The sequence below is a fragment of the Enterobacter sp. MGH85 genome (assembly GCF_001037655.1).
GTDB lineage: Bacteria > Pseudomonadota > Gammaproteobacteria > Enterobacterales > Enterobacteriaceae > Enterobacter > Enterobacter intestinihominis.
The window spans coordinates 983,628-1,445,000 of record NZ_KQ089925.1; the positions used below are offsets into that span (position 1 = coordinate 983,628).

Below are 461,373 nucleotides of genomic sequence, written 5' to 3' on the forward strand. Positions count from 1 at the left end.
CGGCGAGGCGCCCGTCCAGGCCAGCAGATGTTCATCCCAGTTATCGGTGTTGATGTTGACCAGCTGCGTGGTGGTGGCGTTGGTGTATTCCCAGTTCATATTGCCGGTCAGACGGTAGCTTAAGTAGTCCGGGATCAGCAGCGCATGCGCCACCTTTTCGACCAGCTCAGGCTGTTGCTCAACCAGCGCACGTAGCTGATACAGCGTGTTAAACGGCAGGAACTGGATGCCACTGCGACCATAGATGTTCTCCTTGCCAAGCTGCGCGATGGCATGCGCCATCAGCCCATCGGTGCGGCTGTCGCGGTAGGAGACCGGCAGGCCGACGCGTTCGCCGTGACTGTCCAGCAGCACGTAATCCACACCCCAGGTATCAATGCCGATACTGTCGATGCGAATACCGTCTTCGCAGACGTTGTGAAGTCCGGTGCCGATCTCTGCTTCCAGGGCGTCGATATCCCAGGTAACAAAACCGTCCTGTTTTTGCAGACAATTGGCGAAACGGTGCATTTCGCGAAGCGTAAGGGTGTGCAGGTCGCAGTCCCAGGTGGCGAGCATTACACGGCCGCTGGATGCGCCTAAATCGACAGCCACACAATGGCGAAAAGTCATGGTCGGGTCCTTTCTTAAGTCATTACCGAGGAGTGTAAGAAAGGGAAGAAATAGCCACCTTCTCGCCACTGACAGCCCAAATCTCGCGCTGGCAAGAAAGCAAAGATGAACGTGAGGGAGTTCACAGTTTCCAGTAATCGCGGGGTTTGCAGGCAGTGTGACGCTGACCGCATTTCCCGATCTTTCCGCCTGTTTCTTGAAAAACCGGCAGCTTTTGCGCGGTTTGCTGTCAAAAATTTAAGGTGAGCGGGGAAGGCCTTAATTACTATTTTGAGAACTTTTCTCATTGGTAGAGGCCGTTATGACCGTACTGCACAGCGTCGATTTTTTTCCTTCGGGGGCTTCGCCGGTTGCGATTGAGCCACGGCTGCCTCAGGCTGCGTTCCCGGAACATCATCATGATTTTCATGAAATTGTGATTGTTGAGCACGGAACGGGCATCCACGTGTTTAATGGTCAGCCGTATACCATCAGCGGCGGTACGGTGTGCTTCGTGCGCGATCACGACAGGCACCTGTATGAACATACCGATAACCTGTGCCTGACCAATGTGCTCTATCGTTCTCCGGATGCGTTTCAGTTTCTCTCCGGGCTGAATCAGCTGTTGCCGCAGGAGAAGGACGGCCACTACCCGTCGCACTGGCGGGTGAATCAGTCCACGTTGCAGCAGGTGCGTCAGCTGGTAAGCCAGATGGAGCAGAGCGAGGATGGACAGGAGACGCACGCCATTGCTACCCGCGAGATGCTGTTTATGCAGCTGCTGGTGCTGCTGCGGCGCAGCAGCCTGGTGGAAGGGCTGGAAAATAACGACGCGCGCCTGAATCAGCTGATGGCCTGGCTGGAAGATCATTTTGCCGAAGATGTCTGCTGGGAAACGCTGGCGGATGACTTTTCGCTCTCGCTGCGCACGCTGCATCGTCAGCTCAAGCAGCATACCGGGCTGACGCCGCAGCGCTACCTCAACCGTCTGCGCCTGATCAAAGCGCGTCACCTTTTAAGGCACACGGATGAAAGCGTCACCGATATCGCCTATCGCTGCGGTTTCGGCGACAGTAACCACTTTTCGACGCTGTTTCGCCGGGAGTTTAGCTGGTCGCCGCGCGATATCCGTCAGGGGAAAGACGCGTTGCTTCAGTAACGCGAGGGCAGTCACCGTTTTTTTACCGCAGAAAGGCTAATAATGTCCGGTTATTCGCCGTCGAGGTTGTGGTGTGGCTGCTCAGTTAATTCTTCGTAAAGATGATTTTTTTGCCTCCGCGAGTCAGGCCGTCGCGGTGGCGGACCGCTATCCGCAAAACGTCTTTGCCGAGCATACCCACGAGTTCTGCGAGCTGGTGCTGGTGTGGCGGGGCAACGGCCTGCACGTCCTCAACGACCGTCCCTACCGCATCACGCGCGGAGACCTGTTCTACATCCGCGCCGAAGATAAACACTCTTACGCCTCGGTTAACGATCTGGTGTTGCAGAACGTCATCTACTGCCCTGACAGGCTTAAACTGAATGTCGACTGGTCGGGCAATATCCCCGGTTTACATGATGCCAGAGGCGAACCGCACTGGCGCTTAAGCAGCAACGGCATGGCTCAGGTGCGCCAGACGATTTCCCAGCTGGAGCAGGAGAGCCAGAAGAGCGATCCGGTGGCAAACCAGATGTCGGAGCTGCTTTTTGCCCAGCTGGTGATGACCCTGAAGCGCCATCGTTACGCTACGGATAATCCCTCTGCCACCACGCAGGAAGCGCTGCTGGATAAGCTCATCACCCGGCTTGCGGGCAGTCTTAACAAGAGTTTCGTGCTGGAAAAATTCTGCGAGCAGGAGCAGTGCAGCGAGCGCGCGCTGCGCCAGCAGTTCCGCACCCAGACGGGGATGACGGTAAACCACTATCTGCGCCAGCTGCGCATCTGCCACGCTCAGTATCTGTTACAGCATACGGAGCTGATGGTGAGTGAAGTGGCGATGCGCTGCGGCTTTGAGGACAGTAACTACTTTTCGGTGGTGTTTAACCGTGAGGTGGGGATGACGCCGGTTCAGTGGCGTCATCGCAGTCGAAAGGCAGCGTAATCAGTTCGCCATGCCGAGGCCGACGATATTGGCCGCAATAATAATCACCACGCAGCCCAGGCTCAGCACGCCAACCGGACGACGCCCGGCGTTGTTCCACTCTTTCAGCACCAGCCCAACCAGCCCGCCGCACAGCACGTAGAAGCTCATGTGCAGCATCCAGCTCATGTAGTCATACTGCGCCGGAATACTGGCGTGACCCCAGGCGTAAAAGAAGAATTGCAGATACCACATCAGACCGCCGAGGGCGGAAAGCAGGACGTTGGTGACGATCAGCGGTTTTGCCAGCGAGAAGTCGGCTTTTACCGACAGATTATTCACTTTTACCAGACGAATGAAGCAAAAGCCGAGGTTTACCAGCGCGCCGCCGCCCATGATCACCACGTAGCTTGGCAGGGCAACGTACAGCGGGTCGACGCCCAGCGCTGCAGCGGCGTCGTGCATCGGTTTGGCGGCGTTCATCGCGAACGACATGCCCGCCGAGAAGACGCCGCACATCACCGCCAGTAGCAGCCCTTTCTTCAGGTTGAACTCTTCGGCTTTGATGCCCATCTTGCGTTCTTTCAACTGGCCCGCGCGGGTGACAATTCCCACGCCGATCACCGCTACCAGCACGCCCAGCAACGTCATTCGCCCACCCTGGGTGTTGATCAGCACATCGAAGTTGCCGTTGAGGATTGGCGTCATCAGGGTGCCAACAATCAGCGTAATGCCGATCGCGATGCCAATCCCCATCGACATTCCGAGGTAGCGCATGGTGAGGCCGTAGTTGATATTACCGATACCCCACATCGCGCCGAACAGGAATACCGGCAGCAGGGTGGAGGCGTTGAAGGAGGAGAAGTAGCCCCAGAAATCGGGCAGCAGCATGGCGCTGATTGTCCACGGCAAAATCAGCCAGGACACGGTACCGCCAACGGACCACATGGTTTCCCATGACCAGCCTTTCACCTTTTTAAACGGGGCATAGAAACAGGCTGCACTGGCCGCGCCTATCAAATGCCAGAAGATACCCATCGTAATCGCATGATTCATTTTTACATCCTCATCGTTTTTATAGCCGGAGGCTTCCCGCCGACTTGATGAGTGTAAAAATTAGGCGGTTTGGGAACCTTCAGAAGGTTGCCGCACTTTTGTTTTGAATGGCAATCAGCACGTTAACCGCGTGAGCAGACTCACAATTCCTTCATTTCTCAAAAACCGAATAACCTTATAAAAACTACGGCATTGATAATCATTTTCAATATCATTTAATTAACTATAATGAACCAACTGCTTACGCGGCATTAACAGCTGTGCCGCCCGACAATAATGGAGAGGATTATGAGTTATACACTGCCATCCCTGCCGTATGCCTACGACGCACTGGAACCGCATTTCGACAAGCAGACGATGGAAATCCATCACACTAAACATCACCAGACCTACGTGAATAACGCGAATGCTGCGCTGGAAAGCCTGCCAGAGTTCGCTAATCTGCCTGTTGAAGAGCTGATCACCAAACTGGACCAGCTGCCAGCAGACAAGAAAACCGTGCTGCGCAACAACGCGGGCGGTCACGCTAACCACAGCCTGTTCTGGAAAGGCCTGAAAACCGGCACCACCCTTCAGGGCGACCTGAAAGCGGCTATCGAGCGTGACTTCGGTTCCGTTGACAACTTCAAAGCAGAATTCGAAAAAGCCGCTGCAACCCGTTTCGGTTCTGGCTGGGCGTGGCTGGTCCTGAAAGGTGACAAACTGGCGGTCGTTTCAACCGCAAACCAGGACTCCCCGCTGATGGGTGAAGCTATCTCTGGCGCATCCGGCTTCCCAATTCTGGGTCTGGACGTGTGGGAACACGCTTACTACCTGAAGTTCCAGAACCGTCGCCCTGACTACATCAAAGCCTTCTGGGATGTAGTGAACTGGGACGAAGCAGCAGCGCGTTTCGCCGCTAAAAAATAAGGTTGCATTGACGCCTGTGAGAAGCGAGTCTGATGACTCGCTTTTTTTGTATCTGAAGGAGTGGAGATGCATTACCCGGTGAATGTGTTTACAGGCAAGGTAAGGAAGTACGAAGGCAGTCGCCCGAGCGCTATCGCCAAAGTGCAGGTCGACGGTGAGCTGACGCTTACCGAGCTTGGTCTGGCGGGTGACCAGCAGGCCGAAAAGAAAATCCACGGCGGGCCCGATCGCGCGCTGTGCCACTATCCGCGCGAGCACTATCAGCACTGGAAAACCGAATTTCCTGAACAGGCGGACCTTTTCGTCGCCCCCGCGTTTGGCGAAAATCTCTCAACGGAAGGGCTGACGGAGAAGAACGTCTTTATTGGCGATATTTATCGCTGGGGCGATGCTCTGATTCAGGTCACCCAGCCGCGCTCGCCGTGCTTCAAACTTAACTACCATTTTGGCATTCAGGATATGTCGGCCCAGCTGCAAAACGCGGGTAAAACCGGCTGGCTGTATCGCGTTGTGCAGGCGGGACAGGTTTCGGCGGATGCGCCGATTGAGCTGGCTTCGCGCCTGAGTGAGGTGTCGGTATTCGAGGCCTGTGCCATTGCCTGGCATATGCCGTTCGACGATGAACAGTTTCACCGCCTGCTGTCAGCGGCAGGATTATCCACCAGCTGGACCAGAACGATGCAGAAGCGGCGGATAAGCGGCAAGATCGAGAGCAGTTCGCGGAGATTGTGGGGGAAATAATTGCCCCTCACCCCGGCTCTCTCCCCAAAGGGGCGAGGGTGAAAAGACCGCACCGAGCCGTCCCCTCTCCCCTATGGGGAGAGGGTTAGGGTGAGGGGATTACGAACGCTTATACAGCGGCAGCCACAGCGTTAACCGCAGACCGCCCAGCGGGCTGTCATCGGCTTTCACCCAGCCACGGTGCTGCTGCATGGCGGTTTCAACAATCGCCAGACCCAGCCCCGTACCGCCAGATTCACGGTCGCGCGCCTCGTCGGTACGGTAGAACGGACGGAAAATCTGCTCGCGATCTTCCGGGCTGACGCCTGGACCGTCGTCGTCCACGATGATAGTGATCCCGTCTTTATCCACCGAAAACGCCACTTCAATCTTCGTGTGCGAGTAGCGCAGGGCGTTACGCACGATATTCTCCAGCGCGCTTTCCAGCGTGTTGGGGTTACCGTACAGCGGCCACGGGCCCGGCGGGAAATTGACGGTGAAGGATTTGCCCATCTGTTCCGCTTCGAAGGCCGCGTTGTCCAGCACCTCATGCCAGAGGTGATTGGCTTTCACCGTTTCGCTCACCAGCGCGTTTTTCTGCTGATTGCGCGACATCACCAGCAGATCGTTGATCATGCTGTCCAGGCGATGCGCTTCCGTCTCAATACGCTCCAGCTCTTTGCTCTCACCGCTGCGACGGCGCAGCAGGGCGGTACCCAGCTGTAAACGCGTGAGCGGCGTTCGCAGCTCGTGGGAGATATCCGACAGCAGACGTTGCTGGGCCGTCATCATTCGATCAAGCGCGCTCACCATCTGGTTAAAACTGGTTCCGGCGGCCAGGAACTCCTGCGGCCCGGATTCCAGCTCCGGATGCTGCCTCAGGTTGCCCTGCGCCACTTCGTCCGCCGCGTTTTTCAGCTTACGCGCCGGTTTCGCCAGGCTCCACGCCAGCCATAACAGCAGTGGGGAACTAACCAGCATGGTGACAATCAACAGCAACAGCGGACGGTCAAATAGCAGGTTGATGAAGTCGGACTGGGAACTGCTCGCGGGGCGAATCAGGTAGAGCTGGTAGTTATCTTCCCCATCCCGCACCGAGAAAGGGCCCACCATTTCTACCCGACCATATTTCTTTTTCTGTGGGTGATCGGCGTTATCCGCCTGGCCAATAAAGTTGCGGATAATCTGCATTTCATTGCGATCGGCCCCAATCACGCGGCCTTCACTGGTGACCAGTAAAAGACGTTGTCCGGGGGGCGCCCACTTGTCGATAGCGCGAAACAGCCTGCGCCACCACATTAAATCGTTCGGCGGATCGTTTGCCAGCTCCGCTTCCACGTGCTGCTCGATCATCACGCCCTGACGTTGCTCGCTGTCGAGCAGCTCCGTCATCTGGCGTGAGTCGAGTTTTGGCAACATCAAAACGAGCATTAAAACCAGTGCCAGCGTCAGCCAGAAGATGGCGAAGATGCGGGCGGTTAAGCTGCCTATCATGAAGCGGAAACCATCAGATAACCGCGACCACGCAGGGTTTTAAACCAGGGGTGACCGTCTTTACGTTCTGGCAGCTTACGGCGCAGGTTCGAGATATGCATATCGATGGCGCGGTCAAACGGGGTGAGGCGTTTGCCCAGCACTTCCTGGCTCAAGTGTTCACGCGACACCACCTGGCCGAGATGCTGCGCCAGCAGATACAGCAGGGTGAACTCGGTGCCGGTTAGCTCCAGCGTTTCACCGTCGAAGCTCGCTTCCTGGCGGCCCGGGTTCAGGCTCAGGGAGTCCACTTCCAGCGTAGGTGAGCTGTTGTCGGTATTCTGCTGCTGCTCGCTCCAGTGAGAGCGGCGCAGGATCGCGCGAATACGGGCCACCAGTTCACGGTCGTTGAACGGCTTAGGTAAATAGTCATCCGCACCCAGCTCAAGGCCGAGTACGCGGTCAAGCTCGCTGCCGCGCGCGGTCAGCATAATGACGGGGGTCTGGTGTGTCTGGCGAAGCTCTTTCAACGTATCAATACCGTTTTTCTTCGGCATCATGACGTCGAGCAAAAGTAAATCGATGCTGTCGTCAAGGAGACTCAGCGCCTGTTCCCCATCATGGGCAACCAGGACGTTGAAACCTTCCATGTCGAGCAACTCCTTTAAAAGAGATGTGAGCTCTCGGTCATCATCAACTAACAGGATTTTATTCATTGTTTAAATACCTCCGAGGCAGAAATTACGACATCAAGGCTATCTAATCCATGACTTTACGTTGTTTTACACCCCCTGACGCATGTTTGCAGCCTGAATCGTAGACTGTCTCTCGTTGAATCGCGACACGAAAGATTTTGGGAGCAAGTGATGCGCAAAGTTACCGCTGCCGTCATGGCCTCAACGCTGGCCTTCTGTGCGTTTAGCCAGGCTGCTGTAGCTATCAACAGCGATAACGGTTCCTCAGCAGAGGGCGCAACGCAGCACAGCAGCCAAAGCCATATGTTTGACGGCATAAGTTTAACCGAACATCAGCGTCAACAGATGCGAGATCTGATGCAGAGGGCACGACACGACCAGCCCCCTGTTAATGTTAGCGAAATGGAGACAATGCATCGCCTTGTCACCGCAGAAAATTTTGACGAAAGCGCTGTACGCGCTCAGGCAGAAAAAATGGCGCAGGAACAGGTTGCCCGCCAGGTAGAAATGGCGAAGGTTCGCAACCAGATGTTCCACCTGCTAACGCCCGAGCAGCAAGCGGTTTTGAATACCAAACATCAGCAACGTATGAACCAGTTGCGTGAGGTTGCACGGATGCAGCGAAGCTCAGATATGACGCTTTTCAGTAGCAATAGCAGTACCCGTAGTAACCAGTAAACCCTGTTTTCCTTGCCATAGACACCATCCCTGTCTTCCCCCACATGATGTGGGGGTTTTTTTTGCCCATCGTTCAGTGTTGTTAACGCTTTATTCATCCTTTCACTCCACCGCCATCCGTTATACTAGCGCCATGGCATGACAGGAGTGTTTATGAATCAATCCTATGGACGGCTGGTAAGCCGGGCCGCAATAGCCGCGACGGTGACGGCGTCGTGTTTGCTGATCATTAAAATTTTCGCGTGGTGGTACACCGGGTCGGTTAGTATTCTGGCGGCGCTGGTGGATTCACTGGTGGATATTGCCGCCTCGCTGACCAACCTGCTGGTGGTGCGCTATTCGCTGCAACCGGCAGATGAAGAGCATACGTTTGGCCACGGCAAAGCGGAATCGCTGGCCGCGCTGGCACAAAGTATGTTTATTTCGGGCTCCGCGCTTTTCCTGTTTTTGACCGGCATTCAGCATCTTATTTCGCCTTCTCCGATGAACGATCCGGGCGTTGGTGTGGTCGTAACCGTAGTTGCACTTATAAGCACACTTGTTCTTGTAACGTTCCAGCGCTGGGTTGTACGCAAAACACAAAGCCAGGCTGTACGGGCCGATATGCTTCATTATCAGTCTGATGTTATGATGAATGGGGCTATTCTTATTGCGCTCGGTCTGGCCTGGTATGGCTGGCATCGTGCCGATGCGTTGTTTGCGTTAGGGATAGGGATCTATATTTTATACAGCGCGTTGCGGATGGGGTATGACGCGGTACAGTCGCTTCTTGACCGTGCGCTTCCGGATGCAGAACGTGATGAAATTTATGCCATCGTGACCCACTGGCCTGGCGTCAGTGGTGCTCACGATCTTCGTACGCGGCAGTCAGGGCCGACCCGCTTTATTCAGATTCATTTGGAAATGGAAGACAACCTGCCACTGGTTCAGGCGCATATGGTCGCTGAACAGGTGGAGCAGGCGATTTTGCAGCGTTTCCCTGGGTCAGACGTCATTATTCACCAGGATCCGTGCTCTGTCGTCCCCAGGGCGTTTTGAGCTTTCGTAATTCGTTGTAAAAAAGTGAGCCAGACCAGCATTTTGTGGATAAATTACCACCATATGGCCTGACCTGAATCAATTCAGCTGGAAGGGATTGATATACTATTTGCAGTATTCGACGGTTGAACAGTTTCTTCCGGCAGCAGATTTCAATTTTGCATTCCTAAGTTCAGAGGTAGTCATGATTAAGAAAATCGGTGTGTTGACAAGCGGCGGTGATGCGCCGGGCATGAACGCGGCAATCCGTGGGGTTGTCCGTGCAGCGCTGACGGAAGGTCTGGAAGTTTTTGGTATCTATGACGGTTACCTGGGTCTGTATGAAGACCGCATGGTTCAGCTCGACCGCTACAGCGTGTCTGACATGATCAACCGTGGCGGTACTTTCCTCGGTTCCGCGCGCTTCCCGGAATTCCGTGACGAACACATCCGTGAAGTGGCTATCGAAAACATGAAAAAACGGGGTCTGGATGCGCTGGTGGTTATCGGCGGCGACGGCTCGTACATGGGTGCAAAACGTCTGACTGAAATGGGCTTCCCGTGCATCGGCCTGCCTGGCACTATCGACAACGACATCAAAGGCACTGACTACACCATCGGTTACTTCACCGCGCTGGGTACCGTTGTGGAAGCGATTGACCGCCTGCGTGACACCTCTTCCTCTCACCAGCGTATTTCCATTGTTGAAGTGATGGGCCGTTACTGCGGCGACCTGACCCTGGCGGCGGCCATTGCCGGTGGCTGTGAGTTCGTGGTAGTTCCGGAAGTAGAGTTCAGCCGTGAAGATCTGGTCGCAGAGATCAAAGCCGGCATCGCGAAAGGTAAGAAACACGCCATCGTTGCTATCACCGAGCACATCTGTGACGTTGACGAGCTGGCGAAGTACATCGAAACCGAAACCAAACGCGAAACCCGCGCGACCGTTCTGGGTCACATTCAGCGTGGCGGTTCCCCAGGCCCGTACGACCGTATCCTGGCGTCCCGCATGGGTGCGTATGCGATCGAGCTGCTGCTACAGGGCCACGGCGGCCGCTGCGTCGGTATTCAGAACGAGAAATTGGTTCACCATGACATCATCGACGCCATTGAAAACATGAAGCGTCCGTTCAAAGGTGACTGGCTGGACTGCGCGAAAAAACTGTACTGATCGGCTCTGTTGCCCGGTGGCGCTGCGCTTACCGGGCCTACAACAGCACGGATCGTAGGCCGGGTAAGGCGTAGCCGCCACCCGGCTTTTTTGTGCCCATCCTTTTTTTATTCCTCCACGTTATAGCCAATCTTTTTTTATTCTTTAATCATCGGTTAGCTTTCTGGCACGCTGCATTCATCAAAACACTAAACAAGAGAGCCGGGCGATGAATAAATGGGGCGTGGGGTTAACATTATTGCTGGCATCGACCAGCGTTCTGGCAAAGGACATTCAGTTACTGAACGTGTCGTACGATCCGACGCGTGAACTGTACGACCAGTACAACAAAGCTTTTGCGGCGCACTGGAAACAGGAAACCGGCGATAACGTGGTGGTTCGCCAGTCTCACGGCGGTTCAGGTAAGCAGGCGACATCGGTGATCAACGGCATTGAAGCCGATGTGGTTACCCTGGCGCTGGCTTATGACGTAGACGCGATCGCGGAGCGTGGCCGTATCGACAAAAACTGGATCAAGCGCCTGCCGGACAACTCTGCGCCATACACCTCGACCATTGTCTTCCTGGTGCGCAAAGGCAACCCGAAACAGATTAAAGACTGGAACGACCTGATTAAGCCGGGCGTGTCTGTCATCACGCCGAACCCGAAAAGCTCCGGCGGCGCACGCTGGAACTACCTGGCGGCCTGGGGCTACGCCCTGCACCACAACAACGGTGACCAGGCTAAAGCGCAGGAATTCGTGAAAGCGCTGTTTAAAAATGTCGAAGTGCTGGACTCCGGCGCGCGCGGCGCAACTAACACCTTCGTCGAGCGCGGCATCGGCGACGTGCTGATTGCCTGGGAAAACGAAGCCCTGCTGGCGACCAACGAGCTGGGTAAAGACAAATTCGAGATCGTGACCCCGAGCGAATCCATCCTCGCTGAACCGACCGTCTCCGTAGTCGATAAGGTTGTTGATAAGAAAGGGACCAAAGCGGTGGCGGAAGCCTACCTGAAGTATCTTTACTCGCCGGAAGGTCAGGAAATTGCGGCGAAAAACTTCTATCGCCCGCGCGATGAGGCCGTCGCGAAGAAATACGAAAACGCATTCCCGAAACTGAAGCTGTTCACTATCGATGATGTTTTTGGCGGCTGGACCAAAGCGCAAAAAGAGCACTTCTCTAACGGCGGCACCTTCGACCAGATCAGCAAGCGCTAAGCGTTTTACAAAGAACGACACGGTAACCCGGTGTGAGAAATCCACCGGGTTTTTTATTTGGTCATCATTTTGCGTTACTCTTTTGCCTCTATTGAAAACAGGGAACGCGTTGTGAAAAAAATTATCTTACTGATTCTGATCGTTATCGCCCTTGCCGCAGGCGGCGTGTACTGGATGAAAGCGGGTAATCCGAATGCGTTGCGCCATATCGTTCTCGACCAGTGTGTGCCCAACCAGCTGCATAACCGTAACCCGGCACCGTGTGCGCAGGTGATGCCGGATGCGGGCTACGTGGTGTTCAAGGACCGCAACGGACCGCTGCAATACCTGCTGATGCCCACGTACCGTATCAACGGCACCGAAAGCCCGCTGCTGACTGAGCCTCAGACACCGAATTTCTTCTGGCTGGCATGGCAGTCTCGTCATTTTATGAGCATGAAACGGGGAGCCGACGTGCCTGACAGCGCTATTTCGCTGACCATCAACTCCCCGACCGGGCGCACGCAGAACCATTTTCATATCCACATCTCCTGCCTGCGCCCGGACGTGCGCGAGAAGCTGAACGCGGCGCAGGGGCAAATCAGCACCCAGTGGCTACCGCTTCCGGGCGGGCTGGAAGGGCATGAGTACCTTGCCCGTCGGGTGACGGAGAACGAACTGGTGCAGCGCAGCCCGTTTATGATGCTGGCGGAAGAGCTGCCGGAAGCGCGCGACCATATGGGACGCTTCGCGCTGGCGATGGCGCAGCAGTCAGACGGCTCGTTTGTACTGCTGGCGACAGAGCGTAACCTGCTTACCTTTAACCGCGCGTCGGCTGAGGAATTGCAGGATCATCAATGCGATATCCTGAAGTGACCCCACCATAAATAGCGTTTACTCGCCCTGCCTGTCGCCGTAGACTTGCTGAAAAATTCTACAGGAGACAGGTATGTCGCTCTGGTTAACGCATCCTCTGCTGCTTCCCTCGCTGATCGTCGGCGTCACCATCGTGCTGTGGGCGACGTCGCTGTTGCCGGAATTTATCACCGCGCTGCTGTTCTTTACGGCGGCGATGACCGCCAGAATCGCCCCGCCGGAAGTGATCTTTGGCGGCTTCGCCTCGTCTGCCTTCTGGCTGGTGTTCAGCGGCTTTGTGCTGGGCGTGGCGATTCGGAAAACCGGCCTGGCGGACAGGGCCGCCCGGGCGCTGTCGGCAAAGCTTACCGACTCCTGGTTGCTGATGGTGGCAAGCGTTGTGCTGCTGAGCTATGCCCTGGCATTCGTGATGCCGTCGAACATGGGACGTATTGCGCTGCTGATGCCGATTGTCGCCGCGATGGCGAAGCGGGCCGGCATTCCTGATGGCTCGCGGGCCTGGTTTGGCCTGGCGCTGGCGGTCGGGTTTGGCACTTTCCAGCTCTCGGCCACTATTTTGCCCGCTAACGTGCCAAACCTGGTGATGAGCGGCGCGGCGGAGGGCTCATACGGTATCCACCTCAACTATGTCCCGTATCTGCTGCTGCACACGCCGGTGCTGGGTATTCTCAAAGGCCTGATTCTGATTGGCCTGATCTGCTGGCTGTTCCCCGGTAGCCCGAAACCAGCGAAGGATCTGACGCCGTCTGAACCGATGGGGCGTGACGAAAAACGACTCGCCTGGCTGCTGGCGGTGGTGTTGACGATGTGGGTAACGGAGAGCTGGCATGGCGTGGGCCCAGCGTGGACAGGGCTGGCGGCCTCGGTCATCGTTATGCTGCCGCGCATCGGATTTATCACCGGCGAGGAGTTCTCGGCGGGGGTGAATATGCGCACCTGTATTTACGTCGCGGGTATACTCGGGCTGGCCATTACGGTGACGCAGACCGGTATCGGTGCGGCCGTAGGCGAGGCGTTGCTCCATATCATGCCGCTGGATGCAGACCGCCCGTTTACCAGCTTCCTGGCGCTGACGGGGATCACCACGGCGCTCAACTTCATTATGACCGCCAACGGCGTTCCGGCGCTGTACACCACGCTGGCGCAGAGCTTCTCCGACGCGACCGGCTTCCCGCTGCTGTCGGTGATCATGATTCAGGTGCTGGGGTATTCCACGCCGCTGCTGCCGTATCAGGCGTCGCCGATTGTGGTGGCGATGGGCTTAGGGAAAGTGCCTGCGAAGGCGGGGATGCTGCTCTGCCTGGCGCTGGCGATTGCGACGTATCTGGTGCTGCTGCCGCTGGATTATTTGTGGTTTAGCGTATTAGGACGTTTGTAGTGGTTTTGTAGGGCGGGTTAGCGAAGCGCCACCCGCCCCAAAGGCAATTACGCCTGCTTAGCCGCTTCTGCCGCTTTAACGATCACCGCGAAAGCGTCTGCTTTCAGGGATGCGCCGCCAACCAGCGCGCCATCGATGTCTGGCTGGGTGAACAGCTCAGCTGCGTTTGATGCGTTAACGGAACCGCCGTACTGGATGATGACCTGCTCAGCCACTTTCGCGTCTGCTTTTGCAATGTGGTCACGGATGAACTTGTGCACCGCCTGTGCCTGCGCTGGAGTTGCAGATTTGCCGGTACCGATCGCCCAGACTGGCTCGTAAGCGATAACCGCGCCTTCGAACGCTGCCGCGCCCTGGGTTTTCAGCACAGCGTCGATCTGACGTGCGCACACTTCTTCGGTTTTACCCGCTTCGTTTTCTGCTTCGGTTTCACCGATGCACAGAACCGGGATCAGACCCTGCTCTTTCAGCACAGCGAATTTCTTCGCGATGAACTCGTCAGATTCTTTGTGGTAGGTGCGACGCTCAGAGTGGCCGATGATGATGTATTTCGCGCCAATGTCTTTCAGCATTTCAGCGGAGGTTTCACCGGTAAACGCGCCAGACAGGTTAACGTCAACGTTCTGCGCGCCCAGAATGATGTGGCTGCCGTCAGCGGCACGTTTAGCCAGATCCAGGTACATATCCGGCGGAGCGATAGCAACCGCGCAGCCGGTCACGCCAGCCAGCTCTTTACGCAGGTTAGCAACCAGTTCGTTTACCATGTGGCGGCTGCCGTTCAGTTTCCAGTTACCCATCACTAAAGGATGTCGCATTTCAATTCTCCACGCTCAATAAGCGAATTAAGGAATATGGCCACCCTTAAGGGCAGCATGGTCTGTGAATCAGTATAGAGATTTTCCCTCGAAAGGCTTTGCTTTTTGTCATTAATTCGCCCCCTCGAGTGCGTCTGATAGGGCCAGCTTAATCGGTTCAACCGCGAAGGTCAGCCCCTTTTCGCCGTTATCTGCGACGACATAGCGAACGGCACCTTCCGTATCGGCGTAATAGCGTTTGTTTTTCCCGGCGGTAAGCAGTTTTTGCAGCTTTTGCTGGCTTTGCGCTTTCGTGAAGGTGGGGGTAAAGGCGCGCAGAATAGCGCTCATATACTCCAGCGCTTTCGCTTTCGCCGCTTTCTGCTCTGGGCCCTGAATCGGCAGCCAGGTGATCTGCATGCTTTTGATTTTTAACGTTCCGCGCTCAAGGGCAGTGGAAGCATATAGATTCTCGTTAATTTTGCTGGCAGCGCGGGTCAGGGTTGGCGTATCGCGGGCACCGTCAATCGCACGGAACTCTCCCAGCGCAAGCGAGGGGTTTTCTTTATTGAAGGCTTCGCGGAACTGGCTGATAGATTGATCGAAAGAGGGGGCGCCCGCCAGAAGGTAGGGGGCGGTGACCGGGGAAGCCGGTTCCGCGGCGTGCAGAGAAAAACTGGCGCTCAGCATCGCTAAACACAAATAAAGAGAGTGTGCCGAACTTTTCATCAACATTGCCCCTGGCCGTTATTGCCCATGATTAAAACGATATCTGGTCGGCTTGTCAAAAGGTCACAACTCCAGGGTAAAATGCGGGCTAAACAATAATAAGGAACCTTACATGACCATACAGCAGTGGTTGTTTTCATTCAAAGGGCGTATTGGACGCCGTGACTTCTGGATCTGGATGGCAGCGTGGGTTGTCGCCATGCTGCTTCTGTTTTTTGTTGCCTATAACGCCTGGCTGAGCACGCAAACTGCGGCTTTTGCGCTGGTCTGTTTACTGTGGCCAACCGCCGCCGTGGTGGTGAAACGTCTGCACGATCGCGGTCGCTCCGGCGCTTGGGCTTTTCTGATTATTCTGGCGTGGATGCTGGTGGCGGGGAACTGGTCAATGCTGCCCTCCATCCTCCCGTGGGTGGTGGGCAGACTGCTGCCGACGGTTATCTTTGTGATGATGGTTGTCGAACTGGGCGCGTTTATCGGCACCCAGAGCGAGAACAAATATGGAAAAGATACCCTTGAGGTGAAGTACCGCTGATCACCAGTAGTGTTCGGCGGTCATATGGCCCGGTCGGCGGCGAAGGTGTTTCGTCATCTGCCGGGTATCCTTCAGCAGTTGCTGCGTATCGCGCACCATCTGCGGGTTACCGCACAGCATCACGTGGCTGGTTTCGGTATTCATCGGTAAACCCACCGCCTCTTCCAGCGCGCCGCTTTCAATCAACGCCGGAACGCGGCCGGTTAACGAGCCAGCTGCGGTTTCGCGGCTGACCACCGTCTGAATTTTTAACTTCCCGCCATATCGCTGTTCCAGCGCCTGCATCTGCGGCAAATAGCTCAGGTCTGCGGCGTAGCGCGCGGCGTGAACCAGCACGATATTCTTAAAGCGCTCCAGATCTTTGCCGTACTCCAGGATAGAGAGATACGGGCCGATGGCCGTGCCGGTCGCCAGCATCCAGAGCGTGTCACAGTCGGGGATTTCATCCAGCACGAAGAACCCCGCCGCGTCGGAGACAATCTGCACCTCATCGCCCGGTTTCAGCGCGGCGAGGCGCGGGCTGAGCTTACCGTCCGGGACGGTGACCAGATAGAACTCGAGATCCGGGTTATCAGGCGCGTTAACGTAAGAGTAGGCGCGCTGTACGCGTTCACCGTCGATATCCAGCCCGAGCTTGGCAAACTGCCCGGCGGTAAACGGATGAACGGGAGCGTGCAGCGTGAGGCTAAATAGCGCATCGGTCCAGAACTGTACCTTTGTGACTTTACCTGTTACCCAGTCCGCCATGATCTTCTCCTGTGCTGTTTCTCTCTTCTATCTTCCGTACTTGTGGGAAACATTTCCAGCCCATTCGGGCCGGAAAGCTCTATCGATCAAACGGTTTTACAGAATGTGCGTCTGTACGTCCGGGTCTTTGCGGTCGAGATAATGAATGGACTGAATGCGGCGAATGGTGCGGGATTTGCCGCGGATCAGCAGGGTTTCAGTGGTGGCCATGTTTCCCTTGCGGGTGATGCCATCCAGCAGATCGCCTTTGGTGATGCCGGTTGCGGAGAAGACCACGTTATCGCTGCGAGCCATCTCGTTCAGCGCGAGCACTTTATTGGCCTCGATGCCCATCGCCGCACAGCGCGCCAGTTCGTCTTCACCAATGCGAAGGTTCTCGTCGCTGTCGCCTTTGACCTCATGGCGTGGCAGCAGACGCGCCTGCATATCGCCGTCCAGCGCGCGGATCACTGCCGCAGAGACCACACCTTCCGGCGCGCCGCCGATGCCGTAAAGCACGTCGACCTCGCTGTCCGGCATGCAGGTCAGAATAGAGGCGGCAACGTCGCCATCAGGAATGGCAAATACGCGCACGCCGAGTGCTTGCAGATAAGCGATGGTGGCGTCGTGGCGCGGTTTCGCCAGGATGGTCACGGTGAGTTCGTTGAGCGGTTTACCCAGCGCCGCTGCGATATTGCGCAGGTTGGCATCCAGCGGCAGGCTAAGGTCGATAGCGCCTTTAGCACCAGGACCGACAATCAGCTTTTCCATGTACATATCTGGCGCGTTGAGGAAGCAGCCCTTATCGCCCACCGCCAGCACCGCCAGCGCGTTGGCCTGGCCCATCGCCGTCATGCGCGTGCCTTCGATCGGGTCGACCGCGATATCCACCGCATCGCCTTTGCCCGTCCCGACTTTTTCACCGATGTAGAGCATCGGGGCTTCGTCGATTTCGCCTTCGCCAATGACGATAGTGCCATCGATATTGACCTGATTAAGCACAATGCGCATGGCGTGGACGGCTGCGCCGTCTGCGGTATTTTTGTCGCCACGGCCCAGCCACTTGTAGCCTGCGAGGGCGGCAGCTTCGGTGACGCGGGAAAACTCGATAGCAAGTTCACGTTTCATGAGGTACTCGTACAATCAAAAGGAATTGCACGAAGTTTATCACAGAGTGGGGAGGGGGAGGGGTGGTGCAGTCTGAGCCCCTCACCCCGGCCCTCTCCCCAAAGGGGAGAGGGTGTTTTAAGTCCCCTCGCCCCTTTGGGGAGAGGGTTAGGGTGAGGGGTGAGTCTGTCTTACTCGTCGTGCTCTTCCCATGCCAGGGCACGTTTCACCGCTTTCTTCCAGCCGCTGTAGCGGTAGTTGCGCTCGGTGGTTTCGATGCCTGGACGGAATTCGCGTTCGATCACCGCTTTTTCCTGAAGCTCGTCAAGGTTTTGCCAGAAGCCAACCGCCAGACCTGCCAGATACGCCGCGCCCAGCGCCGTTACTTCTCGCACCTCAGGACGTTCAACGCGGGTACCCAGAATGTCGGACTGGAACTGCATCAGGAAGTTGTTGGCTACCGCACCGCCGTCCACGCGCAGGGCGTGCAGACGAATGCCGGAGTCCGCCTGCATCGCTTCCAGCACGTCGCGCGTCTGGTAGGCGATGGATTCCAGGGTCGCACGAATAATGTGGTTAGAGTTCACACCGCGCGTCAGGCCGAAAATCGCGCCGCGGGCGTACGGATCCCAGTACGGTGCGCCCAGACCGGTAAACGCTGGCACCACGTATACGCCGTTGGTGTCTTTCACTTTGGTCGCGAAGTATTCGGAGTCAAACGCATCGCTGATCAGCTTCATCTCGTCGCGCAGCCACTGAATGGAGGCACCCGCCATGAATACCGCCCCTTCCAGGGCATAGTTCACTTCACCGCGTGGGCCGCAGGCGATGGTGGTCAGCAGACCGTTTTCTGATTTCACCGCTTTCTCGCCGGTGTTCATGAGCATAAAGCAGCCGGTGCCGTAAGTGTTCTTCGCCATCCCTTCCTTGACGCACAGCTGGCCGAACAGCGCCGCCTGCTGGTCACCGGCAATACCGGCGATAGGAATACGGGTGCCGCCTTTACCGCCGATGTTGGTCTGGCCGTATACTTCTGAAGATTTGCGCACGTCTGGCAGCATCGCACGCGGAATGTCCAGCGCGTCCAGCATCTTGTCATCCCACTCCAGAGTGTTGATGTTGAACAGCATGGTGCGCGAGGCGTTGGTGTAGTCGGTGACGTGAACGCGTCCCTGAGTCATCTTCCAGATAAGCCAGGTATCGACGGTGCCAAACAGCAGCTCGCCGCGTCGTGCACGCTCGCGTGAACCTTCCACGTGATCGAGGATCCACTTCACTTTGGTGCCGGAGAAATAGGGGTCAATGACCAGACCGGTTGTACTGCGCACGTACTCTTCCATTCCGTCGCGCTTCAGTTTTTCGCAGATCTCTGAGGTGCGGCGGCACTGCCAGACAATGGCGTTGTAGATGGGCTTACCGGTTTCGCGCTCCCAGACAACGGTGGTTTCACGCTGGTTGGTGATACCGATAGCGGCAATCTCGTCAGAACTGATGTCGGCTTTCGCCAGCACTTCCACCAGCGTGGAGCTTTGTGACGCCCAGATCTCCATCGGGTCGTGTTCAACCCAGCCTGGACGCGGATAGATTTGCTCAAATTCGCGTTGAGACACGCTGACAATGTTCGCGTCATGATCCATTACGACAGCGCGGGAGCTGGTAGTGCCCTGGTCGAGCGCAACGATATATTTTTTTTCGGTCATGGTATGTGTCCCGTAGTCAGATTACAGCGAAGCTTTTTGTTGTGTGGTGGAAGTCGACTCTTTTTCCTCTTCCACACAGGTGTCGCACGGTAAGTGGCGACCAATTAATTTGCGATAGCCGAATGCGCCCAGCGCCGCCCCTACGATTGGCCCGAACAGCGGAACCAGGAAGTAAGGAATGTCTTTGCCGCCGGTAAAGGCGACATCGCCCCATCCTGCAAAGAAGGCGAAGGTTTTTGGACCCAGGTCACGCGCCGGATTCATCGCAAAGCCGGTCAGCGGACCCATTGATGCGCCAATTACCGCAATCAGAAGGCCAATCAAAAGTGGTGCCAGCGGGCCGCGCGGAATGCCGTTTCCGTCGTCGCCCAGCGCCATAATGACGCCCATCAGAATAGCGGTAATCACCATTTCAACTGCGAACGCCTGCACAAAATTAATATGCGGATTCGGATACGTTGAGAAAATGCCTGCCAGATCCAGACTTTCGACACTGCCACGCACCATATGATGCGTCTGTTCGAAGTCGGTGAAAAGATTGTAATAAAGCCCGTAAACTAACGCCGCTGCGCAAAAGGCGCCGGCAAATTGTGAAATGATGAAAGGGACAACTTTGCGTCCGTCAAAGCACGCGAATAGCCACAACGCGATGGTCACCGCCGGGTTAAGATGTGCGCCGGAAACCCCTGCGGTCAGGTAGATGGCCATCGCCACGCCCAAACCCCAGATAATACTGATTTCCCACTGACCAAAACTGGCACCTGCCACTTTCAGTGCAGCGACACAGCCTACTCCGAAGAATATCAACAACCCGGTACCCAGGAACTCGGCAATGCACTGGCCTTTTAAGGTTGATGTCTGACTCATAATCGGAATCCTGCAAAAGAGTAATGTTTATTGTTTGCGTGACCGCCCGTGACAGCCACGATGCCCTGTAGACATAGTGTTAATTTATCGTTAACGAGCACAAACGAGAAATATCGAAATCAAAATGTGTGGTCTGTGTCAATAAAATGAGCGTTTTCGCGCCATAAAGCGCGTTTTTGCATCAACGGTATAATGTGAGCTGAATCATTTCATTAACTAAAGAGTTAACAATTTAGGGGTATATACCGCGAACGCACCAGGACCAGACCTAAAAGTGTTGCAAACCGCGATCTGCGCGGTGTGTCGCTGGACACAGAGCGCCGCGCTCCATACAATCGACGGTATATGTCGTGCGCGTTTACGTTAAAGCGTCGCCTTGCAATTCAGGAGAGGTAGCATCATGTCTTTAGAAGTGTTTGAGAAACTGGAATCGAAAGTACAGCAGGCGATCGACACCATCACCCTGCTGCAGATGGAAATTGAAGAGCTGAAAGAGAAAAACAACTCCCTGTCCCAGGAAGTTCAGAATGCTCAGCACAGCCGTGAAGAACTGGAGCGCGAAAACAACCAGCTGCGCGAACAGCAGAACGGCTGGCAGGATCGCCTGCAGGCACTGCTGGGACGTATGGAAGAAGTCTGATTTCCTTTGGGAATGAATTGAGTAGGCCGGGTAAGGCGAAGCCGCCACCCGGCTTTTTTATGGTTATTGCTCACGGATTTCAACCATAAAAAAGGCCGCCAGAGGCGGCCTTAACGCTACTTGTCCTGCGCTGTCATAGCATAAGCAACAAACCCACTCGGTTCATCACTCTTTACCACGAGTACGCTGGCGACAATGAACGCGATACATAAATAGCGTTTCATTATGCGGTCCCTGCTGCTTACCGCTCCACCGTTCACCACCGGTGATAAGTCGGTGGACACAAGCCCGGTTAAAGGTTGCAATATCACCCAACGGACCGCGAATCCCGAGGGACAAAAAAACCGCCACATTGCTGTTGGCGGTTTTTTTATGCATCTCGCTTACCGATTAACTACTCAATATCCAGCGCATCCTCAGAAAGGATAATGCCGGTATTGTCAGCATAAAGGTGGTCGCCCGAGAAGAAGGTCACGCCGCCGAAATTGACGCGCACGTCGCTTTCGCCGATGCCGTCGCCCGCTGCGCCTACCGGTATGGCCGCGATGGCCTGAATCCCGATATCCATGTCTTCGAGATCGTCCACCTGACGCACGGAACCGTACACCACAATGCCTTCCCACTCGTTCTGGACGGCAATTCCCGCCAGTTCAGCATCAATCAATGCACGGCGCACGGAACCGCCGCCGTCGACCACCAGAACGCGGCCACGGCCGTTCTCTTCGAGCAGATCGTACAGCAACCCGTTGTCCTCGAAACATTTCACCGTGATGATTTGTCCGCCAAACGACGACCGTCCACCAAAGTTGGAGAACAGGGGTTCAACGACGTTGACATCTTCCTGGTAGATGTCACAAAGCTCGGAGGTATCGTATTTCATTGGTTTAACGCTCTGTTGCTGCGAATGTGTTCAGTATATCGTGCGAAATGCCTTGTTGGCAAAATCATCAATTGTTAATTGATATTTGTCAGCTAACTCAGCGTCTGGCTTAAGACAATCCCGATGACGAACAGCAGGTTAGTCAGCAATGCGCCTTTTACCGTGCGCTCCAGCATCGGCGGCATGGCAGCCGGGCTGAGTTCACGCATGACATAGCGGGCCTGCTTAACCAGCAGCGGTGCGGCGAGCACAAACAGCCAGCCCCACAGGCTGTGCAGAGAGATCAGATTGAACAGTGCCAGGCAGACCAGCGCGCCGATGAGCAGGCAGGCGTGATAGCGGCGGGCATTCACCGGGCCCAGACGCACGGCCAGCGTGTTCTTACCGTTCTCACGGTCGCTGTCGATGTCGCGCAGGTTATTGATATTCAGCACCGCCGTCGCCAGCAGACCGCAGGCGGTCGCGGGCAGGAACAGGGCGGGGATCACCGTATGCGCCTGCAAGTACCAGCTTCCCATGACGCTCAGCCAGCCGAAGAACACCAGTACGGAGATGTCGCCCAGACCAATATACCCGTAAGGACGCGTCCCGACGGTATAGGTAATTGCTGCAATAATGGCGAGCAAGCCCAGCACCAGGAAGCCAATGAAATCGCTGGTGGTTTTCGAGGCGACCGTCACCAGCGCCAGGCCGGACAGGCAAATCAACACCACGGTGATAATCAGCGCCCGCTTCATCTGTGCCTGGGTAATTACCCCTTTTTGCATCCCGCGCAGCGGCCCGATACGATCAGGTTTATCGCTGCCTTTTACCGCATCGCCGTAATCATTGGCGAGATTAGAGAGGATTTGCAGTAGCCCGGCGGTGACAAGCGCCAGACCAGCCACCAGGGGATCGAAATGCCCCTGCCACCAGGCAAGTGCGGTACCGACGATAATGGCGGCAAAAGCCAAAGGAAGCGTTTTTGGACGCAGACTTTCGAGCCACGCCTGCGTACGGCTGATATCAGTCATAGTTATTTAGCCAATAAAAATGGGGGCCATAGCCCCCATCAACAGTGATGAAAATGCATTGAACGCGATTATAGAATAAAACGGCTCAGATCTTCATCTGCCACTAACGCATCCAGGTGTTTGCCCACATACTCTGCGTCAATGGTAATGGTTTGACCGTTAAGGTCGCTCGCATCGTAAGAGATATCTTCCACCAGGCGTTCCAGCACGGTGTGCAGACGACGCGCACCGATGTTTTCGGTGGTTTCGTTGACCTGCCATGCGGCCTGAGCGATGCGTTTTATCCCATCGTCGGTGAACTCGATATTCACGCCTTCGGTCGCCATCAACGCTTTGTACTGTACGGTCACAGAAGCGTTTGGCTCAGTCAGGATACGTTCGAAATCTTCAGTGGTCAGCGCCTGCAGCTCAACGCGGATTGGCAGACGACCCTGCAGTTCCGGAATGAGATCGGATGGGCTGGCAACCTGAAACGCACCTGACGCGATAAACAGAATGTGGTCAGTTTTCACCATGCCGTGCTTGGTAGAGACGGTGCAACCTTCCACCAGCGGCAGCAGGTCGCGCTGAACGCCTTCGCGGGAAACATCCGGGCCGGAGCTGTTGCCGCCGCGCTTACAGATTTTGTCGATTTCGTCGATAAACACGATACCGTGCTGCTCAACCGCGTCGATAGCGTCCTGTTTCAGCTCTTCCGGGTTAACCAGCTTCGCGGCTTCTTCTTCAATCAGCAGCTTCATCGCGTCTTTGATTTTCAGCTTACGTGCTTTCTGTTTCTGCCCGCCCAGGTTCTGGAACATGGACTGCAACTGGCTGGTCATCTCTTCCATGCCCGGAGGGGCCATGATTTCCACGCCCATTGGCGCGGCAGCGAGATCGATCTCAATCTCTTTGTCGTCCAGCTCGCCTTCGCGCAGTTTTTTGCGGAATGCCTGACGCGCAGCAGAAGGTTCAGGCTGCTGTTCAGCCTGTCCCCAGTTATTTTTTGCCGGTGGGATCAGCACGTCGAGAATACGCTCTTCGGCCATCTCTTCGGCGCGATAGCGGTTTTTCTCAATCGCCTGGACACGCACCATCTTAATCGCTGAATCGGTCAGGTCGCGGATGATGGAGTCCACTTCTTTACCCACATAGCCCACTTCGGTGAACTTGGTGGCTTCAACTTTGATGAACGGCGCGTTAGCCAGTTTGGCCAGACGACGAGCGATTTCGGTTTTACCCACCCCGGTCGGGCCGATCATCAGAATATTTTTTGGTGTCACTTCGTGGCGGAGCTCTTCGTCGAGCTGCATGCGACGCCAGCGGTTACGTAGTGCGATAGCCACGGAGCGCTTGGCGTTGTCCTGGCCGATAATGTGTTTGTTCAGTTCGCTGACAATTTCGCGTGGGGTCATTTCAGACATGGGCGATCCTTACGCTTTGGAGGTCAATTCTTCGATGGTGTGATTGTGGTTGGTATAGATGCAGATATCACCTGCAATATCCAACGCTTTCACCGCGATATCGCGCGCGTTCATGTCGGTATTTTCCAACAGCGCACGGGCTGCGGCCTGGGCGTACGGGCCGCCAGAGCCGATGGCAATCAGGTCGTTTTCAGGCTGAACCACGTCGCCGTTACCGGTGATGATCAGCGAGGCGTTTTCGTCAGCCACGGCCAGCAGTGCTTCGAGCTTGCGCAGCATGCGGTCGGTACGCCAGTCTTTTGCCAGCTCAACGGCGGCTTTCACCAGATGACCCTGATGCATTTCCAGTTTGCGTTCAAACAGTTCAAACAGCGTGAAGGCATCAGCCGTGCCGCCTGCGAAACCGGCGATCACTTTGTCGTTATAAAGACGACGTACTTTCTTCACGTTGCCTTTCATGACGGTATTACCCAGCGTGGCCTGGCCATCACCGGCAATTACCACCTGGCCGTTACGGCGTACACTTACTATTGTTGTCACGAGCAGACCCCCTGGTTACAGATTCGGGAAACAGAAGCCCTGAGCCTGTGCTCAGGGCTGAATTAAATGATAGATGGGGGGGATTTTGGGGGTTTCAACCCCCGGAGGCGAGTCGAATGCAGTTTGTGTGGCCAGCCACTTTCAAACGGGAAATGGTGCCGTCTGCGTTTTCTTTGCCTTTGACCGGTCCAATCACCACGCGATTCCAGCCGTTATTGGTGGTAATGCGTGAGTCAAATCCTTCAAATGCCAGCTGAGCTCGCACCGTTTCTGCCTGTTCGGCGCCTTTAAACGAACCGCACTGAACCATCCAGCGGCGTTCATCTTTTTTCTCAGCCGTCTGCTTCGGTGCCTCGGTCTCTTTAGTGACCGGCGCAGCCTGCTGCGCTTTTGGCTGTTGCGCAGTGGTATGTGCAGGCGTCTGCAACAGATCCTGATACGGCTGTGCTGTTTGCTTCTGCGGCTGGGCTTTCGGCTGCTGCTGAACAGGCTGCGTTTGTACAGTACGCGTCTGCTGCTGCGGTTGTGTACGCGGCTGTTGTACCGGCTGCGTCTGCGTCCACTGCTGCTGTTGCGTTTGCTGCTGTGCCTGACGCTGGCGCTGCAACGTTTGCTGACGCTGCGCCGGGGTTTGTTCATTCCACGGTACTTCGTTCAACTGCGTAGGCTGCTGGCGCATGTCCGCCTGCATCTGAGCGAGCAACTGGCGCTGTTCGTCCGTCAGCTGATCGGCATTCTTCACTTCACCCCCGGCAGAAGGCTCGGTAGGCGCACGTACGCCAGGCTGGCGGCTTTCCAGTTCTTTAATGTAGCGCCAGCGCTCTTCAGGCTTCGGAGGAAGGCCGTTGCCGACGACCTTGTTACCCTGAAGGGCTTCAGACTCTTCTTTTTTATGATGCGTAATGAAGTAGAGGCCGCCAATAAAGGCCACCAGCACAGCCGCAGCAATGGCGACCATGGCTGGGGAGACAGCAGACAGGCTACGTTGCTTGCTTTTTGAACTACTCTTTTTGCGTCGCGAAGGTGCCGGCTGGCCGCGACGTACATAATCTCGTTGTGCCACTATCGTTTCGCTGTATTTATTCGTTCGTCAGCCCGCCATGTTACTTAAGCGACGGGGCTTTGACCAGATAAGGGTGTCGAAAGGTATTTACTTTAAGTTAATGCCTGGGTAGAGCCGCGCACAATCAGCTCACAATCCAGTAGTCGTGACCCACTGCTAACTGTTTGACCGTGCAACTGATCCAGCAAAAGCAGCATCGCTTCCCGGCCAATGTCATACCGCGGCTGCGAAACAGTCGAAAGCGGCGGATCGCAAAACTCCGAAAGCGAAATATTATCAAAACCGATTATCGACAGGTCCTTTGGCACGCGCAGGCCGTGACGTTTGGCGTAGGATAACGCCCCCAGCGCCATCACGTCGCTGTGGCAGAAGACCGCGGTAGGCGGTTCTGGCAAGGCAAGCAATTTTTCCAGCGCCTGCCCGCCCGCTTCAAAGGTGAAATCACCGCGCGCAATGTAGTGCGGATCGACAACAGCCCCGGTACGGCGAAGCGCCTGAACGTAGCCCTGCAACCGGTAATGACACAGCGGCATCTCTTCTGGTCCGGCAATACAACCGATACGCTTATGCCCCAGCTCCTGAAGATAGTTCACGGCGTTGAACGCGGCGGTGAGGTTATCGATATGAACGGTCGGCAGCTCCAGCTCCGGCGCGAATTCGTTCGCCATGACCATTGGCGGTAAATTGCGCTGTTCTTCAATGCTGGCATCAAACGGTAGGCGTGAGCCAAGCAGCAGCATGCCATCAATCTGCTTGGTGATGATCAGGTCGATGAACGTTTTTTCCTGCTGGTTCTGGTGGGCACAATCACCAATCAGCACCAGATAGCCCTGGGCGGCGGCCGTGACCTCAATGCCGCGGATGATTTCGCTGAAGAAGGGATCGCAGATGTCCGGCACGATCACCAGGATGGTGCGGGATTCGTTGCGTTTAACGTTGCGCCCCATGGCTTGCGGGAAATAACCGACCTCAAGCGCCGCCTTTTCAACCCGGTTTCGGGTCGCCTGGGAGACTTTGTCAGGGTTCATCAATGCGCGGGACACGGTTGCTGTTGAGACTTGTGCTTTCTCGGCAACGTCTTTCATGGTCGCCGAGGCAACCTCTTTCCTGGACTTCAACGTCTTCTCCTCGCCTGAACACCGAACTGCGGACCGCACCATTTTTACAGATAGTTAATGGAATCGGTTACAGAATTTTCATAAAAAGTGTGAGGCGCATTAAATTTTTCGATCCGTCTTCAGCCTTCAATCGGATCGACGTCCAGAACCCACTTCACTTTTCGTGCTTCCGGCAGGGTATTAATCAGCGCCAGCGTGCCGCTGACGATCTGCTGTAAACGGATACGCGAAGGGTGCTGAAGTAAGAGTTGCCAGCGGAAACGGCCGCCGCGTTTCGGGGCGAGCGCGGGTACCGGGCCTAAAATCCACAGCTGATTATCCACCAGTGGGCTGGCCTGCAGGAGATTTCTCAGCTGTTGCAGGAATAGCGGCGCCTGCTGGTTGTTATGATCTTCCGCACGGATGATGACGTGGCTGGTCCACGGAGGAAGCTGCATCGTCTGACGTTCGGCCAGCGCCTGGTCCGCGAAGGCGTCATAGCCTTTGTGCAGCAGCGTTTGCAGCAGCGGGTGCTCAGGATGGTGCGTTTGCAGCACTACTTCGCCCTGCTTACCCGCTCGACCGGCGCGACCAGCAACCTGGGTATAAAGCTGTGCGAAACGCTCGGCGGAGCGAAAATCCGCGGAGAACAGCGCGCCGTCGACGTCCAGCAGGGCGACCAGCGTCACGTCCGGGAAGTGATGCCCTTTCGCCAGCATTTGAGTGCCAATCAGTATGCGCGCGCCGCCGCGATGCACTTCCGCCAGCTGCTGCTCCAGTGCCCCTTTGCGGCTGGTGGTGTCCCTGTCGATACGCGAAATGGGCACATCAGGGAAGAACGGCGCCAGCGCCTGTTCGAGCTGCTCCGTCCCCAGACCCACCGGCACGATGTGCGTTGAGCCGCAGGACGGGCACTGACGGGGTACCGGACGCTGGCTGTCGCAGTGGTGGCAGCGTAAATGGCGCTGAGCCTGGTGGAAGGTGTAGTAGTGATCGCAGCGCGGGCACTCGGCAATCCAGCCGCAGTCGTGGCACAGCAACGCAGGCGCGAAGCCGCGGCGGTTCAGGAACAGGATCACCTGGTTGCCCGCCTGCAAATGTTGGCGCATGCGGTTAGTCAGCGCAGGCGCTAACCCGGCCTGCACCTGCTGGCCTTTCAGATCCAGCACATGCTGAATGGCCGGACGGGCATTTCCCGCGCGGCGCGTCAGGCGCAGCATGTGGTATTTACGCTGGCGAACGTTGTGCAGCGTTTCAAGCGCGGGGGTGGCGGACCCCAGAATAATGGGGATTTGCTCGCTGTGGGCGCGGTACACGGCTAAGTCGCGGGCGTGATAGCGCCAGCCTTCCTGCTGTTTATAGGAGCTGTCATGCTCTTCATCGATCACGATAACGCCGAGATTTTTAAACGGCGTAAAGAGTGAGGAACGGGTGCCAATCACAATCGCCGCTTCGCCGTTTTTCGCTTTCAGCCAGGCGCTGAGGCGCTCGCTGTCGTTCAGGCCGGAGTGCAGAACCTCAACGGGTGCATTAAAGCGTTCACGGAAACGGGCGATGGTTTGCGGCGTCAGGCCGATTTCCGGCACCATTACCAGCGCCTGTTTGCCCTGCGCGAGCACATTTTCCAGTACGCTCAGATACACTTCGGTTTTACCGGAGCCGGTGACGCCCGCCAGCAGCCAGGCGGAGAATCGATCGGCGGCGCTGTGAATCGCGCCCACGGCGGTGGCCTGCTCGGTATTCAGACGCAGGCGATCGCCCGAGACGGAAAAGCCGTCGCGCCAGTCGTGAAGGGCAGGTGCTTCGCTGGCCAGCTCGCTCAGCCCTTTCTTCCTTAATGCCTGCAACGCGGTTTCGCTCACCTCGAGCTCGTCGACCTGATGGCGCCAGATTTTCCCCTGGCGTAGCGCGGCCAACGCCTGCTGTTGTTTTTGCGAGCGCTTCAGGCTGTTAATGTCGACCGCCTGACCCTGCTCGGTGGCAAACCAGTACCACATTGGCGCATGGCTGGCGCGCTTACCCTGACGCAGCATAATCGGTAGGGCGTGGAACAATACGTCGCCAATAGGATGGTGATAATAATCTGCCGCCCACAACAGCAGTCGCCAGGTGCTTTGAGAGTAAACAGGTTCATCGTCCAGCACTTCAACGATCGATTTCAGCTCGGTAAGCGGCAGCTCGCTTTTATCGCTGACGGAGACGACGATCCCCACGCGCTGCTGTTTACCGAACGGCACGGTCACGCGACAGCCCGCTTTGGCGCTCATGCTGTCGGGCAGCAGGTAGTCAAAGGTGCGGGGAAGCGGAACGGGCAGGGCAACGTGAGCGACGGGCATCGAATCTTCCTGACTTGAAAAGTGGCGCGTTAGTATACACATTAGTGAAAGCGGCGTGCGGATCAGTTTGCATACGTTGGTTAAATTCTGTATGATTCGCCGCCTTTGGTGTACTTTACGCCAAAGAACTTACATTCAACATCGCGTGGTGTCTGGCGTTAGGGCTGGAAGAGCGACGCGGCCTTAACTGAGGTTCTCCCATGAAAAAAGATATTCACCCGAAATACGAAATGATTACTGCAAACTGCTCTTGCGGTAACTCTATCCAGATCCGCTCTACCGTGGGTCACGATCTGAACCTGGACGTGTGCGGCAAATGCCACCCGTTCTACACTGGTAAGCAGCGTGATGTTGCAACCGGTGGCCGTGTTGACCGCTTCAACAAGCGTTTCAGCATCCCGGGCGCTAAATAAGTTTCCCGAAAAAAAGGCACCGCAAGGTGCCTTTTTTGTATCCGCTTATCAGTATTCCCACGTATCCGGGTCGATACCCAGTTCACGCATGATCACCTTCGCCTCTTCTGGAATTTCGTCACTGCGCTCTTTGCGCAGATCGTCATCGTTCGGCAACGGTTGGCCGGTAAACGCATGCAGGAACGCTTCGCACAGCAGTTCGCTGTTAGTGGCGTGACGCAGGTTGTTCACCTGACGACGCGTACGTTCATCGGTGAGGATCTTCAACACCTTCAGAGGAATGGACACCGTGATTTTCTTGACTTGCTCACTCTTCTTACCGTGCTCAGCGTATGGGCTGATATATTCGCCGCTCCATTCAGCCATGAGATACCTTTAATCCTCTCAGTCATTAATCTAAAGGTGCAAAACCGGTAACCATCAGTTTTGAACCGTAATCTTGCGTAGTTTACCGTAGAGACGATACCGAGGCACGGATATTGCCGCTGTAGCGTGTCCTAAAGCATATAATTTTAACGGCTATTTGCGCATTGCTCAATCTATACGCAAAGAAGTTTAGATGTCCAGATGTATTGACGTCCATACTTTCAATGTTTACTCTGGTGCCTGACTTTTCACCTCATTCGCCAGGAAGCCTCACCATGACGCGTAAACAGGCCACCATCGCAGTGCGTAGCGGATTGAATGATGACGAGCAGTACGGCTGCGTTGTCCCGCCAATTCATCTCTCCAGCACCTATAATTTCACCGGATTTAATGAACCTCGCGCGCATGACTACTCGCGTCGCGGCAATCCTACGCGTGACGTTACCCAGCGCGCGCTGGCGGAACTGGAAGGCGGCGCAGGGGCGGTATTAACCAATACCGGCATGTCTGCCATTCACCTGGTAACCACGGTGTTCCTGAAACCTGGCGATCTGCTGGTGGCGCCGCACGACTGCTACGGCGGCAGCTATCGTCTGTTTGATAGCCTGGCGAAACGTGGCTGCTACCGCGTGTTGTTTGTCGATCAAAACGACGAACAGGCGCTGAAACAGGCGTTAGCCGAACAGCCGAAGCTGGTTCTGGTGGAAAGTCCAAGCAATCCATTGTTGCGCGTAGTCGATATTGCGAAAATTTGTCAGCTCGCAAGGGATGCGGGAGCGATAAGTGTAGTGGATAATACGTTCCTCAGTCCGGCCCTTCAGAACCCACTGGCACTGGGTGCCGATCTGGTGTTGCATTCATGCACGAAATATCTGAACGGCCATTCTGACGTGGTAGCGGGTGTGGTGATTGCCAAAGATCCTGATGTTGTCACTGAACTGGCATGGTGGGCCAATAACATTGGCGTCACCGCGGGCGCGTTCGACAGCTATTTGCTGCTGCGCGGCATCCGCACGCTGTCACCGCGTATGGACGTCGCGCAGCGTAATGCCCAGACGATCGTGGATTTCCTGAAAACCCAGCCGCTGGTGAAGAAGCTTTATCACCCGTCGCTGCCGGAAAACCAGGGGCACGAGATTGCCGCGCGCCAACAGAAAGGATTTGGCGCGATGTTAAGTTTTGAACTGGACGGTGACGAGCAAACGCTGCGTCGCTTCCTGAGCGGGTTGTCATTGTTTACGCTGGCGGAATCCTTAGGGGGAGTAGAAAGCTTGATCTCCCACGCCGCAACCATGACGCACGCAGGTATGGCACCCGAAGCACGTGCCGCCGCCGGGATTTCCGAGACGCTGCTGCGTATCTCGACCGGTATTGAAGATTCTGAAGATTTAATTGCCGATCTGGAAAATGGCTTCCGGGTCGCAGCCAAGGGGTAATCATGAGTGTGATAGCGCAGGCAGGGGCGAAGGGTCGTCAGCTGCACAAGTTTGGTGGTAGTAGTCTTGCTGATGTGAAATGTTATCTGCGTGTCGCAGGGATCATGACCGAGTATTCACAGCCGGGGGACATGATGGTTGTCTCTGCGGCGGGCAGCACCACCAACCAGCTGATTAGCTGGCTGAAACTGAGCCAGACCGATCGCCTCTCTGCGCATCAGGTGCAACAGTCCTTACGTCGTTACCAGAGTGAACTGATTGCCGGTTTGCTGCCTGCGGACGTGGCGGACGGGCTGATAAGCGCCTTTACTCACGACCTTGAGCGTCTGGCAGCTCTGCTGGACAGCGGCATTACCGATGCGGTGTATGCGGAAGTGGTTGGCCATGGTGAAGTGTGGTCTGCGCGCCTGATGGCCGCCGTGCTGCAACATCTTGGCGTGGAAGCCGCCTGGCTCGACGCGCGTGATTTCCTGCGTGCCGAACGCGCCGCACAGCCGCAGGTAGACGAAGGGTTGTCCTACCCGCTGCTGCAACAGCTGCTGGTGCAACATCCGGGTAAACGTATTGTAGTGACCGGCTTTATCAGTCGCAGCAACGCAGGTGAAACCGTACTGCTGGGCCGTAACGGCTCTGACTACTCGGCAACGCAGATTGGCGCCCTGGCGGGCGTGTCCCGCGTCACCATCTGGAGCGACGTGGCCGGTGTCTACAGCGCGGACCCGCGCAAAGTAAAAGATGCCTGCCTGCTGCCGCTGCTGCGTCTCGACGAAGCGAGCGAGCTGGCGCGTCTGGCGGCACCAGTGCTGCACGCGCGCACGCTACAGCCGGTTTCCGGCAGCGACATCGACCTGCAACTACGCTGTAGCTACACGCCGGATCAGGGTTCCACTCGCATCGAGCGCGTGCTGGCATCCGGTACGGGCGCGCGCATTGTCACCAGCCACGATGACATCTGCCTGATTGAGTTCCAGGTACCTGCGGGCCAGGATTTCAAACTGGCGCACAAAGATATCGACACCATCCTGAAACGTGCCCAGGTGCGTCCGCTGGCCGTTGGCGTGCATAACGATCGCCAGCTGTTGCAGTTCTGCTATACCGCTGAAGTGGTGGACAGCGCCCTGAAGATTCTGGATGAAGCGGGACTGCCGGGCGAGCTTCGCCTGCGTCAGGGACTGGCGCTGGTGGCAATGGTGGGCGCGGGCGTCACCCGTAACCCGCTGCACTGCCACCGCTTCTGGCAGCAGCTGAAAGGGCAGCCGGTGGAGTTCACCTGGCAGTCGGAAGAGGGCATCAGCCTGGTTGCCGTTCTGCGCAAGGGGCCAACCGAAAGCCTGATTCAGGGCCTGCACACCTCCCTGTTCCGTGCGGAAAAACGCATCGGCCTGGTACTGTTCGGGAAAGGGAACATCGGTTCCCGCTGGCTGGAGCTGTTCGCCCGCGAGCAGGTCACGCTTTCGGCGCGTACCGGATTTGAGTTTATTCTGGCAGGCGTGGTGGACAGCCGCCGCAGCCTGTTGAACTACGAAGGGCTGGACGCCAGTCGGGCGCTGGCCTTCTTTAACGATGAAGCGGTTGAGCAGGACGAAGAGTCGCTGTTCCTGTGGATGCGCGCGCACCCGTACGACGATCTGGTGGTGCTGGACGTTACCGCCAGCGAGCAACTGGCCGATCAGTATCTGGATTTTGCCAGCCACGGGTTCCACGTCATCAGCGCCAACAAGCTGGCAGGCGCGAGCAGCACTGATAAATATCGCCAGATCCACGACGCGTTCGAAAAAACGGGTCGTCACTGGCTGTATAACGCCACCGTTGGCGCAGGTCTGCCGGTTAACCATACCGTGCGCGATCTGATTGATAGCGGCGACAGCATTCTGGCGCTGAGCGGGATCTTCTCCGGCACGCTCTCCTGGCTGTTCCTGCAATTTGACGGTACCGTGCCGTTCACCGACCTGGTGGATCAGGCGTGGCAGCAGGGCTTAACCGAGCCGGATCCGCGCGTCGACCTTGCCGGTAAAGACGTGATGCGCAAGCTGGTGATCCTGGCGCGTGAAGCGGGCTACGACATTGAGCCTGGCCAGGTTCGCGTTGAGTCTCTGGTGCCTGCGGGCTGCGAGGAAGGATCTGTCGATCACTTCTTTGAGAACGGCGACGAGCTGAACGAGCAGATGGTGCAACGTCTGGAAGCGGCAAACGAGATGGGCCTGGTGCTGCGTTACGTGGCGCGCTTCGAGGCGAACGGTAAAGCGCGCGTGGGCGTGGAGGCGGTACGTCCTGAACATCCGCTGGCGGCGCTGCTGCCGTGCGATAACGTCTTCGCCATCGAAAGCCGCTGGTACCGCGATAACCCGCTGGTGATCCGTGGCCCGGGTGCGGGGCGCGATGTGACCGCCGGAGCCATTCAGTCCGACATTAATCGCCTGGCTAAGCTACTGTAACCCCTCACCCTAACCCTCTCCCCTTAGGGGAGAGGGGACTGCTCGGTGCGGTCTTTCCCCCCTCGCCCCTTTGGGGAGAGGGCTGGGGTGAGGGGCCTTCTCACCCCCTATCATGAATCCCCTTCATCTTCCCTGAACAAACCTCACCGTTAATGTTGATTATTTCTGTTGACGTCATCCCGCTTTTCCGTCATTTTTACATCTGGACGTCTAAACGTATAGAAGTTCACAACACAACAAACAATGACACGCGAAAGATAGAGGTAAGGTATGAGCTTTTTTCACGCCAACCAGCGGGAAGCCCTGAATCAGAGCCTGGCCGAAGTAAACGGCCAGATTAACGTCTCTTTTGAATTTTTCCCGCCGCGCACCAGTGAAATGGAGCAAACCCTGTGGAGCTCTATCGATCGCCTGAGCAGCCTGAAGCCGAAGTTCGTCTCCGTAACCTACGGCGCCAACTCCGGTGAGCGTGACCGCACGCACAGCATCATTAAGGGCATTAAAGACCGAACCGGTCTGGAAGCGGCACCGCACCTCACCTGTATCGACGCCACCCCTGATGAACTGCGCGCGATTGCTCAGGACTACTGGAACAACGGCATTCGTCATATCGTTGCCCTGCGCGGCGACCTCCCGCCGGGGAGCGGTAAGCCGGACATGTACGCCACCGATCTGGTTGCCCTGCTGAAAGACGTTGCTGACTTTGATATTTCCGTTGCCGCTTACCCGGAAGTTCACCCGGAAGCGAAAAGCGCCCAGGCGGATCTGCTTAACCTGAAGCGTAAGGTGGACGCAGGTGCCAATCGCGCCATTACTCAGTTCTTCTTTGATGTGGAAAGCTATTTACGCTTTCGCGACCGCTGCGTCTCGGCGGGTATTGATGTCGAAATCATCCCTGGCATTCTGCCGGTCTCGAACTTCAAACAGGCGAAGAAATTCGCGGATATGACCAACGTGCGCATTCCGCTGTGGATGTCCAAAATGTACGAAGGTTTGGACGATGACCCGGAAACACGCAAGCTGGTGGGGGCCAATATCGCGATGGATATGGTGAAGATTTTAAGCCGTGAAGGGGTGAAGGATTTCCACTTCTATACGCTTAACCGCGCGGAGATGAGTTACGCCATTTGCCATACGCTGGGTGTCCGCCCGGTGTTATAAAGTAAAAAACCCTCATAAAGTGAGGGATTTTTACTCGAACAGAAAGTTAAAAGGTATTAGCTATCGAATCTGTGGATTAATTCAACTATCTCTTATCGCTAGTGGTGTATATCGTAACGGTAACACTGTAAAGGGAGCATAGCGATGAGCATGTCAGACGAGACCAATAACGCGGCATCCGCCGGCAAATGTCCGTTCCACCAGGGCGGCGTCGATCACAGCGCGGGTGCAGGTACCGGCAGCAAAGAGTGGTGGCCTAAACAACTCCGCATCGATTTACTTAATCAACACTCCAGCCGTTCAAACCCTCTGGGTGAAGACTTCGACTACCGCAAAGAATTCAGTAAGCTCGACTATTCCGCCCTTAAGGGCGATCTCAAAGCACTGTTAACCGACTCACAACCGTGGTGGCCTGCCGACTGGGGCAGCTATGCGGGCCTGTTTATCCGTATGGCCTGGCACGGTGCGGGTACCTATCGCTCCGTTGATGGTCGCGGCGGTGCCGGTCGCGGTCAGCAGCGTTTTGCGCCGCTGAACTCCTGGCCTGACAACGTCAGCCTGGATAAGGCTCGCCGTCTGCTGTGGCCAATTAAGCAAAAATACGGACAAAAAATCTCCTGGGCCGACCTGTTTATCCTCGCGGGTAACGTGGCGCTGGAGAACTCCGGCTTCCGCACCTTTGGTTTCGGTGCCGGGCGTGAAGACGTCTGGGAACCGGATCTGGACGTGAACTGGGGCGATGAAAAAGCCTGGCTGACTCACCGTGACCCGGAAGCGCTGGCGAAGCGCCCGCTGGCCGCCACAGAAATGGGCCTGATTTACGTTAACCCGGAAGGGCCAAACGCCAGTGGTGAACCGCTGTCTGCGGCGGCGGCGATCCGCGCTACCTTTGGCAACATGGGCATGAATGACGAAGAGACCGTTGCGCTTATTGCAGGCGGCCATACGCTCGGTAAAACGCACGGTGCAGGCGAAGCCACGCACGTGGGCACTGACCCTGAAGCGTCGCCTATTGAAGCGCAGGGCCTGGGCTGGGCCAGCACGCACGGCACCGGTATTGGCGCTGACGCCATCACCTCCGGGCTGGAAGTTATCTGGTCTCAAACCCCAACCCAGTGGAGCAACTACTTCTTCGAGAACCTGTTCAAATACGAATGGGTGCAGACGCGTAGCCCGGCGGGCGCAATTCAGTTTGAAGCCGTGGATGCGCCGGAAATTATGCCTGACCCGTTCGACCCGTCGAAAAAACGCAAGCCAACCATGCTGGTCACCGACCTGACGCTGCGTTTTGATCCGGAATTCGAGAAAATTTCCCGTCGTTTCCTGAACGATCCGCAGGCCTTCAACGAAGCCTTTGCGCGCGCGTGGTTCAAGCTGACCCACCGCGATATGGGGCCAAAAGCGCGGTACATCGGCCCGGAAGTACCGAAAGAAGATCTGATTTGGCAGGATCCGCTGCCTCAGCCGGTGTTCCATCCGACGCAGGAAGATATTGAAAGCCTGAAAGCGGAAATCGCGGCCTCGGGTCTCTCCGTGAGCGAGCTGGTTTCCGTGGCCTGGGCGTCGGCATCGACCTTCCGCGGCGGCGACAAGCGTGGCGGCGCTAACGGCGCGCGTCTGGCGCTGGCACCTCAGCGCGACTGGGACGTTAACGCCGCGGCGGTGCGGGCATTACCGGCTCTGGAAGCGATCCAGCGCACCACCAACAAAGCGTCACTGGCCGATATCATTGTGCTGGCGGGTGTCGTGGGCGTTGAGCAGGCGGCGAAAGCGGCAGGCGTTTACGTCAACGTACCGTTCACTCCAGGTCGTGTGGATGCGCGCCAGGATCAGACGGATATCGAGATGTTTAACCTGCTCGAACCGATTGCCGACGGTTTCCGTAACTATCGCGCACAGGTGGATGTGTCCACCACGGAGTCGCTGCTGATCGACAAAGCCCAGCAGTTGACCCTGACCGCGCCGGAACTGACGGTGTTGATCGGCGGTTTGCGCGTACTGGGTGCAAACTTCGATGGCAGCAAGAATGGCGTGTTTACTAACCGCGAGGGCGTGCTGAGCAACGACTTCTTCGTCAATCTGCTGGATATGAACACCCAGTGGAAAGCGACCGACGACTCAAACGAGCTGTTTGCCGGTAGCGATCGCGCCAGCGGGGAAGTGAAATATACCGCCACCCGCGCCGATCTGGTCTTCGGTTCCAACGCTGTCCTCCGCGCGCTGGCTGAAGTTTACGCCAGCAGCGATGCACAAGAGAAGTTCGTCCGCGACTTCGTTGCCGCATGGGCGCGAGTGATGGATTTGGATCGGTTTGACGTGAAGTAACCCTTGTGCCGGGTGGCGGCTACGCCTTACCCGGCCTACAAATTAAAGTGCCATGTAGGCCGGGTAAGCGCAGCGCCACCCGGCTTTTCTATTACTCCCACTCCTGCAAGAATCGCTGTCCATACTGGTCCGCCACCAGCAGCGCCGCATAGACCTGATCCGGCGTTACGCCGCCAGGCATGTTGTGAATGGTTTCCCCTTCGGCACAGGACGCCTCCGCGATCAGCCGCATTTTAGCCGGAATATCCTCTTTGATATTCAGCTGCGCCAGCGTAATTGGCAGCCCGACGCTATGGCACAGCGCCGCAACGGTTTCGATTTCTTCTACCGGCGCGTTCTCCAGTACCAGTTGCGTCAGCGTACCAAATGCCACTTTTTCACCGTGGTAGAAATGGTGCGCATCCGGCACCGCCGTCATGCCATTGTGAATGGCGTGTGCCGCCGCCAGCCCGCCACTTTCAAAGCCCACGCCGCTCAGATAGGTGTTGGCTTCAATAATGCGTTCCAGAGCAGGCGTCACCACGTGTTGTTCCGCCGCCAGCATCGCTTTCTCGCCCTCTTCAACCAGCGTGTTGTAGCACAGCTCAGCCAGCGCTAACGCTGCCTGCGTGCACTTGCCACCCGCCATGGTCGTGGCGCCGCTACGCGAACAGGCGCGCGCTTCAAACCAGGTTGCCAGGGCATCGCCAATCCCGGCGGCCAGCAGGCGCGCAGGTGCGCCCGCCACCACCCTGGTATCGACAATCACCATGTTCGGGTTGTGCGGCAGCATCAGGTAGCGATCGAACTCGCCGCTGTCGGTATAAATCACGGAAAGGGCACTGCACGGCGCATCGGTGGAGGCAATGGTCGGGGCAATAGCCACCGGCACGTCCATAAAGTGCGCCAGCGCTTTGGCGGTATCCAGCGTTTTTCCGCCCCCGATACCCAGCACCGCCAGGCAGTCGGTACTGTCGGCCAGTTTTTTCAGGCGATCGATTTCATTTTGCGAACATTCGCCGCCAAACGGTGCAATTTCGGCATGGAGTCCGGCTTTTTTAAAACTCTGACGCAGGGTTTCTTCGGTAAAACCCAGCACAAATTTATCGCCTACCACCAGCCAGCGAGCCGCCAGCGGCTTCAGGTAGTCGCCGAGACGAGTAAGAACATCAGCGCCCTGGATGTACTTCCCCGGCGATTGAATGATACGGTCCATAACATTTCTCCCTTAGAGGTTGAGGTTACCAAACGCGTTTTTCCAGTCCTGCTCGAACTTCTCTATGGCTGACTCTACCGCTGGCGTGCCGAGCATTTGTTGCGCTACGTCTAAGGGAAGCGTAATTGCCTCACATCCTGCCAACAGGCAATCCAGCGCCTGGCGCGGCGTTTTAAAGCTGGCAGCCAGCACCATGCTCTCTGGCGCATGCTGTTCCAGCAGGGATTGCAGTTCCTGTACCGTGCGAATGCCGTCACAGCCCTGCGCATCGACGCGGTTTACATACGGTGCGACATATTTCGCTCCTGCCAGCGCGGCCAGTAACCCCTGAGCGGCGCTGTAAACGGCGGTTCCCAGCGTGGTAATTCCCTCTTTCTTCAGCACTTTAATCGCGATGAGCCCCTGTGCAGTGACGGGAATTTTTACCACGATGTCCGGCAGGGCATTGTTCAGCCGTTTTGCTTCCGCCACCATTCCTTCGGCGTCGCGGCTCATGGTTTGGGCAAACAGCCTGCCCTCCGGGCCGATAGCATGCTGCAGGCGCGGCAACACCTCCCAGACAGATTCGCCGCTGGCGGCTACGATGCTTGGGTTGGTGGTCACGCCCGCAATGGGAAAAATGCGCGCCAGGCGTTCAACTTCTGCCACGTTGGCGGTATCCAGGTACAGTTCCATTATTTTTCCTTAAGTCAGAAAGGTTGAATAAAGGATACGGCGCACCCAGTCGCGGCGAATACAGGTCAATTTTGCCAAATACTGGATAAATGTAATGTCCCTGGCGAAGTGAGAGAGCGATCACAATGCTACTTTTTGGCGATCAGCTGGCTGTGATACTGGCGTCGATATTCGGAAGGGGAACGTTCAGTGTGCTTGCGAAAGAGACGGCAAAAGTAGTTACTGTCCGTAAATCCGCAGCTTGCAGCGATATCTTTGATTTTGAACTCGTAGCCTTTAAGAAGCTGACGCGCGTGCTCGAGGCGTGTTTGCGTAAGATATTCGTTGAACCCCACGCTGCCTGTTTTTTGAAAAAGATGAGAAAGGTAGTTCGGTGAAATATAAAACGCCTGCGCCACCGATTCACGGGTCAGTGCAGAGGCGTGATGTTCTTCGATGTAGTGACGAATCGCTTCAAATAATGCACGGCTGCGGCTGGCGGTATGGATATCGCTGCCCAGCAGATCGCGACAGTGGCTGAGCAAACTTAATACCACCAGTCTGGCCGTTTCCCGATCGTCTGGCTGCATTTGCAATTCAGCGAGCGTCTGCAAAAGGAATGCGCCCACTCGCGGCCCGCGTCTGGCAACCTGTTGCTGTTGCAAAAGCGTGTTGTCGCGCTCGAGCTGAAGAGTCAGTTGTTGCTTGCCGAAGCTGATGTTGAGCGAAAAGGCGGGTTGAAGCGGAATATTACCGGATGAAAAAAATAACGCTTCGCAGGCCGTATCAAAGCTAAGCACGAGGCAAGGTGACGTTCGGGGGAGCGGTTTAGCCGAAGGGGGGAAATGCACCTGACGCAGCGGCAAGGTGCCGTTGATCAGGTCATTCAGGATGTGGGGGATATCGTGGTGCATGGTGTGGATACCAGGGTATTGCCCGGCGACGCTGGCGCTTGCCGGGCCTACGAAAAGCCTATTGTAGGCCGGGTAAGCGTAAGCGCCACCCGGCAAAACCGATCAACCGGTGTTACGCATCCCCGCCGCAACGCCCGCAATCGTCACCATCAGCGCCTGTTCAACGCGCGGATCCGGCTCTTTACCTTCCTCTTCCGCCAGACGCGAACGGTGCAGCAGTTCAGCCTGTAAAACGTTCAGCGGGTCGGTGTAGATGTTACGCAGTTGGATAGACTCGGCAATCCACGGCAGGTCTTCCATCAGGTGGGAGTCGTTAGCGATATCCAGCACCACTTTGATGTCGCCTTCCAGCAGCTCGCGTAGCTCTTTACCCAGCGCCCACAGCTCGGGTTTCACCAGACGCTGATCGTAGTATTCCGCCAGCCACAGGTCGGCTTTCGAGAAGACCATCTCCAGCATGCCCAGACGGGTAGAGAAGAATGGCCAGTCGCGGCACATGGTTTCCAGTTCGCTCTGCTTACCGTCTTCCACCACTTTTTGCAGCGCCGCACCGGCACCCAGCCAGGCTGGCAGCATCAGACGGTTTTGCGTCCAGGCAAAGATCCACGGAATGGCGCGCAGGGATTCAACGCCGCCAGTAGGACGACGCTTGGCCGGGCGCGAGCCGAGCGGCAGTTTACCCAGCTCCTGCTCAGGCGTGGCTGAGCGGAAGTAAGGCACAAAGTCTTTGTTTTCACGCACGTAGCCGCGATACAGATCGCAGGAGATGTCAGACAGCTCGTCCATAATCCGGCACCAGGATTCTTTTGGCTCCGGCGGCGGCAGCAGGTTGGCTTCCAGGATCGCACTGGTATAGAGCGACAGGCTGCTGATGGTCACTTCCGGCAGGCCGTACTTGAAGCGGATCATCTCGCCCTGCTCGGTCACGCGCAGTCCGCCTTTCAGGCTTCCTGGTGGTTGGGAGAGCAGCGCCGCGTGTGCAGGCGCACCGCCACGACCAATTGAACCGCCGCGTCCGTGGAACAGGGTCAGTTCAATACCGGCTTTTTCGCAGGTTTTAATTAGCGCATCCTGCGCCTGATACTGCGCCCAGGAGGCTGCCATCACGCCCGCATCTTTCGCGGAGTCGGAATAGCCAATCATCACCATCTGCTTGCCCTGAATAAAGCCGCGATACCAGTCGATGTTCAGCAACTGGGTCATCACGTCGTTGGCGTTGTTCAGGTCGTCGAGAGTCTCAAACAGCGGTGCTACCGGCAGAGCGTAGTCGATGCCCGCTTCTTTCAGCAGAAGGTGAACGCCCAGCACGTCGGACGGGGTCTTCGCCATGGAGATCACATAGGCGGCCACCGATCCTTTCGGCGCATCCACGATCGCTTTACAGGTGTTGAGCACTTCGCGGGTGTCATTGCTTGGCTCCCAATTGCGCGGCAGCAGCGGGCGCTTGGAGTTCAGCTCGCGGATCAGGAACGCCTGTTTGTCGGCTTCGGACCAGCTTTCATAGTCGCCAATGCCGAGATAGCGGGTCAGCTCGCCCAGCGCTTCGGTATGACGGGTGCTTTCCTGACGGACGTCGATACGCACCAGCGGCACGCCGAAACACTTCACGCGGCGCAGGGTGTCGAGCAGCTCGCCATTGGCAATGATGCCCATCCCGCAGGCCTGAAGCGATTTATAACAGGCGTACAGAGGTTCCCAGAGCTGTTCGTTCTGGCTCAGCAGACCTTCCGGCTTCGGCAGGCGCTGGCCTTTCAGGCGCGCTTCCAGCCAGGCCTGCGTGGCCATCAGCTGACCGCGCAGTTTTTTCATCAGGAAACGGTACGGCTCACTGGCACCTTCTTCACCGGCCAGCGCGCGCAGTTCCGGCGTCGCTTCTACCATCGACAGCTCGGAGATCAGCACCTGAATATCTTTCAGGAACAGGTCGGTTGCTTTCCAGCGGCTCAACAACAGGACGTGACGGGTGATTTCCGCCGTCACGTTCGGGTTGCCGTCGCGGTCGCCGCCCATCCAGGAAGTGAAGCGAACCGGCACAAAGTCGACCGGCAGGCGATAGCCCAGATTTTCTTCCAGCTGTTCGTTCAGCTCGCGCAGGTAGTTTGGCACCCCTTCCCACAGGCTGTTTTCCACCACCGCAAAGCCCCATTTGGCTTCGTCGACCGGGCTTGGGCGATGCTTACGAATTTCATCGGTGTGCCAGGACTGAGCAATCAGCTGGCGCAGGCGGCGCATAAGCTGGTTACGTTCGTAGTCGGCAATGTCTTTGTTATCCAACTGCTTCAGACAGTTGTTCACTTCCACCATTTTGTGGATCAGCGTACGACGTGTGATTTCGGTTGGGTGTGCGGTCAGCACCAGCTCCAGCGAAAGGGATTCCACCGCTTTTTTGATGGTCGCTTCGTTGAGGTTGGGCTGGTCTTTGAGTTTACGAAGGGTGCGGGCAATGACTTCCGGGTTGCTGGCCGCTTCGCCTTTTGGCGAAATGCTGTGGTATTGCTCAGCGGTGTTTGCCAGGTTCAGAAACTGGCTGAAGGCGCGGGCAACGGGCAGTAGCTCATCATTAGAGAGGTTCTGCAAGGTGGTGAGCAGCTCCTGACGATTGGCCTCGTTACCGGCGCGGGAAGATTTGGACAGCTTGCGGATGGTTTCAACACGGTCGAGGATGTTCTCCCCCAACGCATCTTTGATGGTATCTCCAAGCACTTTGCCGAGCATACTGACATTACTACGCAACGCGGAATATTGTTCGTTCATAAAAACCCAGTCACCCCATCATTTTTGTTTATGCCCAGGCGAAAATTTTCTGGACATTATTTTGTCATCTCCCTTTATAAAGCCACGTAAAACCCCCGTCGTCAATTGCTGCGAAAACGGTTCAGCAGATGAATAAATGCGGGCAATTTACGAAATTTAATTCGTATTGCGTCAGATAAGAGATGCTTATGGGAATGTGACGAAGATCGCGGGATTTACTCCCCTCACCCTAACCCTCTCCCCAAAGGGGAGAGGGAACTTGAACACCCTCTCGCCTTTGGGGAGAGGGCAGGGTGAGGGGCCGTTTTAATGCCAGCAGAAGTGATGCACAACCTGGGTAATGAGTTCGCGGGTGGGCTTGATGAAGCGGGTTTCGAGATATTCGTCCGGCTGGTGGGCCTGGTTGATGGAGCCAGGGCCCAGAACCAGCGTCGGGCACAGGGTCTGAATAAACGGCGCTTCGGTGCAGTAGTTCACCACGTCGGTTTTCTCTCCGAGCAGTTTTTCCACCACCTGAACCAGCTGGTGGTCAGGCGGGCATTCGTAGCCTGGAATCGGCGGATGCAGTTCGGAGACCGTCAGACGTCCCGGCCAGCGCTCGCTGACCGGTGCCAGCGCTTCGTTCAGTAAGCCATCCAGATCGCTCAGCGTCATGCCCGGCAGAGGACGGATATCCATATGCAGTTCGCAGCAGGCGCAGATACGGTTGGACGCATCACCGCCGTGCAGGCTGCCGAGGTTCAGCGTCGGATACGGCACGGTGAACGCCTCGTAGTGATAACGCTCTTTTAGATCGTCGCGCAGGGTCATGATGCGGCCAATCGCGTCATGCATCAGCTCAATGGCGTTCACGCCGCGCGCCGGATCGCTGGAGTGACCAGACTGGCCCAGCACGCGCACTGCGGTAGAAATATGGCCTTTGTGCGCCCGAATCGGTTGCAGAGAGGTAGGTTCACCGATGATCGCGCAGTCCGGGCGAATCGACGTGTTTTCAGAGAAATACCGTGCGCCCGCCATGCTGGTCTCTTCATCGGCGGTCGCCAGAATGTAGAGCGGCTTTTTCAGCGTTGTCACGTCCACGTCACGCAGCGCGTCGAGGATAAAAGCAAAGAAACCTTTCATGTCCGCCGTGCCGAGACCGTAGAGCTTGTTGTCGTGCTCTGTCAGGGTGAACGGATCGCGGGTCCAGCGGCCATCGTCAAACGGCACGGTGTCAGTGTGACCAGCCAGCAGCAGGCCGCCAGCGCCATGTCCGGTGCTGGCGAGCAGGTTAAATTTGTGACGTGTTCCGGGGACGGGCTGAACCTCAACGTTAAACCCAAGATCGCTAAACCAACCCGCCAGCAGATTGATTAAAGACTCATTGCTCTGATCCAGCGCTTCTTCCGTTGCGCTGATGGACGGTGTGGCAATCAGGGCGCGGTAAATCTCGATAAATGGCGGTAAGTTCATTTTCATTGTTGACACACCTTAGGTCGTGATAGTATCAATATTCATGCAATAAATGTGAATAAAAATACATTAACGTTGAGCATAAAGGAACCCGATGTTGAATACGCTGATTGTAGGCGCTAGCGGTTATGCGGGCGCAGAGCTTGTAAGCTACGTGAATCGCCACCCACATATGACCATAACCGCTTTGACCGTGTCAGCGCAAAGCAATGATGCCGGAAAGTTAATTTCCGATTTGCATCCACAACTTAAGGGCGTGGTTGATTTGCCTTTGCAGGCCATGTCTGACATCAGCGAGTTTACCGACGGCGTTGACGTGGTGTTTTTAGCCACCGCACACGAGGTCAGTCACGACCTGGCGCCGCAGTTTCTGGCAGCCGGTTGCGTGGTCTTCGATCTCTCCGGCGCGTTTCGCGTTAACGACAGCGCGTTCTACGAAAAATATTACGGCTTCACCCATCAGCACCCGGATCTGCTCGAAAAAGCGGTGTACGGCCTGGCGGAGTGGAGCGCAGATAAACTGAAAGAAGCGAATCTGATTGCCGTGCCTGGCTGTTACCCGACGGCGGCGCAGCTCTCCCTTAAGCCGCTGATCGACGCGGGTCTGCTGGATCTTGACCAGTGGCCGGTGATCAACGCCACCAGCGGCGTGAGCGGCGCCGGGCGCAAGGCCGCGATCTCCAACAGTTTCTGCGAAGTGAGCCTTCAGCCGTATGGCGTGTTTAATCACCGTCATCACCCTGAAATCACCACCCATCTGGGCGCGGAGGTGATCTTCACCCCGCACCTCGGTAGCTTCCCGCGCGGGATCCTTGAAACCATTACCTGTCGCCTGAAGCCGGGCGTGACCAAAGACCAGGTGAGCGAAGTCTTCACGCAGGCGTATGCGGATAAACCACTGGTGCGTCTGTATGACAAAGGCGTACCAGCGCTGAAAAACGTGGTCGGCCTGCCGTTCTGCGACATCGGCTTTGCCGTGCAGGGCGAGCACCTGATTGTGGTCGCCGCAGAAGATAACTTACTCAAAGGCGCTGCCGCACAGGCAATGCAGTGTGCAAATATTCGTTTCGGCTTCCCTGAAACGCAGGCTCTTATTTAAGGTGTGATGATGAATCCATTAATTATCAAACTCGGTGGTGTACTGCTGGACAGCGAAGAAGCGCTGGAGCGCCTGTTTACCGCGCTGGTGAACTATCGTGAATCACATCAACGTCCGCTGGTGATTGTCCACGGCGGCGGCTGTGTGGTGGACGAGCTGATGAAAGGGCTCAACCTGCCGGTGATTAAGAAAAATGGCCTGCGCGTCACGCCTGCCGACCAGATTGACATTATTACTGGTGCGCTGGCGGGGACGGCGAACAAAACGCTGCTGGCGTGGGCGAAGAAGCACCACATCGCGTCCGTTGGTCTCTGTCTGGGCGATGGCGATAGCGTGAAAGTGACCCAGCTCGACGAAGCGCTTGGCCATGTTGGACTGGCGCAGCCAGGTTCGCCTAAGCTGATTAACACCCTGCTGGAAGGTGGTTTCCTGCCGGTGGTGAGCTCAATCGGCGTGACCGAAGAGGGCGAGCTGATGAACGTCAATGCGGACCAGGCGGCAACCGCGTTGGCGGCCACGCTGGGCGCAGACCTGATCCTGCTCTCCGACGTGAGCGGCATTCTGGACGGCAAAGGCCAGCGCATTGCGGAAATGACCGCCGCAAAAGCCGAACAGCTGATCGATCAGGGCATTATCACCGACGGCATGATCGTTAAGGTGAACGCGGCGCTGGATGCCGCGCGCACGCTGGGTCGTCCGGTGGATATCGCCTCCTGGCGTCACGCGGAGCAACTCCCGGCGCTGTTTAACGGTACGCCGATTGGTACGCGTATTCTGGCTTAAGATTCTGTGCCGGATGGCGCTTCGCTTATCCGGCCTACGTGAATTTTGTAGGCCCGGTAAGCGCAGCGCCACCGGGCAAAAATATCATCATTAAGGAAATTCGTTATGGCACTTTGGGGTGGGCGTTTTACACAGGCAGCGGATCAGCGGTTCAAACAGTTCAATGACTCTTTGCGCTTCGATTACCGCCTGGCCGAACAGGATATTGTCGGCTCTGTGGCCTGGTCCAAAGCGCTGGTGACCGTGGGCGTGCTGACCGCAGAGGAACAGCAGCAGCTGGAAGAGGCGCTGAATAATCTGCTGGAAGAGGTGCGTCTGGATCCGCAGCAAATCCTCCAGAGCGATGCCGAAGATATTCACAGTTGGGTGGAAGGCAAACTTATCGACAAAGTCGGCCAGCTGGGTAAAAAGCTCCATACCGGGCGTAGCCGTAATGACCAGGTGGCGACCGACCTGAAGCTGTGGTGTAAAGAGACCGTCGGCGAACTGCTGGCGGCGAATCGTCAGCTGCAGAGCGCGCTGGTGGACACTGCGCAGAACAATCAGGATGCGGTGATGCCGGGTTATACTCACCTGCAACGCGCACAGCCGGTGACCTTTGCGCACTGGTGTCTGGCCTACGTTGAGATGCTGGCGCGTGATGAGAGCCGTTTACAGGATACCTTAACGCGTCTGGACGTCAGCCCGCTGGGCAGCGGCGCGCTGGCCGGTACGGCTTATGAAATCGACCGTGAGCAGCTGGCAGGCTGGCTGGGCTTTGCTTCCGCCACCCGCAACAGCCTGGACAGCGTCTCTGACCGTGACCACGTGCTGGAGCTGCTGTCGAATGCCTCTATCGGGATGGTGCACCTGTCGCGCTTTGCCGAAGACCTGATCTTCTTTAACTCTGGCGAAGCGGGCTTCGTCGAGCTGTCCGACCGCGTGACGTCCGGCTCCTCCCTGATGCCGCAAAAGAAAAACCCGGATGCGCTGGAGCTGATCCGCGGCAAATGTGGCCGCGTGCAGGGCGCGCTGACCGGCATGATGATGACCCTGAAAGGGCTGCCGCTGGCATACAACAAAGATATGCAGGAAGACAAAGAGGGGCTGTTCGACGCGCTCGACACCTGGCTGGACTGTCTGCATATGGGCGCGCTGGTGCTGGACGGCATTCAGGTGAAACGTCCTCGCTGCCAGGAAGCGGCGCAGCAGGGCTATGCTAACTCTACCGAGCTGGCAGACTACCTGGTGGCGAAAGGCGTACCGTTCCGCGAGGCGCACCATATTGTGGGTGAAGCGGTAGTGGAAGCGATTCGTCAGGGTAAAGCCCTTGAAGAGCTGGCGCTTGCCGACCTGCAAAAATTCAGTGCGGTTATTGGGGAGGATGTCTACCCGATTCTGGCCCTGCAATCCTGCCTGGATAAGCGTGCGGCGAAAGGTGGAGTCTCGCCGAAGCAGGTAGCGCAGGCGATTGCGGACGCGAAAAACCGGTTGGTTTGATTTGTGCGGGCTGGTGCCCTCACCCCGGCCCTCTTCCACAGGGAGAGGGAGAAAAACGGAGCCTGGCTTAGTGCCGGGCTTTTTTATACGCAAAAAAAAGCGGACCACGGGGTCCGCAAAAGTTCACGTTGGCTTTAGTTTTTCGAGTTTTGAGAGAAACTCGCTGACGGTGCGGGGTCGTTTTGGGTCAAACACGTGCCGCCTCGTCTATGTGATGTATTATTCAACAGAATGCTTGATAGGGATAATCGTTCGTTGCTATGCTATCTATCGCCATGAACTATCGTGGCGACGGAGGATGAATAATGAATATTCGTGATCTTGAATACCTGGTAGCGTTAGCTGAGCATCGCCATTTTCGCCGCGCGGCAGACTCCTGCCACGTCAGCCAGCCAACGCTGAGCGGTCAGATCCGCAAGCTGGAAGATGAGCTGGGCGTGATGCTGCTGGAGCGCACCAGTCGTAAGGTACTGTTCACGCAGGCAGGTCTGCTGCTGGTGGATCAGGCGCGCACCGTACTGCGCGAGGTCAAAGTGCTCAAGGAAATGGCAAGCCAGCAGGGGGAGGCGATGTCCGGCCCGCTGCATATTGGCCTGATCCCAACCGTTGGCCCGTATCTGTTGCCGCAAATCATTCCGCTGCTGCACCAGACGTTCCCGAAACTCGAAATGTACCTGCATGAAGCGCAAACCCATCAGCTGCTGGCGCAGTTAGACAGCGGCAAGCTCGACTGCGCGATCCTGGCGCTGGTCAAAGAGAGTGAAGCGTTTATTGAAGTACCGCTGTTCGATGAGCCGATGATGCTGGCGATCTATGAAGATCACCCGTGGGCGAACCGCGATCGCGTGCCGATGGCCGATCTGGCCGGAGAAAAGCTGCTGATGCTGGAAGACGGCCACTGTCTGCGCGATCAGGCGATGGGCTTCTGCTTCGAAGCGGGTGCAGATGAAGATACCCATTTCCGCGCAACCAGCCTTGAAACGCTGCGTAACATGGTCGCGGCGGGAAGTGGCATTACGCTGCTGCCTGCGCTGGCCGTGCCGCGCGAGCGTAAGCGTGATGGCGTGGTCTATCTGCCGTGTATTAAGCCAGAGCCGCGTCGCACGATCGGCCTGGTTTATCGTCCGGGTTCACCGCTGCGCAGCCGCTATGAGCAGCTGGCAGAGGCCATCCGTGGTGCAATGGATGGCCATTTCGACAACGCGTTAAAACAGGCGGTTTAAGCCGTTCAGCGCAGCTACCCGATAGGCTTCCGCCATGGTCGGGTAGTTAAAGGTGGTGTTAACGAAGTACTCGATGGTGTTGCCACCACCTTTTTGCTCCATGATCGCCTGGCCGATATGAATGATTTCCGCGGCACGTTCACCAAAGCAGTGAATACCGAGGATCTCTTTCGTCTCGCGATGGAACAGGATCTTCAGCGTACCCACGCTCATCCCCACAATTTGTGCGCGCGCCAGGTGTTTAAACTGGGCACGACCCACCTCGTAAGGCACCTTCATGGCCGTCAACTGCTGCTCGGTTTTGCCGACAGAACTGATTTCCGGGATGGTGTAGATGCCCGTCGGGATGTCCTCGATCAGATGCGCCGTCGCTTCACCTTTCACCAGCGCCTGTGCGGCGATGCGGCCCTGATCGTAAGCAGCGGAGGCCAGACTTGGGTAACCAATAACGTCGCCGACCGCGTAAACGTGCGGCAGCGCAGTCTGGTACATGCTGTTGACCTTGAGCTGACCGCGGCTGTCGGTTTCAAGCCCGATATTCTCCAGCTGCAATGAATCCGTGTTGCCGGTACGGCCGTTGGCGTACAGCAGGCAGTCCGCCTTCAGCTTTTTACCAGATTTCAGGTGCATGATCACACCGTCGTCGCAGCCTTCGATTTTCTCGTACTCTTCGTTGTGGCGAATCACCACGCCACTGTTCCAGAAGTGGTAGGAGAGGGAATCTGACATCTCCTGATCGAGGAACGCCAGCAGCCGGTCGCGGGTGTTGATCAAATCAACTTTGACCTCCATGCCGCGGAAGATCGACGCATATTCACAGCCAATCACGCCCGCGCCATAGATGATCACATGGCGTGGCTCGTGGTGCAGGCTGAGGATGGAGTCGCTGTCGTAAATGCGTGGATGAGAGAAGTCCACGTCTGCCGGATGATATGGGCGCGATCCGCAGGCGATCACAAATTTTTCAGCGGTGAGCGTCTCAACCGAACCGTCGTGGCACTCCAGCGCCAGGGTGTGTTCATCTACAAAATGCGCGTTACCCTGCAGAATTTCACAGTGGTTGCGCTCATAGAAACCCTGACGCATGCGCGTCTGCTGGTTAATGACCGTGTCTGCGTGATTCAGGATATCGGCAAAGGAAGAACGAAGAAGTCGGGAGTGGTCGCTGTAAAGAGGGTTCTGGTTAAATTCGATAATGCGGCTAACGGCGTGGCGGAGGGCTTTCGAAGGGATGGTGCCCCAGTGGGTGCAACCGCCGCCGACATTATGGTAGCGCTCAATAACCGCTACTCTGGCTCCCTGTTTTACCAGACCCATAGCAGCACCTTCGCCGCCGGGGCCGGAACCAATAACTATTGCGTCGTAATCGTAGGAATGTGGCATGGCAAGGCTTACCTGTTCTTATACATAAAAGCAACAGAATCATAACATCATTGCCTGGGTAACCCAATTATCGTTGTGCTTTTTTCGGGCAGTGGAGCACAAACCGCGCGTAAACAATCATTCACAAAGCCAGGTAAACAGATTAATTTTATTCTCTGGTATAGTGCCAACGGGCCTTTGGAAGGATTCAACTATCGTGATGGGCGTAAGAGCACAACAAAAAGAGAAAACCCGGCGTTCGCTGGTGGAAGCCGCATTCAGTCAACTGAGTGCTGAGCGGAGTTTTGCCAGTTTAAGCCTGCGCGAAGTGGCGCGCGAGGCCGGGATTGCGCCAACGTCCTTCTATCGTCATTTCCGTGATGTGGATGAACTGGGCCTGACCATGGTCGACGAGAGCGGTTTGATGCTGCGCCAGCTTATGCGTCAGGCGCGTCAGCGTATTGCCAAAGGCGGCAGCGTGATCCGCACCTCCGTGTCGACATTTATGGAATTTATCGGCAATAACCCTAACGCGTTTCGCCTTTTGTTGCGCGAGCGCTCTGGCACGTCGGCGGCGTTTCGTGCCGCCGTCGCGCGTGAAATTCAGCATTTCATCGCGGAACTTGCCGACTATCTTGAACTCGAAAACCATATGCCGCGTGCGTTTACTGAAGCACAGGCCGAGGCGATGGTGACCATTGTTTTCAGTGCGGGTGCCGAAGCGCTGGATGTCAGCATTGAACAACGTAAGCAACTCGAAGAGCGACTGGTATTGCAGCTGCGAATGATTTCTAAAGGTGCGTACTACTGGTATCGCCGTGAACAAGAGAAGTTGGCACATCAAAACGATGAGTGAAGGTGAGTAATGAAACAGTCAGGTCAGGATAAAGGAACGCTGTTGCTGGCATTGATCGCTGGCTTATCCATCAATGGTACGTTTGCGGCGGTTTTCAGCTCAATTGTACCGTTCTCGATTTTCCCGATTATCGCGCTGGTGCTGACGGTGTATTGCCTGCATCAACGTTATCTGAACCGCACCATGCCGGTTGGGTTACCGGGGCTGGCCGCAGCCTGTTTTATTCTGGGTGTACTGTTGTACAGCACCGTGGTGCGTGCAGAGTATCCGGATATCGGTTCTAACTTCCTGCCTGCGGTGCTGTCTGTGGCGCTGGTGTTCTGGATTGGCTCGCGCATGCGTAGCCGCAAGAGCCAGTTACCAGAGTAAAGGGTTTTGTCATTGTAGGCCGGATAAGCGAAGCGCCATCCGGCTTTTTTGGCAGGTGGCGCTTCGCTTACCTGCCCTACAATGCCCACATTACTTCGCCGTGAGCAGTACGCCGCACTCCATATGGTGCGTATACGGGAACTGATCGAACAGCGCCAGACGTTCAACCTTGTGCGTCTGGCTTAATGTTTCCAGATTCTTGCACAGCGTCTCCGGGTTACAGGAGATGTACAAAATACGCGGGTACGCCTGCACCATCTTCTCGGTTTCGCTGTCCAGGCCGCTGCGCGGCGGATCGACAAAAATTGTCTCACACTGGTAGCTCTTCAAATCAATCCCTTGCAGGCGGTTAAACTCACGTACGCCGTTCATCGCCTGGGTAAACTCTTCTGCCGCCATACGAATGATCTGCACATTATCAATATGGTTAGCGGCGATGTTGTACTGCGCGGCGGCCACCGACGGTTTGGCGATTTCCGTCGCCAGCACGCGTTCGAAGTTACGCGCCAGCGCCAGCGAGAAGTTGCCGTTACCGCAGTAGAGCTCCAGCAGATCGCCCGTCGACCCTTCCGTCGCATTCAGCGCCCACTCCAGCATCTGCACGTTCATTGCCGCATTCGGCTGGGTGAAGCTGTTCTCCACCTGACGGTAAACCATCTCTTTTCCTGCCACCGGCAAACGCTCGTCGATGTAATCCTGGTCCAGCATGATTTTGGTTTTGGTCGCGCGGCCAATCAGGTGCACGTTGATGTTCTGCGCGCGCAGCGCATCGCGCAGGGCTTCTGCCTGCTCGCGCCACTCGTCGGTCAGCGCTTTGTGATAGAGCAGAGAGACAATGGCCTGATTGCTTTGGGTGGTCAGGTAGTCAATCTGGAACAGCTTGTTGCGCAGCACCGGATTAGTGCGCACACCGTCGATCATCAGCGTCATTAGCTGGTTGATAAGCTCACTCGCCGCCGGGAAACTGTCTACGCGAATACGGGATTTCGTCTGCTGATCGAAAATGATGTGGTACAGGTCATCGCCATCGTGCCAGATGCGAAACTCAGCGCGCATACGGTAGTGGCTGACCGGAGAACGAAACACCTCGGGAACGGGCGCGTTGAAAGGCGTCATCATACTTTGCAGGCGGACAACTTTTTCTGCCAGCTGTGCGTCGTACTGTTCTGTCGGGAGGTGTTCGGGGGTCATGATGCGTCCTGAGTGATAAAGAATTACGCGGGGATTGTAGGGATTGTGCAGTGGATGTCCAGATTTAATGGCTAATAGCTATCTGGACATCTATACGTGTCTAATTGTAGCATTCTGTTTCCGGTCTCCTGAGAGTGAAAAGGGAATCCAGTGCAAATCTGGAGCTGACGCGCAGCGGTAAAGACTGGCGGGATGAGAGTTGTAGACACTGTGAAAACGGGAAGTCTTCATCCGTATAACGCCACCCAGCCCGAAGACCTGCCGGGATCACGTCGCATTTGGTTTCATCATCGCGTGCTATCGATGAGGCCTGCGGCATCCTTCTTATATTGTGGATGCTTTAACAATGATTAAAAAAGTATCGCTGTTGACGGCGTTTTCCGTCACGGCATTTTCGGGCTGGGCGCAGGAAAGCGCCGACTCGTTGGTGGTGACAGCAAACCGTTTCGAACAACCTGAAAAATCTGTTCTGGCTGCGACTTCTGTCGTGACGCGGGCCGATATCGACCGCTGGCAATCCACCACGGTTCTGGATGTCATGCGTCGCCTGCCTGGCGTAGATACGGCACAAAATGGCGGGATGGGGCAGCTCTCTTCTCTCTTTATACGCGGTACGAACTCCAGCCATGTCCTGATTCTCGTCGATGGGATCCGCCTTAACCAGGCGGGCGTCACGGGGTCGTCCGATCTCAGCCAGTTTCCGATCTCCCTGGTGCAGCGCATCGAATATCTTCGTGGACCGCGTTCGGCGGTGTACGGCTCGGATGCGATCGGTGGTGTAGTCAACATTATCACTACGCGTGCGAAGGATGGCACAACGCTGAATGCTGGCGTTGGGACACACGGCTTCCAGAATTATGGTGGCAGCACCCAGCAAACATTGGGTGAAAGTACGCGCGTTACGCTGGCGGGGGATTACACCTACACAAAAGGCTTTGACGTCGTTGCTGACGGTAATAACGGCGGCCTTGCCCAGACCGATCGCGACGGCTTTATGAATAAAACGCTCTACGGCGCACTGGAGCATGCTTTCTCTGAGCAATGGAGTGGTTTCATTCGCGGCTATGGTTACAGCAACCGTACCGCCTATGACGGCTATTACAGTTCATTCACCCCTGATGTGCTGGTTGATACCCGCCAACTCTATAGCCAGACCTGGGATGCCGGATTGCGGTTTAACCGGGATGTTTTCCATTCACAGTTGCTCTCCAGCTACAGTCACAGCAAAGACTACAATTACGATCCGCACCTTGGACGCTATGACTCCACAGCAACCCTGGATGAAATCAAACAGTACAATGTTCAGTGGACCAACTCAGTTGACGTGGGACATGGCAACATCGGCGCGGGCGTTGACTGGCAGAAACAGAGCACCGAGCCGGGTACCAACTACGTAACCAACGCCTATGACCTGCGTAACACTGGCGTCTACCTGACTGGGTTGCAGCAGTTTGGAGATTTCACTCTGGAGGCGGCGGCCCGCAGCGATGACAACTCTCAGTTTGGTCGCCATGGTACCTGGCAAAGTAGCGCAGCCTGGGAGTTCGTTGACGGTTACCGCTTCATAGCCTCTTATGGCACGGCCTATAAAGCGCCGAATCTGGGTCAGCTCTATGGCTTCTACGGCAATACCCATCTTGATCCTGAAGAGAGCAAGCAGTGGGAAGGGGCGTTTGAAGGCCTGACGGCAGGCGTAAGCTGGCGCGTATCCGGCTATCGTAATGACGTTGATAATCTCATCGACTTCAACAATAACCTGCAGCAATATTACAACGTCGGCAAAGCACGCATTAAAGGTGTAGAAGCGACAGCGTCGTTTGATACGGGTCCGTTGACGCATACTGTGGGCTACGACTATGTGGATGCCCGCAATGCGGCAACCAATCAACTTCTGGACCGTCGTGCTAAACAGCAGGTGAAATATCAGCTTGATACGCAGATCTATGATGTTGACTGGAGCCTGACGTATCACTATCTCGGCACGCGCTACGACACCGACTTTGGAACCTATCCGTCAGAGAAAGTTAAAATGGGCGGCGTCAGCCTGTGGGACGTCGCGGTTTCATATCCTGTCACCTCACATCTCACAGTTCGTGGTAAAATAGCCAACCTGTTCGATAAAGATTACGAGACAGTTTATGGCTACCAAACTGCAGGACGGGAATACACCTTGTCTGGCAGCTACACCTTCTGATCCGCGTCCCACCGTGCTGGTGTTTGATTCCGGCGTCGGTGGGCTTTCGGTCTATGATGAGATTCGGCAGCTCCTGCCGGATCTCCATTACATCTACGCCTTCGATAACGTCGCGTTCCCGTATGGGGAAAAGAGTGAAGACTTTATCGTTGAGCGTGTGATTGAAATCGTCACTGCGGTACAAAAGCGCTATCCCCTGGCGCTGGCGGTTATTGCCTGTAATACGGCAAGCACGGTCTCTCTTCCTGCCCTGCGCGAAAAATTCCCGTTCCCGGTTGTGGGCGTTGTCCCGGCAATCAAACCTGCGGCGCGTCTGACGGCGAACGGTATCGTGGGGTTGCTGGCGACACGCGGTACGGTAAAACGTCCTTATACGCGTGAGCTTATTGAGCGCTTTGCCAATGAATGCCAGATCGCCATGCTCGGCTCCGCGGAGCTGGTGGAAATGGCGGAAGCGAAACTGCACGGCGAGACGGTATCGCTTGAAGAGCTGCGTCGCATTCTGCGTCCATGGCTGCGGATGCAGGAACCACCGGATACGGTTGTTCTCGGCTGCACCCATTTCCCGCTATTACAGGAAGAGCTGTTAAAGGTTTTGCCTGAAGGGACCCGGCTGGTGGATTCCGGTGCTGCGATTGCGCGTCGGACGGCCTGGCTACTGGAGCACGAGGCGCCGGATGCGAAATCAGCGGATGCGAACATCGCTTTCTGTATGGCGATAACAAAAGAAACCGAACAACTTTTGCCCGTTTTACGTCGTTATGGCTTCGAAACGCTCGAAAAACTGGCGCTGTAGCACGGTTTTGAGCAAAAAAGAGACGGTTGAACGTTTTTTTTCAAAGAGGGGTTGTCAACGTCTGAGAACTCCCTATAATGCGCCTCCACTGACACGGAACAACGGCTTACAAGCCGCCGGGACAGCGGGGTTCAGAGATGAACGCCAACAGAGAAAAGTGAAAATAATTGCTTGACTCTGAATGAGGAAAACGTAATATACGGGTCCTCGCAACGATGAGCTGAAAGCCGCGTTGCAACTGCTCTTTAACAATTTATCAGACAATCTGTGTGGGCACTCAAAGTGACATGGATTCTTAACGTCGCAAGACGAAAAATGAATACCAAGTCTCTGAGTGAACATACGTAATTCATTACGAAGTTTAATTCACGAGCATCAAACTTAAATTGAAGAGTTTGATCATGGCTCAGATTGAACGCTGGCGGCAGGCCTAACACATGCAAGTCGAACGGTAACAGGAAGCAGCTTGCTGCTTCGCTGACGAGTGGCGGACGGGTGAGTAATGTCTGGGAAACTGCCTGATGGAGGGGGATAACTACTGGAAACGGTAGCTAATACCGCATAACGTCGCAAGACCAAAGAGGGGGACCTTCGGGCCTCTTGCCATCGGATGTGCCCAGATGGGATTAGCTAGTAGGTGGGGTAACGGCTCACCTAGGCGACGATCCCTAGCTGGTCTGAGAGGATGACCAGCCACACTGGAACTGAGACACGGTCCAGACTCCTACGGGAGGCAGCAGTGGGGAATATTGCACAATGGGCGCAAGCCTGATGCAGCCATGCCGCGTGTATGAAGAAGGCCTTCGGGTTGTAAAGTACTTTCAGCGGGGAGGAAGGCGACAGGGTTAATAACCCTGTCGATTGACGTTACCCGCAGAAGAAGCACCGGCTAACTCCGTGCCAGCAGCCGCGGTAATACGGAGGGTGCAAGCGTTAATCGGAATTACTGGGCGTAAAGCGCACGCAGGCGGTCTGTCAAGTCGGATGTGAAATCCCCGGGCTCAACCTGGGAACTGCATTCGAAACTGGCAGGCTAGAGTCTTGTAGAGGGGGGTAGAATTCCAGGTGTAGCGGTGAAATGCGTAGAGATCTGGAGGAATACCGGTGGCGAAGGCGGCCCCCTGGACAAAGACTGACGCTCAGGTGCGAAAGCGTGGGGAGCAAACAGGATTAGATACCCTGGTAGTCCACGCCGTAAACGATGTCGACTTGGAGGTTGTGCCCTTGAGGCGTGGCTTCCGGAGCTAACGCGTTAAGTCGACCGCCTGGGGAGTACGGCCGCAAGGTTAAAACTCAAATGAATTGACGGGGGCCCGCACAAGCGGTGGAGCATGTGGTTTAATTCGATGCAACGCGAAGAACCTTACCTACTCTTGACATCCAGAGAACTTAGCAGAGATGCTTTGGTGCCTTCGGGAACTCTGAGACAGGTGCTGCATGGCTGTCGTCAGCTCGTGTTGTGAAATGTTGGGTTAAGTCCCGCAACGAGCGCAACCCTTATCCTTTGTTGCCAGCGGTTAGGCCGGGAACTCAAAGGAGACTGCCAGTGATAAACTGGAGGAAGGTGGGGATGACGTCAAGTCATCATGGCCCTTACGAGTAGGGCTACACACGTGCTACAATGGCGCATACAAAGAGAAGCGACCTCGCGAGAGCAAGCGGACCTCATAAAGTGCGTCGTAGTCCGGATTGGAGTCTGCAACTCGACTCCATGAAGTCGGAATCGCTAGTAATCGTGGATCAGAATGCCACGGTGAATACGTTCCCGGGCCTTGTACACACCGCCCGTCACACCATGGGAGTGGGTTGCAAAAGAAGTAGGTAGCTTAACCTTCGGGAGGGCGCTTACCACTTTGTGATTCATGACTGGGGTGAAGTCGTAACAAGGTAACCGTAGGGGAACCTGCGGTTGGATCACCTCCTTACCTTAAAGAACCTGCCTTTGTAGTGCTCACACAGATTGTCTGATGAAAAACAGCAGTAAAAAATCTCTGCAGGCTTGTAGCTCAGGTGGTTAGAGCGCACCCCTGATAAGGGTGAGGTCGGTGGTTCAAGTCCACTCAGGCCTACCAAACTCCTTTTAAAGGATGAGCGGTACAGAGATTACAAACGATGGGGCTATAGCTCAGCTGGGAGAGCGCCTGCCTTGCACGCAGGAGGTCTGCGGTTCGATCCCGCATAGCTCCACCATCCTTTACTGCGAACACAAGAAAACTTCAGAGTGAACCTGAAAAGGTGCACTGCGAAGTTTTGCTCTTTAAAAATCTGGATCAAGCTGAAAATTGAAACGACACACAGCTCATGTGTGTTCGAGTCTCTCAAATTTTCGCAATCAGAAGTGAAACATCTTCGGGTTGTGAGGTTAAGCGACTAAGCGTACACGGTGGATGCCCTGGCAGTCAGAGGCGATGAAGGACGTGCTAATCTGCGAAAAGCGCCGGCGAGGTGATATGAACCTTTGACCCGGCGATGTCCGAATGGGGAAACCCAGTGCAATCCGTTGCACTATCGTTAACTGAATACATAGGTTAACGAGGCGAACCGGGGGAACTGAAACATCTAAGTACCCCGAGGAAAAGAAATCAACCGAGATTCCCCCAGTAGCGGCGAGCGAACGGGGAGCAGCCCGGAGTCTGAATCAGCTTGTGTGTTAGTGGAACGGTCTGGAAAGTCCGACGGTACAGGGTGATAGTCCCGTACACGAAAGCACACATGCTGTGAACTCGAAGAGTAGGGCGGGACACGTGGTATCCTGTCTGAATATGGGGGGACCATCCTCCAAGGCTAAATACTCCTGACTGACCGATAGTGAACCAGTACCGTGAGGGAAAGGCGAAAAGAACCCCGGCGAGGGGAGTGAAAAAGAACCTGAAACCGTGTACGTACAAGCAGTGGGAGCCTCTTTATGGGGTGACTGCGTACCTTTTGTATAATGGGTCAGCGACTTATATTCTGTAGCAAGGTTAACCGTATAGGGGAGCCGAAGGGAAACCGAGTCTTAACTGGGCGTTAAGTTGCAGGGTATAGACCCGAAACCCGGTGATCTAGCCATGGGCAGGTTGAAGGTTGGGTAACACTAACTGGAGGACCGAACCGACTAATGTTGAAAAATTAGCGGATGACCTGTGGCTGGGGGTGAAAGGCCAATCAAACCGGGAGATAGCTGGTTCTCCCCGAAAGCTATTTAGGTAGCGCCTCGTGAATTCATCTTCGGGGGTAGAGCACTGTTTCGGCTAGGGGGCCATCCCGGCTTACCAACCCGATGCAAACTACGAATACCGAAGAATGTTATCACGGGAGACACACGGCGGGTGCTAACGTCCGTCGTGAAGAGGGAAACAACCCAGACCGCCAGCTAAGGTCCCAAAGTCATGGTTAAGTGGGAAACGATGTGGGAAGGCACAGACAGCCAGGATGTTGGCTTAGAAGCAGCCATCATTTAAAGAAAGCGTAATAGCTCACTGGTCGAGTCGGCCTGCGCGGAAGATGTAACGGGGCTAAACCATGCACCGAAGCTGCGGCAGCGACGCTTATGCGTTGTTGGGTAGGGGAGCGTTCTGTAAGCCGTTGAAGGTGTCCTGTGAGGGGTGCTGGAGGTATCAGAAGTGCGAATGCTGACATAAGTAACGATAAAGCGGGTGAAAAGCCCGCTCGCCGGAAGACCAAGGGTTCCTGTCCAACGTTAATCGGGGCAGGGTGAGTCGACCCCTAAGGCGAGGCCGAAAGGCGTAGTCGATGGGAAACAGGTTAATATTCCTGTACTTGGTGTTACTGCGAAGGGGGGACGGAGAAGGCTATGTCAGCCGGGCGACGGTTGTCCCGGTTTAAGCATGTAGGCGGAGGTTCCAGGTAAATCCGGTACCTTATTAACGCTGAGGTGTGATGACGAGGCACTACGGTGCTGAAGTGATAAATGCCCTGCTTCCAGGAAAAGCCTCTAAGCATCAGGTAACACGAAATCGTACCCCAAACCGACACAGGTGGTCAGGTAGAGAATACCAAGGCGCTTGAGAGAACTCGGGTGAAGGAACTAGGCAAAATGGTGCCGTAACTTCGGGAGAAGGCACGCTGATATGTAGGTGAAGTCCCTGCGGACGGAGCTGAAATCAGTCGAAGATACCAGCTGGCTGCAACTGTTTATTAAAAACACAGCACTGTGCAAACACGAAAGTGGACGTATACGGTGTGACGCCTGCCCGGTGCCGGAAGGTTAATTGATGGGGTTAGCGGCAACGCGAAGCTCTTGATCGAAGCCCCGGTAAACGGCGGCCGTAACTATAACGGTCCTAAGGTAGCGAAATTCCTTGTCGGGTAAGTTCCGACCTGCACGAATGGCGTAATGATGGCCAGGCTGTCTCCACCCGAGACTCAGTGAAATTGAACTCGCTGTGAAGATGCAGTGTACCCGCGGCAAGACGGAAAGACCCCGTGAACCTTTACTATAGCTTGACACTGAACACTGGTCCTTGATGTGTAGGATAGGTGGGAGGCTTTGAAGCGTGGACGCCAGTCTGCGTGGAGCCAACCTTGAAATACCACCCTTTAATGGCTGGTGTTCTAACGTAGACCCGTAATCCGGGTTGCGGACAGTGTCTGGTGGGTAGTTTGACTGGGGCGGTCTCCTCCCAAAGAGTAACGGAGGAGCACGAAGGTTGGCTAATCCTGGTCGGACATCAGGAGGTTAGTGCAATGGCATAAGCCAGCTTGACTGCGAGCGTGACGGCGCGAGCAGGTGCGAAAGCAGGTCATAGTGATCCGGTGGTTCTGAATGGAAGGGCCATCGCTCAACGGATAAAAGGTACTCCGGGGATAACAGGCTGATACCGCCCAAGAGTTCATATCGACGGCGGTGTTTGGCACCTCGATGTCGGCTCATCACATCCTGGGGCTGAAGTAGGTCCCAAGGGTATGGCTGTTCGCCATTTAAAGTGGTACGCGAGCTGGGTTTAGAACGTCGTGAGACAGTTCGGTCCCTATCTGCCGTGGGCGCTGGAGAATTGAGGGGGGCTGCTCCTAGTACGAGAGGACCGGAGTGGACGCATCACTGGTGTTCGGGTTGTCATGCCAATGGCACTGCCCGGTAGCTAAATGCGGAAGAGATAAGTGCTGAAAGCATCTAAGCACGAAACTTGCCCCGAGATGAGTTCTCCCTGAGACCTTGAGTCTCCTGAAGGAACGTTGAAGACGACGACGTTGATAGGTCGGGTGTGTAAGCGCAGCGATGCGTTGAGCTAACCGATACTAATGAACCGTGAGGCTTAACCTTACAACGCCGAAGCTGTTTTGGCGAAGAGACAGACACGATTTTCAGCCTGATACAGATTAACAGAATTTGCCTGGCGGCTTTAGCGCGGTGGTCCCACCTGACCCCATGCCGAACTCAGAAGTGAAACGCCGTAGCGCCGATGGTAGTGTGGGGTCTCCCCATGTGAGAGTAGGGAACTGCCAGGCATCAAATTAAGTAGTAAGCCGGTGCATTAATCCGGTGGTTACAGAAGTATTCGGTGGAGCGGTAGTTCAGTCGGTTAGAATACCTGCCTGTCACGCAGGGGGTCGCGGGTTCGAGTCCCGTCCGTTCCGCCACTTATTAAGACATTAAGCCTGCCCAAAGGGCAGGCTTAATGGCAAAAAAATTTAGGGGCGTAGCTCAGTTGGTAGAGCACCGGTCTCCAAAACCGGGTGTCGCGAGTTCGAGTCTCTCCGCCCCTGCCATATAGAATCCTTTGCTTCGGCAAAGGATTTTTTTTTGCCTGTAAAACGGCTCAACACCTTCCTGAAGAATAAGCAGCCTGCGTTTCCGCAGGCTTTTGCGTTAATCCAGTATGCTGGTTTTTAACAGATCTTTTATCTGCGACTGCTTATCGCTGTTTTGCAGCCAAATGGCATACAGCGGCCTGGAGAGCGTTGTTGAATCGGTGACAACATGGAGTGCAGGTTTATTATCCGCCCAGCGAACAGGTAACCAGGTACAGCCTTTCAGTGTGGGAAGATGCTGGCATGCGATCTCCGCAGAGCTTGTCGTGAGTTGCGGGATATCATCGCTGGCAATTAACCCCGTCTCGTGCTGCTGAAAATCAGGCCCCCATTCCAGGCGTAAATAATTCAGGTCGGCCTTCATCATTGCAGGCTCGGATGCATAGAGCGCCAGGCTAAACTGTCCAACAATCTGGCTGCTAAATTCATCCATCTTGGGGGCTTCTGTGGTGATCAGCAGATCAAGCTGCCGCTCGTGGAGTTGCTTAACCAGCGACTGGCGTTGCGCAATCCTCGCCTCAAATTGCAGATGGTTGTGTGTGCGATATAGCCGCATAAGCCACTGGCTGAGCATGCATTCCCATAGTGAAGCGCTGGCACCGATCGAGAATTCATTATGCCGGGAGGTGTGCGCAACCTCCTTTCGCGCTGCCTGCCAGGTATTCATCAGGGTTTCTGCATAAGGCAATAGCTTTTCACCGGCCGGGGTTAGACGAATATTGTTGCGATGGCGGGTAAAAAGGTTCACACCCAGTTGATTTTCCAGCTGTCGAATACGAAAACTGACTGCTGACTGCGTCAGGTAGAGGGCTTCAGCTGCTCGCCCAAAGTGTCGCGTTCTGCTCACTTCGAGGAAAGTTTTTAGCAATTCCGTATCCACATCTTTCTCCACAAAATTATTTGTCGTTATGATTTAAATGTTTTGTTTTACACTCTGTCAAGCGTAACTAATACTCCGCGCCATAAATAGCTCGGCCAAAGAATTAGGAGCGTGTAGGATGGCGGAAAGCTTTACGACGACTAATCGTTTTTTCGATAATAAACATTATCCGCGCGGGTTCTCTCGTCACGGCGATTTCACTATCAAAGAAGCTCAACTTCTTGAGCGCCATGGTTATGCCTTTAACGAGCTGGATCTGGGTAAGCGCGAACCGGCAACCGAAGATGAAAAACAATTTGTCTCTGTTTGTCGTGGTGAGCGTGAGCCGCAGTCTGATGCAGAACGTGTATGGATCAAGTATATGGCTCGCATTAAGCGTCCTAAGCGTTTCCATACGCTGTCTGGCGGCAAGCCGCAGATGGAAGGTGCAGAAGACTACACCGAGTCTGACGATTAAGAAGAGAAGGGGCTACGGCCCCTTTTTTTATGCCAGCATTTTTTGCAGATGCAACAGCAGCCGATCGATCGCACGGTAGCTTAATGCCTCCTGCAAATGTCGCCTCTCTATTCCGGGGCAGCCCTCCACGTCAGCGACCGTGCGCGCAACTTTCAACAAACGCTGCCACGCGCGAATGGATAGCCCAAACCGCGTCAGTGTCTCTTCCAGCCAGCCTGCATCTTCGGCGTTGAGAGAGCAAAACTGTCGGATCCCGCTGTTATCCAGCCGGGCATTCAGCCTGTTCTGACGAGCATACTGCCGCGCCTGAGCCGCAATAACCCGTTCTCGCACCGCTGCTGAGCTTTCGCCTTTGATACCGGTTTGCCTCAGCAGACCGGGCGGTGGCAGGGGGATCTCGAGAGATAAATCAAAACGGTCGAGGAAGGGGCCGGACAGCTTACTCAGATAGCGCAGCGTCTGCTCCGGCGTACAGCGGTTATGGTTGCCCTGATAATGGCCCGTTGGGCTAGGGTTCATCGCGGCGACCAGCTGAAACTGCGCAGGGTAGCTTATTTTGGCGCGTGTACGAGACAGATGGATTTCGCCGGATTCAATCGGCTCCCGCAACGCATCCAGCACGCGGCGTTCAAACTCTGGCAATTCATCCAGGAACAGAATGCCGTTGTGTGCCAGTGAGATTTCACCCGGTCCGGGAATTGAGCCCCCGCCCACCATCGCGGTAAGAGACGCACTGTGGTGTGGCGAGCGGAAAGGACGGCGGCGCCACTGTTTATGCAGCGATATTGAACTGACCAGGCTAAATATCGCGGCGCTTTCCAGCGCTTCGTGATTATTGAGGGGGGGCAGCAGGCCGCTCAACCTGCTCGCCAGCATCGTTTTCCCCGTGCCTGGCGGACCTATCAGTAGCAGGTTATGCCCACCCGCGGCCGTTATTTCTAACGCCCGCTTACCCTGTTCCTGACCCATAATATCGCTGAGGTCATCGGGTGAATCTGCCACTACCTCCTCATTCTCCTGCGGCTCGGCAAGCTCATGTCGGCCTTCCAGCCAGGCGCAAACCTCCTGCAAATGTCCCGCGACAAGACACCCCTTTTCGGCGATAAGGCTGACTTCAGAGGCATTTTCATTGGCCACAATGATTTGCCTTCCCGCGCGTATGGCTTCAAGCGCACCCGAGATTGCTCCGGGAACGCCTCTTAACGCGCCTGTAAGCGCTAATTCACCCACGAACTCGCACGAGCTTAACCCTGGCGTATTGAGCTGTTCAGAAGCCGCGAGAAGCGCTATAGCAATAGGTAAATCATATCGCCCTCCCTCCTTTGGCAAATCGGCGGGCGCAAGGTTGATGGTGATCTTCTTCGCCGGAAAAGCATAACCGCTATTAATAATTGCGCTGCGCACGCGATCCCTGGCCTCCTTAACGGTCGTTTCGGGTAAGCCGACCAGCGTCAGTCCGGGCAGTCCATTACTTAAATGAACCTCTACAGAAATAAGCGGTGCCTTCACGCCGATGGCCGCGCGTGTATAAACAACTGACAGTGACATAAGCCCCTCCTTGGCGGTAACTATGCCAGCATCATTTTTTCCTGTTTAGCGCTAATTCACTGAATTACGGCGCTCGTTCCAGCCTTTTAGCGCCTAAATGTAATCATTACATGTCGGTAGAATCGGCCTCGCAGAAAAGAAATCATGCGCGCCTTGCCTGATGAAACAGGACAAAAAAATGAAAAATCTTCATTTCTATTTTTTCCCTATATAAAACAACGATTTTGAAAGAAATAGTTCGCCTGCTACAGAAATGAGTCATAAAAAAATCTTGTGTCAGATGAAATATCTGTGGTAACTCTTTAGGTATTCCTTCGAACAAGATGCAAAAAGAACTGAAAATGACAGCCCTTCTACGAGTGATTAGCCTGGTCGTGATTAGCGTGGTGGTGATTATTATCCCACCGTGCGGGGCTGCACTTGGACGAGGAAAGGCTTAGAAATCAAGCCTTAACGAACTAAGACCCCCGCACCGAAAGGTCCGGGGGTTTTTTTATGACTAAAAAACTTAAATGAGGAGCAGAGAATGACGACTAGCACAAAATTCTGTTTCTCCAGATTTATGACGGGGAACTAACTATGAATGGGGCACAATGGGTAGTACATGCGTTGCGCGCGCAGGGAGTCGAAACCGTATTCGGTTATCCGGGTGGCGCAATTATGCCGATTTACGATGCACTGTATGACGGCGGCGTGGAACACCTCTTGTGCCGACACGAGCAGGGCGCAGCGATGGCCGCCATCGGTTATGCCCGTGCGACCGGTAAAACCGGCGTCTGTATGGCCACCTCCGGTCCGGGCGCAACGAACCTGATCACCGGCCTGGCTGACGCGCTGCTCGATTCCGTACCCGTGGTGGCGATCACCGGCCAGGTGGCCTCTCCGTTCATCGGCACCGATGCCTTCCAGGAAGTGGATGTGCTTGGTTTATCGCTTGCCTGCACCAAACACAGCTTCCTCGTTCAGTCTCTCGTAGAGCTGCCGCGCGTGATGGCCGAAGCGTTCGAGGTTGCCAGCTCTGGCCGTCCTGGCCCGGTTCTGGTAGATATCCCGAAAGATATTCAGGTTGCACTCGGCGATCTGGAACCGCACTTCTCCACCGTTGAAAGCGACAACGTGTTTCCCCATACGGAGGTTGAAGAGGCTCGCCAGATGCTGGCGCAGGCGAAACAGCCGATGCTGTATGTAGGCGGCGGCGTGGGCATGGCGCAGGCTGTTCCTGCCCTGCGCGAATTTATCGCAGTAACGCAAATGCCCGCCACCTGCACGCTGAAAGGATTGGGCGCGGTCGACGCGGACTATCCATACTATTTGGGCATGTTAGGGATGCACGGCACCAAAGCGGCAAACCTGGCGGTGCAGGAGTGTGACCTGCTCATCGCCGTCGGCGCCCGTTTTGACGACCGCGTCACCGGCAAGCTGAACACCTTTGCGCCGAACGCCAAAGTGATCCATATGGACATCGACCCGGCGGAGATGAACAAACTGCGTCAGGCGCATGTCGCGTTGCAGGGCGATCTCAACGCGCTGTTACCGGCGCTGGAGCAGCCGCTGGATATCAACGCATGGCGTCAGCACACCGCCGATATGCGCGCTGAACACGCCTGGCGTTACGACCACCCCGGCGAGGCCATCTATGCGCCGCTGTTGTTGAAACAGTTGTCCGACCGCAAACCCGCAGACAGCGTGGTGACGACGGATGTCGGCCAGCATCAGATGTGGTCAGCCCAGCACATGACCTACACCCGCCCGGAGAACTTCATCACCTCGAGCGGCTTAGGCACGATGGGCTTCGGCCTGCCCGCTGCCGTGGGCGCACAGGTTGCCCGCCCGAACGATACCGTTATCTGTATCTCCGGTGACGGCTCCTTCATGATGAACGTCCAGGAGCTCGGCACCGTGAAGCGTAAGCAGTTACCGCTGAAAATCGTTTTGCTCGATAACCAGCGTTTGGGAATGGTTCGCCAGTGGCAGCAGCTGTTCTTCCAGGAGCGTTACAGCGAAACGACCCTGACCGACAACCCCGATTTCCTCACCCTGGCCAGCGCCTTCGGCATTCCTGGCCAGCACATCACCCGTAAAGACCAGGTTGAAGCGGCACTCGACACCATGCTGTCAAGCGAAGGGCCATACCTGCTTCATGTCTCAATCGACGAGCTTGAGAACGTCTGGCCGTTGGTACCGCCCGGTGCCAGTAACTCACAAATGCTGGAGAAATTATCATGATGCAACATCAGGTTGCCGTGCAGGCTCGCTTCAACCCGGAAACGTTAGAACGCGTATTGCGTGTGGTCCGTCACCGTGGTTTTCAGATTTGCTCTATGAATATGGAAACGGCCACGGATGCACAAAATATCAGTATCGAATTAACCGTTGCCAGCCCGCGGCCGGTCGACTTACTGTTTAGTCAGTTATCAAAACTGGTAGACGTTGCCCATGTTGCCATCTGCCAGAGCACAACCACATCACAACAAATCCGCGCTTAAGCGTGACAGGACGAAAAAATGACGACAAAAAAAGCTGATTACATTTGGTTCAATGGTGAGATGGTTCGCTGGGAAGACGCGAAAGTTCACGTGATGTCCCACGCGCTGCACTACGGCACCTCCGTGTTTGAAGGCATCCGTTGCTACGATTCTCACAAAGGACCAGTGGTGTTCCGCCATCGCGAACACATGCAGCGTCTGCATGACTCAGCCAAAATTTATCGTTTCCCGGTCTCCCAAAGCGTTGATGAGCTGATGGAAGCCTGCCGCGAGGTGATCCGCCAGAACAAACTGACCAGTGCCTATATTCGTCCGCTGGTCTTCGTGGGTGATGTCGGCATGGGTGTCAATCCGCCCGCTGGCTATAACACCGATGTGATCATTGCTGCGTTCCCGTGGGGCGCCTACCTGGGCGCGGAAGCACTGGATCAGGGGATCGACGCAATGGTTTCTTCCTGGAACCGCGTGGCACCAAACACTATCCCGACCGCGGCTAAAGCGGGCGGTAACTACCTCTCCTCACTGCTGGTTGGCAGCGAAGCGCGCCGTCACGGCTATCAGGAAGGTATCGCGCTCGATGTAAATGGCTACATCTCCGAAGGTGCGGGCGAAAACCTGTTTGAAGTGAAAGACGGCATTCTGTTCACCCCGCCGTTCACCTCGTCCGCGCTGCCGGGCATCACCCGCGACGCCATCATCAAGCTGGCAAAAGATCTGGGTATCGAAGTACGCGAGCAGGTGCTGTCCCGCGAATCCCTGTACCTGGCTGACGAAGTGTTCATGTCCGGTACCGCGGCTGAAATTACACCGGTGCGTAGCGTCGACGGCATTCAGGTGGGCGAAGGCCGCTGTGGTCCGGTCACCAAACGCATTCAGCAAGCCTTCTTCGGCCTGTTCACCGGCGAAACAGAAGACAAATACGGCTGGTTGGATCAGGTTAATCACTAAATATAAATTTGGGACGGCACGCACCGTCCCATTTAATAGTCAGACGGGAGTAAATAAAGCATGCCTAAGTATCGTTCAGCCACCACCACCCACGGCCGTAATATGGCGGGTGCCCGCGCACTGTGGCGCGCCACCGGAATGACCGACGCCGATTTCGGCAAGCCAATTATCGCCGTGGTGAACTCCTTCACCCAGTTTGTGCCGGGCCATGTGCACCTGCGCGATCTCGGTAAGCTGGTTGCCGAGCAAATCGAAGCCTCCGGCGGCGTGGCGAAAGAGTTCAACACCATTGCGGTGGATGACGGTATCGCAATGGGCCACGGGGGGATGCTCTATTCACTACCGTCGCGCGAGCTGATCGCCGACTCGGTGGAGTACATGGTTAACGCCCACTGCGCCGATGCGATGGTCTGTATCTCCAACTGCGACAAAATCACCCCGGGGATGCTGATGGCCTCCCTGCGCCTGAACATTCCGGTGATCTTCGTTTCCGGCGGCCCGATGGAAGCGGGTAAAACAAAGCTTTCCGACAAAATCATCAAGCTCGACCTGGTCGATGCGATGATCCAGGGCGCGGACCCGAAAGTCTCTGACGAGCAGAGCGACCAGGTGGAACGCTCCGCGTGTCCGACCTGCGGCTCCTGTTCCGGGATGTTCACCGCCAACTCCATGAACTGCCTGACCGAAGCGCTGGGCCTTTCTCAGCCGGGTAACGGCTCGCTGCTGGCGACCCACGCCGACCGTAAGCAGCTGTTCCTTAACGCGGGCAAGCGCATCGTTGAGCTGACCAAACGCTACTACGAGCAGGACGACGCCAGCGCGCTGCCTCGCAACATCGCCAGTAAAGCGGCGTTCGAAAACGCCATGACGCTGGATATCGCCATGGGCGGTTCCACCAACACCGTTCTGCACCTGCTGGCCGCCGCGCAGGAAGCCGAAATCGACTTCACCATGAGCGACATCGACAAGCTCTCCCGCAAAGTGCCGCAGCTGTGTAAAGTCGCGCCGAGTACCCAGAAGTACCATATGGAAGACGTGCATCGTGCTGGTGGTGTCATCGGTATCCTCGGCGAGCTGGATCGCGCAGGGCTGCTGAACCGCAACGTGAAAAATGTGCTCGGCCTGACGCTGCCGGAGTCGCTGGACCAGTACGACGTGATGCTGACCAAAGACGACGCGGTGAAAAAGATGTTCCGCGCCGGTCCGGCAGGTATTCGCACCACGCAGGCGTTCTCGCAGGATTGCCGCTGGGACACGCTGGATGACGATCGCGCCGAAGGCTGCATCCGCTCGCTGGAACATGCCTACAGCAAAGACGGCGGTCTGGCCGTGCTGTACGGTAACTTTGCGGAAAACGGCTGCATCGTGAAAACCGCAGGCGTGGACGACAGCATTCTCAAATTCACCGGTCCGGCAAAAGTGTATGAAAGTCAGGACGAGGCGGTAGACGCTATCCTCGGTGGCAAAGTGGTGGAAGGCGACGTGGTGGTCATTCGCTACGAAGGGCCGAAAGGCGGTCCGGGCATGCAGGAGATGCTCTACCCGACTACCTTCCTGAAATCGATGGGCCTCGGCAAAGCCTGCGCGCTGATCACCGACGGTCGTTTCTCTGGCGGCACGTCAGGCCTCTCCATTGGCCACGTCTCCCCGGAAGCGGCAAGCGGCGGCAATATCGCGATCATCGAAGATGGCGACCTGATCGAAATCGACATTCCGAACCGCGGCATTCAGCTGAAGCTGAGTGACCAGGAGATTGCGGCCCGTCGTGAAGCGCAGGAAGCCCGCGGCGACAAAGCCTGGACGCCGAAAGACCGCCAGCGCAAAGTCTCCTTCGCCCTGCGCGCTTACGCGAGTCTTGCCACCAGTGCAGATAAAGGCGCGGTGCGCGATAAATCTAAACTTGGGGGCTAATGATGGCCGAGTCACAACCCTTATCCGCCGCCCCCGAGGGGGCGGAATACCTGAGAGCGGTGCTGCGCGCGCCGGTCTATGAAGCCGTGCAGGTCACGCCCCTGCAAAAAATGGACAAACTCTCCTCGCGCCTCGACAACGTCATTCTGGTGAAGCGCGAAGACAGGCAGCCGGTGCACAGCTTCAAGCTGCGCGGCGCCTACGCGATGATGGCCGGGCTGACGGATGAGCAGAAAGCGCGCGGCGTCATTACCGCGTCGGCGGGCAACCACGCGCAGGGCGTGGCGTTCTCCGCGGCCCGTTTAGGGCTGAAAGCGCTGATCGTGATGCCGGTTGCCACGGCGGATATCAAAGTCGACGCGGTGCGCGGTTTTGGCGGGGAAGTGCTGCTCCACGGCGCGAATTTTGACGAAGCGAAAGCCAAAGCGATTGAGCTGGCGCAGCAGCAGGGCTTCACCTGGGTCCCGCCGTTCGATCACCCGATGGTGATTGCCGGGCAGGGTACGCTGGCGCTGGAACTTTTGCAGCAGGATGCCCATCTCGACCGCGTTTTCGTTCCGGTGGGCGGCGGTGGCTTAGCCGCTGGTGTGGCGGTGCTGATCAAACAGCTAATGCCGCAGATCAAAGTGATTGCGGTTGAAGCGGAAGACTCCGCTTGCCTGAAGGCGGCGCTGGACGCCGGACATCCGGTGGATCTGCCGCGCGTCGGGCTGTTCGCCGAGGGCGTGGCGGTGAAGCGCATTGGCGATGAAACGTTCCGTCTGTGCCAGGAGTATCTCGACGATATCGTCACCGTCGACAGCGACGCTATCTGCGCGGCGATGAAAGATCTCTTCGAGGATGTGCGTGCGGTGGCGGAGCCGTCCGGCGCGCTGGCGCTGGCGGGGATGAAGAAATACATCGCCCAGCACAACATTCGCGGCGAGCGTCTGGCGCACGTGCTTTCCGGCGCCAATGTGAACTTCCACGGCCTGCGCTACGTGTCCGAACGCTGTGAGCTGGGCGAGCAGCGTGAAGCCCTGCTGGCGGTGACCATTCCGGAAGAGAAGGGCAGCTTCCTGAAGTTTTGCCAGCTGCTGGGCGGCCGTTCGGTAACGGAGTTCAACTACCGCTTTGCCGATGCCAAAGATGCGTGCATTTTTGTCGGCGTGCGTCTGAGCCGCGGCGTGGAGGAGCGCAAAGAGATCCTCAGCCTGCTGCATGACGGCGGCTACAGCGTGGTCGATCTCTCCGACGACGAAATGGCGAAGCTGCACGTGCGTTACATGGTCGGCGGCCGTCCATCCAAGCCGCTCAAGGAACGCCTGTTCAGCTTCGAGTTCCCGGAATCGCCGGGCGCGCTGCTCAAGTTCCTGCACACGCTGGGCACCCACTGGAACATTTCTCTGTTCCACTACCGCAGCCACGGCACCGACTACGGCCGCGTGCTGGCGGCGTTCGAGCTGGGCGAGCACGAGCCGGATTTCGAAACGCGCCTGAACGAGCTGGGCTATGAGTGCCATGACGAAACCCACAACCCGGCGTTCCGCTTCTTCCTCGCGGGCTAAGGTTTGAGCTGCGTGTAGGACGGGTAAGCGCAGCGCCACCCGGCTTTAGTGGTTCGGCAATATCTTCCAGAACGCATCAATAAGCGGCTCATGCAGCCGCTTTTTTTGTGCGCACACGCCAAGCTCGAACGGTGTTTTCTCGTCGCTGCGTTCTAAAATCATCACGCGATTGCGCACTGGCTCCGGGCTGTTTTCCAGCACCACTTCTGGCAGCAGCGCCACGCCGCAGCCGAGCGCCACCATCGACACCATCGCCTCATGGCCGCCGACCGTGGCGTAAATCGACGGGTTGCTGATTTTCTGGCGGCGGAACCACAGCTCAATGCGGCGGCGCACCGGCCCCTGATCGGCCATGATAAACGGCACCGTCGACCAGTCCGGTTTCTCCACCGAGACCTGGTTGCGCACAGGGCAGGGCAGGGCCGGGGCAATCAGTACTACCGCCAGATTCTCCAGCATTGAGAACGCTACCGCGCCCGGCAGGGTTTCCGGCTTCCCGGCAATCGCGAGATCCGCTTCGCCCGTGACCACTTTTTCCATCGCGTCGGCGGCATCGCCGGTGGTGAGCTTAATTTCAACCGACGGATGTTCCGCGCGGAAGCGGTCGAGAATGGGGGGAAGATGGCTGTAGGCGGCGGTCACGGAGCAGAAAATATGCAGCTCGCCGGAAAGCGACGGCCCCTGCTGGTCGATGGTGTGCCGCAGCTGCTGGTACTGCAACAAGGTTTGCTGGGCAAAGATGCGCAGCTCTTCACCGGCTTCCGTGAGGGTGACGGTGCGGTTATCGCGCACGAACAGCGGCTGGCCGAGGTCTTCCTCAAGGCGCTGGATCTGGCGCGACAGCGTGGAAGGACTGACGTGCATCGCCCGGGCGCTGCGGCCAAAGTGACGGCTTTCCGCCAGATGCAGGAACATTTTCAGATCGCGTAAATCCACCGATTCCACTCCCTCTTTTTACATTGCATAAATTGCAATGTGACGTTGTGAATATATCAATTTCCGCAATAAATTTCCTGTTGTAATGTGGGTACATTCTCGCTGAAACGCGAACCGAACAATAAGACACACAACATCACGAGGTATCACCCATGGCTAACTACTTTAATACACTGAACTTGCGCCAGCAGCTGGCGCAGCTGGGCAAATGCCGCTTTATGGCGCGCGACGAATTTGCTGATGGCGCGAGCTACCTTCAGGGTAAAAAAGTGGTCATTGTTGGCTGTGGCGCACAGGGTCTGAACCAGGGCCTGAACATGCGTGACTCCGGGCTGGATATCTCCTACGCCCTGCGCAAAGAAGCGATTGCTGAAAAGCGCGCTTCCTGGCGTAAAGCGACCGAAAACGGCTTCAAAGTAGGTACCTACGAAGAGCTGATCCCGCAGGCGGACCTGGTGGTTAACCTGACGCCAGACAAGCAGCACTCTGACGTTGTGCGTTCCGTACAGCCGCTGATGAAAGACGGCGCTGCGCTGGGTTACTCCCACGGCTTCAACATCGTTGAAGTGGGCGAGAAGATCCGTAAAGACATCACCGTAGTGATGGTGGCACCGAAGTGCCCGGGCACCGAAGTGCGCGAAGAGTACAAACGTGGTTTCGGCGTACCGACGCTGATCGCCGTTCACCCGGAAAACGATCCGAAAGGCGAAGGCATGGCGATTGCCAAAGCCTGGGCAGCGGCCACCGGCGGCCATCGTGCGGGCGTACTGGAATCTTCCTTCGTTGCGGAAGTGAAATCTGACCTGATGGGCGAGCAGACCATTCTGTGCGGCATGCTCCAGGCTGGCTCCCTGCTGTGCTTCGACAAGCTGGTGGAAGAGGGCACCGACCCGGCATACGCGGAAAAACTGATTCAGTTCGGCTGGGAAACCATCACCGAAGCGCTGAAGCAGGGCGGTATTACGCTGATGATGGACCGACTGTCCAACCCGGCAAAACTGCGCGCGTTCGCACTCTCTGAACAGCTGAAAACCATCATGGCACCGCTGTTCCTGAAACACATGGACGACATCATCTCCGGCGAGTTCTCTTCCGGCATGATGGCGGACTGGGCGAATGACGATAAGAAACTGCTGACCTGGCGCGAAGAGACCGGTAAAACCGCGTTCGAAACGGCACCACAGTTCGAGGGTAAAATCAGCGAGCAGGAGTACTTCGATAAAGGCGTACTGATGATCGCGATGGTGAAAGCGGGCGTTGAGCTGGCGTTCGAAACCATGGTGGATTCCGGCATCATTGAAGAATCTGCGTACTACGAATCGCTGCACGAGCTGCCGCTGATCGCAAACACCATCGCCCGTAAGCGTCTGTATGAGATGAACGTGGTGATCTCCGATACCGCCGAGTACGGTAACTATCTGTTCTCTTACGCCTGCGTACCGCTGCTGAAAGAGTTCATGACTACCCTGCAAGCAGGCGATCTGGGTAAAGCGATTGCGGAAGGTGCGGTTGATAACGCGCAGCTTCGTGACGTTAATGAAGCGATTCGCAGTCACGAAATCGAGAAAGTGGGCCAGAAACTGCGTGGCTACATGACCGATATGAAACGTATCGCAGTAGCAGACTAAAAAGACAATCGGGTGGCGCAAGCCACCCGAACTGTTTTAGCTACGCAGTATCGCGCCGGGATAACCCAGCTGGCGCCACGCCTCATACACCACCACCGACACCGCATTCGACAGGTTCATGCTGCGGCTGTCCGGCATCATCGGAATACGAATTTTTTGCTCAGCGGGCAGGGCATCCAGAATGGTGGCCGGCAGGCCGCGGGTTTCCGGACCAAACATCAGATAATCCCCGTCCTGATAGCTTACGGCACTGTGCGCTGGCGTGCCTTTGGTGGTCAGGGCGAACATGCGCTGCGGCTTCTCTGCGTCCAGAAACGCGGCGTAATCGTGATGACGAACGACGGCAGTAAACTCATGGTAGTCCAGCCCCGCGCGGCGCAGACGTTTGTCGTCCCACGTAAAGCCCATCGGCTCAATGATGTGCAGACGAAAACCGGTGTTGGCGCACAGGCGGATGATATTGCCGGTATTGGGTGGGATTTCTGGTTCGAATAAGACGATGTTAAGCATGCTGCCCCCTTAATTGCGGGGGGCAGAATAGCAGAAAAGAGAGGGACTAGGCGACGCCCGGCTCCTGCGAGCGGCTATACAGCATTTTGTAGACGGTTGCCGCCGCGGCCACGAGAGCAGGCACGCTGAGGATCATCAAAATACTGTCCGCCTGCCACTGCATGGAAAGAAGCTGGGCGCTGGTCATGGTGCCCGCCACGCCGCCGAAGCGGCCGATCCCCTGCATCCAGGCGATACCCGTCGCACGGCACTCGGTAGGGTAAAAGGTGGCGGCCAGGGTCTGCATCCCCGACTGCGCGCCATTCATCGCGATCCCCATCAGGAAGATTAACCCGCCAAACAGGGCGATATGATTATGCTCAATGCCGAGTAAAAGAATCAGGCCCATCGTCAGCACGAAACCACACGCGACCACCTTGTGCGCTTCCCAGCGGTCCATCATCCAGCCCGCGAGCAGAATGCCAGCGGTGCCGCCGAAGGTGAACAGCGAGGTGAGCCAGGCGGATTCCGCCAGCGCATACCCCATCCCCTGCATCAGCGTTGGCATCCAGCTCAGCAGGACGTAATAAATCACCAGTCCCATAAAGTAGGTGACCCACAGCATCAGGGTGCCGGGCAGCCAGGGCATGGAAAACAGCTGCGACACGCTGCCTTTTTTCGACGCGACCTTCTCCTCCGCCAGGAAAAAGCCTGTGACGCTATCCAGCGTGCTGCGGGCGAACCGGCTGGCGATGCGGCGAACCTGCGCGACGTCTTTTCCGCGCTGCACCAGAAACTTCACCGACTCCGGCAACAGCAGCGCCAGCAGCACCGTTAAAATCAGCGGCGCAATCGCGCCGGTCAGCAGCACGCTTCGCCAGCCATGGTGAGGGATAAGCCAGGACGAGATCGCCCCGCCGCCCGCCGCACCCAGCGGAAAGCCGCAGTACATGGTGTTAATTGCCATGGCGCGGCAGCGCTGGGGGGCAAACTCTGAGATCAGCGTGATGGCGTTAGGCATCGCGGCGCCCAGCCCGAGACCGGTCAGAAATCGCCACAGCGTCAGGGTATTCAGACTTTGCGCCCAGGCCGTGCCCAGGCTCGCCAGGCCGAAGAACAGGCATGAAAAGACCAGTACGCGCTTGCGTCCCATACGGTCCGATACCGGACCTGCAATAAGAGCTCCCAGCGACAGCCCCAGTAGCGCCGCACTCAACACCGGCCCCAGATCCTGTTTATGTATTCCCCACTCCGCCGACAGCGTAGGCGCAATGTAACCCATCGCTGCGGTATCGAAACCATCGATCGCCAGCACCAGAAAGCCCAGCACAATAAGAAGCCAGTGAAACCCTGAAAAAGGACTCTCATCGATCACCTGCTGAATATCCACCCGACCTGAATACGTCATACGTTCCCCTCCGATGTGATGTTGTTTTTGTGTTCTTGTATTTGCTTGTCTATACAATTGCGGAGGGCGGGTTGTGTCAAATTTTCTTATCCAGAATGTTACGCAAGTGTTATTTTCAACAAAAAAAGCGCCCGAGGGTAAAGCCGGGCGCGGAAGAAGGGGAGGCTAACCGGGGGATATCAGGCCGCGTTTCCCTGAGAAAGGGGGGCCAGCGCCGCAGGCAGCTTACTGAGCTCCTGCACCAGAGAGTCTTTGCTGATTTCACCGATTGTTTTCGCACCGGTAAGGGTCATCGCCACCTTCATCTCTTTCTCGATCAGGTTCAGCAGATTCGCCACGCCCGCCTGGCCGCTGGTGGCCAGCGCGTACAGGTAAGCACGGCCCAGCAGCACACTGTCTGCGCCCAGGGCAATCATGCGTACCACGTCCAGCCCGTTACGGATGCCGCTGTCGGCCAGAATCGCAATATCGCCTTTCACCGCATCGGCAATGGCTGGCAGGGCGCGGGCGGAGGAGAGCACCCCGTCAAGCTGGCGGCCACCATGGTTAGAGACCACGATCCCATCGGCACCAAAACGCACCGCGTCGCGCGCATCTTCCGGATCGAGGATCCCTTTGATCACCATCGGGCCGTCCCAGAATTCGCGGATCCACTCCAGGTCTTTCCAGGAGATGGATGGATCGAAGTTGTTCGCCAGCCAGCCGATGTAATCTTCCAGCCCGGTCGGTTTACCCAGGTAGGCCGAAATATTGCCCAGATCGTGCGGACGGCCATTCACGCCGACATCCCACGCCCACTGCGGGTGCGTCACCGCCTGCCAGTAGCGGCGCATCGCGGCGTTCGGACCGCTCATGCCGGAGTGCGCATCACGGTAGCGTGCGCCGGGCGTCGGCATATCGACGGTAAAGACCAGCGTAGAGCAGCCCGCCGCTTTGGCGCGCTCAAGGGCGTTACGCATAAAACCGCGATCGCGCAGGACGTACAGCTGGAACCACATCGGGCGCTTGATGGTCGGGGCGACCTCTTCAATCGGGCAGACGGACACGGTGGAAAGGGTAAACGGAATGCCTTTGGCATCTGCTGCGGCGGCGGCCTGCACTTCGCCCCGGCGGGCATACATGCCGCATAAGCCGACGGGCGCAAGCGCCACCGGCATGGAGAGCGTCTCGTTAAACAGCTTCGTCTCAAGGCTCAGGTCAGACATATTCTTCAGCACGCGCTGGCGCAGGGCCACTTCCGACAGGTCCTCCACGTTGCGGCGCAGGGTATATTCGGCGTACGCCCCGCCGTCAATGTAGTGGAACAGGAATGGCGGCAAAATGCGCTGTGCCGCGGCGCGATAGTCACTGGCTGCGGAAATAATCATGCTTTGTTCTCCCTGGAAATATCACTCTCGCCAGGCAGACGGGTAATACGCGCCTGTCGGGCCTGATCTTCATCGAATCGTTTAATGGTGGTATGCACGAAGCCGAGATGCGCCATCATCGCCTTGCGCGCGGCCTCGGCATCACCGGCCAGAATGGCGTTGAGCACCGCCTCGTGCTGTTCGGTCAGTTGGGCAAATACCGGCGGCACCAGATACATGCGCTGGCGGCTCTGCTTCACGGAGGATTGCAGCAGGTCGAAGAACCCGCGCATGGTTTGCAGCAGAACCACGTTGTGCGAGGCCTCGGCAATCGCGAGGTGAAAACGCACGTCCGCCTGGGAGGCGATGTCCGGGTCGCTGCTTTGCGTGGCCTCAAAGCAGGCTTTGAGCTTCTCTTTGTCGGCCTCGGTTGCCCGCATCGCCGCATGCCACGCGGTGCTGGTTTCGATGGCGTGACGCGCTTCGAGGATGTCAAAGCTGTAGTCCGGGTCGTTTTCCATCAGCGTCTTAAGCGGCTGCACGATGTTTTGTTCGGACCAGTCGTCATGCTGCCAGCGCACGAAGGTGCCGCCGCCTCGACGGCTCAGCAGCACCCCTTCGCTGACCAGCGTCGCCAGCGCCTCGCGCAGTGAATTGCGCGACACGCCAAGCTGGGCGGCAAGCTGACGCTCGGCGGGCAATCTCATGCCCGCTTCCAGCTGTTGTTCTTCTATCAGCGCCCGTACGCGAGTGGCAATCTCGTCGGACAGGCGTCTGGGCATCACTATCATGGAATCATCCAGGTTAAGACATAGGCCTGCAATGTGGTGATCACGCCCACCATGCAGGTAAATATCAGGCTGTGTTTAACGGTAAAGCGGAACAGATCCGACTCTTTGCCTACCAGCCCCACCGCGGCACAGGCAATGGCGATGGACTGCGGTGAGATCATCTTCCCGGTCACGCCGCCGGTGGTGTTCGCGGCGACCAGCAGCACGTCCGAGACGCCAATCTGCTGCGCGGCTGTGGCCTGTAGGGCGGCAAACAGGGCGTTAGATGACGTATCTGAACCGGTCAGGAACACCCCCAGCCAGCCGAGGAACGGCGAGAAGAAGGTAAACGCGTGGCCGGTATGCGCCAGCGCTAACGCCAGCGTCGACGACAGGCCGGAGTAGTTCGAAATAAACGCGAACGCCAGCACCATGCCGATGGAGTAAATCGGCAGCATCAGCTCTTTAATCGTCGCCGCAAAGGTCTGCACCGCGGCGGCAGGCTTCATGCGCAGCCACACTACGGAAAGGATAGCGGCAAACAGGATGGCCGTGCCGGTGGCTGAGAACCAGTCGAACTTAAACACTGCCGCATACGGCGTGGCGTCGTGTACCACCGGCGGCATACGAGCGACCATCTTGTCGAGGAACGGCACGGAGATATTAATCACCATGTCGTACAGCGCGCCGCCCGGGGCGAACAGGGCCTTAAACGGCGGAATGCTCCACAGCGTCACGGTGGCGGTCAGGAACAGGAATGGTGACCATGCGCGTACAATCTGTCCGGCGGTATAGCCGGTGCGCGCCAGCGTCTGATCCACGTGTGATGCGCCCATGTCAGCAAAGCGGAAGATACGTACCGGCTGCCAGCGTTTCAGGAACAGCGTCAGACAGACCAGCGACACCAGGGAAGAGATGATGTCCGGCAGTTCCGGGCCGAGGAAGTTGGAGCTGAGATACTGGGCAATGGCGAACGAACCGCCCGCTACCATCACCGCAGGCCAGGTCTCCTTCACGCCGCGCCAGCCGTCCATAATCGCCATGATCCAGAACAGCACGATAATGGTCAGGAACGGCAGCTGGCGGCCCACCATCTGGCCGATCTCGAAGCTGTCCAGCCCGGTCACCTGGCCCGCCACCAGAATAGGAATGCCCATCGCGCCAAACGCCACCGGGGCGGTATTCACAATCAGGCACAGGCCAGCGGCATACAGCGGGTTAAAGCCCAGACCGACCAGCAGGGCGGCGGTGATGGCCACCGGTGCGCCGAATCCTGCCGCCCCTTCCAGAAATGCTCCGAAGGAGAAGCCGACGATCAGCATCTGCAAACGCTGGTCCGGCGTGATGGAGAGAATCGACGAGCGAATAATGTCGAACTGCCCGGTTTTGACCGAGATTTTGTAGACAAAGACGGCGGCGATGATGATCCACGCAATCGGCCACAGTCCGTAGAAGAAGCCATAGACGACGGAGGCCAGCGCGCGATCGACCGGCATTTTGTAGAAGAACAACGCCACCATCAGGGCGATGGCAACGGTATACGTCGCGGCGAGGTAGCCCTTCAGCTTGAGCTTAATCAGCGCAAAGAAGAAAAACAGGATCGGTAGCGATGCGATCAGGCTCGACAGCCAGATATTTCCGGCCGGATCGTAGTTTTGTTGCCAGAGGCTCATGCAGGTCTCCTGAGGACCACACAGGTGTTCGTCGGGTGAGTCTCTGCTCATCTCTGCGTCACACTTAGTGTAAAAGTGGTCCTTCCAATATTGTGATGTAGGGTTAATGACAACAAATGGTTAACCAAGTGTTGCTATTCAGCAATTGTTTTGTGAAGTGGAGCATCGAAATTGTGAACGATGGATAGCTTTGTGCGTGATTGGTAGGACCAAACCCGCAAAATCAAATCACCGTGTGCGTTGGGAGCGGTGGTCAGGTGGAGAGCCTTACATTCGCCTTTTAAGCAGATACGGCGCGTAAAAGAGGTTATATAAAAAGGAGAGGTGATAATGTTTCGTGAATTTAATGAGGTTTGTTTGTTTTATTTGTGTTTTTGAGAAGCTGTATATGTGTGAGCAGAGTGATATATTTCCTATAAATAAAAATTTTTTTTGGTTAAAAATGCGAAATCTAAGCTGTAGCAAAAAATTTTAATTAAGGTAAATTTCACATATAGATTTTAACAGTGTATTACAAACGATCAATTGATGATCGATAAAGAAATATCCTGTTCAAGTGTTGTTTTTCAGGATAAAGGGTAAGAATTTTGCGCTGAACAGACATTTTTTGGCTAATAATATTCTGAAATAAATTGATCAAACAATGATCAGTTAACTCTCTTGTAATTTAGTTGCGGTATTAAAAGCAGATTAATAATTATTAGGGCAATCGAAAGGGGTTAAATTTGTTAGTTGAGTGTTAATTTCTGAGTGTTTACAGACGCGGCATAGTGCTTTTCAATGCGTAGACGTTAAAAGGCATTTGATTTACTATTTATTCAGAAGCAACGTAACAGAAGATTTTAAATTTATTACTAACCACAACGTATTCAGTGTTATTTTCGGCCAGAAGTCATTCCTCAGTTGAAGGATATCTGTGTATGGCCTTCTGAAAATATACGGATTATCACCATGGGATGGACCCTGCTTTATTCTATAAGGGCGCGTCACCCATTCTGCTAAAAACCTTTCGGTGGCGTTTTTAAATCCTTATAGCGGTTATTGTACCTGGTACAACAAGTCTATATCTGTTTAATTTACAGAGGGGAAAGTGTTCCAAATGAAAATCAAAAATGTGGCGCTGGCGATTGCCGCGGCGGGGCTGCTGTTATCTTCTCAATCAGTACTGGCAAGCAGTGATTCTGGCGTTAATGCTTCTCTGGATACCGGTGCGGGTTCGCAAAGTACGGGCGGGGTGATCAATTTTACCGGGAAGATTACCCTTATTTCCTGTGATATTACTCCGGCCTCTAAAAACAAAACGGTAGACCTTGGGGCGTGGGCAAAAAGCTACTTTGACGATCACAACGAAACGACGCCGCGCGAGTTCAAAATCAACGTGGAAAACTGCCCGGAGACGGTTGAATCGGTTGCGGTACTGTTTGACGGAACCAAAGATACGGTGAATGACACACTGCTTCAGGTTACGCCGGGTGAAGGTATGGCGACGGGTGTCGGCGTGAAGCTTTATAACAGCGATCGCAGCACCGCGATTAAACCGGGTACGGTATCTGAAACAACCGCACCGGATGATCAAGGCAATGCTGAATTAACTTTCTATGCCGCACTTGACAAAGATGGCACGGAAATCAACGCCGGCGATGTTAACGCCGTATCCAACTTCCTGATGGTTTATAACTGATTTCACTGTCAGCCACCTCCAGAGATAATAATGATGAAACGTTTATCGTATATTATGCTCACTGCATTAATGGTTAGTTCTGCGTCAGTTTCCGCTGGCGTTGTAATGGGGGGAACACGGATCGTATACCCGCAAAACAGCAAGGAGGTGGCATTTTCTGTTTCTAATATGGAAAGTGCGGTTCCCTATCTTATTCAGTCGTGGGTTGAAGGCGATGGGCCGGATAAAAATAACGCTGCGCCATTTATTGTCACACCACCTCTGTTCAGACTTGATCCGGAGCAGACCAACACGCTGCGTATTCAATATACCGGCGCTCCGCTGCCCACAGATCGTGAATCTGTATTCTGGCTCGATATTAAAGCGATAGCGCCAAAGCCAAAAGAGAGCAGCAACGAATTACAGGTAAACGTCAAATCGAAATTTAAAATCTTCTACCGCCCGGACAACCTGAAAGGGGACGCCGCCACGGCCTGGCAGAAAATAACGTTTTCGCGAACGGGAAAAGGGCTTAAGGCCGCTAACCCGACGCCATACTACGTCTCTTTTTATCGTCTGACCGTTGGCGGGCATAAAATTGAGCAGCCGGGCATGATCGGTCCAGGGGAAACCCGGGAATGGCCTGTGTCCGCCTCCGGGGGCGTAAGCTGGTCGGCTATTAATGATTTTGGTGCCATCACCGCCACCCACACCCAGCCTCTTTAAGACCATGCGTTTTCGCCTGTTTCGTTACGCGCCGCTTTCGGTGTTGCTGCTTAGCTTCAGCCGCACGGGGATGGCCGAGGATTACTTTGATCCCGCCGCGCTGGAGCTTTCCTCTACTGAACAGAAAACGGCGGATCTGCACTATTTCTCTGAAAAGGGCGGGCAGATGCCAGGCACCTGGCTCGTGACGCTGGAGATTAACGGACGCGAGGAGCGGCATCAGGAGATCACCTTCGTCAATGAGAAAGGCAGCCTGCAACCCGTTTTTAGCGTATCGCTGCTGGAAGCGCTTGGCGTAAATGTAGGGGCCATTCCTGCATTCTCCCGGTTGCAGGAGGGAGAAACGTTCACGCACCTCGAGGATTTTATTCCGGCAGCGCGAACTTCTTATGATTTCAACCAGCAGCGTCTCTTTCTCAGCCTGCCGCAGGCGGCAATGAAACACCGCAGCCGTGGCTATGTGCCGCAGTCGCAGTGGGACGATGGTATCCCGGCGGCATTTACTGATTACAGTCTGTCGGGCGGTCAGGCCCGTCATCAGAGCGGGGTCACGACATCCAGCTATCTGAGCCTGCGTAACGGCATCAATCTGGGGGCGTGGCGGCTGCGTAACACCTCGGCCTGGAGCTACAGCGACGCGGGCGGCGACCATTTTCAGTCGCAAAGTAGCTGGCTGACCCGGGATATTCGCCGTCTTAACAGCCAGCTACGGATCGGTGATGCCTGGACCGCAGGCGACGTCTTCGATAGCGTGGCGTTTCGCGGGGTACAGCTCTCATCAAGCGAAAGCATGTTGCCAGACAGCCAGCGCGGCTTCGCACCAACCATCCGCGGCGTCGCACACAGCTTCGCTAAAGTCTCCGTTTCGCAAAATGGCTATGTGATCTATGAAACCTGGGTGGCCGCCGGGCCATTTATCATTAACGATCTGTTCCCGGGCGCACAAAGTGGCGATCTACAGGTTACGGTCACGGAAAGTGACGGCTCAACGCGCGTCTTTACCCAGCCCTATTCTGCGGTGCCGTTTATGCGACGCCAGGGCAGCCTGAAATACAGTCTCAATGCAGGACGATTTCACTCCGGCTCCGGTGATGCGCGTTCGCCCGAATTTGTTGAAGGCGCTTTCTTCTACGGTCTGCTCTCCAGGATGACGGTGTATGGCGGCTTTCGTACGGCGAGCAACTATCAGGCCGGTGCAATTGGCGTAGGCAGAGGGTTTGGCGCATTTGGCTCGCTGGGTATTGACGATACGCTGGCAAAAAGCCGTTTACCCGACGGCAAAAGCGCGATGGGACAGGCGTGGCGCATTCAGTACCAGAAAGATTTCAGCGCTACCGGCACCGCCTTCAACCTGGCGAGCTATCGCTATGCCTCGCGCAATTAATACGAATTTAGTGAACTGAATCAGTCTGACAGCCAACAGCTGCAACTCAATAATCGCCGTAGCCGCTCGCAGGTCACTTTTTCACAGACGCTGGGTCAGTTCGGCAGCCTCAGCGTCTCGGCATGGATGCAGGATTACTGGCATACGTCCGGGCAGGATAAAACCATCCACATTGGCTGGTACACCAGCTGGCGGGGTATTTCCTGGGGCGCGGGGTATGACTACACCGACTCAGCGCTTGAGCAGCATCCCGATCGCACCGTATCGTTTAACGTCAATGTTCCGCTTGGCAACTGGCTGCCGGGCAGTTCGGTCAGTTACTACGCCAACCACAACAATCGTGGGATGACCACGCAGCAGGTGTCACTCAACGGCAGCGCGCTGGCGAACCGCAACCTGAATTACAGCGTTCAGCAGAGTAAGACCAGTGAGGGAGAGGCCGACAGCACCAGCCTGGCGCTGCAATACAACGGTGGCTACGGCAACGTCAGCCTCGGTTATGACCACAGCCGAAACGGTAGCAACGCGAGTCTTGGACTCGCCGGAGGCGTTATCGCCACGCAGTATGGCGTCACGCTTAGCCAGCCGCTGGGCGATACCGTCGCCCTGCTGCGCGTGCCCGGCGCGGCGAACGTTGAGCCGGAGGGCTACAACGGGATCCATACCGACAGCCGCGGCTATGCGGTCATGCCAACGCTCTCGGCGTATCGCAAAAATACCGTCAGCCTTGATACGGCGACGCTGGGTGAGAACGTCGACATTGAGCAAAGCGGTCTGACGCTCATTCCCACCAGCGGCGCGGTGGTGCTGGCCAATTACACAACCCACATTGGTTATCGCGTTCTGTTTTCCCTGCGCTACCACGGCGAACCGTTGCCGTTTGGCGCGCAGGCTGAAGTGGTGGAGCAGAACCGCCATTCTGCAAACCGAAGCATGGTCGCTGACGGCGGTCAGGCCTACCTGAGCGGGGTACCAGAGCGCGGCACCCTGCGCGTCACCTGGTATGAAAACGGGGAGCAGCAGCAATGCCAGACACCTTTCAGACTGGGGAAAGCTCATATGGCCCCCGGTATCGCCACGCTGTCCGTTGAGTGCCATTAGAGGAATATCATGCGTCGTTTTATTCACTGGTTTTTCTATCTGAGCCTTCTTTCGCTTTTTGGCATGCTGAGTTTTCATGCCCATGCTCAGACTTCACCTTGCCGCACCACGCGCGATCAGTGGGTCGTTCAGGTGCCTTATGCCATTGGGTATGCGCCCGGCACGGCTGACTGGACGCCGATATCTGCGCCGATACAGTCTACCGGGGCAGATTTCTACAGCTGTGATGGCGGGAATGATGCCTGGCGTAGTATCGGCTTTGTCGACGTGGATAACCCCGTCGGCACCGTGGTGGGTGAAGACGGTGCGTCGCGGCACGTCTACAAAACCCAGATTGACGGCATCGGCTACGCGCTCGGGTTTCGCGAGCAGCAGTACTGCGGCGCCGATGCGATACGCTATATTGACGGCACAAGTCAGGTGAATGGCAATGAGTCCCGGCGCATTTGCGACGCATCGCAAAACCCCGCCTTTGCCAGCGCCTCAACGTACAAAATGCAGTTCTGGGTGGTGTTTTACAAAATCCCGACGACCAGCGCCATGCCTGACGATAACGCCAATTCCCAGGAGCAAAATGTCGGCTCGCTGATATTGCAGGCGGGAGAAAATCAAGCCAGCGCCACCAACGTGGCGACACCGGTACAGATCCATCTCGCCAGCTTCACCGTCAGGCGTACCAGCTGCTCAGTGGGCTCTCGCAGCATTCTTGTTCCCATGGGGAGCGTGAGCCAGCGTGAATTTCACGGCATCGGCTCCCGCGCCGGAGGCGGACGCTTCAGCATTCCGGTGACCTGTGAAAATAACACGGCGGTTAAGATGGGTTTCTTTGGCGATACCACGCCGGGCAACGATCGGGCGCTGGCGTTGACGAAGCAGGAGGATAGCGCCAGCGGTGTCGGGATCGAACTGCTTTACGGTGACAATACCGGTTCGGTTCAGGGGCAGGTGGTATCGTGGAACACCCCTCAGGTGTCAGCGCTTGGCCAGGTGGGGGATAACCAGACGCAGACCTTCTGGTTTGATGCGCATTACATTCAGACGGAAGAGAACGTAACGGCGGGAAAAGCAGATGCGATGGCCACGTTTAACCTGATTTACAACTGAGTTTCCCCTGCGCAGCGGCAGGGGAGAGCGATCAGAACGCGGTCTTACTAAAACCCGTCATCTCTTTCAGGCCCATTTCGCGGCCAAGCTCAGTCATCGGGTGCACCACCACCAGGCCACGGACGCTTTTCTTCAGCTTGCCCATGTCGGCCTGCTCTTTTTTGGTGATCGCGCGGCGATGCGGCATGTTCATCAGCTTCTGCGCCTCTTTACTCAGCTTCTGGCCTTTCACATCGCGCAGGCGCTCAATTTCCGCCTCCAGCTTCACGGACTCTTTTTCCAGCTCGGCATATTTCTCGGCGGAATCAACAAGGGAGAGGCCAGCCATCTGATGGCGGATCAGATCCAGACGGTCGCTCAGGCGTTTAATTTCGTTCTTTTCGACTTCTTTCATGACAAATAACTCTGAAAACGGGGAATTTACAGGGAAGGATACACCAATGTGTGCGGGCTTACTTCTGAAACGCTTTTTTTAAGCTGATTTTAGAAATCAGCTCAGTCAGGGAAAGTACCATGGTGGAGCGGACAACTTGTTGATAACGCAGCTTTTGCATCATGTACAGCTCAGGGTCGCTGTCATCAAACTGAGGTGCGGGAGGGAGCGCGGATACGCAGTGCAGTTCGCCGAAGGGCCCGAGTATCTCATCATCGGTGAAGGTGTACTCATTGCCGTCATGATTGAGCTCTTCGCGCAGCGCCATTAACAGCTCGGCGTCTTCATACTCCTGACGGTTGAGCACGCCAAGACCGTAGATCAGCTTCAGCCGTACCGATAAATCGCCCAGCGGTCCGTCTCCGTCCAGTAACGGTTCTACAGCATACTTTACCGCGTAGTCGTCTTTGCGAAACACCTGAAGCACCAGAATGTTCACCGCCTCGGTTAACAGCTCGACGGCGGCGATCAGGAAACTTCGTACGGTTTTGCCAGCATTCAGACGCTCAAGCACACGATTTTCAAAGGCCTGGGTTTGTTCCATTATTGCCTGCATATCTGACAATCTGTTATTCGGGCGCAGGCTAACCTGCGCCGGACTCTGCATCATTTGGTTGCGTTGTATGCGCTGACCGCCTCCGCAACCACGTCGCTGTTGGCATCCAGACCGGAAATCTGCGCCAGCGCAGCCTGTGCGCCTTTGTCATCAATCAGCTGAGCCAGCTCAATCGCCTGCGGGTCCTGCTCGCTGCGGTAATGCATTGCGGCAGCAATCCCTTTCACCAGGTTAGCGTGCGGCAGACCGTATTCCAGCGTGCCCAGCAGCGGTTTAATCAGGCGGTCACCCGCGCTCAGTTTACGCAGCGGTTGACGACCCACGCGCTCAACGTCATCTTTCAGATACGGGTTTTCAAAACGACCGAGGATTTTCTGGATGTATGCTGCGTGTTTATCAGCATCAAAACCGTAGCGTTTGATCAGCACCGCGCCGCTCTCTTCCATTGCCCCTTTGACCACCGCACGGATGTTCTCATCGAGGATCGCGTCACGAATCGTCTGATGACCGGCCAATTTCCCGAGGTACGCGGTTATAGCATGCCCGGTGTTCAGCGTGAAGAGTTTACGTTCGACAAATGCCATCAGATTATCGGTTAATTCCATTCCCGGAATGGACGGCAGCGCGCCTTTAAACTGAGTTTTATCAACGATCCACTCGCTGAAGGTTTCCACGGTTACTTCCAGCGGGTCGTTGGTGGCGGATTCTGATGGCGGAACGATGCGGTCAACGGCGGAATCCACAAAACCAACGTGCGCTTCAACCCAGGCTTTATCTTCATCAGCCACAGCGGCCAGAACGTGGCCTTTCAGCTGCGTGGTGCCGCGCACCATGTTTTCACAGGCGATGATGTTCAGCGGCGTTTCAACGCCTTGTGCTTTACGCTTCGCCAGGCCTTTCGCGACCGCCGGGGCGATACGCTCAAGCACCACCGGACCCACGGCTGTGGTGACCAGATCAACGCTTGCGATGAGGTCAATCACGTCGTCGCCAATGCTGCTTACCGCGTTGACGCCAGAGACCGTTTCAACCTGTTCGTTTTCACCCACCACGTGAACCTGATAGCTATGACGGGCATTCAGGGCATCCAGAACCACCTGATTCACATCGGCGAATGTCAGGGTAATGCCCGCGTCTGCCAGCAGTTTACCGATAAAGCCACGTCCGATATTACCTGCGCCAAAATGTAATGCTTTCATAGTGTTAACCTTCATCAATGTTTTTACCCGAGAGGGCTGGGGTGAGGAACGTTTTCCCCTCACCCTAGCCCTCTCCCCGGGGGGGGGAGAGGGAAGAGGCGCTGTTACTTGTTAAGCAGAGCCAGAACTTCTTCAACGCTGGTGGTATTGGCCAGACGCTCAATAACCGTTTCGTCATCCAGCGCGTTGGTCAGGCTGGTAATCACCTGGATATGCTCGTTATTGCGAGCGGCGATACCAATCACCAGACGGGCGATGTCGTCCTCTTCTTCACCGAAGCGCACGCCGTCAGGATACTGACAGAACACCACGCCGGTTTTCAGCACGCGGTCTTTGGCTTCCACCGTACCGTGCGGAACCGCGATGGATTCACCCAGGTAGGTTGGGGTCAGCTTTTCACGCTCCAGCATCGCCTCAACGTATTCCGGTTGAACGTAGCCGCCTTTCACCAGCTGCTCACCGGCGAAGCGAATGGCCTCTTCTTTATTGGTCGCCGTGCGGCCAAGGAAGATGTTTTCTGCGCCCAGTTTGAACAGATGCGCGTTGCTCTCGTCGAAGCTGTCTTGCAGGCTGGTGCGCACCTTCACTTCGTTATCTTCATGGCGCTGGGCCGCAACCAGACGTTCGGTCAGGCTGGTGTACAGGCCGCTGTCGAGGAAGTTGGTCAGGGAAATGTGCTGCGCCTGCGGCACCTGACGCATGGCGCGCTCGGTCAGATCGCGGTGCGTGATCACCAGGTCAACGTCCGGCGGCAGGTTGTTAATCGCGCTGTTGGTCACGGAGATGTTGGTCAGACCCGCATCCTGCACTTTCTTACGCAGCACGCCCGCACCCATTGCGCTGGAACCCATACCGGCATCACAGGCCACGATAATTTTACGCACGTGGCTCAGGTCGTTAGAGACATCACCCGCCGCCAGCGGCGTTGCGCCTTTGGATTCGGCTTTCATGTCATGCATACGACGGGTTGCCGCTTCGATATCGTCGTCTTCTTTCACCTTGCTGGTTTTCAGCAGGATAGCGGAGACCACGAAGGAGACGGCCATGGCCGCACAGATCGCCGCGATGTTCGCGAAGTAGGCGCCTTTCGGGGTCATCGCCAGCACCGCCAGAATAGAGCCTGGAGAAGCAGGAGACACCAGACCCTGAGAGATCCCCTCATAATTTCCCCAAAGCGTAACCATGTGTGAATAAATTTTGAGCTAGTAGGGTTGCAGCCACGAGTAAGTCTTCCCTTGTTATTGTGTAGCCAGAATGCCGCAAAACTTCCATGCCTAAGCGAACTGTTGAGAGTACGTTTCGATTTCTGACTGTGTTAGCCTGGAAGTGCTTGTCCCAACCTTGTTTCTGAGCATGAACGCCCGCAAGCCAACATGTTAGTTGAAGCATCAGGGCGATTAGCAGCATGATATCAAAACGCTCTGAGCTGCTCGTTCGGCTATGGCGTAGGCCTAGTCCGTAGGCAGGACTTTTCAAGTCTCGGAAGGTTTCTTCAATCTGCATTCGCTTCGAATAGATATTAACAAGTTGTTTGGGTGTTCGAATTTCAACAGGTAAGTTAGTTGCTAGAACCCATGGCTCCTTTGCCGACGCTGAGTAGATTTTAGGTGACGGGTGGTGACAATGAGTCCGTGTCGAGCGCTGATTTTTTCGGCCTTTAGAGCGAGATTTATACAATAGAATTTGGCATGAGATTGGATTGCTTTTAGTCAGCCTCTTATAGCCTAAAGTCTTTGAGTGACTAGATGACATATCATGTAAGTTGCTGATAGGTTTCCAGTTTTCCGCTCCTAGGTCTGCATATTGTACTTTTCCTCTTACTCGACTTAACCAGTACCAACCCAGCTTCTCAACGGATTTATACCATGGCACTTTAAAGCCAGCATCACTGACAATGAGCGGTGTGGTGTTACTCGGTAGAATGCTCGCAAGGTCGGCTAGAAATTGGTCATGAGCTTTCTTTGAACATTGCTCTGAAAGCGGGAACGCTTTCTCATAAAGAGTAACAGAACGACCGTGTAGTGCGACTGAAGCTCGCAATACCATAAGTCGTTTTTGCTCACGAATATCAGACCAGTCAACAAGTACAATGGGCATCGTATTGCCCGAACAGATAAAGCTAGCATGCCAACGGTATACAGCGAGTCGCTCTTTGTGGAGGTGACGATTACCTAACAATCGGTCGATTCGTTTGATGTTATGTTTTGTTCTCGCTTTGGTTGGCAGGTTACGGCCAAGTTCGGTAAGAGTGAGAGTTTTACAGTCAAGTAATGCGTGGCAAGCCAACGTTAAGCTGTTGAGTCGTTTTAAGTGTAATTCGGGGCAGAATTGGTAAAGAGAGTCGTGTAAAATATCGAGTTCGCACATCTTGTTGTCTGATTATTGATTTTTCGCGAAACCATTTGATCATATGACAAGATGTGTATCCACCTTAACTTAATGATTTTTACCAAAATCATTAGGGGATTCATCAGCACCAGACCACCGCCCAGTACGCTCAGGGTGAACACGCCGGTCATACCGCCAAGGATAACGGCCAGGATCAGACGTGGGTTCATCAGCACATACGGGAAGTAAATTTCGTGAATACCGCCCAGGAAGTGAATGATCGCCGCGCCGCCAGCAGACTGTTTCGCGCTGCCGCGACCAAAGAACATGTACGCCAGCAGAACGCCCATACCCGGACCCGGGTTCGCTTCAATCAGGAAGAAGATGGACTTGCCGAGATCGTGTGACTGCTGGATACCCAGCGGTGAGAAGATACCGTGGTTGATGGCGTTGTTCAGGAACAGGATTTTCGCCGGTTCAACGAAGATAGACGCCAGCGGCAGCATGTCGTGCGCCACCATGAAGTTAACGCCCGCAGCCAGCAGTTTGGAGAGCACTTCAACCGCAGGACCAATGCCGAGGAACGCCAGAATCGCGAGGATCATCCCGATGATGCCCGCGGAGAAGTTGTTCACCAGCATTTCGAAGCCGGATTTGATCTTGCCATCAACCCAGACGTCAAATTTCTTGATCGCCCAGCCGCCCAGAGGACCGGCAATCATCGCACCGAGGAACATCGGCATATCCGCACCGACAATTACCCCCATGGTTGTGATGGCACCCACGACACCACCACGGTCACCGCCCACCAGACGACCACCGGTATAACCGATGAGCAGCGGCAGCAGGTACGTAATCATTGGGCCAACAAGTTTCGCCAGCGTTTCGTTAGGCAACCACCCTGTCGGAATAAATAATGCGGTGATAATACCCCACGCGATAAACGCGCCGATATTTGGCATCACCATGTTGCTGAGGAAACGACCAAAGCTTTGCACTTTGATCTTGAAATCGGATGACATAAAACACCCCTTCTTATGTTTACGCTTAGGCTTGTGGCCCGAGGTTTATCGTTAATGTGCGGCGGCAGAGGTAGCCGGGCCCTGTTCTGATGCTGTGAAATCTGGCACTGAATCGTTCAACTGTCCAGACAGCGGAATTTTGTGTGATCTGAATCACATGAATGTAGGGGGTGAGGATATTAATGAAGTGATCGCGATCACATAATGGGTGTGTAAAAAAAATACATTGCTCAGAATTACGCCAAAATGAGGACTGTTTTGTGATTAATATCACAATGTTAAGTTGGTTGTTTGTTTCCAGATTGTGATTTGATTCACAAAATATTTTTATGCAGATTTCTCCCGTATCCCCTCACGGCAGGAATGCGATACGTACACCTGCCTTTTTTCACGGCTTGATCCATACTGACCTCTTTATGGGCATTAAGGATAAGCAATGAAACTCATCGGCAGTTATACCAGTCCTTTCGTGCGTAAGATTTCGATTCTCCTGCTGGAGAAAGGGATTGAATTTGAATTCGTAAATGAACAACCGTACAACGCAGAGAACGGCGTTGCGCAGTACAACCCGCTGGGGAAAGTCCCGGCGCTGGTAACGGACGAGGGCGACTACTGGTTTGATTCCCCGATCATTGCGGAGTACATCGAGCTGCTTGGCGTTGCGCCAGCCATGCTGCCGGCGGATCCAAAAGCAGCGCTGGCGATGAAGCAAATTGAAGCCCTGGCGGATGGCATTATGGATGCGGCATTAACGTCCGTACGCGAGCAGGCAAGGCCCGCCGCCCAGCAGTCAGAAAATGAGCTGCTGCGCCAGCGCGAAAAAATCAGCCGCAGCCTGGATATGTGCGAACAGCTGATCCGCGACGGGAAAATTCAGAGCGATAGCCTGAATCTGACGACGATCGCCATCGCCTGCGCCATTGGCTACCTTAATTTCCGCCGCGTCTCGCCGGGCTGGTGCGTGGATCGTCCGCTGCTGGTCAAACTGGCGGAGACGCTCTTCCAGCGCGAAAGTTTCGCCCGGACTGAACCACCAAAGACTTGATGCGGGTTATAACACTTCCTGGCGGGAGGCGGTACAATCCCCCCACATGTTAACTCCCTCTCCCGTCGGGAGGGGGGAAGATATTTACTCGCCAGGCGCATTCATGACTACTCATCATTCCCTCTACAGCCAGATCCCCGCTACCGATCGTCTGCTTCGTGATCCGCGCATCACTGCGGTGCTGGAGCAGTTTGGCCATACTGCAACGGTTGACATGCTACGCCAGCTTCAGGACGATGCGCGTCGCCATATTCAGGCTGAAAACGCGCTACCCGGCTGGTGCGAGGCATGGGCGCAGGAAGTTGAACGCAGGCTGAGCAAGCACGCGCAAAGCGCGTTGCGCCCGGTTATTAACCTGACAGGCACGGTTCTGCACACCAATCTGGGCCGGGCACAGCAGGCAGAAGAAGCGATAGAGGCCGTCACCCGGGCCATGCGCTCGCCGGTGACGCTGGAGTACGATCTGGACGGCGCCGGGCGCGGGCATCGCGATCGCGCACTGGCGGATCTTCTCTGCCAGATCACCGGCGCGGAAGATGCCTGCATTGTGAATAACAACGCGGCGGCGGTGCTGTTAATGCTGGCGGCCACCGCGAGCGGAAAAGAGGTTGTCGTCTCTCGCGGCGAGCTGGTGGAGATCGGCGGGGCGTTTCGTATTCCGGATGTCATGCGCCAGGCGGGCTGCACGCTGCATGAAGTGGGCACAACCAACCGTACCCATGCAAAAGATTATCGCGCGGCGGTGAATGAAAACACTGCCCTGCTGATGAAAGTGCATACCAGTAATTACCACATTGAGGGGTTCACCAAAACGGTGGAAGAGGCCGAACTGGCCGCCATCGGGCGCGAGCTAAACGTGCCGGTGATTGCCGATCTCGGCAGCGGGTCGCTGGTGGATATGCGCCAGTACGGTCTGCCGAAAGAGCCAATGGTGCAGGAAATGGTTGCTGCGGGCGTAAGCCTGGTCAGTTTCTCCGGCGACAAACTGCTGGGCGGGCCGCAGGCGGGGATTATCGTCGGCAGGCGCGAGCTGATTGCGCAGCTACAGCAGCACCCGCTGAAGCGCGCCCTGCGTGCCGATAAAATGACGCTGGCCGCGCTGGAAGCCACGCTGCGGCTCTATCTCCACCCGGAGAAACTGGCTGACCGCCTGCCCACGTTGCGTTTGCTGAGCCGTGATGCGGCCTCCATTCGCGCGCAGGCGGAAGCGCTACTGCCGCAGGTTGCTCCCCATTACCCTGAGTTTGACGTTCGTATCGAGCCTTGCCTGTCGCAAATTGGCAGCGGCTCGCTGCCGGTGGACAGGTTACCGAGCGAAGCGCTGACGTTCACCCCGCGCGACGGACGCGGAAGCCAGCTTGAGGCGCTGTCGGCGCGCTGGCGTGCATTACCGACGCCAGTGATTGGCCGGATCGGTGATGGTCGTATGTGGCTGGATTTACGCTGCCTGGAAGATGAAGGGCGGTTTCTGGAGATGATGTTGAAATGATTATTGCCACCGCCGGTCACGTTGACCACGGCAAAACCACGTTATTGCAGGCCATTACGGGCGTGAATGCCGATCGCCTGCCGGAAGAGAAAAAGCGCGGCATGACCATTGACCTGGGTTACGCCTACTGGCCACAGCCCGACGGTCGCGTGCTGGGCTTTATCGACGTGCCCGGCCACGAGAAGTTTCTTTCCAATATGCTCGCGGGCGTGGGCGGGATCGATCACGCTCTGCTGGTTGTCGCGTGCGATGACGGGGTGATGGCGCAAACGCGCGAGCATCTGGCGATCCTGCAACTGACGGGAAACCCGCAGTTGACCGTCGCCCTTACCAAAGCGGACCGTGTGGATGAGGCGCGTATCAACGAGGTGCGTGAAGAGGTACTGGCGGCGCTGAGTGAATATGGTTTTAAGGATGCCGCTCTGTTTGTCACCGTGGCGACAGAAGGCCGCGGTATCGACGCTCTTCGCGACCATTTGCAGCAGATCCCGTCTCGTGAGCATGCCAGCCATCACCGCTTCCGTCTGGCGATCGACAGGGCGTTTACCGTGAAAGGGGCTGGGCTGGTGGTGACCGGTACCGCGCTGAGTGGCGAAGTTAACGTGGGCGATACCCTGTGGCTGACGGGCGTGAACAAACCGATGCGCGTGCGCGGGCTTCACGCGCAAAACCAGCCGGTGGAACAGGCCCATGCCGGGCAGCGTATCGCGCTGAATATTGCTGGTGATGCCGAAAAAGACCAGCTTAACCGCGGCGACTGGCTGCTGGCCGACGCGCCGCCGGAGCCTTCTGAACGGATTATCGTTTCTCTACAGACCCACACGCCGCTGACCCAGTGGCAGCCGCTGCATATCCATCACGCGGCCAGCCACATCACCGGACGCGTGTCGCTGCTGGAAAACGATCTCGCCGAACTGGTGTTCGACTCCCCGCTCTGGCTGGCGGATAACGACCGCCTGGTTCTGCGCGACATCTCCGCGCGCGAAACCCTGGCGGGCGCCCGCGTGGTGATGCTGAATCCGCCCCGTCGCGGCAAGCGTAAGCCCGAGTATTTAGCGTGGCTGGCCTCGCTGGCCCAGGCCCGTGACGACAAGTCTGCGTTAGATATCCACCTTGAGCGTGGTGCGGTGGATCTGGCTGCGTTCGCCTGGGCGCGCCAGCTCAGCGGTGAAGGATTGCGTCTTCTGACGCAGGAGCCGGGTTTTATTCAGGCTGGCAACAGCCTGCTGAACGCGCCGGTGGCGGCGCGCTGGCAGCGTAAAGTGTTGAGCACGCTGGCGACCTACCATGAACAGCATCAGGATGAGCCCGGTCCGGGCCGTGAACGTCTGCGGCGTATGGCGTTGCCCATGGAAGACGACGCGCTGGTGCTGTTGCTGATTGAAAACATGCGTGAAAGCGGCGTGATTGCAAGTCATCACGGCTGGCTACACCTGCCGGAACATAAGGCCGGTTTTACCGCTGAGCAGGACGCGGTCTGGCAAAAAGTGGCGGCGCTGTTTGGCGATGAACCCTGGTGGGTGCGCGATCTGGCGCGTGAAACCAATACCGATGAGCAGCTGATGCGTCAGGTACTGCGGCATGCGGCGCAGCAGGGCATGATTGTGGCGATCGTGAAAGATCGTTATTACCGCAACGATCGGATCGTGGCGTTTGCGAACCTGATCCGGGAGCTGGATCAGGCGCGCGGATCAACCTGCGCCGCAGACTTCCGCGATCGGCTGAACGTTGGACGCAAACTGGCGATTCAGATCCTGGAGTATTTCAACCGCATCGGGTTTACGCGTCGTCGTGGCAATGACCATGTGCTACGCGACGCGCAGTTATTTCCGTAAGCGTTAAGCGCTGCGCGCCTGCTTCTGCTTAGCCAGCCAGACCGCGCCCAGCCTTCCCGCCTGGTTACCCAGCTCGCAGGGAAGGATGGGCACCCGGAGCGCTTCCCACTCCTCGAATCGCTGTAAATATTTATCCAGCAGGAGATAGATTTTCTCCTGCTCACTAATGCCGCCACCAATCAGCACCGCCTGCGGATCAAACATAGAGATCACGCTGTAAATACCGCGCGACAGACAATGCGCCCACGCTTCAATGGCCTCGCGCAGATGCACGTCGCTGTCCATGCGTTTAAACAGCTCCTCACCATCAGGCATCTCATCTTCCGACACGGCCAGCGCGCGGCGGCAGGCTTTCATCAGGCCACTGGCGGACGCCACTTCATGCATCGGTTCGCCCTCATTGCCTACGGGCAGCACGCCAAACTCACCCGCCCGGTAGTGCGACCCGCGGTAGAGATCGCCCTCCATGACGATACCGCCGCCGATGCCGGTGCCGATGGTGATGCAGACGAAATGCTCATAGTCCTTGCCCGCGCCCTGCCAGCGCTCGCCCAGCGCCGCGCAATTGGCATCGTTTTCGATTGTCACGGGGAGATCGGTCAGCTGTGCGAACAGTTCGCACAGGTTTTCGCCGTCAAGATAGTCCAGCGCCCCGGCTTTGGCCGCTTCGCCAGTATGGTGATTGATATGTCCTGGAAAACTCACGCCAATACTGGCGATCTCGTGCTCCTGGCAGTATTTATCCACTACCGCTTTCCACTTCTCTTTGAAGGTGCTTTCATCGTCCGGCGTATCATATTCATCGGATGTCAGTTCTTCGCCGTTTTCATTAATTACGCCGTGTTTGATGTGGGTTCCACCCACGTCAAAGCCGATAAATAGCTGCATTGCATCATTCCTCATGAGCCCTTGAGTTATTAAGTATGGCTGCGGCGGCAGAAACGAAACGTAAAGTACAGTAATCCGTGATGCGGCTCGTAAACCCGCTACCCGCTGGCGAGAAAATCACCAGCCGGAACTACCCTTGTTGTACAACAACAGCAAGGAGACGGTCATGACAAACAATCCTCCCTCATCGCGTATCCAGCCTGGCGAGTATGGTTTTCCCCTTAAGCTGAAGCCCCGCTATGACAACTTTATCGGCGGCGACTGGGTGGCGCCCGTCGACGGTGAATACTATTCCAACCTGACGCCCGTTACCGGTCAGCCGCTGTGTGAAATTGCCAGTTCGGGCAAGCGGGATATCGATTTAGCGCTGGATGCGGCGCATAAGGCGAAAGATAAGTGGGGGCAAATGTCCGTTCAGGACAGAGCGGCCATTTTGTTCAAAATCGCCGATCGGATGGAGCAGAATCTGGAGCTGCTGGCGACCGCAGAAACGTGGGACAACGGCAAGCCGATCCGCGAAACCATGGCGGCGGACGTGCCGCTGGCGATCGACCATTTCCGCTATTTTGCGTCCTGCATTCGTGCCCAGGAGGGGGGAATAAGTGAAGTTGACAAAGATACCGTGGCGTATCACTTCCACGAGCCGCTCGGCGTGGTGGGGCAAATTATTCCGTGGAACTTCCCGCTGCTGATGGCGAGCTGGAAAATGGCGCCCGCGCTGGCGGCGGGTAACTGCGTGGTGCTGAAACCTGCACGCTTAACGCCGCTTTCGGTACTGCTGCTGATGGAGGTGATTGGCGACCTGTTGCCGCCGGGGGTCATTAACGTGGTCAACGGGGCCGGGGGAGAGATCGGCGAATATCTGGCTACTTCAAAGCGTATTGCCAAAGTGGCGTTTACCGGCTCAACGGAAGTGGGTCAGCAGATCATGCAGTACGCGACCCAGAACATCATTCCGGTCACCCTGGAGCTGGGCGGGAAATCGCCGAACATCTTCTTTGCCGACGTGATGGATGAAGAGGACGCCTTCTTCGACAAAGCGCTGGAAGGGTTTGCGCTGTTTGCGTTTAACCAGGGCGAAGTCTGCACCTGTCCGAGCCGCGCGCTGGTGCAGGAATCCATTTATGAGCGCTTTATGGAGCGGGCGATCCGGCGCGTGGAGTCGATTCGCAGCGGTAATCCGCTGGATAACGTTACCCAGATGGGGGCGCAGGTATCGCATGGCCAGCTGGAAACCATCCTCAACTATATTGATATCGGTAAAAAAGAGGGGGCCGATGTGTTGACCGGCGGTCGTCGTAAGGTGCTGGGCGGCGATTTGCAGGAGGGCTACTACCTTGAGCCGACTATCCTGTTCGGTAAGAACAACATGCGCGTTTTCCAGGAGGAAATTTTTGGACCGGTGCTGGCCGTCACCACGTTTAAAACCATGGACGAGGCGCTGGAGCTCGCTAACGACACGCAGTATGGCCTGGGGGCGGGCGTCTGGAGCCGTAACGGTAACCTTGCCTATAAAATGGGCCGCGGCATTCAGGCCGGACGCGTATGGACAAACTGCTATCACGCCTATCCGGCTCATGCGGCGTTTGGCGGCTACAAACAGTCGGGCATCGGGCGCGAAACCCATAAAATGATGCTGGAGCACTACCAGCAAACGAAATGTCTGTTAGTCAGCTACTCCGATAAACCGCTGGGGCTGTTTTAATCTCCCGGCTCAGGCCGTCCCGGCTCAGGCCGTCCCGGCTCAGGCCGTCCCGGGCGGCCTGAGCCGGGTTAAAGCCGGGTGGCGGCTTCGCCTTACCCGGCCTACTTTTTACTCCCTCTCCCGTGGGAGAGGGCTGGGGTGAGGGCAACAGGCCGCAGTTATTCAGCCTTCATCCACCCATATCCGCATTTCCCCTTCTCCCCGGTTTGCCCAGCTGAACCACGGAATAAAGGTCAGCGTCTGGGGCTGACGTTCTACCGGCGAGTGGTCGTACTGCCACAGGGCATCAGTGTCCTTCGCCTGACACCCAATCCCTTCCGCCTGTATCAGCATCTTGTGCGCGAAAATGCCTTTGCCTTCAAATACCCGAAACGCGCTGTCTTGCGGCAAAGAAAGGTTATGCAGATTTGCGCCGTTATCGGCTTCTTCCAGGCAGTAAACCAGCGGCCCACGCTGCAATGCGACTTTCCCCGCCTGCTGGCGCACCTGCGGGTTGCCGTACACGCGGCGGACCGGCATCGGTAACGTCAGCGTCAGCGTGTCGCCTTCCTGCCAGTTGCGGTTGAGGTATAAGTATCCACGGGAGACCTCGCCTGTAATGGCTTGACCATTGAGCGAAACAGCCGGTTCCGCACACCAGTCCGGCAGCCTCAGGGCCAGAGTGTGAGTCACCGGAACTGGTGAGGTTATCTCGATTTTCACCTGCTCATGCCACGGATAGTTTCCGCTAATACGCAGCTGGAGGGTGTTTTCCCCCACCGGAATGGCGACGTCGTTTCCCACGTACAGGTTGATCAACAGCGCGTCCGGGCGAACGGTATAAATATAGTGCCCCAGCGAGGTCAGCACGCGCGCAATATTCGGCGGGCAACAGGCGCAGCCGAACCAGCGCTGGCGCACCGGTTTCACGTGGTCATAGATATGGTTAAAGGCCAGTGTTTTCGGGTGCACTTCCAGCGGATTCACATAAAAGAAATGCTTACCGTCCAGCGCCATGCCACCCAGCACCGTGTTGTATAGTGCGCGCTCCATCACGTCGGCGTAGTGGCCGTCCGCCTCCATCTCCTGCATCCGGCGGGCAAACATCATCAGGCCGATGGAGGCGCAGCTTTCGGCATAGACCGTATCGTTGGGTAGATCGTAATCGCTGCTGAATGCCTCGCCGCTGCTTTGTGAGCCAATCCCGCCGGTGATGTACAGCTGGCGCTGTGCCATGTTGTTCCACAGCCGCAGGCAATCCTGACGTTTCCCTTCGTCGTTGCTCAGGCGCGCCAGATGCGCCATGCCCGCCATCAGGTAGACGAAACGCACGGCATGGCCGATGGCCGTTTGTTGTTCGGCAAGGGGCTGATGTGCCTGACTGTAGGCTTTGTCCTTGACCATCCACGCCGGGCCATAGGTGTTCCAGTATGACGTTCTGCCGCGCTTCTCATATTCGATATCGTAGAAGTGAGGCTGTGTGCCGCGTTCCTCAATAAAGTATTTCACCAGATTGAGATAGCGTGGCTCCTGCGTGACGTCGTACAGCCGCATCAGCGCCAGCTCGATTTCCGGGTGGCCCGGATAGCCGTGCAGCTGGTTTTCGCCCGGGCCAAACACGCTGTCGATATGATCCGCCAGCCTGCACACCACGTCCAGCAGGCGGCGCTTTCCGGTTCCCTGGAAATACGCCACACCCGCTTCAATCATATGTCCGGCGCAGTACAGTTCGTGGCACTCGGCCAGATTGGTCCAGCGCTCGGCCGGTGCTTTCACCGTGAAATAGGTATTGAGATAGCCATCTTCACACTGCGCCGCTGCGACCAGCTCGATCACCTCGTCGGCGGTTTTTTCCAGTTCGGCATCCGGCTTCTGGCACAGCGACCACGCCACGGCTTCGAGCCATTTCGCCACGTCGCTGTCCTGAAAGACCATCCCGTAGAACTCCCCCTGTTCCAGACCGGCCGCGATACGGAAGTTGGCGATGGCGTGGCTGGGTTCAGCCTCCGCCACGCGATCGTTAAGCGCATCCCACTGGTAGGGGATTACCACATCGCGGACCAGCCGTTGGTACTGACCAAGAAACGGGTCGTTGATTTTCAGTTGATGCAGGTCGGCTTCCATTATGGTCATATCGTTCTCCTCAGGACTGTACATGACGCTGGCGCAAATCGGTGGCAATGCGCGACATCACGGGATTGTTAAGCCTGCACCAGCGGATAGCGACCGCCAGCAGCAGGTGGAAAAGGGCAGGGAGCAGCGTCTCCATGGCGGTAATGCCCTGCAATGAGGCGGGTGTCTGGTTGCCCGCGCCTGGCTGATAGGCCACGGCAATAAACACCAGGCTGATGATCCCGGCGCTGGATGCCCACGCGAGCTTGATGAAAAATAGATTGAAGGCGAAATTCATCCCCGAGGAGCGCACGCCGGTTTTCCATTCGCCGTAGTCATCGGCAAAGGCCATTAGCGAGAAGTGAAGCGGCAGGGTGAAGCCCAGGATCACGCCGTTACTTAAAATCACGATAAGCCAGAGCGTCTGGTGCGCCGGGCCACCTGGCAGGAACCACATTCCCATAGCAAGCGCAGCGAGTACCAGGTTGGTGTAGTAGTAGAGTTTGACGGTATCAATCCGCCGCGACAGCGGGTTGACGATCACCGCGCCCAGAATGGCGGCAAAGGTCACCATGGTGAAAAACAGCGAGGTGTACGCCGTGCTGCCCTGAAGCACGTAGGTGATGAAGTACATGTACCCGCCGCCGCGAATGTTGAAGACGTTGATCAGCAGAAACGACATCACCAGCATCAGCAGCAGCTGATCGTTTTTACGCAGGCCCGCCAGGTGCTCGCGCAGGGTAAATTTCCCCATCAGCGCAAGCGGGACGCGCTCGCGCACCCAGAAGAAGCAGCACAAGAACATCACCACAGCGATGGCGCACAGTACGCCGACGCCCAGCTGATAACCCCGGGCGGTATTGCCCTGTCCCAGCTCTGACACCAGCCACGGCAGGCCAACGGAGACCAGAAAGCCCGCCACGCCGCACAGTACGAAGCGCCAGGACTGGCAGGATATTACCTCGTTGTGGCGGGTGGTCATGGTGTTGATCAGCGCGCAATACGGCACGTTGATGGCGGTATAGCCTACGGACAAAAGCAAATAGGTGCCGAACGCCCAGGCGATTTTCACGCCCATGCTGGCGTCCGGGACGGTGAAGGTCAGCACGCCGACGATCCCGATGGGAAGCGCGACCCACAGCTGCCACGGACGAAAACGCCCCCAGCGGCTCTGCGTGCGGTCGGCAATCACGCCCATCACAGGATCGGAAATCGCGTCAAATACCCGAAGGGCAATAAACAGCGTGCCCACCAGCGCGGGCGTCAGGCCAAATACATCGGTATAGAAAAAGGTCAGGAAGTTCATGATCAGGCAGGTAATTACCGTGCCGCCCGCGTCGCCCAGGCCGTAGCCAATTTTCTCGCGGACTGACAGCCGGTCATCGGCTGCCTGTTTTGCAACTTCTGCGTCTGTAATCGGTGTGGAAGTCATGGGGTAACTCCTCGATAAACGATTTTTTATCGTATTTGTGCAAGGTACCCCATTTATTCTGCATTCAACGGGCAGACCAACAAGGGAAGGGAAAAGTATAAAAAGGTGACGATTCCGACCTGATGGTAAAACTGTGAGTTTGATCGAGCTGTTCTGCTGATATTTATTAATAATCAAACAATAAACGCAATATTAGCCACCATAAAAGCGGGAAATTGAATATCCATGCTTGAATTATCCATAGCACTTCCGATTAAGGTTCAAAATGGCGGGTTATTTATCTCCCGGGGCGTGGGTCGTCATCCCGCACGAAAATTATCTTCGTGGGAGATAATCTTTGTCGAAAAAGGGACATTAACGATCCAGGAGGAAAATACGCTGTTTGAGGTAAACGCCGGCGAGAGTTTATTACTTTGGCCGAAGCGGCGGCATGTCGGCGTGGAAGATTTTCCGGGCGATCTCAAATTTTACTGGCTGCATTTTGAGGTGGATGAAGGCTTGCCTGCGTTGCCAGGTGCGACGCCACTGTCGATTGAGCAACACTGTAGCGTGCGGGATCCGCAATATGTTATTGCGTTATTCCGTCAGTTTTTAAGCGAGCAGGAAAAATTACAGCGTAGCCAGGCGCTGGAGATAATTTTGCTGTTAATTTTGCAGCAGATATCGCTCTCGCCGGGATATGAAGATAAAGCGGATGATGCGGGCGCAGCAATGGCGTGGAAGGCCAAACAGCTTATCCGCACTCACTTTCATTTGCCCATATCCACTTCACAGCTGGCGAAAGAGCTGCACTGCAACGCAGATTACCTGGGGCGAGTATTTCGCCGGACGTTTCATTTAACCCTGACGGAGGCAATACACCGCCAGCGCGTCAGGGCCGCTGAAAAATTGTTGCTGAACGATGCGGCCTCATTAACTGAAGTGGCCACCCGGTGCGGTTTTAATGACGTGGGTTATTTTCGGCAAATATTCTCGAAACATACCGGGTTAACGCCCGCCGTCTGGAAACGGCGGTACTGTAAAGAGCATATTAATTCCGGATGAGCGCATCCTCTTTGACCCATCACACCTTCGCTGCCTCGGACGTTATGTATGATGTGCTCAGAACCGGGTTTTAATGCACGCGAGGCGTAACTGATGAACCGATTTATTCTGACGGCTCCTGAAAAATGTATCGGGTGCCGCACCTGTGAGGTGGCGTGCATGATGTCGCATCAAAGCAGCGCCACGCCAGAAGCGTTTACCTCACGGATCCGCGTGGTTAAGGGGGGAACCTTCACCACGGCCGTGGGCTGCCATCAGTGTGAAGATGCGCCCTGCGCGAATGTCTGCCCGACGGGGGCCATTCACCGTGCTGCGGGAGCCTGGCTCGTTGAGCAGGCTCGCTGTATCGGCTGCAAAAGCTGTATGGTGGCGTGCCCGTTCGGGGCAATGCAGGTTCGGGTTGTTGGAGATCGCGTTCAGGCGCTGAAATGTGATTTGTGCATGCTTCGCGAGGGCGGTCCCGCCTGCGTCGAAGCCTGTCCCACCCACGCGCTGCGCTGCATAGAACCCGCCAGACTACGCGCGGAACGGCTGCGTAATCTGGCCTGAGGTTTTATTAACCGGCCTCGCGCCAGGCGTTCTCAATCTCTTCGGCGAGAATTTTCACACCCGCTTCGATTTTTTCCGGGTCCGGGACGTAGTTCATGCGCATGCACTGGTGCGTATGCGGCCACGGTTTATCCAGTCCCGGGAAGAAGTAATCCCCCGGCACCATCAGCACGCCACGCTTTTTCAGACGCTGATAAAGCAGCTCTGTCGTAATGAGCAGATCCTTAAACCACAGCCACAGGAAAATTGCCCCTTCCGGTTTATGGATCAGGCAGCGTTCCTCCGGTAAGTAGCGGCGAAGGATGGCGATAGTTTCCTGAACGCGCTGAGAGTAAAACGGCTTGATCACCTCATTCGACAGGCGCAGCAGGTCGTTACGCCTGATCATCTCGCACATCATCGCCGGGCCGATGCCGCCAGGGGAAAGGCTGATAATGCCGTTCATGTTGGTAATGGCGGTGATGATTTTCTCGTTAGCAATGATAATGCCGCAGCGGCTGCCCGGCAGGCCCAGCTTGGAGAGGCTCATGCAGAGGATGATGTTCGGGTTCCACAGCGGACGCGCTTCGCTGAAGATGATCCCCGGGAACGGTACGCCATAGGCATTATCGATCACCAGCGGGATGCCGTGCTGATTCGCCAGCGCATCCAGCTTCATCAGCTCGTCGTCGGTGATCACGTTCCCCGTCGGGTTGGTGGGACGAGATACGCAGATCATGCCCGTCTCTTCACCGATATGCAGATGTTCAAAATCGACGTGATATTTGAACTGGCCCTCTGGCAACAACTCGATATTCGGACGTGCGGAAACAAACAGGTCTTCTTCGAGGCCGGCATCGGCATAGCCGATATACTCCGGTGCCAGCGGGAACAGCACTTTTTTCGTGGTGCCGTCGGCGCGGCGTCCGGCGAACAGATTGAATAAGTAGAAAAACGCGCTCTGACTGCCGTTTGTCAGTGCAATGTTCTGTGGTTCGATATCCCAACCCAGCGCTTCCCGCAGCATTGCCGCCAGAAGCGTCAGTAGTTCTGTTTTACCCTGAGGGCCGTCGTAATTACATAGCGCATCGGTTGCTTTACCGTTTTCCAGCATGTCTGCCAGCAGCGTCTGGAAGTAGGTGTTCATCTCCGGAATTTGAGCCGGGTTTCCGCCGCCAAGCATGATAGCGCCTGGGGTGCGCAGCCCGTCGTTGAGGTCCTCCATCAGGCGGGTAATGCCTGAATGGCGGGTAAATTTGTCGCCGAATTGTGAAAACGTCATAGCAGGTGATCTGTCGGGCTTAATATGAAAGGCAGTAACCATAACGCCAGCACCGTGTTGGTGCAAATCGGCGGATGTGGTCGGATTTGTTGTTTTGTATGGTGGAGAGGGATTATTGCAGTGAATCGTTCTGATGAATGTCTCCCTCACCCCAACCCTCTCCCCAAAGGGGCGAGGGTGAAAGACCGCACCGTGCAATCCCCTAGCCCCTTAGGGGAGAGGGTTAGGGTGAGGGGGCTGTTCTACTGATTACCCGCCCACACCACCATCACCTTATCGCCCTTGTGCTCGCGCACAAAGCCGTAGCCTTCTTTCATTGACAGCGTTGTTTGCTTGCCTTCACCCACAGCCGGATGACGGGCGCGGAACTGCCCCAGAAGCTGCCAGTGGGCGACAGTTAACGCCTGTTTACCTGTGACGTCCTGCCAGTTCATATCCGAACGGGTTCCCTGTAGCGGATCGGAGCCTGTCGGGCCAAATGGACGCTCTGATTCATCGCCGTAATAGATCTGCACGCTTCCCGGCGCCAGCAGCAGTAACTCAGCGGCGCGCTGACCCCCTTCACGGAACAGACGCGTATCGTGGGAGGAGAGATAGCTCAGCACATTAAAACTTTGCAGCTTTTCTGCCATTTGCTGCCAGGTCAAATCCATATCTGCCAGACAGTCCACTGCTTTCGCCGCCTGCTCCTGATAGTCAAAGTTGATCATCGCATCGAAGCCGTGACGGTAATAATCGCTCTGCATCGCGCCGTGGCCCCAGGATTCACCGGTCATCCAGAACGGCGCATCGTCGAGTTTTTTGTCCGGGTTGGCGGCCTTCCACGCGGCCAGCGCCTGGCTGGCCTGGTCTTTCAGTTGCTGCCAGGCTTCATGCTCAACGTGTTTGGCGGTATCGACCCGGAAACCGTCGATGCCGTAGTCACGTACCCACTGGCTAAGCCAGTGGGTCAGGTAATCTCGCGGCGTGAAATTCGTCATCACTTTCGCGTTGGTGTCGGGCTTGTGTTGATAAAAGTTCGGCAAACCTGACGGGGTTTTTGATTCCGTTTTCAGATCCGGCAGGAAGGCCAGGGACATGGTCAAGTCGTCAAAGCCCGGGTTGTCGTAATCACCGATATCGGTACGGATCCATTTTTTACCCCACCATTTTTCCCATGCGGCTTTGTCACTGAAGTTGATGTAATCGTTGAAGCTGTGCCAGCTTTGACCCGCGCCTGGCTTCCAGTCAGTCCAGCGTTCGCCGAGCGTTTTTTTCAGCTCATCTCCCTGTAAATAGAGTGCGCCAAACTGATATTCCTGCATATCTGCAAGCGTCGCATAGCCCGCGTGGTTCATGACAACGTCAAACAGGACGCGGATACCGCGCCTGTGCGCGTCGTCGACAAGCTGGCGTAAATCATCTTCGTTGCCCATGTTGGCGTCGAGTTTCGTCCAGTCCTGGGTGTAATAACCGTGATACGCGTAGTGGGGGAAATCCCCTTTGGTGCCGCCGCCAACCCAGCCGTGGATCTGCTCCAGCGGGGAGCTTATCCAGAGCGCATTCACGCCCAGTTGCTGAAGGTAATCCAGTTTGCTGGTAAGCCCTTTCAGATCGCCGCCGTGGAAAGTACCTATCTCCTGCATACCATCTTTATGGCGGCCATAGCTGTTGTCGTTGGTGGGGTCGCCATTCACGAAGCGATCGGTCAGCACGAAATAGACGGTGGCGTTTTGCCAGCTGAACGGCGCGGGTTTGTCCGTTTCGGCGCGCTCAAGCAGCAGCAGGCCATTGCTGTTGGCGGCTGGCTGAAGAGTCACTTTGCCATTTTGAACGGTCGCGGTCTGTTTGCTGTAAAAATCACGCACCACCGTGCCTTCCGGGAACGTGTTAACGACGTCGATCGTGAGCGGTTTGCCGTCCCACTTCGGGCACTGGCGGGTAACGTTTGCGACAGGCTGTGGCGCCGCACTTTGTACCGTCAGCATCAGCGTCGGCGTTCCAGAGCGCGTATCAATACGCATCTGATAAACGCCGTCACGGAATAATCGCCACTGCGGTGGCGTGCCTTCGCACGGTTTGAGCGACAGCATCTCGTTGAGCTTAATGGCCTTTGTCGGCTGCCAGCACGCGTTGTCAAGACTCAACGTCAGTGGACGGATACCCTTCGCAAGCGTTGCCTGGCTGGTAAAGACGCCGGTACCTTCAGCGTTGAATGCGTCAAATCCCGGCGATGACCAGTCGGCATGCGCGAATGCGGGTAACATCAGAACAGCTAATGCAGTGCGTTTCATTCCATTTTCCTGTCGCGGCATTTTTGACCAGTGTGCCATTCGGCTCAGGGGAAAAACTCCTCCTCTGAGGCTTTCTGCCAGGAGGACGCGAAGGGATGAGTGATCCCGCGCAAAATTAGGCAGTTATCTGCGATATCGCGCACATTTTTCCAGTGTTGGTGCTTTAATGAGCATGTTCCGGATGACATAGTTTCGGAATTGGACTATTTATAGACGTGCTCTTGAAGACTATTTTTGGTACGATTTGAGATTCCGCTCTCAAATTTTGAAGAAAATAAGGTGTTGGAATGCTTATATCCGACCAGGAGACCTAATGATATCGACTCCCATTCGACGATATGGGGCCGCGATACTCATGTTACTCACCATGGCATTTTCAGGTGAGGTGCTTGCAAAGACGCACACGGATACAACGAGTAAGAAAGCCCACGTAATAAAGACGACAAGCAGTAAGGTTAGCAGTAAACAAGAGTATTCTCGCAATAGTGCAAAGAGTAGTTCACTTCCTGATTTGCGAAAATACCCTTCCGGGACACCAAGGAAAAAAGCGTTTCTCCGGACGGTAATGCCTTACATTAAAAGTCAAAATGCCGCGATTACTGCGGATCGTAACTGGCTGATCGCCAAACAGTACGATAGCCGCTGGTCGCCGTCTGAGCGCACTCGCCTGAAAGACATCGCCAAACGCTATAAAGTGAAGTGGAGCGGGAACACGCGTCGTGTGCCGTGGAACACTCTGTTAGAGCGTGTGGACATTATTCCAGGCAGTATGGTCGCGACAATGGCCGCCGCCGAAAGCGGTTGGGGCACCTCGAAGCTGGCGCGCAACAACAACAATCTGTTTGGCATGAAATGCGCAAAAGGTCGTTGTACTAATGCACCCGGCAAGGTGAAGGGCTATTCACAGTTTGAATCGGTGAAAGATTCCGTGAATGCCTATGTGGTGAATCTGAACACCCACCCGGCCTACTCTTCGTTCCGTAAGTCACGCGCGCAGCTGCGTAAGGCGGATCAGGAAGTGACGGCCACGGCGATGATCCACAAGCTGAAAGGTTATTCCACCCAGGGACAGCGCTACAACAACTACCTGTTCTCCATGTACCAGGATAACCAGCGTCTGATTGCCGCACATATGTAATAAAAAACGCCTTCCACTGGAAGGCGTTCTTTTTTCTAGAGCAGGACTTCACTGTACCGTTCCCGGTACTCCTTCGGCGTGGTGTCATACTCTTTCCTGAACACCGAATAGAAATACTGAAGCGACGGATAGCCGCACATCTGTGAAATCTCGTTGATCGACAGCGAGGTGGAGATCAGCAGACTGCGCGCTTTCTCCAGCTTTTCCGCATGGATCACGGCGTGGATCGTCTCACCGACTTCCTCTTTAAACCGCTTCTCCAGATTCGAACGTGAAATGCCGACCGAATCCAGCACCTGATCGACCTTAATCCCTTTGCAGGCATGATTGCGAATGTAGTGCATCGCCTGAATCACGGCCGGATCGTTTAAGGAATGGTAGTCAGTTGAGCGACGCTCGACCACGCGAACGGGCGGAACCAGCAGACGCTGGAGCGGCAGGGATTCGTTGTCTAACAGTCGGTGCAGCAGCTTCGCGGCCTGATAGCCCATCTGACGGGTACCCTGCGCCACGGATGAGAGCGCCACGCGCGACAGATAGCGCGTAAGCTCTTCGTTATCAATACCAATCACGCACAGCTTTTCAGGCACCGGAATATGCAAATGTTCGCACACCTGTAATACGTGGCGGGCGCGGGCGTCCGTCACGGCGATAATCCCTGTCTGGGGCGGCAGTGTTTGCAGCCAGTCAGCCAGGCGATTCTGTGCGTGCTGCCAGTTTTCTGGCGCGGTTTCCAGCCCCTGATAAACGACGCCGCGATACTTCTCCTGGGCAACCAGCTGGCAGAAGGCATACTCACGCTCCATCGCCCAGCGCTTTCCGCTGGTGGCGGGCAATCCGTAAAACGCAAAACGATGGACGCCTTTCTCCTTTAAATGGAGGAAGGCGGTCTCAACCAGGGCATGGTTATCCGTGGCGATGTAGTGAACGGGGGGGTAATGTTCCGCTGAATGGTAAGAGCCGCCAACGCCCACGATAGGTACGTCGACGCCACTCAGCAACTGTTCAATCACGGGGTCGTCAAAGTCAGCGATAACCCCGTCTCCCAGCCAGTCTTTGATGTTCTCCAGACGGGTACGGAAATCTTCTTCGATGAAAATATCCCATTCGGATTGCGACGCCTGCAAATATTCACCAACCCCCTCAACCACCTGACGGTCATAGGCTTTGTTGGCATTGAATAACAACGTAATGCGGTGACGCTTTTCAAACATGGCTCACTTTCCCAAATTAGTCACGATACGGTTCTCAGGCGCGCCGCTTGGTGGCAGAGTCCATCCAGACTGCCAGCAAAAGAATGGCCCCTTTGACGATATACTGCCAAAACGTCGGCACGTCCATCATACTCATCCCGTTATCCAGCGAAGCCATAATAAATGCGCCCATCACCGCCCCCGCCACGCTGCCAATACCTCCGGCGAGGCTGGTCCCGCCAATAACGCAGGCGGCGATGGCGTCCAGCTCGGCAATATTACCGGCAGACGGGGAACCCGCACCCAGACGTGAGCTGAGGATCAGCCCCGCGATGGCTACCATCAGGCCGTTGATGGCAAAGACGGCGAGTTTGGTGCGCTCGACGTTGATACCAGATAAACGCGCGGCTTCAAGATTGCCGCCGATAGCATAAATACGGCGACCGAATGCGGTACGTGTGGCCATAAACATCCCACCTAACAGCAACAGCGCCAGCAGCAGAACGGGCGTTGGGACACCGCGATAATCGTTTAGCAGCCAGATGGCCCCCAGCACAATCACCGCAGTAAGCGCCTGACGGCCGACAACCGAGGTTGAGGCAGGCGAGGCCAGCCCCAGCGCCTGGCGACGCATGCGTCCTCGCCATTGCCACGCGACAAACGCCATCAGCCCAACCACGCCGATCGTAAAACCGACGCCATCAGAGAGGTAGCTTTGGCCAATCTGGGACATCGAGGCGCTGGTCGGGGAGACGGTAGTGCCGTTGGTGATCCCAATCAGAATACCGCGGAAGGCCAGCATCCCTGCTAAGGTGACAATAAACGACGGGACTTTACGGTAGGCCACCCACCAGCCGTTCCACGCACCTAGCAGCAGACCCAGTACCAGCGTGACCACAATCGTCAGCGGCAACGGCCAGCCGAGCCAGACGTCAAAAATTGCCGCCACGCCGCCGAGCAGACCCATCATCGACCCTACCGACAGGTCAATTTCCGCTGAGATAATCACAAAGACCATCCCCACCGCCAGGATCCCGGTGATGGCGGTCTGACGCAGCAGGTTAGAGACGTTACGTGCGCTCAAATAGGAGCCATCGGTCATCCAGGTAAAGAACAACATGATGACGATAATGGCGGCAATCATTACAAAAACTTGCAGATTCAGCGATTTAAGTCCTGCGAACGCACCGGGCGTCGGAACAGCGACTTTGATATCAGACGGGTTGCTTTTCGACATGGCGTTCGCTCCTTAAGGCAGCTTCCATCACCTGCTCTTGCGTCAGGTTCTGGTTGTTCAGGTTGGCTTTGAGTTTCCCTTCATGCATGACCAGCACGCGGTCGCTCAGCCCCAGCACTTCAGGCAATTCGGACGAGATAACAATGACGGCAATCCCTTGCTGCACAAGCTGGTTGATCAGCTTGTAGATTTCATACTTCGCGCCGATATCGATCCCGCGCGTGGGTTCGTCCAGAATTAAAATGCGCGGATTAAGCAACAGGCAGCGTGCCAGAATCGCTTTCTGCTGGTTGCCGCCGCTCAGGCGACCTATCGCCAGTTCCGGCGAGGAGGTTTTCACCTTGAGCCTGGCAAGTGACTGAAGAATACACTGCTGTTCTGCGGCATCATCCAGGCTGCTCAGCGCGCCGGAAAACTGGCTGAGCGCCGCCAGAGTGATATTTTTTCCCACCGCCATGACCGGCACGATGCCGTCTTTTTTGCGGTCTTCGGGCACCATAGCAATGCCTTTGGCAATGGCCTGCTGGCAGTTGTCGATTTTTACCGGCTGACCGTCGATATAAATTTTGCCTTCCCAGCGCCCCGGCCAGACGCCAAACAGACACTGCACGGCCTCGGTTCTTCCGGCACCCACTAAACCCGCAATACCGAGAATTTCGCCGCGGTGCAGCGAGAAGGAGAGGTTATCCACGCGCTTGATGTGGCGGTTAACGGGATGCCACGCCGTCAGGTTTTCCACGCGCAGGAGTTCTTCGCCTATGGTGTGTGGTTCGTTGGGATACAGTGCGGTGAGCTCGCGACCCACCATCATGGTGATGATGTCATCTTCGCTCATGCCTTCTGCTTCACGCGTGCCAATGTGCTGCCCGTCGCGGATGACGCAGATGGTGTCGGAAATAGCTTTCACCTCATTGAGCTTGTGCGAAATATAGATGCAGGCGATACCGTGGTTTTGCAGGTCGCGGATGATATTGAGCAGAACGGCGGTTTCCTGTTCGGTGAGCGAGGCGGTTGGCTCGTCGAGGATCAGCAGGCGTACCTGTTTATTTAGCGCCTTGGCGATCTCCACCAGCTGCTGCTGGCCCAAACCTAAGTCGCCCACGCGCGTATCCGGTGAGATAGCGAGACTCACCTGGGCCAGCAGTTTTTCGCAGCGCAGCGTCATGGTGTCGTAATCCAGTACGCCGTGGCGCGAGAGTTCGGCCCCAAGAAAGATATTTTCCAGCACGGTAAGGTGCTTCACCAGCGCCAGCTCCTGGTGAATGATAGCGATGCCTTTGCGTTCGGTATCACGAATGTGCGTGGCCTGAAGCACCTCACCGGCAAAGACGATTTCGCCCTCGTAGCTGCCGTGCGGATAGATCCCGCACAGCACCTTCATCAGCGTGGATTTCCCCGAGCCGTTTTCGCCGCACAGCGACATCACTTCGCCGGGGTTCAGCCGCAGGCTTACGTTGTCGACCGCTTTCACCGCCCCGAAGGCTTTGGTGATGCTTTTCATTTCAAGTAAATAAGACATAACTGCTCCGCATAGCCCGACAGATGAACAGGGCAGGTCGATGCGCCCCCGCCGGGCAGGGGCTGTGCTGGATTACAGTTCACTCTTCTTATGGAAACCGTCTTTCACCACCGTGGCGTCAATATTCTCTTTGTTGACTTCGATAGGGGTAAGCAGGCGAGCTGGCACGTCTTTCAGGCCGTTATTTAACGTCGCGTCTGCTTTAGGTTGCTGGCCATTGCCCAGCTCAACGGCAATTTCGGCGGCGGTATTGGCAAGCTCGGTAATGGGCTTATAGACCGTCATAGTCTGGGTACCCGCGATAATGCGTTTTACACCCGCAAGGTCGGCGTCCTGTCCGGAAATAGCGACTTTCCCAGCCAGACCCTGCGCGCTCAGCGCCTGAATGGCGCCCCCCGCAGTGGCGTCGTTAGAGGCCACCACTGCATCGATTTTGTTGTTATTTGCGGTCAACGCGTTTTCCATAATTTTCAGCGCGTTTTCCGGTAACCAGCCGTCAGCCCACTGGTCGCCGACGACTTTAATTTTGCCCTCGTCGATATACGGCTTCAGCACTTTCATTTGTCCCTGACGGAACAGTTTGGCGTTGTTATCCACAGGTGAGCCGCCCATCAGGAAATAATTCCCTTGAGGCACTTTTGCGATCAAGCTTTTAGCCTGTAATTCACCCACCTTTTCATTGTCGAACGAAATATAATAATCAATATCCGCATTATTAATCATGCGGTCATAAGCCAGGACTTTTATGCCTTCCTGTTTTGCTTCTTTCACCACGTTGCTTAATACCTGGCCGTTATACGGGATAATGACCAGCACATCGACGCCACGGTTGATCATATTCTCAATTTGCGACATTTGCGTCTCTTCGTTGCCGTTAGCGGACTGAACGAACACCTCCGCACCGAGAGATTCCGCTTTTTTAACAAAGATATCGCGATCTTTTTGCCAGCGCTCCAGGCGTAAGTCATCAATCGCCATGCCGATTTTGACCTCTTTGGCGTGGCCGGCAAAGCTTGCAAGCAGGAGAGTAGTGCAGAGCGTTAGGGTCAGGTTCTTTATCTTCATAATTATTAGGCCTTTTTGTAGGGGTATGTGTAGCTGAGATAAAAGAAACATTCACTGCTGAGACGCAGCAAATTTTTAACGTGGAAAGGCCTGCTGGCAATTACAGATTTTTATCTTCTCATTACGATATTTGGTTTATTTCTGAATTTATGACCGCGATCGGATTTTAAAAAGCGTAACCTATTAATTACATTTGATTCTGGAATGCGCGCCGAAAAATAGTTTGTCTGCACATTATTTTGCGAGCCAGCGCACAATTGCGCATTCTCTCAATAGCAGTGTGAAATAACGTAATTGAGCAACCTCCAATGTCTATTCACTATTACTCCAGAAGCAAGACCACGCCGCATACCCTGATTATGGAGCTCAATATGCAAGCTTATTTCGACCAACTCGATCGCGTTCGTTTCGAAGGCACGAAAACGACCAATCCTTTAGCATTTCGTCACTACAACCCGGATGAGCTGGTGCTGGGTAAGCGCATGGAAGATCACTTGCGCTTTGCCGCCTGCTACTGGCACACCTTCTGCTGGAACGGTGCCGATATGTTCGGCGTGGGCTCTTTTGACCGTCCATGGCAACAGCCGGGCGAGGCCATTGAGCTGGCGAAGCGTAAAGCCGACGTCGCGTTCGAGTTCTTCCATAAGCTGAACGTACCGTACTACTGTTTCCACGATGTTGACGTGTCGCCGGAAGGGGCGTCGCTGAAAGAGTATCTGAACAATTTTGCGCAGATGGTCGACGTGCTGGCTGAAAAACAGCAGCAAAGCGGCGTGAAGCTGCTCTGGGGTACGGCTAACTGCTTTACCAACCCTCGCTATGGCGCGGGCGCGGCAACCAACCCGGACCCGGAAGTCTTCAGCTGGGCGGCAACCCAGGTCGTGACTGCGATGAACGCCACGCATCAGCTGGGCGGTGAGAACTATGTGCTCTGGGGCGGTCGTGAAGGCTATGAAACGCTGCTGAATACTGACCTGCGCCAGGAGCGTGAGCAGATTGGCCGCTTTATGCAGATGGTGGTGGACCACAAGCACAAAATCGGCTTCCGCGGTACGCTGCTGATTGAGCCAAAACCACAGGAGCCAACCAAGCATCAGTACGACTACGATGTCGCCACCGTGTATGGCTTCCTGAAGCAGTTTGGTCTGGAAAAAGAGATCAAAGTGAACATTGAGGCTAACCACGCCACGCTGGCGGGCCACTCGTTCCATCACGAAATCGCCTCTGCGATTGCGCTGGGCATCTTCGGATCGGTGGATGCGAACCGCGGCGATCCGCAGCTGGGCTGGGATACCGACCAGTTCCCGAACAGCGTCGAAGAGAATGCGCTGGTGATGTACGAAATCATCAAAGCGGGCGGTTTCACCACCGGCGGCCTGAACTTCGACGCCAAAGTGCGTCGCCAGAGCACCGACAAATACGATCTGTTCTACGGGCATATTGGCGCGATGGACACCATGGCGCTGGCGCTGAAGGTGGCGGCCCGTATGATTGAAGACGGTGAGCTGGATAAGCGCGTGGCGAAGCGCTACAGCGGCTGGAACAGTGAGCTGGGCCAGCAAATTTTGAAAGGTCAGTTATCGCTTGCGGAGATCGCGAAGTACGCTGAACAGCATCAGTTGGCACCGCAGCATCAGAGCGGCCATCAGGAACTGCTGGAAAACCTGGTCAATCACTACCTGTTCGATAAATAACAGCATTCATGCCCGGTAAGCGCAGCGCCGCCGGGCATTTCTGTCAAAGGAGTCACCACATGTATATCGGGATCGATCTTGGCACGTCGGGGGTGAAAGCCATCCTGTTAAGCGAGCAGGGCGATGTGTTAGCCACGCAGACTGAAAAGTTGCAGGTTTCACGCCCGCAGCCACTTTGGTCGGAACAAGATCCGGAGCAGTGGTGGCAGGCGACGGACCGCGCGATGAAAGCCTTAGGTGAGCAGCACAGCCTGCGCGACGTGAAAGCGCTGGGCATTGCCGGGCAAATGCATGGCGCCACGCTGCTGGATAGCCAGCATCGCGTACTGCGCCCGGCTATTCTCTGGAACGATGGCCGCTGTGCGGAAGAGTGCGCGATCCTTGAGGAGCGTGTGCCTGCGTCCCGCGAGATTACGGGCAATCTGATGATGCCCGGTTTTACCGCGCCAAAACTCCTGTGGGTGCAGCGCCATGAGCCTGAGATTTTTCGTCAGGTGGCGAAGGTTCTGTTGCCGAAAGACTACCTGCGTTTTCGCATGACGGGGGATTTCGCCAGCGACATGTCTGACGCCGCGGGCACGATGTGGCTCGACGTGGCGAAACGGGACTGGAGCGAAGCGATGCTGGATGCCTGCCAGCTGACGCGCGATCATATGCCTGCGCTGTTTGAAGGCAGTGATATCACGGGCGCTTTGCAGCCTTCTGTTGCTGAACGCTGGAATATGCCAGCCGTACCTGTCGTTGCCGGCGGTGGCGATAATGCGGCGGGTGCGGTCGGCGTGGGGATGGTGGAGACAGGACAGGCCATGCTCTCGCTCGGCACTTCCGGCGTCTATTTTGCCGTCAGTGACGGCTATCGTAGTAACCCTGAAAGCGCCGTACACAGCTTCTGCCACGCGTTGCCGGGTAAATGGCATTTGATGTCGGTGATGCTGAGCGCGGCATCCTGCCTCGACTGGGCGGCAAAGCTGACCGGAATGGCGGACGTCCCGGCGCTTATCACAGCGGCACAGCAGGCGGATGATACTGCCGGTGCGGTCTGGTTTTTACCGTACCTTTCCGGCGAGCGGACGCCGCATAACAACCCGGAAGCGAAAGGGGTCTTCTTCGGCCTTACCCATCAGCACGGCCCGGCAGAGCTGGCGCGCGGGGTGCTTGAAGGGGTCGGTTATGCGTTGGCGGACGGCATGGATGTCGTGCATGACTGTGGCCTGACGCCATCCAGCATTACGTTAATTGGCGGCGGGGCACGAAGCAGCTACTGGCGGCAGATGCTTTCCGATATCAGCGGGTTGCAGCTGGACTATCGTACTGGGGGAGATGTTGGTCCGGCGCTCGGTGCGGCACGGCTGGCGCAAATTGCGCTGAACCGGGATAAACCACTGCCCCAGCTTTTGCCCCAGCTGCCGCTTGAACAGCAGCATCGTCCTGATGCGAAAAATCATGCTCGCTACGCTGAAAGACGAGACGTTTTCCGCAAAATCTATCAGCAGCTTTTACCGCTAATGTCATAAACAGGAGCCGGGTGGCGCTAACGCTTACCCGGCCTGCCAGCCTTCAACCGGGTTAGCTCACAAACCTGCGTGTATCGATGCGTTGCAGCAGCATTGAGAGCAGCAGGCTGACAACCAGCGTAACGGTAAATATCCAGACAATATCCAGCACCGGCCAGCTTTTAAGCTCAACGCCGCGGGTGCGCAGGGCGTGGATCACCAGCGCGTGAAAACCGTAAATGCCCAGCGAGTGGCGAGAGATAAACCCCAGCACCGGAAGCGGGCGGGCATTCAGGGTGTTTTTAAACAGGGTCAGCAGCGAAACCGCGCAGATAAAGACCATCGGCCCGCAGTAGAGATACCAGGTATCGGCAAAGTTTCCGCGCCATTGCAGCTCGTGCAGCGTCCCTCGAGAGATAATAAACACACCGGCGATAAATGCTGCCGCGCAAAGCCAGTTTATTCCTCTCTTTTGAGTCTCCATCATGCCGATGGCGCGCCCCAGCATGCCGTACAGCACGTAATAAAACGTATCGCCGTTGATATAGAGGTTAACGGGCAGCCATTCAAAGCCATCAATTTTCTGTGAGACGGTATTCGGGTTTGCCACGATCCCGATTATTACCATCAAGGCCAGCAGCATTTTACCGCTAACGTTTTTTACCTGAATTAACGGCGAAACCAGATAGATAACCATTATCGCGAAGAAAAACCACAGATGATAGAACACTGGTTTTTGCAACAAATTGAGCAGGGAACGTTCAGCATTAATTGAAGTGAACAGGATGATATAGAGCAGCGAAATGGCGCTGTAAAACAGCAAACAGGAGACAATACGGATGAAATGTCTCGGCTGCGCGCTACGCTCGCCAAAAAAGAGAAAACCGGAAATCATAAAGAACAGCGGGACGCTCACGCGTGAGGCTGAGTTCAGAATATTGGCGACATCCCAGTTAACAGGGCTGATACTGTGCGCGTTCGTGACATACCAGGTCGTAGTGTGGATCATCACCACCATCAGACAGGCTATTCCCCGCAGGTTATCAATCCAGTTAATTTTTGACTGCATCAGTTCCTCTGTATTCCTGATAAAGAAAGTGTGACTGCGATTGCGTAAAACTTTTCCCTTGGAAAATTCTGAGTTTAACCAGGCTGTCTTGTCGGGAGCTGGCGAGATTCGCAGAATGTTGAACATTAATCTATAAACGTGTTGCTACTAAAAATAACAGCCACTGACCAGGGCGGTAATAAAAATGATGATGAAGCGTGGGGCGTCACTCTTTCTGCTGCTTTTATTAGCAGGGTGCAGTGCTTCTCAGGAGGCTCCAGTCCAAAAAGCGCAGCAGGGGAAAATGAGCCCGGAGCGTTCCCTGAATATGGAACAGCTGTGCAGGGATCAGGCGGCTCAACGTTATAATTCCGAAGCACAGAAAATTCATATTAACGGCTTCGAGCGCTTTCAGGGCAGCTATGAACTGAAAGGCTATACGGCGCGTAAAGAGGGCTTTGTCTGCTCTTTTGATGCAGACGGCCAGTTTTTACATCTCTCAATGCGCTAAATTGCTCGTATAAGCAGCAACCAGAGCCTTCGCAGGTTCTGGCTGTAGGGCTTATTCCCCAATTTTCCCTAAACAACCCCGTTTCGTACTGTATATCTTGCAGCCAGCGGGTATACTGATCCCTTCCATTTAAAACCACACGTATCCAGCACGAAATACTATGCAAAAGTTTGATACCAAGACCTTCCAGGGCCTGATCCTGACCTTACAGGATTACTGGGCTCGTCAGGGCTGCACCATTGTTCAACCTTTGGACATGGAAGTTGGCGCAGGCACCTCACACCCGATGACCAGCCTGCGCGCGTTAGGGCCAGAGCCGATGGCGACCGCCTATGTTCAGCCATCCCGTCGTCCGACCGATGGCCGTTACGGCGAAAACCCGAACCGTTTGCAGCACTACTATCAGTTCCAGGTGGTGATTAAGCCATCACCTGACAATATTCAGGAACTGTACCTCGGGTCACTGAAAGAGCTGGGTATGGATCCGACCATTCACGACATTCGTTTCGTGGAAGATAACTGGGAAAACCCAACGCTGGGTGCCTGGGGTCTGGGTTGGGAAGTGTGGCTGAACGGCATGGAAGTGACCCAGTTCACCTACTTCCAGCAGGTTGGCGGTCTGGAATGTAAACCGATCACCGGCGAAATCACCTATGGTCTGGAACGTCTGGCCATGTACATTCAGGGCGTAGACAGCGTTTACGACCTGGTCTGGAGCGACGGCCCGCTGGGTAAAACCACCTACGGCGACGTGTTCCATCAGAACGAAGTGGAGCAATCCACCTATAACTTCGAATACGCGGACGTGGACTTCCTGTTCACCTGCTTCGAGCAGTACGAGAAAGAAGCCCAGCAGCTGCTGGCGCTGGAGACTCCGCTGCCGCTGCCTGCCTACGAGCGTATTCTGAAGGCTGCCCACAGCTTCAACCTGCTGGATGCCCGCAAAGCGATCTCCGTGACTGAACGTCAGCGCTACATTCTGCGTATTCGTACCCTGACCAAAGCCGTTGCTGAAGCTTACTACGCGTCCCGTGAAGCCCTTGGCTTCCCGATGTGCAACCGAAACAAATAAGAGGCGGCCATGTCTGAGAAAACTTTCCTGGTGGAAATCGGCACTGAAGAGCTGCCACCAAAAGCCCTGCGCAGCCTGGCTGAATCTTTCGCTGCGAACGTCACTGCTGAGCTGGATAACGCTGGCCTGGCGCACGGTAAAATTGAGTGGTTTGCTGCACCGCGTCGTCTTGCGCTGAAAGTGGCAAATCTGGCGGCGTCTCAGCCGGATCGCGAAGTTGAAAAACGTGGCCCGGCCATTGCCCAGGCGTTCGACGCGGAAGGCAAGCCGAGCAAAGCGGCTGAAGGCTGGGCGCGCGGCTGCGGTATCACCGTCGATCAGGCCGAACGTCTGACCACCGACAAAGGTGAATGGCTGCTGTATCGTGCCCATGTGAAAGGCGAAAGCGCGGAAGCGCTGCTGCCAGATATGATTGCGACCTCGCTGGCTAAGCTGCCGATTCCTAAGCTGATGCGCTGGGGAGCGTCTGACGTACACTTTGTGCGTCCGGTTCACACCGTGACCCTGCTGCTGGGCGATACCGTTATTCCGGCGACCATTCTGGGCGTGGCGTCCGATCGCGTGATCCGCGGCCATCGCTTTATGGGCGAGCCGGAGTTCACCATCGACAATGCTGATCAGTACCCGCAGATCCTGCTGGAGCGCGGTAAGGTCATTGCTGACTACGAACAGCGTAAAGCCAAAATCAAAGCTGACGCCGAAGAAGCGGCGCGCAAAATTGGCGGTAATGCCGATCTGAGCGATAGCCTGCTGGAAGAGGTGACCTCTCTGGTCGAATGGCCGGTTGTGCTGACCGCGAAATTCGAAGAGAAATTCCTGGCCGTTCCGGCTGAAGCGCTGGTGTACACCATGAAGGGTGACCAAAAGTACTTCCCGGTTTACGCCAACGACGGCCAGCTGCTGCCAAATTTCATCTTCGTCGCGAACATCGAATCGAAAGATCCGAGCCAGATTATCTCCGGTAACGAGAAAGTGGTGCGTCCACGTCTGGCGGACGCCGAGTTCTTCTTCAACACCGACCGTAAAAAACGTCTGGAAGATAACCTGCCGCGTCTGCAAACCGTACTCTTCCAGCAGCAGCTGGGTACGCTGCGCGACAAGACTGACCGTATCGCGGAGCTGTCCGGCTGGATTGCCCGTGAAATTGGCGCCGACGTTAACCACGCTACCCGCGCGGGCCTGCTCTCCAAGTGCGACCTGATGACCAACATGGTGTTCGAATTTACCGACACCCAGGGCGTGATGGGCATGCACTACGCGCGTCATGACGGCGAAGCGGAAGACGTGGCTGTGGCCCTGAACGAGCAGTATCAGCCGCGCTTTGCCGGTGACGATCTGCCGTCTAACCCGGTTGCCTGCGCCGTGGCGATTGCCGATAAGATGGACACCCTGGCGGGTATCTTCGGTATCGGTCAGCATCCGAAAGGCGACAAAGACCCGTTTGCGCTGCGTCGTGCTGCGCTGGGCGTGCTGCGCATCATCGTAGAGAAGAACCTCAATCTCGATCTGCAAACGCTGACCGAAGAAGCGGTCCGTCTGTACGGCGATAAGCTGACCAACGCGAAGGTTGTGGATGATGTTATCGACTTTATGCTCGGTCGTTTCCGCGCGTGGTATCAGGACGAAGGTTACTCCGTTGATACCATTCAGGCGGTGCTGGCGCGTCGTCCGACCCGTCCGGCAGATTTCGATGCGCGTATGAAAGCGGTATCCCACTTCCGTACGCTGGAAGCGGCGTCTGCGCTGGCCGCGGCCAACAAGCGTGTATCCAATATCCTCGCGAAATCCGACGAGACGCTGAACGAACGCGTAAACGCTGCAACCCTGAAAGAGCCGGAAGAGATTTCTCTGGCGATGCAGGTTGTGGTGCTGCGCGACAAGCTGGAGCCGTATTTCGCGGAAGGTCGCTACCAGGAAGCACTGGTGGAGCTGGCGGAGCTACGTGACGTCATCGATGCCTTCTTCGAGAAGGTGATGGTGAATGTGGAAGATAAAGAGCTGCGTATTAACCGTCTCTCGATGCTTGAGAAACTGCGTGAGCTGTTCCTGCGCGTGGCGGATATTTCGCTGCTGCAATAATGTAAAAAACCCGCCCCTGACAGGCGGGAAGAACGGCAACTAAACTGTCTCTCTTCGCCAATGGCGCCATTACTGCGTTGGCTGCGCTCGTTCACCCGAATCACTTACTAATGTAAGCTCATCGGGATTCGCTCGCTTGCCGCCTTGTTCTGACGTCATTGGCTTTAAGATACTTTTCCTTATTTACATTTACACTCTCTCAAACACCGTCGCGATCCCCTGACCCAACCCGATACACATCGTCGCCAGTCCGAACTGGGCATCTTTGCGTTCCATCAGGTTGATCAGCGTGGTGCTGATACGCGCCCCGGAGCAGCCCAGCGGGTGACCGAGGGCGATCGCGCCGCCATTGAGGTTAATCTTCTCGTCGATCTGATCCATCAGCCCCAGATCTTTAATGCACGGCAGGATCTGCGCGGCGAACGCTTCATTCATCTCAAAGAGGTCGATATCACTTGCGCTCAGCCCCGCTTTTTTCAGCGCCAGTTTTGACGCCGGGACCGGACCGTAACCCATGATGGAAGGATCGCAGCCCACGACTGCCATCGAACGCACGCGGGCGCGTGGCGTCAGGCCTAATTCGCGGGCGCGGCTTTCGCTCATCACTAACATGGCGGCGGCACCGTCGGACAGGGCAGACGAGGTGCCCGCCGTTACCGTGCCGGTGACCGGATCAAACGCCGGACGCAGGGTAGAAAGCGCTTCAACAGTGGTTTCAGGACGGATAACTTCGTCGTAGCTGAACTGCTTCAGTACGCCGTCTGCGTCGTGACCGCCGGTTGGGATGATCTCATTCTTAAAGGCACCAGACTGCGTGGCGGCCCAGGCGCGGGCATGCGAGCGCGCGGCAAAGGCATCCTGCATTTCACGGCTGATGCCGTGCAGACGGGAGAGCATCTCGGCGGTCAGGCCCATCATACCGGCGGCTTTCGCCACGTTGCGGCTCATGCCCGGATGGAAATCGACCCCGTGGCTCATCGGCACGTGGCCCATGTGCTCCACGCCGCCCACCAGACAGGCCTGCGCATCGCCGGTCATGATCATCCGTGCCGCGTCGTGCAGCGCCTGCATCGACGAGCCGCAAAGACGGTTGACGGTGACCGCCGGAACCGAATGCGGGATCTCCGCCAGCAGAGACGCGTTACGGGCGATGTTGAAACCCTGCTCCAGCGTCTGCTGGACGCAGCCCCAGTAAATATCGTCCAGCGCAGCAGGGTCCAGCGCCGGGTTACGCGCCAGCAGGCTACGCATCAGGTGCGCCGAGAGATCTTCCGCACGCACGTTACGGAATGCACCGCCTTTTGAACGGCCCATCGGGGTGCGAATTGCATCAACAATGACAACCTTTTCCATTGTGACTCCTTAAGCCGTTTTCAGCGTGCCAACCGGACGGGCTGGCTCAACTGCTGGATAGTAGGGTTCGTTATGGCGCGCTTTGTTACGCAGACCTTCCGGTACCTCATAAAGCGGACCGAGGTGCTGATATTGCTGAGCCATATCGAGATAGCGAGCGCTGCCGAGCGTATCCAGCCAACGGAACGCGCCGCCGTGGAACGGAGGGAAGCCGAGGCCGTACACCAGCGCCATATCCGCTTCTGCCGGGCTGGCGATAATGCCTTCTTCGAGGCAACGCACTACTTCGTTGATCATCGGGATCATCATCCGGGCGATGATCTCATCGTCAGTGAAGTCGCGTTTTGGCTGACTGACGTCGGCCAGCAGGCCATCCACCGCCGGATCTTCTTCTTTCTTCGGTTTGCCTTTGCTGTCTTCTTTATAGCGCCAGAAGCCCAGACCGTTTTTCTGCCCAAAGCGGTTGGCGTCGAACAGGGCGTCAATGGCGTCGCGATAATCTTTCTGCATGCGCTGCGGGAAGCCCGCCGCCATCACCGCCTGCGCGTGATGGGCAGTGTCGATGCCGACAACGTCCAGCAGGTACGCCGGGCCCATCGGCCAGCCGAACTGTTTTTCCATCACTTTGTCGATTTTGCGGAAGTCTGCGCCGTCGCGCAGCAGCTGGCTGAAACCGGCGAAGTACGGGAACAGCACGCGGTTAACGAAGAAGCCCGGGCAGTCGTTAACGACGATTGGCGTTTTGCCCATCTTGCTCGCCCACGCCACCACTTTGGCGATGGTTTCGTCGGAGGTTTTTTCCCCACGGATCACTTCGACCAGCGGCATGCGATGCACCGGGTTAAAGAAGTGCATCCCGCAGAAGTTTTCCGGACGCTTCAGCACGCTCGCCAGTTCGCTGATAGGAATGGTGGAGGTGTTAGAGGCCAGCACGGTTTCCGGACGTACCTTGTCTTCGGTTTCGGCCAGCACCGCTTTTTTGACTTTCGGGTTCTCGACGACCGCTTCAACCACCACGTCCACACGGTCGAAACCGCTGTATTCCAGTACTGGCTGGATGGTGGAGATCACGCCTGCAAGCTTCAGACCGTCAATTTTGCCGCGCTCAAGCTGTTTATTCAGCAGCTTGGCCGCTTCGGTCATGCCCAGCGTCAGGGATTTCTCGTTGATGTCTTTCATCACTACCGGCACGCCTTTCCAGGCAGACTGGTAGGCGATGCCGCCACCCATAATGCCCGCTCCGAGTACCGCCGCGTGTTTTGGCGTTTCAACGTTTTTGGTGAGTTGTTTGGCTTTGCCCTTCACGAACTGATCGTTAAGGAAGATACCAACCAGCGCGCGGGCTTCGTTGGTGTGCGCCAGCGGGACAAAGCTCTGGTTTTCCAGCTTCAGGGCTTCATCACGGCCCAGACGGGCTGCCGCTTCAATGGTTTTCACCGCCGTGATCGGCGCCGGGTAGTGTTTACCCGCCGTCTGCATCACCATGCCCTTGGCGATGGTGAAGCTCATGGTGGCTTCAATTTTGCTGAGCTTCAACGGCTCCAGCTTTGGCTGACGTTTGGCTTTCCAGTCGAGATCGCCGTTAATCGCCTGACGCAGAATGGCTACAGCGCCTTCAATCAGTTTTTCAGGCTTAACCACGCCGTCCACCAGACCGATTTTCTGCGCCTGTTCCGCGCCGACATCTTTACCTGCGGCAATGATTTCCAGCGCGCTGTCGGCACCCAACATGCGCGGCATACGCACCGAGCCACCAAAGCCCGGCATAATGCCCAGTTTGGTTTCCGGCAGGCCGATGCGCAGGTCTGGGGTCGCCAGACGGTAATCAGTGGCTAACACGCATTCGCAGCCGCCGCCCAGCGCGTAACCGTTAACGGCAGAAAGGGTCGGGACAGGCAGATCTTCCAGACGATTAAAGACGCTGTTCGCAAAGTGCAGCCACTGGCTCAGCTGCTCTTCGGGCACCAGGAACAGCGACAGGAATTCGGTGATATCCGCGCCAACGATAAAGGCCGCTTTGTTGGAGCGCAGCAGCAGCCCTTTCAAATCTGATTGCTTTTCAAGTACATCCAGCGCCTGGCCAAGACTGGCCACCGTCGCGGTATCAAGCTTGTTCACTGAGCCGGGGGCATCGAACACCAGTTCGGCAATGCCATCTTCCAGCCAGTCTACGTACAGGGTGTCGCCTTTGTAGAGCATGTCGGTCTCCTGAATCCAGCAATTGGATCTGGTCATACCAGATGAAACGGAGTGTGGAATTTATGTTAATAAAATGCAAATTAGTCATTAAGAAATTGCTGCACTGATCACGGTCGGTGGAAATCACGCAGCCGGAGTGAGGTGTGCTAAGATGCGATGACTTGAGGTCAAAAAAACGAAAGGAAGAATGATGGACTCACTGGCTTCGCTTTATAAAAATCATATCGTTACCCTACAGGAACGTACCCGCGATGTACTGGCCCGCTTCAAGCTGGATACCCTGCTGATCCACTCCGGCGAGCTGATGAATACTTTTCTTGATGACCACGCTTATCCCTTCAAGGTTAACCCGCAGTTTAAAGCCTGGGTGCCTGTCACGCAGGTTCCAAATTGCTGGCTGCTGGTGGATGGCGTGAACAAGCCGAAACTGTGGTTCTACCTGCCGGTCGATTACTGGCACAACGTGGAGCCGCTGCCGACCTCATTCTGGACCGAAGAAATTGACGTGATTGCGCTGCCAAAAGCAGACGGCATTGGCAGCCAGTTGCCAGCGGCGCGTGGGAACATCGGCTACATTGGTCCGGTTCCTGAGCGTGCGCTGGGTCTGGATATTCCGGCAGATAAACTCAACCCGAAAGGCGTGCTGGATTATCTGCACTACTATCGCGCCTACAAGACCGACTACGAACTTTACTGCATGCGTGAAGCGCAAAAAACGGCGGTGAATGGCCACCGTGCGGCGCACGAAGCGTTCCAGTCCGGTATGAGCGAGTTCGATATCAATCAGGCCTACCTGACGGCGACCGGCCACCGCGATACCGACGTGCCGTACAGCAACATCGTGGCGCTGAATGAACATGCCTCGGTTCTGCACTACACCAAACTGGATCATCAGGTTCCGGCTGAGATGCGCAGCTTCCTGCTGGACGCGGGGGCTGAGTACAATGGCTATGCGGCAGACCTGACCCGTACCTGGGCGGCGAATGCGGATACTGATTTTGCGCAATTGATCAAAGACGTGAACGACGAACAGCTGGCGCTGATTGGCACCATGAAGGCCGGAACCAGCTATGTGGATTATCACATCCAGTTCCATCAGCGCATCGCTAAACTGCTGCGTAAGCATCAGATTGTCAAAGACATGAGCGAAGAGGCGATGGTTGAGAACGATCTGACCGGGCCATTTATGCCGCACGGTATCGGCCACCCGCTGGGTTTACAGGTTCATGACGTCGCTGGCTTTATGCAGGATGATACCGGTACGCACCTGGCGGCACCGTCTAAATATCCTTATCTGCGCTGCACCCGCGTTCTGGCGCCGCGTATGGTATTGACCATCGAGCCGGGTATCTACTTTATTGAATCCCTGCTGGCGCCGTGGCGCGAAGGGCAGTTCAGCAAGCACTTCAACTGGGAGAAAATTGAAGCGCTGAAGCCGTATGGCGGCATTCGTATCGAAGATAACGTGGTTATTCACGAGAACAGCATCGAGAACATGACGCGAGATCTGAAGCTGGCCTGATGGAAAGCTGGCTGATACCGGCCGAGCCGGTCACCTTTGTTGAGGAAATCAAGAAAAGCCGCTTTATCACGCTGTTGGCGCATACTGACGGCGTGGAGGCGGCGAAGGCGTTCGTCGAGTCCGTCCGCGCGCAGCACCCCGATGCCCGCCATCACTGTGTGGCGTGGGTCGCAGGGCCGCCAGACGACTCACAGCAGCTCGGGTTTTCTGACGACGGTGAACCGGCGGGTACGGCCGGAAAACCGATGCTATCCCAGTTGATGGGCAGCGGCGTGGGTGAAATCACCGCCGTCGTGGTCCGCTACTACGGGGGCATTTTGTTAGGCACCGGAGGGCTGGTTAAAGCCTACGGAGGGGGTGTCCAGCAGGCGCTTAATCTGCTGATAACAACCCGCAAAACGCCACTTACGGAATATACTTTGTTATGCGATTACGCCCAGCTATCGGGTATCGAAGCACTGCTTAAACAGTTTAACGGCGTCATCGCACACAGTGATTATCAGGCAATGGTGCAATTACGCGTGGCGCTTCCTCAGGCGGAACTGGCTGCTTTTTCAGCAAAACTCGCTGATTTTAGTCGCGGTTCATTGCAATTACTGCCGATTGAAGAATAATCCCCACCTCACAATTTTGAATACCTAAGGAAGCGGCAGAGATGCATTTTCGTGCCATTACCCGAATCGTTGGATTGCTGGTCATACTTTTCTCCGGGACAATGATCATTCCCGGACTGGTGGCGCTTATCTACCGGGACGGCGCGGGGCGTGCATTTACGCAAACCTTTTTTGTCGCGCTGACGATTGGCTCCCTGCTGTGGTGGCCAAACCGCCGTGAGAAAGGTGAACTGAAATCCCGGGAGGGTTTTCTGATCGTGGTCCTGTTCTGGACGGTACTGGGAAGCGTGGGTGCGCTGCCGTTTATCTTCTCTGAACAACCGAATCTCACCGTCACGGATGCGTTTTTTGAATCGTTCTCCGGATTAACGACCACCGGGGCCACCACGCTTGTGGGGCTGGATTCACTCCCGCATGCAATTCTCTTTTACCGGCAGATGCTCCAGTGGTTCGGCGGTATGGGGATCATCGTGCTGGCGGTGGCTATCCTGCCGATTCTGGGCGTCGGGGGGATGCAGCTTTACCGGGCTGAAATGCCTGGCCCGTTGAAAGATAACAAGATGCGCCCGCGTATTGCGGAGACGGCGAAAACCCTTTGGCTTATTTATGTCCTGCTGACGGTGGCCTGCGCGCTGGCGCTGTGGTTTGCCGGGATGCCTGCGTTTGATGCCATCGGGCACAGCTTTGCCACTATCGCTATCGGCGGGTTCTCCACCCACGATGCCAGCGTTGGGTACTTCGACAGCCCGACGATCAATACCATCATTGCCATCTTTTTGCTGATCTCAGGCTGTAACTACGGTCTACACTTCTCGTTGCTTAGCGGACGGAGCCTGAAGGTGTACTGGCGCGACCCGGAATTCCGGATGTTTATTGGCGTCCAGTTGACCCTGGTGATCATCTGTACCCTGGTACTGTGGTTCCACGATGTCTATAACTCGGCGGTCACGACCCTGAACCAGGCCTTCTTCCAGGTGGTATCGATGGCGACAACCGCCGGTTTCACCACGGACAGTATTGCGCGTTGGCCGCTGTTCCTGCCGGTGCTGCTGTTGTGCTCTGCGTTTATCGGCGGCTGTGCCGGGTCGACGGGCGGCGGCCTGAAGGTGATCCGTATTCTGCTGCTGTTCAAGCAGGGGAACCGTGAACTTAAACGTCTCGTCCACCCGAATGCGGTTTACAGCATCAAGCTGGGCAATCGTGCACTGCCGGAGCGTATCCTCGAAGCGGTGTGGGGATTCTTCTCCGCTTATGCGCTGGTCTTTATTGTCAGTATGCTGGCGATTATCGCCACGGGCGTGGATGATTTCTCTGCCTTCGCCTCTGTGGTGGCAACGTTAAACAACCTGGGGCCGGGGCTGGGTGTCGTGGCGGATAATTTCGCCAGTATGAACCCGGTGGCAAAGTGGATCTTAATCGCCAATATGCTGTTTGGTCGTCTTGAGGTCTTTACGCTGCTGGTGCTGTTTACCCCAACATTCTGGCGTGAGTAAGGAGACATTGGTGAAAACGTTAATTCTTTTCTCAACGCGTGATGGGCAAACGCGTGAGATTGCTTCATATCTGGCTTCTGAACTCAAAGAGCTGGGCATTTATTCTGATGTGGTGAACCTGAATCGCACTGAACAGATTGCCTGGCAGGATTACGACCGTGTGGTCATTGGCGCTTCAATTCGTTACGGTCATTTCCATCCGGCGCTGGATCGCTTTGTGAAAAAGCATACGGCGGAGCTCGCTAAGCTGCCCGGCGCGTTTTACTCGGTCAACCTGGTTGCCCGTAAAGCAGAGAAGCGTACACCGCAGACTAACAGCTATACGCGCAAGTTTTTGCTGAGCTCGCCATGGCAGCCCGATATCTGTTCTGTCTTTGCGGGCGCGCTGCGTTACCCGCGTTACCGCTGGTATGACCGCTTTATGATCCGCCTGATCATGAAGATGACGGGCGGGGAAACGGATACGCGTAAAGAAGTGGTTTATACCGACTGGGATCAAGTGGCCAGTTTTGCCCGTGAAATTGCACGTTTAACGGACGATTCGCGGGTTAAATAAGCGTTGAGTTTGAAAAGTGAGCGAACGAAAAGTTTTTTGTATTTAGTGCTTGTCACTTCAGAAGAACTCCCTATAATGCGCCTCCACTGACACGGAACAACGGCACACACGCCGCCGGGTCAGCAGAGAAAAGCAAAATAAACGCTTGACTCTGAAGTGGGAAAGCGTAATATGCACACCCCGCGCCGCAGCGAAAACGTAGCGGCACTGCTCTTTAACAATTTATCAGACAATCTGTGTGGGCACTCAAAGTGACATGGATTCTTAACGTCGCAAGACGAAAAATGAATACCAAGTCTCTGAGTGAACATACGTAATTCATTACGAAGTTTAATTCACGAGCATCAAACTTAAATTGAAGAGTTTGATCATGGCTCAGATTGAACGCTGGCGGCAGGCCTAACACATGCAAGTCGAACGGTAACAGGAAGCAGCTTGCTGCTTTGCTGACGAGTGGCGGACGGGTGAGTAATGTCTGGGAAACTGCCTGATGGAGGGGGATAACTACTGGAAACGGTAGCTAATACCGCATAACGTCGCAAGACCAAAGAGGGGGACCTTCGGGCCTCTTGCCATCGGATGTGCCCAGATGGGATTAGCTAGTAGGTGGGGTAACGGCTCACCTAGGCGACGATCCCTAGCTGGTCTGAGAGGATGACCAGCCACACTGGAACTGAGACACGGTCCAGACTCCTACGGGAGGCAGCAGTGGGGAATATTGCACAATGGGCGCAAGCCTGATGCAGCCATGCCGCGTGTATGAAGAAGGCCTTCGGGTTGTAAAGTACTTTCAGCGGGGAGGAAGGCGACAGGGTTAATAACCCTGTCGATTGACGTTACCCGCAGAAGAAGCACCGGCTAACTCCGTGCCAGCAGCCGCGGTAATACGGAGGGTGCAAGCGTTAATCGGAATTACTGGGCGTAAAGCGCACGCAGGCGGTCTGTCAAGTCGGATGTGAAATCCCCGGGCTCAACCTGGGAACTGCATTCGAAACTGGCAGGCTAGAGTCTTGTAGAGGGGGGTAGAATTCCAGGTGTAGCGGTGAAATGCGTAGAGATCTGGAGGAATACCGGTGGCGAAGGCGGCCCCCTGGACAAAGACTGACGCTCAGGTGCGAAAGCGTGGGGAGCAAACAGGATTAGATACCCTGGTAGTCCACGCCGTAAACGATGTCGACTTGGAGGTTGTGCCCTTGAGGCGTGGCTTCCGGAGCTAACGCGTTAAGTCGACCGCCTGGGGAGTACGGCCGCAAGGTTAAAACTCAAATGAATTGACGGGGGCCCGCACAAGCGGTGGAGCATGTGGTTTAATTCGATGCAACGCGAAGAACCTTACCTACTCTTGACATCCAGAGAACTTAGCAGAGATGCTTTGGTGCCTTCGGGAACTCTGAGACAGGTGCTGCATGGCTGTCGTCAGCTCGTGTTGTGAAATGTTGGGTTAAGTCCCGCAACGAGCGCAACCCTTATCCTTTGTTGCCAGCGGTCCGGCCGGGAACTCAAAGGAGACTGCCAGTGATAAACTGGAGGAAGGTGGGGATGACGTCAAGTCATCATGGCCCTTACGAGTAGGGCTACACACGTGCTACAATGGCGCATACAAAGAGAAGCGACCTCGCGAGAGCAAGCGGACCTCATAAAGTGCGTCGTAGTCCGGATTGGAGTCTGCAACTCGACTCCATGAAGTCGGAATCGCTAGTAATCGTGGATCAGAATGCCACGGTGAATACGTTCCCGGGCCTTGTACACACCGCCCGTCACACCATGGGAGTGGGTTGCAAAAGAAGTAGGTAGCTTAACCTTCGGGAGGGCGCTTACCACTTTGTGATTCATGACTGGGGTGAAGTCGTAACAAGGTAACCGTAGGGGAACCTGCGGTTGGATCACCTCCTTACCTTAAAGAACCTGCCTTTGCAGTGCTCACACAGATTGTCTGATGAAAAACAGCAGTAAAAAATCTCTGCAGGCTTGTAGCTCAGGTGGTTAGAGCGCACCCCTGATAAGGGTGAGGTCGGTGGTTCAAGTCCACTCAGGCCTACCAAATTTTTGCTGATGCTGCGTTGCGGCGACACTCACATACCTGAGTATGCTTCGTGTCACCACGCCTTGCCTCAACAAAAATTACCGGTACAGAGGTGACTACGATGGGGCTATAGCTCAGCTGGGAGAGCGCCTGCCTTGCACGCAGGAGGTCTGCGGTTCGATCCCGCATAGCTCCACCATCCTTTACTGCGAATACAAGAAAACTTCAGAGTGAACCTGAAAAGGTGCACTGCGAAGTTTTGCTCTTTAAAAATCTGGATCAAGCTGAAAATTGAAACGACACATCTTTAATGGTGTGTTCGAGTCTCTCAAATTTTCGCAATCATGAAGTGAAACATCTTCGGGTTGTGAGGTTAAGCGACTAAGCGTACACGGTGGATGCCCTGGCAGTCAGAGGCGATGAAGGACGTGCTAATCTGCGAAAAGCGCCGGCGAGGTGATATGAACCCTTGACCCGGCGATGTCCGAATGGGGAAACCCAGTGCAATTCGTTGCACTATCGTTAACTGAATACATAGGTTAACGAGGCGAACCGGGGGAACTGAAACATCTAAGTACCCCGAGGAAAAGAAATCAACCGAGATTCCCCCAGTAGCGGCGAGCGAACGGGGAGCAGCCCGGAGTCTGAATCAGCTTGTGTGTTAGTGGAACGGTCTGGAAAGTCCGACGGTACAGGGTGATAGTCCCGTACACGAAAGCACACATGCTGTGAACTCGAAGAGTAGGGCGGGACACGTGGTATCCTGTCTGAATATGGGGGGACCATCCTCCAAGGCTAAATACTCCTGACTGACCGATAGTGAACCAGTACCGTGAGGGAAAGGCGAAAAGAACCCCGGCGAGGGGAGTGAAAAAGAACCTGAAACCGTGTACGTACAAGCAGTGGGAGCCTCTTTATGGGGTGACTGCGTACCTTTTGTATAATGGGTCAGCGACTTATATTCTGTAGCAAGGTTAACCGTATAGGGGAGCCGAAGGGAAACCGAGTCTTAACTGGGCGTTAAGTTGCAGGGTATAGACCCGAAACCCGGTGATCTAGCCATGGGCAGGTTGAAGGTTGGGTAACACTAACTGGAGGACCGAACCGACTAATGTTGAAAAATTAGCGGATGACCTGTGGCTGGGGGTGAAAGGCCAATCAAACCGGGAGATAGCTGGTTCTCCCCGAAAGCTATTTAGGTAGCGCCTCGTGAATTCATCTTCGGGGGTAGAGCACTGTTTCGGCTAGGGGGCCATCCCGGCTTACCAACCCGATGCAAACTACGAATACCGAAGAATGTTATCACGGGAGACACACGGCGGGTGCTAACGTCCGTCGTGAAGAGGGAAACAACCCAGACCGCCAGCTAAGGTCCCAAAGTCATGGTTAAGTGGGAAACGATGTGGGAAGGCACAGACAGCCAGGATGTTGGCTTAGAAGCAGCCATCATTTAAAGAAAGCGTAATAGCTCACTGGTCGAGTCGGCCTGCGCGGAAGATGTAACGGGGCTAAACCATGCACCGAAGCTGCGGCAGCGACGCTTATGCGTTGTTGGGTAGGGGAGCGTTCTGTAAGCCGTTGAAGGTGTCCTGTGAGGGGTGCTGGAGGTATCAGAAGTGCGAATGCTGACATAAGTAACGATAAAGCGGGTGAAAAGCCCGCTCGCCGGAAGACCAAGGGTTCCTGTCCAACGTTAATCGGGGCAGGGTGAGTCGACCCCTAAGGCGAGGCCGAAAGGCGTAGTCGATGGGAAACAGGTTAATATTCCTGTACTTGGTGTTACTGCGAAGGGGGGACGGAGAAGGCTATGTCAGCCGGGCGACGGTTGTCCCGGTTTAAGCATGTAGGCGGAGGTTCCAGGTAAATCCGGTACCTTATTAACGCTGAGGTGTGATGACGAGGCACTACGGTGCTGAAGTGATAAATGCCCTGCTTCCAGGAAAAGCCTCTAAGCATCAGGTAACACGAAATCGTACCCCAAACCGACACAGGTGGTCAGGTAGAGAATACCAAGGCGCTTGAGAGAACTCGGGTGAAGGAACTAGGCAAAATGGTGCCGTAACTTCGGGAGAAGGCACGCTGATATGTAGGTGAAGTCCCTGCGGACGGAGCTGAAATCAGTCGAAGATACCAGCTGGCTGCAACTGTTTATTAAAAACACAGCACTGTGCAAACACGAAAGTGGACGTATACGGTGTGACGCCTGCCCGGTGCCGGAAGGTTAATTGATGGGGTTAGCGGCAACGCGAAGCTCTTGATCGAAGCCCCGGTAAACGGCGGCCGTAACTATAACGGTCCTAAGGTAGCGAAATTCCTTGTCGGGTAAGTTCCGACCTGCACGAATGGCGTAATGATGGCCAGGCTGTCTCCACCCGAGACTCAGTGAAATTGAACTCGCTGTGAAGATGCAGTGTACCCGCGGCAAGACGGAAAGACCCCGTGAACCTTTACTATAGCTTGACACTGAACACTGGTCCTTGATGTGTAGGATAGGTGGGAGGCTTTGAAGCGTGGACGCCAGTCTGCGTGGAGCCAACCTTGAAATACCACCCTTTAATGGCTGGTGTTCTAACGTAGACCCGTAATCCGGGTTGCGGACAGTGTCTGGTGGGTAGTTTGACTGGGGCGGTCTCCTCCCAAAGAGTAACGGAGGAGCACGAAGGTTGGCTAATCCTGGTCGGACATCAGGAGGTTAGTGCAATGGCATAAGCCAGCTTGACTGCGAGCGTGACGGCGCGAGCAGGTGCGAAAGCAGGTCATAGTGATCCGGTGGTTCTGAATGGAAGGGCCATCGCTCAACGGATAAAAGGTACTCCGGGGATAACAGGCTGATACCGCCCAAGAGTTCATATCGACGGCGGTGTTTGGCACCTCGATGTCGGCTCATCACATCCTGGGGCTGAAGTAGGTCCCAAGGGTATGGCTGTTCGCCATTTAAAGTGGTACGCGAGCTGGGTTTAGAACGTCGTGAGACAGTTCGGTCCCTATCTGCCGTGGGCGCTGGAGAATTGAGGGGGGCTGCTCCTAGTACGAGAGGACCGGAGTGGACGCATCACTGGTGTTCGGGTTGTCATGCCAATGGCACTGCCCGGTAGCTAAATGCGGAAGAGATAAGTGCTGAAAGCATCTAAGCACGAAACTTGCCCCGAGATGAGTTCTCCCTGAGACCTTGAGTCTCCTGAAGGAACGTTGAAGACGACGACGTTGATAGGTCGGGTGTGTAAGCGCAGCGATGCGTTGAGCTAACCGATACTAATGAACCGTGAGGCTTAACCTTACAACGCCGAAGCTGTTTTGGCGAAGAGACAGACACGATTTTCAGCCTGATACAGATTAACAGAATTTGCCTGGCGGCTTTAGCGCGGTGGTCCCACCTGACCCCATGCCGAACTCAGAAGTGAAACGCCGTAGCGCCGATGGTAGTGTGGGGTCTCCCCATGTGAGAGTAGGGAACTGCCAGGCATCAAACAAGTGAAGAGGCCATCCGAAAGGATGGCCTTTTTGCGTTTCTGCACCTGCTTCCTTTCCATAAACTAATCACCCATCCCTTCGTATATACGGTAAACTATCCCGGTTTTTGCATCAGGATAGCGTCTATGAATCACTCCCTTAAGCCCTGGAATACCTTTGGTATTCAACGGAATGCTAATCAAATTGTACGTGCCGACAGTGCTCAGCAGTTGCTGAATGCCTGGCAAAACGCAACAGAAAACGGTGAACCCGTACTTATTCTGGGCGAAGGAAGTAATGTCCTGTTTCTCGATGATTTTGCGGGGACGGTAATCGTTAATCGCATCATGGGGATTGAGCGTAAAGAGAGCGCTGACAGCTGGCATTTACACGTGGGTGCTGGCGAAAACTGGCACCATCTGGTGCAATATACCCTTGAAAAAGGGATGCCCGGACTGGAAAACCTGGCCCTCATCCCGGGCTGTGCAGGATCATCTCCTATTCAAAACATCGGTGCCTACGGCATTGAACTGAAACACGTCTGCGAATATGTCGACTGCATCGAACTCGCGACCGGAACGGCGAAGCGTTTGACCGCAGAGCAGTGCCGCTTTGGCTATCGCGACAGCATTTTCAAGCACGACTATCAGGATCGTTTTGTCATTGTGGCCGTTGGCCTGCGTCTGGCGAAAGCATGGAAACCCGTTCTGACTTACGGCGATCTGGCCCGTCTCGATCCGGCTACCGTCACACCGCGTGAGGTTTTTGATTCCGTTTGCCACATGCGAATGACCAAGCTACCGGACCCGAAAGTTAACGGAAATGCGGGCAGTTTCTTCAAAAATCCGGTGATCGGCAGCGAAAATGCGAAAGCGTTTCTCGCAGGCTGGCCAACGGCCCCGCATTATCCTCAGGCGGATGGCAGCGTAAAGCTGGCCGCAGGCTGGCTTATCGATCAATGTGAATTAAAAGGTACTACGCTTGGTGGCGCTGCTGTTCATCGTCAGCAGGCGCTGGTACTGATCAACCAGTCCAACGCGACAAGTGAGGATGTCGTCAACCTGGCGCACCATGTTCGCCAGCGTGTGGGCGAAAAATTTAACGTCTGGCTGGAGCCTGAAGTTCGCTTTATTGGCCGAACGGGCGAAGTGAATGCCGTGGAGACCATTGCGTGAAGGACAATACTATTCCGTTAACTCTCATCGGTATTCTTGCTGATGGCGAGTTTCATTCTGGCGAGCAGCTGGGCGAACAGCTGGGCATGAGCCGCGCTGCCATCAATAAACATATTCAAACGCTCCGCGACTGGGGCGTGGATGTGTTTACGGTACCGGGAAAAGGCTACAGCCTGCCGGAACCAATCCAGTTACTGAATGAAGAGATCATCCGCAGCCAGATTGGACACGGTAACGTCGCGGTATTGCCGGTCATTGATTCGACGAACCAGTATCTGCTGGATCGCCTGAGCGAGCTGAAATCCGGTGATGCCTGCGTTGCCGAGTACCAACAGGCAGGACGTGGCCGCCGGGGGCGTAAGTGGTTTTCGCCATTTGGCGCCAACCTCTACCTTTCCATGTACTGGCGGCTTGAACAGGGGCCAGCTGCGGCCATCGGGCTGAGCCTGGTCATCGGCATTGTGATGGCAGAGGTGCTGCATGATTTGGGTGCCGATCAGGTGCGGGTAAAATGGCCCAACGATCTGTATCTCAACGATCGAAAGCTGGCGGGGATCCTGGTCGAACTGACGGGAAAAACAGGCGATGCCGCACAGATCGTCATTGGGGCGGGGCTGAACATGGTGATGCGAAACGTGCAGAACGATGTCGTGAACCAGGCCTGGACCAACCTACAGGAAGCGGGGATCACCATCGATCGCAATACGCTTGCCGTCCGCATGATCAATGAGTTGCGTAGTTCGCTGACGCTCTTTGAACAAGAGGGGTTAGCGCCATTCCTTTCCCGCTGGGAAAAGCTGGATAACTTTATTAACCGACCGGTGAAGCTGCTGATTGGGGATAAAGAGATTTACGGCACATCACGCGGCATTGACGCGCAGGGCGCGTTGCTGCTTGAACAGGATGGCGTGATTAAGCCCTGGGTGGGCGGTGAAATTTCGTTACGAAGTGCAGAGTAACCCTCTCCCCCACAGGGGAGAGGGTGTAGCAGGTCACTGCGGATACGGCACCCAATCCCCGGCATTCAGTCGGACATAAGGCTTATTCTGATACTGGATCACCACCGCATTGGCGTTTTCCGATACCTCCGCCGTCTGCGGCAGCCCGCTGGTGAGCTGATCCCAGTTCACGCTATCTTCCACAAACAGCTTACCGTCTACAGCGCGAGCAACCAGTTCCGAGATGGCCAGATAGCTGCTTGGCTGGGTGATCTCAACTGGCGCGCCCTGATGCGGTGCCTTCATGCCAAAGAACTTAATCCCGGCCGGAACGTTTGTGATGGACGGGCTTGGGATATCGCGCAGACCAGACACCTGCATCCTGTCGCCTTTCAGCGCTCCACCATGTTCCGGGACCACCACCACCATCACTTTACGACCTGATTTTTCCAGCTCGTTGAAGAACGCATTCAGCTCGTCAAAGAACTTCTGCGCACGGGCCTTGTAATCGGCCGTTTTGCTTACGCCCGGATAATGGTTCCCGTCGTGAAGCGGCAGCGTATTATAGAACGTCGCGCTACGCGTCCCTTCCTCTTTACCGACGGTGTCGAACCAGCGCTGAAGTACGGCGGTATCGTCATAGACCGGCGAGCCATCGAAGCCCAGTAACGTCACTGGCAGCCCTTTCTGGTCCATCAGTGGGGCCTGCATGCCACCCTGTTCACGCACTTCTTTCAGGAAGTTACCGAACTGACCGTTATGGCCCATCATCAGGTGTTGGGTAAAGCCCAGTTTTGCCAGGTTATCGAACAGATAGCACTGGTTAGCTGCGGGCTGGTAGAGATTCTTATGCGAAGGCTGCCCACAGCTTGCGCGCAGCAGACGGATAGCCGCCGGGCCGCTGTAGGAGGTGGCGGAGTTGAAGTCTTTAAACTGTATATCGAAATGCGACCACAGCGGATGCGACATCAAACCAGCCGCGTCAACGTCAGCCCAGGACAGAGAACAGATGTTAATGACCAGCAACTCAAACGGCTGAGCATCAGCAGGCAGCGCGTCCGGGAATTTCGTCTGACGCTTATCTTCCGCAGCGTAAAAACTGGAGAGCCACGCGTTCAGGTTCGTGGATGTCGGCGGCGCCGTCTGCGCTGGAATATCCCCAACCACAGGCGTATCCCCTGCTGTCGCGACGGTAGCGGCGGCGGAACCGCCCGTGGTGGTTACGGTTGTCGTCGGCTGACCGGCTGGCCACAGCGAGAAGCTCGGGCCCGTCAGCGTCAGTACGTTTAGCCAGATCATAATCGCGACGACAAACACCGTCACCCGGATCCACTGAGACAGGAACAGCCAGGCAACCAGCAGGACAAATACCGCGCCAATCATCTGCCAGTTAATAAAGCGCTCAACCAGATCGAGCATATAGTCCGCACTGAAACCTGCGACCTGGGAACCCTGGCTCATAATGCTTTCGGGGCCGGGTAGCCAGGTATCATGCCAGAACAGGGCGAAACCGATAGGGATAGCAATCCAGTGACGTATACGGTGCAGCCTGAGATTCGGGATTGGCATCAGCAGGAATGCCATAAACACCAGATTAAGCAGCGGGTGGAAATTAAGATAGCCTGCCCACAGCAGACCAAACTTCACCAGAAAGTAGAAATTCCAGCCGGACAGACCGCGCCAGTATTGCCAGAGTGGCGATGGCGCTGAAGAGGTATAGGTAGAATTAGTCATGTTTTCGGTTTGCCTTGACGTTTGAAGCGCGAGTCAGTGTTCCGGCGGGTTTAATATAGCGAGGTTTGACGAACAGTAATCTGATCGTATCGCGAATACGGCGCAGGGAATGGCGTGCATAGTAGCCAAGCGGCAAAAAAATCAGCGCGCACAGAACAACCAGTTGGATGATATCGCTGATATTCATAATGGAACGCTCTCCTTGTTCTCATCCATTAAGCGTAGCGGCTCAGGAACCCGACGCCATACGTGCCCATCATGTTTCGCGTTCAGAACCGGTTTGGCACCACTTGTTACAGGCAACGGTTTGGCCCATTTTTCAGGTGCCAGGGCTCGCATCTGGACAAGCTCAGCGCTGATCAAATTATCTTCAAACCAGACCATGCGGTTCGAGAAAATATCCCCGGTAGGCAGCGGGAAGATATGGTTCAGGGCGGTATCCAGATCGTTCACCCGACAGAAGGAGAGGAACAGCACCAGGCGATTATCGCCAATGGTCATGATATCCCCGATACGATTAGGGCGGCACAAGGTGAGCGCCTGCTCAACGCGAATGCCCGGCACAGGACGCAGGGCAACCATCACCCCTTTTCCGTCTGCCGGTAAAAGCGTATTGCTCATCATGTTGCCCACCGCATCGCAGAAGGTGTCCCATTTCTGGTAGCCGCGCAGTTTCATCGGCTGCGTCATTGAAAGCAGGGTGCTGATATCTTCCGGAACATATCGATTAAACTGCTGGCCCTGAATGCTTTCGATCAGCGTCAGACAGCGCGACAGGGGAGCATTCCAGGGAATGACCATATTCGCGCCGCAGCCCAGTAATAAGCGCTCATCGGTGGCGCGCAGGCTGGTATTATTTTCACGTACCACGATTTTTAACGCGCTGCCGCGCTGGCGACGTAATGTGTGAATGTGCCGTGCCAGCGTTTCGATTTGGTTATTCTGGATCAACGAGAAGATAATGGTCGCCGCCTGCGTGGTGCGCGCCTCATCAAATAAGGCCTCGTTGGTTTCGAACAGTGACCAGTGCTCAGACAGTGCAGGCGCACCTTCCAGTACCGCAATCTGACTCAGAACGCGCTTTTCATCACTGCGTGGCTGAACCACCGTCTCTTCCTGTTGAGCAAGATGCCACTCGTCCCCGACATTTTTGAGGGTAAGCTGCTGTCGGGAGCTCACCCCTTTTTCATTGCACCAGAAAGCCACGTCGTAAAGATGGCTGTCAGTCTGGACACGAATACTGGCCAGGCCATAGAGGGAACGGTATTCACTCATTAAAAGTGAAAAAAGTTTGTCGTTATTACTGCCCGGGTTAACAACCAATAAGGTGCAATTTTGATTTTTTGCCCATCTGCTGATTCTTCCCAGCCATTTCAGCAGTTTTTCAGACGGGATATTTTGTAGACCGTTTTGAGAACATTTAAGAATCAGTAAATAGTGTTCAGGAACAATAGAGCACTGAATATCGCGGGGCAAAAAGTATAAACTGTCGGCCTCCGCTGGCATGGAAAATAATCGTACTGTCTGGGGTCCACGGTCAGTTTCGAGCCTGATGATTGACTTTGGCTCATCGCCCATCGTAATGACGGCCACGCGGTAATCCTTACCCTGCGCCGCTATCGTCTGGTTTACCAGACTGATGGCATCTTCATTACGATCCGTATTAACCCACCAGACTCCTCCGACTGGCATGTGGCGCAATTCGTCCCATAATGACTGGATGCCAATAGAAAATATGGAGTCCACGGTGTCCCTCTTTTCGTCGAATTTCTATGTCTCTCAGTTTACTAGCGAAAGCGTAGAAATAAACCTAACATTGAAATTAAAGAACATCAGATTTAGCATGTAAATGAAATTTCGTGGGCAGGACGCCTCGCTGCATCTGAATCTTATGATTTTACTCAAAGGGATGAAATAAGAATGCAAAATAACGAACCCGCAACTCCAGTCGACCCAAGCCTGGGTTATACACATTCCAAAACGATTTTCTGGCGCTCACGAAGGCTTTTTCATTGCCTGAAATAGATTACACCGATATTTCCCAGCGGGAACAGTTGGCTGCGGCTATTAAACGTTGGCCGTTATTAGCTGAGTTTGCCCAACAACAATAAGGAAGCCATTGATGGCCGTACTAGGATTACAGGGCGTCCGTGGTGGAGTGGGTACAACTTCCGTAACCGCGGCGCTGGCGTGGTCATTACAGGTTTTAGGTGAATCAGTACTGGTTATTGATGCCTGCTCCGATAATTTGCTGCGCATGTCATTCAATGTCGACTTTACACATGAAAACGGCTGGGGGCGCGCGCTTCTGGACGATAAAGACTGGCGGGATGCGGGTTTGCGCTATACCTCCCAGCTCGATTTGCTTCCCTTTGGTCAGATGACGGAAACCGAACGCGGGAATGAAGCTGCGTTTCAGCGTCTGTTCTCTCGCTTCACCACCGCTTTGCAGAGTCTGAAAGAGAGCGGACACTATCAGTGGATCCTGCTGGACCTGCCGCACGGCGCCGCGTCGCTGACCCGCCAGCTTCTGGCGCAGTGCGACCATGTGCTCTCCATTGCGAACGTAGATGCGAATTGTCATATCCGTCTGCATCAACAGGCAATGCCTGCCAATGCCCATATTCTGATTAACGATCTGCGCATTGGCAGCCAGATCCAGGACGATCTGTACCAGGTCTGGCTCCAGAGTCAGCGCCGCCTGTTGCCAATGGTTATCCATCGTGACGAAGCGATGGCGGAGTGCCTCGCTTCCAAACAACCGCTTGGGGAGTACCGTAGTGATTCACTGGCGGCAGAAGAGATCCTGACGCTGGCCAACTGGTGTCTGCTGCACTTTGCTAAACGGCCGGAGCCTGCCGGGAGTTCAGTATGAGCCGCCTGACCAACTGGTTGCTCATCCCGCCGGTCAGTTCGCGCTTAAGTGAACGCTACCGCCATTACCGTCATCATGGCGCCTCATCGCTGAGCGCTGCGCTGGGCTGCTTCTGGATGATTCTGGCGTGGATGTTCATCCCCCTCGAACATCCACGCTGGCAACGTATTCGTGCGCGCCACGGTGAACTCTATCCGCATATCAACCCTGACAAGCCGCGTCCGCTCGATCCCGCGCGCTACGCTATACAGTCCATCTGGCTTCTGGCGACCTCAACGGGTGCGGAGAAAAAAACGTCCCGCTGGCGCAGCTTCGATCGCGTGCAGAACTTACGTGAACACTATCACCAGTGGCTTAACCGGCTACCCGACCGGGTTGGCGATAGAACAGGTCATTTAGATAATCACAAAGAGCTCGGGCACCTTCACCCGGGCTTACGGCGTTTTATTCTCGGCGTGGTGGTGGTGTTCTCACTCATACTGGCGCTGGTCTGTATTACCCAGCCCTTCAACCCGCTGGCACAGTTTACCTTCCTGATCCTGCTGTGGGGCGTGGCTCTGCTGGTGCGGCGCATTCCGGGGCGTTTTTCTGCCCTGATGCTGATCGTGCTGTCGCTGACCGTTTCCTGCCGCTACATCTGGTGGCGATATACCTCAACGCTGAACTGGGACGATCCGGTCAGCCTGGTGTGTGGGTTAGTGCTGCTGTTTGCTGAGACCTACGCCTGGATCGTGCTGGTGCTGGGTTACTTCCAGGTTATCTGGCCGCTGAATCGACAGCCGGTGCCGCTGCCAAAAGACACGACCCAGTGGCCAACGGTGGACCTCTTCGTGCCGACCTACAACGAAGACCTGTCGGTGGTGAAAAACACCATTTACGCCGCGCTGGGTATCGACTGGCCGAAGGATAAAATCAAAATCTGGATCCTCGATGACGGTGGCCGCGCCGAGTTCCGCCAGTTCGCGGACGAAGTAGGGGTTGAGTACATCGCCCGTACCACGCATGAACACGCTAAGGCCGGTAACATCAACAATGCGCTGAAATATGCCAAAGGGGAGTTCGTCTCTATTTTCGACTGCGACCACGTGCCAACGCGCTCGTTCCTGCAAATGACCATGGGCTGGTTCCTGAAGGAGAAAGAGCTGGCGATGATGCAGACGCCGCACCACTTCTTCTCACCGGACCCGTTTGAACGTAACCTCGGTCGTTTTCGTAAAACCCCGAACGAGGGCACACTGTTCTATGGTCTGGTGCAGGACGGGAACGACATGTGGGACGCAACGTTCTTCTGCGGCTCCTGTGCGGTGATCCGCCGTAAACCGCTGGATGAAATTGGCGGGATCGCCGTCGAGACGGTCACGGAAGATGCGCACACTTCGCTGCGTCTGCACCGTCTTGGCTATACCTCCGCCTACATGCGCATTCCTCAGGCGGCGGGGCTGGCCACGGAATCCCTGTCGGCGCATATCGGCCAGCGTATTCGCTGGGCGCGCGGCATGGTGCAAATTTTCCGCCTCGATAACCCGCTGATGGGTAAAGGACTGAAACTGGCGCAACGGCTGTGCTACGTCAACGCCATGTTCCACTTCCTGTCGGGTATTCCACGGCTTATCTTCCTCACTGCGCCGCTGGCGTTCCTGCTTCTTCACGCTTACATCATCTATGCGCCTGCGCTGATGATTGCCCTGTTCGTTCTGCCGCACATGATCCACGCCAGCCTGACGAACTCGAAGATTCAGGGGAAATATCGCCATTCGTTCTGGAGTGAAATCTACGAAACGGTGCTGGCCTGGTATATCGCGCCGCCAACCATGGTGGCGCTGATTAACCCGCATAAAGGGAAATTCAACGTCACCGCGAAGGGCGGGCTGGTGGAAGAGGAGTATGTCGACTGGGTGATCTCCCGGCCCTATATCTTCCTGGTGCTGCTGAATATTGTGGGCGTGATTGTTGGGGTCTGGCGCTACTTCTACGGCCCGGAAAACGAAATTCTGACGGTCTTCGTGAGTATGGCGTGGGTGTTTTATAACCTGATTATCCTCGGTGGCGCGGTGGCGGTATCAGTGGAGAGTAAACAGGTTCGCCGCGCGCATCGCGTCGAAATCAGCATGCCAGCGGCCATTGCCCGCGACGATGGACATCTCTTCTCCTGTACCGTACATGACTTTTCGGATGGCGGTCTGGGTATCAAGATTAACGGTCAGGCGAAGGTGCTTGAGGGGCAGAAGGTCAACCTATTGCTTAAGCGCGGCCAGCAGGAGTATGTCTTCCCGACGCAGGTGGTGCGTGTGAGAGGAAATGAAGTGGGTCTGCAACTGATGCCGCTGACTAAAAAGCAACACATTGATTTTGTGCAGTGTACGTTTGCCCGCGCGGATACGTGGGCTCTCTGGCAGGACAGCTTCCCTGAGGATAAGCCTCTGGAAAGCCTGCTGGATATTCTTAAGCTGGGGTTCCGTGGCTATCGTCACCTTGCAGAATTTGCCCCGTCGTCGGTGAAATTAATTTTCCGGTCACTTACTTCACTGGTTTCCTGGGTCGTGTCGTTCATTCCGCGTCGACCTGAGCGAGATGAAGCGAAGCAGGCGGACCCGGTTATGGCTCAACAATGATGATAACGCGATGAAAACAAAACTTTCCTGGTTATGTGCAGTGGCAATGGGGATGAGTGCGCTCCCTGCAACAGTGGCTAACGCGGCGCCTGATAACGCAGCGACCACACCCGCGCCAACGGTGCCTGTCGTCGCGCAAGCGACCGATCCGGTAGTGACGGCGGCGCCGGGGCAGACGGAAAACGTCGTCCCGAATCAGCCGACGACGGGGAATACGCTGCCCGCCGACAACCCGGTGGTTGGGCAGGTTATGCCTGGCGTGCCGGGAGCCAGTGCACCGGTGGTTGCGGAAAATACGCCGTCGCGTGACGTTAAGCTGACGTTCGCCCAGATCGCGCCTCCTCCGGGCAGCATGGTTCTGCGCGGCATCAACCCAAATGGCGGTGTCGAATTCGGTATGCGTAGCGATGAAGTCGTGTCGAAAGCGATGCTCAACCTGGAATACACGCCATCGCCGTCGCTGCTGCCGGTGCAATCCCAGCTTAAGGTCTATCTGAATGATGAGCTGATGGACGTCCTGCCCGTCACCAAAGAGCAACTGGGTAAGAAAACCCTGGCTCAGGTGCCGATTAACCCGCTGTTTATCAGCGACTTTAACCGCGTGCGTCTGGAATTTGTCGGCCATTACCGCGATGTCTGTGAAAACCCGGCCAGCAGCACCCTGTGGCTGGATGTTGGTCGTAACTCTTCGCTTCAGATGACCTATCAGCCGCTGGCGTTGAAAAACGATCTCTCCGCCTTCCCGGTGCCGTTCTTCGACCCGCGTGATAACCGTCCACTGAACCTGCCAATGGTGTTTGCGGGCTCTCCTGATGTGACCGAACAGCTGGCGGCCTCTATCGTGGCATCCTGGTTTGGTTCCCGCTCCGGCTGGCGTGGCCAGAGTTTCCCGGTTATGTACGACAAAATGCCGGACAAAAACGCGATTGTGTTTGCCACCAACGCCAAACGCCCGGCATTCCTGCGGGACCATCCAGAGGTGAAAGCGCCCACCATCGAGATGATCAGCCATCCGGACAATCCGTACGTGAAGCTGCTGGTGATCTTCGGGCGTGATGATAAAGATCTGGTGCAGGCGGCAAAAGGCATTGCTCAGGGCAATATCCTGTTCCGCGGTAATAGCGTCGTGGTGGATGAGGTGAAACCGCTGCTGGCACGTAAGCCTTATGATGCGCCGAACTGGGTCCGCACCGACCGCGCGATTACCTTCGGCGAGCTGAAAACCTATGAAGAGCAATTGCAGTCAACCGGGCTTGAACCTTCTCCTGTCAGCCTGTCGCTGAACCTGCCGCCGGATCTCTATCTGCTGCGCACCAACGGTATTGATATCAACCTGAACTACCGTTACACCGCGCCGGTAACCAAAGACAGCTCGCGCATGGATATCAGCCTCAACAACCAGTTCCTGCAATCCTTCAGCCTGACCAGCAGCCAGGAGACAAACCGGTTGATGCTTCGTCTGCCTGTATTGCAGGGGCTGCTGGATGGTAAAACCGATGTGTCGATCCCGGCGCTGAAGCTCGGTGCGGTGAACCAGCTGCGGTTTAACTTCCAGTACATGAACCCGATGCCGGGTGGATCGGTGGAAAACTGTATTACCTTCCAGCCGGTGCAAAACCACGTGGTGATTGGTGATGATTCCACAATCGACTTCTCGAAGTATTACCACTTTATCGCGATGCCGGATCTGCGTGCGTTTGCTAACGCCAGTTTCCCGTTCAGCCGCATGGCTGATCTCTCTGAATCGATTGTCGTGATGCCAAAAGCGGCCAACGAAGGCCAGGTTGCCACGCTGCTGGACACCATGGGCACCGTCGGGGCGCAAACCGGCTTACCGGCTATCAACGTGACGGTGACGGATGACGGTAGCCAGATCCAGAACAAAGATGCCGATATCATGGTCATCGGCAACATTCCGGACAAGCTGAAAGACGAGAAGCGCGTCGATCTGCTGGTGCAGGCGGCTCAGTCATGGGTCAACACGCCGCTGCGTCAGACCGAGTTCCCGAGCATCATGCCGGACAGCGGCGATCGTCAGGCCAATATCAGGACGACCGTAAGCTCAACGGGTCCGATGGCTGCGATTGTCGGCTTCCAGTCTCCGTATAACGACCAGCGCAGCGTGATCGCCCTGCTGGCGGACAGCCCGCGCGGCTATGAGCTGCTCAACACGGCCATGAACGACAGCGGTAAACGGGCGGCAATGTTCGGTTCCGTCTCGGTGATCCGTGAGTCGGGGGTAAACAGCCTGCGCGTGGGGGATGTCTACTACGTCGGTCATCTGCCGTGGTTCGAACGCCTGTGGTACGCCCTCTCTAACCACCCGGTGCTGCTGGCCGTGTTGGCTGCGCTCAGCGTTGTATTGCTGGCGTGGGTACTGTGGCGTCTGCTGCGAATCATCAGCCGTCGTCGTCTTAACCCGGACCATGAGTAAGCCGTGATGAAAATCTTTCGCGGGTGTGTAGTCGCAGCGTTGATGCTGGCGGCGGCGAATCTTCACGCCGCCTGTCGCTGGCCTGCCTGGGAGACGTTCAAACAGGATTATATGAGCGAAAGTGGGCGCGTCATTGATCCCAGTGAGGCGCGCAAAATTACCACCTCCGAAGGGCAAAGCTACGGACTGTTCTTTGCCCTGGCAGCAAACGATCGCAAGGCGTTCGATCTGCTGCTGACATGGACGCGCGATAACCTTGCCGAGGGGGATTTAGCCCAACATCTCCCGGCGTGGCTATGGGGAAAAAAGGACGACAACACCTGGGCGGTTATCGACCCTAACTCCGCGTCCGATGCCGATATCTGGATAGCCTGGTCGCTGCTGGAAGCCGGGCGGCTGTGGAAAAATCCCGATTACACGCGCACGGGTAAGGCGCTGTTGACGCGCATTGCCAGTGAGGAAGTGGTGAAGGTGCCGGGGCTGGGTTCTATGCTGCTGCCGGGTAAAGTCGGTTTTGCCGAAGAGAGTGTCTGGCGCTTCAACCCCAGCTACCTGCCGCCGCAGCTTGCGAGCTATTTCACCCGTTTCGGCGCACCGTGGACAACGCTCCGTGAAACCAACCTGCGTCTGCTGCTGGAGACCGCGCCAAAAGGATTTTCCTCGAACTGGGTGAAATACCAGAAAAAGGGCGGCTGGCAGTTGAAGCAGGATACGACCCTGATCGGCAGTTACGATGCGATTCGCGTCTATCTGTGGGTAGGGATGATGAACGATAACGATCCACAAAAAGCCCGGCTACTGGCGCGTTTCAAGCCCATGGCGACCACCACAATCAAACAAGGCTTACCGCCGGAAAAAGTGGACGTAGCGACCGGGAAACGTACCGGAGATGGGCCGGTAGGGTTTTCTGCCTCCCTGCTTCCATTTTTACAAGAACGGGACGCGCAGGCGGTGCAACGCCAGCGTGTCGCCGATCGTTTTCCCGATAACAATGCTTATTACAGCTACGTTCTGACCCTCTTTGGACAAGGGTGGGATCAGCATCGTTTTCGTTTCACCGCGCAAGGTGAATTACTACCGGATTGGGGCCAGGAATGCGCACGTTCACACTAAATCTACTCGCCTTATCGCTTGGCCTGGTGCTCATGCCCCTGGCCCAGGCCGCCAACTCCCCGCAGCAGAGACAGCTGCTGGAACAGGTTCGTCTGGGGGAATCCACCCAGCGTGAGGATTTGGTGCGCCAGTCGCTCTATCGCCTTGAGCTGATCGACCCCAACAACCCGGACGTGATTGCCGCTCGCTTCCGCTACCTGTTACGACAGGGGGATACGGCGGGCGCGCAAAAAGAGCTGGATCGCCTGAAAGGAATGGCACCCGATTCCAGTGCATACCAGTCCTCCCGTACGACCATGCTGCTCTCCACGCCGGATGGTCGCCAGGCCCTCCAGCAGGCTCGCCTGCTCGCCACCACCGGGCACACGCAGGAAGCTATTGCCGCGTATGACAAACTGTTTGACGGTAATCCGCCCAGCGGCGACATCGCGACGGAGTACTGGAACGTGGTGGCGAAAGAGCCTGCCCGCCGCAATCTGGCCATTAATCAGCTGAAGAAAATCAACGCCAGCAGTCCGGGCAACGCCCCGCTACAGGCTTCGCTGGCGCAGCTTCTGTTCCAGAGTGGACGGCGTGATGAAGGGTTTGCGGTTTTACAGGAGATGGCCAAATCGAACAATGGCCGCAGTCAGGCGTCGGACATGTGGTACCAGCAGATCAAAGATCAGCCGGCCAGCAGCGCCAGCGTTACCGCGCTGCAACAATACCTGAGCGTGTTCAGCGATGGCGATAACGTGACGGCGGCGCGCGCCCAGCTTGAAGCGCAGCAAAAACAGCTCGCCGATCCGGCGTTTCGCGCCAAAGCCGAAGGGTTAGCCGCAGTGGATGCCGGGCAGGGCAGTAAAGCGGTAACGGAGTTGCAGAAAGCAGTCAGCGCCAACCACGCCGACAGTGAAGCCGTAGGCGCGCTGGGGCAGGCCTATTCGCAGAAAGGCGATCGCGCCCGCGCGGTTGCGCAGTTTGAAAAGGCGATCGCCCTCGATCCGCAGAGCGACAACCGGGGCAAATGGGACAGCCTGCTGAAGGTTAACCGATACTGGCTGCTGATCCAGCAGGGTGATAACGCCCTGAAAGCCAACAAGACAGCCCAGGCGGAACGCTATTATCAGCAGGCGCGCAACATTGACAATACGGACAGCTACGCGGTCCTGGGGCTGGGTGACGCGGCGGCGGCGCGGAAAGATAACGACGCGGCTGAACGCTATTATCGCCAGGCATTGCGGATGGACAGCGGCAACAGCAACGCGGTACGCGGTCTTGCCAATATTTATCGCGAGCAGTCTCCGGAGAAGGCGACGCAGTTTATTCAGTCGCTCTCTGCCAGCCAGCGCCGCAGCATTGATGATATTGAACGTAGCCTGACGAACGAGCAGCTCTCGGCTCAGGCTGCACAGCTGGAAAGCCAGGGAAACTATGCGCAGGCCGCAGAAATTCAGCGCCGACGCCTTGCGCTTTCCCCGGGCGACGTGTGGATCACCTACCGGCTATCACGCGATCTGTATAGCGCGGGTCAGAGCAGCCAGGCGGATAACCTGATGCGCCAGCTGGCAAGCCAGAAACCGGGCGATCCGGATCAGGTTTACGCCAGCGGGCTGTACCTGTCCGGTAACGATCGGGACCGGGCCGCGCTGGCGCATCTGAACACGCTGCCGCGCGACAAGTGGAACGGCAACATCCAGGCGCTGGCGGACCGCCTGCAAAGTAATCAGGTGCTGGAAACCGCCAACCGCCTGCGCGACAGTGGAAAAGAGCAGGAAGCGGAAGCGCTGCTTCGCCAGCAGCCCCCGTCCACCCGTATTGACTTAACGCTGGCGGACTGGGCTGAACAGCGTGGCGATCACGAGGCCGCGAAAACCGCCTACAACACCGTCCTGCAACGGGAACCGCAGAACGAAGACGCAATTCTCGGCCTGACCGAAGTCAATCTTGCTCAGGGCAACAGGGACGCCGCTCGCGCTGAGCTGGCGAAACTGCCCGCGGCACAAAACGGCGAACCGCTCTCCCTCAATATGCAGCGCCGGATCGCCATGGCGCAGGCCGGTCTGGGTGATCCTGCCGCGGCAGAAAAGACCTTCAACGCCATTGTTCCTCAGGCAAAATCGCAGCCGCCTTCTATGGAAAGCGCGCTGGTGATGCGTGATGCCGCCCGTTTCCAGGCGCAAAACGGCCAGCCTCAGCAGGCGCTGGAAACCTGGAAAGATGCGATGGTCTCATCGGGCATCACGACGACCCGTCCGACCGATAACGACAGCTTTACGCGTCTTACGCGTAACGATGAGAAAGATGACTGGCTGAAGCGCGGCGTGCGCAGCGATGCAGGCGATCTTTATCGTCAGCAGGATCTGAACGTCACGCTGCAACACGACTACTGGGGATCCAGCGGCACGGGGGGCTATTCCGACCTGAAAGCGCACACCACTATGCTCCAGGTGGATGCGCCGCTATCGGATGGCCGCATGTTCTTCCGTAGCGATCTGGTCAATATGAACGCCGGTTCCTTTGACACCAATAACGGAACCTACGATCCGACATGGGGTACCTGCGCCGAAACGCCATGTCACGGCAGCACGAACCAGTCGGCCAACGGCGCCAGCGTGGCCGTCGGCTGGCAGAACAACACCTGGGCGTGGGACATCGGTACAACGCCGATGGGCTTCGACGTGGTCGATGTGGTGGGCAGCCTGAGCTACAGCAACGACTTGGGGCCGATTGGCTACACCCTGAACGCCCATCGTCGTCCGATTTCCAGCTCTGTGCAGGCCTTCGCCGGGCAAAAAGATCCTAATACCGACACCACCTGGGGCGGCGTGCGTGCTACCGGTGGCGGCGTGAGCATGAGCTACGACAAAGGCGAAGCTAACGGGATCTGGTCAAGCCTGAGTGCCGACAGCCTCACCGGGAAGAATGTCGAAGATAACTGGCGGGTCCGCTGGATGACCGGCTATTACTACAAGCTTATCAATCAGAACAACGAGCGTCTGACGGTCGGTGTGTCCAACATGCTCTGGCATTACGATAAGGATTTAAGTGGCTATTCGCTGGGCCAGGGCGGTTACTACAGTCCCCAGGAGTATGTGTCGTTCGCCTTACCGGTGAACTGGCGTAAACGCACAGAGAACTGGTCATGGGAGCTGGGCGGTTCCGTCTCATGGTCCCATTCAAAAACAAAGGATGTGATGCGTTATCCGTTGCAGGGGCTGATCCCGGACAATGAGCCAGGCCGTTATACCGATAAAGGTGTGATGGGAACTGGAAGTAGCTCGTCAGGGACGGGTTATACCGCAAGGGCGATTGTTGAACGCCGTGTGACGTCCAACTGGTTTGTCGGTCTGGGCGTCGATATTCAGGAAGCGAAAGACTATACCCCGAGCCATGCGTTGCTCTATGTTCGGTATTCTGCCGCAGGCTGGCAGGGTGATATGGACTTACCGCCGGAACCGCTGGTGCCTTATGCAGACTGGTGATCGGATTTTTGCTTAATCTAATTGTAAGTCTCTCTTAAAAGTGCAGCTATCGGGTATACTCGGGCGCACCAGGTTTACGCCCTGGTGCGCCCTGCGCTTCGAGTTTTGTGGAGAGTCATTTTGCGTGTCAGCCGTTCCTTAACGATCAAACAGATGGCGATGGTGTCTGCCGTCACAATGCTGTTTGTCTTCATCTTCTGCGTCATTTTGCTGTTTCATTCCGTACAGCAGAATCGCTATAACACGGCTTCGCAACTGGAAAGTATTGCCCGCTCGGTGCGGGAACCCCTGTCGGCCTCGATCCTGAAAGGGGATATCCCCGAGGCGGAATCTATCCTGAAGCGCATTCAGCCCGCCGGTATCGTGAGCCGCGCCGACGTCGTGCTGCCGAACCAGTTCCAGGCGCTGCGGATGAGCTTTATCCCGGAGCGTCCCGTCCCGATGATGGTGATGCGCCTGTTTGAACTGCCGGTGCAGATTTCCCTGCCTCTCTATTCCCTGGAAAGACCGGCTAACCCGCAGCCGCTGGCCTATCTGGTACTACAGGCGGACTCGTACCGCATGTATAAATTCGTCATGAGTTGGGTTGCTACGTTAGTGACTACTTACTTACTTTTGACCTTAATGTTGAGCGTGGCGCTGACGTGGTGCATCAACCGGTTAATTGTGCATCCGTTGCGCCGCATAGCCCGGGAGCTGAATGACCTCTCTCCGCAGGAGCATATGGGGCATCAGCTTCCCTTGCCGCGTCTGCATCACGACGATGAAATCGGCATGCTGGTCCGCAGTTACAATATCAACCAGCAGCGTGTCCTGCGTCAGCAGGAAGAGGTCAGTAATAACGCCACCCGTTTCCCGGTTTCCGACCTGCCAAACAAAGCGTTTTTAATGGCCCTGCTGGAGCAGACCGTCGCTCGCCAGCAGACCACCGCGCTGATGGTGATTGCCTGCGAGACCTTGCAGGACACGACGGGCGTGCTGAAAGAGAGCCAGCGCGAGATGCTATTACTGACGCTGGTGGAAAAAATCAAATCTGTGCTGGCGCCGCGCATGGTACTTACCCAGGTCAGCGGCTATGACCTGGTGGTGATTGCGCACGGTGTAAAAGAGCCGTGGCACGCTATTACGTTAGGTCAGCAAGTACTCACTGTCATAAATGAGCGGCTACCCATTCAGGGTATCCAGCTTCGCCCAAGTGCCAGCATTGGTATCGCAATGTACTACGGTGGTCTGACCGCCGAGCAGTTATACCGTCGGGCTTTCTCAGCAGCGTTTACCGCGCGCCGAAAAGGCAAAAACCAGATCCAGTTCTTTGATCCGGAGCAAATGGAAAAAGCCCAGCAGCGCCTGACGGAAGAGAGCGACATTCTGACGGCGATGGACAATCGCCAGTTTGCGCTCTGGCTACAGCCGCAGGTGGATTTGCGCACGGGTGAAGTGACCAGCGCCGAAGCGTTGCTGCGCATGCAGCAGCCGGACGGCACGTGGGAGCTGCCTGAGGGGATGATCGAACGTATCGAGTCCTGCGGCCTGATGGTCACCGTCGGATACTGGGTGCTGGAAGAGTCGTGCCGCCAGCTTGCGGCCTGGCAACAACGGGGCATCACGCTGCCGCTGTCGGTGAATCTTTCTGCGCTACAGCTGATGCACCCGACTATGGTGCCGGATATGCTCGAGTTGATCCATCGCTACCGCATCCAGCCCCACACGTTGATCCTGGAAGTCACCGAGAGCCGTTGTATTGACAATCCTGACGACGCTGTCGCCATTCTGAAACCGCTGCGTAATGCCGGGATCCGCATTGCGCTTGACGATTTTGGTATGGGGTATTCCGGCCTGCGTCAGCTCCAGCACATGAAAACCCTGCCGGTGGACGTCCTGAAAATCGACAAAACCTTTGTGAAAGGGCTGCCGGAGGATTGCAGCCTGGTGCAGGCCATTATCCAGATGGCGCACAGCCTGAACCTGCACGTGACTGCCGAAGGTATTGAGGCCGAAGCCCAGCGCGAGTGGCTGGCTGCGGCGGGCGTGGAGAGCGGTCAGGGCTTCCTGTTTGGCCGCGCCGTGCCGACGGATACCTTTGAGCGACGCTATCTTGCCGACGCTGGCAATAACGCAAAAGTGTAATTTTGTTGCTGGCTTGTGCGAGCCAGCTCAAAGTTCTTAACATTTGTGTTTCAAATTTGAACCCCGTTTATTTCTGTCCTGTTATGTGGGTGTTATTTTAAAGCCGCAGGTTAACCATAACCTTACAAAGCCTGTAGTTATTCTTCCAGGGACACCCTATGAAAACCTCACTCTTCAAAAGTCTTTACTTCCAGGTCCTGACAGCCATCGCCATCGGTATTTTGCTCGGTCACTACTACCCGGAGCTGGGCGCGCAAATGAAACCGCTTGGCGACGCGTTCGTTAAGCTCATCAAAATGATCATCGCGCCGGTCATCTTCTGTACCGTGGTGACCGGTATCGCTGGCATGGAAAGCATGAAGGCGGTCGGGCGTACGGGGGCGGTTGCCCTGCTGTACTTCGAGATTGTCAGTACCATCGCGCTGATTATCGGCCTGATTATTGTCAACGTGGTACAACCTGGCGCGGGCATGAACGTTGACCCGGCCACGCTGGATGCGAAAGCGGTGGCGGTTTACGCTGAACAGGCGAAAGATCAGGGGATTGTTGCCTTCCTGCTGGACGTGATCCCGAGCAGCGTGATTGGCGCGTTCGCCAGCGGAAATATCCTCCAGGTACTGCTGTTTGCCGTACTGTTTGGCTTTGCCCTGCACCGTCTTGGCAGCAAAGGTCAGCTGATTTTTAACGTCATTGAAAGCTTCTCGCAGGTTATCTTCGGCATCATCAACATGATTATGCGTCTGGCCCCGATTGGTGCCTTTGGCGCGATGGCCTTCACCATCGGGAAATACGGCGTCGGCACGCTGGTACAGCTTGGCCAGCTGATTATCTGCTTCTATATCACCTGTATTCTGTTTGTGGTGGTGGTGCTCGGCTCCATCGCTCGTGCGACCGGCTTCAGCATCTTCAAATTTATCCGTTACATTCGTGAAGAGCTGCTGATTGTCCTCGGCACATCCTCTTCTGAGTCCGCGCTGCCGCGTATGCTCGATAAAATGGAAAAGCTGGGCTGCCGTAAGTCAGTGGTGGGGCTGGTTATTCCTACGGGCTACTCCTTTAACCTGGACGGCACCTCGATTTACCTGACGATGGCGGCGGTCTTTATTGCTCAGGCCACCAACAGCCACATGGATATCTTCCATCAGATTACGCTGCTGGTCGTCCTCCTGCTCTCCTCGAAAGGGGCGGCGGGCGTAACGGGTAGCGGATTTATCGTGCTGGCGGCCACTATCTCAGCGGTTGGCCATCTGCCGGTGGCGGGTTTGGCCCTGATCCTCGGTATCGACCGCTTTATGTCTGAAGCCCGCGCGTTAACCAACCTGATTGGTAATGGTGTGGCGACGGTTGTGGTGGCGAAGTGGGTAAAAGAGCTGGATCACAAGAAACTTAACGATACGCTGAATAATCGCACATCTGAGGACAAAACCCCCGGTTTATCCTCTTAATCCCTCATAAATGCCCGTATTCCCTTGTGGGGATGCGGGCACCTGCGCATAATAACCGCTCATACCTGTCATATTTCGACAAAATTTTTTTGGGTATATTTCGCTTCCGCCCGTGACGTTTAGCCGAACACGCTGTCTAATCGGAAGGTTTTCATCGTCATCTTTGAGTGCTCACGTCGCGAGACACTCTCTTTAACCAGGAATGTTGATCAGGGGTTCACATGCAGGGCACAAAAATTCGACTCTTAACCGGCGGTTTGCTGATGATGGCAGCAGCCAGTTATGTGCAGGCAGATGCGCTCCAGCCAGACCCGGCCTGGCAACAGGGAACACTGGCGAACGGATTCCAGTGGCAGGTGTTATCCACTCCGCAACGTCCGAGCGATCGCATTGAAATTCGTCTGGCTGTGAATACCGGCTCCCTCACTGAAAGCACCCAGCAGACCGGCTTAAGCCATTTTATTCCTCGACTGGCGCTCACCCAGAGCGGCAGTTTGCAGGCGGTTCAGGTGCGTTCTTTATGGCAACAGGCCATCGATCCTAAACGCCCGCTGCCCCCGGCTGTGGTCTCCTATGACTACACCATGTTTAATCTGAGCCTGCCCAACAACCGTAACGATCTGCTTAAAGAAGCGCTGACCTATCTTTCCGATGCCACCGGCAAACTGGCGATTACGCCTGAGACCGTAAACTATGCGTTGAGCAACAGCGACATGGTGGCGACCTGGCCGACGGATACCAAAGAAGGCTGGTGGCGCTACCGCCTGAAAGGGTCCACGCTGCTTGGCCACGACCCGGCAGAACCGCTGAAACAGCCGGTGGATCCAGAGCAGGTGAAATCTTTCTACCAGCAGTGGTACACCCCGGATGCCATGACCCTCATTGTAGTGGGCAACGTGGACAGCCGTGCGGTGATAGAGCAGATCAACAAAGCCTTTGGCGATCTAAAAGGGAAGCGTGAAACGCCCGCCCCTGTTCCTACATTGTCCCCGCTGCGTCCTGAGACGGTCAGTATCATGACGGATACCGTGCGTCAGGATCGTCTTTCGATGATGTGGGATACCGCCTGGCAGCCGATCCGCGAGTCCTCGGCGCTGTTGCGATACTGGCGTGCGGACCTGGCGCGTGAAGCGCTGTTCTGGCATGTTCAGCAGACGCTCAGCAAGAACAACGTGAAAGACATTGGTCTGGGCTTTGACTGCCGCGTGCTGTTCCAGCGCGCCCAGTGCGCCATTAACGTCGAATCGCCGGGTGATAAGCTGAATGCCAATCTCGGCGTGGTGGCGAAAGAGCTGGCTAAAGTGCGTAAAGAGGGCCTGTCTGAAGAGGAATTTAACGCCCTGGTGGCGCAGAAATCCCTCGAATTGCAGAAACTGTTTGCCACCTATGCCCGCGCCGATACCGATATCTTAATCAGCCAGCGCATTCGTTCCTTACAGAATCAGGTCGTGGATATCGCGCCGGAGCAGTATCAGAAATTGCGTCAGGATTTCCTGAACGGTCTGACCGTGGAGATGCTGAATCAGGATCTGCGGCAGCAGCTGTCTCAGGATATGGCGTTGATTCTGTTGCAGCCGAAAGGTGAGCCGGAATATGACATGAAAGAGTTAAAGGCCACCTGGAACGCCATCATGGCGACGCCGTCGCAGCCAGTACAGGCGGCGGCCGATGATTTGCACCAGGATGCGAGCGATATTCCGCAGGGCCAGTAAGGCCCTGCGTTCCCTCTCCCTGTGGGCTGAGGGATTTTATGCAGAAGCAATAAAGTTGCTTTCTAAATGACTGAGGGCTGTCAGCGATGCCCTGGTCCGGCTGTAAATCGCTGAGGCGTTTGCCTTCCGGCCGGGGCGAGGCGCAGGGATGCGCCGAGAGGGCGGCTTTACAGGGACGTTGCCTCCGCCCGTACCCGATAAGCCGAGGGCACCGCGAAGCGGCGATTTACCGCCGGGAGCCCGGGTCGCCAGGGTGGTGGCGACTGAGCCACCCTGGCACGTTCACCGGTCATGTCGTTACAGAGTAGCAAGGAACATAAAGTGAACGGAATGACCACCACCGCCGTATGTTCCCCTCACCCTAACCCTCTCCCCGGAGGGGCGAGGGGATTGCTCAGTGCTCGCATTAATTTGTGGGGAACCCTCAGCCCTGTGGGAGAGGGTTAGGGTGAGGGCATCAGCCCGCCCATTCCTTAAGCAGGCATCGCCTCGCGCGGAATAATCGCTCCGCGATACTGAATCACCGTGCTGGCCGTCAAGTGTCCGCGCTGCGCTGCCGCTTCTGGCGTACCTCCCGTCAAACGTACCGCCAGATACCCCGCGCTGAAAGAATCGCCCGCCGCAGTGGTATCAATCACTTTCTCTTTCGCCAGCTTCACCGCCGGCACCTCTGTCACGGCTTCACCCGCCACCGCCACCAGGCAAGACTCCGCCCCGCGCTTAATCACCACTTCGCTGACCCCAGCGGCCTGCGTCCGGGCGATGACCTCATCAACCGGCTTTTCACCCCACAGGGCATCTTCATCGTCCAGCGTCAGGAAGGCGATATCGGTGCATTCCAGCATCTGCTGATACACCTGCTGCGTCTCTTCGCGGCTGGCCCAGAGGCGCGGACGGTAGTTGTTATCGAAAATCACCTTACCGCCGTTGGCACGGCATTCGCGCAGCAGTGACAGCAGCTTTTCACGGCTCTGCTGGCTCAGGATCGCCAGGCTGATCCCGCTCAGGTAGAGGTAATCGAAGGTGGCCAGCTCTTCGCAAATCGCAGCGGCGGCATCGCTTTCCAGCCAGAATTTGGCAGCCGCTTCATTACGCCAGTAATAGAAGGTGCGCTCGCCGGTACTGTCGGTTTCGATGTAGTACAAACCCGGCAGACGGTTTTCCATTCGCTGGATCAGCGAAGTTTCAACGTTTTCACCCTGCCAGGCCTCCAGCATCTGCTGGCTGAAGCTGTCCGTTCCCAGCGCGGTAACGTAGCTCACGCTCAGCGCGTCGGGGGCGACCTGACGGGCAATGTAAACGGAGGTGTTCAATGTATCGCCGCCAAAACCGCGGCTGACTTCCGCGCCTTTCTGGGACAGCTCAATCATGCATTCGCCAATCACGGCAATTTTCTTAGACATAGTCGTGAACCTGAACAGAGTAATTAAGGGTAGTGTGCGCTGTGTGTTTTTTACGGTCAACCATATTAAAACGACGTTCCATTATTTTTTTTGAGCCAGCGCGTGTTCCGGCATATTTCTGTCATCTTAATTTCATTTTCCCGCTGAATTGAACATAAAGTTCTCACCTGGCGGGCCGATAACTCAGTGACGAGTCCAGAAAGGCTATCCCATACAACAGGACATCCGAAATGAAGTCAGAGCAGGTTATCCAGCGGCTGAGCACTACGCCTGAGGCAAGTATTGAGAACTTGCAGGAGCATCGCTACTGGCTGCAATGTGAGCGAGCGTATACCTATCAGCCTATCTACCGTACTGACGGTCGGTTAATGGCAATTGAGGTGTTAACGGTCGTCACTCATCCATCGAACCCTTCGCAGCGTATCGCGCCGGACCGCTATTTTGCGGAGGTTGCCGTGCGTCAGCGCATCGACGTGCTGGAAGAGCAGTTGAGAATGCTGGCGACGAAGCAGGCGTTCTTCGAGCAGCACGGTATTCTGGCTTCGGTGAACGTGGATGGCCCAACCCTGATGGCGTTACGTCAGAATGCGACGCTGCAGGCGCTGATTGCCACCCTGCCGTGGATGCGCTTCGAGCTGGTGGAACATGTTCAGCTGCCGCAGGACTCCTCATTTGCCTCGATGTGTGAGTTTGGCCCGCTGTGGCTGGATGATTTCGGTACCGGTATGGCCAACTTCTCCGCCCTGAGCGAAGTGCGTTATGACTACATCAAAGTGGCCCGCGATCTGTTTATCATGCTGCGCCAGACACCGGAAGGACGGAACCTGTTTACGATGCTCCTGCAACTGATGAACCGCTATTGCCAGGGCGTCATTGTGGAAGGCGTAGAGACGCTGGAAGAGTGGCGCGACGTGCAAAATTCTCCGGCAGCGGCGGCACAGGGTTATTTCCTCTCTCGTCCTGTCCCCATGGATACCCTGGAAAAGGTGATAACCACCCTCTGATCTGCCCGCTTCCCTTTGTCTGAACTATAGTTTTAAAGGCAAGTTCATCAGGAAAGGGGACAACAATGACAAAAACAACCAGGGTGATTTCCTGGACAGCAGGGATTTTCTTGTTGCTGATCGTGGTCTTAATCATCATTATCGCCACGTTTGACTGGAACCGCCTCAAACCGACCATCAACCAGAAAGTCTCGACCGAGCTAAACCGCCCCTTCGCAATACGTGGCGATTTGGGGGTCGTGTGGGAGCGTCAGAAAGAGGAAACCGGCTGGCGAAGCTGGGTGCCCTGGCCGCACGTTCACGCTGACGACATCATTCTTGGCAACCCGCCGGACATCCCCGAAGTGACCATGATCCACCTGCCGCGCGTGGAAGCCACGCTGGCGCCGTTAGCCCTGTTAACCAAAACGGTGTATCTGCCGTGGATCAAACTTCAGCAGCCCGACGCGCGGCTGATTCGCCTGTCGGAGAAAACCAACAACTGGACGTTCGATCTCGCCAGCAGCGGCGATAAAGATCCGAATGCGCAGCCCTCTTCGTGGTCTTTCCGCCTCGACAATATTCTGTTCGATCGGGGGCGGATCGCCATTGACGATAAAGTAAGTAAGGCTGACGTGGAGATCCTCGTCGATCCGCTGGGCAAGCCGCTGCCGTTTAGCGAAGTGACGGGCAGCAAAGCCAAAGGCGATGACAGCAAAGCTGGCGATTACGTCTTCGGCCTGACAGCGAAAGGGCGCTACAACGGCCAGCCGCTGACCGGTAAAGGCAAAATCGGCGGCATGCTGGCGCTCAGGAGCGAGGGTACGCCATTCCCGGTGCAGGCGGACTTCCGCTCGGGCAATACCCGCGTGGCGTTCGTGGGCACGGTTAACGACCCGATGAACATGGGCGGCGTAGACCTCCAGCTTAAGTTTGCCGGGGATTCGCTGGGTGAACTGTACGATCTCACCGGCGTGCTGCTGCCGGATACCCCGCCGTTTGAAACGGACGGGCGGCTGGTCGCAAAAATCGACGCTGAAAAATCGTCCGTCTTTGACTACCGGGGGTTCAACGGCCGCATCGGCGATAGCGATATACACGGCACGCTGACCTACACCACCGGAAAACCGCGCCCGAAACTGGAGGGGGACGTTGAATCCCGCCAGCTGCGTCTGGCCGATCTTGGTCCGCTGATTGGCGTAGATTCGGGTAAAGGCACGAAGTCAAAAGAGGTCAAAAAGGACGCTCAGCCTGCGGGTAAAGTGCTGCCCTATGACCGCTTCGAAACCGACAAGTGGGACGTAATGGATGCGGACGTGCGCTTCAAAGGACGTAAAATTGAGCATGGCAGCACGCTGCCGTTGAGCAACCTCTCGACCCATATCATCCTGAAAAACGCCGATCTGCGCCTGCAACCGCTGAAGTTTGGCATGGCCGGGGGAACCATTTCCTCGAATATCCACCTGGAGGGGGATAAAAAGCCGATGCAGGGAAGGGCGGAGATCCAGGCGCGTCGTCTGAAGCTGAAAGAGCTGATGCCGGACGTGGAGTTGATGCAGAAAACCCTCGGTGAGATGAACGGCGATGCGGACATTCGCGGCACGGGTAACTCTGTGGCCGCGCTGTTAGGCAGCGGAAACGGCAACCTGAAGCTGCTAATGAACGACGGGCTGGTGAGCCGTAACCTGATGGAGATCCTGGGGCTGAACGTCGGTAACTTCATCGTCGGACAAATCTTCGGAGACGATGAAGTGCGCGTGAACTGCGCGGCGGCAAACGTGGACCTGGTCAACGGTGTGGCGCGTCCGCAGATTTTCGCATTCGACACGGAAAACGCGGTTATCAACATCACCGGTACCGCCAGCATGGCGTCCGAGCAGCTGGATTTAACCATCGATCCGGAAAGTAAAGGCATTCGCATCATCACCCTGCGCTCGCCGCTCTACGTTCGCGGGACCTTCAAAGATCCGCAGGCGGGCGTGAAGGCCGGGCCGCTGATTGCGCGCGGTGCGGTTGCCGCCGCCCTCGCCACGCTGGTCACCCCTGCGGCGGCGCTACTGGCGTTGATTTCGCCGTCAGAAGGCGAAGCGAATCAGTGTCGGACGATTTTGTCGCAGATGAAGAAGTAAGGTGTGGCCTGTTCTTGCCGGGTGACGCTGCGCTTACCCGGCCTACATGTGAATCGTAGGCCGGGTAAGGCGTAGCCGCCACCCGGCATTCGCTTACAGAGTCTGATGCTTAGTTTCGTGCGTCAGCAGCAGCGCAATCAGCGTCAACGCTGCCATTGCCGCCAGATAGACACCCACATAGAACAGACCATAGTTCGCCTGAAGCCACGTGGCGATATACGGGGCCACCGAGGCGCCCAGAATAGACGAAACGTTATAGGAGAACGACGCGCCGGTATAACGCACTTCAGTCGGGAACAGCTCCGGCAGCAGCGCGCCCATTGGGCCAAAGGTCAGCCCCATCAGGCTCAGACCAATCAGCAGATACGCCATCACCAGCGCAGGGCTACCTGAACCCAGCAGCGGCGGGAAGACAAACAGTGCGAACAGGATGATCAGCGAGGTGATGACGATCATGCTTGAACGACGGCCAAATTTATCCGCCAGCAGGCCCGCGATGGGCACCATCACGCCAAATCCAATAACCGCCATCATCAGCATCCACAGCACTTCGTTACGCGGCAGGCCCAGTCCGACCGGTACGGCGGCGGTGCTGTAGGTCATGGAGTACACGGTCATGATATAGAACAGCGTGTAGGTCGCCAGCATGATGAACGTACCCAGCACGGTCACGCGGAGGTGTTTGGTCAGTAGCGTCCCCAGCGGAACTTTAACCTGCTTTTTCGCCGCGGCGACTTTAGCGAAGACCGGCGTCTCGTGCAGCGACACGCGCACGTACAGGCCAATCAGCACCAGCACGGCAGAGAAGACGAACGGAATACGCCAGCCCCAGCTCATGAACTGTTCATCGGTCAGCAGCCAGGAGAGGAGCAGGAAGGTGCCGTTCGCGAAGAAGAAGCCAATCGGCGCACCCAGCTGTGGGAAAGAGCCATACAGGGCACGCTTACGCGCCGGGGCGTTCTCGGTCGCCAGCAGCGCCGCGCCGCCCCATTCCCCGCCCAGCCCCAGGCCCTGACCAAAGCGCGCCAGCGCCAGCAGCACAGGCGCCAGAATGCCGATAGTCTCATAGGTCGGCAGCAGGCCGATGGCGACGGTGGAGATCCCCATCGTCAGCAGTGAGGCAACCAGCGTCACTTTACGACCGACGCGATCGCCAAAGTGGCCAAAGACCGCTGAACCTATAGGACGCGCAACGAAGGCGATAGCAAAGGTAGCTAAAGACTGTAGCGTGGCTGCCGTCGGGTCGCCCTGCGGGAAGAAAATATGCGGAAAGACAATGACCGCAGCGGTGGCGTAAATATAAAAGTCGAAGAACTCAATGGCGGTGCCAATCAGCGATGCGACGACGACTTTATTGCGGGAGTTGACCGGAACGTGTTCCGCCCCTTCGTTAAGTGTGGTGGCTGTTGCTTGCATAATATTTTCTTATTTTTGGACGAACGAAGGGCCATATTAGGCACAGCAAAAGCGACATTTCAATCTGTAACAAAGGCGTGACATGGTCATAAAAGCAACAAAAAGCGGATAATATTCAGGCCAGCGAAAACACTTCCATGAAATGCTTCACACATTTTAAATATCAGTCATTAAAACTGGTTTTGAGTTAAATAAAAGTTACGGTCTGGATTTATATGCTGAAATGATGAATCGGGCTGAAATATCAGCCCGACAGGACATCAGTGGTGGGTTTTTCCCGGCATGCGCGGGTCGTCTTTATACTCTGCGGTGGCGATCCACGCGGCACAGAACAGCGTCAGGCGTGCGAAGAAATAGAAGAAGGCCATCAGCCCCAGCACCGAACCAAAGGCCGCGCCGGAGGGGGACTTCACCAGCGATGGCAGCGTATAGGTCATCACAATTTTGATCACCTCAAAGCCAATAGCGGCAATCAACGTCCCACGGATCAGCGCCTTCTTGCGCGGCCGATGGCGGGGCAAACGCCAGAAGATCCAGAAGAACAGCAGGTAGTTAGCAAAGATGGAGATAGCAAGCCCTATACCGCGCCAGGCCGGTTTCAGCCATTCAATGTAGTCCAGATACAGCGCGGAGATAATCATCTGCTGCGCAGAACCGGCGACCGAGGTGATAGAGAGCGTGATGACCAGCGCCACCAGCAGACCAATCAGCGAGATAAAGTCGCGCAAATACTTCACCCATATCTTCTCCTGATCCTGCGGCGTACGCTCCCAGACGTCACGCGACTGGGCGCGAATGGCCTCACGCAGGTTGCCCATCCAGTTAACCCCGGAATAGAGCGCAATCAGCAACCCGACGATACCCACGGTGGTACGCTGCTGCACGGCGGTATTGATGGTGCTTTTGAGCGTCGTGGCGAGCGTCTGGTCGCTGACGTTGGTCAGGATCTTATTGAAGATGTCCTGCAACAGCGTCGGGTGAGACGCCAGAACAAAACCGGCGGCAGCAAACGACACCATCAGGATGGGGATCATCGACAGGAAAGAGAAGTAGGTGATCGCCGCGCCAAACTGATTTCCCATGCGGTCGTTAAAGCGCTCAGCGGCGCGGATCAGGTGAGCAATCGCGGGTATCTGCTGAATTTTTTCGGCTATGCCGGTCACGGTGCCCAGCGCTTTGCTGGTCGTTCCAGGCTCCTTCGGCGCTTCAGGCTCGTTATCCATCTTTTTGATGGGTTCATAATCTAAATGTTGAGTCGGTCGTTGCGGGTTATTTTCCGGCGTCACGCGCATTTTCCTTTTCGTTGAGCTGGATGTTACTGAATTATAGCTTGCGACTAGTCCACGTAACTTTTTGTGAGTTCGGTAAGCCACTCCATAAACACATGCACCCGACGGGAGAGGTTACGGCGGTGGGGATAAATGAGGGAGACGGGCATTGGTTCAGCCCGATATTGCGGCAGGATCTCAACGAGTTTTTTCGTGCGCAGGGCATCACGCACCCCGACGCGCGGGACCTGAATAATGCCAAGCCCGGCGATACAGGCGGCCTGGTAGGTTTCCGTGCTGTTAACCGTCAAAACGCCTCCCGTTTTTATCCACTGGGTCGCGCTGCCGTTGAAATACTCAAAACCCAGAGGACGGGTGCCCAGCGTGGCGGAGTAATGAATGAGGGCGTGTGAGCCCAAATCATCCAGCGTCTCAGGGTAGCCGAATCGCGTGAGATAATCCGGGCTGGCGCAGTTAATCACTGAAAGCTTCCCAAGCGGGCGGGCGATAAGCCCGGAGTCCTTCAAGTTTCCCACGCGAACCACGCAGTCAAATCCTTCGCGGATGACATCGACCAGACGATCGCTGCTGCTCAGCTCAAGCTCAATGCCGGGAAACTGTTGTAAAAATGCAGGCAGTTTCGGAATGACGACATTTCGTGCAATGGCAACGGGCATATCCACACGTAGCCGACCGCTGATGGTGGAAGGGTCGTGCAGAAACATGCCGTCCAGTTCGTCCAGATTCATCAGCAGATCTTTTGCGCGTTCGTAATAAACCATGCCGTCCTGCGTCAGGCTGACGCGGCGGGTAGTGCGGTGCAGCAGTTGAGTGCCAAGCGCGTTCTCCAGCGCCTGGATCTGCCGCGAGACACTCCCCTTCGGCAGGCTTAACGTCTCCGCCGCGCGGGTAAAACTCTCCAGTTCCGCGACGCGAAGGAAAAGCTGCATTGCGTATATTTTATCCATAGATATGGGTCATTGTTGTTTGAAATGAAACAGTGAAGCGTTGGCGGCACTATTTATTGATTTTCTACCATCTAATAAGCTCATTCTCAATCTTCATCGCAGTCGAAACGAGGTGAATTATGCGTGAACGTATTGCATTAGTGACGGGCGGTAGCCGCGGCCTGGGTAAAAATGCGGTTTTGAAGCTTGCTGCGGAAGGGACAGATATCATCCTGACCTGGAACAGCAGTCAGCAGGAGGCGCAGGAAGTTGTACGCGAAATTGAGGGAAAAGGTAGAAAAGCGGCAGCATTGCAGCTTAACGTCGGCGATACGGCAAGTTTTGCGCGCTTCGCTCAACAGGTGAAGGAAACCCTTACACACGTCTGGCAACGTGACACCTTTGACTATTTAGTGAACAACGCAGGTACAGGGTTATACGCACCCTATACCGAGACGACAGAAGCGCAATTTGATGATGCGGTGAATATTCACTTCAAAGGTCCGTTTTTCCTCACACAACAGCTGCTGCCGCTCATAAAAGACGGAGGACGGATCCTGAATGTCTCAAGCGGACTGGCCCGTTTTACTCAGCCAGGTTCAGGGACTTACGCGGCAATGAAAGGGGCGATGGAAGTGCTGACCCGCTATCAGGCAAAAGAGCTTGGCGTGCGCGGAATTTCCGTCAATATCATCGCGCCTGGCGCGATTGAAACCGACTTTGGAGGCGGACGCGTAAGGGATAATGCGGAGCTTAACCAGCTGCTGGCCTCGCAGACGGCGCTGGGACGGGTGGGCCTGCCCGATGATATCGGTGACGCCATTGCGGCGTTGCTCAGTGACAAACTGGGCTGGATGAATGCGCAACGTATTGAAGTTTCAGGCGGTATGTTCCTGTAATGTTCAGACTTAAGGGGGAGGGAACCCTCTTAAGGAAATCCTTAAAGCAGGTGTGTCTAAATGATGAAAGATATAAAGAGAGCTGGGTGAATTGTAACCTCTCCATTCATTGAGTTTTTTCTTAAAAAATGCCTCTGTAGAATCCCCCTTCGCTATTCTCAGAGGAGTAATACGATGCGAGTAATCATGTTTGACAGGCAGTCATTATTTATTCATGGAGCGAAGTGCAGTTTGCAGAAATTAATTCCGGAAATAGATTTGACAGGAACTCGTCAGACTGATGAATTATGGGCACACTTATCCGCGTCGCCTTCCGCTATCGTCATGATAGATGGGTATTTAATTCATGATAACGGTGTGGCTTTACCGGAAGAGATTATGAATCGTTTTCCAACAGCGCGCGTGGTGCTGGTGTTAACGAAAAAAGAGCCTCGCTGGGTTGAGCAAATGCTACAGCGCAACGTGGTGGCAATAATCCCTCGTAATGCGAATCCCGAACGCTTTTCCGCCGTGCTGGATTCTGTATCGCGAGGGATGGTCTGTTTTCCCGGCGAGTGGATGAACCAGCACTCCTCTCATGATGAGCTGTCATTGTTAAGTGAGCGCCAGCGTGAGGTATTGAAATTACTGGCGGCCGGAGAGTCAAATAAAGAGATAGGTCGTAATCTCAATATCAGTGCGGCAACGGTAAAAGCCCATCTTGAGACGCTTTTCCGTCGTCTTGATGTCAAAAACCGGACGCAGGCCGCGATGTACTATACCCGGGCGACGGCCTGAAGGATCTTCTCTGGCAGAGGGGAATCTTCCCCAAAACTGAAGAGCGTTAATACCAGTGCATCATGCTGCTGTTGGGTTAATGGGCGTTTGTTCATTTCCCGCAGCAGCGACTCACATAAATGAATATCATTGAAAAGCAAATTCTCCGCCTCAGTCGGCGTGATGAGGCCGTTAAATTTTTCCCACTGGCGAATCACGTGACCGTAACCTATAACCCATATTCCCTTTTCGTCACGGTATTTCTCCAGGGAAAGACCCTGCTGTTTTTTAATTAATGCGATTGCAGCAGAAGATATCTGCATTGCATAACCCGTCATAAGCGTTTCCTCTTTATGGCGGAACTATAAAGGGAAAACAGCCCGGGGAATATCCGCCAAATGGCCGTTGATCAGGTTTTACTGAACGGATATTCCTTTTTCAGTAAACCGAATAGCCAGTCGTTATGCCATTGCCCTGAAAGGAAATAACTCTCGCGCAACTCACCTTCCAGCTGAAAACCTGTTTTTTCCAGCAGTCGCCTTGAGGCGATATTTCCCGCCGTCACGGTCGCGGTGAGCCGACGGATATTGCCCTGGGTCAGCGCGAAATCACACACCGCCCGCAGAGATTCAAAGCCGTAACCTTTCCCCTGCGCAGAGGGCGCAAAGAGAAAACCGACTTCGGCACAATCTGCTTCCCGGTGCACATAGCCGGTTACGCCCATCGGCGTCTGGCTGGCCGTCTCACGCACCACAAGGCAGAGCCAGTGCGAGCTGCCCGGTGCCCACGGCAACAGACGAGACTCAAAGGCCTCCCGAATGTCAGCCTCGCTACGCGCAGGGGCGACAAAACGCATCACGTCAGGATTTTGCTGTAGCGACAGAAAAAAGGGCCAGTCTTGCTCTTGCAGCGGCAAGCAGGTGAGACGCGCGGTGGTTAAGGCGGGCATGACGATCCTCCGGAGACATTGCAAATGATTATAGGGTTGTCACTTTATTTCAACAGAAAGTCAGGTATGTTTAACCTCCTATAAATAAAAAGAAAAACGACTTTTAATGCCGCTTTGGCGGTACTCATTGTCTCTCAAGGAAAACAATGATGATTAGCTCATCGCATCATACCCGCGAACAGTTTGAACACTGTCTGGCGGCGATCCGCCAGGCGTCTGTTGAAATCTTACTTCTGTTGAATGTACATGTTTCTGAAGGAAAAGATCCACGCTGGTTTCTGGAACAACTGGATAGCGCCCGCCTGGGGCTGGGCGGGTGGGGTGCCGTAGCCAGAAAGCTGAACCTGAATGATGCGGAAATGACGGCCTTTACGCTGCAATTACGCTTGCTTCAGCAGCGCGTTCCCCAGTATGAAAGCGGGCAGGATGTCAGCGAAAACCAGCTGATTGCGGCGATGCGCTTCGTCACATCCCTTGAATATCTGCGTCTGCAACAGCCCCTTCTGACCTACGATACCGGGAGGGTGCCAGACAAGGCGAGCCAGCTCCAGGCGCAGAAACAGGTGCGTGCCATTGAGCTGATGATAAAAGGATTGATACAGCAGGCATGGCCCGATCCGGTGCGGCTGAATAATCATCTTAAGACCTTGTTTAATGCTGAACGTGTGCGTCGCTGGCTGAAAAACGGTGAAATTAATGATGTTCTGAGCGGCATGTTATTTAGTGAGCTGGCCCAGCTGCTGGTGGATAAGAAAGAATTTAGCCGCTACTACACGTCGCTGTTTAACGCCCCGGACATGCTGACGCTGCTGGTAGAACCCCGCAAAACCCTGCAAACCTTCCTCGAAGATATCCGTCAAATCCGCAACAGCATCACCGTGCAGCAGCCGTTGAGCGGGGCGCAAATCCAGCTGCTCGACAGCTATTACACGCAGATCACCCGCTCCGTTCAGCGCGCGTTTGAGGAAGGGCGGACACGCGTTAACCCGGCGGCGCTGATGGCGGTGGATGAAAGCGAGCTGCATGCATTCTGGGAAAAGGCGCAAAAAATAGACCGCACCACAGGCGGCGATCTGTTTGAAGTGCGTGACAGCATAGAGAAACCGACTCAGCGCGCCGCGCGTACGCCAGAGCAGCGCGAACAGCTGATTTCCGGCGTGCTGTGGGGAGCGGTTGGCGTGATGGTTATCGCGATTGTCGTGGGAGGAGCCTGGCTGGTAACCAGCAGTAAACCGCAGCCGACTGTGGCCAGCACGGCATCTCCCGCGCCGGTGCAGGAGATGCGCGAAACGCCTTCCTCGCGAGAAACGCTGAAGCGCATGGGTGTCACCTGGGATGAAAACAACTTCCGTTCAGCGATTAGCCGCAACGATACCCGCGTGGCGCTCCTGTTCTTGCAGGGTGGCATGGACTGGAAAATGTCATGGACGGAGGAGGCATTGTCGGCAGGCTACGATGACGTGCTGGAAGTGATGTTGCGCTACCGCCTGCAAATGACAGAGCAAAAGCCCTGCCGACGCTTTATTAATACGCTTAGCCATGCGATGGCGAACGGCGAATCGCTGACGTCTATGCGTAAGCAGTACCTGAAAGCATTCTGTACCGTCCCGGCGGTAGTGAAACGTCAGCAGCACGACGCCGATATGGCAACGCGCCGCGCGAAGACGCAGCCCGATGCCAGTACAAAAAAATGGCAGTCCATCCAGACTGCCATTTATGAAGTGATCCGCTGATTATTTTTCCCCCTCACCCCGGCCCTCTCCCCAAAGGGGCGAGGGAGAAAAGGCCGCACCGTTAAGTCCCCTCTCCCCTCAGGGGAGAGGGTCAGGGTGAGGGGTGAGACTCAGGGCTCCCCATACAGCCCAATCAACCGCCGCACCACCCCATTCGTCCAGCCGAAGCCATCCTGCAACGGATACTCACCCCCGCCACCTTCGCGTGGCGTGCTGCTGGCGATATGGTACTTCTCAATCAGCTTATGATGGGTTTTGTAGTAATGGTTTACCGTGTGCAGCCAGCTCCAGGCGATCTCATCCCCCAGCGAGTCGTTGCCGTACTGCTTGAACCCCTGGATCGCCATCCATTGTAGCGGTGCCCAGCCGTTCGGCTTATCCCACTGCTCACCTGTTTCATATTCGGTGGCGAGAATACCGCCCGGCGTGAGCAGACGGGCTTTAACGGCATCGGACAGCCGTTCAGCCTGCTCATGGGTCGCCATGCCCACATACAGCGGCACAATGCTGGCCGCAGAGAACAGCGCCAGGGCTTCGCGTCGCCAGTCGTAATCACGATAACAGCCGTTCTCTTCGTCCCACAGATAGCGGTTCACCGCCGCGCGCCGGTCGCTGGCTTTCTGGCGGAATAGTTCAGCCGTCTCTTTATCCCCTTTCGACGCTGAGATATTGGCGATAGCGCTCTCCAGTTTGAACAGGAATGCGTTCAAATCGATGGGGATAAATTGCGTCGTGCGGATACTGGCCAGCCGCGCAGGATCGCGCAGCCAGCGGGACGAGTAATCCCATCCTGAGGCTGCCCCGGCGCGCAGGTCGCGATACACCTCGTTCGGCGGGCGACCGGAATGACGGGCGGTTTCAACGTCCTCAATCCAGGATTCATCCCGTGGCGTATCACGATCGTCCCAGTAGCGGTTGAGCAATGAGCCATCCGGCATGCGCACCGCACTGCGATAGGCCTGATTGAGCAGCAGCGATTCCGCCCCGTCCATCCAGAAGGCGTACTCCATCTTGAGATGCTCAAGATAGCGCTTCGCCCCGCGCACGCCGTCCTCTTCAAACAGCTCCACCATCAGGGCAAAAACCGGCGGCTGGGAGCGGCTGAGGTAGTAGGTGCGGTTGCCGTTCGGGATATGTCCGTAGCGCTCAATCAGCCAGGCGAAGTTATCGGCCATGCATTTTAGCAGATCGTTACGACCGCTTTCTGCCAGCCCCAGCATGGAGAAATAAGAATCCCAGTAGTAGGTCTCGCTGAATCGCCCGCCGGGCACAATATAGGCCTGCGGCAGCGCCAGCAGCGACGACCACGGGATGTGATCCTGCGGCTCGCGCGTCAGCACCGGCCACAGGTTATCAATGTGTTCTTTCAGGGAGAAGCCGGGATCAGAGACATACTCTTTGCTGTAGTCCTCCGGCAGCCAGAAGTGATTCTCCACAAAGCGCGCCAGGTCAAAATCCCGATGACGACGCACTTTACGGTAGCGGATCAGGATATCCAGCGGGTCCATTTTCGGCGCGCAGTCTGGGAAAGTTTTGCTGTCCGCAAACAGCCGTGTCGACTGCACATGTTCGAACAGTTCAAGATAACGATCGGCAGGCGTCAGGGCATCGGAGGCAGGTAGCCCCTCGATCATTTCGGGTTCCGGCTCCGCCTCAATCATTTCATCCAGTTTCAACTCGCAGGGATCGGTCTCGTAGCGCAGCTCTTCTGCAATCTCGAACTCGATGTTCTCGGTAGCCTGTAGTTTCTGGTTGAACATGGTGATAAGGACCTCCGGTTGTGTGTTCTAAAAGACAGGTTTTTCCGGGCGTCTTATAAGCGTAGACATTCGCTTCGGTGGATGTGGAGGGATATGTGCGGTAGATCACGATTTTCGGAGCATTCGTTTTGCAACGATTTATGAATGTTAAAAAAATGCCCCTTTGAAGAGGGGCATCAATATCAACGCATTGTTACAAACTCTTCTGCCGCAGTGGGGTGGATCGCCACGGTGTTATCGAAGTCTTTTTTCGTTGCGCCCATCTTCAGCGCCACCGCAAAGCCCTGCAGGATCTCGTCCATGCCAAAGCCTATGCCGTGGATGCCGACGATCTTCTCGTCCGGGCCCACACAGACCAGCTTCATGCGGCACGGCTGACGGTGCGAGGTGACCGCGGTATACATCGCGGTAAACGCCGATTTATACACTTTCACCTGATCGTCGCCGTACTGCTCGCGCGCCTGCGGCTCGGTTAAGCCGACGGTGCCGATTGGCGGGTGGCTGAAGACCACGGTCGGGATGTTGCTGTAATCCAGATGTTCGTCCGGCTTGTTGTTAAACAGACGCTCGGAAAGACGACGCCCCGCGGCCACGGCAACCGGCGTCAGTTCTACGGCACCTGTGTTATCACCAACGGCATAAATACCCGGTACGCTGGTGTTCTGGAACTTATCAACGACGATGTAGCCTTTTTCATTGGTTTTCACCCCGGTTGCGGCCAGGTTGAAGTTGTCGGTGGCCGGTTCACGACCAATCGCCCAGATCAGGCAATCAACGGTCTGGCTGCGGCCATCTTCCAGCTCCAGGGTCAGGCTACCGTCCGCATTTTTAACCACCGCTTTTGGCACGGCGTTGGTGTGCAGGGTTGGGCCTTCGGCGTTCATCACCTCGACCAGCGTGTCGACGATTAGCGGATCAAAGCTACGCAGCGGCGCGTGTTTACGCACAAACAGGTGCGCTTCCGCCCCAAGGCCGTTAATCACGCCAGCAAGCTCAACCGCGATGTAACCCGCGCCTACAATGGCAACGCGCTCTGGCAGAGCAGGCAGCTCGAAGAACCCGTCGGAGTCGATACCGTATTCCGCGCCCGGAATGTTCGGATGGCTCGGACGGCCACCGGTGGCGATCAGGATGTGATCGGCGGTGATCGTCTCGCCGTTCACTTCGATCGTCTTCGCATCCACGAAACGGGCGAAGCCGCGGATCACGTCGACGTTATTCTTGCCCAGCACGTTATCGTACGAGGTGTGAATACGGTCGATATAGGCGGTACGGCTGGCGATCAGCTTATCCCAGTCGAAGTGGTTGATGGTGGTGTCAAAGCCGTAGTCCGGGCCATACATATGGATAGCTTCACGGATTTGCGCGGCATGCCACATCACTTTCTTCGGTACACAACCCACGTTTACGCAGGTGCCGCCGAGTTCTTTGGCTTCAATCAGCGCACACTTCTGGCCGTACATGGCCGCACGGTTGATGGAGGCGATGCCGCCGCTGCCGCCGCCGATTGCGATGTAGTCATAATGCTTAGTCATAGCTTTTGTCCTTAATCGTGAATTGCCGCGATTGTATACCTGAAATCAATAGGTTCCACCGATGGCTGCGATTACTCCGGCACGATCCAGCTTACGGTGGCGTGGCCCGTACCGGCTGGCACCAGCGTTTTGTGCAGCCACGGCAGCACGTTGTTCATCTGCGCTTCGAGCTTCCACGGCGGGTTAATCACAATCATGCCGGACGCGGTCATGCCGCGCTGGTCGCTGTCGGGCCGCACCGCCAGCTCAATCTGCAGGATTTTGCGGATGCCGGTCGCCTCCAGATCCTTGATCATGCGCTTAATTTGCGCGCGTAGCACTACCGGATACCACAGGGCATAGGTTCCGGTCGCAAAGCGTTTGTAACCTTCGTTGATACCGGCCACCACCGCCTGATAGTCGGTTTTGATTTCGTACGGCGGGTCGATCAGCACCAGGCCGCGACGCGAAACCGGCGGCAGTTTGGCTTTTAGCTGCTGGTAGCCATCGGCTTTGTCCACGCGGGCGCGGTTATCTTTCTGAAACTCAGCGCGCAGCAGCGGGAAGTCGCTTGGGTGCAGCTCGGTCAACTGGAGGCTGTCCTGCTCGCGCAGCAGCTGGCGGGCAATCAGCGGAGAGCCAGGGTAATAGCGCAGCTGGCCGTTGCGGTTGAAGTGGTTCACCACGCCGATGTACGGCTCCAGCTCGGCAGGCAGGTCGTCCTGCTGCCAGATGCGGGCGATCCCTTCCAGATATTCACCGGTACGCTCGGCATGTTCGCCGCTCAGCTGATAACGGCCCGCCCCCGCGTGGGTGTCCAGGTAGAGAAACGGCTTGTCTTTCTCTTTAAGCGCTTCAATGATCAGGCTCTGAACGGTGTGTTTAAGGACGTCGGCGTGGTTGCCAGCGTGGAAGCTGTGGCGATAACTGAGCATGGGTAATGATTTTCCGCTGAATTGACGATTTGCCACAGTTTACAGCAGAACGGCACAGATTACCCGTAGGCCCGGTAAGCGCAGCGCCACAGGGCGTTTTTCGACAACCTCCGGCATTGAAATCCTCTACACTTAACCCCATTACAGAAAACAATATGCACAGCGCCGGATGCGCGCTTCATTCATCTATTTCAACAGGACAGCGTTTATGACCAATCCATTACTGACGCCTTTTTCGTTGCCACCGTTTTCTAAAATCCTCCCTGAGCATGTGGTTCCAGCCGTTACCCAGTCGCTGGAAAACTGCCGCGCGGCGGTAGAGAACGTGGTCGCGCAGGGCGCGCCGTACACCTGGGAAAATCTGTGTCAGCCGCTGGCCGAAGTGGACGACGTGCTGGGGCGCATTTTCTCCCCGGTGAGCCACCTGAACTCGGTGAAAAACAGCCCGGAGCTGCGCGAAGCCTACGAACAGACCCTGCCGCTGCTCTCCGAGTACAGCACCTGGGTCGGCCAGCACGAGGGGCTCTACAAAGCCTACCGCGACCTGCGCGACGGCGACCATTATGCCGAACTGAACACGGCGCAGAAAAAATCGGTTGATAACGCGCTGCGTGATTTCGAACTGTCCGGGATTGGCCTGCCAAAAGAAAAACAGGTTCGCTACGGCGAAATCGCCGCGCGCCTGTCCGAGCTGGGCAACCAGTACAGCAACAACGTCCTCGACGCCACCATGGGCTGGACGAAGCTGATTACCGATGAATCCGAACTGGCCGGTATGCCGGAAAGTGCGCTGGCGGCGGCAAAAGCCCAGGCCGAAGCGAAAGAGCAGGAAGGCTTCCTGTTAACGCTGGATATCCCAAGCTATCTGCCAGTGATGACCTACTGCGACAACCAGGCCCTGCGCGAAGAGATGTACCGCGCCTACAGCACCCGCGCCTCCGATCAGGGGCCGAATGCCGGTAAGTGGGATAACAGCCCGGTGATGGCGGAGATCCTCGCCCTGCGCCACGAGCTGGCACAGCTGCTGGGCTTCGACAGCTACGCGGATAAATCCCTCGCCACCAAAATGGCCGAGAACCCACAGCAGGTGCTCGACTTCCTGACCGATCTGGCGAAACGCGCCCGTCCTCAGGGTGAAAAAGAGTTAGCCCAACTGCGCGCCTTTGCAAAAGCGGAGTTCGGCGTGGACGAGCTTCAGCCGTGGGATATCGCATACTACAGCGAAAAACAGAAACAGCACCTCTACAGCATCAGCGACGAACAACTGCGTCCGTACTTCCCGGAAAACAAAGCCGTCAACGGTCTGTTCGAGGTAGTGAAGCGCATCTACGGCATTACCGCGAAAGAGCGTACCGACATCGACGTCTGGCATCCGGACGTGCGCTTCTTCGAGCTGTATGACGAGAACAACGAGCTGCGCGGCAGCTTCTATCTCGATCTCTACGCGCGTGAGAACAAGCGCGGTGGGGCGTGGATGGACGACTGCGTGGGCCAGATGCGTAAAGCGGATGGTACCCTGCAAAAACCTGTTGCCTACCTGACCTGTAACTTCAACCGTCCGGTGAGCGGCAAACCTGCGCTGTTTACCCACGATGAAGTGATCACCCTGTTCCACGAGTTCGGTCACGGCCTGCACCACATGCTGACCCGCATCGAAACCGCTGGCGTCGCCGGTATCAGCGGTGTGCCATGGGATGCGGTCGAGCTGCCAAGCCAGTTTATGGAGAACTGGTGCTGGGAGCCGGACGCGCTGGCGTTTATCTCCGGTCATTACGAAACGGGCGAACCGCTGCCGAAAGAACTGCTGGATAAAATGCTGGCGGCGAAAAACTACCAGGCGGCGATGTTTATCCTGCGTCAGCTGGAGTTCGGCCTGTTCGACTTCCGCCTGCACGCCGAGTTCAGCCCGGAGCAGGGGGCGAAAATCCTCGAAACCCTGGCTGAGATTAAAAAGCAGGTTGCCGTCATTCCAGGCCCGACCTGGGGACGCTTCCCGCACGCGTTCAGCCATATCTTTGCAGGCGGGTACGCCGCAGGCTACTACAGCTACCTGTGGGCCGACGTGCTGGCGGCGGATGCCTTCTCGCGCTTCGAAGAAGAGGGGATTTTCAACCGCGAAACCGGTCAGTCGTTCCTCGACAACATCCTGACCCGCGGCGGTTCAGAAGAGCCTATGGAGCTGTTCAAACGCTTCCGTGGCCGCGAGCCGCAGCTGGATGCGATGCTGGAGCATTACGGAATCAAAGGCTGATTGCTACGTGAAGATCTGCTTAGTAGATGAAACAGGCGCCGGTGACGGCGCCTTATCTGTTCTGGCGGCCCGCTGGGAGCTGGAACATGATGAAGAGAACCTGATGGCGCTGGTGATGACGCCGGAACATCTGGAGCTGCGCAAGCGCGATGAGCCAAAGCTTGGCGGGATTTTTGTCGATTTTGTCGGCGGCGCGATGGCGCACCGGCGTAAGTTCGGCGGCGGTCGCGGCGAAGCGGTGGCCAAGGCGGTTGGCATTAAAGGGAGCTATCTTCCGGACGTGGTGGACGCCACGGCGGGGCTGGGGCGCGATGCGTTTGTGCTGGCCTCGGTGGGCTGCCGTGTGCGGATGCTGGAGCGTAATCCGGTTGTCGCCGCGCTGCTCGACGACGGGCTGACGCGAGGCTATGCGGACCCGGAAATCGGCTCGTGGTTACAGGAACGTTTGCAACTTATTCATGCCTCCAGCCTGACGGCGCTGACCGATATCACCCCGCGCCCGCAGGTGGTCTATCTCGACCCGATGTTCCCGCATAAGCAGAAAAGCGCGCTGGTGAAGAAAGAGATGCGGGTGTTTCAGTCGCTGGTGGGGCCAGATTTAGATGCCGATGGCCTGCTGGAGCCGGCTCGTCAACTGGCGACGAAGCGGGTGGTGGTGAAACGACCTGACTATGCGCCGCCGCTGGCGGACGTTGCGACCACTAACGCGGTGACCACCAAAGGGCATCGCTTTGATATCTACTCAGGTACGCCGGAATAAAAAAAGCCGGGTGGCGGCTTCGCCTTACCCGGCCTACATTCAGTGCCGCTTGTATGCCCGGTATGCGTTAGCGCCACCGGGCTTTTTTGCACTTACTCGTCTTCTTCGTCACGCAGTGGAACAATCAGCATATCCACGTGTACGGTGTTAATCAGCTGACGTGCGGAAGACATCAGTTTGCTCCAGAAGTCCTGATGGTGACCGCATACCACCAGGTCCATATCGTATTTCTTAATCGCATCAACCAGCACCTGGCCCAGATCGCCGCTACCGCTTAAGGTTTCAGTGATTGGATAGCCCGCGTTGGTAGAAAGCTCGCTCAGCGCGTGGTGAGTCTCTTCGGAGATGCGTTTCTGCATATCGCCGAGATTCACGTCGATCAGACCGGTGTAGAGGTCGGAGTAATTCACATCAACATGAATCAGCGAAACTTTCGCGTTGTAGGGACGTGCCATGGATACTGCTTTATCAACCAGCACTTTACTCTCCGGGGAGAGGTCTACCGCGATAAGAATGTGTTTGTAAGCCATAGTGTTACTCCTTCCTTAAGTTATCGATGACTAAATGGGAAAGCCGTCGTCTGATGCTTTCATTACGGCCCAGTTAAACATATTTTTCAAGCTTTGGTGTTGATAACGATTAACCTTGTGGCAAAAAAATTAACGGATCTCCTACACTATTTAATGAGCCGTTCGGATATTAAAACGCGAACCGGATCGACTTTTAGTCATTCTTTCACTGAACTGTCTGTCAGGGCATTGGGGTGCGGTAGCTCAGGAGCCTTGCTTCGTGGGTGGACGCCGGGGAGGATGTATGATTAGCACCGTCGCATTGTTTTGGGCGTTATGCGTGGTTTGCATAGTGAATATGGCGCGCTACTTCTCATCGTTACGTGCGCTGTTAGTGGTACTTCGTGGTTGCGATCCGTTGCTTTATCAATATGTGGACGGTGGAGGGTTCTTCACCTCGCACGGACAGCCCAGCAAGCAGATGCGTCTGGTGGGGTATATCTACTACCAGCGCTACCGCGATCACCACGATGAAGAGTTTATCCGTCGCTGCGAGCGCCTGCGTCGTCAGTTCATTTTGACCAGCGCCCTGTGTGGTCTGGTTGTGGTGAGTATGATTGCGCTGATGATATGGCACTGAGCATAAAAAAAGCGGGCCAGTTTCCTGACCCGCTTTTTTGTCGCCTTCAGCCGATTAAATTAGCTTCAGCGAAATCCAGTACAGACCGCCAGACAGCAGGATGGACGCCGGGAGGGTGAACACCCAGGCCATCAGAATGTTGGTCACGGTTTTACGCTGCAAACCGCCGCCGTCAACAATCATGGTACCTGCCACGGACGAAGAGAGTACGTGGGTGGTGGAGACTGGCATACCGGTGTAGCTCGCCAGACCGATAGACACTGCCGCCGTCATCTGCGCGGACATGCCCTGAGCATAGGTCATGCCTTTCTTACCGATCTTCTCACCGATGGTGGTCGCCACACGACGCCAGCCAATCATCGTACCGATACCCAGCGCCAACGCGACCGCCATGATGATCCAGATTGGCGCGTACTCAATGGTGTTGAGCATATCGCCTTTCAGTTTCTTCAGCAGACGCTTATCGTCAGCATTGACCTCTGGCAGCTTCGCGACTTTATCGGTCACGTCGGAGATACAGAGCATGATACGACGCAGCTGACCACGCTGTTCTACAGCCAGTTTGTCGTAGCTTTCGATATCGGCCAGCATGCCTTTCGCACGTTCCAGCGCGTTAATCGCGTTTGCCGGGTGGCAATGGAACTCGCCCGGTGCAGTGAGTGCGCCAGAGTCAGGAGAAGGGATCAACTGGTCTACGCCGGTCGCTTTCTTCAGCAAATCAGGATGCTGCTGGAAGTAAGTCTCAACGTTGTTTACCGCATCACGGGTACGGGTGATCTCATAGCCAGAGGCGTTCATGTTAACCACGAAGCCTGCCGGTGCGACGCCAATCAGAACCAGCATCACCAGACCGATACCTTTCTGACCATCGTTCGCGCCATGAGAGAAGGCGACGCCGATAGCGGAAATGATCAGCGCGATACGCGTCCAGAACGGCGGCTTTTTCTTGCCGTCTTTCTTCTCACGCTCTGCTGGCGTCAGGTGGATACGTGCACGTTTCTTCGTGTTGCTCCAGTAGCGACGCAGGATGAAAATCAATCCACCTGCTACCACCAGACCGACGATAGGGGAGATGATCAGAGAGCCGAAAATACCCAGTACTTTAGGAAGGTTCAGCGCATCAACAACCGATGTACCGGTCATCAGGGCGTTAGTTAAACCGATACCGATAATCGCGCCGATAAGGGTGTGAGAGCTGGATGCCGGCAGGCCGAAATACCAGGTACCGAGGTTCCAGATAATCGCAGCAAGCAGCATTGAGAACACCATGGCCAGGCCATGACCGGAACTCACGTTAAGCAGCAGATCCGTTGGCAGCATATGCACAATGGCATAGGCAACGCTCAGTCCGCCCAGGAGGACACCAAAAAAGTTAAATACCGCCGCCATAACGACCGCAAGCTGCGATCGCATTGCGCGAGTGTAGATAACCGTTGCAACTGCGTTTGCAGTGTCGTGGAAGCCATTGATCGCTTCGTAAAACAGCACAAAAACCAGAGCAAGCAATAATAAAAGCCCGGTATGTAAATCCAGGCCGGCAAACAAATGTAGCATAGGACGTTACGCCATTTTGAGGACATGAACGCGGCGCATTATCCAGGACAAATGCGCAACGGGCAAAGTGAAATATAGACTTTTTTGACATACCACCTGATTTGAGAAATGTGCCTGAATAGATAATCTTTAAATATCAATGGAATGGCTTTGTAATATCTTTTTACGCTGGTGCGACCACTGAGGAAACTTTACAATCCGCGGCAGTTAACGAAGAGGATTTTGACGTGGAAAGGTTTGATGCCGTAGTAATTGGCGCCGGTGCGGCGGGTATGTTTTGTGCGGCAATGGCCGGACAAGCGGGTCGTCGTGTGCTGCTGCTGGATAACGGAAAAAAGCCTGGCCGCAAGATCCTGATGTCCGGTGGCGGGCGCTGCAATTTCACTAATCTTTATGTCGAGCCTGCGGCCTATTTGAGCCAGAACCGTCATTTTTGTAAATCTGCGCTGGCGCGCTACACGCAGTGGGATTTCATCGAACTGGTGGGTAAACACGGTATCGCGTGGCATGAGAAGACGCTGGGACAGCTGTTCTGCGACGACTCCGCCCAGCAAATCGTGGATATGCTGGTGGCCGAGTGCGAGAAAGGCGGCGTAGTCATGCGCCTGCGCACTGAAGTGCTGGACGTCGCCCGTAACGAGCAAGGGTACACGCTGCAACTCAACGGCGAAACCGTCAGCGCCGATAACCTGGTGATCGCCAGCGGCGGCCTCTCGATGCCGGGGCTGGGTGCCTCACCGTTCGGCTACAAAATCGCCGAGCAGTTTGGCCTGAAAGTATTACCCACGCGCGCCGGGCTGGTGCCGTTCACGCTGCATAAGCCGCTGCTGGAACAGCTTCAGACGCTCTCCGGCGTGTCTGTGCCGTCGGTCATTACGGCCGAAGACGGCACGGTGTTCCGCGAAAACCTGCTCTTTACCCATCGCGGTCTCTCGGGGCCAGCGGTATTGCAGATCTCCAGCTACTGGCAGCCGGGGGAGTTTGTCTCCGTAAACCTGGTGCCGGATTGCGATCTGGACGCCTTCCTCAATGAGCAACGCGCCGCGCACCCGAATCAAAGCCTGAAAAATACCCTGGCGATGCAGCTGCCGAAGCGTCTCGTGGAGTGCTTGCAGGTGTTAGGGCAAATTCCGGATGTTGCGCTTAAGCAGCTCAACAGCCGCGAGCAGGACACGCTGGTGGAGACGCTGACGAACTGGCGCGTGCAGCCAAACGGCACCGAAGGCTACCGCACGGCGGAAGTGACGCTGGGCGGCGTGGATACAAACGAACTCTCATCCCGCACGATGGAAGCCCGCAACGTGCCGGGTCTTTATTTCATTGGTGAAGTGATGGACGTGACCGGCTGGCTCGGCGGGTATAACTTCCAGTGGGCGTGGGCCAGTGCCTGGGCATGCGCGCAGGCGCTGGCTGATGTTTTGGAACAATAAAGTTTGTACACTGATGAAAAAGTTTGTACATAAATCCTATTTGGAATAATAAAGTTTGTACACTAGGCTATAATATACTTTGTCGAATTGGGTAGAGTATATGTTGTGGCTGGACGAAGAAAACTTGAAAAGCTCGCTGATTTCAAGCGGGCTTTAAAACAAAAATATGGCTTAGGTGAAGGAGCCAATTACACTCCTTGGATAAGAGTTCAGGATGTTAAGTCTCATGGGCACAGCGGTAAGATTGACGGAATAAAATCGGGACGAACTCACCATACCTTATCTGAGCAAGAGACATGCTTTTTCTATTTAGCAGAGTTTTCCGATTCAGTTACCGATATTCGGGAGCAGTTTCCATTGCTACCGCTCACGCTCTCATTAAAAATTTCCCAATTACTTGATATTGAACATCCCAAACATCCCATCACCAAAGATCCAATTATTATGACTACGGACTTCCTTTTAACCTGTAGTGATGGAAAGCGGATTTGGTATGAAGCTGTAACTGTGAAGCCTAGTGAAAAACTTTCAGATAAGAGGACGGCAGAAAAGCTCGATATTGAAAGAGTTTGGTGGGAGTTATTAGGTGTTCCCTTTCACGTATTTTGCCTGTCAGAACTGAATCAGATTAAGTCAAAAAATATTCAATGGATTACCGATCCTAAACGTAAAAATTACTCATCACCTTCGAATAAAGTTAGAGAAGAAGCCAAGCGTATGTTGACGGTGGGAACAATGCAATTAAGTGATGTTTGCGACACGCTTTCTCATCAAGTCGGTATGTCGAATGATGACGCATTGATTTTGTTAAAGTATTTAATAGCTGATAAAGAAGTGATTGTAGACTTGGCGCGACCCATAGTTCTATCTGGGATGATCGAAATTGTTCAAGTTAAGATGGATGGGAAATCACAGCAATATGCAAGTTGAATTAAATAGCGTTTGGCGAGTTCATAACTTGGATGGTCTTGAGGATGGTCTTTACAGGGTTTTGCAACTGTATATAAAGGAACATATCGTTATTCTGTTTCCTTTGCTCGAATCAAAGGCTTTGCAACGACCACTTAAGCTTGATTTTGACTTTTTTAATGAGGCCATTAAAACGGGTAATTCTGAATTGAGTTCATATGAGCTTCCATATTATCAATTGCAGTCAGAAGACGATATTTCAGAGAGTTATCTTGAAAAAAGAGATGAAAAATATCGACTTATCATTGAATTAGTATCTGATCCGTATTTTTTGCTAAATTTGGTTGAGCAACCTCGTAGTAAAGCTGTTTCGATACACGCGAAAGCCCAAAACACATATGTGCAGAATATCTATCGAGCACTAAATCTTTATTGGAAATATGGTCAAGAACGAAATGCACTCTTGCCGAGCTACAAAAACTCTGGGGGAAGAGGTAAATCAAGAGTAGCTGGCGCAACAAAGCGTGGCTCTCCGATACAACTCTCCAGTCCAAGTATTGACGTGCCTGAAGGTGTTAATACCACTGAGTGCGATAAGGCTTTGTTTATTAAGGCAATGAAAAAGTTCGGACTCAAAGGTGAAAAAGTCAAATTCAGTCGCGTATATGACAAAATGCTCAAAGAATATTATGCAGAGGAGCTAATTGCTGCTGAATCTGAGTCACGAGAAGCTTTAGTACCTAATTACCGAGCGTTTGTTTATTGGGCAAAAAAACTAGTTCCAGCGCAAATTCTAATACGTAAACAAACAAATCAGGGTGACTTTGACCGCAATAAGAGAGGTTTAAAAGGTTCTGCTACTGATCATACAGAAGTTCCTGGTAGTTGCTTTGAATTGGATGCAACAGTTTTGGATGTACATATCGTATCTGACTTTCAGAGACATCATGTATTGGGGAGACCAACCGTTTATTGTGTGGTTGATAAAGAAAGTCGCATGATTGTCGGGCTGCATGTCTCCATGGAATACGCTTCTTGGAGGGCTGGTCGGCAGGCTTTAATCAACAGCTTTACCTCTAAGAAAGAGTATTGCGCAGAATTTGGCATTGAGATAGAAGAAGCTGATTGGCCTTGTAACCATATACCTCAACGATTGCTTTGTGATCGAGGTGAGTTTATTTGTCAGGATGCCGAAAATCTCGCTGTGCCATTGATTGGTCACTTGAGCATTGCTCCACCATACAGGGCGGAATTGAAAGGTATAGTAGAACATCGTTTCAATATCTTGAACGAGAAGCTAGTACATGAGCTGTTAGGGACGACGAAAGGGCGGCATTATATCAGAGGAGATAGAGATCCAAGATTAGATGCTACTTTTACGCTCAGAGAAATAACCAAGCTCCTTATTGATGAAGTTTTAGAGCACAACAGTTCAATTTTTAAAGATTTAGCCAAGCAAAGTACATTACTTATTGAGTCAGGGCTTTCTCCAACTCCTCTAAACTATTGGAATCTACATGTTAAAGCGCAGCGTCATGCTTTAAGTCGAGCAGACGAGGCTCATATTCGTTCTCGCCTATTACCAACAGTAAAAGTGACCATGACAGGCAAAGGAATTCGGCTGAACGATCAAATGTATTATGAGTCAGATCATGCTGATTTTGATACTTGGAAAGTAATTGCGAGAAATAATGGTTCATGGCAACTAGATGCTTTAGTTGATCATGATAATTCAAGCTTCATATTTGTCAGGCTTGAGGAAGTAAGTGGCTTTACCCGATGTTACCTGATGAAGGAGTCGGCTAATTTTGCTCATAGGCATCAAGCTGACATCCTGTATTTTGAAGACTGGATTAAGTTGGAAAAAAACAAAGCTAAGCCAACATCGAAATCGATAGAGCGTCACCAGAGAAGAAATCAGGTTATCGAAACTGCAAAAGAAGAAGCGGCATTGGCTCCATCGCTGAGTTCAAAATCTGAGAGAACAAAGGGCATGAAAGCAAGGAGAAGGGAAGCTATTCTTGCACAGAGGATTGAGGACGGAGAATCCCAACTTCATCAAGATAAGCCTGATATGGAATCAGATATACCCAGTGAACGTCTTGATGACAAGAAGAAAAAAGTAATTTCCATGCTCAAGCGAAAAAGGGCCAATGATAATGAGATGTGAAGAAGCCATTTACCATGAAGCGATATTACCTGAGCATCGTGGTAATCCTTTGATTGAAGCTTTGCCACCTAAGGTTGAGGATGATGAGTTAGTTATTAAGCTGAGTAATTATCCTGAGAGGCTCGTTGAGGAAACAACGTTAGAGGCAATTGAAAGATTGGATTATCTCACTCGATTAAAAACGTTGAGGCAGCCGCTTCCACTCTATTTTGATGTATTTAGGGCCATCGAAATGGCCATCAAAGAGGGATATTCAGCAAAAAATCCGTTATCTCCCACAACAATGAACTATCTACATTATTCTTCAGATAATCGACCTGATGTTGAACCCCGAACAGGCTTTTTTAAACCTAAAGGCAGTGGAATAACAATAATTGGTGAAAGCGGAGTAGGTAAAACCTGCATGCTTGAGCAAGTATTAAACTGTTTTCCTGACGTCATAGAACACCGCTATTACCAGAATAAAGTGTTAGCAATACCGCAAGTTGTATGGATAAAAGTCGATTGTCCAGATGATTCGAGTGTTAAAGGTCTTTGCCATCGAATATTAGAGCAAATCGATCAAAAATTAGGACACCCTCCAACAAAACCTGCGGGAACAATAGCTCTTTTACTTCAACAAATTGAATCGAAAATGAAGTCAAATTTCCTCGGGATTTTGGTTATTGATGAAATGCAAAACCTAAACCTTGCTAAAGCAGGCGGTGCCGATCGACTTTTAGGTTTTTTGCATAACTTAGTTAACAATTTAGGTATTCCGATACTTTTCTGTGCAAACCCTCCGTTCGATGAACTCCTAAGTAAGAGTTTTAAATCAGCGCGACGAGCGGAAAGTAGTGGCTACTTCGATGTAGAGCTAATGAAGAATGATGATGAGTGGGAATTGTTCGTGGATGAACTTTGGTGTTTACAATGGACGAATGTTGAAACGCCGCTGACCCCGAGTTTGAACAATAAACTTTACTCGTTATCTGCTGGCAATATGGATTTAGCTGTTCGAATTTATTATTCAGCTCAAAAGGCAATTATTGGCTCTTCAGACGAGAGGATTACTGAAGAGGTTCTTGAGCTTGGAGCAAATATTGCTATACGTGCAACGAAAAAGCTAACAGAAGAAATGAGAAAGAAACACGCGATTTCTCTCTTAAAACGAAATCGAAAAGATGGTAGTACTGGAGCTGACAGCCATCTGTGTGAAGATGTTTCATCGAAAGAAGTCATCAATACCAAATTTAAAACTGTAACGATACCAGGAGACTTGACTCGTCCACATCATCCTGAGTTCATTGAAGAACTAACCGAACTAGCTTTTGCTGAAGATTTGAGTGATCGGATATTGGATACTAATCTGATCCAGAGAGCTTCTCAGGATAGTGATCCACTTGAAAACCTCAGGGCTTCGGGCGTTTTGTGTGACGACCCATTGGAGACGTTTAGTTAGACTTTAGCTGTATGGCGAATCCTTCGGAGGTGATATGCGTTTACCTGATGCATTACCCGATGAACTACTATTTAGTCGAATGATTAGATATTGCAGTGTAGGCGCGGTTCCCATACCTGAATTTCTCAAAAGCGTATACGGAGACCATAGAGCAAGTATTAACCCGATACTTACTGCTGGTTTAAGTTCGCTTTCAAGCCTTTACCGTGAGAGCAAGAATGACCTTCTAATGGATCAAACTCTTGCTCCGTTGTTTATGCATTATTACCCGCAATACAAGGCCAAACTATCAGAATCTATATCTTCAACGGACAATTATACAGCGATTAGGTTAAGCCAGCTTTCGTGCGTGAGAGAACATGCTCAACTCACCCTCAAAATGTGCCCTATGTGTGTTCAGGAAGATATCAGAGAATTTGGTGTGGCTTATTGGCACCGAGTTCATCAAATACCTGCTATTGAGTCTTGTTGTGAACATCGGCAGCAATTAGTGCATGTTCGACTTCCTAAACGATTAAAGTTAGCAGTTGGGTATCCTTCTTCTTTTGAAACTGAGTATCAAGAAAGTAGCGATGAAAGCTTTCATTTGGCGCGGTTTTCTCGGCAGGTACTGCTAGAGCAATCAAAGCATATTTCTAATTTTGGATCAGATAGTTACTCTGATAAATTATCAAATCTTGGCTATGTGACCAAGAGTGGTCGAATACGTAGGGTGAAGTTACTCTCTCACTTTTATTCGTTTACAAGCCAATTGCATTATCCATCTTCAAACGTTCTACCATCATCCGAATCGGATTTTAAGTACATTACCAACTTGCTCTATAACCAGTATTCACAGCATATTTTTAAGTACTTAATTTTTGAATACTGGTTATCGAAGCAGCGAAGGATTAGAAAAACACCAGAAATAATCACTGAACATAGTGCCGATAGTACCCATAATCTAGAGCAAGAATGTTTGGTTCTCCTAAAGCAAGGGCTATCAATTTCATCGATAAGCAAGCAAACAGGAAAGAGTCGCACTTATATAAAATCCGTGGCGTATGCTTTTGGGATGGAGGATCTGTTTGACCCCACGAAACTAAAATCATCGGTTAGAGAGCGTGTTATTGCTCTTGCACGGAAAGGTTTCCATCGCTCTGAGATCGCCCGACGTTTATCTGTATCGACAGGAAGTGTTGAAATGTTGATTTCGAGCGTAAATGGGCTGGTTGAGTGGAGAAAGCAGTGTAAGCATGAATCGAAAAGGCGACGCTACAAATGCCAGATACTTCGATACCGATACAATAATCCGTTAAGGATTAGAAAAGAAATAAAGCGAGATTGCAACGCAGCATTTTACTGGCTGTATCATCATGAACCTAAATGGCTTGAATCCGTATTACCCAAGCCATCCCGCCCACATCTACATCCTCGGATTAAGCGGAAATAACCCGATTCGGAATCTAAGGCTATGAATCGCGCAAAATTTAGATATAGCCTTCATTTTTTGATGGAAAAAATACAGTAGATAAAAAGTGTAAAACACCTTGACGTTAATCTAGCTGCATACTAATATGACTTTATTACATCATCTATAGGTGCTCTACTGTATTTTATTTGGTGTAATTGATAAGGTTCAGGCGGCCACCCGAACCTCATCTAAACCTCAATACGACGATAGACATATAGGAGATTTATTTATGCATCAAGATTACCAAATAACCGCTCGTGTGCAAGAAATTACAGCGACTTTCATCAAGAAAAATCTTCTGAATGAAGATTGTTATCCTCAAAATATTCAAGAAGCTGTTGTTTCTATTAGTGGAAAAGCTCAAAAGCGTGCGCAATATCAGTTTCCAAAAGCGGCAGAAGAAAACGACTCAATTATTTGTGAATATGATCGTGTGATGAATATTTATAACAAGTATCACCATGACACGCGAAAGAAGCTTACAGTAATCATGGAGCAGTGGTTTTTGGACGAAGCAAAACGGTGTGGGTGGGCTGATGCAAAGTTTTACAAATGTGATGGTTCGACTAAAAAAGCCTGTTTTCTAGTAAAGCAAGCCGATTCGGAGAGTTTTTATGCTTCAAAACACTAATCTTCGATTACTCAGTGAAGTAGCCGATATTCGGACTGGGTATACATTTCGAGAAAAAGTGGAAGAAGTTGAGGCAGAGACGGGCAGTGCTCGTATTGCTCAAATTAAAGATGTGCGTGAGATAGCCGAAACTTCAAACTCCTTCTTGCTTGATCCAAGCAAACTCCCTGCTATTGAGTGGCAGGGTAAAGATAAAGCATTAGTCGAGTCTGGAACTGTAATACTGCCTTCAAGAGGTTCGAGAGGCGGTTACTTCCAAGCATCCTGTGTTGTTGATAATTCGGAAGATTCATTACCTTTGGTGGTCACGAGTCAGTTCTTAGTGATTACACCAACGGTTGAGGTGTTACCCGAATTCTTGTGTTGGTCGTTAAACCAACCCTCAATTCAATTTTTACTGTCTGAAGGTGCGGGCAGTCAGGGGTCATCGATGGCTGTCATGCTTAAAACATCTATTGGCAATGAGATAAAGCTCAATATCCCATCTATCGAGACACAGAAGAAAATACTTCACCTCAATCAGTTATGGGAAAGAGAGCAGGCATTAACCCAAGCACTGCTAATGAATCGAAAAACAATGCTTCAAGGCATGTTTCAACAATTACTTAATGAGAATAAATAACGATGAATACCCCAATCAACCAAAGCGAAATAAACAAAGCAGTATGGAACGCCTGTGATACTTTCCGTGGCACCGTTGATCCATCGATTTACAAAGACTTTATTCTGACCATGCTGTTCTTAAAGTACATATCCGATGTGCACCAAGATAAAGTCGAAGAGCTGAAAGCCGAATACGGTGATATTCCTGAACTGATCGCTGAAATGCTGGAAAGCCAGTCCTTTAAAATCCCAGCGGGCAGTTCATTCTGGGACCTTTACGAAGCACGTTTTGAAGCAGGTAACGGCTCACGTATTGATACCGCGCTACATGCGATTGAAGAAGCCAACACCAAACTCAAAGGTGTTTTCCAAGACATCAGCTTTAACACCGATAAACTCGGTGATGAAAAGCAAAAGAACGATATTCTTCGCCACCTGTTGGAAGATTTTGGTAAACCAACCCTTAGCCTGCGCCCAAGCCGTGTCGGTTCACTGGATGTGATTGGTAACGCTTACGAATACCTGATCAAACACTTTGCGGCAGGTAGCGGTAAATCGGCGGGCGAATTCTATACCCCTGCGGAAGTCTCTGATCTTTTGTCGATTATCCTTGCACCGCAAGAAGGCGATACCATTTGTGACCCTGCCTGTGGTTCTGGCTCGCTATTAATGAAGTGTGGCAAGCAAGTACAGAAGAACTTTAACGGTTCGAAGAAATACGCCCTATATGGTCAGGAAGCGATTGGCTCAACCTGGTCACTAGCAAAAATGAACATGTTCCTGCATGGCGAAGATAACCACCGCATTGAATGGGGCGACACCATTCGCAACCCCAAGCTGCAAGATGCCAACGGTGGCCTGCTGCACTTTGATGTGGTGACCGCCAACCCGCCGTTTAGCCTAGATAAATGGGGCCATGAAGATGCCGAGAACGACCACTTTGGCCGCTTTCGTCGTGGTGTGCCACCAAAAACCAAAGGTGACTACGCGTTTATCTCGCACATGATTGAAACCCTGAAACCAGAGACGGGCCGCATGGGGGTGGTGGTGCCACATGGCGTGCTGTTCCGCGCCTCGAGCGAAGGCCAAATTCGTAAGCAGTTGATTGAAGAAAACCTGCTCGATGCGGTGATCGGTTTACCTGAAAAACTCTTTTTTGGCACTGGCATTCCGGCCGCGATTTTGATTTTCAAAAAGCACAAAGATGACAACAAAGTGTTGTTTATTGATGCCTCGCGTGAGTTTAAATCGGGCAAAAACCAGAACGTACTGACCGACGAGAACATCCAGAAAATTGTTGATACCTACACAGCACGTCAAAGCGTGGATAAATACGCCTATCTCGCCACCTTAGAAGAGATTGCCGAGAACGACTACAACCTCAATATTCCGCGTTATGTCGATACCTTTGAAGAAGAGGAAGAGATCGACATAGTGGCCGTGCGCCGCGAACGTTTGGCGTTGCAAAGTGAACTAGCGGATCTGGAAGACGAAATGGCGGGCTACCTAGAGGAGTTGGGTTATGGTGCCTAATGGTTGGAGTTTAGTTAAATTGGGCGATATTCTAACTCTTGGTAGCGGTGATACGAAACCCGATGATTTGCAAAAAGAGTATTCCGATGATTCACCATACCCTGTCTATGGTGGAAATAACATCATGGGGTACTCTAGTCAAAAGAACTCTTCTGACTCTGTAATTTTAATTGGGCGAGTGGGCGAATATTGCGGTGTAACACGATACATAGATAAAGCATGTTGGATTACTGATAACGCCTTATATACAAAGAAAGTCTCTTCTGAGATTGATAAAGAGTATTTGGTCAGCAAGCTTAAAAAGTTTGATTTATCTAGGCTTAGAAATAAGGGGGGACAGCCGCTTGTCTCACAAAAACCTATCTATGCAGTAAAACTGCCAATGCCCCCCCTCCCAGAACAACGCAAAATCGCCAAAATCCTCTCCACTTGGGATAAAGCGATTACCACCACCGAGCGTTTGATTGCCACCAGCAAGCAGCAGAAAAAAGCGTTAATGCAGCAGTTGTTGACGGGTAAAAAGCGTTTGATTGATCCTGAAACGGGTGAAGCGTTTGAGGGGGATTGGGAAGAGGTTAAGTTGGGTGATGTTTTAACAAAAATATCTAATGGACTAACTTACGATTCTAAAGCAACACAAGGGTTACCAGTCTCTAGAATAGAAACTATTTCTACTGGAAAAGTAAATCATGCCAAAGTTGGGTATGCACCAAATGATGAAAAAACAATCAAGTTCAAACTGCAATTTGGTGACATACTATATAGCCATATCAATAGCTTAGAGCATATTGGTAGAGTGGCTTACTTTCTTGATGATAAAGATTTATACCATGGCATGAATCTCCTACTATTACGCGCATCAAAAGACGCAGACTCAAAATTTATTTACTTTATGCTTTCGTCAAGCTTAGGTAAGGAATTTGCTAGAAGTCATGCAAAAAGTGCGGTAAATCAGGCGAGTATATCGACAACAGATTTAAAGGGGTTCAAGGCTAAGCTTCCAGGCCTTGGTGAACAACAAAAAATCGCCTCAGTGCTCACTGCTGCCGATAAAGAAATCGAGCTGTTACAAGCCAAACTCGCGCACCTCAAAGAGGAAAAAAAGGCGTTAATGCAACAGTTGTTGACGGGTAAGCGCAGAGTGAAAGTGGAAGAACAATTGGAGATCGTATCTTAATGGAAGTCAAAAATTTAACTTTACATAATATTGGACGATTCAAGCACCTTGAAATTCCTTTGGCGCCACTGGGTTATTTGGATAGTAATGTTACCGTTTTTGTAGGGAACAACGGTTCAGGCAAAACCTCAATTCTCAAAGCATTAGCAACGTCTCTAAGCTGGCTTGTTTCACGTATTCAATCTGAGACAGGTAAAGGTAGTCCCATTCCAGAGCTGGTCATAAAGAATAAGACGTCTTCAGCCGCCATTGATATAAATATTTTCAATCATGTACGTGGTAATCCTGAAGACGGTGATTTGGAAGGGTTAGATGATAATTACTTTCCTTGGCGAATAGCGAAAGCCCGCAAAGGGCGTAAAGGAGAACACAAAAGTGATTTTTGGGGAGCTACAGCGTTAGCAGATCACTATCGAAAAAAATTGTCTAATGATGAGAAATCCTCTCTTCCTCTAATTGCGTTTTACTCTGTTGAGCGGGTCGTGATCGATATCCCGTTAAAAATTAGGGGGAAACATGAATTTTTCCAACTTAATGGTTATGAGAATTCTTTAACTCAAGGTGTCGATTTTAGACGCTTCTTTGAATGGTTCAGGGAACGCGAAGATACTGAAAATGAGTCGGGACTTACTGATGATGTGTTAGAGCAATTAAGAACCGTTCTGGGTGACGACAATGAAACATGGTCAAAGTTAGATAAACTTCGAGCATCAAGCCGTGATAGACAGCTTACTGCTGTCCGTTCCGCTATTTATAAGTTCATGCCTGAATTTTCTAATTTACGGGTTCGAAGAAAACCTCGGCTGCATATGTCGATAGATAAAAATGGGGAACCATTCGATGTCGCACAGCTTTCACAAGGTGAAAAGTCTCTGATGGCTCTGATCGGTGATATTGCCAGACGTTTATCCGTGATGAATCCCGAATTAAAAAATCCACTTGAAGGTGATGGCATCGTTGTCATCGATGAAGTTGACATGCATTTACATCCGAAATGGCAACGTTCGTTGATTAAGCAACTTACTACAACTTTTCCCAAATGTCAGTTTGTGCTTTCTACTCATTCCCCGTTAGTGATTAGTGACTGTAAAAATGTTCTGGCATACCTGATCGGTGACGAGGAACTTATCCAACTGCCTTCGCTATATGGTCAAGATGCTAATACTGTATTGCTAGAAATTATGGATACAGATATCCGAAATGCGGAAATTAATGAATCACTGAGTATGGCTTTAGATGCAATCCATGATTCTAATCTTTCTCAAGCCAAAGAGATAATACAGCAGCTTGAGGAAGAACTTCCAAGTGGTAATTTGGAATTATCAAAAGCAAAACTTTTACTTCGCAAAAAGGAGTTAAAAGATGCGCAAAATAACTAAGGGTATTCATCCTGAGCCAGCAAGTTTGACCGATTTTAAGCGTACTAACCGTACTGCTACTTACGATGATTTGAATAAAATAGAACGCACTGATATTCGTGCAAGATGTTTGGAAGAACAACACTTTCTCTGTGCTTATTGTTGTAAAGAAATTTCAGGTGAAAATCATGATTGCATGAATGAACATGTAGAAGCACGAAGAATAGCTCCTGCTCGCAGTCTTGATTTTACCAATATTGTTTCTAGCTGTACGACGCCAGGACAATGTGATGCCTCGCATGGCTCACAACCATTGCCATTAACTCCTTTTATGTCTGAGTGTGAAACAGAACTGGAATTTACGTTAAGTGGCAAAGTTCGAGGACTTACAGATCGAGCAAAGGAAACCATCAGGGTGCTAAATCTTGGTGATGAACTTCAAAGTAATCGCTCTTTAATCGAACAAAGAAAGCAGTTTATTCAATCAATAATGTTCTCTAATGGTATAGAACCAGAGGATGGACTTGATGACGATGAGCTTTTAGAAATGGTAATCAATGATATATCAACGCCTAAAAATGGGAAGCTTGAAGCATTTGCACCTGTTGTTGTAAATGTACTAAAGCAATGGGTGGCTTAATGAGTGATAAAGTGGCTATTCCCAACTTCCGCGAGGAGCACAGTGCCAAAATACCCGCATTAACGCTGCTCACCAACCTTGGCTACCAATTTATTCCTCCTGCTGAATGCTTGGCGATGCGTGGCCGACTATCATCGGTAATCCTGCCCAATGTATTGCGCAGTGTGCTGAAACACAAAACCCATACTTTTATGGGTAAAGCCTACCCGCTGTCGGATTCGGCTATCGATAAAATCATTCAAGAGCTTGCCACTCCTGCAATGAATGCAGGGTTAAAAGCGGCGAATGAAAAGCTCTACAACGCTTTAACCTATGGCATCAGTGTGACGGAATTTATCGATGGCAAGAAAGCCAACCCGACCATTCAAATTATTGATTGGGAAAAACCTGAGCATAACCAGTTTCATTTCACTGAAGAGATGGAAATTGAAAATGCACATGGCACAGGCAAACGCATTCCCGATGTGGTCTGTTTTGTTAATGGGTTGCCTTGGGTCGTGATTGAAGCAAAACGTCCAGACTCTTCCCATGAAGGCAAACCGACTGTTTCCGAAGGCATTTCGCAAAATATTCGTAACCAGAAAAATGATGAAATTCCACATCTGTTTGCCTACAGTCAATTGCTACTTTCCGTCAATGGTAACGATGGCTTATACGGCACTTGCGGCACACCCGAGAAGTTTTGGGCTAAATGGAAAGAAGAAGATATCACCGAAAAAACCTATTTACGCCTTAAAAACACCGCATTAGCACAAGATAAACTCGACCTGCTGTTTAACCATCGGCCAGCTAAAGTGCGCGACGGGTATTTATCACTGATTGCTGGCGGTGAACTGGTGGTGACCGACCAAGACCGCTTATTAGTATCGCTACTGCGCCATGATCGGCTGTTAGAAATGACGCGCCTATTTACCTTATTTGATAAAAAAGCAGGCAAAATCGTCGCCCGTTATCAGCAGGTATTTGGTATTAAAGCCCTGATTGAACGTGTTACCTCATTTGATGAGAAAGGTGCTCGCAGTGGCGGTGTTATTTGGCATACCACAGGTTCGGGTAAATCGTTCACCATGGTGTTTCTATCTAAAGCGTTAATCTGGCTTGAGGCCTTGAAAAAATGCCGTGTGGTTGTAGTGACCGACCGAGTTGACTTGGAAGATCAATTAGCTCGCACTTTCGCATCGGGCGGTGCGTTATCGGATAAAGACAAAAAAGAGGCAATGGCAACTACGGGCAAACGCCTTGCTGAACAAATTGGTAAAGGCAATGAGCGGATTATTTTCTCCATCATCAATAAGTTTGGTACCGCCGTGACCTTGCCAGAGTGCTACAACGACAGCCCCGATATTATTGTGTTGGTAGACGAAGGCCACCGTAGCCAAAATGGTTCCAACAATATCTTTATGCAGCAAGCCCTGCCCAAAGCGGCCTACATTGGCTTTACGGGTACGCCACTGCTGAAAGATGATAAGACCGAAAACAAGTTCGGAAAAATAATCCACTCTTACACTATGCAGCAAGCGGTAGAAGACAAAACTGTTACGCCTTTGTTGTATGAAGAGCGTATTCCAGAACTCAGCACCAATGACCGCGCGATTGATGCATGGTTTGATCGTGCAACGGATAAGCTATCGGAAAAACAGCGTAGTGACCTGAAGAAAAAATTCTCCCAGAAAGGCCAGATCTACCAAACCGAAGGGCGTTTGGAGTTAATCGCTTATGATATCTCCGACCATTTCCAAAACTTCAAAAGCCAAGGCTTAAAGGGCCAACTGGCGTGTGACTCGAAAGCCTCAGCAATCCAATACAAAAAGCTATTGGATAAGATTGGTAAAGTCACCTCCGTGGTAGCGATGTCATCACCTGACACTCGCGAAGGTCACGATACCGTTGATGGTGAAAGCAAAGACTTGGTGCAGAATTGGTGGAAAGAGAACGTCGGTAATATGGACGAAAAAGCCTACACCAAACAGATCATCGAAGCCTTTGGTCGTGAAGATGGCCCCGACATTATGATTGTGGTTGATAAACTGCTGACAGGTTTTGACGAACCAAAAAACACTGTGCTTTATATCGATAAGCCACTGAAGCAGCACAACCTCATTCAAGCGATTGCTCGTGTTAACCGTCTGCATCAGAAAAAACAATTCGGTTATCTGATCGATTATCGCGGAATTCTCAAAGAGCTTGATTCTACAATCGCCGACTACCAAGAGCTGGCAGAGCGCACTCAAGGTGGATTCGACATTGAGGATCTCAAAGGCTTATATAGCCGTATGGATACCGAATATAAAAAGCTGCCAAGTTTGTATAACGACCTATGGGCTATCTTTTCTGATGTGAAAAACAAGCAAGATGGTCAGGCGTTACGCCAAGCTCTAACACCCAAGATTGAAACCATCGATGGTCAACTGACCGATACCAATCTGAAAAAACGTGAAGATTTCTATTCAGCACTGACGCTGTTCGCAAACTGTTTAAAAGTGGCTCTCCAATCAGCGACCTATTTTGATGATAAGAGCTTCGACGATAAGCGTGATTTGTATAAAAAGACGCTGAAATCGATGTCTGAACTGCGTAAACAAGTACGTGAAGATGCCGAAGAGGCGGTAGATTACGACCAATATGCCGAAGATATTCGTGCACTATTGGACAAGCACATTGCTGGGGTTGAAATTCAGGAGCCTGATGGCGCGTATCTGGTCGGCAATATGGGTAAAACTGCCAAACCTGAAGAGATGAGTGATGATGAAGCCCGTAACAAAAAAGACGTCATCACTGGCCGCGTCACCAAAATGATTGAGCAAGATTTAGCGGATGACCCTTACGCACAGGAGTATTTCTCTAATCTGCTCAAAAAGGCAATTGAACAAGCCAAAGAAATGTTTGATGCACCAGTTAAGCAATATCTGCTATTTGCCGACTTTGAAGAGCAAGTGAAAGAGCGCAAAGTCGAAGGTATTCCAACTGACCGTTTTGCCGAGCTTGATCCAAAGATTAAACGCCATGTTCAGGCTTATTTTGGTTTGTTCTTAAAATATGCTTCAGAAAACCCACTATCCGAGCAAGAGCGTTTCGACTTTGCGATTCAGATTGATGAAATCGTGACGGCTGCCGTGGCTGAGTTTTCCATCAACCCAACGGAAATCGAAAACCAAATTCGTCGCGCATTATTGCCAATTTTGTTTAAAGCCGTGGGGATGGATACGGCCAAAATAATCATTACCGATATTATTCAAATCACTCGTTTAGGCGTAGCAGGTCATCATTAATGACATCGGTAAGTTCGAAAGAAGGCAAGCTTGAAGAATACAGCTTCATCTATGGTGATGAAGCTGTCACCTATGAAGTGGTGCGTAAACCTCATCCTGAGGGTAAGAGGCGAAAGATTGCGATTAAGGTTCATCCTAATTGCGAAGTGGTGGTTAATGCTCCTGATGATGCCGAACATAGTGATATCCATGACGCTGTCATGAAGCGAGCAAAATGGATTTACGATGCGCTCAAGGAGTTTCGAGGTCACTTGCAGTATGTGCAGCCCAAAGACTATGTCAGCGGTGAAATGCAATTCTACCTTGGCAGGCGTTATGTTCTTAAAGTGATTGAAGACCGAGAGGCTATTTCTAACGTTAAAATGGAACGAGGCAAATTATTGGTGACGCTAAACCGCTTTAACGAAGACAAGCAAGCACTGACCAAAGCCCTAGTTTCTGGTTGGTATAGCGTGCGTGCCGAGCGTATCTTCCATGAACGCTTAGCCACATTGTTGCCGCAAACCACTTGGGTGAAAGGCATTCCGAGTTTTCGGGTTTTGCCGATGACTAAGCAATGGGGTAGTTGTTCTACTAAGGGTAATCTCATGCTGAATCCACATTTGGTCAAAGCGCCCAAAGAGTGCATCGACTACGTAATTCTTCATGAGCTTTGCCATATCGCGGAACATAACCACAGCGAGAAATTCTGGCGTTTATTGACTAGTGTGATGCCCAATTGGAAAGAAGTGAAAAGCCGTTTAGATGGTATGGCGGAGTTGTATTTGAGTGAGTGAAAATTTCGATTTCGAATTAGCTAAATTGTTACGTGCACAGGCTCCTCATGATGAGTCGATACACAGTATCTTGATTAGGACGTTATTAGCTTACGATCCTAATGTTAAGCCGATAGGGGTTATTAGTAATTCTGGTTTTTGGAAGAATGCTCCTTTTGTTCATAAGGGGTATGAGCACCTTTTCTATCGTTATCCTGACCATGTTTTGTTAGAAATGATAGATGGGACTTTATCTGTGGATGGCAAAGATAACAGTCTTTTTGATAACCCTGCTTATTATACTTATCGAATTGAGTCTACATTTTTCAATGGGCGAAGAGCGAGATCAAGAATAAAGTCTTCAATGTCATCGAAGCCAGTGAGGTACTGTTTGTCCTGTATAGAAGAGAGTATTGATAGTGTAGGTTATGGATACTTTCGACACTTTTGGGATTGTTCAAATATATGTCTTATTCATGGTCAACCACTCAAAGAACTACCTGAGTTTGGTTTTTCTAAAACGTTAAAAGCTGTTAAGCGGTTGCTTAATGCAAGAGATTGTGAGCATTCGACTACTTTAAAGATTCAGCCTAAAAAAGTTAACAATAGCTATAGAAAACCTTCATGGGATGAAACTGGGCGGTATTTATTCCCGATTAAATTTGCTCCAGGATGTTTGATGCCAGTTTTTGCTCAATGGGTCCATAGTAGTTATCCCCAATTTGAAAACATAACATTGAGAGACTTTGCCCAAAAAGTTACAAAACAATATCTAATCCTTGATAGGGTATATGATCGTTATGCCTTTAAACGAGATGAGTTTTTTGAGCGTTATGAACTTTACAATTTTAATTATAGGAAAGAATTTGCAGGCATTTTTTTGCTGTGTGCAGAGTTTGAGCCTGAATTATTGAATTCGTTTATGAAGAATCAGGTGAGTCTTATTGGTTTGGAGTTAGGCCCGTGAAAACAAGGCGTTATCCGAGAGGTTTTTGCAAAGCACTCAATGCGTGATTGCAGTTCTTGTGACGAAAACAATTGTATTATGAAAACACATAAAGACATTTTTAATGTAGACGCAACACAATGGAATCTTAAGGCGTTATTTGAACATTCCTATACTCTGGCTAGAGTATCAATGCAGGGGCGACCGATTAAAAAAAGTATGGATTATATTTGGGGGGCTATTGATGTTGCCCCAGAGATTACTGATAGGAAAGCCCTTAAGAAAGTTGAGTTTCAGTTAAGCGAAATCTGCGATAGTTAGTGTACAAACTTTATTGTTCCAAACTTGATTTAGTGTACAAACTTTATTGTGCCTAAACAGCTGAAAAGAACGGTTAATATTTATTATTTTAGCGTGCTGTGTCCTTAACGGGGCCACGCTTTTTATTGTCTGCATGGTGTTTTGTCTTCTTAAAAGGGTTGTCTATGTCTGCTGCTCATCTCGGTTTCCCGACGGAAACCGTTGTTGTCTTTGTGGTGATGGCCGTTGGGGCGATGTTTATCGACCTCTTCATGCACCGTCACGATAAACCGATCTCGCTGAAAAGCGCGGCCATGTGGTCCATCTTCTGGGTCATGATGGCGATGGCGTTTGCTGGCTTCTTATACGTGCACCACGGCGCGGAGATGGCCAGTCTGTTCCTCACCGGCTATGCACTGGAAGAGGTGCTCTCCGTCGACAACCTGTTTGTGATGATGGCGATCTTCGCCTGGTTCGGCGTGCCGGATAAGTATCGTCACCGCGTGCTCTACTGGGGCGTGCTGGGGGCGATTGTGTTCCGCGGTATTTTTGTTGCCATCGGCACCAGCCTACTGAGCCTGGGGCCATACGTTGAGGTGATTTTTGCGCTGGTCGTCGGCTGGACGGCGGTGATGATGCTGAAACGCAATGAAGAGAGTGATGAAGTCGAGGATTACTCCAACCATCTGGCGTACCGCCTGGTAAAACGCTTCTATCCGGTCTGGCCAAAAATCAGCAGCCACGCGTTTATCCTGACCCAAAAAGAGGTGGACGCCGAGCTGGAGAAGCCTGAAAACAAGGATGTGATGGTAGGTCGCGTGAAGAAGGCGAAGCGCTACGCGACGCCGCTGCTGCTCTGCGTGGCGGTGGTAGAGCTGTCCGACGTGATGTTCGCCTTCGACTCCGTTCCCGCGATCATTGCCGTCAGCCGCGAGCCGCTGATTATCTACAGCGCCATGATGTTCGCAATCCTCGGCCTGCGTACCCTCTACTTCGTGCTGGAAGCGCTGAAGCAGTATCTGGTGCATCTTGAGAAAGCGGTAGTGTTACTGCTGTTCTTCGTGGCGTTCAAGCTGGGGCTGAATGCGACCGATCACTTCTGGCATCACGGTTATAACATCGGTGCCACGGCAAGCCTGTTTGTGGTGCTGGGGGTACTGGCGCTGGGGATTATTGCGAGCGTGATGTTCCCGGGGAAACGTGAGGCCTGATGTATCGCTTTTCTCCCTCTCCCTGTGGGAGAGGGCCGGGGTGAGGGCACCGGGCCGCACCTAACCCTTAATTGGTGAGTTTCGGCGCTTGCGCGGATGATGGAAATGGCGCCAGTGCGGATCCTGCGCCGCCGCCAGCAGCTCGTGGTCGCCACGCGTGTCGCCCCAGGCGCGCAGGTGATATGCGTTCAGATCGCCATACACCTTTTCCAGCCTCGCCACTTTCTGCGCGCAGCGGCAGTTGTTACCGGTGATCCGCCCGGTCAGCTTGCCGTCTTTCACTTCCAGCTGCGTGCCAATCAGCTTAATGCCGAGCTTATCGGCCCACGGCTGCAATACCAGCGCCGGGGAGGCGGAGCAAATCGTCACTTCCGCACCGGAATTAACTTCGTTGGCGACAGCCATGACCCCTTCCGGGCGCATAAGCTTGTTCCAGTATTTTTCACAGAAGGCCTCTGCCTGCTGACGTAACCAGTGCTCATCCACCCCCGTCAGGAAGGTTTTGATCAACACCTCTTTCAGCTCATCACGCGTCAGCTTGCGACGCACGCAGTGCAGCGTAGGCAGGGCCATGCGCACCAGGCGACCCGCAAAGTAGCGCTTGCCAAAGGCAAAGCGCAGGAACGGAATAAAACTGTCGTGGTGCGTCAACGTACCATCAAAGTCAAAGACAGAGAGCACGCTGGACTTCGCCACGGCTTCGTCGGCAATCATATTGGTCATAAATACGTCTTAGCTGAAATACACATTCTGTTCACTAGTTTACCTGCTTTACCTTCACAGTCCTTCTATCCGATCTCATTTTTTCTCGAACCTGTGGGCTGACGGGTCAAACTATGTCATCCACCACGCCACCGTCAACGCGCAGCGCCGCGCCGGAAGTCGCGGAGGCCTGCATGGAACAGACATACACCACCATATTCGCCACTTCTTCTACCGTTGCGGCGCGCTGAATAACCGAGCTGGGGCGATTCTCCATCACGAACGCTTTCGCCAGCTGCTCCAGCGATTTGCCGGTTCTCTCCATCTCGTCTTTCATCATTGCGGCAAAACCGTCCGACATTGTCGGGCCCGGCAGCACGCTGTTCACCGTGACGCCGCTGCCTGCCACGAACTTCGCCAGACCGCGCGCCAGCGAGAGCTGGGCGGTTTTTGTCACGCCATAGTGGATCATATCCGCAGGAATATTGCAGGCCGATTCTGACGAGATAAACACTACCCGACCCCAGCCTTTTTGTACCATACCGGGCAGCAGGGCACGGGAGAGGCGCACGCCGGACATCACGTTGGTTTGCCAGTAGCGTTCCCAGGTCTCGTCGTCGGTGGAATAAAAATCCTGCTGGCCATAGATCCCGGCGTTATTCACCAGAATATCGACATGCGTGGCGACCCTGAGTAGTTCGTCAACGCCCTCCTGCGAGCTCTGGTCGGCGATGGCGGCACGGACCTGTACGCCTGGCACCACCTGCTGGAGCGCCTGAATGCCTTTGTTCACCGAGTCGACGCTGCGCCCGTTGACGATCACTTCCGCACCGCTCTCCGCCAGTCCGCGGGCGATGGCAAACCCAATACCGCCGGTGGACGCGGTCACCAGCGCCACTTTCCCCGTTAAATCGATTTTCATCGTTCACTCCTTGTCGTTTTATGGTTCAAAACTTAAAGCGTAGCAGTTGACGATGACGACTCCTGTTTAAAAAGGCGCAACAGCGTCTCAACCTGCTCGTCCAGCGGGCTGAGGGAGCGTTTAACGATGAGGTGCAGCGGCGTGGCGCGTCGAACGCCGTGGCTGAGGGGCAGGATTTTGAGGATGCCCTGCTGGAGCGGGGTCTGAATGCGTTCTTCCGGTAACCAGCCATATCCAACCTGATACATCACTGCTTCGATCGCGGCATCGATGGTGGAGAATGTCCACGACTCCCCGGTGGGGCGAACGGTGGGCTGGCTGTCTGCGATCTGAATGCGCGGCCACGGTCGAAGCATCTCGTCGTTAAGCGGTGTATCCAGCGCAAACAGCGGGTGCGCGTGATGCGCGACGGCAACAAAATCGATATTCATCAGCCATTCGCCCAGGCCGGTAATGTCCTGGCGGCGGGTTAAGACCATCACGTCGGCCTCATCATTGAGCGCATCTGCGCGGCTGTTTTCCAGCACCTCGGTAAGCCGCACCTGCGTTTGCGGGTACAGCTGCTGAAACTGGCGCAAAATCGCGAACAGCCGACTGCGCGGAAAAATACTGTCTACCATCAGGTCGATACGGGTTCGCATCCCGCTGCGCAGGGTTGCAGCGCGCGTTTCAACGTAGGCGAAGGCTTTCAGCAGCGGTTTAACCTGATTCAGCAACAGCTCACCCGCCGGGGTCAGCACGGCACGGCGTCCCTCTGTCATCAGGAGCGCTACGCCCAGCCGCTCCTGCAAAAGCGACAGGTTATAGCTGACCGAGGACTGGCTGCGATGGGTCTCTTCCGCCGCCTTAGCGAAGCTGCCAGCCTCGATGACTCTTTCCAGCAAGGCCCACTGTTCGAGCGTCGTCTTGTGCATGATTAATCTAAATTTTGGATGAATTTGATTCAAACATAGCGTTATTCATTCATTTTTTGAAGGGGTACGATCGTCTCATCAAAACAAAGGAGACATCTTATGAGCACCTTCGATAAACATGATTTAAGCGGCTTCGTCGGCAAACATCTGGTATATACCTACGACAATGGCTGGAACTACGAAATTTACGTTAAAAACGAGAACACGCTCGACTACCGTATTCACAGCGGTCTGGTGGGCAATCGTTGGGTGAAAGATCAGCAGGCCTACATTGTCCGCGTCGGGGAGAGTATCTATAAAATTTCCTGGACGGAGCCAACCGGTACCGACGTGAGCCTGATTGTGAACCTGGGCGACCGCCTGTTCCACGGCACCATCTTCTTCCCACGCTGGGTCATGAATAATCCGGAAAAAACCGTCTGCTTCCAGAACGATCACATTCCGCTGATGAACAGCTACCGTGATGCCGGGCCAGCGTATCCAACCGAAGTGATTGATGAATTTGCGACGATTACTTTTGTACGCGACTGCGGTGCGAATGACGATAGCGTTATTGCGTGTGCTGCCAGCGAGTTGCCAAAAAACTTTCCTGATAATTTAAAATAAGCTTAGCAACGCGTTAAATGCACAACGGCCATTTCGGTTTTAACCCGAATGGCCGTTTTTTATGCTGCAGAAATACCGGAGTAAGTCACCGATTCCGCCGTTAAGGTGAAAGGCGTAGGAGTACAGACCGCCAGGCTCAGCGAGCCGAAGCGCAGCTGGCTGACCGGGAGCGACTGGGCGGTGCTGTCAATGCTGACAATCTGCCACGCGCTGCCGCCACGCTGTTTGACGATCGCCTCTTTGCGCGTCCAGATGCGCCAGAATGCGGAAAGCTGTTCTTCCGGCGCTTCACGCTCCAGCTCGTCATGCTCGGTGAGGCTGAAAACGGCATTCGCCAGCGCCTGCCAGTTCTCCCGCGGGCGGATCACTTCGATATCGCAGCCAACCTCGCCTTCATCGCTTATCAGCATGGCAATGTCGTCCCCGCTGTGGCTCAGGTTAAACCACAGCGGATGGCCGTTAGCGAAGGCCGGTTTTCCCTGCTCGCCGTAGATTATCTCGGGAAGCGGTGAGGGGGATAAAGTTCTGGCGAGCAGCGTCCGGCCTGCAAGCCAGGAAGCGTATCGCGCACCCTGAGGTGCCATGTCTGCGAGCGTTGACGCCAGCGGGTCCGCGCTAAGGGTGGAGATCTTTCCCAGTACAAACTGGTACATAGTTACGCCCAGCGTTTAATGATTATCGAGGTATTAATGCCGCCAAAGGCAAAGTTATTGCTCTGAATAAATTCGCAATCAATCGGGCGGGTTTCCCCCATAATATAATCTAAAGCGCCGCATTGCTCATCCGGTTGTCTTAAATTGAGCGTCGGCGTGAACCAGCCCTCCCGCATCATATGCAGACTCAGCAAGGCTTCCAGCGCGCCGCAGGCACCCAGGGTATGGCCGAAATAGCTCTTTAAGGATGAGATGGGCACGCTGTCGCCGAAAATAGCGGCGGTCGCCTGACTCTCGGCGATATCCCCGCGATCGGTTGCCGTGCCGTGGGCAGAAATGTAGCCAATGTCCTGAGGGCTAAGGCCCGCCATCGCCAGCGACTGCTCCATACACACCTGCATGGTTTCACGCTGGGGCTGGGTGATGTGCGCCGCATCGCAGTTGGTGGCAAAGCCCACGATCTCACCATAGATTGTCGCCCCGCGTGCTCTGGCGTGATCCAGCGCTTCCAGCACCAGCGTGCCCGCCCCTTCGCCAATCACCAGGCCATCGCGCTGAACGTCAAACGGCGACGGCGTGGTTTTGGGCGCGTCGTTACGCTGGCTGGTGGCAAACAGGGTATCGAAAACCGCCGCTTCCGACGGGCACAGCTCTTCCGCGCCGCCTGCCACCATCACGGTCTGGTAGCCGTGACGAATCGCTTCCCAGGCGTAGCCAATCGCCTGGCTGCCAGAGGTACAGGCGCTTGAGGTGGGGATCACCCGTCCGCGCAGGCCAAAGAACAGTCCGGTATTCACCGCCGTGGTGTGCGGCATCATCTGCACGTAGGTGGTGCCGGTGATGTTGTGGGTGTGCTTTTCGGTGAGCATGGAGGCAAACTCGCTGACCGGTCCGGTGCTGCCCGTCGACGAGCCGTAGGCGATGCCGGTCTGACCGTTGGTCAGCACCGCGTCGTCGATCAGGCCCGCCTGCTCCAGCGCCAGCTCGGTGGCGCGGGTTGAGAGCAGCGACACGCGGCCCATGGCGCGAATGCGCTTACGGGTATAGTGAGCGGGCAGAGTGAAATCTTCAATCGGCGCGGCGAGCAGGGTTTGCAGGCCGTCATACGCCTGCCACTCCGTCATGGTACGTACCGCATTTTCATACTCGCGCAGACGGCGCGAGATGGTCGGCCAGTCCTCGCCGAATGCGGTGATGCCGCCCATACCCGTAATCACTACCCGGCGGGTCATAGCATGCCTCCGTTGATCGATATCACCTGTCGCGTCACATAGCCTGCTTTATCCGACATCAGGTAGCTCGCCAGCCCGGCCACTTCCTCGGCCTGGCCCATACGCTGCATCGGGATCATCGACATCGCCGCGTTCAACGCGGCTTCATCCATCTCGATCATACCGGTATCAATCAGCCCCGGCGCGATGCAGTTGACGGTGATTTTGCGTTTTGCCAGCTCGGTGGCGAGCGCTTTGGTGGCGCCGATGATCCCGGCTTTCGCCGCGCTGTAGTTCACCTGCCCACGGTTGCCCATAATGCCTGACACCGACGACAGGGTGATGATCCGCCCGCCCTTGCGGGTGCCGATCATCGGCATAATGCAGGGATGAATGACGTTATAAAAACTGTCGAGATTGGTGTGGATCACGCTGTCCCAGTCATCGTCGCTGAGCGCCGGAAATGCGCCGTCGCGGGTAATACCGGCGTTACTGACCACGCCATACCACGCGCCGTGGTCAGCGATCGCCTGTTCCAGCACCGTACGGCACTGCTCGCGGTTGCCCACGTCAAAGGTGAGTAAACGGCCCGCGCCGCCTGCCTGGACAATCGCCTCCAGCGTCTCCTGCGCGCCCGCTTCATCACGATGGTAATGCACGCCGACGGTGAAACCGTCCGCCGCAAGCTGAAGGGCGATAGCGCGGCCAATGCCTTTGCTGGCGCCGGTGACCAGTACGGATCTCATGATGGTGTTCCCTGGTTAAAAAGTGTGGTTAATTCTTCCTCGCTCGGCTGGAAGGTGTTTACGCGGCCCGTGGCGAGGGAAATATTATCCGCATGAATGGTGCACTCGAAGCTGCCAAAGCGCTCATCCTGCATCAGACGTTCGATGGTGATGATCAGCGTGCTGCCTGCGGCAAAATGCCCTGCGTCGCACACCAGCTCGCGCGCGCCCAGCACCATACCCAGCGCACAGTGCGGCAGCCCTTTTTGCATCCGGTGCCATTCAGACCAGACGCCCACGGTCTGAGCCATCAGCTCCAGCGCAAACCAGCCGGGCAGGTTGCCGCCTGCGTCCAGAAACGGCGCCAGAACGCCCCGATCGTTCACCGTCACGTTGCAAACGGCGCGGTCATCGGTGACGCTTTCCACGCTCTCAAGCAGCAGCATCGGCGTGTCGTGAGGAAGATAATCCCCGGGTGGTAAGTAGCGCATCATACTCTCCCCAGCAGAAGGCTGGCGTTGTTGCCGCCAAACGCGAAGGAGTTTGACAGGATCACTGGTTTATTCAGCGGTGCGCTCTGGTGCAGTAGGCCGAAGGCGGGCAGGGTGTCGTCCGGCGCGTAGCGGGAAAAATCCTGCGGCGGCAGCGGCAGGTCTCGGGTCAGGATCAGCCAGCTCAGGGCGGCCTCGGTGATCCCGGCGGCACCCAGCGTGTGGCCGGTAAGATGCTTCGTGGAGCTGCACGGCACGCGGTCGCCAAAGAGATCGTGGATCACCTGCGCCTCAATGCGATCGTTCAGCGGCGTGGCGGTGCCGTGCAGGTTGATATAACCGACGTCCGCCGCCGTCATGCCCGCCTCGTTCAGCGCCTGGGTGATGGCGCGGATCGCCCCTTCGCCCTGCGGATGTGGGGCGGAAATATGGTACGCATCGCTGGATTCCCCCGCGCCCAGGAGCGCAATCTCGCCCGGCTCGCGGGTCAGTACCATCAATGCTGCCGCTTCGCCAATGGTGATCCCCCGACGGTTGCGGCCAAACGGTTCGCACAGGGTGGGGGAGAAGGATTCCAGGCTGTTGAAGCCGTTGACCGGCATGCGGCTCAGGCTGTCGGCCCCGCCGACGATGGCGACGTCCACCAGACCGGCGTCGATCAGGCGACGGCCGCTGATGATCGCCCGTGCGCTGGAGGAGCAGGCGGTCGAGATGGTATACGCCGGGCCGTCCAGCGCAAGCCAGCTGGCGAGAAAGCGCGACGGATCGCCCAGCTCCTGCTGCGGATATTGCCACTGCGGACTGCGCTCGCCGTTCTGCGCGCGGCGCACGTACTCATCACCCTCGTCCAGTCCGGAGGTGCTGGTGCCCAGCACCACCGCCACGCGGTCGCGCCCCACGCGCGCAATGGCCGCATCGACGGCGGGCCGGATTTGCGCCAGCGCCGCCAGCAGCAGCTGGTTGTTGCGACTTCGATGCGCAGAAAAAGACCCGGGGACAGGGGGAAGATCACCCTCTACCCCGCCCAGCACGGCCTCGGGTAGGCCCTGTAGCCAGCCCGCACGCTGGTGCATCCCGGGGGCCACGCCAGCGTTCAGGTTTGCCGCTATTTCATCAGCCGAGTTGCCGAGCGCGTTGACCATGCCAACGGCAGAAAGGTAAATCATCTCAGTCACCCAGATATTGAATGGTGATGTGGTAGTGAAAAGCGTGCTGCACAATGCTAATCGGTTCGCGCCTGCCGTTACGGTTCAGGTAGGCAATTTCCGTGACCAGCTTGCCATCGGGGTTGCGCAGTTCGCGTCTGGTGTCAGTATCGTTCAGCGTCCAGCCTTTCGGCAACTGCGGCTGCCAGGCGCTGAGGGGCCAGTGGCTGAGCATCACGTCGGCCAGCACCTGGCTGGCGGGCGGCAACTGCGGCATCACAACCGACTGCTCGGTGTGGATCCCGGTGTCGTCGTAGGTGGCGAGGAACAGGCGGATCCCGACGGAGGAGAGGCCGGCAAGCGTCACTTTATCGCCATCGGCGTTCAGCATCACCAGCAGCGACTGGGTCTGGCCTTTAAAACTGCCGGTAAGCAACTGCTGCGCGCGGATGGCAGGCGTGATGCCCGGCGGTGGCAGCGTGACACGGGTACCGGGCTGGAGCCAGGCCTGAGGGCGCGCGTCATCGCGGTTCGTCGTATGGCTACACCCCGCCAGCAACAGGGCCATCATCACTGCCGCCAGGCGAATGAAACGGGTCATGGTAAGTTCTCTTTGTTAGTCGGCATCGCCAGCGGGGCGAGCAGGAACGCGGTGAAGATACCGCTCACCAGCACAATGCCAAAGCTGCTGATGGCCTGAGTGGTGCTGAACACCAGCATTCCCAGCGTCAGCAGGGTGGTCATCATGGCGAGGGTAATCGCCAGCATGGAGGTCAGCGGCGTGCCGCGCGGGTTGCTGAAAAACAGCGTGTAGTTGATGCCAATGCCGAGGACCAGCACCAGCGCCAGCAGGGAAAACAGGTTCACCGGATGGCCCGTCACGGCCAGCGCCGCCAGCCCGCCGCCCAGCGACAGCACGGACGGCACCAGCGCCACCAGCCCTTTTCGCCAGCCGAGGCGCACCACCGCGCCGCAGGCAATCACCGCCAGCGCCACGCCCAGCAGCCCCGTCAGCAGCGCGCGGTAGAGTGCAAACAGGCTGTCGAAGCTGGCCTTACGGTCAACCCAGACGACTCCGGGATGGCGGGCGGCCAGCTCACCGAGCGCAGCGCTGTTTCTGACGCCATCGACCGGGACCAGCACACCGCTTTTGCCGTTCGGCAGCGTCAGCCACAGCAAACGCCAGCCCTCGCTGGCCGGGCTGGCGAGCCACGCCTCCACGCTGACAGGCATGGCGTTCAGATTCGGGGCGACGGCATTCAGCCCCGTGCTTTGCAGCATTTTCGTCACCGTCGGCGCGGCGTTACGCAGAAGTTGCAGATCGCTGTTCTGCCGCGCCAGCGAGTTCAGCGGCAGGGTGCGCCAGCGGGTTAATTCTCCGGCTTTTTGCGCCTGCGCCAGCGCCGGGGCAAACGCCTCCAGCCGCTCCAGCGTTTCCTGAGCCGACGCGCCATACACCACGAACCACTTCTGATCGACATTTTGCCCGGTCAGGGCGGTGATGGTTTTTTCCTGCGCCAGAATGTCCTGCGGCAGCGCCTGAAGCCGGGCGATATCGTCATCCACCCGCAGGCTGGCGATCCCGATGGCGGAGAGCAGCGCCAGTGCTACCGGCAGCCCGACGGAGAGGGCTTTGCTGTCGCGCCAGGCGTTCAGCCAGCGCTGCATCATCCCTCTCAGGGGGATCGGGCGAACCGGCATGCCACGGCACAACCACGGGTGCCAGAAAATTACCGTCAGGCACGAGGCGCTCAGCCCTGCGGCGGCGAACACCGCCATCTGACGAATGCCGGGGAAGGGGGCCAGCATCATGAAGAGATACGCCACGACGGTAGTCAGCAGCGCCAGCAGCAGCGCGTTACGCACTTTTGCCAGGCTTTGCCAGGGCGAGTGTTCCGCGCCGTGCACCATCCGCTCCGTGAGGTAGTAAATCGTATAGTCCGCCGAGATGCCGATGATGCTCATGCTCATCACCAGCGTCATCAGGTGCAGCTCACCGAACAGCAGGAGCGTCACGACCGTCCCCGCCAGCGCGCCGATGGCAATGGAGAGCAGACTCAGCAGCAGCGGACGCACGGAGCGAAACACCGACACAATCAGCAGGATCACCCCGAGCACCGTGGCGACGCCGAGCGTGGAAATATCGTTTTTAGCCTGCTGGCTGGCGTAATCGCTGTAGAACACCGTCCCGCGCGACAGCAGCTGCGCCTGTGGATATTGGCTTTTCAGCGTCTGCTGCATCGCGTTGAGGGTGGTCACCAGCTGGTGGGTTTGCTGCATGTCAAACGAAGAGCCTGCCAGCTCGCCGTGCAGCAGATACCAGTAGTTCCCGGCCGCATCTTTTGTCACCAGCCAGCCGTCCATCAGCTGCATCTTCTGGCTGTTCTTCGCCAGCGCGAGCTGCGCGCCGCGCATCAGCATCAGCGGATCGTTTTGCAGCTCCTTGCCGCTCACGCCGGAAAAGGCGGAGTAGAGTTGGGACAGGATCCACTGAGCCTGCGCTTCACCGCCGTTTTGCAGGCGGGCGCGGGTGGCCGGATCGACCAGGCCATTGCGGTGCTGCCAGAAGAAATCTCCCCAGGCCTGTTGCCCGGCGGCATCCAGCGGACCTTTTACGACACTCAGCGCCTGGCTGCGTTGCAGCAGGGTTAACCACTGCTGCGCCACGCGCGGGTCCGGCTGTTTACCAGGGCTGACCAGCCAGATGAGCTGGCGGTCGAGGCGCTGCATAAATCCGTCGTTGAGGGCGGGAGGGATCGCGCCGAGCGTCTGTTTCGGCAGCATGGCGAGCACGCTGCTGTTCAGCCGCGCGCCAGGCAGCAGCGACAGCAGCACGCCCAGCAGGATCAGGCATACCGCGGCCCACAGCAGCGCCGGGCGCAGGGCGTTACGGTGCGGCAAAGCGCTGGCGTTCTGCATCGGTCAGGCGGGCGGGCGTCAGTTGGTGGCGGGAGAGGGCGATATCCGTCGTGTCGCCCTGCTTATCGTTCAGGCGAATGGATTCCAGATAGATCGCGCCCTTCAAATCAAGGGTGGCGAAAATCTTGTCCAGCGGCGTGGTAACGGGCGTCAGCACCAGCGACCAGCGGCCTTCGCCCAGGTCTTTGAAATCGATGCGGAAGTTCTCTTCCAGCACCTTGCGGTCGGCCTGGAACAGCGCCCGCAGCAGATGGTTGAACTGGAACATCTGCGGGTTAGTGTCGGCGGTAATGGTCTGCGGCGGCTGACCGTTGACGATTTGCACCATCCGTTTGTCATCCAGCAGCAGCGTCATCGGGAACGGCGCTTTTTGATCCCACAGCAGGCCATTGTCACGGGCGATCAGCATCTCCCCCTGCGAGCGCAGGGGCTGAGGCATGTCCTTGATCGTGCGGGTCTGTTCGAAGTGTGCGCGCACCACCGGTTGCTCCGCAAACCGCTGTTGCAGTTCATCCAGCGTGACCGCGTTCACCAGCGGGCTTACCAGCAGCGCGAGTAGCGTTATCCACTTCATGGCGCGATCCCCATGCGTTCGAACAGAATGGCCGGGCTGACAAAGCACATCTCCCGGCTTGCTTCTTCCACCGCCACCTGAATGGTGTAGCCGGTGGTGGTGCGTTTCCCGGTTTGCGCGTCGAAGATTTGATAGGCGATGCGCAGACGGTTTTCAACCTCTTCAATATGGGCGCGGACGCGAATGCGCTGCTCGAAGGTCACCGCGTCGCGGTATTTCACCCGGGTATCCACCACCGGCCAGACGTAGCCGGACGCTTTCATCTGGCGATAGCCGTAATCAAACTGGTTGAGCAGCGCTTCGCGGGCAATCTCAAAATAGCGGAAATAGTTGCCGTGCCACACCACGCCCATCATATCGACGTCGTGGAACGGAACGGTGATTTCAACTTCAGCCGTAAAGCGGGGATCGGTCAGCACCCTTTACTCCTTCTCGTTGACCTCTGGCAGCTGCCAGAAATCGAAAAAATTAAACCAGTCGAGAGGCGACAAGAGCGCGTAATGCTCCAGCCGCTGCGCATAGCGATCGACGGTCTGCTGTAGCGCCTGCTGGCGTTCGCCGCGCGGCAGCAGCAGCGGGTCGGCAAACGGCTCGCAGTGCAGGGTCAGCTTTCCCTGCTGGCAGAGGGCAAAAATCAGCACCACCGGGCAGCGCAATAGGGACGCCAGGATAAACGGTCCCTGCGGGAACGGCGCGGGCTGGCCCATAAATTCGCTCCATATCACCCGCCAGCTGCCGCCGCGCTGCGGGGTGACGGCGATGCGATCGCCCACGATCGCCACCCATTCGCCGCGATCCAGCTTCTCTTTAATGAGGATGGCGGTCTCCGGGCCAATGTCGGTGACCGGCATCAGGTGAATGCCCGCCTGCGGCGCCATCTCCTCCATCACCTGTTTAAAACGCTGAGCATTGTCGCTAAAGACCAGCGCGTTGATGGTTTTCGCCCCTTCGCGCTGGGCCAGCGCCCGGCAGGCTTCCACATCGCCAAGATGCGACGCGAGCAGCAGTTTGCCCTGAGGATCGTCAAGACCCAGCGCCTCCTGCGCGCCTGGCGCAAAGACCAGATCGCGATGAAGCTTCATTTCGCCGCGCCAGCTGGCCACTTTGTTCAGCATGGCATGACCGAAGCGCAGGAAGTGGGAAAAACTGTTAAGCCGTGCGGGTTGCGGCATTTGCCGCTGTGCCATCACCGTTTTAACCCGCGTCAGCCACTGCTGCGACGCCTGACGCGCAGCGCGGGCGGCCAGCCAGTAGACGGCCGTAACCGGCCACAGCAGGATGGTAAACGCCTTTCGCCCCAGCAACTGCCAGACGCGCAGCATCAGGCGCATGCCCCATAATCCTTTCACCTCCTGCTGCTGCGCCCAGTGCTGCGAGCGGCGACGCATCAGCAGGGAAGGAATGCGCGGCAGCATGCCGAGAAACAGACGGGTATGCATCAACGAGATGCGCACGTTGTCTTTCAGGGCATCGAAATGGGATACCCCGTCCGGCGGATAGGTCACGCGGGTGGGCAGAAAATAGCTGGTGTTGCCCTGCCAGTAGAGGCGCACCATCACTTCAGTATCAAAATCCATCCGCCTGCCGAGCGGCGTGCCCGCCGCCAGGCGCATTACCGGCGCTATCGGGTAAACGCGAAACCCGCACATGCTGTCTTTCAGTTGCAGGGAGAGGGTTTCAATCCAGACCCAGACGTGTGTTATCCAGCGCCCGTACAGGCGCGAACGGGGGATCGAGTCATCATAAACGGGCTGACCGGAAATGAGCGCATCGGGATGGCGTTCGGCCAGCGCCAGCAGTTTGGGGATGTCTTCAATAGCGTGCTGGCCGTCAGCGTCCACCTGAACGGCGTGGGTGAAGCCGCGATCGGCACAGGCTTTCAGCCCCTGCATCACCGCCGCGCCTTTGCCGCTGTTTTCGGCGAGGCGCAGCAGCGTGACCTGCGGACGATCCGCCGCCAGCGCTTCAAGCGTGCGGCGCGTGGTTTCATCGCTGCCGTCGTCCACCACCAGACAGGGCAGATCGAAAGGCGCCAGGCGCGCCAGCACCGAAGCCATCATCGCCCCGTGGTTGTAGCACGGGATCAGGACGCAGGGACGGAAGGTTACTGACATAAGCGAATCTTCCCGCTGCTGGCGGTGTGGCGCTCGTTACCCGCATGGCGCTGGTAGCTAAAGGTCAGCATCTGGCGTTCGGGCTGCCAGGCAAGGAGCAGCGTGACCGTGTTCTCCGGCAACAGCGGGGCGGCGAACTTCACGTTCTGAATACTGTGAAAACGGTAGCCCGGCGCCAGCGCGGCAGCGTAATGCATCACCCGGTCGAGCTGGGCCACGCCCGGCAGCAGCGGCTGTACGGCGAAATGTCCCTTAAACCAGAGCAGGTCAGGATCAAGATAAAGGGTTATCTCCAGATATCCGGGGCCAGGCTCGCGGCGTTCGATTTCAGGGATTTTCATGAAACAACTCCTGTAGCTGCGCAGTTACGCGCTTGTTCATGCTATTGACCGGAATTTCATCAACGATCCGCCAGTAGCGCGGCACGGCAACCGGTTCAAGCCAGGGGCGAAGGGCGCGACGCCAGGCGAGCTCCTGCGCTTTTTTGCTCTGTTCGTGTTGCTGACGCACCGCTTCATTCAGCACCAGCAATACGCCAATACCCTGACGCCCGCCGCGCGTCACCGTCAGCGCGGCGGCTTCGCGGATGCCGTCCAGCGCCAGCAGGCGGCGCTCAATGTCATCGAGCGAAATGCGCTTATCTTCAATTTTGACCACCCGACCGCGGCGCCCGACGAGGCTGAACTGCCCGTCAGCCGTGAAGTGCAGGATATCATCCAGCAGGACCCCCTCCGCCTCGGGGATCAGCGGCGACGTCACGCGATCGCCGTGAAACGTCACGCCGGGGAAAGGCTGCCAGCGGATGCTTTCCTCCTGACGGTAGCGCCAGGCCATTACGCCTGTTTCCGTGCTGCCGTATATTTCATCCGGCCAGACGTTGAGCCAGGCCTGAACCGCGGCGACCTCCTGCCAGGGCAGCGCGCCGCCAGCGGAGAAGAGCAGGTTGACGGGGGGCGGCGTCAGCGACGCGTCCAGCCGCTTGAGAAACGCCGGACTGCTGATGAAAAGATAGCGTTTATTGTCGGGAAGGGCAGAGAGCTGCTCGGCATAGTTGAGCAGGCTGGCGTGCAGCGGCAGGCCGAGCGCCATGGGTAAGACGACACGAAACGTCAGGCCATACAGGTGGTGCAGCACCACGGAAGCGACGACGTGACAGCCTGCCAGACGATCGCCAAAATGTTCCGCCAGCAGACGAGCCTCACGATCCAGGCTGACTACCGGCTTACTCACCCGCTGCGGCGTGCCGGTCGAGCCGGAGGTGTAAAGCTCGATCGTGCGCATCTCATCGATGGCAGGCAGCGGTGAAAAGGGATGGCCTGCCCGCTGAGCGGAAGCAACCCGCAGCTGTCGCCCCTGAAAATCGAGCGTGGTGTCGCTCAGGACGCCGCTGAACAGCGCCCGCTGTTCGTTAAGCTGTGCCGCCCGGCTGTGCCCGGGGAGGACCGGCGTTTTACCCGCATGCAGCGTCGCCAGCAGCGCGACAATAAACAGATAGCCGTTTTCGATGCACAGCGCCCAGCGCTCGCCTTCTTCATCACGCAGCGTGTCGACCAGCTGAGTGACGTCGTGGCGCAGATCGCCAAGCGTCCAGAGATGGTTGTCCTGCCAGGCGACAGGGGTGTCGTCAGGGCGGGGGGCACTGAGCCACTGGCTAAGCGGGAGAGGGTTAAGCATCGTTTTTCATCACCCGTTGTCGCACCAGCCACTCGCCGGCCATCAGCGTGCCCATCAGGAGATAGGCAATCATCCCGTTCCACAGCGTCCACAGACGGATATCGGCGTGTACTACGGTAAACAGCGCGATCGCCCCGTTAATAATAAAAAAGCCGCACCAGACCCGGGTAACCCGGCGCGTGTAACGTACCCCGACGGGGGAGAGATCCGGTTCACGCAGGCGCGCCAGCCGTTCGACGACAGGCATTGCCGTCCACAGCGAACCGCCAAACACCACCAGCATCACCAGATTCACCACCACCGGATAAAACAGCACCCACTGGTGCGCGTGCAGGACGTAGCTCGCCGCGCAAAGCGCTATGCCAGCCAGCGCCACGCTCACGAAAAGATAACGCAGGGGACCGCCCTGCCGACGGGCCTGGCAGACGCGTAACAGCAGCACCAGCGCCATCACGGGCAGTATCCCGTGCAGGCTATTATTCGCCAGCCCGAAGCCGATCAAAAACGGCCATGCCAGCAGCATCAGCCCCGTCAGGGCGGGAAGAACTGGAATCGAACGCACGTTACGCGTCGCGCTGAAGCTGTTCCACAACGTCCACGACGTCCTGCACCGTGCGCACCGCTTTAAAGGTTTCGGGCTTGATTTTATGGCCCGTCTTCTTTTGCAGGTGCACTACCATATCGACGGCATCAATGCTGTCGAGATCCAGATCCTCGTAAAGCCGTGCCTCAGGGGTAATATCCTCCGGAGCGACTTCAAACAGCGTAATAAGAAGCGCAGAGACTTCCTGATAAATCGTTTGTTGTTCTGTCATAGCGGTCATTCTCAGGCGCGTTGTTGATGAATAAAAGCCGCGAGCGTGGCAACGGAATAGAAGTGCTGACGCATCTCGTCACTTTCGGCAGAAAGCACTACGCCGTACTGATTTTTTACCGCCAGCCCCAGCTCAAGGGCGTCGATTGAGTCCAGACCGAGGCCGTCGCCAAAGAGCGCGGCGTCTGTATCAATATCCTCTGGGGTAAGTTCTTCCAGATTCAGCGTAGAGATAATGAGATTCTTAATTTCAAGATAGAGCGCTTGCATCTTTCGTTCCTGACAAAGATTGAAGACCGGTTGTTAACTGATGCTGCATATGCCGGTTTAACTGCCTTGCTGCCAGCGCCGGTTCGTGCTGACTCGCATCATAAAAATCATGAATGTTGATGCGTTCGCGAACATCCACGGTGAAAACAGGTTTGTTGGGGGGCACGTTATACCAGTTGCTCTGTTTATCCAGCATCCGTTCGCTACAGTGGATCACCACCACGCGCACGGCGCTGTTGCAGCGAACGGCGATATTCGCCGCCCCACGTTGCAGGGTCATGGCTTCTCCCACCCGGGTGCGGGTGCCTTCAGGGAAGATAAGCAGGGTGTCGCCCTGGGCCAGACGCTGCTGGCTTGCGGCAAGCAGCGTGTCGGCTTCGCTGTTAATCAGATAGTCCGCCGCGCGGATCACGCCGCTGACGAACGGGTTACGCAGCAACGCGCTTTTCACCAGACAGTCAGTTTCGTTCATCACCGACGCCAGCAGAACGTAGTCCAGCAGCGAGGGATGGTTCGCAATCACCAGACAGCCCCGCTCGGCGCGCAAAACGTCCTGGTTGTTGAAACGGTAATCCAGTACCCCTACACCGCGTACCACCGCGAGGAACAGGCGGAAACTGGCAGAAATAGTGCGGCGTGCCAGGCGGCGACGTTGGGTGCGGTCACGCTGGAAAATCAGCAGCAGGTTAAACCACACCAGCGACAGCGTCAGCCCGCCGAGGCCGAACAGGGCGAAGCACAATCCGGTCATCAGCATGCGCCATACCCGATCGAGGCGGGAACGTAACCCTCTCATTGGCGCGTCCATTGCCACAGCAGGCGCTCGCCCGGCAGGGTAAACTGGCGCTCGTCCCGCAGGTAATGGCGCAGGAACTGCAGGCTTTGCGGCAGCGCGGGCTCTTCAGGCCTGCGGTTGGCGTGCGTTTCACAGCTGAGCGTATTTCCGGCCTCAATTACCAGCGCCAGCGCGTAGGGCCAGACGGGCATCTGCGGCGGCAGCCCGGCGTGATAAAACTCCGGCAGCAGACCGTCGAAATCTACCAGCAACACGCGTGAGTAGCCCGCATGTAGCAGACTCAGCACCTCGCATAAGCTCTGCTGGAAGGTATCCATACCGGCGGAAACCGACGAAGAGACAACAGGCTGACGCGCGGCGATAGTGAGATTGCCGACCGCCGAGTTGTGTACCGACATGGCAAAATCGGTGGGGGAAACGGGCTGATCTGCCGCCAGGGCCTGGAGAATACGAAAATTGCGTTCCAGCTCCCCGTGACGGCTGCTGTAGACGACGGCGTCGATGCGGTGTTTGCGCAGCATCATCAGGCCAAGATCAACGGCCAGCTTGCTGCCTGAATTCAGGCGGCGGGCGGTCATCATCGGCAGATCGGTCAGTTTCGCCAGCGGTGCATCAGGATCGATGGCGTCAGACCGGCGTGACCATGCCTGCCATTCGTCGGCATCGCTGAGTCCTGGCGCTCTTGCCTGCCAGTCGATAAGGGTAAGTGTAAATTTCATCTACGCGCGTCCGCGATAAACCTGTTTCTGTGACTTTTTCTTCGCCAGCGCGATTTGCTGCGCACATCGTACAATGTTGTCGTCGCGCTGGCGAATAAACGTCACTTTTAACCCTTTCCACCCGGTTATCCCGGCAAACGACTTTTTGGCCGACCCGGACCCAGCAGAATGGCGAGTTTACTGCCTCCTTTCGTGGTTTCCATCCAGATTTTACAGACGCTGGTGAGCGGCACGGAGAGCAGCATGCCCACCGGTCCCAGCAGCCATCCCCAGATCAGTAACGATAAAAACACCACCATCGTCGACATGCCCAGACGGTGACCCATCATGCGCGGTTCGAGAATATTGCCCAGCACCATATGCACGACGAGGAACAGCGCCCCTACCAGCATGCACTCATAAAAACCGTTAAACAGGAACGCCTGGATCATCGGCGGAACGGCAGAAAGCACCGCGCCGATATTGGGCACGTAGTTCAGTAAAAACGCCAGCACGCCCCACATCAGCGCGAACTGCACGTCCAGCAGCACCAGCCCCAGCCAGACGATCACGCCGGTCCACAGGCTTAACAGCGTTTTCAGCGCCAGATATTTGGACACACCCTTCAGCGCGCGATGCAAGCCGGCAATGTGGATCTGCGGATTGTTCAGGGCAAAACGCAGCTTATACGGCACGTGGCGCACTTCGAACAGCATAAACACCACCGTCATCACCAGCAGCAGAATGCTGGCCATTGCCCCGGAAAGCCCGGTCATCAACGTGGTGGCGTAGGTCATCACCTTCTCGGAATCCATCCGGCGCAGCATCCGTTCCGGTGAGATATGCAGATTAACGAACGGCAACATGCGCTGGAGATCGACCAGCTTGCGCGTCAGCTCTTTATTGTACTGCGGCAGCATGGTGGAAAATTCGCTCAGCGAGGCGGCGAGCACGCCGAACAGCGCCGTCAGGACAACCAGCATCACCATCACCACAATGGTAATCGCGACCGGGCGGCTGATGCCCCGGCGTAAAAACCACGTCACCAGCGGGTTGAGGACGATGGCGAAAAACAGCGCCAGCAGAAGCTGAACAATGATATCTGCCGCCGCATGGATACCCGCAAGGATAACCACCAGGCAGGCGAGTTTTAATAAAATATGAAGTCCGGCTTTGTCGGGCGGGCTGGCAGTCATAAGAATTCCTTTTTCCGGGGGGCTTGCTAATTGTAGTGCGCCGGATTCGCTTCGTCTGGAGCGTTAGTCTTAAAGTCATGGAAAAAAAATGGCCCCCGGCGCAAGCGACGGAGGCCACGTCATCCTGGTGAACGATTACTGGATCACAAGGGTGTTAATGATGTTTTCAGCGGTTGCCTGCGCTTTTTGCTGATTATCTGCAGGCAGAGTGATCTGCATGGTCAGCAGTTTATTATCTACCTTGCCGAGAACCACGGAGGAGTAAGCGGTCTGGCCTTTGGCGGAGATGATGCTGTCCAGCTGTTGCAGCGTGTGGCCTTTCAGCTCGATAGACTTATTGGTCACCACCTGAAGCTGCGGGTCGCGGCTGCGCTGCTGATCTTCCAGACGTTTGGACAGCACACCCAGATCTTCGCTGGTATCGTCACCGACAATCACAATGACTGCTTTTTGCCCGGTGGCATCGGAATAGACGTGCATGTTGTTCGCCTGGGTGCCCAGCTTACCGCTCTGATCGGTCATGTCCGCGGGCAGAGAGAAACTGAGTTTGCCATCCATCAGGCTCACCGGCTGACCGGTGGCGTTGCTTTCTGCTGACGCGCCCTGAGCAGGCGTTTTGGTGTCGCTGTTATCACAGGCTGCAAGGCCAACAACCAGCAGGCCAATCCCGACATATTTAACCAGATTGCGCATTGACTTCTTCCTTTCGATAAACGGCCATAGCGGCTCATTCGTTCATCTTATCACAACTGATAAAGCGAACCCTTAACCTGCCTGCAATGCGGAGATTTCCGATTTATCTGCCAGTCTTTTCAGCAGCATATTCAACAGCACGCCGTACATCGGCAGGAAGAAGACCAGGCTGATAAGCACCTTAAAGGCGTAGTCCACCAGAGCGATTTCCATCCAGTGTTCTGCCATGAAGGCGTCCGGGCTGCGCCAGAAGGCAATGAAGAAGAAGGCCAGCGTATCGCTCACGTTACCGAACAGCGTGGAAGCCGTTGGTGCCATCCACCAGCGATGGTTCTGACGCAGGCGGTTAAACACGTGGACATCGAGGATCTGCCCCAGGGCATAGGCCATAAAGCTGGCGGCGGCAATACGCGCGACGAACAGGTTGAAATGCGTCAGGGCTTCGAAGCCCTGCCAGCTTCCCATGTAAAACAGCGAGGAGATGGCGTAGGAGACAAACAGTGCCGGGATCATCACCGCAAAAATAATCCGCCGCGCCAGCGGTGCGCCAAAAATACGCACGGTTAAATCCGTCGCAAGGAAAATAAACGGGAAACTGAACGCGCCCCAGGTGGTATGGAAACCAAAAATGGAGATGGGGAGCTGTACCAGATAGTTACTGGAGATGATCACCAGCAGATGAAATAGCGAAAGCCAGAACAACGCCTTGACGCGTTGCGATTGTGTAAAGGAGTTCATATTGTACCTTTTTGATTAATATTTGGGGTGAGGGAACCCAATAAAGCCGCCGCATGATACTGCTTTAACGACACTTTGCAATGGCTAATTTTCACGCAATCGTTAACCTGGTTTGCATTGGCGATAGCGGGGCGTAAACTACAGCCGTTTTTACCTGAACGAGAAGAACATGACCGACCTGTTTTCCAGCCCAGACCACACGCTTGATGCTCAGGGCCTCCGTTGCCCGGAGCCGGTAATGATGGTGCGTAAGACCGTCCGTAACATGCAGAGCGGCGAAACGCTGCTGATCGTCGCCGATGACCCGGCCACTACCCGCGATATTCCCGGTTTTTGTACCTTTATGGAACATGAACTGGTAGCGCAGCAAACCGAGACCTTGCCGTACCGGTATGTGATTCGTAAGGGGTAAGTGCGACCTGATGCCCGGCGGCGCTTCGCTTGCACGGGCCTACGGGTGTAGTAGGTCGGGTAAGGCGCAGCCGCCACCCGACAAGCACCCATCACAATTTCGAACCATCGTTTCAAAATTTCGCGCTTTTTGTGAGGCGCTTCACCCTCCTTTTTCCAGCCGTAGTCTAATTTTTAAACGTCAAAAACTAAAACATCGTTTTAACGCTTATTTCACTACCCTGGAGTTGACTCAATGAAAACGACCCTCAAGCCGTTACTGGCTGCTCTGTGCCTGTCTGCTTTTGCCTGCACCGTTTCTGCCCAGACCATCAAAGCCGCCGATGTGCATCCTGAAGGCTACCCGAACGTGGTGGCGGTTCAGCAGATGGGTGAAAAACTCAAACAACAAACCGATGGCAAGCTGGAGATTAAGGTCTTCCCCGGCGGCGTGCTGGGGGATGAAAAGCAGATGATTGAGCAGGCGCAGATGGGGGCGATAGACATGATCCGCGTCTCTATGGCGCCGGTTGCCGCCATCCTGCCGGATATCGAAGTGTTTACGCTGCCCTACGTATTCCGCGATGAAGACCACATGCACAAGGTGATCGACGGGGATATCGGCAAGCAGATTGGCGACAAGCTGACCGCCAACCCGAAATCGCGCCTGGTCTTCCTCGGCTGGATGGATTCCGGCACCCGTAACCTGATCACCAAAGAGCCGATCGTCAAACCGGACGATCTGAAAGGGAAGAAAATCCGCGTGCAGGGCAGCCCGGTGGCGCTGGCCACGCTGAAAGCGATGGGGGCGAACTCGGTGGCGATGGGCGTCAGCGAGGTTTACAGCGGCATGCAGACCGGGGTGATCGACGGCGCGGAGAACAACCCGCCAACCTTTATCGCCCACAACTATATGCCGGTCGCCAAAAACTACACGCTGAGCGGCCACTTCATCACCCCGGAAATGCTGCTCTATTCCAAAGTGAAATGGGACAAGCTCAGCGCTGACGAACAGCAAAAGATCCTGGTGCTGGCCCGCGAAGCGCAGTTCGAGCAGCGCAAGCTGTGGAATGCGTATAACGACCAGGCGCTGGCAAAAATGAAGGCTGGCGGCGTGAAGTTCCACGATATCGACAAAACGGTGTTCATCAAAGCCACTGAGCCGGTGCGCGCGCAGTATGGCGACAAGCATCAGGATCTGATGAAAGCCATCGCTGACGTTCAGTAATCCGGAGTACGTATGTCCGAACTCTACCTGAAGTGGATGGATCGTCTGTACCTGCTCGCCATGGCGGTGGCGGGTCTCTCGCTGCTGGTGATGACGATTGTCATCCCCATCGGCATCTTCTCACGCTACGTGCTCAATCGCGGCGAATCCTGGCCGGAGCCGATCGCCATTATCTGCATGGTGACGTTTACCTTCATCGGCGCGGCGGTGAGCTACCGCGCCGGGTCGCATATTGCGGTCAACATGCTTACCGACCGCCTGCCCGCGTCGCTGCAAAGGCTGTGCGCGCGGGTAGTGGATCTGCTGATGCTGCTTATTTCTGGCCTGATGTGCTGGTACAGCTACTGGCTGTGCGTTGAGCTGTGGGAGCAGCCGGTGGCGGAGTTTCCGCTCTTGACCTCCGGCGAAAGCTATCTGCCTCTGCCTGTCGGGTCGGCCATTTTGATCCTGTTTGTGCTTGAACGCCTGCTGTTTGGCTCGCAGGAAAACCGTCCGGTCGTGCTGATCGGCAATCACAGTTAAGGGGTGAACAATGGATGCTTTTGTTTTGTTATTCACCCTCGCCATTTTGCTGGCGCTGGGGATGCCGGTGGCCTTCGCCGTCGGCTTAAGCGCCGTGGCGGGCGCGCTGTGGATTGACCTGCCGCTGGAGGCGCTGATGATCCAGATCACCAGCGGGGTCAATAAATTTACCCTGCTGGCAATCCCGTTCTTCATTCTTGCCGGGGCGATCATGGCGGAAGGGGGCATTGCCCGACGGCTGGTGAATTTCGCCTACGTGTTCGTCGGCTTTATCCGCGGTGGGCTGTCGCTGGTGAACATTGTCGCCTCGACGTTCTTCGGCGCGATTTCCGGCTCGTCGGTGGCGGATACGGCGTCTATCGGCAGCGTGATGATCCCGGAGATGGAGAAGAAGGGTTATCCGCGCGAATACGCGGCGGCGGTGACGGCCAGCGGGTCGGTGCAGGCGATTCTGATCCCGCCCAGCCACAACTCGGTGATTTACTCCCTGGCGGCGGGGGGAACGGTCTCCATCGCCACGCTGTTTATCGCGGGCGTGCTGCCGGGCCTGCTGCTGGGCGTGAGCCTGATGGTGCTCTGCCTGTGCTTCGCCCGCAAGCGCGGCTACCCGAAGGGGGACAAAATCCCGTTCAGGCAGGCGCTGAAAATTATGCTCGATGCCCTGTGGGGGCTGATGACGGTGGTGATTATCCTCGGCGGGATCTTGTCCGGGATTTTTACCGCCACCGAATCTGCCGCCGTGGCCTGCCTGTGGGCGTTCTTCGTCACCATGTTTATCTACCGCGACTACAAGTGGAGCGAACTGCCGAAGCTGATGTGCCGCACGGTGAAAACCGTCACCATCGTGATGATTTTAATCGGCTTTGCCGCGGCGTTTGGGGCGGTGATGACCTACATGCAACTGCCGATGCGCATCACCGAATTCTTCACATCGCTCTCCGATAACAAGTACGTGATCCTCATGTACCTCAACATCATGCTGCTGCTGATTGGCACGCTGATGGACATGGCGCCGATCATCCTGATCCTGACGCCGGTGCTGCTGCCGGTGACCAATGCACTGGGTATCGACCCGGTGCATTTTGGGATGATCATGATGGTTAACCTGGGGATTGGGCTGATCACGCCGCCGGTCGGGTCGGTGCTGTTTGTGGCGAGTGCGGTGAGTAAGCAGAAGATCGAACACGTGGTGCGGGCGATGCTGCCGTTTTACGGTATGTTGCTGGTCGTGCTGGGGATGGTGACGTACATTCCGGCGATTTCATTGTGGTTGCCGGGGCTGTTAGGAATGCAGTGACGCGTGCGGCCTGATGCCCTCACCCCGGCCCTCTCCCGCGGGGAGAGGGGGTAAACACGAGAAACGGCAACCCGGTTGCCGTTTCACTTTTACCTTTGACGCAACAACCGCAACGCGTTCGCCGTAACCAGCACCGTCGCCCCCGTATCCGCCAGTACCGCCAGCCACAGTCCGGTCATGCCGAGCAGCGTGGTGACCAGGAAAATCCCCTTCAGACCCAGCGCAATGGCGATGTTCTGCCGAATATTGGCGCGCGTCGCCCGCGCAAGTTCTATCATCTGCGCCAGCCCGGTCAGGCGGTTGTGCGTCAGCGCCGCGTCGGCGGTCTCCAGTGCCACGTCGGTGCCGCTGCCCATCGCAATGCCGATGGTGGAAGCTTTCATTGCCGGGGCATCGTTTATTCCGTCCCCGACCATCGCCAGCGGGGCGTTGCTGTTCAGCTCGGTTACCGCGCTGACTTTATCCGCAGGCAACAATCCGGCCTTAAACTCCAGCCCCAGCTCGCCTGCAATCGCCGCCGCCGCGCGCGGATTATCGCCGGTCAGGATCACGCCCTGTACTCCCAGCCTGTGCAGTGCGTCGACGGCCTCTTTCGCATCGTCACGCAGGGTGTCGCGCAGCGCCAGCATGCCCATCGGCACACCGTCCTGCATCACGGTAATGACCGTCTGCCCGGCCTGCTCCAGCGCCTCAACCTGTGGAGTAGAGCGCGCGTCCGCCGCGGCGATCAGCACTTTTTTGCCTTCGACCACAGCTTCAATCCCTGACCCGACCAGCGCTCGCTGGGCCGTTGCCGGAGGGATGTTCAGCCCGCGCCCCTTCGCTTCACGTACAATCGCCTGCGCCAGAGGGTGGGTGGAACCCTGCTCCACGGCAGCGGCCAGCGTCAGCAGGGCGTCTTCACTGATGTCCTGCGGATACACGCCGGTCACCTGCGGCCTGCCGACGGTCAGCGTGCCGGTTTTATCGAAGGCGATGTGCTGGACCTGACTCAGCTGTTCCAGCGCCGCGCCGCCCTTAATCAGCGCCCCGCGACGTGCCGCCGCCGCCAGCCCGGAGGTAATCGCCGCCGGGGTGGAGATCACCAGCGCACACGGACAGCCGATCAGCAGCAGCGTCAGCCCTTTGTAAATCCAGCCCTCCCACGGCGCGCCGAAGAACAGCGGCGGGACGACGGTGACCAGCAGCGCCACCAGCATGATGGCGGGGGTGTAAATCCGGCTGAAGCGATCGATAAAGCGTTCTACCGGCGCGCGGCGCTCCTCGGCCTCTTCAATCAGCCTGAGGATGCGGTCGATGGCGCTGTCGCCCGGTTCGGAAATGACCGTCAACTGCACCAGTCGGTCGACGCTGGTGGCGCCCGCAGGCACCTTTTCACCCGCCGCGCGCGCAACCGGGATGGATTCCCCGGTCAGGGCACTTTCGTCAAAACTTGCGGTGGCGGTAACGAGGGCCCCATCGGCTGGCAGACGTCCGCCTGCGGGCACTTCAATCACGTCACCCGGGCGCAGGGTGTTGATGGCGACCGTTTCACGCTGACCATCAATAACTCGCGTGGCGGTTTCCGGCTTTAGCGCCATCAGCGCGCTCACCCCTTTACGCGCCCGGCTCGCCGCCCAGCCCTCAAGGCGTTCGCCAATTAAGAACAGCAGCAGCACCATCGCCGCTTCCGCCGTCGCGCCAATAAACAGCGCCCCGATAGCCGCCACGCTCATCAGCGTTTCGATGGCAAACCAGCTGCCGCTTCTCATCAGACGCAGCGCCTGACGGGCAATCGGGAACAGGCCAACCAGCGTGGTGGCGATAAACGCCAGGTTGCCGAACGGGTGGTTGATCTGCTCCAGCCCCCAGCTCAGGGCCATCATGATGATGAGGGTGATAAGGGGCAGGTTTTCTTTTAGCGGAGACGTTTTTTCTGCGGGCGCCGTTTCGCTGCGCAGGGTATAACCCGCTTTGCTGACGGCGGCTTCAACCTGTCTGCTGACGTCGTTTTCGGCGCTGACCAGCAGCTTTTCGGTAGCGAACAGCACCTGAACGTGGCTCACGCCCGGCACCTGCTTCACCGCGTTTTTCACTTTGCGGGCGCAGGCCGCGCAGTCCATGCCGTTGACGACCCAGCTGTAGTGATTGCCGCTTTCAGGCAGCGTTTGAGTTTGCGTTTCGCATGCGCCCTCGCAGCAGCAGTCCTCTTTTGGCGGAACCGGGCTGAGCTTAAGTGCCGAGAATTGGGGAACTTTTTTAGGTATTTCTGGAGTCGACATGGCAGTCTCCGGTAATGATAATTTTCTCATTAACCGCAGCATACACTCTGGAGTCGACTCCAGAGTCAAGCGTTATTTAGATATACAGTGAACGCACAATGAGGAAGTGTCCGGCAAAGTAACAGGCGGCAGAAATCGCATTATCCGCACGGAAGCGGCGGCGATGGTGGCTGCCCAGCCAGACGATGTTACCCAACAGCAACAGTGTGGCACCGAAGAACGCGGACATCGCAGGCGCTGTCGGACGGAAGAACCACAACTCGCCCGCCAGCCACACCATCACCAGCGTCATGGCGATAAACGTACACACCGGCAGACGCATCTCTTCCAGACGCGACCAGATCACCGCGATCAGCAGGGCGCCAATCACCAGCAGCACCAGCGGCAGCGGCCAGAAGATGGAGAGCGTCATCTGGCTGGCAAAGTAGATGGTATAGAGCAGATGCGACAGGAAGAATGCCCCCACGGCGTACAGCAGACGCTGGCGCGGCAGTAGGGTTAAGGCATCGCCAATCAGGGACGCACACAGCCCCGCGAGGACAAGATAGCTGATGGCGTTAAACATCGGTGCCTGCCAGGCAAGCAACAGCAGGAGCAATAGCGTGACGGGTTTAAACAACCAGCGCTGCCAGGCTGGGCCACGGTAAGACGCATCGACGTAAAGCCATGCGGAAAAACAGACAGCGATAAATGACCAAAGCATATTAACTCCCTGTAACTGTTGAGGCTGAATGATCAGTTTCTGATCCAGTGTAGTGACGCGAGCGGGCGTTTGGCAATGCCGGGGCAGGCGAGGTATCCTGAATTCCGCATAATCTGATGGGATTTTTCAATGAGCAAGATGCCGCTGTTTTTTATTGTCGTGCTGGCGATTATCGTCATTGCCGCCTCGTTTCGCTTCGTGCAGCAGCGCCGTGAGAAGGCCGACAACGATGCCGCACCGCTGATGCAAAAGCGCGTGGTGGTGACGAACAAGCGCGAGAAACCGCTTAATGACCGCCGATCCCGCCAGCAGCAGGTGACGCCTGCGGGCACAACGATGCGCTATGAAGCGAGCTTTAAGCCGGAAACCGGCGGGCTGGAGATGACCTTCAGACTGGAGGCGCAGCAGTACCACCAGTTGACGGTGGGGGAGAAAGGCACGCTGAGCTACAAAGGGTCGCGGTTTGAAGGGTTTGAACCGGAGCAGTAATTTTCCCCTCACCCCGGCCCACTCCCCGAAGGGGAGAGGGTGTAAGCGTCCCCTCTCCCTGTGGGAGAGGGTTAGGGTGAGGGCATCAGGCCGCACCTTACTTCTTCACCTGCGCCTTAAACTTCTTCATCCACACCAGCAGCTCAAATACGCCGAAAATAAACACCCGTAGCTGCTGCCAGCCGGTCATCGGTGGGCTATCTTTCGGCAGTCCGTTTTTCAGCATCACCATCTGTAAGGCATGCATAAACGCGGTAAAAATCAGCGCCACGTTAATGAAGATATTCAGCGGACGCGGGAACGGGTGCACCAGATTCAAAATCAAAAAAGCCCAGACGCCCAGCATCAGCAAGCGCCCTACGTTAATCAGTACTGGCATCGGATCCTCCTTGTGCCTGACGGTGATACAGACGATAAGCCACCTGGCCGGCGACCTTCTCGCGGTGCAGATCCCAGTGAACGGGAACGGGCGGCAGACCATTTTCCACTTCGCTTTCAACGTAAATCAGCGCGTCGTCTGCCAGCCAGCCATTTTTTTCCAGCAACGATAATGTCTCTTCCAGCAGCCCTTTACGGAACGGCGGGTCAACAAAGACCACGTTGAACGGCGTCCCCTGTTGCGCGAGGAAGCTCAGCGTGTTGGTATTCACCACTTTGGCGTTGGTTGCTTTCAGCGTAGCCAAATTTTGCTGCAACGTCTGTGCGACGCCGCGCTCCATCTCCAGCAGCGTGGCGCTCGCAGCATAGCGCGACAGCGCTTCCAGCCCTAATGCACCGCTTCCGGCGAAGCAGTCCAGGCAATGGGCGTCTACCATTGACGGGGCGAGCCAGTTAAACAGCGTCTCGCGAACGCGGTCCGTGGTAGGGCGTAAACCGGGGCTGTCCGGCACCGGTAATTTCCGGCCTCGCCACTGACCGCCGATAATGCGAATTTGACCGGCCGGGGCGCGGGTGGGTTTCTTCATCTCAGGAAAGCTCTGTTAACAATGCCCTGCGATTGCGGGCGGTGATGTCAATTAAGTAAAGTGTTAGACTATTTCATCATTTTTTTAGCTTCCCTGTATATAGCGCCGCGAGGAGTGTAGTCGCAGATGGCAAAACAAAAAAAACGTGGCTTCTTTTCCTGGTTGGGTTTCGGTGAAAAAGAGCAAGAAACAGAACAGAAAACCGAAGAACAGCAGGTTGTAGAAGAGCAGTCACAGCCTGAAACGCCTGTCGAAACCGCTGCGGTTGTCGAAGCGGAAGAGCCAGCCCACAGCAAAGAAGAGATTGAATCCTTTGCCGAAGAGGTGGTTGAGGTTACCGAACAGGTTCAGGAGAGCGAAAAACCAGAGCCGGTTATCGTTGAAACCCTTACCGAAGCGCCGCAGGCCGCTATCGAACACGAAGCGCTGCCGCTGCCGGAAGAGGTGAAAGCTGAAGAGGTTTCTGCCGAAGAGTGGCAGGCCGAAGCGGAAACCGTTGAAATTGTTGAGGCGGTGGAAGAAGAAGCGGCCCTTGAGCCAGAGCTGACCGACGAAGAGCTGGAGGCCCAGGCGCTGGCGGCGGAAGCGGCTGAAGAAGCGGTCATCGTCGTGCCGGTGGAAGAGCAGGCCGAAGAAGAGATCGTTCAGGAGCAGGAAAAACCGACCAAAGAAGGTTTCTTCGCGCGCCTGAAGCGCAGCCTGCTCAAAACCAAAGAAAACTTAGGTTCCGGATTTATCAGTCTGTTCCGCGGCAAGAAGATCGACGACGATCTGTTTGAGGAGCTGGAAGAGCAACTGCTGATTGCGGACGTGGGCGTGGAGACCACCCGGAAAATCATCGCCAACCTGACCGAAGGAGCGAACCGCAAACAGCTGCGTGACGCCGAGGCGCTGTACGGCCTGCTGAAAGACGAGATGGGTGAAATTCTCGCAAAAGTTGACGAACCGCTTAATATTGAAGGCAAAATGCCCTTTGTTATTCTGATGGTTGGCGTCAACGGCGTGGGTAAAACCACCACCATCGGCAAGCTGGCGCGCCAGTTTGAGCAGCAGGGCAAATCGGTGATGCTGGCGGCGGGCGATACCTTCCGTGCGGCAGCGGTGGAACAGCTCCAGGTGTGGGGCCAGCGCAACAATATTCCGGTCATTGCCCAGCACACCGGCGCGGATTCCGCGTCCGTGATTTTCGATGCCATCCAGGCGGCGAAGTCGCGTAACGTGGACGTGCTGATTGCAGATACCGCAGGGCGTTTGCAGAACAAATCGCACCTGATGGAAGAGCTGAAGAAAATCGTTCGCGTCATGAAGAAGCTGGACGAAGATGCACCGCATGAAATTATGCTGACTATCGACGCCAGCACCGGACAGAACGCCATCAGCCAGGCGAAGCTGTTCAATGAAGCGGTAGGACTGACCGGGATCACGCTGACCAAGCTGGACGGCACCGCGAAAGGCGGGGTGATCTTCTCCGTGGCCGACCAGTTCGGCATTCCTATCCGTTATATCGGTGTGGGCGAGCGTATTGAGGATTTACGTCCGTTTAAAGCGGACGACTTTATTGAGGCACTATTTGCCCGAGAGGACTAACAATGATTCGCTTTGAACACGTCAGCAAGGCCTATCTCGGCGGGAGACAAGCGCTGCAGGGGGTAACATTCCACCTCCAGCCAGGCGAGATGGCATTCCTGACCGGCCATTCCGGCGCGGGGAAAAGTACCCTGCTCAAGCTGATCTGTGGGATCGAGCGGCCAAGTGCCGGGAAAATCTGGTTCAGCGGCCATGAAATTAGCCGTCTTAAGAACCGTGAAGTGCCGTTCCTGCGTCGTCAGATTGGCATGATTTTCCAGGATCACCACCTGCTGATGGATCGCACGGTTTTCGATAACGTCGCGATCCCGCTGATTATTGCCGGCGCCAGTTACGATGATATCCGCCGTCGCGTTTCGGCGGCGCTGGATAAGGTCGGGCTGCTGGACAAAGCGAAGAACTTCCCGATCCAGCTCTCCGGCGGTGAGCAGCAGCGCGTGGGCATCGCCCGTGCGGTGGTGAACAAGCCTGCCGTCTTGCTGGCGGATGAACCGACCGGTAACCTGGACGATGCCCTCTCTGAAGGGATCCTGCGTCTGTTTGAGGAATTTAACCGCGTGGGGGTCACGGTACTGATGGCGACGCACGACATGGGGCTTATCTCACGCCGTTCGTACCGCATGCTGACCCTGAGCGACGGGCATTTGCACGGAGGCCACGGTGAATAAGCGTGATGCAATGAACCAGATACGGCAGTTCAGCAACCGGTTTGACCGTTTCCGCAAGCCTCAGGGCGGCGGGGACGGCAATCGCCATGCGCCTAAGCGTGCCAAAGCGACACCGAAACCGAACTCCCGTAAAACCAACGTCTTCAACGAACAGGTGCGCTACGCCTTCCAGGGCGCGTTGCAGGATCTAAAAAGCAAACCGCTGGCGACGTTCCTGACGGTGATGGTGATTGCCATCTCCCTGACGCTGCCGAGCGTCTGCTACATGGTTTACAAAAACGTGAACCAGGCGGCGTCCCAGTACTATCCGTCGCCGCAGATTACCGTTTATCTGGATAAAGCCCTCGACGATAACGCTGCGGCTCAGGTAGTGGGGCAGATTCAGGCCGAGCAGGGCGTGGAGAAAGTGAACTATCTTTCCCGCGATGAAGCGCTGGGCGAATTCCGCAACTGGTCCGGGTTCGGCGGCGCGCTGGATATGCTGGAAGAGAACCCGCTGCCCGCCGTGGCGGTGGTGATCCCGAAGCTCGATTTCCAGGGCACCGATTCGCTCAACACCCTGCGCGACCGCATTACCCGCATCAATGGGATTGATGAAGTGCGCATGGACGACAGCTGGTTTGCCCGTCTTGCCGCCCTGACCGGGCTGGTGGGGCGCGTATCGGCGATGATCGGCGTGCTGATGGTGGCGGCGGTGTTCCTCGTCATCGGTAACAGCGTGCGCCTGAGCATCTTCGCCCGTCGCGATACCATCAACGTGCAGAAACTGATTGGCGCAACGGATGGTTTCATCCTCCGCCCGTTCCTCTATGGCGGCGCGTTATTAGGTTTTTCTGGTGCATTTCTTTCATTGATTTTGTCAGAAATTTTGGTGATGCGGCTGTCGTCTGCCGTCACCGAGGTGGCGCAGGTTTTCGGAACGAAGTTTGATATCAGTGGCTTAGGGTTCGATGAGTGCTTGCTGTTGCTGCTGGTCTGCTCCATGATCGGCTGGGTGGCGGCATGGCTGGCAACGGTTCAACATTTACGCCACTTTACTCCCGACTAATAAAAGCGTGATATAATCTTTCCCTGCACCGAGATGTTCGCTTGCAGGGAAAGCGTCCCTGTTGTCTCTTCCCCTGTAATCATCTTCATGTCACATTTTGTGCGTAATTTATTCACTGTTGCACCTGGAACTTGTGGATAAAATCACTGTCTGATAAAAGAGTGAATGCTAATCTCGTTGCTCAAACGCTTTGGCATGGTTGTTGCCTGACGGGGACAACCTGGACCAGAAGAAACATTGAGAGGAATGAATGACCAAAGAAATGCAAACTTTAGCTTTAGCCCCTGTTGGTAACCTGGAATCTTACATCCGGGCTGCGAACACCTGGCCGATGTTAACGGCTGAGGAAGAAAAGGAGCTTGCTGAAAAGCTGCATTACCAGGGCGATCTGGAAGCAGCTAAAACGCTGATCCTGTCTCACCTGCGCTTTGTTGTTCACGTTGCTCGTAATTATGCGGGCTACGGCCTGCCGCAGGCGGACCTGATTCAGGAAGGTAACATTGGCCTGATGAAGGCGGTACGTCGCTTCAACCCGGAAGTGGGTGTGCGACTCGTCTCCTTCGCCGTGCACTGGATCAAAGCGGAAATTCACGAATACGTCCTGCGTAACTGGCGTATTGTGAAAGTCGCTACGACGAAAGCGCAGCGCAAACTGTTCTTCAACCTGCGTAAAACCAAGCAGCGTCTGGGCTGGTTCAATCAGGATGAAGTGGAAATGGTGGCGCGCGAGCTGGGCGTTTCCAGCAAAGACGTCCGCGAGATGGAATCCCGTATGGCCGCGCAGGACATGACGTTTGATATGTCTGCCGACGACGATGCCTCCGACAGCCAGCCGATGGCCCCGGTCCTGTATCTGCAGGATAAAACCTCTAACTTTGCTGACGGCATTGAAGAGGATAACTGGGAAGACCAGGCGGCGAACAAGCTGACCTTCGCGATGGAAGGCCTCGACGAGCGTAGCCAGGATATCATCCGTGCCCGCTGGCTGGACGAAGATAACAAGTCCACGTTGCAGGAACTGGCCGACCGCTACGGCGTCTCCGCTGAACGTGTGCGTCAGCTTGAGAAGAACGCCATGAAAAAACTTCGCGCCGCTATCGAAGCGTAATTTCCGCGAAGTACACCGAGAACCCCTGGATGAGAGTCTGGGGGTTTTGTTTTTTTAGCGCCCGCTCTGGCGAATTTCTCCCCCCTGGCAAACACTTACTGATGCGCTAAGCAGGCGACTTTCAGAGGGTGACAGGGTGAAAAATAACGAACTGAACGACCGGCGTTTACAGGCGACGCCGCGCGGTATCGGCGTCATGTGTAACTTCTATGCCGATAAAGCCGAAAACGCCACGGTGTGGGATGTAGAAGGTAACGAGTATATTGATTTTGCCGCCGGGATCGCCGTGCTGAATACCGGGCATCGCCATCCAAAAGTTATCGCCGCCATCGAAAAACAGCTTCATGCCTTTACCCATACCGCTTACCAGATCGTCCCCTATGAAGGTTATGTGGCGCTTGCCGAGCGCATCAACCAGCGCGTACCCATAGAGGGGCCAGCCAAAACCGCCTTTTTCTCAACCGGTGCAGAAGTGGTCGAAAATGCGGTGAAAATTGCCCGGGCGTACACCAGACGTCCCGGCCTTATCACCTTCGGCGGCGCGTTCCACGGCCGTACCTTTATGACCATGGCGCTGACCGGCAAAGTGGCGCCCTATAAGCTCGGCTTCGGCCCGTTCCCCGGCTCGGTGTACCACGCGCAATTCCCCAACAACCTGCACGGCGTCAGTACCGCCGAAGCGTTAAAAAGCCTGGAGCGCATCTTCAAAGCCGATATCGCGCCCGATCAGGTGGCGGCAATCATTATTGAACCGGTTCAGGGCGAGGGCGGATTCAACGTCGCGCCCGCTGATTTTATGCAGGCGCTGCGTGCCCTGTGCGATACCCACGGGATTTTACTGATTGCCGACGAAGTGCAAACCGGCTTCGCCCGTACCGGCAAGCTATTCTCCATGGAAAACCACTGCGTGAAGCCCGATCTGATCACCATGGCGAAAAGCCTGGCGGGCGGAATGCCGCTCTCTGCCGTCTCTGGCCGGGCAGAGGTGATGGACGCGCCCGCTCCGGGCGGACTGGGCGGCACCTACGCGGGTAACCCGCTGGCGATTGCGGCGGCCCATGCGGTGCTGGACGTGATTGACGAGGAAGATCTCTGCACGCGCGCGTCTCATCTCGGCCATCATCTTGTCGAGGTGCTGAATAAAGCGAAGGATGGCTGTCCCTGGATCGCCGATATCCGTGGACAGGGCTCGATGGTGGCGGTGGAATTTACCGATCCGCAAACCGGACTGCCGTCGCCGGAATTTACCCGTCAGGTTCAGGAACGCGCGTTGAACGAAGGGCTGCTGCTTTTGAGTTGCGGCGTCTACGGCAACGTTATCCGCTTCCTCTACCCGCTCACCATCCCCGAAGCGCAGTTCCGTAAAGCGCTGGATATTATTTCCGCCTCGCTGACACGATAAAGCCAAAAGCCCGGCTCAAATGACAGTCGGGCTTATCATATTTTCATTTCAAATTAGCTATTCCAAAATCATAAAAATGGGGTATGTTTTAGCAGAGTATGCTGAAAAAGCGCGAACAGCACGCCTATAATTGAAATAAAGCGCCACACAACAACATCACAACAATCGTTATAACCATAATAATGGGGAATCTCAGGATGAACATGAAGGGTAAAGCGTTACTGGCAGGATGTATCGCGTTGGCATTCAGCACTATGGCGCAGGCCGATATTAAAGTGGCCGTGGTGGGCGCGATGTCCGGTCCGGTAGCACAGTACGGCGACCAGGAATTTACGGGCGCGGAACAGGCGGTTGCAGACATTAATGCTAAGGGCGGCATCAAGGGCGAAAAGCTGCAAATCGTAAAATATGACGATGCCTGTGACCCGAAACAGGCGGTCGCGGTGGCGAACAAAGTGGTAAATGACGGGATCAAATACGTTATCGGTCACCTGTGCTCCTCTTCCACCCAGCCCGCGTCTGACATCTACGAAGACGAAGGCATTCTGATGATCACGCCGGCTGCGACGGCACCAGAGCTGACCGCGCGCGGCTATAAGCTGATCCTGCGTACCACCGGTCTGGACTCCGATCAGGGGCCAACCGCCGCGAAATACATTGTTGAAAAAGTGAAGCCGCAGCGCATCGCGATTGTTCATGACAAACAGCAGTACGGCGAAGGCCTGGCCCGTGCGGTGCAGGATAACCTGAAAAAAGCGAATGCCAACGTGGTGTTCTTTGACGGTATTACCACCGGTGAGAAAGACTTCTCGACTCTGGTAGCGCGTCTGAAGAAAGAGAATATCGATTTCGTTTATTACGGCGGCTACCACCCGGAAATGGGGCAGATCCTGCGTCAGGCGCGTGCGGCGGGTCTGAAGACACAGTTCATGGGGCCAGAAGGCGTGGCGAACGTTTCCCTGTCTAACATCGCGGGTGAGTCTGCTGAAGGGCTGCTGGTGACCAAACCGAAAAACTACGACCAGGTGCCTGCGAACAAACCTGTTGTAGATGCCATCAAGGCGAAGAAACAGGATCCAAGCGGTGCGTTCGTCTGGACCACTTACGCAGCGTTGCAGTCTCTGCAAGCGGGCCTGAACCAGTCAGCCGATCCGGCGGAGATTGCCACCTGGCTGAAAGCGAACTCGGTGGAAACCGTGATGGGGCCGCTGTCCTGGGATGAGAAGGGCGACCTGAAGGGCTTCGAGTTCGGCGTATTTGACTGGCATGCCAACGGCACGGCGACAGACGCCAAATAAAAGCAAAAAGGCAACGTAAGTTGCCTTTTTTAATGTTTTCTCCCTCTCCCCGTGGGAGAGGGCCGGGGTGAGGGCATCAGGCCGCACAGCCCCGCTTTTGCCCGGTGGCGCTTCGCTTACCGGGCCTACAATCAGCCTGGGAAAATGCGGCAGATAATGAATGTAGGCCGGGTAAGGCGCAGCCGCCACCCGGCTTTCTTTTAGCGCTTCTCCCACCCGTTCGCCTGCGCCGTAAACCCTAACGCCTGCATAAACGCCGCCATTACGCCGCGATCCTCTACGCCCACGTCGGCCATCCACCAGGAGGTCACGCTCGGGTTTTCGCGGATCACCTCTTCAATCAAATACTGCCCGACCCCGCGACGACGGGTCACGTCGCGCACGCGCAGGGAGTCCAGCGCCCCTTCCGTGCCGCTCAGCGTTACGCGGACGGCGGCCAGCAGGCGCTCGTTAAAGCGCGCGGCATAGATGCGGTGGTTCTCATCGACGGCCAGCGATGAAGAGGAATATTCCGGCCAGATCTTGCCCAGGTCGATATGATCCTGGTCGCTAAAGGTCACCAGACGCACGATAGTCAGTTTCATTAGCTGCTTGTCCAAATCAAAAAGAGTACGGCCAGTGTACTCAATTTAATTGCTCAGGCACTTTCTCTTTTTCTTCCTATTTACCAGGTGATTAGTTTTTTGGCAACGCGATGGGCAGTTTGAAAACACATGGATCGAAAAATAAGCAGAATTTTAACCTGAATGGTAGTGATTTATTCGGCGCTTTGTACCGTTATTTTATGCTGCTAACTGCGCTTTTATTTGTTTATCTCCGTCTGATTTCAGAATATTATCTTTGCTTAATCGCCTGAAAAATAGAGATATTAGTCTGGTTTTTGTTAAAAACCTGCGCTAAACCATTAAAGGCACTGGTAAAAATAGCGTTGTTCATTAAAAGTACAGAATGCTTTTTAACCATAATAAAACAAAATATAAACATCACTTCACGAATGGGGATTCTGAGATGAAAAGGAACGCGAAGACGTTAATCGCGGGGATGGTCGCACTGTCGATCTCGCATGCCGCTATGGCAGACGACATTAAAGTTGCGGTAGTGGGTGCGATGTCCGGCCCCGTTGCCCAGTGGGGCGATATGGAGTTCAACGGCGCGCGTCAGGCCATCAAAGATATCAATGCTAAAGGCGGCATCAAAGGCGACAAGCTGGTGGGCGTGGAGTATGACGACGCCTGCGATCCAAAACAGGCCGTCGCGGTCGCCAACAAAATCGTTAACGACGGTATCCAGTACGTCATCGGGCACCTGTGTTCCTCCTCCACGCAGCCTGCGTCTGATATCTACGAAGACGAAGGCATCCTGATGATCACCCCGGGCGCCACCAACCCGGAACTGACCCAGCGCGGTTACCAGCACATTATGCGTACCGCCGGTCTGGACTCCTCGCAGGGGCCAACCGCCGCCAAATACATACTCGAAACCGTTAAGCCACAGCGCATTGCCATCATTCATGACAAACAGCAGTACGGTGAAGGCCTGGCGCGCTCCGTACAGGACGGCCTGAAAAAAGGCGGGGCGAATATCGTCTTCTTCGACGGCATTACCGCCGGTGAGAAAGACTTCTCCGCGCTGATCGCCCGCCTGCAAAAAGAGAATATCGACTTCGTTTACTACGGCGGCTACTACCCGGAAATGGGGCAGATGTTGCGCCAGGCGCGCGCCACCGGTCTGAAAACCCAGTTTATGGGGCCTGAGGGCGTCGGTAATGCCTCCCTGTCGAACATCGCGGGCGATTCTGCCGAAGGCATGCTGGTGACGATGCCAAAACGCTATGACCAGGATCCGGCGAATAAAGCTATCGTGGATGCGCTCAAGGCACAGAAGAAAGATCCGAGTGGCCCATACGTCTGGATCACCTACGCGGCCGTGCAGTCGCTGGCCACGGCCATGGATCGCACCGGCAGCAAAGAGCCGCTGGATCTGGTGAAAGATTTAAAAGCACACGGGGCGAACACCGTGATTGGGCCGCTGAACTGGGATGAGAAAGGCGATCTGAAGGGATTTGAATTTGGTGTCTTTAAGTGGCACGCCGACGGTTCGTCCTCGGTCGCCAGATAATAATCCCACCGCCCGGTTTACCGGGCGGATATAAAAAGGTTTGCATATGTCCGAGCAGTTTCTCTACTTTTTGCAGCAGATGTTTAACGGCGTCACGCTGGGAAGCACCTACGCGCTGATCGCCATCGGCTACACGATGGTTTACGGCATTATCGGCATGATCAACTTCGCCCACGGCGAGGTGTACATGATCGGTAGCTACGTCTCCTTTATGATCATCGCCGCGTTGATGATGATGGGCATCGACAGCAGCTGGTTGCTGGTGGCCGCCGGGTTTGTCGGCGCGATTGTGATTGCCAGCGCCTACGGCTGGAGCATCGAACGGGTGGCCTACCGGCCGGTGCGCAGCTCCAAGCGCCTTATTGCGCTGATCTCCGCCATCGGTATGTCCATCTTCCTGCAAAACTACGTCAGCCTGACAGAAGGTTCGCGTGACGTGGCGCTGCCAAGCCTGTTTAACGGCCAGTGGATTGTGGGGGCCAGCGAAAACTTCTCTGCCTCTGTCACCACCATGCAGCTGGTTATCTGGATTGTGACCTTCCTGGCGATGCTGGCCCTGACCGTTTTCATCCGCTACTCCCGCATGGGACGCGCCTGCCGCGCCTGCGCGGAAGACCTGAAGATGGCGAGCTTGCTCGGGATCAACACCGACCGCGTGATTGCCCTGACCTTCGTGATCGGTGCAGCGATGGCGGCGGTGGCGGGCGTGTTGCTCGGCCAGTTCTACGGCGTAATCAACCCGTACATCGGCTTTATGGCCGGGATGAAAGCCTTCACCGCCGCGGTACTGGGCGGTATCGGCAGCATTCCGGGCGCGATGATTGGCGGCCTGATTTTGGGCGTGGCCGAAGCGCTCTCCTCGGCGTACCTGAGCACCGAATATAAAGATGTGGTGTCGTTTGCCCTGCTGATTCTGGTTCTGCTGGTGATGCCTACCGGTATTCTGGGCCGTCCGGAGGTAGAGAAAGTATGAAACCGATGCATTTTGCGATGGCGCTGCTTTCTGCCGCCATGTTCTTCGTCCTGGCGGGCGTCTTTATGGGCGTCCAGTTAGGGCTGGACGGCACGAAGCTGGTGGTGGATACCGCCCCCGATATCCGCTGGCAGTGGGTGTTTATCGGTACCGGCGTGGTGTTCCTGTTCCAGCTGCTGCGTCCGCTGTTCCAGAAGACGCTGAAGAACGTCTCCGGGCCGAAATTCGTCCTTCCGGCGATCGACGGTACAACCGTGAAGCAGAAGCTGTTCCTTGTGGCGCTGCTGGTGGCTGCCGTGGCGTGGCCGTTTATGGTATCGCGCGGGACGGTGGATATTGCCACCCTGACCATGATCTACGTGATTCTGGGGCTAGGTCTGAACGTGGTGGTGGGGCTGTCTGGCCTGCTGGTGCTGGGCTACGGCGGGTTCTACGCCATCGGCGCGTACACCTTCGCGCTGCTGAACCATTATTACGGCCTCGGCTTCTGGACCTGTTTGCCGCTGGCGGGGCTGGTCTCTGCCGCCGCGGGCTTCCTGCTCGGCTTCCCGGTGCTGCGCCTGCGCGGTGACTACCTGGCGATTGTGACCTTAGGCTTCGGCGAAATCGTCCGTATCCTGCTGCTCAACAATACCGAAGTGACCGGCGGTCCGAACGGCATCAGCCAGATCCCGAAACCGACCTTCTTCGGCCTGGAGTTCAGCCGTACCGCCCGCGAAGGCGGCTGGGATACCTTCAGCAACTTCTTTGGCATCAAATACGACCCGTCCGACCGCGTGATCTGGCTCTACCTGGTGGCGCTGCTGCTGGTGGTGATTACCCTGTTTGTGATCAACCGTCTGCTGCGCATGCCGCTGGGCCGCGCATGGGAAGCGCTGCGTGAGGATGAGATCGCCTGCCGTTCCCTGGGCCTGAATCCGACCCGTATCAAGCTGACCGCGTTTACCATCAGCGCCGCGTTTGCCGGTTTCGCCGGAACGCTGTTTGCCGCGCGTCAGGGCTTCGTCAGCCCGGAATCGTTCACCTTTGCCGAATCGGCCTTCGTGCTGGCGATTGTGGTGCTCGGCGGGATGGGTTCCCAGTTCGCCGTGATCCTCGCGGCCATCCTGCTGGTGGTCTCGCGCGAGCTGATGCGCGACTTTAACGAATACAGCATGCTGATGCTGGGTGGCTTGATGGTGCTGATGATGATCTGGCGTCCGCAGGGCTTGCTGCCGATGACGCGTCCACAGCTGAAGCTTAAGAGCGCGGAAGCGAAAGGAGAGCAGGCATGAGTCAGCCATTATTATCCGTTAACGGTCTGATGATGCGTTTTGGTGGCCTGCTGGCGGTCAACAATGTGAATCTGGATCTGCACAAGAAAGAGATTGTCTCCCTGATTGGCCCGAACGGCGCAGGGAAAACCACAGTATTCAACTGCCTGACCGGTTTTTACAAGCCGACAGGTGGCACCATCATGCTGCGCGACCAGCACCTCGAAGGGCTACCGGGCCAGCAGATTGCCCGCATGGGCGTGGTGCGTACCTTCCAGCACGTGCGTCTGTTCCGTGAGATGACGGTGATTGAGAACCTGCTGGTGGCGCAACATCAGCAACTCAAAACCGGCCTCTTTTCCGGCCTGCTGAAAACCCCGGCCTTCCGCCGCGCGCAGGAGGAGGCGCTCGATCGCGCCGCCACCTGGCTCGACCGTATCGGCCTGCTCCAGCACGCCAACCGTCAGGCGAGCAACCTCGCCTACGGTGACCAGCGTCGCCTTGAGATCGTGCGCTGCATGGTGACCCAGCCGGAGATCCTGATGCTCGACGAACCGGCGGCGGGCCTTAACCCGAAAGAGACCAAAGAGCTGGACGAGCTGATTGCCGAGCTTCGCGATCATCACGACACCACCATCCTGCTGATTGAGCACGACATGAAGCTGGTGATGGGCATTTCGGACCGTATCTACGTGGTAAACCAGGGCACGCCGCTGGCAAACGGCACGCCGGAAGAGATCCGCAGCAACCCGGACGTGATCCGCGCATACCTTGGTGAGGCATAAGATGGAAAAAGCGATGTTAACGTTCGACAAGGTCAATGCGCACTACGGTAAGATCCAGGCGCTGCACGACGTCAGCCTGCACATCAATCAGGGCGAGATCGTCACCCTGATTGGTGCCAACGGCGCGGGGAAAACCACGCTGCTCGGCACCCTGTGCGGCGATCCGCGCGCCACCAGCGGGCGGATTGTGTTTGACGGCAAAGATATTACCGACTGGCAGACGGCTAAAATTATGCGTGAAGCGGTAGCGATCGTCCCGGAAGGGCGTCGCGTGTTCTCGCGCATGACGGTCGAAGAGAACCTGGCGATGGGCGGTTTCTTCGCCCACCGGGATGAATACCAGACCCGCATCAAATGGGTATACGAACTCTTCCCGCGCCTGTGGGAGCGGCGAATTCAGCGCGCGGGCACCATGTCCGGCGGGGAGCAACAGATGCTGGCGATTGGCCGCGCGCTGATGAGCCAGCCGCGTCTGCTGCTGCTGGATGAACCGTCGCTCGGGCTGGCGCCTATCATCATTCAGCAGATTTTCGACACCATCGAGCAGCTGCGCAAAGAGGGGATGACCATCTTCCTCGTCGAGCAGAACGCCAACCAGGCGCTGAAGCTCGCTGACCGTGGCTACGTACTGGAGAACGGCCGCGTGGTGCTCTCCGATACCGGCGATGCGCTGCTGGCGAACGAAGCGGTGCGGAGCGCGTATTTGGGCGGTTAATTGCATTTCCCCCTCACCCTAACCCTCTCCCTCAAGGGAGAGGGGACCGATCGCTTTTCTCCCTCTCCCTGTGGGAGAAGGGCGGGGTGAGGGCACCAGACCGCACCCAACCACACCCCAACCCCCTTCACACAACCATCATCCCTCTGACGCCTGGCTGTCACCTATCTGTAAACAAACAGTTATTTTTCTGTCATTCGAGCATGTCATGTTACCTCGCGAGCACAAAACGCGTGATATCGCGCATCCGGCATAATAAGAGAGATGACAATGACATCGTTACGACACACAGCTTTGGGTCTGGCAATCGGTCTGGCTTTTGCGACGAACGCAATGGCTGTGACCACCATTCCGTTCTGGCATTCTATGGAAGGGGAGTTGGGTAAAGAGGTTGACTCCCTGGCGCAACGTTTCAACGACACCCACCCGGATTACAAAATTGTGCCGGTGTACAAAGGCAACTACGAGCAGAGCCTGAGCGCGGGCATCGCCGCCTTCCGTACCGGCAATGCGCCAGCCCTGTTACAGGTTTATGAAGTCGGCACCGCGACCATGATGGCCTCCAAAGCCATCAAGCCGGTCTATGAAGTGTTCAAAGACGCGGGCATCAACTTTGACGAATCCCAGTTTGTGCCGACCGTCTCCGGTTACTACACCGATTCCAAAACCGGCCACCTGCTGTCTCAGCCGTTTAACAGCTCCACGCCGGTGCTGTACTACAACAAAGATGCCTTCAAAAAAGCCGGTTTAGATCCGGAACAGCCGCCAAAAACCTGGCAGGATCTGGCGGAGTACACCGCGAAGCTGAAAGCGGCGGGGATGAAGTGCGGCTACGCCAGCGGCTGGCAGGGCTGGATCCAGATTGAAAACTTCAGCGCCTGGCACGGCCTGCCGGTTGCCACCAAAAACAACGGCTTCGATGGCACCGACGCGGTTCTGGAATTTAACAAGCCGGAGCAGGTGAAGCACATCGCGCTGCTGGCCGATCTGAACAAGAAGGGCGACTTCAGCTATTTCGGGCGCAAAGACGAATCCACCGAGAAGTTCTACAACGGTGACTGCGCCATTACTACCGCGTCTTCCGGTTCGCTGGCGGACATCCGTCACTACGCCAAATTCAACTACGGCGTGGGCATGATGCCGTACGACGCTGATGTAAAAGGCGCGCCGCAGAACGCCATCATCGGCGGGGCGAGCCTGTGGGTGATGCAGGGTAAAGACAACGGCACCTACAAAGGCGTGGCCGAGTTCCTCGACTTCCTGGCGAAGCCGGAAAACGCCGCCGAGTGGCACCAGAAGACCGGCTACCTGCCGATCACCAAAGCCGCGTACGACCTGACCCGGGAGCAGGGCTTCTACAGCAAGAACCCGGGCGCGGACATCGCGACGCGTCAGATGCTGAACAAGCCGCCGTTGCCGTTCACCAAAGGCCTGCGTCTGGGCAACATGCCGCAGATCCGCACCATCGTTGATGAAGAGCTGGAAAGCGTCTGGACCGGGAAGAAAACGCCTCAGCAGGCGCTGGATTCAGCGGTAGAGCGCGGCAACCAACTGTTACGCCGCTTTGAGCAGTCGACGAAGTCTTAATTAAAATCTTACCCCTCACCCTAACCCTCTCCCCATAGGGGAGAGGGGACTGCACGGAGCCGTCTTTTCTCCCTCGCCCCTATGGGGAGAGGGCCGGGGTGAGGGGCGAAAACCTACTTGAGCTAACCTATGTCATCATCCCGTCCGGTGTTCCGTTCCCGCTGGCTGCCGTACCTGCTGGTCGCGCCGCAGCTGGTCATCACCGTTATCTTTTTTATCTGGCCTGCGGGCGAAGCGCTGTGGTACTCGGTACAAAGCGTCGATCCGTTCGGGCTTTCCAGCCAGTTTGTCGGGCTGGACAACTTTACCGCGCTGTTCCATGACAGCTACTACCTGGACTCCTTCTGGACGACGATCAAATTCAGCGCGCTGGTCACCGTCAGCGGTCTTGTCGCGTCGCTGTTCTTCGCCGCGCTGGTGGATTACGTAGTGCGCGGCAGCCGTCTGTATCAGACCCTGATGCTGCTGCCTTACGCTGTGGCTCCCGCCGTGGCCGCCGTGCTGTGGATCTTCCTGTTTAACCCGGGGCGCGGGCTGATTACCCACTTCCTGGGCGAGTTTGGCTATGACTGGAACCACGCCCAGAACAGCGGTCAGGCCATGTTCCTGGTGGTGTTCGCCTCGGTGTGGAAGCAGATCAGCTATAACTTCCTGTTTTTCTTCGCCGCGCTACAGTCTATCCCGCGTTCGCTGGTGGAGGCCGCCGCGATTGACGGCGCAGGGCCAGTGCGCCGCTTCTTCCGGCTGTCGCTGCCGCTGATCGCCCCGGTGAGTTTCTTCCTGCTGGTGGTAAACCTGGTGTACGCCTTCTTCGACACCTTCCCGGTGATCGACGCCGCCACTGCGGGCGGTCCGGTACAGGCGACGACGACGCTGATCTACAAGATCTACCGCGAAGGCTTTGCCGGGCTTGATCTCTCTGCCTCTGCCGCCCAGTCCGTGGTGCTGATGTTCCTCGTCATCATCCTCACGGTGGTGCAGTTCCGCTATGTCGAAAGTAAGGTGCGCTACCAATGATTGAGAACCGTCGCGGGCTGACGATTTTCAGCCATACCCTGCTGATCCTGGGCATCCTCGTCATCCTGTTTCCACTGTACGTGGCCTTCGTCGCCGCCACGCTGGACACCAAAGCGGTGTTCGACACGCCGATGACGCTCGTCCCCGGCGGGCATCTTTTCGAGAACATGAAAACTATCTGGACCCAGGGCGTGGGGGCCAACAGCGCGCCGTTCTGGCTGATGATGCTCAACAGTTTCATCATGGCGTTCGGCATCACCGTCGGCAAAATCACGGTGTCGATGCTCTCGGCGTTTGCCATCGTCTGGTTCCGCTTTCCGCTGCGTAACCTGTTTTTCTGGATGATTTTCATCACCCTGATGCTGCCGGTAGAGGTGCGTATCTTCCCGACGGTGGAGGTGATCGCCAACCTGAAGATGCTCGACAGCTACGCGGGCTTAACCCTGCCGCTGATGGCCTCGGCGACCGCCACCTTCCTGTTCCGCCAGTTCTTTATGACCCTGCCGGATGAGCTGATTGAAGCCGCGCGTATTGACGGCGCCTCGCCGATGCGCTTCTTCCGCGACATCGTGCTGCCGCTGTCGAAAACCAACCTTGCGGCGCTGTTTGTGATCACCTTTATCTACGGCTGGAACCAGTACCTGTGGCCGCTGCTGATCGTTCAGGACGTCAACCTCGGCACCGCCGTGGCGGGCATCAAAGGCATGATCGCCACCGGCGAAGGCACCACCCTCTGGAACCAGGTAATGGCGGCGATGCTGCTCACCCTTATCCCCCCGGTCGTTATCGTTTTAGCCATGCAGCGTGCGTTTGTGCGTGGTTTAGTGGACAGTGAGAAATAAGATGGCAGGTTTAAAATTACAGGCAGTAACCAAAAGCTGGGACGGCAAAACCCAGGTCATTCAGCCGCTGACGCTCGACGTGGCGGACGGGGAATTTATCGTCATGGTCGGTCCGTCCGGCTGTGGGAAATCCACGCTGCTGCGCATGGTGGCGGGGCTGGAACGCGTGACGTCCGGGGATATCTGGATTGACCGCCAGCGCGTTACCGAGATGGAACCCAAAGATCGCGGCATCGCGATGGTGTTCCAGAACTACGCCCTCTATCCGCACATGAGCGTGGAAGAGAACATGGCCTGGGGGCTGAAAATTCGCGGCATGGGCAAAGGCCATATCGAGGAGCGCGTGAAAGAAGCCGCGCGCATTCTGGAGCTGGACGGCCTGCTCAAGCGTCGCCCGCGTGAGCTTTCCGGCGGCCAGCGTCAGCGCGTGGCGATGGGGCGCGCCATCGTGCGCGATCCGGCGGTCTTTCTGTTCGACGAACCGCTGTCAAACCTCGACGCCAAGCTGCGCGTGCAGATGCGCCTTGAGCTACAGCAGCTGCATCGCCGCCTGAAAACCACGTCCCTCTACGTGACCCACGATCAGGTAGAGGCCATGACTCTCGCCCAGCGCGTGATGGTGATGAACAAAGGCATCGCCGAGCAGATTGGCACCCCGGTGGAAGTCTACGAAAAACCGGCCAGCCGTTTTGTGGCGAGTTTTATCGGCAGCCCGGCGATGAACCTGCTGGACGGGCGGATCAATGCTGCAGGAACCCATTTTGAGCTGGAAAGCGGGATGGCGTTGCCGATCAACTGGTACTATCGTGGCTACGCCGGGCGTAAGATGACGCTCGGTATCCGCCCGGAGCATATTGGTTTGACGTCTCAGGCGGACGGCGGCGTGCCGCTGGTGATGGACACGCTGGAGATGCTGGGCGCAGACAACCTGGCGCACGGACGCTGGGGCGAACAAAAGCTGGTGGTGCGCCTGCCGCATCAGGAGCGCCCGAAGGCAGGCAGCACGCTGTGGCTGCATATGCCGGAAAATCACCTGCACTTATTTGACGGTGAAACAGGACAACGAGTATGAGCAACTGGCCTTACCCCCACATTGTCGCCCACCGTGGCGGCGGTAAACTGGCGCCGGAAAACACCCTGGCGGCAATTGACGCTGGCGCGCGCTACGGCCACACGATGATCGAGTTCGATGCCAAGCTGTCGAAGGACGGCGAAATTTTCCTGCTGCATGACGACAACCTTGAACGCACCAGCAACGGCTGGGGCGTGGCGGGCGAACTGCCGTGGCGCGATCTGCTGAAGGTGGACGCCGGAAGCTGGTTCAGCGGGGAATTCAAAGGCGAGCCATTGCCGCTGCTGGCGGAAGTGGCGGACCGCTGCCGCCAGCACGGCATGATGGCCAACATCGAAATCAAACCGACCACCGGCACCGGGCCGCTGACGGGCAAAGTCATCGCGCTGGCCGCGCGTGAGCTGTGGGAAGGGATGACGGTACCGCTGCTGTCGTCGTTTGACATCGACGCGCTGGAAGCGGCACAGGCGGCCGTACCAGAGCTGCCGCGCGGGCTGCTGCTGGATGAGTGGCGAGAAGACTGGCGCGCGCTGACTGCCCGCTTAGGTTGCGTGTCGATCCACCTCAACCATAAGCTGCTGGATGAAGCGCGCGTGATGCTGTTGAAAGAGGCCGGTCTGCATATCCTGGTCTACACCGTCAACAAACCCCAGCGTGCAGCCGAGCTGCTGCGCTGGGGCGTGGACAGCATCTGTACCGATGCGATTGACCAGATCGGGCCGAACTTTATTTATTAAGCATACTGCCGTTCTGCTGGGTCGGCAGCATATGCTGCTGACCGCTGCTTTGCGACACCCCGCCCCCTAACATCCCACCGTTTGAGTTTGACAGCGGCTGCTCGCGCATCTGGCCCTGCTGCACGCGCTGGGTATTAGCGTTCATCTGGTTTTGCAGGTGCTGCTGCTGCACCTGGGTCTGCGTCTTTAACTGCTGATTAAGCATCCCTTTCTGCTGCTGTTGCTGGCTCATCATCTCCGTCTGCATACGCTGCTGGCTCGGAATGACATAGCCCTGCTGGTTTGGGTTGTTCAGCGTGTTTATCGGCTGTGCGAGCGCGGCGAACGGAAGCAGCGCGATCAGGATCGGTAATCGTTTCATGGTTATCTCCTCCTTTGAGGCTTCTCTTAAGTTTATCCTGATTCCGACATAACGATGATTTTTTAAGAGTTGTGAACCAGGCTTAAGCGGGGAATATAGGCCCCTTCACCTGGAGAACAATAATGATGAAACCAACCTTTTTGCGCTGGGTCGCCATCGCTGCGCTGATGGCAGGCGGCACATTTACCGTGGCGGCCAACCCGCCCGCCGCTCCTCCGGTCTCTTACGGCGTGGAGGAAGATGTTTTTCATCCCGTGCGGGCGACGCACGGCATGGTGGCCTCGGTTGACGCGCTGGCAACTCAGGTGGGCGTCGATATTCTTAAACAGGGCGGTAACGCGGTGGATGCGGCGGTCGCGGTCGGGTACGCGCTGGCGGTGACGCATCCACAGGCGGGGAACCTGGGCGGCGGCGGGTTTATGATGCTGCGCACGAAAGACGGTAAAACTACGGCCATCGACTTTCGTGAGATGGCACCGAATCAGGCCTCCCGCGATATGTTCCTCGACGATCAGGGCAATCCGGACAATAAAAAATCCCTGACCTCGCACCTTGCCTCCGGCACGCCGGGCACCGTTGCGGGGTTCTCGCTGGCGCTGGAAAAATACGGCACGCTGCCGCTGAATAAAGTGGTACAGCCTGCCATCAGGCTGGCGCGCGACGGCTTCGTCGTCAACGACGCGCTGGCGGACGACCTCAAAACCTACGGCAGCGAAGTTATTCCCAATCATGAAAACAGCAAGGCTATCTTCTGGAAAGACGGCGAGCCGCTGAAGAAGGGCGATAAGCTGGTGCAGAGGAACCTCGCAAAAAGTCTCGAACTGATTGCCGAAAACGGTCCGGACGCCTTCTATAAGGGGCCGATTGCCGATCAAATTGCCGACGAGATGCAGAAGAACGGCGGGCTGATCACCAAAGCGGATCTGGCGGAATATAAGGCGGTGGAGCGCGAGCCGATCAGCGGCATCTATCGCGGCTACGAGGTCTTCTCCATGCCGCCGCCGTCCTCCGGGGGCATTCACATCGTGCAGATCCTCAATATTCTGGAAAACTTCGATATGCACAAGTTCGGCTTCGGTAGCGCCGATGCCATGCAGGTGATGGCGGAGGCGGAGAAGCGCGCCTACGCTGACCGCTCGGAATACCTTGGCGATCCGGACTTCGTGAAGGTGCCGTGGCAGGCGCTGACCAACAAAGCCTATGCCAAATCGATTGCCGACGAGATCGACATCAACAAGGCGAAGCCGTCGAGCGAGATCCGCCCCGGCAAGCTGGCGCCGTATGAAAGTAACCAGACCACCCATTTCTCGGTGGTGGATAAAGACGGTAACGCGGTGGCGGTGACCTACACGCTTAACACCACTTTCGGCACCGGGATTGTGGCGGGCAACAGCGGCATTTTGCTGAACAACGAGATGGATGACTTCTCTGCCAAACCGGGCGTGCCGAACGTCTACGGCCTGGTCGGCGGCGATGCAAATGCGGTCGGGCCGAAGAAGCGCCCGCTGTCGTCCATGTCGCCCACCATCGTGGTGAAAGACGGCAAAACCTGGCTGGTGACCGGCAGCCCGGGCGGGAGCCGGATTATCACCACCGTGCTGCAAATGGTGGTGAACAGCATCGACTTTGGGATGAACGTCGCCGAAGCGACCAATGCGCCGCGTTTCCATCACCAGTGGCTGCCGGACGAGTTGCGCGTGGAGAAGGGCTTTAGCCCGGATACCCTCAAGCTGCTTGAGCAGCGCGGGCAGAAGGTGGCGGTGAAGGAGGCGATGGGCAGCACCCAGAGCATTATGGTCGGGCCGGACGGTGCCCTGTTTGGCGCGTCGGACCCACGGTCGGTGGATGATTTAACGGCGGGGTATTGAGGGCTCCCCTCACCCTAACCCTCTCCCCATAGGGGAGAGGGGATTGCACGGTGCGGTCTTTTCTCCCTCGCCCCTTCGGAGAGAGGGTCGGGGTGAGGGGTTACTTCATACGCGCCATATAATACGCATCCACGTACTCGCCGTTGCGCAGGGCGTAGCGCCTGCCGGTGCCTTCAATCTCAAACCCGTGCTTTTTGTACACCGCGATTGCCGGTTCGTTATCGACAAACACCGTTAACTCGATGCGGTCGACGCGCAGCCAGTTATCGCACATATCAATCATGGTGCGTATCAGCGCGCTGGCGACGCCCCGGTTTTGCCACTGCGCACCCACACAAATTCCAAAATCGGCAACGTGGCTGCGGCGCGGACGCTGGGCTACGGCAATGCACAGATGCCCGGCGACGGTATCATCAATACAGGCGACAAGCTGCTTGATACCGGGCTGATCGGTTAGCCGGTCATGCCACATCTGCTCTGAGGGATGAGGAACCTGTAGCGTGTTGTGGTACACCTCCGGCTGGGCGTGGATCTGACGAATGGCGTCGTAATCTTTCGGTTCAGCGTGGCGTATCACTATCTCACTCATTCCTTGTTCCTCAGTCAGTTAAAAGTCCCTTCCAACATCAGTGACTTTAAAAGTTGAGTCAATCGCTATTTTTTGCAAAAAGTGTTGGACAAGTGCGAATGAGAATGATTATTATTGCTCTGCATTCAGGAAGACCTCCTACGGGAACCTGAAAGCACGACATTGCTCACATTGCTTCCAGTATTACTTTAGCCAGCTTCTCGCTGGCTTTTTTTTTGTTATGGTTAGACTCAGTAACCTTCCAAAAGGACTGAGCCATGACACTACATTGTGCATTTATTGGATTTGGCAAAAGCACCACGCGTTACCACCTTCCGTATGTTCTTAACCGAAAAGAGACCTGGCACGTGGCCCATATCTATCGCCGCCGCGCGAAGCCAGAAGAGCAGTCTCCGCAGTATTCCCATATTCATTTCACCAGCGATCTTGATGAAGTGTTAAATGATCCGCAGGTGAAGCTGGTGGTGGTCTGTACCCACGCCGACAGCCACTTTGACTACGCAAAACGCGCGCTGGAAGCGGGTAAAAACGTGCTGGTGGAAAAACCGTTCACCCCGACCATCGTCGAAGCGAAGGAACTCTTTGCGCTGGCAAAAAGCAAAGGCCTGACCGTCACGCCCTACCAGAACCGTCGCTTTGACAGCTGCTTCCTGACGGCGAAAAAGGCGATCGAAAGCGGCAAGCTCGGCGAGATCGTGGAGATCGAAAGCCACTTCGATTACTACCGCCCTGTGGCAGAAACCAAACCCGGCCTGCCGCAGGACGGTTCGTTCTACGGTCTGGGCGTACACACCATGGACCAGATCATCTCCCTGTTTGGCCGCCCGGACCACGTGGCGTACGACATCCGCAGCCTGCGCAATAAGGCCAATCCGGACGATACCTTCGAAGCACAGCTGTTCTACGGCGATCTCAAAGCCATCGTCAAAACCAGTCATCTGGTGAAAATCGACTACCCGAAATTTATCGTTCACGGCAAGAAAGGCTCCTTTATCAAGTACGGCATCGACCAGCAGGAGACCAGCCTGAAGGCCAACATCATGCCGGGCGAACCGGGCTTTGCGGCAGATGATTCCGTGGGCGTGCTGGAGTACGTGAACGACGAGGGCCTGACGGTCAGGGAAGAGCTGAAGCCGGAAACGGGCGATTATGGACGCGTCTACGATGCGCTGTATGAAACCCTCTCCAGCGGCACGCCGAATTACGTCAAGGAATCTGACGTTCTGACGAACCTGGAAATCCTTGAACGGGCCTTCGAACAGGCTTCCCCTGCCACGGTAACCCTCGCCAGATAAGCAAAAATGGCTCCTTTGTGCTTGTTCTAAATTTTTGAACAGAGGAGTCAATTTTCACCCTCTATGATCCCTGAGCGTTTGCGTCCACACTTACTCCATCGAAACGAACTGAGGGTGAAAACAATGATCTACTTACGCAAAGCAAACGAACGTGGTCACGCGAATCATGGCTGGCTGGACTCATGGCATTCATTCTCGTTTGCCGACTACTACGACCCGAACTTCATGGGCTTCTCCGCGCTGCGCGTCATTAACGACGACGTGATTGATGCAGGCCAGGGCTTCGGTACCCACCCGCACAAGGACATGGAAATCCTGACCTATGTGCTGGAAGGGGCGGTTGAGCACCAGGACAGCATGGGCAATAAAGAGCAGGTTCCGGCGGGCGAGTTCCAGATTATGAGCGCGGGGACCGGGGTGCGTCACTCTGAGTACAACCCGAGCAAAACGGAAAAACTGCACCTGTATCAAATCTGGATCATTCCAGAAGAGACCGGCATCACGCCACGCTACGAACAGCGCCGCTTCGATGCGAAACAGGGTAAACAGCTGGTGCTCTCCCCGGATGCGCGTGAAGGTTCCCTGAAAGTGCATCAGGATATGGAGCTGTACCGCTGGGCGCTGGCGAAAGATGAACAGTCTGTGCACCAGATCGCCGCCAACCGCCGCGTGTGGATCCAGGTGGTGAAAGGCGAGGTGTCCATCAACGGCACCAAAGCCACCACCGCCGATGGCCTGGCAGTCTGGGATGAGCAGGCGCTCTCCGTGCATGCCGACAGCGAAAGTGAAATTCTGCTGTTTGATCTGCCGCCGGTCTAAATAATTTCTCAACCTTCCCTTTAAACGGGGAAGGTTGAGCTTTGTCCGTGATAAACTGAGCAAATCTCTCACTTCAAGATTTCTCAGGACGATGAAAAAGAAACGCCCCGTACTTCAGGATGTCGCCGATCGCGTCGGTGTGACCAAAATGACGGTCAGCCGTTTTTTACGTAACCCGGAGCAGGTTTCCGTGGCGTTGCGTGGCAAGATTGCCGCCGCCCTTGATGAACTGGGTTATATCCCCAACCGCGCGCCCGATATTCTCTCCAATGCGACCAGCCGTGCGGTGGGCGTCCTGCTTCCTTCCTTAACCAACCAGGTTTTCGCTGAAGTGCTGCGTGGCATCGAAAGCGTGACCGATGCCTTTGGTTATCAGACCATGCTCGCCCACTATGGGTACAAGCCGGAACTGGAAGAGGAACGTCTTGAATCGATGCTTTCCTGGAACATTGACGGCCTGATTTTAACGGAACGTACTCACACCCCGCGCACGCTGAAAATGATTGAAGTGGCAGGCATTCCGGTGGTGGAGCTGATGGACAGCCAGTCGCCGTGCCTCGACATCGCCGTGGGGTTCGATAACTTTGAAGCGGCGCGTCAGATGACGGCGGCGATCATCGCCCGCGGTCATCGCCATGTGGCCTATCTGGGTGCGCGTCTGGATGAACGTACTATCATCAAACAGAAGGGATACGAGCAGGCGATGCTCGACGCCGGTTTAACCCCGTACAGCGTGATGGTGGAGCAATCTTCCTCTTATACGTCGGGTATTGAGCTGATGCGTCAGGCGCGACGCGAGTATCCGCAACTGGACGGTATTTTCTGTACCAACGATGACCTTGCGGTCGGCGCCGCGTTTGAGTGTCAGCGCCTGGGTTTAAAAATCCCGGATGATATGGCGATTGCCGGCTTCCACGGCCACGATATTGGCCAGGTGATGGAGCCGCGTCTGGCAAGCGTCCTGACCCCGCGTGAACGCATGGGCCGCATTGGTGCAGAACGCCTGCTGGCGCGCATTCGTGGTGAGGCAGTTACCCCTAAAATGTTAGATTTAGGTTTCACCTTGTCACCGGGTGGATCTATTTAATCCGACAAATTTGAAGTAGCTCACACTTATTCACTTCGCGCACGTTTGGATATTGCTTCTCTTATGCCCCGGCAGGACAATGTTACCGATAACTGTTACCCGTAACAATTGACTGAGGGACACCCTTTGAGCACGACTAATCACGATCACCACGTTTACGTCCTGATGGGCGTGTCCGGTAGCGGTAAATCTGCCGTGGCGAGCGAAGTGGCGCATCAACTCCAGGCTGCGTTTCTTGATGGTGACTTCCTCCATCCGCGCAGCAACATCATGAAAATGGCTTCCGGCGAGCCGCTGAATGACGACGACCGCAAACCCTGGTTGCAGGCGCTGAATGATGCCGCGTTCGCGATGCAGCGCACCAATAAAGTCTCCCTGATAGTCTGTTCCGCGCTGAAAAAAACCTATCGCGACCTGCTGCGCGATGGCAACCCGAACCTCTCTTTCATCTACCTGAAAGGCGATTTCGGGGTAATTGAAAGCCGCCTGAAGGCGCGTAAAGGCCACTTCTTCAAAACCCAGATGCTGGTAACGCAGTTCGAAGCGTTGCAGGAGCCGGGGGCTGACGAACAGGATGTCTTAGTGGTTGATATCGATCAGCCGCTGGAAGGTGTTGTTGCCAGCACCATCGAGGTTATTAATAAAAGGCAGTAAGTTTTGAGTACATTAACGCTAGTTTTGACAGCAGTGGGTTCCGTATTGCTGCTGCTGTTTTTAGTGATGAAGGCACGTATGCACGCCTTCGTTGCTTTGATGGTGGTTTCTATTGGTGCCGGTCTCTTTTCCGGAATGCCGCTCGACAAAATTGCGGCGACGATGGAAAAAGGGATGGGCGGCACGCTCGGCTTCCTGGCCATCGTAGTCGCGCTCGGCGCGATGTTTGGCAAGATTTTGCACGAGACGGGCGCGGTCGATCAGATTGCCGTCAAGATGCTGAAATCCTTCGGACACAGCCGTGCGCACTACGCGATTGGTCTGGCTGGTCTGATTTGCGCGCTGCCGCTGTTCTTTGAAGTGGCGGTGGTGCTGCTGATTAGCGTGGCGTTCTCCATGGCACGCCATACCGGTACCAACCTCGTGAAGCTGGTCATTCCGCTGTTTGCGGGCGTGGCGGCGGCGGCGGCGTTTCTGCTGCCGGGGCCTGCGCCGATGCTGCTGGCTTCCCAGATGCATGCTGACTTTGGCTGGATGATCCTGATTGGCCTGTGTGCGGCGATCCCGGGGATGATTATCGCCGGTCCGCTGTGGGGCAACTTCATTAGCCGTTACGTTGAGCTGCACATTCCGGATGACATCTCCGAGCCGCACCTGGGCGAGGGCAAAATGCCGTCCTTCGGCTTCAGTCTGTCTCTGATCCTGCTGCCGCTGGTGCTGGTGGGCCTGAAAACCATCGCTGCGCGTTTTGTGCCGGTGGGGTCAACCGCTTACGAATGGTTCGAATTTATTGGCCATCCGTTCACTGCGATCCTGGTGGCGTGTCTGGTCGCGATTTACGGGCTGGCGATGCGTCAGGGCATGCCAAAAGATCGCGTGATGGAGATATGCGGTGCCGCGCTACAACCGGCGGGTATTATTCTGCTGGTGATCGGGGCGGGCGGCGTGTTCAAGCAGGTGCTGGTGGATTCCGGTGTGGGTCCGGCGCTGGGCGAAGCGCTGACCGGAATGGGCCTGCCGATTGCGGTCACCTGCTTCGTGCTGGCCGCGGCGGTGCGTATCATTCAGGGCTCCGCGACCGTGGCGTGCTTAACCGCGGTGGGTCTGGTGATGCCGGTGATTGAACAGCTGAACTACTCGGGCGCGCAGATGGCGGCGCTCTCTATCTGTATCGCGGGCGGTTCGATTGTGGTATCTCACGTGAACGACGCAGGCTTCTGGCTGTTCGGTAAATTTACCGGCGCAACCGAAGCGCAAACCCTGAAAACCTGGACGCTGATGGAAGCTATCCTCGGCACGACGGGTGCGGTTGTCGGGATGATTGCGTTTACGCTGCTGAGCTAACGAGACCGTATTTTGTCGGGTGGCGGCTTCGCCTTACCCGACCTACAAAAAAATCAGGTCCCGTAGGCCGGGTAAGCGTAAGCGCCACCCGGCTTTTTTACATCTTCACCCTTTCATCCATGCCCGGATCCCATCCAGGAACATCTGCGTCGCCATCATCACCAGAATCAGCCCCATCAGGCGCTCAAGGGCGTTCACCCCTTTCTCGCCCAGCAGACGCAGGAACAGCGACGACTGCAACAGGATAATAAATGTCCCGCCCCAGGCGATCAGCAGGGCAATGACCAGATGGCTCATCTGATTCGGATACTGATGCGAAAGCAGCATCAGCGTTGCCAGAATCGTTGGCCCGGCGACCAGCGGAATCGCCAGCGGCACGATAAACGGTTCTTCACCCGCAGGCAGGCCGCTGCTGCTGCCTTCCGCGCTCGGGAAAATCATCTTTATGGCAATCAGGAACAAAATGATCCCGCCGGAAATGGAGACCGTTTCGGCACGTAAGTTCAGGAAAGCGAGGATTTTTTCACCGGCGAACAGGAAGATAAACATCACCAGCAGGGCGATGAGCAGCTCGCGGATCATGATCGCCCGACGGCGCTTCGGCTCGGTGTGCTTCAGCACCGACATGAAGATCGGCAGATTACCGAGCGGATCCATAATCAGGATCAATAAAACCGCTGCGGAAATGATTTCACTCATCTTAAATTATCCCTGATACTTATTGTGGTCATTGCGATGATTAGCACTTTTTCTGATTGCCGGGCAATCATCGATTAATTTCGCTTGCGACTTTGGCAGCATTTTGTAATGTGAAGCATATCCCAGTTCAATACTGGCTTGCACAATCAGCACACACCCCTTGCAGGAAAAAAATGCTATGAAAAACGTTGGTTTTATCGGCTGGCGCGGTATGGTCGGCTCTGTACTCATGCAACGCATGGTTGAAGAGCGCGATTTCGACGCCATCCGCCCGGTCTTCTTCTCCACTTCCCAGCTCGGCCAGGCTGCACCGTCCTTTGGTGGTACCACAGGCACGTTGCAGGATGCTTACGATCTGGAAGCGCTGAAGGCACTCGACATTATTGTGACCTGCCAGGGCGGCGATTATACCAACGAAATTTATCCGAAGCTGCGTGAAAGCGGCTGGCAGGGCTACTGGATTGACGCGGCCTCTTCGCTGCGTATGAAAGACGATGCCATCATCATTCTCGACCCGGTTAACCAGGATGTCATTACCGACGGCCTGAACAACGGCGTGAAAACGTTTGTTGGCGGTAACTGCACCGTCAGCCTGATGCTGATGTCCCTCGGCGGCCTGTTCGCACAGGATCTGGTGGAGTGGGTCTCCGTAGCGACCTACCAGGCGGCGTCCGGCGGCGGCGCGCGTCATATGCGCGAGCTGCTGACCCAGATGGGCCAGCTGCACCAGAGCGTCGCGACCGAGCTGGCAAACCCGGCGTCCGCGATCCTCGATATCGAGCGTAAAGTCACTCAGCTCACCCGCAGTGGCGAGTTGCCGGTGGATAACTTTGGCGTACCGCTGGCCGGCGGTCTGATCCCGTGGATCGACAAACAGCTGGATAACGGCCAGACCCGCGAAGAGTGGAAGGGCCAGGCTGAGACCAACAAAATCCTCGCCACCGCGAACACCATTCCGGTTGACGGTCTGTGCGTGCGTATCGGCGCGCTGCGCTGCCACAGCCAGGCTTTCACCATTAAACTGAAAAAAGATGTGTCTATTCCGACCGTGGAAGAGCTGCTGGCTGCGCACAACCCGTGGGCGAAAGTGGTGCCAAACGATCGCGATATCACCATGCGCGAACTGACCCCGGCAGCCGTTACCGGCACGCTGACCACCCCGGTTGGCCGCCTGCGCAAGCTGAACATGGGACCGGAGTACCTCTCCGTGTTCACCGTTGGCGACCAGCTTCTGTGGGGTGCCGCCGAGCCGCTGCGCCGCATGCTGCGCCAGCTGGCGTAATAATTTGTTAAACACCGGGGGTGAATGTCACCCCCTTTTTTTGCGTACTACATGGAGTAAAACGCAGATGTCTTATTTTTTATCAGGAGGGCCCACGACGTTGGCTATGCTTTAAGGAAGATTTATTTCTCACCTGAGGGTAGGGCGGAGCAGAGAGGATTAACTGCACCGTTTAGGTCACATTAAAAGTCGTCCCGGAGCGCTTAAAAAGGGCGACATAAAAAAACAGGATGAATACCATGTCCGATCGTATTTCGAGAGACGTGATTAATGCGCTTATTGCGGGTCACTTTGCCGACCCCTTTTCTGTGCTAGGGATGCACCGTACAGAGGCCGGACTGGAAGTTCGGGCGCTGTTACCGGATGCAACAGAAGTGTGGGTTATCGAACCCAAAACCGGCCGCAAGGTGGGTAATCTGGAATGCCTCGACTCGCGTGGCTTCTTCTCGGGCGTCATGCCCCGCCGTAAAAATCCTTTTCGTTATCAGCTTGCCGTTATCTGGCACGGTCAGCAAAACCTGATTGATGATCCCTATAGCTTCGGCCCGCTCTTAAAAGAGATGGACGCCTGGCTGCTGTCCGAAGGGACCCATTTACGCCCCTACGAAACGCTGGGTGCCCATGCGGATACCATGGACGGTATCACCGGCACGCGCTTTGCCGTATGGGCGCCAAACGCCCAGCGCGTCTCCGTTGTCGGGCAGTTCAACTACTGGGACGGTCGTCGTCACCCCATGCGCCTGCGCCGGGAAACCGGCATCTGGGAGCTGTTTATCCCCGGCGCGCACAACGGTCAGCTCTACAAATTCGAGATGATCGATGCCAACGGCAAGCTGCGTATTAAATCCGACCCGTACGCCTTTGAGGCCGAACTGCGCCCGAATACCGCCTCGCTGATTTGCGGCCTGCCGGAGAAGGTTGTCCAGAGCGAGGAGCGCAAGCAGGCCAACCGCTTTGATGCGCCGATCTCCGTCTATGAAGTGCATCTCGGCTCCTGGCGTCGCCACACCGATAACAACTTCTGGCTGAGCTATCGCGAGCTGGCGGACCAGCTGGTGCCGTACGCCAAATGGATGGGCTTTACCCATCTGGAGCTGCTGCCAATCAACGAACACCCGTTCGACGGTAGCTGGGGCTATCAGCCGACCGGGCTATATGCGCCTACGCGCCGCTTCGGCACGCGCGATGACTTCCGCTATTTCATTGATGCCGCGCACGCCGCCGGACTGAACGTGATCCTCGACTGGGTGCCGGGCCACTTCCCGTCGGATGATTTTGCGCTGGCAGAGTTTGACGGTACGAAGTTGTACGAGCACAGCGATCCGCGCGAAGGCTATCACCAGGACTGGAACACGCTGATCTACAACTACGGTCGCCGTGAAGTGTCAAACTACCTGGTCGGGAACGCGCTGTACTGGATCGAACGTTTCGGCATTGATGCCCTGCGCGTCGATGCGGTGGCGTCGATGATCTACCGCGACTACAGCCGCAAAGAGGGTGAGTGGATCCCAAACGAGTATGGCGGGCGTGAAAACCTCGAAGCGATTGAGTTTCTGCGCAACACCAACCGCATCATCGGCGAGCAGGTGGAAGGCGCCGTGACCATGGCGGAAGAGTCAACAGACTTCCCGGGCGTTTCCCGTCCACCGGCAATGGGCGGCCTGGGCTTCTGGTACAAGTGGAACCTCGGCTGGATGCACGACACGCTCGACTACATGAAGCTTGACCCGGTTTATCGTCAGTATCACCACGATAAGCTCACCTTCGGGCTACTCTACAACTACACCGAAAACTTCATGCTGCCGCTGTCGCACGATGAAGTGGTACACGGCAAGAAATCCGTTCTCGACCGCATGCCGGGGGACGCGTGGCAGAAGTTTGCCAACCTGCGCGCCTATTACGGCTGGATGTTCGCCTTCCCGGGCAAAAAGCTGCTGTTTATGGGCAACGAATTTGCGCAAGGGCGCGAATGGAACCACGACACCAGCCTTGACTGGCATCTGCTGGAAGGCGCGGACAACTGGCACCACGGCGTGCAGCGTCTGGTTCGCGACCTGAACCTGACCTATCGCCACCATAAAGCGCTGCACGAGCTGGACTTCGATCCGTACGGCTTTGAGTGGCTGGTGGTGGACGACCACGAGCGCTCGGTGTTTGTCTTTGTGCGCCGCGACAAGGTGGGTAACGAGATCATTGTCGCCAGCAACTTCACGCCGATACCGCGCGAACACTACCGCTTCGGCATAAACCAGCCGGGCAAATGGCGAGAAATCCTTAACACCGACTCCATGCACTACCACGGCAGCAACGCTGGTAACGGCGGGCTGGTACAGAGCGACGCCATCGAAAGCCACGGTCGTCCGAACTCCCTTGGCCTGACGCTGCCGCCGCTGAGCACAATCTGGCTGGTGCGGGAGGGAGAATGACGCAGCTCTCGGCAGGTAAACCCGAACCGCTCGGGGCGAGTTTTGACGGAAAGGGGGTGAACTTCACGCTCTTTTCTGCCCATGCTGAGCGGGTGGAACTCTGTGTGTTTGACGGGGAAGGTAACGAACACCGTTACGATTTACCGGCGCGCACGGGGGATACCTGGCATGGCTACCTGCCCGGAGGACGGCCGGGGATGCACTACGGTTTTCGCGTACACGGCCCCTGGGAGCCCTCTCAGGGGCACTGGTTTAACCCGGCGAAGCTGCTGATTGACCCATGTGCGCACCGCGTGGACGGTGAGTTTAAAGACGACCCGCTGTTCCACGTTGGCTACGGCGAACCAGACCACCGCGACAGCGCACCCGTCGCGCCCAAAAGCGTGGTGGTACACGATCTCTACGACTGGGAAGACGATGCCCCGCCGCGCACGCCGTGGGGCAACACCGTTATTTATGAAGCCCACGTCAAAGGGCTGACGTATCTGCATCCGTCAATCCCCAAAGAGATGCGCGGCACCTACAAAGCGCTTGGGCATCCGACGATGGTCGCGTACCTGAAGCACTTAGGGATCACCGCCCTGGAGCTGTTGCCCGTGGCGCATTTTGCCAGCGAGCCGCGGCTGCAGCGTCTTGGGTTAAGCAACTACTGGGGCTACAACCCGCTGGCGATGTTTGCCCTCGACCCGCGCTACGCGGTGCATCCGGAGAAGGCGCGGGATGAGTTTCGCGATGCGGTGAAGGCGCTTCACGCGGCGGGTATCGAGGTCATTCTGGACGTGGTGTTGAACCACAGTGCAGAAAGCGATCTTGATGGCCCGACGCTCTCACAGCGCGGAATCGATAACCGTAGCTATTATTGGATCAGGGACGACGGCGATTACGAGAACTGGACCGGGTGCGGTAACACCCTCAACCTCAGTCATCCGGCCGTTACGCATTACGCGTACGCGTGCCTGAAATACTGGGTTGAGACGTTCCACGTGGACGGTTTTCGTTTCGACCTGGCGCCGGTAATGGGGCGTACCCCGGCGTTCAGCCAGCAGGCGCCGCTGTTTGAGGCCATCAAAAACTGTCCGGTGCTTTCAAAGGTGAAGCTGATTGCGGAGCCCTGGGACATCGGCGAGGGCGGCTATCAGGTGGGGAACTTCCCGCCGCTGTTTGCCGAGTGGAACGACCACTTCCGCGATGCCGTCCGCCGCTTCTGGCTGACGCGCGATCTGTCGCTGGGGGAGTTTGCCGGTCGCTTTGCCGGCTCCAGCGATCTCTTTAAGCGTGACGGCAAACGTCCGTCGGCCACCATTAATCTGGTGACGGCGCACGACGGTTTTACGCTGCGCGACTGCGTTTGTTTCAATCAGAAACACAATGAGGCAAACGGCGAAGAGAATCGCGATGGGACTAACAACAACCATAGCTTTAACCATGGTATAGAAGGGTTAGGCGGAAGTCTGGATGTGATCGAGCGGCGACGCGCCAGCGTTCATGCGCTGCTGACGACGCTTTTGTTGTCGCAGGGCACGCCGATGCTGCTGGCGGGCGATGAGCACGGTCACAGCCAGCACGGCAACAACAACGCCTATTGCCAGGACAACACCCTGACCTGGCTCAACTGGGAAGAAGCGAACAGCGGGTTGACCCATTTCACCGCGGCGCTGATCCATCTTCGCCAGCACATCCCCGCGCTCACCGCCGACTGCTGGTGGGAAGAGGGCGACGGCAACGTTCGCTGGCTGAATAAAGACGCGCAACCGTTAAGCGCGCAAGAGTGGCAACACGGCATACCCTGTCTGCAAATCCTGCTTTCGGATGCGTGGCTGGTGACGCTGAACGCGACGGATGACGTCGCAGAGATTGTTTTACCTGACGGGGAATGGCGAGCCATTCCTCCCTTTGCCGGAGCGGATAATCCGGTTGTTATGGCTGTCTGGCACGGGCCTGCGCACGGAGTGTGCGTATTCCAAAGATGATAAAAAAGGAGTTAGTCATGGTTAGATTAGAGAAGAACGATCCGTTAATGTTGGCGCGCCAGCTACCATTAAAAACAGTTGCCCTGATCCTCGCGGGCGGGCGTGGTACCCGTCTGAAAGATTTGACCATCAAGCGCGCCAAACCGGCCGTTCACTTTGGTGGTAAGTTCCGTATTATCGATTTTGCACTCTCCAACTGCCTGAACTCAGGCATTCGCCGTATTGGCGTCATTACCCAGTATCAGTCGCACACGCTGGTGCAGCACATTCAGCGCGGCTGGTCATTCTTCAGCGAAGAGATGAACGAGTTTGTCGATCTGCTCCCGGCGCAGCAGCGCGTTCACGGGGAGAACTGGTACCGCGGCACGGCGGATGCCGTGACCCAGAACCTCGACATCATTCGCCGCTACAACGCGGAATACATCGTTATCCTCGCCGGGGACCACATCTACAAGCAAGATTACTCCCACATGCTGATCGACCACGTCGAAAAAGGTGCGCGCTGCACCGTGGCGTGTCTTCCGGTGCCTGTTGCAGAAGCAACCGCGTTTGGCGTGATGCATGTAGATGGCGACGACAAGATTATCGACTTTGTCGAAAAACCGGCGAATCCGCCAACCATGCCGGGAGACGACACCAAATCGCTCGCCAGCATGGGGATCTATGTCTTTGATGCCGATTATCTTTATGAACTGCTGGAAGAAGACGACAAAGACGAAAACTCCAGCCACGACTTCGGTAAAGACATCATCCCGAAAATTACCAAAGCTGGCATGGCGTATGCACATCCTTTCCCGTTGTCCTGCGTGCAGTCCGATCCAAATGCGGAACCTTACTGGCGCGACGTCGGCACGCTGGAAGCCTACTGGAAAGCCAACCTCGATTTGGCATCTGTGACGCCTGAACTGGATATGTACGACCAGAACTGGCCGATTCGCACCCATATGGAATCGCTGCCGCCGGCGAAGTTCGTCCAGGATCGCTCCGGCAGCCACGGTATGACGCTGAACTCGCTGGTCTCTGGCGGGTGCATTATCTCCGGTTCGGTGGTGGTGCAGTCCGTGCTGTTCCCGCGCGTGCGTATAAACTCATTCTGTAATATCGATTCGGCAGTCCTGCTGCCGGATGTCTGGGTAGGGCGCTCATGTCGTCTGCGTCGCTGCGTTATCGACCGTGCCTGCGTCATTCCCGAAGGGATGGTGATTGGGGAAAACGCGGAAGAAGATGCACGTCGTTTCTACCGATCGGAAGAGGGGATCGTGTTAGTAACACGGGAAATGTTGCGGAAGCTGCAAATCAAACAGGAGCGATGATGCAGGTTTTACACGTATGTTCTGAGATGTTCCCGTTGTTAAAAACGGGCGGACTGGCGGATGTTCTTGGTGCATTACCGGCGGCGCAAATTGCCGGAGGGGTGGATACCCGCGTGTTGTTACCCGCTTTTCCGGATATCCGGCGGGGTATTCCCGATGCGAAGGTTGTTACCCGCCGCGAGACCTTCGCGGGACGTATCACCCTGCTGTTTGGACATTACAATGGCGTAGGGATTTACCTGATTGATGCGCCGCATTTATACGACCGACCCGGCAGCCCGTATCACGATACCAACCTGTACGCCTATACCGATAACGTGCTGCGCTTTGCCCTGCTCGGCTGGGTGGGGGCGGAGATGGCCGTCGGGCTGGATCCGTTCTGGCGTCCGAACGTGGTGCACGCGCACGACTGGCATGCGGGGCTGGCTCCTGCGTATCTGGCGGCGAAAGGACACCCGGCGAAATCGGTGTTTACGGTGCACAACCTGGCGTATCAGGGCATGTATTACGCGCATCATATGAATGACATCGATCTGCCATGGTCGTTCTTTAACATGCACGGACTGGAGTTTAACGGACAGATTTCGTTCCTGAAGGCCGGTCTGTACTACGCCGACCACATCACGGCGGTCAGCCCAACCTACGCGCGGGAAATTACCCAGCCGGAGTTCGGTTACGGTATGGAAGGGCTACTGCAACAGCGCCACCGTGAAGGTCGTCTGTCGGGCATTCTGAACGGCGTGGATGAACAGATCTGGAATCCGGAAACGGACCTCCTGCTGGCAGCGCGCTATGGTCGCGACTCCGTGGAGGACAAAGCGGAGAACAAGCGTCAGCTACAGATTGCGATGGGGCTGAAGGTCAACGACAAGGTACCGCTGTTTGCGGTGGTCAGCCGCCTGACCAGCCAGAAAGGGCTGGATCTGGTGCTGGAAGCGCTGCCGGGATTACTGGAGCAGGGTGGGCAGCTTGCGCTGCTCGGCGCGGGCGACCCGGTATTGCAGGAAGGTTTCCTCGCGGCCGCGGCGGAACATCCGGGGCAGGTGGGCGTGCAGATTGGCTATCACGAAGCGTTCTCGCACCGCATCATGGGCGGCGCAGACGTGATTCTGGTGCCGAGCCGTTTCGAGCCCTGCGGCCTGACGCAGCTCTATGGTCTGAAATACGGCACGCTGCCGCTGGTACGCCGCACGGGCGGGCTGGCGGATACGGTGTCTGACAGCTCCCTGGAAAACCTGGCGGATGGTATCGCCAGCGGGTTTGTTTTCGAGGACAGTAATGCCTGGTCGCTACTTCGGGCGATCCGGCGTGCTTTCGTCTTGTGGTCCCGTCCATCCCTGTGGCGTTACGTACAACGTCAGGCGATGTCCATGGACTTTGGCTGGCACGTTGCGGCGCAGTCCTACCGCGACCTTTATCAACGCTTGATGTAACGAGGCGAAGTTACTGATATGAATGCTCCATTTAGCTACTCTTCCCCCACGCTCAGCGTTGAGGCGTTGAAACACTCCATCGCCTATAAGCTGATGTTTACCATTGGGAAAGATCCCGTTATTGCCAACAAACATGAGTGGCTGAACGCCACGCTGTTTGCGGTGCGTGACCGTATGGTCGAACGCTGGCTGCGCTCCAACCGCGCCCAGCTCTCGCAGGAGACGCGACAGGTGTATTACCTGTCGATGGAGTTTTTGATTGGTCGCACCCTCTCCAATGCGCTGTTATCGCTCGGGATTTATGACGACGTCAAAAACGCACTGGAAGAGATGGGGCTGGACTTAGAAGAGCTGATTGACGAAGAGAACGACCCGGGGCTGGGTAACGGTGGTCTCGGGCGACTTGCCGCCTGCTTCCTCGATTCACTGGCGACGCTGGCGCTGCCGGGACGCGGGTACGGTATTCGCTACGACTACGGCATGTTCAAGCAGAACATCGTTGATGGGCGTCAGAAAGAGTCGCCGGACTACTGGCTGGAGTACGGTAACCCGTGGGAGTTCAAGCGCCACAACACGCGCTACAAGGTGCGTTTTGGCGGGCGTATTCAGCAGGAAGGGAAAAAATCCCGCTGGGTGGAAACCGAAGAGATCCTCGCCGTGGCCTATGACCAGATTATCCCCGGCTACGACACCGATGCGACCAACACGCTGCGTCTGTGGAACGCGCAGGCCAGTAGCGAGATCAACCTCGGTAAATTCAATCAGGGTGACTACTTCGCGGCGGTGGAAGATAAAAACCACTCTGAGAACGTGTCCCGCGTCCTGTATCCGGATGACTCGACCTACTCGGGCCGCGAGCTGCGTCTGCGTCAGGAGTATTTCCTCGTCTCGGCAACGATTCAGGATATCCTTAGCCGTCACTATCAGCTGCACAAAACCTATGCGAATCTGGCGGAGAAAACGGCGATTCACCTCAACGATACCCATCCGGTGCTGTCGATCCCTGAGCTGATGCGCCTGCTGATTGACGAGCATAAGTTCAGCTGGGATGACGCGTTTGAAGTGACCTGCCAGGTGTTCTCGTACACCAACCATACGCTGATGAGTGAAGCGCTGGAGACGTGGCCGGTGGATATGCTCGGCAAAATTCTGCCGCGTCACCTGCAAATCATCTTCGAGATCAACGACTACTTCCTCAAGACCTTGCAGGAGCAGTACCCGAACGATACCGGCCTGCTGAGCCGCGCCTCGATCATTGATGAATCCAATGGTCGCCGCGTGCGCATGGCCTGGCTGGCGGTGGTGATCAGCCATAAGGTCAACGGAGTTTCAGAGCTGCATTCGAACCTGATGGTGCAGTCGCTGTTTGCAGACTTTGCGAAGATCTTCCCGACGCGTTTCTGCAACGTGACCAACGGCGTCACCCCGCGCCGCTGGCTGGCGCTGGCGAACCAGCCGCTGTCTGACGTGCTGGACGAAAATATCGGCCGCACCTGGCGCACCGATTTGAGCCAGCTGAGCGAGCTTGAACAACACATTGATTTTCCGACGGTGAACAAAGCCGTACGGGAAGCCAAGCTGCTGAACAAGAAACGGCTGTCAGTCTGGCTGGCGATGCATCTCAACGTGGTGGCGAACCCGAAAGCGCTGTTCGACGTGCAGATCAAACGTATCCACGAGTACAAGCGTCAGCTGATGAACGTCCTGCACGTCATCACTCACTACAACCGCATTAAGGCTGACCCGACAGCGGAGTGGGTGCCGCGCGTGAAAATCTTTGCCGGTAAGGCGGCCTCCGCGTACTACATGGCGAAGCACATCATTCATCTTATCAACGATGTGGCGAAGGTAGTGAACCAGGATCCGGACATTGGTGACAAGCTGAAAGTGGTGTTTATCCCGAACTACAGCGTAAGCCTGGCGCAGCTGATTATTCCGGCGGCGGATCTCTCAGAGCAGATTTCCACGGCGGGGACGGAAGCATCCGGCACCAGCAACATGAAGTTTGCCCTGAACAGCGCGCTGACCATCGGCACGCTGGACGGCGCAAATGTCGAAATGCTGGAGCATGTGGGCGCGGAGAATATCTTTATCTTCGGGAATACGGCGGAAGAGGTGGAGGCGCTGCGCAAGCAGGGCTACTCGCCGCGTGAGTATTATGAAGAGGATGAAGAGTTACGCCAGGTGCTGACGCAAATCGCCACCGGGGTGTTTAACCCTGAGGAGCCTGGGCGCTATCGTGACCTGGTGGACTCGCTGATTAACTTTGGCGATCACTATCAGGTGCTGGCGGATTACCGCAGCTACGTGGATTGTCAGGATAAGGTGGACGAACTGTACCGTCAGCAGGAGAAGTGGACCAGCGCCGCGATGCATAACATCGCCAACATGGGATACTTCTCGTCAGACAGGACCATCAAAGAGTATGCCGAGAATATCTGGCATATTGATCCGGTGAGGTTGTAAAACAAAGCCGGGTGGCGGCTCCGCCTTACCCGGCCTACTCGATCCTGTAGGCCCGGTAAGCGCAGCGCCACCGGGCATTTTTTGTCACCCTCAGGACGCCAGTGACAATTCACGCTTTCCCGCATGCTGTTGCAACCATTGCGCCACGCGAGACTGCTGCTCGGCATTCAGCCACATCCCTTCTTTAGTACGACGCCAGATGGCATCGTCCAGACGGCGCACCCATTCGTGTTCCACCAGGTAGCGCAGTTCCGCTTCGTACAGCTCATGGCCAAAATGCTCGCCCAGATCGGCAATCTCTTTTGCGTCGCCGAGGAACAGTTCGGTATTGCTGCCGTAGGTGCGGGCGTAGTGGCGCGCCATTCCTTCGGTAATGAACGGGAAGCGGCGACGCAGCTTCGCGGCGTAATCGTCGCGGTTATTGCCGATATCGCCGCCAGGCAGCACGGCGCCTTTCGTCCACGCCGGGCCGATGCCTTTGTAATACGGCGCCAGTTTCTCAAGCGCGTGCTCCGCCAGTTTACGGTAGGTGGTGAGCTTACCGCCAAACACCGACAGCAGCGGCGCCTGACCGTCTACGTCATGAATATCAAGCGTATAGTCACGGGTGATGGCCTGCGGTGAGTCAGACTCGTCATCACACAGCGGACGCACGCCGGAGTAGGTCCAGACCACGTCATCGCGCGCCAGCTGTTTCTTAAAGTGTGCGTTGTACACTTTCAGCAGGTAGCTGACTTCGCTCTCTTCAATCTCAACGTTTTTCGGATCGCCTTTGTACTCCACGTCAGTGGTGCCGATGATGGAGAACTCGTCCATCCACGGGATCACAAACACGATGCGCTTGTCTTCGTTTTGCAGGATATAAGCCTGCTTCTGGGTATGCACGCGCGGCACCACAATGTGGCTGCCCTTGATCAGGCGGATGCCGTACGGAGAAGGCAGGTGCATACCGTCATCGAAGAACTGTTTCACCCACGGGCCGGTGGCGTTCACCAGGCCGCGCGCTTTCCAGCTAAACTTCTCGCCGGTATCCACGTCTTCCGCTTCCACGATCCACAGGCCGTTTTCGCGGCGCGCGGCGATCGCGCGGGTACGGGTTTTCACCTCGCCGCCTTTCTTCTCGACCATCTGCGCGTTAGCCAGCACCAGACGCGCATCGTCCACCCAGCAGTCGGAATATTCGAAACCGCGCACGATTTCAGGCTTAAGGACCGATTCTGAGCCAAAACGCAAACCGGTCGAACCCGGCAGGCTGGTGCGTTTACCCAGATGATCGTACATGAACAGGCCGATGCGGATCATCCACGCCGGACGCAGGTGCGGGCGGTGAGGCAGGCGGAAGCGCATCGGGATCGCCAGATGCGGAGCCATTTTCAGCAGCACTTCGCGTTCGGCCAGCGCTTCGCTGACCAGGCGGAATTCGTAGTGTTCCAGGTAGCGCAGGCCTCCGTGGATCAGCTTGGAGCTGGCGGACGACGTCGCGCAGGCGAGATCGTTAGCTTCCAGCATCAGCACGGATAAACCGCGTCCTGCGGCATCAACCGCAATACCGGCACCGTTGATGCCCCCGCCTATCACAATCAGATCTTTGGTTTCCATAACACCCTCATGCACTTTCGTTAAAGCTCAAAAATGTTCGATATCGCTCATAATAGCAAAGGAACGCGCTTTTGGTAACATCAAAAAAACAATTTAGAGTGATATGGATAACATAATGGCGTTTACCCGCCGCCAGGACGTACACTACGGGGTAAAATGGTGCGGTCTGATGCCCTCACCCCAGCCCTCTCCCACGGGGAGAGGGTGATCCGTTTCCCTCTCCCTCCGGGAGAGGGTAGGGTGAGGGGAAAACCGCACCACACCTGAATATAAGATGAGAACACCATGGATCAGTTTGAATGTATTAACGTAGAAGAAGCCCATCAGAAGATGCACCAGAAAACCGCGGTGCTGGTGGATATCCGCGATCCGCAGAGCTTTGCGATGGGCCACACGCCGGGCGCGTTCCATCTCACCAACGACACGCTGGGCGCGTTTATGCGCGATAACGACTTCGACACGCCGGTGATGGTGATGTGCTATCACGGCAACAGCAGTAAAGGCGCGGCGCAGTATCTGCTCCAGCAGGGTTACGACGCGGTATACAGCGTCGACGGCGGCTTTGATGCATGGCATCGTCATTTCCCGGCAGAAGTTGAATACGCGTTTGAGCGCTGATCCCGCTATACTGTCCCCTTTTGTGTGGAAATAAGCGACCGCTGCCCATGTTGATGATCACCTCTTTTAGCAACCCGCGCGTCGCCCAGGCGTTTGTCGACTATATGGCGACGCAGGGCATTATCCTGACTATTCAGCAGCATACACAGACGGATGTCTGGCTGGCAGACGAAAGCCAGGCTGGGCGCGTGAACGCCGAGCTGGCGCGTTTCCTGGAAAACCCGGGCGACCCGCGTTATCTGGCAGCAAGCTGGCAATCCGGCCAGACCGACAGTGGCCTGCACTATCAACGTTTTCCGTTTCTCGCCACCCTCCGCGAGCGCGCAGGACCGTTTACGCTGCTTTTGATGGCAGCCTGCATCATCGTCTTCATTATTATGAGCGTGGTGGGCGACCAGAGCGTGATGATTGCCCTCGCATGGCCGTACGATCCCTCCCTGCAATTTGACGTCTGGCGCTACTTCACGCATGCGCTGATGCACTTCTCGGTGATGCATATCCTCTTTAACCTGCTGTGGTGGTGGTATCTCGGCGGAGCAGTGGAGAAGCGGCTCGGCAGCGGCAAGCTGATTGTGATCACCCTTATCAGCGCCCTGTTAAGCGGCTATGTGCAGCATAAATTCAGCGGTCCGTGGTTTGGCGGGTTATCCGGCGTGGTGTACGCCCTGATGGGTTACGCCTGGCTCAGAGGCGAGCGCGACCCGGAAAGCGGCATCTATTTACAACGTGGATTAATAACCTTTGCGTTAATATGGCTTATTGCCGGATGGTTTGATCTGTTTGGTATGTCTATCGCCAATGGTGCGCACGTTACCGGCCTGGCGGTCGGGCTGGCGATGGCGCTGGCCGATACGCTCCATGCGCGAAAACGAACATAATTCCCAGGGATATTTCATGAAACAAACACAACGTCATGACGCCATTATCGAACTGGTAAAAAAACAGGGATACGTCAGTACTGAAGAGCTGGTGGAGCAGTTTGCCGTCAGCCCGCAAACCATCCGTCGTGACCTCAACGACCTGGCCGATCAGAACCGTATTCTGCGCCATCACGGCGGCGCGGCGCTGCCGTCCAGCTCGGTGAACACCTCATGGCATGATCGTAAGGCGACGCAAACGGCAGAGAAAGAGCGTATCGCCCGTAAAGTGGCGAGCCAGATCCCGAACGGCGCGACGCTGTTTATTGATATCGGCACCACGCCGGAAGCGGTCGCCCATGCGCTGCTGAACCATGAGAACCTCCGCGTGGTGACCAACAACCTGAACGTGGCTAACACGTTGATGCAGAAAGACGATTTTCGCATCATCCTCGCGGGCGGCGAACTGCGCAGCCGCGACGGGGGCATTATCGGCGAAGCGACGCTCGATTTTATCTCTCAGTTCCGCCTCGACTTCGGCATTCTGGGGATCAGCGGCATCGACACCGACGGCTCGCTGCTGGAGTTTGATTACCACGAGGTGCGCACCAAGCGCGCGATTATTGAGAACTCGCGCCACGTGATGCTGGTGGTGGATCACTCGAAATTTGGCCGCAATGCGATGGTCAACATGGGCAGCATTAGCATGGTGAATGCGGTCTACACCGACGAGATGCCGCCGGCGGGCGTGTTGCAGGTGATTAAGGATAACAATTTGCAGCTGGAGTTGTGCTAGCGGTTGTGTCGGGTGGCGCTGCGCTTACCCGACCTACAAATTGTTCTCCCTCTCCCTGTGGGCTGAGGGTTCCCCACAAATTAATGCGAGCACTGAGCAATCCCCTCGCCCCTCCGGGGAGAGGGTTAGGGTGAGGGGAACATACGGCGGTGGTGGTCATTCCGTTCACTTTATGTTCCTTGCTACTCTGTAACGACATGACCGGTGAACGTGCCAGGGTGGCTCAGTCGCCACCACCCTGGCGACCCGGGCTCCCGGCGGAAAATCGCCGCTTCGCGGTGCCCTCGGCTTATTCCTTCCGGCTTATCGGGTACGGGCGGAGGCAACGTCCCTGTAAAGCCGCCCTCTCGGCGCATCCCTGCGCCCTCTCGGCGCATCCCTGCGCCTCGCCCCGGCCGGAAGGCAAACGCCTCAGCGATTTACAGCCGGACCAGGGCATCGCTGACAGCCCTCAGTCATTTAGAAAGCAACTTTATTGCTTCTGCATAAAAAAATTACTGGGGATCCCTCAGCTCTGTGGGAGAGGGCCGGGGTGAGGGCATCAGGCCGCACAAAACTAAACTCCGTACCCCATCATCTTCAACAACTGCTGCGCATGCTGCACCGCGTCCTGACGGTGCGCCACGCCCAGCTTCTGATACAGATTGCGAATGTGCGTTTTGATGGTGGTTGCCGCCACCGCCAGCTCACCGGCTATCTGCTCGTTGCTGTAGCCTGAATAGATCAGCCCCAGCACCTGCCATTCACGCTGTGTGAGCGGGCTGGTGCGGATAAGCTCCGGCACTTCCGGATGGTTCAGCAGACGTTCAACAAAGTTCTCATCGAAGTGCGCAAACTTGTGGCGATGGTGCTGGTTGATCTCGCGCAGAATGCGCTGGGCGCGATGCTGATCGAGTTCCGGCAGCGTGTTGAGCTGAATCAGCTGGCGCAACTGCTGGGCCATCACTTCACCCTCAATCACAAAGTGGCTGATAAACCCGGTGCGGTTCGCCAGCTGCAACGCTTCCAGCAGCACGCGCTGGGCATCGTTTTTACGTCCCGCCTGCCAGTAAAGCTGGTTTAACAGCAGCAGGTTGCGGTTTAAATCGCTCATCAGGCGCAGGCTGCGGGCGTTTTCGTTTAACTCTTCCAGCACGATTTCGGCAGGCTCGAAGTCACCCAGCAGGATCTGCACGCGGGCAATATTGCGCCACTGGCTTTGCAGGAAGTGGTTATTGGCAAATTCTGGTTTAGGCGTGTGACGCAGCCAGTTGGCGGCGGACTTTTTATCGCCGGTCATCTGCCAGTAAATCACCCGGACCTTATCGGCGTTGGAGACCCAGTCGCTATGGTACTGCCCGTTGCCGAGCAGGTTTTCCAGGCGGTTAAGGTGGTTGCGGGCATTATCCAGGTCGCCGCGCGCCAGCGAGCACTGCACCAGCAGGGCCAGGCACTGGAGTTGCTGCTGCGGCTGGAAGCTCGAAAGCACATTCAGGCCCTGGCGGGCGCAGCTTTCTGCTTCATCCAGACGCGACCATGCCCAGAGCAGCTGAGCGCGAATACGCAACAGGAACTCGTGCATCGGCAGCTGTTCCAGATGCTGTTCACGGATCAGCTGGAACGCTTTCTCCTGGTTTTCCCAGGCGGCCTGCAGGAACCCCTGAGCAAATAAAATCTCGCTTTGCTGGATCAGGCTCCAGAGGGCGTAATGCCAGACATCGTGGCGGCGGGCCATCTGTTCGGTTTGCTGCATGAGCGAAAGCGAACGCGTGAGGTCGCCCTTACAATGCAGCACTTCGCCGTGTACCGAGGTGGCCACAATACGGCTGTAGAAATTCGCCAGCGGCAGCTCATCCAGCGCGACCATCGCCAGCCGTTCGGCTTCTTCCGGGTCGCCGTCGTTAATCGCCACCTGCGCACGCAGGGCGTTAAATTCGCCGTGCAGGGTGGCATCCATCTCGCTTTCCATTTCCTGCTCGGCGCGCGCCAGCAGGGTGTTCACTTCGCTGTAGCGATGCTGGCTCTGCATCAGCCAGGCCTGGAGCAGCACCAGACGCGGATTCTCCAGCAGGCTCTCCCACGGCAGCGCTTTTAACGACTCTTCCAGCAGCGTCAGTTCGCTGTGGTTGAACAGTCCCCACGCGTGGTTGAGCAGAATATCGCGCAGCATACCGGCATCTCCGGCGGCCAGCGCATGGTGGATAGCCTCGCTCGGGAAACCTTGCGCCATCCAGCTTTCGGCGGCGGCGCGGTGAATTTCTGGCAGCTCTGCGGCCATCTCCCACTGGCAACGCTGGCGCAGGAAGCTGCCAAACAGCGGATGGTAGCTAAACCATTCGCCGGGATCGTCCATTCGCGTCAGGAACAAACCCTGACGTTCAATCTCTTCGAGCTGAAGCTGCCCGTTTTCAATACCGGTGACGCGCACAATCAGCGCATCGTTCATCGAACGTAGCAGGGAGCTTTTCAGCAGGAAATGGCGGGTAGTGAGGTCTACGCTGTTGAGTACCTCATCCACCAGATAATCCGACAGGTGGCTGGCGTTGATGCCCGCCAGGCGGCGCGCGGACTGGTGCGTTGGGCTATTGTTTTGCCGCGCGGAAAGGGCAATCAGCTGAAGCGCCGTGGCCCAGCCTGCAACGTCATCACACAGGCGGCTGCTTTCCGACGCCTCAATCGGAGAAGTCAGACGGCAGTCAAAGAACTGTTTCGCTTCCTGATGGGTAAAGGCCAGCTGCTGACTGCCAATTTCCAGTAGCTGATCGCGCACCCGCAGGTTGGCAATGCCCAGCTGCGGAAGGTTGCGCGACAGGACGACCAGCGTCAGGTTTTCCGGCTGATGGCGCAGGAAGAACCGCATCGACTCGTGAATAACCGGGTTGGTGATCAGATGATAATCATCAATCACCACATACAGCGGGCGATGCCATTCGGCCAGTTCGATAAACAGCTGGGAGAACAGAGAGGACAGGCTGGCGTACTGGCGCTTTTGCACCATCACCTCGCTGGTGACGCAGTGTCCGTTGGTTGCCTGCTGAATCGCGGCAATTAAATAGCTGGCAAAACGCTCCTGCTGGTTATCACCTTCATCCAGGGAGTACCAGCCAAGATCGCTTTTACCTGCCGCCCATTGCGAAATGAGCGTTGTTTTTCCATAACCCGCAGGACTCGTAACCAGCGCCAGTCGGAAATTATGCGCACCGGAAAGTTTAGCCAGCAGGCGCTCGCGGACCACAGTATGGTCAAGACGAACCGGGCGACTTAATTTGGACGGAATCAACATAGTTTTCACTTCACTGTGGGGAACGAGAGAATTTATTTTTTTTGCGCTTCGTAATTAATATCTATAAGTTCGGCCAATAGAGGAACTATTGCAAGTTATGTCTGGGTTTGGAGGCTCTGAATTTGCACTCTGTCACAAAACATTCTCATCATTGGTGGAACTTTTCATAAATGGCTGGATGCCGCGCTGTTACTGGCTTGTCTGCATGGCGCGCGGTTGCGCTGAAACTGGTTTCAGAAAGAGATAATGACGGTGAAGTTAATTAACTTTGGGGAAAGTTGCTCTGGCTTAATAGTGTTGCTGGAAAGCCGCTGTACGTGAGAAATATTATTCTACGTAAGTAATCATTTCAGCGATGATTAATTTCCTCCGAAACTGCATTTCATTTCTTTGACGCTCTTCCGGGATCGCTTTTTCAGCGAAGCGCACACTTACACAGTGGCCTCGATCACACTTTTATGCTCATCCCCGCTACTCCTCCCTGCCTAATCCCCGACAGGAGGAGGAAGAGGCGCAATGAGCCAGGCACACTAGCGCCAAATGTGTTTTCTCTCTACAGGATGCCGATTCCCTATGTCACAGCCTACTTTCAACAAAGCTCAATTCCAGGCTGCCCTGACGCGTCAGTGGCAGCGTTTTGGCCTTCATGCTGCAAACGAGATGACGCCTCACCAGTGGTGGCAGGCGGTGAGCGGGGCGCTCGCAGAGCAGCTGGACGCTCAGCCCGCGACGAAGCCTGTGAAAGGCCAGCGTCACGTCAACTACATTTCGATGGAGTTCCTGATTGGCCGTCTGACGGGTAACAATCTGCTGAACCTTGGCTGGTATCAGGACGTTGGCGATGTGCTGAAAGAACACGACATCAACCTGACCGATCTGCTGGAAGAAGAGATTGATCCGGCGCTGGGTAACGGCGGTCTGGGACGTCTGGCAGCCTGCTTCCTGGATTCCATGGCAACCGTGGGCCAGTCGGCCATTGGCTATGGTCTGAACTACCAGTACGGTCTGTTCCGCCAGTCGTTCGCTGACGGCCACCAGATGGAAGCGCCGGACGACTGGCATCGTAATACTTACCCGTGGTTCCGCCACAACGCACAGCTGGATGTGCAGGTCGGGATTGGCGGGAAAGTCACGAAGCAGGGGCTCTGGGAACCAGCGTTCACCATTACCGGTGAAGCCTGGGATCTGCCGGTGCTCGGCTACCGTAACGGCGTGGCGCAGCCGCTGCGTCTGTGGCAGGCGAAGCACGCGCATCCATTCAACCTGACTAAATTCAATGACGGTGATTTCCTGCGCGCCGAGCAGCAGGGTATCGACGCCGAGAAGCTGACCAAAGTGCTCTACCCGAACGACAACCATCTGGCGGGTAAAAAGCTGCGCCTGATGCAGCAATACTTCCAGTGCGCCTGCTCCGTGGCGGACATTCTGCGCCGCCACCACCTGGCAGGCCGCAAGCTGGCGCAGCTGCCGGACTTCGAAGTTATTCAGCTCAACGACACGCACCCAACCATTGCCATCCCGGAACTGCTGCGCGTGCTGATCGACGAGCATCAGCTGAGCTGGGACGACGCCTGGGCCATCACCAGCCGCACCTTCGCCTACACCAACCACACCCTGATGCCGGAAGCGCTGGAGTGCTGGGATGAGAAGCTGGTGAAAACGCTGCTGCCGCGCCATATGCAGCTCATCAATAAAATTAACGACCAGTTTAACGTGCTGGTGGAGAAAACCTGGCCGGGCGACAAAGCCGTCTGGGCGAAGCTGGCCGTGGTACACAACAAACAGGTGCGCATGGCGAACATGTGCGTGGTAAGCGGCTTTGCGGTGAACGGCGTGGCCGCGCTGCACTCGGATCTGGTGGTGAAAGATCTCTTCCCGGAATACCACCAGCTGTGGCCGACCAAATTCCACAACGTGACCAACGGCATTACGCCGCGTCGCTGGATCAAACAGTGCAACCCGCTGCTGGCCGGCCTGCTGGACAAGACCCTGAAGAAAGAGTGGGCCAACGATCTGGACCAGCTCATCAACCTGGAAAAATACGCTGACGACGCGAAGTTCCGCGAGCAGTACCGCGCCATTAAGCTGGAGAACAAGGTACGTCTGGCCGAGTTCGTGAAAATGCGTACCGGAATTGAAATTAACCCAAATGCGATTTTCGATATCCAGATCAAACGCCTGCACGAGTACAAACGTCAGCACCTGAACCTGCTGCACATTCTGGCGCTGTACAAAGAGATCCGCGAGAACCCTCAGGCCGACCGCGTCCCGCGCGTGTTCCTGTTCGGTGCGAAAGCGGCGCCGGGCTACTACCTGGCGAAAAACATTATCCTTGCCATTAATAAAGTGGCGGCGGCGGTCAACAACGATCCGAAAGTGGGCGACAAGCTGAAGGTGGTGTTCCTGCCGGACTACTGCGTCTCTGCGGCTGAAATGCTGATCCCGGCGGCGGATATTTCCGAGCAGATCTCTACCGCCGGTAAAGAAGCGTCCGGCACCGGCAACATGAAGCTGGCCCTGAACGGCGCGCTGACCGTCGGCACGCTGGACGGTGCGAACGTCGAAATTGCCGAGAAGGTCGGTGAAGAGAACATCTTTATTTTCGGCCATACTGTTGAAGAAGTGAAAGCCATCAAAGCCAAAGGGTACGACCCGGTGAAATGGCGTAAAAAAGACAAAGTGCTGGATGCGGTGTTGAAAGAGCTGGAAAGCGGAAAGTACAGCGACGGCGACAAGCACGCGTTTGACCAGATGCTGCACAGCATGGACAAACAGGGCGGCGACCCGTACCTGGTGATGGCGGACTTCACCGCTTACGTTGAAGCGCAGAAGCAGGTCGACGTGCTGTACCGTGACCAGGATGCCTGGACTCGCGCATGTATCCTGAACACCGCGCGCTGCGGTATGTTCAGCTCTGACCGCTCAATCCGTGATTATCAGGCTCGTATCTGGCAGGCAAAACGCTAAGGAAGCGCGATGGAGAGTAAACGTCTGGACAGTGCCGCGCAGGCGGCGGGAATTAGCCTCAGTTACATCAATGCGCACGGCAAACCGCAGTCTATTGGTGCGGACACCAAAAGACGTTTGCTGGATGCCATGCACAAAACCGACGCGAAAGCGTCGGGAGCGCCGGTGCCGAACGTGAAGGTCTTTACCGCGGGCAAAAAGATGCCGCTGGCGGTGGAAGGACGCGGCGAGTTCAGCTGGCTGCTCACCACCGAAGAGGGGCATCAGCATAAAGGCCATGCCACCGGCGGCAAAACCCTCACCCTTCCGGCGAAGCTGCCGGAGGGCTATCACAGCCTGACGCTCACCCAGAATGACAGCCGCTTCCACTGTCGGGTGATCGTCGCGCCGAAGCGCTGCTATGAGCCGCAGGCGCTACTCGAAGGCAAAAAGCTGTGGGGCGCCTGTGTGCAGCTTTACACCTTGCGTTCAGACAGCAACTGGGGCATTGGCGATTTTGGCGACCTGAAAAAGATGCTGGCATCTGTTGGTGAGCGCGGCGGGGCATTTATCGGCCTCAACCCGATCCACGCCCTTTATCCGGCGAATCCGGAAAGCGCCAGCCCGTACAGCCCGTCTTCCCGCCGCTGGCTGAACGTGATCTACATCGACGTTAACGCATTAGACGATTTCAAAAACAGCAAAGAGGCGCAGGCGTGGTGGAAGCTTGAGACCACCCAACAGCTGCTGAAACAGGCCCGCGATGCGGACTGGGTCGATTATGCCTCCGTGACCGCGCTGAAAATGGCGGCGCTGCGTCTGGCCTGGAAGGGCTTTGCGAAGCGTGACGACGAGCAGATGGCAGCCTTCCGCCAGTTTGTGATGCAGGAAGGCGAGAGCCTTTACTGGCAGGCGGCGTTTGATGCGCTGCATGCGTATCAGGTCCAGGAGGATGAGATGCGCTGGGGCTGGCCGGTGTGGCCGGAAGCGTATCAGTCCGTGGATACCCCGGAAGTGAAGGCGTTCTGTGAGACGCATGCCGACGAGGTGGATTTCTATCTCTGGTTGCAGTGGCTGGCGTACAGCCAGTTTGCTGCCTGCTGGCAGGTGAGCCAGGGCTATAACATGCCGATCGGTCTGTATCGCGATCTGGCCGTCGGCGTGGCGGAAGGTGGGGCGGAGACCTGGTGTGACCGTGAACTTTACTGTCTGAAAGCCTCCGTCGGTGCGCCGCCGGATATTCTGGGCCCGCTTGGTCAGAACTGGGGCTTGCCGCCGATGGATCCACACGTGATGGCGGCGCGTGCCTACGAGCCGTTTATCGATCTGCTGCGCGCTAACATGCAGAACTGCGGCGCGTTGCGTATCGACCATGTCATGTCTGTGCTGCGTCTGTGGTGGATCCCGTACGGTGAAACGGCCGATCACGGGGCGTACGTGCAGTATCCGGTGGACGATCTGCTCTCAATCCTCGCGCTGGAGAGTAAACGTCATCAGTGCATGGTGATTGGCGAAGATCTCGGTACCGTGCCGGTTGAGATTGTCAGCAAGCTCCGCGACAGCGGGGTTTACTCCTACAAAGTGCTCTATTTTGAAAACGACCATGAGAAAACCTTCCGCGCGCCGAAAGCGTACCCTGAACAGTCAATGGCAGTCGCGACGACGCATGATCTTCCTACGCTCAGAGGCTACTGGGAAAGCGGCGACCTGACGCTCGGCAAAACGCTGGGCCTCTACCCGGATGAAGAGGTTCTGCGTGGGTTGTATCAGGATCGCGAGCTGGCGAAACAGGGGCTGCTGGATGCGCTGCATAAGCATGGCTGTCTGCCGAAGCGCGCCGGGCATAAGGCGTCGCTGATGTCGATGACGCCAACGCTTAACCGTGGCTTACAGCGCTATATTGCCGACAGCAACAGCGCGTTGCTCGGTCTGCAACCGGAAGACTGGATTGATATGGCGGAGCCGGTAAACATTCCCGGCACCAGCTATCAGTACAAAAACTGGCGTCGCAAGCTGTCCACTACGCTTGAAGCGATGTTCGCCGATGACGGAGTGAACAGGCTGATTAAGGATTTGGATAAACGGCGAAAAGCAGCCGCGAAGAAATAATAAAAAACCCGCCAGTGGCGGGTTTTTTATTGCCCGGAGGCGCTAACGCTTACCGGGCCTACAGGTATCGAGTAGGTCGGGTAAGGCGTAGCCGCCTCCCGACTCATGGCATTAAATCACCATATTCAACAGCAGCACCCCGACCAGACCGCACACCGAAATAATGGTTTCCAGCGCGGACCAGGACTTGATGGTTTCACCGATGGTCAGGTTGAAGTACTCCTTGAACAGCCAGAAGCCCGGATCGTTCACGTGTGAGAAAATCACGCTGCCCGAACCGACCGCGATAACCATCAGCTCAGGGCTTACGCCCGTGGTCGCAATCAGCGGCGCAACGATACCACCCGCGGTAATCGCCGCAACGGTTGCAGAGCCCAGCGCGATACGCAGCACCGCGGCAATAGACCATGCCATCAGGAGCGGCGATACGTTGGTTTCATGCATCATGGCAGCAATGTATTTATCCACGCCGCTGTCGACCAGCACCTGCTTAAACGCGCCGCCACCGCCGATGATCAGCAGCATCATGGCAATGATTTTGATGGAAGAGGTCAGCGTGTCGTTGATCTGATCCATGGAACGACCACGGTTAAGACCGAAGGTGAACATGGCGATCAGGACCGCAATCAGCGTTGCCATCACCGGGTCGCCCAGGAACTCCGCAACGGACAGGAACGCGTGACCTTTCGGCAGAACCATCTCTGCTACGGCACGCATTGCCATCAGGATCACCGGCACCAGAGAGGTCCAGACGCTGACGCCAAAGCCAGGCATCTCTGCATCTGTGAAGGTTTTGGCGCTGTACAGGCCTTCCGGGATGGGCTTATCAATGCCTTTCAGGAAGCGTGCATAAACAGGACCGGCCAGGATAACCGTTGGGATCGCCAGAATCGTACCGAACAGCAGGGTTTTACCCATGTCGGCGTGGAAGATGGTGGCGATAGCCGTTGGACCCGGATGCGGCGGCAGGAAGCCGTGGGTGACGGACAGCGCCGCAGCCATCGGTACGCCTACGAACAGCAGCGGGATGTTGGCGGCAGCGGCGATGGTGAACACCAGCGGCAGCATCAGGACGAAGCCCACTTCATAGAACAGTGCGAAACCGACGGTAAAACCGGTTAACACCACCGCCCACTGGATGTGCTGCTTGCCAAATTTATCGATAAGGGTAGTGGCAATACGCTGCGCGCCACCGCAGTCCGCGAGCATTTTACCGAGCATGGCGCCGAAGCCCATGATCAGCGCCAGGCTGCCGAGCGTACCGCCGACACCGGCTTTAATGGAGCTGATAACTTTAACCAGCGGCATTCCCTGCATCAGACCGACTGCAAGTGCCACCAGAACCAGAGCGATAAATCCGTTCATTTTGAAGCGGATCATCAAGAGCAGTAATAACACAACACCGATAGCGACGATGACTAATGGCATGATTGACCTGGCCTTTGAATTGTTATGGGTAACGTCATTGTTTCAACGACAAATTCCGGTTGTCCCAACTGGGAACAGAGTATTAACGGCACTCATACTGATGCCTGCGAAAACGATAAGTTTAGTCGGCTGTTATAAGGGTGTTGAGTGCCCATGGGAATGATACGGGTAACATGACGTGATTGAGAATCACCCAGGGAGGCAAAATTTGAATTATGAGACGCAGGTCAACATATAGAGGGGGAGGCAAGAAAAAGCAGGCCCGGTAAGCGCAGCGCCACCGGGCAATACAGACGGGCACTGAATTAGTAGTAAGAGTGCTCGCCGCGCTGGTGTTCGGTCAGATCGCGCACGCCTTTCAGTTCCGGGAATTCGTTCAGCAGCTGCTTCTCGATCCCTTCTTTCAGGGTTACATCGACCATGGAGCAGCCGTTACAGCCGCCGCCGAATTGCAGGATCGCCAGACCATCTTCGGTGATTTCCATCAGGGAAACACGTCCACCGTGGCCGGCCAGCTGCGGGTTGATCTGCGATTGCAGCAGATATTCCACACGCTCCATCAGCGGGGCATCGTCAGAGACTTTACGCATCTTCGCGTTTGGCGCCTTCAGCGTCAGCTGAGAACCCAGCTGGTCGGTGACGAAATCAATCTCCGCATCTTCAAGATACGGCGCGCTCAGCTCATCAACGTATGCGGTGAGCTGTTCAAATTTAAGGGCAGTGTCAGTTGCTTCCACAGCATCCGGAGGACAATAAGAGACACCACATTCTGCATTCGGAGTGCCTGGATTGATCACAAACACGCGGATCTGCGTCCCTTCTTCCTGATTTGCCAGCAGTTTGGCAAAGTGCGCTTGTGCAGAATCGGAAATACGGATCATAGCTTTGGCCTAATAGTTGACTAAATTACCTGGGTATAATCATACGCCCATTGAAGAAGGGCTACAAGGTACGGCACAGACACCATACCTGAACTGACGCGGCGCCGCTTTGCAAAAGCAGTCGGGAAAGTTCAGCCACGGTACTGCCCGTGGTGACGACATCATCCACAATCGCGATATGGAGACCGTTGACCGGCAATTCAAGGCGAAAGGCGTTTTTCAGGTTTCTTTTGCGCGACCGGGCGTTGAGCCGGTGCTGAACGGCAGTGGCATGAATACGTTTCAGCGCAGAGGCGGGGTACCGGCAACCCAGCCAGCGGGCGAGCGGACGGCACAGCAGGTCGCTCTGATTGTATCCCCGCCGCCAGTGCCGACGCTGAAAGAGTGGCACGTTCACGAGCGTGTCGACCGACGGTAGCCCACGCGTTCTTCGCGCCTGCAATACCGCCAGTAATAACAGGCGTGCCAGTGGCTGCGCCAGCGCGAACTGGCTGGAAAACTTAAACTGATGAACCAGACGACTCAGCGGCAAAACGTAATCATCCACCGCCACCAGCGCGCTCCACGGCGGCGCTTTTTTCAGGCATCGACCACAGGGAAGCGTCTGGCTTACGGCAGGCAAGCCGCATTGCGGACAGCCCTTCAGGTAACCCAGCGCTCCCGTGCAAACGGAACAGACGCCCCACGCGCTCAGCGCAAGTGGCATTCGGCATAGCCAACACAAGCCGGGCACTGTTAGCATACGCAACCTCCATGTGAAAAAAGAGAACGTTAACTGATGAAGACGCTGTGGTGGCAGACCGTTGGAACGGGAAATTGTCATCTTGTGCTGCTGCACGGATGGGGACTGAACGCCGAAGTGTGGCGTTGCATAAGTGAGGAACTGGCCTCGCAATTTACGGTACACCTGGTGGATCTGCCGGGGTATGGCCGCAGCCACGGCTACGGCGCGATGACGCTCGAGGACATGGCGGAGCAGGTTCTGGAAGCGGCGCCGCAAAAAGCCGTCTGGCTCGGCTGGAGCCTGGGCGGGCTGGTGGCAAGCCAGATTACGCTGCGCCATCCTGAGCGGGTGCAGGCGCTGATCACCGTTGCCTCATCACCCTGTTTCAGCGCCCGCGAGGCGTGGCCGGGCATCAAACCTGAGGTGCTGGCCGGGTTCCAGCACCAGTTGAGCGAAGATTTCCAGCGGACGGTGGAGCGTTTCCTGGCGTTGCAGACGATGGGAACTGAAACCGCCCGTCAGGACGCGCGGATGCTGAAGCAGACGGTGCTTTCCCTGCCGATGCCGGAGGTTGAGGTGCTGAACGGTGGACTGGAGATCCTGAAAACGGCCGATCTGCGTGAGCCGCTGGCGTCACTGACCGTGCCGCATCTGCGTATTTATGGCTATCTGGATGGGCTGGTTCCGCGCAAGGTGGTTCCGCTGCTGGATGCGCTGTGGCCGGAGAGTGAATCAATGGTGGTTGCCAAAGCGGCACATGCGCCGTTCATCTCTCATCCTGCTGAGTTTTGTTCGGCGCTGACCGGTTTTATCAGCGAAGCGTCCACCACTCCCTGAGGCAGGCTTTACCTTCCGGACAACTTTTACAACTGCCGGACAGACAACTGTCCGGCTCTTCCTGAATGCGCACGGCTTTCCCCATCGCCTCCAGCCTTTCCAGCATGGCATCGATCATCGGCTGCGGCGTATGCAGGCTGAGGCTGAGCTGCTTCGCCTCCATTCGTCCCTGTAACGCCAGTAAGTCACGGACCTGAATCAACGATGCCATCTTTTTTCCCCTCAGTGACAGTCGCCCGCAGGGCTGCTACAGCAGGTCGTAGGGGTTTTGCGCGTTGCCAGCAGGTTAACGTCAACGCGGCTACGCGCCCGGCGCAGCAGGCCAATCACCATCACGTTAAACAGGATCACCGCGAGGATACAGACCAGGCTGTAGCGCGGATGCTGGCTGTAATTGACGGTTTGATAAAACACGGTCGCCAGCGAGTAGGCAATGTTCAGCCCCCACAGAATGGAGAAGCCCATCCAGCCGCGGCTGGACTCACGGGCAATGGCGCCCATGACCGAGATGCACGGAATATAGAGCAGGACGAAGATCAGGTAGCTGTAGGCCGCCGACGCGCTGCCAAATTTCTGGCCCATCACGCCCATTGCTCCGGTCGCCATTACGCCGTCGCCTTTGCTGGCTTCAATCGGGTTCGCCAGCACGCTCAGGCTGAAGGTGTCTTTCAGGCTCTGCCAGGTCTCTTCTACTGCACCCAGAAGTTCGTCACCGAGGCTGAACTCAGCCGGGTTGAACTCCTCTTCCTGGATGTTTTCCGCGGTGTAGAGCGTGTTCAGGGTGCCGACAACCACCTCTTTTGCCATCGCGCCGGTGAACAGGCCCACGGTTGCCTGCCAGTTGTCTTCCTGTACGCCAATCGGTTTGAAGATCGGCGTAATGAGCCGGCTGACGGAGGCCAGGGCAGAGTCATTAATGTTGTCCGCTGCCTGGCCGCTCAGGGTGAAGCTGTTCAGGGCGCTCAGGAAAATGCTGACCACTACAATCACCTTACCGGCGCGCAGAACAAAGCCCTTCAGGCGTTGCCAGGTTTGGATAATCAGGCTTTTCAGGTGCGGAACGTGATAAACCGGCAGTTCCATCACGAACGGCGACGCTTCGCCACGCATGATGGTGTGCTTCAGCATCAGGCCGGTGAGAATAGCCATCACGATACCCAGCACATACAGGGAGAAGACGGCCAGCGCCCCTTCCTGACCAAAGAACGCCGCGGCAAAGACCGCGAAGATCGCCAGACGTGCGCCGCAGGACATGAACGGCGCCATCATGATGGTCATCAGGCGTTCGCGCGGTGCGTCCAGCGTACGCGCGCCCATGACTGACGGCACGTTACAGCCAAAACCGACAATCAGCGGCACGAAGGATTTCCCCGGCAGCCCCAGCGCCTGCATCAGGCGGTCCATCACGAAGGCGGCGCGTGCCATGTAACCGGAATCTTCAAGGAAGGAGAGGAACAGGTACATCATGCCGATCTGCGGTACCAGCGGCAGGACGGTGTTGATCCCGCCGCCGATCCCCTGCGCAAGGAAGATGGTCAACCATTCCGGGAAGTGGAGGGTGTAGCCCAGCCACTGAATACCGTGCACGAAGATAGCGACAGAGCCGCCATCAAAGATGGGTTGTAATGCACCGCCGATGTTTATAGCGAGCAGGAACATTACGTACATCACCAGTAAAAAGATTGGCAAACCGAGGAAGCGGTTGAGCACAATCTTATCCACGGCGGCGGTGAAGCGGCTGGGTTCAGCGGTTAATGCATTGCTGACCACGTCACAGATAGCGGCGATGGCCTGATAGCGCGCATCCGCAATATGCAGGGCCGGGTCATCCAGCTCGTCGCTCAGGCGAGCCTGTGCAACGCTCAGTTTATCCGCCGCATCGCCTGCGTAGGCGCGGCTGTAGATATCGCCTTCCAGCATTTGCAAGCCAAGCCACAGGCGCTGTCTGGCGGGCATGGCGTTGTCCATCTCCTGCGCCAGCTGCCCGGCCTCGCGCAGCAGAGGCTGGGCGTAGTGCACCAGTTCGACGTCGGCATTGCCCGTGTGGCGGTCAATTGCCAGCTTCAGGGCGTCAATGCCGCGCGCGCGGGTAGAAACCAGCGGAACCACCGGGCAGCCCAGACGGGCGGAGAGGGCGTCGACGTCGATGCGCAGCTTTTGCTTCTCGGCGATGTCGAGCATATTAAGCGCTACGATGCAGGGGATCCCCAGCTCCAGCAGCTGTAGCGTGAGGTACAGATTTCGTTCGAGATTGGAGGCATCCACCACATTGATGAGCAGATCCGCGTCGCCGCTCAGAATATAGTGGCAGGCAATTTGCTCATCGAGAGAGGTCTGAGATGAAATTGTGGTGAGTGAATAGGTCCCCGGTAAATCAACCAGCGTGACCTGATTATCTGTCGTTGTGAACTGGCCTTCTTTGCGTTCAACCGTTACGCCTGCCCAATTTCCCACACGCTGGCGTGCGCCGGTTAACTGATTAAATAAGGTTGTCTTGCCGGAATTAGGATTGCCAATTAAGCCAATAGTTAATTTTTTCATTGTTTTAGACTCACTGAAACCGCTGGCTTGTTAACGGGATAAAGATTCAACTTCAATTAATGCGAGGTCTTTTTTACGCAGAACCAGATTAACGCGTCGGGTTTCGATATGAACAGGATCGCCCAACGGCGCCACGCGCACCACCTGGAATGATGAGCCGGGTAGCATGCCCAGTGACAGTAGCTTCTGCCGATAGGCCGGGCTTATCTCACGGGTAAAACCGATAATTTTCCACGCACTTTCTGGAGTGAATTGCATAGCGCCTGATTCCACGAGAGGTTAAATAATCAACACTGCGATGATAATGAGAATAGTTTTTATCAGCAATAATAAAAATGTGACGGGATGTTGTTAATCGTATTAATTTGCGGTCTGCTTGACCTTGCTCAATATTTGCGGGAATAGCCGGGAAGGAATAAAAAGCGTATTTGTTAATGGAGTGATAAGTAGCGGTTTAAATATGGATATGCAATCGGTTTCATATTTTACGATATAATTTTTCCCCTCACCCCGGCCCTCTCCCCAAAGGGGCGAGGGTGTTCAAGTTCCCTCTCCCCTTTGGGGAGAGGGTTAGGGTGAGGGGCATTTACAGGATTAGCGTTTCTTACCCATCGCCGCTGCCAGAGCATCCATCATCGCGCTGTTGCCTGCTGGCTGTGCGTCACGTCCGCGTGGCTTCGCGGCTTTCGCTGCCGGACGCTGCTGTTCACGGCCACCGCCATTACCGCCACGGCGCGCGTTAGTGTCGCCCGGCTGCTCGTCCAGACGCATGGTCAGGGCGATACGCTTACGCTGAAGATCCACTTCCAGCACTTTCACCTTCACAATGTCGCCCGCTTTGACCACGGTGTGCGGATCTTCAACGAACTTGTCGGCGAGGGAAGAGATATGCACCAGACCGTCCTGATGCACGCCGATATCCACAAACGCGCCAAAGTTGGTGACGTTGGTTACCGCCCCTTCCAGCACCATGCCCGGCAGCAGGTCGTTCATGGTTTCCACGCCGTCAGCAAAGGTCGCGGTTTTAAACTCAGGACGCGGATCGCGGCCCGGTTTTTCCAGCTCTTTGATGATGTCAGTGACCGTCGGCACGCCGAACTGTTCGTCGGTAAAATCCACCGCTTTCAGGTTACGCAGCGCGCTGCTGTCGCCCATCAGGTCTTTCAGCGCCTGCTGGGTGGCGGCCAGGATACGCTCGACAACCGGATAGGCTTCCGGGTGAACGGTAGAGGCATCCAGCGGGTTATCGCCGTGGTTGATGCGCAGGAAGCCCGCGCACTGCTCAAAAGCTTTCGGCCCCAGACGGCTCACCTTCAGCAGCTGCTGGCGGTTCTGGAACTGACCGTTCTCATCACGCCAGGCGACGATATTCTGCGCCATCATACGGGTCAGGCCTGCTACGCGGGTCAGCAGCGGAACGGAAGCGGTGTTCAGGTCCACGCCGACGGCGTTAACGCAGTCTTCCACCACCGCATCCAGCTTGCGCGCCAGTTGCGTCTGGCTCACGTCGTGCTGATACTGGCCCACGCCGATGGATTTCGGGTCAATTTTCACCAGCTCCGCCAGCGGATCCTGCAAACGACGGGCGATAGAGACCGCACCGCGCAAGGAAACGTCCAGTTCCGGGAACTCCTGCGCTGCCAGCTCAGAGGCGGAATAGACAGATGCCCCCGCTTCGCTGACGATCACTTTCTGCGCCGTCACTTTCGGGAACTGCTTCTGCACGTCGAGATAGAAACGTTCGGTTTCGCGGGACGCCGTACCGTTACCGATGGCAACCAGCTCAACGTTGTACTTCTCGCACAGCGCGGCGACCACGACAGCCGCTTTCGCTGCCTGACCGGTGTGCGGGTAAATGGTGTCGGTGGCAACCAGCTTGCCGGTGCCGTCAACCACGGCCACCTTCACGCCGGTGCGCAGACCCGGATCGAGACCCATGGTGGCGCGCAGGCCAGCCGGCGCAGCCATCAGCAGGTCGTGCAGGTTACGGGCGAAGACGTTGATCGCTTCGTCTTCGGCGCGCTCGCGCACGGTGCCCATCAGCTCGGTTTCGAGGTGCATGAGCACCTTGATGCGCCAGGTCCAGCTCACCACGCCTTTGCGCCAGCTGTCCGCCGGGGCGTTGTTCAGGCGCAGGCCCAGATGGTCGATTATGATCTGCTCACAGTGGCTCTCTTTAGGCGGCTCGTCAAACTGCGGATCGGCATTCAGGGAGAGTTGCAGCACGCCTTCGTTACGACCGCGGAACATCGCCAGCGCGCGGTGAGACGGCGCGGTAGAAATGGGTTCGTGGTGATCGAAGTAGTCGCGGAATTTCGCGCCTTCGTCCTCTTTGCCGGACACCACGGTGGAGACGATATGGGCGTTCTTCCACAGGTAATCACGCACTTTGGCCAGCAGCGCCGCGTCTTCGGCGAAGCGCTCCATCAGAATGTAGCGAGCGCCGTCCAGCGCGGCTTTGGTGTCCGCTACGCCTTTTTCGGCGTCGATAAATTTGGCGGCTTCGGTTTCCGGATCGTGAGACGGCTCGTTCCACAGCAGGTCGGCCAGCGGCTCAAGGCCGGCTTCGATCGCAATCTGCCCGCGCGTGCGGCGCTTCGGTTTGTACGGCAGATAGAGATCTTCAAGTTCGGTTTTGCTCAGGGTACCGTTAATGGCTTTTTCCAGGTCACTGGTCAGCTTGCCCTGCTCGCCGATAGATTTGAGGATCGCCTGACGTCGGTCTTCCAGCTCGCGCAGATAGCCCAGACGGGTCTCAAGGTTACGCAGCTGCGTGTCATCCAGACCGCCGGTGACTTCCTTACGATAACGTGCAATAAACGGCACGGTGTTCCCTTCATCAAGCAGACGAACGGCAGCTTCTACCTGTTCGGCTCTGGCCTGAATATCACCCGCAATAATGCGGCAGAGCGACTCTTTCATCATGGTCAGTTCATCTTGTGGATCGAAAATCAGGGGGATAGTTATACGGGCTGACACCAAAAAATGCCAGCCGGGGAGGGCGCTCTCGGACTATTTAACATACTCGATTTCGTTGACGTACCAGCTTGCTTCACCCGCGGGCGTCTGGACAACGGCTAAATCGCCCACCTCTTTTTTCAGCAGGGCGCGGGCCATGGGTGAATCGATAGAAATGTAATCCTTACGACCGAAAATTTCATCATAGCCAACGATACGAAAACGCAGGGTGTCGCCGTTGTCGTTTTCAATTTCGACCCACGCGCCGAAAAACACTTTACCTTCCTGCTGCGGGGAGTAATCGACAATTTTGAGATTCTCGAGGCATTTCGTCAGGTAGCGTACCCGGCGATCGATTTCGCGCAGTCGCTTTTTATTGTACTGATAGTCCGCATTCTCGCTGCGGTCGCCCAGACTTGCGGCCCAGGTGACTTTTTTGGTCACTTCCGGACGCTCTTCGCGCCACAGGTAATCCATCTCTTTTTTGAGTTTCTCGTACCCTTCGCGGGTGATCAGAGGCGTTTTCATGGTGCTGCCTTTAATGCCGGTTAACTGTCTTTGCGCACAATACGTAGCGCACAGTGTAACAGACAAGATTAATAATGATTTATGTGATGAAATGAACAGATAAGCTGCTGTTAAATATGCTTTGTAACAATTTCGTCTAGAATTTATACCAGAATTTGCTGGTCGAACCCGTGCACTTTTTTAGAATACGCTGTTCCAGGCTTATCCGAACCTTTGGGAGTACACACAATGCAAGAGAACTACAAAATTCTGGTCGTAGATGACGACATGCGCCTGCGTGCGCTGCTGGAACGTTATCTGACCGAGCAGGGCTTCCAGGTTCGTAGCGTCGCGAACGCGGAACAGATGGATCGTCTGCTGACGCGTGAATCCTTCCACCTGATGGTGTTGGACCTGATGCTGCCTGGCGAAGATGGGCTCTCTATTTGCCGTCGTCTGCGTAGCCAGAGCAACCCGATGCCAATCATCATGGTGACGGCGAAGGGTGAAGAAGTTGACCGTATCGTCGGCCTTGAGATTGGCGCTGATGACTACATTCCTAAGCCGTTCAACCCGCGTGAACTGCTGGCGCGTATTCGCGCCGTGCTGCGTCGTCAGGCGAACGAGCTGCCGGGCGCGCCGTCTCAGGAAGAGGCCGTCATTGCATTCGGTAAGTTCAAGCTGAACCTCGGCACCCGTGAAATGTTCCGTGAAGATGAGCCAATGCCGCTCACCAGCGGCGAGTTTGCGGTACTGAAAGCGCTGGTCAGCCACCCGCGTGAACCGCTTTCACGCGACAAGCTGATGAACCTGGCGCGCGGCCGTGAATACTCCGCAATGGAACGTTCTATCGACGTGCAGATCTCTCGTCTGCGCCGCATGGTGGAAGAAGATCCGGCGCATCCTCGTTATATTCAGACCGTGTGGGGTCTGGGCTACGTGTTTGTCCCGGACGGCTCTAAAGCATGAGGCGAATGCGCTTCTCGCCGCGAAGTTCGTTTGCCCGCACGCTGTTATTGATCGTCACCCTGCTGTTTGTCAGCCTGGTGACGACCTACCTGGTGGTGCTGAACTTTGCGATCCTGCCGAGCCTTCAGCAGTTTAATAAGGTGCTGGCATACGAAGTGCGTATGCTGATGACCGACAAACTGCAACTGGAGGACGGCACGCAGTTGGTTGTCCCCCCGGCGTTCCGTCGGGAAATCTACCGTGAGTTGGGCATTTCTCTCTACTCGAACGAAGCGGCGGAAGATGCCGGCCTGCGCTGGGCGCAGCACTATGAATTCCTTAGCCAGCAGATGGCGCAGCAGCTTGGCGGCCCGACGGAAGTGCGCGTTGAGGTCAATAAAAGCTCGCCGGTTGTCTGGCTGAAAACCTGGCTGTCACCCAACATCTGGGTGCGTGTTCCGCTCACCGAGATTCATCAGGGCGACTTCTCACCGCTGTTCCGATACACCCTGGCGATCATGCTGCTGGCTATCGGCGGCGCATGGCTGTTTATTCGTATCCAGAACCGACCGCTGGTCGACCTGGAGCATGCGGCATTGCAGGTTGGTAAAGGTATTATCCCACCGCCGCTGCGCGAGTATGGCGCATCGGAAGTGCGCTCGGTAACGCGTGCTTTTAACCACATGGCGGCAGGCGTTAAACAGCTGGCTGACGACCGTACGCTGCTGATGGCGGGGGTTAGCCATGACCTTCGCACCCCGCTGACACGTATCCGCCTGGCAACAGAGATGATGGGCGAGCAGGATGGTTATCTTGCAGAGTCCATCAACAAGGATATCGAAGAGTGTAACGCCATCATCGAGCAGTTTATCGACTACCTGCGTACCGGGCAGGAGATGCCGATGGAGATGGCGGATCTGAACGCGGTTCTGGGCGAAGTTGTTGCCGCCGAAAGCGGTTATGAACGTGAAATTGCGACCGACCTTCAGGCGGGCGAGATTCAGGTACGTATGCACCCGCTCTCCATCAAACGCGCGGTGGCGAATATGGTGGTCAACGCGGCGCGTTACGGCAACGGTTGGATCAAAGTCAGCAGCGGTACGGAACTCAACCGCGCCTGGTTCCAGGTGGAAGACGATGGCCCGGGCATCAAGCCTGAGCAGCGTAAGCACTTGTTCCAGCCGTTTGTGCGCGGCGACAGCGCGCGCAGCACCAGCGGAACCGGCTTAGGCCTGGCGATTGTGCAGCGTATTGTTGATAACCATAACGGACTGCTGGAAATTGGCACCAGCGAACGGGGTGGTTTGAGCATTCGCGCATGGTTACCGGTGCCGGTTTTACGGGGGCAGGTGAAAGAGAGTTAAAAAAAGGTGGGGCCTGATGCCCTCACCCCGGCCCTCTCCCACGGGGCTGAGGGTTCCCCACAAATTAATGCGAGCACTGAGCAATCCCCTCGCCCCTCCGGGGAGAGGGTTAGGGTGAGGGGAATATACGGCGGTGGTGGTCATTCCGTTCACTTAATGTTCCTTGCTACTCTGTAACGACATGACCGGTGAACGTGCCAGGGTGGCTCAGTCGCCACCACCCTGGCGACCCGGGCTCCCGGCGGAAAATCGCCGCTTCGCGGTGCCCTCGGCTTATTCCTTCCGGCTTATCGGGTACGGGCGGAGGCAACGTCCCTGTAAAGCCGCCCTCTCGGCGCATCCCTGCGCCTCGCCCCGGCCTGCAGGAAACGCCTCAGCGATTTACAGCCGGACCAGGGCATCGCTGACAGCCCTCAGTCATTTAGAAAGCAACTTTATTGCTTCTGCATAAAAAAATTACTGGGGATCCCTCAGCCCACGGGGAGAGGGAGAAAACATTAAAAAAGGCAACTTTCGTTGCCTTTTTGCTTTTACCTTGGTCCCGCACTCACCAGCGCAGCACCCGCCGGGGTGTCGGTATACTTCTCGAAGTTTTCGATAAACAGTTTCGCCAGCGATTCTGCCTTCTCGCGCCACTGTTCCGGTGAACCGTAGGTGTTGCGCGGGTCAAGGATACGCGTATCCACGCCCGGCAGCTCGGTTGGGATCGCCAGATCGAACATCGGCAGCGTAAAGGTCTCGGCGTTATCCAACGAACCATCCAGAATCGCGTCGATGATGGCGCGGGTATCTTTGATGGAGATACGTTTGCCCGTCCCGTTCCAGCCGGTGTTCACCAGGTATGCCTGTGCGCCGGATGCCTGCATGCGTTTCACCAGCACTTCCGCATACTGCGTTGGGTGTAGCGACAGGAACGCCGCGCCGAAGCAGGCGGAGAAGGTTGGGGTTGGCTCGGTCACGCCGCGCTCGGTACCCGCCAGCTTAGCGGTAAAGCCGGAGAGGAAATGGTACTGCGTCTGGCTGGCGGTCAGGCGGGAAACTGGCGGCAACACGCCGAACGCGTCTGCGGTCAGGAAAATCACCTTCGTGGCGTGGCCCGCCTTCGACACCGGCTTCACGATGTTCTCGATGTGGTAAATCGGGTAAGAGACGCGGGTGTTTTCGGTTTTGGACGCATCGTCGAAGTCGACAGAGCCATCGGCACGCACGGTGACGTTTTCCAGCAGCGCATCGCGGCGAATCGCGTGGTAGATATCCGGCTCTGCCTCTTCAGACAGGCGAATGGTTTTCGCGTAGCAGCCGCCTTCAAAGTTAAACACACCGTCGTCGTCCCAGCCGTGCTCGTCGTCGCCAATCAGACGACGTTTTGGATCGGTGGACAGCGTCGTTTTACCGGTGCCGGAAAGGCCGAAGAACACCGCCACGTCACCTTTTTCACCGACGTTCGCCGAGCAGTGCATGGAGGCGATACCGCGCAGCGGCAGCAGGTAGTTCATGACCGAGAACATCCCTTTCTTCATTTCGCCGCCGTACCAGGTACCGCCGATCAGCTGGATACGCTCGGTCAGGTTGAAGGCGATGAAGTTTTCGGAGTTCAGACCCTGCTCTTTCCACTGCGGGTTGGTGCATTTCGCGCCGTTCATCACGATAAAGTCAGGGGTGAAGTTTTGCAGTTCTTCATCGGTCGGACGAATGAACATGTTCTTCACGAAATGCGCCTGCCAGGCCACTTCAGTGATAAACCGAACGGAGAGACGGGTGTCGGCGTTAGCGCCGCAGAAAGCATCGACGATGAACAGACGCTTGCCGGAAAGCTGATGGGTGACGAGCCCTTTCAGATGCTGCCAGGTTTCAGGAGAGAGCGGTTTGTTATCGTTCTTCCCTTTGCCTTTATCGGCCCACCACAGCGTATCGCGGGTGGTATCATCTCGGACAATGTATTTATCTTTCGGCGAACGGCCGGTAAAAATACCGGTATCGACGGCGATAGCACCAAGATTCGTCAACACACCTCGCTCGTACCCTTCCAGAGCCGGATTGAGCTCTTCCTGATACAGCGTATCGTAATCGGGGTTGTAGACCACTTCCTGGACGTCGTGAATACCATAAGCCTTGAGATCTTGCGGGGTTAAACCATTAACACGCATATCACTGCTCCTTAGCCAATATGTACTGCCTGAAATTGTAGGGTTTTTCTGGGGATGTTAACCGCGACGGGGCTCATAGATTTACGTATCTGGTCAAAACCCTTACTAACGGAAAACGCTGCGACTCCAGTCACAGGGCGGGCAGATTATCGCAGGAATCGCTTTTTGGTTGGGGAAAATGTTCTTAAAAGGTTAATCTCTGGTGAATTTATCCAGAAGAATGTGAATGTAATCGCATACATGAAAGAAAATTACGTAAGAGTTACATTGGGAAAACGATTCAGGTCTCTTGGGCCAGCTATTTTCAGAGTTTGAGGTGGGGGCCAGAGTTTTGCCTTGATGAGACAATAGTTTTTTCATGAACAAGGGATGAGAAATGGAAAACCGTGAGACGTTATCTCCTTCAACGCGCGTAGCCGTCGTGCTGGCGGGGGCTCTACAGGGCGTAATTTGCTATGTAATTACGTGGTATATCGAGTACGCAAAATTGCCATCGGATACGCTGTGGCTGATGTGTGTAGTACCTGCCACCGTGGTAATGACAACCACGTTGTCTCTTGCCATGACGTCATTCAGAAAGCCATTTTTGTGGCTGTCACTCGGGATGATCGGCGCGGCAGTCGCGGGTATGGGCGGCTGGCTTAAGTGGAGCGTTGCAGGACTCGAAAGCTGGAATCTCAGAGATGAGATGCTCGTTTTCGGCTTTCATCTGCTGCTGATGACGCTGTTCGTGTTGCCATGGCTTCAGCGGCGTCTGGATCCCGTCCCGACTACCTCGTTCTACAGCGACTTTTATCAACGAAACTGGCATAACGCGCTGACGCTGCTCATTATTTTTGTTTCGAATGGTCTCTTTTGGCTGGTGCTTTTCCTCTGGGCCGAGCTTTTCGAACTTATCGGCATCGGCTTTTTTGATCGGCTTTTCTTTCATTCTGACGGATTTATTTCAGTGGCGATTGGCGTGGTTTCAGCCAGTGCGGCCGTGCTCACGCGTATGCAGGTAAGGTTAATCCTTGCCCTGCAAAATCTGCTGACCCTCATAGCCACCGGTCTGCTTCCCCTGATGGCGGCGCTGGCGCTGCTCTTTATTGGCGCGTTGCCTTTTGTCGGCTTTGAATCCATTTCAGCCAGAATATCCGCCGCGGGCTTGCTGACCACTTTAGCGCTGCTGCTGTTATTCCTGGTGACGATAGTGTGGCATCCACAGCGTCAAACGCTGCCTTACTATGCCCCGCTGCGAGGGATGATTCGCCTTGCTGTGGCTATCGTACCCGCGTATCCGGTTCTGGCGGGGTGGGCGCTGTGGCTACGCATTTCGCAATACGGCTGGTCACCCGAGCGTCTGTACGGGGTATTGATAACCATCGTGGCGCTGGTCTGGGCGGTCGGTTTTTGCGCCAGCGTTCTGATTCAGCGCCGTGAGCCGCAGAAGATCCATGCGTACGTCATCCCGACGACCGGGCTGCTTTCCCTCATCTTCCTGGCGTTGATCCATACCCCCGTGCTGGATCCGTGGCGAATAAGCGTTGCAAGCCATATGGCCCGCTATCAGGACGGCAGAATAACTGCGGATCAAGTCAGCCTGTATATGCTCAGTAACGCTGGACGAAAGGGGCGGGAGGCAATGCTCACGCTGCAAAACGATCCGCAGTTTATCTCTAACCCAAAACGGCAGCGTGAAATAAATGGTCTTCTCTCCAGGAACGCTGGCGGAGCAGGTAAGATGACCGCCGCGATGCTGGAAAAACAGGTCCAGCTCGCACCGGGAATGGCTCGTCCTGATAAGACATTGTGGCAAGCCATGCTCAGCAATCAGTATCGCTTTGAGAGCTGCGATAGCGCCCAGAGTAACTGTTTACTCATGCCGCTGGATCTTAACGGCGACGGCAAGCCTGAGGCCGTGCTATTTCAATTTACCGATCGCACGATCGTGGCTTACACACAAACCAACACGGGCTGGAGGATCGCCGGGGACGCGTGGAAAATGCCGGAGGCATTGACCAGAGAAGAACTTGACCGCGCATTAAGGCAGAGGAAAGTGAAATCTGTCGTGAAGCCCTGGGCGGATATTGAGATTTTTGGGGAGCGTGTCGATATGAGCTACGACAGTTACAATAATGCGCAGCGGCGTTAGTGCTCTTTCTTGCCGGGTGGCGCTACGCTTACCCGGCCTACAATTAGCAATCATATCAAAAAATTGCACAATTCATTGTAGGCCCGTGCAAGCGTAGCGCCGCCGGGCAACAGGCTCAGAGCTTAGTGAACCTGCGGATCCGCCGGAGAGGCGTTATTGCGGATCTCCGCGATATCCATCGAATTGAACACGTAGTGCGTACCGCAGTAGTCACAGTGCATATCGATTTCACCATCTTCCGCCATGATGCTGTCGATCTCTTCATCCGGCAGCGTTTTCAGGGCGCCAGCACAACGCTCGCGGGAGCAGGTGCACTTAAATTCCACCGCCTGCGGATCGTAAACCGTCACTTCTTCTTCGTGGTAGAGACGCCACAGCACGTCGGTCGCCGACAGGGTGAACAGCTCTTCCGCTTTGATGGTTTCCGTCAGCGTTGCCAGATGCTCGAAATCATTGGTCTGCGCATCCTGCGCAGGCAGAACCTGAAGCAGCATACCACCGGCAGCAGGCTGGCCATCCACTTCACCGGTGCGGATGAACAGACGGGTTGGCAGCTGTTCGGAACGCATGAAGTAATCTTCCAGGCAGGCGGCAAGCGTATCGCCTTCCAGACCGACAACGCCCTGATAGCGCTCACCTTCTTCAGGCGAAATCGTGATGACCAGGTAGCCGTTACCGACCAGCGTTTTCAGATCCGCATTTTCAGGGATATCGCCCTGAACGCGCGCCACGCCGCGCATCTGCTGCTGGTTATTGCCGTTGATCACCGCCAGCGACATTGGGCCATCGCCCTGCAACTGGACGGTAATATCGCCAGCAAACTTCAGCGTGGCGGTCAGCAGGCTGGTGGCAACCAGCAGTTCGCCCAACAGGGTTTTTACCGGCAGCGGGTAGTTGTGGTTTTCCAGAATCTGTTTCCAGGTTTCGGATACGGTGACCAGCTCGCCGCGCACGGCGAATTGTTCAAACAGATAGCGGTGTAATTGGTCGTGTTGGGCCATTTTCATCTCTCATGCAGGTGAGGGTTACTCGCTCTCACCGTGTTTAAATTTCATCAGATCGCGGCGCTCTTTTTTATCCGGTCGCCGGTCCGGGTGAGGCATCGTCAGCGCGTTCATTTTGCGCGCCAGCGCGGTTTTCTCGCGCTTCTCTATGCTTTCGGCCGTCTCTTCATACAGCAAAACGGCTTCGGTTGCGGGCCGCCGCTGTTCGGTAATGGCTTTCACCACCACCGTTTTCTCATCGTTGCCCTGGCGAAGCGTTAACGTGGCATTCAGTTCAACCAGCTTGCTCGGTTTGCTGCGCTGACCGTTGTAATGCACCTTTCCGCCGTCAACCATTTCTCGGGCAAGGGCGCGCGTTTTGTAAAAACGGGCGACCCACAGCCATTTATCCAGTCTTACCCCATCAGAGGGTTTTTCTTTCATGGCGTCTCCTTCACGGTGAGTGAGGGGATCATCCGGCGATAGTCGTTCAGCCCCGGATGTCGCAGATAGCTTTTTTCAGCCAGGCCGGAATCAGGATTGGTCACGCCCAGGCAATAGCGAATGCCAAAAGCGGCCGCAGAATCCAGAATCGGCTCGCTGTCGTCAATGAACAGCGTGCGTTCCGGCTGTAAACCGGTCTCTTCCACCACGGCATGCCACAACCGCTGATCCTCTTTCGGATAACCAAATGTGTGGGTGGAAAGCAATAAATCAAGGTGCGAAGCAAGACCGGTATGTTCCAGCTTCACGGCCAGGTTATGGGGATGCGCATTTGTCAGCAAAATACGGCGCTTACCGCAGGCTTTCAGCGCGTCCAGGAACGGGACCGTATCTTCGCGCAGAACGGCGCGTGCGCCCTGGGCGGTGGTCATGGCGCAAATATCCAAACCGAGTCGCTCGCTCCAGTAGTCAAGACAGTACCAGTTTAGCGTATGCTGCACCGCGCTATATTGCGAACGAATGAATTCCTGCGCTTCCACCGGGGAGATCCCCTGCTGTTCACCGTACGTTTCCGGAACCAGCTTTTGCCAGAAATAGTTATCAAAGGCGAGATCAAGCAGCGTGCCGTCCATATCAAGCAGGACGGTATCGACCGCCTGCCAGTCGATATTAAGATGCATAAGGGGGAACTCCAGCCAGAAGAAACGTGCGCGACAGGGTAGCACAACTTGTCGCGCAGAGACGTTATCCGATCAGGCTCTCAGAAGAGGAGATCAGTTTCGGGTTTAGGCAATTTTCGTAGTAGGCCTGGATTTCTGCCAGTCGCGTGCGGGAGCGCTGATAGCGGCGTACGGCCTGATAACCGTTCCAGATAATACACGCCAGCATCGCAATCAGCAGCAGGGATGTCCCTACATAGCGCCACAGGCCAGCGCTATCCGGCATACGGTGCAGGCCAATATGACGCGTGCCGTTGGCATCGGTAAAGAGGGTGGTGACGATCCCTTCCGCGCTGAATGGCGTCTGCATCAGCATCTGCGCCAGACGCTGAAATTCGCTCCACTGTTCCTGAGCAGGATAGTCATACAGCGAAACCTGCGGATAGGGTTGATCCACCAGGTCGCTGCCTTCATCGCTGGCAATCACAAAACCGCCAGGCGCCGGGCTGTTAAGCGCCTGGGCGGCACGGGTGGTTTCACGCATCACGAAGGGGGCGGTAGAGGTCGCCACCAGGTTATCCAGCGACTCGGCGCTGACCGGACGCAGAAGCACATTCACACCATCGAGGCGTCCCGCTTCGGCGCATTTCACCAGCGCGTCCCAGTCTTTGCTGTTGCCGAGGTTGACCAGCGCGTTCTTCAGCCGGATACAGTCATCCTGAGCTGAGCAGAGATCTTCTGTTTTCAGGACGATTTCGCCAAAGTCATCCAGCAGCACCATGCCGGACTTCTGAATGGCCGAACGCAGGGCAGGGCTGACGCGAGAATCATCATCCGGTTTTGGATGGAGCTGGCGATTAATCGTCTGGGTGAGAGCGGTGGCCTTATTGACCACATCCGATTCCGGAAGCGGCAGCGGAGAGGCGTCATTCCAGATGATCTGAGAGCAGTCGAACGGCGCGAACGGCGAGTTCTGGCGCGTGTTCCAGGCGCCCGGTGAGTGGATATTACACATCCCGGTGCCTTTCAGCCGCAACGTATCCCCCACGCGTACACCCGCTTCTTCGAGCTGCTGTACGCTGGTGGCTTCCACGGTTTGCGCCCCTTTGATCCATGACAGGGTAAATTTAATCGGCATATCCAGCGGCACGAAAAGCAGCAGCATGAGGAAGATTAACGCGGCGCCACCGGCAATCACCGCGCTGCGAAGCCAGTGCTGAAGCGGGAAGTTTTTCACTTCGTCGTGCAGGGATAAGTAACGTCCCTGGCGTACAACGTGGCGGTCGAGATAGATATCAATATCCGTTTTGTGGCCCAGGTCCTGCGCAATCCACGGCTGCCAGTGGCGCGGATAGATAAGATCGATGATCCCGAGCGAGATATTGTTGATATGTTCCTGATCGTTTTCGCCGAACAGTCCCCAGCGTTTTGGGGTTCCGCGCAGGCAGTGAATTTCGCGTAATGACGTTTTTGCCGGCGGGGCAAATATGCCCCACAGCCCGGCGGCCAGAAGCAGTACTGCGCCGCCCGCGAGCCACGGAACAAACACGTCCGGCGTCAGCAGGCAGATGAAAAAGAGCAGGAACGAGACGACAATCAGCACCGCTTCGCGAATGCCATCCGGGCGGCTCAGGACGTACTCTTCATGCGTTTCCTGGCGGATGTTGAGCAGTTCAATCTGCTCTGTCTCTTCACCACGAATAGAGGCCTGCGTTCCGCTCGCACGTTCCAGCGCAAAGCGTGGCGCTTCCTGAACATATTCGCTCAGAGTATGACCATTAAGGGAGATAACCAGCGGCAGCGTATCGGTATGGATGAGCTCGACGCTGTTTTCGTCGTTGATATACTGCTCCCAGAAGGGAGGCAGGTGCACTTCAACAGAGTCGAGATAGTAACGCCATTTGTTGGGATCGTCGGTTGTGATGCCGTAGCGGGTAATAGAGCGCGTTACGCACAAAACGGTGTCGCTTTGTGCGTTAAGGTTGAGCGATACGGGGGCGGCGCTGGCGCCGGTAGGGCCAGGCGAAAGCCGGGATCGGTTCAGCGTGTCGAGATACTGCTCAACGGTGCTGCGTTCCTCTGGCGAAAGCTTGCGCGTGTTTGCCCCGGCAAACGCGTTCAAAAAGGGCAGCCGATAACGGCGATGTACGCGGCGCCTGAATACCCACACCGCAATCGACGCGCAGGCCAGCACAGCAGCGAGAAAAATCAAAATGGTGCTCATGCTTTCCCCATCTTACTTATCTTCTTACAGGTGTTGTCAGTCGCACCTTTTGTACAATGAATGAGATTCTGTGGTCGGCTATCGGCAAGTATGGAGTCTAACTTGAGCATGTTGACGCGCATCCCAGTGACCGGTAATGATAACAAAGCCTGTTCCGGCGCGATATCAGCAAATTCCTGGAAACTTTTCAACCTCTTGACATTTGTTTTGAAATGAGAATTGCCTACAGTTACGTTGCATAAATGTAAATAAAGAGCAATTGACATTGCCGAAACCGTGCGGCGTATCGCACAATAAAGCCAGTTCACCCAGCAAAGACCCGTCAAGATGACCAAACCCTTACAAAAGCCCACCATTCTGAATGTTGAAACCGTCGCAAAATCGCGTCTGTTTAATGTTGAAAGCGTGGATCTGGAGTTCAGCAACGGTGTGCGTCGTGTTTATGAGCGTATGCGCCCCTCCTCGCGTGAAGCGGTGATGATAGTGCCTATCGTCGACGAGCACCTGATCCTCATTCGTGAATACGCCGTGGGCACAGAATCCTACGAGCTGGGCTTCTCCAAAGGACTGATCGATCCGGGCGAAACGGTGTTTGAAGCGGCAAACCGGGAGCTGAAAGAAGAGGTCGGCTTTGGCGCGAAAGAGCTGACGTTCCTGAAAAAGCTGAGCATGGCGCCGTCCTATTTCTCCAGCAAAATGAACATTGTTGTCGCGGAAGATCTCTATCCTGAATCGCTGGAAGGAGACGAGCCGGAACCGCTGCCGCAGGTTCGCTGGCCGCTGGCTCATCTGATGGATTTGCTGGAAGATCCTGACTTTAACGAGGCACGCAACGTGAGCGCACTTTTCCTGGTGCGGGAGTGGCTGAAGGGGCAGGGGCGTTTGTAGCGCCACCCGTAAAAACGGCAACCGATGGTTGCCGTTTTGCATTACGCTGTAGGCCGGGACAGGCGTCGCCACCGCCCGGCTTTTTTGTTGGCGTCAGAACAGTTCGTGCGTTTCGCCGTTATCAATGATTTCGGTACCCACCTCATGCACCGCCTGCGTGGTTGGCTGCGTACCCTCGATGAAATACTCGGCACGGCTGTTGCCGCCATTCGCGAGCTGTCCGGTGCTGCGGTCAATATTGATCGTGACAATGCCCGGCGGAGGCGTTAGCGGCTGCTCCGGCACGCCCTCGAGAGCGGCCTTCATGTAAGCATCCCAGGCCGGTTGCGCACTCTTAGCCCCACCCTCGTAACCGGAAATCTGATCTTTAATCGCGCCAGAAGCGGTTGTGCGCCCCAGAGTGCGGCGGTGATCGTCAAAACCAATCCAGACCGAGGTGACAACGCCCGGGCCATAACCTGAGAACCAGGCATCTTTTGAGCTGTTGGTTGTGCCTGTTTTGCCGCCGATGTCGCGGCGTTGCAAATCGCGGCCCGCTCGCCAGCCGGTGCCTTGCCAGCCCGGTTCGCCAAAGATGTTGGTGTTCAGCGCGCTCTTAATCAGGAACGACAGCGGCGTGCTGATCACGTGCGGAGCATACTCCTGCGCGCCACTCTGGGCGACCAGCGCCTGATTGGCCTGTTCCAGCTGAGGCTGCGGCACCGCCAGATTCTGACGTTCCTGAGAGATGGCAACATCTTCCATGTCCTTGTTTTCAAGGACATTGGATTTTGGCGTGTCGCCGTAAATCACCGGAATATCGCATTCAGGGCAGGCAATTTTCGGCTTCGCTTCAAACAGTACGCCGCCCTGATCGTTCTCGATTTTGCTGATGAAATACGGATCGACCAGGAAGCCGCCGTTTGCCATAACCGAGTAGCCACGCGCGACCTGGAGCGGTGTGAAGGACGCGGAGCCGAGCGCCAAAGATTCGGTATGAACGATGTTTTGCGCCGGGAAGCCGAAGCGTTGCAGATACTCTGCCGCATAATCAACGCCCATCGCACGCATCGCGCGAACCATGACCACGTTCTTCGACTGGCCAAGGCCCTGACGCAGACGGATAGGGCCAGCGTATTGCGCCGGAGAGTTCTTCGGCTGCCAGTCAGAGCCCGCACCGGCATCCCATCGGGAAATTGGCACGTCGTTGAGAATGCTGGCGAGCGTTAGCCCCTTGTCCATCGCCGCGGTATACAGGAACGGTTTGATGTTCGAACCGACCTGACGCAGCGCCTGGGTTGCGCGGTTAAATTTGCTCTGGTTGAAATCGAACCCGCCAACCAGCGCCATCACGGCACCGTTCTGCGGATTGATGGAGACCAGGGCAGAGTTGACGTCCGGCACCTGTGCCAGCCACCAGGCATCGCCTACCTGACGCACCCAGATTTGTTGTCCGGTTTGTACCACATCCGTCACTTTACGTGGAGTAGGCCCCTGAAGGGTGTCAGAACGGTACGAACGCGCCCAGCGGATACCCTCCATACGCAGCGAAACGGATGTACCATCGGCCATCATCGCCACCGCTTCCTGCGGATCGGCCTGGGTGACCACCGCCGGACGCAGCGGGCCATAGGTCGGCAGCGCTTTCAGGGAATCAGTAATTTTTTTGCTGTCCCATGCGCCTTCGCCCACTCTCCACAGCACGTTGGACGGGCCGCGATAGCCGTGACGCATATCGTAATCCATCACGTTATTACGCACCGCCTGCTGGGCAGCCTGCTGCACCTTGCGGGTCACGGTGGTGTAAACGCGATAGCCGTCTTCATATGCTTTGTCGCCGTAGCGGCGCACCATCTCCTGGCGAACCATTTCCGTCAGATACGGCGATGAGAAAGCAATTTCCGGTGCATGGTAATTGGCATCAATCACATCGCTGCGTGCCCGATCGTACTCATCCTGGCTGATGTAGCCTTCGCTCAACATACGCGATAGCACAACGTTACGGCGCGCGGTGGCGCGGTCCAGCGAGTAGAGCGGGTTAAACGTTGATGGCGCTTTTGGCAGGCCGGCAATGGTCGCCATTTCGCTCAGCGTGAGCTGATCGATCGACTTACCGAAATAGACCTGAGCCGCAGCCCCTACGCCATAGGCGCGGTAGCCCAGATAAATCTTGTTGAGGTAAAGCTCAAGGATCTCGTCTTTGCTCAGCAGTTGCTCAATGCGGATCGCGAGGAACACTTCTTTGATCTTACGTATCAGCGTCTTTTCCGGGCTGAGGAAGAAGTTACGCGCCAGCTGCTGGGTAATGGTACTTGCCCCCTGAGAGGCATGACCGGAGAACAGCGCCACGCTTGCCGCACGGAAAATACCGACCGGATCGACACCGTGGTGCTCGTAAAAACGGCTATCCTCGGTGGCGATAAAAGCCTTCACCATCACGGGTGGAATTTGATTTAAGGTCAGTGGGATACGACGTTTCTCGCCGTATTGCGCCATCAGTTCACCATCGGCGCTATAGACCTGCATAGGGATCTGAAGCCGCACATCACGAAGTGTGGCGACATCAGGGAGTTGCGGCTCGACATATTTGTACAAACCAATAATCGAGCCTGCTCCCAGCAGAATGCAACAGACTGCAAGGATCAATAAATACTTTACGAACTTCACCGGAGATTTCCCATTTGGTTTAGCCTGGGCAGTTTCTAAACAATCGCGCGGTAGTATAAAGGCAAGCCTGATTCATTGATATAGCCGTCACTCCGACGGGCGATAAGGAGATCGTGAAGCATGGCTTTTAAAACGTGGCAAACAGGCGTTCATATTCAACAGGATAAGGTGATTGCCGTGGCGCTGACCAGAGAGCGGGCCGGCTGGCGTTTACGGCGCTGGTGGGCGGTGCCGCTGTCGGACGGGGTTATCGGTGAAGGCAAAATACTTAAGCCAGAACAACTGGTTAACGCATTACGTGGCTGGCGGAAAACATTGCCGCACTCGCATCGGGTATTTCTCTCATTTCCGGCAACGCGCGTTCTGCAACGCGCGTTGCCCCGTCCATCCGTTAACTTGCGTGACAGCGAACAGCTCACCTGGGTAGGCGCCGCATTAGCGCGTGAGCTGGAGATGCCTCCCGATACGCTCTGCTTTGACTACGCGCAGGATACGTTCAGCAACACTTTTCAGGTTACCGCCGCGCAAAACAGAGAGGTCGATACCCTGTTGTCGCTGGCGGAAGCGCTGCGTTTGCGCCTGGCCGCAATCGTCCCGGATGCCGGCGCACTGGCTAATCTTCTCTCTGCTGTTGCCCCCGTCCGGTGCGTAGCCTGGAGGGATAAACACCAGTGGCTGTGGGCGATGCGTCACCAGTGGGGGCGGCGCTACACCACAGAAGCGGCGACGGTGAATGAGCTGGCGGCGTTGCTTGCACTTTCTCCTTCTGATATCGCCGTGTTTGATGCTGCACGGTATCCCTGGGAAGCGGTGACGCTGTGTCAGCCGCCGTTGCCAGAATGTGGTGCTGATTACACCGTCGCCCTGGCGCTGGCCATGAGCGAGGCGCCGTAATGAGCATGCCCAATCTTTTACCCTGGCGTCGGCAGCAACGTAATCAGCGCCTGCGTTTTTGGGGGCTGCTGTTTACCGCCTCATTGTTGGTGATGCTGGCGGGAGGCGTCAGCCTTCGGGCGACGCAGACTCTCGCGTCACAGGCGTTGCAGAGCGATCTGGCGGGAACGCGTGCGGTGCAGAAGGTATTGAAAGCCCGTCAGCCGCAGTCTGCGGGGCTGGAACCCCTTTCGCAGCCGCCTGAGACGGTGGCATGGCAACCCGCGCTTGAATCCCTTGCCAGTGCAATGCCCCGGCAGGCGTGGCTGACGGCGCTGCGTTATCAGCCACCCTCGCTGATCCTGACGGGCTATACCACCTCACTCCCGACGCTCTCCGCCATGACCGATGCGCTGAAAAGGGTGACGGGGTTTAACCCCGGACCGGCAGGCGAATTGCAACAGGATAGCCAGGGGCGATGGATGTTCTCTTTTCAACTGCATAGCCGGAGGTAGCCAGTGGGCATCTGGTATCAACGCTGGACAGATGCACGTCCTTCCCGGCGCGTCCTTTGCTGGTTGATCGCGTCGGGGATCGTTGCGTTTGCGATTTGGGGAGCGCTGCTCAGACCCGCTGCTCTGTGCTACGCCGATATTCAGGCGCAGGCCAGCAGTGCGAAGCGAATCAACGCCTCGCTGTGGCCAAAGGCCGGGCGGCGACCTGTGGTTACGCAAGTGAAGCCGGTGCAGCCCTTTTCTCCGCTGGCATTTCAGCGTGAGGACGCAAGGCTGGTGTACTGGAAACCGCAGCACAGTGGGGGAGAGCTGGCGCTGGATGCCTTATGGGGCGCAGTTCCGGCGATCTTTTCCCGGCTGGCGCTTGAGAACGTGCGGGTGAGCGCGTTTTCCATCACCCCACAGGGAAAACAGCTACGCCTTAGCCTGCAACTGGAGATCGGTCATGCGCAGTAAAACCCGTTTGCTGATCCTGCTTTCTCCGCTTTTCCTGACCGGGATGCGGGATCCCTTCTCCGTGCCGGAAGAGCGTTGCGCGGCAGGGCAACTCAGCCAGTGGCGGTATCAGGGAGTAGTCAGCGGCAGCAGGGATATCGGCCTTATGCAGGACGGGCAGAACCGCTGGCACCGGGTAAAAACGCAGATGCGGTTACCGCCAGGCTGGCGGGTGAGTGCGATAGATATACAACAACTGACCGTTGATGTCGGCGAGATGTGCGAGCCGAAACGATGGACATGGCAGCGAGAAGGAACGAAAAAAAGTGAAGATATGGATAGGGCTGTTACTGGCGGCACTCAGCCAGCCCCTGTGGGCCGCGACGCCAAAACCGGTCACCCTGCTGGTGGATGATGTCCCGGTGGTGCAGGTATTACAGGCGATGGTAGCGCAGGAGGATCGCAATCTGGTGGTGTCGCCGGATGTCAGCGGTTCGCTTTCGCTGAATCTAACGCGGGTGCCCTGGAGGCAGGCGCTTCAGACGGTAGTGAACAGTGCCGGGCTGGTATTGCGGGAAGAGGGCGGCATTTTTTATGTGCATACGGCGGCCTGGCAGCGGGAGCAACAGACGCGTAAAGCGCAGGAGCGGGCCCAGCGTCTGCTCGACGCTCCGCTGCTCTCTCACAGCATTCCGTTTGCTTATGCGGATGCGGCCGAATTGCAAAAAGCGGCGGAAAAGCTCTTAAGCCCGAAAGGCAGTCTCTCCGTCGACAAGCGCACCAACCGTCTCCTGGTCAGGGATAACAAGTCGGTGGTGGATATGCTCCAGCGCTGGGCAGCGCAGATGGATCTGCCCGTCGAGCAGGTAGAACTGGCGGCGCAGATTGTGACCATCAGTGAAAAAAGCCTGCGTGAACTGGGGGTGAAATGGAACCTCGCTGACGCAACGGAGGCCGGTAAGGTGGGTCAGGTCACGACGTTGGGCGCTGACCTGTCGGTGGCCAGTGCAACCACACACGTTGGGTTTAATATCGGGCGCATCAACGGCAGGATGCTGGATCTTGAGTTGTCGGCGCTTGAGCAAAAGCAGCAGGTGGATATCATCGCCAGCCCGCGGCTACTGGCGTCGCACATGCAGCCGGCCAGCATCAAGCAGGGCAGCGAAATCCCGTATCAGGTTTCCAGCGGCGAAAGCGGAGCGACCTCCGTTGAGTTTAAAGAGGCGGTATTAGGCATGGAGGTCACGCCGGTGGTGCTCCCGGGCGGCCGCGTTCGTCTGAAGCTGCATATCAGTGAAAATATGCCTGGCCAGGTGCTGCAACAGGCGGACGGCGAAACGCTGGCGATTGATAAGCAGGAGATCGAAACGCAGGTAGAGGTAAAAAGTGGGGAAACGCTCGCGCTGGGCGGGATCTTTTCGCAAAAGAATAAAACCGGACGCGACAGCGTGCCCGTGCTGGGCAACATTCCGTGGCTGGGTCAGTTGTTCCGCCATGACGGAAAAGATAACGAACGGCGCGAGTTAGTGGTGTTTATCACGCCACGTCTGGTCAGTATTCATTAATGGGTAACGATCCCCGCAATGATTTTGCATTCAGTTTGTTGCAGATGTTTGACGTGGGGCATGAATTAGCATACAAGGAGTACCGATTTGAGTTGGACTTACGTCTTATTTCCTTATGCGCCGGGAACGGTGATTTAATCAGTTGCCAAACAAGCCGGAGTATTGAGATAATTTTTCGTCTGACTCTCGCTCTATTGCAAATGAGGTTTCAGTTCATGTCCTGCTACGCCGGGTGTCTGCGCAGCGGGGATTACCATTAACGAATAGTCTTAGTAGTACCGAAAAAATGGCAGAGAAACGCAATATCTTTCTGGTTGGGCCTATGGGTGCCGGCAAAAGCACTATTGGGCGTCAGTTAGCTCAACAACTCAATATGGAATTTTACGATTCTGATCAAGAGATTGAGAAACGAACCGGAGCGGATGTGGGCTGGGTCTTCGACGTAGAAGGCGAAGAAGGTTTCCGTGACCGAGAAGAAAAAGTGATCAACGAACTCACGGAAAAACAGGGCATTGTGCTGGCAACAGGCGGCGGCTCTGTAAAATCTCGCGAAACCCGCAACCGTCTCTCCGCCCGTGGCGTAGTGGTCTATCTTGAGACGACCATCGAAAAACAGCTGGCACGCACGCAGCGTGATAAAAAGCGCCCGTTGTTGCAGGTTGAAACACCGCCACGTGAAGTTCTGGAAGCTTTGGCCGATGAACGCAATCCTCTGTACGAAGAGATTGCTGATGTGACCATTCGTACTGACGATCAAAGCGCTAAAGTGGTTGCAAACCAGATTATTCATATGCTGGAAAGCAACTGATTCTGGCTTTATATACACTCGCCTGCGGGTAAAAGCATTTAAGGTGGATGTCGCGTCATGGAGAGGATTACAGTTACTCTCGGGGAACGTAGTTACCCTATCACCATCGCGGCTGGTTTGTTTAACGATCCAGCTTCCTTCTTACCACTGAAAGCGGGTGATCAGGCGATGCTGGTCACCAACGAGACGCTGGCTCCGCTTTATCTCGACCGTGTACGCCACCTGCTTGAGCAGGCGGGCGTGAAGGTCGACAGTGTGATTCTGCCCGATGGCGAGCAGTACAAAAGCCTGACGGTACTGGATACCGTCTTTACCGCACTTCTGCAAAAACCGCACGGTCGTGATACAACACTGCTTGCCCTGGGCGGCGGCGTTGTGGGCGATCTGACCGGTTTTGCAGCCGCCAGCTACCAGCGCGGTGTGCGCTTTATTCAAATTCCAACCACGTTGCTCTCACAGGTCGATTCTTCTGTGGGCGGTAAAACGGCGGTTAACCATCCGCTCGGCAAAAACATGATTGGCGCGTTCTACCAGCCTGCATCGGTGGTGGTGGATCTCGACTGTCTGCAAACCTTGCCAGCGCGCGAACTGGCGTCCGGCCTTGCAGAAGTGATCAAATACGGCATTATTCTTGACGGTGAGTTCTTCACCTGGCTGGAAGAGAATATGGATGCGCTGCTGCGCCTCGATGGGCAGGCAATGGCCTACTGTATTCGCCGGTGCTGTGAGCTGAAAGCAGAAGTCGTTGCCGCAGATGAGCGTGAAACCGGCTTACGTGCTTTACTGAATCTGGGGCATACGTTTGGTCATGCGATCGAAGCCGAAATGGGCTACGGTAACTGGCTTCACGGTGAAGCTGTCGCTGCCGGAATGGTCATGGCGGCCCGTGCCTCTGAACGTCTGGGGCAGTTCAGGCCGGAAGAGACAGCACGTATCATCACGTTGCTTAAACGTGCTGGCTTGCCGGTGATTGGTCCGCAGGAAATGTCTGCGCAAGCGTACCTTCCCCACATGATGCGCGATAAAAAAGTATTGGCAGGTGAGATGCGTCTGGTACTCCCGCTTGCAATAGGGAAAAGTGAAGTGCGCGGCGGAGTGCCGCACGAAGTCGTACTTGGCGCTATTGCTGATTGTCAGCAGGCGTAACAACTAGAAAGGTCAGGCTGCTGTAACAGGTGGTCGTTTTAGCTTCAGGTAAATGCAGAGTCGTTGGCAGAAACCTTTGAGTGGGGTGTTAAATGGATGAATTCAAACCAGAAGACGAGCTGAAACCCGATCCCAGCGATCGTCGTACTGGTCGTTCTCGTCAATCTTCAGAACGTGATAACGAGCCGCAGATCAACTTTGACGATGTCGATCTGGATGCAGACGATCGTCGCCCTTCGCGTAGCCGTAACGCGCGAAATGAGCGTGAAGACGAGGAGTATGAATCCGAAGAAGAGTTAATGGATGAACAGCCTGTTGAACGTCGTCCGCGCAAACGTAAAAAAGCGGTAGCGGCAAAACCGGCCTCCCGTCAGTACATCATGATGGGCCTTGGCGTTCTGGTTCTGGTATTGCTGATTGTCGGCATTGGTTCCGCGCTAAAAGCACCTTCTACCCATTCTACCGAGCAGACAGCGTCTGCCGAGAAGAGCATCGACCTGTCTGGTAACGATGCGAGCAACCAGGCGAATGGCGCTCAGCCAGCGCCGGGCACCACTTCCGCAGAGCAGACCGCAGGTAACACCAGTGCCGGTCAGGATATCTCTCTGCCGCCCGTCTCTGCGACCCCAACTCAGGGCCAGGCGCCTGTTACGCCGGAGGGCCAGCAGCGTGTTGAAGTTCAGGGCGATCTGAATAACGCGCTGACGCAGCCGCAGAATCAGGAGCAGGTTAACGCTGCCGTGGTGAACTCCACGCTGCCTACTGAACCTGCCACCGTTGCGCCAGTTCATGGCAGCAATGCCCAGCAGCAAACGGCGGCAACGGAAACCAAACCGCGCCATACCCAGACTGCGCCGCGTCAGGAGCGTAAGCAGGCTGTGATTGAGCCGAAGCGTGAGACGAAACCGCAGACCGTGGCAAAAGCGCCAGAAACGAAAGCGCCAGCGCAGACAAAACCTGCGGTGAGCCAACCGGTTAAAGCGCCAACGCCTGCGGCAACCGCTGCACCTAAAGCAACGGCGACCACAACCGCGCCTGCTGCAACTGCGGCACCGGCTGCTACGCCAACCGCTAGCGCATCCAGCACCGCGGCAGGTAAAACGACGGGTAACGTGGGTTCTCTGAAATCCGCATCATCCAGCAACTACACGTTGCAGCTGAGCAGTTCGTCTAACTACGACAACCTCAACGCCTGGGCGAAGAAATCGAATCTGAAAAACTATGTGGTTTATCAGACGACCCGTAACGGACAGCCTTGGTACGTTCTGGTAAGCGGAGTTTATGCCTCAAAAGATGAAGCAAAACGAGCCGTCTCCACGCTGCCTGCCGATGTGCAGGCGAAAAATCCGTGGGCGAAGCCAATTCATCAGGTGCAGGCCGATCTGAAGTAATGTTTAAAGCGCAGGATGCTGTCGGAGCTTTCTCCACAGCCGGAGAAGGTGTAATCAGTTAGTCAGCATGAAAAAAAATCGCGCTTTTCTTAAATGGGCAGGGGGGAAATACCCCCTGCTCGACGATATTAAAAAGCACCTGCCGAAAGGCGAGTGTCTTATCGAGCCCTTCGTGGGTGCTGGATCGGTATTCCTGAATACCGATTTTTCTCGTTATATCCTGGCGGATATCAACAGCGACCTTATCAGCCTCTATAACATCGTGAAACTGCGTACCGATGAGTATGTGGAAGAGGCGCGGAAGCTGTTTACGCCAGAGAACAACAACCCGGACATTTACTATCAGTTCCGCGCTGAGTTTAATCAGAGCCAGGACCCGTTCCGTCGCGCGCTGTTGTTTCTTTATCTCAACCGCCATGGCTACAACGGTCTGTGCCGGTATAATCTGCGTGGCGAGTTTAACGTGCCGTTTGGCCGCTATAAGCGTCCCTATTTCCCGCAGGACGAGCTGTATCACTTTGCTGAAAAAGCGCAGAATGCCGAGTTCTACTGTCTCTCCTATGAAGAGTGCATGGAGCTGGCGGGCGTAAACTCGGTGGTCTACTGCGACCCGCCTTACGCGCCGCTGTCTGCCACGGCAAATTTCACCGCCTACCACACCAACAGCTTCAGCCCGGCCGAGCAGGCGCGTCTGGCTGAGATGGCGGAAAAGCTGGTCAGCAAAAGAATTCCGGTGTTAATTTCGAATCACGACACGCCTGATACGCGCGAATGGTACAAAGCCGCGAAGCATTTTCAGGTAAAAGTGCGGCGTAGCATTAGTAGCAATGGCGGCACACGTAAAAAGGTGGACGAACTTCTGGCGCTTTATCGACCCTGAGCCTTTGCCCGCCGGTAAACACATTTCAAGGAGATGCGGATGAAACAGTTTTTGATTGCCCCCTCAATTCTGTCGGCCGATTTTGCCCGCCTGGGTGAAGACACTGCCAAAGCTCTCGCGGCTGGCGCAGATGTCGTCCATTTCGACGTTATGGATAACCACTACGTTCCCAACCTGACCATCGGTCCGATGGTGCTTAAAGCGCTGCGTAACTACGGGATCACCGCGCCCATGGACGTGCATCTGATGGTGAAACCGGTTGATCGCATCGTGCCTGATTTCGCCGCGGCGGGTGCCAGCATCATCACTTTCCACCCGGAAGCCTCCGAACACGTTGACCGCACGCTACAGCTGATCAAAGAGAACGGCTGTAAGGCGGGACTGGTCTTTAACCCGGCGACCCCGCTGAGCTATCTCGACTACGTGATGGACAAGCTGGACGTGATCCTGCTGATGTCCGTCAACCCGGGCTTTGGCGGCCAGTCGTTTATCCCTCAGACCCTCGACAAACTGCGTGAAGTGCGCCGCCGTATTGATGAGTCTGGCTATGATATTCGCCTGGAAGTGGATGGCGGCGTGAAGGTCAATAACATCGGTGAGATTGCGGCGGCAGGAGCGGATATGTTCGTCGCAGGCTCCGCCATCTTCGATCAACCGGATTACAAAAAAGTCATTGATGAAATGCGCCGTGAACTGGCGAAGGTAAGTCATGGATAAATTGCAGGCTATTCGGGGTGTAGCATTTGACCTCGACGGCACGCTGGTCGACAGCGCGCCAGGGTTAACCCGCGCCGTCGATCAGGCGCTGTATGCCCTTGAACTCCCCGTTGCGGGCGAAGAGCGCGTCGTGACGTGGATTGGTAACGGTGCAGACGTGCTGATGGAGCGCGCGCTGTCCTGGGCTCGTCAGGAGCGTGCCTCTCAGCGTTCCGCGCAAGGGAAACCGAGTGTTGACCACGCGGATATTCCCCAGGATGAGCAGCAGCGTATTCTGCGCAAACTGTTCGACCGTTTCTACGAAGAGACCGTCGAAGAGGGCAGCTTCCTGTTCCCGGATGTCGCTGAAACGCTGAGCGCGCTACATGCGAAAGGCATCCCGCTGGGGCTGGTGACCAACAAGCCAACACCGTTCGTTGCGCCTCTGCTGGAAGCGCTGGATATCGCGAAATACTTCTCCGTAATTGTGGGCGGCGATGACGTGCAGAATAAAAAGCCGCATCCGGAACCGCTATTGCTGGTGGCAGGAAAATTATCCTTAGCGCCTGCGGAGCTGCTCTTTGTCGGGGATTCCCGCAATGATATTCTGGCTGCCAGAGCGGCAGGTTGCCCGTCTGTTGGGTTGACCTACGGCTACAACTACGGTGAAGCCATTACGCTGAGTGAGCCGGACGTTGTGTTCGACCACTTCAAAGATTTGTTGCCCGCACTCGGGCTCTCGCACAGTGAACATCAGGAATTGAATAATGACTAAGCCCATCGTTTTTAGTGGCGCACAGCCTTCAGGTGAACTGACCATTGGTAACTACATGGGTGCGTTACGTCAGTGGGTGAGCATGCAGGATGACTACCACTGCATTTACTGCATCGTGGATTTGCATGCTATCACCGCGCGTCAGGATCCCGAGAAGCTGCGCAAGGCGACGCTCGATACGCTGGCGCTGTACCTGGCGTGCGGTATCGATCCCGAGAAGAGCACCATTTTTGTTCAATCTCACGTGCCAGAGCACGCGCAGCTGGGCTGGGCGCTGAACTGCTACACCTATTTCGGCGAGCTGAGCCGCATGACCCAGTTCAAGGATAAATCTGCGCGCTACTCTGAAAACATCAACGCCGGTCTGTTTGATTATCCGGTGCTGATGGCGGCAGATATTCTGCTGTACCAGACCAACCAGGTACCAGTGGGCGAAGATCAGAAGCAGCACCTGGAGCTGAGCCGCGATATCGCCCAGCGCTTCAATGCGCTTTACGGCGACGTGTTCAAAGTGCCTGAGCCGTTTATTCCGAAATCCGGCGCGCGCGTGATGTCGCTGCTGGAGCCGACCAAAAAGATGTCCAAGTCTGACGATAACCGCAACAACGTTATCGGCCTGCTGGAAGATCCGAAATCGGTGGTGAAAAAGCTCAAGCGTGCGGTGACCGACTCCGACGAGCCGCCAGTGGTGCGCTACGACGTGCAGAACAAAGCGGGCGTATCCAACCTGCTGGACATTCTCTCCGGTGTGACCGGACAGAGCATCCCTGAGCTGGAAAAACACTTTGAAGGCAAGATGTACGGCCACCTGAAAGGTGAAGTGGCAGACGCCGTTTCCGGCATGCTGACCGAGTTGCAGGAGCGCTATCACCGTTACCGTAACGACGAAGCTTTCCTGCAAAAAGTGATGAAAGAGGGCGCGGAAAAAGCCAGCGCGCGCGCCTCCGAAACCCTGAAAGCGGTGTACGACGCGATTGGGTTTGTGGCGAAACCTTAAGCCGCTTTGCCGGGTGGCGCTTACGCTTACCCGGCCTACGGGACCGTGTAGGTCGGGTAAGGCGGAGCCGCCACCCGACAAAACTGACGAAAAAAAAACCGGGAAATCCCCGGTTTTTTTACGCCTGAAAAACGCTTACTGCTGTGCCGCCGGGCCGCAACCGCCAATGATCTTCGAAATGGAGATTGCCGGATGCAGCAGGTAATCGTAGCTGCAATTATTTTTAGTATTTTGAACGTGACCGGTGCAGGCCGTCAGAGTTGTTAACAGGCCGACCAGAACGGCAGCTTTTGCCAGTTTGAACATACGCATTCCTTGTCAATAAAATCAAAAAATTGGATGTAACACGAGGGAATAAATGGAAAAGTTCCATTACGCGGGCGGTATGTTATCGACTGAGGTAAGAAGGGAGTAGTCCGCTTCAAGACTACTCCCGGGAGAGAGATTGTGCGTTAGTGGCTGGAGAACCAGTTCAGTTTTTCACGCAGTGCTACCACGCGGCCCACCACGATCAGCGCCGGGCTTTCAACCTGCTGCGCCAGCTCGCCCAGCTGCGTCAGTACGCCATCGACCACGCGCTGCGTAATGGCGGTACCGTTTTCTACCAGTGCGACCGGCATATCTGCTTCCATGCCGTGCTCCAGCAGTTTCGCCTGAATCGTGGCTGCCTGATTTAGCCCCATATAGAAGACCAACGTCTGCTTTTCAGCGGCCAGATTATGCCAGTCCAGCTCGCTGCCGGTTTTCAGGTGGCCCGTCACCAGGCGCACGCTCTGGGCATAGTCGCGATGGGTTAACGGAATGCCGGAATAGGCAGAACAGCCGGATGCCGCCGTAATGCCCGGCACCACGGAGAACGGAATGCCCGCGTTGCAGAGAGTTTCCAGCTCCTCGCCGCCGCGACCAAAGATAAACGGATCGCCCCCTTTCAAACGCACCACGCGCTTACCTTTTTGCGCTTCCCGCAGCAGGATCTGGTTGATCTCCTCCTGCGGTACGCAGTGATAACCTGCCCGTTTGCCGACGAATACGCGGTCAGCATCGCGGCGCACCAGATTCATGATGTCATCAGAGACCAGACGGTCATACACCACGATGTCCGCCTGCTGGATCTGCTGGAGACCCTTCAGCGTCAGCAAGCCCGCATCGCCGGGACCTGCGCCCACCAGTACCACTTCACCGCGATGATCCAGCGGTTCAGAGAGGAGTTGCTCGGTCGTCTCTTCAACCGCTTTGGCGTCCTGATTGGCTAGCGACTGCGCCAGCCTGTCGTTGACAAAGAACTTCTCCCAGAAGCGACGGCGTTCGCCCACGGTTGCGAAGGTTTGCTTCACGCGGGAACGCAGCTGCCCGGCGTAATGGGCAATCTGACCAAGGTGTTGAGGCAGCACGGCTTCCAGTTTTTCCCGCAGCAGACGGGCAAGAACGGGCGAGCGGCCACCGGACGACACCGCAATCATCAGCGGCGAGCGGTCGATAATGGATGGCATGATAAAGCTCGCCTCTTTCGGCGCATCCACCACGTTACAGAAGATGCGGCGCGCTTCGCAGGCGTCGCTGACGCGCTGGTTAACGTCATCGTTATCCGTTGCGGCGATGGTCAGCCAGCAGGTATCCAGCAGGGATTCATCAAATTCGCCCTGCACCTGCGTGAGCATCCCTTCCTGCGCCCAGACGTCAAACTGTGGGGCGAAGGTGAGGGCGTTAACGGTCAGTCGGGCGCCCGCCTCTAACAGCAGGCGCGCCTTGCGTTCAGCCACATCGCCGCCGCCCACGAGCAGGCAGTCGCGGTTGCGTAATTGACAAAAAATCGGCAGGTGATCCACGACGTTACCTCACAGTATTCATGGCGGGGGAAGAATTGACGTCAGGATAACAGCAGGAATCGTACAGAACATACGGTTTTTCCTGCCGTTACCCATAAGGGGTCATAAGCCTTTCCTATTGAAAAGGCGAGGGGTTACGCTTTCAGCTGCACCTCGCCGTCCTTCACGCGGACGTCGTAGTGTTTGACCGAGAAGCTTTCATCTTCCATGCAGCGCCCGTCGGTTAAGCGGAAGCGCTGCTTTTTCAGCGGGCTGGCAACCCACAGTTCGCCCTGGTGCTCCGCAATCAGACCGCGGGAGAGCACGCTGGCCTCGAAGAACGGGTCGATATTGCTGATGGCAAAAACCTGTTCATCGTGGCGAGGGCGGAAAATCGCTACCTGCTCGTTGCCCAGCAGGGCACAGACGCCGGTTGCTGGCAGAATGTCGTTAATGTTGCAGATGTTTACCCACTGGCTCATGCGTTTTCCTCCACCAGCATCACCGGAATACGTTCATACGGGGTCGCTGGACGATGCTGTTCGCGCTCCGGCACCACCTGCACGTTCGGGTCGCGCTGGGTGCTGTTGATAAAGTGTTTGAAGCGCGTCTGCGCCGCTGGCGTGTTCACGGTTTCGGTCCACTCGCAGATAACCGCCTCGCGCAGGCGAGTCATCTCGGATTCCAGCTGTTCATTCAGGCCCAGCTTGTCGTCGATAATGACTGACTTCAGATAGTCGATGCCGCCTTCGAGATTATCCAGCCATGACGCGGTACGGGTCAGCTTATCGGCGGTACGAATGTAGAACATCATGAAGCGGTCGAGGTATTTGATCAGCGTATCGCGATCGAGATCGGCAGCCAGCAGATCGGCGTGGCGAGGTTTCATCCCGCCGTTACCGCACACGTACAGGTTCCAGCCTTTCTCGGTGGCGATAATACCCACGTCTTTACCCTGTGCTTCCGCACATTCACGGGTACACCCTGAGACGCCGAACTTCATTTTGTGCGGCGTACGGATACCTTTGTAGCGGTTTTCCAGCTCGACGCCGAAGCCCACGCTGTCGCCCACGCCGTAGCGGCACCAGGTGCTACCCACGCAGGTTTTCGCCATGCGCAGCGCCTTGGCGTACGCGTGACCGGTTTCGAAGCCCGCCTCAATCAGCTGACGCCAGATTTCCGGCAGATCATCTTTCTGCGCACCGAACAGGCCGATACGCTGGGAACCGGTGATTTTGGTGTACAGATTAAACTCACGGGCGATACGGCCCACGGCGACCAGCCCCTCAGGGGTAATTTCTCCCCCGGCAGAACGCGGGATCACCGAGTAAGTCCCGTCTTTCTGAATATTGGCCAGGAAGTTATCGTTGGTGTCCTGAAGCGGAGTGTGTTCTGGTTTGAGCACATATTCGTTCCAGCAGGACGCAAGCAGGGAACCGACGGTAGGCTTACATACTTCACAGCCGTAGCCCTGGCCGTGTTTCTCCAGCAGTTCGTCGAAGGACTTAATGCCCTCCACGCGGATCAGGTGATACAGCTCCTGGCGAGAGTAAGCGAAGTGCTCGCACAGGTTGTTGTTCACTTCAATGCCCTGTTTTGCCAGCTCGGCGTTCAGCACCTGGGTGACCAGCGGGATACAACCGCCGCAGCCGGTCCCGGCTTTAGTTTCCGCCTTCAGCGCCGCAACGGTGTGGCAGCCTTTGTTAATGGCGGAGATCAGCATGCCTTTGGTCACGTCGAAGCAGGAGCAGATTTGCGCGCTGTCCGGCAGTTTATCTACGCCAATGGACGGCTTACCGCTGGAGGCGTGCGCCGGGAGGATCAGCGCGTCCGGGTTTTCCGGCAGCTCAATGGCGTTCAGCACCAGCTGGAGCAGGTTGCCGAAGTCACTGGTGTCGCCCACCAGCACCGCCCCGAGCAGGGTTTTGTTGTCCTGGCTGACGATAAGACGTTTGTAGACTTCTTTGCTTTCGTCCAGATAAACATAGCTGCGGGAGTTCGGGGTGCGACCATGCGCATCGCCAATACCGCCCACGTCCACGCCCAGCAGCTTCAGCTTCGCGCTCATGTCTGCGCCGGTGAAGGCGTTTTCGCTGCCGAGGATATGGTCAACGGCGACCTGCGCCATTTTGTACCCAGGTGCAACCAGACCGTATACGCGGTTATTCCAGCTGGCGCATTCGCCGATGGCGTAGATGTCCGGATCGGAGGTCTGGCAGGTATCGTTGATCATGATCCCGCCGCGCTGCGCAACGGCCAGACCGCACTGAGTAGCCAGTTTGTCGCGCGGGCGAATGCCGGTGGAGAAGACGATGAAATCCACTTCCAGCTCGCTGCCGTCGGCAAAGCGCATGGTTTTACGCGCTTCAGTGCCTTCCTGCACGATCTCTTTGGTGTTCTTGCTGGTGTGAACCTTCACGCCCATGCTTTCGATTTTACGGCGTAACTGGTCGCCACCCATATGGTCCAGCTGTTCCGCCATCAGCATCGGGGCAAATTCGATGACGTGGGTTTCAACGCCGAGGTTTTTCAGTGCGCCTGCCGCTTCCAGACCCAGCAGACCACCGCCGACAACCGCGCCACGTTTGCTTCGACGTGCGCAGGATTCAATGGCGTTGAGGTCTTCAATGGTACGGTAAACGAAGCAATCCTGGGTTTCCGAACCTTTAATCGGCGGGATCCACGGATACGAGCCTGTCGCCATGATCAGCTTATCGTAAAAAACCGTGCGTCCGGCGCTGGAGTGGATCACTTTCTCCTGACGGTTGATGGTGATAGCGCGTTCGCCCACCAGCACTTTTACGCCATGCTTCTCGTAGAAACCTTCACGCACCAGAGAGAGTTCTTCGGCGGTATGGTGAGAGAAGTAGGAAGACAAGTGCACACGGTCGTACGCCTTGCGGGGTTCTTCACAGAACACGGTAATATCGAACTGGTTAGCATCGGCTTTATCGAGAAGATCCTCAATAAAGCGGTGGCCGACCATGCCGTTACCGATGATAGCGAGTCTGACTTTGCTCATTTTTGCCTCGATTTCTTTTCTATTACTGCCTACCTTAACGATTCAGCAGGGGCACTTATTGATGCAAATCAAATACGCCTTCACCTACCCCTTAGGGGGTATATCTATGATTTGTCAGGATTTTTATAAGTGACGGATATTGTTTGATTTTTGTGCTTGCTTGTTTTTCGCACAATTTTGGTGGGGTTTTTTACCCATCGGCGGGCGGGGCGGGTGAGCAGGGGAAAACCCCTTTGCAGTACGCAAAGGGGTTACGGCGATTAGTGGGTAGCTGTTGCCGGGTTGTGTTGACGGTGACGGGTCACAAAGCCCAGCACGAAGCACATGATGAACACCACGGCGTACAGACCGTTAGCGGTATGCAGCGCCGCCAGCGGGCCGCTGTGCGCCACAATTGGGCCCGTGACCACGAAGGTCAGCATGGTGCCGATGGTGCCGCAGGTCAGCACGAAGTTCACCAGCTTTGGCGAGGCCACTTTGGTCTGAAGAGAGCCAAGGGTGATGATCGAGGTATAAATCGCGCTGGAGAAGAAGCCCAGGGCCAGGATGAACCACGGCATATGCTCCGGGGAACCGTTGATGAACAGATACATCAGCACGGTTGCCAGACCCGCCAGAACGGTCAGGATCCGTTGCAGGTCGAAGAAGCGCAGGATAAAGCTAAACGCCCACATGCCGAACATGTAAGACATCCAGAAATCGCTCACCAGTTTACCCGCGTCGTTCAGACTCATGCCCAGACCTTTCGCGTATTCAGGAACCCAGGAGATAAAGCCCAGCTGGCCGAGGATGTAACACAGCGCGGCGATGGAAAGGAACAGCACGCCGATACCCCATTTTTCTTTCGCAACTGGCTCAGACGTGGTCTGCGCTTTTTTGCCCAGCACCGGGAACTCGCAGCCGAAGGTGAGAATAAAGATCGCGACATAGACCAGACCAATGCAGGCGTATACCCAGTACCACTCAATGCTGCGCGCCAGAAGATACGCGGCGACCATCGGGAAAATCATCCCGGCCATGCTGAAGAAGGAGTCGGTGAACAGCAGACGCGCGCCGCGCTGGCGGCCTTCATACATATGGGTGATCAGGAACGTACCGATCGACATGGTGATCCCGCTCACCAGGCCCAGCACGAACATGGCGGCAGAGAAGAGGGCGATGCTGTGGCTCAGCACCAGGCCCGCCACGGCGGCAACCATCAGCACGAAGCCGAAGCGCAGCTGGGTTTTCAGCGGCACGATTTCCATCAGCCAGGCATTAAGGAAAATAGAGATCAGGATCCCCGCGTTCAGGAAAGTGAAGGTATTGCTCATGCTGGAAACGGGCAACTGGAAGTAGTCTGCGATATTTCCCATCACCATCCCGGTGACGATCACCAACGCGCCGGTCAGGGCGTAGGAGAAGAAGCTGATCCATGTGAGCTTGATGCGATTGCTGTTAGTCATGTCTGGCCTGTTAAAAGTAAAGAAAAACGCAATGACTGCGTTTGAGCGGGCAGATTTTAGTCGCGAAAGTGATCTAATTAAATCTTTTCAGAAAATATTGAGCACAATTGCAGGCTTTAACGTGATGGGGATCACATTATATCGCGGAGTGAACAATCGTTTGCGCGGTAATAATTGTTTCAATTTCGTAAAATTAGGTAAAAGACTGGTCTGGGTTCATACTGCTCTTTAGAATCAAGCCATTCGCTTTTTATACTGCGCTTTGTTAAGGAATTCTCATGCTCAAATCAACACTGGCGGCTGTCGCAGCTGTGTTTGCTCTTTCTGCCGTTTCCCCTGCTGCGCTGGCAGCCAAAGGAGACCCTCACGTCCTGCTGACTACCTCTGCGGGGAATATTGAGCTGGAGCTGGATAGCCAGAAAGCCCCTGTTTCCGTGAAAAACTTCCTCGACTACGTGAACAGTGGTTTTTATAACAACACCACGTTCCACCGCGTGATCCCGGGCTTTATGATTCAGGGCGGCGGTTTCAACGAGCAGATGCAGCAGAAAAAGCCTAACCCGCCAATCAAGAATGAAGCGGATAACGGCCTGCTGAACAAGCGCGGCACCATTTCTATGGCGCGTACGGCGGATAAAGACAGCGCCACCAGCCAGTTCTTCCTCAACGTGGCGGATAACGCCTTCCTGGACCACGGCCAGCGCGACTTTGGCTACGCGGTGTTCGGTAAAGTGGTGAAAGGCATGGACGTGGCGGACAAGATCTCTCAGGTTCAGACTCATGATGTCGGTCCATACCAGAATGTGCCGTCTAAGCCAGTGGTGATTCTCTCCGCGAAAGTGCTGCCGTAATCGTTCCCTCACACGGGCACATCCTGCCCGTGTCTTTCCGCCCTCCCTGCGAAAGCGCGTTTTGCTGCTTATACTTGTGGCAAACGGACTATTCAGGGAGGCGTAGTGAAAAAACTCACCGACAAGCAAAAATCCCGACTCTGGGAGCAACAGCGTAGCGTCAATCTTCAGGCCAGTTGCCTCCTTGAAAAAGGCAAGGGTCCCGCTGAACCCGATATCGAGACGCTGGCACTGGGGCCTTCTGCACCGGGTTTACCCCATCTGTGCCTTATTCACCGCCATTTATTCCGCAACGAAATGAAAGGCGCTGGCGAGCTGCGCACCGCCGATATCTCCAAGGGCGACATTCCATTTTGCCATTTCGAGTACATCGAGAAGGTGGGTAATGAGCTGATGGCTTCGCTGGAAAGCGATAAATATCTGGTGGGCCTTCAGAAAGAAGAGTTTACAGACAGAATCAGTCATTACTACTGTGAAATCAATATGCTACATCCGTTTATGAGCGGTAATGGCGTGGCTCAGCGCATCTTCTTTGAACAGCTGGCGATCCATGCGGGCTACGTGCTGAACTGGCAGGGGATCGACCCGGACGACTGGGCATCCGCCAACCAGAGCGGGGCGATGGGTGATCTGACCGCCCTGAATGCTACCTTTGCCAAAGTTGTGAGCGAAGCGCGGGGATCTGAGTAAAATAGGGCGGCCATTTTTTCAGGAGCCGCCATGATTCTGCTGATTGATAACTACGATTCCTTTACCTGGAACCTTTACCAGTATTTTTGTGAACTGGGGGCAGAGGTGGTTGTCCGCCGTAACGATGAGATCGCGCTGGCTGACATTGACGCGCTGGCGCCCCAGAAAATCGTGATTTCGCCCGGGCCGTGTACGCCGTCGGAGTCCGGTATCTCGCTTGAGGTAATCCGCCACTATGCGGGCAAGCTGCCGATTCTGGGCGTCTGCCTGGGTCATCAGGCCATTGCGCAGGTCTTTGGCGCCACCATTGTTCGTGCCGCGAAAGTCATGCACGGCAAAACCTCACCGATCACGCACACCGGTACCGGCGTGTTCCTGGGGCTAAACAATCCGTTAACCGTGACGCGCTACCATTCTCTGGTGATTGATCCGCCGACCCTGCCCGCAGACTTTGAAGTGACCGCCTGGAGTGAGACCCGGGAAATCATGGGCATTCGCCACCGCGAGTACGATCTGGAAGGGGTGCAGTTCCACCCGGAAAGCATTCTCAGCGAACAGGGGCACGCACTGCTGGCCAATTTCCTTAATCGCTGAATATCTGTTGCCTTGTTGTGATTTTTTATGCATATTTTGTGATTATATTTTCACAATCACTGTGACATAAAAATGGATGGTCATGACATGGCAACTGAACAACCAGCAATTACCCGCGCGACATTCGATGAAGTGATCCTGCCGATTTATGCACCGGCTGAGTTTATCCCGGTGAAAGGGAGAGGCAGCCGCGTCTGGGATCAGCAGGGCAATGAGTATGTTGATTTCGCAGGCGGTATTGCGGTGACGGCGCTGGGCCATTGCCATCCTGCGCTGGTGGACGCGCTGAAAACGCAGGGCGAAACGCTGTGGCACACCAGCAACGTGTTCACTAACGAACCGGCGCTGCGTCTGGGGCGTAAGATCATCGATGCCACCTTCGCCGAACGCGTGCTGTTTATGAACTCTGGCACCGAAGCCAACGAAACCGCCTTTAAGCTTGCGCGCTACTACGCAACCACGCGTCATAGTCCGTACAAAACCAAAATCATCGCCTTCCATAACGCCTTCCACGGTCGCTCGTTCTTTACCGTTTCCGTTGGCGGCCAGCCGAAGTATTCCGACGGCTTTGGTCCGAAACCTGCGGATATCATCCACGTGCCGTTTAACGATCTGCACGCCGTTAAAGCGGTGATGGACGATCACACCTGTGCCGTGGTGGTCGAACCCATTCAGGGGGAAGGCGGCGTCACGGCGGCCACCCCGGAATTTCTGCAAGGGCTGCGCGAACTGTGCGACGAGCACCAGGCGCTGCTGGTGTTTGATGAAGTGCAGTGTGGGATGGGGCGTACCGGAGACCTGTTCGCTTATATGCACTACGGCGTAACGCCGGATATTCTGACCAGCGCGAAAGCGCTCGGCGGCGGTTTCCCGGTCAGCGCGGTGCTCACCACCCAGGATATTGCTTCCGCATTTCATGTGGGCTCACACGGCTCCACTTACGGCGGTAATCCGCTGGCGTGCGCCGTGGCGGGAGCGGCGTTCGACATCATTAATACGCCGGACGTCCTGAATGGCGTGAATGCGAAACGCGCCCTTTTTGTGAAACATCTTCAGCAGATTGACGAACAGTTTGATGTCTTCAGTGAAATCCGCGGAATGGGGCTGCTGATCGGTGCCGAGCTGAAGCCTCAGTACAAAGGCCGCGCGCGCGATTTCCTGCACGCCGCCGCGCACGAAGGCGTCATGGTGCTCAACGCCGGGCCGGACGTGATGCGCTTCGCGCCGTCGCTGGTGGTGGAAGACAAAGACATCGAAGACGGGTTAACCCGTTTTGCTGCGGCGGTCGCGAAGATCGTCAGAGGCTAATACGCGGTTCGTTTTAACCGGCGCGTTAACCAAATCCCGTGATGCGGACGCTGACGCCATGCCACCGACGAAATGGTGTGCATGGTGTTGAGATGCCCGAGAACGCGCTGTAAATGCTGCTCCAGGGTGCTCATCGGCCCGTGGGTCAGCGTCTCCGGCGCTTCCAGAATGTTCGAATCCCCTGACTCGCCCGGCGCGTCGTACTCCAGACGCTGCTGACAGCGCTGGAGGGCAATTTCACACGACTGCAAATAGCGCTGCGCCAGATCCGGCGTCAGCATGGTGTGCTCGCGCGCCAGCGTGGTCATGGCATTGATGTGTTCGACGATAAACTGGCTGTGCGTGACCCACAGCTTCATGTCTGCCAGATAGTGCGAGTTGAAGCCCGGCTCCTGCATGGCCTGGTTAAGGGAGTTGAACAGGGCATTATGCGCCTGGTTGACCTTCATGCGCTCGTAGGCCAGCGGAGACGGCTGCGGGTCGTCGCTCAGGATCAGGCGAATGGCCTGCTGATCCGCCTCCAGCGCGTCGTGGGCGTTTTGCCTCAGTAATCCACTTTGCCACTGCGGCCACAGCCAGACCATGCCGCCAAAGGCGATCAGGCAGCCAATCAGGGTATCGACCAGGCGGGCAATAATTAACTGATCGGCGTTGAGCGTAAGCAACTGCAGGGTGTACACCGCCGTTACCGTAAAGCCCACCGTCGCCCAGCCGTAGTTTTTACGGATGATCAGATAACTCACCATCGTAATCGCCAGCATGCCGACCAGCGTATACCCTTCCGGCACGTGGAAGTGCAACGTTACGCCCGCGATAATCAGCCCCGCCATCGTGCCGCCCGCCCGATGCAGAATGCGCACCCGCGTGGCGCCATAGCCGTTCTGGGTGACAAACAGCACGGTCATTAAGATCCAGTAGGGTTTCGGCAGGTGCAGGGCCATTCCCATCAGGCTGGCGATGCTGAGCATGACGCTAATTCTTGCGGCGTTGCGCAGGGCGGAAGACTTCAGCGACAGGTAGCTTTTGAGCGCAGGCAGCAACGGCAGTCGTTTTTGCTTATCGGCCATCAGGTCCCGGGCATAAAGCGGGCGCTGGGTGCGCAACACCCGGGCGATGCGGCTGAAATGCCAGGCGGCAAACTGCCCGACCGGGTTATCCGCGTGCTGACGCGCAATCTTTTCCAGCGCGCCGAGCTGTTTGTCCATGTTAAAGCGCGTCGGATAGCGGTGATAGAGGATATCCTCAGCCAGCACCCGCAGGCGCGCCGCGACGGTCTGCGCGTTCCAGCGGATCACCGCTTCCGCATGGCTGCGCTCCACCAGCTTTTGCACCTCTTCCGGATTATGAAGGCTGACGGAAATATGCTCCTGCAAATCCAGCCCGACCTGGAAGGTACGCAGCAGCCGCTTATATTCATGATTTTTGTTGGCGGCAAGCATGTGCAACTGCTGATAGCACTGGCTGATCAGATCCACCACTTTTTGCTGGCGTGCCAGCAGCGGCGGCAGGGATTTTTCCGGGTCGGTATGCTGGGTGAGCAGGGTGTATTTTGCTTCACAGTATTCAGCAAGCTGCACGTAGAGCAGGCTCAGGGATTCGCGCAGCGGCTGTTCCCGCCACAACCAGAACCAGAACCAGTTAAACAGCCCGTACCACAGCGTGCCGAGGGCGTAGATCAGCAATGGCTCCCACACCGGCATATTGCCCGCAAGGCTTAAGGTGAAGATGGCGGCAATCAGCGACGCGGGAAGCAGGCGGGCGTGCAGCGAGCTGATTTCAGCGGTTACGCCAAGCGTCATCGCCAGCACGGTCAGGATCAGCGGCAGAGGAATGTCGCGGGCCAGTAAGAGTTGCACGGCAAGGCTACAGCCGGCAAACAGGCAGCCGCCAATAATCAGGCGTTTGAAAAAGCGTTTATGCGGGGTGTCCAGACCGGCAATGTTGCAGCAGGCGGGCACGAGGGAAAACAGCAGGCCTTGCTGAAGATGTCCGAGGATCAGGCCCACGGCCACGGGAAGACACAACACCAGCGTTTGTCGCAGTGCGTAGTTAACTTCCGGGTGATAGATCAGCCTGCGCCACATAAGGAGTAGAGACAAAAACGGCGTGCCACCCTGCGGCGGCACGCCGTCTGACCGGAATTAACGGGTCCCGTAAACCACGATGGTTTTACCGTGGGCGGAGATCAGGTTCTGGTCTTCCAGCATCTTCAGGATACGGCCCACTGTTTCACGGGAGCAGCCGACGATCTGACCGATTTCCTGGCGGGTAATTTTAATTTGCATACCGTCAGGGTGGGTCATGGCGTCTGGCTGTTTCGCCAGGTTCAACAGAGTCTGCGCGATACGACCGGTCACGTCCAGGAAGGCGAGGTTACCCACCTTCTCAGAGGTCACTTGCAGACGGCGTGCCATCTGGGAAGAAAGACGCATCAGGATGTCAGGGTTGACCTGAATCAGCTGACGGAATTTCTTGTAAGAAATTTCAGCCACTTCACATGCTGTTTTTGCACGAACCCAGGCGCTACGTTCCTGGCCTTCTTCAAACAGGCCCAGTTCACCGATAAAATCGCCCTGGTTCAGATAAGAAAGGATCATCTCTTTCCCTTCTTCATCTTTGATCAGCACGGCCACCGAGCCTTTAACGATGTAATACAACGTTTCCGCTTTTTCACCCTGGTGAATCAGCGTGCTCTTTGATGGGTACTTATGAATGTGGCAATGAGACAAGAACCATTCGAGAGTCGGGTCTGTTTGCGGTTTGCCAAGCACCATGCGCTGTTATCCTCTGTTATAAGCTGTCACCAGAGTCATAAGATGCATCCGGACTCTGGGGTTGCAATCGAATTCTTACCCATACCTGGGAAGTCGGCTGTCGTAACGTTTCGCAGCCAGTAAAGTTTGATGTCCTCTGCATACATGTGTAACGTCAATGTATTACTGTAGCATCCAGAGTGTTTTAGCATAGCTTTCGCCGCGTGTCTCCTGGTGTCTCGCTTCAGCATGACGCAGGTCGCCTTCCGTTGCGAGAAATGTAACGTACACGTAATCTGTCATAAAAAATGCAACGTTGGAGTGAGTGAATATGCAAGCGCGTGTGAAATGGGTTGAAGGGTTAACGTTCCTGGGCGAGTCTGCTTCCGGGCACCAGGTTTTGATGGATGGCAACTCCGGCGATAAAGCTCCCAGCCCGATGGAAATGGTGCTGATGGCGGCAGGTGGATGCAGCGCGATCGACGTAGTGTCGATCCTGCAAAAAGGCCGTCATGACGTGACCGATTGTGAAGTGAAGCTGACGTCAGAACGTCGCGAAGAGGCGCCACGTCTGTTCACGCATATTAATCTGCACTTTATCGTCACCGGCAAAGAACTGAAGGATGCGGCGGTCTCGCGTGCGGTTGACCTGTCTGCGGAGAAATATTGCTCTGTGGCGCTAATGCTGGAGAAAGCGGTAAACATCACCCATTCGTATGAAGTGATCGAGGCTTAATTTTTGGCGGGTGGCGCTTCGCTTACCCGCCCTACAAAAGCACGCCCGTAGGCCCGGTAAGCGCAGCGCCACCGGGCAAAACAACTCACGCGATTTGCTTTCCTTCCATCAGCCGCTGCACCAGCGGCGTCATGATCAGCTCCATCGCCAGCCCCATTTTTCCGCCCGGTACCACTAACGTATTCATGTGCGAAATAAACGAACCTTGTAGCATCGCCAGCAGCCAGGGGTAATCAATGCCTTCCAGGTTGCGGAAGTGGATCACCACAAAGCTCTCGTCCAGGGAAGGGATGCTTTTTGCGGCGAACGGGTTGGAGGTGTCCACGGTGGGGACGCGCTGGAAGTTAATGTGGGTTCGGGAGAACTGCGGCGTCAGGAAGTTGATGTAATCTTCCATGGAGCGCACCACCGAATCCATTACCGCCTCTCGCGAATGGCCGCGCTCGCTCATGTCACGCGTCAGCTTCTGGATCCACTCAAGGTTAACAATCGGCACCACCCCCACCAGCAAATCCACATGGCGCGCCACGTCGTGCTGAGGCGTCACCACGCCGCCGTGCAATCCTTCGTAAAACAGCACGTCAGTCGGTTCCGGCAGCGGCTGCCAGGGCGTGAACGTGCCGGGGACCTGGTTCCAGGGCACGGCTTCATCGTAGGTGTGGAGATACTTGCGGGACTGCCCGGTGCCGCTCTGCCCGTATTCACGGAAGGTTTGCTCCAGCAGGCCGAAGTCATTGGCCTCCGGGCCAAAATAGCTGATGTGTTTACCCAGATCGCGCGCCTTGCGGATGGCCATATCCATCTCCGGGCGCGTGTAGCGGTGAAAGCTGTCGCCCTCTACCTCTGCCGCCCGTAAGTTAAGCTGGGCGAAAATCTTGCGGAAGGCGAGGCTGGTGGTAGTGGTTCCCGCCCCACTCGAACCCGTAACGGCAATAACCGGATGTCTGGCAGACATAGCAACTCCCTGACTGGAAAAGTGTAAGATCAGCCATGAAACGCGTTGCGGGGCATGATATTCACCGTCTCATGCAGTTCGGACCATACCAGCACCACGTCGCCGCTTTTAAGCTGGCGCTTCACATCGCTGACCTTTTGTCCAAGCGAACGTTCATGTTCACCATAATCGGTGCCTTCGCGCAAGACAAAGCTTTCAATCAGATTATCGAGCGTGTCGGGAGAGAGATCCTGCCAGGGAATAATCATTTTTTACCGTCCAGATAGGCCGTTAACCAGTCGGGTATACGCGTCTCAAGCCACATTTTTGGCCGACGCAGCGTGCCGCCAACAAAGCCCACGTGCCCGCCGAACTCGGTGAGCTGATACTCCACGTTATCCGGCAGATAGTCAGGGGCGGGGATCGAGTGATGATCCATAAACGGATCGTCTTTGGCGTGGATAATCAGCGTGGGTTTCGTGATTTGATTCAGTAAAGGCATGGCGCTGCACTGACGGTAATAGTCAATCGCATCGGCAAAGCCGTGAATTTTCGAGGTGATCAAATCATCAAACTCGCGCAGGCGCTTCACGCGTTTGAGCTGTTGCAGCGTCACAGGCAGCGTATCCGGATAGGCCTTAAGTTTACGTGCGGCGTTGGCTTTCAGCAGGTTGAGCAGATAACGCTGATAGACCCGTGAAAACCCCTTTTCCATATGATAACTGCACTGCTCCAGCATAAAGGGCGCAGAGACAATCACCGCCGCATCCAGCGGTACGGCGTCGCTCTCCTTCGCCAGCAGGCAGGCCAGCATATTCCCGCCCAGCGAATACCCCACCGCTGCCGTTGGTGCTTCGCCGAAATTGTCTCTTAGCCAGCGCAGGAACCAGGAGCCGTCCTCGGTTTCACCCGAGTGATAAATGCGTTTCTGACGGTTAGGCTCGCCGCTGCATCCGCGAAAATGCATCACCACCCCAAGCCAGCCGCGGGCTTTCGCCGCCTCAATGAGACCGTGTGCGTAAGGGCTGTGCAGGCTGCCTTCCAGGCCGTGAAACACCACCAGACGGGGTTTATGTCTGGCCCGATCCGGATCTTCGCTCCAGGCGAGATCCAAAAAGTCACCGTCCGGCAGGTCAATGCGCTGCCAGTGGGGGGTGAACTGCACCTTGCGGCGGATCAGGCGCGGCAGCATGGTTTGCAGGTGAGGGTTAGCCACACCGCGCATGGGCACGAACTCTGCGCTCTCTTCGGCTGCAATGTCGAAGTCTGAGGGAATGATTTGGGTCATAAGGGCGATGCTGATTCTTGTCAGAAATTAACTATACCTTCCGAATTGTACCCCGTTTAGCCCGTTTTTCCGAAACATGAACTGATCCCGATCACATTTCTTTACCTTGATTATTACTCTCAGGCTAATGATTACGTCCTACGCTTAATTGATGCCTTTCTCACCAGAGCGCACACTTTACTCAACGTTAAGCAAATCAGAATGATGTGCTGAATCAGGAGGTTAATAATGTTATCTGGGCAAACACCCACCCGGCAATGGAACACCCGACGCAGCGAGAAAGCGCGTCGTCTGGCGTCCGTACCGGTGCAGGGCAAGGTACTGCCAACCGGCGATCTTGTCGCCATGCTGGAAAAACTGATCGCACCAGGCGACAAAGTCGTTCTGGAAGGCAACAACCAGAAGCAGGCGGATTTCCTTTCCCGTTCACTGGCCGAAGTGAACCCGCAAATCGTGCACGATCTGCATATGATCATGCCGAGCGTGGGCCGCAGCGAACATCTGGACATCTTTGAGAAAGGCATCGCCCGCAAGCTCGACTTCTCCTTCTCCGGTACGCAAAGCCTGCGCATTTCGCAGCTGCTGGAGGATGGTCAGCTCGAAATCGGGGCGATTCACACCTACATCGAACTCTACTCACGTTTATACGTCGACCTTTCGCCAAACGTGGCGCTGATTGCCGGTTTTAAAGCGGACCGTAAAGGTAACCTCTACACCGGGGCGAGTACCGAAGATACCCCGGCGCTGGTGGAAGCCGCCGCGTTCCACGACGGCATCGTCATCGCACAGGTGAACGAGCTGGTGGACGACGAGTGCGACCTGCCGCGCGTCGATATTCCGGGCTCGTGGATCGATTACGTGGTGGTGGCGGACAAGCCGTTCTTTATTGAACCGCTCTTCACCCGCGACCCGCGCCTGATTAAACAGGAACACATCCTGATGGCGATGATGGCGATTAAAGGCATCTACGCTGAACACCAGGTGCAGTCCCTGAACCACGGGATTGGCTTTAATACCGCAGCGATCGAACTGCTGCTGCCAACCTACGGCGAACAGCTCGGACTCAAAGGCAAAATCTGTAAACACTGGACTTTGAACCCGCATCCAACGCTGATCCCGGCCATCGAAAGCGGCTGGGTGGAGAGCGTCCACTGCTTCGGCGGCGAGCTGGGGATGGAAGAGTACATCCGCGCCCGTCCGGACGTGTTCTTTACCGGTGCTGACGGCTCCATGCGCTCTAACCGCGCCTTCTGTCAGCTGGCTGGTCAGTACGCGGTCGACATGTTTATCGGTTCCACGCTACAGGTTGATGGTTACGCTAACTCCTCAACCGTGACCCGCGGCCGTCTCTCCGGCTTCGGCGGCGCACCAAACATGGGCCACGATCCGCACGGTCGTCGCCACGCCACTCCGGCCTGGCTGAACATGATCACCGAGCCTGACCCGATGCAGCGCGGTAAAAAGCTGGTTGTGCAGATGGTGGAAACCTTCCAGGCGGGCGTGAAGCCAACCTTCGTGGAGAAACTCGACGCCGTAGACGTGGCGAAAGCCTCCGGCATGCCGCTGGCGCCGGTTATGATTTACGGCGATGACGTCACCCACGTGCTGACGGAAGAGGGGATTGCTTACCTCTACCGGGCGAAAGATCTGGAAGAGCGTCGCGCCATGGTCGCCGCCGTGGCGGGTATCACCGATATCGGTCTGGGCGTTGACGCCAAACGCGTGGCGGAACTGCGCCAGAGCGGCAAGGTTGTGTATCCGGAAGATATGGGCATTCGTCGTACCGATGCCACCCGCTCTCTGCTGGCTGCGGGCAGCGTGGCTGACCTCGTTGAGTGGTCCGGCGGCCTGTATAACCCACCTGCGAAATTCCGGAGCTGGTAATGAAACTTCTGCCCCAGATCCAGGTTGAAGGCGGTGCCGAATGGCTGGCGCGAACCGCCACGCAGTGTCTGATTGACGAAGCACGTTTAAGCCCGAAGCCCGGTCTGGTGGACAGCCGGGGGAACGGCGCGCATCACGATTTATCGCTTGCGCTGATGAAGCGCTCCGCTCACAGCCTGACCCCCACGTTTCAGGCGCTGGCGCAACAGAGCTGGCAGCGTCCGGCGGATATTGCCCTCAGGCAAACCGTTGGCCGCCTGGGTCGTGAAGGCGAACGGCAGATGATGGCCGCAACCGACGGCGTGAACACACACCGTGGCGCGATCTGGGCGCTGGGATTGCTGGTGAGCGCGGTGGCGATGCTGGGCGGCGATGCCCGGGCGCAAACCGTCGCGAACACCGCCGCTCAGCTGGCGAAACTGCCGGATGACGCGGCGCCGAAAGTATTCAGCAAGGGGTTACGCGTCACGCACCGCTATCGTGTACCGGGCGCGCGTGAAGAGGCTCAGCAGGCGTTTCCGCACATCATGCAGCGCGCGCTGCCGCAGCTTCACCTCAGCCGTCTCAACGGCAGCAGCGAAACGCAGGCCAGACTCGACGCGCTGATGGCGATCATGACCTCGCTCACCGACACCTGCGTGCTGTCGCGCGCCGGCATGGAGGGGCTGGATGCCATGCAGAACGGTGCCCGTGCGGTGCTGAACGCGGGAGGATGCGCAACACTTGCGGGGCAGCAGGCGCTGGCGCGGTTAGACCGTCAGATGCTGACGCTTAACGCCTCGCCGGGCGGAGCCGCAGACCTGCTTGCCGCCACGCTGTTTCTTGACCGCGTCGAAACGCCCTATTCAAAGCATTAAGAGGATGTTATGGAAAAAATCACATTGACCGTGCCCGCCAGCCGCGAAGTAAGCGGCAGGGCGCTGGCAGGGGTAGTCGGTTCCGGGGATATGGAGGTGCTTTTCACCGCCGAACCGGGCCAGACCTTAATCATTGATATCACCACCTCCGTCGACAACAGCCGTGGGCGCTGGGAGGCGTTGTTCAATCGCCTGCAAACCGTCAGCAGCCTGCCCGCAGGTAAGCTGACCATCCACGACTTCGGCGCGACGCCGGGCGTGGCACGCATTCGTATCGAACAGGTTTTTGAAGGGGTGAACCATGCGTGATGACAGCAGCTTTATCGAATTAAAAGCGCGCCAGCGTGCGCAGGCGCTGCTCGACGACGGCAGCTACCGCGAACTGCTGGATCCGTTTGAAGGCATTATCTCTCCGTGGCTTGGGCCACAGGGGATTGTTCCTCAGGCCGATGACGGCATGGTAGTCGCGAAAGGGACCATCAACGGCCAGCCTGCAGTGGTGGTGGCGATTGAAGGCACCTTCCAGGGCGGCAGCATGGGCGAAGTGTCCGGTGCCAAAATGGCGGCGGCGCTGGAGCTGGCTGCGGAAGATAACCGCAACGGCATTCCGACTCAGGCGGTACTGTGCCTCGAAACCGGCGGCGTACGTTTGCAGGAAGCCAACCTTGGCCTGGCGGCGATTGCCGATATCCACGCCGCGATCGTTGACCTGCGTCGCTATACCCCGGTTGTCGGGATTGTCGCCGGGACCGTGGGCTGCTTCGGCGGGATGTCTATCGCCGCGGCGCTGTGCAGCTACCTGATTGTAACCCGCGAAGCGCGTCTTGGCCTCAACGGCCCGCAGGTTATTGAGCAGGAAGCGGGCATTGAAGAATATGACTCCCGCGACCGTCCGTTTATCTGGAGCATGACCGGCGGCGAAGTGCGCTATGAAAGCGGACTGGTGGACGCGCTGGTGGGCGACGGCGTGAACGCGGTGAAAGCCGCGATGAACGAGGCCATCGCCAAAGGCGTACCGGCGAAACATCGCACCGATAACTATGACGATTACCTGAACCGTCTGACGAATTTCGACACCCGCAAACAGGCCGATGCCGAACAGATTAAAGCGCTTTTTGCCCGGGAGGTGAAATGATGACTAACTCAATTAGCCGTGGCGAACTCTGGCTGGAAACTCTGGCCCCGAACGCGAAACGTCTGGAGGGGTTATGCCCGTCCGTGCAGGCGGCAGACGGCGAGCTGAACGGTGAAACGGTGCGCTTTGTCGCCGTGGTGCCGGACGCCAACAACCACTTCCCGCGCGCGGCGCAGGGTGAAGTCGGCCTGCTGGAAGGATGGACGCTGGCAAAAGTGGTCAGCGAAACCGTCGCCGCTGACGCCGATAAAGCCGTGAAGCGCCCGATTGTGGCGGTGATCGATGTCCCAAGCCAGGCCTATGGCCGTCGTGAAGAGGCGTTTGGTATCCACCAGGCGCTGGCCGGCGCCGCTGCCGCCTATGCCAATGCGCGGCTGGCGGGGCATCCGGTGATTGGTCTTATCGTCGGTAAGGCCATGTCCGGCGCGTTTCTGGCGCACGGCTACCAGGCCAACCGCCTGATTGCCTTCAACGATAAAGGCGTGCTGATCCATGCCATGGGCAAAGAGTCTGCGGCGCGCATTACGCTGCGTACCGTGGAGGCGCTGGAAAAACTGGCGGCAACCATTCCGCCAATGGCGTACGACATCAGCAACTACGCCACGCTGGGGCTGCTCTCCGACCTGCTGGATATCAGCAACCCGGATGCCCCTTCCGAAAGCGATCTGACGCGGGTGAAAACTACCCTGCAACAGGCCATCAGCGACGCTCGTCAGGACACCACGTTGAAAAACCGTCTGGGTGCTGACAACCGCCGCAGCTCGGCGCTCGTACGTGAACGTATGCGAGCCAGCTGGTAAGTAAAAAGAGACCTGCCAGATGCATTACCCCGTGGGCGCGCCCGTTGCGTCCACGCGGGAACCTGCATCCTGAAAATAATAAACATCGCGCCAGTGCTTAAACTTTTTTACTACAGGTGATTTATGACTTACGTAATTGTTCATGCTCTTGCACCGATTTTCGTCATCATGCTGCTGGGATTCTGGGCCGGTAAAGCAAAGATGGTCGATAACAAAAATGTTTCCCTGCTGAATATCTTCGTTATGGATTTTGCACTCCCTGCCGCGCTGTTCAGCGCCACCGTGCAAACCCCGTGGACCGGCATTGTGGCGCAGTCGCCGCTGATCCTGGTTCTCACCCTGGCGATGTGGATCACCTATGCGGCCATCTACTTCCTCGCCACCAAAGTCTTTAAAAAATCTCCGCAGGATGCGGCCGTACTGACGCTGACCGTCGCTCTGCCAAACTATGCGGCGCTCGGCCTGCCGATTCTGGGCAGCGTGCTGGGTGAAAGTTCTTCTACTTCACTCTCCGTGGCGGTCTCCATCGCCTGTGGTTCGGTGCTGATGACCCCGTTCTGCCTGCTTATTCTGGAGCGTGAAAAAGCGCGCGCCGAGGGCAATAACTCCGGTTCAACGCTTTCCATGCTGCCGGTGCTGATGTGGCGCTCCATTAAAAAACCGATCGTGATGGGCCCGCTGCTGGGGGTGATCCTGTCCGCTATCGGCATCAAAATGCCAGAGCTGGTACTGGCGGCGATTAAACCTCTGGGACTGTCCGCGACCGCTGCGGCGCTGTTCCTGACCGGGGTGATCCTCTCCGCGCGTAAGCTTCAGATCAACACCATGGTGATCACTTCCACTATCGCCAAGCTGCTGATCCAGCCAGCGATTGCCTGGGGTATCGTTTTAATCTTCGGTCTGCACGGCTCCGTGGCGATCACCGCCATCCTGATGATTGCGCTGTCTGCGGGCTTCTTTGGCGTGGTGTTCGGTAACCGCTTTGGCGTGCAGTCGCCGGATGCTGAAGCCGTGCTGCTGTTGAGCTCCATACTGTGTATTCTGTCGCTGCCGCTGTTTATCTCGCTGACTTCAGGAATGTAATTATGACCACAACATTACGCCCACACGACCTCATCTGGCTTACCGCGCGCGACGCCCTGGAAGGGATTACCGCATCCTGGGTAGACGCGGCCTGGCATACCGGGCTGCCGGTAGTGGTGCGGCGTGATGTTGATAATGAAGGCCGTATTCCCGTTGGCGTGCGCGGATTGCGCCGCGACCAGCGGGCGGCCGGATGGGTGAAGCCTGAGAACGTGTTGCGCGTGGTGTCGCCCGAAGAGTTGAGCGTTGCCGCCGACCTGCTGCGTTCGCCGTTTGTCACTCAGCCGCCGGTTCAGGTGGCTCTTCAGCTTGCGCAGCAGTCGTGGCCGTGGACGTGGGGGATAACCGGCAGTACGGGTTATGCGCTGGCGACCGGCATTCCGGTGATCCACGCCGACAGCGATCTCGATCTGCTGATCCGCGCCCCGCGTACCGTTTCCCCTGAGGCGTTTACTGACTGGCAGGCTCAGCTCAGCCGTGCGTTGTGCCGGGTGGATACGCAGGTGGACACGCCCGAGGGCGGATTCGCGCTGGCAGAATGGTTACGCGACGGCAAAACGCTGCTAAAAACGCAATGTGGACCGCGCCTGGTAGCGGATCCATGGCACAGGGAGGAGTAATGAAAATACTGTTTACCTTTCCGGGGCAGGGCACACAGCACGAAGGTATGCTGCAAAACCTGCCGGGAACGGAGCTGGAGCAGGCCCGTGCTGTGCTGGGGGCGGAAGTCGATACCCTGGACAGCGCATCCTCGTTAACCCACACCCGTGCGGTTCAGCTTTCACTGCTGATTGCCGGCGTGGCCTGGGCGCGCGAGCTGGAACGTCGCGGCGTGTCGCCGGATATTGTCAGCGGTCTGTCCATTGGCGCTTATCCTGCGGCGGTTATCGCAGGCTCGCTGGACTTTACGGATGCGCTGAAGCTGGTGGCGCTGCGCGGTGATTTGATGGAGCAGGCGTATCCGCACGGCTACGGCCTGACGGCGATTATGGGGTTGACCCTGCCGCAGGTGGAAAACCTGATTCAGGGGACTGGAACCTATATCGCTAACCTGAACGCCGAAACGCAGATCGTGATTGCCGGAACCGATGACGGTATGGCGCAGGTGGCGGAGCGCGCGCTGGCGAAGGGTGCAAGCAAGGCCAAACGGCTGGCGGTGAGCGTGCCATCGCACTGCGCGCTGCTGGCGGAACCGGCGAAGAAGCTGGCAGCGGCGTTTGAATCGGTCACGCTTTCCCGTCCCCGCTGCGCGTACCTGAGCGGCAGTACCGGACGCGTGCTCTGGCAGCCGGAGAAAATTGCCGACGATCTGGCAATGAACATGGCGCGAACCGTGCGCTGGCAGGAGGCGGTGATTTCCGCTAACGAGCGTGAAGCGCGGCTGGCGATTGAGATGCCGCCGGGAGGCATATTAACCTGCCTGACGCGGCAGGCGGCGTGGGAAGGCGAATCCATTTCGCTGGAGCGCAGCGGGGTGGACGTGGCGGTGCATCTGGCGGGGCGGCTTCGTGCGTGAGTTTTTTTGCCCGGTGGCGGCTGCGCCTTACCGGGCCTACGGGTTCGGTTGTATTATTTTGTAGGCCGGGTAAGACGCAACGCGTCGCCACCCGGCAAGGCCTCAGGCTCCGTCCTGCAAACTTCTGGCGTACATCCGCCCTTCCGCGGCCAATGCTCGCAGGCTCGGATCCTGCTCGCGGTTGTGGGCAAAGACGATCGCAATCAGCTGCTGCATCTGGTACGGCTGTGCCAGCTTCAGTAGCTGCACCGAATTTTCGTACACTTTCTTCATCCTGCCCGGCATCAGCGTAAACCCGACCCCCGCCTGTACCAGGCTCAGCATCGAGAAAATATCGTTTACCCGCGTCACAATCTCCGGCTCGAAACCGGCAATATGAAACGCTTCCTGAAACCCGGCGTAAGTGGCGAACCCTTCCGCGAGGGCGACAAACTTCTGATCTTTATAGTCACGCAGATCGGCGGGACCGCTGGTATTCAGCGTGGCAGAGGCCGGTGCGGCAAGGAAAATATCGTCATGGAACAGGGGCAGCACTTCGAGGCTGTTACGGTCGATATCGCTCTCGGAGATAGAGATTAAAATCGCATCCAGCGACCCCTCATCCAGCATATGGAGCAGGGTTTCGTTCGAGCCCATCGTCAGATCCATCTCCAGATCCGGACGGCGCAGCTTCATACCCATTATCAGGCGCGGCACGGTTTCCAGCGTCAGCGAGTAAAGCGTACCGACGCGCAACCGTCCCTGGCCGATACCGGCAATCTTGCGCGACTCTTCCAGCCCGCGCTCCATCACCTGCATCACCTCCTGACAATACTCCAGCAGCGTCCATGCGGAGGGGAGGGCAATCAGGTTACGCCCTTTGTGAGCAAAGAGCGGGCAGCGGACGTTCTCTTCTAGGGTATGCAGCGCGCGGTGCACGCTGACACCGCTCAGGCCGAGCGTTTCGGCGGTACGTGCGATATTGCCCTTGTCCATGAACGTCATGAAGATGCTGAGCTTACGGAATGTAATCTCGCTCGTGGTATCGAAGCCCATAACCCTCCCGGCGTGTTAGTCGGCTTGCAGCATCGCTTCCAGCTGTTCCTGCGCGTCCAGCCATGCCATTTCGCACTCTTCGAGACTGGATTTGGTTTTCGCCTGCGTTTGCAGACAGTCCGTCAGCTCCGCTTTGCGGCTCTGATCGTACAGTTCGCTGTCGCCCAGCTTCTCTTCGACGGCGGCAAGCGTGGCGTTAAGCTTTTCCATCTCTTTTTCGAGGCGGGTAATCTCTTTACGCAGCGGCTGAGTCTGGGTGCGCAGTTCCGCTTCACGGCGCTTCTGGTCTTTACGCGCCTGGGCGCTGTTGGCGTTGTCTTTCGCTGACTCTTCCGGCTGGTTTTCCTGCTTCTGCACGTCCGTCAACCACTGCTGGTAATCTTCCAGATCGCCGTCGAACGGCTCCACTTTGCCGCCGTGAACCAGATAGAGATCGTCGGTGGTGGAGCGGATCAGGTGGCGATCGTGCGAAACGACAACCAGCGCCCCTTCGAACTCGATCAGCGCTTCGGTCAGCGCCTGACGCATGTCGAGATCGAGGTGGTTGGTCGGTTCATCGAGCAGCAGCAGGTTTGGACGCTGCCAGACGATCAGCGCCAGCACCAGACGCGCTTTTTCGCCGCCGGAGAAACGCGCTGTATTTTCAGTCACCTTATCGCCCTGGAAGCCAAAGCCGCCGAGGTAGTCGCGCAGCTTCTGCTCCATCTCCTGCGGCGCCAGGCGCGCCAGGTGCTGGATCGGCGATTCATCGGCGCGTAAAAATTCCAGCTGATGCTGAGCGAAGTAGCCAAGCTTGATGCCCTTCGCCAGCCCGATTTCGCCGCTGACCGGGTTAAGCTCGCCCGCCAGCAGCTTGATCAGCGTTGATTTACCGGCGCCGTTACGCCCCAGCAGACCGATGCGTGAACCCGGCACCAGGTTGAGCTTGATAGAGTCGAGAATAATGCGATCGCCATAGCCCGCGCTCACTTTTTCCATCTTCAGCAGCGGGTTCGGCAGGCTCTCCGGCTCGCGGAAGCTGAAGTGGAACGGGTTATCCACGTGCGCGGGGGCAATCATCTCCATGCGTTCCAGCATTTTGACGCGGCTCTGCGCCTGCTTGGCTTTTGACGCCTTGGCCTTGAAGCGATCCACAAAGCTTTGCAAGTGCGCCACGCGCTGCTGCTGGCTTTCATACATCGCCTGCTGCTGGGCGAGGCGCGTCGCGCGCTGGCGCTCGAAAGAGCTGTAGTTGCCGGTGTACTCGAACAGGCTTTGCTGTTCGATATGAATGATTTTATCCACCACCGGGTCGAGGAAGTCGCGGTCGTGGGAGATCAGAATCAGAGTGCCCTGATAGCTCTTGAGCCACTTCTCCAGCCAAATAACCGCATCGAGATCGAGGTGGTTGGTCGGTTCATCGAGCAGCAGGAGGTCAGAGCGGCAGATCAGCGCCTGCGCCAGGTTAAGGCGCATACGCCAGCCACCCGAGAAATCGCTCACCGGGCGTTCAAGCTGTTCGTTGCTGAAGCCCAGGCCGTGCAGCAGGCTGGAGGCGCGGGAGCGAATGGTCCAGGCGTCGATGGCGTCCAGCTTGCCGTGGACGGTGGCGATGGCGTGGCCGTCGTTGCGCTCGTTGGCGGCGTTGAGCTCCGCTTCGAGCTTGCGGTATTCACGGTCGCCGTCGATAACATAGTCGAGCGCCGGTTCGCTCAGCGCGGGGGTCTCCTGGTTTACCCAGGCGAGCTGCCAGTTGCCCGGGAAGGTAAAGTTCCCGCCATCCGCGCTTATCTCGTTTTTCAGCAGTGCCAGCAGGGTGGATTTACCGCAGCCGTTTTTGCCGACCAGCCCCACTTTCTGGCCCGGGTTGATGGTAGCAGTCGCGTTATCCAGCAGGACGCGCACGCCGCGACGAATTTGTAACGAGGAGAAAACAATCATAGAAGCGCCGTATGTTCCGACTATGTTAATTTGTCATTATGATAATGTAAGGTGTGGGCCAATTTCCCCACCGGGCCGCCATGGTAGCCCAAAACGACAACAATACACAAAAACAGAACCGGGAGGGGAGTGATGTCTCAGACAGCGAAAGTGCTGCTGCTGTATGCCCATCCGGAATCACAGGACTCGGTGGCAAACCGGGTGCTGCTTAAGCCGGCCACACAGCTCAGTAACGTAACGGTGCACGATCTCTACGCGCACTATCCCGATTTCTTTATTGATATTCCTTACGAGCAGGAACTGCTGCGTCAGCACGACGTGATTGTGTTCCAGCATCCGCTTTATACCTATAGCTGTCCGGCGCTGCTGAAAGAGTGGCTGGACCGCGTGCTGAGCCGGGGCTTTTCCAGCGGGGTGGGGGGCAACCAGCTGGCGGGAAAGTACTGGCGGAGTGTCATCACCACCGGTGAGCCGGAAAGCGCTTACCGTCACGACGGGCTGAACCGTTACCCCATGAGCGACATTCTGCGGCCGTTTGAGCTGACGGCGGCGATGTGCCGTATGCACTGGATGAGCCCGATTATTATCTACTGGGCACGGCGGCAGGATCCGAAAGCGCTGGCGAGCCATGCCAGGGCCTATGGCGAATGGCTGGCGTCACCGATTCCGGCGGGAGGACGCTAATGGACGGTTCGAATTTACTCCTCGCCGGGGTGCTGTTTTTGTTTGCCGCCGTCGTCGCGGTCCCCCTTGCCGCGCGTCTCGGCATTGGCGCGGTGCTGGGCTATTTGCTGGCGGGGATAGCCATTGGTCCCTGGGGGCTTGGGTTTATCAGCGATGTGGATGAAATTCTCCACTTCTCCGAGCTGGGCGTGGTGTTCCTGATGTTTATCATCGGGCTTGAGCTTAATCCGTCCAAGCTGTGGCAACTGCGGCAATCTATTTTTGGCGTCGGGGCGGCGCAGGTGTTGCTCAGCGCCGCCATTCTGGCGGGCCTGCTGATGCTGACGCAGTTTTCCTGGCAGGCCGCGGTGATTGGCGGGATCGGTCTTGCGATGTCGTCGACGGCGATGGCGCTTCAGCTGATGCGCGACAAAGGGATGAACCGCAACGAGGCGGGGCAACTGGGCTTTTCGGTGCTGCTGTTCCAGGATTTAGCGGTGATCCCGGCGCTGGCGCTGGTGCCGCTGCTGGCAGGCTCCGGAGACGATCATTTCGACTGGATGAAGATCTCCATGAAGGTGCTGGCCTTCGCGGGGATGCTGATCGGCGGACGGTTTTTACTGCGTCCAGTGTTCCGGTTTATTGCGGCATCCGGCGTACGCGAGGTCTTCACCGCCGCAACGCTGCTGCTGGTGCTTGGTTCAGCGCTGTTTATGGATGCGCTGGGGCTGTCGATGGCGCTCGGGACGTTTATCGCCGGGGTGCTGCTTGCGGAAAGCGAGTACCGCCACGAGCTGGAGACCGCCATCGATCCGTTTAAGGGACTGCTGTTAGGGCTGTTCTTTATCTCGGTGGGTATGGCGCTTAATCTTGGCGTGCTCTATACCCATCTGCTGTGGGTTATTGCGAGTGTCGCCGTGCTGGTGGCGGTCAAAACGCTGGTGCTGTATCTCCTCGCGCGGATTTACGGGCTGCGCAGCTCGGAAAGGATGCAGTTTTCCAGCGTGTTAAGTCAGGGCGGAGAGTTTGCGTTTGTGCTGTTTTCCACTGCGTCGTCTCAGAAGCTGTTCAAAGATGACCAGATGGCGCTGCTGCTGGTGACGGTCACGCTGTCGATGATGACCACGCCGCTGCTGATGAAGCTGGTGGACAAACTGCTGTCGCGCCGCCTGAATCCCGCAGACGATGAAGACGAAGCGCCGTGGGTGGAAGATGATAAACCGCAGGTGATCGTCGTGGGCTTTGGCCGCTTCGGACAGGTGATTGGTCGCCTGTTGATGGCAAATAAAATGCGCATTACGGTGCTGGAGCGCGATATCAGCGCCGTCAACCTGATGCGCAAATATGGTTATAAGGTGTACTACGGGGATGCGACGCAGCTTGAGCTGTTGCGCTCGGCGGGGGCAGAGGCTGCGGAGTCCATCGTCATCACCTGTAACGATCCGGAAGACACAATGAAGCTGGTGGAGCTGTGCCAGCAGCATTTCCCGCATCTGCATATTCTGGCGCGTGCGCGCGGACGTGTTGAGGCTCACGAACTTTTGCAGGCGGGTGTGAAACACTTCTCCCGCGAAACCTTCTCCAGCGCGCTGGAGCTGGGGCGCAAGGCGCTGGTTTCGCTGGGTATGCATCCTCACCAGGCGCAACGCGCCCAGATGCATTTCCGCCGGCTGGATATGCGAATGCTGCGTGAACTGATGCCTGTGCACAGCGACACGGCGCAGATCTCCCGCGTGCGGGAAGCGCGTCGCGAACTGGAGGAGATCTTCCAGCGTGAGATGCAACAGGAACGACGCCAGCTCGACGGCTGGGATGAATTTGAATAAAGGGTAACGAAAGATGGCTTTACGTAAACGCTTTATCGCGGGCGCAAAATGCCCGTCCTGCCAGGCGCAAGATACGCTGGCCATGTGGCGGGAGAATAATATCGATATTGTTGAATGTGTTAAGTGCGGTCACCAGATGCGTGAGGCCGACAAAGAAGCCCGCGATCACGTTCGCAAAGAAGAGCAAGTGATCGGCATTTTTCATCCAGACTAGCGATATGCTCTGAGTTTTTTTAAGCTTAAGGGTACACGGGTGCAGAATTCCGCTACAATCTGCGCCAGCAATTTTCCCACGCTCAGGAGATATCATGAAAGTAGCAAAAGACCTGGTGGTCAGCCTGGCCTATCAGGTACGTACAGAAGACGGTGTGTTGGTTGATGAGTCTCCGGTGAGTGCGCCGCTGGACTACCTGCATGGTCACGGTTCCCTGATTTCCGGCCTGGAAACGGCGCTGGAAGGTCATGAAGTTGGCGACAAATTCGACGTTGCTGTCGGCGCGAACGACGCTTACGGTCAGTATGATGACAACCTGGTTCAGCGCGTTCCTAAAGACGTGTTCATGGGCGTTGACGAGTTGCAGGTTGGCATGCGCTTCCTGGCTGAAACTGACCAGGGTCCAGTTCCGGTTGAAATCACAGAAGTTGAAGACGACCACGTTGTGGTTGACGGCAACCACATGCTGGCTGGTCAGAACCTGAAGTTCAACGTAGAAGTTGTTGCTATCCGTGAAGCGACCGAAGAAGAGCTGGCTCATGGCCACGTTCATGGTGCGCACGGTCACGACCATGACCACGATCACGGCCACGACGGCTGCTGCGGTGGTCACGGCCACGATCATGGTCATGACCACGGCCACGGTAAAGGTGGTTGCGGTAACGGCGGCTGCGGCTGCCACTGATTCCGTACTGCGGAAAATAAAAAAGCGGGATAATCCCGCTTTTTTTACGCCTCAATAATGAGGTGGTGGCGTCTCTTCAGCCTGAGAGGCGATGTGCGACGACTGCGTAGCCTTCACTTTTTCAGTGAGAAGTCGCATCAAATCGCGCATTTTTGCCATTTCAAGCTCATGAGCCGTCACGGTCTGGTTCAGTTCTTCGATGGTGATGTCCTGAAAAGCCAGGCGGCTTTCCAGCTCAGCCAGTCTCGCTTCGATCGTTGTATCCTTCATCATTCACCTCGTTTATCTCTCATGCGCCATAATGGACCAGCGGCGGCGAAGTTTATCTGACTTTTTCCTTAAGTACAGTATCCATCTCCCTGACAAGAAACTTATTTAAACAAAAATAGTCTGAAAAGAAGCGACATTCGGGGGAGTCTGTCTGTAGATTTCTTCCACAACGTTTTATAGTACGTCACTCATTTACGTTTAACACTGGGGTGAGAGACCTCAGGTCCTGGAGATATGGATGAAATCACTGTTTAAAGTTACGCTGCTGGCGACCACTATGGCTGTAGCGCTCAATGCGCCGCTGTCTTTCGCTGCTGATACTGCTGCGAAGCCTGCTGCGACTACAGACAGCAAAGCGGCATTCAAGAATGACGACCAGAAATCCGCCTACGCACTTGGCGCGTCTCTGGGCCGTTACATGGAAAACTCTCTGAAAGAACAAGAGAAACTGGGCATCAAACTGGACAAAAACCAGCTGATCGCAGGGGTTCAGGATGCGTTCGCAGACAAGAGCAAACTGTCTGACCAGGAAATCGAGCAGACTCTGCAAGCGTTTGAAGCGCGCGTGAAAGGCGCCGCTCAGACCAAGATGGAAGCAGACGCTAAAGATAACGAAGCGAAAGGCAAAGCCTACCGCGATAAGTTCGCTAAAGAGAAAGGCGTTAAAACGTCTTCTACTGGCCTGATCTATAAAGTTGAGAAAGAAGGTACCGGCGACGCGCCTAAAGACAGCGACACCGTTGTAGTTAACTACAAAGGTACGCTGATCGACGGTAAAGAGTTCGATAACTCTTATACTCGCGGTGAGCCTCTCTCCTTCCGTCTGGACGGTGTGATCCCGGGCTGGACCGAAGGCCTGAAGAACATCAAGAAAGGCGGTAAAATCAAGCTGGTCATCCCACCGGATCTGGCTTACGGCAAAACCGGCGTTCCGGGTATCCCGGCTAACTCTACGCTGGTATTTGATGTAGAACTGCTGGACATCAAACCGGCGCCGAAAGCGGATGCGAAAACAGACGCACCGGCTGACGACAAAGCCGCAGCAGCTAAGAAGTAATGCTGAAAAAAACCGCCGCCTTTACAGGCTGCGGTTTTTTTATTGTGGGGCAGATATAATTAACACTGGAAAGCGTTATACACGCTGTATTAATTTAGTTGTCCGTGTAGATAATGAGCCTGCCCTGAAAACCTAACGACAGGCTCCTGAAAAGGAGTGTTTTTTTCATGTCCAGGTCGCTTTTAACCAACGAAACCAGTGAACTTGATTTGCTGGATCAACGTCCATTTGACCAGACCGACTTCGATATTCTGAAATCCTACGAAGCGGTAGTGGACGGGTTAGCGATGCTCATTGGTTCCCACTGCGAAATCGTATTGCATTCCCTGCAAGATCTTAAGTGTTCCGCTATCCGCATTGCGAATGGTGAGCACACTGGCCGTAAAATTGGTTCGCCAATCACCGACCTTGCATTGCGTATGTTGCATGACATGACCGGCGCGGACAGCAGCGTCTCAAAATGCTATTTCACCCGCGCCAAAAGCGGCGTGCTGATGAAATCAGAAACTATCGCGATTCGAAACCGCGAACACCGGGTGATCGGTCTGCTGTGCATCAACATGAACCTTGATGTGCCATTCTCGCAAATCATGAGCACTTTCATTCCGCCAGAAACGCCGGACGTGGGCTCATCGGTGAACTTTGCCTCTTCTGTTGAGGATCTCGTGACACAGACGCTGGAGTTCACCATTGAAGAGGTGAATGCCGATCGCAACGTATCCAACAACGCCAAGAATCGTCAGATCGTCCTGAACCTCTATGAGAAAGGGATTTTTGATATCAAAGATGCCATCAACCAGGTGGCCGATCGCCTGAATATCTCCAAACACACGGTTTACCTCTATATTCGCCAGTTCAAAAGCGGCGACTTCCTGGGGCAAGACAAGTAATGCGTTTTGCGTTAATGGTGACGGGCCCGGCGTACGGTACCCAGCAGGCCAGCAGCGCGCTACAGTTTGCCCATGCGCTGCTTGATGCCGGTCATGAACTGGCAAGCGTCTTCTTCTATCGTGAAGGGGTCTATAACGCGAACCAGTTTACGTCCCCGGCGAGCGATGAGTTTGACCTTGTGCGCGCCTGGCAAAAATTAAACGAAACGCAGGGCGTCGACCTGCATATCTGCGTCGCGGCGGCACTGCGTCGCGGCGTGACGGATGCGACTGAAGCCGAACGCCTTGGTCTGGCAGGGGCTAACCTGCAACCGGGCTTTTCGCTCAGCGGATTAGGCGCATTAGCACAGGCGGCGTTAACCTGCGACAGAGTGGTGCAATTTTGATGAAGCGCGTAGCGTTTGTTTTTACTTCTGCCCCGCATGGCAGCGCTTCAGGCCGGGAAGGGCTGGATGCATTGCTCGCGACCTCGGCTTTAACCGAAGATATTGGCGTCTTCTTTTTAGGCGATGGCGTATTCCAGCTTCTGGCAGGCCAACAACCGCAGGCTATTCTTGCGCGCGACTACATTGCGACCTTTAAAGTTCTGCCGCTCTATGACATTGAAACCTTCTATGTGTGCGCCGACTCGCTGGCCGCTCGTGGGTTAAATGAGAAAATACCGTTCGTGCTGGACGTGACGATCCTGACATCTTCTGCGCTGCGCGAACAACTTTCTCACTACGATACCGTTCTGACTTTCTGAGGCTATCATGCTCCATACCCTGAGCCGTTCACCGTGGCAATGCGATATCGACACGTTACTGAGCATGCTGCGCGAAGGCGATGATCTGCTGCTGATTCAGGATGGCGTGCTCGCGGCGCTTGATGGCAGCCGTTTTGTTGAAATCCTCGCTAATGCCCCCATAACAGTCTCTGCGCTTAAAGAGGATCTGGATGCGCGGGGTCTTTCTGGTCAAATTTCAGCCAAAATTGACGTGGTTGGCTATACTGATTTCGTCAATCTTACTGTGACGCACGCCAGTCAAATGAACTGGTGATTTGAGATCGCTGTATATTTCTTGACACCTTTTCGACGTAGCCCTAAAATTTCGCGTCCTCATATTGTATGAGGTCGTTTTATTACGTGTTTACGAAGCAAAAGCTAAAACCAGGAGCTATTTAATGGCAACAGTTAACCAGCTGGTACGCAAACCACGTGCACGCAAAGTTGCAAAAAGCAACGTGCCTGCGCTGGAAGCCTGCCCGCAGAAACGTGGCGTATGTACTCGTGTATATACCACCACTCCTAAAAAACCAAACTCCGCACTGCGTAAAGTATGCCGTGTGCGTTTGACTAACGGTTTCGAAGTGACTTCCTACATCGGTGGTGAAGGTCACAACCTTCAGGAGCACTCCGTGATCCTGATCCGTGGCGGTCGTGTTAAAGACCTTCCGGGTGTTCGTTACCACACCGTTCGTGGTGCGCTGGACTGCTCAGGTGTTAAAGACCGTAAGCAGGCTCGCTCCAAGTACGGCGTGAAGCGTCCTAAGGCTTAATGGTTCTCCGTTAAGTAAGGCCAAACTGATTTATCTTAATGTCAAACTAAACTCGTAGAGTTTTGGACAATCCTGAATTAACAACGGAGTAATCCCATGCCACGTCGTCGCGTCATTGGTCAGCGTAAAATTCTTCCAGATCCGAAATTCGGATCAGAACTGCTGGCAAAATTTGTAAATATCCTGATGGTAGATGGTAAAAAATCTACTGCAGAAGCAATCGTATACAGCGCGCTGGAGACCCTGGCTCAGCGTTCTGGTAAAAATGAACTGGAAGCTTTCGAAGTCGCTCTCGACAACGTGCGCCCGACTGTAGAAGTTAAGTCTCGCCGCGTTGGTGGTTCTACTTATCAGGTTCCAGTTGAAGTTCGTCCGGTTCGTCGTAATGCTCTGGCAATGCGTTGGATCGTTGAAGCTGCTCGTAAACGCGGTGATAAATCCATGGCTCTGCGTCTGGCGAACGAACTTTCTGATGCTGCAGAAAACAAAGGTACTGCAGTTAAGAAACGTGAAGACGTTCACCGTATGGCAGAAGCCAACAAGGCGTTCGCACACTACCGTTGGTAATCCCTTCGGAGTCGTAGTCACCAGGCGGGCGCTTCAGAGAAGCCGCCCGCTCTGGGTAACTTAACTGAACGCCTAAAGATATAAACGAGGAATCAAATGGCTCGTACAACACCCATCGCACGCTACCGTAACATCGGTATCAGTGCGCACATCGACGCCGGTAAAACCACTACTACCGAACGTATTCTGTTCTACACCGGTGTAAACCATAAAATCGGTGAAGTTCATGACGGCGCAGCCACCATGGACTGGATGGAACAGGAGCAGGAGCGTGGTATTACTATCACCTCCGCAGCGACTACTGCTTTCTGGTCAGGTATGGCTAAGCAGTACGAACCGCATCGCGTAAACATCATCGACACCCCAGGGCACGTTGACTTCACCATCGAAGTAGAACGTTCCATGCGTGTTCTTGACGGCGCGGTAATGGTTTATTGCGCAGTTGGTGGTGTTCAGCCACAGTCTGAAACCGTATGGCGTCAGGCTAACAAATATAAAGTTCCACGCATCGCGTTCGTTAACAAAATGGACCGTATGGGTGCTAACTTCCTGAAAGTTGTTGGCCAGATCAAAACCCGTCTGGGCGCGAACCCTGTTCCGCTTCAGTTGGCAATTGGTGCTGAAGAAGGCTTCACCGGTGTTATCGACCTGGTGAAAATGAAAGCCATCAACTGGAACGAAGCAGATGCGGGCGTTACCTTCGAATACGAAGATATCCCGGCAGAGATGCAGGACCTGGCTGACGAATGGCACCAGAACCTGATCGAATCCGCAGCAGAAGCTTCTGAAGAGCTGATGGAGAAATACCTGGGTGGTGAAGAACTGACTGAGCAAGAGATCAAATCTGCTCTGCGTCAGCGTGTTCTGAACAACGAAATCATCCTGGTAACCTGTGGTTCTGCGTTCAAGAACAAAGGTGTTCAGGCAATGCTGGATGCGGTAGTTGACTACCTGCCATCCCCGGTTGACGTTCCTGCGATCAACGGCATCCTGGACGACGGTAAAGATACTCCGGCTGAGCGTCACGCAAGTGATGACGAGCCGTTCTCTGCGCTGGCGTTCAAAATTGCTACCGACCCATTCGTGGGTAACCTGACCTTCTTCCGCGTTTACTCTGGTGTGGTTAACTCCGGTGACACCATCCTGAACTCCGTGAAATCGGCGCGTGAACGTTTTGGCCGTATCGTACAGATGCACGCTAACAAACGTGAAGAGATCAAAGAAGTTCGTGCGGGCGACATCGCTGCTGCTATCGGTCTGAAAGACGTGACTACTGGTGACACCCTGTGTGACCCGGATCACCCGATCATTCTGGAGCGTATGGAATTCCCTGAGCCGGTAATCTCCATCGCGGTTGAACCAAAAACCAAAGCTGACCAGGAAAAAATGGGTCTGGCTCTGGGCCGTCTGGCGAAAGAAGACCCATCATTCCGCGTATGGACTGATGAAGAATCTAACCAGACCATCATCGCTGGTATGGGTGAACTGCACCTGGACATCATCGTTGACCGTATGAAGCGTGAATTCAACGTTGAAGCGAACGTGGGTAAACCTCAGGTTGCTTACCGCGAAGCGATTCGCGCGAAAGTTACCGATGTTGAAGGTAAACACGCTAAGCAGTCTGGTGGTCGCGGTCAGTACGGTCACGTTGTGATCGACATGTACCCACTGGAGCCGGGCTCTAACCCTAAAGGTTACGAGTTCATCAACGACATCAAAGGTGGTGTAATTCCTGGCGAATACATCCCTGCCGTTGATAAAGGTATCCAGGAGCAGCTGAAAGCTGGTCCTCTGGCTGGTTACCCGGTTGTAGACATGGGTGTTCGTCTGCACTTCGGTTCTTACCACGACGTTGACTCCTCTGAACTGGCGTTTAAACTGGCTGCGTCTATTGCCTTTAAAGAAGGCTTTAAGAAAGCAAAACCAGTTCTGCTTGAGCCAATCATGAAGGTTGAAGTAGAAACTCCGGAAGAGAACACCGGTGACGTTATCGGTGACTTGAGCCGTCGTCGCGGTATGCTGCGTGGTCAGGAATCCGAAGTAACTGGCGTTAAGATCCACGCTGAAGTTCCGCTGTCTGAAATGTTCGGATATGCAACTCAGCTGCGTTCTCTGACCAAAGGTCGTGCATCATACACTATGGAATTCCTGAAGTATGATGATGCGCCGAACAACGTTGCTCAGGCCGTTATCGAAGCCCGTGGTAAGTAATCCACAGGATTAAAACCTAAGTCCCGTGCTCTCTCCGAAGGGGAGAGCACTATAGTAAGGAATATAGCCGTGTCTAAAGAAAAATTTGAACGTACAAAACCGCACGTCAACGTTGGTACTATCGGCCACGTTGACCATGGTAAAACTACCCTGACTGCTGCAATCACTACCGTACTGGCTAAAACCTACGGCGGTGCTGCTCGTGCTTTCGACCAGATCGATAACGCACCAGAAGAAAAAGCTCGTGGTATCACCATCAACACCTCTCACGTTGAGTATGACACCCCGACTCGCCACTACGCACACGTAGACTGCCCAGGCCACGCCGACTATGTTAAAAACATGATCACCGGTGCTGCGCAGATGGACGGCGCGATCCTGGTTGTTGCTGCGACTGACGGCCCTATGCCTCAGACTCGTGAGCACATCCTGCTGGGTCGTCAGGTAGGCGTTCCTTTCATCATCGTGTTCCTGAACAAATGCGACATGGTTGATGACGAAGAGCTGCTGGAACTGGTAGAGATGGAAGTTCGTGAACTGCTGTCTCAGTACGATTTCCCAGGCGACGATACCCCAATCGTTCGTGGTTCCGCGCTGAAAGCGCTGGAAGGCGAAGCAGAGTGGGAAGAGAAAATCATCGAACTGGCTGGCTACCTGGATTCTTACATCCCAGAACCAGAGCGTGCGATTGACAAGCCATTCCTGCTGCCAATCGAAGACGTATTCTCCATCTCCGGTCGTGGTACCGTTGTTACCGGTCGTGTAGAGCGCGGTATCATCAAAGTTGGTGAAGAAGTTGAAATCGTTGGTATCAAAGAGACTGCGAAGTCTACCTGTACTGGCGTTGAAATGTTCCGCAAACTGCTGGACGAAGGCCGTGCTGGTGAGAACGTTGGTGTTCTGCTGCGTGGTATCAAACGTGAAGAAATCGAACGTGGTCAGGTTCTGGCGAAGCCAGGCTCAATCAAGCCACACACCAAGTTCGAATCTGAAGTGTACATTCTGTCCAAAGACGAAGGCGGCCGTCATACTCCGTTCTTCAAAGGCTACCGTCCACAGTTCTACTTCCGTACAACTGACGTGACCGGTACCATCGAACTGCCAGAAGGCGTAGAGATGGTAATGCCAGGCGACAACATCAAGATGGTTGTGACTCTGATCCACCCAATCGCGATGGACGACGGTCTGCGTTTCGCAATCCGTGAAGGCGGCCGTACCGTTGGCGCGGGCGTTGTTGCTAAAGTTCTGGGCTAATTAATTATCCCTGAAATAAAAAGGACGCTTCGGCGTCCTTTTTTGTTTTCTGCCCTTGGGCATTGTCATAAAAATTCGCATTTTTTGCTTTCTCCCGCCACGTATTCCGACGCCCGTGCTATTGTAATCATAACCATTCTCACTTACACTTTGCGCATATTTTGAACGGGAGTCTTTATGTACGTTTGTTTATGTAATGGTGTAAGCGACAAAAAAATTCGTCAGGCCGTTCGCCAGTTTCAACCACAATCTTTCCAGCAGCTTCGTAAGTTTGTTCCGGTGGGAAATCAATGCGGTAAATGCGTTCGCGCAGCGCGTGAGATCATGCAGGACGAACTGATGCAGATCCCGGAATTCAAAGAGATCGCGTAAGCCTCCATCTTTTTTTTGACATCCCCGTAGCCCGATCTACGCTTCAATGAGTGGAAGCGGAGGGACTATATAATGAAAGGTGATGTTAAAATCATAAGTTATCTCAATAAATTATTGGGAAATGAGCTTGTCGCAATCAATCAGTATTTTCTCCATGCAAGAATGTTCAAAAACTGGGGACTGACTCGCCTCAACGATGTTGAATACCATGAGTCCATTGATGAAATGAAACACGCCGATAAATATATTGAGCGTATTTTATTCCTCGAAGGCATTCCTAACCTACAGGATCTCGGAAAACTGGGCATCGGAGAAGATGTTGAAGAGATGCTGCGTTCTGATCTCCGGCTAGAGCTGGAGGGTGCAAAAGACCTGCGTGAAGCCATTGCCTATGCAGACAGCGTACATGACTACGTCAGCCGGGATATGATGATCCAGATCCTGGCCGATGAAGAAGGGCACATCGACTGGCTTGAGACCGAACTGGATCTCATTAGCAAAATTGGCCTACAGAACTACCTTCAGTCTCAGATCAAAGTGGAAAGTTAATCAGGCTTTCCCAGCCAACGCATAAACCCGCTGCCGCCAGAAATGGCCCAAAAGGCAGTGGGTTTTTTAATGCCTGCTTATCAGGGTTGAACAACGAGAAACCAACCAGATACAGCAGAGCCATTAACGCGGCCACTAATGCCAGTACTGGCAGTACACACCAGCCATGCCATGCTCCCAGCGCCGCCAGATATTTTATGTCGCCATACCCCATCCCTTCACATCGGCAGATGAGTCGATATCCCCAATAGATAACGGCGAATCCGGCGTATCCTGCGGTCGCACCCAGTACCGCGCTCGGCAAAAAATCAGGATGAAGACAAAGCTGGTAGAGCAGGCCCGTCCATAGCAGCGGGCAAAGGAATTTATCGGGAAGCAGCCCCGTGCGAATATCGGTGCGTACAAGCAAGGCCGATAACGCAAAATAGATCAGCAGAAAGGGGAGGGACATTAGCATAGCGAGAGCCTCAAAATGGTTTGAGCGCATACTCGTAATAATCAGCATGCCCGGCAATGTGTAAAAACACCAATTGCGCAGCGGCTTCAGACAAAGAGTTTAGAAGGGATACTTTGCATAAAAAATTGCGAGGCCTTACGCAGAGTACGACTTTGGCGCTTAATTTCTAAACGGCACTTGCGTCTTTCGCTGATTTACGTATAATGCGCGGGCTTGTCGTAATTGACGGCGGGTTCAATCTGAACCAGAGTAGCTCACTTTGTTACTCAACAATGCTCCCAATTGGGGAGCTACGTAAGAACGGTTACACTCTCCCATCAATCGTAATGGGTTTGAGGAGTAATCATTTTCGTTTATAAAATAATTGGAGCTCTGGTCTCATGCAGAACCAAAGAATCCGTATCCGCCTTAAAGCGTTTGATCATCGTCTGATCGATCAATCAACCGCGGAAATCGTCGAGACTGCTAAGCGCACTGGTGCGCAAGTCCGTGGTCCGATCCCGCTGCCGACCCGCAAAGAGCGCTTTACCGTTCTGATCTCTCCGCACGTTAACAAAGATGCGCGTGATCAGTACGAGATCCGCACTCACAAGCGTCTGGTTGACATCGTTGAGCCAACTGAGAAAACCGTTGATGCTCTGATGCGTCTGGATCTGGCTGCCGGTGTAGACGTGCAGATCAGCCTGGGTTAATCAGGTCATCGAGCGATTGAGAGGTTGATACAATGATTGGTTTAGTCGGTAAAAAAGTGGGCATGACTCGCATCTTCACTGAAGATGGCGTTTCAATCCCAGTAACCGTAATCGAAGTTGAAGCAAACCGCGTTACCCAGGTTAAAGATCTGGCTAACGATGGCTACCGCGCTGTTCAGGTGACCACTGGTGCTAAAAAAGCTAACCGTGTAACCAAACCAGAAGCGGGTCACTTCGCTAAAGCTGGCGTAGAAGCTGGCCGTGGTCTGTGGGAATTCCGTCTTGCTGAAGGCGAAGAGTTCACCGTAGGTCAGGACATTAGCGTTGAGCTGTTTGCTGACGTTAAAAAAGTTGACGTAACCGGTACCTCTAAAGGTAAAGGTTTTGCTGGTACCGTTAAGCGCTGGAACTTCCGTACCCAGGACGCTACTCACGGTAACTCCTTGTCTCACCGCGTTCCGGGTTCTATCGGTCAGAACCAGACTCCGGGCAAAGTGTTCAAAGGCAAGAAAATGGCAGGTCAGCTGGGCAACGAACGTGTAACCGTTCAGAGCCTGGACGTAGTACGTGTTGACGCTGAGCGCAACCTGCTGCTGGTTAAAGGTGCGGTCCCGGGTGCAACCGGTAGCGACCTGATCGTTAAACCAGCTGTGAAGGCGTAAGGGGATAGCAATGGAATTAGTATTGAAAGACGCGCAGAGCGCGCTGACTGTTTCCGAAACTACCTTCGGTCGTGATTTCAACGAAGCGCTGGTTCACCAGGTTGTTGTTGCTTATGCAGCTGGTGCTCGTCAGGGTACTCGTGCTCAGAAGACTCGTGCTGAAGTAACTGGTTCAGGCAAAAAGCCATGGCGCCAGAAAGGTACCGGCCGTGCGCGTTCAGGTTCTATCAAGAGCCCGATCTGGCGTTCAGGTGGCGTGACCTTCGCTGCGCGTCCACAGGACCACAGTCAAAAAGTTAACAAAAAGATGTACCGCGGCGCGCTGAAAAGCATCCTGTCCGAACTGGTACGTCAGGATCGTCTGATCGTTGTCGAGAAGTTCTCTGTTGAAGCGCCTAAAACTAAGCTGCTGGCACAGAAACTGAAAGACATGGCTCTGGAAGATGTGCTGATCATCACCGGTGAGCTGGACGAGAACCTGTTCCTGGCCGCGCGTAACCTGCACAAGGTTGACGTACGCGACGCGACTGGTATCGACCCGGTTAGCCTGATCGCCTTCGACAAAGTCGTAATGACTGCTGATGCTGTTAAGCAAGTTGAGGAGATGCTGGCATGATTCGTGAAGAACGTCTGCTGAAGGTGCTGCGCGCACCGCACGTTTCTGAAAAAGCGTCTACTGCGATGGAAAAAACAAACACCATCGTTCTCAAAGTTGCTAAAGACGCGACCAAAGCAGAGATCAAAGCTGCTGTGCAGAAACTGTTTGAAGTCGAAGTCGAAGTCGTTAACACCCTGGTAGTTAAAGGGAAAGTTAAACGTCACGGACAGCGTATCGGTCGTCGTAGCGACTGGAAAAAAGCTTACGTCACCCTGAAAGAAGGCCAGAACCTGGACTTCGTTGGCGGCGCTGAGTAAGTCGGAGGAGTAATACAATGGCAGTTGTTAAATGTAAACCGACATCTCCGGGTCGTCGCCACGTAGTTAAAGTGGTTAACCCTGAGCTGCACAAGGGCAAACCTTTTGCTCCGTTGCTGGAAAAAAACAGCAAATCCGGTGGTCGTAACAACAATGGCCGTATCACCACTCGTCACATCGGTGGTGGCCACAAGCAGGCTTATCGTATTGTTGACTTCAAACGCAACAAAGACGGTATCCCAGCAGTTGTTGAGCGTCTTGAGTACGATCCGAACCGTTCCGCGAACATCGCGCTGGTTCTGTACAAAGATGGCGAACGCCGTTACATCCTGGCCCCTAAAGGCCTGAAAGCTGGCGACCAGATTCAGTCTGGCGTTGATGCTGCAATCAAAGCAGGCAACACCCTGCCGATGCGCAATATCCCGGTTGGTTCTACCGTTCATAACGTAGAAATGAAACCAGGTAAAGGCGGTCAGCTGGCGCGTTCCGCGGGTACTTACGTTCAGATCGTTGCGCGTGACGGTGCTTATGTCACCCTGCGTCTGCGTTCTGGTGAAATGCGTAAAGTCGAAGCAGACTGCCGCGCTACTCTGGGCGAAGTTGGCAATGCTGAGCATATGCTGCGCGTTCTGGGTAAAGCTGGTGCTGCACGCTGGCGTGGTGTTCGTCCTACCGTTCGCGGTACTGCGATGAACCCAGTCGATCACCCACATGGTGGTGGTGAAGGTCGTAACTTTGGTAAGCACCCGGTAACTCCGTGGGGCGTTCAGACCAAAGGTAAGAAGACCCGCAGCAACAAGCGTACTGATAAATTTATCGTACGTCGCCGTAGCAAATAATTTTAGAGGATAAGCCATGCCACGTTCTCTCAAGAAAGGTCCTTTTATTGACCTGCACTTGCTGAAGAAGGTAGAGAAAGCGGTGGAAAGCGGAGACAAGAAGCCCCTGCGCACTTGGTCCCGTCGTTCAACGATCTTTCCTAACATGATCGGTTTGACCATCGCTGTCCATAATGGTCGTCAGCACGTTCCAGTCTTTGTTACCGACGAAATGGTTGGTCACAAACTGGGTGAATTCGCACCGACTCGTACTTATCGCGGCCACGCTGCTGATAAAAAAGCGAAGAAGAAATAAGGTAGGAGGAAGAGATGGAAACTTTAGCTCAACATCGCCATGCTCGTTCTTCTGCACAGAAGGTTCGCCTTGTTGCTGACCTGATTCGCGGTAAGAAAGTGTCGCAGGCCCTGGACATCCTGACCTATACCAACAAGAAAGCTGCGGTATTGGTCAAGAAAGTACTGGAATCTGCCATTGCTAACGCTGAACACAACGATGGCGCTGACATCGACGATCTGAAAGTCGCGAAAATTTTCGTAGATGAAGGCCCAAGCATGAAGCGCATTATGCCGCGTGCGAAAGGTCGTGCAGATCGCATCCTGAAGCGCACCAGCCACATTACTGTGGTTGTGTCCGATCGCTGAGACTCTGGAGACTAGCAATGGGTCAGAAAGTACATCCTAATGGTATTCGCCTGGGTATTGTAAAACCATGGAACTCTACCTGGTTTGCGAACACCAAAGAATTCGCTGACAACCTGGACAGCGATTTTAAAGTACGTCAGTACCTGACTAAGGAACTGGCTAAAGCGTCTGTATCTCGTATCGTTATCGAGCGTCCAGCTAAGAGCATCCGTGTGACTATTCACACTGCTCGCCCTGGCATCGTTATCGGTAAGAAAGGCGAAGACGTAGAAAAACTGCGCAAGGTCGTAGCGGATATCGCTGGCGTTCCTGCACAGATCAATATCGCTGAAGTTCGTAAGCCTGAACTGGACGCTAAATTGGTTGCTGACAGCATCACTTCTCAGCTGGAACGTCGTGTTATGTTCCGTCGTGCTATGAAGCGTGCTGTACAGAACGCAATGCGTCTGGGCGCTAAGGGTATCAAAGTTGAAGTTAGCGGCCGTCTGGGCGGCGCGGAAATCGCACGTACCGAATGGTACCGCGAAGGTCGCGTACCGCTGCACACTCTGCGTGCTGACATCGACTACAACACCTCTGAAGCGCACACCACTTACGGTGTAATCGGCGTTAAGGTATGGATCTTCAAAGGTGAGATCCTGGGTGGTATGGCTGCTGTTGAACAACCGGAAAAACCGGCTGCTCAACCTAAAAAGCAGCAGCGTAAAGGCCGTAAATAAGGAGCGTCGCTGATGTTACAACCAAAGCGTACAAAATTCCGTAAAGTGCACAAAGGCCGCAACCGTGGTCTGGCGCAGGGTACGGATGTTAGCTTCGGCACTTTCGGTCTGAAAGCTGTTGGCCGTGGTCGTCTGACTGCACGTCAGATCGAAGCAGCACGTCGTGCAATGACCCGTGCAGTTAAGCGTCAAGGTAAGATCTGGATCCGTGTATTCCCGGACAAACCGATCACCGAGAAGCCACTGGAAGTTCGTATGGGTAAAGGTAAAGGTAACGTGGAGTACTGGGTTGCCTTGATCCAACCGGGCAAAGTCCTTTATGAAATGGACGGTGTTCCGGAAGAGCTGGCCCGTGAAGCCTTCGGCCTGGCAGCAGCGAAACTGCCTATCAAAACCACCTTTGTAACTAAGACGGTGATGTAATGAAAGCAAAAGAGCTGCGTGAAAAAAGCGTTGAAGAGCTGAACGCTGAGCTGCTGAACCTGCTGCGTGAGCAGTTCAACCTGCGTATGCAGGCTGCAAGTGGCCAGCTGCAACAGACTCACCTGCTGAAGCAAGTGCGTCGCAATGTTGCGCGCGTTAAGACTTTACTGACTCAGAAGGCGGGTGCGTAATGACCGATAAAATCCGTACTCTGCAAGGTCGTGTTGTTAGCGATAAAATGGAGAAATCCATTGTTGTAGCTATCGAACGTTTTGTGAAACACCCGATCTACGGTAAATTCATCAAGCGTACGACCAAACTGCACGTACATGACGAGAACAACGAATGTGGTATCGGCGACAAGGTTGAAATCCGTGAATGCCGTCCACTGTCCAAGACTAAGTCCTGGACGCTGGTTCGCGTTGTAGAGAAAGCGGTTCTGTAATAGAGTACGCATTCTCAATACGAATAAACGGCTCAGCAATGAGCCGTTTATTTTTTCTACCCATATTGCAGAAGCGGTGTTATAATGCCGCGCCCTCGATATGGGGCTTTTTAACGGCTCTGATTTTAGAGTCTCAGGTAGTAGTTGACATTAGCGGAGCACTAAAATGATCCAAGAACAGACTATGCTGAACGTCGCCGACAACTCCGGTGCACGTCGCGTAATGTGTATCAAGGTTCTGGGTGGCTCGCACCGTCGCTACGCAGGCGTAGGCGACATCATCAAGATCACCATCAAGGAAGCAATTCCACGTGGTAAGGTCAAAAAAGGTGATGTGCTGAAGGCGGTAGTGGTGCGCACCAAGAAGGGTGTTCGTCGCCCTGACGGTTCTGTCATTCGCTTCGATGGTAATGCATGCGTTATTTTAAACAATAACAGCGAGCAGCCTATCGGCACGCGTATCTTTGGGCCGGTAACTCGTGAACTTCGTACTGAGAAGTTCATGAAAATTATCTCTCTGGCACCAGAAGTACTCTAAGGAGCGAATCATGGCAGCGAAAATCCGTCGTGATGACGAAGTTATCGTGTTAACCGGTAAAGATAAAGGTAAACGCGGTAAAGTAAAAAATGTTCTGTCTTCCGGCAAACTCGTCGTTGAAGGTATCAACCTGGTTAAGAAACATCAGAAGCCGGTTCCGGCCCTGAACCAACCAGGCGGCATCGTTGAAAAAGAAGCTGCTATTCAGGTTTCTAACGTTGCAATCTTCAATGCGGCTACCGGTAAGGCTGACCGTGTAGGCTTTAGATTCGAAGACGGCAAAAAAGTCCGTTTCTTCAAGTCTAACAGCGAAACTATCAAGTAATTTGGAGTAGTACGATGGCGAAACTGCATGATTACTACAAAGACGAAGTAGTTAACAAACTCATGACTGAGTTTAGCTACAATTCTGTCATGCAAGTCCCTCGGGTCGAGAAGATCACCCTGAACATGGGTGTTGGTGAAGCGATCGCTGACAAGAAACTGCTGGATAACGCAGCAGCTGACCTGACAGCAATCTCCGGTCAAAAACCGCTGATCACCAAAGCACGCAAATCTGTTGCAGGCTTCAAAATCCGTCAGGGCTATCCGATCGGCTGTAAAGTAACTCTGCGTGGCGAACGCATGTGGGAGTTCCTTGAGCGCCTGATCACTATTGCTGTTCCACGTATCCGTGACTTCCGTGGCTTGTCCGCTAAGTCTTTCGACGGTCGTGGTAACTACAGCATGGGTGTCCGTGAGCAGATCATCTTCCCAGAAATCGACTACGATAAAGTCGACCGCGTGCGTGGTTTGGATATTACCATTACCACTACTGCGAAATCTGATGAAGAAGGCCGTGCTCTGCTGGCTGCCTTTGACTTCCCGTTCCGCAAGTAAGGTAGGGTTACTGAATGGCTAAGCAATCAATGAAAGCACGCGAAGTAAAGCGCGTAGCTTTAGCTGATAAATTCTTCGCTAAACGCGCTGAACTGAAAGCGATCATTTCTGATGTGAACGCTTCCGACGAAGATCGTTGGAATGCGGTTCTCAAGCTGCAGTCTCTGCCGCGTGATTCCAGCCCGTCTCGTCAGCGTAACCGCTGTCGTCAAACAGGTCGTCCACATGGTTATGTGGGCAAGTTTGGGTTGAGCCGTATCAAACTGCGTGAAGCCGCCATGCGCGGTGAAGTACCAGGCTTGAAAAAGGCTAGCTGGTAATTACCAATTGAATCACGGGAGTAAAGACAGATGAGCATGCAAGATCCGATCGCGGATATGCTGACCCGTATCCGTAACGGTCAGGCCGCGAACAAAGTTGCGGTCACCATGCCTTCCGCCAAGCTGAAAGTGGCAATTGCCAACGTGCTGAAGGAAGAAGGTTTTATCGAAGATTTTAAAGTTGAAGGCGACACCAAGCCGGAACTGGAACTTACTCTCAAGTATTTCCAGGGTAAAGCTGTTGTAGAAAGCATTCAGCGTGTCAGCCGCCCAGGCCTGCGCATCTATAAGAAAAAAGATGAGCTGCCAAAAGTAATGGCTGGTCTTGGTATCGCAGTTGTTTCTACCTCTAAAGGTGTTATGACTGATCGTGCAGCGCGCCAGGCTGGTCTTGGTGGCGAAATTATCTGCTACGTAGCCTAATCGGAGGAAAGAATGTCTCGTGTTGCTAAAGCACCGGTCGTTATTCCTGCCGGCGTTGATGTCAAAATCGACGGTCAGGTTATTACGATCAAAGGTAAAAACGGCGAGCTGACTCGTACCCTCAACAAAGCTGTTGAAGTTAAACATGCAGATAACGCTCTGACCTTCGGTCCACGTGATGGTTTCGTGGATGGATGGGCTCAGGCTGGTACCGCGCGTGCCCTGCTGAACTCAATGGTTGTTGGTGTTACCGAAGGCTTCACTAAAAAGCTTCAGCTGGTTGGTGTAGGTTATCGTGCAGCTATCAAAGGGAATGCAGTAGGCCTGTCTCTGGGCTTCTCACACCCTGTTGAGCATCCGCTGCCGGCCGGAATCACTGCAGAATGCCCGACTCAGACTGAAATCGTGCTGAAAGGCGCTGATAAACAGCTGATCGGTCAGGTTGCAGCAGATCTGCGCGCCTACCGTCGTCCTGAGCCTTATAAAGGCAAGGGTGTTCGTTACGCCGACGAAGTCGTGCGTACCAAAGAGGCTAAGAAGAAGTAAGGTAACACTATGGATAAGAAATCTGCTCGTATCCGTCGTGCGACCCGCGCACGCCGCAAGCTCAAAGAGCTGGGTGCAACTCGCCTGGTGGTACATCGTACCCCGCGTCATATTTACGCACAGGTAATTGCACCGAACGGTTCTGAAGTTCTGGTAGCTGCTTCTACTGTAGAAAAAGCTATCTCAGAACAATTGAAGTATACCGGTAACAAAGACGCCGCTGCAGCTGTAGGTAAAGCTGTTGCAGAACGCGCTCTGGAAAAAGGCATCAGCAATGTTTCCTTTGACCGTTCCGGGTTCCAATATCATGGTCGTGTCCAGGCACTGGCAGATGCTGCCCGTGAAGCTGGCCTTCAGTTCTAAGGTAGAGGTGTAAGATGGCTCACATCGAAAAACAGGCTGGCGAACTGCAGGAAAAGCTGATCGCGGTAAACCGCGTATCTAAAACCGTTAAAGGTGGTCGTATTTTCTCCTTCACAGCTCTGACTGTAGTGGGTGATGGTAACGGTCGCGTTGGTTTTGGTTACGGTAAAGCGCGTGAAGTTCCAGCAGCGATCCAGAAAGCGATGGAAAAAGCCCGTCGCAATATGATTAACGTCGCGCTGAACAACGGTACCCTGCAACACCCAGTTAAAGGTGTTCACACGGGTTCTCGTGTATTCATGCAGCCAGCTTCCGAAGGTACCGGTATCATCGCCGGTGGTGCAATGCGCGCCGTTCTGGAAGTTGCTGGAGTTCATAACGTTCTGGCTAAAGCATATGGTTCCACCAACCCGATCAACGTGGTTCGTGCAACTATTGATGGCCTGGAAAATATGAATTCTCCAGAAATGGTCGCTGCCAAGCGTGGTAAATCCGTTGAAGAAATTCTGGGGTAATTGACCATGGCAAAGACTATTAAAATCACTCAAACCCGCAGTGCAATCGGTCGTCTGCCGAAACACAAGGCAACGCTGCTTGGCCTGGGTCTGCGTCGTATTGGTCATACCGTTGAGCGCGAGGATACTCCTGCTGTTCGTGGTATGGTCAACGCGGTTTACTTCATGGTTAAAGTTGAGGAGTAAGAGATGCGTTTAAATACTCTGTCTCCGGCCGAAGGCTCTAAAAAGGCGGGTAAACGCCTGGGTCGTGGTATCGGTTCTGGCCTCGGCAAAACCGGTGGTCGTGGTCACAAAGGTCAGAACTCTCGTTCTGGCGGTGGCGTACGTCGCGGTTTCGAGGGTGGCCAGATGCCACTGTACCGTCGTCTGCCGAAGTTCGGCTTCACCTCTCGCAAAGCAGCGATTACAGCGGAAATCCGTCTGTCTGACCTGGCGAAAGTTGAAGGCGGCGTTGTAGACCTGAATACGCTGAAAGCAGCTAACATTATCGGCATCCAGATCGAGTTCGCGAAAGTAATCCTGTCTGGTGAAGTTTCTACTCCGGTAACTGTTCGTGGCCTGCGTGTTACTAAAGGTGCTCGTGCTGCTATCGAAGCTGCTGGCGGTAAAATTGAGGAATAAGTAGCAGATGGCTAAGCAACCGGGATTAGATTTTCAAAGTGCCAAAGGTGGATTTGGCGAGCTGAAACGCAGACTGCTGTTTGTAATCGGCGCGCTGATTGTGTTCCGTATTGGCTCTTTTATTCCGATCCCTGGTATTGATGCCGCTGTACTTGCCAAACTGCTTGAGCAACAGCGAGGCACCATCATTGAAATGTTCAACATGTTCTCTGGTGGTGCTCTCAGCCGTGCTTCTATTTTCGCACTGGGTATTATGCCGTACATTTCGGCATCGATTATTATCCAACTGCTGACGGTCGTTCATCCGGCCCTGGCAGAGTTGAAGAAAGAAGGGGAGTCTGGACGTCGTAAGATTAGCCAGTACACCCGTTACGGCACTCTGGTGCTGGCAATATTCCAGTCGATCGGTATTGCTACCGGTCTTCCGAATATGCCTGGTATGCAGGGCCTGGTATTAAACCCAGGCTTTGCATTCTATTTCACCGCTGTTGTAAGTCTGGTCACAGGGACCATGTTCCTGATGTGGCTCGGCGAACAGATTACTGAACGAGGTATCGGTAACGGTATCTCAATCATTATCTTCGCCGGTATCGTTGCGGGTCTCCCGCCGGCCATCGCCCATACTATCGAGCAAGCGCGTCAAGGCGACCTGCACTTCCTCCTGTTGCTGTTGGTTGCAGTATTAGTATTTGCAGTGACGTTCTTTGTTGTCTTCGTTGAACGTGGTCAACGCCGCATTGTGGTGAACTACGCTAAACGTCAGCAGGGTCGTCGTGTCTATGCTGCACAGAGCACACATTTACCGCTGAAAGTGAATATGGCGGGGGTTATCCCGGCTATCTTCGCTTCCAGTATTATTCTGTTCCCGGCAACCATCGCGTCATGGTTCGGGGGCGGTACTGGTTGGAACTGGCTGACAACAATTTCGCTGTATTTGCAGCCTGGGCAACCACTTTATGTGTTACTCTATGCGTCTGCGATCATCTTCTTCTGTTTCTTCTACACGGCGTTGGTCTTCAACCCGCGTGAAACAGCAGATAACCTGAAGAAGTCCGGTGCATTTGTACCAGGAATTCGTCCGGGAGAGCAAACGGCGAAGTATATCGATAAAGTAATGACTCGCCTGACTTTGGTTGGTGCGCTTTATATTACTTTTATCTGCCTGATCCCGGAGTTCATGCGTGATGCAATGAAAGTACCGTTCTACTTCGGTGGGACCTCACTGCTTATCGTTGTTGTCGTGATTATGGACTTTATGGCTCAAGTGCAAACTCTGATGATGTCCAGTCAGTATGAGTCTGCATTGAAGAAGGCGAACCTGAAAGGCTACGGCCGCTAAATGGTCGTCTGAGAAGTTACGGAGAGTAAAAATGAAAGTTCGTGCTTCCGTCAAGAAATTATGCCGTAACTGCAAAATCGTTAAGCGTGATGGTGTCATCCGTGTGATTTGCAGTGCCGAGCCGAAGCATAAACAGCGCCAAGGCTGATTATTTCGCATATTTTTCTTGCAAAGTTGGGTTGAGCTGGCTAGATTAGCCAGCCAATCTTTTGTATGTCTGTACGTTTCCATTTGAGTATCCTGAAAACGGGCTTTTCAGCATGGTGCGTACATATTAAATAGTAGGAGTGCATAGTGGCCCGTATAGCAGGCATTAACATTCCTGATCAGAAACATGCTGTGATCGCATTAACTTCGATCTACGGCGTCGGCAAGACCCGTTCCAAAGCCATTCTGGCTGCAGCGGGTATCGCTGAAGATGTTAAGATCAGTGAGCTGTCTGAAGAACAAATCGACACGCTGCGTGACGAAGTTGCCAAATTTGTCGTTGAAGGTGATCTGCGCCGTGAAATCAGCATGAGCATCAAGCGCCTGATGGATCTTGGTTGCTATCGCGGTTTGCGTCATCGTCGTGGTCTGCCAGTGCGCGGTCAGCGTACTAAGACCAACGCACGTACCCGTAAGGGTCCGCGCAAACCGATCAAGAAATAATCGGGGTGATTGAATAATGGCAAAGGCACCAGTTCGTGCACGTAAACGTGTAAGAAAACAAGTCTCTGACGGCGTGGCTCATATCCATGCTTCTTTCAACAACACCATCGTTACTATTACTGATCGTCAGGGTAACGCATTGGGTTGGGCAACAGCCGGTGGTTCCGGTTTCCGTGGTTCTCGCAAATCCACTCCGTTCGCAGCTCAGGTTGCAGCAGAGCGTTGCGCTGAAGCCGTAAAAGAATACGGCATCAAGAATCTGGAAGTTATGGTTAAAGGTCCGGGTCCGGGTCGTGAATCTACTGTTCGCGCTCTGAACGCCGCTGGTTTCCGCATCACGAATATTACTGATGTGACTCCGATCCCTCATAACGGTTGTCGTCCGCCGAAAAAACGTCGCGTATAACGCTCGTTTTTTAGGTTAGTTGGAGATAGAAAATGGCAAGATATTTGGGTCCTAAGCTCAAGCTGAGCCGTCGTGAGGGCACCGACTTATTCCTTAAGTCTGGCGTTCGCGCGATCGATACCAAGTGTAAAATTGAACAAGCTCCTGGCCAGCACGGTGCGCGTAAACCGCGTCTGTCTGACTATGGTGTGCAGTTGCGTGAAAAGCAAAAAGTTCGCCGTATCTACGGTGTGCTGGAGCGTCAGTTCCGTAACTACTATAAAGAAGCAGCACGTCTGAAAGGCAACACAGGTGAAAACCTGCTGGCTCTGCTGGAAGGTCGTCTGGACAACGTTGTATACCGTATGGGCTTCGGCGCGACTCGTGCTGAATCACGCCAGTTGGTTAGCCATAAAGCAATCATGGTAAACGGTCGTGTTGTTAACATCGCTTCTTATCAGGTTAAAGCGAATGACGTTGTTAGCATTCGTGAGAAAGCGAAAAAGCAATCTCGCGTGAAAGCCGCTCTGGAGCTGGCTGAGCAGCGTGAAAAGCCAACCTGGCTGGAAGTTGATGCTGGCAAGATGGAAGGTACGTTCAAGCGTCAGCCTGAGCGTTCTGATCTGTCTGCGGACATTAACGAACACCTGATCGTCGAGCTTTACTCCAAGTAAAGCTTAGTACCAAAGAGAGGACACAATGCAGGGTTCTGTGACAGAGTTTCTAAAACCGCGCCTGGTAGATATCGAGCAAGTGAGTTCGACGCACGCCAAGGTGACCCTTGAGCCTTTAGAGCGTGGCTTTGGCCATACTCTGGGTAACGCACTGCGCCGTATTCTGCTCTCATCGATGCCGGGTTGCGCGGTGACCGAGGTTGAGATTGATGGTGTACTTCATGAGTACAGCACCAAAGAAGGCGTTCAGGAAGATATCCTTGAAATCCTGCTCAACCTGAAAGGGCTGGCGGTGAGAGTTCAGGGTAAAGATGAAGTTATTCTTACTCTGAATAAATCTGGCATTGGCCCTGTGACTGCAGCCGACATCACCCACGACGGTGATGTTGAAATCGTCAAGCCGCAGCACGTGATCTGCCACCTGACCGATGAGAACGCAGCTATTAGCATGCGTATCAAAGTTCAGCGCGGTCGTGGTTATGTGCCGGCTTCTGCCCGAATTCATTCGGAAGAAGATGAGCGCCCAATCGGCCGTCTGCTGGTCGACGCATGCTACAGCCCTGTAGAGCGTATTGCCTACAATGTTGAAGCAGCGCGTGTAGAACAGCGTACCGACCTGGACAAGCTGGTCATCGAAATGGAAACCAATGGCACAATCGATCCTGAAGAGGCGATTCGTCGTGCGGCAACCATCCTGGCAGAACAACTGGAAGCTTTCGTTGACTTACGTGATGTACGTCAGCCGGAAGTGAAAGAAGAGAAACCAGAATTCGATCCGATCCTGCTGCGCCCTGTTGACGATCTGGAATTGACTGTCCGCTCTGCTAACTGCCTCAAGGCAGAAGCTATCCACTATATCGGTGATCTGGTACAGCGTACCGAGGTTGAGTTGCTGAAAACGCCGAACCTGGGTAAAAAATCTCTTACCGAGATTAAAGACGTGCTGGCTTCACGTGGTCTGTCTCTGGGCATGCGCCTGGAAAACTGGCCACCAGCAAGCATTGCTGACGAGTAACCGGATCACAGGTTAAGGTTTTACTGAGAAGGATAAGGTCATGCGCCATCGTAAGAGTGGTCGTCAACTGAACCGCAACAGCAGCCATCGCCAGGCTATGTTCCGCAACATGGCAGGTTCACTGGTTCGTCATGAAATCATCAAGACGACCCTGCCTAAAGCGAAAGAGCTGCGTCGCGTAGTTGAGCCGCTGATTACTCTTGCCAAGACTGACAGCGTTGCTAATCGTCGTCTGGCATTCGCCCGTACTCGTGATAACGAGATCGTGGCAAAACTGTTTAACGAACTGGGCCCGCGTTTCGCGAGCCGTGCCGGTGGTTACACTCGCATTCTGAAGTGTGGCTTCCGTGCAGGCGACAACGCGCCGATGGCATACATCGAGCTGGTTGATCGTTCAGAGAAAGCAGAAGCTGCTGCAGAGTAATCTGTAGTAACGTAAAAAAACCCGCCTCGGCGGGTTTTTTTATATCCGCAGAATCTCCACTTATCTACAATGTCTGTATCTTTTCTGCTCATCCCCTGGAGTTCATTATGTGGTTGCTCGATCAGTGGGCTGAACGCCATATTAGCGATGCCCAAAACAAAGGCGAGTTTGAAAATCTCCCCGGTAGCGGTGAGCCACTGGTGCTGGACGATGATTCACACATTCCCCCTGAATTACGAGCCGGTTATCGCTTACTGAAAAACGCAGGTTGTTTACCCCCTGAACTTCAGCAACGCAATGAAGCCGTCGAGCTTGCCGATCTGCTTAAAGGCATTCATAAGAATGACCCGCGGTACTCCGAAATCAGCCGTCGATTAGCGCTCATCGAAATAAAACTGCGCCAGACGGGAATGAATACTGACTTTTTGCATGGTGAGTACAGTGAAAGGTTAATGCAAAAAATAAACGAGGAGTAGCCATGTACCGCATAGGTGAACTTGCGAAGCTTGCTAACGTAACGCCGGATACTATCCGCTACTACGAAAAGCAGCAGATGATCGATCATGAGGTCAGAACAGAAGGTGGATTTCGCCTTTATACGGATAACGACCTGCAACGCCTTCGTTTTATCCGCTATGCCCGGCAACTCGGCTTCACGCTGGAGTCGATCCGTGCACTGCTGTCGATCCGTATCGATCCTGAACATCATACGTGTCAGGAATCTAAAAGCATCGTTCAGGCCCGGCTGGATGAAGTTGAAGGACGAATTCAGGAGCTGCAGGCCATGCAACGATCTCTACAAAGGCTGAATGACGCGTGCTGCGGTACTGCTCACAGCAGTGTTTATTGCTCAATACTGGAAGCCCTTGAACAGGGCGCCAGTAGTGAAACTCAGGGTTGTTGATTTTTTATCAGCCACGGACTAGACTCCCGCCGACATTAACTATGCTCAGGAGAAATGATGAGCCGCTATCAGCATACTAAGGGACAAATTAAGGATAACGCCATTGAGGCATTGGTTCACGACCCGCTTTTTAGACAGCGTGTTGAGAAGAACAAGAAGGGAAAAGGGAGTTATTTGCGTAAAGGTAAACATGCACAACGTGGTAACTGGGAGGCCAGTGGCAAGCAAGCTAATCGCTTTTTTACCACTGGCCTTTCTGTTTCTCTCGCCTGATTAAACGCGGTTATTCTGCTCTTTTAACAGATCGCGAATTTCAGTCAGTAAGACTTCTTCTTTAGTTGGTGCTGGCGGGGCAGCAGCCGGTTCTTCTTTTTTACGGTTAAGTCTGTTGATAAGTTTGATCGCCATGAAAATGGCAAATGCCACGATCACGAAATCAAATACGTTCTGAATGAATACGCCGTAGTGCATTACAACCGCAGGGATATCGCCCTGAGCTTCCCGAAGGGTGAAGGCGAATTGTTTGAAATCAATGCCTCCAATCAACAGTCCTAACGGCGGCATAATAATGTCGGCGACTAATGATGAAACGATCTTACCGAACGCCGCACCAATAATGACACCCACAGCCAAATCCACCACATTCCCGCGCATCGCAAATTCGCGAAATTCTTTAATAAAACTCATTATGTTCTCCTTGTGCCAGCTGACGCCTATAAGTTTAACAAATGATTAGCTAATTGCCATTGGGGATAAATAATCGTTATGAAAAATAAAAGGCATGAAAATTAGAAGGTTAATATTTGGGTGCCCTCGTCTGAGCACCCAAATCATTACAGGAAGAACGGGCTTGGCTGGAATAAACGCTCGACGTCGGTAATAAATTTTTTATCGGTCAGGAACATAATAACGTGGTCACCCTGCTCAATACGTAAATTATCATTGGCGATCATCACATCATTACCTCGCACTACTGCGCCGATAATGGTGCCTGGTGGAAGTTTAATTTCATCGATTGCGCGACCAACAACGCGTGACGTCGTTTCATCCCCGTGAGCGACGGCTTCAATGGCTTCAGCAACACCACGACGAAGAGATGACACGCCGACAATATCCGCTTTACGCACATGGCTTAGCAGGGCAGAGATGGTGGCTTGCTGGGGTGAAATAGCAATATCAATTACGCTACCCTGTACCAGATCGACATAAGCCTTACGCTGGATAAGCACCATAACTTTTTTCGCCCCCATACGTTTAGCGAGCATGGCGGACATAATATTCGCTTCGTCGTCGTTGGTGACGGCAATAAAAAGATCAACCTGATCGATATGCTCTTCGGCCAGCAATTCCTGATCCGAAGCATCGCCATAAAACACGATGGTATTCTGAAGTTTTTCAGCCAGCTCTGACGCGCGTTGTTGATCCCGTTCGATCAGCTTCACGCTGTAGTCTTTTTCCAGCCGTCTCGCCAGACCTGCGCCAATATTACCGCCGCCAACCAGCATAATACGTTTATACGGTTTTTCGAGACGCTGTAGTTCACTCATCACCGCACGGATATGCTGAGAAGCCGCAATAAAGAAGACTTCATCCCCGGCTTCTACAATGGTGGAACCTTGCGGACGAATAGGTCTGTCGTGACGGAAAATCGCCGCAACACGCGTATCGATATGTGGCATATGCTCGCGCATTGTCGACAGGGCATTACCTATCAGCGGGCCCCCGTAATAAGCCTTCACGACCGCCAGGCTTACTTTCCCTTCAGCAAAGTTCACAACCTGCAACGCGCCCGGGTACTCAATCAGACGATAAATACTGTCGATAACCAGCTGTTCAGGCGCAATAAGATGGTCGATAGGTACTGCTTCGGAATTAAACAGCTTTTCCGCATCCCGGACATAGTCCGGGGAGCGAATGCGGGCGATGCGGTTTGGGGTGTTGAAAAGCGAGTAGGCCACCTGACATGCAACCATGTTGGTTTCATCAGAACTGGTTACTGCAACCAGCATGTCGGCATCGTCCGCGCCCGCTTCCCGAAGCACACGTGGATGAGAGCCGTGCCCCTGAACAACGCGGAGGTCGAACTTGTCCTGCAAAACGCGCAGGCGATCGCCATTGGTATCCACAATGGTGATATCGTTGTTTTCACCCACGAGATTTTCCGCCAGCGTTCCGCCAACTTGCCCTGCGCCCAGAATGATAATTTTCATCTTTCGTGACCTGTTCTCAACATCACTCTTTGATTAGCTTAGCGTAAAAGAAGCCATCACCCTCTTCTGCGCCCGGCAGGTTTTGCAGACCCGGGTGCTCAGGCGTTCCCGTATCGTGCAGCGTAGCGTCCGGGGTGCGTTTCAGGAAAGCCGCAATTTGCTGACTGTTCTCTTCCGGGAGCACAGAGCAGGTTGCATACACCAGGGTTCCGCCGGGTTTGAGATGCGGCCAGATGGCATCCAGAATTTCGGATTGCAACTGGGCAAGCTCCTTGATATCACGATCGCGACGCAGCCATTTGATATCGGGATGACGACGAATCACGCCGGTTGCTGAGCAGGGGGCGTCCAGCAAAATGCGATCGAACCGGGTATCACCACACCAGTCAGCGGGTTTGCGTCCATCGCCTTGCTTAACCTGTGCTTTCATACCCAGACGCTTAAGGTTGTCATAGACGCGTGAAAGGCGCTGCTCATCAACATCCACGGCCATCACGCTGGCCTGCGGCGCCACTTCCAGGATGTGCGTTGTTTTCCCCCCTGGCGCTGCACAGAGATCGAGGATCTGCTCCCCGTCTTTCGGCTCAAGCCAGGTCATGCAGCCCTGAGCAGATGCGTCCTGTACCGTTACCCAGCCCTCTTCAAAACCGGGTAATGCATGTACCGGTGCAGGGGAGGCTAAACGAACCGCATCAGGATAAGCAGCGTGTGTGAAGCCGCTCATTCCGGCCTCTTCCAGCAGGGCCAGCCATGCGTCGCGTGTATGATGGTTACGATTGACGCGTAACCACATCGGCGGACGTTGATTATTGGCATCCACAATGTCTTGCCATTGCTGTGGGTAGGCTTTTTTAAGGCGATTCAGCAGCCATTCAGGGTGAAGGAAGCGCGCTTCGCTTTGCGCAAATTCTGCCAACAGTTCGTCCTGCTGACGCTGGAACTGACGCAGCACGCCATTGATCAATCCTTTTAGCTGAGGACGTTTAATCGCAACGGCACCCTCCACTGTCTCGGCCAGCGCAGCATGAGGTGGAATGCGGGTATGAAGAAGCTGGTAGAAACCGACCATGATCAAATAATGCACGGTACGCTGCTTGCCGCTCATCGGGCGTGACATCAGCTTGTTAATGAACCACTCAAGCTGAGAGAGGGTGCGCAGCACGCCAAAGCACAGCTCCTGAAGCAGGGCTTTGTCTTTATCGGAAACCTTTTGTTGCAGTGGAGGCAGGACATTACTCAGTGACTGGCCCTGCTCGATAACCTGCTCAACGGCCTGAGCCGCCATAGTGCGTAGATTTTGTCTTTTCATAACCGTAAAAATAAAAATGCCCGGAAACACCGGGCCTTAAGAATAAATTTGTTCAGGCAAGGCGATTGCCAGGGATGAACCATTCACGACGAGAATTTAATAGATCCTGCGCGCTCATTGCCTTTTTACCGGCCGGTTGCAGCGATTCAAGATTCAGTATCCCTTCTCCGGTCGTAACCTGGATACCGTTTTTGCTGGCGTCGATAATCGTACCGGGCTCTGCCGATGCATTCCCGTTAATAACTGAAGCTTTCCAGACTTTCACTGGCTGCTCATCAATCATCAACCAGCTCATCGGCCATGGATTAAAGGCGCGGATGCAGCGTTCGAGTTGAGCTGCTGACAGGGACCAGTCGATCCGGGCTTCTTCTTTACTCAGTTTCTCAGCATAGGTCACCTGTGCCTCATCCTGCACTTCAGGTGTCGCTGTATTGTCAGCAAGCTGTTGCAGCGTCTCAATCAGCCCCTGCGGGCCGAGATCCGCCAGCTTGTCATACAGCGTGGCGCTGGTATCTTCTGCGGTGATGGGACACGCCAGTTTATACAGCATGTCGCCCGTGTCTAAACCTACGTCCATCTTCATGATTGTCACGCCAGTTTCAGCATCGCCTGCCCACAGAGCGCGCTGAATAGGGGCTGCACCACGCCAGCGTGGGAGCAAAGAACCATGAACGTTAACACAGCCCTGGCGGGGCATATCAAGTACCGCTTTCGGCAGAATGAGGCCGTAAGCCACAACTACCATCACGTCCGCGTTCAGGTCTGCCACTAACTTCTGGTTTTCCTCAGGTCGTAATGACGCAGGCTGGAAAACCGGTAAACCATGTGTTTCTGCCAGTACCTTAACCGGGCCAGGCATCAGTTTTTTACCGCGGCCAGCCGGACGGTCCGGCTGAGTAAATACGCCAACAATCTGATGGCCAGACGTTAACAGCGCGTCGAGATGACGCGCTGCAAAATCAGGGGTACCCGCGAAGATTATACGTAGTGATGTAGACACGTTATTCCTTGTATCCGGGGGCGTTAAGCGCGAGAACGCAAACGATCCAGTTTCTCAACTTTCTGACGAATACGCTGTTGCTTCAGAGGTGAGAGGTAATCGATAAACAGTTTACCGACCAGGTGATCCATCTCATGCTGAATGCAAATTGCCAGCAGATCGTCGGCTTCCAGCTCAAACGGATTGCCGTCACGATCCAGTGCGCGGATTTTAACTTTTTCGGCACGTGGCACCAAAGCGCGCTGTTCAGGGATAGACAGACAGCCTTCCTCAATACCTGTTTCGCCGCTTTTTTCCAGCAGCTCAGGGTTGATCAGCACCAGGCGCTCATCACGATTTTCAGAAATGTCGATCACAATAATACGTTTGTGAATGTCTACCTGGGTCGCGGCAAGGCCAATGCCTTCTTCAGCGTACATGGTATCGAACATATCATCGACGATACGCTGAATTTCTGCATTCACTTCTTTAACCGGTTCCGCGACGATGCGAAGGCGCTCGTCAGGAATATGTAACACTTGCAAAACTGCCATAAATTTCCAGAGTCGTGTTCAGGAGTTGATAAGAATATTACTTCTATTCTAGACAAATCCCCGGTCGATTGACAGCATCAGTGACCAATCGCAAAGATTGCTGAGGCTGCTTATGGCAGGGAAAAGGATGACGTCCACAGAGATATGGTTACGGCTTATAAACATCGGGTCGTTATACGGTGATGCGATGCTGGAGATTGCGCAGAGGCTGCTTCGCCAGGCAACCGTCGATGCTGAAGCTGTTAACGCGTCAGGGCTTTCGCCCAAACATGCCGTAAAGTTTTTTTCGTTCAGTGAGAGTGAGCTTGAACGTAGTCTGGAATGGCTGGAACACGCCGACAACCACCTTCTCACGGCGGATGATCCTCGCTTCCCGCCATTGTTGCGTTCTATCCCTGATTTTCCCGGGGCGCTATTTGTGCGAGGCCGCGTTGACGTGCTTAATAGCATGCAGCTTGCGGTTGTGGGCAGCCGTGCGCCCTCGTGGTATGGCGAGCGTTGGGGGAAAATACTGAGCGAACAGCTGTCCCAATGTGGCTTTACGATCACCAGTGGTCTGGCTTGCGGCATCGACGGTGTAGCACATCATGCGGCGTTGTCCGCAAAAGGGCGAAGTGTCGCCGTGCTTGGCAATGGTCTTTTTAGTCTCTATCCGCGTCGTCATCATATTCTGGCTGAGCAACTTATTGCTTCAGAGGGGGCAATAGTGTCTGAGTTTTCACTCTCAACACCGCCCAGACCGGGTAACTTTCCACGGCGTAACCGGATCATTAGTGGGTTAAGCCAGGGCGTGCTGGTGGTCGAAGCTGCGATTCGGAGTGGGTCGCTGGTTACCGCAAGGTGCGCACTGGAGCAGGGGCGTGAAGTTTTTGCGCTGCCCGGCCCGTTGGGGAACCCCGGCTGCGAAGGCCCTCACTGGCTGATAAAACAGGGGGCGACGCTGGTGACCTGCAAAGAAGATATCCTTGAAAATTTGCAGTATGGACTGCATTGGTTGCAGGATGATCTCCAAAAGCGACATATTTCATCGGATCAGGAGGCAGTAGCATTGCCATTTCCCAAGCTCCTGGCTAACGTAGGAGATGAGGTAACACCTGTTGACGTTGTCGCTGAACGTGCCGGCCAACCTGTGCCAATAACGGTAGCACAGCTACTCGAACTGGAGTTAGCAGGGTGGATCGCAGCTGTACCCGGCGGCTATGTCCGATTAAGGAGGGCATGCCATGTTCGACGTACTGATGTATTTGTTTGAGACTTACATCCACAACGAAGCAGAAATGCAGGTGGATCAGGACAAATTAACACGGGATCTGACCGACGCAGGTTTTGAGCGGGAAGATATATATAATGCGTTGATGTGGCTGGATAAGTTGGCTGATTATCAGGACGGCCTCGCCGAACCGATGCAGCTTGCTTCTGACCCATTGTCTGTGCGCATCTATACAGCTGAAGAGTGTGAAAGGCTGGATGCCAGCTGCCGGGGATTCATTTTATTCCTCGAGCAGATTCAGGTGCTAAACCTCGAAACGAGAGAGATGGTGATAGAGCGCGTCATGGCGCTGGATACTGCTGAGTTTGAACTGGAAGATCTGAAATGGGTGATCCTGATGGTTCTGTTCAACATTCCAGGCTGTGAAAATGCCTATCAGCAAATGGAAGAATTACTCTTTGAAGTGAATGAAGGTATGCTGCATTAATTCTATGTGCAGCAACAAGAGTTGTTATGGCCAAATCAGCACTCTTCACGGTGCATAAAAACGAGCCCTGCCCACAGTGCGGGGCAGAACTTGTTATTCGGTCCGGGAAACACGGTCCGTTTCTCGGTTGTTCACACTATCCGGAATGTGATTATGTCCGTCCCCTGAAAAGCCAGGCGGATGGACATATCGTCAAAATTCTGGAGGGACAGCTTTGTGCTCTCTGTGGCGGTGAACTGGCGCTGCGGCAGGGGCGGTTCGGGATGTTTATCGGATGCAGCCGCTACCCGGAGTGTGAACATACGGAACAAATTGATAAGCCAGATGAAACGGCAATTGCCTGCCCTCAGTGCCAGCGTGGCCAATTGGTGCAGCGGCGCTCTCGTTATGGCAAGACCTTCCATTCGTGCGATCGCTATCCTGAATGCCAGTTCGTCATCAATTTCAAACCAGTAGCGGGCGTCTGCTCTCATTGCGATTATCCGTTACTTATAGAGAAGAAAACCGCGCAAGGCTTGAAACGCTTTTGCGCCAGTAAACAATGTGGAAAGCCGGTTTCGGCGGATCAAATCAGTGAATAATAACCTGCCATCAGGCTCCATCGCGCAGGCGGTGGAAATCCTGAAAAAAGAAGAAGTCATCGCCTATCCAACAGAAGCCGTTTTCGGGGTCGGGTGTGATCCTGACAGCGAAGTCGCCGTTAACCGTCTGCTGGCGCTAAAACAGCGGCCTGTCGAAAAAGGATTGATTTTGATCGCTGCGAACTACGAGCAGCTTAAGCCTTATATTGATGATTCCATGCTGACACCTGCACAGCGGGAAACCATTTTCTCTGCGTGGCCTGGTCCCGTGACGTTTGTTTTTCCTGCACAGCCGACAACGCCGCGCTGGTTAACCGGGCGTTTCGATTCACTCGCGGTACGTGTCACCGACCATCCGCTGGTGGTGGAGTTATGCCAGGCATTTGGTAAACCTCTGGTTTCAACCAGCGCCAACCTGACCGGGCTTCCCCCTTGTCGGACAACCGAAGAAGTTCTGGCGCAGTTCGGGAATGATTTCCCTGTTGCCTTGGGTGAAACCGGTGGTCGTCTTAACCCGTCAGAAATTCGCGATGCCTTGACCGGCGAACGTTTTCGCCAGGGATAATGTGATGGAAACCTATGCTGTTTTTGGTAACCCGATCGCGCACAGCAAGTCGCCTCTGATCCATCGGCTGTTTGCGGAGCAATTGCATATAGATCACCCATATGGTCGGGTTCTTGCGCCTGTTGATGCATTTATACCGACGCTGAATAGCTTTTTTGATGCGGGTGGTAAAGGTGCGAACGTCACGGTGCCTTTTAAAGAAGAGGCTTTCGGGCGCGCGGATGAACTGACCGAACGTGCGTCGCTCGCTGGCGCCGTCAATACTCTTAAGCGGCTTGAAGATGGTCGCCTTCTGGGCGATAACACCGATGGGATTGGTTTACTCAGCGATCTGGAGCGATTGTCGTTTATTAAACCAGGCTTTCGGATCCTGCTGATCGGCGCGGGTGGCGCCTCGCGCGGCGTATTGCTTCCTCTTCTTTCGCTGGATTGTTCGGTGACAATCACCAACCGTACTTTCTCCAGAGCAGAAGAGCTGGCGGCGTTGTTCGCACACACAGGCAGCGTAGCTGCGGTAGCACCTGACGATCTCGCGCGTCACGAATTTGATCTTGTGATTAATGCCACCTCAAGCGGTATTAATGGAGAGATCCCGGCGATTCCTGCATCCCTGATTCATTCCCACATCTACGCCTATGACATGTTTTATCAAAAAGGGAAAACGCCCTTTCTGACCTGGTGCGAACAACAGGGGGCAAAACACGTGGCTGATGGTCTGGGAATGCTGGTGGGGCAGGCGGCTCATGCGGTGCTACTCTGGCATGGCCTGTTACCCGCTGTAGAACCGGTGATTGAAAAGCTCAAACAGGAACTGACGGCGTGAATCAGGCGATTCTTTTTCCCGACAGAGAAATCTGGGATGAAAACAAGCAAGCGGTTTGTTTCCCGGTGCTGGTGCATGGTATGCAGCTTACCTGTGCGATTAAAGGGGAAACGTTGCTTCAGTGCTTTGGGGGGGCAGATCCGTTAGCGGTCTTTTGCGAAAATCGCTGGGACCTGGAAGAGGATGCCAGCGATTTGATCCGCGATCAGCAGGAAGACGATCAGGGTTGGATCTGGTTATCCTGATCCAGATAGTCGTTTTTCCATTTAACGTAATTGTTCGCTGAGTATTTCAATCCTTCGATCTCCGTCTCTTTTAGGGGGCGGATCTGTTTAACCGGGCTGCCTAAATAGAGATACCCACTTTCAAGACGCTTGTTTTGCGGAACAAGACTCCCTGCGCCAATCATTACGTCATCTTCTACAATGACGCCATCCAGCAAAATCGATCCCATCCCAACGAGAACCCTGTTACCGATCGTGCAGCCGTGGAGCATCACTTTATGGCCGACGGTAACATCTTCCCCAATAATGAGCGGGTTGCCCTCAGGGTTATAAGATGACTTATGAGTCACATGCAACACGCTGCCGTCCTGAATATTGGTGCGTGCACCGATTGCAACGTAGTTAACATCGCCCCGGATCGCGACAAGTGGCCAGATGCTGACATCATCGGCCATGCGAACATCACCAATGACCACGCTGCTGGCATCGATCATCACGCGATCGCCTTTTTGGGGGAACAAATCTTTATAAGGACGTAATACTGCAAACATATCTACCTCGATACAGATGAGCGTTATTAAAGAAGACTTTGATCGTATTCCTGGAGCGAGGCAAGGCAAAATGCGTCAATTTTTAAGCGGATCGGGTGGGTTTTCAGCGAAAAGCACGGAAAATCATCAGTTGGAAAAAAAGATCTAAAAAATACTTGTGCTAAAAACTGGGATCCCTATAATGCGCCTCCATCGACACGGCGGATGTGAATCACTTCACAGACAACCCGGTCGGTTGAAGAGAAAAAATCCTGAAATAACGGGTTGACTCTGAAAGAGGAAAGCGTAATATACGCCACCTCGCGACAGAGCGCTGAAGCGCGTCGCAACTGCTCTTTAACAATTTATCAGACAATCTGTGTGGGCACTCAAAGTGACATGGATTCTTAACGTCCTCGGACGAAAAATGAATACCAAGTCTCTGAGTGAACATACGTAATTCATTACGAAGTTTAATTCACGAGCATCAAACTTAAATTGAAGAGTTTGATCATGGCTCAGATTGAACGCTGGCGGCAGGCCTAACACATGCAAGTCGAACGGTAACAGGAAGCAGCTTGCTGCTTCGCTGACGAGTGGCGGACGGGTGAGTAATGTCTGGGAAACTGCCTGATGGAGGGGGATAACTACTGGAAACGGTAGCTAATACCGCATAACGTCGCAAGACCAAAGAGGGGGACCTTCGGGCCTCTTGCCATCGGATGTGCCCAGATGGGATTAGCTAGTAGGTGGGGTAACGGCTCACCTAGGCGACGATCCCTAGCTGGTCTGAGAGGATGACCAGCCACACTGGAACTGAGACACGGTCCAGACTCCTACGGGAGGCAGCAGTGGGGAATATTGCACAATGGGCGCAAGCCTGATGCAGCCATGCCGCGTGTATGAAGAAGGCCTTCGGGTTGTAAAGTACTTTCAGCGGGGAGGAAGGCGACAGGGTTAATAACCCTGTCGATTGACGTTACCCGCAGAAGAAGCACCGGCTAACTCCGTGCCAGCAGCCGCGGTAATACGGAGGGTGCAAGCGTTAATCGGAATTACTGGGCGTAAAGCGCACGCAGGCGGTCTGTCAAGTCGGATGTGAAATCCCCGGGCTCAACCTGGGAACTGCATTCGAAACTGGCAGGCTAGAGTCTTGTAGAGGGGGGTAGAATTCCAGGTGTAGCGGTGAAATGCGTAGAGATCTGGAGGAATACCGGTGGCGAAGGCGGCCCCCTGGACAAAGACTGACGCTCAGGTGCGAAAGCGTGGGGAGCAAACAGGATTAGATACCCTGGTAGTCCACGCCGTAAACGATGTCGACTTGGAGGTTGTGCCCTTGAGGCGTGGCTTCCGGAGCTAACGCGTTAAGTCGACCGCCTGGGGAGTACGGCCGCAAGGTTAAAACTCAAATGAATTGACGGGGGCCCGCACAAGCGGTGGAGCATGTGGTTTAATTCGATGCAACGCGAAGAACCTTACCTACTCTTGACATCCAGAGAACTTAGCAGAGATGCTTTGGTGCCTTCGGGAACTCTGAGACAGGTGCTGCATGGCTGTCGTCAGCTCGTGTTGTGAAATGTTGGGTTAAGTCCCGCAACGAGCGCAACCCTTATCCTTTGTTGCCAGCGGTTAGGCCGGGAACTCAAAGGAGACTGCCAGTGATAAACTGGAGGAAGGTGGGGATGACGTCAAGTCATCATGGCCCTTACGAGTAGGGCTACACACGTGCTACAATGGCGCATACAAAGAGAAGCGACCTCGCGAGAGCAAGCGGACCTCATAAAGTGCGTCGTAGTCCGGATTGGAGTCTGCAACTCGACTCCATGAAGTCGGAATCGCTAGTAATCGTGGATCAGAATGCCACGGTGAATACGTTCCCGGGCCTTGTACACACCGCCCGTCACACCATGGGAGTGGGTTGCAAAAGAAGTAGGTAGCTTAACCTTCGGGAGGGCGCTTACCACTTTGTGATTCATGACTGGGGTGAAGTCGTAACAAGGTAACCGTAGGGGAACCTGCGGTTGGATCACCTCCTTACCTTAAAGAACCTGCCTTTGTAGTGTCCACACAGATTGTCTGATGAAAAGTAAATAGCAAGGCGTCTTGCGATTGAGACTGTACGTCCCCTTCGTCTAGAGGCCCAGGACACCGCCCTTTCACGGCGGTAACAGGGGTTCGAATCCCCTAGGGGACGCCACTTGCTGGTTCGTGAGTGAAAGTCACCTGCCGACATATCTCAAAACTGACTTGCGAGTCATGTTTGAGATATTTGCTCTTTAAAAATCTGGATCAAGCTGAAAATTGAAACGACACACAGCTCATGTGTGTTCGAGTCTCTCAAATTTTCGCAATCGGAAGTGAAACATCTTCGGGTTGTGAGGTTAAGCGACTAAGCGTACACGGTGGATGCCCTGGCAGTCAGAGGCGATGAAGGACGTGCTAATCTGCGAAAAGCGCCGGCGAGGTGATATGAACCTTTGACCCGGCGATGTCCGAATGGGGAAACCCAGTGCAATCCGTTGCACTATCGTTAACTGAATACATAGGTTAACGAGGCGAACCGGGGGAACTGAAACATCTAAGTACCCCGAGGAAAAGAAATCAACCGAGATTCCCCCAGTAGCGGCGAGCGAACGGGGAGCAGCCCGGAGTCTGAATCAGCTTGTGTGTTAGTGGAACGGTCTGGAAAGTCCGACGGTACAGGGTGATAGTCCCGTACACGAAAGCACACATGCTGTGAACTCGAAGAGTAGGGCGGGACACGTGGTATCCTGTCTGAATATGGGGGGACCATCCTCCAAGGCTAAATACTCCTGACTGACCGATAGTGAACCAGTACCGTGAGGGAAAGGCGAAAAGAACCCCGGCGAGGGGAGTGAAAAAGAACCTGAAACCGTGTACGTACAAGCAGTGGGAGCCTCTTTATGGGGTGACTGCGTACCTTTTGTATAATGGGTCAGCGACTTATATTCTGTAGCAAGGTTAACCGTATAGGGGAGCCGAAGGGAAACCGAGTCTTAACTGGGCGTTAAGTTGCAGGGTATAGACCCGAAACCCGGTGATCTAGCCATGGGCAGGTTGAAGGTTGGGTAACACTAACTGGAGGACCGAACCGACTAATGTTGAAAAATTAGCGGATGACCTGTGGCTGGGGGTGAAAGGCCAATCAAACCGGGAGATAGCTGGTTCTCCCCGAAAGCTATTTAGGTAGCGCCTCGTGAACTCATCTTCGGGGGTAGAGCACTGTTTCGGCTAGGGGGCCATCCCGGCTTACCAACCCGATGCAAACTACGAATACCGAAGAATGTTATCACGGGAGACACACGGCGGGTGCTAACGTCCGTCGTGAAGAGGGAAACAACCCAGACCGCCAGCTAAGGTCCCAAAGTCATGGTTAAGTGGGAAACGATGTGGGAAGGCACAGACAGCCAGGATGTTGGCTTAGAAGCAGCCATCATTTAAAGAAAGCGTAATAGCTCACTGGTCGAGTCGGCCTGCGCGGAAGATGTAACGGGGCTAAACCATGCACCGAAGCTGCGGCAGCGACACTATGTGTTGTTGGGTAGGGGAGCGTTCTGTAAGCCGTTGAAGGTGTGCTGTGAGGCATGCTGGAGGTATCAGAAGTGCGAATGCTGACATAAGTAACGATAAAGCGGGTGAAAAGCCCGCTCGCCGGAAGACCAAGGGTTCCTGTCCAACGTTAATCGGGGCAGGGTGAGTCGACCCCTAAGGCGAGGCCGAAAGGCGTAGTCGATGGGAAACAGGTTAATATTCCTGTACTTGGTGTTACTGCGAAGGGGGGACGGAGAAGGCTATGTCAGCCGGGCGACGGTTGTCCCGGTTTAAGCATGTAGGCGGAGGTTCCAGGTAAATCCGGTACCTTGTTAACGCTGAGGTGTGATGACGAGGCACTACGGTGCTGAAGTGATAAATGCCCTGCTTCCAGGAAAAGCCTCTAAGCATCAGGTAACACGAAATCGTACCCCAAACCGACACAGGTGGTCAGGTAGAGAATACCAAGGCGCTTGAGAGAACTCGGGTGAAGGAACTAGGCAAAATGGTGCCGTAACTTCGGGAGAAGGCACGCTGATGTGTAGGTGAAGTCCCTGCGGACGGAGCTGAAATCAGTCGAAGATACCAGCTGGCTGCAACTGTTTATTAAAAACACAGCACTGTGCAAACACGAAAGTGGACGTATACGGTGTGACGCCTGCCCGGTGCCGGAAGGTTAATTGATGGGGTTAGCGGCAACGCGAAGCTCTTGATCGAAGCCCCGGTAAACGGCGGCCGTAACTATAACGGTCCTAAGGTAGCGAAATTCCTTGTCGGGTAAGTTCCGACCTGCACGAATGGCGTAATGATGGCCAGGCTGTCTCCACCCGAGACTCAGTGAAATTGAACTCGCTGTGAAGATGCAGTGTACCCGCGGCAAGACGGAAAGACCCCGTGAACCTTTACTATAGCTTGACACTGAACACTGGTCCTTGATGTGTAGGATAGGTGGGAGGCTTTGAAGCGTGGACGCCAGTCTGCGTGGAGCCAACCTTGAAATACCACCCTTTAATGGCTGGTGTTCTAACGTAGACCCGTAATCCGGGTTGCGGACAGTGTCTGGTGGGTAGTTTGACTGGGGCGGTCTCCTCCCAAAGAGTAACGGAGGAGCACGAAGGTTGGCTAATCCTGGTCGGACATCAGGAGGTTAGTGCAATGGCATAAGCCAGCTTGACTGCGAGCGTGACGGCGCGAGCAGGTGCGAAAGCAGGTCATAGTGATCCGGTGGTTCTGAATGGAAGGGCCATCGCTCAACGGATAAAAGGTACTCCGGGGATAACAGGCTGATACCGCCCAAGAGTTCATATCGACGGCGGTGTTTGGCACCTCGATGTCGGCTCATCACATCCTGGGGCTGAAGTAGGTCCCAAGGGTATGGCTGTTCGCCATTTAAAGTGGTACGCGAGCTGGGTTTAGAACGTCGTGAGACAGTTCGGTCCCTATCTGCCGTGGGCGCTGGAGAATTGAGGGGGGCTGCTCCTAGTACGAGAGGACCGGAGTGGACGCATCACTGGTGTTCGGGTTGTCATGCCAATGGCACTGCCCGGTAGCTAAATGCGGAAGAGATAAGTGCTGAAAGCATCTAAGCACGAAACTTGCCCCGAGATGAGTTCTCCCTGAGACCTTGAGTCTCCTGAAGGAACGTTGAAGACGACGACGTTGATAGGTCGGGTGTGTAAGCGCAGCGATGCGTTGAGCTAACCGATACTAATGAACCGTGAGGCTTAACCTTACAACGCCGAAGCTGTTTCGGCGAAGAGACAGACACGATTTTCAGCCTGATACAGATTAACAGAATTTGCCTGGCGGCTTTAGCGCGGTGGTCCCACCTGACCCCATGCCGAACTCAGAAGTGAAACGCCGTAGCGCCGATGGTAGTGTGGGGTCTCCCCATGTGAGAGTAGGGAACTGCCAGACATCAAACAAGTAGAAAGGCCATCCGAAAGGATGGCCTTTTTGCGTTATGCCCTCAGCTAAACCAATTTCCTTATCAGATATTCCAACGAGTGCCGTTAATACCTTACTGACGTATTAAAGCGTCTTAACCCAGCTATAAATGAATTCACGGAATGCATAATGCTTACTCGCAGCAGCGTTAAATCAATTCAGTGATTCAGACTGAGGTTGTATAGATAAGGAAATAGGGCTATAAAAAAACAGGATACTGAATCTAAAAATTATCTGATGATATCTGAGAGGGGAAATATACATCCCTTTGATTAGATAAAATAAAAGCGCGGCGATGGCCGCGCTTTTAAAAGTATTATTTAGTCAGGGCGACAATACCGAGAGTCAGGCCAGCTATTGCTGCGGCGCCACCGGCAATCGCACCTGCTGTTTCCCAGTTATCCTGGGTAGTCCCCTTCATACAGGTATTGGTGTGAACCAGTCGCCCCTGATCGTCGTATACCGGTACACAGGGAGAGTCGTGCGCGCAACCAGCAAGCAGCGCAGCGAGAAGTGCAACGGAAAGGAATCTTTTCATGATGTTACCTCAATATGATCGCTTATTCGCTTAAGAGCCGATGCGGCAATTTACGAATTGATGATTATTTTACCACCGCACTAATGCCATACAGCACGGGGAATAATCTCAAATTGTGTGCATTGTAAAAATCATGGAGATAAAAGAGGGGCGTTGATTATTTATGGAGGAAATGTGAAGAGATGTCTTTTTATTAGAATGCTGACAGGAAATAAAAAAGGCACCAGAGGTGCCTTTATGATTTTCATTAATCCTTATGCTTTGTAAACCGTCTCCGGACAACAACGAAGAAAACAGGAACAAAGAAAATGGCCAGCAGAGTGGCTGACAGCATCCCGCCCATCACGCCCGTCCCGACAGCGTTTTGTGCCCCACTACCTGCGCCACTACTGATGACCAGAGGCATAACACCAAGGATAAATGCCAGAGAGGTCATCAGGATAGGGCGCAGACGCATACGTGAGGCTTCCAGCGTGGCTTCAATAATCCCTTTGCCTTCTTTATCCATAAGATCCTTGGCGAACTCAACGATCAGTATGGCGTTTTTGGCTGATAAACCAATTGTCGTAAGCAGACCAACCTGGAAGTAAACGTCATTGTTCAGCCCACGTATTGATGCAGCCAGAAGCGCGCCGATCACCCCCAGGGGCACAACCAGCATGACCGAGAATGGAATTGACCAGCTTTCATAGAGAGCCGCCAGACACAGGAACACCACAATCAGTGAAATGGCATACAGTGCTGGAGCCTGATTTCCGGAAAGACGTTCCTGATAAGACATCCCCGTCCAGTCGTAGCCAATTCCGGAAGGCAGTTTCGACGCAAGGCTTTCCATCATCTCCATTGCCTCACCGGTACTTTTGCCTGGCGCAGACTCACCGAGGATCTCCATTGATGGCATCCCATTGTAACGTTCCAGACGAGGTGAGCCGTACACCCAGTGAGAGCTGCTAAAGGCAGAGAAAGGCACCATTTCGCCGTTAGCACTACGCACATACAGGTCGTTAATATCTCCTGGTAACATACGGAAGCGAGCATCAGCCTGGACATAAACTTTTTTCACGCGTCCATGATCGATAAAGTCGTTCACATAAGTGCCACCCAATGCTGTTGAGATGGTCTGATTGACATCAGATATGCTCACACCCAGCGCCTGGGCCTTCTCCTGGTCGACATCCAGTTTGTACTGTGGCGTATCTTCCAGTCCGTTAGGACGCACGCGGACCAGTAAGTCAGGATGTTCCCTTACCATGCCAAGCAGTTGGTTACGTGCCTGCGTGAGCTGCGTATGTCCCAGGTTTGCCTGGTCAATCAGTTCAAAGTCAAAGCCTGTTGCGGTACCCAGTTCAATAATGGCAGGGAGGTTAAACGGAAATACAAGACCATCTTTGATCTGGCTAAACGCTTTCGTTGCGCGGCTGACAATCGCCTCAACGCCGTTTTCCTTGCCCGGGCGTTCTTCCCATGGCTTCAGGCTGACGAAAGCGATACCGGAGTTCTGCCCCTGCCCGCTAAAGCTAAATCCGTTTACGGTAAAGACCGATTCAACGTTCGCTTTCTCTTTCGTCAGATAATAGTCCTGAACCTGATCGAGTACCTGCTGGGTACGCATCTGCGTCGCCCCTGCCGGCAGCTGAACCATCGTCATAAACACCCCCTGATCCTCTTCCGGCAGGAAGGAGGAAGGCAGGCGCAGGAACAGTATTGCCATGCCGCCGACGATGATGACGTAAACCAGCAGATAGCGTCCGGTCTTACGTAAAATGCCGCTCACGCTGTTGCTGTAGTGCTCCACGCTCTTATCAAAAAGCGCGTTAAACCAGCCGAAGAATCCACCTTTCTTTTCATGATGGTCGCTGGAAACCGGTTTGAGCAGCGTTGCACATAAAGCAGGCGTTAATATCAACGCCACCAGCACCGATAAGGCCATCGCGGAGACAATGGTCAGCGAGAACTGGCGATAGATAGCCCCGGTTGAACCTCCAAAAAATGCCATCGGAATAAACACCGCTGAAAGCACCATGGCAATGCCCACCAGGGCGCCCTGGATTTGCTCCATCGACTTCTGGGTCGCCTCTTTTGGCGGCAGCTTGTCCTCAACCATGACGCGTTCTACGTTCTCAACCACCACGATGGCATCATCGACGAGCAAACCTATCGCCAATACCATCCCGAACATCGTCAGGGTGTTAATGGAGAAACCAAACGCAGCCAGTACCGCGAAGGTACCCAGTAGCACCACGGGCACGGCAATAGTCGGAATAAGGGTTGCCCGCAGGTTTTGCAGGAACAAGTACATCACCAGGAACACGAGAACGATCGCTTCAAACAGCGTCTTCACCACTTCATGGATTGAGATCTTCACGAAAGGTGTGGTGTCGTACGGATAAACGACTTTCAGGCCCTGAGGGAAGAAGGGCTGCAACTGCGCCAGTTTACTCTTAATGGCGGCAGCGGTATCCAGCGCGTTTGCGCCAGTCGCCAGCTTGATCCCGAGCCCCGTTGCTGCCTGGCCATTGATTTTGGTGACCATGTTGTAGTTTTCGCCACCCAGCTCAATGCGGGCCACATCTTTCAGGTGGACCATTGAACCGTCCTGGTTCACCTTCAGCGTCACACGGCCAAACTCCTCCGGCGATTTGAGGCGCGTTTGAGCAATAATTGAGGCGTTCAGTTGCTGCCCTGGTACGGACGGCGTACCTCCCAACTGGCCCGCAGCAATCTGATCGTTCTGCGTTTTCAGTTGGTTAATGACATCCAACGGCGTGAGCTGATATTTATTCATCGCGTTGCTGTCCAGCCAGATGCGCATTGCATACTGCGCACCGAACAGCTGCACATCACCGACGCCGGAAGTACGGCTGATCGCATCTTTTACGTTAGAAGCGACATAGTCGGAGATATCATCCTGAGTGAGGTTTTTATTATCCGACACAAATCCCGCGACCAGCAGGAAGCTGCTGCTGGATTTTTCCACGCCGATCCCCTGTTGCTGTACTTCTTGCGGTAGCAGCGGCATAGCGAGCTGGAGTTTGTTCTGAACCTGCACCTGCGCGATATCAGGATCCGTACCCGACTCGAACGTCAGGGTGATGGTGACGTTACCGGCAGAATCACTGGTGGACGACATGTACATCAGATTGTCGATTCCGTTCATGTTCTGTTCGATAACCTGCGTCACGGTATCCTGGACCGTCTGGGCATCAGCGCCAGGGTAGGTCGCTGTCACCGCAACTGCTGGCGGCGCAATGGTTGGATATTGCGCCACCGGCAGTTTTAAAATGGCCAGCCCGCCCGCAATCATCAGAATGATGGAGAGCACCCAGGCGAAAACAGGCCGTTGAATAAAGAAATTAGCCATCTCGTTATCCCTTAACTGGCTGGAGTCGCGGCGGTATCAGGAATAGCCACGACGGTGACGCCAGGGCGAACTTTTTGCAGGCCGCTGATAATGACGCGGTCGCCATTTTTCAGACCTTCCGTGATCAACCACCGATCGCCAATCGCCTGCGGTGCAACGACAGTGCGAGATTCCACCTGGTTTTTATCGTTTACCACAAGCACGGTTGCATCACCGCGAGGTGTACGGGTTACCCCCTGCTGGGGAACAAGGATGGCATCAGGCTGTGTGCCTTCGTCAATGCGTGCACGGACAAACATACCCGGTAACAGCATATGCTGAGGGTTAGGGAAGAGAGCGCGAAGGGTGATTGAGCCGGTACTTTCATCTACCGTGACATCAGAGAACTGAAGCGTTCCTTTCAGCGGATAAGGCTGGCCATTTTCCATCAGCAACTCAACGCTGCTGGTGTCTCCCTTTTGCAGGCTCGTCTGCTGCTTCAGACGCATAAAATCGCTGCTGGATTGCGTTACATCGACATAAATGGGATCGAGCTGCTGAACTGTCGCCAGTGCGGTTGACTGACCATTAGTGACTAACGCCCCTTCAGTGACGCTGGATTTGCCAATGCGCCCGTTGATTGGCGATGTGACTTTCGTATAAGCAAGATTGATCCGCGCGCTCTCAACGCCAGCTTTCGCGGCAACGACGCTTGCATCCGCCTGCTGGGCGGTTGCCACCGCCTGATCATACTCCTGCTTGCTCACATATTGCGTACCGACCAGCGGAAGGTAACGTTTTACCGTCAGATGGGCTATGTTTGCCGCAGCCTGCGCTTTTACCTGTTCACCTTTCGCATTGTCGTAGGCTGCCTGATAGGTGGCCGGATCGATCTGATAAAGTGATTCACCCGCTTTGACGTCGCTGCCTTCGGTAAAATTACGGTGCAGAATGATACCACTTACCTGGGGACGAACCTCCGCCACACGATAAGCGTCAGTTCTGCCTGGCAATTCCGTCGTTACGGCCAGTGGCGCGCTTTTGACAATATGAACACTGACCTGAGGAGCTTGCCCATGCTGCTGTGGGTTTTCTTGCCCATCGCACCCGGCGAGCAGTGCAGCACAGACAATGAAACCGGATAAGGGTAAGCGTCTGAAGTGATTCGTCATTACTGTTCCTTAAACTACCCTTGAACCGATATATGCCATAAGTCGGTGAAAGGGTGTGAGGCAAAAAAAGAAATGTAGCTGCGTATAATAATGAGGGTATTCAAGGTTTTTTAATTTATAAGTGCTGATGGAGGCAATAAAAAGCAAAATCAGATTCTGAACCAGTGTATTCGAAATCCGGCTTCTGTCAGGATAATCAACGGAATACTTATGAGTAAATACAAACTATTTATTTAATGAATTTGATCCGCTCAATTTATTCGTATGAATTATAAATTAAATGAATTGACTTTTTTTGTGCAAAACCAAAACGGGTTATGGTGAATACTTTGACTTACACGACCCTTTAATAACGTTTGATGTCGTATCAACCGTATAAGTAATGAGTAGCAGGCTATGGCGCGTAAAAAGAAAGAAGAGGCTCAAAAGACCCGGCAGCAGCTGATTGAAGCCGCTATCGGGCTATTCGCGACACGTGGCGTGGCTAATACCACGCTTACCGACATCGCCGATGCTGCTCAACTTACTCGCGGGGCGGTTTACTGGCATTTTTCGAGTAAAGCGGAAATATTTAACGCCATCTGGGAACAGCAATTGCCGCTGCGTGAAATGATTCGTGACAGGTTAATACTTTCTGAAAAAGATGACCCTTTGTTAATGCTTCGTGAACAGTTTATTGTCGCGCTGCAATATATTGCGAGCGAGCCACGCCAGTATGCTCTTTTACAAATTCTGTATCATAAGTGTGAATTTCATGACGATGTGATTTCAGAATGTGAAATACGCAAGCGGATCGGTTTAAACGATAATTATCTTCGCAGGACGTTGAGACAATGCGTTGCGCGTAGCATTATTTCTTCCCAAACTAATATTGAACTGGCGCTGATTGTTTTCCACGCATTTTTTAGCGGAGTCATTAAAAACTGGTTAATGGATAGCAACAGTTTTAATCTGTACAAACAGGCGCCGGCGCTGGTGGATAATATTCTTGCGACACTAAATATCACTCGAGTGGCGCCAGTGTTTTACGATACAGCCTCATGATTGCATACGGGATGGTGACATCTCCCCGTGCTGGCACTGTTCCATAATAGCCTGCGCGGTAATCGGTTTGCCCAGCAGATAACCCTGTAGCGTATTGCATCCCAGTTCTGTCAGAAAGGTCTGCTGCGCTGCGGTTTCGACCCCTTCTGCCACGACCTTCAGATTCAGCGTTTTTGCCAGGGCGATAATCGCCGAGACGATCGTCGCATCTTCACTCTCTCCACTTAACTCTTTTACAAAAGCACGATCGATTTTCAACTCGCAGGCAGGGAGTCGCTTAAGATAAAGAAGGCTTGAATAACCTGTACCAAAATCGTCTATCGAGGCTTTTACGCCCGCATCCGTCAGCGCTGTCAGGACACGAACGCTTTCGTCCGGATTGCTCATCGCCGTGGTTTCGGTCACCTCCAGGATCAACATGCCGGGCGGTACGCTATGGCGCGTCAGACAATCGAGAACCGTTTTAACCAGCGACGGCTGTTCGAACTGCAACGTAGAAAGATTCACCGCCATTGACCAGTCCGTGTGGCCCTGAAGGTGCCATTCTCGAAGCTGGCGGCAGGCCTCGTCGATTACCCAGTTTCCAATTGGAATAATCAGCCCGGTTTTCTCTGCAAGCGGTAGAAACAGGTCGGGGGGCAGTAATCCCTGTTTGGGATGCTGCCAGCGTAACAGCGCTTCGAATCCGATGACCGGCCCGGCAGGGGCATGGAATTTAGGTTGATAAAGCAGGCGTAACTCATCACGGTCGATGGCCTGCCACAGATCATTCATCAGCTGTAGATGCGTCTGCGCCAGCGTATTCATTGACGGCTGAAAGAAGTGATAACCGTTACGACCCATATGTTTCGTGTGGTACATCGCAGCATCAGCGTTAAACATCAGTTCACGATCGGTTTTGCCATCGTGTGGATAGAGCGCAATGCCAATGCTCAGGGTGACCATCAGTTCGTAAGGATCGAGATGGAACGGGCTATCAATGACGCGTACCAGTGAATTTGCCAGTGAGGCAGCATCATCCGGGGTAGTGGTTTCGGCCAGCAGGACGAATTCATCCCCACCGATACGCGCCAGCGTGTACTGACCTTTCAACTGCAACAGCAAACGCTGAGTCACCGCAACCAGAAGATTGTCACCGACATCATGACCATAGGCATCGTTGACGGTTTTAAAGCCATCAAGATCCATAAACATCAGCGCGAAAGGGCTTCCTTCGCGATCGGCCTTGCTGATGGCCTGATCGAGGCGATCCTCAAGCAGAATACGATTGGGTAAGCGCGTCAGCGTATCATGCAACGCCAGCTGTGCGAGTTCACGGTTAGCTTCTGCCAGGGATGAGGCCAGCAGCGAGGTACGAGCCTGAAGGCGGGCATCGAACATCGATACCAGCAGCGTAATCCCCAGAATAGCGAGCGCGACCACGCTAACCAGTATCGCCAGCCAGCTCCCGTTAAGACCATGATGGTGGACCATCGTCGACATTGGAAATTGTGCTGCTTCCATGCCGGCGTAATGCATGCCAGCGATAGCGATGCCCATGGTGATCGCCGCCCCCAGACGCATCAACGCCATTCGTGCAGCTTCCTGACGTAAACGGAACGTCAGCCAAAGAGCGGCCAGTGAAGCGGCAAGGGCTATGCCCACAGAGATAGCCATCCACGTTTTATCCCAGACAATACCCGGAGTGACCTCCAGGGCAGCCATACCGGTGTAGTGCATGGCAACTATGCCTGTACCCATCACGACGGCGCCAGGCAGCAGTCGGCGCAAATGTAGCTGCTCGCCGCTAACGAGCCACAGGGCGAACATTGACGAGCTGATGGCGATAATCATCGAAAGCACGGTCAGGGTCGCGTTGTAACTCATGCTCATGGAAAGATCCATCGCCAGCATACCGATGAAATGCATCGCCCACACGCCAATCCCCATCGAAACACCGCCACCTGCCAGCCAGACGCGTGCAGCGACGCCCTGGCTTCCGGCAACGCGCGCAGCCATATTCAGCGCGGTATAGGCGGCAAGAATGGCGACAATAAAGGAGATGACGACGAGGATTTGGTTGTATTGGCTAACCAGCATGGTCTGTTCACTCGTTGTGAGACGTTAAGCAAGAGCGGTTGGAAAGGGCACAGACATTATCATCGTCAGGAAATGACGAAAAGTGATTTAAGCCCCTGTTTTTATTGGGTGATAACAGAGGGGTACAGGATGGAAGAGGCTAGTCCAGCTCTGAGCAGTTGACCAGTTTTAGCGGGTTCACGGAATTCATATTGCGACATTTATCGGTTTCGGTGCTCATCAGTTCAATCCACTGCATCAGCAGCGCATCGAAAATGAAAACAGAGACAGCAAAAACGACCAGCCACCAGTATTTACGAATCATGTGTCATTCCGCGAAAAGAGAGCCTGTAAGGTGGTGGAAATATACACGAAAAGCGGGCGTTGAAAAGTGGGGAAGGAGAAGGTTTACAAAGCGTTGACGGTCGCTCATCCGGGCAATAAAAAAGGCGCTTCCCCATGCCGAAGAGCGCCTTTTTAAACAAGCATTTAACTGATTAGTATCAGTTCATGCCGTATTTTTTCAATTTCTTACGCAGGGTACCACGGTTGATGCCCATCATCAGGGCAGCGCGGGTTTGATTACCACGGGTGTATTGCATCACCATGTCCAACAGTGGCTGTTCAACTTCAGCCAGTACCAGCTCATACAGGTCATTAACATCCTGACCGTTCAGTTGAGCAAAATAGTTCTTCAGTGCCTGTTTAACCGAGTCACGCAGGGGCTTTTGAGTCACCTGATCCTGAGAGTTAACGGTAGAAACGGTCAGTACGTCAGAATTTACGCGTTGTTCGAACATAGTTCTGTCAGCTCTTTATTTCATTACGCAAGATTTTCGAAGTATGCCTCCAACGCCTCCAGCTGTTCGCTGGCATCCTCAATGGCGTTGAATGTGCGCCGAAACTGGTCATTTGGAGCGTGCTCCTGGAGATACCAGGATACGTGTTTACGCGCAATTCGGTACCCTTTTGCCTGGCCGTAGTGGTCATGCAGTTCCCGAACATGCGAACAAAGCAAGCGCTTAACCTCTGCCAGAGGCAGCGGGGCAAGCAGCTCCCCAGTGTCCAGATAATGCTGGATTTCCCGAAAGATCCAGGGTCTTCCCTGAGCGGCACGTCCTATCATCAGAGCATCAGCTCCCGTATAGTCGAGCACAGCTCTGGCTTTAAGCGGGTCAGTTATGTCGCCATTCGCGATAATCGGAATGGAAACTTTCTGCTTAACTGCCCGAATGCTGTCGTATTCAGCTTCACCGTTGAACAAACAGGCGCGAGTGCGTCCATGAATGGTCAGGGCCTGAATGCCACAGTCTTCGGCCAGTTGGGCAATCTCTACACAGTTACGGTGTTCCGGCGACCAACCCGTGCGAATCTTCAACGTAACAGGAACGTCCACTGCGCTGACAACCGCCGTCAGGATTGACTTCACCTGGTCGGGGTATTGCAGAAGGGCTGAACCTGCAAGCTTGCGATTCACCTTTTTGGCCGGGCAACCCATATTGATATCAATAATCTGGGCGCCACTTTCCACGTTAATACGCGCGGCATCTGCCATCTCTTCAGGCACGCTTCCGGCAATTTGCACGGTGCGGATACCTGGCTCATCCACGTGCACCATCCGAAGGCGGGACTTGTCGCTTTCCCAAACCTGCGGGTTAGACGACATCATCTCGGAAACGGTTAATCCTGCTCCCATCTCGTAGCACAGCGTCCTGAACGGCCGGTCGGTAATACCTGCCATTGGGGCTGCGATCAGGCGATTTCTAAGCTGGTGGTGTCCGATGCGCATGAGTTAAGAAATGACCATACTGTGACTGCAAGGCGGCGTATATTACGCATTTTTTGCACGAGATGAAAGGCCAAACTTTGAACAATCCTCTGTTGTAGATCAAGGAATCGCCAGTCATTCTTTTCGGATAAGATTATTCGCTATTTAAATCATTGTGTTATGAAGAAATGAACATTTTGTGGGCGCTTACAATTTCCCGTAACTTCTCATCATTTCTGAATAAATGAATCAATTGGCCGGGATAATCTGCTGCGATATGCAGCAGATTATGGCGCTTCTTTGCGATCTGCGTCGCATTTCAGCACAGGATATCAGCGCAAAAAATCGGCTTATTCAACAACCAGACGGCCATGAAGCGGCTGAACCGGGCGGCTGTTTTCGTGGTGCATAGTGTGAGTGAATTTTTGCAGCTGTTCAGCAGAGACGGTCAGCGGATGCTTGAGCACCAACCATGTCACCCCTTCTGAGCACGGTGGCGTGGTCAGGGAGCCGCTAAAACGCCAGTAGGTTTTATCCGCAGGCAGTAATTTATTCATATCGAGTGTTGGCTTAATTGTAACGTTCTGGTCAACCTGTCCTGGCATCACGCCCCAGAGTTTATCTAGTGCAGCGTTTGCCGCGCCCTGATCGAACATAACGGCAACGACCGTCAGTTCGCCGTCAGCGTTTTTATGGACCAGATGCATTTCCATTGCGTATTTTTTACCGTGCACCGTGTTTTCGGATGGCGCATGGAAATGGAACTGCTGTAATGTCCAGGTCTGTTTATCAAGCGTGATGCTGTCGCGTGTATCGGCATTTTCACTCGCCTGGATAGTATGGCCGTTGTTTATCAGGGTGACCGGGCCGTCGATATAGTGCGTTTCCAGCGGAGAGATGTGAGCTTTGACCGTATTATCAATGTTAACCGGCGACTGATACATCCCGCTTTTACACGTCTTGTACGCCTCATCCAGTTCGCCCCAGTGTTCCGGTGCGCCTTCTCCTTGATAGCTCCAGTGTGAGGCGTAAGTTGAAGCCGAAATCACGCTCAGCGCCAGCAGCGCTGCCTTGCCTGAAATGTGTTTCATCGTATTCTTCCTGTGAATTTTATTATCCAAATCAATGATTAACATTATGATTTGTGCGGTTATTTTATCGAAGAAAGGATGAAGGATGGAGAAAAAATCGAAGGGAAAAGGCGTGGTCAGACGACCACGCCAAAGGCTTATTTTTTACGACCGGTGATGCGACACCACTCTTCTTTCTCGACAACCGGGTCGAGCGCAAAGAGATCGGCGTAGGCTTCACAGACGCTGTCTGCCTGGCTGGCAAGGATACCGGACAGGCCCAGCAGACCGCCTTCAACCGGCAGCACGCTGATTAACGGCGCCAGCTCGCGTAACGGGCCAGCCAGGATATTCGCGACCACCACATCGGCTTTCATGGCCTCTGGCTGTGCATCAGGCAGATACAGTTCAAGGCGATCGGAAACGCCATTACGCTCGGCGTTATCACGGCTGGCCTGAATCGCCTGCGGATCGATGTCGATCCCGATGGCTTTTGCCGCGCCCAGTTTCAGCGCCGCGATAGCGAGGATCCCGGATCCGCAACCGAAGTCGATCACGGTTTTGCCTTCCAGATCCAGGCCATCCAGCCATTGCAGGCACAGGGAGGTTGTCGGGTGGGTACCGGTGCCGAACGCCAGACCCGGATCCAGCATTACGTTGACCGCATTTTCATCGGGAACGTCGCGCCAGCTTGGGCAGATCCACAGACGCTGACCAAACTGCATTGGATGGAAGTTGTCCATCCACTCGCGTTCCCAGTCTTTGTCTTCCAGCTGTTCGATTTTATGCGCGAAACCCGCGCCCAGCAGCGGATGGTTTTCCAGAATCGCCACGACCTCTTTCATGTCGGTTTCTGCATCGAACAGGCCGATAACGTCCGTATCACCCCACAGGCGCGTTTCGCCTGGTAGCGGCTCAAAGACCGGCGTGTCATGCGTGTCCTGGAACGTGATAGAGACCGAACCGGCCTCCATCAGCGCATCACTCAGTTCTTCGGCGTTCGCGCCGGTTGTGTTCAGTTTCAATTGGATCCACGGCATGGCAAAACTCTTTATTTATCAGTAGAAATCAGGGTGGCGGGTGGAACGGGACGGCCAAAACGGTTACCCACCACAAACGCCAGTAAACTTAACAGTAACGAAGGCACGATCGGGTGAAAGCCAAGATACTGAATTTTCAACGTGGCGAGAACGGCATACAGGACGCCCCCGACAATCATGCCGCTTAATGCACCCGCGGCATTCGCGCGTTCCCAGTACAGCCCCAGCACCAGCGGCCACAGGAAAACGGCCTCCAGCCCGCCAAAGGCGAGCAGGTTTAGCCAGATGATCATCTCCGGTGGACGCCACGCGGCCAGCAACAGTAACGCCCCCAGCACCAGGGTAATCACCGCCGACATACGCTTGAGGCGTCGCTCATTTTCGACCTGTTCAGGGCGCAAATTCAGATAGAGATCTTTAATGATCGTAGCGGAACTTTGCAGCAACTGAGCGTTGATGGTCGACATAATGGCCGCCATGGGTGCGGCGAGGAAAATCCCGGCGGCAAACGGCGGAAGCACTTTCACCATCAGGGTCGGAATGACCAGATCCGGTACGGTAAGGTCAGGGATCACCGCGCGGCCCAGCGCGCCCGCCAGGTGCATACCAAACATCAGGATCGCCACCACAATTGTCCCGATAATGATCCCGCGGTGCACCGCTTTGCTGTCTTTATATGAGATGCAGCGCACGGCAGTATGCGGCAGGCCAATCACGCCAAAGCACACCAGCACCCAGAACGAGGTCATAAAGGTTGGCGAGAGGATGTCATCCGCCCCCTGCGGCGAGACCAGTTTCGGATCGATCGCTTCCAGGGTTTCAACCGCATGGCTCAGGCCCCCTGCGGCATGCACGATACCCACCAGCAGAACGAGAGTGCCAATGAGCATCACCATTCCCTGCATCGTATCGTTCAGAACGCTGGCACGGAACCCGCCAAACGCGGTGTACAGCGCGATACTCACACCGAAAATGACCAGACCCGTCTCGTAGGGGATCCCGGCTGCCGTTTCCAGCAGACGTGCGCCGCCGATAAACTGCACCGTCATCGCACCAATAAACGCCACCAGCAGACTCAGGCTTGCCAGCCATACCAGCAAGCGACTCTGATAGCGGGCAAACAGCATATCGTTCAGCGTCACGGCATTGTAGCGACGGGCCAGAATGGCAAACTTTTTACCCAGTATGCCCAGAGAGAGCCAGATGGCAGGCAGCTGGATCATGGCCAGCAGTACCCAGCCCAGTCCGTACTTATAAGCGGCGCCCGGGCCACCGATAAACGAGCTGGCGCTGATGTAAGTAGCGGTCAGCGTCATGGCCAGCACGACGCCACCCATTGAGCGGCTCCCGAGGAAATACTCGTTCAGAAAGGTACCGGTTGAACGTTTACGCATCGCATAAACCGACAGGCCAAACACCAGGAACAGGTAAGCGACAAGCGGCAGAATGACTTCAAGCTGCATCATCGTCCTCCAGGGAGATATCGCGATAGATGAATTTCACCATCGCCCAGCACAGCACAATAAACACCAGCGGCAGCAGCAGGCAGGCCATTTCAAACCAGTGCGGGAGGCCGGTAATGCCAATCGCTGAATCAGGTAAGTAAGCAGTTACTAACCATGCAGCGAGATAGAGAAGGGTCAGCCACAGCGCCCAGCGCGCTTCTTTATGGGCCTGAACAAAACGTTTGTCCATTTTTTGTCCCTTGTGGATGAAGAAAGCGGGGATTGTACATGATGGGGCTTTGCGATCCCCAGAAATAAAAAAGGCCGGATAATCCGGCCTTTTAGCAACACTGGTCTCTTACTTCTCGTTCAGACCGAGTTTTTTCTCCAGGTAGTGGATGTTAGTACCACCATTCTGGAAGTGCTCGTCGCTCATGATGCGCATCTGGAGATCTACGTTGGTTTTGATCCCGTCGATGATCAGCTCCTGAAGGGCGTTCTTCATGCGGGCAATGGCCACGTCACGGTTTTCGCCGTAGCAGATCAGCTTACCGATCATTGAGTCATAGTACGGCGGTACGGTGTAACCGGCGTAAATATGGGACTCCCAGCGCACACCAAAGCCACCCGGCGCGTGGAAACGCGTGATTTTACCCGGGCTTGGCAGGAAGGTGTTCGGGTCTTCGGCGTTGATACGGCACTCTACCGCATGGCCTTTAACCACAACTTCTTCCTGTTTGATGGACAGCGGCTGACCGGCTGCGATACGCAGCTGTTCTTTGATCAGGTCAACGCCGGTGATCATTTCGGTAACCGGGTGTTCAACCTGAATACGGGTGTTCATCTCAATGAAGTAGAACTCGCCGTTTTCGAACAGGAACTCAAAGGTACCCGCCCCGCGATAGCCGATATCGACACACGCTTTGGCGCAACGCTCACCGATGTAGCGACGCAGTTCCGGCGTAATGCCCGGCGCTGGCGCTTCTTCGACGACTTTCTGGTGACGACGCTGCATGGAGCAGTCACGTTCAGCCAGATAGATCGCGTTGCCCTGACCGTCAGCCAGCACCTGAATTTCGATGTGGCGTGGGTTTTCCAGGTATTTTTCCATGTACACCATGTCATTGCTGAAAGCCGCTTTCGCTTCCGCTTTGGTCATGGAGATGGACTGCGCCAGTTCAGCATCGCTGCGTACAACGCGCATACCGCGACCGCCGCCGCCGCCAGACGCCTTGATGATAACCGGGTAGCCAATGCGTTTAGCATGGGCGCGGTTAGCATCCATATCGTCGGTCAGCGGGCCGTCAGAGCCCGGTACGGTTGGCACGCCGGCTTTTTTCATCGCGGTGATGGCAGACACTTTGTCACCCATCAGGCGAATGGTGTCGGCTTTCGGGCCAATGAAGATAAAGCCAGAGCGTTCAACCTGCTCAGCAAAGTTGGCGTTCTCAGAGAGGAAACCATAACCCGGGTGAATCGCGACCGCGCCAGTGATTTCGGCGGCGCTGATGATCGCCGGGATGTTCAGATAGCTTTTTACGGACGGAGCCGGACCGATACAGACCGTCTCATCCGCCAGCAATACGTGTTTTAAATCGCGATCCGCGCTTGAGTGCACGGCCACGGTCTTGATGCCCAGTTCTTTACAGGCACGAAGAATACGCAGTGCAATCTCGCCACGGTTGGCGATAACAATTTTATCCAGCATGTTCGCCTCGTTACTCGATGACGACCAGCGGCTCGTCAAATTCTACCGGCTGACCACTTTCGACCAGAATCGCTTTCACAGTACCTGATTTGTCTGCTTCGATCTGGTTCATCATTTTCATGGCTTCAACGATGCACAGGGTATCGCCTACGTTGACTTTCTGACCCACTTCGATGAACGCTTTCGCGTCCGGGCTCGGGGTGCGGTAGAAAGTACCAACCATTGGGGAACGTACGATGTGACCACTGATTTCTGCAGCTGCTGCAGGTGCGGCTTCTGCTGCTGGTGCAACGGCTGCGGAGAGCGCAGGCTGCTGCACTGGCGCGGCATAAGCTTGCTGCATTACCGGGAAGCTAGCGGCTGGGGCTGCACGGCTGATGCGTACAGACTCTTCGCCTTCAGAAATTTCCAGTTCGGAGATGCCTGATTCTTCAACCAGCTCGATCAGTTTTTTAATCTTACGAATATCCATGAGTGGGTTCCGTACTCTTGTTTAGTGTGATTGTGACAAGCGTTTTACCGCTGTCTGTAAAGCGTATGAATAGCCGTCTGCACCCAGCCCACATATCACGCCAGCGGCGATATCTGACAAGTAGGAATGGTGGCGGAACGGCTCTCGGGCGTGCACGTTACTCAGATGGATCTCGATAAACGGGATACTCACCGCGAGCAGTGCGTCGCGTATAGCAACACTGGTGTGCGTAAACGCGGCCGGATTGATCAGGATATAGTCCACAGTGTCTTTAGCCTGATGAATACGGTCGATGATTGCGTACTCCGCGTTTGACTGAAAATGGTCCAAATCCACATTCAGCGAGGCTGCTTCCGTACCCAGACGGTTAACAATTTCGCTCAATGTCAGCGTGCCGTACTTCTCTGGCTCACGGGTGCCGAGCATGTTCAGGTTCGGTCCGTTCAATACTAAAATTTGGAATTTGTCAGCCATTGTGCCGCTATCTCCTGCGATTTTCGGGTAAAAAACAACATATACCCTCAATACGCAATTGTCACCCTTTCAGAGGTCAAAAACCCCTGTCCGGAAAACCGAAGTCGCACATTATAACGATTTCGTAGCATTTGGCAGCTAAATACTGGTCTTATCAGGGAAGATTATCAACCGCTATCCGAAAAAGATTCGCGGCTGATAAATAATCTGCGGGAAAACGCACAGTTTCATGGACTATCGTACCCACTGGCGGAACTTCTTGTAACGCCATGCTAAAAGGGCCAATGCCAGCAGGGCGTAGATGACCGGCTGAGGAGATAAAATCTTCACCGACCACAGGTAATGGATGGGCGCGAGGATCGCGACAAGATAGACGAAGTTGTGCAGCAGTTGCCAGCGCCGTCCCATTTTTCGCTGCGCGTACTGCGTGGATGTCAGTGTCAGCGCCAGTAAAACCAGCCAGCTTACGATACCCAGCGTCAGATAAGGACGCGTAACCAGTTCGCTGCCAAGGAGTGCCAGGTTGTTAATGCCCAGTTCCAGCAGGGCGTAACTGGTGAGATGCAGCGTCGCCCAGGCAAAACACCATAGCCCCAAAAGCCGACGGGTACGTATTAGCAATGGCTGTTTAGCGTAGCGCGCAAGCGGTGAGACGAGCAAGGTCGCCAGCAAAAATTTCAGAGCCATCCGACCCGTAAAATGCTGAATATCTTTAGCCGGATCGGCACTGAACTGTCCCTGGCTGGCTGCCCAAAAGAGCCAGATAAAGGGGAGCAATCCGGCTAAATGCAGGAGTACCTTCAGCCAGGTTATCTGCTTTGCCGTTAAACGCACTTAGAAGTTCTCCCGTAAATTCAGCCCCCGATAGAGGGATGCCACCTCATCTGCATAGCCGTTAAACAGCAGCGTTGGCTGGCGTTTAACATCCAGCGCGCCGCCGGAACCGATAAAACGTTCCGTCGCCTGCGACCAGCGTGGATGATCAACGTGCGGGTTAACGTTGGCAAAAAAACCATACTCATCTGGCGCTGCGAGGTTCCAGGTGGTGGGTGGGCGTTCACGGGTGAGCTTAATGCTGACGATCGATTTGATGCCCTTGAAACCGTATTTCCACGGTACGGTCAGGCGAATGGGCGCCCCGTTTTGCGGCGGCAGCGCTTTGCCGTAAACCCCGACGGTGAGCAGCGTAAGCGGATGCATGGCTTCGTCGAGACGTAAACCTTCAACGTAGGGATACTCCAGCCCGCCGCCGATAAACCGATCCTTCTGGCCTGGCATCTCGTCCGGGGCATAGCGCGTCTGGAAGGAAACATACTTCGCGTTGCTGGTGGGCTCAACCAGCGCCAGCAGTTTATGCAAAGGGAAACCTACCCACGGCACCACCATCGACCAGGCTTCCACACAGCGCATACGGTAAATGCGTTCTTCAAGTGGGAAGCGGGTGGTGAGGTCATGATGATCCAGCGTCAGCGGCTTTGCCACTTCGCCATCAATCTTCAGCGTCCAGGGATCGGTTTTCATGCTCCCGGCGTTGGCGGCAGGATCGGCCTTATCGAGGCCAAACTCATAGAAGTTGTTATAGCCGGTGACTTTATCTTCCGGCGTCAACGTCAGTTTATTCTGCCACTGCGCCGGTTTCGTGAAGTTAAGCGGTGCGCCAGAGGGGGCTTTCGGGCGGTCGTTGCCCTTAAACCAGTCGAGCAGATCGGCGTGGGCCGCAGGGGTGAGCGTCAGGGCAGTGACGCTGATGCCAAGCATTTTCAGGATCTGGCGACGCTGTAGCATAAAGACAGACTCGGACGTTACGTCGGCTTCCGTCAGTTTTCGGGTTTTCATGGCATCCTCCGTCAGGCGTTTTTCTAAGCATGACGGAGGAGGAGGGTTAGCGCGAATATGTCACGAAAATTTGAAGATTAGGCGATTTTAACCAGCGCACGACCGTGGAACTGGTTGTCCATGATTTTATTGGCGTACTCTGGCGCCTGGCTCAGGGTAATCTCAGTGGCGCTCTGCTCATAGAATGAGGCTGGCAGATCCCGCGCCAGACGTTCCCAGGCCTCAGCCCGCCGCTCGGCTGGGGTCATGACCGAATCGACACCCTGAAGACGCACGTTACGCAGAATAAATGGCATCACCGTCGTCGGCAGGGCAAAACCACCCGCCAGACCACAGGCCGCCACGCAGCCACCGTAATTCATTTGCGCCAGCACCTTCGCCAGCACTTTGTCGCCGACGGTATCTACAGCGCCAGCCCAGACCTGTTTTTCCAGCGGACGGGTCTCGGCGAATTCGTCGCGGCTCAGAATACGGCTTGCGCCCAACTGACGTAGATAATCATGCGTACTTTCGCGGCCAGAGACGGCGGCGACCTGGTACCCCAGCTTGTGCAGCAGCGTGACGGCCGTGCTGCCCACGCCACCGCTGGCGCCGGTCACGACAATTTCGCCAGAGTCAGGACGGATCCCGGCCTCTTCCAGCGCCATCACGCAGAGCATGGCGGTGAAACCTGCCGTGCCGACGATCATCGCCTTACGGCCGTCCAGGCCTTTCGGCATCGGGACCAGCCAGTCACCTTTTACGCGCGCCTGCGCTGCCAGTCCTCCCCAGTGGTTTTCACCTACGCCCCAGCCGGTGAGCAGCACCTGCTGTCCAGCGTGAAAACGCGGATCTTCACTGGTATGCACGCGTCCAGCCAAGTCGATGCCTGGCACCATTGGGAAATTTCGGATGATTTTACCTTTTCCCGTAATGGCCAGTGCATCTTTATAGTTCAGGCTTGACCAGTCGATATCTACGGTCACGTCGCCCTCCGGCAGGCGGCTCTCGTCAATGGCTTGCACCGAGGCAACGGTTTTGCCGTCCTGCTGTTCTAAGATCAAAGCCTGCATACAGGGTCCTCACTAGGATTGATGATGGGAAAATATGTACTGAAGACTATACTCGCTCAATGAAACGCAGTGCCGATTTAACGCAATAAATTGCCAGATACACCAGGTTTGGTAGTATGCCGCATTTGAAATGCAAGTTAGCGCTCACTTGCGACCCCTTCAACCCACGGAGTAATCTCAAGGATGCGATTAACGACGAAGTTCTCAGCTTTTATCACCTTGCTGACGGGACTGACCATATTTGTCACGCTAATCGGCTGCTCGCTGAGCTTTTATAATGCCATCCAGGATAAGCTGGTTAACCGGGTAGAATCGGTTGCATCGGTTATCGACACTCGCCTGATTACAACCTCCTTCCCGGCACTTTCGCGTGAACTGGATGAGTTAATGGTGCCTGTGGATATCGTGCAGATCGACATTAAACAGGGGAAGCAGACCGTTTTCAGCCATACCCGTCAGGGCAGCTACCGTCCTGCCGGCACGGTAGATCAGTATCGGGACATAACGGTACGCTCACTTAAACATCCGGGTATGACAATCCATCTGATGTACCAGGATCCGATGAGCAACTATTTACGCTCGCTCATGACCACCGCGCCCTTAACCATCGCCGTAGCCTTGATCGTCCTGCTGATTTTCCTCGCCGTTCGCTGGCAGCGTCGTCAACTTTCCGGCCAGGAACTGCTGGAAACACGCTCGGTGCGAATACTGAATGGCGAGCGGGGTCCGCAGGTACGGGGATCGGTTTATGAATGGCCATCACGTACCAGTAGCGCCCTGGACGTGCTGCTCTCCGAAATCCAGTTTGCCAGCGATCAGCGTAGCCGTATGGACACGTTGATTCGCTCCTACGCCGCGCAGGATAACAAAACGGGCCTTAACAACCGTCTCTTCTTTGATAATCAGCTGGCTACGCTTCTTGATGACCCCGAAAAGGTGGGGACGCATGGCGTGGTAATGATGATTCGCCTGCCCGACTTCGATCTGCTCCGTGATACCTGGGGCCAGCGCGTGGCGGAAGAGAACCTCTTCACGCTGATTAACCTGCTGTCCACCTTTATTATGCGCTACCCCGGCGCGTTACTGGCACGCTACCACCGCAGCGACTTTGCCGTCTTGCTGCCGCATCGCACCTTAAAGGAGTCCGAGAGTATCGCCAGCCAGCTGTTGAAAGCCGTCGATGCGCTACCCCAGAGCAAAATGCTCGACCGCGACGACATGGTGCATATGGGCATCTGTGCCTGGCGCGGCGGTCAGTCGACGGAGCAGGTGATGGAACATGCAGAAGCGGCCACGCGCAACGCCGTATTGCAGGGGGCGAACGGCTGGGCGGTCTATGATGATACGCTACCGGAAAAAGGGCGCGGCAACGTACGCTGGCGAACCCTGATTGAACAGATGCTGAGCCGGGGTGGACCGCGCATCTATCAAAAACCGGCGGTTATAAAAAATGGTCATGTCCATCATCGTGAGCTGATGTGCCGTATTTTTGATGGGACCGAGGAGGTTATCTCCGCAGAGTATTTGCCGATGGTGCTGCAATTCGGATTGTCCGAAGAGTATGACCGCCAGCAAATCACCCGCCTCATTCCGTTTTTATCGTACTGGCCTGAAGAAAATCTGGCTTTACAGGTGACCGTCGAATCGCTGATCCGTCCGCGTTTTCAGCGTTGGTTACGTGACACGTTAATGCAATGCGAAAAATCGCAACGCAAACGCATTATTTTTGAACTTGCAGAGGCAGATGTAGGTCAACACATCAGCCGGTTGCGCTCGGTTGTGCGTTTAATCAATGCGCTTGGGGCTCGCGTGGCGGTAACACAGGCGGGTCTTACCCTGGTCAGCACCAGCTGGATCAAAGAACTGGATGTCGAATTATTGAAGCTGCATCCGGGTCTGGTAAGGAATATCGAAAAGCGCACGGAAAACCAGCTGCTGGTACAAAGCCTGGTGGAGGCGTGCAAAGGAACGCAAACGCAAGTATTTGCCGCAGGCGTACGTTCACGCAGTGAATGGCAGATGTTGACAGAGCGCGGTGTGACGGGCGGTCAGGGGGATTTTTTTGCCGCCTCTCAGCCGCTTGACACCAATGTGAAAAAATATTTGCAAAGATACTCTGTTTGACCTGCCGTTTACTTTGTTTTCACGTAGAATATCGCGCCTGTAGCTTTGAGTAAGACGAGCATAAAAGCCAGTGAACGACCTTTTATAGGTTACAAGTGAAAGTGAGGGACGCTGCTGTTTACTCAGCCCTGAGGGATTCAGGGGATGAATTTGTAACAAAGGAAACGTGCTGCACTAATTTTCACCGTAGCAGACGATTTTTGCGCCTTGTCGCTGCTGCGTGTGGTTGGTAAAGTAAGCGGATTTTGTTTTCCGCCCCAGCTTTCAGGATTATCCCTTAGTATGTTGAAAAAATTTCGTGGCATGTTTTCCAATGACCTGTCCATTGACCTGGGTACCGCGAATACCCTTATCTATGTAAAAGGACAAGGCATCGTATTGAATGAGCCTTCCGTTGTGGCCATTCGTCAGGATCGTGCTGGCTCGCCAAAAAGCGTGGCCGCAGTAGGCCATGATGCGAAGCAGATGCTGGGCCGTACGCCGGGCAACATTGCCGCGATCCGCCCAATGAAAGATGGCGTTATTGCTGACTTCTTCGTGACCGAAAAAATGCTTCAGCACTTCATCAAGCAGGTTCACAGCAACAGCTTCATGCGCCCAAGCCCGCGCGTACTGGTGTGTGTGCCGGTTGGCGCAACCCAGGTTGAACGCCGTGCAATCCGTGAATCCGCTCAGGGTGCCGGTGCGCGTGAAGTGTTCCTGATTGAAGAACCGATGGCTGCGGCAATTGGTGCGGGTCTGCCGGTTTCTGAAGCAACCGGTTCTATGGTGGTGGATATCGGTGGCGGTACCACTGAAGTGGCCGTTATCTCCCTGAACGGCGTGGTGTACTCCTCTTCCGTGCGTATCGGCGGCGACCGTTTCGACGAAGCCATCATCAATTACGTTCGCCGTAACTACGGCTCTCTGATCGGTGAAGCGACCGCAGAGCGCATCAAGCATGAAATCGGTTCTGCCTATCCGGGTGATGAAGTTCGCGAGATCGAAGTTCGCGGTCGTAACCTGGCAGAAGGCGTGCCACGCGGATTCACCCTGAACTCCAACGAAATCCTGGAAGCGTTGCAGGAGCCGCTGACCGGCATCGTGAGCGCGGTGATGGTTGCGCTGGAACAGTGCCCGCCAGAGCTGGCCTCCGATATCTCCGAGCGCGGTATGGTTCTGACCGGTGGTGGTGCGCTGCTGCGTAACCTCGACCGCCTGTTAATGGAAGAGACAGGTATTCCTGTCGTAGTTGCAGAAGATCCACTGACTTGCGTCGCCCGTGGTGGTGGCAAGGCGCTGGAAATGATCGACATGCACGGCGGCGACTTGTTTAGCGAAGAGTAGTCGGGTGTGAGAGGGTAGCAAATGGCTACCCTTTCTCTCTGACGCGAGAATACGCATAGCCTATGAAGCCAATTTTTAGCCGTGGCCCGTCGCTACAGTTTCGCCTGATCCTGGCGGTTCTGGTGGCGCTCGGGGTCATTATTGCCGATAGCCGCCTCGGTACGTTCAGCCAGATCCGAACGTACATGGATACCGCCGTCAGTCCTTTCTACTTTATTTCAAATGGTCCCCGTGAACTGCTCGACTCCGTGTCGCAAACGCTTTCATCGCGTGACCAGCTCGAACTCGAAAACCGTGCATTACGCCAGGAACTGCTGCTGAAAAACAGCGAGCTACTGATGCTGGGGCAATATAAGCAGGAAAACGCGCGTCTGCGGGAACTGCTTGGCTCGCCGCTGCGCCAGGATGAACAGAAAATGGTCACCCAGGTGATCTCCACCGTAAACGATCCATACAGCGATCAGGTGGTGATTGATAAAGGCAGCGTGAACGGCGTATACGAAGGTCAGCCTGTCATCAGCGATAAAGGCGTTGTGGGCCAGGTCGTGGCGGTTGCCAAACTGACCAGCCGTGTGCTGCTGATTTGCGATGCCACCCATGCACTGCCGATTCAGGTGCTGCGTAACGATATTCGCGTAATTGCCGCCGGTAATGGTTGTACGGACGATCTGCAACTGGAACACCTGCCCGCCAACACGGATATCCGCGTGGGTGACGTGCTGGTGACGTCTGGTCTGGGCGGTCGTTTCCCTGAAGGCTACCCGGTTGCGGTTGTCTCTTCCGTGAAGCTCGACACTCAACGTGCCTACACCGTGATCCAGGCGCGTCCAACGGCTGGCTTGCAGCGTTTACGCTACCTGCTGCTGCTATGGGGCGCCGATCGCAACGGCGCTAACCCGATGACGCCGGAAGATGTGCATCGCGTGGCCAATGAGCGCCTGATGCAGATGATGCCGCAGGTGCTGCCTGCGCCGGATGCTATGGGGCCACCTGCGCCCGTACCGGCTCCGGCGACGGGGTTAACGCAGCCGCTACCGGATGCGCCGCCACCGCCGCAAGTCTCGGGTGGAGGGCAGTAGTGGCCAGTTATCGTAGCCAGGGGCGCTGGGTAATCTGGCTCTCATTCCTCGTTGCATTGTTGCTGCAAATTATGCCCTGGCCGGACGACATTCTTGTTTTCCGGCCAAACTGGGTATTACTCATTTTGCTCTACTGGATCCTTGCCCTGCCGCACCGCGTAAATGTCGGCACAGGTTTTGTGATGGGTGCCATACTGGATCTTATCAGTGGCTCTACGCTTGGCGTCCGCGCCTTATCCATGAGCATTATTGCGTATCTCGTTGCACTCAAATTCCAGCTCTTTCGTAACCTTGCGCTCTGGCAACAGGCGCTGGTGGTGATGTTGTTGTCGCTCGCTGCGGATATCGTTGTTTTCTGGGCAGAGTTTTTAGTGATCAACGTCTCTTTCCGACCGGAAGTGTTCTGGAGTAGTGTAGTAAACGGTGTGCTCTGGCCGTGGCTGTTCCTGCTGATGCGTAAAATTCGCCAGCAGTTTGCCGTGCAATAAAAGGTTTCTATGACGTCTTTGTATCTTGCCTCCGGTTCTCCGCGTCGCCAGGAACTGCTCGCGCAGTTGGGTGTATCCTTCGAACGCATCGTTACCGGTATCGAAGAAAAACGTGCTGAGGGCGAAAGCGCTCAGCAGTATGTCTCCCGTCTGGCGCGTGAAAAAGCGCAGGCGGGCGTTGCATGCGTGCCGCGTGACTTACCGGTGCTGGGGGCCGATACCATCGTCATCCTCAATGGTGAGGTGCTTGAGAAACCCCGCGACGCAGACCATGCTGCGCGGATGCTGCGTAACATGTCCGGACAAACCCATCAGGTGATGACGGCGGTAGCGCTGGCAGACAGCCAGTACGTTCTGGATTGCCTTGTGGTAACGGAAGTGACGTTCAGAGTCCTCACCGACGAGGAGATCGCCGGCTATGTCGCCAGCGGCGAACCTATGGATAAAGCAGGTGCATACGGTATTCAAGGGTTGGGTGGCTGTTTTGTCAGGAAGATAAATGGCAGCTATCACGCCGTAGTCGGCTTACCGCTGGTGGAAACGTATGAGTTGCTGAGCAATTTTAACTCACTGCGTGAGGGAAGGGATAATTATGACGGCTGAATTGTTGGTAAACGTAACGCCATCGGAAACCCGTGTGGCCTACATTGATGGTGGCATTCTTCAGGAAATTCATATTGAGCGTGAAGCGCGGCGCGGAATCGTAGGCAATATCTACAAAGGTCGTGTCAGTCGTGTACTGCCGGGTATGCAGGCGGCTTTTGTAGATATTGGGCTCGATAAAGCGGCGTTTTTACACGCCTCCGACATCATGCCGCATACCGAATGCGTGGCAGGCGAAGAGCAAAAGCAGTTTGCCGTGCGCGACATCTCTGAGCTGGTGCGTCAGGGCCAGGATCTGATGGTGCAGGTGGTAAAAGATCCGCTGGGCACCAAAGGCGCGCGTCTGACCACCGACATCACCCTTCCTTCACGTTATCTGGTCTTTATGCCGGGGGCGTCGCACGTCGGCGTGTCACAGCGTATTGAGAGCGAAAGCGAGCGTGAACGACTGAAAAAGGTGGTCAGCGCCTACTGCGACGAGCAGGGCGGGTTTATTATCCGTACCGCAGCGGAAGGGATCAGCGAAGAAGACCTGGCCTCGGATGCGGCCTATCTGAAGCGCGTCTGGACCAAAGTGATGGAGCGTAAAAAACGCAACCAGACCCGCTACCGGCTGTACGGTGAGCTGGCGCTCGCTCAGCGCGTATTACGTGATTTCGCCGATGCGCAGCTCGACCGAATCCGCGTGGACTCCCGTCTGACGTACGAAGCCTTACTGGAGTTCACCGCCGAGTACATCCCGGAAATGCCGGGGCTGCTGGAGCATTACACCGGACGCCAGCCAATATTTGATCTCTATGACGTTGAAAACGAAATCCAGCGTGCGCTGGAGCGTAAGGTTGAGCTGAAATCGGGTGGCTATCTAATCATCGATCAAACCGAAGCGATGACCACCGTCGACATCAACACCGGCGCGTTTGTCGGCCATCGCAACCTCGATGACACCATCTTTAATACCAATATAGAAGCGACGCAGGCCATCGCACGCCAGCTTCGCCTGCGTAATCTGGGCGGTATTATCATCATCGACTTTATCGATATGAATAATGAAGACCACCGCCGTCGCGTGCTGCACTCCCTGGAGCAGGCGCTGAGTAAAGATCGCGTGAAAACCAGCATCAATGGCTTCTCGCAGCTCGGTCTGGTGGAAATGACCCGGAAACGGACCCGCGAAAGCGTGGAACATGTCCTGTGTAATGAGTGTCCAACCTGCCATGGACGCGGAACGGTAAAGACGGTGGAGACGGTCTGCTACGAGATCATGCGTGAGATTGTCCGTGTCCATCATGCCTACGACTCAGACCGTTTTCTGGTCTATGCTTCCCCTGCGGTGGCAGAGGCCCTGAAAGGGGAAGAGTCGCACGCGCTGGCGGAAGTGGAAATCTTTGTCGGCAAACAGGTAAAAGTGCAAATTGAGCCGCTCTATAACCAGGAGCAGTTTGACGTCGTCATGATGTAAACGCAGTTCGCTGCGAGATTTAAGGCTGACAAGGAGAGACGCGTGAGGCGATTGCCGGGGATTTTACTGCTTACAGGGGCAACGCTGGTCGTGATTGTCGCGTTGCTCGTGAGCGGGCTGCGTCTCGCCTTGCCGCATCTGGACAGCTGGCGGCCGCAGATCCTGGCAAAAATCGAATCTGCCACCGGTCTGCCGGTGGACGTGAGCCATATCGAGGCAAGCTGGCAGAACTTTGGCCCGACGCTTGATGCGCGGGATATCAGCGCCAGCCTGAAAGATGGCGGCCATCTTAAAATCAAACGCGTCACCCTGGCGCTGGATGTCTGGCAAAGCCTGCTGCATCTGCGCTGGCAGTTTCGCGATCTCACCTTCTGGCAACTTCAGCTGATGACCAACACGCCGCTGCAAAGCGGCGACAGCGATCGTGGGCTGGAAACCAGCCGTATCAGCGATCTCTTCCTGCGTCAGTTCGATCATTTCGATCTCCGCGACAGCGAAGTGAGCTTTATAACCCTTTCCGGACAGCGCGCTGAGCTGGCGATCCCACAGCTGACCTGGCTAAACGGGAAAGATCGCCACCGCGCCGAGGGGCAGGTGAATCTCTCCAGCCTGAACGGGCAGCACGGCGTTATGCAGGTGCGGATGGATCTGCGCGACGACAATGGCCTGCTGAACAACGGCAGGGTGTGGCTACAGGCGGACGATGTGGACGTGAAGCCGTGGCTGGGTGAGTGGCTACAGCAGAACATGCAGCTGGAAACCGCGCGCTTCAGCCTGGAAGGCTGGATGACCCTGACGAACGGGGCATTCGCCAGCGGCGATATCTGGCTTAAGCAGGGGGGCGCGAGCTGGAAGGGGGAAAACCATCAGCATCAGCTTTCCGTCGATAACCTCACCGCACACGTGACGCAGGATAAAGGCGGCTGGCAGTTCGCTATTCCGGATACGCGCATCTCCATGGATAACAAACCCTGGCCGCGCGGCGCACTGACGCTGGCGTGGATGCCGGAGCAGGACGTCGGCGGTATAAACGGTAAACGCAGCGATGAGCTGCGTATCCGCGCCAGTAACCTGGATCTGACGGCGATCGAAGGGTTGCGTTCAATGGCCGCAAAACTCTCCCCGGAGCTGGGCGAAATCTGGCTGGCGACGCAGCCGAGCGGGCAGATAAACCGGCTGGCGTTGGATATTCCGCTCCAGGCCACGGAAAAGACGCGTTTTCAGGCGGCATGGAATAATCTCGCATGGAAACAGTGGAAACTGCTGCCGGGTGCCGAGCACTTCAGCGGTAAACTGGAAGGAAGCGTGGAAAACGGCAGGCTGACGGCAGAAATGCAGGAAGCAAAAATGCCGTACGAAACGGTCTTCCGTGCGCCACTGGAGATCGAAAAGGGAAACGCCACCCTCAACTGGCTGAAGAATGACAAAGGTTTTCAGCTCGATGGTCGCGATATTGATGTAAAAGCCAAAGCGGTACATGCCCGCGGTAATTTCCGTTATCTACAGCCTGAAGGCGATGAGCCGTGGCTGGGCATTCTGGCAGGCATCAGCACAGATGACGGTTCGCAGGCGTGGCGCTACTTCCCGGAAAACCTGATGGGGAAAGCGCTGGTAGACTATCTCAGCGGCGCCATTCAAGGCGGTCAGGCGGACAACGCCACGCTGGTCTACGGCGGCAATCCGCACCTGTTCCCGTATAAGCATAACGAAGGCCAGTTCCAGGTTCTGGTGCCGCTACGCAACGCCACCTATGCCTTCCAGCCGGACTGGCCCGCGCTGAAGAATCTGAATATCGAACTCAACTTCCTGAATGACGGCTTGTGGATGAAGACGGACAGCGTTGCGCTGGGCGGCGTAACGGCAAGCAACCTGACGGCAAACATCCCGGATTACTCCAAAGAGAAACTGCTGATTGATGCGGATATTAATGGGCCGGGTAAAGCGGTTGGCCCATATTTTGAAGATACGCCGCTGGATGACTCCCTGGCGGCCACTCTCCAGCAGTTGCAGTTAGATGGTGATGTGAATGCTCGCTTACATCTGGATATCCCGCTCGACGGTGAAATGACCACCGCCAAAGGCGACGTTCGTCTGAATAATAACAGCCTCTATATCAAGCCGCTGGACAGCACGCTGAAAAACCTTAGCGGTCAGTTCAGCTTTGTTAACGGCAATCTGAAAAGTAAGCCGCTGAAAGCGACCTGGTTCAATCAACCCCTCAATATCGATTTCTCCACCACCGAGGGCGATAAAGCCTACCAGGTGGCGGTCAATATGGACGCGAACTGGCAGCCGTCACGCATGGATGTTCTGCCGAAGCCGATTGAGAATGCGGTGGACGGCGCGGTGTCATGGAATGGCAAGGTCGCCATCGATCTGCCTTATCATGCCGGTGCGCGCTATAACGTCGACATTACGGGCGATCTGAAAAACCTCAGTAGCCAGCTTCCCGCACCGCTGAACAAGAAAAGCGGTGAAGCACTGCCCGTCAACGTAAAGGTTGCGGGCAACCTTAACAGCTTCGATTTAACCGGAAACGCTGGCGGAACAAACCACTTCAACAGCCGCTGGCTGCTTAACCGCAAGCTGACGCTGGACAGGGCGATCTGGACGACGGACAGCCGTACCACGCCGCCGCTGCCGGAGCAGGCGGGCATTGAACTGAATCTCCCGCCGATGGATGGCGCAGAGTGGCTGGCACTGTTTCAGAAAGGTGTCGGGCAAAACGTCGATCAAACGGCGCAGTTCCCGCAGTCCATTACCTTGCGCACGCCTGCGCTGACGCTGGGTGGGCAGCAGTGGAACAACCTGAGTATTGTCTCCCGGCCGACGGTGAACGGCTCAAAGGTCGAGGCGCAGGGGCGTGAAATTAACGGTTCGTTGACGATGCGCGATAACGCGCCATGGCAGGCGGCTATCCGTTATCTCTATTACAACCCGACCTTTACGGCGTCTAAAACACAGTCGACAAGTACGTCTCCTTTCAGCAGCAGTGGAACGTCGCGCGTGGATTTCAGCAACTGGCCCGATCTCCAGCTGCGCTGCGCGGAGTGCTGGCTGTGGGGACAGAAATATGGCCGTATCGACGGTGATTTTGCTATTCAGGGCAATACGCTGAGCCTCTCTGGTGGGCTGGTGGATACCGGCTTTGGCCGCATGACCGCCGCTGGCGAGTGGGTGAACAAACCGGGTGAACAGCGCACCTCGCTGAAGGGCGATATTAAAGGCAACAAGCTGGACTCCGCGGCTAACTTCTTTGGGATCAGCACGCCGCTTCGCGGATCGTCCTTCGATGTGAATTACGATCTGCACTGGCGCGCGGCACCGTGGCAGCCGGACGTTGCCTCGCTGAACGGTATCCTCAGAACCCGTTTTGGTAAGGGACAAATTGCCGATGTTAGCACCGGTCATGCAGGGCAAATACTGCGCCTGCTGAGCTTTGACGCGCTGCTGCGCAAGCTGCGCTTCGATTTCAGCGATACCTTCAACGACGGTTTCTATTATGACTCCATTCGCGGAACGGCCTGGATCAAGGACGGCGTGATGCATACCGATGATACGCTGCTGGACGGCCTGGAAGCGGACATCGCCATGAAAGGATCAGTGAACCTCGTGCGCCGGGAGCTGGATATGGAAGCGGTTGTTGCCCCGGAAATCTCCGCTACAGTGGGTGTTGCTACCGCTTTTGTGGTCAATCCGATAATCGGCGCGGCGGTATTTGCCGCCAGCAAAGTGCTGGGGCCGCTCTGGAGCAAAGTCTCGATTCTGCGCTACCGCATTACGGGCCCAATCGATAAACCGCAGATTAATGAAGTGCTGCGCCAGCCGCGCAAAGAAGCACAGCAATGATTTGACGTGGGCAGGTAATTGCCTCACTCTCAATAATATTGATTTTATACCGCCACTGGCGGCAACGAACGAGTAGCAATACGATGAGTCTGAACCTGGTAAGTGAACATTTGCTCGCAGCGAACGGCCTGAGCCATCAGGACCTGTTCTCCATTCTTGGTCAACTGACCGAACGCCGCCTCGACTACGGCGATCTCTATTTCCAGTCGAGCTATCACGAATCCTGGGTTTTAGAAGACAGCATCATTAAAGATGGTTCTTATAACATTGACCAGGGCGTCGGCGTGCGCGCCGTCAGCGGCGAAAAAACCGGTTTTGCTTATGCAGACCAGATAAGCCTGGCCGCGCTGGAGCAGAGCGCGCAGGCGGCGCGAACCATTGTGCGCGATACCGGCGACGGTCGTGTCAAAACCCTGGGTGAAGTGCAGCACACTGCGCTTTATACCAGCATCGATCCGTTGCAGAGCATGAGCCGTGAAGAGAAGCTGGACATCCTGCGTCGCGTGGACAAAGTGGCTCGCGCGGCGGATAAACGCGTGCAGGAAGTTTCTGCCAGCCTGAGCGGTGTTTATGAACTGATCCTGGTGGCGGCGACGGACGGTACGCTGGCCGCTGACGTGCGTCCGCTTGTGCGCCTCTCTATCAGCGTGCAGGTGGAAGACGACGGCAAGCGCGAGCGCGGTTCAAGCGGTGGCGGCGGTCGTTTTGGCTACGACTGGTTCCTCGGCGACGTTGACGGCGAAGCACGCGCGGATGCGTGGGCAAAAGAAGCCGTGCGCATGGCGCTGGTCAACCTGTCTGCCGTGGCGGCACCTGCCGGTACGCTGCCGGTGGTTCTGGGCGCAGGCTGGCCTGGCGTGTTGCTGCACGAAGCGGTCGGTCACGGCCTGGAGGGGGATTTCAACCGTCGCGGGACGTCCGTATTCAGCGGTCAGATGGGGCAGCTAGTCTCCTCCGAACTGTGTACCGTGGTGGATGATGGCACCATGCTCGACCGTCGCGGCTCGATTTCTATCGACGATGAAGGCACGCCGGGCCAGTACAACGTGCTGATCGAAAATGGCGTACTGAAAGGTTACATGCAGGACAAGCTTAACGCGCGTCTGATGGGCGTTGCGCCAACGGGTAACGGTCGTCGCGAATCCTACGCACACCTGCCGATGCCGCGCATGACCAACACCTACATGCTGCCGGGTAAATCCACGCCGCAGGAGATTATCGAATCCGTTGATTACGGGATCTTCGCGCCGAACTTTGGCGGCGGCCAGGTGGATATCACCTCCGGTAAATTTGTCTTCTCTACCTCAGAGGCGTATCTGATTGAGAAGGGCAAAGTGACCAAAGCGGTGAAGGGCGCAACCCTGATTGGCTCTGGCATTGAGGCCATGCAGCAGATTTCCATGGTGGGTAACGACCTGAAGCTGGATAACGGCGTGGGCGTTTGCGGCAAAGAGGGCCAGAGCCTGCCTGTGGGCGTCGGTCAGCCTACGCTGAAGGTTGATAACCTGACGGTGGGCGGCACGGCGTAATTTTTTCATTTTCCCCTCACCCTAACCCTCTCCCCAACGGGGAGAGGGGACTGCTCCGTGCCGTCTTTTCTCCCTCGCCCCTTTGGGGAGAGGGCCGGGGTGAGGGGGAGGCCTACTCTTTCCTTCTTCCCCGCATCCCCTGAAACAGCTCTGCCACTTCCACAAAATAGTCCGTCAGATAGTTAATACAGACCTGCACCTTCAGCGGCAGCTTGTCCTTTTCGGTATAGAGCGCGTACACCGGGCGCGGATCCGACTGGTAGCGCGGGAAGAGGATCTCCAGTTCGCCGCTGTTGATCTCGTTGATCACCCACATCAGCGGCACGTAGGCGATCCCGGCCCCGGCCACCAGCCAGCGTGAGATGGTCATCGGATCGTTGGTCACGAAGCGGCCTTCAGGCAGCAGTTTGGTGGAAAGCCCTTCTGGCGCGATCAATTCAAATTCGTTATCTGGGCGAACGCTGTATTCCAGCCACGAGTGGTTGCTAAGGTCGGCAGGTTTTTCCGGTACGCCATACTGTGCCAGATAGCTTTTCGAAGCGCAGACCACCATCGGCATGCTGCCCAGTCGACGCGAGAACAGGCTCGAGTCCTGCAATGCGCCAACGCGGATCACCACGTCTAACCCATCGGCAATCAGATCCGGTGCCGGAATACCCGTTACCAGATTAACGGTTAAACCGGGATACTCTTTCAGCATTTCCGCCGTCATGGCAGCGAGAACATTTTGTGCCATAGTTGAAGAACACCCGATACGCAGCGTGCCGATAGGCGTGTTGTTAAAGGCGTAGAGCTGCTCGTGAACATCCTGCACTTCATGCAGCATTCGACGGCAGCCCTGATAGTAAATTTTACCCGCTTCCGTCAGCCCAATGCTGCGGGTGCTGCGGTTGAGCAGCTTCACCTGGAGCTCATCTTCCAGTTTTGACACTGTCTGGCTAATGGATGAGACGCTCATTTGTAGCTGACGTGCTGCGGCGGTAAAAGAGCCTTGCTCAACCACTTTCGCAAAGACGGACATGCGTTTTAGACGTTCCATTATTCACTCTGGCTTAAAAGTGATTTAGATCACATATGATAGATAACAGCATAACAGTTACGTTAATATATTATTAATTACATGACGGCTGCGCCACTCTCGCCCGGCAATTCATGCTCTCCTGCGGCGGCGTGAGCTTAATAATCCAGTAACCTGCATCTCTTTAATCAAGGTCAACATGAGTCTGTTTCCCGTTATCGTGGTGTTCGGTCTGTCGTTCCCACCGATATTTTTCGAGCTTCTTTTATCACTGGCGATCTTCTGGCTGGTGCGCAAGGTGCTGGTCCCTACCGGGATTTATGATTTCGTCTGGCATCCTGCATTGTTTAATACCGCGCTGTATTGCTGCCTGTTCTATTTAATATCGCGCATGTTTGTCTGAGGTTGATGTGAAAACGCTAACAAGAAAAATCTCCCGCACTGCCATCACTATGGCGCTGGTCATCCTGGCGTTCATCGCTATTTTTCGCGCCTGGGTTTATTACACCGAATCCCCGTGGACGCGCGATGCGCGTTTCAGCGCGGAGGTGGTCGCGATAGCGCCCGATGTCGCCGGTCTCATTACGGCGGTCAATGTCCACGATAACCAGCTGGTGAAAAAAGATCAGGTACTGTTCACTATCGACCAGCCGCGCTATCAAAAAGCGCTGGAAGAAGCGGAAGCCGACGTAGCGTATTACAACGCGCTGGCCGCTGAAAAACGCCGTGAAGCAGGACGTCGTAACAAGCTGGGCATCCAGGCCATGTCCCGGGAAGAGATTGATCAGTCCAATAACGTGCTGCAAACCGTGCTGCATCAGCTGGCAAAAGCGCAGGCGACGCGCGATCTGGCGAAGCTCGATCTGGAACGTACCGTTATCCGCGCCCCGTCCGATGGCTGGGTAACCAACCTCAACGTCTATGCGGGTGAGTTTATCACGCGCGGCTCTACGGCCGTGGCGCTGGTGAAACAGAACTCTTTCTACGTCCTCGCCTATATGGAAGAGACCAAGCTGGAAGGCGTGCGTCCGGGCTATCGCGCCGAAATCACGCCGCTCGGCAGCAACCGGGTCCTGAAAGGAACCGTGGACAGCGTGGCCGCGGGGGTGACCAACGCCAGCAGTACCAATGATTCAAAAGGGATGGCGACCGTCGATTCTAACCTCGAGTGGGTTCGTCTGGCGCAGCGCGTACCGGTACGCATTCGTCTGGATGAGCAGCAGAGCAACCTCTGGCCCGCAGGCACCACGGCGACGGTAGTGATCACCGGTGAAAAAGACCGTGATGCCAGCCAGGATTCTATCTTCCGTCAAATCGCCCATCGCCTGCGCGAGTTTGGTTGATCGCTATGGGCATTTTTTCCATCGCCAGCCAGCACATCCGCTTCGCCGTGAAGCTGGCATGCGCCATTGTGCTGGCGCTGTTTGTTGGCTTCCATTTCCAGCTTGAAACGCCGCGCTGGGCTGTTCTGACCGCCGCGATCGTCGCCGCCGGTCCTGCCTTCGCGGCGGGTGGCGAACCTTACTCCGGGGCAATTCGCTATCGCGGGATGCTGCGTATTATCGGTACCTTTATCGGCTGTATCGCCGCCCTGACCATTATCATCCTGATGATCCGCACGCCGCTGCTGATGCTGATTGTATGCTGTATCTGGGCGGGTTTTTGCACCTGGGTCTCTTCGCTGGTGAAGGTGGAGAACTCGTACGCCTGGGGCCTGGCGGGATATACCGCGCTGATTATTATCATCACCATTCAGAGTGAACCGCTGCTTGCTCCGCAGTTCGCCGTGGAACGTTGCAGCGAGATTGTCATTGGTATCGTCTGCGCGATTGTCGCCGATCTGCTCTTCTCTCCGCGATCCATCAAGCAGGAAGTCGATCGTGAGCTGGACGCGCTGATTGTTGCCCAGTACCAGCTCATGCAGCTGTGCATTAAGCACGGCGACAGCGAAGAGGTCGACAAGGCCTGGAGCGCGCTCGTGCGCCGCACGCAGGCGCTGGAAGGGATGCGCAGTAATCTCAATATGGAGTCTTCCCGCTGGGAGCGTGCCAATCGTCGTCTGAAAGCGATCAATACCGTCTCGTTAACGCTGATCACCCAGGCGTGTGAAACCTACCTGATTCAGAACACTCGCCCCGAAGTGGTAACGGATACCTTCCGCGAACTGTTTGATGAGCCTGTGGAGACGGTGCAGGACGTGCATCGACAGCTTAAACGCATGCGTCGTGTGATTGCCTGGACGGGGGAACGGGATACGCCAGTCACCATTTATACCTGGGTTGGCGCCGCAACGCGCTACCTGCTTCTGAAACGCGGCGTGATTAGCAACACCAAAATCAGTGCGGCGGAAGAAGAGGTGTTACAGGGCGAAGTGGTGATCAAACCGGAATCCGCCGAGCGTCATCATGCGATGGTTAACTTCTGGCGTACCACCCTGGCCTGTATACTCGGCACGCTGTTCTGGCTGTGGACCGGCTGGACGTCCGGCAGCGGCGCGATGGTGATGATTGCCGTCGTTACCGCGCTGGCGATGCGTCTGCCCAACCCGCGCATGGTCGCTATTGATTTTCTGTACGGCACCATTGCGGCGTTACCCATTGGCGCGCTCTACTTCCTGGTAATCATCCCCTCAACGCAGCAAAGCATGCTTTTGCTCTGTATCAGCCTGGCGGTGATGGCGTTCTTTATCGGGATTGAGGTACAAAAACGCCGTCTGGGATCGTTAGGTGCGCTGGCGAGTACGATTAACATCCTCGTGCTGGATAACCCGATGACCTTCCATTTCAGCCAGTTCCTGGATAGCGCATTAGGCCAGCTGGTGGGCTGTTTCCTGGCGATGATGGTGATCCTGCTGGTGCGGGATAACTCTCAGGCGCGGACAGGGCGCGTGCTGCTCAATCAGTTTGTGTCGGCCGCCGTATCGTCCTTGACCACCAACACCGCGCGGCGCAAGCAGAACCACCTTCCGGCCCTTTACCAGCAACTGTTCCTGCTGTTGAATAAATTCCCGGGCGATGTCGCTCGCTTCCGTCTGGCGTTAACCATGATTATCGCGCACCAGCGTCTGCGGAACGCGCCAGTGCCGATCAACGACGATTTGTCCGCTTTCCACCGCCAGCTACGGCGAACGGCGGACCATGTGATATCGGCATCCAGTGATGACAAACGTCGCCGCTACTTTAAGCAACTGCTGGAGGAGCTGGATATCTACCAGGAGAAACTGCGAGTCTGGGAAGCCCCGCCGCAGGTTACCGAGCCGGTAGAGCGGCTGGTGTTTATGCTGCACCGCTACCAGAATGCGCTGACAGACAGCTAACGAAGAGAAAACCGACGCCAAAAGCGTCGGTTTTTTTGTGGCTATACTTATTCTTGCAGGTTCAAACATTCAGGAAGGGAGGACACATGACAACCCAGGCTCTTCAGGACAGTATTCTTTTTCAGACCGGGTATCTGGTTAACGGTATCTGGAAAACACTCGACACCACGTTTGATGTGCTAAACCCGGCCACGGGCGAGGTGGTTGCGAAAGTGGCGAAAGCAGGGAAAGCCGAAACCGAAGAGGCCATTGCGGCCGCGACGAAAGCCTTTCCCGCATGGCGCGCAAAAACGGCAAAAGAGCGTTCCGCGATCCTCTATCGCTGGTATGAACTGATTATCGAGAACAAAAGCTGGCTCGGGCGGCTGATGACCACCGAGCAGGGCAAGCCGCTGAAAGAGGCTGAGGGCGAGGTGGACTACGCTGCCAGCTTTATTCAGTGGTTTGCGGAGCAGGCCAAGCGCGCTAACGGTGAAATCATTCCTCCGGTTAAACCCGGCTCCCGTATTCTGGCCACTCGTGAACCTGTTGGGGTGGTTGCTGCTATCACGCCATGGAATTTCCCGATGGCTATGCTCACCCGTAAGCTCGGCCCGGCGCTGGCAGCAGGATGTACCGGCGTCATCAAGCCTGCAAACAACACGCCGCTGAGCGCCTTTGCGCTGCTGACGCTGGCGAAGCAGGCCGGTGTGCCGGATGGTGTGCTGAATGCGGTCGCGGGGAGCACCTCAGAAATTAGCGACGCCATTATGGCCAGCCATGACGTGCGCAAAATCTCGTTTACGGGGTCAACCGCCGTCGGGAAAACGCTGGTTCGCAATTCCGCTGAGACCATGAAAAAGGTATCGATGGAGCTGGGCGGCAATGCGCCGTATATCGTTTTCGAGGACGCGGATATTGAGGCCGCCGTCAAAGGCGCCATCGCCAATAAATTCCGTAACGCCGGGCAGGTCTGCGTCAGCGTAAACCGTTTCTATATTCAGGAGACGGTCTATGACAAGTTTGTCAATCAGCTTGCCGATGCGGTGAAGGCGCTGAAGGTGGGTAACGGTCTGGACGAGGGCGTCGTTGTCGGCCCGCTGATTGAGCCTTCGGCTGTCGAGAAAGTCCGTGAGCACGTCGAAGATGCGGTAGCGAAGGGGGCCACGGTGCTGGCTGGGGGTAAACCGCACGAACTTGGCGGCAACTTCTGGATGCCAACCGTACTCGGTGACTGCCATGAAGGCATGAAGCTGGCAGAAGAGGAGACCTTTGGTCCCGTTGCCGCCTGCTTCCGCTTCACGTCGGAAGACGAAGTGGTTATGCGCGCTAACAATACGCCTTACGGGCTGGCGGCCTACTTTTATACCCAGAATCTCTCGCGCGTGTTCCGCGTCTCACAGGCCATTGAGAGCGGCATGATCGGAATTAATGAATGTGCGGTCTCGACCGAGCTGGGTCCGTTTGGGGGCGTAAAAGAGTCCGGGCTGGGGCGCGAGGGGTCCGTGCTGGGGCTGGAGGAGTTTCTGGAAGTTAAAACCCTGCATATCGGGGGCTTATAATAGACAGGGCGGCATCTGCCGCCCGCCTGTACCGGGTGGCTGGCAATGAAAATTTATACCTTTGATTTTGACGAAATTGATAGTCAGGAAGACTTCTACCGCGAGTTTATCCGGGCGTTCGACCTGGAGCGGGGCAGCGTAAACAATCTTGATATGCTGTGGGATGTGGTTACCGGCGACAGGCTGCCGTTACCGCTGGAGATCGAATTTACCCATCTGCCTGAAAAACTGCGCAGACGCTTTGGCGCATTGATTTTATTGTTTGATGAAGCGGAGGAGGAGCTGGAAGGGCAACTGCGTTTCAACGTGCGCCAGTGATAAAAAAGCCCCTGACCGGGAGGTCAGGGGCAAGTCGTATGATGAGATACGACGAGGGTTTATTTGTACAGTTCTGCGGTAGCGTGCCAGTGGTCGCCACTGCGCGCTTCGATGATGCGATAAGATGACGCACCCTGTTCTTCCGCTTTTTTGTTCAGCATTTCGTGCATGTCCATCGGAGAAGTACCGATGGCACCAACAGAAACGGTCCCGATAGCCTGACGGGATTGTGCCTGTTCGGCGTTAATAGTGTCGGCTGCAAACGCACCGAATGACAGGACTGACAGTACGCTCAGGGCAGCTACAGTGGTTTTAATTTTCATGATTATTTACCTCGTCAATTATTTTACTGGGGTCTTTGTTCTGTGACCCTCATCACAAAATCAAGTATACACTAATCACGGAAAAAATTAATACCAGGCTAATGGTTTCGCCTGTTATTACGTGTTAAAAACATCATTTTTTATAACGGGAATGAATAAAAAAGGGCGTTACTCTGCAGGTGTTATGATTTTTTATTATGTAAATCAATTGGATAGGCGGCTTTGATTTTTAGTGCGATTTTACGGCAGATCATTCACTGAATGAATGTTAACAGGCGGTAAAAAGCACTATTTGCAAAAGCAGCAGGCAGAGAAAAGCAGGGTAAAACGAGGCGGTAGCAGAATGATCCCCGCAGCCAGGCGCTACGGGGCAGAAGATTACAGCTCCTGTTCGAACAGGACCAGAATCGCTTCGTAGAGGTCTTTCACCGAGAAACCATTTGCCGGGGTCGTAAAAATGGTGTCATCACCGGCGATGGTCCCGAGGATCCCCTCTGCTTTACCCAGCGAGTCCAGCAGGCGGGCAATCAGCTGGGCTGCACCCGGGCTGGTGTGGATCACGACCACGGCATCGTTATAGTCAATGTCCAGAACCAGGTTTTTCAGCGGGCTGGAGGTCGTTGGCACGCCAAGTTCAGCAGGCAGGCAATAAACCATCTCCATTTTGGCGTTGCGCGTACGCACTGCACCAAACTTGGTTAACATGCGGGAGACCTTCGACTGGTTGATGTTGTCGAAGCCTTGCTCCTGCAACGCCTGAACAATTTCTCCCTGAGAACTGAATTTCTCTTCTTTGAGTAGCGCTTTAAACGCTTTCACTAATTCTTCTTGCTTAGACGAGCTTCGCATAAGTCACCCGGAATATGACGATAGAAACAACATTATTATGCATGTGGATGAATTTTTATGCAAATTATCTACCTGGCACCAGGCTGAAATAATGTTATGAAAGGGAGAGATTTTATCAGATTTCGTTATCAGAAAACATGCCTGGGTCACGCCGCGCAAATAAGCTTAAAAGTAAATTAAATGTTATCAAAATGATGTTGTTTTGGTGGCGTGGCAGGGTGTATTGTAACCCCCTCTTAATTCGTTGTTGCCCACAGCCTGATAGCATTCGGGTGAAGGTCAAAGACGTGCGACCTCAAATTCTTTAGCGATGAAAATTGTAATTAATGACGTGCTGAATTATGGTCGCCGCAACGGAGTTACAGATACTTAAGTTAACCATAATAAGGAGTTTAGGATGAAAGTCGCAGTCCTCGGCGCTGCTGGTGGTATCGGCCAGGCGCTTGCCCTACTACTGAAAACCCAACTGCCTTCAGGCTCAGAACTCTCCCTGTACGATATTGCTCCGGTAACCCCAGGTGTGGCGGTTGACCTGAGCCACATCCCGACAGCTGTGAAAATCAAAGGCTTCTCCGGTGAAGATGCGCGTCCTGCGTTGCAGAATGCCGATGTGGTGCTGATCTCCGCGGGTGTTGCGCGTAAACCGGGTATGGATCGTTCAGACCTGTTCAACGTCAACGCGGGCATCGTGAAAAACCTGGTTCAGCAGATCGCTGAAACCTGCCCGAAAGCGTGCATCGGTATCATCACCAACCCGGTGAACACCACCGTTGCCATCGCAGCAGAAGTGCTGAAGAAAGCGGGCGTTTACGACAAGAACAAACTGTTCGGCGTAACTACGCTGGATATCATCCGTTCCAATACCTTCGTGGCTGAGCTGAAAGGCAAGCAGCCAACGGAAGTGGAAGTGCCGGTTATCGGCGGACACTCTGGCGTGACCATCCTGCCTCTGCTGTCGCAGATCCCGGGCGTGAGCTTCACCGAGCAGGAAGTGGCTGACCTGACCAAACGTATTCAGAATGCAGGCACCGAAGTGGTGGAAGCGAAGGCGGGTGGCGGTTCTGCAACCCTGTCTATGGGCCAGGCGGCGGCGCGTTTCGGCCTGTCTCTGGTTCGCGCGCTGCAGGGCGAGAAAAACGTGGTTGAATGCGCTTACGTAGAAGGCGACGGTGAACACGCGCGCTTCTTCTCTCAGCCGCTGCTGCTGGGTAAAAACGGCGTTGAAGAGCGTAAGTCTATCGGCACGCTAAGCGCGTTTGAGCAAAACGCGATGGAAGGCATGCTGGATACGCTGAAGAAAGACATCACGCTGGGCGAAGAGTTCGTTAACAAGTGATCTTGTCCCGGTAAAATAAACGGAGCGCTAAGCTCCGTTTTTTTATGCCCGTCAGTTAGTGGCCGGGTATTCCTGGATGGTGACCTGAATCGTGAGCTTCTTGTCATTACGCATGACTTCTACGGGGATGATAGAGCCCGGTCGAATTTCCGCCACCTGGTCCATCGTTTCAAGCGCAGAGACCGCCGGCGTGCCGTTGACGGAAAGAATAACGTCGTTCACCTGGATACCTGCATTGGCCGCCGGGCCGCCAGGTGCCACTTCGTTGACCACAATCCCCTGGATCTGATCGATACCACCGCCCTGCGTATGCATCGGCGCGATTTCACGCCCGCCAATACCGATGTAGCCACGGATCACGCGGCCATCGCGGATCAGCTTGTCCATGATCTTGGTCGCCAGCTGGAACGGAATGGCAAAGCCAATCCCTTCCGGTGTTTCGCCATCGTTGCTCTTGTCGAAGGAGAGGGTATTAATGCCCATCAGTTCGCCCAGAGAGTTCACCAGCGCACCGCCGGAGTTACCGTGGTTGATCGAGGCATCGGTTTGCAGGAAGTTCTGCCGCCCTGACGGGTTCAGTCCAATTCGACCTGTCGCGCTGATGATCCCCTGAGTGATGGTCTGGCCCAGGTTGTACGGGTTACCGATCGCCAGCACCACATCGCCGATGTGCGGCGTTCGTTTGCGATTAATCGGGATAGTCGGCAGACCGCCCGTGGCGTTGATCTTCAGCACCGCCAGATCGGTCAGGCTGTCCGACCCCACCAGCAGGGCTTCAAACACGCGGCCATCCTGCAAGGCGACGATAATCTGGTCGGCATCGTTGATCACGTGTTTATTGGTGATGATGTAACCCCGGTCATCCATGATCACACCGGAACCGAGCGTGCGGATCTCCAGCTGGTTATGAGCGGAACTGTTAAGCCCGCGGTTATAGACGTTAACCACGGCGGGGGCGGCACGGCGTACCGCCTGATTGTACGTTGCAGGCGTTTCATCCGTGCTGTCGAACTGAGGAGCCGACAGTTTGTTGAACTGGCGTAAAGATGGCATAGCCACCAGCAGCAGACCGGCAACGATCAAACCAATGACAATTGAACGAAAGAGCTTTAAAAGCATGATGCGTGTGTCGTTAAAAAAGGAACGGTTTGCAGCATAACATGAGTTATCCGGACATCACACGCAGCGGCGATGCCCGGAGTCGCAAATGGTTAACGCAGTAAAATGTAGAGGGTGTCGTTGCCACGGATAATTTGCAGGGCAATGACCGCCGGTTTACTCTCCAGCACCTTACGCATTTCGGCAATAGACTGCACGCGAGTGCGGTTCACGCCCACGATCACGTCGTCCTGATGTAAACCTGCCTGCGCGGCTGGACTGCTTTTCTCAACGGCAGTGACAGAAATGCCTTTCGTGCCGTCTTTAAGCTGACCGTCGCTCAGCGTTGCGCCCTGTAGCGCCGGGGAGATCTGTTCTGCACTGGCGGAAGAGGAGGTGCTCTTGTCCAGTGTCACTTCCACGGTCAGCGGTTTGCCCTCGCGGATCAGGCCCAGCTTCACTTTAGCGCCAGGCTCAGTGGTGGCAATACGCGAACGTAATTCAGCGAAGCTGCTCAGCGGTTTATCGTTCAGGCTGACAATAACGTCACCGGATTTCACGCCCGCTTTCGCAGAGCCTGAGTTGGGCAGCACTTCGCTGACAAACGCCCCGCGCTGGACGTTGAGCTTAAAGGCTTTGGCGATATCGGCGCTCATCTCCATGCCTTTAATGCCCAGCAGCCCGCGCTTAACCTCGCCAAACTGTATCAGCTGTTGAGACAGGGTTTTAGCCATGTTACTCGGAATGGCAAAACCAATCCCGATGCTACCGCCGCCTGGTGCGAGGATAGCGGTATTAATGCCGATCAGTTCGCCGTTCAGGTTAAGCAGCGCACCGCCGGAGTTGCCCCGGTTGATGGAGGCATCGGTCTGGATGAAATTTTCCAGCCCTTCGAGATTCAGGCCGCTGCGCCCCAGGGCAGAGACAATCCCGGAGGTGGCGGTCTGCCCTAAACCGAACGGATTACCGACCGCGACGGCAAAATCACCCACGCGCAGCTTATCGGAATCGGCGATGGCGATCTGGGTCAGGTTGCTGGGGTTTTGCACCTGTAGCAGGGCGATATCACTCTGATCGTCACCGCCGATCAGTTTGGCGTCAAACTCCCGGCCATCGTTCAGCTGAACGCTGATTTTATCAGCCTGGCTGATCACGTGGTTATTGGTCAGGATATAGCCTTTGGCCGCGTCGATAATCACGCCCGAACCAAGGCCTTCAAACGGCTGAGCCTGCTGATCCGGCGCCTCTTCGCCAAAATATTTCTTCAGCTCTTCGGGAATACGCTGGCTTTGGCGTGCCGTCCCTTCCACCTGAACGCTGACTACCGCAGGCAGGACTTTTTCAAGCATCGGCGCAAGGCTGGGAATGGCTTCTTGTCCTGGCACCTGCGAAGGTAGTGCCGCACTGGCGGGGAAGGACGCCGAGAGAGATAACCCGACACTTAACGCTAAGGCGCTCAACAGCTGGTTTTTTTTCTTCATCGATGCTGACTCTCGTATCCTGGAATGAAAAAGAACGGCCCCAAAAACATCTTGATGTTATTGAATTTTCAACCGCTGAACAATGAGGTGTTTGACTAAATAATAGCTGGGGACGGGAAGAAAGGACGGGCGCATAAGGTGCGCCCGTAAAATTTATTCAGGTTGTGCGATTAATCGCGTTTTACGCCACCGCGCAGCAGGCCGGACGCGCCGTCTGAATAGTCGCGTGGCATCTGAACCGGTGCCTGATCGTTACCGGCCTCAGAGTCCGCCAGACGATTGCGGAAGGGGTTGCTCTCCGCGGTCATTTCCGGCAGCAGGCTGCTGGAGCTTTTCGCCATGTGCTGGTAGAGCTGGCGATAATCTGTCGCCATGTTGTCCAGCAGCTCAGCGCTACGGGCAAAGTGGCTGACCAGCTCTTCGCGGTATTCTTCCAGTTCGGCTTTGTTCTTTTCCAGTTCGTATTGCAGTGACTGCTGCTGACGCAATTTGCGGTTACCGAAACGCATGGCCACAGCACCAATGATGATGCCGACGACTAAACCGATTAGCGCATATTCCCAGGTCATGAACTTCTCCCGTTGTCTTGTTGTTCCGTAGGGTGTTGGCTCGGCTCCTGCCTGTGCCTGATTATGCCACTATAACCGCTATTTCCGCAGAAGTGGAATCCTGACGTATCATCGCGTAGTGTAGAACGGCCTTTTTTTCATCAGCCACGACCGCTGATGAGGTTTAACTAAAGGAATAACAATAACATCATGCAAAACCTGTCCCCATCATCGCGTTACCAACTCGCCCTGAGTGAGGGCACACACCAGCCGGATGATGTCCAGCGTGAAGCGGTAAACCGCCTGGACACGATTTACCAGGAGCTTCTGGCGAAACCCGCCGATGCGGTGCAGAGCAGTGGGCTGAAGGCGGCATTCGGCCGTTTACTGGGCAAAAAAGAGCCCACGGTAAACGCACCGGTTCGTGGCTTATATATGTGGGGCGGCGTTGGGCGGGGTAAGACCTGGCTGATGGACATGTTCTACCAGAGCCTGCCCGGCACGCGTAAGCAGCGTCTGCACTTTCACCGTTTTATGCTCCGGGTCCATGAAGAGCTGACGGCGCTCCAGGGCGAAACCGACCCGCTGGAAATCGTGGCGGACCGCTTCAAGGCGGAAACGGACGTTCTCTGCTTCGACGAATTCTTTGTTTCCGATATTACGGACGCGATGCTGCTGGGGGGGCTGATGAAAGCGCTGTTTGCGCGTGGGATCACCCTGGTGGCGACCTCAAATATCCCGCCGGATGAGCTTTATCGCAACGGTCTCCAGCGGGCGCGTTTCCTGCCAGCCATAGATGCCATTAAGCAGCACTGCGACATCATGAATGTCGACGCTGGCGTCGACTATCGTTTGCGCACGCTGACGCAGGCGCACCTGTGGCTTTCACCGCTGAACGCCGACACAGCCAGCGAGATGGATAAACTCTGGCTGGCGCTGGCAGGGTCGCCGCGGGATAACGCACCAGCGCTAGAGATTAATCATCGTCCGTTGCCGACGCTTGGCGTAGAGAACCAGACGCTGGCCGTCTCGTTTGCAACGCTCTGCGTGGACGCCCGCAGCCAGCATGACTACATTGCGCTTTCGCGACTGTTCCATACCGTTATGTTATGGGATGTGCCCGTCATGACCCCTCTCATGGAGAGCGAAGCGCGCCGCTTCATCGCGCTGGTGGACGAGTTTTATGAGCGCCACGTCAAGCTGGTAGTCAGTGCCGAGGTGCCTTTATATGAGATCTATCAGGGCGAGCGCCTGAAGTTTGAGTTCCAGCGCTGCCTGTCGCGCCTGCAAGAGATGCAGAGCGAAGAGTACCTCAAGCGTGAGCATATGCCATAAATGCTACCCTCTCCCCGTGGGAGAGGGGCTGTGGGTGAGGGCACCAAGCCTTAACAAACGCTACCCTCTCCCTGTGGGAGAGGGGCTGGGGGTGAGGGCACCAGACCTTAACAAACGCTACCCTCTCCCTGTGGGAGAGGGGCTGGGGGTGAGGGCACCAGACCGCACAGTACGTAGCCCCGAAAAACCCATCCCAAATCACATTTAAGGGTCGATCTTTGACCTCAACTTCTCTATAATCTTGCGACCCCACGTTACGAGAAGGTTTTTTTCCCGAAACTTTCTATGTGTCGGCATGTGCTATTCGAAGGGGTAGGTTTGCCGGACTTTGTCGTGTGAACCTCAACTGACTAAACGTTTGGGTGTTCACCAACGTGTAACTTATTATTTGGGTAAGCTTTTAATGAAAACTTTTACAGCTAAACCAGAAACCGTACAGCGCGACTGGTATGTTGTTGACGCGACCGGTAAAACTCTGGGCCGTCTGGCTACTGAACTGGCTCGTCGCCTGCGCGGTAAGCATAAAGCGGAATATACTCCGCACGTTGATACCGGTGATTACATCATCGTTCTGAACGCTGACAAAGTTGCTGTTACCGGCAACAAGCGTACTGACAAAATGTACTACCACCACACCGGCCACATCGGTGGTATCAAAGAAGCGACCTTTGAAGAGATGATTGCCCGCCGTCCTGAGCGTGTGATTGAAATCGCGGTTAAAGGCATGCTGCCAAAAGGCCCGCTGGGTCGTGCTATGTTCCGTAAACTGAAAGTTTACGCAGGCAACGAGCACAACCACGCGGCACAGCAACCGCAAGTTCTTGACATCTAATCGGGATTATAGGCAATGGCTGAAAATCAATACTACGGCACTGGTCGCCGCAAAAGTTCCGCAGCTCGCGTTTTCATTAAACCGGGCAGTGGTAAAATCGTAATTAACCAGCGTTCTCTGGAACAATACTTCGGTCGCGAAACTGCCCGCATGGTAGTTCGCCAGCCGCTGGAACTGGTTGATATGGTAGAAAAACTGGATCTGTACATCACCGTTAAAGGTGGTGGTATCTCCGGTCAGGCAGGTGCGATCCGTCACGGTATCACCCGCGCGCTGATGGAGTACGACGAATCCCTGCGTTCTGAACTGCGTAAAGCTGGCTTCGTTACTCGTGACGCTCGTCAGGTTGAACGTAAGAAAGTGGGTCTGCGTAAAGCACGTCGTCGTCCACAGTTCTCCAAACGTTAATCTATTCTGCTTACGCAGAACGATTGGCGAAAAACCCGCTTCGGCGGGTTTTTTTATGGATAATGCGCAGGTTATCCACAGTAACATTTCATATATCTTCTCTTTTTCCACATTTCCGGCATCCCCTCACCACAAAGCCATCAAAATCTGGTAAACTATCATCCAATTTTATGCCCAAATATCGGTGAATACTCGATTTTTGTTCGATTCTTGAACAATGTGTTTTCTCTGGGATGGGCGATACATCATCTGGCTGGCCCCGTTGGGCTGGTAGCAGTAAAAATTCTGAATATACCTGGAGGTTTTCATGGCTGTCGCTGCCAACAAACGTTCGGTAATGACGCTGTTTTCTGGTCCTACTGACATTTATAGCCATCAGGTTCGTATCGTGCTGGCCGAGAAGGGTGTCAGTTTTGAGATCGAGCATGTGGAAAAGGATAACCCGCCTCAGGATCTGATCGATCTCAACCCGAGCCAAAGCGTACCGACGCTGGTGGATCGTGAGCTGACCCTGTGGGAATCCCGTATCATTATGGAATACCTGGATGAGCGTTTCCCGCATCCGCCGCTGATGCCTGTTTACCCTGTTGCGCGTGGTGAAAGCCGCCTGTACATGCAGCGTATCGAGAAAGACTGGTACTCGCTGATGAACGTTATCGTTAACGGTTCCTCTTCAGAAGCGGATGCTGCGCGTAAACAGCTGCGTGAAGAGCTGCTGGCGATTGCGCCGGTATTTGGTCAAAAACCTTTCTTCCTGAGCGATGAGTTCAGCCTGGTAGATTGCTACCTGGCACCGCTGCTGTGGCGCCTGCCAACCCTGGGCGTAGAATTCAGCGGTCCTGGCGCGAAAGAGCTGAAAGGCTACATGACTCGCGTATTCGAACGCGACTCTTTCCTGGCATCCTTAACTGAACCGGAGCGCGAAATGCGTCTCGGCCGAGGCTAATGACTGTGGAAATGTCACAACTTTCACCACGCCGTCCGTATCTGCTGCGCGCCTTCTATGAATGGCTGCTGGATAACCAGCTCACGCCGCACCTGGTTGTGGATGTGACGTTGCCGGGCGTGCAGGTTCCAATGGAATACGCACGCGACGGACAGATTGTACTGAATATTGCGCCACGTGCAGTGGGTAACCTGGAACTGGCGAACGACGAAGTGCGCTTTAATGCGCGTTTCGGCGGCGTGCCGCGTCAGGTTTCCGTTCCGCTGGCTGCGGTTCTGGCTATCTACGCCCGTGAAAACGGTGCAGGTACCATGTTCGAACCGGAAGCGGCTTATGATGAAGAGGTCGCCAGCCTGAACGATGATGGGACATCCGATGAACGTGAAAGCGACACGGTAATGTCTGTGATTGATGGCGATAAACCCGATCATCACGACGACAATGACCCTGATGACGATCCGCCTCCGCGCGGTGGTCGTCCGGCACTCCGTGTCGTCAAATAAACTTCATAAAGCACAATATTTTTTCCGAACCTGCACAGCTGTGCAGGTTTTTTTATTTTCTGCATAAAATTACTCTCTAAAAAACTTGTGTCTTTGCAAAAGATATCGGTCTATTAATTGGCATGGGATTAATCTTGTTGGGTTATTTTCTGTAGGACAGTTAAATTTATCTTCAATAATGTTTTATTTTAATTTGATTGTATCCGATATCACCCTGTGAAAATATATATGTGCGTTAACAAAAACGGATTTTCTTTTAAGGACAAATTATGAATATCACTTTTAAAAAATTATTTTCATCTGCTGCTATTTGTGCAGCCCTCGCCATGTCAAATGCACACGCTGCTAATGATGTGACGTTGAAAGTTATTGGTAATATCGTTCCTGGTTCCTGCGTACCCTCACTGCCAAACGGTGGAGTGGTAGATTATGGCACAATGCCAGCTTCTACCATCAATCCAACTGGCACGGCGAATACACTGGTTCAGTTGGGGGCTAAAAGTATTACTCTCACTATTACCTGTGACAGCGATACCAGCGTTGGGGTGACTTCTACGGATAACCGCCATGATACTCGTGTGGGCCTGGGGAGCGCCGCTTATATTGAAAATGGTTTTTTCGATAATGTAAATGCTAACGCTTCAGGAAACGCCTATGGCTTGGGTAAAACGAGTGCGGGTGTGAATATTGGCTCCTATGTCATTGCAGCAGATCCCGTTAATACAACAACAGATGGTGTTGTCGCTGATCTCATTGCAGCCACAGGTACCGATACATCAAATTATACCTGGGTAAAATCCAGTACGGGTGCTTTTGCACCAGTTAACAGTGGCACAGGCCAGACACGTGTCTTTACGGCTGCTGCATCGGGAACCACCACACCAAAAGCTTTTAAAGTTATGAATATGCCGTTACGCATTACGACTGCGCTTCAGGACAACACTGTATTGGGTACAGGCGATACTATCACGCTTGACGGTAATGCCACGCTGAGCCTTGTTTATCTTTGATATTCGTTATTGCTAAATGCTGTAGAAAATAAATCGGGAAATGAAAATAATGGAATTTAAAAAAGTACTCTCGGCAGCAACCGTCGCCGTAGCCTTCGGTTTATCCGCTTTTGCTGCTCAGGCCGCTAACGATGTTACGCTGAAAGTTGTCGGTACGATTAACCCGGCTGCATGTACGCCGACCCTGCCTGATGGCGGCGTTGTAGATTATGGAACGGTACTGAACCAAAATATTGCACCGACCGGTGCGACAAACAAGCTGGTACAATTGGGGCAGAAAAGCATCACGCTAAATATCAGTTGCGAAAGCAACATGAGCGTTGCTTTTACCTCCACCGATAACCGCCTGGACAGTCGCGTTAACCTGTCTTCAACCGCGTTTATCGCAGGTAGCGGTACGGATAAATCAGACTTCAGCAACACCGCTGGTGCCTTTGGTCTGGGTAAAACCACCGCTGGCGTGAGCATTGGTGCTTACACCGTTGCCATCAATACTGAAGCGGTCACAGCGGATGGCGCGAATGTTGACACCCTGGTAACAGGGAGCATCACTGAAGGCCAGCGTTCCTGGGAGAAAGTTGCGCCAGGCCTGGGTTACCTCTGCTCGCTTAATGGCTGCACGGGCTACCAAAAAGCGAATACCGTAGCAACAGCCGGTACCACGCAGCCAAAAGCCTTCAAACAGCTTAGCGTGCCGTTGCTGGTTACCTCTGCAGTGCAGGATAACTCGGTATTAGGTACGACTGACGTAATTACGCTGGACGGTAACGCAACCATTAGTCTGGTATATCTCTAATAATTTAACGCTTAATTAACGTGGCAATGGTTAGAGTATTTAAAAGCCATTGTCACGCTTTTTTTGCATTAAAATAGCTCTCTCTGCCGCAAGAATAATAAAAATAATGCCGGTATGATTTTTATTTATTTATGTGAGTGGAAAGTCATGAAGAAAATTCTATATCTTGCGTTGTTGGCTGTAGCGACAAAGTGTTGTGCCACCGGTATGGTTCCAGAAACATCGGTTTTATTAGTCGATGCACAAAAAGGCGAAGCCAGTATGAATGTTAAAAATACGGATTCGCAGCCTGCATTGCTTTATACAAACATTGTAGATTTACCTGATAGCGATAAATCTATTCGTTTAATCGTTTCTCAACCTGTAGTCCGTGTCGACGCCGGGGAAACACAGCGAATGCGTTTTCTGCTGCAAACCAGCAAACCCATGAAGTATGAAGAACTTAAACGCGTCACGTTCGAAGGCATTCCTCCAAAGGAGAAAGGAGAAGATAAAGTTGCGTTGACTATCCGCCAGGATCTTCCTGTTGTAATTCATCCTGCGGGTCTACCTGAGGAGACGCAGCCATGGAAATTTTTGACATGGAACAAAAAGGGTGATGGCCTGGTTATCAACAATCCCAGCGATTACGTTGTTCGTATAACGGCATCCTTTAAAACATTACCCTCAGGAAAAGCGGGTGTGCTGGATAAGACCTACATCCTTCCTCACACCTCGATAAAAACAACATTACCAAATTTCTCTGATAATAAAGTTGAATTCTATCCGGCGAGTCGTTACGGCTATAAAGGGGATCGCTTTACTACAGATTTGAAGTAAGCCTCTATAAGGACAGCAAAGGATATGCAGCAAAAAACGTTACTCGCCTGTCTCATTGGCCTGGTCTGTTCTGGCCAGGCGATGGCTCAGCAGATGGAGACTGCTGCCATTAATTTTGATCAGGAAACGCTTCGTTCACTGGGGATAAACCCGGACGTATCAAATTATTTCTCTCGCAAGACGAAGTATTTACCGGGTAGCGTTTCCGTCGCCCTGAAGGTGAATGGTGATAATAAAGGCAACGTTATTGCTCGTTTCGACAACAACGGCGATCTCTGTTTCGACAAACCTTTTATGGAGCAGGCAGGATTAAAAGTTCCCTCTGACTATGAGTCCGGCTGCTACGATTATACCGGTCATATCCCGAGCGCTATTGTGGAGGCTTCGCCTGCGCAAGAATCTCTAAGTCTGGTTGTACCGGCGGATCGGATAGCAAACAGCGAATCGGATATCGGAGCTTATACTTCCGGTGGCACTGCTGCGCTGTTGAATTATTCTCTTCTCTCCTCGCGCAATGAGTTTGGTGACGGGCACTCTGACTATTCACAGGCCATGCTGGACGGTGGGGTCAATTTCGACGACTGGATCTTACGTACTCAGCAACTGCTGAGCCGGAGCGACGGAGAATTCGAGAGTAATAACTCGTCGACCTATTTGCAGCATACTTTTGTCCCCCTGAAAAGTACCCTGAGGGCGGGCGAGGTCAATATCAATAACTCCCTTCTTCAGGGAACGGGAATCTATGGTATCGAGCTTTCACCGGAGAGCGCCTTACAACAGGGCGGTAGCGGAGTGAGCGTGTCCGGTATCGCCAATACGCCTCAGGCCCGTATTGAAGTGCGTCAGCAAAATGTTCTGGTGTACAGCACACTGGTGCCGGTCGGGCCGTTTAATCTCACCGATGTGCCGGTACGTAACGGCGTTAGCGATCTGAACGTGACGGTAGTGGAAACCGATGGCAGCCAGCACAGCTATGTGGTGCCCGCAGCGCTGTATAACCAGAGCGCAGGGGCGCCTTCAGGATATCACTTCGCGCTGGGACGAGTGAGCGATAGCTATAGTGAAACGCCATGGGTAGCCAGCCTTTCTGGAGGCTGGAAACTAAGCGAACGGGTAAATGTCAACGCAGGCTCAATCGTAGGCGAAGATTACCAGGCTGTCGCCACCAGCCTTGATACAGTGCCGCTACCAGCCTGGCTTGTTTCACTCCAGGCGAACCAGTCCAACGATTCGAAAGATTCACTGAAAGGGCAGAGGTACACGCTATCGGCAACATGGAGTTCTGACCCCGCATTTGGCATGGGGGCTAACGCCTCTGTTACGCATAAATCGCAAGACTATCGCGAACTTTTTGAAGCACTGGATGATGATTTCGACAGCGGTAATAAAAATGAGTATTCCGCCGGGCTGACCTGGAGTGTGCCCTACTTAGGCACGCTTAGCACCAGCTACTACCAAACGCAGGGTTATGATAAGTCAGATGATTCCCGCTTCATCTCTGCGGGTTGGAACAAGTCATTCAAGTACGCCACGATTTCCATGAACTGGCAACATCAGTTGAGTGCAGATGAGGAGAATGAGGATGATGGCGATCTGTTCTACGTCAACCTCAGTATTCCTTTTGGTGCCAGCAATAGCGTTAGCCTGTACAGCCGTCATGATGACCATAAAACGCGGTATGGCGCCTCTGCGCTTGGCGTTGTAAGTGATACCACATCCTGGTCGCTGGGAGCTGAACACGATCAGGCCACGAATCGCGATAATGTAAACGGTGGGATAAGCAGCAACCTTCACTATACGCAGCTTGGCCTGAGCGCCAGTTCGGATAACGAGAATAGCCGCAGCTATTCAGGATCGCTACAGGGGGGCATCGCGGTTCATGGACAAGGCGTTACGTTCTCTCCATGGGCGATCCGCGACACGTTCGCGATCGCTGCTCTGGATAAACCCGTCTCCGGTGTGAGGATTGACACGCCCCAGGGGCCGGTATGGACCGACTTCCGTGGTCAGGCAGTGGTACCGTCAGTGGGAGCCTGGCGCCCAGCGCGGGTAGAAGTGGATACGGAAACATTGCCGAAAAATATGGATATCGGGAATGGAACCCGTGTCGTCACGCTTGGCAAAGGAGCGGTAGGGCATCTTGATTTTACTGCGTTAACCCAGCGACGTGCACTGGTGAACGTTATCCTGGCAAACGGTAAAAAGCTGCCGAAAGGGATCGCCCTTGAGGATTCGCACGGAAATTATCTTACGACCTCAGTGGATGATGGCGTGGTCTTTTTTAACGATGTTGAACCTGCTCAACAGGTGGTGGCAAAACTGGATAACGGCACCTGTGCATTTGGTCTGAAGCTTCCGAAAGAGGCAAATACCGATACATTCTATGAAACTGTCAATGAGGTGTGTAAATGAAGGCGCTTTTTTTAGCCGTGTGCGCAATGGCGTTTTCTCTGCATGCTATGGCTGACTGCCAGTTAGTATCAAGCCAGCAAAAACTCAGCTATGGCCGTATGAGTGCCGCAGAGCGCCAGGCGGAAGGGAACACGTTGATTGAGATGCCGGAGAAACAGATTGTCCTGAACGTGATATGCGATGAACCGTCGCGTATTCGTCTCTTTCTGGGCAGTAACGTACCGAAAGGGCATGAATTTGGTTTTGGTGATAACGGCGTCATGCGCGTTACTGCCGCGCAGGCAACGGTGGACGATCGTACAGTCAATCTGGCGGCTATCCATGCCGGCGACCCGTGGGTTACCAATGGCGGCGTGAGAGAGATCGCGCCAGCGCTTAACGAAGGGATTGCGTTTATCAACGGTCAGGAGCTGCGGGGAAAAACGGCGTCTGTCACGCTTACCATCAAACCGCGCTTCAAAAGTAACCATATTACGGACAGAGAAGTGTGGCGCGGAAATTTACGCGTAAGGATGGATGTACAATGAAAAAGCGTATAGCGCTATTACTCTGCGGAATGTCTGCCGCTTCAGCGGTATGGGCAACTGATACGGTCAATATTGATGTGGATGTCACCGTTGACGCTGCCGCCTGTACACCGGCGTTGAGCAATGGCGGTGTGGCAGATTTCGGCACGCGCTATGCGGGGTCGCTCTCCTCCAGCGCATTCACACAGCTTGGTACTCGCGATCTTACACTATCGGTGACGTGTGAATCTTCTACGGGAGTTGCGATTACCGCGCGTGATACCCGCGCCAGTTCCGTGGTCGTTGGCAAAGATAAATCCGGGCAAGAAGGGGTAAAATTCCAGATAAATAACGGTGCCTATGTGCGTGATACGACCCGCCTGTTTGGTTTAGGATTGACCAGCGAGCAGAAGCCGATTGGCAGTTATGGGGTGCAAAATAACGCGGCAGGCGTGACGGCAGCCGACGAAAGTGCCGCTGTTCAGGTGGAGATCGCCGGGGCCGCGACCAAAAATGGTCCATGGACGCGCACGACGCTATTGCCCTTGCCGACCCAGCAGGACTTTTTCTATACGTTTGTGCAAAAAGGCACGGATATTCCGCAGCCAATCTCATCGGCGGTTGTTCCGCTACAGGTGAGTGCCGCTGTCGCCAACGGGCTTGGCAGCGGGCAAGAGATCAAGTTGGACGGCGAGGCGGTGATTACGCTGGTCTATTTATAATCTCTCTTCTGCAAAAGAATATCGAAAATAGACACGCCAGTTCACCGCTGGCGCCGCGCTTACCAGGCCTGCAAAGAGGCTGCGGTTTGTAGACCTGATAAAGCGTAAACAGGCTGATACGTCTCCGGATGAGATTTCCTGAAACGATAATTACCGTTTAAAGGTCACCGCTTCCGGCTGCGTCAGATGCAGCGTTGTCTGGCTGGGTACCGTCTCGGCGATAACCCGCCCGTGACGAACCGAATAACGCGCTGGCGTCTGGCGACGAACCGCATCAAAGCCATTTTCGGCCGGTAAAACAACCAGGTTCGCAGAATTACCCACCTTCACGCCGTAGTCCTGCAGGTTGAGCGTTTTCGCGCTGTGGGTGGTGATCAGATTCAGCCCGTCGTTAATCTGCCCGTACCCCATCAGCTGGCAGACGTGTAAACCCATATGCAGCACCTGCAACATATTGGCGGTGCCCAGGGGATACCACGGATCGAAAACGTCATCATGCCCAAAGCAGACGTTGATCCCCGCCTCCAGCATCTCTTTCACGCGCGTTACGCCGCGGCGCTTAGGATAGGTGTCGAAACGGCCCTGAAGGTGGATGTTCACCAGCGGATTGGCGACGAAGTTGATGCCCGACATTTTCAGCAAACGAAACAGGCGGGACGCGTAGGCGCCATTATAGGAGTGCATCGCTGTGGTATGGCTGGCGGTAACGCGCGAGCCGATCCCATCACGGTGCGCCAGCGCGGCGACGGTTTCCACGAAGCGCGACTGTTCATCATCGATTTCGTCGCAGTGTACGTCGATCAGCCTGTCGTACTTCTGCGCCAGTGCGAAGGTTTTGTGCAACGACTCCACACCATACTCGCGGGTAAATTCAAAGTGCGGAATTGCGCCAATGACGTCCGCCCCCATACGCACCGCCTCTTCCAGCAACGCTTCACCGTTGGGATAAGAAAGAATGCCCTCCTGGGGGAACGCCACGATTTGCAGATCGACCCACGGGGCGACCTCCTGCTTCACTTCCAGCATCGCTTTCAGCGCCGTCAGCGTGGGATCGGAGACGTCAACGTGAGTACGCACATGCTGAATGCCGTTGGCCATCTGCCATTTCAGCGTCTGCATTGCGCGGGTCTTAACATCTTCGTGGGTGAGCAGCGCCTTACGTTCAGCCCAGCGCTCAATCCCCTCGAATAAGGTACCAGACTGGTTCCAGCTCGGTTCACCAGCCGTTTGAGTGGTATCCAGATGGATATGCGGCTCAACGAAAGGGGGAATGATCAGCCCGCCTTCAGCATCAAGCACCTGGCCCACAGGTGACGATGCCGCGTCCTGCGGTTCAATACGGCTAAAGCGCCCGTTTTCAATTGCGATCTGCCATAACCCCTCTTGCCCCTGTAAACGGGCCTGACGAATGGTGAGGGTATTATTCTGCATGGGGAGCCTCCGGGGCGGTAGCAAAGGTACGTCTGACTAAGGGGGTTAACAGAAGGTAGCTGAATACGCCGCCGAGGACCGCATTCACCGGCACTATACCGGGAATAATATTCCCGGCAGCCACGCCGAGCGCGACCGAAAGAATGGCTACCCAGTTGACCGGCACAAAGGTAGCGCTATGGAAGCTGGCGTAGCGGCGGCGGTTGATCAGATAGTCGGCGATAATCACCCCACCGACGGGAGGGATCGCCGCCGACAGAAAGGTGAGCCAGCCGACAAAGTTATTGTACAGCCACAGCGCGCAGAGCGTGCCGATAATACCGTTAACCACCGACAGCGTGCGGCTGGAAAGGCCGGTCACGTTGGCAAAGCCCAGACCCGACGCATAGAGCGCGTTGTCGTTGGTTGTCCAGATGTTCAGACCGAGAACGATAATGGCGGGCAGCAGTAGCCCCTGAGCGATCATCACGTCCGAGATATCCGCCTGTCCAACTGCCGCGGCGCCTGCCGCACCGAAGATAAACATCAGCGAGTTGCCAAGGAAAAACGCCACCATTGCCACCACCACGGCGCCTTTCGCGTTACGCCCAAAGCGGACGAAGTCGGCGGTCAGCGTTCCGGCGCTGATGAAGGAGCCGACGACCAGCGCCAGCGCGCCTGAAAAACTGAGCGGGGTCTGTGGCACGATCGCTTTTAAATGATCCAGCCCGCCCACGCCGTCCACCGCCAGCCAGACGGAGTAGCTGCCGAGGATAACTATCGCGGGAACGGCGATGATCGACAGAATCGTCAGCGCTGAGATACCAAAGAAGATGGTCATGGTCATCAACAGACCGGATACCGCGATCAGGATATTGACGTCGATGCCCGTGGCTTTACTCACCGGGATGGCAAACATCGCTACGCCGACGCCAAACCATCCTACCTGCGTACCGCCTAAAAGCATGGAGGGAAGCCAGGAACCTTTTATACCGAACGAGTAACGCGCAAGAAGATGGGTTGAGAGGCCGGTTTTTGCGCCAATGTAGCCAAGAAAAGCAGTGTAAATACCGAGGAGGAGATTGCCGAAGAGAACTGCGAGGAAGAAATCATTATAGGAAAGACCGGTACCGAGCGTACCTCCGGTCCACATACTGGCGGAAAAAAAGGTTAACCCTAACATCACAAAAGTGAGTGGAACCACGCCTTTCCGCGCCGCCAGAGGGACGGGGCCCTGGCTATAATTGTTATCTTGCGACACAACGCCTCCTTGAATTTTGGCCAAAAAATCCGCCGCATAGTATACATTTTTCTCATGAAAGCAAACGTTTACGTCAGGATCTACGCTGCTTTTTTGCTTAAAAAGGTATCATTAACTTAAGGGCAGGCTACTGAAAACAGGCTCCCCAGCGTTCCGCTTTATGCTTCTGCCGGGGAGTCAGAGGGGCTTACACTTCCAGGAAGTTCATGATCCCGTCAGCCGCTTTACGGCCTTCGGCAATCGCCGTCACCACCAGGTCAGAGCCGCGAACGATGTCGCCACCGGCGAAGATTTTCGGGTTGCTGGTCTGGAACGCGTTGTCGCTGCCTTCCGGCGCAATTATGCGGCCCTGAGAGTCCAGCTCTACGCTGTGCTTCGCCAGCCACTCCATGCTGTGAGGACGGAAACCAAACGCCATCACCACGGCGTCAGCCGGGATCACGTGTTCAGAACCGGCCACGATCTCCGCGCGACGACGGCCTTTCGCATCCGGCGCGCCCATCTCCGTGCGCGCCATCTTCACGCCGCTCACTCTACCGTTGGCATTCACCTCAATACCCAGAGGCTGGATGTTGAACTGGAACTCCACGCCCTCTTCACGCGCGTTTTTCACTTCGCGCTTAGAGCCCGGCATGTTCTCTTCGTCACGACGGTAAGCACAGATGACGTGCGCCGCGTTCTGACGAATGGAGGTACGCACGCAGTCCATCGCGGTATCACCGCCGCCCAGCACCACCACGCGTTTGCCTTCCATGCTGACGAACGGCTCATCGGCGGTCTCACCGTAGCCCATGATCTGCCTGGTGTTGGCAATCAGGAACGGCAGCGCGTCGTACACGCCCGGCGCATCTTCGTTCTCCAGGCCACCGCGCATGGACTGATAAGTACCCACGCCCAGGAACACGGCGTCGTAATCCTTCAGCAGGTCGTCGAGCTGCACGTCACGGCCCACTTCCACGTTCAGTTTGAACTCAATGCCCATGCCGGTGAAGATTTCGCGGCGGCGGGTCATCACCTCTTTCTCCAGCTTGAAGGCCGGGATACCGAAGGTCAGCAGGCCGCCAATCTCAGGGTGGCGATCAAAGACCACCGCCTTCACGCCGTTACGGGTCAGCACGTCCGCACAGGCCAGGCCTGCCGGGCCCGCGCCGATAATCGCCACGCGCTTGTCGGTTTGACGCACGCCGGTCATATCCGGACGCCAGCCCATTTCGAACGCTTTATCGTTGATATAGCGTTCGATGTTGCCGATGGTCACCGCGCCAAACTCGTCGTTCAGCGTACAGGAGCCTTCACACAGACGATCCTGAGGGCACACGCGGCCGCACACTTCCGGCAGGGTGTTGGTCTGATGAGACAGCTCGGCGGCTTCAAAAATACGCCCTTCGTTGGCCAGCTTCAGCCAGTTCGGGATGTAGTTATGGACCGGACACTTCCATTCGCAGTAAGGGTTACCGCAGGACAGGCAGCGGTCTGCCTGTGCTTTGGCCTGGCCTTCTGAAAACGGCTCGTAGATTTCAACAAATTCAATTTTACGGATCTTCAGCGGTTTCTTTGGCGGATCAACACGCTGAAGGTCGATAAACTGGTAAACGTTCTGGCTCATCTGAATTCCTTACTGCGCCTGCACGCGCAGCTCTGCTGCGCTACGACTACGGTGACCCAACAGGGCTTTAACATCGCTGGACTTCGGCTTAACCAGCGCAAATTTCGCAGAGAACGCCGGCCAGTTGGCCAGGATCTCTTCGCCGCGCGAAGAACCGGTATGCTGCACGTGTTCGGTAATTAAGCCGCGCAGGTGTTCTTCGTGGATGGCCAGCGTATCAACGTCCAGCACTTCCACCAGTTCCGGGTTCACGCGTTTGCGGAACTCACCGTCTTCATCCAGGACGTAGGCAAAACCGCCCGTCATGCCCGCGCCAAAGTTCACGCCGGTTTTACCCAGGACGCACACAATTCCGCCCGTCATGTATTCACAGCCGTTATCGCCGATGCCTTCCACCACGGTGATGGCACCGGAGTTACGCACCGCAAAACGCTCGCCCGCACGGCCCGCGGCAAACAGACGACCGCCGGTTGCACCGTACAGACAGGTATTGCCGATGATGCTTGCTTCATGGCTGCGGAAGGCTGAACCAACCGGAGGACGCACCGCCAGCAGACCGCCCGCCATGCCTTTTCCGACGTAGTCGTTGGCATCACCGGTCAGGTATAACTCAACGCCGCCCGCGTTCCACACACCGAAGCTCTGACCCGCGGTACCGCTGAAGTGCGCGGTAATCGGATCCGATGCCAGGCCCTGGTCACCGTGCGTTTGCGCGATGTAACCGGAGAGGGATGCACCCACGGAACGATCGGTGTTGCGGATATCAAACCAGAACGTTTTGCTCTGCTTCTCGTCCACGTACGGCTTCGCCTGTTGCAGCAGCTGCGCGTTCAGCACGCCGTTGTCGAACGGCGGGTTGTTCTCGGTGCAGTAAACCGCTTTGCCAGGATGCGGCTGAGCGGTTTCCAGCAGCTTAGACAGCTCCAGCTTCTGCTGCTTGGCCGTGAAGCCCTCAAGCTCTTTCAGCAGGTCGGTACGGCCAATCAGATCCACCAGACGCTTCACGCCCAGCTGCGCCATCAGCTCGCGGGTTTCACGGGCGATGAAGTCAAAGTAGTTAGTCACTTTGAACGGGAGGCCGTGATAGTGATTCTTACGCAGCTTTTCGTCCTGGGTAGCAACGCCCGTTGCGCAGTTATTCAGGTGGCAAATACGCAGGTATTTACAGCCGAGCGCAACCATCGGGCCGGTACCGAAGCCGAAGCTTTCCGCACCCAGAATCGCCGCTTTGATGATGTCGAGGCCGGTTTTCAGCCCGCCGTCTACCTGCAAACGGATCTTGTGACGCAGGCCGTTGGCGACCAGCGCCTGCTGGGTTTCCACCAGGCCAAGCTCCCACGGACAACCCGCGTATTTTACGGAGGAGAGCGGGCTTGCGCCGGTGCCGCCGTCGTAGCCGGCGATGGTGATCAGATCCGCATAGGCTTTCGCCACGCCGGTGGCGATGGTGCCAACGCCCGGCTCGGAAACCAGCTTCACGGAGATCATCGCTTTCGGGTTGACCTGTTTCAGGTCGAAAATCAGCTGCGCCAGATCCTCGATAGAGTAAATATCGTGGTGCGGCGGCGGGGAGATCAGCGTCACGCCCGGCACCGAGTAGCGAAGCTTAGCGATGTACGGGGTGACTTTATCACCCGGCAGCTGACCGCCTTCACCCGGTTTTGCCCCCTGCGCGACCTTAATCTGGATCACGTCGGCGTTAACCAGGTACGCAGGCGTTACGCCGAAACGGCCGGACGCTACCTGCTTGATACGGGACACTTTATTGGTGCCGTAACGGGCAGGATCTTCACCGCCTTCGCCGGAGTTGGAGTTGCCGCCGATGCTGTTCATGGCTTCCGCCAGCGCTTCGTGGGCTTCCGGGCTCAGCGCGCCGATGGACATCGCCGCGGTATCGAAACGTTTGAACAGTTCAGATGCGGGTTCAACCTCGTCAATGCTGACCGCTTCCTCACCCGGATTGAGGGCAATGAGATCGCGCAGCGTCGCCGCCGGACGGTTGTTCACCAGATCAGCATACTGCTGATAATCGCTGTACTCGCCGCTTTGCACCGCCTGTTGCAGTGTGCGCACCACGTCCGGGTTATAAGCGTGATACTCACCCCCGTGAACGTATTTCAGCAGACCGCCCTGTTCCAGCGGCTTACGTGCCAGCCAGGCGCGTTTCGACAGGTTCACCAGATCCTGCTGGAAGTCAGCAAAGCCTGCGCCACCAATACGGCTGATCACGCCCTGGAAGCAGAGGTTGGCAACGTCGTCATGCAGACCGACCGCCTCAAACAGCTTCGAGCAGCGGTAAGAGGCGATGGTCGAGATGCCCATTTTGGACATGATCTTGTACAGACCTTTGTTGATGCCGTTACGGTAGTTCAGCATCACAGCACGGTAGTCTTTGTCGATCGCGCGGGTATCCACCAGGCGGGCCAGTGTTTCGTAGGCCAGATACGGGTAGATCGCCGTGGCGCCAAAGCCTAACAGCACCGCAAAGTGGTGCGGGTCGCGCGCGCTCGCAGTTTCAACGATGATGTTGGCATCGCAGCGCAGGCTCTTGTCCACCAGACGCGTCTGGATAGCCCCCACCGCCATGGGTGCAGGCACCGGCAGACGGTTTTTCGCGATGTTGCGGTCAGACAGCACCAGCAGAACGGTGCCGTTACGCACCATCTGCTCGGCTTTGTCGCACAGCGCGTTCACCGTCTCTTCGAGGCTCGTTTCGGTCACGTCGAAGGTGATATCGAGCGTGTCGGCGCGATAGTGCTCCTCGGTCATGGTGGTGAGCTGTTTGAAATCGGAGTACAGCAGGATCGGTGATTTAAAGGTCAGACGGTGCGCCTGACCTTCGGCTTCACAGAATACGTTCATCTCACGGCCGATGCTGGTGGCCAGCGACATGACGTGGGCTTCGCGCAGCGGATCGATTGGCGGGTTGGTGACTTGCGCAAACTGCTGACGGAAATAGTCGTAAATAATGCGTGGCTGGCTGGAGAGCACAGCAAACGGGGTATCGTCACCCATTGAGCCGACCGCTTCCTGGCCGTTTTCGCCGAGCACGCGAATAACCGAGTCCAGCTCTTCCGCGCTGTAGTTAAACTGCTTCTGGAAGCTCGCGAGGGTGTCATCGTCCAGCTCGCGTCTACCCACTTCTTCGTCTGACAGATCTTCAAACGGCACCAGACGACGCACGTTTTTCTCCATCCACTCTTTGTACGGATGGCGGCTCTTCAGATCGTTGTCGGTTTCAGCAGAGTGCAGAATACGCCCACCGCGGGTGTCGATCACCATCAGCTCACCCGGTCCGACGCGGCCTTTCTCGACCACTTCGTCTGGCTGGTAATCCCAGATACCCACTTCAGAGGCACAGGTGATGAGCTTGTCTTTGGTAATGACATAGCGCGCCGGACGCAGACCGTTACGGTCCAGGTTACAGGCGGCAAAACGTCCGTCGGACATAACGATGCCTGCCGGGCCATCCCACGGCTCCATGTGCATGGAGTTAAAGTCAAAGAACGCGCGCAGCTCAGGGTCCATATCCGGGTTGTTCTGCCAGGCCGGCGGTACAAGCAGACGCATGGCGCGTACGATATCCATACCGCCCGCCAGCAGCAGTTCCAGCATGTTATCCATTGAGCTGGAGTCCGAGCCGGTTTCGTTCACGAACGGCGCGGCATCGTGCAGGTCCGGGATCAGCGGGGTCTGGAACTTATAGGTACGGGCGCGGGCCCACTGGCGGTTACCGGTGATGGTGTTGATCTCACCGTTGTGCGCCAGGTAGCGGAACGGCTGAGCCAGCGGCCAGCGTGGAACGGTGTTGGTGGAGAAGCGCTGGTGGAACAGGCAAATGGCCGATTCCAGACGCAGATCCGCCAGGTCCAGGTAGAAGCGCGGCAGGTCAGCCGGCATGCACAGACCTTTATAGATGTTCACCAGGTTAGAGAGGCTACAGACGTAGAACTCTTTATCGTCCTGAAGACGTTTTTCAATGCGGCGGCGGGCAATAAACAGACGGCGTTCCATATCACGCGGACGCCAGCCCGCAGGCGCGTTGACGAAAATCTGTTCAATACGAGGCAGCGAGGAGAGGGCGATTTCACCGAGCACCCCTTCGTTGGTTGGCACATCGCGCCAGCCGACAATCGACAGGGTTTCACGCTGAAGTTCTTCTTCAACGATGCGGCGTGACGCGGCAGCTTTTTCAGGATCCTGATTCAGGAACAGCATACCGACAGCGTAGTTTTTGGCTAAACGCCAGCCGCGCTCTTCCGCCACGATGCGGAAGAAACGATCCGGTTTTTGCAACAGCAGACCACAACCGTCGCCGGTTTTACCATCGGCAAGGATGGCGCCACGGTGCTGCATACGGGCCAGTGCGTGAATAGCAGTACGCACTACCTTGTGGCTAGGTTCGCCTTCTATGTGGGCGATCAGGCCGAAACCACAGTTATCCTTCTCAAGGGATTTATCGTACAACATATCAGTGAACCTCCCCAGGCTCGTCGGGCTTCCCACTGAACTTTACCGTGGCGCACAGGCGCAGAAAGAGCATGGCGACGGGGTTAGCGTTTCATACGCGGACCTCGCATTCGCCCTCTTTTTCATCCTTTCGCGCAGGTAAACAAGTTTGAGGACTTGCTTCAGAGGGAATCTCAATTACTGCATAAATATGATGAGCAGGCCGCTCATCCAGAAAGCTTCCAGCGGATTTCCAACTTATCGGGAATTGGTACACAGGTCAAATGGCAATCTTATTTATACAAAAATGTGCTAAAGAGTGGTCATATTGTTGTTTTTATTGATGATTTCACTATTTTTACAACCACTTAAAGCGCCGGGAAGGTGCAGGGGAGTGTGATCTGACTCACTATATGAAAGCGGTATTATCAATGCAGCGTGCTGAAATGCAGATTTATAGCAGAATAATAATCTGGGGTGGCATTCAAACCCGCATAAAATCACTGTTTTTCAGACCTGGCGCTATAAATAAAAAAAACCATCAAAACATAAGGAAAAGTAATTACGTGCAGGGTGAATGAAATCTCGGTAATCGTGATTATTTATTCAAATAGATAAAGGCCGTCCAGGGCGATTGATCCAGGTCATCGCCGACAGAGGCTAAAAATGGCAGGCTTGTCCCCTTTCTTCGGGACGGTCTATCAGATTATGCAGTTACAGAAATTAGTCAATATGTTTGGTGGGGATCTTTTGCAGCGCTACGGACAAAAGGTTCACAAACTGACGCTGCACGGCGGCTTTAGCTGTCCGAACCGCGATGGCACCATCGGGCGTGGTGGCTGCACCTTCTGTAACGTGGCCTCGTTTGCTGATGAAGCCCAACAGCATAAATCTATCGCTGAACAGCTCGCCCATCAGTCGAGTCTGGTGAACCGCGCGAAGCAATATCTGGCCTATTTCCAGGCCTACACCAGCACGTGGGCGGAGGTGCAGGTGCTGCGCGCTATGTATCAACAGGCGGTTGCTCAAGCGAACATTGTCGGGCTGTGCGTGGGGACGCGTCCGGACTGCGTGCCGGACGCCGTGCTGGATTTACTTAGCGAGTACAAAGAGAAGGGCTACGAGATCTGGCTGGAGCTGGGCTTGCAGACCGCGCACGACAAAACCCTGCACCGTATCAATCGCGGGCATGATTTTGCCTGCTACCAGCGCACCACGCGTCTCGCCCGCGAGCGTGGTTTAAAAGTCTGCTCGCATCTGATTGTCGGCTTGCCGGGAGAAGGGCAGCAGCATGGCCTTGAAACGCTGGAAAAAGTTGTTGAGACCGGCGTGGACGGCATTAAGCTGCACCCGCTGCATATTGTTACGGGAAGCATTATGGCGAAAGCCTGGGAAGCGGGGCGATTAAATGGTATCGAACTCGACGACTATACGGTGACGGCGGGGGAGATGATTCGCCACACGCCGCCGGAGATTGTTTACCACCGCATCTCGGCAAGCGCCCGCCGCCCAACGCTTCTGGCACCGCTCTGGTGTGAGAACCGCTGGACGGGGATGCTGGAAATCGACCGCTATCTACAGGAGAACGGCGTACAGGGGTCGGCGCTTGGCCGCCCGTGGGTTCCACCGCTACCGGCGACGGCCGCCTAACAGACTTCCCAGCATGCCGCGCACTATCTGGTTGGTAATCTGACGCGTCGCGCTTTTTGCCATGGCCTGCACCACGCCATCGCGTTTACCGCCGCGCGGCCCGGTGCTGCCGAACAGAATATCTTTCAGCCCGCCGAGAATGCCGTCGTCCACGGCTACAGATTGCCCTTTGGCGGCAGGCGCATTCTGCGATTCGGCAGTCGCCTGCACCCCTTTTTGCAGCATCTCGAACGCGGATTCGCGATCCACCTCGTCTTCATACTTCCCGTACACCGGGGAGTGGTTGATCAGGCCGTTGCGTTCATCGTCCGTTACTGGCCCCATGCGCGAGCAGGGCGCAATCACCATCGCGCGCTCGACAACTGTCGGGCTGCCTTTTGCATCGAGGAACGAAATCAGCGCTTCACCGGTGCCCAGCGCCTGAATGGCGGTTTCGGTATCAAAGGCCGGATTGGCACGCATGGTTTGCGCCGCGGCTTTCACCGCTTTTTGATCTTTCGGCGTAAAGGCGCGCAGGGCGTGCTGCACGCGGTTACCCAGTTGCCCCAGTACGTTGTCCGGAATATCCGACGGGTTTTGCGACACAAACCAGACCCCGACGCCTTTGGAGCGGATCAGGCGGATAACCTGTTCAATTTTATCCAGCAGCACCTGCGGCGCGTCGTTAAACAACAGGTGCGCTTCGTCAAAGAAGAACACCAGTTTGGGTTTTTCCAGATCGCCTGCTTCCGGCAGTTGTTCGTAGAGTTCAGAGAGCATCCACAGCAGGCTGGCGGCGTAGAGCTTCGGCATCTGGTAGAGCTTCTCTGCGCTCAGAATGTTGATGATGCCTTTGCCGCTGCTATCGGTGCGCATCCAGTCTTTGATATCCAGCATTGGCTCGCCAAAGAAATGCTCGGCGCCCTGTTGCTCCAGCGTCAGGAGCCCGCGCTGAATGGCGCCCACCGAGGCGCTGCTGATATTGCCGTACTGGTTCTGGAAGGATTTGGCGTTATCGCCAATGTACTGGGTGATGGCGCGCAGATCTTTGAAGTCGAGCAGCAGTAAGCCCTGATCGTCGGCGATACGGAAGATAATGTTCAGCACCCCGGACTGCACGTCGTTAAGATTAAGCAGACGGGCCAGCAGCAAAGGGCCGAGGTCGGAGACGGTGGCGCGCACCGGATGCCCTTTTTCGCCGAAGATATCCCAGACCACCACTGGATTACCGTGCGGCGTCCAGTCCGTGATGCCGATATTTTTCAGGCGCTCGAGCAGTTTTTCTGACGCCGTGCCTTCCTGAGCCACCCCGGTTAAATCGCCCTTCACGTCAGCCATAAAAACCGGCACGCCAGCCTCGGACAACGACTCAGCCAGCTTTTGCAGGGTGACGGTTTTTCCCGTCCCGGTCGCGCCGGTGATCAGGCCATGACGGTTCGCCATCGCGGGCAGTAAAAACAGCTCTTTTTCCAGCCCTGGCGATTAACAATGGTGTACTCATGATGCACGTCCTCTCGTAGTCCTGGGTGGAGTATAGGCAACCTGACGGCAAAATGTCTGCGTAAATTCCTCACTTTGCGGCGCATTATCCAGTGCGGACTATGCTTTTGCATACGGTAAACAAAATTTTGGGAAACTATGTCCAGATTCTTTTTTAACGACCGCAAACAGCTTGTCAACGATGCCATTGAAGGCATACTTCTCTCCGCGCCGCACGGTAATCTCGTCAAACTGGATATCGATCCGGCCATCCGCGTGGTGGCACGCGGCGACTGGGATAAAAGCCGCGTGGCGGTGATCTCCGGTGGCGGCTCCGGCCATGAACCGGCACATGCCGGGTTCGTCGGTAAAGGCATGCTTACCGCAGCGGTGTGTGGCGATTTGTTCGCCTCCCCAAGCGTGGATGCGGTCCTCAATGCCATTGTGGCGGTGACGGGCGATCGTGGCTGCCTGCTGATTGTGAAAAACTACACCGGCGACCGGCTTAACTTTGGCCTGGCGGCGGAAAAAGCCAAACGCTACGGCCTGAAGGTGGAGATGGTTATCGTCGCGGATGATATTGCCCTGCCGGATAACAAGCAGCCGCGTGGTATCGCGGGAACGGCGCTGGTGCATAAGATTGCGGGATATGCGGCAGAGCAGGGGAAATCGCTAAACGACGTGCGGGATATAGCGCAACAGGCCTGCGATAACCTCTGGAGCCTGGGCGTGGCGATGCAAACGTGCAACCTGCCGGGCAGCGATGATGAAGAGGGGCGCATAAAACAAGGCCATGTCGAGCTGGGTTTGGGCATTCACGGCGAGCCGGGAGCTTCCGTCGTGGATACGCAAAACAGCAAAGCCATTATCGACACGCTGGTGACGCCGTTACGCGCGCAGGCGGGGGACGGGCGCTTTGCGGTGCTGATCAACAACCTCGGCGGCGTGTCAGCGCTGGAGATGGCTCTGCTCACCAAAGAGCTGGCGCATTCGGCGCTGAAAGAGAACATAGCGTATCTGATTGGCCCGGCGCCGCTGGTGAGTGCGCTGGATATGAAAGGGTTTTCGCTAACGCTGTTAAAGCTCAGCGATTTCTTCGAGAAGGCGATACACGCCGAGGTCGAGACGCTGGGCTGGCAGAAGCCCGTCGCGTTCGCGCCCCTGCGTACCGTCCCCCATAGCGCCCTTCATGACCGCGTGGAATATACCCCATCGGACAATCCGCAGGTGAGCGAGGCCGTCGCTTCGGTAACGAAGACATTGATCCAGCTGGAAAACCGCCTCAACGCGCTGGATGCCAAAGTAGGCGATGGCGATACGGGCTCCACCTTTGCGCAAGGGGCGCGGGATATTGCGCAGCGACTTGAGGAGAACAACCTGCCCCTTAACGACGTGCCGACATTACTCCTGCTGGTGGGGGAGCGGCTGGCTACGGTAATGGGCGGGTCGAGCGGGGTGCTGATGTCGATCTTCTTCACGGCGGCAGGACAAAAGCTTCACGATGGACAGCCGCTACCAGAAGCATTGTTGAGCGGACTGGCGCAGATGAAGCAGTATGGCGGTGCAGATCTTGGGGATCGCACGCTGATCGACGCCCTGCAACCGGCGCTGGAGGCGTTAAGGGATAGCGATCTGCGGACGGCGGCGCAGGCTGCGCAGCAGGGCGCCGAAGCAACGGCAAAAATGGCGAAAGCCGGCGCGGGACGCTCGTCGTATGTCAATAAAGAGAACCTGGATGGGGTGATGGATCCGGGAGCGGTCGCGGTGGCAGAAGTACTTAACGTATTGGCGCGGCAGTGAAAGTAGGCCGGGTCAGGCGAAGCCGCCACCCGGCAAACTCACATCAGAAATCCGCTTTCAACACTACGCGGTAGCGGGCTTTACCGTCGCGCACGTGCTGGATTGCTTCGTTGATTTTTGACATCGGATACAGTTCGGTGGTGGGTGCCACTTTTGTGCGTCCGGCAAACTTCATCAGCTTGCTTAACTCATATGGCGTGCCGGTAGCAGATCCGGATACGCTGCGATCGCCGCCGATCAGGGTAAACGCCGGAACCGGCAGCGGCTTCATCACCGCACCCACGGTGTGGAAGTTACCGCCGTAGGCCAGGGCTTCAAAGTACGGCTGCCAGTCGAGATCGACGTTGACGGTGTTGATGATCAGGTCAAACTGGCCTGCCAGGGCGGTGAGCGCCTCGGGATCGCGACTGTTCACCACTTTATCCGCACCCATCGCCAGCACTTCCTGCTCTTTCGCCGGGTTCGAGCTGAACGCCGTCACTTCACAGCCCATCGCGTGCAGCAGTTTGATGGCAATATGCCCCAGCCCGCCAATACCGATCACGCCCACGCGGCTGGTGGCAGTTACGTGATGCATCAGCAGCGGTTTAAATACGGTGATACCGCCACACAGCAGCGGACCTGCGGATTCAATATCAATGCTGTCCGGCAGCGGGATAACCCATTGCCAGTCGGCGCGTAGTTTATCGGCGAAACCACCCTTGTTCAGGATGGTCGGCGTAGCGCCCTCAAGGCAGTTGATCTGGTTACCGCTAATACAGGCGTCGCAGTGGCCGCAGCTGCGTGCCGTCCAGCCGATACCCACGCGCTGGCCCACTTTCAGCCCTTTGTCCTGCGCGGCGCTGCCGAGCGCCACGACGCGGCCAATGACTTCGTGCCCGGCAACCAGCGGATAGCTGGAAAAGCCCCATTCATTGTCGATCATAGAGAGGTCTGAATGGCAGATCCCGCAGTAATCCACCTGTACTTCGACGTCTTCCGCTTTTAGTTCGCCCGCATCGTACTCGTACAGCTCAAGTTCTGCACCCGCCTGCGGTGCGGCGTAGCTTTTTATCTTCGACATCGCGTTTCCCCTGTTTTGGTGTGAACTGTGAGTGTAGAGCATTCAGTTTACAGACGCTTAACAGAAGACGGCAGGAACAAAACTTACAGACTTTTCAGCATCCTGACTTCGCAGTCCACGTGGCCCGTGCAGCCCAGTGGGGCATCGATATGCTCAAAGCCCAGATGCTCATACAGGCCAATGGCCTCTTTAAGGAAAGCGGTGGTTTCAAGGTAGCAACGTTTAAAGCCCTGTGAGCGTGCATGTTCCAGGGCGACCAGCGCCAGCTTTTTCGCCAGGCCTTGTCCGCGTATCGTTGGCAGGAAATACATTTTCTGGAGTTCACAGATATCCGGCTCGCTGCAGAGCAGGGGGGCAATGCCGCCGCCGCCCACGACCTGGCCGTCCTGCTCGATGACCCAATAGGCATGGCCCGGCTGGTTGTACAGCTGAAAAAGTTCGTCCAGATTGGGATCGGCCACAGTGTAGCCTTTGTCGGCGGTCAGGCCATATTCGGCCGATACCGTGCGGATAACGGCGGCGATAGCCGGGTTGTCCTGCTCAGTGATCCGACGCATTGTCGTCGCGACGGGGGTAATCACGCTCATAGCATTACTCATGACAAAAATTGACACACAACTGCTGTTAATAGCACCGCAGAAAGGGGAGTGCAAGCGAGGAGTTTTCAGGAAGGATACCCCTTACGCCCTGAAGCGTAAGGGGTAAAAGCATTACAGGGCTGCGATAACCGCCTGCTGCTCGATCAGTTTGGTCTTCGCATCGGCGAAGGCAACCAGACGCTCACGCTCTTTGGCGATGACCGCTTCCGGCGCGCGGGCCACAAAGCCTTCGTTCGCCAGTTTGCTTTCGATTTTGCCGATTTCCACGTCGACTTTCGCCACTTCTTTCGCCAGACGAGCCAGCTCAGCGTCTTTGTCGATCAGGCCCGCCATCGGGATCAACAGCTCCGCGCCGTCGATAATTTTGGTCACGGAAACCGGACCTTTATCATCGGCAGGCAGCACGGTGATGCTTTCCAGACGCGCCATGGTTTTCAGGAAGGTGTTGTTCTCGGTGACGCGACGAACGGCAGCTTCGCTGCAACCGCGCAGCAGCAGCTCCAGTGGTTTACCCGGAGCGATGTTCATTTCCGCGCGGATGTTACGTACCGCAACGATCGCCTGTTTCAGCCACTCGGTATCCGCAGACGCGGCTTCATCCACTTTCGCGGCATCGAATGCTGGGAACGGCTGGAGCATGATGGTATCGGCGTTTATACCGGCAATTACCTTCACGCGCTGCCAGATGGTTTCGGTGATGAACGGAATGATCGGGTGCGCAAGGCGCAGCAGACCTTCCAGGACGGTAATCAGCGTATTACGCGTACCGCGCAGCTCCGCCTCAGTGCCGCCGTTCATGACCGGCTTCGCCAGCTCCAGATACCAGTCACAGAACTGGTTCCAGGTGAATTCGTACAGGATGCCTGCCGCGATGTCGAAGCGGTAGCTGTCCAGCGCGTCGCGGAACGATTTCACCGTCTGGTTAAATTCCGCCAGGATCCAGCGGTCTGCCAGAGACAGGGTCATTTCGCCGCCGTTAAAGCCGCAATCCTGATCTTCGGTGTTCATCAGCACGAAGCGGCTGGCGTTCCACAGCTTGTTACAGAAGTTACGGTAACCTTCGAGACGCTTCATATCCCAGTTGATGTCACGACCGGTGGAGGCCAGCGCCGCCAGGGTGAAGCGCAGGGCGTCGGTACCGTGAGATTCGATCCCGTTCGGGAACTGCTTCTCGGTACGCTTGCGGATTTTCTCCGCCAGCTGCGGCTGCATCATGTTGCCGGTACGTTTTTCCAGCAGCTCTTCCAGAGAGATACCATCAACCATGTCCAGCGGGTCGATAACGTTACCCTTGGATTTGGACATCTTCTGGCCTTCGTCGTCGCGGATCAGGCCGGTCATGTAAACGGTATGGAACGGAACCTGCGGCTTGCCATTTTCGTCTTTGATGAAGTGCATGGTCATCATGATCATGCGGGCGATCCAGAAGAAGATGATGTCGAAGCCGGAGACCATCACGCTGGTTGGGTGGAACTGACGCAGCGCGTCGGTGTTTTCCGGCCAGCCGAGGGTCGAGAAGGTCCACAGCGCGGAAGAGAACCAGGTATCCAGCACGTCTTCGTCCTGGCGCAGCGCAACGTCAGCGCCCAGGTTGTTTTCCTGACGCACTTCCTCTTCGGTGCGGCCAACGTAGACGTTGCCTTCATTGTCGTACCACGCCGGGATACGGTGACCCCACCACAGCTGACGGGAGATACACCAGTCCTGAATATCGCGCATCCAGGAGAAGTACATGTTTTCGTACTGCTTCGGCACGAACTGAATGCTGCCGTTCTCAACCGCTTCCACAGCCGGTTTCGCCAGCACGTCGGCACGCACGTACCACTGGTCGGTCAGCATTGGCTCGATAACCACGCCGCCACGGTCGCCGTACGGCACGGTCAGATCGTGAGGTTTAATCTCTTCCAGCAGGCCGAGCGCGTCCACGGCGGCTACGACGGCTTTACGCGCGGCAAAGCGCTCCAGCTTCTGGAACTCAGCCGGGATGTCGCTGGAATAAACGTCGGATTCGTTGCCTTTGGTGTCGTACACTTCTGCGCTTTCGCGGATATCGCCGTCGAAGGTCAGAATGTTGATCATCGGAAGTTGATGACGACGACCGACTTCATAGTCGTTAAAGTCGTGCGCCGGGGTAATTTTCACGCAGCCGGTGCCTTTTTCCATGTCGGCGTGTTCGTCGCCCACAATCGGAATACGGCGGTTCACCAGCGGCAGCACCACAAATTTGCCGATCAGATCTTTATAGCGCGGATCTTCCGGGTTAACGGCCACGCCGGTATCGCCCAGCAGGGTTTCCGGACGGGTGGTCGCCACCACCAGGTAATCTTTACCGTCTGCGGTTTTTGCACCGTCGGCCAGCGGATAGCGGATGTGCCACATGGAGCCTTTAGACTCGCGGTTTTCCACTTCCAGGTCAGAGATGGCGGTACGCAGTTTCGGGTCCCAGTTGACCAGGCGTTTGCCACGGTAAATCAGGTCTTCTTTGTACAGGCGCACGAAGACTTCTTTCACGGCGTTGGACAGGCCTTCGTCCATGGTGAAGCGCTCACGCTCCCAGTCCACGGAGTTGCCGAGACGGCGCATCTGACGGGTAATAGTGCCGCCGGATTCCGCTTTCCACTGCCAGATTTTGTCGATAAACGCGTCTCGACCGTAGTCGTGGCGGGTTTTACCCTCTTCAGCGGCAATTTTACGCTCAACCACCATCTGGGTCGCGATACCCGCGTGGTCAGTCCCCGCCTGCCACAGGGTGTTTTTACCCTGCATACGCTGGTAGCGGATCATGGTATCCATGATGGTCTGCTGGAAAGCATGCCCCATATGCAAACTGCCGGTGACGTTCGGCGGCGGGATCATGATGCAGAAGGACTCTTTGCTTTCGTCGCCGTTAGGCTTGAAATAGCCCTGCTGTTCCCAGTGCTCGTAAAGCGGCTGTTCGATATCGCGTGGGTTATATGTCTTTTCCATTATTTCCAGGTTGCCGTATTCAGGTTAAAACCGGCCAGGCGGTACGCTTTGTAGCGTTCGCGCGCCAGCTGTTTCAAAGATTCTTCGTAAGGGACAAAGTCTACCACTTCTGTGAAAGCGGTGGCAAAATCTGCAAAGTCTGTCCGCAGGCTAATGAGAATGTCGCGCGCGCTGCTGTTGCGTTTTTGCGGCCAGGCAATCTCCACCGGTGCCCCGCCGCGTGGACCTTCGCCCGACAGGTTATGCGGAACAAAACTCTCCGGCGGGCGCGCCCATAGCGCTTCATCCAGACGAATCGCCTGCTGCTCATCTTCACAGGCAATCAGGACGCGTTTACCTGCGCGCCAACGTTCTGCGGCAATTTCACACACCAGTTGTTCAACGGCGCTGAGGCCATCCTGATGGGTGTCATTGTCCAGAAGGTAGAACGTTGCATTCTTCATATATGGGGTTTCTTGTCGTGGATTTAAATGCAAAGCCGGGTGGCGCTACGCTTACCCGGCCTACGGTTGAGTGACGTTGTAGGCCGGGTAAGGCGAAGCCGCTACCCGGCGTTTTTCATCACTCGTCGCCGTTAAAACCCGCGCGATTGAGCAGGAACTGCGACAGCAGCGCCACCGGACGTCCGGTCGCGCCTTTGGCTTTACCGGAGCGCCATGCGGTCCCCGCAATGTCCAGGTGCGCCCAGTTGTACTTGCGGGTGAAGCGCGCCAGGAAGCAGCCTGCGGTAATTGCGCCGCCAGGACGGCCACCAATGTTCGCCATGTCCGCGAAGTTAGACTCCAGCTGTTCCTGGAACTCGTCCCCCAGCGGCAGACGCCACGCGCGGTCGCCAGCCTGCTCGGACGCGCCGATCAGCTCATGCGCCAGCGGATTGTGGTTCGACATCAGGCCGGTGATGTGATGCCCCAGCGCAATCACGCAGGCGCCGGTCAGGGTAGCTACGTCGATAACCGCTTCAGGTTCGAAACGCTCAACGTAGGTCAGCACGTCGCACAGCACCAGACGGCCTTCGGCGTCGGTGTTCAGCACTTCAACGGTCTGGCCGGACATGGTAGTCAGCACATCACCCGGGCGATAAGCGCGGCCGCCAGGCATGTTTTCGCAGCCCGCCAGCACGCCGATCACGTTGATGGGCAACTGAAGTTCCGCGACCATGCGCATGACGCCGTAAACCGCCGCCGCGCCACACATGTCGTACTTCATCTCATCCATGCCTTCTGAAGGCTTGATGGAGATACCGCCGGAGTCGAAGGTCAGCCCTTTGCCAACGAGTACGATCGGACGCGCGTCTTCAGACGGATTGCCTTTGTATTCGATGACCGACATCAGGGATTCGTTCTGGGAGCCGTTACCGACCGCCAGATAAGAGTGCATCCCCAGCTCTTTCATCTGCTGTTCGCCGATAACGCGGGTGATGACGTTCTTGCTGTAGGCGTCAGCCAGCTGGCGCGCCTGTGACGCCAGGTACGCGGCGTTACAGATGTTTGGTGGCATATTGCCAAGATCTTTTGCCGCTTTAATACCGGCAGCAATCGCCAGACCGTGCTGAATGGCGCGCTCGCCGCTGGTCAGCTCGCGACGGGTCGGCACGTTAAAGACCATTTTACGCAGCGGGCGACGCGGCTCGCTTTTGGTGGTCTTCAACTGATCAAAGCTGTAGAGGCTCTCTTTTGCGGTTTCGACGGCCTGGCGTACTTTCCAGTACGTGTTGCGGCCCTTAACGTGCAGCTCCGTGAGGAAGCAGACGGCTTCCATCGAACCAGTATCATTCAGTGTATTAATGGTTTTCTGAATAACCTGCTTGTACTGGCGCTCATCAAGCTCACGTTCTTTACCGCAGCCAATCAGCAGAATACGCTCGGACAGGACGTTTGGAACGTGGTGCAGCAACAGGGTCTGCCCTGGTTTGCCTTCCAGTTCGCCACGGCGCAGCAGGGCGCTGATATAGCCGTCGCTGATTTTATCGAGTTGCTCGGCGATCGGGGAGAGTCGGCGTGGTTCAAAGACGCCCACAACGATGCAGGCACTCCGCTGTTTCTCCGGGCTACCGCTTTTTACACTGAACTCCATGCACTACGCTCCTGAATCTTAAAGACAACGGCGGCGGCTACGGATAGAATTGAAACCTTTCGTAACTCATGTCCGCCGTTGTGGTGACTTCGTGTTAATCTTACGTTACTACGGTTTCGACACGTCAATAAATGTCATGAAGCGCGAATCCGCCGGGTTTTTTAATCTTAGCGATGATTTCGACGACTCAAGAGAATAAATGACGTTTAAGCCATGAAACAAGCTAAATTCCTGCATAAGACGAGTTTTAACGGGCGTATTTAAAGTGATAATCATAAGATATCTGGTTCGGGAGACGCTGAAGAGCCAACTGGCGATCCTCTTTATCCTCCTTCTGATCTTTTTCTGTCAGAAGCTGGTCAGGATCCTCGGCGCGGCAGTTGATGGCGAAATCCCAACGAATCTGGTGCTTTCCCTGCTCGGGCTTGGCGTGCCGGAAATGGCGCAGCTTATCCTGCCGTTAAGCCTGTTCCTTGGTCTGCTGATGACCCTGGGTAAGCTCTATACCGAAAGTGAAATCACCGTGATGCATGCCTGCGGCCTCAGTAAGGCCGTATTGGTAAAGGCAGCCATGGTGCTGGCGCTGTTTACGGGCATTGTTGCCGCGGTTAACGTCATGTGGGCGGGGCCGACCTCGTCCCGTCATCAGGATGAGGTGCTGGCGGAAGCAAAAGCTAACCCGGGGCTGGCGGCGCTGGCGCAGGGGCAGTTCCAGCAGGCGACCGACGGTAACTCCGTGCTGTTTATCGAAAGCGTCGATGGCAGCCGCTTCAATGACGTGTTTCTTGCTCAACTGCGCCCGAAAGGTAACGCGCGCCCTTCTGTGGTAGTGGCGGATTCCGGTCAGCTGGCGCAGCGTAAAGACGGCTCTCAGGTTGTCACGCTGAACAAAGGAACGCGTTTCGAAGGCACGGCTATGCTGCGTGACTTCCGTATCACAGATTTCCAGAACTACCAGGCCATCATTGGTCATCAGGCCGTCGCGCTCGATCCAACGGATACTGAGCAGATGGATATGCGCACCTTAATGAATACTGATACCGATCGTGCGCGTGCTGAACTGCACTGGCGTATCACGCTGGTATTCACCGTATTTATGATGGCGCTGATGGTGGTTCCGCTGAGCGTGGTAAACCCGCGCCAGGGCCGCGTGCTGTCGATGCTGCCAGCGATGCTGCTGTATCTGGTGTTCTTCCTGCTGCAAACCTCAATCAAGTCTAACGGCGGGAAAGGAAAAATTGACCCGATGATCTGGACCTGGGTCGTGAATGGTTTGTATCTGCTGCTGGCAGTCGGACTCAACTTGTGGGACACGGTGCCTGTGCGTCGTCTTCGTGCCCGGTTTACGCGTAAAGGAGCCATCTAATGCAGGCGTTTGGCGTACTTGACCGCTATATCGGTAAAACAATTTTTACCACCATCATGATGACCCTGTTCATGCTGGTGTCGCTCTCGGGCATTATCAAATTTGTCGACCAGCTGAAAAAAGCCGGGCAGGGGAGTTACGACGCGTTGGGCGCCGGGATGTACACCCTGCTCAGCGTACCAAAAGATGTGCAGATCTTCTTCCCGATGGCGGCCCTGCTGGGTGCGCTGCTGGGCCTGGGGATGCTGGCTCAGCGTAGCGAACTGGTGGTGATGCAGGCATCGGGCTTTACCCGTATGCAGGTTGCGCTGTCGGTGATGAAAACCGCGATCCCGCTGGTGCTGCTGACCATGGCGATCGGCGAATGGGTCGCGCCGCAGGGCGAACAGATGGCGCGTAACTACCGTGCTCAGGCGATGTACGGCGGTTCTCTGCTCTCCACGCAGCAGGGATTATGGGCGAAAGATGGCCAGAACTTCGTCTATATCGAACGCGTGAAAGGGGATGACGAGCTGGGTGGCGTGAGTATCTATGCTTTCAATAACGATCGTCGTTTGCAGTCAGTGCGTTATGCCGCCTCTGCTAAATTTGATGCAAACAACAAGCTGTGGCGGTTATCCCAGGTTGATGAATCTGACCTGACTAACCCGAAACAGATCACCGGTTCGCAGACCGTTAGCGGTACCTGGAAAACCGACCTGACGCCGGACAAGCTCGGCGTCGTGGCGCTTGACCCCGATGCGCTCTCCATCAGCGGTCTGCATAACTACGTGAAGTATCTGAAATCGAGCGGGCAGGATGCGGGGCGTTACCAGCTCAACATGTGGAGCAAAATCTTCCAGCCGCTGTCCGTGGCGGTGATGATGCTGATGGCGCTGTCGTTCATCTTTGGACCGCTACGTAGCGTGCCGATGGGGGTTCGCGTGGTAACCGGTATCAGCTTTGGCTTCGTGTTCTACGTCCTCGATCAGATTTTTGGTCCGCTGACGCTGGTGTATGGCATTCCGCCAATTATCGGCGCGCTGTTGCCGAGCGCCAGTTTCTTCCTGATCAGCCTCTGGATGCTGCTAAAACGCTCCTGATAAACCTTCTTCCTCGCTCCCGCTTGCCCGGGGGCGAGGCTAATCTCCTGTTTCACCCCGCACTTTTTCTCACAACCTTCAACGCCTCGCCGTGAATTTGAGTATTATTGAGCGATAAAGTCGTGAAGGGATCCTCTATGAAGCAAATTCGAATGCTGGCCCAGTACTACGTTGACCTGATGATGAAGCTCGGGCTGGTGCGTTTTTCCATGCTGCTGGCGCTGGCGCTGGTCGTTCTGGCCATCGTCGTGCAAATGGCCGTGACCATGGTTCTGCATGGTCAGGTCGAGAGCATCGACGTGATCCGCTCTATTTTCTTTGGCCTGCTGATCACCCCATGGGCGGTCTATTTCCTCTCCGTGGTGGTTGAGCAGCTGGAAGAGTCCCGACAGCGTTTATCGAAACTGGTGGATAAGCTGGAAGAGATGCGCGAGCGCGATCTTAAACTCAACGTTCAGCTCAAGGACAACATTGCCCAGCTGAATCAGGAAATTTCAGACCGTGAGAAGGCGGAAGCCGAGCGTCAGACCACGCTGGAGCAGCTGAAAATTGAGATGAAAGAGCGTGAGGTCACGCAGATCCAGCTTGAACAGCAATCCTCTTTCCTGCGCTCGTTCCTCGATGCGTCGCCGGATCTGGTGTTCTACCGTAATGAAGATAAAGAGTTCTCCGGCTGTAACCGGGCCATGGAACTGTTGACCGGGAAAAGCGAAAAGCAGCTGATCCACCTGAAACCTCAGGATGTCTATTCCGAAGAGGCGGCGGCAAAAGTGATGGAGACGGATGAAAAGGTCTTCCGTCATAACGTCTCGTTGACCTATGAGCAGTGGCTGGATTATCCCGACGGGCGCAAAGCCTGCTTTGAGATCCGCAAAGTGCCTTATTACGACCGGGTGGGTAAACGTCATGGTCTGATGGGCTTTGGCCGTGATATCACCGAGCGTAAGCGATATCAGGATGCGCTGGAGCGCGCCAGTCGTGACAAGACCACCTTCATCTCCACCATCAGCCATGAGCTTCGTACGCCGCTAAACGGTATCGTGGGGCTGAGCCGTATTCTGCTGGATACCGACTTGACCAGCGAGCAGGAAAAATACCTCAAAACGATCCACGTTTCGGCGGTCACGCTGGGCAATATCTTCAATGATATTATCGACATGGATAAGATGGAGCGCCGTAAGGTTCAGCTCGACAACCAGCCGGTTGATTTTACCGGCTTCCTCGCGGACCTGGAGAACCTGTCAGGTTTGCAGGCCCAGCAGAAAGGACTGAGCTTCGTGATGGAACCGACGCTGCCGCTGCCGCATAAAGTGGTGACGGACGGCACGCGTCTGCGTCAGATCCTGTGGAATCTCATCAGCAACGCCGTGAAGTTTACCCAGAAGGGACAGGTTGCTGTGCGCATTCGCTATGATGAGGGGGACATGCTGCACTTTGAAGTTGAGGACTCGGGTATCGGCATTCCTCAGGATGAGCAGGATAAGATCTTCGCCATGTATTATCAGGTTAAAGACAGCCACGGCGGTAAACCGGCGACCGGCACGGGCATTGGCCTGGCGGTGTCGAAACGTCTGGCGAAAAGTATGGGTGGGGATATCACCGTTGCCAGCCAGCCGGGTAAAGGCTCCACCTTTACGCTTACCGTCCACGCCCCTGCTGTTGCTGAAGAAGTGGAAGATACGTTTGAGAACGACGATATGCCGCTTCCAGCCCTCCACGTCCTGCTGGTTGAAGATATTGAGCTGAACGTCATTGTCGCCCGGTCGGTACTGGAAAAACTCGGTAACAGCGTGGATGTCGCGATGACCGGCAAAGCCGCGCTGGAGATGTTCACGCCGGGCGAGTACGACCTGGTGCTGCTCGATATTCAGCTACCGGACATGACCGGGCTGGATATCTCCCGCGAGCTGACGCGCAAATATGCTCCTGACGGGCTGCCGCCGCTGGTTGCGTTGACCGCAAACGTGCTGAAAGATAAAAAAGAGTACCTCGAGGCCGGTATGGACGACGTGCTCAGCAAGCCGCTGGCAGTACCTGCCCTGACGGCGATGATCAAGAAGTTCTGGGATACCTGTGATGAAGAGGAGAGCACCATGACGTCTGTTGATAGCGCTAAAACCCAAACGATACTGGATACCGCCATGCTGGAGCAGTATATCGATCTGGTGGGACCCAAACTGATAACCGATGGCCTGGCCGTGTTCGAAAAAATGATGCCGGGCTATCTGAACGTGCTCGAATCCAACCTGACGGCGCGTGACCAGAAGGGCATCGTCGAAGAGGGACATAAAATCAAAGGCGCAGCTGGTTCAGTCGGGTTACGCCATCTCCAGCAATTGGGCCAACAGATTCAGTCGCCTGATTTACCTGCCTGGGAAGATAATGTAGGTGATTGGGTTGAAGAGATGAAACAAGAGTGGCAAAACGATGTGGCAGTGCTGAAAGCCTGGGTAGAATCCCGAAAAAAATGACCCCGGCTATACCGGGGTGCGCGAATACTGCGCCAACACCAGGGAAATCGTGGCTGCGCCTGATTTTTATGGGTTGTTTTCGCATGGACGCCGCCTGAAAATTAAGGCCGCACGCAGATAAGATAGCAAATCTTAAACAGTTTGTTACATGAATCAGTGAAATGTGTGAAGCATAGCGTTTTAATCAGAATTTTTAATGTGCTTCAGCGAGTTGCATAGAAGGATCGTCAGAATGAAGAAAGTGGGTGTCGTGCTGAGCGGATGTGGCGTTTACGATGGTTCAGAGATACATGAAACCGTATTAACGCTGCTGGCATTATCGCGTCAGGGGGCCGACGTTATCTGCTTCGCTCCGGATAAAACGCAGGCAGACGTGGTTAATCATCTTACCGGCGAGCCAATGGCGGAAAGCCGTAACGTGCTGATTGAAGCGGCACGTATTGTGCGCGGGGATATTCATCCGCTGGTACAGGCCGATGCGGCTGAGCTAGATGCGCTCATCGTGCCGGGCGGCTTTGGCGCGGCGAAAAACCTGAGCACGTTTGCAACGCAAGGCGCGGCGTGTCAGGTCGAGCCCGACTTAAAAGCGCTATCGCTGGCGATGCATGCGGCAGGTAAGCCGCAGGGCTTTATCTGCATTGCGCCAGCCATGCTGCCGAAGATTTTTGATTTCCCGCTGCGGCTCACGATCGGAACCGACATTGATACTGCTGAAATTGTCGAAGATATGGGCGGCGAACATGTGCCATGTCCGGTAGACGACATTGTGGTGGATGAGGACAATAAAATCGTCACCTCGCCGGCGTATATGCTGGCGCAGAACATTGCCGAGGCTGCTGCAGGCATTGAAAAGCTGGTGGACAGAGTGCTGGTTCTTACCGAATGAGCCGTAAATTATCCCCTGGCGGGTGGTTAAAACGGATCCTGCTGCGTATTGTGCTGGTCCTGGCCGTTTTTTGGGGCGGAGGCATTGCGCTGTTCAGCATCCTGCCCGTCCCGTTCTCGGCCGTGATGGCAGAGCGGCAGATTAGCGCCTGGCTCTCGGGTGATTTTGGCTATGTTGCCCACTCAGACTGGGTCGGCATGGATGAAATCTCCCCGTGGATGGGGCTGGCGGTCATTGCGGCAGAAGATCAGAAATTCCCGGAGCACTGGGGTTTTGACGTGGCGGCTATCGAGAAGGCGCTGGATCATAATGAACGTCATGAAAACCGCGTCCGCGGTGCGTCGACGCTTTCCCAGCAGACGGTAAAAAACCTGTTCTTATGGGACGGTCGCAGCTGGGTGAGAAAAGGGCTGGAGGCCGGGCTGACGCTGGGCGTCGAGACGGTGTGGAGCAAAAAACGCATTTTGACTGTTTACCTGAATATCGCGGAGTTTGGTGACGGCGTGTTTGGCGTCGAAGCGGCATCGCAGCGCTATTTTGGCAAGCCCGCCAGCAGGCTGACTATGTCCGAAGCGGCACTGCTTGCCGCCGTGCTGCCGAACCCGCTGCGTTTTAAGGCCAGCGCGCCGTCAGGCTACGTGCGAAGCCGCCAGGCGTGGATTATGCGCCAGATGCGTCAGCTGGGTGGGGAAGGGTTTATGGAGCGAAATAATCTTATGTAAAGCGGGTAAGCGCAGCGCTACCCGCCGACGTGGCGAACGTTAATCTTCGTCAAACCCGGCGTTAAACAGGGCAATCACTGCCGCCAGCGCTTCTTCTTCCTGCGGGCCGGTGGCTTCAACTTCAATCTGGCGGCCTTTGGCAGAATCCAGCATCAGCAGCGCAATCACGCTGTTGGCTTCTGCCTCGGTTCCCTCATCGTTGCGCAGCAGCACCTCAGCATCAAAACCCTGCATCAGTTCAAACAGCTTCATCGCCGGGCGCGCATGCATGCCCAGCTTATTGGTGATTTCGACGGTCTGTTTTACGGTCATGTTTTGCGTTTTTCCAGCGTGCGATGACGGGACTGAACGTTCTTCCCGCGTGAGCGGAAGTAATCGGCCAGCTGTTCGGCAATGTAGACCGAACGATGTTTACCGCCGGTACAGCCAATCGCCACCGTCAGGTAGCTACGATTGTTTGTCTCCAGCATAGGTAACCATAGCTCAAGGTAGCTTCGCGTCTGGTAGATAAAATTGTGTACTTCTGTGTGTCGGTCGAGGAACGCCGCCACCGGCTTATCCAGACCGGTCATCGGACGCAGTTTCGGATCCCAGTGTGGGTTCGGCAGGAAACGCACATCAAAAACGTAATCCGCATCGATAGGGATACCGTGCTTAAAGCCGAAGGATTCAAACACCATCGTCAGTTCGCGCTCGCGCTTGCCGAGTAAGCGAGTACGCAGCATTTCCGCCAGCTCGTGGACGGACATTTCTGAAGTGTCGACAATCAGGTCGGCCCGGGAACGCAGCGGCTCAAGCAGATCGCTCTCTTTATCGATGGCGCTTTCCAGCGAAAGATTTTTACTCGAGAGCGGGTGCAAACGACGTGTATCGCTGTAACGGCGGATCAGCGTGTTGCGGTCAGCATCCAGGAACAAGAGCTGAGGCGAGAAGCACTCCGGCAGGCTGTTCATTGCCTGCTCGAAGATTTCCGGCGATTCCGGCATGTTACGCACGTCAATACTGACGGCGGCAGAGATTTGCCTGTCCGCCAGCGTCCGCGCCAGATCGGGTAACAGCACTACCGGCAGGTTATCTACGCAGTAAAATCCCATGTCTTCCAGCGCGCGCAGGGCCACGGACTTCCCGGACCCCGAACGACCGCTGACGATCATCAGCACCATGTTCCGTTTCTCCTCAGGGAAGCCGTTCTGAAGGCCCTTTCCCGATTATGCCTCATCCTGATTGCCTTCTGCTTCAGTGATAATTTGATAAAGCTCTTCATCACTTTGAGCTGAGCGCAGTCGACGACAAATGGTTTTATCCGCCAGACGTTTGGCAACCAGCGACAGCGTGTGCAGGTGGGTTTTGGTCTGATCGGCAGGAACCAGCAGCGCGAAGAGCAGATCCACAGGCTGGTTATCGATGGCGTCAAAAGCGATAGGCGTTTCCAGTTGCACAAACACCCCCACGGCACGCAGCGTATCTTCTTCCAGCTTGCCATGCGGGATCGCAATGCCATTGCCGATGCCGGTACTGCCCATTTTTTCACGGGTCAGAATGGCTTCAAACACGATCTGCGGCGGCAGACCCAGCTGTTTTGCGGCCAGCTCACTGATGATTTCCAGCGCACGTTTTTTGCTCTGGCAGTGAACGCCACTGCGGGTACAATCCTGGTTAAGGACATTGCTCAGTTGAAGAGCGGAATCGTTGTTTATCATAATTTCACCTAAGCGCTAACTGTACAAATGGCCTGTTGTGTTTCACAACAGGCCGTCCTGCACCCGTTAACTGCCCGGACAATTAGTGTTGTTTCAGTTTATCTTTATGTTTATTGAGCTGTCTCGCAAGCTTATCAATCAAGCCGTCGATAGCCGCGTACATGTCTTGCCCTTCCGCACTGGCATGAAGTTCCCCTCCGTTGACGTGCAGGGTCGCATCCGAGATATGCGTCACTTTCTCCACTTTCAACACAACATAGACCTGGTTGATCCTCTCGAAATACTGCTCGAGTTTCGCGAACTTAGCGTTTACAAAATCGCGTAAAGCCTCAGTAATTTCGACGTTATGTCCGGTGATATTGAGCTGCATAGTGTCTTCCTTATCGGTTGTGTCAAACCAGTTGTTTACGCTGGTTAGACGGCGGAATGGATAAAGACTCTCGATACTTCGCGACAGTACGGCGTGCCACCATAATACCCTGATCGGACAGCATGGTGGTTAACTTACTGTCACTGAGTGGCTTCGCGGGGTTCTCCGCGGCGATCAACTTCTTCACCAGTGCGCGAATAGCCGTTGACGAGGCTTCGCCGCCGCCTTCGGTGTTCACGTGGCTGGAGAAGAAATACTTAAGCTCAAAAATACCGCGTGGGCTGTGCAGATACTTCTGCGTGGTCACGCGGGAAATGGTTGATTCATGCATCTCGACGGCCTGGGCGATGTCCGCCAGCACCATCGGTTTCATAAACTCTTCGCCCTGCTCAAAGAATGCCTGCTGCTGTTCGACAATACAGCGGCTGACGCGCAGCAGCGTGTCATTACGGCTTTCCAGACTCTTAATCAACCAGCGTGCTTCCTGAAGGTTGCTGCGAATGTATTGATTATCAGCGTCGTTACGGGCGCTGGTGCACATGGAGGCGTATTGCTGGTTGATTTGCAGGCGAGGAATGCTGTCGGCGTTCAGTTCAACGACCCAGCGGCCATTGTGTTTTCTCACCAGCACATCAGGAATAACGTATTCCGGTTCGCTGGTCTGGATCGATTGCCCCGGACGCGGATCGAGTGACTGGATCAGATTCACCGCTTCCTTCAGCACCTCTTCTTTGAGGCGCGTGACGCGCATCAGGGTGCGGAAGTCGTGATTTGCCAGCAAATCCAGATGCTCGCTGATGATGAGCCGGGCTTCGTCAATCCACGGTGTCTCTTTGGCAAACTGCGAAAGCTGGATCAGAAGGCAGTCGCGCAGATCTTTCGCAGCAACGCCAATCGGGTCGAAACGCTGAACGCG

Annotated in this window: 410 protein-coding genes, 7 tRNA genes, 9 rRNA genes, 4 pseudogenes and 1 riboswitch (2 of these 431 running past the window's edge); of the genes and pseudogenes, 260 read left to right on the top strand and 170 right to left on the bottom strand. The window is 55.3% G+C overall.

Annotated elements, in window-relative coordinates; all coding sequences use genetic code 11:
• Positions 1–612, bottom strand: partial view of a rhamnulokinase gene (rhaB, locus tag SK51_RS04605; RefSeq protein WP_032676784.1) — the beginning only. Its footprint begins 858 nt before the window's first position; the window shows 612 of its 1,470 coding nt (coding positions 1–612); the start codon lies at positions 610–612; the stop codon falls past the left edge of the window.
• A 301-nt stretch (positions 613–913) separates the two neighbouring features.
• Here rhaB and rhaS point away from each other — a divergent pair, with 301 nt between their 5' ends.
• Both rhaS and rhaR read left to right on the top strand, forming a co-directional pair.
• Positions 914–1,750 carry an HTH-type transcriptional activator RhaS gene (gene rhaS / locus SK51_RS04615; RefSeq protein ID WP_022649815.1) on the top strand — a complete coding sequence of 279 codons (837 nt, stop codon included), beginning with the start codon at positions 914–916 and terminating at the stop codon, positions 1,748–1,750.
• Between the two features lie 73 nt (positions 1,751–1,823).
• Positions 1,824–2,672 (top strand): HTH-type transcriptional activator RhaR, encoded by an 849-nt coding sequence (gene rhaR / locus SK51_RS04620; protein ID WP_032676783.1) that lies wholly within the window; start codon positions 1,824–1,826, stop codon positions 2,670–2,672.
• Here rhaR and rhaT read toward each other — a convergent pair whose 3' ends face one another.
• Positions 2,673–3,707, bottom strand: coding sequence for an L-rhamnose/proton symporter RhaT (gene rhaT, locus SK51_RS04625; RefSeq protein WP_023305091.1), 1,035 nt, complete (start codon positions 3,705–3,707; stop codon positions 2,673–2,675).
• Between the two features lie 288 nt (positions 3,708–3,995).
• Between rhaT and sodA the strand changes: the two genes are divergently transcribed.
• Both sodA and yiiM read left to right on the top strand, forming a co-directional pair.
• Positions 3,996–4,616: a superoxide dismutase [Mn] gene (gene sodA / locus SK51_RS04630; RefSeq protein WP_003861999.1), complete on the top strand. Its 621-nt coding sequence runs from the start codon at positions 3,996–3,998 to the stop codon at positions 4,614–4,616.
• Between the two features lie 66 nt (positions 4,617–4,682).
• A complete protein-coding gene (gene yiiM, locus SK51_RS04635) occupies positions 4,683–5,357 on the top strand; it encodes a 6-hydroxyaminopurine reductase (RefSeq protein WP_023305090.1) in 675 nt (224 codons plus the stop codon).
• Positions 5,358–5,456: 99 nt separating this feature from the next.
• Here yiiM and cpxA read toward each other — a convergent pair whose 3' ends face one another.
• On the bottom strand, positions 5,457–6,830 hold the full coding sequence (gene cpxA, locus SK51_RS04640) for an envelope stress sensor histidine kinase CpxA (RefSeq protein ID WP_022649811.1): 1,374 nt from the start codon (positions 6,828–6,830) through the stop codon (positions 5,457–5,459).
• Positions 6,827–7,525: an envelope stress response regulator transcription factor CpxR gene (gene cpxR, locus SK51_RS04645; RefSeq protein ID WP_003862004.1), complete on the bottom strand. Its 699-nt coding sequence runs from the start codon at positions 7,523–7,525 to the stop codon at positions 6,827–6,829. The genes cpxA and cpxR overlap by 4 nt, the downstream gene beginning before the upstream one ends.
• 150 nt (positions 7,526–7,675) lie before the next feature.
• Between cpxR and cpxP the strand changes: the two genes are divergently transcribed.
• The 6 genes from cpxP (at position 7,676) to SK51_RS04675 (ending at position 13,798) form a co-directional block, all read left to right on the top strand.
• The gene (cpxP, locus tag SK51_RS04650; RefSeq protein WP_023305089.1) at positions 7,676–8,182 is read left to right on the top strand and encodes a cell-envelope stress modulator CpxP; all 507 of its coding nucleotides are present in this window, start codon (positions 7,676–7,678) and stop codon (positions 8,180–8,182) included.
• Positions 8,183–8,335: 153 nt separating this feature from the next.
• A complete protein-coding gene (gene fieF / locus SK51_RS04655; protein ID WP_023298903.1) occupies positions 8,336–9,220 on the top strand; it encodes a CDF family cation-efflux transporter FieF in 885 nt (294 codons plus the stop codon).
• 184 nt (positions 9,221–9,404) lie between these two features.
• Positions 9,405–10,367, top strand: a complete 963-nt coding sequence (gene pfkA / locus SK51_RS04660; protein WP_003862009.1) for a 6-phosphofructokinase — start codon at positions 9,405–9,407, stop codon at positions 10,365–10,367.
• Between the two features lie 208 nt (positions 10,368–10,575).
• On the top strand, positions 10,576–11,565 hold the full coding sequence (locus SK51_RS04665; RefSeq protein ID WP_023298902.1) for a sulfate ABC transporter substrate-binding protein: 990 nt from the start codon (positions 10,576–10,578) through the stop codon (positions 11,563–11,565).
• Between the two features lie 111 nt (positions 11,566–11,676).
• Positions 11,677–12,420: a CDP-diacylglycerol diphosphatase gene (locus tag SK51_RS04670; RefSeq protein ID WP_023307189.1), complete on the top strand. Its 744-nt coding sequence runs from the start codon at positions 11,677–11,679 to the stop codon at positions 12,418–12,420.
• Positions 12,421–12,493: 73 nt separating this feature from the next.
• The gene (locus tag SK51_RS04675; RefSeq protein ID WP_048206605.1) at positions 12,494–13,798 is read left to right on the top strand and encodes an SLC13 family permease; all 1,305 of its coding nucleotides are present in this window, start codon (positions 12,494–12,496) and stop codon (positions 13,796–13,798) included.
• A gap of 47 nt (positions 13,799–13,845) precedes the next feature.
• On the opposite strand, the gene tpiA is transcribed toward SK51_RS04675, so the two are convergent.
• Both tpiA and SK51_RS04685 read right to left on the bottom strand, forming a co-directional pair.
• Entirely contained in the window at positions 13,846–14,613 is a 768-nt protein-coding gene (tpiA, locus tag SK51_RS04680) for a triose-phosphate isomerase (protein WP_003862019.1), read from the bottom strand.
• Between the two features lie 111 nt (positions 14,614–14,724).
• Positions 14,725–15,321 carry a DUF1454 family protein gene (locus tag SK51_RS04685; RefSeq protein ID WP_022649805.1) on the bottom strand — a complete coding sequence of 199 codons (597 nt, stop codon included), beginning with the start codon at positions 15,319–15,321 and terminating at the stop codon, positions 14,725–14,727.
• 112 nt (positions 15,322–15,433) lie between these two features.
• Here SK51_RS04685 and SK51_RS04690 point away from each other — a divergent pair, with 112 nt between their 5' ends.
• Positions 15,434–15,853, top strand: a complete 420-nt coding sequence (locus SK51_RS04690; protein WP_022649804.1) for a DUF805 domain-containing protein — start codon at positions 15,434–15,436, stop codon at positions 15,851–15,853.
• Here the strand turns inward: SK51_RS04690 and fpr are convergent, their stop codons facing one another.
• From fpr to SK51_RS04710, 4 genes are all read right to left on the bottom strand, one after another.
• Positions 15,854–16,600: a ferredoxin--NADP(+) reductase gene (gene fpr / locus SK51_RS04695; RefSeq protein WP_022649803.1), complete on the bottom strand. Its 747-nt coding sequence runs from the start codon at positions 16,598–16,600 to the stop codon at positions 15,854–15,856.
• A 96-nt stretch (positions 16,601–16,696) separates the two neighbouring features.
• Positions 16,697–17,707 (bottom strand): class II fructose-bisphosphatase, encoded by a 1,011-nt coding sequence (gene glpX, locus SK51_RS04700; RefSeq protein ID WP_023307187.1) that lies wholly within the window; start codon positions 17,705–17,707, stop codon positions 16,697–16,699.
• Positions 17,708–17,877: 170 nt separating this feature from the next.
• Positions 17,878–19,386, bottom strand: a complete 1,509-nt coding sequence (gene glpK / locus SK51_RS04705) for a glycerol kinase GlpK (RefSeq protein ID WP_022649801.1) — start codon at positions 19,384–19,386, stop codon at positions 17,878–17,880.
• A gap of 21 nt (positions 19,387–19,407) precedes the next feature.
• Entirely contained in the window at positions 19,408–20,253 is an 846-nt protein-coding gene (locus SK51_RS04710; protein ID WP_022649800.1) for an MIP/aquaporin family protein, read from the bottom strand.
• A gap of 400 nt (positions 20,254–20,653) precedes the next feature.
• On the opposite strand from SK51_RS04710, the gene zapB reads away from it, so the two are divergent.
• A complete protein-coding gene (zapB, locus tag SK51_RS04715) occupies positions 20,654–20,893 on the top strand; it encodes a septal ring assembly protein ZapB (protein WP_022649799.1) in 240 nt (79 codons plus the stop codon).
• Between the two features lie 394 nt (positions 20,894–21,287).
• Here zapB and rraA read toward each other — a convergent pair whose 3' ends face one another.
• The 7 genes from rraA to priA form a co-directional block, all read right to left on the bottom strand.
• Positions 21,288–21,773 carry a ribonuclease E activity regulator RraA gene (gene rraA, locus SK51_RS04720; RefSeq protein WP_022649798.1) on the bottom strand — a complete coding sequence of 162 codons (486 nt, stop codon included), beginning with the start codon at positions 21,771–21,773 and terminating at the stop codon, positions 21,288–21,290.
• A gap of 92 nt (positions 21,774–21,865) precedes the next feature.
• Positions 21,866–22,792 carry a 1,4-dihydroxy-2-naphthoate polyprenyltransferase gene (gene menA, locus SK51_RS04725; protein ID WP_088581795.1) on the bottom strand — a complete coding sequence of 309 codons (927 nt, stop codon included), beginning with the start codon at positions 22,790–22,792 and terminating at the stop codon, positions 21,866–21,868.
• Between the two features lie 62 nt (positions 22,793–22,854).
• Positions 22,855–24,189, bottom strand: coding sequence for an HslU--HslV peptidase ATPase subunit (gene hslU / locus SK51_RS04730; protein ID WP_022649796.1), 1,335 nt, complete (start codon positions 24,187–24,189; stop codon positions 22,855–22,857).
• Positions 24,190–24,198: 9 nt separating this feature from the next.
• A complete protein-coding gene (gene hslV / locus SK51_RS04735) occupies positions 24,199–24,729 on the bottom strand; it encodes an ATP-dependent protease subunit HslV (RefSeq protein ID WP_022649795.1) in 531 nt (176 codons plus the stop codon).
• Positions 24,730–24,823: 94 nt separating this feature from the next.
• On the bottom strand, positions 24,824–25,792 hold the full coding sequence (ftsN, locus tag SK51_RS04740; protein WP_032671958.1) for a cell division protein FtsN: 969 nt from the start codon (positions 25,790–25,792) through the stop codon (positions 24,824–24,826).
• A 92-nt stretch (positions 25,793–25,884) separates the two neighbouring features.
• Positions 25,885–26,910: a DNA-binding transcriptional regulator CytR gene (cytR, locus tag SK51_RS04745; protein ID WP_022649794.1), complete on the bottom strand. Its 1,026-nt coding sequence runs from the start codon at positions 26,908–26,910 to the stop codon at positions 25,885–25,887.
• Between the two features lie 119 nt (positions 26,911–27,029).
• Positions 27,030–29,225: a primosomal protein N' gene (gene priA / locus SK51_RS04750; protein ID WP_032676782.1), complete on the bottom strand. Its 2,196-nt coding sequence runs from the start codon at positions 29,223–29,225 to the stop codon at positions 27,030–27,032.
• A 200-nt stretch (positions 29,226–29,425) separates the two neighbouring features.
• Between priA and rpmE the strand changes: the two genes are divergently transcribed.
• Positions 29,426–29,638, top strand: a complete 213-nt coding sequence (gene rpmE, locus SK51_RS04755; protein WP_003862040.1) for a 50S ribosomal protein L31 — start codon at positions 29,426–29,428, stop codon at positions 29,636–29,638.
• A 48-nt stretch (positions 29,639–29,686) separates the two neighbouring features.
• On the opposite strand, the gene metJ is transcribed toward rpmE, so the two are convergent.
• A complete protein-coding gene (metJ, locus tag SK51_RS04760) occupies positions 29,687–30,004 on the bottom strand; it encodes a met regulon transcriptional regulator MetJ (RefSeq protein ID WP_006179183.1) in 318 nt (105 codons plus the stop codon).
• A gap of 275 nt (positions 30,005–30,279) precedes the next feature.
• On the opposite strand from metJ, the gene metB reads away from it, so the two are divergent.
• From metB to katG, 4 genes are all read left to right on the top strand, one after another.
• Entirely contained in the window at positions 30,280–31,440 is a 1,161-nt protein-coding gene (gene metB / locus SK51_RS04765) for a cystathionine gamma-synthase (protein ID WP_023307184.1), read from the top strand.
• 2 nt (positions 31,441–31,442) lie between these two features.
• Complete coding sequence (locus SK51_RS04770; RefSeq protein WP_023298896.1) at positions 31,443–33,875, top strand: bifunctional aspartate kinase/homoserine dehydrogenase II; 2,433 nt, start codon at positions 31,443–31,445, stop codon at positions 33,873–33,875.
• Between the two features lie 270 nt (positions 33,876–34,145).
• On the top strand, positions 34,146–35,036 hold the full coding sequence (metF, locus tag SK51_RS04775) for a methylenetetrahydrofolate reductase (protein WP_023307183.1): 891 nt from the start codon (positions 34,146–34,148) through the stop codon (positions 35,034–35,036).
• A 144-nt stretch (positions 35,037–35,180) separates the two neighbouring features.
• Positions 35,181–37,361: a catalase/peroxidase HPI gene (gene katG, locus SK51_RS04780; protein ID WP_023298895.1), complete on the top strand. Its 2,181-nt coding sequence runs from the start codon at positions 35,181–35,183 to the stop codon at positions 37,359–37,361.
• 91 nt (positions 37,362–37,452) lie between these two features.
• Here katG and gldA read toward each other — a convergent pair whose 3' ends face one another.
• From gldA to argE, 5 genes are all read right to left on the bottom strand, one after another.
• Positions 37,453–38,556, bottom strand: coding sequence for a bifunctional L-1,2-propanediol dehydrogenase/glycerol dehydrogenase (gene gldA / locus SK51_RS04785; protein WP_023307182.1), 1,104 nt, complete (start codon positions 38,554–38,556; stop codon positions 37,453–37,455).
• Between the two features lie 12 nt (positions 38,557–38,568).
• Entirely contained in the window at positions 38,569–39,231 is a 663-nt protein-coding gene (gene fsa, locus SK51_RS04790; RefSeq protein ID WP_023307181.1) for a fructose-6-phosphate aldolase, read from the bottom strand.
• A 128-nt stretch (positions 39,232–39,359) separates the two neighbouring features.
• Positions 39,360–40,124: a helix-turn-helix transcriptional regulator gene (locus SK51_RS04795; RefSeq protein WP_023298892.1), complete on the bottom strand. Its 765-nt coding sequence runs from the start codon at positions 40,122–40,124 to the stop codon at positions 39,360–39,362.
• Between the two features lie 102 nt (positions 40,125–40,226).
• Positions 40,227–42,878 carry a phosphoenolpyruvate carboxylase gene (gene ppc / locus SK51_RS04800; RefSeq protein WP_022649787.1) on the bottom strand — a complete coding sequence of 884 codons (2,652 nt, stop codon included), beginning with the start codon at positions 42,876–42,878 and terminating at the stop codon, positions 40,227–40,229.
• Between the two features lie 306 nt (positions 42,879–43,184).
• Positions 43,185–44,336, bottom strand: a complete 1,152-nt coding sequence (argE, locus tag SK51_RS04805) for an acetylornithine deacetylase (protein ID WP_015569956.1) — start codon at positions 44,334–44,336, stop codon at positions 43,185–43,187.
• A gap of 88 nt (positions 44,337–44,424) precedes the next feature.
• On the opposite strand from argE, the gene argC reads away from it, so the two are divergent.
• From argC to oxyR, 4 genes are all read left to right on the top strand, one after another.
• Positions 44,425–45,429 (top strand): N-acetyl-gamma-glutamyl-phosphate reductase, encoded by a 1,005-nt coding sequence (gene argC / locus SK51_RS04810; RefSeq protein WP_023298889.1) that lies wholly within the window; start codon positions 44,425–44,427, stop codon positions 45,427–45,429.
• Positions 45,430–45,435: 6 nt separating this feature from the next.
• Positions 45,436–46,212, top strand: a complete 777-nt coding sequence (argB, locus tag SK51_RS04815) for an acetylglutamate kinase (protein ID WP_094948456.1) — start codon at positions 45,436–45,438, stop codon at positions 46,210–46,212.
• A 105-nt stretch (positions 46,213–46,317) separates the two neighbouring features.
• A complete protein-coding gene (gene argH, locus SK51_RS04820; protein WP_023307180.1) occupies positions 46,318–47,691 on the top strand; it encodes an argininosuccinate lyase in 1,374 nt (457 codons plus the stop codon).
• Between the two features lie 305 nt (positions 47,692–47,996).
• Positions 47,997–48,914, top strand: a complete 918-nt coding sequence (gene oxyR / locus SK51_RS04825; protein WP_022649783.1) for a DNA-binding transcriptional regulator OxyR — start codon at positions 47,997–47,999, stop codon at positions 48,912–48,914.
• Here the strand turns inward: oxyR and sthA are convergent.
• A complete protein-coding gene (sthA, locus tag SK51_RS04830) occupies positions 48,897–50,297 on the bottom strand; it encodes a Si-specific NAD(P)(+) transhydrogenase (RefSeq protein WP_003862057.1) in 1,401 nt (466 codons plus the stop codon). The two genes, oxyR and sthA, sit on opposite strands and share 18 nt — an antisense overlap.
• A gap of 196 nt (positions 50,298–50,493) precedes the next feature.
• Between sthA and fabR the strand changes: the two genes are divergently transcribed.
• On the top strand, positions 50,494–51,132 hold the full coding sequence (gene fabR / locus SK51_RS04835) for an HTH-type transcriptional repressor FabR (protein WP_003862059.1): 639 nt from the start codon (positions 50,494–50,496) through the stop codon (positions 51,130–51,132).
• 9 nt (positions 51,133–51,141) lie between these two features.
• Positions 51,142–51,501 carry a YijD family membrane protein gene (locus tag SK51_RS04840; RefSeq protein ID WP_017383113.1) on the top strand — a complete coding sequence of 120 codons (360 nt, stop codon included), beginning with the start codon at positions 51,142–51,144 and terminating at the stop codon, positions 51,499–51,501.
• A gap of 90 nt (positions 51,502–51,591) precedes the next feature.
• Here the strand turns inward: SK51_RS04840 and trmA are convergent, their stop codons facing one another.
• A complete protein-coding gene (trmA, locus tag SK51_RS04845) occupies positions 51,592–52,692 on the bottom strand; it encodes a tRNA (uridine(54)-C5)-methyltransferase TrmA (protein WP_023298887.1) in 1,101 nt (366 codons plus the stop codon).
• Between the two features lie 104 nt (positions 52,693–52,796).
• A riboswitch (cobalamin riboswitch) is annotated at positions 52,797–52,972 on the top strand.
• A 66-nt stretch (positions 52,973–53,038) separates the two neighbouring features.
• On the opposite strand from trmA, the gene btuB reads away from it, so the two are divergent.
• The 9 genes from btuB (at position 53,039) to SK51_RS04895 (ending at position 61,394) form a co-directional block, all read left to right on the top strand.
• Complete coding sequence (btuB, locus tag SK51_RS04850) at positions 53,039–54,886, top strand: TonB-dependent vitamin B12 receptor BtuB (protein WP_023307179.1); 1,848 nt, start codon at positions 53,039–53,041, stop codon at positions 54,884–54,886.
• Positions 54,831–55,682 carry a glutamate racemase gene (murI, locus tag SK51_RS04855; RefSeq protein WP_023298885.1) on the top strand — a complete coding sequence of 284 codons (852 nt, stop codon included), beginning with the start codon at positions 54,831–54,833 and terminating at the stop codon, positions 55,680–55,682. The genes btuB and murI overlap by 56 nt, the downstream gene beginning before the upstream one ends.
• Positions 55,683–56,065: 383 nt before the next feature.
• Positions 56,066–57,607: ribosomal RNA gene (locus SK51_RS04865) — 16S ribosomal RNA — on the top strand.
• Between the two features lie 70 nt (positions 57,608–57,677).
• Positions 57,678–57,754: transfer RNA gene (locus SK51_RS04870), tRNA-Ile, on the top strand.
• Between the two features lie 42 nt (positions 57,755–57,796).
• Positions 57,797–57,872 (top strand) — tRNA-Ala (locus SK51_RS04875).
• Between the two features lie 170 nt (positions 57,873–58,042).
• A 23S ribosomal RNA gene (locus tag SK51_RS04880) occupies positions 58,043–60,948 on the top strand.
• A gap of 69 nt (positions 60,949–61,017) precedes the next feature.
• A 5S ribosomal RNA gene (gene rrf / locus SK51_RS04885) occupies positions 61,018–61,133 on the top strand.
• The 16S, 23S and 5S rRNA genes sit together here with 4 tRNA genes alongside, the layout of an rRNA operon.
• 55 nt (positions 61,134–61,188) lie before the next feature.
• Positions 61,189–61,265 (top strand) — tRNA-Asp (locus SK51_RS04890).
• 53 nt (positions 61,266–61,318) lie between these two features.
• A tRNA-Trp gene (locus tag SK51_RS04895) sits at positions 61,319–61,394 on the top strand.
• Positions 61,395–61,494: 100 nt separating this feature from the next.
• Here the strand turns inward: SK51_RS04895 and hdfR are convergent.
• Entirely contained in the window at positions 61,495–62,316 is an 822-nt protein-coding gene (gene hdfR / locus SK51_RS04900; protein ID WP_022649779.1) for an HTH-type transcriptional regulator HdfR, read from the bottom strand.
• Positions 62,317–62,434: 118 nt separating this feature from the next.
• Here hdfR and SK51_RS04905 point away from each other — a divergent pair, with 118 nt between their 5' ends.
• A complete protein-coding gene (locus SK51_RS04905) occupies positions 62,435–62,773 on the top strand; it encodes a MaoP family protein (protein WP_006808641.1) in 339 nt (112 codons plus the stop codon).
• Positions 62,774–62,800: 27 nt separating this feature from the next.
• Here SK51_RS04905 and SK51_RS04910 read toward each other — a convergent pair whose 3' ends face one another.
• The gene (locus SK51_RS04910; RefSeq protein ID WP_032626968.1) at positions 62,801–64,321 is read right to left on the bottom strand and encodes a YifB family Mg chelatase-like AAA ATPase; all 1,521 of its coding nucleotides are present in this window, start codon (positions 64,319–64,321) and stop codon (positions 62,801–62,803) included.
• 341 nt (positions 64,322–64,662) lie between these two features.
• Here SK51_RS04910 and ilvL point away from each other — a divergent pair, with 341 nt between their 5' ends.
• From ilvL to ilvA, 7 genes are all read left to right on the top strand, one after another.
• Entirely contained in the window at positions 64,663–64,761 is a 99-nt protein-coding gene (gene ilvL, locus SK51_RS23870) for an ilv operon leader peptide (protein ID WP_001311244.1), read from the top strand.
• Positions 64,762–64,847: 86 nt separating this feature from the next.
• Positions 64,848–64,898 carry a peptide IlvX gene (ilvX, locus tag SK51_RS25410; protein ID WP_166792073.1) on the top strand — a complete coding sequence of 17 codons (51 nt, stop codon included), beginning with the start codon at positions 64,848–64,850 and terminating at the stop codon, positions 64,896–64,898.
• Between the two features lie 2 nt (positions 64,899–64,900).
• Positions 64,901–66,547 carry an acetolactate synthase 2 catalytic subunit gene (ilvG, locus tag SK51_RS04915; RefSeq protein WP_023307177.1) on the top strand — a complete coding sequence of 549 codons (1,647 nt, stop codon included), beginning with the start codon at positions 64,901–64,903 and terminating at the stop codon, positions 66,545–66,547.
• Entirely contained in the window at positions 66,544–66,807 is a 264-nt protein-coding gene (gene ilvM / locus SK51_RS04920) for an acetolactate synthase 2 small subunit (protein WP_003860184.1), read from the top strand. Before ilvG ends, ilvM begins: the two co-directional genes overlap by 4 nt.
• 18 nt (positions 66,808–66,825) lie before the next feature.
• Entirely contained in the window at positions 66,826–67,755 is a 930-nt protein-coding gene (gene ilvE / locus SK51_RS04925) for a branched-chain-amino-acid transaminase (protein ID WP_003860182.1), read from the top strand.
• 60 nt (positions 67,756–67,815) lie between these two features.
• A complete protein-coding gene (gene ilvD / locus SK51_RS04930; RefSeq protein WP_023307176.1) occupies positions 67,816–69,666 on the top strand; it encodes a dihydroxy-acid dehydratase in 1,851 nt (616 codons plus the stop codon).
• A 2-nt stretch (positions 69,667–69,668) separates the two neighbouring features.
• A complete protein-coding gene (ilvA, locus tag SK51_RS04935; protein ID WP_100148853.1) occupies positions 69,669–71,213 on the top strand; it encodes a threonine ammonia-lyase, biosynthetic in 1,545 nt (514 codons plus the stop codon).
• Positions 71,214–71,258: 45 nt separating this feature from the next.
• Here the strand turns inward: ilvA and ilvY are convergent, their stop codons facing one another.
• The gene (gene ilvY, locus SK51_RS04940) at positions 71,259–72,149 is read right to left on the bottom strand and encodes an HTH-type transcriptional activator IlvY (RefSeq protein WP_017382574.1); all 891 of its coding nucleotides are present in this window, start codon (positions 72,147–72,149) and stop codon (positions 71,259–71,261) included.
• Positions 72,150–72,301: 152 nt separating this feature from the next.
• Here ilvY and ilvC point away from each other — a divergent pair, with 152 nt between their 5' ends.
• Positions 72,302–73,777 (top strand): ketol-acid reductoisomerase, encoded by a 1,476-nt coding sequence (ilvC, locus tag SK51_RS04945; RefSeq protein ID WP_023307175.1) that lies wholly within the window; start codon positions 72,302–72,304, stop codon positions 73,775–73,777.
• A gap of 36 nt (positions 73,778–73,813) precedes the next feature.
• Here the strand turns inward: ilvC and trmL are convergent, their stop codons facing one another.
• From trmL to lldP, 5 genes are all read right to left on the bottom strand, one after another.
• Positions 73,814–74,287, bottom strand: a complete 474-nt coding sequence (trmL, locus tag SK51_RS04950; RefSeq protein WP_022649772.1) for a tRNA (uridine(34)/cytosine(34)/5-carboxymethylaminomethyluridine(34)-2'-O)-methyltransferase TrmL — start codon at positions 74,285–74,287, stop codon at positions 73,814–73,816.
• Between the two features lie 46 nt (positions 74,288–74,333).
• Positions 74,334–75,674: an MFS transporter gene (locus SK51_RS04955; RefSeq protein ID WP_022649771.1), complete on the bottom strand. Its 1,341-nt coding sequence runs from the start codon at positions 75,672–75,674 to the stop codon at positions 74,334–74,336.
• 179 nt (positions 75,675–75,853) lie between these two features.
• Positions 75,854–77,041 (bottom strand): FMN-dependent L-lactate dehydrogenase LldD, encoded by a 1,188-nt coding sequence (gene lldD, locus SK51_RS04960; protein ID WP_022649770.1) that lies wholly within the window; start codon positions 77,039–77,041, stop codon positions 75,854–75,856.
• On the bottom strand, positions 77,038–77,811 hold the full coding sequence (gene lldR / locus SK51_RS04965) for a transcriptional regulator LldR (RefSeq protein WP_023298877.1): 774 nt from the start codon (positions 77,809–77,811) through the stop codon (positions 77,038–77,040). Before lldR ends, lldD begins: the two co-directional genes overlap by 4 nt.
• A complete protein-coding gene (gene lldP, locus SK51_RS04970; protein WP_022649769.1) occupies positions 77,808–79,463 on the bottom strand; it encodes an L-lactate permease in 1,656 nt (551 codons plus the stop codon). The genes lldR and lldP overlap by 4 nt, the downstream gene beginning before the upstream one ends.
• A gap of 1,099 nt (positions 79,464–80,562) precedes the next feature.
• Between lldP and SK51_RS04975 the strand changes: the two genes are divergently transcribed.
• The 5 genes and pseudogenes from SK51_RS04975 (at position 80,563) to SK51_RS04990 (ending at position 85,438) form a co-directional block, all read left to right on the top strand.
• On the top strand, positions 80,563–81,144 hold the full coding sequence (locus tag SK51_RS04975) for a fimbrial protein (RefSeq protein ID WP_032621994.1): 582 nt from the start codon (positions 80,563–80,565) through the stop codon (positions 81,142–81,144).
• 30 nt (positions 81,145–81,174) lie between these two features.
• Positions 81,175–81,849, top strand: coding sequence for a fimbrial biogenesis chaperone (locus SK51_RS04980; RefSeq protein ID WP_022649767.1), 675 nt, complete (start codon positions 81,175–81,177; stop codon positions 81,847–81,849).
• A 70-nt stretch (positions 81,850–81,919) separates the two neighbouring features.
• A pseudogene (locus tag SK51_RS04985) lies at positions 81,920–84,037 on the top strand (fimbria/pilus outer membrane usher protein); the annotation flags it as partial.
• On the top strand, positions 84,038–84,334 hold the full coding sequence (locus SK51_RS25560) for a FimD/PapC C-terminal domain-containing protein (RefSeq protein WP_268989768.1): 297 nt from the start codon (positions 84,038–84,040) through the stop codon (positions 84,332–84,334).
• A gap of 9 nt (positions 84,335–84,343) precedes the next feature.
• Positions 84,344–85,438 (top strand): fimbrial protein, encoded by a 1,095-nt coding sequence (locus SK51_RS04990; RefSeq protein ID WP_023307173.1) that lies wholly within the window; start codon positions 84,344–84,346, stop codon positions 85,436–85,438.
• Positions 85,439–85,469: 31 nt separating this feature from the next.
• Here the strand turns inward: SK51_RS04990 and SK51_RS04995 are convergent, their stop codons facing one another.
• From SK51_RS04995 to SK51_RS05015, 6 genes and pseudogenes are all read right to left on the bottom strand, one after another.
• Positions 85,470–85,832, bottom strand: coding sequence for a YibL family ribosome-associated protein (locus SK51_RS04995; protein ID WP_022649764.1), 363 nt, complete (start codon positions 85,830–85,832; stop codon positions 85,470–85,472).
• 58 nt (positions 85,833–85,890) lie between these two features.
• Positions 85,891–86,481, bottom strand: a complete 591-nt coding sequence (gene mtlR, locus SK51_RS05000; protein WP_023307172.1) for a mannitol operon repressor MtlR — start codon at positions 86,479–86,481, stop codon at positions 85,891–85,893.
• Positions 86,478–87,626 carry a mannitol-1-phosphate 5-dehydrogenase gene (gene mtlD, locus SK51_RS05005; RefSeq protein WP_023307171.1) on the bottom strand — a complete coding sequence of 383 codons (1,149 nt, stop codon included), beginning with the start codon at positions 87,624–87,626 and terminating at the stop codon, positions 86,478–86,480. The genes mtlR and mtlD overlap by 4 nt, the downstream gene beginning before the upstream one ends.
• 104 nt (positions 87,627–87,730) lie before the next feature.
• A pseudogene (locus SK51_RS05010) lies at positions 87,731–88,771 on the bottom strand (PTS mannitol transporter subunit IICBA); the annotation flags it as partial.
• Positions 88,772–88,784: 13 nt separating this feature from the next.
• Positions 88,785–89,993, bottom strand: coding sequence for an IS4-like element ISVsa5 family transposase (locus tag SK51_RS23875; protein ID WP_001339197.1), 1,209 nt, complete (start codon positions 89,991–89,993; stop codon positions 88,785–88,787).
• Positions 89,933–90,976: a PTS mannitol transporter subunit IICBA gene (locus SK51_RS05015; protein ID WP_268989762.1), complete on the bottom strand. Its 1,044-nt coding sequence runs from the start codon at positions 90,974–90,976 to the stop codon at positions 89,933–89,935. Before SK51_RS05015 ends, SK51_RS23875 begins: the two co-directional genes overlap by 61 nt.
• 436 nt (positions 90,977–91,412) lie before the next feature.
• Between SK51_RS05015 and SK51_RS05020 the strand changes: the two genes are divergently transcribed.
• From SK51_RS05020 to selB, 3 genes are all read left to right on the top strand, one after another.
• Positions 91,413–92,021 carry a glutathione S-transferase gene (locus SK51_RS05020; RefSeq protein WP_023307170.1) on the top strand — a complete coding sequence of 203 codons (609 nt, stop codon included), beginning with the start codon at positions 91,413–91,415 and terminating at the stop codon, positions 92,019–92,021.
• 103 nt (positions 92,022–92,124) lie between these two features.
• Positions 92,125–93,510, top strand: a complete 1,386-nt coding sequence (selA, locus tag SK51_RS05025) for an L-seryl-tRNA(Sec) selenium transferase (RefSeq protein WP_023307169.1) — start codon at positions 92,125–92,127, stop codon at positions 93,508–93,510.
• A complete protein-coding gene (gene selB, locus SK51_RS05030) occupies positions 93,507–95,345 on the top strand; it encodes a selenocysteine-specific translation elongation factor (protein ID WP_023298869.1) in 1,839 nt (612 codons plus the stop codon). Before selA ends, selB begins: the two co-directional genes overlap by 4 nt.
• Positions 95,346–95,348: 3 nt before the next feature.
• Here selB and SK51_RS05035 read toward each other — a convergent pair whose 3' ends face one another.
• Positions 95,349–96,233: an ROK family protein gene (locus SK51_RS05035; RefSeq protein WP_023298868.1), complete on the bottom strand. Its 885-nt coding sequence runs from the start codon at positions 96,231–96,233 to the stop codon at positions 95,349–95,351.
• Positions 96,234–96,399: 166 nt separating this feature from the next.
• Between SK51_RS05035 and aldB the strand changes: the two genes are divergently transcribed.
• Positions 96,400–97,938 carry an aldehyde dehydrogenase AldB gene (aldB, locus tag SK51_RS05040; protein WP_023307168.1) on the top strand — a complete coding sequence of 513 codons (1,539 nt, stop codon included), beginning with the start codon at positions 96,400–96,402 and terminating at the stop codon, positions 97,936–97,938.
• A 162-nt stretch (positions 97,939–98,100) separates the two neighbouring features.
• On the opposite strand, the gene SK51_RS05045 is transcribed toward aldB, so the two are convergent.
• Both SK51_RS05045 and SK51_RS05050 read right to left on the bottom strand, forming a co-directional pair.
• Positions 98,101–100,050 carry a glycoside hydrolase family 127 protein gene (locus SK51_RS05045; RefSeq protein WP_023307167.1) on the bottom strand — a complete coding sequence of 650 codons (1,950 nt, stop codon included), beginning with the start codon at positions 100,048–100,050 and terminating at the stop codon, positions 98,101–98,103.
• Between the two features lie 10 nt (positions 100,051–100,060).
• Positions 100,061–101,461 carry an MFS transporter gene (locus SK51_RS05050; protein ID WP_022649754.1) on the bottom strand — a complete coding sequence of 467 codons (1,401 nt, stop codon included), beginning with the start codon at positions 101,459–101,461 and terminating at the stop codon, positions 100,061–100,063.
• Positions 101,462–101,686: 225 nt separating this feature from the next.
• Here SK51_RS05050 and SK51_RS05055 point away from each other — a divergent pair, with 225 nt between their 5' ends.
• Both SK51_RS05055 and SK51_RS05060 read left to right on the top strand, forming a co-directional pair.
• Complete coding sequence (locus SK51_RS05055; protein WP_022649753.1) at positions 101,687–102,505, top strand: AraC family transcriptional regulator; 819 nt, start codon at positions 101,687–101,689, stop codon at positions 102,503–102,505.
• Between the two features lie 93 nt (positions 102,506–102,598).
• Positions 102,599–103,054: a 4Fe-4S dicluster domain-containing protein gene (locus SK51_RS05060; protein ID WP_023307166.1), complete on the top strand. Its 456-nt coding sequence runs from the start codon at positions 102,599–102,601 to the stop codon at positions 103,052–103,054.
• Between the two features lie 7 nt (positions 103,055–103,061).
• On the opposite strand, the gene avtA is transcribed toward SK51_RS05060, so the two are convergent.
• Entirely contained in the window at positions 103,062–104,315 is a 1,254-nt protein-coding gene (gene avtA, locus SK51_RS05065) for a valine--pyruvate transaminase (protein ID WP_048206606.1), read from the bottom strand.
• Positions 104,316–104,557: 242 nt separating this feature from the next.
• Positions 104,558–106,588 carry an alpha-amylase gene (locus SK51_RS05070; RefSeq protein WP_032676755.1) on the bottom strand — a complete coding sequence of 677 codons (2,031 nt, stop codon included), beginning with the start codon at positions 106,586–106,588 and terminating at the stop codon, positions 104,558–104,560.
• Positions 106,589–106,901: 313 nt separating this feature from the next.
• On the opposite strand from SK51_RS05070, the gene SK51_RS05075 reads away from it, so the two are divergent.
• On the top strand, positions 106,902–107,726 hold the full coding sequence (locus tag SK51_RS05075) for a protein bax (protein ID WP_022649749.1): 825 nt from the start codon (positions 106,902–106,904) through the stop codon (positions 107,724–107,726).
• A gap of 35 nt (positions 107,727–107,761) precedes the next feature.
• Here the strand turns inward: SK51_RS05075 and xylR are convergent, their stop codons facing one another.
• From xylR to xylF, 4 genes are all read right to left on the bottom strand, one after another.
• Positions 107,762–108,940 (bottom strand): D-xylose utilization transcriptional activator XylR, encoded by a 1,179-nt coding sequence (xylR, locus tag SK51_RS05080; protein ID WP_023307164.1) that lies wholly within the window; start codon positions 108,938–108,940, stop codon positions 107,762–107,764.
• A 34-nt stretch (positions 108,941–108,974) separates the two neighbouring features.
• Entirely contained in the window at positions 108,975–110,156 is a 1,182-nt protein-coding gene (gene xylH / locus SK51_RS05085; RefSeq protein ID WP_023307163.1) for a xylose ABC transporter permease XylH, read from the bottom strand.
• On the bottom strand, positions 110,134–111,675 hold the full coding sequence (locus SK51_RS05090; RefSeq protein WP_015572746.1) for a xylose ABC transporter ATP-binding protein: 1,542 nt from the start codon (positions 111,673–111,675) through the stop codon (positions 110,134–110,136). The genes xylH and SK51_RS05090 overlap by 23 nt, the downstream gene beginning before the upstream one ends.
• Before the next feature lie 72 nt (positions 111,676–111,747).
• Positions 111,748–112,740 carry a D-xylose ABC transporter substrate-binding protein gene (gene xylF, locus SK51_RS05095; protein WP_022649746.1) on the bottom strand — a complete coding sequence of 331 codons (993 nt, stop codon included), beginning with the start codon at positions 112,738–112,740 and terminating at the stop codon, positions 111,748–111,750.
• A 371-nt stretch (positions 112,741–113,111) separates the two neighbouring features.
• Here xylF and xylA point away from each other — a divergent pair, with 371 nt between their 5' ends.
• Together xylA and xylB are read left to right on the top strand one after the other, a co-directional pair.
• Positions 113,112–114,434, top strand: coding sequence for a xylose isomerase (xylA, locus tag SK51_RS05100; RefSeq protein ID WP_026080557.1), 1,323 nt, complete (start codon positions 113,112–113,114; stop codon positions 114,432–114,434).
• A 59-nt stretch (positions 114,435–114,493) separates the two neighbouring features.
• Positions 114,494–115,948, top strand: a complete 1,455-nt coding sequence (xylB, locus tag SK51_RS05105; protein WP_023307162.1) for a xylulokinase — start codon at positions 114,494–114,496, stop codon at positions 115,946–115,948.
• A 52-nt stretch (positions 115,949–116,000) separates the two neighbouring features.
• Here the strand turns inward: xylB and SK51_RS05110 are convergent, their stop codons facing one another.
• Positions 116,001–116,996, bottom strand: coding sequence for an acyltransferase (locus SK51_RS05110; protein ID WP_022649743.1), 996 nt, complete (start codon positions 116,994–116,996; stop codon positions 116,001–116,003).
• 184 nt (positions 116,997–117,180) lie between these two features.
• Between SK51_RS05110 and SK51_RS05115 the strand changes: the two genes are divergently transcribed.
• The 3 genes from SK51_RS05115 to glyS all read left to right on the top strand — a co-directional run bounded on the left by SK51_RS05115 (position 117,181) and on the right by glyS (position 120,637).
• Positions 117,181–117,486, top strand: a complete 306-nt coding sequence (locus SK51_RS05115; protein WP_032671545.1) for a YsaB family lipoprotein — start codon at positions 117,181–117,183, stop codon at positions 117,484–117,486.
• 160 nt (positions 117,487–117,646) lie between these two features.
• A complete protein-coding gene (glyQ, locus tag SK51_RS05120; protein WP_003860141.1) occupies positions 117,647–118,558 on the top strand; it encodes a glycine--tRNA ligase subunit alpha in 912 nt (303 codons plus the stop codon).
• 9 nt (positions 118,559–118,567) lie between these two features.
• Positions 118,568–120,637 (top strand): glycine--tRNA ligase subunit beta, encoded by a 2,070-nt coding sequence (gene glyS, locus SK51_RS05125; protein ID WP_022649741.1) that lies wholly within the window; start codon positions 118,568–118,570, stop codon positions 120,635–120,637.
• A 189-nt stretch (positions 120,638–120,826) separates the two neighbouring features.
• Here glyS and fadA read toward each other — a convergent pair whose 3' ends face one another.
• Both fadA and fadB read right to left on the bottom strand, forming a co-directional pair.
• Positions 120,827–121,990, bottom strand: a complete 1,164-nt coding sequence (gene fadA, locus SK51_RS05130; RefSeq protein WP_000416981.1) for an acetyl-CoA C-acyltransferase FadA — start codon at positions 121,988–121,990, stop codon at positions 120,827–120,829.
• A gap of 9 nt (positions 121,991–121,999) precedes the next feature.
• Complete coding sequence (gene fadB, locus SK51_RS05135) at positions 122,000–124,189, bottom strand: fatty acid oxidation complex subunit alpha FadB (RefSeq protein ID WP_023307160.1); 2,190 nt, start codon at positions 124,187–124,189, stop codon at positions 122,000–122,002.
• Positions 124,190–124,379: 190 nt separating this feature from the next.
• Here fadB and pepQ point away from each other — a divergent pair, with 190 nt between their 5' ends.
• The 11 genes from pepQ to birA all read left to right on the top strand — a co-directional run bounded on the left by pepQ (position 124,380) and on the right by birA (position 135,981).
• Positions 124,380–125,711 carry a Xaa-Pro dipeptidase gene (pepQ, locus tag SK51_RS05140; protein WP_048206607.1) on the top strand — a complete coding sequence of 444 codons (1,332 nt, stop codon included), beginning with the start codon at positions 124,380–124,382 and terminating at the stop codon, positions 125,709–125,711.
• Positions 125,711–126,325: an IMPACT family protein gene (locus SK51_RS05145; protein WP_015572737.1), complete on the top strand. Its 615-nt coding sequence runs from the start codon at positions 125,711–125,713 to the stop codon at positions 126,323–126,325. The genes pepQ and SK51_RS05145 overlap by 1 nt, the downstream gene beginning before the upstream one ends.
• A gap of 41 nt (positions 126,326–126,366) precedes the next feature.
• The gene (gene trkH / locus SK51_RS05150; RefSeq protein WP_022649737.1) at positions 126,367–127,818 is read left to right on the top strand and encodes a Trk system potassium transporter TrkH; all 1,452 of its coding nucleotides are present in this window, start codon (positions 126,367–126,369) and stop codon (positions 127,816–127,818) included.
• A 10-nt stretch (positions 127,819–127,828) separates the two neighbouring features.
• The gene (gene hemG / locus SK51_RS05155; RefSeq protein ID WP_022649736.1) at positions 127,829–128,374 is read left to right on the top strand and encodes a menaquinone-dependent protoporphyrinogen IX dehydrogenase; all 546 of its coding nucleotides are present in this window, start codon (positions 127,829–127,831) and stop codon (positions 128,372–128,374) included.
• 352 nt (positions 128,375–128,726) lie between these two features.
• Positions 128,727–130,268 (top strand): 16S ribosomal RNA (locus SK51_RS05165).
• A 70-nt stretch (positions 130,269–130,338) separates the two neighbouring features.
• A tRNA-Ile gene (locus tag SK51_RS05170) sits at positions 130,339–130,415 on the top strand.
• Between the two features lie 105 nt (positions 130,416–130,520).
• Positions 130,521–130,596, top strand: a tRNA-Ala gene (locus SK51_RS05175).
• A gap of 172 nt (positions 130,597–130,768) precedes the next feature.
• Positions 130,769–133,674 (top strand): 23S ribosomal RNA (locus SK51_RS05180).
• A gap of 69 nt (positions 133,675–133,743) precedes the next feature.
• Positions 133,744–133,859 (top strand): 5S ribosomal RNA (rrf, locus tag SK51_RS05185).
• Positions 133,860–133,993: 134 nt separating this feature from the next.
• Positions 133,994–135,022 (top strand): UDP-N-acetylmuramate dehydrogenase, encoded by a 1,029-nt coding sequence (gene murB / locus SK51_RS05190; protein WP_023307159.1) that lies wholly within the window; start codon positions 133,994–133,996, stop codon positions 135,020–135,022.
• Entirely contained in the window at positions 135,019–135,981 is a 963-nt protein-coding gene (gene birA, locus SK51_RS05195) for a bifunctional biotin--[acetyl-CoA-carboxylase] ligase/biotin operon repressor BirA (RefSeq protein ID WP_003861169.1), read from the top strand. Before murB ends, birA begins: the two co-directional genes overlap by 4 nt.
• A gap of 33 nt (positions 135,982–136,014) precedes the next feature.
• On the opposite strand, the gene bcsG is transcribed toward birA, so the two are convergent.
• The 3 genes from bcsG to bcsE are packed head-to-tail and all read right to left on the bottom strand — an operon-like array spanning position 136,015 to position 139,440.
• Positions 136,015–137,694, bottom strand: a complete 1,680-nt coding sequence (gene bcsG, locus SK51_RS05200) for a cellulose biosynthesis protein BcsG (RefSeq protein ID WP_023298844.1) — start codon at positions 137,692–137,694, stop codon at positions 136,015–136,017.
• Positions 137,687–137,881 carry a cellulose biosynthesis protein BcsF gene (gene bcsF / locus SK51_RS05205; protein ID WP_022649733.1) on the bottom strand — a complete coding sequence of 65 codons (195 nt, stop codon included), beginning with the start codon at positions 137,879–137,881 and terminating at the stop codon, positions 137,687–137,689. The genes bcsG and bcsF overlap by 8 nt, the downstream gene beginning before the upstream one ends.
• Positions 137,878–139,440, bottom strand: coding sequence for a cellulose biosynthesis c-di-GMP-binding protein BcsE (gene bcsE / locus SK51_RS05210; RefSeq protein ID WP_023307158.1), 1,563 nt, complete (start codon positions 139,438–139,440; stop codon positions 137,878–137,880). The genes bcsF and bcsE overlap by 4 nt, the downstream gene beginning before the upstream one ends.
• A 174-nt stretch (positions 139,441–139,614) precedes the next feature.
• On the opposite strand from bcsE, the pseudogene bcsR reads away from it, so the two are divergent.
• The 9 genes and pseudogenes from bcsR (at position 139,615) to SK51_RS05255 (ending at position 155,476) form a co-directional block, all read left to right on the top strand.
• Positions 139,615–139,805 (top strand): annotated as a pseudogene (gene bcsR, locus SK51_RS05215) (cellulose biosynthesis protein BcsR).
• 11 nt (positions 139,806–139,816) lie between these two features.
• Positions 139,817–140,569 carry a cellulose biosynthesis protein BcsQ gene (gene bcsQ, locus SK51_RS05220; RefSeq protein ID WP_023307157.1) on the top strand — a complete coding sequence of 251 codons (753 nt, stop codon included), beginning with the start codon at positions 139,817–139,819 and terminating at the stop codon, positions 140,567–140,569.
• Positions 140,566–143,181, top strand: a complete 2,616-nt coding sequence (gene bcsA, locus SK51_RS05225; RefSeq protein WP_023298842.1) for a UDP-forming cellulose synthase catalytic subunit — start codon at positions 140,566–140,568, stop codon at positions 143,179–143,181. The genes bcsQ and bcsA overlap by 4 nt, the downstream gene beginning before the upstream one ends.
• 10 nt (positions 143,182–143,191) lie before the next feature.
• A complete protein-coding gene (bcsB, locus tag SK51_RS05230) occupies positions 143,192–145,615 on the top strand; it encodes a cellulose biosynthesis cyclic di-GMP-binding regulatory protein BcsB (protein WP_071788025.1) in 2,424 nt (807 codons plus the stop codon).
• Positions 145,616–145,621: 6 nt separating this feature from the next.
• Entirely contained in the window at positions 145,622–146,728 is a 1,107-nt protein-coding gene (bcsZ, locus tag SK51_RS05235) for a cellulose synthase complex periplasmic endoglucanase BcsZ (RefSeq protein WP_023307155.1), read from the top strand.
• Complete coding sequence (gene bcsC / locus SK51_RS05240; protein ID WP_048206608.1) at positions 146,710–150,192, top strand: cellulose synthase complex outer membrane protein BcsC; 3,483 nt, start codon at positions 146,710–146,712, stop codon at positions 150,190–150,192. The genes bcsZ and bcsC overlap by 19 nt, the downstream gene beginning before the upstream one ends.
• A 120-nt stretch (positions 150,193–150,312) precedes the next feature.
• Positions 150,313–152,319: a biofilm formation regulator HmsP gene (gene hmsP, locus SK51_RS05245; RefSeq protein ID WP_023307153.1), complete on the top strand. Its 2,007-nt coding sequence runs from the start codon at positions 150,313–150,315 to the stop codon at positions 152,317–152,319.
• A 158-nt stretch (positions 152,320–152,477) separates the two neighbouring features.
• Positions 152,478–153,764 carry a C4-dicarboxylate transporter DctC gene (dctA, locus tag SK51_RS05250; RefSeq protein WP_022649724.1) on the top strand — a complete coding sequence of 429 codons (1,287 nt, stop codon included), beginning with the start codon at positions 152,478–152,480 and terminating at the stop codon, positions 153,762–153,764.
• A gap of 221 nt (positions 153,765–153,985) precedes the next feature.
• Complete coding sequence (locus SK51_RS05255; RefSeq protein WP_022649723.1) at positions 153,986–155,476, top strand: M16 family metallopeptidase; 1,491 nt, start codon at positions 153,986–153,988, stop codon at positions 155,474–155,476.
• A 473-nt stretch (positions 155,477–155,949) separates the two neighbouring features.
• On the opposite strand, the gene SK51_RS05260 is transcribed toward SK51_RS05255, so the two are convergent.
• Complete coding sequence (locus tag SK51_RS05260; protein WP_022649722.1) at positions 155,950–156,879, bottom strand: 2-dehydro-3-deoxygluconokinase; 930 nt, start codon at positions 156,877–156,879, stop codon at positions 155,950–155,952.
• Between the two features lie 230 nt (positions 156,880–157,109).
• On the opposite strand from SK51_RS05260, the gene pdeH reads away from it, so the two are divergent.
• Positions 157,110–157,883, top strand: coding sequence for a cyclic-guanylate-specific phosphodiesterase (pdeH, locus tag SK51_RS05265; protein ID WP_015571521.1), 774 nt, complete (start codon positions 157,110–157,112; stop codon positions 157,881–157,883).
• 65 nt (positions 157,884–157,948) lie between these two features.
• Positions 157,949–159,991 carry an AsmA family protein gene (locus SK51_RS05270; protein ID WP_023298835.1) on the top strand — a complete coding sequence of 681 codons (2,043 nt, stop codon included), beginning with the start codon at positions 157,949–157,951 and terminating at the stop codon, positions 159,989–159,991.
• A gap of 93 nt (positions 159,992–160,084) precedes the next feature.
• Here SK51_RS05270 and SK51_RS05275 read toward each other — a convergent pair whose 3' ends face one another.
• The 3 genes from SK51_RS05275 to SK51_RS05285 form a co-directional block, all read right to left on the bottom strand.
• Positions 160,085–161,407 carry an MFS transporter gene (locus tag SK51_RS05275; protein ID WP_022649720.1) on the bottom strand — a complete coding sequence of 441 codons (1,323 nt, stop codon included), beginning with the start codon at positions 161,405–161,407 and terminating at the stop codon, positions 160,085–160,087.
• 260 nt (positions 161,408–161,667) lie between these two features.
• Positions 161,668–162,693 carry an inner membrane protein YhjD gene (gene yhjD, locus SK51_RS05280; RefSeq protein ID WP_022649719.1) on the bottom strand — a complete coding sequence of 342 codons (1,026 nt, stop codon included), beginning with the start codon at positions 162,691–162,693 and terminating at the stop codon, positions 161,668–161,670.
• Positions 162,694–162,743: 50 nt separating this feature from the next.
• Positions 162,744–163,643, bottom strand: a complete 900-nt coding sequence (locus SK51_RS05285) for a LysR family transcriptional regulator (protein ID WP_032621978.1) — start codon at positions 163,641–163,643, stop codon at positions 162,744–162,746.
• Positions 163,644–163,762: 119 nt separating this feature from the next.
• Here SK51_RS05285 and SK51_RS05290 point away from each other — a divergent pair, with 119 nt between their 5' ends.
• The gene (locus tag SK51_RS05290) at positions 163,763–164,521 is read left to right on the top strand and encodes an SDR family NAD(P)-dependent oxidoreductase (protein ID WP_023298834.1); all 759 of its coding nucleotides are present in this window, start codon (positions 163,763–163,765) and stop codon (positions 164,519–164,521) included.
• A gap of 174 nt (positions 164,522–164,695) precedes the next feature.
• On the top strand, positions 164,696–165,298 hold the full coding sequence (locus SK51_RS05295) for a response regulator transcription factor (protein ID WP_022649715.1): 603 nt from the start codon (positions 164,696–164,698) through the stop codon (positions 165,296–165,298).
• Here the strand turns inward: SK51_RS05295 and SK51_RS05300 are convergent.
• Entirely contained in the window at positions 165,277–165,615 is a 339-nt protein-coding gene (locus SK51_RS05300; protein WP_022649714.1) for a lysozyme, read from the bottom strand. The genes SK51_RS05295 and SK51_RS05300 overlap by 22 nt on opposite strands.
• Positions 165,616–165,686: 71 nt before the next feature.
• Positions 165,687–166,226 (bottom strand): GNAT family N-acetyltransferase, encoded by a 540-nt coding sequence (locus tag SK51_RS05305; RefSeq protein ID WP_023307151.1) that lies wholly within the window; start codon positions 166,224–166,226, stop codon positions 165,687–165,689.
• A gap of 146 nt (positions 166,227–166,372) precedes the next feature.
• Here SK51_RS05305 and SK51_RS05310 point away from each other — a divergent pair, with 146 nt between their 5' ends.
• Positions 166,373–167,959: an STY4199 family HEPN domain-containing protein gene (locus tag SK51_RS05310; RefSeq protein WP_023307150.1), complete on the top strand. Its 1,587-nt coding sequence runs from the start codon at positions 166,373–166,375 to the stop codon at positions 167,957–167,959.
• A 110-nt stretch (positions 167,960–168,069) separates the two neighbouring features.
• Here SK51_RS05310 and SK51_RS05315 read toward each other — a convergent pair whose 3' ends face one another.
• The 3 genes from SK51_RS05315 to SK51_RS05325 all read right to left on the bottom strand — a co-directional run bounded on the left by SK51_RS05315 (position 168,070) and on the right by SK51_RS05325 (position 172,168).
• Positions 168,070–169,719 (bottom strand): alpha,alpha-trehalase, encoded by a 1,650-nt coding sequence (locus SK51_RS05315; RefSeq protein WP_022649711.1) that lies wholly within the window; start codon positions 169,717–169,719, stop codon positions 168,070–168,072.
• A 182-nt stretch (positions 169,720–169,901) separates the two neighbouring features.
• Positions 169,902–171,254, bottom strand: a complete 1,353-nt coding sequence (gene gorA, locus SK51_RS05320; protein WP_022649710.1) for a glutathione-disulfide reductase — start codon at positions 171,252–171,254, stop codon at positions 169,902–169,904.
• Between the two features lie 71 nt (positions 171,255–171,325).
• On the bottom strand, positions 171,326–172,168 hold the full coding sequence (locus tag SK51_RS05325) for a 23S rRNA (adenine(2030)-N(6))-methyltransferase RlmJ (protein ID WP_022649709.1): 843 nt from the start codon (positions 172,166–172,168) through the stop codon (positions 171,326–171,328).
• Positions 172,169–172,376: 208 nt separating this feature from the next.
• On the opposite strand from SK51_RS05325, the gene prlC reads away from it, so the two are divergent.
• Both prlC and rsmJ read left to right on the top strand, forming a co-directional pair.
• Entirely contained in the window at positions 172,377–174,419 is a 2,043-nt protein-coding gene (gene prlC / locus SK51_RS05330; protein ID WP_022649708.1) for an oligopeptidase A, read from the top strand.
• Between the two features lie 7 nt (positions 174,420–174,426).
• The gene (gene rsmJ, locus SK51_RS05335; protein WP_032671543.1) at positions 174,427–175,179 is read left to right on the top strand and encodes a 16S rRNA (guanine(1516)-N(2))-methyltransferase RsmJ; all 753 of its coding nucleotides are present in this window, start codon (positions 174,427–174,429) and stop codon (positions 175,177–175,179) included.
• Between the two features lie 92 nt (positions 175,180–175,271).
• Here the strand turns inward: rsmJ and uspA are convergent, their stop codons facing one another.
• Positions 175,272–175,709 carry a universal stress protein UspA gene (gene uspA, locus SK51_RS05340; RefSeq protein ID WP_003861223.1) on the bottom strand — a complete coding sequence of 146 codons (438 nt, stop codon included), beginning with the start codon at positions 175,707–175,709 and terminating at the stop codon, positions 175,272–175,274.
• 283 nt (positions 175,710–175,992) lie between these two features.
• Between uspA and uspB the strand changes: the two genes are divergently transcribed.
• Positions 175,993–176,328, top strand: a complete 336-nt coding sequence (uspB, locus tag SK51_RS05345) for a universal stress protein UspB (RefSeq protein ID WP_003861224.1) — start codon at positions 175,993–175,995, stop codon at positions 176,326–176,328.
• A 54-nt stretch (positions 176,329–176,382) separates the two neighbouring features.
• Here uspB and pitA read toward each other — a convergent pair whose 3' ends face one another.
• A complete protein-coding gene (gene pitA / locus SK51_RS05350; RefSeq protein WP_022649706.1) occupies positions 176,383–177,882 on the bottom strand; it encodes an inorganic phosphate transporter PitA in 1,500 nt (499 codons plus the stop codon).
• 227 nt (positions 177,883–178,109) lie between these two features.
• Between pitA and SK51_RS05355 the strand changes: the two genes are divergently transcribed.
• From SK51_RS05355 to SK51_RS05425, 16 genes are all read left to right on the top strand, one after another.
• Positions 178,110–179,312: a BaiN/RdsA family NAD(P)/FAD-dependent oxidoreductase gene (locus tag SK51_RS05355; RefSeq protein ID WP_048206609.1), complete on the top strand. Its 1,203-nt coding sequence runs from the start codon at positions 178,110–178,112 to the stop codon at positions 179,310–179,312.
• A 105-nt stretch (positions 179,313–179,417) separates the two neighbouring features.
• The gene (locus SK51_RS05360) at positions 179,418–180,242 is read left to right on the top strand and encodes a heteromeric transposase endonuclease subunit TnsA (RefSeq protein ID WP_022652001.1); all 825 of its coding nucleotides are present in this window, start codon (positions 179,418–179,420) and stop codon (positions 180,240–180,242) included.
• Positions 180,232–182,391, top strand: a complete 2,160-nt coding sequence (locus SK51_RS05365) for a DDE-type integrase/transposase/recombinase (protein WP_022652000.1) — start codon at positions 180,232–180,234, stop codon at positions 182,389–182,391. Before SK51_RS05360 ends, SK51_RS05365 begins: the two co-directional genes overlap by 11 nt.
• Positions 182,381–183,832: an ATP-binding protein gene (locus SK51_RS05370; RefSeq protein ID WP_022652319.1), complete on the top strand. Its 1,452-nt coding sequence runs from the start codon at positions 182,381–182,383 to the stop codon at positions 183,830–183,832. The genes SK51_RS05365 and SK51_RS05370 overlap by 11 nt, the downstream gene beginning before the upstream one ends.
• A gap of 34 nt (positions 183,833–183,866) precedes the next feature.
• Positions 183,867–185,264, top strand: coding sequence for a TnsD family Tn7-like transposition protein (locus SK51_RS23895; RefSeq protein WP_071993176.1), 1,398 nt, complete (start codon positions 183,867–183,869; stop codon positions 185,262–185,264).
• Positions 185,265–185,514: 250 nt separating this feature from the next.
• Positions 185,515–185,916, top strand: a complete 402-nt coding sequence (locus SK51_RS25145; RefSeq protein WP_022651997.1) for a hypothetical protein — start codon at positions 185,515–185,517, stop codon at positions 185,914–185,916.
• Complete coding sequence (locus SK51_RS05380; RefSeq protein ID WP_022651996.1) at positions 185,900–186,538, top strand: restriction endonuclease subunit S; 639 nt, start codon at positions 185,900–185,902, stop codon at positions 186,536–186,538. Before SK51_RS25145 ends, SK51_RS05380 begins: the two co-directional genes overlap by 17 nt.
• A gap of 2 nt (positions 186,539–186,540) precedes the next feature.
• Positions 186,541–188,052, top strand: coding sequence for a type I restriction-modification system subunit M (locus SK51_RS05385; RefSeq protein ID WP_022651995.1), 1,512 nt, complete (start codon positions 186,541–186,543; stop codon positions 188,050–188,052).
• Positions 188,042–189,229, top strand: coding sequence for a restriction endonuclease subunit S (locus tag SK51_RS05390; RefSeq protein ID WP_022651994.1), 1,188 nt, complete (start codon positions 188,042–188,044; stop codon positions 189,227–189,229). Before SK51_RS05385 ends, SK51_RS05390 begins: the two co-directional genes overlap by 11 nt.
• Entirely contained in the window at positions 189,229–190,608 is a 1,380-nt protein-coding gene (locus SK51_RS05395; protein ID WP_022651993.1) for an AAA family ATPase, read from the top strand. The genes SK51_RS05390 and SK51_RS05395 overlap by 1 nt, the downstream gene beginning before the upstream one ends.
• Positions 190,592–191,227: an HNH endonuclease family protein gene (locus SK51_RS05400; RefSeq protein ID WP_022651992.1), complete on the top strand. Its 636-nt coding sequence runs from the start codon at positions 190,592–190,594 to the stop codon at positions 191,225–191,227. The genes SK51_RS05395 and SK51_RS05400 overlap by 17 nt, the downstream gene beginning before the upstream one ends.
• Entirely contained in the window at positions 191,227–194,496 is a 3,270-nt protein-coding gene (locus SK51_RS05405; protein WP_022651991.1) for a type I restriction endonuclease subunit R, read from the top strand. The genes SK51_RS05400 and SK51_RS05405 overlap by 1 nt, the downstream gene beginning before the upstream one ends.
• Positions 194,496–195,272 carry a M48 family metallopeptidase gene (locus tag SK51_RS05410; RefSeq protein WP_022651990.1) on the top strand — a complete coding sequence of 259 codons (777 nt, stop codon included), beginning with the start codon at positions 194,496–194,498 and terminating at the stop codon, positions 195,270–195,272. Before SK51_RS05405 ends, SK51_RS05410 begins: the two co-directional genes overlap by 1 nt.
• Positions 195,265–196,218: a TniQ family protein gene (locus SK51_RS25150; RefSeq protein WP_155404791.1), complete on the top strand. Its 954-nt coding sequence runs from the start codon at positions 195,265–195,267 to the stop codon at positions 196,216–196,218. Before SK51_RS05410 ends, SK51_RS25150 begins: the two co-directional genes overlap by 8 nt.
• 78 nt (positions 196,219–196,296) lie before the next feature.
• On the top strand, positions 196,297–196,518 hold the full coding sequence (locus SK51_RS05420) for a hypothetical protein (protein ID WP_048206611.1): 222 nt from the start codon (positions 196,297–196,299) through the stop codon (positions 196,516–196,518).
• A 164-nt stretch (positions 196,519–196,682) separates the two neighbouring features.
• Positions 196,683–197,708, top strand: coding sequence for a TerC/Alx family metal homeostasis membrane protein (locus SK51_RS05425; protein WP_023298822.1), 1,026 nt, complete (start codon positions 196,683–196,685; stop codon positions 197,706–197,708).
• A 60-nt stretch (positions 197,709–197,768) separates the two neighbouring features.
• Here SK51_RS05425 and SK51_RS05430 read toward each other — a convergent pair whose 3' ends face one another.
• The 3 genes from SK51_RS05430 to SK51_RS05440 all read right to left on the bottom strand — a co-directional run bounded on the left by SK51_RS05430 (position 197,769) and on the right by SK51_RS05440 (position 200,246).
• Positions 197,769–198,431, bottom strand: coding sequence for an HAD family hydrolase (locus SK51_RS05430; protein ID WP_022649697.1), 663 nt, complete (start codon positions 198,429–198,431; stop codon positions 197,769–197,771).
• A 106-nt stretch (positions 198,432–198,537) separates the two neighbouring features.
• On the bottom strand, positions 198,538–199,332 hold the full coding sequence (locus SK51_RS05435) for an SDR family NAD(P)-dependent oxidoreductase (protein ID WP_032676752.1): 795 nt from the start codon (positions 199,330–199,332) through the stop codon (positions 198,538–198,540).
• 32 nt (positions 199,333–199,364) lie between these two features.
• Positions 199,365–200,246 (bottom strand): LysR family transcriptional regulator, encoded by an 882-nt coding sequence (locus tag SK51_RS05440; RefSeq protein ID WP_023307146.1) that lies wholly within the window; start codon positions 200,244–200,246, stop codon positions 199,365–199,367.
• Positions 200,247–200,345: 99 nt separating this feature from the next.
• On the opposite strand from SK51_RS05440, the gene SK51_RS05445 reads away from it, so the two are divergent.
• Positions 200,346–200,852 (top strand): phenolic acid decarboxylase, encoded by a 507-nt coding sequence (locus SK51_RS05445; RefSeq protein ID WP_022649694.1) that lies wholly within the window; start codon positions 200,346–200,348, stop codon positions 200,850–200,852.
• A 59-nt stretch (positions 200,853–200,911) separates the two neighbouring features.
• Here SK51_RS05445 and acpT read toward each other — a convergent pair whose 3' ends face one another.
• The 20 genes from acpT to SK51_RS05545 form a co-directional block, all read right to left on the bottom strand.
• A complete protein-coding gene (acpT, locus tag SK51_RS05450) occupies positions 200,912–201,505 on the bottom strand; it encodes a 4'-phosphopantetheinyl transferase AcpT (RefSeq protein ID WP_022649693.1) in 594 nt (197 codons plus the stop codon).
• A 2-nt stretch (positions 201,506–201,507) separates the two neighbouring features.
• Positions 201,508–202,737, bottom strand: a complete 1,230-nt coding sequence (locus tag SK51_RS05455; RefSeq protein ID WP_023298820.1) for a beta-ketoacyl-ACP synthase — start codon at positions 202,735–202,737, stop codon at positions 201,508–201,510.
• Complete coding sequence (locus SK51_RS05460; protein WP_032626847.1) at positions 202,734–203,465, bottom strand: 3-ketoacyl-ACP reductase FabG2; 732 nt, start codon at positions 203,463–203,465, stop codon at positions 202,734–202,736. Before SK51_RS05460 ends, SK51_RS05455 begins: the two co-directional genes overlap by 4 nt.
• Positions 203,459–203,932, bottom strand: a complete 474-nt coding sequence (locus SK51_RS05465) for a hotdog family protein (protein WP_023307145.1) — start codon at positions 203,930–203,932, stop codon at positions 203,459–203,461. The genes SK51_RS05460 and SK51_RS05465 overlap by 7 nt, the downstream gene beginning before the upstream one ends.
• Positions 203,932–205,098 (bottom strand): beta-ketoacyl-[acyl-carrier-protein] synthase family protein, encoded by a 1,167-nt coding sequence (locus tag SK51_RS05470; RefSeq protein ID WP_023307144.1) that lies wholly within the window; start codon positions 205,096–205,098, stop codon positions 203,932–203,934. Before SK51_RS05470 ends, SK51_RS05465 begins: the two co-directional genes overlap by 1 nt.
• Before the next feature lies 1 nt (position 205,099).
• A complete protein-coding gene (locus SK51_RS05475; RefSeq protein WP_023307143.1) occupies positions 205,100–205,678 on the bottom strand; it encodes a DUF3261 domain-containing protein in 579 nt (192 codons plus the stop codon).
• Positions 205,675–207,996 (bottom strand): MMPL family transporter, encoded by a 2,322-nt coding sequence (locus tag SK51_RS05480; protein ID WP_023307142.1) that lies wholly within the window; start codon positions 207,994–207,996, stop codon positions 205,675–205,677. Before SK51_RS05480 ends, SK51_RS05475 begins: the two co-directional genes overlap by 4 nt.
• Complete coding sequence (locus SK51_RS05485; protein WP_023307141.1) at positions 207,965–208,570, bottom strand: outer membrane lipoprotein carrier protein LolA; 606 nt, start codon at positions 208,568–208,570, stop codon at positions 207,965–207,967. The genes SK51_RS05480 and SK51_RS05485 overlap by 32 nt, the downstream gene beginning before the upstream one ends.
• Positions 208,567–208,989, bottom strand: coding sequence for an acyl-CoA thioesterase (locus SK51_RS05490; RefSeq protein ID WP_006812302.1), 423 nt, complete (start codon positions 208,987–208,989; stop codon positions 208,567–208,569). Before SK51_RS05490 ends, SK51_RS05485 begins: the two co-directional genes overlap by 4 nt.
• Before the next feature lie 3 nt (positions 208,990–208,992).
• Positions 208,993–210,684 carry a glycosyltransferase family 2 protein gene (locus tag SK51_RS05495; RefSeq protein ID WP_023307140.1) on the bottom strand — a complete coding sequence of 564 codons (1,692 nt, stop codon included), beginning with the start codon at positions 210,682–210,684 and terminating at the stop codon, positions 208,993–208,995.
• Positions 210,675–211,025 carry an ApeI family dehydratase gene (locus SK51_RS05500; protein WP_022649683.1) on the bottom strand — a complete coding sequence of 117 codons (351 nt, stop codon included), beginning with the start codon at positions 211,023–211,025 and terminating at the stop codon, positions 210,675–210,677. The genes SK51_RS05495 and SK51_RS05500 overlap by 10 nt, the downstream gene beginning before the upstream one ends.
• Complete coding sequence (locus SK51_RS05505; protein ID WP_023307139.1) at positions 211,012–212,358, bottom strand: AMP-binding protein; 1,347 nt, start codon at positions 212,356–212,358, stop codon at positions 211,012–211,014. The genes SK51_RS05500 and SK51_RS05505 overlap by 14 nt, the downstream gene beginning before the upstream one ends.
• The gene (locus SK51_RS05510; protein WP_022649681.1) at positions 212,351–212,950 is read right to left on the bottom strand and encodes a COG4648 family protein; all 600 of its coding nucleotides are present in this window, start codon (positions 212,948–212,950) and stop codon (positions 212,351–212,353) included. Before SK51_RS05510 ends, SK51_RS05505 begins: the two co-directional genes overlap by 8 nt.
• Positions 212,922–213,173 (bottom strand): acyl carrier protein, encoded by a 252-nt coding sequence (locus SK51_RS05515; RefSeq protein WP_022649680.1) that lies wholly within the window; start codon positions 213,171–213,173, stop codon positions 212,922–212,924. Before SK51_RS05515 ends, SK51_RS05510 begins: the two co-directional genes overlap by 29 nt.
• An 11-nt stretch (positions 213,174–213,184) precedes the next feature.
• Positions 213,185–213,442, bottom strand: coding sequence for a phosphopantetheine-binding protein (locus SK51_RS05520; RefSeq protein ID WP_003861263.1), 258 nt, complete (start codon positions 213,440–213,442; stop codon positions 213,185–213,187).
• A complete protein-coding gene (locus SK51_RS05525; protein WP_023307138.1) occupies positions 213,423–214,238 on the bottom strand; it encodes a lysophospholipid acyltransferase family protein in 816 nt (271 codons plus the stop codon). The genes SK51_RS05520 and SK51_RS05525 overlap by 20 nt, the downstream gene beginning before the upstream one ends.
• Positions 214,235–214,957 carry a beta-ketoacyl synthase chain length factor gene (locus tag SK51_RS05530; RefSeq protein ID WP_023307137.1) on the bottom strand — a complete coding sequence of 241 codons (723 nt, stop codon included), beginning with the start codon at positions 214,955–214,957 and terminating at the stop codon, positions 214,235–214,237. Before SK51_RS05530 ends, SK51_RS05525 begins: the two co-directional genes overlap by 4 nt.
• 125 nt (positions 214,958–215,082) lie before the next feature.
• Entirely contained in the window at positions 215,083–216,132 is a 1,050-nt protein-coding gene (locus SK51_RS05535) for an AI-2E family transporter (RefSeq protein WP_003861270.1), read from the bottom strand.
• A 135-nt stretch (positions 216,133–216,267) separates the two neighbouring features.
• Entirely contained in the window at positions 216,268–216,825 is a 558-nt protein-coding gene (locus tag SK51_RS05540; protein ID WP_022649677.1) for a DcrB family lipoprotein, read from the bottom strand.
• A 72-nt stretch (positions 216,826–216,897) separates the two neighbouring features.
• Positions 216,898–217,563, bottom strand: coding sequence for a 7-cyano-7-deazaguanine/7-aminomethyl-7-deazaguanine transporter (locus SK51_RS05545; RefSeq protein WP_022649676.1), 666 nt, complete (start codon positions 217,561–217,563; stop codon positions 216,898–216,900).
• Positions 217,564–217,732: 169 nt separating this feature from the next.
• Here SK51_RS05545 and tusA point away from each other — a divergent pair, with 169 nt between their 5' ends.
• The 4 genes from tusA (at position 217,733) to SK51_RS05565 (ending at position 221,000) form a co-directional block, all read left to right on the top strand.
• Complete coding sequence (gene tusA, locus SK51_RS05550; RefSeq protein ID WP_023307136.1) at positions 217,733–217,975, top strand: sulfurtransferase TusA; 243 nt, start codon at positions 217,733–217,735, stop codon at positions 217,973–217,975.
• A 234-nt stretch (positions 217,976–218,209) separates the two neighbouring features.
• Positions 218,210–219,181, top strand: a complete 972-nt coding sequence (locus tag SK51_RS05555; protein ID WP_023307135.1) for a TRAP transporter substrate-binding protein — start codon at positions 218,210–218,212, stop codon at positions 219,179–219,181.
• Positions 219,182–219,193: 12 nt separating this feature from the next.
• Positions 219,194–219,703 carry a TRAP transporter small permease gene (locus tag SK51_RS05560; RefSeq protein WP_023298808.1) on the top strand — a complete coding sequence of 170 codons (510 nt, stop codon included), beginning with the start codon at positions 219,194–219,196 and terminating at the stop codon, positions 219,701–219,703.
• Between the two features lie 10 nt (positions 219,704–219,713).
• Positions 219,714–221,000, top strand: coding sequence for a TRAP transporter large permease (locus SK51_RS05565; protein ID WP_022649674.1), 1,287 nt, complete (start codon positions 219,714–219,716; stop codon positions 220,998–221,000).
• 89 nt (positions 221,001–221,089) lie between these two features.
• On the opposite strand, the gene zntA is transcribed toward SK51_RS05565, so the two are convergent.
• Positions 221,090–223,261: a Zn(II)/Cd(II)/Pb(II) translocating P-type ATPase ZntA gene (gene zntA, locus SK51_RS05570; protein ID WP_032626834.1), complete on the bottom strand. Its 2,172-nt coding sequence runs from the start codon at positions 223,259–223,261 to the stop codon at positions 221,090–221,092.
• Between the two features lie 76 nt (positions 223,262–223,337).
• Positions 223,338–223,964, bottom strand: a complete 627-nt coding sequence (locus SK51_RS05575) for a lysoplasmalogenase (RefSeq protein WP_023307133.1) — start codon at positions 223,962–223,964, stop codon at positions 223,338–223,340.
• Between the two features lie 129 nt (positions 223,965–224,093).
• Between SK51_RS05575 and SK51_RS05580 the strand changes: the two genes are divergently transcribed.
• Complete coding sequence (locus SK51_RS05580) at positions 224,094–224,453, top strand: DUF2500 domain-containing protein (protein WP_022649671.1); 360 nt, start codon at positions 224,094–224,096, stop codon at positions 224,451–224,453.
• 97 nt (positions 224,454–224,550) lie between these two features.
• On the opposite strand, the gene SK51_RS05585 is transcribed toward SK51_RS05580, so the two are convergent.
• Both SK51_RS05585 and rsmD read right to left on the bottom strand, forming a co-directional pair.
• The gene (locus tag SK51_RS05585; protein ID WP_022649670.1) at positions 224,551–224,832 is read right to left on the bottom strand and encodes a DUF1145 family protein; all 282 of its coding nucleotides are present in this window, start codon (positions 224,830–224,832) and stop codon (positions 224,551–224,553) included.
• A complete protein-coding gene (gene rsmD / locus SK51_RS05590) occupies positions 224,816–225,418 on the bottom strand; it encodes a 16S rRNA (guanine(966)-N(2))-methyltransferase (RefSeq protein ID WP_022649669.1) in 603 nt (200 codons plus the stop codon). Before rsmD ends, SK51_RS05585 begins: the two co-directional genes overlap by 17 nt.
• A gap of 126 nt (positions 225,419–225,544) precedes the next feature.
• Here rsmD and ftsY point away from each other — a divergent pair, with 126 nt between their 5' ends.
• The 6 genes from ftsY (at position 225,545) to livJ (ending at position 232,529) form a co-directional block, all read left to right on the top strand.
• Positions 225,545–227,005 (top strand): signal recognition particle-docking protein FtsY, encoded by a 1,461-nt coding sequence (gene ftsY, locus SK51_RS05595; RefSeq protein WP_023298805.1) that lies wholly within the window; start codon positions 225,545–225,547, stop codon positions 227,003–227,005.
• Positions 227,006–227,007: 2 nt separating this feature from the next.
• The gene (gene ftsE / locus SK51_RS05600; protein WP_006812284.1) at positions 227,008–227,673 is read left to right on the top strand and encodes a cell division ATP-binding protein FtsE; all 666 of its coding nucleotides are present in this window, start codon (positions 227,008–227,010) and stop codon (positions 227,671–227,673) included.
• On the top strand, positions 227,666–228,721 hold the full coding sequence (gene ftsX, locus SK51_RS05605) for a permease-like cell division protein FtsX (protein ID WP_022649667.1): 1,056 nt from the start codon (positions 227,666–227,668) through the stop codon (positions 228,719–228,721). Before ftsE ends, ftsX begins: the two co-directional genes overlap by 8 nt.
• A gap of 250 nt (positions 228,722–228,971) precedes the next feature.
• Entirely contained in the window at positions 228,972–229,829 is an 858-nt protein-coding gene (gene rpoH / locus SK51_RS05610; RefSeq protein WP_000159624.1) for an RNA polymerase sigma factor RpoH, read from the top strand.
• Between the two features lie 136 nt (positions 229,830–229,965).
• Positions 229,966–231,231 (top strand): 4-aminobutyrate--2-oxoglutarate transaminase, encoded by a 1,266-nt coding sequence (locus tag SK51_RS05615; protein WP_023307132.1) that lies wholly within the window; start codon positions 229,966–229,968, stop codon positions 231,229–231,231.
• Between the two features lie 197 nt (positions 231,232–231,428).
• Positions 231,429–232,529 carry a branched chain amino acid ABC transporter substrate-binding protein LivJ gene (gene livJ, locus SK51_RS05620; protein ID WP_155404792.1) on the top strand — a complete coding sequence of 367 codons (1,101 nt, stop codon included), beginning with the start codon at positions 231,429–231,431 and terminating at the stop codon, positions 232,527–232,529.
• 200 nt (positions 232,530–232,729) lie between these two features.
• Here the strand turns inward: livJ and panM are convergent, their stop codons facing one another.
• Positions 232,730–233,113, bottom strand: a complete 384-nt coding sequence (panM, locus tag SK51_RS05625; RefSeq protein WP_022649664.1) for an aspartate 1-decarboxylase autocleavage activator PanM — start codon at positions 233,111–233,113, stop codon at positions 232,730–232,732.
• 424 nt (positions 233,114–233,537) lie between these two features.
• On the opposite strand from panM, the gene livK reads away from it, so the two are divergent.
• The 10 genes from livK to ugpQ all read left to right on the top strand — a co-directional run bounded on the left by livK (position 233,538) and on the right by ugpQ (position 243,628).
• Positions 233,538–234,647: a high-affinity branched-chain amino acid ABC transporter substrate-binding protein LivK gene (gene livK, locus SK51_RS05640; RefSeq protein WP_023307130.1), complete on the top strand. Its 1,110-nt coding sequence runs from the start codon at positions 233,538–233,540 to the stop codon at positions 234,645–234,647.
• A 46-nt stretch (positions 234,648–234,693) separates the two neighbouring features.
• Positions 234,694–235,620 carry a high-affinity branched-chain amino acid ABC transporter permease LivH gene (livH, locus tag SK51_RS05645; protein ID WP_022649662.1) on the top strand — a complete coding sequence of 309 codons (927 nt, stop codon included), beginning with the start codon at positions 234,694–234,696 and terminating at the stop codon, positions 235,618–235,620.
• A complete protein-coding gene (locus SK51_RS05650; RefSeq protein ID WP_006812275.1) occupies positions 235,617–236,894 on the top strand; it encodes a high-affinity branched-chain amino acid ABC transporter permease LivM in 1,278 nt (425 codons plus the stop codon). Before livH ends, SK51_RS05650 begins: the two co-directional genes overlap by 4 nt.
• Positions 236,891–237,658: a high-affinity branched-chain amino acid ABC transporter ATP-binding protein LivG gene (gene livG, locus SK51_RS05655; protein WP_022649661.1), complete on the top strand. Its 768-nt coding sequence runs from the start codon at positions 236,891–236,893 to the stop codon at positions 237,656–237,658. Before SK51_RS05650 ends, livG begins: the two co-directional genes overlap by 4 nt.
• A gap of 1 nt (position 237,659) precedes the next feature.
• Positions 237,660–238,373 (top strand): high-affinity branched-chain amino acid ABC transporter ATP-binding protein LivF, encoded by a 714-nt coding sequence (livF, locus tag SK51_RS05660; RefSeq protein ID WP_023298801.1) that lies wholly within the window; start codon positions 237,660–237,662, stop codon positions 238,371–238,373.
• A gap of 270 nt (positions 238,374–238,643) precedes the next feature.
• Positions 238,644–239,960, top strand: coding sequence for a sn-glycerol-3-phosphate ABC transporter substrate-binding protein UgpB (ugpB, locus tag SK51_RS05665; RefSeq protein ID WP_022649659.1), 1,317 nt, complete (start codon positions 238,644–238,646; stop codon positions 239,958–239,960).
• Between the two features lie 129 nt (positions 239,961–240,089).
• Positions 240,090–240,977, top strand: coding sequence for a sn-glycerol-3-phosphate ABC transporter permease UgpA (ugpA, locus tag SK51_RS05670; protein WP_003861551.1), 888 nt, complete (start codon positions 240,090–240,092; stop codon positions 240,975–240,977).
• Positions 240,974–241,819, top strand: coding sequence for a sn-glycerol-3-phosphate ABC transporter permease UgpE (gene ugpE / locus SK51_RS05675; RefSeq protein ID WP_023298800.1), 846 nt, complete (start codon positions 240,974–240,976; stop codon positions 241,817–241,819). Before ugpA ends, ugpE begins: the two co-directional genes overlap by 4 nt.
• Position 241,820: 1 nt before the next feature.
• Positions 241,821–242,891: a sn-glycerol-3-phosphate import ATP-binding protein UgpC gene (locus SK51_RS05680; RefSeq protein WP_022649656.1), complete on the top strand. Its 1,071-nt coding sequence runs from the start codon at positions 241,821–241,823 to the stop codon at positions 242,889–242,891.
• Positions 242,888–243,628, top strand: coding sequence for a glycerophosphodiester phosphodiesterase (gene ugpQ, locus SK51_RS05685; protein ID WP_022649655.1), 741 nt, complete (start codon positions 242,888–242,890; stop codon positions 243,626–243,628). The genes SK51_RS05680 and ugpQ overlap by 4 nt, the downstream gene beginning before the upstream one ends.
• On the opposite strand, the gene SK51_RS05690 is transcribed toward ugpQ, so the two are convergent.
• Complete coding sequence (locus SK51_RS05690; RefSeq protein ID WP_023298798.1) at positions 243,618–243,989, bottom strand: DUF2756 family protein; 372 nt, start codon at positions 243,987–243,989, stop codon at positions 243,618–243,620. The two genes, ugpQ and SK51_RS05690, sit on opposite strands and share 11 nt — an antisense overlap.
• Before the next feature lie 122 nt (positions 243,990–244,111).
• Here SK51_RS05690 and ggt point away from each other — a divergent pair, with 122 nt between their 5' ends.
• Positions 244,112–245,857: a gamma-glutamyltransferase gene (ggt, locus tag SK51_RS05695; RefSeq protein ID WP_075551271.1), complete on the top strand. Its 1,746-nt coding sequence runs from the start codon at positions 244,112–244,114 to the stop codon at positions 245,855–245,857.
• Positions 245,858–245,957: 100 nt separating this feature from the next.
• Here the strand turns inward: ggt and yhhY are convergent, their stop codons facing one another.
• Positions 245,958–246,446, bottom strand: a complete 489-nt coding sequence (gene yhhY / locus SK51_RS05700) for an N-acetyltransferase (protein WP_022649652.1) — start codon at positions 246,444–246,446, stop codon at positions 245,958–245,960.
• 257 nt (positions 246,447–246,703) lie between these two features.
• On the opposite strand from yhhY, the gene SK51_RS05705 reads away from it, so the two are divergent.
• The 5 genes from SK51_RS05705 to gntU all read left to right on the top strand — a co-directional run bounded on the left by SK51_RS05705 (position 246,704) and on the right by gntU (position 251,645).
• A complete protein-coding gene (locus tag SK51_RS05705; protein ID WP_023307126.1) occupies positions 246,704–247,741 on the top strand; it encodes an oxidoreductase in 1,038 nt (345 codons plus the stop codon).
• A gap of 123 nt (positions 247,742–247,864) precedes the next feature.
• Positions 247,865–248,560: a pirin family protein gene (locus tag SK51_RS05710; protein ID WP_003861565.1), complete on the top strand. Its 696-nt coding sequence runs from the start codon at positions 247,865–247,867 to the stop codon at positions 248,558–248,560.
• Between the two features lie 91 nt (positions 248,561–248,651).
• A complete protein-coding gene (gene gntR / locus SK51_RS05715; RefSeq protein WP_003861567.1) occupies positions 248,652–249,647 on the top strand; it encodes a gluconate operon transcriptional repressor GntR in 996 nt (331 codons plus the stop codon).
• A gap of 126 nt (positions 249,648–249,773) precedes the next feature.
• Positions 249,774–250,301, top strand: a complete 528-nt coding sequence (gntK, locus tag SK51_RS05720; protein ID WP_003861569.1) for a gluconokinase — start codon at positions 249,774–249,776, stop codon at positions 250,299–250,301.
• Positions 250,302–250,304: 3 nt separating this feature from the next.
• Positions 250,305–251,645: a gluconate transporter gene (gene gntU / locus SK51_RS05725; protein WP_048206613.1), complete on the top strand. Its 1,341-nt coding sequence runs from the start codon at positions 250,305–250,307 to the stop codon at positions 251,643–251,645.
• Positions 251,646–251,750: 105 nt separating this feature from the next.
• Here the strand turns inward: gntU and yhgN are convergent, their stop codons facing one another.
• Positions 251,751–252,344 carry an NAAT family transporter YhgN gene (yhgN, locus tag SK51_RS05730; protein ID WP_003861574.1) on the bottom strand — a complete coding sequence of 198 codons (594 nt, stop codon included), beginning with the start codon at positions 252,342–252,344 and terminating at the stop codon, positions 251,751–251,753.
• A gap of 178 nt (positions 252,345–252,522) precedes the next feature.
• Here yhgN and asd point away from each other — a divergent pair, with 178 nt between their 5' ends.
• The 6 genes from asd to glgP all read left to right on the top strand — a co-directional run bounded on the left by asd (position 252,523) and on the right by glgP (position 263,234).
• On the top strand, positions 252,523–253,626 hold the full coding sequence (asd, locus tag SK51_RS05740; protein WP_048206614.1) for an aspartate-semialdehyde dehydrogenase: 1,104 nt from the start codon (positions 252,523–252,525) through the stop codon (positions 253,624–253,626).
• A gap of 239 nt (positions 253,627–253,865) precedes the next feature.
• Positions 253,866–256,052 carry a 1,4-alpha-glucan branching enzyme gene (gene glgB, locus SK51_RS05745; protein ID WP_047359952.1) on the top strand — a complete coding sequence of 729 codons (2,187 nt, stop codon included), beginning with the start codon at positions 253,866–253,868 and terminating at the stop codon, positions 256,050–256,052.
• Positions 256,049–258,022, top strand: coding sequence for a glycogen debranching protein GlgX (gene glgX / locus SK51_RS05750; protein WP_023307124.1), 1,974 nt, complete (start codon positions 256,049–256,051; stop codon positions 258,020–258,022). The genes glgB and glgX overlap by 4 nt, the downstream gene beginning before the upstream one ends.
• 17 nt (positions 258,023–258,039) lie before the next feature.
• Entirely contained in the window at positions 258,040–259,335 is a 1,296-nt protein-coding gene (glgC, locus tag SK51_RS05755; protein WP_003861582.1) for a glucose-1-phosphate adenylyltransferase, read from the top strand.
• Complete coding sequence (gene glgA / locus SK51_RS05760) at positions 259,335–260,768, top strand: glycogen synthase GlgA (RefSeq protein WP_022649646.1); 1,434 nt, start codon at positions 259,335–259,337, stop codon at positions 260,766–260,768. The genes glgC and glgA overlap by 1 nt, the downstream gene beginning before the upstream one ends.
• A gap of 18 nt (positions 260,769–260,786) precedes the next feature.
• Positions 260,787–263,234 carry a glycogen phosphorylase gene (glgP, locus tag SK51_RS05765; RefSeq protein WP_048206615.1) on the top strand — a complete coding sequence of 816 codons (2,448 nt, stop codon included), beginning with the start codon at positions 260,787–260,789 and terminating at the stop codon, positions 263,232–263,234.
• Between the two features lie 90 nt (positions 263,235–263,324).
• On the opposite strand, the gene glpD is transcribed toward glgP, so the two are convergent.
• Entirely contained in the window at positions 263,325–264,833 is a 1,509-nt protein-coding gene (glpD, locus tag SK51_RS05770) for a glycerol-3-phosphate dehydrogenase (protein WP_022649644.1), read from the bottom strand.
• Positions 264,834–265,118: 285 nt separating this feature from the next.
• Here glpD and glpE point away from each other — a divergent pair, with 285 nt between their 5' ends.
• From glpE to SK51_RS05790, 3 genes are read left to right on the top strand one after another with little or no spacing between them, the layout of a single operon-like run.
• Positions 265,119–265,451 carry a thiosulfate sulfurtransferase GlpE gene (gene glpE / locus SK51_RS05780; protein WP_022649643.1) on the top strand — a complete coding sequence of 111 codons (333 nt, stop codon included), beginning with the start codon at positions 265,119–265,121 and terminating at the stop codon, positions 265,449–265,451.
• Between the two features lie 47 nt (positions 265,452–265,498).
• A complete protein-coding gene (glpG, locus tag SK51_RS05785) occupies positions 265,499–266,329 on the top strand; it encodes a rhomboid family intramembrane serine protease GlpG (RefSeq protein WP_022649642.1) in 831 nt (276 codons plus the stop codon).
• 16 nt (positions 266,330–266,345) lie between these two features.
• On the top strand, positions 266,346–267,104 hold the full coding sequence (locus tag SK51_RS05790) for a DeoR/GlpR family transcriptional regulator (RefSeq protein WP_022649641.1): 759 nt from the start codon (positions 266,346–266,348) through the stop codon (positions 267,102–267,104).
• Between the two features lie 556 nt (positions 267,105–267,660).
• Here the strand turns inward: SK51_RS05790 and malT are convergent.
• Entirely contained in the window at positions 267,661–270,366 is a 2,706-nt protein-coding gene (gene malT / locus SK51_RS05795) for an HTH-type transcriptional regulator MalT (protein WP_022649640.1), read from the bottom strand.
• A 573-nt stretch (positions 270,367–270,939) separates the two neighbouring features.
• Between malT and malP the strand changes: the two genes are divergently transcribed.
• Entirely contained in the window at positions 270,940–273,333 is a 2,394-nt protein-coding gene (gene malP / locus SK51_RS05800) for a maltodextrin phosphorylase (RefSeq protein ID WP_023307121.1), read from the top strand.
• 9 nt (positions 273,334–273,342) lie between these two features.
• Positions 273,343–275,421 (top strand): 4-alpha-glucanotransferase, encoded by a 2,079-nt coding sequence (gene malQ / locus SK51_RS05805; RefSeq protein ID WP_023307120.1) that lies wholly within the window; start codon positions 273,343–273,345, stop codon positions 275,419–275,421.
• Between the two features lie 111 nt (positions 275,422–275,532).
• On the opposite strand, the gene gntT is transcribed toward malQ, so the two are convergent.
• The 3 genes from gntT to gntX all read right to left on the bottom strand — a co-directional run bounded on the left by gntT (position 275,533) and on the right by gntX (position 278,472).
• Entirely contained in the window at positions 275,533–276,849 is a 1,317-nt protein-coding gene (gene gntT / locus SK51_RS05810) for a gluconate transporter (protein ID WP_023298788.1), read from the bottom strand.
• A gap of 305 nt (positions 276,850–277,154) precedes the next feature.
• Entirely contained in the window at positions 277,155–277,730 is a 576-nt protein-coding gene (gene nfuA, locus SK51_RS05815; protein ID WP_003861601.1) for a Fe-S biogenesis protein NfuA, read from the bottom strand.
• A gap of 61 nt (positions 277,731–277,791) precedes the next feature.
• Positions 277,792–278,472 carry a DNA utilization protein GntX gene (gene gntX / locus SK51_RS05820; RefSeq protein ID WP_023298787.1) on the bottom strand — a complete coding sequence of 227 codons (681 nt, stop codon included), beginning with the start codon at positions 278,470–278,472 and terminating at the stop codon, positions 277,792–277,794.
• Between the two features lie 36 nt (positions 278,473–278,508).
• On the opposite strand from gntX, the gene bioH reads away from it, so the two are divergent.
• Positions 278,509–279,291 (top strand): pimeloyl-ACP methyl ester esterase BioH, encoded by a 783-nt coding sequence (gene bioH, locus SK51_RS05825; RefSeq protein ID WP_023307119.1) that lies wholly within the window; start codon positions 278,509–278,511, stop codon positions 279,289–279,291.
• Here the strand turns inward: bioH and feoC are convergent.
• The 5 genes from feoC to greB form a co-directional block, all read right to left on the bottom strand.
• Positions 279,266–279,502, bottom strand: coding sequence for a [Fe-S]-dependent transcriptional repressor FeoC (feoC, locus tag SK51_RS05830; protein ID WP_015571443.1), 237 nt, complete (start codon positions 279,500–279,502; stop codon positions 279,266–279,268). The genes bioH and feoC overlap by 26 nt on opposite strands.
• A gap of 11 nt (positions 279,503–279,513) precedes the next feature.
• Positions 279,514–281,832, bottom strand: a complete 2,319-nt coding sequence (gene feoB / locus SK51_RS05835) for a Fe(2+) transporter permease subunit FeoB (RefSeq protein WP_023307118.1) — start codon at positions 281,830–281,832, stop codon at positions 279,514–279,516.
• A 30-nt stretch (positions 281,833–281,862) separates the two neighbouring features.
• On the bottom strand, positions 281,863–282,090 hold the full coding sequence (gene feoA, locus SK51_RS05840; RefSeq protein WP_022649633.1) for a ferrous iron transporter A: 228 nt from the start codon (positions 282,088–282,090) through the stop codon (positions 281,863–281,865).
• Between the two features lie 336 nt (positions 282,091–282,426).
• Positions 282,427–284,757, bottom strand: coding sequence for a Tex family protein (locus tag SK51_RS05845; RefSeq protein ID WP_023307117.1), 2,331 nt, complete (start codon positions 284,755–284,757; stop codon positions 282,427–282,429).
• 87 nt (positions 284,758–284,844) lie between these two features.
• On the bottom strand, positions 284,845–285,318 hold the full coding sequence (gene greB / locus SK51_RS05850) for a transcription elongation factor GreB (RefSeq protein ID WP_022649631.1): 474 nt from the start codon (positions 285,316–285,318) through the stop codon (positions 284,845–284,847).
• A gap of 228 nt (positions 285,319–285,546) precedes the next feature.
• Here greB and ompR point away from each other — a divergent pair, with 228 nt between their 5' ends.
• Positions 285,547–286,266 carry an osmolarity response regulator transcription factor OmpR gene (ompR, locus tag SK51_RS05855; protein WP_001157751.1) on the top strand — a complete coding sequence of 240 codons (720 nt, stop codon included), beginning with the start codon at positions 285,547–285,549 and terminating at the stop codon, positions 286,264–286,266.
• The gene (gene envZ, locus SK51_RS05860) at positions 286,263–287,609 is read left to right on the top strand and encodes a two-component system sensor histidine kinase EnvZ (protein WP_003861615.1); all 1,347 of its coding nucleotides are present in this window, start codon (positions 286,263–286,265) and stop codon (positions 287,607–287,609) included. Before ompR ends, envZ begins: the two co-directional genes overlap by 4 nt.
• Positions 287,610–288,139: 530 nt before the next feature.
• Here envZ and pckA read toward each other — a convergent pair.
• On the bottom strand, positions 288,140–289,756 hold the full coding sequence (gene pckA / locus SK51_RS05865) for a phosphoenolpyruvate carboxykinase (ATP) (protein ID WP_023298783.1): 1,617 nt from the start codon (positions 289,754–289,756) through the stop codon (positions 288,140–288,142).
• Positions 289,757–290,132: 376 nt separating this feature from the next.
• On the opposite strand from pckA, the gene SK51_RS05870 reads away from it, so the two are divergent.
• Positions 290,133–291,890 carry a DUF4153 domain-containing protein gene (locus SK51_RS05870; protein WP_032676747.1) on the top strand — a complete coding sequence of 586 codons (1,758 nt, stop codon included), beginning with the start codon at positions 290,133–290,135 and terminating at the stop codon, positions 291,888–291,890.
• A 122-nt stretch (positions 291,891–292,012) separates the two neighbouring features.
• Here SK51_RS05870 and hslO read toward each other — a convergent pair whose 3' ends face one another.
• From hslO to SK51_RS05890, 4 genes are all read right to left on the bottom strand, one after another.
• Positions 292,013–292,897 carry an Hsp33 family molecular chaperone HslO gene (gene hslO, locus SK51_RS05875; protein ID WP_006812239.1) on the bottom strand — a complete coding sequence of 295 codons (885 nt, stop codon included), beginning with the start codon at positions 292,895–292,897 and terminating at the stop codon, positions 292,013–292,015.
• Between the two features lie 18 nt (positions 292,898–292,915).
• A complete protein-coding gene (gene hslR, locus SK51_RS05880) occupies positions 292,916–293,317 on the bottom strand; it encodes a ribosome-associated heat shock protein Hsp15 (RefSeq protein WP_023307115.1) in 402 nt (133 codons plus the stop codon).
• Positions 293,314–293,997, bottom strand: a complete 684-nt coding sequence (yrfG, locus tag SK51_RS05885) for a GMP/IMP nucleotidase (RefSeq protein ID WP_023307114.1) — start codon at positions 293,995–293,997, stop codon at positions 293,314–293,316. The genes hslR and yrfG overlap by 4 nt, the downstream gene beginning before the upstream one ends.
• Before the next feature lie 64 nt (positions 293,998–294,061).
• On the bottom strand, positions 294,062–296,200 hold the full coding sequence (locus SK51_RS05890) for an intracellular growth attenuator family protein (RefSeq protein WP_048206616.1): 2,139 nt from the start codon (positions 296,198–296,200) through the stop codon (positions 294,062–294,064).
• Between the two features lie 327 nt (positions 296,201–296,527).
• Here SK51_RS05890 and nudE point away from each other — a divergent pair, with 327 nt between their 5' ends.
• A complete protein-coding gene (gene nudE, locus SK51_RS05900; protein WP_003861622.1) occupies positions 296,528–297,088 on the top strand; it encodes an ADP compounds hydrolase NudE in 561 nt (186 codons plus the stop codon).
• Between the two features lie 93 nt (positions 297,089–297,181).
• Here nudE and mrcA read toward each other — a convergent pair whose 3' ends face one another.
• Complete coding sequence (mrcA, locus tag SK51_RS05905) at positions 297,182–299,734, bottom strand: peptidoglycan glycosyltransferase/peptidoglycan DD-transpeptidase MrcA (RefSeq protein ID WP_023307112.1); 2,553 nt, start codon at positions 299,732–299,734, stop codon at positions 297,182–297,184.
• A gap of 120 nt (positions 299,735–299,854) precedes the next feature.
• On the opposite strand from mrcA, the gene pilM reads away from it, so the two are divergent.
• From pilM to trpS, 12 genes are all read left to right on the top strand, one after another.
• Entirely contained in the window at positions 299,855–300,628 is a 774-nt protein-coding gene (gene pilM, locus SK51_RS05910; RefSeq protein WP_032676746.1) for a type IV pilus biogenesis protein PilM, read from the top strand.
• Positions 300,628–301,122 carry a PilN domain-containing protein gene (locus SK51_RS05915; RefSeq protein WP_023307110.1) on the top strand — a complete coding sequence of 165 codons (495 nt, stop codon included), beginning with the start codon at positions 300,628–300,630 and terminating at the stop codon, positions 301,120–301,122. The genes pilM and SK51_RS05915 overlap by 1 nt, the downstream gene beginning before the upstream one ends.
• A 3-nt stretch (positions 301,123–301,125) precedes the next feature.
• Positions 301,126–301,578 (top strand): HofO family protein, encoded by a 453-nt coding sequence (locus SK51_RS05920; protein ID WP_023307109.1) that lies wholly within the window; start codon positions 301,126–301,128, stop codon positions 301,576–301,578.
• Positions 301,568–301,972 carry a HofP DNA utilization family protein gene (locus tag SK51_RS05925; protein ID WP_032671541.1) on the top strand — a complete coding sequence of 135 codons (405 nt, stop codon included), beginning with the start codon at positions 301,568–301,570 and terminating at the stop codon, positions 301,970–301,972. Before SK51_RS05920 ends, SK51_RS05925 begins: the two co-directional genes overlap by 11 nt.
• Complete coding sequence (hofQ, locus tag SK51_RS05930; RefSeq protein WP_023298775.1) at positions 301,884–303,122, top strand: DNA uptake porin HofQ; 1,239 nt, start codon at positions 301,884–301,886, stop codon at positions 303,120–303,122. Before SK51_RS05925 ends, hofQ begins: the two co-directional genes overlap by 89 nt.
• Before the next feature lie 286 nt (positions 303,123–303,408).
• Complete coding sequence (gene aroK / locus SK51_RS05940) at positions 303,409–303,930, top strand: shikimate kinase AroK (protein WP_003861630.1); 522 nt, start codon at positions 303,409–303,411, stop codon at positions 303,928–303,930.
• Between the two features lie 57 nt (positions 303,931–303,987).
• A complete protein-coding gene (aroB, locus tag SK51_RS05945) occupies positions 303,988–305,076 on the top strand; it encodes a 3-dehydroquinate synthase (protein WP_032676745.1) in 1,089 nt (362 codons plus the stop codon).
• 92 nt (positions 305,077–305,168) lie between these two features.
• Entirely contained in the window at positions 305,169–306,467 is a 1,299-nt protein-coding gene (gene damX / locus SK51_RS05950) for a cell division protein DamX (RefSeq protein ID WP_022649621.1), read from the top strand.
• 67 nt (positions 306,468–306,534) lie between these two features.
• Positions 306,535–307,347 (top strand): adenine-specific DNA-methyltransferase, encoded by an 813-nt coding sequence (gene dam / locus SK51_RS05955; RefSeq protein WP_022649620.1) that lies wholly within the window; start codon positions 306,535–306,537, stop codon positions 307,345–307,347.
• Positions 307,348–307,386: 39 nt separating this feature from the next.
• Positions 307,387–308,064 carry a ribulose-phosphate 3-epimerase gene (gene rpe, locus SK51_RS05960; protein WP_048206617.1) on the top strand — a complete coding sequence of 226 codons (678 nt, stop codon included), beginning with the start codon at positions 307,387–307,389 and terminating at the stop codon, positions 308,062–308,064.
• A complete protein-coding gene (gene gph, locus SK51_RS05965) occupies positions 308,057–308,818 on the top strand; it encodes a phosphoglycolate phosphatase (protein ID WP_015571431.1) in 762 nt (253 codons plus the stop codon). The genes rpe and gph overlap by 8 nt, the downstream gene beginning before the upstream one ends.
• On the top strand, positions 308,811–309,815 hold the full coding sequence (trpS, locus tag SK51_RS05970; protein WP_015571430.1) for a tryptophan--tRNA ligase: 1,005 nt from the start codon (positions 308,811–308,813) through the stop codon (positions 309,813–309,815). The genes gph and trpS overlap by 8 nt, the downstream gene beginning before the upstream one ends.
• Positions 309,816–309,950: 135 nt before the next feature.
• Here trpS and SK51_RS05975 read toward each other — a convergent pair whose 3' ends face one another.
• From SK51_RS05975 to tsgA, 5 genes are all read right to left on the bottom strand, one after another.
• Positions 309,951–310,121 (bottom strand): YhfL family protein, encoded by a 171-nt coding sequence (locus SK51_RS05975; RefSeq protein WP_003861638.1) that lies wholly within the window; start codon positions 310,119–310,121, stop codon positions 309,951–309,953.
• A gap of 146 nt (positions 310,122–310,267) precedes the next feature.
• Positions 310,268–311,641 (bottom strand): siroheme synthase CysG, encoded by a 1,374-nt coding sequence (gene cysG / locus SK51_RS05980; protein ID WP_022649618.1) that lies wholly within the window; start codon positions 311,639–311,641, stop codon positions 310,268–310,270.
• A gap of 134 nt (positions 311,642–311,775) precedes the next feature.
• Positions 311,776–312,102, bottom strand: coding sequence for a nitrite reductase small subunit NirD (gene nirD / locus SK51_RS05985; RefSeq protein WP_022649617.1), 327 nt, complete (start codon positions 312,100–312,102; stop codon positions 311,776–311,778).
• Positions 312,099–314,642 carry a nitrite reductase large subunit NirB gene (gene nirB, locus SK51_RS05990; protein ID WP_022649616.1) on the bottom strand — a complete coding sequence of 848 codons (2,544 nt, stop codon included), beginning with the start codon at positions 314,640–314,642 and terminating at the stop codon, positions 312,099–312,101. Before nirB ends, nirD begins: the two co-directional genes overlap by 4 nt.
• 260 nt (positions 314,643–314,902) lie before the next feature.
• Positions 314,903–316,087, bottom strand: a complete 1,185-nt coding sequence (gene tsgA / locus SK51_RS05995; RefSeq protein ID WP_023307107.1) for an MFS transporter TsgA — start codon at positions 316,085–316,087, stop codon at positions 314,903–314,905.
• 278 nt (positions 316,088–316,365) lie between these two features.
• Here tsgA and ppiA point away from each other — a divergent pair, with 278 nt between their 5' ends.
• The 4 genes from ppiA to argD all read left to right on the top strand — a co-directional run bounded on the left by ppiA (position 316,366) and on the right by argD (position 319,530).
• A complete protein-coding gene (gene ppiA / locus SK51_RS06000) occupies positions 316,366–316,938 on the top strand; it encodes a peptidylprolyl isomerase A (RefSeq protein WP_022649614.1) in 573 nt (190 codons plus the stop codon).
• Between the two features lie 105 nt (positions 316,939–317,043).
• Complete coding sequence (locus SK51_RS06005) at positions 317,044–317,628, top strand: putative adenosine monophosphate-protein transferase Fic (protein ID WP_032676743.1); 585 nt, start codon at positions 317,044–317,046, stop codon at positions 317,626–317,628.
• A gap of 30 nt (positions 317,629–317,658) precedes the next feature.
• Positions 317,659–318,222 carry an aminodeoxychorismate synthase component 2 gene (gene pabA, locus SK51_RS06010; protein ID WP_023307105.1) on the top strand — a complete coding sequence of 188 codons (564 nt, stop codon included), beginning with the start codon at positions 317,659–317,661 and terminating at the stop codon, positions 318,220–318,222.
• An 87-nt stretch (positions 318,223–318,309) separates the two neighbouring features.
• Positions 318,310–319,530 carry a bifunctional acetylornithine/succinyldiaminopimelate transaminase gene (gene argD, locus SK51_RS06015; RefSeq protein WP_023307104.1) on the top strand — a complete coding sequence of 407 codons (1,221 nt, stop codon included), beginning with the start codon at positions 318,310–318,312 and terminating at the stop codon, positions 319,528–319,530.
• Here argD and SK51_RS06020 read toward each other — a convergent pair.
• Both SK51_RS06020 and crp read right to left on the bottom strand, forming a co-directional pair.
• Complete coding sequence (locus SK51_RS06020) at positions 319,527–321,614, bottom strand: YccS/YhfK family putative transporter (RefSeq protein ID WP_023307103.1); 2,088 nt, start codon at positions 321,612–321,614, stop codon at positions 319,527–319,529. The two genes, argD and SK51_RS06020, sit on opposite strands and share 4 nt — an antisense overlap.
• 57 nt (positions 321,615–321,671) lie before the next feature.
• A complete protein-coding gene (gene crp, locus SK51_RS06025; protein WP_000242758.1) occupies positions 321,672–322,304 on the bottom strand; it encodes a cAMP-activated global transcriptional regulator CRP in 633 nt (210 codons plus the stop codon).
• Between the two features lie 310 nt (positions 322,305–322,614).
• Between crp and SK51_RS06030 the strand changes: the two genes are divergently transcribed.
• Positions 322,615–323,019, top strand: a complete 405-nt coding sequence (locus SK51_RS06030) for an OsmC family protein (protein ID WP_022649609.1) — start codon at positions 322,615–322,617, stop codon at positions 323,017–323,019.
• 85 nt (positions 323,020–323,104) lie between these two features.
• Here the strand turns inward: SK51_RS06030 and SK51_RS06035 are convergent, their stop codons facing one another.
• From SK51_RS06035 to SK51_RS06045, 3 genes are read right to left on the bottom strand one after another with little or no spacing between them, the layout of a single operon-like run.
• Positions 323,105–323,974 (bottom strand): phosphoribulokinase, encoded by an 870-nt coding sequence (locus SK51_RS06035; RefSeq protein WP_003861663.1) that lies wholly within the window; start codon positions 323,972–323,974, stop codon positions 323,105–323,107.
• Positions 323,975–324,003: 29 nt separating this feature from the next.
• On the bottom strand, positions 324,004–324,222 hold the full coding sequence (locus SK51_RS06040; protein WP_032676742.1) for a YheU family protein: 219 nt from the start codon (positions 324,220–324,222) through the stop codon (positions 324,004–324,006).
• On the bottom strand, positions 324,219–325,241 hold the full coding sequence (locus SK51_RS06045) for a hydrolase (RefSeq protein ID WP_023307102.1): 1,023 nt from the start codon (positions 325,239–325,241) through the stop codon (positions 324,219–324,221). Before SK51_RS06045 ends, SK51_RS06040 begins: the two co-directional genes overlap by 4 nt.
• A 228-nt stretch (positions 325,242–325,469) precedes the next feature.
• On the opposite strand from SK51_RS06045, the gene mdcA reads away from it, so the two are divergent.
• From mdcA to mdcH, 8 genes are all read left to right on the top strand, one after another.
• Entirely contained in the window at positions 325,470–327,125 is a 1,656-nt protein-coding gene (gene mdcA, locus SK51_RS06055; protein ID WP_023298766.1) for a malonate decarboxylase subunit alpha, read from the top strand.
• The gene (locus tag SK51_RS06060) at positions 327,125–327,982 is read left to right on the top strand and encodes a triphosphoribosyl-dephospho-CoA synthase (protein ID WP_023307101.1); all 858 of its coding nucleotides are present in this window, start codon (positions 327,125–327,127) and stop codon (positions 327,980–327,982) included. Before mdcA ends, SK51_RS06060 begins: the two co-directional genes overlap by 1 nt.
• Before the next feature lie 9 nt (positions 327,983–327,991).
• On the top strand, positions 327,992–328,291 hold the full coding sequence (mdcC, locus tag SK51_RS06065) for a malonate decarboxylase acyl carrier protein (RefSeq protein ID WP_022649604.1): 300 nt from the start codon (positions 327,992–327,994) through the stop codon (positions 328,289–328,291).
• On the top strand, positions 328,284–329,117 hold the full coding sequence (locus SK51_RS06070; protein ID WP_003861672.1) for a biotin-independent malonate decarboxylase subunit beta: 834 nt from the start codon (positions 328,284–328,286) through the stop codon (positions 329,115–329,117). Before mdcC ends, SK51_RS06070 begins: the two co-directional genes overlap by 8 nt.
• Positions 329,117–329,917 (top strand): biotin-independent malonate decarboxylase subunit gamma, encoded by an 801-nt coding sequence (mdcE, locus tag SK51_RS06075; RefSeq protein ID WP_003861675.1) that lies wholly within the window; start codon positions 329,117–329,119, stop codon positions 329,915–329,917. Before SK51_RS06070 ends, mdcE begins: the two co-directional genes overlap by 1 nt.
• 123 nt (positions 329,918–330,040) lie before the next feature.
• Positions 330,041–331,000: an AEC family transporter gene (locus SK51_RS06080; RefSeq protein WP_023307100.1), complete on the top strand. Its 960-nt coding sequence runs from the start codon at positions 330,041–330,043 to the stop codon at positions 330,998–331,000.
• Positions 331,001–331,002: 2 nt separating this feature from the next.
• A complete protein-coding gene (locus SK51_RS06085) occupies positions 331,003–331,620 on the top strand; it encodes a malonate decarboxylase holo-ACP synthase (RefSeq protein WP_023307099.1) in 618 nt (205 codons plus the stop codon).
• Positions 331,620–332,516: a malonate decarboxylase subunit epsilon gene (gene mdcH / locus SK51_RS06090; protein WP_022649600.1), complete on the top strand. Its 897-nt coding sequence runs from the start codon at positions 331,620–331,622 to the stop codon at positions 332,514–332,516. Before SK51_RS06085 ends, mdcH begins: the two co-directional genes overlap by 1 nt.
• Before the next feature lie 102 nt (positions 332,517–332,618).
• Here mdcH and SK51_RS06095 read toward each other — a convergent pair whose 3' ends face one another.
• Together SK51_RS06095 and SK51_RS06100 are read right to left on the bottom strand one after the other, a co-directional pair.
• Complete coding sequence (locus tag SK51_RS06095; RefSeq protein WP_048206618.1) at positions 332,619–333,551, bottom strand: LysR substrate-binding domain-containing protein; 933 nt, start codon at positions 333,549–333,551, stop codon at positions 332,619–332,621.
• Positions 333,552–333,566: 15 nt separating this feature from the next.
• A complete protein-coding gene (locus tag SK51_RS06100) occupies positions 333,567–335,471 on the bottom strand; it encodes an ABC transporter ATP-binding protein (protein WP_023298762.1) in 1,905 nt (634 codons plus the stop codon).
• Positions 335,472–335,603: 132 nt separating this feature from the next.
• Here SK51_RS06100 and kefG point away from each other — a divergent pair, with 132 nt between their 5' ends.
• The 4 genes from kefG to slyD all read left to right on the top strand — a co-directional run bounded on the left by kefG (position 335,604) and on the right by slyD (position 338,859).
• Positions 335,604–336,155, top strand: a complete 552-nt coding sequence (gene kefG, locus SK51_RS06105; RefSeq protein WP_003861686.1) for a glutathione-regulated potassium-efflux system ancillary protein KefG — start codon at positions 335,604–335,606, stop codon at positions 336,153–336,155.
• Positions 336,155–337,960 carry a glutathione-regulated potassium-efflux system protein KefB gene (gene kefB / locus SK51_RS06110; protein WP_003861688.1) on the top strand — a complete coding sequence of 602 codons (1,806 nt, stop codon included), beginning with the start codon at positions 336,155–336,157 and terminating at the stop codon, positions 337,958–337,960. Before kefG ends, kefB begins: the two co-directional genes overlap by 1 nt.
• A gap of 13 nt (positions 337,961–337,973) precedes the next feature.
• Positions 337,974–338,174, top strand: coding sequence for a YheV family putative zinc ribbon protein (locus tag SK51_RS06115; protein ID WP_022649597.1), 201 nt, complete (start codon positions 337,974–337,976; stop codon positions 338,172–338,174).
• A 94-nt stretch (positions 338,175–338,268) separates the two neighbouring features.
• A complete protein-coding gene (gene slyD, locus SK51_RS06120; protein WP_003861691.1) occupies positions 338,269–338,859 on the top strand; it encodes a peptidylprolyl isomerase in 591 nt (196 codons plus the stop codon).
• 51 nt (positions 338,860–338,910) lie between these two features.
• Here the strand turns inward: slyD and SK51_RS06125 are convergent, their stop codons facing one another.
• Positions 338,911–339,129 carry a protein SlyX gene (locus SK51_RS06125; RefSeq protein ID WP_023298761.1) on the bottom strand — a complete coding sequence of 73 codons (219 nt, stop codon included), beginning with the start codon at positions 339,127–339,129 and terminating at the stop codon, positions 338,911–338,913.
• Between the two features lie 238 nt (positions 339,130–339,367).
• Here SK51_RS06125 and fkpA point away from each other — a divergent pair, with 238 nt between their 5' ends.
• The 11 genes from fkpA (at position 339,368) to bfr (ending at position 347,568) form a co-directional block, all read left to right on the top strand.
• Entirely contained in the window at positions 339,368–340,186 is an 819-nt protein-coding gene (fkpA, locus tag SK51_RS06130; protein WP_003861695.1) for an FKBP-type peptidyl-prolyl cis-trans isomerase, read from the top strand.
• A gap of 167 nt (positions 340,187–340,353) precedes the next feature.
• Positions 340,354–341,076, top strand: coding sequence for a helix-turn-helix transcriptional regulator (locus SK51_RS06135; protein ID WP_003861697.1), 723 nt, complete (start codon positions 340,354–340,356; stop codon positions 341,074–341,076).
• The gene (tusD, locus tag SK51_RS06140) at positions 341,076–341,462 is read left to right on the top strand and encodes a sulfurtransferase complex subunit TusD (RefSeq protein ID WP_003861699.1); all 387 of its coding nucleotides are present in this window, start codon (positions 341,076–341,078) and stop codon (positions 341,460–341,462) included. Before SK51_RS06135 ends, tusD begins: the two co-directional genes overlap by 1 nt.
• A complete protein-coding gene (tusC, locus tag SK51_RS06145) occupies positions 341,462–341,821 on the top strand; it encodes a sulfurtransferase complex subunit TusC (protein WP_023298759.1) in 360 nt (119 codons plus the stop codon). Before tusD ends, tusC begins: the two co-directional genes overlap by 1 nt.
• Before the next feature lie 7 nt (positions 341,822–341,828).
• Positions 341,829–342,116: a sulfurtransferase complex subunit TusB gene (gene tusB, locus SK51_RS06150; RefSeq protein WP_022649592.1), complete on the top strand. Its 288-nt coding sequence runs from the start codon at positions 341,829–341,831 to the stop codon at positions 342,114–342,116.
• A gap of 124 nt (positions 342,117–342,240) precedes the next feature.
• Complete coding sequence (rpsL, locus tag SK51_RS06155; RefSeq protein ID WP_000246815.1) at positions 342,241–342,615, top strand: 30S ribosomal protein S12; 375 nt, start codon at positions 342,241–342,243, stop codon at positions 342,613–342,615.
• Positions 342,616–342,711: 96 nt separating this feature from the next.
• Positions 342,712–343,182 (top strand): 30S ribosomal protein S7, encoded by a 471-nt coding sequence (rpsG, locus tag SK51_RS06160; RefSeq protein ID WP_003861706.1) that lies wholly within the window; start codon positions 342,712–342,714, stop codon positions 343,180–343,182.
• 96 nt (positions 343,183–343,278) lie between these two features.
• Positions 343,279–345,393, top strand: a complete 2,115-nt coding sequence (fusA, locus tag SK51_RS06165; RefSeq protein ID WP_022649591.1) for an elongation factor G — start codon at positions 343,279–343,281, stop codon at positions 345,391–345,393.
• A 69-nt stretch (positions 345,394–345,462) separates the two neighbouring features.
• On the top strand, positions 345,463–346,647 hold the full coding sequence (tuf, locus tag SK51_RS06170; protein ID WP_017693880.1) for an elongation factor Tu: 1,185 nt from the start codon (positions 345,463–345,465) through the stop codon (positions 346,645–346,647).
• Positions 346,648–346,824: 177 nt separating this feature from the next.
• A complete protein-coding gene (gene bfd, locus SK51_RS06175; protein WP_003863268.1) occupies positions 346,825–347,019 on the top strand; it encodes a bacterioferritin-associated ferredoxin in 195 nt (64 codons plus the stop codon).
• Positions 347,020–347,091: 72 nt separating this feature from the next.
• Positions 347,092–347,568, top strand: coding sequence for a bacterioferritin (gene bfr / locus SK51_RS06180; protein ID WP_003863270.1), 477 nt, complete (start codon positions 347,092–347,094; stop codon positions 347,566–347,568).
• Here bfr and SK51_RS06185 read toward each other — a convergent pair.
• Positions 347,552–348,025: a prepilin peptidase gene (locus SK51_RS06185; RefSeq protein WP_023298758.1), complete on the bottom strand. Its 474-nt coding sequence runs from the start codon at positions 348,023–348,025 to the stop codon at positions 347,552–347,554. The genes bfr and SK51_RS06185 overlap by 17 nt on opposite strands.
• A gap of 380 nt (positions 348,026–348,405) precedes the next feature.
• On the opposite strand from SK51_RS06185, the gene rpsJ reads away from it, so the two are divergent.
• The 31 genes from rpsJ (at position 348,406) to SK51_RS06340 (ending at position 363,235) form a co-directional block, all read left to right on the top strand.
• Positions 348,406–348,717, top strand: coding sequence for a 30S ribosomal protein S10 (rpsJ, locus tag SK51_RS06190; RefSeq protein WP_001181005.1), 312 nt, complete (start codon positions 348,406–348,408; stop codon positions 348,715–348,717).
• 32 nt (positions 348,718–348,749) lie between these two features.
• A complete protein-coding gene (rplC, locus tag SK51_RS06195; RefSeq protein WP_006178923.1) occupies positions 348,750–349,379 on the top strand; it encodes a 50S ribosomal protein L3 in 630 nt (209 codons plus the stop codon).
• A gap of 10 nt (positions 349,380–349,389) precedes the next feature.
• Positions 349,390–349,995 (top strand): 50S ribosomal protein L4, encoded by a 606-nt coding sequence (gene rplD / locus SK51_RS06200; protein WP_000424395.1) that lies wholly within the window; start codon positions 349,390–349,392, stop codon positions 349,993–349,995.
• A complete protein-coding gene (rplW, locus tag SK51_RS06205; RefSeq protein WP_000617546.1) occupies positions 349,992–350,294 on the top strand; it encodes a 50S ribosomal protein L23 in 303 nt (100 codons plus the stop codon). The genes rplD and rplW overlap by 4 nt, the downstream gene beginning before the upstream one ends.
• Positions 350,295–350,311: 17 nt before the next feature.
• On the top strand, positions 350,312–351,133 hold the full coding sequence (gene rplB, locus SK51_RS06210; protein WP_000301859.1) for a 50S ribosomal protein L2: 822 nt from the start codon (positions 350,312–350,314) through the stop codon (positions 351,131–351,133).
• Between the two features lie 16 nt (positions 351,134–351,149).
• On the top strand, positions 351,150–351,428 hold the full coding sequence (gene rpsS, locus SK51_RS06215; protein ID WP_001138117.1) for a 30S ribosomal protein S19: 279 nt from the start codon (positions 351,150–351,152) through the stop codon (positions 351,426–351,428).
• Between the two features lie 14 nt (positions 351,429–351,442).
• Positions 351,443–351,775: a 50S ribosomal protein L22 gene (gene rplV / locus SK51_RS06220; RefSeq protein WP_002919773.1), complete on the top strand. Its 333-nt coding sequence runs from the start codon at positions 351,443–351,445 to the stop codon at positions 351,773–351,775.
• Between the two features lie 17 nt (positions 351,776–351,792).
• Positions 351,793–352,494, top strand: coding sequence for a 30S ribosomal protein S3 (rpsC, locus tag SK51_RS06225; protein ID WP_000529945.1), 702 nt, complete (start codon positions 351,793–351,795; stop codon positions 352,492–352,494).
• A gap of 12 nt (positions 352,495–352,506) precedes the next feature.
• A complete protein-coding gene (rplP, locus tag SK51_RS06230; RefSeq protein ID WP_002919759.1) occupies positions 352,507–352,917 on the top strand; it encodes a 50S ribosomal protein L16 in 411 nt (136 codons plus the stop codon).
• Positions 352,917–353,108 carry a 50S ribosomal protein L29 gene (gene rpmC, locus SK51_RS06235; protein ID WP_003863282.1) on the top strand — a complete coding sequence of 64 codons (192 nt, stop codon included), beginning with the start codon at positions 352,917–352,919 and terminating at the stop codon, positions 353,106–353,108. The genes rplP and rpmC overlap by 1 nt, the downstream gene beginning before the upstream one ends.
• Complete coding sequence (gene rpsQ, locus SK51_RS06240) at positions 353,108–353,362, top strand: 30S ribosomal protein S17 (protein WP_002438707.1); 255 nt, start codon at positions 353,108–353,110, stop codon at positions 353,360–353,362. The genes rpmC and rpsQ overlap by 1 nt, the downstream gene beginning before the upstream one ends.
• A gap of 166 nt (positions 353,363–353,528) precedes the next feature.
• Positions 353,529–353,900, top strand: coding sequence for a 50S ribosomal protein L14 (rplN, locus tag SK51_RS06245; protein WP_002919748.1), 372 nt, complete (start codon positions 353,529–353,531; stop codon positions 353,898–353,900).
• A 10-nt stretch (positions 353,901–353,910) separates the two neighbouring features.
• The gene (gene rplX / locus SK51_RS06250) at positions 353,911–354,225 is read left to right on the top strand and encodes a 50S ribosomal protein L24 (RefSeq protein WP_003863287.1); all 315 of its coding nucleotides are present in this window, start codon (positions 353,911–353,913) and stop codon (positions 354,223–354,225) included.
• A 14-nt stretch (positions 354,226–354,239) separates the two neighbouring features.
• The gene (rplE, locus tag SK51_RS06255; RefSeq protein ID WP_022649589.1) at positions 354,240–354,779 is read left to right on the top strand and encodes a 50S ribosomal protein L5; all 540 of its coding nucleotides are present in this window, start codon (positions 354,240–354,242) and stop codon (positions 354,777–354,779) included.
• A gap of 14 nt (positions 354,780–354,793) precedes the next feature.
• The gene (rpsN, locus tag SK51_RS06260; RefSeq protein ID WP_003863291.1) at positions 354,794–355,099 is read left to right on the top strand and encodes a 30S ribosomal protein S14; all 306 of its coding nucleotides are present in this window, start codon (positions 354,794–354,796) and stop codon (positions 355,097–355,099) included.
• Positions 355,100–355,129: 30 nt separating this feature from the next.
• Entirely contained in the window at positions 355,130–355,522 is a 393-nt protein-coding gene (rpsH, locus tag SK51_RS06265) for a 30S ribosomal protein S8 (protein WP_006178918.1), read from the top strand.
• Positions 355,523–355,534: 12 nt separating this feature from the next.
• A complete protein-coding gene (gene rplF, locus SK51_RS06270) occupies positions 355,535–356,068 on the top strand; it encodes a 50S ribosomal protein L6 (protein ID WP_003863296.1) in 534 nt (177 codons plus the stop codon).
• 9 nt (positions 356,069–356,077) lie between these two features.
• Positions 356,078–356,431, top strand: coding sequence for a 50S ribosomal protein L18 (rplR, locus tag SK51_RS06275; protein WP_003863297.1), 354 nt, complete (start codon positions 356,078–356,080; stop codon positions 356,429–356,431).
• Between the two features lie 14 nt (positions 356,432–356,445).
• Positions 356,446–356,946, top strand: coding sequence for a 30S ribosomal protein S5 (gene rpsE / locus SK51_RS06280; protein WP_003863299.1), 501 nt, complete (start codon positions 356,446–356,448; stop codon positions 356,944–356,946).
• Between the two features lie 6 nt (positions 356,947–356,952).
• Positions 356,953–357,132 (top strand): 50S ribosomal protein L30, encoded by a 180-nt coding sequence (gene rpmD, locus SK51_RS06285; RefSeq protein ID WP_003863301.1) that lies wholly within the window; start codon positions 356,953–356,955, stop codon positions 357,130–357,132.
• 3 nt (positions 357,133–357,135) lie between these two features.
• Positions 357,136–357,570 carry a 50S ribosomal protein L15 gene (gene rplO, locus SK51_RS06290; protein ID WP_014885468.1) on the top strand — a complete coding sequence of 145 codons (435 nt, stop codon included), beginning with the start codon at positions 357,136–357,138 and terminating at the stop codon, positions 357,568–357,570.
• Positions 357,571–357,577: 7 nt separating this feature from the next.
• Positions 357,578–358,909: a preprotein translocase subunit SecY gene (gene secY / locus SK51_RS06295; protein ID WP_003863305.1), complete on the top strand. Its 1,332-nt coding sequence runs from the start codon at positions 357,578–357,580 to the stop codon at positions 358,907–358,909.
• Between the two features lie 31 nt (positions 358,910–358,940).
• Positions 358,941–359,057 carry a 50S ribosomal protein L36 gene (gene rpmJ / locus SK51_RS06300; protein ID WP_000868187.1) on the top strand — a complete coding sequence of 39 codons (117 nt, stop codon included), beginning with the start codon at positions 358,941–358,943 and terminating at the stop codon, positions 359,055–359,057.
• A gap of 146 nt (positions 359,058–359,203) precedes the next feature.
• The gene (gene rpsM, locus SK51_RS06305; RefSeq protein ID WP_003863308.1) at positions 359,204–359,560 is read left to right on the top strand and encodes a 30S ribosomal protein S13; all 357 of its coding nucleotides are present in this window, start codon (positions 359,204–359,206) and stop codon (positions 359,558–359,560) included.
• 16 nt (positions 359,561–359,576) lie between these two features.
• Positions 359,577–359,966 (top strand): 30S ribosomal protein S11, encoded by a 390-nt coding sequence (gene rpsK, locus SK51_RS06310; protein ID WP_003863312.1) that lies wholly within the window; start codon positions 359,577–359,579, stop codon positions 359,964–359,966.
• Positions 359,967–359,998: 32 nt separating this feature from the next.
• Positions 359,999–360,619 (top strand): 30S ribosomal protein S4, encoded by a 621-nt coding sequence (rpsD, locus tag SK51_RS06315; RefSeq protein WP_003863314.1) that lies wholly within the window; start codon positions 359,999–360,001, stop codon positions 360,617–360,619.
• Positions 360,620–360,644: 25 nt separating this feature from the next.
• Positions 360,645–361,634, top strand: coding sequence for a DNA-directed RNA polymerase subunit alpha (locus SK51_RS06320; protein ID WP_002919219.1), 990 nt, complete (start codon positions 360,645–360,647; stop codon positions 361,632–361,634).
• 40 nt (positions 361,635–361,674) lie between these two features.
• Positions 361,675–362,058, top strand: coding sequence for a 50S ribosomal protein L17 (rplQ, locus tag SK51_RS06325; RefSeq protein ID WP_001216368.1), 384 nt, complete (start codon positions 361,675–361,677; stop codon positions 362,056–362,058).
• Positions 362,059–362,165: 107 nt separating this feature from the next.
• Positions 362,166–362,534 carry a DnaJ family domain-containing protein gene (locus tag SK51_RS06330; RefSeq protein ID WP_022649586.1) on the top strand — a complete coding sequence of 123 codons (369 nt, stop codon included), beginning with the start codon at positions 362,166–362,168 and terminating at the stop codon, positions 362,532–362,534.
• A 2-nt stretch (positions 362,535–362,536) separates the two neighbouring features.
• A complete protein-coding gene (gene zntR / locus SK51_RS06335; RefSeq protein ID WP_048206622.1) occupies positions 362,537–362,962 on the top strand; it encodes a Zn(2+)-responsive transcriptional regulator in 426 nt (141 codons plus the stop codon).
• A 57-nt stretch (positions 362,963–363,019) separates the two neighbouring features.
• The gene (locus tag SK51_RS06340; RefSeq protein ID WP_023307096.1) at positions 363,020–363,235 is read left to right on the top strand and encodes an alternative ribosome-rescue factor A; all 216 of its coding nucleotides are present in this window, start codon (positions 363,020–363,022) and stop codon (positions 363,233–363,235) included.
• Here the strand turns inward: SK51_RS06340 and mscL are convergent, their stop codons facing one another.
• The 5 genes from mscL to def all read right to left on the bottom strand — a co-directional run bounded on the left by mscL (position 363,236) and on the right by def (position 368,014).
• Positions 363,236–363,649, bottom strand: a complete 414-nt coding sequence (gene mscL, locus SK51_RS06345) for a large-conductance mechanosensitive channel protein MscL (protein ID WP_003863335.1) — start codon at positions 363,647–363,649, stop codon at positions 363,236–363,238.
• Between the two features lie 146 nt (positions 363,650–363,795).
• The gene (trkA, locus tag SK51_RS06350; protein WP_003863337.1) at positions 363,796–365,172 is read right to left on the bottom strand and encodes a Trk system potassium transporter TrkA; all 1,377 of its coding nucleotides are present in this window, start codon (positions 365,170–365,172) and stop codon (positions 363,796–363,798) included.
• A gap of 22 nt (positions 365,173–365,194) precedes the next feature.
• Positions 365,195–366,481 carry a 16S rRNA (cytosine(967)-C(5))-methyltransferase RsmB gene (gene rsmB / locus SK51_RS06355; protein ID WP_032626889.1) on the bottom strand — a complete coding sequence of 429 codons (1,287 nt, stop codon included), beginning with the start codon at positions 366,479–366,481 and terminating at the stop codon, positions 365,195–365,197.
• 52 nt (positions 366,482–366,533) lie between these two features.
• Positions 366,534–367,481 (bottom strand): methionyl-tRNA formyltransferase, encoded by a 948-nt coding sequence (gene fmt / locus SK51_RS06360; protein WP_023307094.1) that lies wholly within the window; start codon positions 367,479–367,481, stop codon positions 366,534–366,536.
• 23 nt (positions 367,482–367,504) lie between these two features.
• The gene (gene def, locus SK51_RS06365; protein WP_023307093.1) at positions 367,505–368,014 is read right to left on the bottom strand and encodes a peptide deformylase; all 510 of its coding nucleotides are present in this window, start codon (positions 368,012–368,014) and stop codon (positions 367,505–367,507) included.
• A 127-nt stretch (positions 368,015–368,141) separates the two neighbouring features.
• Between def and dprA the strand changes: the two genes are divergently transcribed.
• Genes dprA through SK51_RS06395 form a run of 6 tightly spaced genes read left to right on the top strand, consistent with a single transcriptional unit; the run spans position 368,142 to position 371,925 of the window.
• Positions 368,142–369,266: a DNA-protecting protein DprA gene (gene dprA, locus SK51_RS06370; protein WP_032671539.1), complete on the top strand. Its 1,125-nt coding sequence runs from the start codon at positions 368,142–368,144 to the stop codon at positions 369,264–369,266.
• Complete coding sequence (gene smg / locus SK51_RS06375; RefSeq protein WP_000460665.1) at positions 369,238–369,711, top strand: DUF494 family protein Smg; 474 nt, start codon at positions 369,238–369,240, stop codon at positions 369,709–369,711. Before dprA ends, smg begins: the two co-directional genes overlap by 29 nt.
• Before the next feature lie 26 nt (positions 369,712–369,737).
• Positions 369,738–370,292: a DNA topoisomerase family protein gene (locus SK51_RS06380; protein ID WP_023307091.1), complete on the top strand. Its 555-nt coding sequence runs from the start codon at positions 369,738–369,740 to the stop codon at positions 370,290–370,292.
• Complete coding sequence (tsaC, locus tag SK51_RS06385) at positions 370,285–370,857, top strand: L-threonylcarbamoyladenylate synthase type 1 TsaC (RefSeq protein WP_032676738.1); 573 nt, start codon at positions 370,285–370,287, stop codon at positions 370,855–370,857. Before SK51_RS06380 ends, tsaC begins: the two co-directional genes overlap by 8 nt.
• Before the next feature lie 4 nt (positions 370,858–370,861).
• Positions 370,862–371,680 (top strand): shikimate dehydrogenase, encoded by an 819-nt coding sequence (gene aroE, locus SK51_RS06390; protein WP_032676737.1) that lies wholly within the window; start codon positions 370,862–370,864, stop codon positions 371,678–371,680.
• Complete coding sequence (locus SK51_RS06395; protein WP_023307089.1) at positions 371,677–371,925, top strand: DUF1488 family protein; 249 nt, start codon at positions 371,677–371,679, stop codon at positions 371,923–371,925. Before aroE ends, SK51_RS06395 begins: the two co-directional genes overlap by 4 nt.
• On the opposite strand, the gene SK51_RS06400 is transcribed toward SK51_RS06395, so the two are convergent.
• Entirely contained in the window at positions 371,901–372,455 is a 555-nt protein-coding gene (locus SK51_RS06400) for a gamma carbonic anhydrase family protein (protein ID WP_023298752.1), read from the bottom strand. The two genes, SK51_RS06395 and SK51_RS06400, sit on opposite strands and share 25 nt — an antisense overlap.
• Positions 372,456–372,929: 474 nt before the next feature.
• Between SK51_RS06400 and SK51_RS06415 the strand changes: the two genes are divergently transcribed.
• The 4 genes from SK51_RS06415 (at position 372,930) to rrf (SK51_RS06430) (ending at position 377,903) form a co-directional block, all read left to right on the top strand.
• Positions 372,930–374,471, top strand: a 16S ribosomal RNA gene (locus SK51_RS06415).
• Between the two features lie 84 nt (positions 374,472–374,555).
• Positions 374,556–374,631 (top strand) — tRNA-Glu (locus SK51_RS06420).
• A 182-nt stretch (positions 374,632–374,813) separates the two neighbouring features.
• Positions 374,814–377,718 (top strand): 23S ribosomal RNA (locus SK51_RS06425).
• Between the two features lie 69 nt (positions 377,719–377,787).
• Positions 377,788–377,903 (top strand): 5S ribosomal RNA (gene rrf, locus SK51_RS06430).
• Positions 377,904–378,249: 346 nt separating this feature from the next.
• On the opposite strand, the gene SK51_RS06435 is transcribed toward rrf (SK51_RS06430), so the two are convergent.
• The 3 genes from SK51_RS06435 to SK51_RS06445 all read right to left on the bottom strand — a co-directional run bounded on the left by SK51_RS06435 (position 378,250) and on the right by SK51_RS06445 (position 382,983).
• Positions 378,250–378,471, bottom strand: coding sequence for a lipoprotein (locus SK51_RS06435; protein WP_003860364.1), 222 nt, complete (start codon positions 378,469–378,471; stop codon positions 378,250–378,252).
• A gap of 247 nt (positions 378,472–378,718) precedes the next feature.
• Positions 378,719–381,832, bottom strand: coding sequence for an efflux RND transporter permease subunit (locus tag SK51_RS06440; RefSeq protein WP_048206623.1), 3,114 nt, complete (start codon positions 381,830–381,832; stop codon positions 378,719–378,721).
• 11 nt (positions 381,833–381,843) lie between these two features.
• A complete protein-coding gene (locus SK51_RS06445) occupies positions 381,844–382,983 on the bottom strand; it encodes an efflux RND transporter periplasmic adaptor subunit (protein WP_023307087.1) in 1,140 nt (379 codons plus the stop codon).
• A 396-nt stretch (positions 382,984–383,379) separates the two neighbouring features.
• On the opposite strand from SK51_RS06445, the gene envR reads away from it, so the two are divergent.
• A complete protein-coding gene (gene envR, locus SK51_RS06450) occupies positions 383,380–384,027 on the top strand; it encodes an acrEF/envCD operon transcriptional regulator (protein ID WP_023307086.1) in 648 nt (215 codons plus the stop codon).
• Here the strand turns inward: envR and SK51_RS06455 are convergent.
• From SK51_RS06455 to acuI, 14 genes are all read right to left on the bottom strand, one after another.
• Positions 384,022–386,106 carry a putative bifunctional diguanylate cyclase/phosphodiesterase gene (locus SK51_RS06455; RefSeq protein WP_023307085.1) on the bottom strand — a complete coding sequence of 695 codons (2,085 nt, stop codon included), beginning with the start codon at positions 386,104–386,106 and terminating at the stop codon, positions 384,022–384,024. The two genes, envR and SK51_RS06455, sit on opposite strands and share 6 nt — an antisense overlap.
• A gap of 139 nt (positions 386,107–386,245) precedes the next feature.
• A complete protein-coding gene (locus SK51_RS06460) occupies positions 386,246–386,410 on the bottom strand; it encodes a DUF2556 family protein (RefSeq protein WP_003860373.1) in 165 nt (54 codons plus the stop codon).
• A gap of 178 nt (positions 386,411–386,588) precedes the next feature.
• A complete protein-coding gene (gene fis / locus SK51_RS06465) occupies positions 386,589–386,885 on the bottom strand; it encodes a DNA-binding transcriptional regulator Fis (protein ID WP_000462905.1) in 297 nt (98 codons plus the stop codon).
• Positions 386,886–386,908: 23 nt separating this feature from the next.
• Complete coding sequence (gene dusB / locus SK51_RS06470) at positions 386,909–387,874, bottom strand: tRNA dihydrouridine synthase DusB (RefSeq protein ID WP_006812176.1); 966 nt, start codon at positions 387,872–387,874, stop codon at positions 386,909–386,911.
• 329 nt (positions 387,875–388,203) lie between these two features.
• Entirely contained in the window at positions 388,204–388,944 is a 741-nt protein-coding gene (locus tag SK51_RS06475) for a carbonic anhydrase (RefSeq protein WP_023307084.1), read from the bottom strand.
• A 137-nt stretch (positions 388,945–389,081) separates the two neighbouring features.
• A complete protein-coding gene (gene prmA, locus SK51_RS06480) occupies positions 389,082–389,963 on the bottom strand; it encodes a 50S ribosomal protein L11 methyltransferase (RefSeq protein ID WP_022649571.1) in 882 nt (293 codons plus the stop codon).
• A gap of 11 nt (positions 389,964–389,974) precedes the next feature.
• Positions 389,975–391,426, bottom strand: a complete 1,452-nt coding sequence (gene panF, locus SK51_RS06485; protein ID WP_022649570.1) for a sodium/pantothenate symporter — start codon at positions 391,424–391,426, stop codon at positions 389,975–389,977.
• The gene (locus tag SK51_RS06490) at positions 391,416–391,658 is read right to left on the bottom strand and encodes a YhdT family protein (RefSeq protein WP_022649569.1); all 243 of its coding nucleotides are present in this window, start codon (positions 391,656–391,658) and stop codon (positions 391,416–391,418) included. Before SK51_RS06490 ends, panF begins: the two co-directional genes overlap by 11 nt.
• Before the next feature lie 108 nt (positions 391,659–391,766).
• A complete protein-coding gene (accC, locus tag SK51_RS06495; RefSeq protein WP_003860388.1) occupies positions 391,767–393,116 on the bottom strand; it encodes an acetyl-CoA carboxylase biotin carboxylase subunit in 1,350 nt (449 codons plus the stop codon).
• A 10-nt stretch (positions 393,117–393,126) separates the two neighbouring features.
• Positions 393,127–393,588 (bottom strand): acetyl-CoA carboxylase biotin carboxyl carrier protein, encoded by a 462-nt coding sequence (gene accB, locus SK51_RS06500; RefSeq protein WP_010436174.1) that lies wholly within the window; start codon positions 393,586–393,588, stop codon positions 393,127–393,129.
• 21 nt (positions 393,589–393,609) lie between these two features.
• Positions 393,610–394,062: a type II 3-dehydroquinate dehydratase gene (gene aroQ / locus SK51_RS06505; protein ID WP_022649568.1), complete on the bottom strand. Its 453-nt coding sequence runs from the start codon at positions 394,060–394,062 to the stop codon at positions 393,610–393,612.
• A gap of 234 nt (positions 394,063–394,296) precedes the next feature.
• Entirely contained in the window at positions 394,297–394,896 is a 600-nt protein-coding gene (msrQ, locus tag SK51_RS06510; protein ID WP_022649567.1) for a protein-methionine-sulfoxide reductase heme-binding subunit MsrQ, read from the bottom strand.
• Positions 394,897–395,898, bottom strand: coding sequence for a protein-methionine-sulfoxide reductase catalytic subunit MsrP (msrP, locus tag SK51_RS06515; RefSeq protein WP_023307083.1), 1,002 nt, complete (start codon positions 395,896–395,898; stop codon positions 394,897–394,899).
• A gap of 77 nt (positions 395,899–395,975) precedes the next feature.
• Positions 395,976–396,950: an acrylyl-CoA reductase (NADPH) gene (acuI, locus tag SK51_RS06520; protein ID WP_023298743.1), complete on the bottom strand. Its 975-nt coding sequence runs from the start codon at positions 396,948–396,950 to the stop codon at positions 395,976–395,978.
• Positions 396,951–397,133: 183 nt separating this feature from the next.
• Here acuI and csrD point away from each other — a divergent pair, with 183 nt between their 5' ends.
• The 8 genes from csrD to tldD all read left to right on the top strand — a co-directional run bounded on the left by csrD (position 397,134) and on the right by tldD (position 409,407).
• Positions 397,134–399,074 (top strand): RNase E specificity factor CsrD, encoded by a 1,941-nt coding sequence (csrD, locus tag SK51_RS06525; RefSeq protein ID WP_022649564.1) that lies wholly within the window; start codon positions 397,134–397,136, stop codon positions 399,072–399,074.
• A gap of 282 nt (positions 399,075–399,356) precedes the next feature.
• Entirely contained in the window at positions 399,357–400,400 is a 1,044-nt protein-coding gene (mreB, locus tag SK51_RS06530) for a rod shape-determining protein MreB (RefSeq protein WP_000913396.1), read from the top strand.
• Between the two features lie 62 nt (positions 400,401–400,462).
• Positions 400,463–401,479: a rod shape-determining protein MreC gene (gene mreC / locus SK51_RS06535; protein WP_003860400.1), complete on the top strand. Its 1,017-nt coding sequence runs from the start codon at positions 400,463–400,465 to the stop codon at positions 401,477–401,479.
• Entirely contained in the window at positions 401,479–401,967 is a 489-nt protein-coding gene (mreD, locus tag SK51_RS06540; protein WP_003860402.1) for a rod shape-determining protein MreD, read from the top strand. Before mreC ends, mreD begins: the two co-directional genes overlap by 1 nt.
• A gap of 9 nt (positions 401,968–401,976) precedes the next feature.
• Positions 401,977–402,570: a Maf family protein gene (locus tag SK51_RS06545; protein ID WP_023307082.1), complete on the top strand. Its 594-nt coding sequence runs from the start codon at positions 401,977–401,979 to the stop codon at positions 402,568–402,570.
• On the top strand, positions 402,560–404,029 hold the full coding sequence (gene rng, locus SK51_RS06550) for a ribonuclease G (protein ID WP_003860405.1): 1,470 nt from the start codon (positions 402,560–402,562) through the stop codon (positions 404,027–404,029). Before SK51_RS06545 ends, rng begins: the two co-directional genes overlap by 11 nt.
• 42 nt (positions 404,030–404,071) lie before the next feature.
• Positions 404,072–407,878, top strand: a complete 3,807-nt coding sequence (yhdP, locus tag SK51_RS06555; protein WP_023307081.1) for an AsmA2 domain-containing protein YhdP — start codon at positions 404,072–404,074, stop codon at positions 407,876–407,878.
• A gap of 83 nt (positions 407,879–407,961) precedes the next feature.
• Complete coding sequence (gene tldD / locus SK51_RS06560; protein ID WP_006812165.1) at positions 407,962–409,407, top strand: metalloprotease TldD; 1,446 nt, start codon at positions 407,962–407,964, stop codon at positions 409,405–409,407.
• A 112-nt stretch (positions 409,408–409,519) separates the two neighbouring features.
• Here the strand turns inward: tldD and aaeR are convergent, their stop codons facing one another.
• Positions 409,520–410,446, bottom strand: a complete 927-nt coding sequence (gene aaeR / locus SK51_RS06565; protein WP_022649561.1) for an HTH-type transcriptional activator AaeR — start codon at positions 410,444–410,446, stop codon at positions 409,520–409,522.
• Positions 410,447–410,624: 178 nt separating this feature from the next.
• Between aaeR and aaeX the strand changes: the two genes are divergently transcribed.
• From aaeX to SK51_RS06590, 5 genes are all read left to right on the top strand, one after another.
• Complete coding sequence (aaeX, locus tag SK51_RS06570) at positions 410,625–410,828, top strand: p-hydroxybenzoic acid efflux pump operon protein AaeX (RefSeq protein ID WP_003860416.1); 204 nt, start codon at positions 410,625–410,627, stop codon at positions 410,826–410,828.
• 7 nt (positions 410,829–410,835) lie between these two features.
• Positions 410,836–411,768, top strand: coding sequence for a p-hydroxybenzoic acid efflux pump subunit AaeA (gene aaeA / locus SK51_RS06575; protein ID WP_023298740.1), 933 nt, complete (start codon positions 410,836–410,838; stop codon positions 411,766–411,768).
• A 5-nt stretch (positions 411,769–411,773) separates the two neighbouring features.
• A complete protein-coding gene (aaeB, locus tag SK51_RS06580) occupies positions 411,774–413,741 on the top strand; it encodes a p-hydroxybenzoic acid efflux pump subunit AaeB (protein ID WP_023298739.1) in 1,968 nt (655 codons plus the stop codon).
• Between the two features lie 86 nt (positions 413,742–413,827).
• Positions 413,828–415,282: an NAD-dependent succinate-semialdehyde dehydrogenase gene (locus tag SK51_RS06585; protein WP_022649558.1), complete on the top strand. Its 1,455-nt coding sequence runs from the start codon at positions 413,828–413,830 to the stop codon at positions 415,280–415,282.
• 45 nt (positions 415,283–415,327) lie between these two features.
• Positions 415,328–415,600 (top strand): barstar family protein, encoded by a 273-nt coding sequence (locus SK51_RS06590; protein ID WP_022649557.1) that lies wholly within the window; start codon positions 415,328–415,330, stop codon positions 415,598–415,600.
• A gap of 59 nt (positions 415,601–415,659) precedes the next feature.
• Here SK51_RS06590 and yhcN read toward each other — a convergent pair whose 3' ends face one another.
• Entirely contained in the window at positions 415,660–415,923 is a 264-nt protein-coding gene (gene yhcN, locus SK51_RS06595; RefSeq protein ID WP_006812160.1) for a peroxide/acid stress response protein YhcN, read from the bottom strand.
• Positions 415,924–416,301: 378 nt separating this feature from the next.
• Positions 416,302–416,772: a transcriptional regulator ArgR gene (gene argR / locus SK51_RS06600; RefSeq protein WP_003860428.1), complete on the bottom strand. Its 471-nt coding sequence runs from the start codon at positions 416,770–416,772 to the stop codon at positions 416,302–416,304.
• A 397-nt stretch (positions 416,773–417,169) separates the two neighbouring features.
• On the opposite strand from argR, the gene mdh reads away from it, so the two are divergent.
• Positions 417,170–418,108 (top strand): malate dehydrogenase, encoded by a 939-nt coding sequence (gene mdh / locus SK51_RS06605; protein WP_022649556.1) that lies wholly within the window; start codon positions 417,170–417,172, stop codon positions 418,106–418,108.
• A 51-nt stretch (positions 418,109–418,159) separates the two neighbouring features.
• Here mdh and degS read toward each other — a convergent pair whose 3' ends face one another.
• The 3 genes from degS to zapG form a co-directional block, all read right to left on the bottom strand.
• Positions 418,160–419,227: an outer membrane-stress sensor serine endopeptidase DegS gene (gene degS / locus SK51_RS06610; protein ID WP_003860430.1), complete on the bottom strand. Its 1,068-nt coding sequence runs from the start codon at positions 419,225–419,227 to the stop codon at positions 418,160–418,162.
• Positions 419,228–419,319: 92 nt separating this feature from the next.
• A complete protein-coding gene (gene degQ, locus SK51_RS06615) occupies positions 419,320–420,687 on the bottom strand; it encodes a serine endoprotease DegQ (RefSeq protein WP_022649555.1) in 1,368 nt (455 codons plus the stop codon).
• 170 nt (positions 420,688–420,857) lie between these two features.
• Entirely contained in the window at positions 420,858–421,256 is a 399-nt protein-coding gene (gene zapG, locus SK51_RS06620; protein ID WP_022649554.1) for a Z-ring associated protein ZapG, read from the bottom strand.
• Between the two features lie 189 nt (positions 421,257–421,445).
• On the opposite strand from zapG, the gene zapE reads away from it, so the two are divergent.
• From zapE to SK51_RS06675, 11 genes are all read left to right on the top strand, one after another.
• Positions 421,446–422,570, top strand: coding sequence for a cell division protein ZapE (zapE, locus tag SK51_RS06625; RefSeq protein ID WP_023307077.1), 1,125 nt, complete (start codon positions 421,446–421,448; stop codon positions 422,568–422,570).
• Between the two features lie 403 nt (positions 422,571–422,973).
• On the top strand, positions 422,974–423,402 hold the full coding sequence (rplM, locus tag SK51_RS06630) for a 50S ribosomal protein L13 (protein ID WP_003860434.1): 429 nt from the start codon (positions 422,974–422,976) through the stop codon (positions 423,400–423,402).
• 15 nt (positions 423,403–423,417) lie between these two features.
• Positions 423,418–423,810 (top strand): 30S ribosomal protein S9, encoded by a 393-nt coding sequence (rpsI, locus tag SK51_RS06635; protein ID WP_003860436.1) that lies wholly within the window; start codon positions 423,418–423,420, stop codon positions 423,808–423,810.
• Positions 423,811–424,117: 307 nt separating this feature from the next.
• Positions 424,118–424,756 carry a stringent starvation protein SspA gene (gene sspA / locus SK51_RS06640; protein ID WP_003860438.1) on the top strand — a complete coding sequence of 213 codons (639 nt, stop codon included), beginning with the start codon at positions 424,118–424,120 and terminating at the stop codon, positions 424,754–424,756.
• A 5-nt stretch (positions 424,757–424,761) separates the two neighbouring features.
• Positions 424,762–425,259 (top strand): ClpXP protease specificity-enhancing factor, encoded by a 498-nt coding sequence (gene sspB, locus SK51_RS06645; RefSeq protein ID WP_032622090.1) that lies wholly within the window; start codon positions 424,762–424,764, stop codon positions 425,257–425,259.
• 269 nt (positions 425,260–425,528) lie between these two features.
• Positions 425,529–426,269: a DUF1120 domain-containing protein gene (locus SK51_RS06650; RefSeq protein WP_022649551.1), complete on the top strand. Its 741-nt coding sequence runs from the start codon at positions 425,529–425,531 to the stop codon at positions 426,267–426,269.
• 49 nt (positions 426,270–426,318) lie between these two features.
• A complete protein-coding gene (locus tag SK51_RS06655) occupies positions 426,319–427,065 on the top strand; it encodes a DUF1120 domain-containing protein (protein WP_022649550.1) in 747 nt (248 codons plus the stop codon).
• Positions 427,066–427,212: 147 nt separating this feature from the next.
• Entirely contained in the window at positions 427,213–427,884 is a 672-nt protein-coding gene (locus SK51_RS06660) for a fimbria/pilus chaperone family protein (RefSeq protein ID WP_022649549.1), read from the top strand.
• A gap of 24 nt (positions 427,885–427,908) precedes the next feature.
• Positions 427,909–430,296 (top strand): fimbrial biogenesis usher protein, encoded by a 2,388-nt coding sequence (locus SK51_RS06665; RefSeq protein WP_023307076.1) that lies wholly within the window; start codon positions 427,909–427,911, stop codon positions 430,294–430,296.
• The gene (locus SK51_RS06670) at positions 430,293–430,823 is read left to right on the top strand and encodes a DUF1120 domain-containing protein (protein ID WP_023307075.1); all 531 of its coding nucleotides are present in this window, start codon (positions 430,293–430,295) and stop codon (positions 430,821–430,823) included. Before SK51_RS06665 ends, SK51_RS06670 begins: the two co-directional genes overlap by 4 nt.
• Positions 430,820–431,524 carry a DUF1120 domain-containing protein gene (locus tag SK51_RS06675; protein WP_048206624.1) on the top strand — a complete coding sequence of 235 codons (705 nt, stop codon included), beginning with the start codon at positions 430,820–430,822 and terminating at the stop codon, positions 431,522–431,524. The genes SK51_RS06670 and SK51_RS06675 overlap by 4 nt, the downstream gene beginning before the upstream one ends.
• Before the next feature lie 150 nt (positions 431,525–431,674).
• Here SK51_RS06675 and SK51_RS06680 read toward each other — a convergent pair whose 3' ends face one another.
• The 4 genes from SK51_RS06680 to gltB all read right to left on the bottom strand — a co-directional run bounded on the left by SK51_RS06680 (position 431,675) and on the right by gltB (position 440,271).
• A complete protein-coding gene (locus SK51_RS06680; protein ID WP_023307074.1) occupies positions 431,675–432,955 on the bottom strand; it encodes a cytosine deaminase in 1,281 nt (426 codons plus the stop codon).
• The gene (codB, locus tag SK51_RS06685) at positions 432,945–434,195 is read right to left on the bottom strand and encodes a cytosine permease (protein WP_023307073.1); all 1,251 of its coding nucleotides are present in this window, start codon (positions 434,193–434,195) and stop codon (positions 432,945–432,947) included. Before codB ends, SK51_RS06680 begins: the two co-directional genes overlap by 11 nt.
• Before the next feature lie 187 nt (positions 434,196–434,382).
• Entirely contained in the window at positions 434,383–435,801 is a 1,419-nt protein-coding gene (gene gltD, locus SK51_RS06690) for a glutamate synthase subunit GltD (RefSeq protein WP_032626441.1), read from the bottom strand.
• 9 nt (positions 435,802–435,810) lie between these two features.
• Positions 435,811–440,271, bottom strand: a complete 4,461-nt coding sequence (gene gltB, locus SK51_RS06695; RefSeq protein WP_023307071.1) for a glutamate synthase large subunit — start codon at positions 440,269–440,271, stop codon at positions 435,811–435,813.
• Between the two features lie 687 nt (positions 440,272–440,958).
• Here gltB and SK51_RS06700 point away from each other — a divergent pair.
• Positions 440,959–441,900, top strand: coding sequence for a tRNA modification radical SAM protein MnmL/YtqA (locus SK51_RS06700; protein ID WP_100248967.1), 942 nt, complete (start codon positions 440,959–440,961; stop codon positions 441,898–441,900).
• Here SK51_RS06700 and SK51_RS06705 read toward each other — a convergent pair.
• Positions 441,880–443,380, bottom strand: a pseudogene (locus SK51_RS06705) (helicase HerA-like C-terminal domain-containing protein). The gene SK51_RS06700 and the pseudogene SK51_RS06705 sit on opposite strands and share 21 nt — an antisense overlap.
• Before the next feature lie 137 nt (positions 443,381–443,517).
• Between SK51_RS06705 and SK51_RS06710 the strand changes: the two are divergent.
• Entirely contained in the window at positions 443,518–445,158 is a 1,641-nt protein-coding gene (locus SK51_RS06710; protein ID WP_023307068.1) for a dihydroxyacetone kinase subunit DhaK, read from the top strand.
• 43 nt (positions 445,159–445,201) lie between these two features.
• Here SK51_RS06710 and ahr read toward each other — a convergent pair whose 3' ends face one another.
• The 5 genes from ahr to pepA all read right to left on the bottom strand — a co-directional run bounded on the left by ahr (position 445,202) and on the right by pepA (position 451,860).
• The gene (ahr, locus tag SK51_RS06715; RefSeq protein ID WP_048206625.1) at positions 445,202–446,221 is read right to left on the bottom strand and encodes an NADPH-dependent aldehyde reductase Ahr; all 1,020 of its coding nucleotides are present in this window, start codon (positions 446,219–446,221) and stop codon (positions 445,202–445,204) included.
• 83 nt (positions 446,222–446,304) lie between these two features.
• Positions 446,305–446,808 (bottom strand): GNAT family N-acetyltransferase, encoded by a 504-nt coding sequence (locus tag SK51_RS06720; protein ID WP_022649537.1) that lies wholly within the window; start codon positions 446,806–446,808, stop codon positions 446,305–446,307.
• Between the two features lie 123 nt (positions 446,809–446,931).
• Positions 446,932–449,787, bottom strand: a complete 2,856-nt coding sequence (locus SK51_RS06725) for a valine--tRNA ligase (RefSeq protein ID WP_023307067.1) — start codon at positions 449,785–449,787, stop codon at positions 446,932–446,934.
• Positions 449,787–450,230, bottom strand: a complete 444-nt coding sequence (gene holC / locus SK51_RS06730; RefSeq protein WP_003861884.1) for a DNA polymerase III subunit chi — start codon at positions 450,228–450,230, stop codon at positions 449,787–449,789. The genes SK51_RS06725 and holC overlap by 1 nt, the downstream gene beginning before the upstream one ends.
• A gap of 118 nt (positions 450,231–450,348) precedes the next feature.
• Entirely contained in the window at positions 450,349–451,860 is a 1,512-nt protein-coding gene (gene pepA, locus SK51_RS06735) for a leucyl aminopeptidase (protein WP_003861882.1), read from the bottom strand.
• A 265-nt stretch (positions 451,861–452,125) separates the two neighbouring features.
• Here pepA and lptF point away from each other — a divergent pair, with 265 nt between their 5' ends.
• From lptF to mtgA, 5 genes are all read left to right on the top strand, one after another.
• On the top strand, positions 452,126–453,226 hold the full coding sequence (gene lptF, locus SK51_RS06740; protein ID WP_023307066.1) for an LPS export ABC transporter permease LptF: 1,101 nt from the start codon (positions 452,126–452,128) through the stop codon (positions 453,224–453,226).
• Positions 453,226–454,308, top strand: coding sequence for an LPS export ABC transporter permease LptG (gene lptG, locus SK51_RS06745; RefSeq protein ID WP_022649534.1), 1,083 nt, complete (start codon positions 453,226–453,228; stop codon positions 454,306–454,308). Before lptF ends, lptG begins: the two co-directional genes overlap by 1 nt.
• 137 nt (positions 454,309–454,445) lie before the next feature.
• Positions 454,446–456,779: an aerobic respiration two-component sensor histidine kinase ArcB gene (gene arcB, locus SK51_RS06750; protein ID WP_023307065.1), complete on the top strand. Its 2,334-nt coding sequence runs from the start codon at positions 454,446–454,448 to the stop codon at positions 456,777–456,779.
• A gap of 232 nt (positions 456,780–457,011) precedes the next feature.
• On the top strand, positions 457,012–457,665 hold the full coding sequence (gene elbB, locus SK51_RS06755; RefSeq protein WP_023298722.1) for an isoprenoid biosynthesis glyoxalase ElbB: 654 nt from the start codon (positions 457,012–457,014) through the stop codon (positions 457,663–457,665).
• Positions 457,662–458,387: a monofunctional biosynthetic peptidoglycan transglycosylase gene (gene mtgA, locus SK51_RS06760; protein WP_023298721.1), complete on the top strand. Its 726-nt coding sequence runs from the start codon at positions 457,662–457,664 to the stop codon at positions 458,385–458,387. The genes elbB and mtgA overlap by 4 nt, the downstream gene beginning before the upstream one ends.
• 39 nt (positions 458,388–458,426) lie before the next feature.
• Here the strand turns inward: mtgA and npr are convergent, their stop codons facing one another.
• The 5 genes from npr to rpoN all read right to left on the bottom strand — a co-directional run.
• Positions 458,427–458,699 carry a PTS phosphocarrier protein NPr gene (gene npr, locus SK51_RS06765; RefSeq protein ID WP_003861872.1) on the bottom strand — a complete coding sequence of 91 codons (273 nt, stop codon included), beginning with the start codon at positions 458,697–458,699 and terminating at the stop codon, positions 458,427–458,429.
• Positions 458,696–459,550, bottom strand: coding sequence for an RNase adapter RapZ (gene rapZ, locus SK51_RS06770; RefSeq protein WP_003861870.1), 855 nt, complete (start codon positions 459,548–459,550; stop codon positions 458,696–458,698). Before rapZ ends, npr begins: the two co-directional genes overlap by 4 nt.
• Positions 459,551–459,595: 45 nt before the next feature.
• The gene (gene ptsN, locus SK51_RS06775; protein WP_003861869.1) at positions 459,596–460,087 is read right to left on the bottom strand and encodes a PTS IIA-like nitrogen regulatory protein PtsN; all 492 of its coding nucleotides are present in this window, start codon (positions 460,085–460,087) and stop codon (positions 459,596–459,598) included.
• A gap of 82 nt (positions 460,088–460,169) precedes the next feature.
• On the bottom strand, positions 460,170–460,457 hold the full coding sequence (hpf, locus tag SK51_RS06780) for a ribosome hibernation promoting factor (RefSeq protein ID WP_014171818.1): 288 nt from the start codon (positions 460,455–460,457) through the stop codon (positions 460,170–460,172).
• A gap of 22 nt (positions 460,458–460,479) precedes the next feature.
• Positions 460,480–461,373, bottom strand: the 3' portion of a protein-coding gene (gene rpoN / locus SK51_RS06785) for an RNA polymerase factor sigma-54 (protein ID WP_022649530.1). It continues 540 nt past the right edge of the window; 894 of the gene's 1,434 nt are visible here — the last part of the coding sequence; its start codon lies beyond the right edge, outside the window; it ends in the stop codon at positions 460,480–460,482.

What these genes read in the sequence shown, in the direction of transcription:
- ahr (WP_048206625.1), bottom strand. Translation starts at nt 446,221, where the DNA reads ATGTCGAAGATAAAAAGCTACGCCGCACCGCAGGCGGGTGCAGAACTT.
- livJ (WP_155404792.1), top strand. Translation starts at nt 231,429, where the DNA reads ATGAACATGAAGGGTAAAGCGTTACTGGCAGGATGTATCGCGTTGGCA.
- mtlD (WP_023307171.1), bottom strand. Translation starts at nt 87,626, where the DNA reads ATGAAAGCATTACATTTTGGCGCAGGTAATATCGGACGTGGCTTTATC.
- SK51_RS05470 (WP_023307144.1), bottom strand. Translation starts at nt 205,098, where the DNA reads ATGATTTACCTTTCTGCCGTTGGCATGGTCAACGCGCTCGGCAACTCG.
- SK51_RS05310 (WP_023307150.1), top strand. Translation starts at nt 166,373, where the DNA reads ATGATGATTAGCTCATCGCATCATACCCGCGAACAGTTTGAACACTGT.
- SK51_RS05430 (WP_022649697.1), bottom strand. Translation starts at nt 198,431, where the DNA reads ATGACCAATATGATTGCCGACGAAGCCGTGGCGAAGTCCAGCGTGCTC.
- greB (WP_022649631.1), bottom strand. Translation starts at nt 285,318, where the DNA reads ATGAAAACGCCTCTGATCACCCGCGAAGGGTACGAGAAACTCAAAAAA.
- rplN (WP_002919748.1), top strand. Translation starts at nt 353,529, where the DNA reads ATGATCCAAGAACAGACTATGCTGAACGTCGCCGACAACTCCGGTGCA.
- aldB (WP_023307168.1), top strand. Translation starts at nt 96,400, where the DNA reads ATGACAAACAATCCTCCCTCATCGCGTATCCAGCCTGGCGAGTATGGT.
- rplV (WP_002919773.1), top strand. Translation starts at nt 351,443, where the DNA reads ATGGAAACTTTAGCTCAACATCGCCATGCTCGTTCTTCTGCACAGAAG.
- uspB (WP_003861224.1), top strand. Translation starts at nt 175,993, where the DNA reads ATGATTAGCACCGTCGCATTGTTTTGGGCGTTATGCGTGGTTTGCATA.
- rpsI (WP_003860436.1), top strand. Translation starts at nt 423,418, where the DNA reads ATGGCTGAAAATCAATACTACGGCACTGGTCGCCGCAAAAGTTCCGCA.
- SK51_RS05565 (WP_022649674.1), top strand. Translation starts at nt 219,714, where the DNA reads ATGGATGCTTTTGTTTTGTTATTCACCCTCGCCATTTTGCTGGCGCTG.
- mdcC (WP_022649604.1), top strand. Translation starts at nt 327,992, where the DNA reads ATGGAAAAAATCACATTGACCGTGCCCGCCAGCCGCGAAGTAAGCGGC.
- prmA (WP_022649571.1), bottom strand. Translation starts at nt 389,963, where the DNA reads ATGCCGTGGATCCAATTGAAACTGAACACAACCGGCGCGAACGCCGAA.
- prlC (WP_022649708.1), top strand. Translation starts at nt 172,377, where the DNA reads ATGACCAATCCATTACTGACGCCTTTTTCGTTGCCACCGTTTTCTAAA.
- trkH (WP_022649737.1), top strand. Translation starts at nt 126,367, where the DNA reads ATGCATTTTCGTGCCATTACCCGAATCGTTGGATTGCTGGTCATACTT.
- SK51_RS05480 (WP_023307142.1), bottom strand. Translation starts at nt 207,996, where the DNA reads ATGCAGAACGCCAGCGCTTTGCCGCACCGTAACGCCCTGCGCCCGGCG.
- envR (WP_023307086.1), top strand. Translation starts at nt 383,380, where the DNA reads ATGGCGCGTAAAAAGAAAGAAGAGGCTCAAAAGACCCGGCAGCAGCTG.
- katG (WP_023298895.1), top strand. Translation starts at nt 35,181, where the DNA reads ATGAGCATGTCAGACGAGACCAATAACGCGGCATCCGCCGGCAAATGT.
- accB (WP_010436174.1), bottom strand. Translation starts at nt 393,588, where the DNA reads ATGGATATTCGTAAGATTAAAAAACTGATCGAGCTGGTTGAAGAATCA.
- SK51_RS05295 (WP_022649715.1), top strand. Translation starts at nt 164,696, where the DNA reads ATGCGAGTAATCATGTTTGACAGGCAGTCATTATTTATTCATGGAGCG.
- SK51_RS23875 (WP_001339197.1), bottom strand. Translation starts at nt 89,993, where the DNA reads ATGTGCGAACTCGATATTTTACACGACTCTCTTTACCAATTCTGCCCC.
- malT (WP_022649640.1), bottom strand. Translation starts at nt 270,366, where the DNA reads ATGTTGATTCCGTCCAAATTAAGTCGCCCGGTTCGTCTTGACCATACT.
- SK51_RS05420 (WP_048206611.1), top strand. Translation starts at nt 196,297, where the DNA reads ATGAAAACACATAAAGACATTTTTAATGTAGACGCAACACAATGGAAT.
- SK51_RS06330 (WP_022649586.1), top strand. Translation starts at nt 362,166, where the DNA reads ATGTGGTTGCTCGATCAGTGGGCTGAACGCCATATTAGCGATGCCCAA.
- bcsQ (WP_023307157.1), top strand. Translation starts at nt 139,817, where the DNA reads ATGGCCGTACTAGGATTACAGGGCGTCCGTGGTGGAGTGGGTACAACT.
- asd (WP_048206614.1), top strand. Translation starts at nt 252,523, where the DNA reads ATGAAAAACGTTGGTTTTATCGGCTGGCGCGGTATGGTCGGCTCTGTA.
- SK51_RS04675 (WP_048206605.1), top strand. Translation starts at nt 12,494, where the DNA reads ATGTCGCTCTGGTTAACGCATCCTCTGCTGCTTCCCTCGCTGATCGTC.
- def (WP_023307093.1), bottom strand. Translation starts at nt 368,014, where the DNA reads ATGGCAGTTTTGCAAGTGTTACATATTCCTGACGAGCGCCTTCGCATC.
- SK51_RS05555 (WP_023307135.1), top strand. Translation starts at nt 218,210, where the DNA reads ATGAAAACGACCCTCAAGCCGTTACTGGCTGCTCTGTGCCTGTCTGCT.
- rpsD (WP_003863314.1), top strand. Translation starts at nt 359,999, where the DNA reads ATGGCAAGATATTTGGGTCCTAAGCTCAAGCTGAGCCGTCGTGAGGGC.
- degQ (WP_022649555.1), bottom strand. Translation starts at nt 420,687, where the DNA reads ATGAAGAAAAAAAACCAGCTGTTGAGCGCCTTAGCGTTAAGTGTCGGG.
- SK51_RS06125 (WP_023298761.1), bottom strand. Translation starts at nt 339,129, where the DNA reads ATGAAGGATACAACGATCGAAGCGAGACTGGCTGAGCTGGAAAGCCGC.
- uspA (WP_003861223.1), bottom strand. Translation starts at nt 175,709, where the DNA reads ATGGCTTACAAACACATTCTTATCGCGGTAGACCTCTCCCCGGAGAGT.
- SK51_RS05975 (WP_003861638.1), bottom strand. Translation starts at nt 310,121, where the DNA reads ATGTTCAAACTGGCAAAAGCTGCCGTTCTGGTCGGCCTGTTAACAACT.
- SK51_RS05530 (WP_023307137.1), bottom strand. Translation starts at nt 214,957, where the DNA reads ATGAAATTTACACTTACCCTTATCGACTGGCAGGCAAGAGCGCCAGGA.
- rpsJ (WP_001181005.1), top strand. Translation starts at nt 348,406, where the DNA reads ATGCAGAACCAAAGAATCCGTATCCGCCTTAAAGCGTTTGATCATCGT.
- sspA (WP_003860438.1), top strand. Translation starts at nt 424,118, where the DNA reads ATGGCTGTCGCTGCCAACAAACGTTCGGTAATGACGCTGTTTTCTGGT.
- bcsA (WP_023298842.1), top strand. Translation starts at nt 140,566, where the DNA reads ATGAGCCGCCTGACCAACTGGTTGCTCATCCCGCCGGTCAGTTCGCGC.
- glpX (WP_023307187.1), bottom strand. Translation starts at nt 17,707, where the DNA reads ATGAAACGTGAACTTGCTATCGAGTTTTCCCGCGTCACCGAAGCTGCC.
- argD (WP_023307104.1), top strand. Translation starts at nt 318,310, where the DNA reads ATGGCAACTGAACAACCAGCAATTACCCGCGCGACATTCGATGAAGTG.
- oxyR (WP_022649783.1), top strand. Translation starts at nt 47,997, where the DNA reads ATGAATATTCGTGATCTTGAATACCTGGTAGCGTTAGCTGAGCATCGC.
- fusA (WP_022649591.1), top strand. Translation starts at nt 343,279, where the DNA reads ATGGCTCGTACAACACCCATCGCACGCTACCGTAACATCGGTATCAGT.
- rplF (WP_003863296.1), top strand. Translation starts at nt 355,535, where the DNA reads ATGTCTCGTGTTGCTAAAGCACCGGTCGTTATTCCTGCCGGCGTTGAT.
- feoB (WP_023307118.1), bottom strand. Translation starts at nt 281,832, where the DNA reads ATGAAAAAATTAACTATTGGCTTAATTGGCAATCCTAATTCCGGCAAG.
- argB (WP_094948456.1), top strand. Translation starts at nt 45,436, where the DNA reads ATGATGAATCCATTAATTATCAAACTCGGTGGTGTACTGCTGGACAGC.
- rng (WP_003860405.1), top strand. Translation starts at nt 402,560, where the DNA reads ATGACGGCTGAATTGTTGGTAAACGTAACGCCATCGGAAACCCGTGTG.
- aaeB (WP_023298739.1), top strand. Translation starts at nt 411,774, where the DNA reads ATGGGCATTTTTTCCATCGCCAGCCAGCACATCCGCTTCGCCGTGAAG.
- SK51_RS05060 (WP_023307166.1), top strand. Translation starts at nt 102,599, where the DNA reads ATGAACCGATTTATTCTGACGGCTCCTGAAAAATGTATCGGGTGCCGC.
- SK51_RS05290 (WP_023298834.1), top strand. Translation starts at nt 163,763, where the DNA reads ATGCGTGAACGTATTGCATTAGTGACGGGCGGTAGCCGCGGCCTGGGT.
- mtgA (WP_023298721.1), top strand. Translation starts at nt 457,662, where the DNA reads ATGAGCCGTAAATTATCCCCTGGCGGGTGGTTAAAACGGATCCTGCTG.
- nirD (WP_022649617.1), bottom strand. Translation starts at nt 312,102, where the DNA reads ATGAGCCAGTGGGTAAACATCTGCAACATTAACGACATTCTGCCAGCA.
- pfkA (WP_003862009.1), top strand. Translation starts at nt 9,405, where the DNA reads ATGATTAAGAAAATCGGTGTGTTGACAAGCGGCGGTGATGCGCCGGGC.
- priA (WP_032676782.1), bottom strand. Translation starts at nt 29,225, where the DNA reads ATGCCCGTCGCTCACGTTGCCCTGCCCGTTCCGCTTCCCCGCACCTTT.
- yiiM (WP_023305090.1), top strand. Translation starts at nt 4,683, where the DNA reads ATGCATTACCCGGTGAATGTGTTTACAGGCAAGGTAAGGAAGTACGAA.
- rpe (WP_048206617.1), top strand. Translation starts at nt 307,387, where the DNA reads ATGAAACAGTTTTTGATTGCCCCCTCAATTCTGTCGGCCGATTTTGCC.
- SK51_RS05300 (WP_022649714.1), bottom strand. Translation starts at nt 165,615, where the DNA reads ATGACGGGTTATGCAATGCAGATATCTTCTGCTGCAATCGCATTAATT.
- SK51_RS06725 (WP_023307067.1), bottom strand. Translation starts at nt 449,787, where the DNA reads ATGGAAAAGACATATAACCCACGCGATATCGAACAGCCGCTTTACGAG.
- nirB (WP_022649616.1), bottom strand. Translation starts at nt 314,642, where the DNA reads ATGAGCAAAGTCAGACTCGCTATCATCGGTAACGGCATGGTCGGCCAC.
- rplB (WP_000301859.1), top strand. Translation starts at nt 350,312, where the DNA reads ATGGCAGTTGTTAAATGTAAACCGACATCTCCGGGTCGTCGCCACGTA.
- ilvE (WP_003860182.1), top strand. Translation starts at nt 66,826, where the DNA reads ATGACGACAAAAAAAGCTGATTACATTTGGTTCAATGGTGAGATGGTT.
- SK51_RS05020 (WP_023307170.1), top strand. Translation starts at nt 91,413, where the DNA reads ATGAAACTCATCGGCAGTTATACCAGTCCTTTCGTGCGTAAGATTTCG.
- sodA (WP_003861999.1), top strand. Translation starts at nt 3,996, where the DNA reads ATGAGTTATACACTGCCATCCCTGCCGTATGCCTACGACGCACTGGAA.
- SK51_RS06490 (WP_022649569.1), bottom strand. Translation starts at nt 391,658, where the DNA reads ATGGACAAACGTTTTGTTCAGGCCCATAAAGAAGCGCGCTGGGCGCTG.
- ftsE (WP_006812284.1), top strand. Translation starts at nt 227,008, where the DNA reads ATGATTCGCTTTGAACACGTCAGCAAGGCCTATCTCGGCGGGAGACAA.
- pdeH (WP_015571521.1), top strand. Translation starts at nt 157,110, where the DNA reads ATGAAGTCAGAGCAGGTTATCCAGCGGCTGAGCACTACGCCTGAGGCA.
- SK51_RS05365 (WP_022652000.1), top strand. Translation starts at nt 180,232, where the DNA reads ATGCAAGTTGAATTAAATAGCGTTTGGCGAGTTCATAACTTGGATGGT.
- ilvA (WP_100148853.1), top strand. Translation starts at nt 69,669, where the DNA reads ATGGCCGAGTCACAACCCTTATCCGCCGCCCCCGAGGGGGCGGAATAC.
- gntT (WP_023298788.1), bottom strand. Translation starts at nt 276,849, where the DNA reads ATGCCATTAGTCATCGTCGCTATCGGTGTTGTGTTATTACTGCTCTTG.
- rhaT (WP_023305091.1), bottom strand. Translation starts at nt 3,707, where the DNA reads ATGAATCATGCGATTACGATGGGTATCTTCTGGCATTTGATAGGCGCG.
- mreC (WP_003860400.1), top strand. Translation starts at nt 400,463, where the DNA reads ATGAAGCCAATTTTTAGCCGTGGCCCGTCGCTACAGTTTCGCCTGATC.
- rplW (WP_000617546.1), top strand. Translation starts at nt 349,992, where the DNA reads ATGATTCGTGAAGAACGTCTGCTGAAGGTGCTGCGCGCACCGCACGTT.
- pilM (WP_032676746.1), top strand. Translation starts at nt 299,855, where the DNA reads ATGGCTTTTAAAACGTGGCAAACAGGCGTTCATATTCAACAGGATAAG.
- SK51_RS06460 (WP_003860373.1), bottom strand. Translation starts at nt 386,410, where the DNA reads ATGATTCGTAAATACTGGTGGCTGGTCGTTTTTGCTGTCTCTGTTTTC.
- SK51_RS06035 (WP_003861663.1), bottom strand. Translation starts at nt 323,974, where the DNA reads ATGTCTGCCAGACATCCGGTTATTGCCGTTACGGGTTCGAGTGGGGCG.
- tusB (WP_022649592.1), top strand. Translation starts at nt 341,829, where the DNA reads ATGCTCCATACCCTGAGCCGTTCACCGTGGCAATGCGATATCGACACG.
- SK51_RS05870 (WP_032676747.1), top strand. Translation starts at nt 290,133, where the DNA reads ATGGAAAACCGTGAGACGTTATCTCCTTCAACGCGCGTAGCCGTCGTG.
- holC (WP_003861884.1), bottom strand. Translation starts at nt 450,230, where the DNA reads ATGAAGAATGCAACGTTCTACCTTCTGGACAATGACACCCATCAGGAT.
- SK51_RS06675 (WP_048206624.1), top strand. Translation starts at nt 430,820, where the DNA reads ATGAAAAAGCGTATAGCGCTATTACTCTGCGGAATGTCTGCCGCTTCA.
- fsa (WP_023307181.1), bottom strand. Translation starts at nt 39,231, where the DNA reads ATGGAACTGTACCTGGATACCGCCAACGTGGCAGAAGTTGAACGCCTG.
- ugpE (WP_023298800.1), top strand. Translation starts at nt 240,974, where the DNA reads ATGATTGAGAACCGTCGCGGGCTGACGATTTTCAGCCATACCCTGCTG.
- SK51_RS04840 (WP_017383113.1), top strand. Translation starts at nt 51,142, where the DNA reads ATGAAACAGTCAGGTCAGGATAAAGGAACGCTGTTGCTGGCATTGATC.
- pitA (WP_022649706.1), bottom strand. Translation starts at nt 177,882, where the DNA reads ATGCTACATTTGTTTGCCGGCCTGGATTTACATACCGGGCTTTTATTA.
- gorA (WP_022649710.1), bottom strand. Translation starts at nt 171,254, where the DNA reads ATGACTAAGCATTATGACTACATCGCAATCGGCGGCGGCAGCGGCGGC.
- mdcE (WP_003861675.1), top strand. Translation starts at nt 329,117, where the DNA reads ATGACTAACTCAATTAGCCGTGGCGAACTCTGGCTGGAAACTCTGGCC.
- pepQ (WP_048206607.1), top strand. Translation starts at nt 124,380, where the DNA reads ATGGACTCACTGGCTTCGCTTTATAAAAATCATATCGTTACCCTACAG.
- SK51_RS04795 (WP_023298892.1), bottom strand. Translation starts at nt 40,124, where the DNA reads ATGCACCACGATATCCCCCACATCCTGAATGACCTGATCAACGGCACC.
- trpS (WP_015571430.1), top strand. Translation starts at nt 308,811, where the DNA reads ATGACTAAGCCCATCGTTTTTAGTGGCGCACAGCCTTCAGGTGAACTG.
- gntX (WP_023298787.1), bottom strand. Translation starts at nt 278,472, where the DNA reads ATGCTAACAGTGCCCGGCTTGTGTTGGCTATGCCGAATGCCACTTGCG.
- SK51_RS04665 (WP_023298902.1), top strand. Translation starts at nt 10,576, where the DNA reads ATGAATAAATGGGGCGTGGGGTTAACATTATTGCTGGCATCGACCAGC.
- glpG (WP_022649642.1), top strand. Translation starts at nt 265,499, where the DNA reads ATGTTGATGATCACCTCTTTTAGCAACCCGCGCGTCGCCCAGGCGTTT.
- yrfG (WP_023307114.1), bottom strand. Translation starts at nt 293,997, where the DNA reads ATGCATCTTAATATCGACTGGCAGGCGGTCGATACCGTCCTGCTTGAT.
- rplQ (WP_001216368.1), top strand. Translation starts at nt 361,675, where the DNA reads ATGCGCCATCGTAAGAGTGGTCGTCAACTGAACCGCAACAGCAGCCAT.
- ilvG (WP_023307177.1), top strand. Translation starts at nt 64,901, where the DNA reads ATGAATGGGGCACAATGGGTAGTACATGCGTTGCGCGCGCAGGGAGTC.
- yhhY (WP_022649652.1), bottom strand. Translation starts at nt 246,446, where the DNA reads ATGAGTGAGATAGTGATACGCCACGCTGAACCGAAAGATTACGACGCC.
- SK51_RS05465 (WP_023307145.1), bottom strand. Translation starts at nt 203,932, where the DNA reads ATGCGCTACTTACCACCCGGGGATTATCTTCCTCACGACACGCCGATG.
- SK51_RS05115 (WP_032671545.1), top strand. Translation starts at nt 117,181, where the DNA reads ATGATGATGAAGCGTGGGGCGTCACTCTTTCTGCTGCTTTTATTAGCA.
- ggt (WP_075551271.1), top strand. Translation starts at nt 244,112, where the DNA reads ATGATGAAACCAACCTTTTTGCGCTGGGTCGCCATCGCTGCGCTGATG.
- SK51_RS05255 (WP_022649723.1), top strand. Translation starts at nt 153,986, where the DNA reads ATGCAGGGCACAAAAATTCGACTCTTAACCGGCGGTTTGCTGATGATG.
- mdcH (WP_022649600.1), top strand. Translation starts at nt 331,620, where the DNA reads ATGAAAATACTGTTTACCTTTCCGGGGCAGGGCACACAGCACGAAGGT.
- SK51_RS06040 (WP_032676742.1), bottom strand. Translation starts at nt 324,222, where the DNA reads ATGATTATTCCCTGGCAGGATCTCTCTCCCGACACGCTCGATAATCTG.
- glpD (WP_022649644.1), bottom strand. Translation starts at nt 264,833, where the DNA reads ATGGAAACCAAAGATCTGATTGTGATAGGCGGGGGCATCAACGGTGCC.
- glgX (WP_023307124.1), top strand. Translation starts at nt 256,049, where the DNA reads ATGACGCAGCTCTCGGCAGGTAAACCCGAACCGCTCGGGGCGAGTTTT.
- dctA (WP_022649724.1), top strand. Translation starts at nt 152,478, where the DNA reads ATGAAAACCTCACTCTTCAAAAGTCTTTACTTCCAGGTCCTGACAGCC.
- SK51_RS05405 (WP_022651991.1), top strand. Translation starts at nt 191,227, where the DNA reads ATGAGTGATAAAGTGGCTATTCCCAACTTCCGCGAGGAGCACAGTGCC.
- gph (WP_015571431.1), top strand. Translation starts at nt 308,057, where the DNA reads ATGGATAAATTGCAGGCTATTCGGGGTGTAGCATTTGACCTCGACGGC.
- SK51_RS05790 (WP_022649641.1), top strand. Translation starts at nt 266,346, where the DNA reads ATGAAACAAACACAACGTCATGACGCCATTATCGAACTGGTAAAAAAA.
- SK51_RS04685 (WP_022649805.1), bottom strand. Translation starts at nt 15,321, where the DNA reads ATGAAAAGTTCGGCACACTCTCTTTATTTGTGTTTAGCGATGCTGAGC.
- SK51_RS05275 (WP_022649720.1), bottom strand. Translation starts at nt 161,407, where the DNA reads ATGCAAGCAACAGCCACCACACTTAACGAAGGGGCGGAACACGTTCCG.
- rpsE (WP_003863299.1), top strand. Translation starts at nt 356,446, where the DNA reads ATGGCTCACATCGAAAAACAGGCTGGCGAACTGCAGGAAAAGCTGATC.
- feoC (WP_015571443.1), bottom strand. Translation starts at nt 279,502, where the DNA reads ATGGCATCGTTGATTCAGGTCCGTGACTTACTGGCGTTACAGGGACGA.
- metF (WP_023307183.1), top strand. Translation starts at nt 34,146, where the DNA reads ATGAGCTTTTTTCACGCCAACCAGCGGGAAGCCCTGAATCAGAGCCTG.
- murI (WP_023298885.1), top strand. Translation starts at nt 54,831, where the DNA reads ATGGCTACCAAACTGCAGGACGGGAATACACCTTGTCTGGCAGCTACA.
- SK51_RS04710 (WP_022649800.1), bottom strand. Translation starts at nt 20,253, where the DNA reads ATGAGTCAGACATCAACCTTAAAAGGCCAGTGCATTGCCGAGTTCCTG.
- SK51_RS05400 (WP_022651992.1), top strand. Translation starts at nt 190,592, where the DNA reads ATGCGCAAAATAACTAAGGGTATTCATCCTGAGCCAGCAAGTTTGACC.
- SK51_RS05270 (WP_023298835.1), top strand. Translation starts at nt 157,949, where the DNA reads ATGACAAAAACAACCAGGGTGATTTCCTGGACAGCAGGGATTTTCTTG.
- xylA (WP_026080557.1), top strand. Translation starts at nt 113,112, where the DNA reads ATGCAAGCTTATTTCGACCAACTCGATCGCGTTCGTTTCGAAGGCACG.
- lldR (WP_023298877.1), bottom strand. Translation starts at nt 77,811, where the DNA reads ATGATAGTGATGCCCAGACGCCTGTCCGACGAGATTGCCACTCGCGTA.
- SK51_RS05260 (WP_022649722.1), bottom strand. Translation starts at nt 156,879, where the DNA reads ATGTCTAAGAAAATTGCCGTGATTGGCGAATGCATGATTGAGCTGTCC.
- damX (WP_022649621.1), top strand. Translation starts at nt 305,169, where the DNA reads ATGGATGAATTCAAACCAGAAGACGAGCTGAAACCCGATCCCAGCGAT.
- fadB (WP_023307160.1), bottom strand. Translation starts at nt 124,189, where the DNA reads ATGCTCTACAAAGGCGACACCCTGTACGTAGACTGGCTGGAAGATGGC.
- ugpB (WP_022649659.1), top strand. Translation starts at nt 238,644, where the DNA reads ATGACATCGTTACGACACACAGCTTTGGGTCTGGCAATCGGTCTGGCT.
- rpmJ (WP_000868187.1), top strand. Translation starts at nt 358,941, where the DNA reads ATGAAAGTTCGTGCTTCCGTCAAGAAATTATGCCGTAACTGCAAAATC.
- SK51_RS06455 (WP_023307085.1), bottom strand. Translation starts at nt 386,106, where the DNA reads ATGCTGGTTAGCCAATACAACCAAATCCTCGTCGTCATCTCCTTTATT.
- degS (WP_003860430.1), bottom strand. Translation starts at nt 419,227, where the DNA reads ATGCTTTTAAAGCTCTTTCGTTCAATTGTCATTGGTTTGATCGTTGCC.
- rplE (WP_022649589.1), top strand. Translation starts at nt 354,240, where the DNA reads ATGGCGAAACTGCATGATTACTACAAAGACGAAGTAGTTAACAAACTC.
- rpsC (WP_000529945.1), top strand. Translation starts at nt 351,793, where the DNA reads ATGGGTCAGAAAGTACATCCTAATGGTATTCGCCTGGGTATTGTAAAA.
- rraA (WP_022649798.1), bottom strand. Translation starts at nt 21,773, where the DNA reads ATGAAATACGATACCTCCGAGCTTTGTGACATCTACCAGGAAGATGTC.
- SK51_RS06665 (WP_023307076.1), top strand. Translation starts at nt 427,909, where the DNA reads ATGCAGCAAAAAACGTTACTCGCCTGTCTCATTGGCCTGGTCTGTTCT.
- ugpA (WP_003861551.1), top strand. Translation starts at nt 240,090, where the DNA reads ATGTCATCATCCCGTCCGGTGTTCCGTTCCCGCTGGCTGCCGTACCTG.
- SK51_RS05075 (WP_022649749.1), top strand. Translation starts at nt 106,902, where the DNA reads ATGATATCGACTCCCATTCGACGATATGGGGCCGCGATACTCATGTTA.
- fpr (WP_022649803.1), bottom strand. Translation starts at nt 16,600, where the DNA reads ATGGCGGACTGGGTAACAGGTAAAGTCACAAAGGTACAGTTCTGGACC.
- tldD (WP_006812165.1), top strand. Translation starts at nt 407,962, where the DNA reads ATGAGTCTGAACCTGGTAAGTGAACATTTGCTCGCAGCGAACGGCCTG.
- zapG (WP_022649554.1), bottom strand. Translation starts at nt 421,256, where the DNA reads ATGACCTGGGAATATGCGCTAATCGGTTTAGTCGTCGGCATCATCATT.
- SK51_RS05455 (WP_023298820.1), bottom strand. Translation starts at nt 202,737, where the DNA reads ATGACCCGCCGGGTAGTGATTACGGGTATGGGCGGCATCACCGCATTC.
- SK51_RS06440 (WP_048206623.1), bottom strand. Translation starts at nt 381,832, where the DNA reads ATGGCTAATTTCTTTATTCAACGGCCTGTTTTCGCCTGGGTGCTCTCC.
- SK51_RS05305 (WP_023307151.1), bottom strand. Translation starts at nt 166,226, where the DNA reads ATGCCCGCCTTAACCACCGCGCGTCTCACCTGCTTGCCGCTGCAAGAG.
- cpxR (WP_003862004.1), bottom strand. Translation starts at nt 7,525, where the DNA reads ATGAATAAAATCCTGTTAGTTGATGATGACCGAGAGCTCACATCTCTT.
- SK51_RS05525 (WP_023307138.1), bottom strand. Translation starts at nt 214,238, where the DNA reads ATGAGAGGGTTACGTTCCCGCCTCGATCGGGTATGGCGCATGCTGATG.
- SK51_RS05110 (WP_022649743.1), bottom strand. Translation starts at nt 116,996, where the DNA reads ATGCAGTCAAAAATTAACTGGATTGATAACCTGCGGGGAATAGCCTGT.
- SK51_RS06085 (WP_023307099.1), top strand. Translation starts at nt 331,003, where the DNA reads ATGACCACAACATTACGCCCACACGACCTCATCTGGCTTACCGCGCGC.
- rsmB (WP_032626889.1), bottom strand. Translation starts at nt 366,481, where the DNA reads ATGAAAAGACAAAATCTACGCACTATGGCGGCTCAGGCCGTTGAGCAG.
- yhgN (WP_003861574.1), bottom strand. Translation starts at nt 252,344, where the DNA reads ATGAGTGAAATCATTTCCGCAGCGGTTTTATTGATCCTGATTATGGAT.
- sthA (WP_003862057.1), bottom strand. Translation starts at nt 50,297, where the DNA reads ATGCCACATTCCTACGATTACGACGCAATAGTTATTGGTTCCGGCCCC.
- SK51_RS05445 (WP_022649694.1), top strand. Translation starts at nt 200,346, where the DNA reads ATGAGCACCTTCGATAAACATGATTTAAGCGGCTTCGTCGGCAAACAT.
- mtlR (WP_023307172.1), bottom strand. Translation starts at nt 86,481, where the DNA reads ATGATGCAGAGTCCGGCGCAGGTTAGCCTGCGCCCGAATAACAGATTG.
- cpxA (WP_022649811.1), bottom strand. Translation starts at nt 6,830, where the DNA reads ATGATAGGCAGCTTAACCGCCCGCATCTTCGCCATCTTCTGGCTGACG.
- panM (WP_022649664.1), bottom strand. Translation starts at nt 233,113, where the DNA reads ATGAAACTGACTATCGTGCGTCTGGTGACCTTTAGCGACCAGGATCAT.
- SK51_RS06720 (WP_022649537.1), bottom strand. Translation starts at nt 446,808, where the DNA reads ATGAGCGTGATTACCCCCGTCGCGACGACAATGCGTCGGATCACTGAG.
- pepA (WP_003861882.1), bottom strand. Translation starts at nt 451,860, where the DNA reads ATGGAGTTCAGTGTAAAAAGCGGTAGCCCGGAGAAACAGCGGAGTGCC.
- rpsL (WP_000246815.1), top strand. Translation starts at nt 342,241, where the DNA reads ATGGCAACAGTTAACCAGCTGGTACGCAAACCACGTGCACGCAAAGTT.
- hpf (WP_014171818.1), bottom strand. Translation starts at nt 460,457, where the DNA reads ATGCAGCTCAATATCACCGGACATAACGTCGAAATTACTGAGGCTTTA.
- livK (WP_023307130.1), top strand. Translation starts at nt 233,538, where the DNA reads ATGAAAAGGAACGCGAAGACGTTAATCGCGGGGATGGTCGCACTGTCG.
- argE (WP_015569956.1), bottom strand. Translation starts at nt 44,336, where the DNA reads ATGAAAATGAACTTACCGCCATTTATCGAGATTTACCGCGCCCTGATT.
- SK51_RS05380 (WP_022651996.1), top strand. Translation starts at nt 185,900, where the DNA reads ATGCTTCAAAACACTAATCTTCGATTACTCAGTGAAGTAGCCGATATT.
- rpsK (WP_003863312.1), top strand. Translation starts at nt 359,577, where the DNA reads ATGGCAAAGGCACCAGTTCGTGCACGTAAACGTGTAAGAAAACAAGTC.
- SK51_RS04910 (WP_032626968.1), bottom strand. Translation starts at nt 64,321, where the DNA reads ATGTCACTGTCAGTTGTTTATACACGCGCGGCCATCGGCGTGAAGGCA.
- SK51_RS05705 (WP_023307126.1), top strand. Translation starts at nt 246,704, where the DNA reads ATGACACTACATTGTGCATTTATTGGATTTGGCAAAAGCACCACGCGT.
- SK51_RS05285 (WP_032621978.1), bottom strand. Translation starts at nt 163,643, where the DNA reads ATGGATAAAATATACGCAATGCAGCTTTTCCTTCGCGTCGCGGAACTG.
- SK51_RS05650 (WP_006812275.1), top strand. Translation starts at nt 235,617, where the DNA reads ATGAAACCGATGCATTTTGCGATGGCGCTGCTTTCTGCCGCCATGTTC.
- SK51_RS05495 (WP_023307140.1), bottom strand. Translation starts at nt 210,684, where the DNA reads ATGTCAGTAACCTTCCGTCCCTGCGTCCTGATCCCGTGCTACAACCAC.
- SK51_RS05890 (WP_048206616.1), bottom strand. Translation starts at nt 296,200, where the DNA reads ATGAGCACCATTTTGATTTTTCTCGCTGCTGTGCTGGCCTGCGCGTCG.
- rapZ (WP_003861870.1), bottom strand. Translation starts at nt 459,550, where the DNA reads ATGGTGCTGATGATCGTCAGCGGTCGTTCGGGGTCCGGGAAGTCCGTG.
- arcB (WP_023307065.1), top strand. Translation starts at nt 454,446, where the DNA reads ATGAAGCAAATTCGAATGCTGGCCCAGTACTACGTTGACCTGATGATG.
- glgB (WP_047359952.1), top strand. Translation starts at nt 253,866, where the DNA reads ATGTCCGATCGTATTTCGAGAGACGTGATTAATGCGCTTATTGCGGGT.
- SK51_RS06445 (WP_023307087.1), bottom strand. Translation starts at nt 382,983, where the DNA reads ATGACGAATCACTTCAGACGCTTACCCTTATCCGGTTTCATTGTCTGT.
- xylB (WP_023307162.1), top strand. Translation starts at nt 114,494, where the DNA reads ATGTATATCGGGATCGATCTTGGCACGTCGGGGGTGAAAGCCATCCTG.
- mreB (WP_000913396.1), top strand. Translation starts at nt 399,357, where the DNA reads ATGTTGAAAAAATTTCGTGGCATGTTTTCCAATGACCTGTCCATTGAC.
- trkA (WP_003863337.1), bottom strand. Translation starts at nt 365,172, where the DNA reads ATGAAAATTATCATTCTGGGCGCAGGGCAAGTTGGCGGAACGCTGGCG.
- tsgA (WP_023307107.1), bottom strand. Translation starts at nt 316,087, where the DNA reads ATGACTAACAGCAATCGCATCAAGCTCACATGGATCAGCTTCTTCTCC.
- ompR (WP_001157751.1), top strand. Translation starts at nt 285,547, where the DNA reads ATGCAAGAGAACTACAAAATTCTGGTCGTAGATGACGACATGCGCCTG.
- dusB (WP_006812176.1), bottom strand. Translation starts at nt 387,874, where the DNA reads ATGCGCATCGGACACCACCAGCTTAGAAATCGCCTGATCGCAGCCCCA.
- bfr (WP_003863270.1), top strand. Translation starts at nt 347,092, where the DNA reads ATGAAAGGTGATGTTAAAATCATAAGTTATCTCAATAAATTATTGGGA.
- ftsY (WP_023298805.1), top strand. Translation starts at nt 225,545, where the DNA reads ATGGCAAAACAAAAAAAACGTGGCTTCTTTTCCTGGTTGGGTTTCGGT.
- SK51_RS06060 (WP_023307101.1), top strand. Translation starts at nt 327,125, where the DNA reads ATGAAACTTCTGCCCCAGATCCAGGTTGAAGGCGGTGCCGAATGGCTG.
- SK51_RS05535 (WP_003861270.1), bottom strand. Translation starts at nt 216,132, where the DNA reads ATGACTGCCAGCCCGCCCGACAAAGCCGGACTTCATATTTTATTAAAA.
- ilvM (WP_003860184.1), top strand. Translation starts at nt 66,544, where the DNA reads ATGATGCAACATCAGGTTGCCGTGCAGGCTCGCTTCAACCCGGAAACG.
- ilvL (WP_001311244.1), top strand. Translation starts at nt 64,663, where the DNA reads ATGACAGCCCTTCTACGAGTGATTAGCCTGGTCGTGATTAGCGTGGTG.
- gltB (WP_023307071.1), bottom strand. Translation starts at nt 440,271, where the DNA reads ATGTTGTACGATAAATCCCTTGAGAAGGATAACTGTGGTTTCGGCCTG.
- SK51_RS06100 (WP_023298762.1), bottom strand. Translation starts at nt 335,471, where the DNA reads ATGATTGTTTTCTCCTCGTTACAAATTCGTCGCGGCGTGCGCGTCCTG.
- lldP (WP_022649769.1), bottom strand. Translation starts at nt 79,463, where the DNA reads ATGAGCCTCTGGCAACAAAACTACGATCCGGCCGGAAATATCTGGCTG.
- mscL (WP_003863335.1), bottom strand. Translation starts at nt 363,649, where the DNA reads ATGAGTTTTATTAAAGAATTTCGCGAATTTGCGATGCGCGGGAATGTG.
- slyD (WP_003861691.1), top strand. Translation starts at nt 338,269, where the DNA reads ATGAAAGTAGCAAAAGACCTGGTGGTCAGCCTGGCCTATCAGGTACGT.
- gldA (WP_023307182.1), bottom strand. Translation starts at nt 38,556, where the DNA reads ATGGACCGTATCATTCAATCGCCGGGGAAGTACATCCAGGGCGCTGAT.
- rplX (WP_003863287.1), top strand. Translation starts at nt 353,911, where the DNA reads ATGGCAGCGAAAATCCGTCGTGATGACGAAGTTATCGTGTTAACCGGT.
- SK51_RS05545 (WP_022649676.1), bottom strand. Translation starts at nt 217,563, where the DNA reads ATGAACTCCTTTACACAATCGCAACGCGTCAAGGCGTTGTTCTGGCTT.
- xylF (WP_022649746.1), bottom strand. Translation starts at nt 112,740, where the DNA reads ATGAAGATAAAGAACCTGACCCTAACGCTCTGCACTACTCTCCTGCTT.
- SK51_RS05325 (WP_022649709.1), bottom strand. Translation starts at nt 172,168, where the DNA reads ATGCTCAGTTATCGCCACAGCTTCCACGCTGGCAACCACGCCGACGTC.
- smg (WP_000460665.1), top strand. Translation starts at nt 369,238, where the DNA reads ATGTTCGACGTACTGATGTATTTGTTTGAGACTTACATCCACAACGAA.
- glgA (WP_022649646.1), top strand. Translation starts at nt 259,335, where the DNA reads ATGCAGGTTTTACACGTATGTTCTGAGATGTTCCCGTTGTTAAAAACG.
- hslO (WP_006812239.1), bottom strand. Translation starts at nt 292,897, where the DNA reads ATGAAAATGGCCCAACACGACCAATTACACCGCTATCTGTTTGAACAA.
- lldD (WP_022649770.1), bottom strand. Translation starts at nt 77,041, where the DNA reads ATGATTATTTCCGCAGCCAGTGACTATCGCGCCGCGGCACAGCGCATT.
- SK51_RS06670 (WP_023307075.1), top strand. Translation starts at nt 430,293, where the DNA reads ATGAAGGCGCTTTTTTTAGCCGTGTGCGCAATGGCGTTTTCTCTGCAT.
- SK51_RS05385 (WP_022651995.1), top strand. Translation starts at nt 186,541, where the DNA reads ATGAATACCCCAATCAACCAAAGCGAAATAAACAAAGCAGTATGGAAC.
- SK51_RS05435 (WP_032676752.1), bottom strand. Translation starts at nt 199,332, where the DNA reads ATGAAAATCGATTTAACGGGGAAAGTGGCGCTGGTGACCGCGTCCACC.
- acpT (WP_022649693.1), bottom strand. Translation starts at nt 201,505, where the DNA reads ATGTACCAGTTTGTACTGGGAAAGATCTCCACCCTTAGCGCGGACCCG.
- fis (WP_000462905.1), bottom strand. Translation starts at nt 386,885, where the DNA reads ATGTTCGAACAACGCGTAAATTCTGACGTACTGACCGTTTCTACCGTT.
- SK51_RS04975 (WP_032621994.1), top strand. Translation starts at nt 80,563, where the DNA reads ATGAAAATCAAAAATGTGGCGCTGGCGATTGCCGCGGCGGGGCTGCTG.
- aroQ (WP_022649568.1), bottom strand. Translation starts at nt 394,062, where the DNA reads ATGGCTGACAAATTCCAAATTTTAGTATTGAACGGACCGAACCTGAAC.
- SK51_RS06585 (WP_022649558.1), top strand. Translation starts at nt 413,828, where the DNA reads ATGACAACCCAGGCTCTTCAGGACAGTATTCTTTTTCAGACCGGGTAT.
- glgC (WP_003861582.1), top strand. Translation starts at nt 258,040, where the DNA reads ATGGTTAGATTAGAGAAGAACGATCCGTTAATGTTGGCGCGCCAGCTA.
- SK51_RS05710 (WP_003861565.1), top strand. Translation starts at nt 247,865, where the DNA reads ATGATCTACTTACGCAAAGCAAACGAACGTGGTCACGCGAATCATGGC.
- rpmD (WP_003863301.1), top strand. Translation starts at nt 356,953, where the DNA reads ATGGCAAAGACTATTAAAATCACTCAAACCCGCAGTGCAATCGGTCGT.
- zapE (WP_023307077.1), top strand. Translation starts at nt 421,446, where the DNA reads ATGCAAAACCTGTCCCCATCATCGCGTTACCAACTCGCCCTGAGTGAG.
- pabA (WP_023307105.1), top strand. Translation starts at nt 317,659, where the DNA reads ATGATTCTGCTGATTGATAACTACGATTCCTTTACCTGGAACCTTTAC.
- rplP (WP_002919759.1), top strand. Translation starts at nt 352,507, where the DNA reads ATGTTACAACCAAAGCGTACAAAATTCCGTAAAGTGCACAAAGGCCGC.
- mdh (WP_022649556.1), top strand. Translation starts at nt 417,170, where the DNA reads ATGAAAGTCGCAGTCCTCGGCGCTGCTGGTGGTATCGGCCAGGCGCTT.
- SK51_RS05440 (WP_023307146.1), bottom strand. Translation starts at nt 200,246, where the DNA reads ATGCACAAGACGACGCTCGAACAGTGGGCCTTGCTGGAAAGAGTCATC.
- glpE (WP_022649643.1), top strand. Translation starts at nt 265,119, where the DNA reads ATGGATCAGTTTGAATGTATTAACGTAGAAGAAGCCCATCAGAAGATG.
- aaeR (WP_022649561.1), bottom strand. Translation starts at nt 410,446, where the DNA reads ATGGAACGTCTAAAACGCATGTCCGTCTTTGCGAAAGTGGTTGAGCAA.
- SK51_RS05015 (WP_268989762.1), bottom strand. Translation starts at nt 90,976, where the DNA reads ATGTCATCCGATTTCAAGATCAAAGTGCAAAGCTTTGGTCGTTTCCTC.
- SK51_RS05575 (WP_023307133.1), bottom strand. Translation starts at nt 223,964, where the DNA reads ATGCTTTGGTCATTTATCGCTGTCTGTTTTTCCGCATGGCTTTACGTC.
- SK51_RS05410 (WP_022651990.1), top strand. Translation starts at nt 194,496, where the DNA reads ATGACATCGGTAAGTTCGAAAGAAGGCAAGCTTGAAGAATACAGCTTC.
- crp (WP_000242758.1), bottom strand. Translation starts at nt 322,304, where the DNA reads ATGGTGCTTGGCAAACCGCAAACAGACCCGACTCTCGAATGGTTCTTG.
- SK51_RS06710 (WP_023307068.1), top strand. Translation starts at nt 443,518, where the DNA reads ATGTCCAGATTCTTTTTTAACGACCGCAAACAGCTTGTCAACGATGCC.
- rpoH (WP_000159624.1), top strand. Translation starts at nt 228,972, where the DNA reads ATGACCAAAGAAATGCAAACTTTAGCTTTAGCCCCTGTTGGTAACCTG.
- btuB (WP_023307179.1), top strand. Translation starts at nt 53,039, where the DNA reads ATGATTAAAAAAGTATCGCTGTTGACGGCGTTTTCCGTCACGGCATTT.
- SK51_RS04905 (WP_006808641.1), top strand. Translation starts at nt 62,435, where the DNA reads ATGGCGGAAAGCTTTACGACGACTAATCGTTTTTTCGATAATAAACAT.
- trmA (WP_023298887.1), bottom strand. Translation starts at nt 52,692, where the DNA reads ATGACCCCCGAACACCTCCCGACAGAACAGTACGACGCACAGCTGGCA.
- pckA (WP_023298783.1), bottom strand. Translation starts at nt 289,756, where the DNA reads ATGCGTGTTAATGGTTTAACCCCGCAAGATCTCAAGGCTTATGGTATT.
- SK51_RS05485 (WP_023307141.1), bottom strand. Translation starts at nt 208,570, where the DNA reads ATGAAGTGGATAACGCTACTCGCGCTGCTGGTAAGCCCGCTGGTGAAC.
- envZ (WP_003861615.1), top strand. Translation starts at nt 286,263, where the DNA reads ATGAGGCGAATGCGCTTCTCGCCGCGAAGTTCGTTTGCCCGCACGCTG.
- rpsH (WP_006178918.1), top strand. Translation starts at nt 355,130, where the DNA reads ATGAGCATGCAAGATCCGATCGCGGATATGCTGACCCGTATCCGTAAC.
- elbB (WP_023298722.1), top strand. Translation starts at nt 457,012, where the DNA reads ATGAAGAAAGTGGGTGTCGTGCTGAGCGGATGTGGCGTTTACGATGGT.
- livF (WP_023298801.1), top strand. Translation starts at nt 237,660, where the DNA reads ATGGAAAAAGCGATGTTAACGTTCGACAAGGTCAATGCGCACTACGGT.
- fadA (WP_000416981.1), bottom strand. Translation starts at nt 121,990, where the DNA reads ATGGAAAAGGTTGTCATTGTTGATGCAATTCGCACCCCGATGGGCCGT.
- kefG (WP_003861686.1), top strand. Translation starts at nt 335,604, where the DNA reads ATGTCTCAGACAGCGAAAGTGCTGCTGCTGTATGCCCATCCGGAATCA.
- glyS (WP_022649741.1), top strand. Translation starts at nt 118,568, where the DNA reads ATGTCTGAGAAAACTTTCCTGGTGGAAATCGGCACTGAAGAGCTGCCA.
- SK51_RS06380 (WP_023307091.1), top strand. Translation starts at nt 369,738, where the DNA reads ATGGCCAAATCAGCACTCTTCACGGTGCATAAAAACGAGCCCTGCCCA.
- metJ (WP_006179183.1), bottom strand. Translation starts at nt 30,004, where the DNA reads ATGGCTGAATGGAGCGGCGAATATATCAGCCCATACGCTGAGCACGGT.
- rplO (WP_014885468.1), top strand. Translation starts at nt 357,136, where the DNA reads ATGCGTTTAAATACTCTGTCTCCGGCCGAAGGCTCTAAAAAGGCGGGT.
- SK51_RS04980 (WP_022649767.1), top strand. Translation starts at nt 81,175, where the DNA reads ATGATGAAACGTTTATCGTATATTATGCTCACTGCATTAATGGTTAGT.
- glgP (WP_048206615.1), top strand. Translation starts at nt 260,787, where the DNA reads ATGAATGCTCCATTTAGCTACTCTTCCCCCACGCTCAGCGTTGAGGCG.
- cpxP (WP_023305089.1), top strand. Translation starts at nt 7,676, where the DNA reads ATGCGCAAAGTTACCGCTGCCGTCATGGCCTCAACGCTGGCCTTCTGT.
- SK51_RS05070 (WP_032676755.1), bottom strand. Translation starts at nt 106,588, where the DNA reads ATGAAACGCACTGCATTAGCTGTTCTGATGTTACCCGCATTCGCGCAT.
- hslU (WP_022649796.1), bottom strand. Translation starts at nt 24,189, where the DNA reads ATGTCTGAAATGACCCCACGCGAAATTGTCAGCGAACTGAACAAACAC.
- murB (WP_023307159.1), top strand. Translation starts at nt 133,994, where the DNA reads ATGAATCACTCCCTTAAGCCCTGGAATACCTTTGGTATTCAACGGAAT.
- kefB (WP_003861688.1), top strand. Translation starts at nt 336,155, where the DNA reads ATGGACGGTTCGAATTTACTCCTCGCCGGGGTGCTGTTTTTGTTTGCC.
- tusD (WP_003861699.1), top strand. Translation starts at nt 341,076, where the DNA reads ATGCGTTTTGCGTTAATGGTGACGGGCCCGGCGTACGGTACCCAGCAG.
- rhaS (WP_022649815.1), top strand. Translation starts at nt 914, where the DNA reads ATGACCGTACTGCACAGCGTCGATTTTTTTCCTTCGGGGGCTTCGCCG.
- dprA (WP_032671539.1), top strand. Translation starts at nt 368,142, where the DNA reads ATGACGTCCACAGAGATATGGTTACGGCTTATAAACATCGGGTCGTTA.
- aroE (WP_032676737.1), top strand. Translation starts at nt 370,862, where the DNA reads ATGGAAACCTATGCTGTTTTTGGTAACCCGATCGCGCACAGCAAGTCG.
- bcsZ (WP_023307155.1), top strand. Translation starts at nt 145,622, where the DNA reads ATGAAAATCTTTCGCGGGTGTGTAGTCGCAGCGTTGATGCTGGCGGCG.
- SK51_RS05035 (WP_023298868.1), bottom strand. Translation starts at nt 96,233, where the DNA reads ATGCAGCTATTTATCGGCTTTGACGTGGGTGGAACCCACATCAAACAC.
- SK51_RS06475 (WP_023307084.1), bottom strand. Translation starts at nt 388,944, where the DNA reads ATGAAACACATTTCAGGCAAGGCAGCGCTGCTGGCGCTGAGCGTGATT.
- SK51_RS05680 (WP_022649656.1), top strand. Translation starts at nt 241,821, where the DNA reads ATGGCAGGTTTAAAATTACAGGCAGTAACCAAAAGCTGGGACGGCAAA.
- SK51_RS06680 (WP_023307074.1), bottom strand. Translation starts at nt 432,955, where the DNA reads ATGCAGAATAATACCCTCACCATTCGTCAGGCCCGTTTACAGGGGCAA.
- SK51_RS25145 (WP_022651997.1), top strand. Translation starts at nt 185,515, where the DNA reads ATGCATCAAGATTACCAAATAACCGCTCGTGTGCAAGAAATTACAGCG.
- SK51_RS06700 (WP_100248967.1), top strand. Translation starts at nt 440,959, where the DNA reads ATGCAGTTACAGAAATTAGTCAATATGTTTGGTGGGGATCTTTTGCAG.
- glpK (WP_022649801.1), bottom strand. Translation starts at nt 19,386, where the DNA reads ATGACCGAAAAAAAATATATCGTTGCGCTCGACCAGGGCACTACCAGC.
- SK51_RS05390 (WP_022651994.1), top strand. Translation starts at nt 188,042, where the DNA reads ATGGTGCCTAATGGTTGGAGTTTAGTTAAATTGGGCGATATTCTAACT.
- SK51_RS04955 (WP_022649771.1), bottom strand. Translation starts at nt 75,674, where the DNA reads ATGACGTATTCAGGTCGGGTGGATATTCAGCAGGTGATCGATGAGAGT.
- SK51_RS06435 (WP_003860364.1), bottom strand. Translation starts at nt 378,471, where the DNA reads ATGAAAAGATTCCTTTCCGTTGCACTTCTCGCTGCGCTGCTTGCTGGT.
- lptG (WP_022649534.1), top strand. Translation starts at nt 453,226, where the DNA reads ATGCAGGCGTTTGGCGTACTTGACCGCTATATCGGTAAAACAATTTTT.
- selA (WP_023307169.1), top strand. Translation starts at nt 92,125, where the DNA reads ATGACTACTCATCATTCCCTCTACAGCCAGATCCCCGCTACCGATCGT.
- SK51_RS05425 (WP_023298822.1), top strand. Translation starts at nt 196,683, where the DNA reads ATGTCTGCTGCTCATCTCGGTTTCCCGACGGAAACCGTTGTTGTCTTT.
- SK51_RS06135 (WP_003861697.1), top strand. Translation starts at nt 340,354, where the DNA reads ATGTCCAGGTCGCTTTTAACCAACGAAACCAGTGAACTTGATTTGCTG.
- avtA (WP_048206606.1), bottom strand. Translation starts at nt 104,315, where the DNA reads ATGACGTTTTCACAATTCGGCGACAAATTTACCCGCCATTCAGGCATT.
- SK51_RS06660 (WP_022649549.1), top strand. Translation starts at nt 427,213, where the DNA reads ATGAAGAAAATTCTATATCTTGCGTTGTTGGCTGTAGCGACAAAGTGT.
- SK51_RS05055 (WP_022649753.1), top strand. Translation starts at nt 101,687, where the DNA reads ATGCTTGAATTATCCATAGCACTTCCGATTAAGGTTCAAAATGGCGGG.
- SK51_RS06070 (WP_003861672.1), top strand. Translation starts at nt 328,284, where the DNA reads ATGCGTGATGACAGCAGCTTTATCGAATTAAAAGCGCGCCAGCGTGCG.
- SK51_RS06030 (WP_022649609.1), top strand. Translation starts at nt 322,615, where the DNA reads ATGCAAGCGCGTGTGAAATGGGTTGAAGGGTTAACGTTCCTGGGCGAG.
- SK51_RS23895 (WP_071993176.1), top strand. Translation starts at nt 183,867, where the DNA reads ATGCGTTTACCTGATGCATTACCCGATGAACTACTATTTAGTCGAATG.
- rplD (WP_000424395.1), top strand. Translation starts at nt 349,390, where the DNA reads ATGGAATTAGTATTGAAAGACGCGCAGAGCGCGCTGACTGTTTCCGAA.
- bcsF (WP_022649733.1), bottom strand. Translation starts at nt 137,881, where the DNA reads ATGAATATCAGCGATATCATCCAACTGGTTGTTCTGTGCGCGCTGATT.
- SK51_RS05050 (WP_022649754.1), bottom strand. Translation starts at nt 101,461, where the DNA reads ATGACTTCCACACCGATTACAGACGCAGAAGTTGCAAAACAGGCAGCC.
- gntR (WP_003861567.1), top strand. Translation starts at nt 248,652, where the DNA reads ATGAAAAAGAAACGCCCCGTACTTCAGGATGTCGCCGATCGCGTCGGT.
- SK51_RS06320 (WP_002919219.1), top strand. Translation starts at nt 360,645, where the DNA reads ATGCAGGGTTCTGTGACAGAGTTTCTAAAACCGCGCCTGGTAGATATC.
- SK51_RS04990 (WP_023307173.1), top strand. Translation starts at nt 84,344, where the DNA reads ATGCGTCGTTTTATTCACTGGTTTTTCTATCTGAGCCTTCTTTCGCTT.
- ppiA (WP_022649614.1), top strand. Translation starts at nt 316,366, where the DNA reads ATGCTCAAATCAACACTGGCGGCTGTCGCAGCTGTGTTTGCTCTTTCT.
- SK51_RS06340 (WP_023307096.1), top strand. Translation starts at nt 363,020, where the DNA reads ATGAGCCGCTATCAGCATACTAAGGGACAAATTAAGGATAACGCCATT.
- SK51_RS06080 (WP_023307100.1), top strand. Translation starts at nt 330,041, where the DNA reads ATGACTTACGTAATTGTTCATGCTCTTGCACCGATTTTCGTCATCATG.
- SK51_RS05520 (WP_003861263.1), bottom strand. Translation starts at nt 213,442, where the DNA reads ATGCAAGCGCTCTATCTTGAAATTAAGAATCTCATTATCTCTACGCTG.
- SK51_RS05090 (WP_015572746.1), bottom strand. Translation starts at nt 111,675, where the DNA reads ATGTCTTATTTACTTGAAATGAAAAGCATCACCAAAGCCTTCGGGGCG.
- acuI (WP_023298743.1), bottom strand. Translation starts at nt 396,950, where the DNA reads ATGCAGGCTTTGATCTTAGAACAGCAGGACGGCAAAACCGTTGCCTCG.
- trmL (WP_022649772.1), bottom strand. Translation starts at nt 74,287, where the DNA reads ATGCTTAACATCGTCTTATTCGAACCAGAAATCCCACCCAATACCGGC.
- ptsN (WP_003861869.1), bottom strand. Translation starts at nt 460,087, where the DNA reads ATGATAAACAACGATTCCGCTCTTCAACTGAGCAATGTCCTTAACCAG.
- bioH (WP_023307119.1), top strand. Translation starts at nt 278,509, where the DNA reads ATGAAGACGCTGTGGTGGCAGACCGTTGGAACGGGAAATTGTCATCTT.
- SK51_RS05580 (WP_022649671.1), top strand. Translation starts at nt 224,094, where the DNA reads ATGAGCAAGATGCCGCTGTTTTTTATTGTCGTGCTGGCGATTATCGTC.
- SK51_RS06185 (WP_023298758.1), bottom strand. Translation starts at nt 348,025, where the DNA reads ATGCTAATGTCCCTCCCCTTTCTGCTGATCTATTTTGCGTTATCGGCC.
- argC (WP_023298889.1), top strand. Translation starts at nt 44,425, where the DNA reads ATGTTGAATACGCTGATTGTAGGCGCTAGCGGTTATGCGGGCGCAGAG.
- argH (WP_023307180.1), top strand. Translation starts at nt 46,318, where the DNA reads ATGGCACTTTGGGGTGGGCGTTTTACACAGGCAGCGGATCAGCGGTTC.
- nfuA (WP_003861601.1), bottom strand. Translation starts at nt 277,730, where the DNA reads ATGATCCGTATTTCCGATTCTGCACAAGCGCACTTTGCCAAACTGCTG.
- rplR (WP_003863297.1), top strand. Translation starts at nt 356,078, where the DNA reads ATGGATAAGAAATCTGCTCGTATCCGTCGTGCGACCCGCGCACGCCGC.
- SK51_RS06115 (WP_022649597.1), top strand. Translation starts at nt 337,974, where the DNA reads ATGGCTTTACGTAAACGCTTTATCGCGGGCGCAAAATGCCCGTCCTGC.
- SK51_RS05540 (WP_022649677.1), bottom strand. Translation starts at nt 216,825, where the DNA reads ATGCGCAATCTGGTTAAATATGTCGGGATTGGCCTGCTGGTTGTTGGC.
- rpsQ (WP_002438707.1), top strand. Translation starts at nt 353,108, where the DNA reads ATGACCGATAAAATCCGTACTCTGCAAGGTCGTGTTGTTAGCGATAAA.
- tpiA (WP_003862019.1), bottom strand. Translation starts at nt 14,613, where the DNA reads ATGCGACATCCTTTAGTGATGGGTAACTGGAAACTGAACGGCAGCCGC.
- SK51_RS05915 (WP_023307110.1), top strand. Translation starts at nt 300,628, where the DNA reads ATGAGCATGCCCAATCTTTTACCCTGGCGTCGGCAGCAACGTAATCAG.
- mdcA (WP_023298766.1), top strand. Translation starts at nt 325,470, where the DNA reads ATGTTATCTGGGCAAACACCCACCCGGCAATGGAACACCCGACGCAGC.
- bcsC (WP_048206608.1), top strand. Translation starts at nt 146,710, where the DNA reads ATGCGCACGTTCACACTAAATCTACTCGCCTTATCGCTTGGCCTGGTG.
- gltD (WP_032626441.1), bottom strand. Translation starts at nt 435,801, where the DNA reads ATGAGCCAGAACGTTTACCAGTTTATCGACCTTCAGCGTGTTGATCCG.
- bfd (WP_003863268.1), top strand. Translation starts at nt 346,825, where the DNA reads ATGTACGTTTGTTTATGTAATGGTGTAAGCGACAAAAAAATTCGTCAG.
- SK51_RS04995 (WP_022649764.1), bottom strand. Translation starts at nt 85,832, where the DNA reads ATGAAAGAAGTCGAAAAGAACGAAATTAAACGCCTGAGCGACCGTCTG.
- zapB (WP_022649799.1), top strand. Translation starts at nt 20,654, where the DNA reads ATGTCTTTAGAAGTGTTTGAGAAACTGGAATCGAAAGTACAGCAGGCG.
- bcsG (WP_023298844.1), bottom strand. Translation starts at nt 137,694, where the DNA reads ATGACTAATTCTACCTATACCTCTTCAGCGCCATCGCCACTCTGGCAA.
- hslR (WP_023307115.1), bottom strand. Translation starts at nt 293,317, where the DNA reads ATGAAAGAAAAACCCTCTGATGGGGTAAGACTGGATAAATGGCTGTGG.
- SK51_RS05145 (WP_015572737.1), top strand. Translation starts at nt 125,711, where the DNA reads ATGGAAAGCTGGCTGATACCGGCCGAGCCGGTCACCTTTGTTGAGGAA.
- SK51_RS05045 (WP_023307167.1), bottom strand. Translation starts at nt 100,050, where the DNA reads ATGACCATAATGGAAGCCGACCTGCATCAACTGAAAATCAACGACCCG.
- SK51_RS05505 (WP_023307139.1), bottom strand. Translation starts at nt 212,358, where the DNA reads ATGCTTAACCCTCTCCCGCTTAGCCAGTGGCTCAGTGCCCCCCGCCCT.
- ilvD (WP_023307176.1), top strand. Translation starts at nt 67,816, where the DNA reads ATGCCTAAGTATCGTTCAGCCACCACCACCCACGGCCGTAATATGGCG.
- SK51_RS05690 (WP_023298798.1), bottom strand. Translation starts at nt 243,989, where the DNA reads ATGAAACGATTACCGATCCTGATCGCGCTGCTTCCGTTCGCCGCGCTC.
- zntR (WP_048206622.1), top strand. Translation starts at nt 362,537, where the DNA reads ATGTACCGCATAGGTGAACTTGCGAAGCTTGCTAACGTAACGCCGGAT.
- rsmD (WP_022649669.1), bottom strand. Translation starts at nt 225,418, where the DNA reads ATGAAGAAACCCACCCGCGCCCCGGCCGGTCAAATTCGCATTATCGGC.
- tusA (WP_023307136.1), top strand. Translation starts at nt 217,733, where the DNA reads ATGACCGACCTGTTTTCCAGCCCAGACCACACGCTTGATGCTCAGGGC.
- tusC (WP_023298759.1), top strand. Translation starts at nt 341,462, where the DNA reads ATGAAGCGCGTAGCGTTTGTTTTTACTTCTGCCCCGCATGGCAGCGCT.
- SK51_RS06545 (WP_023307082.1), top strand. Translation starts at nt 401,977, where the DNA reads ATGACGTCTTTGTATCTTGCCTCCGGTTCTCCGCGTCGCCAGGAACTG.
- npr (WP_003861872.1), bottom strand. Translation starts at nt 458,699, where the DNA reads ATGACCGTAAAACAGACCGTCGAAATCACCAATAAGCTGGGCATGCAT.
- SK51_RS06650 (WP_022649551.1), top strand. Translation starts at nt 425,529, where the DNA reads ATGAATATCACTTTTAAAAAATTATTTTCATCTGCTGCTATTTGTGCA.
- yhcN (WP_006812160.1), bottom strand. Translation starts at nt 415,923, where the DNA reads ATGAAAATTAAAACCACTGTAGCTGCCCTGAGCGTACTGTCAGTCCTG.
- xylH (WP_023307163.1), bottom strand. Translation starts at nt 110,156, where the DNA reads ATGTCGAAAAGCAACCCGTCTGATATCAAAGTCGCTGTTCCGACGCCC.
- SK51_RS05515 (WP_022649680.1), bottom strand. Translation starts at nt 213,173, where the DNA reads ATGACAGAACAACAAACGATTTATCAGGAAGTCTCTGCGCTTCTTATT.
- livH (WP_022649662.1), top strand. Translation starts at nt 234,694, where the DNA reads ATGTCCGAGCAGTTTCTCTACTTTTTGCAGCAGATGTTTAACGGCGTC.
- selB (WP_023298869.1), top strand. Translation starts at nt 93,507, where the DNA reads ATGATTATTGCCACCGCCGGTCACGTTGACCACGGCAAAACCACGTTA.
- ugpQ (WP_022649655.1), top strand. Translation starts at nt 242,888, where the DNA reads ATGAGCAACTGGCCTTACCCCCACATTGTCGCCCACCGTGGCGGCGGT.
- SK51_RS05560 (WP_023298808.1), top strand. Translation starts at nt 219,194, where the DNA reads ATGTCCGAACTCTACCTGAAGTGGATGGATCGTCTGTACCTGCTCGCC.
- SK51_RS06045 (WP_023307102.1), bottom strand. Translation starts at nt 325,241, where the DNA reads ATGACCCAAATCATTCCCTCAGACTTCGACATTGCAGCCGAAGAGAGC.
- SK51_RS05925 (WP_032671541.1), top strand. Translation starts at nt 301,568, where the DNA reads ATGCGCAGTAAAACCCGTTTGCTGATCCTGCTTTCTCCGCTTTTCCTG.
- SK51_RS06095 (WP_048206618.1), bottom strand. Translation starts at nt 333,551, where the DNA reads ATGGGCTTCGATACCACGAGCGAGATTACATTCCGTAAGCTCAGCATC.
- xylR (WP_023307164.1), bottom strand. Translation starts at nt 108,940, where the DNA reads ATGTTTGAAAAGCGTCACCGCATTACGTTGTTATTCAATGCCAACAAA.
- panF (WP_022649570.1), bottom strand. Translation starts at nt 391,426, where the DNA reads ATGCAGCTTGAAGTCATTCTGCCGCTTGTCGCTTACCTGTTCCTGGTG.
- SK51_RS05370 (WP_022652319.1), top strand. Translation starts at nt 182,381, where the DNA reads ATGAGATGTGAAGAAGCCATTTACCATGAAGCGATATTACCTGAGCAT.
- metB (WP_023307184.1), top strand. Translation starts at nt 30,280, where the DNA reads ATGACGCGTAAACAGGCCACCATCGCAGTGCGTAGCGGATTGAATGAT.
- fieF (WP_023298903.1), top strand. Translation starts at nt 8,336, where the DNA reads ATGAATCAATCCTATGGACGGCTGGTAAGCCGGGCCGCAATAGCCGCG.
- SK51_RS04690 (WP_022649804.1), top strand. Translation starts at nt 15,434, where the DNA reads ATGACCATACAGCAGTGGTTGTTTTCATTCAAAGGGCGTATTGGACGC.
- SK51_RS04770 (WP_023298896.1), top strand. Translation starts at nt 31,443, where the DNA reads ATGAGTGTGATAGCGCAGGCAGGGGCGAAGGGTCGTCAGCTGCACAAG.
- nudE (WP_003861622.1), top strand. Translation starts at nt 296,528, where the DNA reads ATGACCAAACCCTTACAAAAGCCCACCATTCTGAATGTTGAAACCGTC.
- bcsB (WP_071788025.1), top strand. Translation starts at nt 143,192, where the DNA reads ATGAAAACAAAACTTTCCTGGTTATGTGCAGTGGCAATGGGGATGAGT.
- fkpA (WP_003861695.1), top strand. Translation starts at nt 339,368, where the DNA reads ATGAAATCACTGTTTAAAGTTACGCTGCTGGCGACCACTATGGCTGTA.
- rpsG (WP_003861706.1), top strand. Translation starts at nt 342,712, where the DNA reads ATGCCACGTCGTCGCGTCATTGGTCAGCGTAAAATTCTTCCAGATCCG.
- SK51_RS06655 (WP_022649550.1), top strand. Translation starts at nt 426,319, where the DNA reads ATGGAATTTAAAAAAGTACTCTCGGCAGCAACCGTCGCCGTAGCCTTC.
- rplC (WP_006178923.1), top strand. Translation starts at nt 348,750, where the DNA reads ATGATTGGTTTAGTCGGTAAAAAAGTGGGCATGACTCGCATCTTCACT.
- SK51_RS05845 (WP_023307117.1), bottom strand. Translation starts at nt 284,757, where the DNA reads ATGATGAAAGAGTCGCTCTGCCGCATTATTGCGGGTGATATTCAGGCC.
- SK51_RS06590 (WP_022649557.1), top strand. Translation starts at nt 415,328, where the DNA reads ATGAAAATTTATACCTTTGATTTTGACGAAATTGATAGTCAGGAAGAC.
- aroB (WP_032676745.1), top strand. Translation starts at nt 303,988, where the DNA reads ATGGAGAGGATTACAGTTACTCTCGGGGAACGTAGTTACCCTATCACC.
- glyQ (WP_003860141.1), top strand. Translation starts at nt 117,647, where the DNA reads ATGCAAAAGTTTGATACCAAGACCTTCCAGGGCCTGATCCTGACCTTA.
- SK51_RS05475 (WP_023307143.1), bottom strand. Translation starts at nt 205,678, where the DNA reads ATGACCCGTTTCATTCGCCTGGCGGCAGTGATGATGGCCCTGTTGCTG.
- rplM (WP_003860434.1), top strand. Translation starts at nt 422,974, where the DNA reads ATGAAAACTTTTACAGCTAAACCAGAAACCGTACAGCGCGACTGGTAT.
- SK51_RS06020 (WP_023307103.1), bottom strand. Translation starts at nt 321,614, where the DNA reads ATGTGGCGCAGGCTGATCTATCACCCGGAAGTTAACTACGCACTGCGA.
- SK51_RS06400 (WP_023298752.1), bottom strand. Translation starts at nt 372,455, where the DNA reads ATGTTTGCAGTATTACGTCCTTATAAAGATTTGTTCCCCCAAAAAGGC.
- SK51_RS05395 (WP_022651993.1), top strand. Translation starts at nt 189,229, where the DNA reads ATGGAAGTCAAAAATTTAACTTTACATAATATTGGACGATTCAAGCAC.
- csrD (WP_022649564.1), top strand. Translation starts at nt 397,134, where the DNA reads ATGCGATTAACGACGAAGTTCTCAGCTTTTATCACCTTGCTGACGGGA.
- feoA (WP_022649633.1), bottom strand. Translation starts at nt 282,090, where the DNA reads ATGCAATTCACTCCAGAAAGTGCGTGGAAAATTATCGGTTTTACCCGT.
- ilvC (WP_023307175.1), top strand. Translation starts at nt 72,302, where the DNA reads ATGGCTAACTACTTTAATACACTGAACTTGCGCCAGCAGCTGGCGCAG.
- dam (WP_022649620.1), top strand. Translation starts at nt 306,535, where the DNA reads ATGAAAAAAAATCGCGCTTTTCTTAAATGGGCAGGGGGGAAATACCCC.
- aroK (WP_003861630.1), top strand. Translation starts at nt 303,409, where the DNA reads ATGGCAGAGAAACGCAATATCTTTCTGGTTGGGCCTATGGGTGCCGGC.
- livG (WP_022649661.1), top strand. Translation starts at nt 236,891, where the DNA reads ATGAGTCAGCCATTATTATCCGTTAACGGTCTGATGATGCGTTTTGGT.
- msrP (WP_023307083.1), bottom strand. Translation starts at nt 395,898, where the DNA reads ATGAAAACCCGAAAACTGACGGAAGCCGACGTAACGTCCGAGTCTGTC.
- rpsS (WP_001138117.1), top strand. Translation starts at nt 351,150, where the DNA reads ATGCCACGTTCTCTCAAGAAAGGTCCTTTTATTGACCTGCACTTGCTG.
- rpmC (WP_003863282.1), top strand. Translation starts at nt 352,917, where the DNA reads ATGAAAGCAAAAGAGCTGCGTGAAAAAAGCGTTGAAGAGCTGAACGCT.
- malQ (WP_023307120.1), top strand. Translation starts at nt 273,343, where the DNA reads ATGGAGAGTAAACGTCTGGACAGTGCCGCGCAGGCGGCGGGAATTAGC.
- argR (WP_003860428.1), bottom strand. Translation starts at nt 416,772, where the DNA reads ATGCGAAGCTCGTCTAAGCAAGAAGAATTAGTGAAAGCGTTTAAAGCG.
- malP (WP_023307121.1), top strand. Translation starts at nt 270,940, where the DNA reads ATGTCACAGCCTACTTTCAACAAAGCTCAATTCCAGGCTGCCCTGACG.
- SK51_RS05500 (WP_022649683.1), bottom strand. Translation starts at nt 211,025, where the DNA reads ATGAAAATCCCTGAAATCGAACGCCGCGAGCCTGGCCCCGGATATCTG.
- aaeX (WP_003860416.1), top strand. Translation starts at nt 410,625, where the DNA reads ATGAGTCTGTTTCCCGTTATCGTGGTGTTCGGTCTGTCGTTCCCACCG.
- SK51_RS05585 (WP_022649670.1), bottom strand. Translation starts at nt 224,832, where the DNA reads ATGCCAGTACTGATTAACGTAGGGCGCTTGCTGATGCTGGGCGTCTGG.
- SK51_RS05315 (WP_022649711.1), bottom strand. Translation starts at nt 169,719, where the DNA reads ATGTTCAACCAGAAACTACAGGCTACCGAGAACATCGAGTTCGAGATT.
- accC (WP_003860388.1), bottom strand. Translation starts at nt 393,116, where the DNA reads ATGCTGGATAAAATTGTTATCGCCAACCGTGGCGAGATTGCACTGCGT.
- zntA (WP_032626834.1), bottom strand. Translation starts at nt 223,261, where the DNA reads ATGTCGACTCCAGAAATACCTAAAAAAGTTCCCCAATTCTCGGCACTT.
- ppc (WP_022649787.1), bottom strand. Translation starts at nt 42,878, where the DNA reads ATGAACGAACAATATTCCGCGTTGCGTAGTAATGTCAGTATGCTCGGC.
- rpsN (WP_003863291.1), top strand. Translation starts at nt 354,794, where the DNA reads ATGGCTAAGCAATCAATGAAAGCACGCGAAGTAAAGCGCGTAGCTTTA.
- secY (WP_003863305.1), top strand. Translation starts at nt 357,578, where the DNA reads ATGGCTAAGCAACCGGGATTAGATTTTCAAAGTGCCAAAGGTGGATTT.
- rpmE (WP_003862040.1), top strand. Translation starts at nt 29,426, where the DNA reads ATGAAAAAAGATATTCACCCGAAATACGAAATGATTACTGCAAACTGC.